Origin of the sequence: Ancylobacter terrae (genome assembly GCF_045108345.1) — a bacterium.
GTDB lineage: Bacteria > Pseudomonadota > Alphaproteobacteria > Rhizobiales > Xanthobacteraceae > Ancylobacter.
This window is the reverse complement of sequence record NZ_JBJGXH010000001.1, coordinates 2,460,703-2,914,003: the sequence shown is the minus strand read 5'-3', so window position 1 is coordinate 2,914,003 and position 453,301 is coordinate 2,460,703. Positions and strand designations below refer to the sequence as shown.

410 protein-coding genes, 4 tRNA genes, 1 pseudogene and 2 riboswitches (2 of these 417 running past the window's edge) are annotated in these 453,301 nt (G+C 68.9%); of the genes and pseudogenes, 240 read left to right on the top strand and 175 right to left on the bottom strand.

Going from position 1 to position 453,301, the window contains the following annotated elements; translation table 11 throughout:
- The 11 genes from ACEUEL_RS13960 to ACEUEL_RS13910 form a co-directional block, all read left to right on the top strand.
- Nucleotides 1-1,134, top strand: partial view of an NAD(P)/FAD-dependent oxidoreductase gene (locus tag ACEUEL_RS13960; protein ID WP_405706280.1) — the 3' portion only. It extends 114 nt beyond the left edge of the window; 1,134 of the gene's 1,248 nt are visible here — the last part of the coding sequence; the start codon falls outside the window, past its left edge; the stop codon is at nt 1,132-1,134.
- Between the two features lie 4 nt (nt 1,135-1,138).
- Nucleotides 1,139-1,816 carry a spermine/spermidine synthase domain-containing protein gene (locus ACEUEL_RS13955; RefSeq protein WP_405706277.1) on the top strand — a complete coding sequence of 226 codons (678 nt, stop codon included), beginning with the start codon at nt 1,139-1,141 and terminating at the stop codon, nt 1,814-1,816.
- 226 nt (nt 1,817-2,042) lie between these two features.
- Nucleotides 2,043-2,954, top strand: a complete 912-nt coding sequence (locus ACEUEL_RS13950) for a LysR family transcriptional regulator (RefSeq protein WP_405706274.1) — start codon at nt 2,043-2,045, stop codon at nt 2,952-2,954.
- 241 nt (nt 2,955-3,195) lie between these two features.
- Nucleotides 3,196-4,353: an ABC transporter substrate-binding protein gene (locus tag ACEUEL_RS13945; protein WP_405706272.1), complete on the top strand. Its 1,158-nt coding sequence runs from the start codon at nt 3,196-3,198 to the stop codon at nt 4,351-4,353.
- Between the two features lie 379 nt (nt 4,354-4,732).
- Nucleotides 4,733-5,776, top strand: coding sequence for an ABC transporter ATP-binding protein (locus ACEUEL_RS13940; RefSeq protein ID WP_405706269.1), 1,044 nt, complete (start codon nt 4,733-4,735; stop codon nt 5,774-5,776).
- Nucleotides 5,773-6,723, top strand: coding sequence for an ABC transporter permease (locus tag ACEUEL_RS13935; RefSeq protein ID WP_405706266.1), 951 nt, complete (start codon nt 5,773-5,775; stop codon nt 6,721-6,723). Before ACEUEL_RS13940 ends, ACEUEL_RS13935 begins: the two co-directional genes overlap by 4 nt.
- A gap of 279 nt (nt 6,724-7,002) precedes the next feature.
- Nucleotides 7,003-7,803: an ABC transporter permease gene (locus ACEUEL_RS13930; RefSeq protein WP_405706263.1), complete on the top strand. Its 801-nt coding sequence runs from the start codon at nt 7,003-7,005 to the stop codon at nt 7,801-7,803.
- 11 nt (nt 7,804-7,814) lie between these two features.
- Nucleotides 7,815-9,245 carry a gamma-aminobutyraldehyde dehydrogenase gene (locus ACEUEL_RS13925; RefSeq protein WP_405706262.1) on the top strand — a complete coding sequence of 477 codons (1,431 nt, stop codon included), beginning with the start codon at nt 7,815-7,817 and terminating at the stop codon, nt 9,243-9,245.
- 198 nt (nt 9,246-9,443) lie between these two features.
- Nucleotides 9,444-10,544: an efflux RND transporter periplasmic adaptor subunit gene (locus ACEUEL_RS13920; RefSeq protein WP_405706260.1), complete on the top strand. Its 1,101-nt coding sequence runs from the start codon at nt 9,444-9,446 to the stop codon at nt 10,542-10,544.
- Between the two features lie 10 nt (nt 10,545-10,554).
- A complete protein-coding gene (locus tag ACEUEL_RS13915) occupies nt 10,555-13,644 on the top strand; it encodes an efflux RND transporter permease subunit (protein ID WP_405706257.1) in 3,090 nt (1,029 codons plus the stop codon).
- Nucleotides 13,645-13,769: 125 nt separating this feature from the next.
- Nucleotides 13,770-13,843 (top strand) — tRNA-Ser (locus ACEUEL_RS13910).
- On the opposite strand, the gene ACEUEL_RS13905 is transcribed toward ACEUEL_RS13910, so the two are convergent.
- Entirely contained in the window at nt 13,844-14,926 is a 1,083-nt protein-coding gene (locus ACEUEL_RS13905; RefSeq protein ID WP_405706254.1) for a D-alanine--D-alanine ligase family protein, read from the bottom strand. It lies immediately after the preceding tRNA gene.
- 208 nt (nt 14,927-15,134) lie between these two features.
- Here ACEUEL_RS13905 and ACEUEL_RS13900 point away from each other — a divergent pair, with 208 nt between their 5' ends.
- Together ACEUEL_RS13900 and ACEUEL_RS13895 are read left to right on the top strand one after the other, a co-directional pair.
- Complete coding sequence (locus tag ACEUEL_RS13900; RefSeq protein ID WP_405706252.1) at nt 15,135-15,659, top strand: hypothetical protein; 525 nt, start codon at nt 15,135-15,137, stop codon at nt 15,657-15,659.
- Nucleotides 15,660-15,690: 31 nt separating this feature from the next.
- Nucleotides 15,691-16,179, top strand: a complete 489-nt coding sequence (locus ACEUEL_RS13895) for a contact-dependent growth inhibition system immunity protein (RefSeq protein ID WP_405706249.1) — start codon at nt 15,691-15,693, stop codon at nt 16,177-16,179.
- A gap of 242 nt (nt 16,180-16,421) precedes the next feature.
- On the opposite strand, the gene ACEUEL_RS13890 is transcribed toward ACEUEL_RS13895, so the two are convergent.
- Nucleotides 16,422-16,805, bottom strand: coding sequence for a hypothetical protein (locus ACEUEL_RS13890; RefSeq protein WP_405706246.1), 384 nt, complete (start codon nt 16,803-16,805; stop codon nt 16,422-16,424).
- Between the two features lie 121 nt (nt 16,806-16,926).
- Here ACEUEL_RS13890 and ACEUEL_RS13885 point away from each other — a divergent pair, with 121 nt between their 5' ends.
- Both ACEUEL_RS13885 and ACEUEL_RS13880 read left to right on the top strand, forming a co-directional pair.
- Complete coding sequence (locus ACEUEL_RS13885) at nt 16,927-19,029, top strand: hypothetical protein (protein WP_405706244.1); 2,103 nt, start codon at nt 16,927-16,929, stop codon at nt 19,027-19,029.
- Nucleotides 19,030-19,193: 164 nt separating this feature from the next.
- Nucleotides 19,194-19,267 (top strand) — tRNA-Gly (locus ACEUEL_RS13880).
- 23 nt (nt 19,268-19,290) lie between these two features.
- On the opposite strand, the gene ACEUEL_RS13875 is transcribed toward ACEUEL_RS13880, so the two are convergent.
- Nucleotides 19,291-19,734, bottom strand: a complete 444-nt coding sequence (locus ACEUEL_RS13875) for a MarR family winged helix-turn-helix transcriptional regulator (protein ID WP_405706241.1) — start codon at nt 19,732-19,734, stop codon at nt 19,291-19,293.
- Nucleotides 19,735-19,968: 234 nt separating this feature from the next.
- On the opposite strand from ACEUEL_RS13875, the gene ACEUEL_RS13870 reads away from it, so the two are divergent.
- Nucleotides 19,969-20,163, top strand: coding sequence for a hypothetical protein (locus ACEUEL_RS13870; RefSeq protein ID WP_405706238.1), 195 nt, complete (start codon nt 19,969-19,971; stop codon nt 20,161-20,163).
- A gap of 41 nt (nt 20,164-20,204) precedes the next feature.
- Entirely contained in the window at nt 20,205-20,792 is a 588-nt protein-coding gene (locus ACEUEL_RS13865; RefSeq protein WP_405706235.1) for an SCO family protein, read from the top strand.
- On the opposite strand, the gene ACEUEL_RS13860 is transcribed toward ACEUEL_RS13865, so the two are convergent.
- Nucleotides 20,776-22,659 (bottom strand): glycosyltransferase, encoded by a 1,884-nt coding sequence (locus ACEUEL_RS13860; protein ID WP_405706232.1) that lies wholly within the window; start codon nt 22,657-22,659, stop codon nt 20,776-20,778. The two genes, ACEUEL_RS13865 and ACEUEL_RS13860, sit on opposite strands and share 17 nt — an antisense overlap.
- Before the next feature lie 129 nt (nt 22,660-22,788).
- On the opposite strand from ACEUEL_RS13860, the gene ACEUEL_RS13855 reads away from it, so the two are divergent.
- Nucleotides 22,789-23,625, top strand: a complete 837-nt coding sequence (locus ACEUEL_RS13855) for a transporter substrate-binding domain-containing protein (RefSeq protein ID WP_405706230.1) — start codon at nt 22,789-22,791, stop codon at nt 23,623-23,625.
- A 79-nt stretch (nt 23,626-23,704) separates the two neighbouring features.
- Nucleotides 23,705-25,366, top strand: coding sequence for a lysine--tRNA ligase (locus ACEUEL_RS13850; protein WP_405706227.1), 1,662 nt, complete (start codon nt 23,705-23,707; stop codon nt 25,364-25,366).
- Nucleotides 25,367-25,504: 138 nt separating this feature from the next.
- Here the strand turns inward: ACEUEL_RS13850 and ACEUEL_RS13845 are convergent, their stop codons facing one another.
- The 12 genes from ACEUEL_RS13845 to ACEUEL_RS13790 all read right to left on the bottom strand — a co-directional run bounded on the left by ACEUEL_RS13845 (nt 25,505) and on the right by ACEUEL_RS13790 (nt 39,274).
- Nucleotides 25,505-27,187: a thiamine pyrophosphate-binding protein gene (locus ACEUEL_RS13845; RefSeq protein WP_405706224.1), complete on the bottom strand. Its 1,683-nt coding sequence runs from the start codon at nt 27,185-27,187 to the stop codon at nt 25,505-25,507.
- Between the two features lie 106 nt (nt 27,188-27,293).
- The gene (gyrB, locus tag ACEUEL_RS13840; RefSeq protein ID WP_405706222.1) at nt 27,294-29,723 is read right to left on the bottom strand and encodes a DNA topoisomerase (ATP-hydrolyzing) subunit B; all 2,430 of its coding nucleotides are present in this window, start codon (nt 29,721-29,723) and stop codon (nt 27,294-27,296) included.
- 56 nt (nt 29,724-29,779) lie between these two features.
- On the bottom strand, nt 29,780-30,394 hold the full coding sequence (locus tag ACEUEL_RS13835; RefSeq protein WP_405706219.1) for a LysE family translocator: 615 nt from the start codon (nt 30,392-30,394) through the stop codon (nt 29,780-29,782).
- A gap of 62 nt (nt 30,395-30,456) precedes the next feature.
- On the bottom strand, nt 30,457-30,861 hold the full coding sequence (locus tag ACEUEL_RS13830) for a VOC family protein (protein ID WP_405706217.1): 405 nt from the start codon (nt 30,859-30,861) through the stop codon (nt 30,457-30,459).
- 34 nt (nt 30,862-30,895) lie between these two features.
- Nucleotides 30,896-32,062: a DNA replication/repair protein RecF gene (recF, locus tag ACEUEL_RS13825; protein WP_405706214.1), complete on the bottom strand. Its 1,167-nt coding sequence runs from the start codon at nt 32,060-32,062 to the stop codon at nt 30,896-30,898.
- On the bottom strand, nt 32,059-33,189 hold the full coding sequence (dnaN, locus tag ACEUEL_RS13820) for a DNA polymerase III subunit beta (RefSeq protein ID WP_405706212.1): 1,131 nt from the start codon (nt 33,187-33,189) through the stop codon (nt 32,059-32,061). Before dnaN ends, recF begins: the two co-directional genes overlap by 4 nt.
- Before the next feature lie 252 nt (nt 33,190-33,441).
- Nucleotides 33,442-34,878, bottom strand: a complete 1,437-nt coding sequence (gene dnaA, locus ACEUEL_RS13815; protein WP_405706783.1) for a chromosomal replication initiator protein DnaA — start codon at nt 34,876-34,878, stop codon at nt 33,442-33,444.
- 1,132 nt (nt 34,879-36,010) lie between these two features.
- Nucleotides 36,011-36,277: a 30S ribosomal protein S20 gene (rpsT, locus tag ACEUEL_RS13810; RefSeq protein WP_405706209.1), complete on the bottom strand. Its 267-nt coding sequence runs from the start codon at nt 36,275-36,277 to the stop codon at nt 36,011-36,013.
- A 151-nt stretch (nt 36,278-36,428) separates the two neighbouring features.
- Nucleotides 36,429-37,202, bottom strand: a complete 774-nt coding sequence (locus tag ACEUEL_RS13805; RefSeq protein ID WP_405706206.1) for an enoyl-CoA hydratase — start codon at nt 37,200-37,202, stop codon at nt 36,429-36,431.
- An 8-nt stretch (nt 37,203-37,210) separates the two neighbouring features.
- Complete coding sequence (gene mutM / locus ACEUEL_RS13800) at nt 37,211-38,107, bottom strand: bifunctional DNA-formamidopyrimidine glycosylase/DNA-(apurinic or apyrimidinic site) lyase (protein ID WP_405706203.1); 897 nt, start codon at nt 38,105-38,107, stop codon at nt 37,211-37,213.
- A 37-nt stretch (nt 38,108-38,144) separates the two neighbouring features.
- A complete protein-coding gene (locus ACEUEL_RS13795; RefSeq protein ID WP_405706200.1) occupies nt 38,145-38,756 on the bottom strand; it encodes an HAD-IA family hydrolase in 612 nt (203 codons plus the stop codon).
- 2 nt (nt 38,757-38,758) lie between these two features.
- Nucleotides 38,759-39,274, bottom strand: a complete 516-nt coding sequence (locus ACEUEL_RS13790) for an invasion associated locus B family protein (RefSeq protein WP_405706198.1) — start codon at nt 39,272-39,274, stop codon at nt 38,759-38,761.
- A 371-nt stretch (nt 39,275-39,645) separates the two neighbouring features.
- Here ACEUEL_RS13790 and coxB point away from each other — a divergent pair, with 371 nt between their 5' ends.
- From coxB to ACEUEL_RS13715, 15 genes are all read left to right on the top strand, one after another.
- Nucleotides 39,646-40,494, top strand: coding sequence for a cytochrome c oxidase subunit II (gene coxB / locus ACEUEL_RS13785; protein ID WP_405706781.1), 849 nt, complete (start codon nt 39,646-39,648; stop codon nt 40,492-40,494).
- Nucleotides 40,495-40,555: 61 nt separating this feature from the next.
- Nucleotides 40,556-42,160, top strand: a complete 1,605-nt coding sequence (gene ctaD, locus ACEUEL_RS13780; protein ID WP_405706195.1) for a cytochrome c oxidase subunit I — start codon at nt 40,556-40,558, stop codon at nt 42,158-42,160.
- A 145-nt stretch (nt 42,161-42,305) separates the two neighbouring features.
- Nucleotides 42,306-43,307: a heme o synthase gene (locus ACEUEL_RS13775; RefSeq protein ID WP_405706193.1), complete on the top strand. Its 1,002-nt coding sequence runs from the start codon at nt 42,306-42,308 to the stop codon at nt 43,305-43,307.
- A 24-nt stretch (nt 43,308-43,331) separates the two neighbouring features.
- Nucleotides 43,332-43,538 (top strand): hypothetical protein, encoded by a 207-nt coding sequence (locus tag ACEUEL_RS13770; protein ID WP_405706190.1) that lies wholly within the window; start codon nt 43,332-43,334, stop codon nt 43,536-43,538.
- 13 nt (nt 43,539-43,551) lie between these two features.
- On the top strand, nt 43,552-44,160 hold the full coding sequence (locus ACEUEL_RS13765; protein WP_405706188.1) for a cytochrome c oxidase assembly protein: 609 nt from the start codon (nt 43,552-43,554) through the stop codon (nt 44,158-44,160).
- Nucleotides 44,161-44,256: 96 nt separating this feature from the next.
- Nucleotides 44,257-45,090, top strand: a complete 834-nt coding sequence (locus tag ACEUEL_RS13760) for a cytochrome c oxidase subunit 3 (RefSeq protein WP_405706185.1) — start codon at nt 44,257-44,259, stop codon at nt 45,088-45,090.
- A gap of 82 nt (nt 45,091-45,172) precedes the next feature.
- On the top strand, nt 45,173-45,559 hold the full coding sequence (locus tag ACEUEL_RS13755) for a DUF983 domain-containing protein (protein ID WP_405706183.1): 387 nt from the start codon (nt 45,173-45,175) through the stop codon (nt 45,557-45,559).
- Between the two features lie 26 nt (nt 45,560-45,585).
- Nucleotides 45,586-46,311, top strand: coding sequence for an SURF1 family protein (locus ACEUEL_RS13750; RefSeq protein WP_405706180.1), 726 nt, complete (start codon nt 45,586-45,588; stop codon nt 46,309-46,311).
- A gap of 74 nt (nt 46,312-46,385) precedes the next feature.
- The gene (thrC, locus tag ACEUEL_RS13745) at nt 46,386-47,798 is read left to right on the top strand and encodes a threonine synthase (protein WP_405706177.1); all 1,413 of its coding nucleotides are present in this window, start codon (nt 46,386-46,388) and stop codon (nt 47,796-47,798) included.
- A complete protein-coding gene (locus ACEUEL_RS13740) occupies nt 47,795-49,084 on the top strand; it encodes a M16 family metallopeptidase (protein ID WP_405706174.1) in 1,290 nt (429 codons plus the stop codon). The genes thrC and ACEUEL_RS13740 overlap by 4 nt, the downstream gene beginning before the upstream one ends.
- Before the next feature lie 26 nt (nt 49,085-49,110).
- The gene (locus ACEUEL_RS13735) at nt 49,111-49,722 is read left to right on the top strand and encodes a GNAT family N-acetyltransferase (RefSeq protein WP_405706172.1); all 612 of its coding nucleotides are present in this window, start codon (nt 49,111-49,113) and stop codon (nt 49,720-49,722) included.
- A gap of 215 nt (nt 49,723-49,937) precedes the next feature.
- On the top strand, nt 49,938-50,171 hold the full coding sequence (locus ACEUEL_RS13730; protein ID WP_405706169.1) for a (2Fe-2S)-binding protein: 234 nt from the start codon (nt 49,938-49,940) through the stop codon (nt 50,169-50,171).
- A 118-nt stretch (nt 50,172-50,289) separates the two neighbouring features.
- Complete coding sequence (gene bfr, locus ACEUEL_RS13725; protein ID WP_405706166.1) at nt 50,290-50,769, top strand: bacterioferritin; 480 nt, start codon at nt 50,290-50,292, stop codon at nt 50,767-50,769.
- Between the two features lie 243 nt (nt 50,770-51,012).
- Nucleotides 51,013-52,065 (top strand): Fe(3+) ABC transporter substrate-binding protein, encoded by a 1,053-nt coding sequence (locus ACEUEL_RS13720; protein ID WP_405706163.1) that lies wholly within the window; start codon nt 51,013-51,015, stop codon nt 52,063-52,065.
- 94 nt (nt 52,066-52,159) lie between these two features.
- Nucleotides 52,160-53,860, top strand: a complete 1,701-nt coding sequence (locus tag ACEUEL_RS13715) for an ABC transporter permease (protein WP_405706161.1) — start codon at nt 52,160-52,162, stop codon at nt 53,858-53,860.
- Here ACEUEL_RS13715 and ACEUEL_RS13710 read toward each other — a convergent pair.
- The gene (locus ACEUEL_RS13710; RefSeq protein ID WP_405706779.1) at nt 53,830-55,797 is read right to left on the bottom strand and encodes an acetoacetate--CoA ligase; all 1,968 of its coding nucleotides are present in this window, start codon (nt 55,795-55,797) and stop codon (nt 53,830-53,832) included. The genes ACEUEL_RS13715 and ACEUEL_RS13710 overlap by 31 nt on opposite strands.
- Nucleotides 55,798-56,028: 231 nt before the next feature.
- On the opposite strand from ACEUEL_RS13710, the gene ACEUEL_RS13705 reads away from it, so the two are divergent.
- The gene (locus ACEUEL_RS13705; protein WP_405706159.1) at nt 56,029-57,891 is read left to right on the top strand and encodes an AsmA family protein; all 1,863 of its coding nucleotides are present in this window, start codon (nt 56,029-56,031) and stop codon (nt 57,889-57,891) included.
- Nucleotides 57,892-57,897: 6 nt separating this feature from the next.
- On the opposite strand, the gene ACEUEL_RS13700 is transcribed toward ACEUEL_RS13705, so the two are convergent.
- Nucleotides 57,898-59,799: an ATP-binding protein gene (locus tag ACEUEL_RS13700; protein WP_405706156.1), complete on the bottom strand. Its 1,902-nt coding sequence runs from the start codon at nt 59,797-59,799 to the stop codon at nt 57,898-57,900.
- Between the two features lie 1,482 nt (nt 59,800-61,281).
- On the opposite strand from ACEUEL_RS13700, the gene ACEUEL_RS13695 reads away from it, so the two are divergent.
- The 4 genes from ACEUEL_RS13695 to groL all read left to right on the top strand — a co-directional run bounded on the left by ACEUEL_RS13695 (nt 61,282) and on the right by groL (nt 64,565).
- On the top strand, nt 61,282-61,653 hold the full coding sequence (locus ACEUEL_RS13695) for a phasin family protein (protein ID WP_405706154.1): 372 nt from the start codon (nt 61,282-61,284) through the stop codon (nt 61,651-61,653).
- 219 nt (nt 61,654-61,872) lie between these two features.
- Entirely contained in the window at nt 61,873-62,367 is a 495-nt protein-coding gene (locus ACEUEL_RS13690; RefSeq protein ID WP_405706151.1) for a phasin, read from the top strand.
- A 215-nt stretch (nt 62,368-62,582) separates the two neighbouring features.
- A complete protein-coding gene (gene groES / locus ACEUEL_RS13685) occupies nt 62,583-62,879 on the top strand; it encodes a co-chaperone GroES (RefSeq protein ID WP_405706148.1) in 297 nt (98 codons plus the stop codon).
- Between the two features lie 45 nt (nt 62,880-62,924).
- On the top strand, nt 62,925-64,565 hold the full coding sequence (gene groL, locus ACEUEL_RS13680; protein ID WP_405706145.1) for a chaperonin GroEL: 1,641 nt from the start codon (nt 62,925-62,927) through the stop codon (nt 64,563-64,565).
- 111 nt (nt 64,566-64,676) lie between these two features.
- Here the strand turns inward: groL and ACEUEL_RS13675 are convergent, their stop codons facing one another.
- A complete protein-coding gene (locus ACEUEL_RS13675; RefSeq protein ID WP_405706142.1) occupies nt 64,677-65,345 on the bottom strand; it encodes a MarC family protein in 669 nt (222 codons plus the stop codon).
- A 100-nt stretch (nt 65,346-65,445) separates the two neighbouring features.
- On the opposite strand from ACEUEL_RS13675, the gene ACEUEL_RS13670 reads away from it, so the two are divergent.
- Together ACEUEL_RS13670 and ACEUEL_RS13665 are read left to right on the top strand one after the other, a co-directional pair.
- On the top strand, nt 65,446-66,102 hold the full coding sequence (locus ACEUEL_RS13670) for a ribonuclease HII (RefSeq protein WP_405706139.1): 657 nt from the start codon (nt 65,446-65,448) through the stop codon (nt 66,100-66,102).
- A gap of 5 nt (nt 66,103-66,107) precedes the next feature.
- Entirely contained in the window at nt 66,108-67,583 is a 1,476-nt protein-coding gene (locus tag ACEUEL_RS13665; RefSeq protein WP_405706136.1) for a glycosyltransferase family 39 protein, read from the top strand.
- On the opposite strand, the gene cydB is transcribed toward ACEUEL_RS13665, so the two are convergent.
- The 3 genes from cydB to ACEUEL_RS13650 all read right to left on the bottom strand — a co-directional run bounded on the left by cydB (nt 67,577) and on the right by ACEUEL_RS13650 (nt 71,056).
- Entirely contained in the window at nt 67,577-68,581 is a 1,005-nt protein-coding gene (gene cydB / locus ACEUEL_RS13660; RefSeq protein ID WP_405706778.1) for a cytochrome d ubiquinol oxidase subunit II, read from the bottom strand. The two genes, ACEUEL_RS13665 and cydB, sit on opposite strands and share 7 nt — an antisense overlap.
- Before the next feature lie 38 nt (nt 68,582-68,619).
- Nucleotides 68,620-70,038, bottom strand: a complete 1,419-nt coding sequence (locus ACEUEL_RS13655) for a cytochrome ubiquinol oxidase subunit I (protein WP_405706133.1) — start codon at nt 70,036-70,038, stop codon at nt 68,620-68,622.
- 121 nt (nt 70,039-70,159) lie between these two features.
- Nucleotides 70,160-71,056 (bottom strand): uracil-DNA glycosylase, encoded by an 897-nt coding sequence (locus tag ACEUEL_RS13650; protein ID WP_405706131.1) that lies wholly within the window; start codon nt 71,054-71,056, stop codon nt 70,160-70,162.
- A 171-nt stretch (nt 71,057-71,227) separates the two neighbouring features.
- Here ACEUEL_RS13650 and ACEUEL_RS13645 point away from each other — a divergent pair, with 171 nt between their 5' ends.
- Both ACEUEL_RS13645 and ACEUEL_RS13640 read left to right on the top strand, forming a co-directional pair.
- A complete protein-coding gene (locus tag ACEUEL_RS13645) occupies nt 71,228-72,946 on the top strand; it encodes an electron transfer flavoprotein-ubiquinone oxidoreductase (RefSeq protein WP_405706128.1) in 1,719 nt (572 codons plus the stop codon).
- Between the two features lie 367 nt (nt 72,947-73,313).
- On the top strand, nt 73,314-74,204 hold the full coding sequence (locus ACEUEL_RS13640) for an alpha/beta hydrolase (RefSeq protein WP_405706776.1): 891 nt from the start codon (nt 73,314-73,316) through the stop codon (nt 74,202-74,204).
- A gap of 10 nt (nt 74,205-74,214) precedes the next feature.
- Here ACEUEL_RS13640 and ACEUEL_RS13635 read toward each other — a convergent pair whose 3' ends face one another.
- The 4 genes from ACEUEL_RS13635 to ACEUEL_RS13620 form a co-directional block, all read right to left on the bottom strand.
- A complete protein-coding gene (locus ACEUEL_RS13635) occupies nt 74,215-74,988 on the bottom strand; it encodes a glutathione S-transferase family protein (protein ID WP_405706126.1) in 774 nt (257 codons plus the stop codon).
- A 10-nt stretch (nt 74,989-74,998) separates the two neighbouring features.
- Nucleotides 74,999-76,402, bottom strand: a complete 1,404-nt coding sequence (locus tag ACEUEL_RS13630; RefSeq protein ID WP_405706123.1) for an amidohydrolase family protein — start codon at nt 76,400-76,402, stop codon at nt 74,999-75,001.
- Nucleotides 76,403-76,509: 107 nt separating this feature from the next.
- Complete coding sequence (locus ACEUEL_RS13625) at nt 76,510-77,226, bottom strand: site-2 protease family protein (protein WP_405706120.1); 717 nt, start codon at nt 77,224-77,226, stop codon at nt 76,510-76,512.
- Nucleotides 77,223-78,191: a DUF2167 domain-containing protein gene (locus ACEUEL_RS13620; RefSeq protein WP_405706118.1), complete on the bottom strand. Its 969-nt coding sequence runs from the start codon at nt 78,189-78,191 to the stop codon at nt 77,223-77,225. Before ACEUEL_RS13620 ends, ACEUEL_RS13625 begins: the two co-directional genes overlap by 4 nt.
- A gap of 223 nt (nt 78,192-78,414) precedes the next feature.
- On the opposite strand from ACEUEL_RS13620, the gene phnC reads away from it, so the two are divergent.
- From phnC to ACEUEL_RS13595, 5 genes are all read left to right on the top strand, one after another.
- A complete protein-coding gene (phnC, locus tag ACEUEL_RS13615) occupies nt 78,415-79,242 on the top strand; it encodes a phosphonate ABC transporter ATP-binding protein (RefSeq protein WP_405706115.1) in 828 nt (275 codons plus the stop codon).
- 14 nt (nt 79,243-79,256) lie between these two features.
- Nucleotides 79,257-80,258, top strand: coding sequence for a phosphonate ABC transporter substrate-binding protein (gene phnD / locus ACEUEL_RS13610; RefSeq protein ID WP_405706113.1), 1,002 nt, complete (start codon nt 79,257-79,259; stop codon nt 80,256-80,258).
- 445 nt (nt 80,259-80,703) lie between these two features.
- Nucleotides 80,704-81,537 carry a phosphonate ABC transporter, permease protein PhnE gene (phnE, locus tag ACEUEL_RS13605; RefSeq protein ID WP_405706110.1) on the top strand — a complete coding sequence of 278 codons (834 nt, stop codon included), beginning with the start codon at nt 80,704-80,706 and terminating at the stop codon, nt 81,535-81,537.
- Between the two features lie 144 nt (nt 81,538-81,681).
- Nucleotides 81,682-81,915, top strand: coding sequence for a hypothetical protein (locus ACEUEL_RS13600; protein WP_405706107.1), 234 nt, complete (start codon nt 81,682-81,684; stop codon nt 81,913-81,915).
- 420 nt (nt 81,916-82,335) lie between these two features.
- Nucleotides 82,336-84,078 (top strand): ABC transporter ATP-binding protein/permease, encoded by a 1,743-nt coding sequence (locus ACEUEL_RS13595; RefSeq protein WP_405706105.1) that lies wholly within the window; start codon nt 82,336-82,338, stop codon nt 84,076-84,078.
- 16 nt (nt 84,079-84,094) lie between these two features.
- Here ACEUEL_RS13595 and clcA read toward each other — a convergent pair whose 3' ends face one another.
- The 3 genes from clcA to ACEUEL_RS13580 all read right to left on the bottom strand — a co-directional run bounded on the left by clcA (nt 84,095) and on the right by ACEUEL_RS13580 (nt 87,695).
- The gene (clcA, locus tag ACEUEL_RS13590) at nt 84,095-85,486 is read right to left on the bottom strand and encodes a H(+)/Cl(-) exchange transporter ClcA (RefSeq protein WP_405706103.1); all 1,392 of its coding nucleotides are present in this window, start codon (nt 85,484-85,486) and stop codon (nt 84,095-84,097) included.
- 242 nt (nt 85,487-85,728) lie between these two features.
- Nucleotides 85,729-86,697, bottom strand: a complete 969-nt coding sequence (locus ACEUEL_RS13585; protein WP_405706774.1) for an ABC transporter substrate-binding protein — start codon at nt 86,695-86,697, stop codon at nt 85,729-85,731.
- Between the two features lie 84 nt (nt 86,698-86,781).
- Nucleotides 86,782-86,900, bottom strand: a riboswitch (TPP riboswitch).
- Nucleotides 86,901-86,942: 42 nt separating this feature from the next.
- On the bottom strand, nt 86,943-87,695 hold the full coding sequence (locus ACEUEL_RS13580; RefSeq protein WP_405706100.1) for an ABC transporter permease: 753 nt from the start codon (nt 87,693-87,695) through the stop codon (nt 86,943-86,945).
- A gap of 143 nt (nt 87,696-87,838) precedes the next feature.
- Between ACEUEL_RS13580 and ACEUEL_RS13575 the strand changes: the two genes are divergently transcribed.
- Entirely contained in the window at nt 87,839-88,672 is an 834-nt protein-coding gene (locus ACEUEL_RS13575) for a universal stress protein (protein ID WP_405706098.1), read from the top strand.
- Nucleotides 88,673-88,892: 220 nt separating this feature from the next.
- Nucleotides 88,893-89,582 (top strand): exopolysaccharide biosynthesis protein, encoded by a 690-nt coding sequence (locus ACEUEL_RS13570; protein ID WP_405706095.1) that lies wholly within the window; start codon nt 88,893-88,895, stop codon nt 89,580-89,582.
- A gap of 21 nt (nt 89,583-89,603) precedes the next feature.
- On the opposite strand, the gene ACEUEL_RS13565 is transcribed toward ACEUEL_RS13570, so the two are convergent.
- From ACEUEL_RS13565 to ACEUEL_RS13555, 3 genes are all read right to left on the bottom strand, one after another.
- Complete coding sequence (locus tag ACEUEL_RS13565; RefSeq protein WP_405706092.1) at nt 89,604-91,514, bottom strand: hypothetical protein; 1,911 nt, start codon at nt 91,512-91,514, stop codon at nt 89,604-89,606.
- Between the two features lie 88 nt (nt 91,515-91,602).
- The gene (locus ACEUEL_RS13560; RefSeq protein ID WP_405706089.1) at nt 91,603-93,231 is read right to left on the bottom strand and encodes an FAD-dependent oxidoreductase; all 1,629 of its coding nucleotides are present in this window, start codon (nt 93,229-93,231) and stop codon (nt 91,603-91,605) included.
- Nucleotides 93,228-94,214 carry an aldo/keto reductase family protein gene (locus ACEUEL_RS13555; RefSeq protein WP_405706086.1) on the bottom strand — a complete coding sequence of 329 codons (987 nt, stop codon included), beginning with the start codon at nt 94,212-94,214 and terminating at the stop codon, nt 93,228-93,230. The genes ACEUEL_RS13560 and ACEUEL_RS13555 overlap by 4 nt, the downstream gene beginning before the upstream one ends.
- A gap of 158 nt (nt 94,215-94,372) precedes the next feature.
- Between ACEUEL_RS13555 and ACEUEL_RS13550 the strand changes: the two genes are divergently transcribed.
- From ACEUEL_RS13550 to ACEUEL_RS13540, 3 genes are all read left to right on the top strand, one after another.
- A complete protein-coding gene (locus ACEUEL_RS13550; protein ID WP_405706083.1) occupies nt 94,373-95,434 on the top strand; it encodes an alginate lyase family protein in 1,062 nt (353 codons plus the stop codon).
- Between the two features lie 157 nt (nt 95,435-95,591).
- Nucleotides 95,592-97,013: an undecaprenyl-phosphate glucose phosphotransferase gene (locus ACEUEL_RS13545; RefSeq protein WP_405706080.1), complete on the top strand. Its 1,422-nt coding sequence runs from the start codon at nt 95,592-95,594 to the stop codon at nt 97,011-97,013.
- A gap of 5 nt (nt 97,014-97,018) precedes the next feature.
- On the top strand, nt 97,019-97,693 hold the full coding sequence (locus ACEUEL_RS13540) for a polysaccharide deacetylase family protein (protein WP_405706077.1): 675 nt from the start codon (nt 97,019-97,021) through the stop codon (nt 97,691-97,693).
- Nucleotides 97,694-97,704: 11 nt separating this feature from the next.
- Here ACEUEL_RS13540 and ACEUEL_RS13535 read toward each other — a convergent pair whose 3' ends face one another.
- From ACEUEL_RS13535 to ACEUEL_RS13525, 3 genes are read right to left on the bottom strand one after another with little or no spacing between them, the layout of a single operon-like run.
- Nucleotides 97,705-98,610 carry a glycosyltransferase family 2 protein gene (locus tag ACEUEL_RS13535; RefSeq protein ID WP_405706074.1) on the bottom strand — a complete coding sequence of 302 codons (906 nt, stop codon included), beginning with the start codon at nt 98,608-98,610 and terminating at the stop codon, nt 97,705-97,707.
- On the bottom strand, nt 98,607-99,926 hold the full coding sequence (locus ACEUEL_RS13530; RefSeq protein ID WP_405706071.1) for an O-antigen ligase family protein: 1,320 nt from the start codon (nt 99,924-99,926) through the stop codon (nt 98,607-98,609). The genes ACEUEL_RS13535 and ACEUEL_RS13530 overlap by 4 nt, the downstream gene beginning before the upstream one ends.
- Before the next feature lie 28 nt (nt 99,927-99,954).
- The gene (locus ACEUEL_RS13525) at nt 99,955-101,181 is read right to left on the bottom strand and encodes a lipopolysaccharide biosynthesis protein (protein ID WP_405706069.1); all 1,227 of its coding nucleotides are present in this window, start codon (nt 101,179-101,181) and stop codon (nt 99,955-99,957) included.
- A gap of 248 nt (nt 101,182-101,429) precedes the next feature.
- On the opposite strand from ACEUEL_RS13525, the gene ACEUEL_RS13520 reads away from it, so the two are divergent.
- The 5 genes from ACEUEL_RS13520 (at nt 101,430) to ACEUEL_RS13500 (ending at nt 107,113) form a co-directional block, all read left to right on the top strand.
- A complete protein-coding gene (locus ACEUEL_RS13520) occupies nt 101,430-102,209 on the top strand; it encodes a WecB/TagA/CpsF family glycosyltransferase (protein WP_405706066.1) in 780 nt (259 codons plus the stop codon).
- Nucleotides 102,206-103,411, top strand: a complete 1,206-nt coding sequence (locus tag ACEUEL_RS13515) for a glycosyltransferase (RefSeq protein WP_405706063.1) — start codon at nt 102,206-102,208, stop codon at nt 103,409-103,411. Before ACEUEL_RS13520 ends, ACEUEL_RS13515 begins: the two co-directional genes overlap by 4 nt.
- Nucleotides 103,408-104,556, top strand: a complete 1,149-nt coding sequence (locus tag ACEUEL_RS13510; RefSeq protein ID WP_405706060.1) for a GNAT family N-acetyltransferase — start codon at nt 103,408-103,410, stop codon at nt 104,554-104,556. Before ACEUEL_RS13515 ends, ACEUEL_RS13510 begins: the two co-directional genes overlap by 4 nt.
- A 71-nt stretch (nt 104,557-104,627) precedes the next feature.
- Nucleotides 104,628-106,100: a GumC family protein gene (locus ACEUEL_RS13505; RefSeq protein ID WP_405706057.1), complete on the top strand. Its 1,473-nt coding sequence runs from the start codon at nt 104,628-104,630 to the stop codon at nt 106,098-106,100.
- A complete protein-coding gene (locus ACEUEL_RS13500; RefSeq protein ID WP_405706054.1) occupies nt 106,100-107,113 on the top strand; it encodes a UDP-glucuronic acid decarboxylase family protein in 1,014 nt (337 codons plus the stop codon). The genes ACEUEL_RS13505 and ACEUEL_RS13500 overlap by 1 nt, the downstream gene beginning before the upstream one ends.
- 164 nt (nt 107,114-107,277) lie before the next feature.
- On the opposite strand, the gene ACEUEL_RS13495 is transcribed toward ACEUEL_RS13500, so the two are convergent.
- The 3 genes from ACEUEL_RS13495 to cydD form a co-directional block, all read right to left on the bottom strand.
- Complete coding sequence (locus ACEUEL_RS13495; RefSeq protein ID WP_405706051.1) at nt 107,278-107,670, bottom strand: group II truncated hemoglobin; 393 nt, start codon at nt 107,668-107,670, stop codon at nt 107,278-107,280.
- A 79-nt stretch (nt 107,671-107,749) separates the two neighbouring features.
- A complete protein-coding gene (locus ACEUEL_RS13490) occupies nt 107,750-109,480 on the bottom strand; it encodes an amino acid ABC transporter ATP-binding/permease protein (RefSeq protein ID WP_405706048.1) in 1,731 nt (576 codons plus the stop codon).
- On the bottom strand, nt 109,477-111,111 hold the full coding sequence (cydD, locus tag ACEUEL_RS13485) for a thiol reductant ABC exporter subunit CydD (protein WP_405706045.1): 1,635 nt from the start codon (nt 111,109-111,111) through the stop codon (nt 109,477-109,479). Before cydD ends, ACEUEL_RS13490 begins: the two co-directional genes overlap by 4 nt.
- 445 nt (nt 111,112-111,556) lie before the next feature.
- On the opposite strand from cydD, the gene ACEUEL_RS13480 reads away from it, so the two are divergent.
- The 10 genes from ACEUEL_RS13480 (at nt 111,557) to ACEUEL_RS13435 (ending at nt 122,302) form a co-directional block, all read left to right on the top strand.
- Nucleotides 111,557-111,682 carry a hypothetical protein gene (locus ACEUEL_RS13480; protein WP_405706042.1) on the top strand — a complete coding sequence of 42 codons (126 nt, stop codon included), beginning with the start codon at nt 111,557-111,559 and terminating at the stop codon, nt 111,680-111,682.
- Between the two features lie 261 nt (nt 111,683-111,943).
- Nucleotides 111,944-113,080 (top strand): efflux RND transporter periplasmic adaptor subunit, encoded by a 1,137-nt coding sequence (locus ACEUEL_RS13475; protein ID WP_405706039.1) that lies wholly within the window; start codon nt 111,944-111,946, stop codon nt 113,078-113,080.
- Nucleotides 113,081-113,086: 6 nt separating this feature from the next.
- Nucleotides 113,087-116,254 carry an efflux RND transporter permease subunit gene (locus ACEUEL_RS13470; RefSeq protein WP_405706037.1) on the top strand — a complete coding sequence of 1,056 codons (3,168 nt, stop codon included), beginning with the start codon at nt 113,087-113,089 and terminating at the stop codon, nt 116,252-116,254.
- Nucleotides 116,255-116,278: 24 nt separating this feature from the next.
- The gene (gene ppk2 / locus ACEUEL_RS13465) at nt 116,279-117,076 is read left to right on the top strand and encodes a polyphosphate kinase 2 (RefSeq protein ID WP_405706034.1); all 798 of its coding nucleotides are present in this window, start codon (nt 116,279-116,281) and stop codon (nt 117,074-117,076) included.
- A 128-nt stretch (nt 117,077-117,204) separates the two neighbouring features.
- Nucleotides 117,205-117,705: a hypothetical protein gene (locus ACEUEL_RS13460; RefSeq protein WP_405706031.1), complete on the top strand. Its 501-nt coding sequence runs from the start codon at nt 117,205-117,207 to the stop codon at nt 117,703-117,705.
- A gap of 86 nt (nt 117,706-117,791) precedes the next feature.
- Complete coding sequence (locus ACEUEL_RS13455; protein WP_405706029.1) at nt 117,792-118,622, top strand: transglutaminase-like domain-containing protein; 831 nt, start codon at nt 117,792-117,794, stop codon at nt 118,620-118,622.
- Nucleotides 118,623-118,713: 91 nt separating this feature from the next.
- Entirely contained in the window at nt 118,714-119,220 is a 507-nt protein-coding gene (locus ACEUEL_RS13450) for a nucleoside deaminase (protein ID WP_405706026.1), read from the top strand.
- Nucleotide 119,221: 1 nt separating this feature from the next.
- Nucleotides 119,222-119,887, top strand: a complete 666-nt coding sequence (locus ACEUEL_RS13445; protein WP_405706023.1) for a flavin reductase family protein — start codon at nt 119,222-119,224, stop codon at nt 119,885-119,887.
- A gap of 87 nt (nt 119,888-119,974) precedes the next feature.
- Nucleotides 119,975-120,931: a glutaminase gene (locus ACEUEL_RS13440; protein WP_405706020.1), complete on the top strand. Its 957-nt coding sequence runs from the start codon at nt 119,975-119,977 to the stop codon at nt 120,929-120,931.
- 297 nt (nt 120,932-121,228) lie between these two features.
- On the top strand, nt 121,229-122,302 hold the full coding sequence (locus tag ACEUEL_RS13435; RefSeq protein ID WP_405706017.1) for a DUF2778 domain-containing protein: 1,074 nt from the start codon (nt 121,229-121,231) through the stop codon (nt 122,300-122,302).
- Between the two features lie 77 nt (nt 122,303-122,379).
- On the opposite strand, the gene ACEUEL_RS13430 is transcribed toward ACEUEL_RS13435, so the two are convergent.
- The gene (locus tag ACEUEL_RS13430; protein ID WP_405706014.1) at nt 122,380-123,765 is read right to left on the bottom strand and encodes an aminotransferase-like domain-containing protein; all 1,386 of its coding nucleotides are present in this window, start codon (nt 123,763-123,765) and stop codon (nt 122,380-122,382) included.
- 447 nt (nt 123,766-124,212) lie between these two features.
- Here ACEUEL_RS13430 and ACEUEL_RS13425 point away from each other — a divergent pair, with 447 nt between their 5' ends.
- The 9 genes from ACEUEL_RS13425 to ACEUEL_RS13385 all read left to right on the top strand — a co-directional run bounded on the left by ACEUEL_RS13425 (nt 124,213) and on the right by ACEUEL_RS13385 (nt 132,082).
- A complete protein-coding gene (locus ACEUEL_RS13425) occupies nt 124,213-124,695 on the top strand; it encodes an MSMEG_0572/Sll0783 family nitrogen starvation response protein (RefSeq protein ID WP_405706011.1) in 483 nt (160 codons plus the stop codon).
- An 87-nt stretch (nt 124,696-124,782) separates the two neighbouring features.
- Nucleotides 124,783-125,838: a Nit6803 family nitrilase gene (locus ACEUEL_RS13420; RefSeq protein WP_405706008.1), complete on the top strand. Its 1,056-nt coding sequence runs from the start codon at nt 124,783-124,785 to the stop codon at nt 125,836-125,838.
- Nucleotides 125,747-126,910: an MSMEG_0568 family radical SAM protein gene (locus ACEUEL_RS13415; RefSeq protein ID WP_405706007.1), complete on the top strand. Its 1,164-nt coding sequence runs from the start codon at nt 125,747-125,749 to the stop codon at nt 126,908-126,910. The genes ACEUEL_RS13420 and ACEUEL_RS13415 overlap by 92 nt, the downstream gene beginning before the upstream one ends.
- On the top strand, nt 126,907-127,449 hold the full coding sequence (locus ACEUEL_RS13410) for an MSMEG_0567/Sll0786 family nitrogen starvation N-acetyltransferase (RefSeq protein ID WP_405706005.1): 543 nt from the start codon (nt 126,907-126,909) through the stop codon (nt 127,447-127,449). Before ACEUEL_RS13415 ends, ACEUEL_RS13410 begins: the two co-directional genes overlap by 4 nt.
- A 1-nt stretch (nt 127,450) precedes the next feature.
- The gene (locus tag ACEUEL_RS13405) at nt 127,451-128,443 is read left to right on the top strand and encodes a sll0787 family AIR synthase-like protein (RefSeq protein ID WP_405706002.1); all 993 of its coding nucleotides are present in this window, start codon (nt 127,451-127,453) and stop codon (nt 128,441-128,443) included.
- On the top strand, nt 128,440-129,594 hold the full coding sequence (locus ACEUEL_RS13400) for an MSMEG_0565 family glycosyltransferase (protein WP_405705999.1): 1,155 nt from the start codon (nt 128,440-128,442) through the stop codon (nt 129,592-129,594). The genes ACEUEL_RS13405 and ACEUEL_RS13400 overlap by 4 nt, the downstream gene beginning before the upstream one ends.
- Before the next feature lie 8 nt (nt 129,595-129,602).
- Nucleotides 129,603-129,890, top strand: a complete 288-nt coding sequence (locus ACEUEL_RS13395) for an MSMEG_0570 family nitrogen starvation response protein (protein WP_405705996.1) — start codon at nt 129,603-129,605, stop codon at nt 129,888-129,890.
- 17 nt (nt 129,891-129,907) lie between these two features.
- Nucleotides 129,908-131,182, top strand: a complete 1,275-nt coding sequence (locus ACEUEL_RS13390; protein WP_405705993.1) for an MSMEG_0569 family flavin-dependent oxidoreductase — start codon at nt 129,908-129,910, stop codon at nt 131,180-131,182.
- A 9-nt stretch (nt 131,183-131,191) separates the two neighbouring features.
- Entirely contained in the window at nt 131,192-132,082 is an 891-nt protein-coding gene (locus tag ACEUEL_RS13385) for a Pnap_2097 family protein (RefSeq protein WP_405705990.1), read from the top strand.
- Here ACEUEL_RS13385 and ACEUEL_RS13380 read toward each other — a convergent pair.
- The 4 genes from ACEUEL_RS13380 to ACEUEL_RS13365 all read right to left on the bottom strand — a co-directional run bounded on the left by ACEUEL_RS13380 (nt 132,070) and on the right by ACEUEL_RS13365 (nt 135,552).
- Nucleotides 132,070-132,300, bottom strand: coding sequence for a DUF1127 domain-containing protein (locus ACEUEL_RS13380; RefSeq protein WP_405705988.1), 231 nt, complete (start codon nt 132,298-132,300; stop codon nt 132,070-132,072). The two genes, ACEUEL_RS13385 and ACEUEL_RS13380, sit on opposite strands and share 13 nt — an antisense overlap.
- 214 nt (nt 132,301-132,514) lie before the next feature.
- Entirely contained in the window at nt 132,515-133,336 is an 822-nt protein-coding gene (locus tag ACEUEL_RS13375; RefSeq protein ID WP_405705985.1) for an ATP-binding cassette domain-containing protein, read from the bottom strand.
- A complete protein-coding gene (locus ACEUEL_RS13370) occupies nt 133,333-134,418 on the bottom strand; it encodes an ABC transporter permease (protein ID WP_405705983.1) in 1,086 nt (361 codons plus the stop codon). Before ACEUEL_RS13370 ends, ACEUEL_RS13375 begins: the two co-directional genes overlap by 4 nt.
- Before the next feature lie 99 nt (nt 134,419-134,517).
- Complete coding sequence (locus ACEUEL_RS13365; RefSeq protein WP_405705981.1) at nt 134,518-135,552, bottom strand: sugar ABC transporter substrate-binding protein; 1,035 nt, start codon at nt 135,550-135,552, stop codon at nt 134,518-134,520.
- A 210-nt stretch (nt 135,553-135,762) separates the two neighbouring features.
- Between ACEUEL_RS13365 and ACEUEL_RS13360 the strand changes: the two genes are divergently transcribed.
- The 20 genes from ACEUEL_RS13360 to ACEUEL_RS13265 all read left to right on the top strand — a co-directional run bounded on the left by ACEUEL_RS13360 (nt 135,763) and on the right by ACEUEL_RS13265 (nt 156,182).
- A complete protein-coding gene (locus ACEUEL_RS13360) occupies nt 135,763-137,004 on the top strand; it encodes an ROK family transcriptional regulator (RefSeq protein WP_405705978.1) in 1,242 nt (413 codons plus the stop codon).
- 3 nt (nt 137,005-137,007) lie between these two features.
- Nucleotides 137,008-137,451, top strand: coding sequence for an RbsD/FucU family protein (locus tag ACEUEL_RS13355; RefSeq protein WP_405705976.1), 444 nt, complete (start codon nt 137,008-137,010; stop codon nt 137,449-137,451).
- A complete protein-coding gene (locus ACEUEL_RS13350; RefSeq protein ID WP_405705973.1) occupies nt 137,448-138,437 on the top strand; it encodes a carbohydrate kinase family protein in 990 nt (329 codons plus the stop codon). The genes ACEUEL_RS13355 and ACEUEL_RS13350 overlap by 4 nt, the downstream gene beginning before the upstream one ends.
- Before the next feature lie 211 nt (nt 138,438-138,648).
- Nucleotides 138,649-140,238 carry an ATP-binding protein gene (locus tag ACEUEL_RS13345; RefSeq protein WP_405705971.1) on the top strand — a complete coding sequence of 530 codons (1,590 nt, stop codon included), beginning with the start codon at nt 138,649-138,651 and terminating at the stop codon, nt 140,236-140,238.
- Entirely contained in the window at nt 140,235-140,858 is a 624-nt protein-coding gene (locus ACEUEL_RS13340; RefSeq protein WP_405705969.1) for a response regulator transcription factor, read from the top strand. The genes ACEUEL_RS13345 and ACEUEL_RS13340 overlap by 4 nt, the downstream gene beginning before the upstream one ends.
- Before the next feature lie 83 nt (nt 140,859-140,941).
- On the top strand, nt 140,942-141,313 hold the full coding sequence (locus ACEUEL_RS13335) for a response regulator transcription factor (protein WP_405705966.1): 372 nt from the start codon (nt 140,942-140,944) through the stop codon (nt 141,311-141,313).
- Nucleotides 141,314-141,434: 121 nt separating this feature from the next.
- Complete coding sequence (locus ACEUEL_RS13330; protein WP_405705963.1) at nt 141,435-142,088, top strand: hydrolase; 654 nt, start codon at nt 141,435-141,437, stop codon at nt 142,086-142,088.
- Nucleotides 142,089-142,234: 146 nt separating this feature from the next.
- Entirely contained in the window at nt 142,235-143,071 is an 837-nt protein-coding gene (locus ACEUEL_RS13325) for an alpha/beta fold hydrolase (RefSeq protein ID WP_405705960.1), read from the top strand.
- Between the two features lie 74 nt (nt 143,072-143,145).
- Entirely contained in the window at nt 143,146-143,847 is a 702-nt protein-coding gene (locus ACEUEL_RS13320) for an alpha/beta fold hydrolase (protein WP_405705957.1), read from the top strand.
- A 22-nt stretch (nt 143,848-143,869) separates the two neighbouring features.
- On the top strand, nt 143,870-144,145 hold the full coding sequence (locus ACEUEL_RS13315; RefSeq protein WP_405705955.1) for a XapX domain-containing protein: 276 nt from the start codon (nt 143,870-143,872) through the stop codon (nt 144,143-144,145).
- A 13-nt stretch (nt 144,146-144,158) separates the two neighbouring features.
- Nucleotides 144,159-146,111 carry an amidohydrolase gene (locus ACEUEL_RS13310; RefSeq protein ID WP_405705952.1) on the top strand — a complete coding sequence of 651 codons (1,953 nt, stop codon included), beginning with the start codon at nt 144,159-144,161 and terminating at the stop codon, nt 146,109-146,111.
- Nucleotides 146,112-146,113: 2 nt separating this feature from the next.
- Nucleotides 146,114-147,724: an MFS transporter gene (locus ACEUEL_RS13305; protein WP_405705950.1), complete on the top strand. Its 1,611-nt coding sequence runs from the start codon at nt 146,114-146,116 to the stop codon at nt 147,722-147,724.
- Between the two features lie 51 nt (nt 147,725-147,775).
- Nucleotides 147,776-148,609 carry an ABC transporter ATP-binding protein gene (locus ACEUEL_RS13300; protein ID WP_405705948.1) on the top strand — a complete coding sequence of 278 codons (834 nt, stop codon included), beginning with the start codon at nt 147,776-147,778 and terminating at the stop codon, nt 148,607-148,609.
- A 94-nt stretch (nt 148,610-148,703) separates the two neighbouring features.
- A complete protein-coding gene (locus ACEUEL_RS13295) occupies nt 148,704-149,549 on the top strand; it encodes a MurR/RpiR family transcriptional regulator (RefSeq protein ID WP_405705945.1) in 846 nt (281 codons plus the stop codon).
- 241 nt (nt 149,550-149,790) lie between these two features.
- Nucleotides 149,791-151,398, top strand: coding sequence for an ABC transporter substrate-binding protein (locus ACEUEL_RS13290; RefSeq protein ID WP_405706772.1), 1,608 nt, complete (start codon nt 149,791-149,793; stop codon nt 151,396-151,398).
- Between the two features lie 160 nt (nt 151,399-151,558).
- Nucleotides 151,559-152,512 carry an ABC transporter permease gene (locus ACEUEL_RS13285; RefSeq protein ID WP_405705942.1) on the top strand — a complete coding sequence of 318 codons (954 nt, stop codon included), beginning with the start codon at nt 151,559-151,561 and terminating at the stop codon, nt 152,510-152,512.
- Nucleotides 152,513-152,516: 4 nt separating this feature from the next.
- Nucleotides 152,517-153,413, top strand: coding sequence for an ABC transporter permease (locus tag ACEUEL_RS13280; RefSeq protein ID WP_405705939.1), 897 nt, complete (start codon nt 152,517-152,519; stop codon nt 153,411-153,413).
- Nucleotides 153,410-154,456: an ABC transporter ATP-binding protein gene (locus ACEUEL_RS13275; protein WP_405705936.1), complete on the top strand. Its 1,047-nt coding sequence runs from the start codon at nt 153,410-153,412 to the stop codon at nt 154,454-154,456. The genes ACEUEL_RS13280 and ACEUEL_RS13275 overlap by 4 nt, the downstream gene beginning before the upstream one ends.
- Before the next feature lie 11 nt (nt 154,457-154,467).
- Nucleotides 154,468-155,430 (top strand): ABC transporter ATP-binding protein, encoded by a 963-nt coding sequence (locus ACEUEL_RS13270; RefSeq protein WP_405705933.1) that lies wholly within the window; start codon nt 154,468-154,470, stop codon nt 155,428-155,430.
- A gap of 80 nt (nt 155,431-155,510) precedes the next feature.
- Nucleotides 155,511-156,182: an aspartate/glutamate racemase family protein gene (locus ACEUEL_RS13265; protein WP_405705930.1), complete on the top strand. Its 672-nt coding sequence runs from the start codon at nt 155,511-155,513 to the stop codon at nt 156,180-156,182.
- Nucleotides 156,183-156,188: 6 nt separating this feature from the next.
- On the opposite strand, the gene ACEUEL_RS13260 is transcribed toward ACEUEL_RS13265, so the two are convergent.
- Together ACEUEL_RS13260 and ACEUEL_RS13255 are read right to left on the bottom strand one after the other, a co-directional pair.
- Entirely contained in the window at nt 156,189-157,490 is a 1,302-nt protein-coding gene (locus ACEUEL_RS13260) for a glycoside hydrolase 5 family protein (protein WP_405705927.1), read from the bottom strand.
- Nucleotides 157,483-158,862 (bottom strand): sensor histidine kinase, encoded by a 1,380-nt coding sequence (locus ACEUEL_RS13255; RefSeq protein WP_405706770.1) that lies wholly within the window; start codon nt 158,860-158,862, stop codon nt 157,483-157,485. Before ACEUEL_RS13255 ends, ACEUEL_RS13260 begins: the two co-directional genes overlap by 8 nt.
- A 354-nt stretch (nt 158,863-159,216) precedes the next feature.
- Here ACEUEL_RS13255 and lptC point away from each other — a divergent pair, with 354 nt between their 5' ends.
- From lptC to ptsN, 6 genes are all read left to right on the top strand, one after another.
- Nucleotides 159,217-160,041, top strand: a complete 825-nt coding sequence (gene lptC, locus ACEUEL_RS13250) for an LPS export ABC transporter periplasmic protein LptC (RefSeq protein ID WP_405705924.1) — start codon at nt 159,217-159,219, stop codon at nt 160,039-160,041.
- Between the two features lie 55 nt (nt 160,042-160,096).
- Nucleotides 160,097-160,846, top strand: coding sequence for an LptA/OstA family protein (locus ACEUEL_RS13245; RefSeq protein ID WP_405705921.1), 750 nt, complete (start codon nt 160,097-160,099; stop codon nt 160,844-160,846).
- A 168-nt stretch (nt 160,847-161,014) separates the two neighbouring features.
- A complete protein-coding gene (gene lptB, locus ACEUEL_RS13240) occupies nt 161,015-161,998 on the top strand; it encodes an LPS export ABC transporter ATP-binding protein (protein WP_405705918.1) in 984 nt (327 codons plus the stop codon).
- 62 nt (nt 161,999-162,060) lie between these two features.
- Nucleotides 162,061-163,599 (top strand): RNA polymerase factor sigma-54, encoded by a 1,539-nt coding sequence (gene rpoN, locus ACEUEL_RS13235; RefSeq protein WP_405705915.1) that lies wholly within the window; start codon nt 162,061-162,063, stop codon nt 163,597-163,599.
- Nucleotides 163,600-163,870: 271 nt separating this feature from the next.
- Nucleotides 163,871-164,473 carry a ribosome hibernation-promoting factor, HPF/YfiA family gene (hpf, locus tag ACEUEL_RS13230; RefSeq protein ID WP_405705912.1) on the top strand — a complete coding sequence of 201 codons (603 nt, stop codon included), beginning with the start codon at nt 163,871-163,873 and terminating at the stop codon, nt 164,471-164,473.
- Nucleotides 164,474-164,560: 87 nt separating this feature from the next.
- Nucleotides 164,561-165,025, top strand: coding sequence for a PTS IIA-like nitrogen regulatory protein PtsN (ptsN, locus tag ACEUEL_RS13225; RefSeq protein ID WP_405705909.1), 465 nt, complete (start codon nt 164,561-164,563; stop codon nt 165,023-165,025).
- A 33-nt stretch (nt 165,026-165,058) separates the two neighbouring features.
- Here ptsN and ACEUEL_RS13220 read toward each other — a convergent pair whose 3' ends face one another.
- Together ACEUEL_RS13220 and xseA are read right to left on the bottom strand one after the other, a co-directional pair.
- A complete protein-coding gene (locus tag ACEUEL_RS13220; RefSeq protein ID WP_405705906.1) occupies nt 165,059-165,286 on the bottom strand; it encodes a DUF2093 domain-containing protein in 228 nt (75 codons plus the stop codon).
- Between the two features lie 136 nt (nt 165,287-165,422).
- Nucleotides 165,423-167,003, bottom strand: a complete 1,581-nt coding sequence (xseA, locus tag ACEUEL_RS13215) for an exodeoxyribonuclease VII large subunit (protein WP_405706768.1) — start codon at nt 167,001-167,003, stop codon at nt 165,423-165,425.
- 432 nt (nt 167,004-167,435) lie between these two features.
- On the opposite strand from xseA, the gene ACEUEL_RS13210 reads away from it, so the two are divergent.
- Nucleotides 167,436-168,383, top strand: coding sequence for a glycine--tRNA ligase subunit alpha (locus ACEUEL_RS13210; RefSeq protein WP_405705903.1), 948 nt, complete (start codon nt 167,436-167,438; stop codon nt 168,381-168,383).
- Nucleotides 168,384-168,387: 4 nt separating this feature from the next.
- Here ACEUEL_RS13210 and ACEUEL_RS13205 read toward each other — a convergent pair whose 3' ends face one another.
- Nucleotides 168,388-168,807 carry a nuclear transport factor 2 family protein gene (locus ACEUEL_RS13205; RefSeq protein WP_405705900.1) on the bottom strand — a complete coding sequence of 140 codons (420 nt, stop codon included), beginning with the start codon at nt 168,805-168,807 and terminating at the stop codon, nt 168,388-168,390.
- Nucleotides 168,808-168,968: 161 nt separating this feature from the next.
- Between ACEUEL_RS13205 and ACEUEL_RS13200 the strand changes: the two genes are divergently transcribed.
- The 4 genes from ACEUEL_RS13200 (at nt 168,969) to ACEUEL_RS13185 (ending at nt 173,228) form a co-directional block, all read left to right on the top strand.
- On the top strand, nt 168,969-170,309 hold the full coding sequence (locus ACEUEL_RS13200; RefSeq protein WP_405705897.1) for an MFS transporter: 1,341 nt from the start codon (nt 168,969-168,971) through the stop codon (nt 170,307-170,309).
- A gap of 106 nt (nt 170,310-170,415) precedes the next feature.
- A complete protein-coding gene (gene glyS / locus ACEUEL_RS13195; protein WP_405705894.1) occupies nt 170,416-172,662 on the top strand; it encodes a glycine--tRNA ligase subunit beta in 2,247 nt (748 codons plus the stop codon).
- Nucleotides 172,663-172,680: 18 nt separating this feature from the next.
- A complete protein-coding gene (locus tag ACEUEL_RS13190; RefSeq protein ID WP_405705891.1) occupies nt 172,681-172,908 on the top strand; it encodes a hypothetical protein in 228 nt (75 codons plus the stop codon).
- A 176-nt stretch (nt 172,909-173,084) separates the two neighbouring features.
- The gene (locus ACEUEL_RS13185) at nt 173,085-173,228 is read left to right on the top strand and encodes a DUF3096 domain-containing protein (protein WP_405705888.1); all 144 of its coding nucleotides are present in this window, start codon (nt 173,085-173,087) and stop codon (nt 173,226-173,228) included.
- Nucleotides 173,229-173,265: 37 nt separating this feature from the next.
- On the opposite strand, the gene ACEUEL_RS13180 is transcribed toward ACEUEL_RS13185, so the two are convergent.
- The gene (locus ACEUEL_RS13180) at nt 173,266-173,667 is read right to left on the bottom strand and encodes a DoxX family protein (protein WP_405705885.1); all 402 of its coding nucleotides are present in this window, start codon (nt 173,665-173,667) and stop codon (nt 173,266-173,268) included.
- A 208-nt stretch (nt 173,668-173,875) separates the two neighbouring features.
- On the opposite strand from ACEUEL_RS13180, the gene ppdK reads away from it, so the two are divergent.
- Nucleotides 173,876-176,554, top strand: a complete 2,679-nt coding sequence (ppdK, locus tag ACEUEL_RS13175) for a pyruvate, phosphate dikinase (protein WP_405705882.1) — start codon at nt 173,876-173,878, stop codon at nt 176,552-176,554.
- Nucleotides 176,555-176,622: 68 nt separating this feature from the next.
- On the opposite strand, the gene ACEUEL_RS13170 is transcribed toward ppdK, so the two are convergent.
- Entirely contained in the window at nt 176,623-177,729 is a 1,107-nt protein-coding gene (locus tag ACEUEL_RS13170; protein WP_405705879.1) for a linear amide C-N hydrolase, read from the bottom strand.
- 331 nt (nt 177,730-178,060) lie between these two features.
- Between ACEUEL_RS13170 and rpsU the strand changes: the two genes are divergently transcribed.
- From rpsU to ACEUEL_RS13155, 3 genes are all read left to right on the top strand, one after another.
- Nucleotides 178,061-178,342 carry a 30S ribosomal protein S21 gene (rpsU, locus tag ACEUEL_RS13165; protein WP_405705876.1) on the top strand — a complete coding sequence of 94 codons (282 nt, stop codon included), beginning with the start codon at nt 178,061-178,063 and terminating at the stop codon, nt 178,340-178,342.
- Between the two features lie 180 nt (nt 178,343-178,522).
- Nucleotides 178,523-178,732, top strand: a complete 210-nt coding sequence (locus ACEUEL_RS13160) for a cold-shock protein (RefSeq protein WP_405705873.1) — start codon at nt 178,523-178,525, stop codon at nt 178,730-178,732.
- Nucleotides 178,733-178,840: 108 nt separating this feature from the next.
- The gene (locus ACEUEL_RS13155) at nt 178,841-179,071 is read left to right on the top strand and encodes a hypothetical protein (protein ID WP_405705870.1); all 231 of its coding nucleotides are present in this window, start codon (nt 178,841-178,843) and stop codon (nt 179,069-179,071) included.
- Between the two features lie 105 nt (nt 179,072-179,176).
- Here ACEUEL_RS13155 and ACEUEL_RS13150 read toward each other — a convergent pair whose 3' ends face one another.
- From ACEUEL_RS13150 to ACEUEL_RS13135, 4 genes are all read right to left on the bottom strand, one after another.
- On the bottom strand, nt 179,177-179,701 hold the full coding sequence (locus ACEUEL_RS13150) for a hypothetical protein (RefSeq protein ID WP_405705867.1): 525 nt from the start codon (nt 179,699-179,701) through the stop codon (nt 179,177-179,179).
- Between the two features lie 3 nt (nt 179,702-179,704).
- Entirely contained in the window at nt 179,705-182,446 is a 2,742-nt protein-coding gene (gene mutS / locus ACEUEL_RS13145) for a DNA mismatch repair protein MutS (protein WP_405705864.1), read from the bottom strand.
- Nucleotides 182,447-182,515: 69 nt separating this feature from the next.
- On the bottom strand, nt 182,516-182,995 hold the full coding sequence (locus tag ACEUEL_RS13140) for an MmcB family DNA repair protein (RefSeq protein ID WP_405705861.1): 480 nt from the start codon (nt 182,993-182,995) through the stop codon (nt 182,516-182,518).
- Nucleotides 182,996-183,058: 63 nt separating this feature from the next.
- Complete coding sequence (locus ACEUEL_RS13135; RefSeq protein WP_405705858.1) at nt 183,059-183,415, bottom strand: hypothetical protein; 357 nt, start codon at nt 183,413-183,415, stop codon at nt 183,059-183,061.
- Nucleotides 183,416-183,804: 389 nt separating this feature from the next.
- Here ACEUEL_RS13135 and ACEUEL_RS13130 point away from each other — a divergent pair, with 389 nt between their 5' ends.
- Nucleotides 183,805-184,392: a chromate transporter gene (locus ACEUEL_RS13130; RefSeq protein ID WP_405705855.1), complete on the top strand. Its 588-nt coding sequence runs from the start codon at nt 183,805-183,807 to the stop codon at nt 184,390-184,392.
- Nucleotides 184,389-184,922, top strand: coding sequence for a chromate transporter (locus ACEUEL_RS13125; protein ID WP_405705852.1), 534 nt, complete (start codon nt 184,389-184,391; stop codon nt 184,920-184,922). The genes ACEUEL_RS13130 and ACEUEL_RS13125 overlap by 4 nt, the downstream gene beginning before the upstream one ends.
- 1,270 nt (nt 184,923-186,192) lie before the next feature.
- Here the strand turns inward: ACEUEL_RS13125 and ACEUEL_RS13120 are convergent.
- From ACEUEL_RS13120 to ACEUEL_RS13110, 3 genes are all read right to left on the bottom strand, one after another.
- On the bottom strand, nt 186,193-187,149 hold the full coding sequence (locus ACEUEL_RS13120; RefSeq protein WP_405705849.1) for a DUF937 domain-containing protein: 957 nt from the start codon (nt 187,147-187,149) through the stop codon (nt 186,193-186,195).
- Between the two features lie 513 nt (nt 187,150-187,662).
- Nucleotides 187,663-188,112: a GFA family protein gene (locus ACEUEL_RS13115; protein ID WP_405705846.1), complete on the bottom strand. Its 450-nt coding sequence runs from the start codon at nt 188,110-188,112 to the stop codon at nt 187,663-187,665.
- Between the two features lie 45 nt (nt 188,113-188,157).
- Nucleotides 188,158-189,330 carry a DNA recombination protein RmuC gene (locus ACEUEL_RS13110; protein ID WP_405705843.1) on the bottom strand — a complete coding sequence of 391 codons (1,173 nt, stop codon included), beginning with the start codon at nt 189,328-189,330 and terminating at the stop codon, nt 188,158-188,160.
- A gap of 91 nt (nt 189,331-189,421) precedes the next feature.
- On the opposite strand from ACEUEL_RS13110, the gene def reads away from it, so the two are divergent.
- From def to ACEUEL_RS13090, 4 genes are all read left to right on the top strand, one after another.
- A complete protein-coding gene (gene def, locus ACEUEL_RS13105) occupies nt 189,422-189,949 on the top strand; it encodes a peptide deformylase (RefSeq protein ID WP_405706766.1) in 528 nt (175 codons plus the stop codon).
- Nucleotides 189,950-189,973: 24 nt separating this feature from the next.
- Nucleotides 189,974-190,891 (top strand): methionyl-tRNA formyltransferase, encoded by a 918-nt coding sequence (gene fmt, locus ACEUEL_RS13100; protein WP_405705840.1) that lies wholly within the window; start codon nt 189,974-189,976, stop codon nt 190,889-190,891.
- Nucleotides 190,892-191,960: 1,069 nt separating this feature from the next.
- Nucleotides 191,961-192,482 (top strand): hypothetical protein, encoded by a 522-nt coding sequence (locus ACEUEL_RS13095; protein WP_405705837.1) that lies wholly within the window; start codon nt 191,961-191,963, stop codon nt 192,480-192,482.
- 59 nt (nt 192,483-192,541) lie between these two features.
- A complete protein-coding gene (locus tag ACEUEL_RS13090) occupies nt 192,542-192,976 on the top strand; it encodes a GNAT family N-acetyltransferase (protein ID WP_405705834.1) in 435 nt (144 codons plus the stop codon).
- A gap of 199 nt (nt 192,977-193,175) precedes the next feature.
- On the opposite strand, the gene ACEUEL_RS13085 is transcribed toward ACEUEL_RS13090, so the two are convergent.
- Together ACEUEL_RS13085 and ACEUEL_RS13080 are read right to left on the bottom strand one after the other, a co-directional pair.
- Entirely contained in the window at nt 193,176-193,811 is a 636-nt protein-coding gene (locus ACEUEL_RS13085; RefSeq protein ID WP_405705831.1) for a peroxiredoxin, read from the bottom strand.
- Between the two features lie 163 nt (nt 193,812-193,974).
- A complete protein-coding gene (locus ACEUEL_RS13080) occupies nt 193,975-194,601 on the bottom strand; it encodes a S24 family peptidase (protein ID WP_405705828.1) in 627 nt (208 codons plus the stop codon).
- 209 nt (nt 194,602-194,810) lie between these two features.
- Between ACEUEL_RS13080 and ACEUEL_RS13075 the strand changes: the two genes are divergently transcribed.
- A complete protein-coding gene (locus tag ACEUEL_RS13075; RefSeq protein WP_405705825.1) occupies nt 194,811-195,206 on the top strand; it encodes a DUF952 domain-containing protein in 396 nt (131 codons plus the stop codon).
- Entirely contained in the window at nt 195,203-196,270 is a 1,068-nt protein-coding gene (locus tag ACEUEL_RS13070; protein ID WP_405706764.1) for a quinone-dependent dihydroorotate dehydrogenase, read from the top strand. The genes ACEUEL_RS13075 and ACEUEL_RS13070 overlap by 4 nt, the downstream gene beginning before the upstream one ends.
- 34 nt (nt 196,271-196,304) lie before the next feature.
- Here ACEUEL_RS13070 and ACEUEL_RS13065 read toward each other — a convergent pair whose 3' ends face one another.
- From ACEUEL_RS13065 to ACEUEL_RS13045, 5 genes are all read right to left on the bottom strand, one after another.
- Complete coding sequence (locus ACEUEL_RS13065; protein WP_405705822.1) at nt 196,305-196,733, bottom strand: hypothetical protein; 429 nt, start codon at nt 196,731-196,733, stop codon at nt 196,305-196,307.
- A 344-nt stretch (nt 196,734-197,077) separates the two neighbouring features.
- Entirely contained in the window at nt 197,078-198,409 is a 1,332-nt protein-coding gene (locus ACEUEL_RS13060; protein ID WP_405705819.1) for an MATE family efflux transporter, read from the bottom strand.
- 48 nt (nt 198,410-198,457) lie between these two features.
- Nucleotides 198,458-198,727: a DUF6460 domain-containing protein gene (locus tag ACEUEL_RS13055; RefSeq protein WP_405705816.1), complete on the bottom strand. Its 270-nt coding sequence runs from the start codon at nt 198,725-198,727 to the stop codon at nt 198,458-198,460.
- A gap of 98 nt (nt 198,728-198,825) precedes the next feature.
- Nucleotides 198,826-200,571, bottom strand: a complete 1,746-nt coding sequence (locus tag ACEUEL_RS13050) for a cisplatin damage response ATP-dependent DNA ligase (protein WP_405705813.1) — start codon at nt 200,569-200,571, stop codon at nt 198,826-198,828.
- Complete coding sequence (locus ACEUEL_RS13045; RefSeq protein WP_405705810.1) at nt 200,568-201,704, bottom strand: ligase-associated DNA damage response exonuclease; 1,137 nt, start codon at nt 201,702-201,704, stop codon at nt 200,568-200,570. The genes ACEUEL_RS13050 and ACEUEL_RS13045 overlap by 4 nt, the downstream gene beginning before the upstream one ends.
- Nucleotides 201,705-201,869: 165 nt before the next feature.
- Here ACEUEL_RS13045 and ACEUEL_RS13040 point away from each other — a divergent pair, with 165 nt between their 5' ends.
- The 3 genes from ACEUEL_RS13040 to pdeM all read left to right on the top strand — a co-directional run bounded on the left by ACEUEL_RS13040 (nt 201,870) and on the right by pdeM (nt 206,213).
- Nucleotides 201,870-202,892: a class I SAM-dependent DNA methyltransferase gene (locus ACEUEL_RS13040; RefSeq protein WP_405705807.1), complete on the top strand. Its 1,023-nt coding sequence runs from the start codon at nt 201,870-201,872 to the stop codon at nt 202,890-202,892.
- A gap of 77 nt (nt 202,893-202,969) precedes the next feature.
- Nucleotides 202,970-205,444 (top strand): ligase-associated DNA damage response DEXH box helicase, encoded by a 2,475-nt coding sequence (locus tag ACEUEL_RS13035; protein ID WP_405705804.1) that lies wholly within the window; start codon nt 202,970-202,972, stop codon nt 205,442-205,444.
- Nucleotides 205,445-205,478: 34 nt separating this feature from the next.
- Nucleotides 205,479-206,213 (top strand): ligase-associated DNA damage response endonuclease PdeM, encoded by a 735-nt coding sequence (gene pdeM / locus ACEUEL_RS13030; protein ID WP_405705801.1) that lies wholly within the window; start codon nt 205,479-205,481, stop codon nt 206,211-206,213.
- 63 nt (nt 206,214-206,276) lie between these two features.
- Here the strand turns inward: pdeM and ACEUEL_RS13025 are convergent, their stop codons facing one another.
- Nucleotides 206,277-209,498 carry a hypothetical protein gene (locus ACEUEL_RS13025; RefSeq protein WP_405705798.1) on the bottom strand — a complete coding sequence of 1,074 codons (3,222 nt, stop codon included), beginning with the start codon at nt 209,496-209,498 and terminating at the stop codon, nt 206,277-206,279.
- A 341-nt stretch (nt 209,499-209,839) separates the two neighbouring features.
- Between ACEUEL_RS13025 and ACEUEL_RS13020 the strand changes: the two genes are divergently transcribed.
- The 3 genes from ACEUEL_RS13020 to ACEUEL_RS13010 all read left to right on the top strand — a co-directional run bounded on the left by ACEUEL_RS13020 (nt 209,840) and on the right by ACEUEL_RS13010 (nt 211,614).
- Nucleotides 209,840-210,271: a MerR family transcriptional regulator gene (locus ACEUEL_RS13020; protein WP_405705795.1), complete on the top strand. Its 432-nt coding sequence runs from the start codon at nt 209,840-209,842 to the stop codon at nt 210,269-210,271.
- Nucleotides 210,272-210,405: 134 nt separating this feature from the next.
- Nucleotides 210,406-211,029 (top strand): 2-hydroxychromene-2-carboxylate isomerase, encoded by a 624-nt coding sequence (locus tag ACEUEL_RS13015; RefSeq protein ID WP_405705792.1) that lies wholly within the window; start codon nt 210,406-210,408, stop codon nt 211,027-211,029.
- A 42-nt stretch (nt 211,030-211,071) separates the two neighbouring features.
- Nucleotides 211,072-211,614, top strand: a complete 543-nt coding sequence (locus ACEUEL_RS13010; RefSeq protein WP_405705789.1) for a hypothetical protein — start codon at nt 211,072-211,074, stop codon at nt 211,612-211,614.
- A 15-nt stretch (nt 211,615-211,629) separates the two neighbouring features.
- On the opposite strand, the gene ACEUEL_RS13005 is transcribed toward ACEUEL_RS13010, so the two are convergent.
- Nucleotides 211,630-212,595 (bottom strand): alpha/beta hydrolase, encoded by a 966-nt coding sequence (locus ACEUEL_RS13005; protein WP_405705787.1) that lies wholly within the window; start codon nt 212,593-212,595, stop codon nt 211,630-211,632.
- A gap of 118 nt (nt 212,596-212,713) precedes the next feature.
- Between ACEUEL_RS13005 and ACEUEL_RS13000 the strand changes: the two genes are divergently transcribed.
- On the top strand, nt 212,714-213,178 hold the full coding sequence (locus tag ACEUEL_RS13000; protein WP_405705784.1) for a secondary thiamine-phosphate synthase enzyme YjbQ: 465 nt from the start codon (nt 212,714-212,716) through the stop codon (nt 213,176-213,178).
- 115 nt (nt 213,179-213,293) lie between these two features.
- Entirely contained in the window at nt 213,294-213,950 is a 657-nt protein-coding gene (locus ACEUEL_RS12995; RefSeq protein WP_405705781.1) for a response regulator transcription factor, read from the top strand.
- 15 nt (nt 213,951-213,965) lie between these two features.
- Here ACEUEL_RS12995 and ACEUEL_RS12990 read toward each other — a convergent pair whose 3' ends face one another.
- On the bottom strand, nt 213,966-214,196 hold the full coding sequence (locus tag ACEUEL_RS12990) for a DUF1127 domain-containing protein (RefSeq protein WP_405705778.1): 231 nt from the start codon (nt 214,194-214,196) through the stop codon (nt 213,966-213,968).
- 128 nt (nt 214,197-214,324) lie between these two features.
- Nucleotides 214,325-217,840 carry a hybrid sensor histidine kinase/response regulator gene (locus tag ACEUEL_RS12985; RefSeq protein WP_405705775.1) on the bottom strand — a complete coding sequence of 1,172 codons (3,516 nt, stop codon included), beginning with the start codon at nt 217,838-217,840 and terminating at the stop codon, nt 214,325-214,327.
- Between the two features lie 188 nt (nt 217,841-218,028).
- On the opposite strand from ACEUEL_RS12985, the gene mscL reads away from it, so the two are divergent.
- The 6 genes from mscL to ACEUEL_RS12955 all read left to right on the top strand — a co-directional run bounded on the left by mscL (nt 218,029) and on the right by ACEUEL_RS12955 (nt 222,870).
- Nucleotides 218,029-218,448: a large conductance mechanosensitive channel protein MscL gene (mscL, locus tag ACEUEL_RS12980; protein WP_405705772.1), complete on the top strand. Its 420-nt coding sequence runs from the start codon at nt 218,029-218,031 to the stop codon at nt 218,446-218,448.
- 122 nt (nt 218,449-218,570) lie between these two features.
- Nucleotides 218,571-219,779 carry a pyridoxal phosphate-dependent aminotransferase gene (locus tag ACEUEL_RS12975; RefSeq protein WP_405705770.1) on the top strand — a complete coding sequence of 403 codons (1,209 nt, stop codon included), beginning with the start codon at nt 218,571-218,573 and terminating at the stop codon, nt 219,777-219,779.
- A 69-nt stretch (nt 219,780-219,848) separates the two neighbouring features.
- The gene (locus ACEUEL_RS12970) at nt 219,849-220,997 is read left to right on the top strand and encodes a two-component system sensor histidine kinase NtrB (RefSeq protein ID WP_405705767.1); all 1,149 of its coding nucleotides are present in this window, start codon (nt 219,849-219,851) and stop codon (nt 220,995-220,997) included.
- A 17-nt stretch (nt 220,998-221,014) separates the two neighbouring features.
- A complete protein-coding gene (locus ACEUEL_RS12965) occupies nt 221,015-221,632 on the top strand; it encodes a response regulator transcription factor (protein WP_405705764.1) in 618 nt (205 codons plus the stop codon).
- A 140-nt stretch (nt 221,633-221,772) separates the two neighbouring features.
- Nucleotides 221,773-222,120, top strand: a complete 348-nt coding sequence (locus ACEUEL_RS12960; protein ID WP_405705761.1) for a response regulator — start codon at nt 221,773-221,775, stop codon at nt 222,118-222,120.
- Nucleotides 222,121-222,321: 201 nt separating this feature from the next.
- On the top strand, nt 222,322-222,870 hold the full coding sequence (locus ACEUEL_RS12955) for a helix-turn-helix domain-containing protein (protein WP_405706763.1): 549 nt from the start codon (nt 222,322-222,324) through the stop codon (nt 222,868-222,870).
- A 47-nt stretch (nt 222,871-222,917) separates the two neighbouring features.
- Here ACEUEL_RS12955 and hemN read toward each other — a convergent pair whose 3' ends face one another.
- A complete protein-coding gene (gene hemN / locus ACEUEL_RS12950) occupies nt 222,918-224,264 on the bottom strand; it encodes an oxygen-independent coproporphyrinogen III oxidase (protein WP_405705758.1) in 1,347 nt (448 codons plus the stop codon).
- A 65-nt stretch (nt 224,265-224,329) separates the two neighbouring features.
- Between hemN and ACEUEL_RS12945 the strand changes: the two genes are divergently transcribed.
- Nucleotides 224,330-225,439, top strand: coding sequence for an AbrB family transcriptional regulator (locus ACEUEL_RS12945; RefSeq protein WP_405705755.1), 1,110 nt, complete (start codon nt 224,330-224,332; stop codon nt 225,437-225,439).
- A gap of 18 nt (nt 225,440-225,457) precedes the next feature.
- Here ACEUEL_RS12945 and hemA read toward each other — a convergent pair whose 3' ends face one another.
- From hemA to upp, 4 genes are all read right to left on the bottom strand, one after another.
- Nucleotides 225,458-226,684 carry a 5-aminolevulinate synthase gene (hemA, locus tag ACEUEL_RS12940; RefSeq protein WP_405705752.1) on the bottom strand — a complete coding sequence of 409 codons (1,227 nt, stop codon included), beginning with the start codon at nt 226,682-226,684 and terminating at the stop codon, nt 225,458-225,460.
- A 130-nt stretch (nt 226,685-226,814) separates the two neighbouring features.
- Nucleotides 226,815-227,330 carry a hypothetical protein gene (locus tag ACEUEL_RS12935; protein WP_405705749.1) on the bottom strand — a complete coding sequence of 172 codons (516 nt, stop codon included), beginning with the start codon at nt 227,328-227,330 and terminating at the stop codon, nt 226,815-226,817.
- Nucleotides 227,331-227,492: 162 nt separating this feature from the next.
- Nucleotides 227,493-228,698, bottom strand: a complete 1,206-nt coding sequence (locus ACEUEL_RS12930; protein ID WP_405705746.1) for an agmatinase family protein — start codon at nt 228,696-228,698, stop codon at nt 227,493-227,495.
- A 113-nt stretch (nt 228,699-228,811) separates the two neighbouring features.
- A riboswitch (guanidine-I (ykkC/yxkD leader) is annotated at nt 228,812-228,919 on the bottom strand.
- A gap of 103 nt (nt 228,920-229,022) precedes the next feature.
- Nucleotides 229,023-229,688 (bottom strand): uracil phosphoribosyltransferase, encoded by a 666-nt coding sequence (gene upp, locus ACEUEL_RS12925; RefSeq protein WP_405705744.1) that lies wholly within the window; start codon nt 229,686-229,688, stop codon nt 229,023-229,025.
- Between the two features lie 234 nt (nt 229,689-229,922).
- On the opposite strand from upp, the gene ACEUEL_RS12920 reads away from it, so the two are divergent.
- From ACEUEL_RS12920 to ACEUEL_RS12910, 3 genes are all read left to right on the top strand, one after another.
- Nucleotides 229,923-231,191, top strand: a complete 1,269-nt coding sequence (locus tag ACEUEL_RS12920) for a GTP cyclohydrolase II (protein WP_405705741.1) — start codon at nt 229,923-229,925, stop codon at nt 231,189-231,191.
- A gap of 73 nt (nt 231,192-231,264) precedes the next feature.
- Nucleotides 231,265-231,567, top strand: coding sequence for an alkylphosphonate utilization protein (locus tag ACEUEL_RS12915; RefSeq protein ID WP_405705738.1), 303 nt, complete (start codon nt 231,265-231,267; stop codon nt 231,565-231,567).
- A gap of 227 nt (nt 231,568-231,794) precedes the next feature.
- On the top strand, nt 231,795-233,024 hold the full coding sequence (locus tag ACEUEL_RS12910; RefSeq protein WP_405705735.1) for a URC4/urg3 family protein: 1,230 nt from the start codon (nt 231,795-231,797) through the stop codon (nt 233,022-233,024).
- Nucleotides 233,025-233,091: 67 nt separating this feature from the next.
- Here ACEUEL_RS12910 and ACEUEL_RS12905 read toward each other — a convergent pair whose 3' ends face one another.
- The gene (locus tag ACEUEL_RS12905; RefSeq protein WP_405705733.1) at nt 233,092-234,090 is read right to left on the bottom strand and encodes a Bug family tripartite tricarboxylate transporter substrate binding protein; all 999 of its coding nucleotides are present in this window, start codon (nt 234,088-234,090) and stop codon (nt 233,092-233,094) included.
- A 288-nt stretch (nt 234,091-234,378) separates the two neighbouring features.
- On the opposite strand from ACEUEL_RS12905, the gene ACEUEL_RS12900 reads away from it, so the two are divergent.
- From ACEUEL_RS12900 to ACEUEL_RS12880, 5 genes are all read left to right on the top strand, one after another.
- Entirely contained in the window at nt 234,379-235,470 is a 1,092-nt protein-coding gene (locus ACEUEL_RS12900; protein WP_405705730.1) for an ABC transporter ATP-binding protein, read from the top strand.
- A 62-nt stretch (nt 235,471-235,532) separates the two neighbouring features.
- The gene (locus ACEUEL_RS12895; RefSeq protein WP_405705727.1) at nt 235,533-236,825 is read left to right on the top strand and encodes an ABC transporter substrate-binding protein; all 1,293 of its coding nucleotides are present in this window, start codon (nt 235,533-235,535) and stop codon (nt 236,823-236,825) included.
- A 173-nt stretch (nt 236,826-236,998) separates the two neighbouring features.
- The gene (locus ACEUEL_RS12890) at nt 236,999-237,850 is read left to right on the top strand and encodes an ABC transporter permease (RefSeq protein ID WP_405705724.1); all 852 of its coding nucleotides are present in this window, start codon (nt 236,999-237,001) and stop codon (nt 237,848-237,850) included.
- A gap of 13 nt (nt 237,851-237,863) precedes the next feature.
- A complete protein-coding gene (locus ACEUEL_RS12885; RefSeq protein WP_405705721.1) occupies nt 237,864-238,694 on the top strand; it encodes an ABC transporter permease in 831 nt (276 codons plus the stop codon).
- A 147-nt stretch (nt 238,695-238,841) separates the two neighbouring features.
- The gene (locus tag ACEUEL_RS12880) at nt 238,842-239,063 is read left to right on the top strand and encodes a hypothetical protein (RefSeq protein ID WP_405705718.1); all 222 of its coding nucleotides are present in this window, start codon (nt 238,842-238,844) and stop codon (nt 239,061-239,063) included.
- 46 nt (nt 239,064-239,109) lie between these two features.
- Here the strand turns inward: ACEUEL_RS12880 and ACEUEL_RS12875 are convergent, their stop codons facing one another.
- Both ACEUEL_RS12875 and ACEUEL_RS12870 read right to left on the bottom strand, forming a co-directional pair.
- Nucleotides 239,110-239,292 carry a hypothetical protein gene (locus tag ACEUEL_RS12875; RefSeq protein WP_405705715.1) on the bottom strand — a complete coding sequence of 61 codons (183 nt, stop codon included), beginning with the start codon at nt 239,290-239,292 and terminating at the stop codon, nt 239,110-239,112.
- Between the two features lie 227 nt (nt 239,293-239,519).
- The gene (locus tag ACEUEL_RS12870) at nt 239,520-239,759 is read right to left on the bottom strand and encodes a hypothetical protein (RefSeq protein ID WP_405705713.1); all 240 of its coding nucleotides are present in this window, start codon (nt 239,757-239,759) and stop codon (nt 239,520-239,522) included.
- A gap of 714 nt (nt 239,760-240,473) precedes the next feature.
- Between ACEUEL_RS12870 and ACEUEL_RS12865 the strand changes: the two genes are divergently transcribed.
- Complete coding sequence (locus tag ACEUEL_RS12865) at nt 240,474-240,878, top strand: DUF2177 family protein (protein WP_405705711.1); 405 nt, start codon at nt 240,474-240,476, stop codon at nt 240,876-240,878.
- Here the strand turns inward: ACEUEL_RS12865 and ACEUEL_RS12860 are convergent.
- From ACEUEL_RS12860 to ACEUEL_RS12850, 3 genes are read right to left on the bottom strand one after another with little or no spacing between them, the layout of a single operon-like run.
- Nucleotides 240,848-241,669 (bottom strand): DUF1295 domain-containing protein, encoded by an 822-nt coding sequence (locus ACEUEL_RS12860; protein ID WP_405705708.1) that lies wholly within the window; start codon nt 241,667-241,669, stop codon nt 240,848-240,850. The genes ACEUEL_RS12865 and ACEUEL_RS12860 overlap by 31 nt on opposite strands.
- A 12-nt stretch (nt 241,670-241,681) precedes the next feature.
- A complete protein-coding gene (locus ACEUEL_RS12855; protein WP_405705705.1) occupies nt 241,682-242,338 on the bottom strand; it encodes a ChrR family anti-sigma-E factor in 657 nt (218 codons plus the stop codon).
- The gene (locus ACEUEL_RS12850) at nt 242,335-242,913 is read right to left on the bottom strand and encodes a sigma-70 family RNA polymerase sigma factor (RefSeq protein ID WP_405705703.1); all 579 of its coding nucleotides are present in this window, start codon (nt 242,911-242,913) and stop codon (nt 242,335-242,337) included. The genes ACEUEL_RS12855 and ACEUEL_RS12850 overlap by 4 nt, the downstream gene beginning before the upstream one ends.
- A 195-nt stretch (nt 242,914-243,108) precedes the next feature.
- Between ACEUEL_RS12850 and ACEUEL_RS12845 the strand changes: the two genes are divergently transcribed.
- From ACEUEL_RS12845 to ACEUEL_RS12835, 3 genes are read left to right on the top strand one after another with little or no spacing between them, the layout of a single operon-like run.
- On the top strand, nt 243,109-244,455 hold the full coding sequence (locus ACEUEL_RS12845) for an NAD(P)/FAD-dependent oxidoreductase (RefSeq protein WP_405705700.1): 1,347 nt from the start codon (nt 243,109-243,111) through the stop codon (nt 244,453-244,455).
- Nucleotides 244,452-245,255, top strand: a complete 804-nt coding sequence (locus tag ACEUEL_RS12840) for a DUF1365 domain-containing protein (protein ID WP_405705698.1) — start codon at nt 244,452-244,454, stop codon at nt 245,253-245,255. The genes ACEUEL_RS12845 and ACEUEL_RS12840 overlap by 4 nt, the downstream gene beginning before the upstream one ends.
- Nucleotides 245,252-246,469 (top strand): class I SAM-dependent methyltransferase, encoded by a 1,218-nt coding sequence (locus tag ACEUEL_RS12835; protein ID WP_405705695.1) that lies wholly within the window; start codon nt 245,252-245,254, stop codon nt 246,467-246,469. The genes ACEUEL_RS12840 and ACEUEL_RS12835 overlap by 4 nt, the downstream gene beginning before the upstream one ends.
- Nucleotides 246,470-246,498: 29 nt before the next feature.
- Here the strand turns inward: ACEUEL_RS12835 and ACEUEL_RS12830 are convergent.
- The 6 genes from ACEUEL_RS12830 to ACEUEL_RS12805 all read right to left on the bottom strand — a co-directional run bounded on the left by ACEUEL_RS12830 (nt 246,499) and on the right by ACEUEL_RS12805 (nt 252,334).
- Nucleotides 246,499-246,575: transfer RNA gene (locus ACEUEL_RS12830), tRNA-Arg, on the bottom strand.
- A 118-nt stretch (nt 246,576-246,693) separates the two neighbouring features.
- On the bottom strand, nt 246,694-248,211 hold the full coding sequence (locus tag ACEUEL_RS12825) for a tripartite tricarboxylate transporter permease (RefSeq protein WP_405705692.1): 1,518 nt from the start codon (nt 248,209-248,211) through the stop codon (nt 246,694-246,696).
- A gap of 4 nt (nt 248,212-248,215) precedes the next feature.
- A complete protein-coding gene (locus ACEUEL_RS12820; protein ID WP_405705689.1) occupies nt 248,216-248,725 on the bottom strand; it encodes a tripartite tricarboxylate transporter TctB family protein in 510 nt (169 codons plus the stop codon).
- Between the two features lie 156 nt (nt 248,726-248,881).
- Nucleotides 248,882-249,832: a Bug family tripartite tricarboxylate transporter substrate binding protein gene (locus ACEUEL_RS12815; RefSeq protein WP_405705687.1), complete on the bottom strand. Its 951-nt coding sequence runs from the start codon at nt 249,830-249,832 to the stop codon at nt 248,882-248,884.
- Between the two features lie 102 nt (nt 249,833-249,934).
- The gene (gene prpB / locus ACEUEL_RS12810) at nt 249,935-250,867 is read right to left on the bottom strand and encodes a methylisocitrate lyase (protein ID WP_405705684.1); all 933 of its coding nucleotides are present in this window, start codon (nt 250,865-250,867) and stop codon (nt 249,935-249,937) included.
- Between the two features lie 12 nt (nt 250,868-250,879).
- Nucleotides 250,880-252,334 carry a bifunctional 2-methylcitrate dehydratase/aconitate hydratase gene (locus tag ACEUEL_RS12805; RefSeq protein ID WP_405705681.1) on the bottom strand — a complete coding sequence of 485 codons (1,455 nt, stop codon included), beginning with the start codon at nt 252,332-252,334 and terminating at the stop codon, nt 250,880-250,882.
- 328 nt (nt 252,335-252,662) lie between these two features.
- Between ACEUEL_RS12805 and ACEUEL_RS12800 the strand changes: the two genes are divergently transcribed.
- Complete coding sequence (locus ACEUEL_RS12800; RefSeq protein WP_405705678.1) at nt 252,663-253,082, top strand: globin family protein; 420 nt, start codon at nt 252,663-252,665, stop codon at nt 253,080-253,082.
- A 41-nt stretch (nt 253,083-253,123) separates the two neighbouring features.
- On the opposite strand, the gene ACEUEL_RS12795 is transcribed toward ACEUEL_RS12800, so the two are convergent.
- The 7 genes from ACEUEL_RS12795 to ACEUEL_RS12765 form a co-directional block, all read right to left on the bottom strand.
- A complete protein-coding gene (locus ACEUEL_RS12795; protein ID WP_405706761.1) occupies nt 253,124-253,687 on the bottom strand; it encodes a cysteine hydrolase family protein in 564 nt (187 codons plus the stop codon).
- A gap of 133 nt (nt 253,688-253,820) precedes the next feature.
- On the bottom strand, nt 253,821-254,507 hold the full coding sequence (locus ACEUEL_RS12790) for a S1 family peptidase (RefSeq protein WP_405705675.1): 687 nt from the start codon (nt 254,505-254,507) through the stop codon (nt 253,821-253,823).
- Between the two features lie 494 nt (nt 254,508-255,001).
- Entirely contained in the window at nt 255,002-256,009 is a 1,008-nt protein-coding gene (locus ACEUEL_RS12785; protein ID WP_405705672.1) for a serine hydrolase domain-containing protein, read from the bottom strand.
- Nucleotides 256,010-256,091: 82 nt separating this feature from the next.
- A complete protein-coding gene (gene proB / locus ACEUEL_RS12780) occupies nt 256,092-257,246 on the bottom strand; it encodes a glutamate 5-kinase (protein ID WP_405705669.1) in 1,155 nt (384 codons plus the stop codon).
- Nucleotides 257,247-257,358: 112 nt separating this feature from the next.
- Nucleotides 257,359-258,849 (bottom strand): tetratricopeptide repeat protein, encoded by a 1,491-nt coding sequence (locus ACEUEL_RS12775; RefSeq protein WP_405705666.1) that lies wholly within the window; start codon nt 258,847-258,849, stop codon nt 257,359-257,361.
- A gap of 57 nt (nt 258,850-258,906) precedes the next feature.
- On the bottom strand, nt 258,907-261,231 hold the full coding sequence (locus ACEUEL_RS12770; RefSeq protein ID WP_405705664.1) for a GumC family protein: 2,325 nt from the start codon (nt 261,229-261,231) through the stop codon (nt 258,907-258,909).
- 190 nt (nt 261,232-261,421) lie between these two features.
- A complete protein-coding gene (locus ACEUEL_RS12765) occupies nt 261,422-262,261 on the bottom strand; it encodes a polysaccharide biosynthesis/export family protein (protein ID WP_405705661.1) in 840 nt (279 codons plus the stop codon).
- Nucleotides 262,262-262,903: 642 nt separating this feature from the next.
- On the opposite strand from ACEUEL_RS12765, the gene ACEUEL_RS12760 reads away from it, so the two are divergent.
- Together ACEUEL_RS12760 and ACEUEL_RS12755 are read left to right on the top strand one after the other, a co-directional pair.
- Nucleotides 262,904-263,338, top strand: a complete 435-nt coding sequence (locus tag ACEUEL_RS12760) for a hypothetical protein (RefSeq protein WP_405705659.1) — start codon at nt 262,904-262,906, stop codon at nt 263,336-263,338.
- Between the two features lie 271 nt (nt 263,339-263,609).
- The gene (locus tag ACEUEL_RS12755) at nt 263,610-265,076 is read left to right on the top strand and encodes an O-antigen ligase family protein (RefSeq protein ID WP_405705656.1); all 1,467 of its coding nucleotides are present in this window, start codon (nt 263,610-263,612) and stop codon (nt 265,074-265,076) included.
- Nucleotides 265,077-265,105: 29 nt separating this feature from the next.
- On the opposite strand, the gene ACEUEL_RS12750 is transcribed toward ACEUEL_RS12755, so the two are convergent.
- Together ACEUEL_RS12750 and ACEUEL_RS12745 are read right to left on the bottom strand one after the other, a co-directional pair.
- Complete coding sequence (locus ACEUEL_RS12750; RefSeq protein ID WP_405705654.1) at nt 265,106-266,251, bottom strand: glycosyltransferase family 4 protein; 1,146 nt, start codon at nt 266,249-266,251, stop codon at nt 265,106-265,108.
- A 151-nt stretch (nt 266,252-266,402) separates the two neighbouring features.
- The gene (locus ACEUEL_RS12745; protein WP_405705651.1) at nt 266,403-267,668 is read right to left on the bottom strand and encodes a glycosyltransferase family 4 protein; all 1,266 of its coding nucleotides are present in this window, start codon (nt 267,666-267,668) and stop codon (nt 266,403-266,405) included.
- A 321-nt stretch (nt 267,669-267,989) separates the two neighbouring features.
- Here ACEUEL_RS12745 and ACEUEL_RS12740 point away from each other — a divergent pair, with 321 nt between their 5' ends.
- From ACEUEL_RS12740 to ACEUEL_RS12730, 3 genes are all read left to right on the top strand, one after another.
- On the top strand, nt 267,990-268,565 hold the full coding sequence (locus tag ACEUEL_RS12740) for an LbetaH domain-containing protein (protein WP_405705648.1): 576 nt from the start codon (nt 267,990-267,992) through the stop codon (nt 268,563-268,565).
- A gap of 99 nt (nt 268,566-268,664) precedes the next feature.
- The gene (locus ACEUEL_RS12735; protein WP_405705645.1) at nt 268,665-270,257 is read left to right on the top strand and encodes a hypothetical protein; all 1,593 of its coding nucleotides are present in this window, start codon (nt 268,665-268,667) and stop codon (nt 270,255-270,257) included.
- Between the two features lie 27 nt (nt 270,258-270,284).
- Nucleotides 270,285-271,160, top strand: coding sequence for a glycosyltransferase family 2 protein (locus tag ACEUEL_RS12730; protein ID WP_405705642.1), 876 nt, complete (start codon nt 270,285-270,287; stop codon nt 271,158-271,160).
- Nucleotides 271,161-271,190: 30 nt separating this feature from the next.
- On the opposite strand, the gene ACEUEL_RS12725 is transcribed toward ACEUEL_RS12730, so the two are convergent.
- The 6 genes from ACEUEL_RS12725 to ACEUEL_RS12700 form a co-directional block, all read right to left on the bottom strand.
- Nucleotides 271,191-272,693 (bottom strand): endo-1,3-alpha-glucanase family glycosylhydrolase, encoded by a 1,503-nt coding sequence (locus ACEUEL_RS12725; RefSeq protein ID WP_405705640.1) that lies wholly within the window; start codon nt 272,691-272,693, stop codon nt 271,191-271,193.
- 409 nt (nt 272,694-273,102) lie between these two features.
- Nucleotides 273,103-274,350 carry a WcaI family glycosyltransferase gene (locus ACEUEL_RS12720; RefSeq protein WP_405705637.1) on the bottom strand — a complete coding sequence of 416 codons (1,248 nt, stop codon included), beginning with the start codon at nt 274,348-274,350 and terminating at the stop codon, nt 273,103-273,105.
- The gene (gene fcl / locus ACEUEL_RS12715) at nt 274,340-275,275 is read right to left on the bottom strand and encodes a GDP-L-fucose synthase (protein WP_405705635.1); all 936 of its coding nucleotides are present in this window, start codon (nt 275,273-275,275) and stop codon (nt 274,340-274,342) included. The genes ACEUEL_RS12720 and fcl overlap by 11 nt, the downstream gene beginning before the upstream one ends.
- Nucleotides 275,276-275,277: 2 nt before the next feature.
- Nucleotides 275,278-276,411: a GDP-mannose 4,6-dehydratase gene (gmd, locus tag ACEUEL_RS12710; RefSeq protein ID WP_405705632.1), complete on the bottom strand. Its 1,134-nt coding sequence runs from the start codon at nt 276,409-276,411 to the stop codon at nt 275,278-275,280.
- 139 nt (nt 276,412-276,550) lie between these two features.
- A complete protein-coding gene (locus ACEUEL_RS12705) occupies nt 276,551-277,975 on the bottom strand; it encodes a mannose-1-phosphate guanylyltransferase/mannose-6-phosphate isomerase (protein ID WP_405705630.1) in 1,425 nt (474 codons plus the stop codon).
- Between the two features lie 570 nt (nt 277,976-278,545).
- Nucleotides 278,546-279,886: a UDP-glucose dehydrogenase family protein gene (locus ACEUEL_RS12700; RefSeq protein ID WP_405705627.1), complete on the bottom strand. Its 1,341-nt coding sequence runs from the start codon at nt 279,884-279,886 to the stop codon at nt 278,546-278,548.
- 600 nt (nt 279,887-280,486) lie between these two features.
- On the opposite strand from ACEUEL_RS12700, the gene menD reads away from it, so the two are divergent.
- Genes menD through ACEUEL_RS12685 form a run of 3 tightly spaced genes read left to right on the top strand, consistent with a single transcriptional unit; the run spans nt 280,487 to nt 284,686 of the window.
- A complete protein-coding gene (gene menD, locus ACEUEL_RS12695) occupies nt 280,487-282,256 on the top strand; it encodes a 2-succinyl-5-enolpyruvyl-6-hydroxy-3-cyclohexene-1-carboxylic-acid synthase (RefSeq protein WP_405705625.1) in 1,770 nt (589 codons plus the stop codon).
- A gap of 6 nt (nt 282,257-282,262) precedes the next feature.
- On the top strand, nt 282,263-283,786 hold the full coding sequence (locus ACEUEL_RS12690) for a lipopolysaccharide biosynthesis protein (protein WP_405705622.1): 1,524 nt from the start codon (nt 282,263-282,265) through the stop codon (nt 283,784-283,786).
- A 15-nt stretch (nt 283,787-283,801) separates the two neighbouring features.
- A complete protein-coding gene (locus ACEUEL_RS12685; protein WP_405705619.1) occupies nt 283,802-284,686 on the top strand; it encodes an SDR family NAD(P)-dependent oxidoreductase in 885 nt (294 codons plus the stop codon).
- A gap of 45 nt (nt 284,687-284,731) precedes the next feature.
- Here ACEUEL_RS12685 and ACEUEL_RS12680 read toward each other — a convergent pair whose 3' ends face one another.
- The 3 genes from ACEUEL_RS12680 to ACEUEL_RS12670 all read right to left on the bottom strand — a co-directional run bounded on the left by ACEUEL_RS12680 (nt 284,732) and on the right by ACEUEL_RS12670 (nt 288,241).
- A complete protein-coding gene (locus ACEUEL_RS12680) occupies nt 284,732-285,922 on the bottom strand; it encodes a polysaccharide pyruvyl transferase family protein (protein ID WP_405705616.1) in 1,191 nt (396 codons plus the stop codon).
- A 103-nt stretch (nt 285,923-286,025) separates the two neighbouring features.
- Nucleotides 286,026-286,961, bottom strand: coding sequence for a glycosyltransferase family 2 protein (locus ACEUEL_RS12675; protein WP_405705613.1), 936 nt, complete (start codon nt 286,959-286,961; stop codon nt 286,026-286,028).
- 215 nt (nt 286,962-287,176) lie between these two features.
- Nucleotides 287,177-288,241 (bottom strand): NAD-dependent epimerase/dehydratase family protein, encoded by a 1,065-nt coding sequence (locus ACEUEL_RS12670; protein ID WP_405705610.1) that lies wholly within the window; start codon nt 288,239-288,241, stop codon nt 287,177-287,179.
- A 173-nt stretch (nt 288,242-288,414) separates the two neighbouring features.
- On the opposite strand from ACEUEL_RS12670, the gene ACEUEL_RS12665 reads away from it, so the two are divergent.
- The 3 genes from ACEUEL_RS12665 to ACEUEL_RS12655 all read left to right on the top strand — a co-directional run bounded on the left by ACEUEL_RS12665 (nt 288,415) and on the right by ACEUEL_RS12655 (nt 293,115).
- The gene (locus ACEUEL_RS12665) at nt 288,415-290,226 is read left to right on the top strand and encodes an ABC transporter ATP-binding protein (RefSeq protein WP_405705607.1); all 1,812 of its coding nucleotides are present in this window, start codon (nt 288,415-288,417) and stop codon (nt 290,224-290,226) included.
- A 69-nt stretch (nt 290,227-290,295) separates the two neighbouring features.
- Complete coding sequence (locus ACEUEL_RS12660) at nt 290,296-291,543, top strand: glycosyltransferase (protein ID WP_405705604.1); 1,248 nt, start codon at nt 290,296-290,298, stop codon at nt 291,541-291,543.
- A gap of 72 nt (nt 291,544-291,615) precedes the next feature.
- Nucleotides 291,616-293,115 carry a phosphomannomutase/phosphoglucomutase gene (locus ACEUEL_RS12655; RefSeq protein WP_405705601.1) on the top strand — a complete coding sequence of 500 codons (1,500 nt, stop codon included), beginning with the start codon at nt 291,616-291,618 and terminating at the stop codon, nt 293,113-293,115.
- Between the two features lie 158 nt (nt 293,116-293,273).
- On the opposite strand, the gene ACEUEL_RS12650 is transcribed toward ACEUEL_RS12655, so the two are convergent.
- Nucleotides 293,274-294,212 (bottom strand): metallophosphoesterase, encoded by a 939-nt coding sequence (locus ACEUEL_RS12650; protein ID WP_405705599.1) that lies wholly within the window; start codon nt 294,210-294,212, stop codon nt 293,274-293,276.
- A gap of 222 nt (nt 294,213-294,434) precedes the next feature.
- Between ACEUEL_RS12650 and ACEUEL_RS12645 the strand changes: the two genes are divergently transcribed.
- Genes ACEUEL_RS12645 through hydA form a run of 3 tightly spaced genes read left to right on the top strand, consistent with a single transcriptional unit; the run spans nt 294,435 to nt 297,422 of the window.
- A complete protein-coding gene (locus ACEUEL_RS12645; protein WP_405705596.1) occupies nt 294,435-295,682 on the top strand; it encodes a Zn-dependent hydrolase in 1,248 nt (415 codons plus the stop codon).
- 13 nt (nt 295,683-295,695) lie between these two features.
- Nucleotides 295,696-295,938, top strand: coding sequence for a hypothetical protein (locus tag ACEUEL_RS12640; RefSeq protein WP_405705594.1), 243 nt, complete (start codon nt 295,696-295,698; stop codon nt 295,936-295,938).
- An 11-nt stretch (nt 295,939-295,949) separates the two neighbouring features.
- Complete coding sequence (gene hydA, locus ACEUEL_RS12635) at nt 295,950-297,422, top strand: dihydropyrimidinase (RefSeq protein WP_405705591.1); 1,473 nt, start codon at nt 295,950-295,952, stop codon at nt 297,420-297,422.
- A gap of 452 nt (nt 297,423-297,874) precedes the next feature.
- Here hydA and ACEUEL_RS12630 read toward each other — a convergent pair whose 3' ends face one another.
- A complete protein-coding gene (locus ACEUEL_RS12630; protein ID WP_405705588.1) occupies nt 297,875-300,958 on the bottom strand; it encodes a cyclic nucleotide-binding domain-containing protein in 3,084 nt (1,027 codons plus the stop codon).
- A gap of 396 nt (nt 300,959-301,354) precedes the next feature.
- On the opposite strand from ACEUEL_RS12630, the gene ACEUEL_RS12625 reads away from it, so the two are divergent.
- The 3 genes from ACEUEL_RS12625 (at nt 301,355) to fabI (ending at nt 305,497) form a co-directional block, all read left to right on the top strand.
- Nucleotides 301,355-303,580, top strand: a complete 2,226-nt coding sequence (locus tag ACEUEL_RS12625; protein ID WP_405705586.1) for a DUF3141 domain-containing protein — start codon at nt 301,355-301,357, stop codon at nt 303,578-303,580.
- On the top strand, nt 303,573-304,538 hold the full coding sequence (locus ACEUEL_RS12620; protein WP_405705583.1) for a phosphate acetyltransferase: 966 nt from the start codon (nt 303,573-303,575) through the stop codon (nt 304,536-304,538). Before ACEUEL_RS12625 ends, ACEUEL_RS12620 begins: the two co-directional genes overlap by 8 nt.
- Nucleotides 304,539-304,717: 179 nt before the next feature.
- Nucleotides 304,718-305,497, top strand: a complete 780-nt coding sequence (fabI, locus tag ACEUEL_RS12615; RefSeq protein ID WP_405705580.1) for an enoyl-ACP reductase FabI — start codon at nt 304,718-304,720, stop codon at nt 305,495-305,497.
- Nucleotides 305,498-305,515: 18 nt separating this feature from the next.
- Here fabI and tcuB read toward each other — a convergent pair whose 3' ends face one another.
- The 12 genes from tcuB to ACEUEL_RS12555 form a co-directional block, all read right to left on the bottom strand.
- Nucleotides 305,516-306,637 carry a tricarballylate utilization 4Fe-4S protein TcuB gene (gene tcuB / locus ACEUEL_RS12610; protein WP_405706760.1) on the bottom strand — a complete coding sequence of 374 codons (1,122 nt, stop codon included), beginning with the start codon at nt 306,635-306,637 and terminating at the stop codon, nt 305,516-305,518.
- A gap of 13 nt (nt 306,638-306,650) precedes the next feature.
- The gene (gene tcuA / locus ACEUEL_RS12605) at nt 306,651-308,036 is read right to left on the bottom strand and encodes an FAD-dependent tricarballylate dehydrogenase TcuA (RefSeq protein WP_405706758.1); all 1,386 of its coding nucleotides are present in this window, start codon (nt 308,034-308,036) and stop codon (nt 306,651-306,653) included.
- 38 nt (nt 308,037-308,074) lie between these two features.
- Nucleotides 308,075-308,425: a RidA family protein gene (locus tag ACEUEL_RS12600; protein WP_405705577.1), complete on the bottom strand. Its 351-nt coding sequence runs from the start codon at nt 308,423-308,425 to the stop codon at nt 308,075-308,077.
- Between the two features lie 36 nt (nt 308,426-308,461).
- Nucleotides 308,462-310,057 (bottom strand): hydantoinase B/oxoprolinase family protein, encoded by a 1,596-nt coding sequence (locus tag ACEUEL_RS12595; RefSeq protein ID WP_405705574.1) that lies wholly within the window; start codon nt 310,055-310,057, stop codon nt 308,462-308,464.
- Nucleotide 310,058: 1 nt separating this feature from the next.
- Nucleotides 310,059-312,191 (bottom strand): hydantoinase/oxoprolinase family protein, encoded by a 2,133-nt coding sequence (locus ACEUEL_RS12590; RefSeq protein ID WP_405705572.1) that lies wholly within the window; start codon nt 312,189-312,191, stop codon nt 310,059-310,061.
- A 35-nt stretch (nt 312,192-312,226) separates the two neighbouring features.
- Nucleotides 312,227-313,639 (bottom strand): aldehyde dehydrogenase family protein, encoded by a 1,413-nt coding sequence (locus ACEUEL_RS12585; RefSeq protein ID WP_405705569.1) that lies wholly within the window; start codon nt 313,637-313,639, stop codon nt 312,227-312,229.
- 11 nt (nt 313,640-313,650) lie between these two features.
- Entirely contained in the window at nt 313,651-314,262 is a 612-nt protein-coding gene (locus ACEUEL_RS12580; protein ID WP_405705566.1) for a thiamine pyrophosphate-dependent enzyme, read from the bottom strand.
- A gap of 11 nt (nt 314,263-314,273) precedes the next feature.
- Nucleotides 314,274-314,798, bottom strand: coding sequence for a thiamine pyrophosphate-binding protein (locus ACEUEL_RS12575; RefSeq protein WP_405705563.1), 525 nt, complete (start codon nt 314,796-314,798; stop codon nt 314,274-314,276).
- Nucleotides 314,799-314,939: 141 nt separating this feature from the next.
- Entirely contained in the window at nt 314,940-316,286 is a 1,347-nt protein-coding gene (locus tag ACEUEL_RS12570) for a hypothetical protein (RefSeq protein ID WP_405705560.1), read from the bottom strand.
- Nucleotides 316,287-316,295: 9 nt separating this feature from the next.
- Nucleotides 316,296-316,742, bottom strand: a complete 447-nt coding sequence (locus tag ACEUEL_RS12565; RefSeq protein ID WP_405705557.1) for a PaaI family thioesterase — start codon at nt 316,740-316,742, stop codon at nt 316,296-316,298.
- Nucleotides 316,739-318,304: a class I adenylate-forming enzyme family protein gene (locus ACEUEL_RS12560; protein ID WP_405705554.1), complete on the bottom strand. Its 1,566-nt coding sequence runs from the start codon at nt 318,302-318,304 to the stop codon at nt 316,739-316,741. Before ACEUEL_RS12560 ends, ACEUEL_RS12565 begins: the two co-directional genes overlap by 4 nt.
- On the bottom strand, nt 318,301-319,284 hold the full coding sequence (locus ACEUEL_RS12555) for a zinc-binding dehydrogenase (protein WP_405705552.1): 984 nt from the start codon (nt 319,282-319,284) through the stop codon (nt 318,301-318,303). Before ACEUEL_RS12555 ends, ACEUEL_RS12560 begins: the two co-directional genes overlap by 4 nt.
- 527 nt (nt 319,285-319,811) lie before the next feature.
- On the opposite strand from ACEUEL_RS12555, the gene ACEUEL_RS12550 reads away from it, so the two are divergent.
- The 5 genes from ACEUEL_RS12550 to ACEUEL_RS12530 are packed head-to-tail and all read left to right on the top strand — an operon-like array spanning nt 319,812 to nt 325,182.
- Complete coding sequence (locus tag ACEUEL_RS12550) at nt 319,812-320,702, top strand: FAD binding domain-containing protein (protein ID WP_405705550.1); 891 nt, start codon at nt 319,812-319,814, stop codon at nt 320,700-320,702.
- Nucleotides 320,702-321,178, top strand: a complete 477-nt coding sequence (locus tag ACEUEL_RS12545; protein WP_405705547.1) for a (2Fe-2S)-binding protein — start codon at nt 320,702-320,704, stop codon at nt 321,176-321,178. Before ACEUEL_RS12550 ends, ACEUEL_RS12545 begins: the two co-directional genes overlap by 1 nt.
- Nucleotides 321,175-323,547, top strand: a complete 2,373-nt coding sequence (locus tag ACEUEL_RS12540; protein WP_405705544.1) for a xanthine dehydrogenase family protein molybdopterin-binding subunit — start codon at nt 321,175-321,177, stop codon at nt 323,545-323,547. Before ACEUEL_RS12545 ends, ACEUEL_RS12540 begins: the two co-directional genes overlap by 4 nt.
- A 24-nt stretch (nt 323,548-323,571) precedes the next feature.
- Entirely contained in the window at nt 323,572-324,558 is a 987-nt protein-coding gene (locus ACEUEL_RS12535) for an ABC transporter substrate-binding protein (RefSeq protein ID WP_405705541.1), read from the top strand.
- A 54-nt stretch (nt 324,559-324,612) separates the two neighbouring features.
- The gene (locus ACEUEL_RS12530; RefSeq protein WP_405705538.1) at nt 324,613-325,182 is read left to right on the top strand and encodes an SRPBCC family protein; all 570 of its coding nucleotides are present in this window, start codon (nt 324,613-324,615) and stop codon (nt 325,180-325,182) included.
- Between the two features lie 45 nt (nt 325,183-325,227).
- Here the strand turns inward: ACEUEL_RS12530 and ACEUEL_RS12525 are convergent, their stop codons facing one another.
- From ACEUEL_RS12525 to ACEUEL_RS12495, 7 genes are all read right to left on the bottom strand, one after another.
- Nucleotides 325,228-326,160, bottom strand: coding sequence for a LysR family transcriptional regulator (locus ACEUEL_RS12525; protein ID WP_405705535.1), 933 nt, complete (start codon nt 326,158-326,160; stop codon nt 325,228-325,230).
- Between the two features lie 206 nt (nt 326,161-326,366).
- The gene (locus ACEUEL_RS12520; protein WP_405705532.1) at nt 326,367-328,127 is read right to left on the bottom strand and encodes a thiamine pyrophosphate-binding protein; all 1,761 of its coding nucleotides are present in this window, start codon (nt 328,125-328,127) and stop codon (nt 326,367-326,369) included.
- Entirely contained in the window at nt 328,124-328,948 is an 825-nt protein-coding gene (locus ACEUEL_RS12515; protein ID WP_405705529.1) for an NAD(P)-dependent oxidoreductase, read from the bottom strand. The genes ACEUEL_RS12520 and ACEUEL_RS12515 overlap by 4 nt, the downstream gene beginning before the upstream one ends.
- A gap of 256 nt (nt 328,949-329,204) precedes the next feature.
- A complete protein-coding gene (locus ACEUEL_RS12510) occupies nt 329,205-329,762 on the bottom strand; it encodes a tripartite tricarboxylate transporter TctB family protein (RefSeq protein ID WP_405705526.1) in 558 nt (185 codons plus the stop codon).
- Entirely contained in the window at nt 329,759-331,267 is a 1,509-nt protein-coding gene (locus tag ACEUEL_RS12505) for a tripartite tricarboxylate transporter permease (protein ID WP_405705523.1), read from the bottom strand. Before ACEUEL_RS12505 ends, ACEUEL_RS12510 begins: the two co-directional genes overlap by 4 nt.
- Before the next feature lie 87 nt (nt 331,268-331,354).
- Nucleotides 331,355-332,404 carry a Bug family tripartite tricarboxylate transporter substrate binding protein gene (locus tag ACEUEL_RS12500; RefSeq protein ID WP_405705521.1) on the bottom strand — a complete coding sequence of 350 codons (1,050 nt, stop codon included), beginning with the start codon at nt 332,402-332,404 and terminating at the stop codon, nt 331,355-331,357.
- An 82-nt stretch (nt 332,405-332,486) separates the two neighbouring features.
- Nucleotides 332,487-333,527, bottom strand: a complete 1,041-nt coding sequence (locus ACEUEL_RS12495) for a Bug family tripartite tricarboxylate transporter substrate binding protein (RefSeq protein ID WP_405705518.1) — start codon at nt 333,525-333,527, stop codon at nt 332,487-332,489.
- Nucleotides 333,528-334,273: 746 nt separating this feature from the next.
- Here ACEUEL_RS12495 and ilvD point away from each other — a divergent pair.
- The 3 genes from ilvD to ACEUEL_RS12480 all read left to right on the top strand — a co-directional run bounded on the left by ilvD (nt 334,274) and on the right by ACEUEL_RS12480 (nt 339,376).
- Nucleotides 334,274-336,106 carry a dihydroxy-acid dehydratase gene (gene ilvD / locus ACEUEL_RS12490; protein ID WP_405705515.1) on the top strand — a complete coding sequence of 611 codons (1,833 nt, stop codon included), beginning with the start codon at nt 334,274-334,276 and terminating at the stop codon, nt 336,104-336,106.
- Nucleotides 336,107-336,358: 252 nt separating this feature from the next.
- A complete protein-coding gene (locus ACEUEL_RS12485) occupies nt 336,359-337,768 on the top strand; it encodes a hypothetical protein (protein ID WP_405705513.1) in 1,410 nt (469 codons plus the stop codon).
- Nucleotides 337,769-337,900: 132 nt separating this feature from the next.
- Nucleotides 337,901-339,376, top strand: a complete 1,476-nt coding sequence (locus ACEUEL_RS12480) for an MFS transporter (RefSeq protein ID WP_405705510.1) — start codon at nt 337,901-337,903, stop codon at nt 339,374-339,376.
- Nucleotides 339,377-339,383: 7 nt separating this feature from the next.
- Here ACEUEL_RS12480 and ACEUEL_RS12475 read toward each other — a convergent pair whose 3' ends face one another.
- A complete protein-coding gene (locus ACEUEL_RS12475; RefSeq protein ID WP_405705508.1) occupies nt 339,384-339,995 on the bottom strand; it encodes a DsbA family protein in 612 nt (203 codons plus the stop codon).
- Nucleotides 339,996-340,278: 283 nt separating this feature from the next.
- On the opposite strand from ACEUEL_RS12475, the gene ACEUEL_RS12470 reads away from it, so the two are divergent.
- Nucleotides 340,279-342,000: a cation:proton antiporter domain-containing protein gene (locus ACEUEL_RS12470; RefSeq protein ID WP_405705505.1), complete on the top strand. Its 1,722-nt coding sequence runs from the start codon at nt 340,279-340,281 to the stop codon at nt 341,998-342,000.
- 445 nt (nt 342,001-342,445) lie between these two features.
- On the opposite strand, the gene yghX is transcribed toward ACEUEL_RS12470, so the two are convergent.
- From yghX to ACEUEL_RS12450, 4 genes are all read right to left on the bottom strand, one after another.
- Entirely contained in the window at nt 342,446-343,372 is a 927-nt protein-coding gene (yghX, locus tag ACEUEL_RS12465; protein ID WP_405705502.1) for a YghX family hydrolase, read from the bottom strand.
- Between the two features lie 213 nt (nt 343,373-343,585).
- Nucleotides 343,586-344,032, bottom strand: coding sequence for a hypothetical protein (locus tag ACEUEL_RS12460; RefSeq protein ID WP_405705499.1), 447 nt, complete (start codon nt 344,030-344,032; stop codon nt 343,586-343,588).
- A gap of 170 nt (nt 344,033-344,202) precedes the next feature.
- On the bottom strand, nt 344,203-344,400 hold the full coding sequence (locus tag ACEUEL_RS12455; protein ID WP_405705497.1) for a hypothetical protein: 198 nt from the start codon (nt 344,398-344,400) through the stop codon (nt 344,203-344,205).
- A 140-nt stretch (nt 344,401-344,540) separates the two neighbouring features.
- Nucleotides 344,541-344,617 (bottom strand) — tRNA-His (locus ACEUEL_RS12450).
- A 194-nt stretch (nt 344,618-344,811) separates the two neighbouring features.
- Here ACEUEL_RS12450 and ACEUEL_RS12445 point away from each other — a divergent pair.
- The 3 genes from ACEUEL_RS12445 to ACEUEL_RS12435 all read left to right on the top strand — a co-directional run bounded on the left by ACEUEL_RS12445 (nt 344,812) and on the right by ACEUEL_RS12435 (nt 347,353).
- Nucleotides 344,812-345,024, top strand: a complete 213-nt coding sequence (locus ACEUEL_RS12445; RefSeq protein WP_405705494.1) for a DUF4089 domain-containing protein — start codon at nt 344,812-344,814, stop codon at nt 345,022-345,024.
- A gap of 20 nt (nt 345,025-345,044) precedes the next feature.
- Nucleotides 345,045-346,433 (top strand): AtzE family amidohydrolase, encoded by a 1,389-nt coding sequence (locus tag ACEUEL_RS12440; RefSeq protein WP_405706756.1) that lies wholly within the window; start codon nt 345,045-345,047, stop codon nt 346,431-346,433.
- A gap of 359 nt (nt 346,434-346,792) precedes the next feature.
- Nucleotides 346,793-347,353 (top strand): hypothetical protein, encoded by a 561-nt coding sequence (locus ACEUEL_RS12435; protein ID WP_405705491.1) that lies wholly within the window; start codon nt 346,793-346,795, stop codon nt 347,351-347,353.
- A 170-nt stretch (nt 347,354-347,523) separates the two neighbouring features.
- Here the strand turns inward: ACEUEL_RS12435 and ACEUEL_RS12430 are convergent, their stop codons facing one another.
- Complete coding sequence (locus ACEUEL_RS12430) at nt 347,524-348,297, bottom strand: TIGR02186 family protein (RefSeq protein ID WP_405705488.1); 774 nt, start codon at nt 348,295-348,297, stop codon at nt 347,524-347,526.
- Nucleotides 348,294-349,220 (bottom strand): sulfite exporter TauE/SafE family protein, encoded by a 927-nt coding sequence (locus tag ACEUEL_RS12425; protein ID WP_405705485.1) that lies wholly within the window; start codon nt 349,218-349,220, stop codon nt 348,294-348,296. The genes ACEUEL_RS12430 and ACEUEL_RS12425 overlap by 4 nt, the downstream gene beginning before the upstream one ends.
- Before the next feature lie 335 nt (nt 349,221-349,555).
- On the opposite strand from ACEUEL_RS12425, the gene ACEUEL_RS12420 reads away from it, so the two are divergent.
- Nucleotides 349,556-350,833, top strand: coding sequence for a PQQ-dependent sugar dehydrogenase (locus ACEUEL_RS12420; protein WP_405705482.1), 1,278 nt, complete (start codon nt 349,556-349,558; stop codon nt 350,831-350,833).
- Nucleotides 350,834-350,901: 68 nt separating this feature from the next.
- A complete protein-coding gene (locus tag ACEUEL_RS12415) occupies nt 350,902-351,246 on the top strand; it encodes a c-type cytochrome (protein ID WP_405705479.1) in 345 nt (114 codons plus the stop codon).
- Here the strand turns inward: ACEUEL_RS12415 and ACEUEL_RS12410 are convergent.
- The 3 genes from ACEUEL_RS12410 to meaB form a co-directional block, all read right to left on the bottom strand.
- Nucleotides 351,224-351,832, bottom strand: a complete 609-nt coding sequence (locus ACEUEL_RS12410) for a pyroglutamyl-peptidase I family protein (RefSeq protein WP_405705477.1) — start codon at nt 351,830-351,832, stop codon at nt 351,224-351,226. The two genes, ACEUEL_RS12415 and ACEUEL_RS12410, sit on opposite strands and share 23 nt — an antisense overlap.
- A 3-nt stretch (nt 351,833-351,835) precedes the next feature.
- Nucleotides 351,836-352,243: a response regulator gene (locus tag ACEUEL_RS12405; protein ID WP_405705474.1), complete on the bottom strand. Its 408-nt coding sequence runs from the start codon at nt 352,241-352,243 to the stop codon at nt 351,836-351,838.
- A 130-nt stretch (nt 352,244-352,373) separates the two neighbouring features.
- Complete coding sequence (gene meaB, locus ACEUEL_RS12400) at nt 352,374-353,360, bottom strand: methylmalonyl Co-A mutase-associated GTPase MeaB (RefSeq protein ID WP_405705471.1); 987 nt, start codon at nt 353,358-353,360, stop codon at nt 352,374-352,376.
- A gap of 152 nt (nt 353,361-353,512) precedes the next feature.
- Here meaB and ACEUEL_RS12395 point away from each other — a divergent pair, with 152 nt between their 5' ends.
- Nucleotides 353,513-353,716, top strand: coding sequence for a CsbD family protein (locus ACEUEL_RS12395; RefSeq protein WP_405705468.1), 204 nt, complete (start codon nt 353,513-353,515; stop codon nt 353,714-353,716).
- A 47-nt stretch (nt 353,717-353,763) separates the two neighbouring features.
- Here the strand turns inward: ACEUEL_RS12395 and ACEUEL_RS12390 are convergent, their stop codons facing one another.
- The 3 genes from ACEUEL_RS12390 to ACEUEL_RS12380 all read right to left on the bottom strand — a co-directional run bounded on the left by ACEUEL_RS12390 (nt 353,764) and on the right by ACEUEL_RS12380 (nt 358,305).
- Entirely contained in the window at nt 353,764-354,630 is an 867-nt protein-coding gene (locus tag ACEUEL_RS12390) for a branched-chain amino acid aminotransferase (RefSeq protein WP_405706754.1), read from the bottom strand.
- Nucleotides 354,631-355,242: 612 nt separating this feature from the next.
- Nucleotides 355,243-356,625: a dipeptidase gene (locus tag ACEUEL_RS12385; protein WP_405705466.1), complete on the bottom strand. Its 1,383-nt coding sequence runs from the start codon at nt 356,623-356,625 to the stop codon at nt 355,243-355,245.
- 132 nt (nt 356,626-356,757) lie between these two features.
- Nucleotides 356,758-358,305, bottom strand: a complete 1,548-nt coding sequence (locus ACEUEL_RS12380; protein ID WP_405705463.1) for a helicase HerA-like domain-containing protein — start codon at nt 358,303-358,305, stop codon at nt 356,758-356,760.
- 175 nt (nt 358,306-358,480) lie between these two features.
- On the opposite strand from ACEUEL_RS12380, the gene folP reads away from it, so the two are divergent.
- Both folP and folK read left to right on the top strand, forming a co-directional pair.
- On the top strand, nt 358,481-359,329 hold the full coding sequence (gene folP / locus ACEUEL_RS12375) for a dihydropteroate synthase (RefSeq protein ID WP_405705460.1): 849 nt from the start codon (nt 358,481-358,483) through the stop codon (nt 359,327-359,329).
- Nucleotides 359,319-359,873 (top strand): 2-amino-4-hydroxy-6-hydroxymethyldihydropteridine diphosphokinase, encoded by a 555-nt coding sequence (gene folK / locus ACEUEL_RS12370; RefSeq protein WP_405705457.1) that lies wholly within the window; start codon nt 359,319-359,321, stop codon nt 359,871-359,873. The genes folP and folK overlap by 11 nt, the downstream gene beginning before the upstream one ends.
- Nucleotides 359,874-359,885: 12 nt before the next feature.
- On the opposite strand, the gene ACEUEL_RS12365 is transcribed toward folK, so the two are convergent.
- Entirely contained in the window at nt 359,886-360,185 is a 300-nt protein-coding gene (locus tag ACEUEL_RS12365; RefSeq protein ID WP_405705454.1) for a hypothetical protein, read from the bottom strand.
- Nucleotides 360,186-360,359: 174 nt separating this feature from the next.
- Here ACEUEL_RS12365 and ACEUEL_RS12360 point away from each other — a divergent pair, with 174 nt between their 5' ends.
- The gene (locus ACEUEL_RS12360) at nt 360,360-361,343 is read left to right on the top strand and encodes a zinc transporter ZntB (protein ID WP_405705452.1); all 984 of its coding nucleotides are present in this window, start codon (nt 360,360-360,362) and stop codon (nt 361,341-361,343) included.
- A gap of 69 nt (nt 361,344-361,412) precedes the next feature.
- Nucleotides 361,413-361,766: a hypothetical protein gene (locus ACEUEL_RS12355; protein ID WP_405705449.1), complete on the top strand. Its 354-nt coding sequence runs from the start codon at nt 361,413-361,415 to the stop codon at nt 361,764-361,766.
- Nucleotides 361,767-361,832: 66 nt separating this feature from the next.
- Here ACEUEL_RS12355 and ACEUEL_RS12350 read toward each other — a convergent pair whose 3' ends face one another.
- The gene (locus ACEUEL_RS12350; protein ID WP_405705447.1) at nt 361,833-362,429 is read right to left on the bottom strand and encodes a superoxide dismutase; all 597 of its coding nucleotides are present in this window, start codon (nt 362,427-362,429) and stop codon (nt 361,833-361,835) included.
- Nucleotides 362,430-362,753: 324 nt separating this feature from the next.
- Between ACEUEL_RS12350 and ACEUEL_RS12345 the strand changes: the two genes are divergently transcribed.
- Nucleotides 362,754-363,812, top strand: a complete 1,059-nt coding sequence (locus tag ACEUEL_RS12345) for a hypothetical protein (RefSeq protein WP_405705444.1) — start codon at nt 362,754-362,756, stop codon at nt 363,810-363,812.
- A 3-nt stretch (nt 363,813-363,815) separates the two neighbouring features.
- On the opposite strand, the gene ACEUEL_RS12340 is transcribed toward ACEUEL_RS12345, so the two are convergent.
- Complete coding sequence (locus tag ACEUEL_RS12340) at nt 363,816-365,918, bottom strand: S9 family peptidase (protein ID WP_405705442.1); 2,103 nt, start codon at nt 365,916-365,918, stop codon at nt 363,816-363,818.
- 413 nt (nt 365,919-366,331) lie between these two features.
- Between ACEUEL_RS12340 and ACEUEL_RS12335 the strand changes: the two genes are divergently transcribed.
- The 4 genes from ACEUEL_RS12335 to ACEUEL_RS12320 all read left to right on the top strand — a co-directional run bounded on the left by ACEUEL_RS12335 (nt 366,332) and on the right by ACEUEL_RS12320 (nt 368,294).
- Nucleotides 366,332-366,751 carry a MucR family transcriptional regulator gene (locus ACEUEL_RS12335; RefSeq protein ID WP_405705439.1) on the top strand — a complete coding sequence of 140 codons (420 nt, stop codon included), beginning with the start codon at nt 366,332-366,334 and terminating at the stop codon, nt 366,749-366,751.
- A 1-nt stretch (nt 366,752) separates the two neighbouring features.
- On the top strand, nt 366,753-367,073 hold the full coding sequence (locus tag ACEUEL_RS12330) for a hypothetical protein (protein ID WP_405705437.1): 321 nt from the start codon (nt 366,753-366,755) through the stop codon (nt 367,071-367,073).
- A gap of 337 nt (nt 367,074-367,410) precedes the next feature.
- A complete protein-coding gene (locus tag ACEUEL_RS12325) occupies nt 367,411-367,701 on the top strand; it encodes a helix-turn-helix domain-containing protein (protein WP_405705433.1) in 291 nt (96 codons plus the stop codon).
- The gene (locus ACEUEL_RS12320) at nt 367,698-368,294 is read left to right on the top strand and encodes a DUF6456 domain-containing protein (RefSeq protein WP_405705430.1); all 597 of its coding nucleotides are present in this window, start codon (nt 367,698-367,700) and stop codon (nt 368,292-368,294) included. The genes ACEUEL_RS12325 and ACEUEL_RS12320 overlap by 4 nt, the downstream gene beginning before the upstream one ends.
- Here the strand turns inward: ACEUEL_RS12320 and ACEUEL_RS12315 are convergent.
- Together ACEUEL_RS12315 and ACEUEL_RS12310 are read right to left on the bottom strand one after the other, a co-directional pair.
- Entirely contained in the window at nt 368,275-368,703 is a 429-nt protein-coding gene (locus tag ACEUEL_RS12315; protein WP_405706752.1) for a SufE family protein, read from the bottom strand. The genes ACEUEL_RS12320 and ACEUEL_RS12315 overlap by 20 nt on opposite strands.
- A 62-nt stretch (nt 368,704-368,765) precedes the next feature.
- Nucleotides 368,766-369,191: a DUF5330 domain-containing protein gene (locus ACEUEL_RS12310; protein ID WP_405705427.1), complete on the bottom strand. Its 426-nt coding sequence runs from the start codon at nt 369,189-369,191 to the stop codon at nt 368,766-368,768.
- A gap of 291 nt (nt 369,192-369,482) precedes the next feature.
- On the opposite strand from ACEUEL_RS12310, the gene ACEUEL_RS12305 reads away from it, so the two are divergent.
- The 3 genes from ACEUEL_RS12305 to ACEUEL_RS12295 all read left to right on the top strand — a co-directional run bounded on the left by ACEUEL_RS12305 (nt 369,483) and on the right by ACEUEL_RS12295 (nt 372,356).
- Complete coding sequence (locus ACEUEL_RS12305; RefSeq protein ID WP_405705425.1) at nt 369,483-371,327, top strand: PAS domain-containing sensor histidine kinase; 1,845 nt, start codon at nt 369,483-369,485, stop codon at nt 371,325-371,327.
- A gap of 121 nt (nt 371,328-371,448) precedes the next feature.
- Nucleotides 371,449-371,997, top strand: coding sequence for a peptidoglycan-binding domain-containing protein (locus ACEUEL_RS12300; RefSeq protein WP_405705422.1), 549 nt, complete (start codon nt 371,449-371,451; stop codon nt 371,995-371,997).
- 8 nt (nt 371,998-372,005) lie between these two features.
- Nucleotides 372,006-372,356, top strand: coding sequence for a DUF1491 family protein (locus tag ACEUEL_RS12295; RefSeq protein WP_405705420.1), 351 nt, complete (start codon nt 372,006-372,008; stop codon nt 372,354-372,356).
- Here the strand turns inward: ACEUEL_RS12295 and ACEUEL_RS12290 are convergent.
- From ACEUEL_RS12290 to ACEUEL_RS12275, 4 genes are all read right to left on the bottom strand, one after another.
- A complete protein-coding gene (locus ACEUEL_RS12290) occupies nt 372,344-373,381 on the bottom strand; it encodes a DUF2336 domain-containing protein (protein ID WP_405705417.1) in 1,038 nt (345 codons plus the stop codon). The genes ACEUEL_RS12295 and ACEUEL_RS12290 overlap by 13 nt on opposite strands.
- Nucleotides 373,382-373,500: 119 nt before the next feature.
- Nucleotides 373,501-374,046: a DUF1254 domain-containing protein gene (locus tag ACEUEL_RS12285; RefSeq protein WP_405705415.1), complete on the bottom strand. Its 546-nt coding sequence runs from the start codon at nt 374,044-374,046 to the stop codon at nt 373,501-373,503.
- Nucleotides 374,043-374,618 (bottom strand): DUF1214 domain-containing protein, encoded by a 576-nt coding sequence (locus ACEUEL_RS12280; protein ID WP_405705413.1) that lies wholly within the window; start codon nt 374,616-374,618, stop codon nt 374,043-374,045. Before ACEUEL_RS12280 ends, ACEUEL_RS12285 begins: the two co-directional genes overlap by 4 nt.
- 135 nt (nt 374,619-374,753) lie before the next feature.
- Nucleotides 374,754-376,907: a transglycosylase domain-containing protein gene (locus ACEUEL_RS12275; protein WP_405706750.1), complete on the bottom strand. Its 2,154-nt coding sequence runs from the start codon at nt 376,905-376,907 to the stop codon at nt 374,754-374,756.
- A gap of 248 nt (nt 376,908-377,155) precedes the next feature.
- Between ACEUEL_RS12275 and ACEUEL_RS12270 the strand changes: the two genes are divergently transcribed.
- Nucleotides 377,156-377,677, top strand: coding sequence for a YcgN family cysteine cluster protein (locus ACEUEL_RS12270; protein WP_405706748.1), 522 nt, complete (start codon nt 377,156-377,158; stop codon nt 377,675-377,677).
- Here ACEUEL_RS12270 and ACEUEL_RS12265 read toward each other — a convergent pair.
- Nucleotides 377,674-378,810 (bottom strand): alpha-hydroxy acid oxidase, encoded by a 1,137-nt coding sequence (locus ACEUEL_RS12265; RefSeq protein ID WP_405705410.1) that lies wholly within the window; start codon nt 378,808-378,810, stop codon nt 377,674-377,676. The two genes, ACEUEL_RS12270 and ACEUEL_RS12265, sit on opposite strands and share 4 nt — an antisense overlap.
- A 104-nt stretch (nt 378,811-378,914) precedes the next feature.
- On the opposite strand from ACEUEL_RS12265, the gene ACEUEL_RS12260 reads away from it, so the two are divergent.
- Entirely contained in the window at nt 378,915-379,679 is a 765-nt protein-coding gene (locus ACEUEL_RS12260) for a FadR/GntR family transcriptional regulator (protein ID WP_405705407.1), read from the top strand.
- A gap of 18 nt (nt 379,680-379,697) precedes the next feature.
- Here the strand turns inward: ACEUEL_RS12260 and dcd are convergent, their stop codons facing one another.
- On the bottom strand, nt 379,698-380,255 hold the full coding sequence (gene dcd, locus ACEUEL_RS12255; RefSeq protein WP_405705404.1) for a dCTP deaminase: 558 nt from the start codon (nt 380,253-380,255) through the stop codon (nt 379,698-379,700).
- Between the two features lie 173 nt (nt 380,256-380,428).
- On the opposite strand from dcd, the gene ACEUEL_RS12250 reads away from it, so the two are divergent.
- From ACEUEL_RS12250 to ACEUEL_RS12235, 4 genes are all read left to right on the top strand, one after another.
- Nucleotides 380,429-381,001, top strand: coding sequence for an NADPH-dependent FMN reductase (locus ACEUEL_RS12250; protein ID WP_405705401.1), 573 nt, complete (start codon nt 380,429-380,431; stop codon nt 380,999-381,001).
- 79 nt (nt 381,002-381,080) lie between these two features.
- On the top strand, nt 381,081-381,728 hold the full coding sequence (locus ACEUEL_RS12245; RefSeq protein WP_405705399.1) for a TetR/AcrR family transcriptional regulator: 648 nt from the start codon (nt 381,081-381,083) through the stop codon (nt 381,726-381,728).
- A 355-nt stretch (nt 381,729-382,083) separates the two neighbouring features.
- Nucleotides 382,084-382,500, top strand: a complete 417-nt coding sequence (locus ACEUEL_RS12240) for a cupin domain-containing protein (RefSeq protein ID WP_405705397.1) — start codon at nt 382,084-382,086, stop codon at nt 382,498-382,500.
- Nucleotides 382,501-382,569: 69 nt separating this feature from the next.
- Nucleotides 382,570-384,123 (top strand): serine hydrolase, encoded by a 1,554-nt coding sequence (locus ACEUEL_RS12235; protein ID WP_405705394.1) that lies wholly within the window; start codon nt 382,570-382,572, stop codon nt 384,121-384,123.
- 49 nt (nt 384,124-384,172) lie between these two features.
- On the opposite strand, the gene ACEUEL_RS12230 is transcribed toward ACEUEL_RS12235, so the two are convergent.
- Entirely contained in the window at nt 384,173-384,511 is a 339-nt protein-coding gene (locus ACEUEL_RS12230) for a hypothetical protein (RefSeq protein WP_405705391.1), read from the bottom strand.
- Between the two features lie 206 nt (nt 384,512-384,717).
- On the opposite strand from ACEUEL_RS12230, the gene ACEUEL_RS12225 reads away from it, so the two are divergent.
- The 3 genes from ACEUEL_RS12225 to ACEUEL_RS12215 all read left to right on the top strand — a co-directional run bounded on the left by ACEUEL_RS12225 (nt 384,718) and on the right by ACEUEL_RS12215 (nt 387,657).
- Complete coding sequence (locus ACEUEL_RS12225) at nt 384,718-385,431, top strand: alpha/beta hydrolase (protein ID WP_405705388.1); 714 nt, start codon at nt 384,718-384,720, stop codon at nt 385,429-385,431.
- 150 nt (nt 385,432-385,581) lie between these two features.
- On the top strand, nt 385,582-385,716 hold the full coding sequence (locus tag ACEUEL_RS12220) for a hypothetical protein (protein WP_405705386.1): 135 nt from the start codon (nt 385,582-385,584) through the stop codon (nt 385,714-385,716).
- A 978-nt stretch (nt 385,717-386,694) separates the two neighbouring features.
- On the top strand, nt 386,695-387,657 hold the full coding sequence (locus ACEUEL_RS12215) for a Dyp-type peroxidase (RefSeq protein ID WP_405705383.1): 963 nt from the start codon (nt 386,695-386,697) through the stop codon (nt 387,655-387,657).
- 30 nt (nt 387,658-387,687) lie between these two features.
- Here ACEUEL_RS12215 and ACEUEL_RS12210 read toward each other — a convergent pair whose 3' ends face one another.
- The 5 genes from ACEUEL_RS12210 to ACEUEL_RS12190 all read right to left on the bottom strand — a co-directional run bounded on the left by ACEUEL_RS12210 (nt 387,688) and on the right by ACEUEL_RS12190 (nt 391,085).
- Nucleotides 387,688-388,392, bottom strand: a complete 705-nt coding sequence (locus ACEUEL_RS12210; protein ID WP_405705380.1) for a L,D-transpeptidase family protein — start codon at nt 388,390-388,392, stop codon at nt 387,688-387,690.
- 265 nt (nt 388,393-388,657) lie between these two features.
- A complete protein-coding gene (gene tsaA / locus ACEUEL_RS12205; RefSeq protein ID WP_405706746.1) occupies nt 388,658-389,149 on the bottom strand; it encodes a tRNA (N6-threonylcarbamoyladenosine(37)-N6)-methyltransferase TrmO in 492 nt (163 codons plus the stop codon).
- 10 nt (nt 389,150-389,159) lie between these two features.
- The gene (locus ACEUEL_RS12200) at nt 389,160-389,369 is read right to left on the bottom strand and encodes a TOBE domain-containing protein (protein WP_405705378.1); all 210 of its coding nucleotides are present in this window, start codon (nt 389,367-389,369) and stop codon (nt 389,160-389,162) included.
- A gap of 139 nt (nt 389,370-389,508) precedes the next feature.
- Nucleotides 389,509-390,168, bottom strand: a complete 660-nt coding sequence (locus tag ACEUEL_RS12195) for a glutathione S-transferase family protein (RefSeq protein WP_405705375.1) — start codon at nt 390,166-390,168, stop codon at nt 389,509-389,511.
- Nucleotides 390,169-390,206: 38 nt separating this feature from the next.
- Complete coding sequence (locus ACEUEL_RS12190; protein ID WP_405705372.1) at nt 390,207-391,085, bottom strand: polysaccharide deacetylase family protein; 879 nt, start codon at nt 391,083-391,085, stop codon at nt 390,207-390,209.
- Nucleotides 391,086-391,388: 303 nt separating this feature from the next.
- Between ACEUEL_RS12190 and ACEUEL_RS12185 the strand changes: the two genes are divergently transcribed.
- The 8 genes from ACEUEL_RS12185 (at nt 391,389) to ACEUEL_RS12150 (ending at nt 397,978) form a co-directional block, all read left to right on the top strand.
- Nucleotides 391,389-391,961 carry a hypothetical protein gene (locus ACEUEL_RS12185; RefSeq protein WP_405705369.1) on the top strand — a complete coding sequence of 191 codons (573 nt, stop codon included), beginning with the start codon at nt 391,389-391,391 and terminating at the stop codon, nt 391,959-391,961.
- Nucleotides 391,927-393,234 (top strand): DNA-packaging protein, encoded by a 1,308-nt coding sequence (locus tag ACEUEL_RS12180; protein WP_405706744.1) that lies wholly within the window; start codon nt 391,927-391,929, stop codon nt 393,232-393,234. Before ACEUEL_RS12185 ends, ACEUEL_RS12180 begins: the two co-directional genes overlap by 35 nt.
- A 160-nt stretch (nt 393,235-393,394) precedes the next feature.
- On the top strand, nt 393,395-394,525 hold the full coding sequence (locus tag ACEUEL_RS12175) for a phage portal protein (RefSeq protein WP_405706743.1): 1,131 nt from the start codon (nt 393,395-393,397) through the stop codon (nt 394,523-394,525).
- Between the two features lie 252 nt (nt 394,526-394,777).
- The gene (locus tag ACEUEL_RS12170) at nt 394,778-395,083 is read left to right on the top strand and encodes a hypothetical protein (RefSeq protein WP_405705367.1); all 306 of its coding nucleotides are present in this window, start codon (nt 394,778-394,780) and stop codon (nt 395,081-395,083) included.
- Nucleotides 395,049-395,270: a hypothetical protein gene (locus tag ACEUEL_RS12165; RefSeq protein ID WP_405705364.1), complete on the top strand. Its 222-nt coding sequence runs from the start codon at nt 395,049-395,051 to the stop codon at nt 395,268-395,270. Before ACEUEL_RS12170 ends, ACEUEL_RS12165 begins: the two co-directional genes overlap by 35 nt.
- Nucleotides 395,267-395,851 carry an HK97 family phage prohead protease gene (locus ACEUEL_RS12160; RefSeq protein ID WP_405705361.1) on the top strand — a complete coding sequence of 195 codons (585 nt, stop codon included), beginning with the start codon at nt 395,267-395,269 and terminating at the stop codon, nt 395,849-395,851. The genes ACEUEL_RS12165 and ACEUEL_RS12160 overlap by 4 nt, the downstream gene beginning before the upstream one ends.
- Entirely contained in the window at nt 395,844-397,094 is a 1,251-nt protein-coding gene (locus ACEUEL_RS12155; protein ID WP_405705358.1) for a phage major capsid protein, read from the top strand. The genes ACEUEL_RS12160 and ACEUEL_RS12155 overlap by 8 nt, the downstream gene beginning before the upstream one ends.
- Nucleotides 397,095-397,198: 104 nt before the next feature.
- The gene (locus tag ACEUEL_RS12150; protein WP_405705355.1) at nt 397,199-397,978 is read left to right on the top strand and encodes a lipopolysaccharide kinase InaA family protein; all 780 of its coding nucleotides are present in this window, start codon (nt 397,199-397,201) and stop codon (nt 397,976-397,978) included.
- A 19-nt stretch (nt 397,979-397,997) separates the two neighbouring features.
- Here the strand turns inward: ACEUEL_RS12150 and ACEUEL_RS12145 are convergent, their stop codons facing one another.
- Entirely contained in the window at nt 397,998-398,726 is a 729-nt protein-coding gene (locus ACEUEL_RS12145) for a S1 family peptidase (protein ID WP_405705352.1), read from the bottom strand.
- A gap of 104 nt (nt 398,727-398,830) precedes the next feature.
- Between ACEUEL_RS12145 and ACEUEL_RS12140 the strand changes: the two genes are divergently transcribed.
- The 28 genes and pseudogenes from ACEUEL_RS12140 to ACEUEL_RS12005 all read left to right on the top strand — a co-directional run bounded on the left by ACEUEL_RS12140 (nt 398,831) and on the right by ACEUEL_RS12005 (nt 426,870).
- On the top strand, nt 398,831-399,397 hold the full coding sequence (locus ACEUEL_RS12140) for a head-tail connector protein (protein ID WP_405705349.1): 567 nt from the start codon (nt 398,831-398,833) through the stop codon (nt 399,395-399,397).
- Complete coding sequence (locus tag ACEUEL_RS12135) at nt 399,394-399,714, top strand: head-tail adaptor protein (RefSeq protein WP_405705346.1); 321 nt, start codon at nt 399,394-399,396, stop codon at nt 399,712-399,714. The genes ACEUEL_RS12140 and ACEUEL_RS12135 overlap by 4 nt, the downstream gene beginning before the upstream one ends.
- A 44-nt stretch (nt 399,715-399,758) precedes the next feature.
- Nucleotides 399,759-399,950: a hypothetical protein gene (locus ACEUEL_RS12130; RefSeq protein ID WP_405705343.1), complete on the top strand. Its 192-nt coding sequence runs from the start codon at nt 399,759-399,761 to the stop codon at nt 399,948-399,950.
- Nucleotides 399,947-400,351: a DUF3168 domain-containing protein gene (locus ACEUEL_RS12125; protein WP_405705340.1), complete on the top strand. Its 405-nt coding sequence runs from the start codon at nt 399,947-399,949 to the stop codon at nt 400,349-400,351. Before ACEUEL_RS12130 ends, ACEUEL_RS12125 begins: the two co-directional genes overlap by 4 nt.
- 214 nt (nt 400,352-400,565) lie before the next feature.
- Nucleotides 400,566-400,973: a phage major tail protein, TP901-1 family gene (locus tag ACEUEL_RS12120; protein ID WP_405705337.1), complete on the top strand. Its 408-nt coding sequence runs from the start codon at nt 400,566-400,568 to the stop codon at nt 400,971-400,973.
- Nucleotides 400,974-401,256: 283 nt separating this feature from the next.
- Nucleotides 401,257-401,568: pseudogene (locus ACEUEL_RS12115) on the top strand (gene transfer agent family protein); the annotation flags it as partial.
- 44 nt (nt 401,569-401,612) lie between these two features.
- The gene (locus ACEUEL_RS12110; protein ID WP_405706741.1) at nt 401,613-401,933 is read left to right on the top strand and encodes a rcc01693 family protein; all 321 of its coding nucleotides are present in this window, start codon (nt 401,613-401,615) and stop codon (nt 401,931-401,933) included.
- A gap of 872 nt (nt 401,934-402,805) precedes the next feature.
- On the top strand, nt 402,806-403,381 hold the full coding sequence (locus ACEUEL_RS12105) for a phage tail tape measure protein (protein ID WP_405705334.1): 576 nt from the start codon (nt 402,806-402,808) through the stop codon (nt 403,379-403,381).
- Nucleotides 403,382-403,630: 249 nt separating this feature from the next.
- Entirely contained in the window at nt 403,631-404,272 is a 642-nt protein-coding gene (locus ACEUEL_RS12100; RefSeq protein ID WP_405705332.1) for a phage distal tail protein, Rcc01695 family, read from the top strand.
- Complete coding sequence (locus ACEUEL_RS12095) at nt 404,269-405,138, top strand: DUF2163 domain-containing protein (protein ID WP_405705330.1); 870 nt, start codon at nt 404,269-404,271, stop codon at nt 405,136-405,138. Before ACEUEL_RS12100 ends, ACEUEL_RS12095 begins: the two co-directional genes overlap by 4 nt.
- A 3-nt stretch (nt 405,139-405,141) precedes the next feature.
- The gene (locus ACEUEL_RS12090) at nt 405,142-405,648 is read left to right on the top strand and encodes an NlpC/P60 family protein (RefSeq protein WP_405705327.1); all 507 of its coding nucleotides are present in this window, start codon (nt 405,142-405,144) and stop codon (nt 405,646-405,648) included.
- Nucleotides 405,649-405,794: 146 nt separating this feature from the next.
- Nucleotides 405,795-409,709, top strand: coding sequence for a baseplate multidomain protein megatron (locus ACEUEL_RS12085; protein ID WP_405705324.1), 3,915 nt, complete (start codon nt 405,795-405,797; stop codon nt 409,707-409,709).
- 22 nt (nt 409,710-409,731) lie between these two features.
- Nucleotides 409,732-410,436 (top strand): DUF2793 domain-containing protein, encoded by a 705-nt coding sequence (locus tag ACEUEL_RS12080; RefSeq protein WP_405705321.1) that lies wholly within the window; start codon nt 409,732-409,734, stop codon nt 410,434-410,436.
- A gap of 32 nt (nt 410,437-410,468) precedes the next feature.
- Nucleotides 410,469-410,774: a spike base protein, RCAP_Rcc01079 family gene (locus ACEUEL_RS12075; protein WP_405705319.1), complete on the top strand. Its 306-nt coding sequence runs from the start codon at nt 410,469-410,471 to the stop codon at nt 410,772-410,774.
- 161 nt (nt 410,775-410,935) lie between these two features.
- The gene (locus tag ACEUEL_RS12070; RefSeq protein WP_405705317.1) at nt 410,936-411,100 is read left to right on the top strand and encodes a hypothetical protein; all 165 of its coding nucleotides are present in this window, start codon (nt 410,936-410,938) and stop codon (nt 411,098-411,100) included.
- A 1-nt stretch (nt 411,101) separates the two neighbouring features.
- A complete protein-coding gene (locus ACEUEL_RS12065; RefSeq protein ID WP_405705314.1) occupies nt 411,102-412,376 on the top strand; it encodes an SGNH/GDSL hydrolase family protein in 1,275 nt (424 codons plus the stop codon).
- A gap of 12 nt (nt 412,377-412,388) precedes the next feature.
- The gene (locus tag ACEUEL_RS12060) at nt 412,389-412,610 is read left to right on the top strand and encodes a hypothetical protein (RefSeq protein ID WP_405705311.1); all 222 of its coding nucleotides are present in this window, start codon (nt 412,389-412,391) and stop codon (nt 412,608-412,610) included.
- Nucleotides 412,611-412,852: 242 nt separating this feature from the next.
- On the top strand, nt 412,853-413,524 hold the full coding sequence (locus ACEUEL_RS12055; RefSeq protein WP_405705308.1) for a response regulator transcription factor: 672 nt from the start codon (nt 412,853-412,855) through the stop codon (nt 413,522-413,524).
- Nucleotides 413,525-413,590: 66 nt separating this feature from the next.
- Complete coding sequence (locus tag ACEUEL_RS12050) at nt 413,591-414,967, top strand: ATP-binding protein (protein ID WP_405705305.1); 1,377 nt, start codon at nt 413,591-413,593, stop codon at nt 414,965-414,967.
- Between the two features lie 121 nt (nt 414,968-415,088).
- Nucleotides 415,089-415,559, top strand: coding sequence for a glycine zipper domain-containing protein (locus ACEUEL_RS12045; protein ID WP_405705302.1), 471 nt, complete (start codon nt 415,089-415,091; stop codon nt 415,557-415,559).
- A 153-nt stretch (nt 415,560-415,712) separates the two neighbouring features.
- Complete coding sequence (ccmI, locus tag ACEUEL_RS12040) at nt 415,713-416,813, top strand: c-type cytochrome biogenesis protein CcmI (RefSeq protein WP_405705299.1); 1,101 nt, start codon at nt 415,713-415,715, stop codon at nt 416,811-416,813.
- Nucleotides 416,814-416,825: 12 nt separating this feature from the next.
- Nucleotides 416,826-417,299, top strand: a complete 474-nt coding sequence (gene ccmE, locus ACEUEL_RS12035; protein ID WP_405706739.1) for a cytochrome c maturation protein CcmE — start codon at nt 416,826-416,828, stop codon at nt 417,297-417,299.
- Nucleotides 417,296-419,287, top strand: coding sequence for a heme lyase CcmF/NrfE family subunit (locus ACEUEL_RS12030; RefSeq protein WP_405705296.1), 1,992 nt, complete (start codon nt 417,296-417,298; stop codon nt 419,285-419,287). Before ccmE ends, ACEUEL_RS12030 begins: the two co-directional genes overlap by 4 nt.
- A 4-nt stretch (nt 419,288-419,291) precedes the next feature.
- Nucleotides 419,292-419,777 (top strand): cytochrome c-type biogenesis protein, encoded by a 486-nt coding sequence (locus tag ACEUEL_RS12025; protein WP_405705293.1) that lies wholly within the window; start codon nt 419,292-419,294, stop codon nt 419,775-419,777.
- A 95-nt stretch (nt 419,778-419,872) separates the two neighbouring features.
- The gene (locus tag ACEUEL_RS12020) at nt 419,873-421,450 is read left to right on the top strand and encodes a Do family serine endopeptidase (RefSeq protein WP_405705290.1); all 1,578 of its coding nucleotides are present in this window, start codon (nt 419,873-419,875) and stop codon (nt 421,448-421,450) included.
- Between the two features lie 255 nt (nt 421,451-421,705).
- Entirely contained in the window at nt 421,706-422,386 is a 681-nt protein-coding gene (locus tag ACEUEL_RS12015) for a winged helix-turn-helix domain-containing protein (protein ID WP_405705287.1), read from the top strand.
- A complete protein-coding gene (locus ACEUEL_RS12010) occupies nt 422,370-423,773 on the top strand; it encodes a sensor histidine kinase (RefSeq protein ID WP_405706737.1) in 1,404 nt (467 codons plus the stop codon). Before ACEUEL_RS12015 ends, ACEUEL_RS12010 begins: the two co-directional genes overlap by 17 nt.
- A 100-nt stretch (nt 423,774-423,873) precedes the next feature.
- Nucleotides 423,874-426,870, top strand: coding sequence for a bifunctional [glutamine synthetase] adenylyltransferase/[glutamine synthetase]-adenylyl-L-tyrosine phosphorylase (locus ACEUEL_RS12005; RefSeq protein WP_405705285.1), 2,997 nt, complete (start codon nt 423,874-423,876; stop codon nt 426,868-426,870).
- A gap of 53 nt (nt 426,871-426,923) precedes the next feature.
- Here the strand turns inward: ACEUEL_RS12005 and ACEUEL_RS12000 are convergent, their stop codons facing one another.
- Nucleotides 426,924-429,233, bottom strand: a complete 2,310-nt coding sequence (locus tag ACEUEL_RS12000; protein WP_405705283.1) for a PAS domain-containing sensor histidine kinase — start codon at nt 429,231-429,233, stop codon at nt 426,924-426,926.
- 246 nt (nt 429,234-429,479) lie between these two features.
- Between ACEUEL_RS12000 and fae the strand changes: the two genes are divergently transcribed.
- Complete coding sequence (fae, locus tag ACEUEL_RS11995) at nt 429,480-430,019, top strand: formaldehyde-activating enzyme (protein WP_405706736.1); 540 nt, start codon at nt 429,480-429,482, stop codon at nt 430,017-430,019.
- Here fae and ACEUEL_RS11990 read toward each other — a convergent pair.
- The 11 genes from ACEUEL_RS11990 to ACEUEL_RS11940 all read right to left on the bottom strand — a co-directional run bounded on the left by ACEUEL_RS11990 (nt 430,013) and on the right by ACEUEL_RS11940 (nt 444,297).
- Nucleotides 430,013-431,446, bottom strand: a complete 1,434-nt coding sequence (locus ACEUEL_RS11990) for a sensor domain-containing diguanylate cyclase (protein ID WP_405705280.1) — start codon at nt 431,444-431,446, stop codon at nt 430,013-430,015. The genes fae and ACEUEL_RS11990 overlap by 7 nt on opposite strands.
- 77 nt (nt 431,447-431,523) lie before the next feature.
- On the bottom strand, nt 431,524-434,163 hold the full coding sequence (gene pepN, locus ACEUEL_RS11985) for an aminopeptidase N (protein WP_405705277.1): 2,640 nt from the start codon (nt 434,161-434,163) through the stop codon (nt 431,524-431,526).
- A gap of 74 nt (nt 434,164-434,237) precedes the next feature.
- Nucleotides 434,238-434,960, bottom strand: a complete 723-nt coding sequence (locus ACEUEL_RS11980; RefSeq protein ID WP_405705275.1) for an HAD family hydrolase — start codon at nt 434,958-434,960, stop codon at nt 434,238-434,240.
- 12 nt (nt 434,961-434,972) lie between these two features.
- Nucleotides 434,973-435,653: a ribulose-phosphate 3-epimerase gene (gene rpe / locus ACEUEL_RS11975; RefSeq protein WP_405705272.1), complete on the bottom strand. Its 681-nt coding sequence runs from the start codon at nt 435,651-435,653 to the stop codon at nt 434,973-434,975.
- Nucleotides 435,650-436,609, bottom strand: a complete 960-nt coding sequence (gene cbbX / locus ACEUEL_RS11970) for a CbbX protein (protein ID WP_405705269.1) — start codon at nt 436,607-436,609, stop codon at nt 435,650-435,652. Before cbbX ends, rpe begins: the two co-directional genes overlap by 4 nt.
- Nucleotides 436,610-436,890: 281 nt before the next feature.
- Nucleotides 436,891-437,310, bottom strand: coding sequence for a ribulose bisphosphate carboxylase small subunit (locus ACEUEL_RS11965; protein ID WP_405705266.1), 420 nt, complete (start codon nt 437,308-437,310; stop codon nt 436,891-436,893).
- A 194-nt stretch (nt 437,311-437,504) separates the two neighbouring features.
- A complete protein-coding gene (locus tag ACEUEL_RS11960; RefSeq protein WP_405705264.1) occupies nt 437,505-438,977 on the bottom strand; it encodes a form I ribulose bisphosphate carboxylase large subunit in 1,473 nt (490 codons plus the stop codon).
- Nucleotides 438,978-439,246: 269 nt separating this feature from the next.
- On the bottom strand, nt 439,247-440,332 hold the full coding sequence (fba, locus tag ACEUEL_RS11955) for a class II fructose-bisphosphate aldolase (RefSeq protein WP_405705261.1): 1,086 nt from the start codon (nt 440,330-440,332) through the stop codon (nt 439,247-439,249).
- A 10-nt stretch (nt 440,333-440,342) separates the two neighbouring features.
- Nucleotides 440,343-442,295: a transketolase gene (tkt, locus tag ACEUEL_RS11950; RefSeq protein ID WP_405706734.1), complete on the bottom strand. Its 1,953-nt coding sequence runs from the start codon at nt 442,293-442,295 to the stop codon at nt 440,343-440,345.
- 86 nt (nt 442,296-442,381) lie between these two features.
- The gene (locus tag ACEUEL_RS11945; protein WP_405705258.1) at nt 442,382-443,257 is read right to left on the bottom strand and encodes a phosphoribulokinase; all 876 of its coding nucleotides are present in this window, start codon (nt 443,255-443,257) and stop codon (nt 442,382-442,384) included.
- An 11-nt stretch (nt 443,258-443,268) separates the two neighbouring features.
- The gene (locus ACEUEL_RS11940) at nt 443,269-444,297 is read right to left on the bottom strand and encodes a class 1 fructose-bisphosphatase (RefSeq protein WP_405705256.1); all 1,029 of its coding nucleotides are present in this window, start codon (nt 444,295-444,297) and stop codon (nt 443,269-443,271) included.
- Between the two features lie 182 nt (nt 444,298-444,479).
- On the opposite strand from ACEUEL_RS11940, the gene ACEUEL_RS11935 reads away from it, so the two are divergent.
- Nucleotides 444,480-445,421 (top strand): LysR family transcriptional regulator, encoded by a 942-nt coding sequence (locus ACEUEL_RS11935; RefSeq protein WP_405705253.1) that lies wholly within the window; start codon nt 444,480-444,482, stop codon nt 445,419-445,421.
- On the opposite strand, the gene folB is transcribed toward ACEUEL_RS11935, so the two are convergent.
- Genes folB through ACEUEL_RS11920 form a run of 3 tightly spaced genes read right to left on the bottom strand, consistent with a single transcriptional unit; the run spans nt 445,396 to nt 447,825 of the window.
- Nucleotides 445,396-445,797 (bottom strand): dihydroneopterin aldolase, encoded by a 402-nt coding sequence (gene folB / locus ACEUEL_RS11930; protein WP_405705251.1) that lies wholly within the window; start codon nt 445,795-445,797, stop codon nt 445,396-445,398. The genes ACEUEL_RS11935 and folB overlap by 26 nt on opposite strands.
- Nucleotides 445,798-445,825: 28 nt before the next feature.
- Nucleotides 445,826-446,869: a hydantoinase/oxoprolinase family protein gene (locus ACEUEL_RS11925; protein WP_405705248.1), complete on the bottom strand. Its 1,044-nt coding sequence runs from the start codon at nt 446,867-446,869 to the stop codon at nt 445,826-445,828.
- Nucleotides 446,866-447,825 (bottom strand): ATP-grasp domain-containing protein, encoded by a 960-nt coding sequence (locus tag ACEUEL_RS11920; protein WP_405705245.1) that lies wholly within the window; start codon nt 447,823-447,825, stop codon nt 446,866-446,868. The genes ACEUEL_RS11925 and ACEUEL_RS11920 overlap by 4 nt, the downstream gene beginning before the upstream one ends.
- A 33-nt stretch (nt 447,826-447,858) precedes the next feature.
- Between ACEUEL_RS11920 and ACEUEL_RS11915 the strand changes: the two genes are divergently transcribed.
- Nucleotides 447,859-448,557, top strand: a complete 699-nt coding sequence (locus tag ACEUEL_RS11915) for a HisA/HisF-related TIM barrel protein (protein ID WP_405705242.1) — start codon at nt 447,859-447,861, stop codon at nt 448,555-448,557.
- A gap of 395 nt (nt 448,558-448,952) precedes the next feature.
- On the opposite strand, the gene ACEUEL_RS11910 is transcribed toward ACEUEL_RS11915, so the two are convergent.
- The 5 genes in view from ACEUEL_RS11910 to ACEUEL_RS11890 are tightly spaced (at most 10 nt apart) and all read right to left on the bottom strand, a layout consistent with a single transcriptional unit that may run on beyond the window.
- Nucleotides 448,953-449,774: a triphosphoribosyl-dephospho-CoA synthase gene (locus ACEUEL_RS11910; RefSeq protein ID WP_405705239.1), complete on the bottom strand. Its 822-nt coding sequence runs from the start codon at nt 449,772-449,774 to the stop codon at nt 448,953-448,955.
- Nucleotides 449,771-450,694 (bottom strand): RimK family alpha-L-glutamate ligase, encoded by a 924-nt coding sequence (locus tag ACEUEL_RS11905; protein WP_405705237.1) that lies wholly within the window; start codon nt 450,692-450,694, stop codon nt 449,771-449,773. Before ACEUEL_RS11905 ends, ACEUEL_RS11910 begins: the two co-directional genes overlap by 4 nt.
- Nucleotides 450,691-451,650 (bottom strand): methenyltetrahydromethanopterin cyclohydrolase, encoded by a 960-nt coding sequence (gene mch, locus ACEUEL_RS11900; RefSeq protein WP_405705234.1) that lies wholly within the window; start codon nt 451,648-451,650, stop codon nt 450,691-450,693. Before mch ends, ACEUEL_RS11905 begins: the two co-directional genes overlap by 4 nt.
- Nucleotides 451,651-451,660: 10 nt before the next feature.
- Nucleotides 451,661-452,812, bottom strand: a complete 1,152-nt coding sequence (locus tag ACEUEL_RS11895) for an ATP-grasp domain-containing protein (RefSeq protein WP_405705231.1) — start codon at nt 452,810-452,812, stop codon at nt 451,661-451,663.
- On the bottom strand, nt 452,790-453,301 hold the 3' portion of the coding sequence (locus ACEUEL_RS11890) for an NAD(P)-dependent methylenetetrahydromethanopterin dehydrogenase (protein ID WP_405705228.1). The gene runs 385 nt beyond the window's last position; 512 of the gene's 897 nt are visible here — the last part of the coding sequence; its start codon lies beyond the right edge, outside the window; it ends in the stop codon at nt 452,790-452,792. Before ACEUEL_RS11890 ends, ACEUEL_RS11895 begins: the two co-directional genes overlap by 23 nt.

The following is a 453,301-nucleotide window of genomic DNA, read 5'->3' as shown; positions in this document are numbered from 1 at the left end:
GTCGGCGAGGAGCCGGGCCTGCCCTATCAGCGCCCCCCGCTCTCCAAGGCCTATCTGAAGGGCGAGGCCGATGCCGGGCAGCTCGAGCTGCGCCCCGCCGCCTTCTACGCCGACCACCGTATCGACCTGGTCCATGACCGCGTCCACGGCATCGATCCGGCGACGCGGCGGATCGCCTTCGCCGACGGGCATTCGCTGCCTTATGGCCATCTCGTGCTGGCCACCGGCGCCCGCAACCGGCCGCTTCCCGTCGAGGGCGCCGGGCTCGACGGCGTCCTTTACCTGCGCACCCTCGCCGAGGCGGCGGAGCTGAAGCAGCGCCTCGCCGGGGCGGAGCGGGTCGTCGTCATCGGCGCCGGCTTCATCGGCCTCGAATTCGCCGCGGTCGCCCGCGCGCTCGGCCATGAGGTGACGGTGATCGAAGCGCTGGCGCGGCCGATGGCGCGGGCGATCTCGCCCGCCATGTCCGCCTTCTTCGCGCGCGAACACGCGGCGATGGGCACGCGCCTCGCGCTCGGCGCCGGCGTCGTGCGCCTGCACGGCGAGGACGGGCGGGTGCGCGCGGTGGAGACGCTCAATGGCGCCGTCCACCCGGCCGATCTCGTCGTGGTCGGCATCGGCGTCGTGCCCAATGCGGAACTCGCGCACGAGGCCGGCCTCGTCGTGTCGAACGGCATCCGCGTCGATGACCATCTCGCCACCATGGACCCCGCTATCTCCGCCATCGGCGACGTGGTCGCCTATCCGAGCGTCCATGCCGGCCGCGAGGTCCGGCTCGAATCGGTGCAGAACGCGGTCGATCACGCCCGCAGCCTCGCTGCCCGGCTCACCGGCCGCCCGGCGCCCTATACGGCCGTGCCCTGGTTCTGGAGCGACCAGTCCGACCTCAAGCTGCAGATGGTCGGCCTCGCCGGTCCCGACGACACGGAAGTGCTGCGCGGCGATCCGATGAGCCGGCGCTTCTCGGTGTTCCGCTTCCGCGACGGCCGTCTCACCGCCATCGAGAGCGTGAACCGCCCCGCCGACCACATGCTCGGCCGCCGCCTGCTCGCCGATCCGGCCAAGCCCCCGGCGCTGACGCCGGAACAGGCGGGCGACGAGGGGTTCGATCTGAAAAGCCTGCTGGCGCGGTGATCTGGTGATCCCGTGGGTGCTGCTCGACACCGCGAAGGTGCCCGGCGGGCCGGGTGAACTGCGCCTGAAGCAGCGCGGCAGCGAATTCTCCATCATGTCCGGCACCACGGAGCTGATGAACAGCCGGCTCAGCGGCTCGGAACAGGCGCTGGCGAATCTCGCCTGCGCGCGGCTCGCGGGCCGGCCGGCGCCGCATCTGCTTATCGGCGGCCTCGGTATGGGCTTCACCCTGCGCGCCGCGCTCGAAGCCCTGCCGGCGACCGCCCGCGTCACCGTCGCCGAACTGGTGCCGGCGGTGATCGACTGGGCGCGGGGGCCGATGGCGCCGGTCTTCGCCGGCTGCCTCGATGATCCGCGCGTCGCGCTGCACGCCGGCGATGTCGGCGGCCTGATCCGCGCCGGCCGCGCCGCCTTCGACGCCATCCTGCTCGACGTCGACAACGGCCCGGACGGGCTCACCCGCCCGGCCAATGACGGGCTCTACGACGGGGCGGGCCTTGCCGCCGCCCACGCCGCCCTGCGCCCCGGCGGCATCCTCGCCGTCTGGTCGTCGGCGCCCGATAGGGCCTTCACCGCGCGCCTGCGCAAGGCCGGCTTCCGCACCGAGGAAGTCCCCGTGCGCGCCAACGGCAAGCGCGGCGGCGCCCGCCACGTCATCTGGCTGGCGGTGCGGGCGGGTTGACGGCGGCTGAGTGCATCCGTTTGTCCCTCATCCCCGGGCTTGACCCGGGCACCCCGCTTCGGACGCCGCCGCGAACGACAAGCTGGGTCCTCGGGTCCAGCCCGGGGATGAGCAAGCCGGCGGGTGGCGCCCGCCGATAAAGCTCTGTCGGCTGTCATCAGGCCTCCTTTCCGCCGGCAACGGCACGGCCTATCATCGGTCGGTCCGCCACCTCCCGGTTTCGCCGATGGCCTTTTCGCTGCGCCAGCTCCAGTATTTCGTCGCGGTGGCGGAGAACGGGTCCGTCTCCTCCGCCGCGCACACGCTCTCCATCTCGCAATCGACGGTGACGGAGGCGCTGCGCGAGCTGGAGCTCGATCTCGGTTTCCGCCTGCTGGAGCGGCACGCGCGCGGCGCCGACCTGACGCTGAAGGGGCACCATTTCCTCAGCCACGCCCGCAAGATCCTCGCCAGCGTCGCCGATGCGCGGCGGGCGTTGTCGGCGGGCGAATCCGCCGCGCTCAACGGGCGGCTGACGCTGGGCGTGACGCCGCTGGTCGCCGGCTATGTCTTCTCCGACCTGCTCGCCCGCTACCGCCGCGCCTTTCCCGGCGTCGCGGTGGAGGCGGTGGAGGACGCGGCGGATTATCTCGAGCACCTGCTGGTCGGCGGCGAGCTCGACGTCGCGGTGATGGTGCTGCCGCCGGGCCGGCGCTCCTCCGCACTGCAGACCGAGGCGATGGAGGTCTCGCCCTACCGCGTCTGGCTGCCGCTCGGCCATCCCGCCGCGACAGAGGAGCGGGTGAGCCTGCGCGACCTCGGCGGCGAGCCGCACGTGCTGCTCACCATCGACGAGATCGCCGAGGCGTCCGAGATCGTCTGGCGCCGGCTCGGCATCCGCCCGCCGGTGGCCTTCCGCACCCGCTCGGTGGAGGCGGTGCGCTCGCTGGTGGCGACCGGGGCCGGCGTGGCGGTGATGCCGGACCTCACCTATCGGCCGTGGTCGCTGGAAGGCGACAAGATCGAGGCGCGGTCGCTGGTGGAGGAGTTGCCGGCGATCGAGGTGGCCACCGCCTGGCGGCGCGGCTCCCCGCTCACCCCGGCCGCCACCGGCTTCCTGTCGATCGCGGCGACACGGCACGGCGGGCGCGGGCGATAAATCTCGTCGTCATCCCGGCCGGAAGCGAAGACGGAGAGCCGGGATCGCCGTCCGAGTAGGCCTCCCGACCGATCCCGGATCGGCCTCTGGCCGTCCGGGAGGACACTCATCCAGACTGCCCGCCTCTTACTCATCGGTTTTTCCGATGGCGCCGTTCTGATCTTTGGTGTGGCGCGCTCTTTCCCTTGCGATCACACTCGCGTCAAAGCCCCGCCCAGCGGGCAGAACAGAGGGAACCGTCATGCGCGCTCATCATGTTCTGGCGCTCGCCGCCAGCGTCTCGCTCAGCCTGCAGCCCGCTCTCGCCGCCGAGATGAAATCCATCGGCAAGGGCGAAGGCTCGGTCGATATCGTCGCGTGGCCCGGCTATATCGAGCGCGGCGAGACCGACAAGGCCTATGACTGGGTCACCGATTTCGAGAAGAAGTCCGGCTGCAAGGTCAATGTGAAGACCGCCGGCACCTCGGACGAGATGGTCGCGCTGATGAACGAGGGCGGCTTCGACCTCGTCACCGCCTCCGGCGATGCCTCGCTGCGCCTCATCGCCGGCAAGAAGGTCGCGCCGATCAACACCAAGCTGATCAAGAGCTGGAACACCGTCGACGAGCGGCTGCAGAACGCGCCCTGGCACACGGTGAACGCCGTCCATTACGGCGTGCCCTATCAGTGGGGCTCCAACGTGCTGATGTACAACACCGAGGCTTTCAAGGGCGAGGCGCCCAAGAGCTGGAGCGTGGTGTTCGAGGAGCAGGACCTGCCGGACGGCAAGTCCAACAAGGGCCGCGTGCAGGCCTTCGACGGCCCGATCTACATCGCCGACGCCGCGCTCTATTTGATGGCCAAGAAGCCCGAGCTCGGCATCAAGGACCCCTACGAGCTGAACGAGGAGCAGTACAAGGCCGCCCTCGACCTGCTGCGCGCCCAGCGCAAGATCGTGCAGCGCTACTGGCACGACGCCATGATCCAGGTCGACGACTTCACCAATGAGGGCGTCGTCGCCTCCTCCTCCTGGCCGTTCCAGGTCAACCTGCTGATCAGCCAGAAGAAGCCGATCGCCTCGACGATTCCCGCCGAGGGTGCCACCGGCTGGGCCGACACCACCATGATGCATGTCGACGCCAAGCACCCGAACTGCGCCTATATGTGGATGGAGCACTCGCTCTCGCCGAAGGTGCAGGGCGACCTCGCCTCGTGGTTCGGCTCGGTTCCCTCGGTTCCCGCCGCCTGCAAGGGCAACGAGCTGCTGACCGACGAGGGCTGCAAGACCAACGGCGCCGAGGAGTTCGAGCGCATCAAGTTCTGGCGCACCCCGGTCGCCAAGTGCCCGACCCAGGCCGCCGGGTGCGTGCCCTATTACCGCTGGGTGTCCGACTACATCGCCGTGCTCGGCGGGCGGTGAGGGGCGGCGCCTTTCGCGCGACCGGCCTAGCTCCCTCTCCCCGGCGGGGATAGGGGCTCGCCGGCATCCGGCCGCCGCGCTTCCCCTCACCGGCCCGCTGCGCGGGCAACCTTTCCTCGGCGAGGAGAGGGTCGGGGAAGAGGTGAGCGGGGCCGGCCCGCCGGTGCGGTTTGCCGCTTCGCGAAGTCTCCCCTGGGTCCCGGATCGGCGCTGCGCTGCGCGCAGCTTGTCCGGGAAACGTAGAGTGGGCGCTTTCAGTACCCGTGTCCCGGACAAGCGGAGGCGAAGCCGGAGCGCCGATCCGGGACCCAGGGGAAAATCCGCCAAAGGCGACCCGACCTGAATTCCGTTCCATCCAAGAGACACCGACCCGCCCCCCATGCCCGCTGATGCCGCTCAATCCTCCACCCCCGCCGTGCTGTTCCGCGGTGTGACCCGCCATTTCGGGGCGGTGAAGGCGGTGGACGGCGTGGACCTGTCCATCGCACCGGGCGAGTTCTTCGCCATGCTCGGCCCCTCCGGCTCGGGCAAGACCACGTGCCTGCGCCTCATCGCCGGCTTCGAGCAGCCGGACTCGGGTCATATCGAGCTGTTCGGCGAGACCATGGAGGGCCTGCCGCCCTATCGCCGCGCGGTGAACACCGTGTTCCAGGACTACGCGCTGTTCCCGCACCTCTCCGTCGGCGACAACGTCGCCTATGGCCTGCGCGTGCGCGGGGTCGGGCGGGCCGAGCGCGACAGGCTCGCCCGCGAGGCGCTGGCCATGGTCAAGCTCGCCGGCATGGAGGCGCGCCGTCCTTCGCAGCTCTCCGGCGGCCAGCGCCAGCGCGTCGCGCTCGCCCGGGCGCTGGTGGTGCGCCCCAAGGTGCTGCTGCTCGACGAGCCGCTCGGCGCGCTCGACCTCAAGCTGCGCGAGGAGATGCAGGCCGAGCTGAAGAGCCTGCAGCGCGCGCTCGGCCTGTCCTTCGTCTTCGTCACCCACGACCAGAGCGAGGCGCTGTCCATGGCGGACCGCGTCGCCGTGTTCAACGAGGGCCGCATCGTCCAGGTCGGCCCGCCGGAGGAGGTCTATGAGCGCCCGGCGACCCGCTTCGTCGCCGGCTTCGTCGGCTCGGCCAACGTGCTCTCGGCCGCGGAGGTTTCGCATTTCGGCCTGCCCGCCCGGCCGATGAGCCTCAGGCCGGAGAAGATCGCGCTGCTGCCGCCCGGCCAGCCGGCGCCGGCGGGAGCCTTCCTCGTCGACGTCACCATCCTCGATGCCTCCTATCAGGGCCCGGTGCGCCGGCTGATCGGCCGCGACGCCACCGGCCTCGTGCTCGCCGCCGCCGTCCCGGCCGAGGCCGCCGCCGGCATGACGCCCGGCACGCCCGCGCGCTTTTCCTTCGCCCCCGTCGCATTGCAGCCGATGGAGGGCGAGGGATGAGCCTCTCCGCCCTCGACCTGCCGATCCCGCCGCGCGCGAGCCTGCGCGGGCGCCTGTCCGACCTCGTGGTGCGCCGGCAGAACCTGCTGGTGCTGTTGCTGCTGGCGCCGCCGCTGATCTGGCTGGGCCTCGTCTATGTCGGCAGCCTCGTCATCTTCCTCGCCCAGTCGGTGTTCTCGATCGACGAGTTCTCCGGCACCATCGTGCGCGAGCCGACGCTCGCGACGCTGGCCGAACTGTTCCGCCCGGCCAATTTCGACATCCTGCTGCGCACGGTCGGCATCGCCGCGGCGGTGACGCTGCTCTGCGCCATACTCGCCTTCCCGATCGCCTATTACGCCGCGCGCTATGCCGGCCCGCGCGCCAAGGCGGCGTTCTACCTCGCGGTGATGATGCCGCTGTGGTCGAGCTATCTGGTCAAGGTCTATGGCTGGAAGCTGCTGCTGGCCAAGGAGGGCGCCATCGGCTGGTTCGCCCAGCGCCTCGGCCTCGGCGGCCTGCTGGAGGCGTGGCTGGCGCTGCCCGTGGTCGGCGGGCCCTCGCTGTCGGTCAGCTATACCGGCATGGTGCTGACCTTCACCTATCTCTGGCTGCCCTTCATGATCCTGCCGGTGCAGGCGGCGCTGGAGCGGGTGCCGGGCAGCCTGATCGAGGCGGCCGGTGATCTCGGCGCCTCGCCGGGCCTGACATTTCGCACCGTGATCCTGCCGCTCGCCATGCCCGGCGTGGTGGCCGGCGCCATCTTCACCTTCTCGCTGACGCTCGGCGACTACATCGTTCCACAGATCATCGGCACCTCGGCGCTGGTGCTGGGCCAGGCGGTCTACACGCTGCAGGGCACGGCCGGGAACATCCCGCTGGCGGCGGCCTTCTCGCTGGTGCCGATCCTGGTCATGGCGCTGTTCCTGACGCTCGCCAAGAAGACGGGGGCGTTCGATGCGCTGTGAGGGGCTGAACAGGCTCGGCGTGGCTCCCTCTCCCCGCCGGGGAGAGGGTTGGGGTGAGGGGAGTTGCCTGCCCGGATATGGCGTTCCCCCTCACCCGGCCCTGCGGGCCGACCTCTCCCCGGCGGGGAGAGGGGAAGAAGGGGTGGCGCCCTCTTATGCGACGCCCTCATGCCCGGGCTTGACCCGGGCACCCCGCTCCGAAATTCACGGCGCGCGCCAGCTGGGTCCCCGGGTCAAGCCCGGGGATGAGGGAAGGAAAGTCGCGGGGAGGGCGCGCCCATGACCCGCGCCTCGCTGCCCCTGAAGATCGCCGCGCTGGGCGGGCTCGCCTTCCTGCACGTGCCGCTGCTGTTCATCCTGCTCTACTGCTTCACCACGGAAGAGAAGAGCTACGCCTTCCCCCCGCCCGGCTTCACGCTGAAATGGTTCGGCGTGGTGTGGGAGCGGGCCGATATCTGGGCCGCCGTCGGGCTGTCGCTGCAGGTGGCGGCGATCGCCACCGCCGTCGCCCTCGTGCTCGGCACGCTGGCGGCGGGGGCGCTGGCGCGGGCGAATTTCTTCGGCCGCGAGCCCATCTCGCTGCTGTTCGTGCTGCCGATCGCGCTGCCCGGCATCGTCACCGGCATTGCGCTGCGCCAGGCGTTCGGGCTGATGGAAATCCCCTTCTCGTTCTGGACCATCGTGCTCGGCCACGCGACCTTCTGCATCGTGGTCGTCTACAACAACGCGGTCGCGCGTCTCCGAAGGCTCTCGCCCTCGCTGATCGAGGCCTCGATGGACCTCGGCGCCGACGCCTTCCAGACCTTCCGCCTCGTGATCCTGCCCAATGTCGGCACGGCGCTGCTGGCGGGCGGCATGCTGGCCTTCGCGCTGTCGTTCGACGAGGTGATCGTCACCACCTTCACCGCCGGCCAGCAGTCCACGTTGCCGATCTGGATGCTGTCCGAGCTCATCCGTCCCCGCCAGCGGCCCGTCACCAACGTGGTCGCCGTGCTCGTCATCCTCGTCACCTTCCTGCCCATCCTTGCCGCGTACTACCTCACCCGCGAGGGCGAGGCGGTGGCCGGCTCCGGCAAATAGGAGAAACCGCCATGCTCGAGACAGAGATGCTGATCGGCTCGACCTTCGTCGCCGGCACCGAGACGCCCGAGACGGTGCTGAACCCGAAGACCGAGGAGACCATCCTCGAACTGCCGGAGGCCTCGCCCGACCAGATCGACGCGGCGGTGGCGGCCGCCGACAAGGCCTTCCCCGCCTGGTCGCGCACCACCCCGGCCGAGCGCTCGAGCCTGCTGCTCAAGCTCGCCGACGCCATCGAGCGCGAGGCCGAGGGCTTCGCCACGCTGGAGGCGCTGAACTGCGGCAAGCCGCGCTACGCCGTGCTGCGCGACGAGATCCCCGCGATCGCCGACTGCTTCCGCTTCTTCGCCGGCGCGGTGCGCACCCAGCACGGCATGGTCGCGGGCGAGTATATTCCCGGCCACACCTCGATGGTGCGGCGCGACGCGATCGGCGTCGTCGCCTCGATCGCGCCGTGGAACTACCCGCTGATGATGGCGGCATGGAAGCTCGCCCCGGCGCTGGCGGGGGGCAACACCGTGGTCATCAAGCCCTCCGAGCAGACGCCGCTGACCCTGCTGAAGCTGGCCAAAGTGATCGCCGGCATCTTCCCCGAGGGCGTCGTGAACGTCGTGGTCGGGCGCGGCGAGAGCGTCGGCAACGCGCTGATCCACCACCCGAAGGTGGCGATGGTCTCGCTCACCGGCGACATCGCCACCGGCAAGAAGGTGCTCGCCGCCGCCTCGAAGACGGTGAAGCGCACCCATCTCGAACTCGGCGGCAAGGCGCCGGTCATCGTGTTCGACGATGCCGACATCGCCGAGGTGGTCGAGGGGGTGAAGATCTTCGGCTACTACAACGCCGGGCAGGACTGCACCGCCGCCTGCCGCATCTATGCGTCGGACAAGATCTACGACAACCTCGTCGCCGACCTGTCGTCCGCCGTTTCCTCGCTGCGCTTCAACCTGCCGGACGACGACCAGAACGACATCGGCCCGCTGATTTCCGCCCGCCAGCGCGCCCGCGTCGCCTCCTTCGTCGAGCGCGCCTCCGAGCTCAACCATGTCGAGATCGCCACCGGGGGCAAGCTCGCGGGCGGCAAGGGCTTCTTCTACGAGCCGACCGTCGTCGCCGGCGCGCTGCAGTCGGACGAGATCGTGCGCCGCGAGGTGTTCGGCCCGGTGGTCTCGGTCACCCGCTTCTCAGACGTCGAGGAGGCGGTGGCCTGGGCCAATGACAGCGATTACGGCCTCGCCTCCTCGGTCTGGACCCGGGATGTGTCGAAGGGGCTGGCCACGGCCGCCCGGCTCCAGTATGGCTGCACCTGGGTGAACTGCCATTTCATGCTTACCAACGAAATGCCCCATGGCGGCCTGAAGCAGTCCGGCTATGGCAAGGACATGAGCGTCTACGCGCTCGAGGATTACACCGTCGCCCGCCACGTGATGGTCAAGAACGGCTGAGCCCGCTGTGCGGGCTCGCGGCCGGCCCCTCGCTGCCTGCACTCGCCCCCCGCAGGCGGCGAGGGCGCCCGCCCTCGGCGCACGAAGTCGTGACTTCGTGAGCGAACCTGTCGAAGATTTAATTTGTCCCATCCCCGGCCGGCTGTTCTATTGCGCTGCAATAGGTTGCGGGGTCGTCTGGGAGATTTTATGCGGCTTATGGCCGGACTGGTACTCGTGCTGGTGGCGCTCGGCGGCGCCGGCATCGTCGCGCATCGCAACGGCTGGGACGCGCCGGTTCTCGCGGCCCTGAAGGGGCCCGCGAACGCGGCGCCCGAGCCGCGTCTCGCCAATGCCCGCCCCGTGCTCCCCGTCGAGGTCGCGACCGCCCGGCAGGTGACCACGACCACCGACATCCGCGCCGTCGGCAGCCTGCAATCGGACGAATCCGTGCAGCTCGCCTCCGAGGTCGCCGGCCGCATCGCCCAGATCAATTTCCGCGAGGGCCAGCAGGTCAAGGCCGGCGACGTGCTGGTCAAGCTCGACGACGCGCTCGTCACCGCCGCCGAGGCCGAGATCGAGGCCCGCCTGTCGCTCGCTGAATCGAACCTCGCCCGCGCCCAGCAGCTGCAGAAGTCCGGCTCGGGCACCGCCCGCTCGCTCGACGAGGCGGTGGCCGAGCGCAACACCGCGACGGCTCTCCTGAACCTCCAGCGCGTGCAACTCGCCAAGCACGCGATCGCCGCCCCCTTCGACGGCGTCGCCGGCCTGCGTCAGGTCTCGGTCGGCGCCTATATCCCGGTGGGCACGACGCTGGTGAACATCGAGAAGATCGACCAGCTCAAGGTCGACTTCAAGGTGCCCGAGGTGCATCTCGGCAGCGTCGCCAGCGGCCAGCAGGTCGAGATCACGGTCGACGCCATGCCCGGCCGCGCCTTCACCGGCACCATCTACGCCATCGACCCGATGATCGACGTCAACGGCCGCGCGCTCAGCGTGCGGGCCCGCCTGCCCAATGCCGACATGGCGCTGCGGCCCGGCCTGTTCGTCCGCGTCGTGGTGAAGGGCATGGCCGAGCGCACCACGGTGATGGTGCCGGAAGCCGCCATCGTGCCGCGCGGGCAGGAGCGCTATGTGTGGCTCCTCGCCGACGGCAAGGTGAAGGAAGCCAAGGTCACGCTCGGCGAGCGCCGCAGCGGCGAGGTCGAGATCGCCTCGGGCGTGCCGGCCGGCGCCACGGTCGTCACCGCCGGGCAGGGGCGCCTGCGCGCCGGCGCCAGCGTCGAGGTGGTGGGCACGCCCGCGCCGCCGCAGAGCTGAGGGGCGCGCCATGGGCCTCTCCGAGCTCTGCATCCGCCGCCCGGTCTTCGCCACCGTCCTCAGCCTGATCCTGGTGCTGATCGGCATCGTCTCCTATTCGCGCCTCACCGTGCGCGAATACCCCAACATCGACGATCCCACCGTCTCCGTCGTCACCCGCTATCCCGGCGCCTCGGCGAGCATCGTCGAGAGCCAGGTCACGCAGATTCTCGAAGGCTCCATCGCCGGCATCGAGGGCATCGACGTGCTGGAATCCTCCAGCCGCTCGGAATCGAGCCGCATCACCGTGCGCTTCCGGCTCGAGGTGAACCCCGACGTCGCCGCCAGCGACGTGCGCGACCGCGTCAGCCGGGTGCGCCAGCGCCTGCCGGACGAGATCGACGAGCCCGTCATCTCCAAGGTCGAGGCCGACGCCCAGCCGGTGCTGTTCGTGGTGTTCAAGAGCGACCGCATGTCGGCGCTGGAACTGTCGGACTATATCGACCGCTATATCGTCGACCGCTTCAAGAACATCACCGGCGTCGCCGATGTGCAGATCTTCGGCGAGCGGCGCTACGCCATGCGGGTGTGGATCGATCGCGAGCGCCTCGCCGCCTATAACCTGTCGGTGCAGGACATCGAGGATTCGCTGCGGGCGCAGAACGTCGAGATTCCCTCCGGCCGCATCGAGAGCGCCGACCGCGAGTTCACCGTGCTCTCGCGCACGGCGCTGTCCAACGTGCAGCAGTTCGAGAACATCATCGTCAAGCGGGCCGGCACCGCGCAGGTGCGCCTCGCCGAGATCGCCCGCGTCGAGCTCGGCGCCGCCGACGAGCGCCGCTCCAGCCGCTTCAACGGCGGCGCCGGCATCGCCGTCGGCATCATCAAGCAGGCGGTGGCGAACCCGCTCGACGTCTCCGCCGGCGTCCGGGCGGTGATGCCGGAGATCAATGACAGCCTGCCCGACGGCATGAGCGGCATGATCGGGCAGGACAATGCGGTGTTCATCGACCGCTCGATCCAGTCGGTCTACCACACCATCGGCGAGGCCATCGTCCTCGTCGTGCTGGTGATCGTGATCTTCCTGCGCTCCTTCCGCGCCTCGATCATCCCGATCGTCACCATCCCGATCTCGCTGATCACCACCTTCGCGCTCATGTACGCGCTCGGCTTCAGCATCAATACGCTGACGCTGCTGGCCATGGTGCTCGCCATCGGCCTCGTGGTGGACGACGCCATCGTCGTGCTGGAGAACATCTTCCGCCACATCGAGGACGGCATGAAGCCGATCCCCGCCGCCATCCGGGGCGCGCGCGAGATCGGCTTCGCGGTGGTGGCGATGACGCTGACGCTGGCGGCGGTCTATGCCCCGGTCGCCTTCGCGGCGGGGCGCACCGGCCGGCTCTTCCTCGAATTCTCGCTGACGCTGGCCGGCGCGGTGCTGGTCTCGGGCTTCGTCGCGCTGACGCTGACGCCGATGATGTGCTCGCGCCTGCTCAAGCACCAGCCGAACCCGGGCCGCGTCTCGATGTTCGTCGAGCGCTGCCTCGGCGGGCTGGAGCGCGGCTATCGCCGCACCCTCGGCGGGACGCTCAGGGTATGGCCGCTCGTGCTGCTGGTCGCGGCCGGCGTCGCTGGCGCCAGCGGCTGGTTCTTCACCAACCTGCCCTCCGAGCTGTCGCCGATCGAGGATCGCGGCATCGTCCGCGTCAACGGCACCGCGCCGGAAGGCTCGACGCTGGCCTTCACCGCCCGCTATTCGCAGCAGGTGGAGGGCATGCTGAGCAAGCTGCCCGAGATCGAATCCGTGCTGACCATCAACGGCTTCCCGGATGTGAACCGCTTCCTCGTGGTCGGCCGGCTGAAGGACTGGAGCGAGCGCGAGCGCCGCCAGCAGGAACTGGTCAACCAGACCACGCCGCAGCTGCGGCGCATCGCCGGCGTCAACGCCTTCGCCAACAACCCGCCCTCGCTCGGCGCCTCCAACAATTCGCGCCCGATCGAGTTCGTGCTGCAGACGTCCGGCACCTATGAGGAACTCGACGGCTATGTGAACCGTTTCCTCGAGCGGGTGCGCGACTTTCCCGGCCTCGTCAGCCTCGACACCGACCTGAAGCTGAACAAGCCCGAGCTCGCCATCACCATCGACCGCCAGAAGGCGGCCGATCTCGGCATCGCCATCTCCGTGGTCGGGCGCACGCTGGAAAGCCTGCTGGGCGGCCGGCAGGTCACCCGCTTCGAGGTCGGTGGCGAGCAGTACGACGTCTATGTGCAGCTCGCCGCCGCCGACCGCACCTCGCCCTCGACGCTCGACACCATCTATCTGCGCGCCGCCAATGGCGAGATGGTGCAGCTCTCCAACCTCGTCACCATCCGCGAGAGCGTCGCCCCGCAGGAACTGCGCCGCTTCAACCAGATGCGCGCCGTCACCGTCTCGGCCAATCTCGCGCCGGGCGTCTCGCAGGGCGAGGCGCTCGCCTTCCTCGACCAGGCCGCCCACGAGGTGCTGCCGCCGAGCGTGCGCACCGACGTCTCCGGCCAGAGCCGCGAGTTCCGCGCCGCCGGCCAGAGTCTGGCCGTGGTGTTCGTGCTGGCGCTCGGCTTCATCTATCTGGTGCTCGCCGCCCAGTTCGAGAGCTTCCGCGACCCGCTGATCATCATGCTCAGCGTGCCGCTCTCGATGACCGGCGCGCTCGCCGCGCTCTACTTCACCGGCGGCTCGCTGAACGTCTATTCGCAGATCGGCCTCGTCACGCTGGTCGGCCTCATCACCAAGCACGGCATCCTGATCGTGGAATTCGCCAACCAGCAGCAGGAGGCGGGCCTCGACCGCCGGCCGGCGGTGCTGGAGGCGGCGGTGCTGCGGCTGCGCCCGATCCTGATGACCACCGGCGCCATGGTGCTCGGCGCCGTGCCACTGGCGCTGGCGGAAGGGGCGGGCGCCGAGAGCCGCCAGCAGATCGGCTGGGTCATCGTCGGCGGCATGAGCCTCGGGACGCTGCTGACGCTGTTCGTCGTGCCGGTGGTCTATTCGCTGATCGGCCGCGATCACCGCAAGGCGAGCGCGAAGCTCGCCGCCGCCCACGCGCCCGGCCCCGCCCACGGCGCCCCGGCGGAATAGGCGGGGAGAGGGCGCAGTATAGTTGGTTATGAAACGGACGCATCGGCGGGCTGCTTAACTTGAAGAAGCTTGCCTATTTTGTTACCGTCGCAGAACCTGGGGATCCGGGTGCCCGTAAGGGCTATTTAGTAGTAGCTCAGCTGGATAGAGCGCTCGCCTGCTAAGCGAGAGGACGCGGGTTCGAGTCCCGCCTACTCGCTTAGGCGACCTTCTGGTTGCGCGCCAGCCCGTGCGCGACGAGGCGGTCGATCAACTCGGCATAGCCGACCCCGCTCACCGCCATCGCCTTCGGGTACATGCTGATATTGGTGAAGCCGGGGATGGTGTTTGCCTCGTTGACGAGGAACTCCCCGTCGGCCTTGAGGAAGAAGTCGACCCGCGCCATGCCGTCGCAGCCGAGCGCGCGGAAGGCGGTGGCCGCCATCGCCCGCATGGCGTCTTCGACATCCTCCGGCAGTTGCGCCGGCACCATCAGCGCGGCGCCGTCGGCGTCGATATATTTGGCGTCGTAGCTGTAGAAGCCGTGGCTCTCGGCCGGGGCGATCTCGCCGGGGCGGGAGACGATCAGCTCGCCCTCGGGCGTCTCCAGCACGGCGAACTCGATCTCGCGGCCCTTCACGAACTCCTCCGCGAGCAGCTTGCCGTCATGGCGGAAGCCCTCCGCCAGCGCCGCCCGGTACTCGACCTCGCTGGTCACCTTGCTCACACCCACCGAGGAGCCCTGCCGCGCCGGCTTCACGAACACCGGCAGGCCGAGTTCGCGCGACACCGCCGCGAAGTCCGGCTCCGCGCCCGGATGAATGACGATGCCGCGCGCATGCGGCACGCCCGCCTGCGCGAACAGCCGCTTGGCGATGTCCTTGTCGATGGCGGTCGCCGAGCCGGTCAGCCCGCAGCCGACGAGGGGCACGCCGGCGACGGCGGCATGGCCCTGCACCGTGCCGTCCTCGCCATGCGGCCCGTGCAGCACCGGGAACAGCGCGTCGATGGCGGCGATCTCCTGCGGCGCGCCGGCCGGGGGGAGGGCGATGACCCGCCCGCGCCCGCCCGGCAGCAGCGCAAGTTCCGTGCCCTCCGCCGGGCGCGCCAGCACCCCGTCCGCGACCTCGCTCATCAGCCAGCGCCCCTCGCGGGTCACGAACACCGGCAGCACGTCGTATTTGTCCGGGTCGAGCGCGGCCACCACATTGGTCGCCGACATCACGGAGACCTCGTGCTCGGCCGAGCGGCCGCCGAACAGCACCGCGATGCGCAGCTTGCGAGGGGTCGGTTCGCGCGTCATGGCCGTCTCCGCTTCGTCCCGCGCCGCCGGGCGCGCACAGGGTTCACCGGTGTTAACCGGGATCCTTAAATCTTTCGCAAATTTTGACGGCTGCCGCATCGCCGGCCACGGCCCGCCACCCGTCGCAAGGGGCGTGGCGACACCCTATCTGAAGCGGCAACCGCGCGATCATGGAGCACGTCCGCCCTCGGCGCGAAAAGGATACGGCATGGCCAAGCCCCGGCAGGCGCGCAAGGTGAAGAAGGTGCGCGCGGAGTGGACCGATATCGTCCTCGTCTGCCGCACATGCGCGAAGAAGCTGAAGGGCGGCTTCGGCGAGGGCGGCGACGAGCGCTTCGTGAAAGCGCTGCGCGCCGCGCTGGCGGCCCCGCCCGTCGGCGAGCACGGCGCCACGGCGATGACTGCCCCCCGGGCCGCGCCGGAAAAGGCGCAGCCGAACGGCGAGGCGAAGAACACCGACGCGAAAAACGCGAGGTCGACGGCGGCCAAGCCGAAGAAGGCGAAGGGCCGCCGCGCCCGCATCGGCGTCGTCGAGGTCGGCTGCTTCGACATCTGCCCGAAGGACGCCATCGTCACCGTCACCGGCTCGCGCCCCGGCACCTGGCGCGTCATCCCGCGCGGCCTGCCGATGGCGGAGGTTGTGGAGGTGTTGGGGGTCGGCGAAAGCGCGCTCGGCACCGGCCCTGCCCCCGCGCGCCCGGCCGAGGATGCGCCGCCGGGCGGCAGCCTGTAGTCTCGGCCGCGCATCCGCAGCCGAGGCGCTCATGTCGCGCTGGAAGAACAAGAGCCCCCGTCCCGACCATGAGCGCAGCCTCGAGGAGCTCGACGGCGAGCGCTGGGGCGCGCCGCTCTTCGATTCCTATGTCGTCACCACCTGCCACAGCATGCGGAAGAAGCCGCTCGTGACGCTCACCGACGAGGAGTTGCGGCTGGTGATCGGGCAGGGCTTCAGCCTCGAATGGCTGGTTCCCGTCGCGCTGGAGCGGCTGAAGCAAGACCCGCTGCGAGCGGGCGATTTCCATGATGGCGACCTGCTCGCCAACGTGCTCGCAATTCCCGCCGCCTGGTGGGAAACCCGCGCTGCCGAGACGCAGGCGCTGAAGGCCGCGCTTTCCCGCGCGCTTGACGATGAACGCCTGATCGATCGGTCGGCGGAGTGGTCGCCCGATCATCGGGACCCGCCGGACGAGCGGTTGATCCGGCTCGGCCATCAGGTCCGGTCCGTCGCGGCCCGGCTCGGGGTGACCGGTTGAGGCGGCCTGTCGCCACGGGCGCCGGTCCGACCTCCGACGGTCCTGCACGAAAGCGCGATATCGCGACGGCCGGCGGCCGCTCCTAGAACGAGACGGCCGCGCAGGCCAGCCCCGACATCGTCATCCCGGAACGGCCGTCAGGCCGTATCCGGGATCGCGCCGAGGCGAGGCCCGCCGCCGATCCCGGCTCTGCGCTGCGCTCCGGCCGGGATGACGGTGCCGGGGAGGGCGCGGGGATGCGATCAGCGTCGAGACGGCTCGCGCATGAACCAGTCGACGTTGAGCCGACCGGCCTCCCACTCCTTGATGATCATCTCGGCAGTGAACCGCTCCCAAGAGGGACCCGAACCCGCTTCAGCCCGCAATATCGCGATGGCCCGGCTCTCATCGAGCGGAATCATCAGATAAGCGGCTGCGGTGCGCACCCTCCTGTTTGGATGGAGCACGAGGCGAAGAAGCATCTCCAAGCCCCGATCCGGCAGGGAACGCATAAGGCGCGCCTGCCTGTACAACGCATCAAATGCCTTGTTCGCCGCTTTGACGTTGCCAGCCGTCATAAGCTCCTCCTGCGCGATCGCCAGACGGGCAATCTCGCTTTCGATCGTTTCGGGCGTGGCGGTTTTCATGTGTCACTCCCCCCGGAACGCGGCCCGCCCGGCAGCGGCGATCACGCCTTTGATGGTAGCCTAGTCTGCCCGCGAACCCCATTCCATCCCCGTTCATCCCGCCCGCGCTAACCCCCTGCGCATGCCGCTTCTGCTCGCCCGCCTGCCAGTCCTTCTCCTCGCCCTCGTCCTCCTCGCCGCCGCTCCCGCCCGCGCGGCGGAGCCGGTGCTCGATGTCCGCGATCCCGCCGCCCTCGCCCGCCTCGAGGCGGCGGGGTGGAGCTTCGCCGACGTGCTCGGCGTTCCCGGCGCCGCCACCACGCGCGCGCTGGGCGAGCGCAGCGCCGCCTTCCGCACCCTGCGCGCGGCGGTGGCGGGCGACGTCGCCGAGCTGCGCGCGGATATGCAGGCGCATGGCCGCCCGCTCTACGAGGTGACGGACGGCAATGTCGGCCGCGTGCTGGATCTGAACTGGCTCGCTTCGCCCATCGCCGCGTTCCGCCTCGCCGGCATCGTCAACCGGCTCGACCGGCGCGACTTCGTGCCGGAGGTCGAGGGGCGCGCGAATTGCGGCGAGGTCCGCTTCATCTATCGGCTCGGCTATGACGCGGCGCGTGCCGCCCCGGCCGCGCAGGGCAAGCGGCTCCGGCTCTCGCCGACCCGCATCGCCGCCTCGCGGCTGCCCTTCAGCCTCAACGTCGTCTACGCCGTGCCCGCCGACGCCGATGGCGGCTGCGCCGCGGCGGCGGCGCGCTGGCAGGGGGCGGAGAGCGTCGCGGCGGGGAACCCCGAGGCGCTGCTCGCCGGGCCGCTGGCGCCCGGTCGGCTGATCCTGCGGCAGATCGAGCTCAACGCGCAGGTGGTGCGCTTCCCCTCGGGCCAGGAACCGGGCTTTGGCGGGCAGGCGGCCTATCTGATGCGCGTCTTCGCCGTGATCGGGGAGGGCGCGGGCATGGCGCTGGCGCCCAAGCCGCTGGAGAACACGCCCGACGTCGCCCGGCTCAAGGCGGATGCGGCGCTGCGCGCGGCCCTCGTCGATTATGTGAAGGCCAACCTGCCGGCGATCGATATCGGCGTGTTCCAGCTGCCCGCGCCGCTGCTGGCGACGCGGGCGATCTCATGGTCCACCTTCGGCAGCGCCCGGCTCGCCAACCACCCCTTCGCCGCGCTGCTGGACGAGGCCGATCTCCGCGGGCTCGACCTGTCGGGGCTCGGCTATGTCCGCAGCCCGGCGGGGCTGGTCGAGCGGCTCGACAATGCGAGCTGCATGGGCTGCCACCAGGCCGGCGGCACGGCGGGCTTCCATTTCTTCGGGCTCGATGACGCCGCGACCTCCGATTACAACCGCGTGCTGCAGGGCATCTCGCCCCATTATGCGGCGGAGCAGCCGCGCCGGGCGGCCTATGTCGCGGCGCTCGCCGCGGGGCGGGTGCCGAACCGCTTCCGCCCGCTCTCCATCGCCCCGCCGGCGAGGTGGGACGGGGCGGCGGCGGAAGGGCGCGCGGCGGATTGCACCGACTGTCCTCACTGCACCGATCGTCCACCTGACTGCACTGATCGTCCACCCCGTTTCGAGCCCGCGCCGGGGCAGATGGCCTGCCTGGAGGAGGGCGGGAAAGCGGCCTTCGCGGCGGGCTGGACGTGTGGGGCAGGGGCGGTTTGCCGTGTCATCGGCGCAAACAAGGATCTGCCGATGGCGGTCGGACAGTGCATGCCCGCAAGCGAGCGGGGGGTCTTCGCAGGCCTCGCCTGCCTCGCCTGCCTCGCCGGCGCGGTCGAGACGGGGCCGCGCGCCTATCAGGACCGGTGGAAAAAGATCAGCCAGATCAATTCGTTTGCGCAGAAGGCGACGGTCTCGGCCTACACCTGCCGGCCGCCCCGGATCGGGGTTCCCGGCGGTCTCGCCTATCGCAAATGCGGCGCTGGCGACAAGGCCTTCGCCGGGATCGCGAAGGGCGGGCCGATGCCGGCGGAAATCTGCGGTCTCGCAGGCGGCAAGGATTTCGACGACTGCGCCGCGACCAATGATTTCGGCCGCTGCTACGAGGCCAGCGTGGTCCGCGGCATGCGCCCCGCCTGCGGCGCTAAGTCCTTCTGCCGAGAGGATTATATGTGCCAGGCGCTGCCCGCCGGCCTGCCCGGCGCGGGCCGGATCGACCGTGATGTCGGCTTCTGCTCGCCGACCTATTTCCTGTTCCAGATGCGCCTCGACGGCCATCCCGATCCGCTCACCGGGCGGCGCTGACGCGCGGCTGTTCGGCATAAGATATTGAAATCGATCGCAGACTTGTCTCTTTCGCGCGCGGGCCGGGTCGCCGCCCCGAGCGCCGCCAGCCGGCGAACAAATGCGCCGGATGCGCCCCGAACCCCTTGAAGCGCCGCCCTCTCCCCCCTAATGTGCCGCCGCACGCGGGCGTAGTTCAATGGTAGAACGGCAGCTTCCCAAGCTGCATACGAGGGTTCGATTCCCTTCGCCCGCTCCAGAAGTCCTTTCCGATCCAGGCCCTTATTCGCCTCCCTGCGAGGCAAGGCTGTTGCGCAGCCGGTCGATGGCGGCCTTCAGCTGGCCGATCGTGTCGGCATCCTGGCCGATCGCCTCGAAGATGCAGCCGGGGATGGTCTCGGCCTGGTCGCGCAGCGCGCGGCCGGCATCCGTCAGGAACAGACGCACCTGCCGCTCATCGGCGGGATTTCGCATCCGGCTGACGAGCCCGGACGCCTCGAGACGCTTGAGCAGGGGCGTCAAGGTGCTCGATTCCAGAAACAGCCGCGCGCCCAGACTGCCCACCGTCTGCCCGTCCTGCGCCCAGAGCGATACCATCACCAGATATTGCGGATAGGTCAGGCCGAGTTTGTCCAGCAGCGGCTTATAGGCACGATTGAAGGCATGGCTCGCCGAGTAGACCGCGAAACAGAGAAATCGGTCGAGATCGAGTGGATCCGTGGACATGGGTCGGCCAAGGGTTCGTGGGAGGCGCTCGATGCACTATCTTGTCGTGCGCGATAAATTGGCAAGCCCTGCTTCTGCATGGCTGACGCGTGGTCTTTGCGGCAGCGGCATTCGCCGCCGTTCAGCCAGATGTGATCGGATCGGCGCCGCCGTCGGGGTCGCTGCGAACCGTTGTGAGCGCTTTCGCCGCAGCGGGTCGTTTCCAACAGTGGTGAAACGGCTTTATGGTGCGGTATGTCGAGCAGTTCGCCGGTCCATCTTGATCCACCGCCGCACGCCTCGCACCGGGCTTTGCGGCTCGGCGGGATCGCTGTGATCCTGCTGCTCGCCGGTGCCGTGCTGCTGGCGGCCGCCCTGGCATTGTGGGCCAGCCATGGTTCCGCTGTTTTCTTTGATCTGATGGCGGCGGGTATCGCCTACTGCCTCTGAGGCCCCGCCTCCTCAAGCCCACGTGCAACGATTAGAGCATCATGCCGCAACGACGCGTCCTTCTCGTTCTCGCCGCCTTCCTCGCCGGCGCGCTGGTCATTGTCGTCTCGGTTATGGCGATGTTGCCCAAGGCGCCTCAGGTCGCCACGCCCTCCGCGGTGGGCGGACCCTTTCAGCTCGTGGACCAGGACGGGCGGAACGTCACGCAGGCCGAGTTTGCCGGCCAGCCCTTTCTGGTGTTCTTCGGGTTCACCCACTGCCCGGACATATGCCCTACGACGCTGTTCGAGGCCTCCCAGGCACTCGAAGCGCTGGGTCCCGATGCGCGCAAGCTTGCCGTGCTGTTTATCTCGGTCGATCCGGAGCGGGACACACCCGAGGTCATGAAGAGCTATGTCGGCAGCTTTCACCCGAGCATCCGCGGGTTGACGGGGACGCCGGAGCAGGTCGCCGCCGCGGTGAAGGCCTACCGCGCCTATGCCAAGAAGGTTCCAGGGCAGGATGGCGAATACACCATGGATCACACGGCGTTGGTCTATCTCATGGGGAAGGATGGCGCCTTCATCGCTCCCTTCAACCTCAAGCGTCCGCCGGCCGAGGCTGCCGCGGACCTCAAGCGCTATCTCTAGCAGAGCGGCGTCCACGCGAGCTGCGTGCAAGGCCGTGCTCGGTCTTCTCCCAGCGGAAGGGATCACGCAGCAGCTGGAGCATGGCGCGCCACGCGGCGAGTGACAGCAAAAGCCAATAGACCGGGATCAGCGGCAGCATGCGCCACGCCCCGGTGAGGCCGCGCCGGCGCATGCCGGCAACGCCGAACAGCCCTGCGCTCACATATCCCGCGATCATCGTGGTGGCGCACAGCGCATTTCCGAGGATTGCCGCCGGTGACGGGTCGGGATCGCCGCCAATGGCCAGGTCGGCGAGGAGGGCGATGAGAAAGAAGGGGTGGATCAGGGCCGAAAGCAGGCTGCCGCCGAGCAGCAGGACCAGGGTCATCGTGCCGAGCGCGCCGAGCCGCCCCCAGAGCGTGCGCGGGCGCCGGCAGTGTACCAGCAGGGTCTGGTACCAACCCTTGTTCCAGCGCGTGCGTTGCCGCAGCCAGACGCCGATTCCGATCGGGGCTTCCTCGTCGGTCTGCGAGGCGATGACCGCCGTGCGCCAGCCCGCCCGGGCAAGGCGTATGCCGAGATCGGCGTCTTCGGTCACATTGTACGGATCCCAGGCGCCCACGCTTTCCAGAACGTCGCGTCGGAAGTGGTTGGATGTGCCGCCAAGCGGCACCGGCAGTCTGAGCCGCGCCAGCAGCGGCAGCAGCAAATCGAACTGGCCCGCATACTCCGCCGCGAATTGCCGGGTGATCCAGCTGTCGGCGACATTGTCGATCGCCAGTCCCGCCTGGACGCAGCCGATCCGTCCGCGCGGGCGCTCGAGCAGGGCCTGAGCATAGCGCAGCTGCATAGGGTCCGGCTCGTCCTCGGCGTCGTAGATCGCGACCAGACGGCCCCGGGCGAACGCCAATGCCGCATTGAGCGCCTTCGGCTTTGTCCGTGGCCCGAGGGCCGGGGCCACAAACATCTCGAAAGGGCGGGCCGCCGCGTGGCGGGCGATCGCCGCCTGTGTTTCCACATCGTCGCGCTCCACGACCATGAGAATCTGAAGTTTCTCGGCGGGGTAATTCAGGCGGCGCAGCGAGGCCACCAGCTTCGGGACGACTGCCGCCTCCCGGTAGAGCGGGACCATCAGCGTGTATGTCGGCAGAAACCCGTCCCCGGATGCCGTTGCGGGAGGCGGCTGCGGTTCGTCGAAGCAGGCGACGATCCGCAGTGCATTCCAGCCCAGCAGCGGCAGGCAGACGGCTATGATGCCCATCAGCGCCAGCGGGGCGGGGAGAAGTAGCGCGCCGAACGGCGCAGCCGCCAGCAGGACGGCGATGCTCGCAAGCACGAAGCGCGACATGCCGAGCGTTGCGGCTGATCGGGTCGGGTGACGCCGGCGCAAGTGGAAGGCGGCGTGCTCGCCGAGGCGCCGGAAATGGTGCTTGCGGAGAAAGGCGGCGAGGCGTTGCGGGGTTGTCAGTCGCATGCGATCCCGCATGCCCTGCGACGAACCCGCCTCCGCGACCAGGCGCCTCAGGTCGAGCCCCTCCGCTGCGAGGGTGATGCTTCCGTCCGCGCGGCGCAGCACGCCGGTTCGCAGGATGGACTGCAGGTCCTCGTGGCTGCGGGGCTCGTCGAAGCTGTCGTCCAGCGGATCGATGGCGAGTCCGGTCTGGCGCGCGGCGGCGGTAATGACCTGGTCCGTGGTGGCGCGGGAATCAAGGACCAGAACGGTGTCGGCGCCGACGCCTAGGCGCTCCGCCCGCATCGCCGCGTTGGCCAGCGCGATGCCGTCGACGTCGCCGGCGAGGCCTGCCACTTCCCCCGGCAGCCACAGGTCTCGGGCCCGCGCCCCCTGCGGGCCACGGGCAAGCCCGGCAACGCGCCACCCCAGGTCCAAAGCCGCCTCCCCCGACCGCCGCGACTACTCGCCTCCCGCCATCCGACAGGGTACAAGCAGCGGACGGCGCGGCAAGCCATAGGCCCTCCAAGCGGGTTCCATATGCGGTATCGGACTATCGTTTTTGCAATGTGTGGCTTTGCTGCCGCGGTTCTGCTCGCTTTCGGCGAGCGTGCCGCTCTCGCCGCGGGTCCCGATGGCGTCAACGTCCCCGGCTTCTGGGATCCGAAGCGCCGGCCCGAACGCCCCGACGTGACCCGACTTCCGACCCAGATCCGCTTTGTGACGACCGATGATTATCCGCCCTTCAGCTTTCGCGACGGCAGCGGTCAGCCGATCGGGCTGAATGTGGATCTTGCCCGTGCCATCTGCGACGAACTCGCCATTACCTGCACCCTCGAGGTGAAGCCGTTCGAGGCTCTTGCCGAGGCCCTCGAGAACGGCTCGGCTGACGCGGCGATTGCCGGCATCGCGATCACGCCGTCGACACGTGAATCGATGGATTTCACGGACCGCTACTTCCGGTCGCCGGCCCGTTTCGTCGCGCGCCGGGACGACGCAGTGCTGCAGACGCGGCCGGAAACGGTCGCCTCCAGGTCCGTCGGGGTCGTCGCGGGCACGGCGCATGAGGCCTATCTGCGGGATTTCTTTGCAGAAACCGCCATCCGTTCCTTTCCTACCGCCGACGCTGCGCGCGAGGCGCTGCGGCGGAGCGAGGTCGATCTCATTTTCGGCGACGGCGTGCAGCTCGCGTTCTGGATCAATGGAACAAACTCGGCGAATTGCTGCGTTTTCATCGGCGGCCCCTTTACCGAGAGCCGCTACTTCGGAGAAGGCATGGGCATTGCCGTCAAGCGCGGCAACGATGCGCTGCGACAAGCGATCAACTATGCGCTCGCGCGCGTCTGGGAGAAGGGCGTCTACACCGACCTTTACCTGCGCTGGTTCCCCGTCAGCGTTTATTGAGATGCCGCGCCGTCATTGACGCCTCTGCGGCGACTTCCTAGTGTCCGCGCCCGTTCTTCAAGTGGCTAGAGGTCAGATCATGACGGCGACCGCGACGGTCGGAGATGTTGCGTCCGAACTGCGCGAGGTGGCGGAGACGTCCGGCGCCTGGCCGTTCGAGGAAGCGCGCAAGATCGTCGAGCGTCTCAAGCGGAAACCCAAAGCCGAAGTTCTGTTCGAGACCGGCTACGGCCCCTCGGGCCTGCCCCATATCGGCACCTTCGGCGAGGTGGCGCGCACCACGATGGTGCGCCACGCCTTCCGCGTGCTGACCGATGACAAGGTGCCGACCCGGCTGCTGTGCTTCTCCGACGACATGGACGGCATGCGCAAGATCCCGGAGAACGTGCCGGATCCCGTTGCGTTGCGGCCCTATCTGCAGATGCCGCTCACCGTCGTGCCGAACCCGTTCGGTGGGGACTATCCGAGCTTCGGCCACCACAACAACGCTATGCTCCGGCGTTTCCTCGACACCTTCGGCTTCGACTACGAGTTCGCCAGCGCGACGGACTACTACAAGTCCGGCAAGCTCGACGCCGTCCTGCTCAAGGCGGCGGAGACGTATGAGGCCATCATGGAGGTGATGCTGCCGACGCTGGGCGAGGAGCGCCAGGCGACCTATTCGCCCTTCCTGCCGATCTCGCCGACCTCGGGGCGCGTGCTGTATGTGCCGCTGAAGGAGGTGAACGCGAGGGCCGGCACCATCACCTTCACCGACGAGGACGGGGTGGACAAGACCGTCCCGGTCACCGGCGGCCAGGTGAAGTTGCAGTGGAAGCCGGATTTCGGCGCCCGCTGGGCGGCGCTCGACGTCGACTTCGAGATGTTCGGCAAGGACCACCAGACCAACGCGCCGATCTATGACCGCATCTGCGAGATCCTCGGCGGCGTGGCGCCGGAGCATTTCGTCTACGAGCTGTTCCTCGACGAGAACGGCCAGAAGATCTCGAAGTCCAAGGGCAACGGCCTGACCATCGACGAATGGCTGACCTATGCCAGCCCGGAGAGCCTCGCGCTGTACATGTTCCAGTCGCCGCGCTCGGCCAAGAAGCTGCATTTCGACGTCATCCCTAAGGCGGTCGACGAATATTACAACTTCCTCGCCCGCTACCCGGCGCAGGACGGCAAGAACCGCCTCGGCAACCCGGTGTGGCACATCCATTCCGGCGCCCCGCCGGCGGAGGACATGCCGGTCTCGTTCGGCCTGCTGCTGAAGCTCGCCTCGGCCGCTAACGCCGAGGACAAGGACGTGCTGTGGCGGATGATCCACCGCTACGCTCCCGGTGTCAGCGCGGTCAGCCATCCCGCGCTCGACCGGCTGGCCGGCTATGCCGTGCGCTATTTCATCGACCGGGTGAAGCCGCGCCGCGCCTTCCGCCTGCCGGACGCGGTGGAGGCCGGTGCGCTGGCCCAGCTCGACGCGGCGCTCGCCGCGCTCGGCCAGGAGGCCGAGACGGCCGCGATCCAGGATGCGGTGCTCGATGTCGCCCGGCCCATCCCGCGCTATCAGGACCAGAAGCGCAAGGGGCCGGACGGCGGGCCGGGCGTCTCCTTCGCCTGGTTCAGCGCGCTCTACGAGCTTCTGCTGGGCGAGAAGGAAGGCCCGCGCTTCGGCACGTTCGTCGCCGCCTACGGCATCACTGAAACCCGCGCGCTCATCGCCCGCGCGTTGGCGGGGGAATTGGCAAAAGGCGCGGCCTGACGGGTTCTCGACGCGGGGTCACCTAATTCCGGTCATGGCCGGGCTTGTCCCGGCCATCCACGACTTAGCGTGCTGAACGGCATGGATGCCCGGGACAAGCCCGGCCATGACGCGTGGACTTCTGGGAAAGCCGCTTGCTCAGCCCTTTTCCAGCGCCTTCTCGCGGATCGCCGAGAGCGTGGCGACCGGGGTGATCGCTTCAGGGTCGAGCTTTACGTGAATCAGGGCGGGCTGGCCCGACGCCAGCGCGGCGTCGAAGGCGGGCGCTAGTTCGGCGTCCTCCGTCACCGTGTAGCCCACGCCACCGAACGCGCGCGCATAGGCGGCGAAATCGGGATTGCGCAGCTCGGTGCCGAATACGCGGCCGGGGAACTCGCGCTCCTGGTGCATGCGGATGGTGCCGTACATGCCGTTGTCGACCACCACCGCGATCACCGGTATGCCGTACTGGATCGCGGTGGCGAATTCCTGCCCCGTCATCAGGAAATCGCCGTCGCCGCACACGGCGATCACCGGCCGGTCAGGATAGGCGAGCTTGCCGGCGATCGCCGCCGGGAAGCCGTAGCCCATGCTGCCGCTGGTGGGTGCGAGCTGGGAGCCGAAGCTGCGGAAACGGTGGAAGCGATGCACCCAGATGGCGAAATTGCCGGCGCCATTGCAGATCGTCGCTTCCGCCGGCAGTTCGCGCAGGCGCCGGATCAGCGTGCCCATCTGCACCGCGCCGGGATTGGCCGGGATGGCCTCGGTCCAGCCGAGATAATCGGCCCGGGCCTCCTCCCGCCATGCCCGCCAGGCGATCTCGTGCGGCGGCTGCACGCCCTCCAGCGCCGCCGCGAAGGCGCCCGCCGAGGCGTGGATGGCCAGCGCGGGCTGATAGACGCGCCCGAGCTCGCCAGCCTCGGCATGGACATGCACCATCGGCACGCCCGGATCGGGGATCGGGAAGAGCGAATAGCTCTGCGAAGGGATCTCGCCGAGCCGCCCGCCCGCGACGATGACCAGGTCGGCACCCTGTAGCCGCGCCTTCAGCTTGGGATTGATGCCGAGGCCGACATCGCCGGCGTAGCAGGCGTGATCGGCGGGAAACAGCATCTGCCGGCGGAAGCTTGCCGCTACCGGCAGGTCGAAGCGCTCGGCGAAGCGGGTGACCGAGGCGGTGGCGCGGGCGTCCCAGCGGCTGCCGCCGAGGATCATGACGGGCCGCTTCGCCGTCCAAAGCAGCTTCTGCAGCCGCATCATGTCGGTGAGGCCCGGCCAGGTCTCGGCCGGCTCTACGGGAGGAGCGTCGGCCACACTGGCGACCTCCGCCAGCATGTCCTCGGGCAGCGCGACCACCACCGGTCCCGGTCGGCCCTGCATGGCGACGCGGAAAGCGCGCGCGATGATCTCCGGAACCCGCTTCGCCTCGTCGATCTCCACCGCCCACTTGGCCAGCGAGCCGAACACGGCGCGGTAGTCGACTTCCTGGAACGCCTCGCGCCCGCGCATGGAGCGCCCGATCTGGCCGACGAACAGGATCATCGGCGTCGAATCCTGCTGCGCCACATGCACGCCGGCGCTCGCATTGGTCGCGCCGGGACCGCGGGTGACAAAACAGATGCCCGGCCGGCCGGTGAGCTTGCCGGTGGCCTCCGCCATCATCGAGGCGCCGCCTTCGTTGCGGCAGATGACGAACTCGACCGCGGTGTCGGCGAGCGCGTCGAGCACATCGAGATAGCTCTCGCCGGGCACACCGAAGGCGCGGGTGACGCCGTTGGCGACCAGCGCGTCGACGAGCAGGCGGGCGCCGGTACGGGCGGGGAGGGAGGGGGCGGTGTTCATGACGGCACCCGGATCCGGTCACAGGGGGAAGGAGGACGCACCGTGACGCGAACGCCCCGGCGCTGGCAAGGGCGCCGCGCGCCGCGCGCCCCGCCCCGGAACCGCGTCAGACGTCGACGCTCGCCTGCAGCGCATTGTCCTGGATGAATTCGCGGCGCGGTTCCACCACATCGCCCATCAGGCGGTTGAACAGGTCGTCGGCATCGGCGACCTCCTTCACCTTGACCTGCAGCAGCGAGCGTGCGTTGACGTCGAGCGTCGTTTCCCAGAGCTGCTCGGCATTCATCTCGCCGAGACCTTTGTAGCGCTGGAGGCCGCTCACGCCCTTGCGGCCGGCGTCGGTCACGGCGTCGAACAGGTCGAGCGGCCCGTTGACCAGCACCTCGCCGCCCTTGCGCCGCAGCTTCGCCGGGGCGGCGTGGATTTCGGCGAGGTCCTGCCCCAGCGTGTCGAGCCGGCGCGTCTCCGCCGACTGCAGGAAGGCCGCGTCGAGCACGGCGACTTCCTTGACGCCGCGCACGGTGCGCACGAAGCGGTAGCCGCTCGGATCGGCCTCGCCGTGCCAGCCGCGCTCGATATCCTCGGCGACGAGGTCGAGGCGGCGGGCCACTTCGGTCGCCGCTGCGTCCGCCGCCGACTCGTCGGCGAGACGGCCCGCCGACAGCGCGCCGGCCAGCGCCGCCTGCTCGACCACCGCGCGGTTGTACCGCGGATGCAGCGAGCCGAGAACCGAACGGAACGACCGCGCCCGCTCGACCACGGCCTGGAGATCGGCGCTGCCGAGCACTTCGCCCGAGGCGAGCGCCAGCGTCGTCTCCTGCAGCCCCTGGGTGATCAGGTAGTCTTCCAGCGAGCGTTCGTCCTTGAGGTATTGCTCGGACTTGCCGCGCGTGACTTTGTAGAGCGGCGGCTGGGCGATGTAGATGTGCCCGCGCTCCAGCAGCTCCGGCATCTGCCGGAAGAAGAAGGTCAGCAGCAGCGTGCGGATGTGGGAGCCGTCCACGTCCGCGTCGGTCATGATGATGATCTTGTGGTAGCGCAGCTTGTCGACGTTGAAGTCGTCGCGGCCGATACCTGTGCCCAGCGCCGTGATCAACGTGCCGATCTGCTCGGACGACAGCATCTTGTCGAAGCGGGCGCGCTCGACGTTCAGAATCTTGCCGCGCAGCGGCAGGATCGCCTGGAAGGCGCGGTTGCGGCCCATCTTGGCCGAGCCGCCGGCCGAATCGCCCTCGACGATGAAGAGTTCGGACTTCGCCGGGTCTCGCTCCTGGCAGTCGGCCAGCTTTCCGGGCAGCGAGGCGACGTCGAGCGGGTTCTTGCGCCGCGTCAGCTCGCGCGCCTTGCGTGCCGCCTCGCGGGCGGCGGCGGCCTCCACCACCTTGCCGACCAGCGACTTCGCCTCGGCCGGATTTTCCTCCAGCCAGTCGCCGAGCGCCTCGTTCACCAGCGCCTCGACCACCGGGCGGACCTCGGAGGAGACCAGCTTGTCCTTGGTCTGCGAGGAGAATTTCGGGTCCGGCACCTTCACCGAGAGCACAGCCGTGAGCCCCTCGCGGCAATCCTCGCCGGTCGGGTCCACCTTCTCCTTCTTGGCAAGGCCCGAGCGCTCGGAATAGCCGAGGATCTGCCGCGTCAGCGCGGCGGCGAAGCCGGTGAAGTGCGTGCCGCGATCGCGCTGCGGGATGTTGTTGGTGAAGCAGAGCACGTTCTCGTGGTAGCCGTCGTTCCACGAGAGCGCGCATTCCACCGTGATGCCGTCCTTCTCGGCGCGGATCACCACGGGCTTCGGCAGCAGCGCCTGCTTGGAGCGGTCGAGATAGCGCACGAACGCCTCGACGCCGCCCTCGTACATCAGTTCCTCGGTCTTCACCTCGGCGTGGCGTGCGTCGGTGAGCAGGATGCGCACGCCGGAATTCAGGAAGGCGAGCTCGCGCAGCCGATGCTCCAGCGTGGCGTAATCGAAATCGACCTTCGTGAAGGTCGCCGGCGAGGGCAGGAACGTCACCTTGGTGCCGCGCGCGCCCGCCGGCGCCGGGCCCACCACCTTCAGCGGGGCTTCCGCGTCGCCGTGGCGGAAGCGCATGAAATGCTCCTGCCCGTCGCGCCAGATGGTGAGGTCGAGATGGGTCGACAGCGCGTTGACGACCGAGACGCCGACGCCGTGCAGGCCGCCCGAGACCTTGTAGGAGTTCTGGTTGAACTTACCGCCGGCGTGCAGCTGGGTCATGATGACCTCGGCCGCCGACACACCCTCCTCCGGGTGGAGGTCGGTGGGGATGCCGCGGCCATTGTCGGTGACGGTCACCGAGCCGTCGGCGTTCAGGGTCACGGTGACGAGGTCGGCATAGCCGGCGAGCGCCTCGTCGATGGCGTTGTCGACCACCTCGTAGACCATGTGATGCAGGCCCGAGCCGTCATCGGTGTCGCCGATATACATGCCCGGCCGCTTGCGCACGGCGTCGAGGCCCTTGAGGACCTGGATCGACTGGGCGCCATATTCGTCGGGTGTGGGCACGTGTGCCGGATCGGCCATGGAATGCGTCTCGAATCGTTTGGAGTGTCAGGGATTCTTGTACCGCAAACGCGCGGTCATTTCGTGGCGACGACGACCGCCGCGCCGGCCATGGCGGTGCCGCAGGCGCGGTTGATCCAGCGCACCGCCCGCTGGCTCGCCACCATCCGCCGCGCCCGCCCGGCGAGTACCACATAGGCCGCGAACACGCCGGCCAGCACGGCGGTGATGACCACGCATAATTCGGCGAAGCCGAGCGCGGTCAGTCGGTCGAGATCGATGATGCTCGGCAGCAGGGCGAGGTAGAACGCCATCGCTTTGGGATTGCCCAGCGTCATGCCAAGCCCGGTGAGGAACAGGCCCGCGGCCGATCCCGGCTCGCGGATGGTCGCCGCGTGCGGCGCGTCGGCCGGGGCGGTCCACAGCCGGAAGGCGAGATAGGCAAGATAGGCCGCTGCCGCGAGGCGCACCACGATGAACAGCGAGCCCAGCGCCGCCGCCAGCGCGGCAAGTCCGAGCGCCGCCGCCGCGAGCCACACCATGTCGCCGAGGATGATGCCCGCCACCAGCGGCACCGCGCCCTCGCTGCCACGCGCCAGCGTGCGGGCGACGACAGCGACGACGCTCGGCCCCGGAGAGGCGGCGGCCAGCGCGAGCGCTCCCGCGAAGACGAGCAGACCGATGAAATCCATTGACCCTACGTGCGCGCTCGCGCGCGAGAGGTCAAGGGGCAGCCGGCCGGCGCGGCGTGCGATCAGCCCTTCCCGCCGTCGTCGGGGCGATGGCAGACCGCCTCGATGCGGTTACCGTCGGGATCGAGCACGAACGCCGCGTAATAGGCAGGGTGATAGGCAGGGCGTAGGCCCGGCGGGCCGTCGCTGCGTCCGCCATGGGCGAGGGCGGCGGCGTGGAAGGCATCGACCGCCGCGCGGCTCGGCGCGCGCAGGCACCAGTGCCGGTTGTCCGGCACCAGCGTGCCGCGCGTAGCGACGATCGACAGATAGGTGTGGCCGTCATCACCCGCGCGGTTGCGGACACCGTAGCCGGCCCCGCTCTCATCCCGGCGCACACAGGGCACGCCGAGCGCGGCCATCACCGCATCCCAGAACGGCGCGGCGCGGGCGACATCCGAAACGGTGATCGAGACATGGTCGAGCATGGCCGGCTCCGCGTGTTGTGAAACATCCTGCCGGTCAATCCGGCCGCACCACTCCCGGCGCAACGGTGAAGCGTTCCGCCCGCTCGTCCAGCGCGGCGAAGGCGGAAGGGTCGGCGCCGCTCATCCACACCTGCGCGCCCAGATGATCGAGGGCCGTGAACAAAGCCGCACGTCGGTCGGGATCGAGATAGGCGACGACGTCGTCGAGCAGCATCACCGGCGCAAGGCCCGCCATCTCGCCCACGAGACGCGCATGGGCCAGAGTGAGGCCGATCAGCAATGCCTTCTGTTCGCCCGTAGAGCCGAGCGCTGCCGGCAACGCCTTCGGGCCGTGGCCGACCAGCAGGTCCGTGAGATGAGGGCCATCGAGGGTACGGCCTGCGGCGCGGTCGCGCGTGCGCGAACGCCCCAGAGCCAGCCTGTAGTCGTCTTCGACGGTCGTCGCCGACTGCTGGCCGAGCGCCCGTTCCACCGATCCGTCCAGTTCAATAGTTGCCCAGGGAAACAGGGAGCGGTCGTCGCGCCCCGCGGCGATGCCGGCCGTGAGGCGACGCACGCTTTCCGTTCGCGCGGCGGCCACGGCGATCGCCAGCGCGGCCAGTTCCTGCTCGATCGCATCGAGATAGCGTGCGTCGGACGCCGGATCCTCCAGCAGCCGGTTGCGTGAGCGCAGCGCGCGCTCCAGCCCGTTTACGCGCGCACCATGAGAGGCGTCGACCGCGAGTACCAGCCGGTCGAGAAAGCGCCGACGTTCGGAGGGCGGACCAATGAAAAGGCCGTCCATCTCAGGTGTCAGCCAGAGGATACGCAGATGATCGGCAAAGGCGGCAGCGGAGCCGACGGGCACCCGATCGATCCGGCAGCGGCGGGCTCTCGCCTCGGTGCCGGGGTCCGCCTCGGTGCCGGTGCCGAGCATCACCTCGCCGAAGGCGCCATCAACGGTCGCAGCAACCGCCCATGAGAGCGCTGCCTCGCCGGATTCCGCTCGCATAGCGAGCTGGTCGACCGATGCGCGCCGCAGCCCGCGACCCGGTGACAGCAGCGAAATGGCTTCCAGCAGGTTGGTCTTGCCCGCTCCGTTCGGTCCGAGCAGAACCACCGGGCCTTCGGACACGCGCAGCAGCGCGGCGGAATAGCTGCGAAACTGCGTCAACCGGAGCGAGGTGATGCGCGCATGTGGACGCGCGACGAGCCCGGTCACACCCGCATCGGCATCAGGACATAGAGCGCGCCGCGCTTCTCGGGGTCCTGCACCAGCGTCGGTGACCCGGGGTCGGCCAGTTTCAACTCGGCGCTACCGCCCTCGAGCTGCCCGGTGATGTCGAGCAGGTAGCGGCTGTTGAAGCCGATATCGAGCGGCTCGGCATTGTATTCAACCTCAAGCTCTTCCGTGGCGCTGCCCGAGTCGGGATTGGTCACGGACAGCACCAGCCGACCGTCGGCGAGCGCGAGCTTGACCGCCCGGCCGCGTTCACTGGCGACCGTGGACACGCGATCAACGGCGGCCGCGAACTCGGCCTTGTCCACCACCAGCGTCTTGTCGTTGGCGAGCGGTATCACCCGGCCATAGTCCGGGAAGGTGCCATCGATCAGCTTGGAGGTCAGGATGACGCTGGCCAGCGAGATGCGGATCTTGGAGCTTGAGAGTTCGACCGACACCTCGGTCTCGCCATCCTCGACCAGCCGTTGAATCTCCGCCACCGTCTTGCGGGGGACGATGACGCCGGGCATGCCGATGGCACCGGCCGGAGCCGCGGTCTCCGCTTGGGCAAGGCGATGGCCGTCCGTTGCCACCGCGCGCAGCGTGGGCTGGCCCCCGTCGGTCACATGGAGGTAGATGCCGTTGAGATAGTACCGTGTTTCCTCGGTCGAAATGGCGAACTGCGTCTTCTCGACAAGCCGCTTGAGCTCGCCGGCGGGCAGGCTGAAGCGATGCGAGGGCTCGCCGGCGGCAAGATCGGGGAAATCGGTCTCGGGCAGGGTCTGCAGGGTAAAGCGCGAGCGGCCGGCGCGTACCGTGAGGGTGCCGGAGTCGCGCCCGTCCGTGGCCGCTCCGGTTTCGATCTGGACCTGCGAACCGTCGGGCAGCTTGCGCACGATATCGTAGATCGTGTGCGCCGGCACGGTGGTGCCCCCTTCGCCGGCGACCTCGGCAGCGATGGTCTCGACGATCTCGATGTCGAGATCCGTGGCCTTCAGCGCCAACCCCCGCGGACCGGTCCGCATCAACACATTCGCCAGGATGGGAATGGTGTTGCGCCGTTCGACGACGCGATGGACATGGGCGAGGGACTTGAGCAGCTCGGCCCGCTCGACAGTGACCTTCATGGCCGCGTTACCCGTACTCTTCTCGGAAACACTGGACGCGCAGGACGCGGCGGCCAACGGACGTCCTGCAAGGCGCTACCCCGCAGGCGACGTGCCCGACACTCCCGGCGTGGCGGCGCGGGCGCGCCACCGGGCGGACGACATTGCCGATCCGGTGGCCATTGTGCAAGGGCGAACCGTTTGCGGGGGAACGATTGATGGGGACGACAAGGGGGAACTGCGGGGAAAACCTCCCGCGCCGCTGAGTCCGCTCTATTCGTCGACCTCCCGCTTGATGGCCTCGACCTCATCGGCGAGCGCACGATCGCGGCCGACCAGGCCTTCGATCTTGCGCACGGCGTGAAGCACGGTGGTGTGGTCGCGGCCACCGAACCGCCGCCCGATTTCGGGCAGCGAGCGCAGCGTCATGATCTTGGCGAGATACATGGCTATCTGCCGGGGCTTCACGACATTTGCGGTGCGGCGCTGCGAGAGGATATCCGCGCGGCTGACATTGTAGTGCTTGGCCACGACCCGTAGAATGTCATCTACGCGCACACGCTTCGGCTCGGCTGACCGGACCAGATCGCGCATGGCGGTTTCCGCCATTTCCAGCGTGATCGCACGGGCGGCGAAGCGGTTGTGGGCGAGGAGGCGGTTCAAGGCGCCGTCCAGATCCCGGCCGTTCTGCCCGCAATTGCGGGCGATGAAGGCGAGCACATCGGCGGGAACGGCAAAACCCGGATGCGTTTCCGCCAGCGCCGCGACGCGTGCCGTCAGGATGGCGTGCCGCAGATCCTCGTCGAGCGGCGCGATCTCCGCCACCAGCCCGCCTGCGAGCCGCGAGCGGACCCGCTCGTCGAGCGCGTCGAGTTCCGAGGGCGGTCGGTCAGCCGCGACCACGACCTGCCGGCCGCTGTCCATGAGCGCGTTCAACGTATGGCAGAATTCCTGCTGGACGCTCTTTCCCTGAAGGAACTGGAGATCATCGATGATCAGGACGTCGATCCCGCGCAACTGGTTCTTGAAGGCGATCGCCGACTGGTTCTTCAGGGCCGCGACGAAGCCGTACATGAAGCGCTCGGCGGTCAGGTAGACGGCCCGCTGGCCACGCCCGACCACAGCGGCGGCGAGGGCCTGCAGCAGATGTGTCTTGCCCAGACCGACCGCCGCGTGGAGGTAGAGAGGGTTGAATACCGTTCCGCCGCCGTTCGGCGCGTCGGCCACCTGCATCGCAGCCGCCTGGGCGAGTGCATTCGACCGGCCGACCCGATAGGTGGTGAAGGTGAGGCGGGGGTCCAGCGGCGATCCGACACTGATGTCGGCGGTCGCGTTAGGGTCCCGCCCGTCGTCGAGCGGGCGTCGCGTCGGCTCGTCGGAGGCGCTCGTGCGGCGGCGCGGATCCCCGTGGCGGACAACGGGGCGGGCGGCGGCGGAAGGCTGTCCGCTCGGCCGCATCACCGCTGTGCGCATGGCCAGTTCGACATGGCCGGTGGGGCCAAGTTCATCGCGGCACAATTCGTTGAGCCGGTCGAGATAATGGCTCTGGATCCAGCTCTTGAGAAACCGCGTCGGAATCGACAGCAGCATGCGGCCATCAACGACGCCTTCCAGTTCCATGCGCGCAAACCAGCTGAGATAAATCTCTTCGCCTACTTCCGCGCGCAGGCGGCTGCGGATTCGCGTCCAGGCATCATTCGGGTCGTTCATCGTAGATTGTGCGCCTTTGAAATCTTCCACTTCCGCGGGAAAAAGCGAGTCTGCCGAGAACTCGTTCTGGTTTGGCTTGAACATGCGCGATATCTCCCGCCACGACGGACGAAGGCGATCGGTCGGCAAGCTCGCCGAGCCGACTCGCGAGCGCTCGAACGCATCGGTATCCGGCGTTCGTGCATCTCTGGTGATTGTCTGGAAGAACGACGCTCGTTCAGCGCGGATCGGCCCGGCCACGGCAAGCGCATTCCGACTCCCCCGGGGAGGCCAGAGGAGGCCCGGCTGTCGTGCCGCGGCAGCGCTGCCCTGTCGCGAGGCGGCTCGTCTCAGCACCGGCCCCGGCCATGTCATGCCATGCGTTCCGAGGACCGCACGTGTCAATGCTCATAGTCGCCCCTTTACGGGCAACATTGTTGCCCGCCCTCTTAATATTTATTCTTGTACGAAAAGCGATGAAGCAACGCTTGGAGAACTTACAACAAGTCTTCCGCACTCTTTCGCAGAAGAACGATGTAATGCTGTTCGCAATGCGTTCCGCGGACGAGAGTTCTCGTATCAAAAAGCACGGAACTACCTCCCCACGACGGATGAGTGGTTGCGAAACTCAACTTTTAGCTGAGGTCTCCGGGAGCCCCGAAGGTGAATTCAACATACACAGGGAGCCCCCCCGGCGCAACGCTCTTGGCATCTGCCGAACCGTCACTGCGGCCTTTCGGCCACGGATTCGGGGCCGCCGATTCGGTCGTCAGTCGGCAAATCTCTGACTCGCCAGCGAGAATCCCGGGGCCTCGTCGGCATGGGAAAATGCACTTTGATCGCTCATTTCCGGCGTGTGGCGGGGTGGCGCCTGCCGATTCGAGCGGCATCGTCGGTCTTGGGTCGTAAATATTTGAAATACATAAGATATTTTTGTGCGGGCTGGCTGCTGCCCGTCGCTATTTCGAGGCGGCGGCGGGTTAGTTCGATGGCGTTTTCGAGTCAAGAAGGGGGATGTTGAATTTGCCTGCCCGGGCCGTTTCGATGGTTCCGTGACAGATGTGCAACAGCGTCGCCCGGGGTAGAAACGCAACAAGCCCGGCACACCGGCCGGGCTTGCAAACTCACGGGATGTCGATGGACGCAGGGGCGATCAGGCGCCCAGCTTGGCAAGGCGCTGAGCAAGGCGCGAAACCTTGCGCGAGGCCGTGCTCTTGTGCAGCACACCCTTCTGGGCTGCACGCATGATCTCCGGCTCGGCGGCCTTGAAGGCCACGCCGGCTGCGGCCTGGTCGCCGGAGGCAAGCGCCTCCTCGACCTTACGCACGAAGGTGCGCATGCGCGAACGCCGATCCTTGTTGATCTTGGTGCGGCGCTCGATCTTGCGAGCCGCCTTTTTGGCGGAAGGCGTATTGGCCATCGGCCGTCCTCTTGGTCGTCGCGGTAACGATCGTAGATCGCGCCGCTGGGATGTCATGTGGCAAAAACGGAGCGTGGCGTGCCGAGAGGACGCCGACGCGAGTGGCGGGCTTATAGTCGGACCGAGCCGCCGCGTCAACCGGATCGCCGGGCTATCCGTTCCGGAACGAGGGGGTTCGCTTGTCGACGAACGCCGCCATGCCTTCTTTCTGGTCGAGCGTGGCGAACAGCGCCTGGAACATGCGGCGCTCGAACCTTATGCCTTCCGCCAGCGTGGTCTCGAACGCCCGGTTGACGCTTTCCTTGGTCAGCAGGACGGCCTGAAGGGGAAGGTCGGCGATCTTCTCGGCGACCGCCAAGGCCTCCGGCAGGAGATCCGCAAGGGGGACGACCCGCGATACCAGCCCCGCGCGCTCGGCTTCGGCGGCATCCATGGTGCGGCCGGTGAGGCACATCTCCATCGCCTTGGCCTTCCCGATGGCGCGGGTCAAGCGCTGGGACCCGCCGGCGCCGGGCATGATGCCGAGCTGGATCTCCGGCTGGCCGAAGCGCGCATTGTCGGCGGCCAGCAGGATGTCGCACATCATGGCGATCTCGCAGCCCCCGCCCAGCGCGTAGCCCGCGATTGCCGCGATCACCGGCTTGCGGCACCGCCCGAGGCGATCCCAACTGGTGATGAAGTCATCGGCATACGTGCCGGGAAAGGTGAGGGGCTGCATCTCCCGCACATCCGCGCCGGCAGCGAAGGCCCGCTCGGATCCGGTCAGTACGATCGCGCCGATAGCGGCATCGCTCTCGAACGTGTCCAGCGCCGCGTTGAGTTCGCCGATCAGCGTGCCGTTCAGCGCATTGAGCGATTTCGGCCGGTTGAGAGTGATCAGGCCGACCCGGCCGCGCGTCTCGACAAGGAGGGTCTCGTAGCTCATGGGCAATCCTACCGCTGACAGGTCGAGCAATGGAAGGTGGAGCGCCCCGCCTGCACCGTGCGCAGGATGATGCCCTGGCAGCCGGGAGTGGGGCAGGGGGAGTCCGCGCGATCGTAGACGCGGAAGGCATGCTGGAAATAGCCGAGTTCGCCGTCCACCTGCGCGTGGTCGCGCAAGGTCGATCCGCCCGCGGCAATAGCCTCGTCGAGGACCGTCCGGATCGCGGCGACGAGGCGCGTCGCCCGGGCCGATGGGGCGCCCGTCTGTTGCGCCAGCGTTCCCGCGGCGCGGTGCGGCGAGAGGCCGGCGCGATGAAGCGCCTCGCTTACATAGATGTTGCCGAGGCCGGCGACGATCTTCTGGTCGAGCAGCGCCGCCTTCAGGCTCGTCGTCCGGCCGGCGCAGGCACGCGCGAGATGCGCGGCATCGAACGCGTTCCCGAGGGGCTCGGGGCCGAGGTTCCGGAAAAGCGGATGGATTTCGAGCTGTGTCCGCGGAACCAGAAGCATGGCTCCGAAGCGGCGCGGGTCATTATAGACGACGTCGAACCCGTTCCCCAGTCGCAGTACGACATGGTCATGCGCTGCCGCCTTCGACCGCGGCAGCGCGAAGGCTCCCGGGGCCAGGCTCTCGCCCGGGCGCTCGAGCCGGAACGAGCCGGACATGCCGAGATGCATCACGAGCACTTCGGCATCCTGGCCCTCGGTCGCGTCGAGGTCCGCAAGAAGATACTTGGCACGACGCGCCAGGCTGACGATCCGGCGCCCGGCGAGACGCTCGGCGAAGCGGTCGGGCAGCGGCCAGCGCAGGTCGGGCCGTCGTGCCTCGGCGGCCAGGATAACGGCGCCTTCCATGGCCGGGCTGAGGCCGCGGCGGACGGTTTCGACTTCGGGGAGTTCGGGCATGGGCGGCTGGGCGAGAGGAACCTTGCAGAGTGTGACTCTATATAAGGCCGATTTCGCGCAGATGTGCCTCCAGCGATGAGGCGTCGGTGAAATGATGGGCGGCGAGGCCGGCGGCGATGGCGCCCGCGACATTCGCGGGCTTGTCATCGATCATCAGCGCCATCGCCGGCATGACCCCGTGCACGGCGAGCAAGCGGCGATAGACGTCCGGGTCGGGCTTCTTGGTGCCGAACTCGGCGGCGGTGTGCATGGCCGGCCCGAAAAGCGGCCTCAGCATGGGCACCAACTCATCGAAATGCTCGCGCATGACGAAGCCGTTGTTGGTCAGGAGCGCCACGCGGGCGCGGGCGCGGACACGATCGGCGAGGGTGATGGCGTCCGGGTTCGGGCGCATCGCGAGGGCGCGGGTGCGCAGCCACTCGTCGCGGCCGAACGGCACGCCAAGTGTCTCGCTGACCGATCTGAGATAGGCGTCGGCGCTCAGCGCTCCCGCATCCGCCGCATCCTCGAGCCCGCTGTCCCAGATTCGGCGGCCGACCTCGACGCCGTCGAGACCGGCGAGGCGGCCTATGGCGTCGCGGCGCAGATCGGGGTCGTAATGGACGAGCACATCGTCCATGTCGAAGATGACGAAGGTCGTTGCGGACATGCTCAGGGCAGCTTGTCGTAGCCTTCGCCGAAGCCCTTGAGGCTGAGGGGAATGCCAATTCCTTCTTCCGGCGTCTGGAAGATGATGAAGGTGGCGTTCTGGCCGGTGCGGAGCTGGCTGATCAGCTTGTCGTCCATCACGACCTCGGCGACGCAGCCGTTCGGAACGCAGCGAACGAAGCCGGCGCGACCCACATCGGTGTTGTCGATCTTGAGGCCGAGCCCCGAGGGCAGCAGGACGCCGAGCGGCGCCAGCACGCGCAGGAGCCGGCTCTTCTGATCGGTCGTCTTGAGCACGATGACGGTGAGACCGACATTGGGCCGGTCGTCGGCCTGAACGCTCTGGAGCAGCACGCATTGCTCGGCCTGTGCGCCGGGCGGTGTATCGCAGCGAATCTGCCATTCCCCATGGACCGAACGCACGACGCCCTGGGCGTTGGCACCCACCGAGCCGGCGGCGAGGCCGGCGAGAGCGAGCGCTGCGGCGGCCATTGGCCGGAACGAAGGGAACCCGCGCATGGGCTGTCTCCCGAAGGCAGTAAGGGAAGGCGATTCGAGCCGGCGAAGCGTCGGCGCATGCGAGAACGGGAGGGTACGAATCACCGCCCCTGCTGCTGTGCTGCGCCGATGGAAGAGGGCGTACAACGCCTCAGCGACATGTCAAGAATACGGCGCCTTTGGTTGCGTGCGCCAGATGGAATGGTTCCAGCCACCCGACGTCTTGTCGCAGAGCGAGGCCCCTCAGCATCGTTGCGAGGGTGGCGGATTTGTGTTTGATGAGGATCAAATGCCGCCTGCGCGACGGGGTGTCGACCCCTGTTTCGCGACCGGGCGGCCTGACGGCGTTCGAGGGAGAGAGCATCGCAATGAGGTCGTGGGTCAGCAGCGCGATGCGCGCAGGCGCGGGCTTGAGCGGAGGGCTTTGCGCCCTGTTTGCGGGCGCCGGCGCGGCTCTAGCCGGTACCGGTCAGCCTTCGCCGTGGCAGATCAATCTGCAGGGCGCGGCGTCGCCGGTCATGGAGAGCATCCACTCCTTCCACCATTTTCTGCTCGCGATCATCATCGCCGTCGTGCTGCTGGTGCTCGTCCTGCTCGTCGTGGTGGCGCTGAAGTTTAACGAGAAGGCGAATCCGGTTCCCTCGAAGACCACCCATCACACGCTGATCGAGGTGGTCTGGACCGTGGTGCCGGTGCTGATCCTGGTGGCCATCGCGATACCGTCCTTCCGCCTGCTGTTCCTTCAGCTCGACCTTCCGAAGGCGGATCTGACGGTCAAGATCACCGGCCACCAGTGGTACTGGTCGTATGAGTATCCCGATAATGGCCCGTTCGGCTTCGACAGCATGATGGTTCCCGATGCTGACCTGAAGCCCGGCCAGCCTCGCCTGCTCGCTGTCGACAACGAGGTGGTCGTGCCGGTGAACAAGACGGTGCGCATCCAGGTCACCGCTGCGGACGTCATCCACTCGTTCGCCCTGCCGTCCTTCGGCGTGAAGATCGACGCCCTTCCGGGGCGCCTGAACGAGAGCTGGTTCCAGGCAACCAAGGAAGGCGTCTATTACGGCCAGTGCTCCGAGCTCTGCGGCAAGGATCACGCGTTCATGCCGATCGCCATCCGCGTCGTGAACGACGAGCAGTTCACGGCCTGGATCGAAGAGGCCAAGAAGAAGTTCGCGGCATTGCCCGCGGGGTCGACGAAGGTCGCCGAGGGCGGTCTGGTTGCCTCGCCGGTGCGCTGAGGCGCCCGGCACGTTCGAATGACATGAGACGCGCGCAAGCGCGGGTTCGAGGGACGATCACATGGCCACGTACGGAGCCGCATCCACCGGTCACGCAGGCGACCCGACGGGTTGGCGGCGTTGGCTCTATTCGACGAACAACAAGGACATCGGCCTGATGTACCTGATCTTCGCCATCGTGGCGGGGATCGTCGGCGGCATCCTCTCCATCGGCATCCGCATGGAACTGCAGGAGCCGGGGATGCAGATCTTCTCCGATCCGCAGACCTTCAACGTGTTCACGACCGGCCACGGACTGATCATGATCTTCTTCATGGTCATGCCGGCCATGATCGGTGGCTACGGCAACTATTTCGTCCCGCTCATGATCGGTGCGCCCGACACGGCCTTCCCGCGCATCAACAATGTGGCGTTCTGGCTGCTGCCGCCGTCCTTCGCGCTCGCGATCCTGTCTCTGTTCGTCGAGGGCGCGGCCGGTTCGCATGGTTTCGGCGGCGGGTGGACCATCTATCCTCCGCTGTCCTCCAAGATCGGCCATCCCGGCCCGGCGATGGACCTTCTGATCCTGTCGCTGCACATCGCCGGCGCGTCCTCGATCCTCGGCGCGATCAACCTGATCACCACGATCCTCAACATGCGCGCGCCGGGCATGACGCTGCACAAGATGCCGCTGTTCGCCTGGTCGCAGCTCGTCACGGCGTTCCTGCTGCTGCTGTCGCTGCCGGTGCTCGCCGGTGCCATCACCATGCTGCTGACGGACCGCAATTTTGGCACCACCTTCTTCGATCCGGCCGGTGGCGGTGATCCGATCCTGTTCCAGCACCTGTTCTGGTTCTTCGGCCACCCCGAAGTGTACATCCTGATCCTGCCGGGCTTCGGCATCGTCTCGCATATCGTCTCGACCTTCTCGAAGAAGCCGGTGTTCGGCTATCTCGGTATGGCCTATGCGATGGTGGCGATCGGCGTGGTGGGTTTCGTCGTGTGGGCGCACCACATGTACACGGTCGGTCTGTCGGCCTCGACCCAGGCCTATTTCGTCGCCGCCACGATGATCATCGCGGTACCCACGGGCGTGAAGATATTCTCATGGATCGCGACCATGTGGGGCGGCTCGATCTCGTTCCGCGTGCCGATGCTCTGGGCGATCGGCTTCATCTTCCTGTTCACGGTCGGCGGTGTCACCGGCGTCGTGCTGTCCAATGCGGGCATCGACCGCTCGCTGCACGACACCTATTATGTCGTCGCGCATTTCCACTATGTGCTGTCGCTCGGTGCGGTGTTCGCGATCTTTGCGGGCTGGTACTACTGGGCGCCGAAGATGTTCGGCTACATGTACGACGAGTTCTGGGGCAAGGTGCATTTCTGGCTCACCTTCGTCGGCGTGAACCTCGTCTTCTTCCCGCAGCACTTCCTCGGCCTTGCCGGCATGCCGCGCCGCTATGCCGACTATCCGGATGCGTTCGCGGGCTGGAACTTCATCTCCTCGATCGGTTCCTACATCTCGGGCTTTGCCGTGCTGGTGTTCCTGTTCGGGATCTACCGCATGTTCGCGGCCAAGGTCCCGGCGGGCGACAATCCGTGGGGCGCCGGCGCGACGACGCTGGAGTGGACGCTGTCCTCCCCGCCGCCGTTCCATCATTTTGATACGCTTCCGCGGATCAAGTGATCTGAGGGTGATCTGCAGGAGTGCCGCTCGGCATTCCTTCGAATGACGGCGCGGGATCACCCGCGCCGTTCCGGTCCGAAGGCGCGGGTGCCGCGCATCGATCGACGTCTGGCTGATGCCGGTCACACGGCATGGGAGTGCAGGAATGAGCGACGTCGCTTCGCGCGATTATGACATGGCGAGCGGCGACCCGCGCCTCGGCGAGGCGCTGGCTGGCGAGGCATCGGTCCGTAACGCTCCTGCCTTCGCCGAGATGTCGTATGGCTCGGTTTCGGACTACATCGCCCTGCTGAAGCCGCGGGTGATGTCGCTGGTCATCTTTACCGCGCTCGTCGGCATCGTCCGCGCGCCGGGCGAGATCCACCCGATCATCGCGTTTACGGCGCTGCTCTGCATCGCGATCGGAGCCGGTGCCTCGGGCGCTCTCAACATGTGGTGGGATGCCGACATCGACGCCGTGATGACCCGCACGCGCGGTCGCCCTGTTCCTGCCGGTCGCGTGCTGCCGGGCGAGGCGCTCGCTTTCGGCCTCACCCTGTCGGTAGGGTCCGTCCTTGTGCTCGGCCTGCTGGTGAATGAGCTCGCGGCGGCCCTGCTGGCCTTCACCATCTTCTTCTATGCCGTCGTCTACACGATGTGGCTGAAGCGCTCGACGCCGCAGAACATTGTGATCGGCGGCGCTGCGGGCGCCTTTCCGCCCGTGGTCGGGTGGGCAGCGGCATCGGGCGGCATTGGCCTCGAGAGCATCGTCCTCTTCCTCATCATCTTTTTCTGGACCCCGCCCCATTTCTGGGCATTGGCGCTCTACAAGACGGGCGACTACGCACGTGCCGGCGTGCCCATGCTTCCGGTCGTCGCGGGTGCCAACGAGACGCGCCGCCAGATCCTGCTCTACACGCTGGTGCTGGTTCCGCTTGCCGTCGCGCCCTTCGCGCTGGGGATGGCGGGGCTTGCTTACGGCGTCGTGTCCATCGCCACAGGCGGCATCATGCTTCTCCTCGCCTGGCGGGTCTTCCAGCGCCGCGAGGGCGCGCCGGCCGAGCAGGCGGCGCGGCAGCTCTTCGCCTTCTCAATTCTCTATCTTTTCCTGCTCTTCGCCGTGCTCCTTGCGGAGGCCGTGAAGATGCCGGCCGGACTTGGATTGTGATCCATGCCGGCCGCGAGGACGCTCATGACCGATGACGGAACCCGAGACGGCAAGCCGGATGACCCGCAGCGTGCCGATATTGCCGAGTATGTGAGGCTCACCGAAGAGCAGCGCCGGCGCCGGCGCGCCCGCTCCCTGGCGATCGCCCTGACGTTGGGCGCCCTGTGTCTGCTGTTCTACATCGTGACCATCGTGAAGCTCGGTCCCGGTGTCCTGAATCGGCCCTTGTGAGGAGGCGAGCGCTATGAATGAGCTGGACACCTCGCCCCGTGGCAACCCCCGTGCCGATGCGCGCCGCCACCGCGTGGTCGCCCTGTCGTGCGGCCTGTTCGTGGTGGCGATGGTGGGCGCTGCCTATGCGGCTGTGCCGCTCTACCAGATGTTCTGCCGCGTCACCGGTTTCGGCGGTGCAACGGTTGTCGCAACCGCTCTGCCGGCGCAGCCGCTGGAGCGCACCGTCGAGGTGCGCTTCGACACCAATGTCGCGCCGGGGCTCGCCTGGAGCTTCCAGCCGGAAGTCCGCTCCATGACCGTCAAGGTGGGCGAGCCGCAACTGGTCTATTTCCGCGTGGTGAGCCGGGCAGCGACCGATACGACCGCGTCGGCAACCTACAATGTCACGCCCGAACGCACGGGTCCGCACTTTGCGAAGATGCAGTGCTTCTGCTTCACCGAGCAGACGCTGAAACCCGGTGAAGCCCTCGACATGCCGGTCGCGTTCTTCGTCGATCCGGCGCTCGCCGAGGACCCGGAACTCGACAGCGTTGGCACAATCACGCTGTCCTATACGTTTTTTGCCAAACCCTCGCCGCTTGCGGCGAACCCTGCGAAGCCGGCGGCAGCTCCGTTGTGACGGGGGCGCTGTTTCGACACGCCCGCGAGGGCCATCAACACGTTGCGGCCGTGGCGGCGGCCCGCTAGAGAGAACGACGAACGGAGAGCGCGACCCATGGCCGAGGCCCACGCCAAGCATCACGACTACCACCTCGTCGAGCCGAGCCCGTGGCCGGTCGTCGTCTCGGGCTTCGCGTTCGTGCTGGCCGTCGGCGCCGTGTTCTGGATGCACGGTCAGCTCACGTCGCTGGTGATGATCGCCGGTCTGCTCGGCGTCATTTACACCATGGCGGTCTGGTGGCGGGACATCATCAACGAGGGCCAGAAGGGCGATCACACGCAGGTGGTGCAGCTGCATCTGCGCTACGGCATGATCCTGTTTATTGCATCCGAAGTAATGTTCTTCGTGGCGTGGTTCTGGGCGTTCTTCGATGCGTCGCTGTTCGCCGGCGAGGCGATCAACTTCACCCGCGACGAGTTCACCGGCGGGCATTGGCCGCCCAAGGGCATCGAGACGTTCAACCCGTGGCATCTCCCGCTGCTCAACACGCTGATCTTGCTGACGTCCGGCACCACGCTGACCTGGGCGCACCACGCACTCGTCCATGGTGACCGGCAGAGCGTGAAGTGGGGCCTGTGGCTCACGGTCGCTCTCGGCGTGCTGTTCTCGATGCTGCAGGCTTATGAGTACAGCCATGCGGAGTTCGGATTCTCCGGCAACATCTACGGCGCCACCTTCTTCATGGCGACGGGCTTCCACGGCTTCCACGTCATCGTCGGTACGATCTTCCTCGCCGTTTGCCTCTACCGCATCTATCTCGGCCATTTCACGCCCGAGCGTCACTTCGGTTTCGAGGCGGCGGCTTGGTACTGGCATTTCGTTGACGTGGTCTGGCTGTTCCTCTTCACCTTCATCTATGTCTGGGGGGGCGGTTCCGCTCCTCATTGACCGATCGATGCTCCATCGAACGATGAGGGGCGGCGCAGGCCGCCCCTCATGCGTTTCGGAGCGAGGCGCGGGATAAAACGCCATGGACCTTCAACCCTACGACTCGGGTGTTTCGCCTTACGCGGCTGGACTTGGGTGTCGCTGCCCGCGCTGCGGCCGTGGCAAGCTGTTCAAAGGGTTCCTTGATGTCGCGCCGGCGTGCGAGGCCTGCGGCCTCGACTACAGCTTCGCCGATTCAGGGGATGGCCCTGTGGTGTTCATCATCCTGCTCGCCGGCACGCTGGTGGTCGGTCTGGCTCTGTGGGTCGAAATCAGCTGGTCGCCCCCCTTTTGGGTCCACGCCCTGTTATGGACACCGCTGATCCTCATCTCGACCCTCGGCCTGATGCGCCCGCTGAAGGCGACGCTGATCGCGCTGCAGTTCGCTAAGAAGGCCGAGCAGGGTCGCCTTGATCGGGGTGAGAGGTGACTGAACGTTCCGCTCCGTCGCCGGGGATGCTGGTGCCGACGATCGCCATGCTGGTGGCATTGGTGATTCTGCTCGGTCTGGGAACCTGGCAACTCGAGCGCCTGAACTGGAAGAACGATCTTATCGCCCGGGTCGAGGAACGGGTTGCCGAGCCGGCAGAGCCTGCTCCCGCCGAGGGCGACTGGGAAAGCGTCAGTTATGACCGCGACGAGTATCGCCATGTGACGGCCGCCGGTCGCTTCCGGCACGATCTCGAAGTGCAGGTCTACGCGCTGCTCGATACCGACACTGGTGCTGTGGGTGGCCCCGGTTACTGGATTCTCACGCCTCTTGTCGCGGCGGATGGCTCCGCCATTCTCGTCAACCGTGGTTTCGTTCCTCGCGACCGGCGCGCGCCGGCGACGCGAGCGGAAGGCCAGGTGGACGGAGCAGTGACGGTCACCGGCCTGTTGCGGATGCCGGAGCAGCCGACCCTGTTCACGCCGGACAACGATCCGGCCTCGGAAGGGTGGTATGTCCGCGATCCCATGGCGATTGCGTCGGCCCGCGGCATCGCCCGCGTCGCCCCCTTCATGATCGATGCCGACGCGACGCCGAATCCCGGGGGGCTGCCGATCGGCGGGCGCACGCGCATCACCTTCCCGAACCGCCATCTCGAATATGCGCTGACCTGGTACGGTCTCGCCGCCACTCTCCTCGGCGTCTACGCCGCCTATGGCTGGTCTCGCCGTCGGAAGCCGGCAACTCGGTGACGAAGACTGAGCGAATTCGCCTTCAACTCGGCATCAACCTGCTCTAGGTTGCCGGCTCATTTACGGAGGCGCCGTTGCGCTACGTTTCGACCCGCGGCGAGGCGCCGGTCCTCGCCTTTTCCGATGCACTGCTGGCCGGCCTCGCCCGCGACGGCGGTCTTTATGTCCCGGATCTGTTCCCGGCCCTGAGGCCCGACGAAATCAGCCGTCTGTCCGGCCAGTCCTATGCCGCGACCGCCGGGCGGGTGATCGCGCCCTTCGTGGATGACGTGTTCGCACCCACTGAGCTCCGGCCTATGCTCGAGGCCGCTTACGCCGGTTTTCGGCATCCCGCCGTAACGCCATTGGTCCAGATCGCGCCCAACCGGTTTGTCCTTGAGTTGTTCCACGGGCCGACGCTCGCCTTCAAGGATGTGGCGATGCAGTTGCTCGGCCGGATGATGGATCACGTGCTGGCCCGCCGCGGCCAGCGCGCGACCATCGTCGGGGCGACGTCGGGTGACACTGGCAGCGCCGCAATCGAAGCATTCCGCGACAGTCCGCGCACGGATGTGTTCATCCTCTACCCGGCCGGCCGTGTTTCGGAAGTCCAGCGCCGCCAGATGACGACGGTGGCGAGCCCGAACGTCCATGCCATCGCTGTCGAGGGTACCTTCGACGATTGCCAGGCGATGGTGAAGGCGATGTTCAACGACCACGCCTTCCGTGACAGGATGGCGCTGGCCGGCGTCAATTCGATCAACTGGGCCCGTATCGTCGCGCAGGTGGTCTATTATTTCGTGGCCGGCGTGGCGCTCGGCAGCCCTCACCGTCCCGTTTCCTTTGTGGTCCCCACGGGGAATTTTGGCGATGTGCTGGCCGGCTATGTGGCCAAGCGCATGGGCCTGCCCGTCGACCGGCTGGTCATTGCGACCAACGTCAACGATATCCTTGCGCGTACCCTGAACTCCGGACGCTATGAGGCGATGGGCGTGGTCGCTTCCTCCTCGCCGTCGATGGACATCGAGGTGTCGTCCAATTTCGAACGGCTGCTCTTCGAGGCGCTGGATCGTGACGCCGGCGCCTTGCGCGGGCTGATGGCCTCGCTCGCCCAGTCCGGGGCCTTCTCGCCGTCGAACCGGGCGATTGATGCTATCCGCGCCGAGTTCGACGCCGGGCGTACCGACGAGGTGCAGACCCTTGAAACCATCGCCCGCATCCGCCGCGAAGCGGGCTATCTCATCGATCCGCATACGGCGGTCGCGGTCTCCGTCGCCGAGCGCGTTCGGCATGATCCGCACGTCCCGCAGATTGTTCTCGCCACGGCCCATGCCGCTAAGTTTCCGGACGCCGTCGAGCGCGCCTGCGGCGAGCGTCCGGCGCTGCCGCCGCATCTGGCCGATCTGCTGGAGCGCCCCGAACGGACGCAGACGCTTCCCAACGACCTCAAGGCAGTTCAGGCCTATGTGAGCGCGCACGCGCGTATCGCCTCGGAGGGCGGGGCATGAGTAGTCCGGAGTCAGGACCCCGCGTCAGTGTTCTGCCCAACGGCGTGACCGTTGTCACGGAGGCGCTGCCACACCTTGCTACGGCTTCCCTGGGGGTCTGGGTCGGAGCCGGCTCGCGGGACGAGGCGGCGGACGAGCACGGTATTTCGCATCTTCTGGAGCATATGGCGTTCAAGGGCACGCGGCGGCGTACCGCGCGGGCCATCGCCGAGGAGATCGAGGCGGTGGGCGGCGATCTCAATGCCGCCACCAGCGTCGAACACACATCCTACAATGCGCGCGTGCTGGCGGATGACGTGCCTCTGGCGCTCGACGTGATCTCGGACATCCTGACCGAGCCGGCCTTCGATCCGGACGAGCTCGCCCGGGAGCACAACGTGATCGTCCAGGAGATCGGCGCCGCGCTCGATACGCCTGATGATCTGGTGTTCGACCTGTTTCAGGAGCGCGCCTTTCCGGGTCAGTCCATCGGCCGCTCGATCCTGGGCACGCCGGAGACGGTGCGCTCGTTCGACGCGCAGCGCCTGCGGACCTATCTCGGACGGAACTACTGCGGGCCGCGGTCGGTCGTGTCGGCCGCGGGCGCGGTGGATCACGATCAGGTCGTGGCGGAGGCGGGCAAACGGCTTGCAGCTTTCCCCGGGGCGGCAAAGCCGGATGCGGCGGCGTCACGCTACGAGGGCGGGGTGCACCTCGGCGGAGGGCGTGATCTCGAACAGGCGCACCTGCTTCTGGGGCTGGAGGGCGTGTCGTACCGCGATCCGCGGATCCATGCTCTGCAGGTGTTCACCAATGTTCTGGGCGGGGGCATGTCGTCGCGCCTCTTCCAGGAAGTGCGGGAGGCGCGCGGCCTGTGCTACGCGATCTACTCTTTCCATTGGGGCTACTCTGATACCGGATTGTTCGGGGTCTACGCCGGCACCGATGCGACCGACGTGCGGGAACTCCTCGATGTCGTTGTCGACCAGATCGGCGAGACGATAGAGACGCTGACCGAGGCCGAGGTCGCCCGCGCCAAGGCTCAGGCAAAGGTGGGCTTGCTGACCGTGCTCGAGAGTTCCGGCGCTCGCGCCGATCAGCTCGCGCGCCAGATGCTCGCTTTCGGCCGGCCGATCCCGCTCGATGAGATCGCTGCGAAGATGGACGCCGTCACCCTCGATGCGGCGCGGGAGGCGGGCCGGGCGCTTCTGGCCGGGGGAAGGCCCACATTTGCCGGGCTGGGGCCGGGCAAGGCTCTTGAAACGGCGGCGCGTATCGCCGAACGTCTGGAGCGAAAGGCGGCTTAGGAACGGTATGCCGCTGCATTTGTCGCATGGCTCTTTTCCGCAGCGTTTCCTGGTCTGAACCGGCGCCGTTCGTCGAGGGCGACGGCATTGTTTTGCGCGCCCCGCAGATGGGCGACTTCACCGCCTGGGCCCGGCTGCGCGAGGAGAGCCGCGCCTTCCTCACGCCTTGGGAGCCGCTCTGGCCCCCTTACGACCTGACGCGCGGCGCCTTCCGCCGCCGTTTGCGTCGATATGTGCGGGATGTTCGCGAGGATCAGGCGTATCCGTTCCTTGTCTTCCGTACGGCCGATCGCGCGCTTCTCGGCGGCCTGACGCTATCCAACATCCGGCGCGGTGTCGCGCAGACGGCCAGTCTCGGCTATTGGATGGGACAACCCCATGCCGGCAAGGGGTATATGACCGCGGCCGTGACGGCGCTCCTGCCCTTTGCCCATCGCAGTCTGGGATTGCGGCGCATCGAGGCGGCCTGCCTGCCGAGCAACACGCCGTCCATCCGGCTGTTGGAACGCACCGGCTTCATTCGCGAGGGATACGGGCGCGAATATCTCTGCATCAACGGCATCTGGCAGGATCATCTTCTCTTCGCGCGCCTCGCCGCCGATCCCGTGAGCTCCTCGACCGCCAGTTCGAGTGCGTGACCATCCCCCACGCGCGTGGCAAGTTACCGTGGGTCTCCAGCTGAACTACTCTAGAATAAATAAAAGCTGGATCGACGCCTCGAATAAATTCGACAGTTCGACGTGCGGTCGCCGTGTTTTCCCGATTGACGTTCATCAGCAATAGCGCGAGAAAGTAAGAGAAGGCAGAAGTTTGGAATTATTCTAAACCATGCCAGCTTGAAGCGTGGCGCGCGATGATTGTTTGCTCGTGCAATGTTCTTTCGGATCGTCAGGTTCGCGACGCGGTAACGGACGCGACCGCGCCGGTGCGTACCGCTGGACAGGTGTATCGCTGTCTGGGCTGCAGCCCGCAGTGCGGCCGTTGCGCGCGTACGATACGCGGCATCATCGATGAGGCGCTGGGCGCGGCGTGCGGACGTTGTCCGCTGGAGTGCCCGGCGGCCGCCCTGTCCGTTGCTGCCGAATAGAGATTTGCGCTACCCGCCTCAGGGTGCATCCCGACGGTCGCGAAATGCGGCATATCTTGCCACAGCATTAGAATTGTTCTAATCAAGGGCCGGCCCCTATGTGAGGAAAGGCTCGGCTATGAAGGGTGATCCGAAGGTCATCGACTACCTCAATCGCGGCGTTCGATCCGAACTGACGGCGATCAACCAATACTGGCTGCATTACCGCATGCTGGACAATTGGGGTTACAAGGATCTCGCAAAAAAATGGCGTGCGGAATCCATCGAGGAGATGCACCACGCCGACAAGTTCATCGATCGTATTCTTTTCCTTGACGGCTTTCCCAACCTTCAGGTGCTCGATCCCCTGCGCATCGGCCAGGATGTGAAGGAGATCATCGAAAGCGACCTCGCGGCCGAGACGGAAGCTCGGGCGCTTTACCAGGAAGCGGCGCATTACTGCAGCACCGTGAAGGACTATCCGAGCCGCGATCTGTTCGAGGAACTGATGGCGGATGAGGAGGGGCACATCGACTTCCTCGAAACCCAGCTCGACCTCATCAGCAAGCTCGGCCTCCAGCTTTACGCGCAGCACCATATCGGAGAGTTGGGCGACTGAGCGGAGGACGTGCACGTCTGGACCAGGGCCGGGCGGCATTCAGTGCCGCCCGGTTTGCCTTGACGATGTATCCAGATGAACGGAAACGCCTCAGTTCAAAGTTAGAATATTTATAAGTTATTGATCTCTCACGTATTTTTATTGACCTACGGGAAGCTGCGTATTAGCCCATGCCTCCGAAGGCCGGCGGTTTGCCGTGCCACGGGATCAACGGCGCCTGGCGCCGCAAGCAAGGGGGCTCATATGCTTCACAACTTGGCGTGGCGCCCGTCTCGCCGCATTCTGCTGGGCGGACTGATCGCCGCATCGGCGCTCGCTGCCACCCTCCCGCCGGCGTCGGCCGAGGAGGTCGTCAATATTTACACGACCCGCGAGCCGGCGTTGGCCAAGCCGCTGTTCGAGGCATTCACCAAGTCGACCGGAATCAAGGTCAACAGCGTCTTCGTCGAGAAGGGCCTTGTCGAGCGCGTGAAGACGGAAGGCGCGGCCTCGCCGGCCGACGTCCTCATGACGGTCGATATCGGCAATCTCCTCGATGTCGTCGATGCCGGCCTGGCGCAGCCGGTGCAGTCCGAAGTCCTGGCCAAGGCCATCCCCGCCAATCTGCGCGGCAAGAACGACGAATGGTTCGCACTGTCGCTGCGGGCGCGCGTCGCCTACGCCTCCAAGCAGAACGTGAAGGATGCGGCCCTCACCTATGAGGGGCTCGCCGATCCCAGGTGGAAGGGCAAGCTCTGCATCCGTTCGGGCAAGCACCCCTACAATGTGGCGCTGATTGCGGCCTATATCGTCCACCACGGCGAGGCGAAGGCCGAGGAGTGGCTGAAGGGCGTGAAGGCCAACCTTGCCCGCAAGCCGGCCGGTGGTGATCGTGAGAACGCCCGCGACATCCTCGCCGGCATCTGCGACATCGGAGTCGGCAACTCCTATTATGTCGGCCTGATGCGCTCGGGCGCCGGCGGGCCCGACCAGAGGACCTGGGGCGAAGGCATCAACGTCATCCTCCCGACCTTCGAGAACGGAGGCACGCATGTGAACCTCTCCGGCGCGGTCGTGGCGAAGAACGCCCCCAACAAGGGGAATGCCGTCAAGCTGCTGGAGTATCTCGTCTCGAAGGAGGCCCAGGATCTCTACGCCAAGGGCAACTTTGAATATCCCGTGGTTCCCGGCGCTCCGGTCGATCCGATCATCGCCGCCCTTGGCCCGCTGAAGGTGGACGATATCGACTTGGTGGCGGTCGCCAAGGCCCGCAAGACGGCGGCCGATCTGGTCGATCGCGTCGGCTTCGACAACTGATCTCCGGCAAGCAAGCAAACAGCTACCGGCCCGGTGCAGCGCCATACCTGCTGCGCCGGGTCGTTTTATCGTGGCAGGCGGACCGGATAGCCGGGTGGTCGAGACGCATCTTCAGTCACATCGGGTGGCGCGTGCCTCGTTCGCGCAGGTGCGCGCCTTGAGCGTGGCCGCATGGCTGATCGCGGCACTCGTTCTGGCGCCGCTCGTTGCACTTGGCTGGATCGCGGCGCAAGGGTCGGATGATCTCTGGCCTCATCTCATCGCCAATGTCCTGCCGCACGCGCTGGGCAACACGGCACTGCTGGTGCTCGGCGTCGGCATCATCACGACGGTGATCGGTACCGGCACGGCATGGCTGGTCGCGACCTGCCGCTTTCCGGGCCGCGACGTGTTCGAATGGGCTCTGCTGCTGCCGTTGGCAATACCCACCTATATTCAGGCCTTCGTCTATCTCGACGCCGTGCATCCCCTCGGTCCCATTCCGACGGCGCTGCGCGGCCTGCTCGGGATTTCCGATCCCCGAGGTCTTCCGCTGCCCGACGTGCGCTCCCTCTGGGGCTGCATCGTCCTGCTCGGCCTCGTGCTCTACCCCTATGTCTATCTGGCCGCGCGCGCGACCTTCACCATGCAGGCGGCCGCGACGCTCGATGCGGGGCGCACGCTCGGCGCCGGCGCTTTCGAGACCTTCCGGCGGATCGCCTTGCCGCTGGCGCGACCGGCGATCGCCGTGGGGGTGTCCCTGGCGCTTATGGAGGCGGTGAACGATATCGGCGCCTCCGAGTTCCTCGGGGTGCAAACGCTTACGCTATCGATCTATTCGACCTGGCTGAACCGTTCGAGCCTCCCCGGCGCCGCCCAGATCGCCCTGTTCATGCTGCTACTCGTCCTCGCTCTTCTGGCGGTCGAGCGATGGGGCCGGCGTACGCTGAAGGTGGCCAATGTGGGGGCGCGTGCCCGTCCGCTGGTCGGTATGGAACTCCGGCGCGGCCGGGCGGCCTGGGCCTTCCTCGCCTGTCTGCTACCGGTCACGCTCGGCTTCCTCCTGCCGGCCGGCCATCTGCTGTTCATGGCGGTAAAGCGCTGGAGCTATTCCAGCGTGTCGTCGGCCATTGTGTCGGAGACCACGAACACGATTGTCTTCGCCTTTCTCGGCACGGTGACTTCGGTGGCTCTGGGCCTCGTCATCGCCATTGCGGTCCGCAGCCGCTCGGTTCGCTCGGTCCTGACACTGCGTATTGCGGCTCTGGGTTATGCGCTGCCGGGCGCGGTGTTGGCGGTCGGGCTGCTGGTGCCGCTGGCCGCCTTCGACAATGCGGTCTCCGCCGCAGCGCAGCACCTCTTCGGACAGGCGACGGGGCTGCTCCTGTCGGGATCGGGTGCCGCCCTCGTCCTCGCCTATGCCATTCGCTTCCTCGCCATCCCCGCGAACGGGCTCGAGGCGGGGTACGGGCGCATCGGCGAGACGCTCGACATGGCTGCGCGCAGCCTCGGCGAAACGGCGCCGGGCGTCGTGCGCCGCATTCACCTGCCGCTGCTGCGACCCGCGTTGGGCGCGGCAGCGCTGCTGGTGTTCGTCGATTGCATGAAGGAACTGCCGGCGACGTTGATGCTCCGCCCGCTCAACTTCGAGACGCTGGCGAGCCATGTCTATGGCGAGGCCGCGCGCGGAACCTATGAGGACGGCGCCATCGCCGCCCTCCTCATCGTGTTCGCCGGCCTCGCGCCGGTGATCCTGCTGGCGCGCTACAGCCGCGCGCCGGCCGGTCAGACCGCGAGTTCCGGCAGGTCGCGATAGAAGTCGAGTGCCTCCGGATTCGCCAGGGCCTCGGTATTCTTGACGGGCCGCCCGTGCACCACCTCGCGAACGGCCAGTTCGGTGATCTTGCCCGAGCGCGTGCGTGGGATGTCGCTCACCTGCACGATCTTGGCCGGCACATGCCGCGGGCTTGCGCCGACGCGGATCTGCATGCGGATCCGCTTCTCCAGTTCGGCATCCAGCTTGGCGCCCTCCTTGAGGCGTACGAACAGGATGACGCGCACGTCATTGTCCCATTCCTGGCCGATCGCGATGGATTCGATGATCTCGGGCACCTGCTCGGCTTGGGCGTAGATTTCCGCCGTCCCGATGCGGACGCCCTGCGGGTTGAGTGTCGCATCCGAGCGGCCATGGATCACCAGCCCGCCGTGAAGGGTCCATTCGGCGAAATCGCCGTGGCACCACACATTGGGAAAACGATCGAAATAGGCGGCGCGGTACTTCGTGCCCTCGGGATCGTTCCAGAACATTACCGGCATGCAGGGGAACGGGCGCGTACAGACCAGTTCGCCGCGTTCGCCCCGCACCGGCGCCCCATCATCCGACCAGACGTCGACAGCCATGCCGAGGCCCGCGCACTGTATTTCGCCGCGCCACACGGGCGCCGTGGGATTGCCGAGCACGAAGCACGACACGATGTCGGTTCCACCCGAAATCGAGGCGAGGTGCAGATCCTCTTTGATGGCGTCATAGACATAGGCGAAGCTCTCCGGCGCCAGCGGCGAGCCGGTCGAGGCAACCGCCTTGAGCGCTGAGAGGTCGTGCGTGTCGCGCGGCCGGATCCCCTCTTTCCGCAGCGAATCAATGTATTTCGCCGAGGTGCCGAACAGCGCGAAGCGCTCTTCCTGCGCGTAATCGAACAACACCTGAGGACCGGGAGAGAAGGGCGATCCATCGAACAGGCACAGGGTGAGGTCGCTCGCAAGCCCCGAGACCAGCCAGTTCCACATCATCCAGCCGCAGGTGGTGAAGTAGAAGAGGCGGTCGCCGGGCGACAGATCGGAATGCAGCCTGTGCTCCTTGATGTGCTGGAGCAGGGTGCCGCCGGCCCCATGAACGATGCACTTGGGAACGCCCGTGGTTCCCGACGAGAACAGGATGAAGGCCGGGTGATTGAAGGGCAGGCGCTCGAAGCTGAGGGGAGCCGGCTTGAAGGGCGCAAGGAGGGCGGCGAGATCGATACCGTTGGGCAGCCGCGCGGCCACTGCTTCCGCCTCGCCGATGTAGGGCACCACCACGGTCTGCCGGACGCTCGTCAGATGCGGCACCACCGTTTGCAGTTTCTCACCGATCGACAAGCGTTTGCCGGCGTAGAAATAGCCATCGCAGGCAAAATACACTTTCGGTTCGATCTGGCCGAAGCGATCGAGAATGCCGCGCTCGCCGAAATCGGGCGAGCAGGACGAGAAAACGGCGCCGATCGAGGTGGCAGCCAGCATGATCGCGACCGTTTCCGGCATGTTCGGCATCGTCGCCGCGACGCGGTCGCCGACCCCGACACCGAGCGCGCGCAGCGCCTGCTGCAGCCGCGAGACCAGATCGCACAGCTCGCCATAGGTCAGCCGGCTCTCCGCCTTGTCCTCGCCGCGGAAGATGATCGCGGTGGCCTGCGGATTGCGCGGCCGTAGCAGATTTTCAGCGTAGTTCAGGCTCGCCTCTGGAAAGAATCGGGCGCCGGGCATCTGGTCGCCATCGGCGAGCGCGACCGCGCCGGCATCGCCCATGACGTCCCCGAGCTGCCAGATCTCCCGCCAAAAGGTTTCGGACTGCTCGATGGACCATGAATGGAGCTGCGGATAATTGTGGATCGAAAGGCCATGCCGCTGGTTCACCCATGCGATGAATGCGGTGATGTTGGCAGCCGCCAGCCGTTCAGGGGATGGCGTCCAGAGCGGCTTTTCCTCCAACCGAACCATTTCGTGCCGTGCTCCATTGTACCCGATCGCATACTGGACCGAACGGCCCGCTGCGCCGCGATTCATAGCGCCGGTATCGGATGCTGTCAGGCCATCAAACAGACACAGACGAGACAGATGTTCGCGTCCCGGCCGCTTACGGGCCGGTTTGGTGGGAGTTTTGTGGGCAGCGCCGATCGGGTGCGCAGCGTCGGCCCCGCCAAGGGATGCTGGGTTGATCAACGGCACGGAATGAAACGTTACATTGCGATCACTGCTCTCGGCCTCGGGCTGACCCTGATTGCGGCAATTGCAGTGCCGGGCCTGCTGCCGTCCGAGAGACTGCGCGTTGACGCGATCGCGGCATTGCGGGCAGAGACCGGCATCGAGCCGAGGCTGGGCGGGGACGTGACACTGGGTCTCCTGCCCTGGCCGTCGGCGAGCCTTTCGGACGTGTCGATCGAAGCGGGTCCGTCGGCCCGCCTCACCATTCCTCGCGTACATGTCACTCTGGACCTGCTGCCGCTCCTGGCCGGCAGACTGGTCGCCGGACGGATCGATCTCGTTCGTCCGCATCTCGTGCTCTCCGAGGTCCAGCCGACCCTGCCGGCCTTGCCTGATCTGATGCTGAACGGCAGCGGACGAGCCCGCTTCCGGGTGATCGACGGCAGCATTCTCGCAACCGGCCGCGATTCGCTCGCGGTACAGGTCGGGAAAATCAACGGGTCGATCGACTGGCGCGCCGGTCGGGACTTCGCGGCGAACGGGAGCTTCGTCTGGCTTGGTGCACCGCTGGATTTCGCCCTGGATATCGACAACATGGCTGCGCTGGGGCGGGGCGAGCGAAGCGACGTTCTGCTGACGCTCGTCGGCGAGCCGGTCGATTTCGCCTTTCAGGGCGAGGCCGCGCTTGGCAGAGATCCTGCTGCCAATGGCAATCTTCGCGTGAGCACGCCGAGCCTGCGGCGTTCGCTCGACTGGATCGGGTATACGGCACCGACCAAAGACGGTTTCGGCGTGTTCGCGTTGCGATCGAAAGTCGAGGCGTCTTCGGACGGCGCGGCGTTGAGCGAGATGCGGGCCGATATCGATGGCAATCGCAGCGAAGGCGGGCTTACGGTGAAGATCGACCGTGGGCGCGTGCTGCTGCAGGGCACGTTCGCGTCGGATGCGATCGATCTATCCCCCTACGGCAAGCTGGCTCTGTCGGAGCCGAGCGGGAATGTCTGGAGCCGCCAGCCGATCGATCTCGCCCCGCTCGCGACGCTGGATGCTGATCTGCGGTTCTCGGCGGCGAAGGCGCGGGTCGGGGACACGAGCGTCCAGCACATGGCCGCAAGCGCTGTGCTCAAGGCCGGCAAGCTCACCTTGGCGGTCGGCGACGCCGAGGCGTGGGGAGGCAGCTTTCAGGCCTCGGCCACCCTGGCGCCGATGGCTGGAACGGGAGGCGCCGATGTCCGCGTCCAGCTTGCCGGCACGGACGTGGCGCTCGGTCCGGCCCTGGGCGACCTGTTCCGGCTGACCCGCCTCGATGGAACCGGCGCGTTCGAGATCGCTCTGGGCGGTGCCGGCGGCAGCGTGGCCGACATCATGTCGCATCTGGGAGGGTCGGTGAGCGTGACTGCCGAGAAGGGGGCGGTCCTCGGCGTGGATGTCCCGCGCATACTCAGTCGGCTGGAGCGGCGGCCCCTGTCGGGTAGCGCTGCCATTCGCGGCGGCCGCACCGATTTCGATACGCTCGATGCCCAGGCGGTCGTCACGGGCGGCGTTGCCAAGGTCGATCTGCTCACGCTGGACAGTCCCTCGGTCCGCATCGAGGTCAATGGCCTGGTGTCGATTGCCGAGCGCGATCTCGACCTTGCCGGAACGGCGAGTCTCGTTCGGCCCGCCTCCGCCAGCGGCGCCACCCCGGCGGCCGGTTTCGACCTCCCCTTCGTGGTGCAGGGGTCCTGGGAGAGCCCGTTGTTGCTGCCGGATCCGCAGGCGCTGATCCGGCGCTCGGGAGCCGCACGCCCGCTGCTCGGCGTCGCCCACGACCCCGATGCCGCATCTGTCGCGGCCCCCGTTCCCGCCGGGGCTCGCGCGCCGCGTCAGCCGGCGATCCCGGCTCAGTAGCCGCGCCTACTCCGCCAGCACCCGCGTCGAGGGGAAGGTGATCTCGACCAGCGTGCCGGAATCCACCGCGCTGCGGATGTTGAAGCTGGCGCGGTTGGCTTCGGCGAGCGCCTTGGTCAGGGGCAGTCCCAGGCCGGTGCCGCCTGAGCCGGCCCGACCCGAGGTGGCCAACTGGCGGAATGGCTCCATGGCGGTGGCGATGTCGGTTTCCGACATGCCGATGCCGGTGTCGCGGACGCGCAGCACGACCTCGCCGCCATCGGTCAGCGCCGTCGACAGGATGACCTGCCCTCCGGCGCGGGTGAACTTGATCGAGTTGGAGACCAGATTGAGCACGATCTGACGGATCGATCGCGTATCGGCGACGACCGGCGGCAGGCTGTCGGCCAGCGACGAGCGGATGATGATCCGCTCGCGGTTGGCCTGGGGCTGCATGATCGCCATGCACTGCTCGACCACCTCGTTGAGCGCGACGCTCGTAAAGGCGAGGTCGAGCTTGCCGGCCTCGATCTTGGAGAGGTCGAGCAGGTCGTTGATAAGTGAGATCAGATGTCCGCCGGAGGCGTGGATGTCGCGCAGATACTCGCGGTAACGCTCGTTCTCGATCGGACCGAAGCGCTCTTCCATCATCACTTCGGAGAAGCCGATGACCGCATTCAGCGGCGTGCGGATCTCATGGCTGATCTTGGCGAGGAAGTCCGATTTCGCGAGACTTGCCCGCTCGGCCATGCGTTTGGCCTCGATCAGTTCCTCTTCCGCACGCTTCCATTGCGTGATGTCGCGGAGCACGGCGCAGAACTTGGTCGAGCCGTCGCCGATGCGGCCCACCGTCATGAACAGCGGGATCAGGCCGCCCTCGCGCACGCGGCCGATCACCTCGCGTCCGTCGTTCAAAACGCTGGCGACGCCGTTCGCGGCGAGCCCATCGAGATAGTCGACCGCTGCGCGGTGGCTCTCCGGTGCGAAAAGGAGGGTGAACGACTCGCCCTGCACTTCACCCGCCTCGTAGCCGAACAGGGCTTCCGCAGGCCGGTTCATGCTGAGAATGACGCCTTCGGCATCGATGAGGACGACTCCGTCCGTGGCCGTGTCGAGGATGGCGCGCAGTTCGCGGGCGGTGGCTTCCGCCTCACGCAGCGCCAGTTCGGCGAGGCGGACACGCTCGTCCACGCCGCTGCCGATCCGGCGCAGTATGTAGAGAAGGGAGGAGCCCCCTTCCCAGGGAGCCGACATGAGGCGGGCCTCCACCGGCACGGACTCGTCCGAAGCGGTGCGCACGGAAAGGGTGCGCGTCGCGTCGCCTCCGTCCTCGTCGCCCGGCCCCTCGCCGAAAAGCGTGGAAATGCCCCCCGCCGCCTGCAGCGCGGCAGCATCGGCATAGCCGGTCCACTCAAGCAAAGCGCGGTTGGCATAGACCACGTCGTCGCCGCGGCAGACGGCAATGCCGAGCGGCATGCGATCGAGGATCGGCCGTTCGCCATCGGCGAGCACGCGGCGAAAGCCGTCGGGATTGAGAGGCCCGGTCGGTCCGGAGGGCGCTATGGCGCCATCGCTCGCGGCCGCCTCGACGTCTCCCGCGACACCGTCGCCCGCAACCGGCGGCGGGACGAGGGCGGGCTCGTCCGTCGCGGTGCCCGTTGCCGCGCTCCGGTCGGTTTCGATGTCGTCGGGGCCGCTGTCGCCGTACGCCGCCGCCGACAATGGACTTACCTGCGCGAACGGAGTGGGCTCGCCCGCTTCGGAATCGTCACCTTCGAGCCGCGCGCCGAGGGCCCGCGCGATTTCGCGAAAGGCATTCCGTTCGCCGGCGGTCAGCCGCGCCCAGGACGCCTGGCCGACATCCGGCTGGCCGGCATCCGCCCCGCTCCTGAGCGGCACGACATTGGCGGGCGGAACGAGGCTCAGCACCGGCTTCGGCGTCGCGGATGGGGCAGGCCGCCCAGCCGGCTCCGCGGGAGGAGCGTCGGGCGTCTCCGGTTCAGGCGCGGGGCGAGTCACGATGCCCGCATCGGATGAGCCTATAGGGGCGGGAGGCGAGCCTGGGTCGACGGAAGGATTCTCGACGGCGACGCTACCGGCATCATCTTTCGCCGCACCGGCGCCATTCGATACCGTATCCGCATCCGTATCCGTATCCGAGGCGGGGGCGATGGACTCTCGCGCTGCGCTGCCCGAGGCCAGCGGCTCGGGTGCCGGATCGGCATGGGCCGGTTCATCGGCGGGGGATGCCCCGACAGGAGCGTCGGCCCAAGGCATTACTTCCGTTACAGGCGCCGGGACGGCATCTGCATCCTCGACATGGGGCGCTGCGGCACTCCGTTCCGTCGGCTGGATGGCACGGATAAGCCCGAAGCCCCGCATGCCCGCTCCCCGTATCGGCGCGCCTCCCAGTTCGAGCACGACGTCGGCTTCGCGAGCCGGAACGCGGGCAGGCAGACCCGAGAAGCTGCGCCCGGCAAGCACAGCGTCATGGGCGGCGATAGCACCGAGCGTCGACCAATTGGTCGTGTCGGCCGATGCGTCGAGAAGGGTGGCAAAGATCGGGTCCAGCCGCGTCAGGCTACCGTCCGACGCTGCATGCCACACGAAACGCGCCGGCGTCGGCGTTGCGCCGCCGGGCGCTCCGGCTGTATCGGCCGGCGGGGCCGGGGGAGGGGCATGTTCAGCTATCTCGTTCGGCTCGGAACGGTCGTGGGAACGAGGGGCCGCGACCCGTCGTTGGCGGGGCAGGGCGTCGAGCGGCGCCAGCCGGACGGCGCGCTCGCCCTGCCACGGCACCACCGCGCAGGCGACGGTGAGAGGTGCAAGGTGGCCCGGTAGCCACAGGCGCTCGAGGTGCGGGGCCCGACCCGGTCGCAGCCGCGCCGCGATGCGCCCGATCACGGCCGACACCGCCGGGGGAAGCCGGCTCCCCGGCATGAGGCCGAGGGGGCCGAGCATCTCCATATCCACGGCCAGGACGAGACCGGCGGCGCTGACGACGAACGCACCGCGTACGGCATCCGCGCGCTCGTCGCTGGCGGCCGCTTCGATGCTCGTGGTCATCGTGGGGGCTGGTCTGTCGTTCCGTTCGTTCATGCGGCCGCTTCGGCGTGATCAACCTGTCCGGCCTGATACCGGTTCAAGCGTCAAGATAATGTGTGCCCGACCACAGCGCTATCGCACTGCCGGCGGCCGGCGGTTCGCATTCTGGATCACGCCAGGTTAACCGCTCGCCACCAGCGGTACGATTCTTTTGGCCCGGAGCAGAAGCTGTGCTCGGGCTGATACGTAAGGTTACGATTGCAATTTCCCGGTCATCACCTACGTTATCAGAATGCACGGATACGAAATGTAGCGTGATCGACGTAGCCCTGCTTTTGCCGCCGACCGCCGTTCGGGAGTCAGCAGATGGCCAAGCGACCCGACATCGAGGTTCCCGCCGAACTTCGTTCCATTGCCGAAAAGAGCCTCGATCAGGCCCGCAAGGCCTTTGAAGGTTTCATCGCAGCTGCTCACAAGGCCGTGGATGATGCGGAGGTGCGGGTGGATGACGTTCACGAGAACGCCCTCAAGTTCGGTCGTTCGGCTGTCGGCTTCGCTGAAGCGAACATTGCCGCGAGCTTCGATCTGGCTGCCGCGCTCGCTCGGGCAAGCACGCTCGACGAGGTGATCAAGTTGCAGTCCGAGTTCGCCATGCAGCAGGCGAAACGGCTTGCCGATCAGGCAAAGTCGCTCGGGCAGAGCGGCGCTGCTGCCGCCAAGGGCGCGCTGAACACCTGAGGCGTCTGCACGCCGGAACCTCCCACATTTCGCCGAAAAATTCGCGCTTCCGGCGTTATTGTGCATCGCAATATATTGCTGCAGTGCACAAATGATGGTACACGAGGCGCAGTTGGATCGGTGGTTGCCGGTCGCGTTTCAAGCATCAGGTCCGACCGCGGCACCGCGGCAGTGGTCGGCCTCTTTCGTTCAAAAAGCCGCGAACACGAGGTGAATCCCATGGTCGAGGTTGCTCCCACCACGCCGAAGAAAGCCGTCAAGGCTGCCACGTCCTCCGTCGAATCCGTCGCTGCGGCCTTCCCGAAGGTCGAACTCGCCAAGATCGAGGTGCCGGCCGCGGTGCGCGAGATCGCCGAGAAGAGCGTGCAGAACGCGCGCGAGGCGTATGAGAAGCTGAAGACCTCCGCCGAGGAAACCACGGACCTCCTCGAGGATACCTACGCAACCGCCAGCAAGGGCGTCGCCGAGTATAATACGGTGGCTCTGGAGTCGCTGCGGGCGAACGTGAATTCCACGTTCGACTATTTCGCCGCCATCCTCGGCGCCAAGAGCGTCGCGGAAGCCGTCGAGCTCTCCACCAGCCATCTGCGCAAGCAGTTCGACGTGCTGTCGTCGCAGGCCAAGGAACTGTCGGTGCTGGCCCAGAAGGTCGCGACCGAGACGGTCGAGCCGATCAAGGCTTCGGTCGAGAAGAACATCAAGAAGGCCAGCTGAGCCTTCCGAGCTCACCCTGCCGATCGACGTTTCAACGCCCGCCCCGCCTCGCGCGGGGCGGGCGTTCGCGCGTTTACCGTGCCGGTGCCGGAGTGCTTGACAGGCAAAAGGGCCGTGCCTATCTCGATGCCCGGCGCTGGCACTCGTCTTTTTGGAGTGCTAACGCGTGGAGCCGGAGATGCGCCGCAGGCGCGACAGGAAGCCCGAGGATCAACATGGCCAAGCTGAAATTCCGCCCCCTGCACGATCGCGTCGTGGTCAAGCGGCTTGACGCGGAAGAGAAGACCGCCGGCGGCATCATCATTCCCGACACCGCCAAGGAAAAGCCCTCGCAGGGCGAGGTTCTCGCGGTCGGTCCCGGCGCGCGCGACGAGGCCGGCAAGCTGGTCGCTCTCGAAGTGAAGGCGGGTGACAAGGTGCTGTTCGGCAAGTGGTCGGGCACCGAGGTGAAGATCGATGGCCAGGATCTCCTCATCATGAAGGAGACCGACATCATGGGCATCGTCGCCTGAACAGGCCGGTAGCCGCCCGAAACCCTTCAGTCAGGAGTGAGCCAGATGGCCGCCAAGGACGTAAAATTTTCTGCTGACGCGCGCGAGAAGCTGCTGCGCGGCGTCGACATCCTCGCCAATGCGGTGAAGGTGACCCTCGGCCCCAAGGGCCGCAACGTCGTGATCGAGAAGAGCTTCGGCGCCCCGCGCATCACCAAGGACGGCGTCACCGTCGCCAAGGAGATCGAGCTCGAGGACAAGTTCGAGAACCTCGGCGCGCAGCTCGTGCGCGAAGTGGCCTCGAAGACCAATGACCTGGCCGGTGACGGCACCACCACCGCCACCGTCCTGGCCCAGGCCATCGTCAAGGAAGGCGCCAAGTCCGTCGCCGCCGGCATGAACCCGATGGACCTGAAGCGCGGCATCGACCTCGCCGTCGCCGAGGCGATCAAGGACATCCAGAAGCGCGCCAAGAAGGTGAAGAACACCGAGGAAGTCGCGCAGGTCGGCACCATCTCCGCCAATGGCGATGCCTCGATCGGTCAGATGATCGCTGGCGCGATGCAGAAGGTCGGCAATGAGGGTGTGATCACCGTCGAGGAGGCCAAGACCGCCGAGACCGAGCTCGATGTCGTCGAGGGCATGCAGTTCGACCGTGGCTACCTCTCGCCCTACTTCATCACCAACGCCGAGAAGATGATCGTCGACGTCGAGGACGCGTTCCTCCTGATCTTCGACAAGAAGCTCTCCGGCCTGCAGCCCATCCTTCCCGTGCTCGAAGCCGTCGTCCAGTCCGGCAAGCCGCTGGTGATCGTCGCCGAGGACGTCGAGGGCGAGGCGCTTGCCACGCTGGTCGTCAACAAGCTGCGCGGCGGCCTCAAGGTCGCGGCCGTCAAGGCGCCGGGCTTCGGTGATCGCCGCAAGGCCATGCTCGAGGACATCGCCATCCTCACCGGCGGCCAGGTCATCTCCGAAGAGCTCGGCATCAAGCTGGAGAGCGTCACGCTCGCCCAGCTCGGCCGCGCCAAGAAGGTGATCATCGAGAAGGAAAAGACGACGATCGTCGACGGCGCCGGCAAGAAGAAGGACATCGAGGGCCGCGTCGCGCAGATCAAGGCGCAGATCGAAGAGACCACCTCGGACTACGACCGCGAGAAGCTGCAGGAGCGCCTGGCCAAGCTCGCCGGCGGCGTCGCGGTGATCCGCGTCGGCGGCGCGACCGAGGTCGAGGTCAAGGAGAAGAAGGACCGCGTCGACGACGCGCTCAACGCCACCCGCGCGGCGGTGGAAGAGGGCATCGTCCCCGGCGGCGGCATCGCCCTGCTGCGCGCCAAGAAGGCGGTCGAGAAGGTGACTTCGGACAACCCCGATATCGTCGCGGGCATCAAGATCGTGCTCAAGGCGCTCGAGGCCCCGATCCGCCAGATCGCCGAGAATTCGGGCGTGGAAGGCTCGATCGTGGTCGGCAAGGTGCAGGACTCGAAGGATCAGACCTTCGGCTTCAACGCCCAGACCGAGGAGTTCGTGGACATGATCGCGGCCGGTATCGTCGATCCGGCCAAGGTGGTGCGCACGGCTCTCCAGGATGCGGCTTCCGTGGCCGGCCTGCTCGTGACCACCGAGGCGCTCATCGCCGACCTGCCGAAGCCCCCGGCCGGCGCGCCGGCCATGCCGGGCGGCGGCGGCATGGGCGGGATGGACTTCTGATCCATTCCCCTCCTCGACGAGACGGAGAGGCCGCCTTCGGGCGGCCTCTTTTTTGGTCGCGGGTACCGGCGGGAGCAGGAGCTTGATCGAGCCCCCGTGCGCGACGGCGCGTCAGATCGCCGGCAGCTTAAGCCATTGGCTGAGTGCTGTCAGCGTCAGGTCCACCGCGAGCGCCGCGAGGATCATGCCCATCACCCGACTGATGATGGAGGCGCCGCCCCGCCCGATCAGCCGCGACAGCCGGCCCGCGGCGAGAAGAATGAGCAGCGTGCACAGCAGCACCAGGCCGAATGTGGCGACGGTCAGCGCGCGGTCCGGGAAATCGTGGCGGGCATTGTCGGTGAGCACGACCGCAGCCAGCATGGCACCGGGGCCGGCGATCGAGGGTATCGCCAGCGGATAGACCGCGAGCTCGACGATGTTGGTCTCGGCGGTCGGATGGGTGTCGCCGTGTGACTTGCCGTGGATCATGCTCAGCGCGAACAGGAACAGCACGATTCCGCCGGCTATCTGGAAGGATTCGATCGAGACATCCATCGCCCGCAGCAGCCAGTGACCCGCAAATACGAAGAACAGCAGCACGCCGAACGAGATGAGCACCGCGAACACTGCCGCCTTGAGCCGATCCGGTGCCGCGAGCCCGGCGGTGACGGCAAGAAAGACGGGCAGCGTGCCCAGCGGGTCGATCACCACCCAGAGGGTCACGAATTCGGAGATTCGCTCGGACCAGTTCATGCGCTTGCCACTCTCGTTGCCGAAGCACTGCTTCTGAAGCGACAATAAGTTCCGGTGTCGGCGCTGTCTTCTTGTGGTGCGCTTGCATCGCGTCGGACGGCCTGCTTTTCATGGCCATGTTGAATCGATGCGGTGAGGTGTGCAGGTGACGAGAAAGCCCCGGCCGGCCCGGATTGCCGCACCGCGATCATGGCCTAGCCTCGAGCATGAGCGCGCCGCCTGGGCTTGTGGCGAGGTGCCCGTGGCCGGCGCCGACGAGGTCGGGCGCGGTCCCTGGGCCGGCCCGGTGGTGGCCGCGGCTGTCATTCTCGATCCCGCCCGCGTACCGGAGGGGCTGGACGACTCCAAGAAGCTCAGCGCTGGCAGGCGCGAAGAACTGTTTGCCGAGATCTGCAGCGTGGCGGAGGTGTCCGTCGCTTTCGCCCCGCCGTCGCGCATCGATGGCTACGATATCCGCAAGGCGACGCTCTGGGCGATCGCTCGCGCCACGGCCGGCCTGCCGCGCGCGCCTCGTTTGCTGCTGGTCGACGGTCGGGATGTTCCCCCCGTCGGGTGCAGCGCTCGCGCCATCATCGGGGGCGACGGTCTGGTCGCCTCCATCGCGGCGGCCTCGATCGTCGCCAAGGTCACCCGGGACCGGCTCATGGCGTCGCTGGGCGGCGCGTTTCCCGGCTATGGTTTCGAGCGTCACATGGGTTACGGCACTCCCGAACACGCCGACGCGCTGGCCCGCCTCGGGGTGTGCCGCCACCACCGGGCTTCCTTTGCGCCCGTGCGCGCACGGCTCGCGGCAGCGGAGTAGCCTGCGTGCTCTGGTCGGCGCTGTGGATCGAAGGGTTGCGGGCCCGACCTGGCCTCGTCGCGCTCGCCGCGGCGGGAGCCTATGCGCTGTTGTGGCTTCTGGTCACGCTGGTGCTGTTCGCGGCCCCGCCCGAGGCGCTGGTCCGCCATCTGGTGGCGGCCGATGCCTGGCGCGCCACGGGCGAAGGCGGACTGCTGGCGATGGGCCTCTCGCGGCTGGCCCTGCGCGCAGGCGGCGTAGACGGCTACTATCTTCTGTGCGCCGTGGCGGCCGTGATGTCGGTCTGGCTCGTGTACATCCTGGGCCGGCGGATGCTCGGTCCCGCGCTCGCCGGGGCGTCTGCGCTGATGGCGCTGGCGGGCCTCGCGATCGGCGGGGCTCCCGCCTTCCTGGCGCCGGATCGCCTGGTGCTGCCCCTGCTGCTGTGGCTGGCGTGGGAAGCCTGGCGTTATGTCGGCGAAGGACACGAGGCTGCCGCTCCGTATTTTGCGGGTGCGGCCGGCATCGCGCTGTTCGCGAGCTGGGCCGGATGGGGTGCGCTGGCAGCCGCGCTGTTCCTTCTCCTGTGGACGCGCGAGGGGAGGCGCGCCCTGCGCCGGACCGATCCCGTGCGACCATTGGTCGTGGCGATGACTTTTCTCGCGCCATTCGCGTTCTGGCTCGGATTTCATGGTTTCGGCCAGGGCGTTTTCGGTCATCGGGTCGAGCTTGGTTCGGTGCTGCCCCTGATCGCCGCCGTCGCGGTCGGCCTTGCCGCCGTGGCGCTGCTGTGGCTGCTGGCGAGCCCGCTCGGGGACGGTGCCCGGCACGACGATGCCCCCGAATTGCGGCGAGGGACCCTGTCGCCGCTCGCGACGCGCTTCCTGTCCGCCTTCATCGGCGCGCCGGCGCTACTTGCATTTGCGGGCGGCGTGCTTGGATTTGCCGCGTCCATGCCCGGCGTCCTTCTTGCGGCGATGACAGTGCGGCTGGTGGCGCAGAGGGGCGAGCGGGTCGGGCTGCATCGACGCGGTGCCGTTGCGGGCCTCTGGCTGATGTGTGTTGTCGCGCCGGCTGTCATCGCCCCGGCGTGGATGCTGACGGCTCCCTACATGGCGGCCCGTGGCGCCGACGTGAGTTTCCCCGCGCAAGCCATTGCCGGGCCGATCGCCGCGATCGTCGAACGCCGCACCGGCAAGCCACCGGCCTTCATTGCCGGCGAAACCGTCCTCGCGGGCACCCTCGCTCTCGTCTCGCCGGGGCATCCCCGGATCCTGTCCGTGGCCGAAGCCGATCCGGCAGGTGGGCCTTCCGCGGGGCCTGCCGGGGAGGGGGCGGTCGCCGTCTGGCGCATCGAGGGACCGTCGGGCGAACCGCCCGCCGCCCTTCGCCGTCGCTGGCCCGCTCTCCAGCCCGAAGCGCCGGTCGTGGTGCCGTGGAGGATGGGCGGCCCGCTCGACCCGGTGAGGGTCGGATGGGCGCTCCTGCCTCCGGCTCAGTGATACCCCTCGCCCTCGCGCACCTTGCCGCGAAACACCCAGTAGACGAAGGCGGTGTAGGTGAGGATGAGCGGCAGGATGAACGCCACGCCGATGAGCACGAAGATCTGGCTGGCGGGCGCCGCCGCCGTTTCCCAGACCGTCAGCGTCGGTGGCACCAGATAGGGGAAGATGGAAATGCCGATTCCCACATAACCGAGCAGGAACAGCCCGACCACGCCGAAGAAGGGCGCGTTGTGGTCGCCCCGCTCCAGCCAGCGCCAGACTCCGACGGCGAGCAGCGCGGTCACCACCGGCACGGGCGCGAGGTAGAACAGGTTCGGCGTGGCGAACCAGCGTTCGAAGATGCGCGGCGAGGCGATTGGCGTCCACAGGCTGACGATTCCCATGAAGACGAGAACCGCGGGGAGCAGCAGCTTGGCGTGATCGCGTGCGCGATCGGCCGTGACGCCTTCCGTCTTCATGATCAGCCAGACGCTGCCGAGCAGCGCATAGCCGGCGACGACGCCGATGCCGCAGAGCAGGGCGAAGGGCGTCGCCCAGTCGAGCGGACCGCCGGCGAAGGCTTCGTTCTCGACCTTGATGCCCTCGACGAAGCCCCCGAGGATGATCCCCTGGAAGAAGGCCGCGAGCGTGGAGCCGCCCCAGAACGCCGTGTTCCACAGGCGGCGGCTCGACTGCGCCACCCAGCGGAACTCGAAGGCCACGCCCCGGAACACCAGCGCCAGCAGCATGAAGATCACCGGCAGATAGAGCGCCGGCATCACCACGGCGTAGGCCTTGGGGAAGGCGACCCACAGCCCACCGCCGCCCAGCACCAGCCATGTCTCGTTGCCATCCCAGAACGGGGCGACGGAATTCATCATCTGGTCCTTCTCCCGCTCGTTGTTGGCGAACGGGAACAGGATGCCGATGCCGAGATCGAAGCCGTCGAGCACCACATACATGGCGATCGCGACGGCGAGCAGGATGCCCCAGATGACCGGGAGATACCATTCCATGCCGAGGCCGGTTGCGGTGGTGAGATCGATCATCCCTGTCACTCCCCGGCTTCGGCGATGGCCTGGCGGGTCGCCGGACCCGCGGCGGCGAGCGGACGGCCCGGCACTGGCGTATCGGGCGTATCGACCGCCTCACCCTCCGGCCCCTTGGTGATGAGGCGGTAGATGAAGTAGATGCCGGTCGAGAACACCGTCGTGTAGATCAGCACGAACAGCAGCAGCGTGAGTGCCACGGCCCAGCCGGCCACCGGCGACGAAGCGTCGGCCGTGCGCAATATGCCCCACGCCACCCACGGCTGGCGTCCGACCTCGGTGACGAACCAGCCGCAGAGGATGGCGGTGAAGCCGAGCGGCCAGACATACTGGGCCGGCCACAGGTACCAGCCGGTCTCGAACAGCCGCCGGCGCCACAGCAGGAACGCGCCCACCCAGCCGACCGCCACCATCAGCATGCCGACGCCGACCATGATGCGGAAGGCGAAGAAGGGGATGACCACCGGCGGGCGATCGTCGGCCGGGAAGGCCTTGAGGCCCTTATACACCCCGTCCCAGCTGTGGGTGAGGATCAGGCTGCCCAGATGCGGGATGGCGATCTGGAAGCGGTTCGATTCCGTCGCCTCGTCGGGAATCGCGAAGGCGATCAGCGGGATGCCCTCGCCGGCGGGCGGCGGGCCGGCCTCCCAGTGCCCCTCGATGGCGGCGATCTTTTCGGGCTGGTGCTTGAGGGTGTTGAGCCCGTGCTGGTCGCCGATGAAGATCTGTATCGGTGCAAGGATGGCGATCAGCCCCAGCGCCATGCGCATCATCGTGCGCGAATCCTCCGGGAAACGGTTCGCATAGACGTAGCGCGCGCCGACCGCGAGCACGACGAAGGCCGTGGTCAGGTAGCAGGCCGTCACCATATGCGCGAAGCGGTAAGGGAAGCTGGGGTTGAAGATGATGGCCAGCCAGTCCTTCGGATAGGCGATCCCGTTCACCACCTCATGGCCGGCCGGCGTCTGCATCCAGCTGTTGGCGGCCAGGATCCAGAAGGCCGAAAGGCTGGTACCCGCCGCCACCGCCACGGCGGCGAAGACGTGCAGGCCCTTGGGGACCCGGTTGCCGCCGAACAGCAGCACGCCGAGGAAGGTGGCCTCGAGGAAGAAGGCCGTGAGCACCTCGTAGCCGATCAGCGGACCGACCACATTGCCCACCACGCGCGCGTACTGGCTCCAGTTCGTGCCGAACTGGTAGGACAGCACGATGCCCGACACCACGCCCATGGCGAAGGAGACGGCGAAGATCTTGGTGAAGAACCGCGCGATGCGGTGATAGCGCTCCTGCCCGGTCGCCAGCCACAGCACCTCGAGCGTCGCGATATAGGCGGCGAGGCCTATGGTGAAGCTCGGGAATATGACGTGGAAGGAGACGGTGAAGGCGAACTGAAGTCGCGCCAGAAAGTCTGCATCGAACACCATCAGATCCCTCGCTGGAACGGCGGACGGGCACTATTCGATACCTACACTACGCGCGACCGGATCAGGATGGAATTACTCTCGACTGACGCTTTGTCGCGCCAGGATGGTTAACGCGTCCACGTCAGCCGCGCGCCTCCAGCGTAGCCCGGATGGCCAGAAAATCACGCCAGGCCAAGCGCTTGCCGATGGGGTTGCGCAGCAGGTAGGCGGGGTGGAAGGTGGCCAGGGCGGCAATCGTGCGCCGGCCGGTGTCGTATTCCATCCAGCGGCCCCGCGCCTTGGTGATTCCCTCTTTGATGTTCAGCAGCGTCTGCGCCGAGGGGCCGCCGAGGCACACCAGCACGTCCGGATCGACGAGTTCGATCTGCCGGCGGATGAAGGGCAGGCAGATCGCCGTCTCCTGCGGCGTCGGCGTGCGGTTTCCCGGCGGGCGCCAGGGCACGACATTGGCGATGTAGGCGCCGGTGCGGTCGATCCCGATCGCCGCCATCATCCGGTCCAGCAGCTTGCCCGACCGCCCGACGAAAGGCAGCCCTTCGATATCCTCCTCCCGGCCCGGCGCCTCGCCGACAAACATCAGCTTCGCCAAGGGGTTGCCGTCCGCGAAGACGAGCTGGGTGGCGGTGAGGCGCAGCGGGCAGCCGTCGAAGCCGGCGAGCAGGCCGCGCAACTCGTCCAGCGTGCCGGCGGAAGCGGCGGCCTCCCGCGCCGCCATGGCGGCGACATCCGGGGGCGGCGGCGCGCCGGGCAGGGGAGGCGCCGAGACCACGGCCGGTACCGGACGGGCCGCGACCGGCCGGATGGAGGGCGCCGCCCGGGCCCCCTCAGAGGGGGCGGCGGCGTCGGGATTTCCCTTGCGCTCCAACGGCCTGGCGCCCCGCCCCGGCTCCGCCGCGCTTTCCGCGAACCGGTTCGTCGGCGCCTCGTCCAGCGCCACGTCGACGCCCGCCTCGACGAGGAAGGCGAGCGCGTCGATCAGCGCGGCGGTGGCGCCGTCATGGGAGTCGGAAAGGGGCATGGCGGCATCCTAATCGGCCCGCCCGCCGCCCGCAAACATGCGTTCAGTGAATTGAAATATATCGATAATTCATAGCTTGCGCGCTGCTTTGGTCGGAAGGACGGATTGCGCTGCCGCGAGCGGCATGGAAGAAATCCAGACAACATCGGAAAAGGCAGGGACGGCAACGACATGACGGCGATGGATCTCCCCCCGCGCGAGGGAATGGATTACGACGTGGTCATCGTCGGCGCCGGTCCGGCGGGCCTGTCGGCGGCGATCCGGCTGAAGCAGATCGACCCCGAAATCTCCATCGTCGTGGTCGAGAAGGGCTCGGAAGTGGGGGCCCACATCCTCTCCGGCGCTGTCATCGATCCCATTGGTCTTGATCGGCTTTTTCCCGATTGGCGGGACGATCCCGAGGCGCCGCTGGTCACCCCCGTCACCGATGACCGCTTCTATCTCCTCGGCCCCGCCGGCTCGGTCCGCCTGCCCAACATGCTGATGCCGCCGCTGATGTCGAACCACGGCGCCTATATCGGCTCGCTCGGCAAGGTGTGCCGCTGGCTGGCCGGAAAGGCGGAGGCGCTGGGGGTGGAAATCTACCCCGGATTCGCCGCCAACGAGGTGCTTTTCGCCGTGACCGATCAGGCCGGTCAGGTGGATGGTCAGACCGGTCAGACCGGTCGCAACGATCGCGGCAATCCGGTCGTCGGCGTCGCCACCGGCGACATGGGGATCGGCCGCGATGGCGATCCCACCGATGCCTATACGCGGGGCATGGAGCTCCGGGGCCGCTACACGCTGTTCGCCGAGGGCGCGCGCGGCCAGCTTGCCAAGCAGCTCATCGCCGGCTTCGGGCTGGGCGAGGGGCGCGAGCCGCAGAAGTTCGGCATCGGCCTGAAGGAGCTCTGGCAGGTGGCGCCCGAGCAGCACCGGCCCGGCCTCGTGCAGCACTCCTTCGGCTGGCCGCTCGATTCGAAAACGGGGGGCGGCTCCTTCCTCTATCACCTCGAGGACGGGCAGGTGGTGGTCGGCTTCGTCGTCCACCTCAACTACACCAACCCCTATCTCTCGCCCTTCGAGGAGTTCCAGCGCTTCAAGACCCACCCGCTGATCCGGCCGACCTTCGAGGGCGGCAAGCGCCTCTCCTATGGCGCCCGCGCCATCACCGAGGGCGGCTTCCAGTCGGTGCCGAAGCTCACCTTCCCCGGCGGGGCGCTGATCGGCTGCGCCGCCGGCTTCGTCAACGTGCCGCGCATCAAGGGCAGCCACAACGCCGTGCTCTCCGGCATGCTCGCCGCCGAACATGCCGCCGCGGCGCTGAAGGAAGGCCGCGCGCATGACGAACTCACCGGCTACGAGGCGGCCTGGCGCGGCTCGGCGATCGGCCGCGACCTCTATCCCGTGCGCAACGTCAAGCCGCTCTGGTCGAAGCTCGGCACCTGGGCTGGCGTGGCGCTGGGCGGGCTCGACATGTGGGCGAACTCGCTGCTCGGCTGGTCGCCCGTCGGCACGCTCGGCCACGGCAAGCCGGACTACGCCACGCTGAAGCCGGCGAAGGACGCGCGGAAGATCGACTATCCCCGGCCCGACGGCGTCGTCTCCTTCGATCGCCTCTCCTCGGTGTTCCTGTCGAACACCAACCACGAGGAGAACCAGCCGCCGCACCTCGTCGTCGCCGACATGGGCCTGCAGAAGCGCTCCGAATTCGAGGTCTATGCCGGCCCCTCGCAGCGCTACTGCCCGGCGGGGGTCTATGAGTGGGTCGAGAAGGAGGGGGACGAGGTCTTCGTGATCAACGCGCAGAACTGCGTGCACTGCAAGACCTGCGACATCAAGGACCCCAACCAGAACATCACCTGGGTCGCCCCCGAAGGCGCCGGCGGCCCGAACTATCCGAACATGTGAGGGCGGGTTCGGAAAAAGCGCTCCCGTCATCCTGAGGAGCCATTCCGGGAGGAATGGCGTCTCGAAGGATGCTCGAGGAGGCTCGGCAGTCCCCTGGTCCTCCTTCGAGACGCGCCTGCGGCACTCCTCAGCATGACGGAATGAGTTTCCGGACGGGCTCCGAAGCGAGGACGCTGAGCGGATCTCCGGGGAACGGTGGCGGGGCGGCTGCCGCCTCCCTGCCGTCATGGTCCTCCCCCGACTCGATCGGGGGATTGACCGGGCCATCCGCCTTTCCGATGGTGCGAGGGCATGGGGCTGGATCCTCCGATCACGCCCGGCGGACGTCGGATCCGGTGAGCGTGTTCGCCGGGGGCTTTTACAAGGCATCGGCATGACCGAGATCGAGGCACTGAAGGCGCTGTTCACCGGCAGGCCGCGCCCGGTCGGCTGGGCGGAGCGGCGCGCGCGCATGGACGAGGTCTGCGCGGTCGATCCGCCCGACGCCGACATCGCCTTCACCCCGCTCGACATCGCCGGCATCCCCGCCGAATGGTCGCTGGCCCCGCGCAGCGACCCGGCCAAGGTGCTGCTCTATTTCCACGGCGGCGGCTATTGCTCGGGCTCGCTCGCGAGCCACCGCACCATCGTCGGCGGCGCCGGCAGGGCGGGCGGCATCCGCACGCTGGCGATCGCCTACCGCCTCGCGCCGGAGCACCCCTTTCCCGCCGCCCGCGACGATGCGCTCGCAGCCTATGAATTCCTGCGCCGGCAGGGCTATGCGCCCGCCGACATCGCCATCGGCGGCGACAGCGCCGGCGGCGGGCTGACGCTGGCCACCCTGCTCGGCCTCAGGGCGGCCGGCGAGGCGATGCCGGCCTGCGCCTGGCTGGTCTCGCCCTGGACCGATCTCACGATGACCGGTGCCAGCCTCGACGACAGGGCGGACGTCGATCCGCTCATCAGCCGGGAATATCTGGAAGGATTGGCCGCCGCCTATCTCGCCGGCCACGATCCCAATGATCCGCTGGTCTCGCCGCTGCGGGCCGATCTTGCCGGCCTGCCGCCGACGCTGGTGCAGGTCGGCTCCAGCGAGACGCTGCTCGACGACGCCGTGCGCATCGCCCGCAACCTCGGCGCCGCCGAGGTGCCGGTGACGCTGGAGATCTGGCCGCAGATGATCCACGCCTGGATGCTGTGGTCCGCCCGGCTGGCCGCCGGACGCGCGGGACTGGCGCAGGCGGGCGCGTTCCTGCGCGCGCATCTGCGCCCGGCCTGAGCGTCCCCCCTCAGCACGCCGCCCTGAGCTGCGCGCGCAAATGCGGGTATTTCTCCGTCAGCAGCGAGCCGGGATAGTAGGTCGGGCGGAAGGCGGGCTGGGCGCGGATCGCCTCGAGCCAGCGCGCCACGCCCGGCTTGTCCGCCCACATCGCGTGCAGGTTGATGTCGGCCATCCGCACGATCACCGGCATGATCGCCACATCGGCGAGGCTGATGGCCTCGCCCATCAGCCACGGCCCGCCGCTCGCGGTGATGGTCTCCTGCATCCGCGCCACCGCCCGCGCCAGCCGGCCGAGCGCGGCGTCCATCTCCGCCTTGGGAAAGCCGGTGCGGCCCATGGCGAGCAGGAATTCGCGGCGCAGCGGCTTTGAATCCGCCAGCGCCTGGAACTCCGCTTCGCTCATCGCCTGGAAGTGCGGCAGGAAGGCGAGGTTGTAGGACGGCACCCGCACCGCCGGGGTCGGCACCTCGTCGATGAAGCGCATCAGCGAGCGCATCGCCGCCAGATCGGTGAGGCGGCGCGGCCGCAGCGGCGCCGTCTCCGGGATCAGCTCGTCGAGATACTCGATGATGACGGCGGAATCGATGACCGGCACGCCCTCATGCACCAGCGCCGGCACCACGCCATTGGGATTGATGGCGAGGTAGTCGGGTTTGAGCTGGTCGCCCGCGAACAGGTCGAGCCGGTGCTCCTCGAAGGGAAGGCCCTTGGCGTGGAGCACGAAGCGCACCCGCTGGCTGCAGGTCGACTGCGGGGCGTTGTAGAGGACGAAGCCGCTCATCGCTCCGCCCTCACCAGTCGATCTGCTGGCGCAGCCGGGCGAGGGCGGTCGCCGCGCCCGCATTCACCGCCGCGGTGTCTAGCGTGGTGAGCTTGCCGCCCTTCTTCAGCACCCGCCCGTCGACCAGCACGAGGTCGACATTGGCGGGCTGCGCCGCTTCCACCACCATGTGCGCGGCGTTGGTGAGCGGCCCGAGATTGGGCGCGTCGAGCGCGATGGCGATCACGTCCGCCCGCTTGCCCGGGGTGAGCGAGCCGATCTCGCCATCCATGCCGATCGAGCGGGCGCCCTCGATGGTGGCGAGTTCGAGGATGCGCTTCGCCGGCAGCTCGAACTCGTTCTCCGCCATGGCGTTGGCGAGGTTCTGCAGCACCTTCATGATCTCGAACATGTTGGCGCTGCCGCTCAGCGCGGTGGTGTCGACCGAGAGCCCGGTGCGCACGCCCGCCTTCAGGAAGCGCATGATCGGGGTGAGGCCGTAGCCGATGCGCAGTTCGGTGTAGGGCGACAGGCTGACCGCCGTGTTCGCCGCCTTCATCGCCGCGATTTCCGAATCGGTCGCCTGCGTGGCGTGGACGATCTGGAGATCCGGGCCGAGCAGCCCGGCATCGGCCATCGCCTGCACCTGGCCGATCTGCGCCTTGGTGCTGCTGGCGTGGACGGTGATCGGCAGGCCGAGCGAGCGGGCGGTCTCGATGTCGGACTTGCCGAGCTTGGCGACCTCGGGGTTGTTGCCGAGCCCGCGCCAGGCGAAGCCGAGCTTGATCAGCCCGCCATTCGACCACTTGTCCCACTCGCCCTTGAGCTTGCGGATGTCGTCCCAGTCGACCGGCGAGGTCGGCCCGGCAGCGGCGTTGTTGCCGTAGGAGAAGCGGGCGCGGATGCCGGCTTCCGTGAGCGCGCGCAGGTCCTCGCGGGCGAACTCCGGCCCGACGATGTTGTGGCACCAGTCATTGACCGTGGTGATGCCGGAATGAAGAGCCTCGGCGGTCGCGATGCGGGTGCCGGCATACATGTCGCCCGGCACGTATTTCTTGCCGAAGCCGATGCGCAGCGGGAAATAGCCGCGCTCCTTCACGTCGCCGGACATGGAGCGCAGCAGCGCGTTCCACATGTGCCAGTGGGTGTCGACGAGGCCCGGCATCACGATGGTGCCGGCGCCGTCGATCACCTCGGCGCCGTCCGCCGGCAGCGCCGGGCCGACCGCGACGATGACGCCGTCCTTCACATGCACGTCGCCGCGGGCGATGTCGCCGAGCGCCGGGTCCATCGTCATCACATAGGCATTGCGGATGACGAGGTTCGAGCGTGCCGGCAGCGCCGGTGCCGATTGTCCGTAGGCCACCGAGCGCGCGCCAATGCCGCCGAGCGCGGCCAGCGAGGCCGCGCCCTTCAAAAAGGTCCGCCTGAGCATCAATTTCCTCCATCCGGCGCTGTCGGCCGGTTGGCTGCAATCGTTTGCATTTGCGGGCGGCCTGTCAAGACCCGATGTTACCTCACGGTACGCGCCGCCGTCGGGTCTCAGCGCGACAGGCGCAGCAGGTCGTGCAGGCTGTAGGTCATCGCCACCAGAACGCCCGCCAGGATCAGGTAGAGCGCGCCATATTCGACGCGCACCACCAGCGGCGCGGCCGGGGTGGCGGGGATGGCGGGTGGCTGCCCGCGATGGCGCCAGGACTGGATCAGGTAGGGCAGGGCGAGCGCGGCGACGAGGATGGCCAGCGGATTGCGGACGACGAGGAACACCGCCGCCAGCGCCGGCACGCCGGCCCACCACAGCGCCGGCGAGATGATCGCCGTCAGCCGCCCGCCATCCAGCGGCATGACCGGCAGCAGGTTGAACAAATTGAGGATGAAGCCGGCATAGGCCACCGCCATCAGCAGCCCGCTGTCGGTCTCCCGGCTCGCCACATAGGCGGCGAAGGCGGCGAGGGTGCCGACGAACGGGCCGGCCGTGACGATATAGGCTTCCGATTCGGGATCGACCGACTGCCCCTTCAACGCCACCCACGCGCCGACGAACGGGATGAAGATCGGCGCCCCCACCGCGACGTTGCACTGCCGCGCGGCGATGTAGTGCCCCATCTCGTGCGCCAGCAGCATGAGCACGAAGCCGGCGCCGTAGCCCCAGCCGAAGGCGTAGCCATAGAGCACGACGGAGACCAGCATCGTCCCCGCCGTGGCCAGCGGCGTGCCGAGCTTGAGGGCACTGACGACCAGCGCCAGCAATCCGCTCATGCGCCGCCCTCGGGCGGCGTGCGGCGGAACCAGCGGAAGACGCCGGCGCCGAAGGCGATCACCGCGAAGAGGATGACCTTGGCGAACTTGGCGGCAAAGCCGGCGATGATCGCGAACAGCCCGAGTTTCTTGGCGCCGACGCCGGCCACCAGCGCGGCGATGCCGTAGGCGGCGACCTTGTCGGTGGAGGCGTTGAAGGATTCATAGCCCTTGCCGTCGGCAAAGCGGATCGCCTCCAGCAGGATCGGGGCGTTCTTCTTGTCGGCTTCGATGGCGTCGACCGAGCTGATCAGGTTGAGATCGAAATAGCCTTCCCGCCCCAGCGCATAGGAATTGTAGTTGACGCTGGCATCCTGCGGCGGGCTGCCCCGATCATGGGCCGACATCGACCAGACCAGCCGGTGCGTCGCCGCGTCATAGGTCGGCTTCTCCACCCAGCCGATGATGTCGAGCGGGGGGAAGCCGCGCCGGACGCGATCCTCGTTGGCGGCGTCGGTGCCCTCGCGGAGTTCCTGCAGCAGCGCGTCGGTGTCCCAGTTCCTGGCGTCGTCGTCGCGGATATAGCCCTCGTCGTAGAAGGCGAGGGTGGCGAACCAGTCGGTGTCGTCCGTCGACATGATGATGCCGGCGAGGTTCTCCCGTTCCGAATTGCCGATCGAACGCATGAACCGCCCGGCCTCGGCCTTCGGCACGAAGAGATAGCCGGCCGGCAGTTCCAGCGTGCCCTGCGGCGGCAGCGGGATGGTGGACGGGCCGCGGATGGCGGCCTTCATCGCCGCCCGCCACGCCTCCCGCGCCTCGATCTGGATCGGCGTCAGCGCGGGTTCGGCGGGGGTGGATGCCGGGGGCTCGCCCGGGCTGGTTGCCGGGCTCGTGGCTTGCGGCGCGGGCGCGGTCTGCGCGCAGACGCCGGCGGCCGGCACGGCGGAGAGGGCGAGCACGAGCGCCAGGGCCGTCCACCGCATGCGTGTCTCCCGACCGTGCGCATATGTAGGAAAATACCGTCCAGCACGTGGATAGCGATTGGCGCCGCGGTTTGCAACCAGGCGGCGATCTCCCGCGCCGGCAAATCAACCCGTTGAAAATGCTGGCGTGAATCTTCCCCTACGTCAGGTCGCGTCATTCCCCTGTCATGCACGGCCGTTACCTCGGTCCCATCCAAGGACAACCCGGCGAGGGACTGCGCGGATGGCGGCGGCGCTCGAGATCGATCGCGTGAGCAAGACCTACGGTTCGATGCGGGCCGTCGATGCCGTCTCGCTGCGGATCGCCCCGGGCGAGCGCGTGGCGCTGATCGGCGCCTCGGGCTCGGGCAAGTCGACGCTGATCCGCATCGCCGCCGGCCTCGCGCTCGCCGATCGCGGCAGCGGCGCGGTACGCTCCTTCGGCACGCGCGTGCAGGAAGGCGGCCGGCTCTCGGGCGAGGTACGCCGGGCGCGGCGGCAGATCGGGCTGGTCTTCCAGCAATTCGCGCTGGTCGGGCGGCTCTCGGTGCTCACCAACGTGCTGGTCGGCGCGCTCGGCCGCATCGGCGGCTTTCGCGGCACGCTCGGCCTGTTCAACGCGGATGAGCGCCGCACCGCCTATGCCGCCCTCGCCGAGGTCGGCATCGCCGCCCACGCCGCCAAGCGCGCCCGCGAGCTCTCCGGCGGCCAGCAGCAGCGCGTCGCCATCGCCCGCGCGCTGGTGCAGGGGGCGAAGCTGGTGCTGGCCGACGAGCCGATCGCCTCGCTCGACCCGAAATCCGCCAAGCGGGTGATGGACACGCTGGTGACGCTGAGCCGCGACCACGGCATCGCGCTGGTCGTCTCGCTGCACCAGGTCGACTACGCCACCGCCTATTTCGACCGCGTGGTGGCGATGAATGCCGGCCGCGTCGTCTTCGACGGCCCGGCGAGCCGCATCACCGGCGCCTTCCTCACCGAGCTCTACGGCGCCAGCGCCGAGGAGCTGATCCTTCCCAGCCAGTTCGCGGTGCCGGCCCCCGCCGTCGCCGAACCCGTTTCCGTATCCTGACAGGAGCTGTCCCCATGAAGCGCATTCTCGCGGCCGGCCTCGTGCTCGCCGGCCTCGCCGCCCCGGCGGCGGCGCAGGACGTCAAGGAGCTGAACTTCGGCTTCATCTCCACCGAATCCTCGGCCAACCTCGCCAAGAGCTTCGAGCCCCTGCTCAAGGACCTCGAAAAGGCCATCGGCGTGCCGGTGAAGCCCTTCTTCGTCGGCGACTATGCCGGCGTGATCGAGGGCATGCGCTTCAAGAAGGTGGACGTCGCCTGGTACGGCAACAAGTCCGCCATGGAAGCGGTGGACCGCGCCGGCGGCGAAGTCTTCGTCAAGACCGCCAAGCCCGACGGCTCCTCCGGCTATTATTCGCTGATCGTCACCAATGTCGACCGCAGCGACATCAACGGCCTGAAGGACATCCTCGACTGCTCGAAGGGCTACACCTTCGGCAATGGCGACCCGAACTCGACCTCCGGCAACCTGGTGCCGAGCTACTATGTGTTCGCGCTGAACCAGACCGATCCGCAGAAGTGCTACAAGCGCGTCGTCACTTCGAACCATGAAGGCAACCTGCTCGCGGTGGCCAACAAGCAGGTGGACTTCGCCACCAACAACACCGAGAACATGACCCGCCTCGAGCAGACCCGCCCGGCGGAAGCGGCCAAGATCAAGGAAGTGTGGCGCTCGCCGATGATCGCCGGCGACCCGATCGTGTGGCGCAAGGACCTGCCCGCCGACCTCAAGGCGAAGATCTACACCTTCTTCATGACCTATGGCCGCAACGGCACGCCGGACGAGATCGCCCGCGCCCGCGAGGTGCTGGCGAAGACCTCCGACGGTTGGGGCCCGTTCCTCGCCTCCTCCGACGCCCAGCTGATCCCGATCCGCCAGCTCGAGCTGTTCAAGGCCAAGGTCAAGATCCAGAACGACGACAAGCTCGCCGCTGACGAAAAGGCGAAGAAGGTCAAGGAGATCGACGACAAGCTCGCCGCGCTCGAGGATCAGCAGAAGAAGCTGCCGAGCATGTGAGTTCGGCTGCGGGGCGGCGCGTGCGGCCCCGATCCGGCTCGCCGCCACCGGCGTCCCCGTCACGGCACATCCCCCGTCATCGGGACATCGCCATCATGGCCGGCCTCGTCATCGCCAACCCCGTCATGGCCGGGCTCGTCCCGGCCATCCACGTCTTCGGACGGGTGCGGGCGGCGGCGAAGACATGGATCCCCGGGATAAGCCCGGGGATGACGCGAGCGAGGGCCGGCGTCATCCCGCACGGCCGGACGGCCGAACCGGGCTCGCGCACAGAATGGAGAGCGATCCCGGCTCTCCGGCTTCGCCTGCGGCCGGGATGACGACCGGGCCGGGAGCCCCTCTCGCCCACCGCGGCGCGGCGATTCCCCGGCGGGGAAGGGGGACGGGCGAAGACGTGGATCCCCGGGACAAGCCCGGGGATGACGAGCACCAGCGGGACAGTCGAATGCACACCTCCCACCCCGACACCGCCGCCGCCCACCGCGCCGCCGTGCTGGCCATGCCGGCGCCGCCGGTGACGCCGCTCGCCACCCGGCTGACCCGGCTCGCCGGCGCGGCGCTCGCCGTCGTCCTGCTGGTGTTCTGCTGGCACGAGGCGGAGATGAACCCCGCCCAGCTCTGGCGCGACGCCGGCAACATGGCCACATTGGGCGCCGATTTCCTGCGCCCCGACTTCACCGAGTGGGAAGTCTACGCGCTCAACATGATCGAGACGCTGGCGATCGCGGTGTGGGGCACGCTGCTGGCGGTGATCGTCGGCATCCCCTTCGGCATTCTCTGCGCCGACAACGTCGTGCCGCGCTTCATCGCCTTCCCGGTGCGCCGGGTGATGGACGCCGCCCGCGCCATCAACGAACTCGTCTTCGCGCTGATCTTCATCGCCGCCGTCGGCCTCGGCCCCTTCGCCGGCGTGCTGGCGCTGTTCGTCCACACCACCGGCATCGTCGCCAAGCTGTTCTCGGAGGCGGTCGAGGCGATCGACCCGGCCCCGGTGGAGGGCATTCGCGGCACCGGCGGCACCTGGCTGCAGGAGATCGTCTACGGCGTGCTGCCGCAAGTGCTGCCGCTGTGGATCAGCTACGCGCTCTATCGTTTCGAATCCAATGTGCGCTCGGCCACCGTGCTCGGCATCGTCGGGGGCGGGGGCATCGGCATGACCTTCAACGAGACCATGCGCGGCTTCCTCTACTCGCAGGCGAGCGCGATCCTGATCATCGTCATCGTCACCGTGTCGGTGCTGGACATGGTGAGCCAGCGCATCCGTCGCCGCTTCATCTGACGCCGGCACCGGCTTTCAAGCCCCCGCGCCATGCATCGCGGCGGGGGCAGGGGCGCATTTCCACCGCTTCCGATCATATCGCGAGCGACCAAATGACTCCCGACACAGGGCGGCCGCGTGCCGCCGACACATCGGGAGAGCCTCATGCTCAGGATTTTGATCGCCGCGACGATGATCGTCGCGCTCGGCGCCGGCGCCGCCTCGGCCGCCGGCCGCAGCAAGGACGAGCGCGCCGCCTTCAACCAGACCGTCCACGAATCCCACCAGCACTGGAAAAGCTGGTTCGGCAAGAGCCCCGCCCCGGCCCGCGCGCCCGGCGTACCCTTCATCAAGAAGACGCCGAAGGCGGGCGTAACCACGGGCGCCGGCACGAAGTAAGCGGGCGATTTCCACCCTGATCCCACGCGGATTTCCGCCCTGATTCAAGGCGTCGGTGGCGCCGCGCCGGCCACTCCCGGCCGCGCCGTCATCCTTGCCCTCTCCGTCATCCCCGGGCTTGTCCCGGGGATCCACGTCTATCTGCCGTCACCGCGCAGGAAGACGTGGATGGCCGGGACGAGCCCGGCCATGACGAAGCCCGGGGCGTTCCGGTGTTCGGTCCGACGGGGCGCGCCCCACCTCTGCGGCCCAGACGACGGCGCGAGGCGCGGGGGACCGCCGCGCCTGCGGATCTCGGGGGTCGCCGTCCCCCTCTCGACCTGTCCAAAGCTTAATCTGCCGGCCATCCTCCCGCCGCGATTGGATCGGCTAAGCTCACCGCATCGCGCTACCCGCGCCTGATGTCGGAGATCGAGCCCCGTGCGTGCCATCCTCTCCATGCTGTCCGATGTCTGGCGGCTTTCCACCCCCTATTTCCGCGGCGAGGACCGCTGGCGCGGCGGCATTCTGCTCGCGGCGATCATCACGCTGCAGCTCGCGATGGTCTACGTCACCGTCCTGTTCAACGAGTGGAACAACAAGTTCTACAACGCCGTGCAGGAAAAAGACTTCCCGACATTCAAAACCCAGCTCTGGATCTTCGGCGGCTATGCGACGGCGTTCATCGTCATCGCCGTCTACCGGGTCTATCTGCAGCAATGGCTCGAAATCCGCTGGCGCACCTGGATGACGGAGAAATACCTCGCCGCCTGGCTGGAGGGGCAGACCCATTACCGGCTGCGCCTGAAAGGCGACGCCGCCGACAACCCCGACCAGCGCATCGCCGAGGACATCCAGGCCTTCATCGGCCGCACCATCTCGATCCTGCTCGGCGTGCTCGGCTCGGTGACGTCGCTGGTCTCGTTCGCGGTCATCCTGTGGGGGCTCTCCGGTCCGTTCAGCTTCAATCTCGGCGGCAGCGAATGGAGCCTTCCCGGCTATCTGGTCTGGGCCGCCTTCGTCTATGCGGTGGCCGGCACCTGGATAACGCACCTGATCGGCCGCGTGCTGATCCCGCTCAACTACAACCAGCAGCGCTTCGAGGCCGATTACCGCGTCGATCTCGTGCGGGTGCGCGAGAATGGCGAGCAGATCGCGCTGATGCGGGGCGAGCCGGTGGAGAATGCCCGGCTGCTCGACCGCTTCGGCCACGTCGTGCACAATTTCTGGGGCATCATGATCGCCCAGAAGCGCCTCACCTGGTTCACCTCCGCCTATGGCCAGTTCGCGGTGATCTTTCCGTTCATCGTGGTGGCGCCGGCCTATTTCTCCGGCGCCATCCAGCTCGGCCAGCTGATGCAGACCTCCTCCGCCTTCGGCAGCGTGCAGGGCTCCTTCTCCTACTTCATCGACGCCTACCCGACGCTCGCCGAATGGAAGGCGATCATCGACCGTCTCATCGGCTTCGAGGACCAGATCGCCGGCGCCCGGGTGCAGGCGGCGGCGAGCGAGTTCCAGCGCGTGCCGGCGGCCGGCGACCGGGCGCTCGCGCTCGACGATATCGAGGTGCGGCTGCCGGACGGGCGCGCCCTGCTCACCGCCGCGAATGTCGGCGTCCGGGCGGGCGAGAGCGTGCTGCTCACCGGCCCCTCCGGCTCGGGCAAATCGACGCTCTTGCGCGCGATGGCCGGCATCTGGCCCTATGGCCACGGCCAGGTGGCGGTGGCCCCCGGCGCGCGGGTGCTCACCCTGCCGCAGCGGCCCTATATCCCGGGCGGCACCCTGCGCGGCGCGCTCGCCTATCCAGAGCCGGTCGCCGATTTCGACGACGAGGCGCTGCGCGGCGCGCTGGAGGCGGCCGGCCTCGGCGCCTTCGCCGGCCGGCTCGACGAGCGCGCGCTGTGGGCCTCGGTGCTCTCGGGCGGCGAACAGCAGCGCCTCGCGGTCGCCCGCGCGCTGCTGTTGAAACCCGACGTGCTGCTGCTCGACGAGGCGACCTCCGCGCTCGACGAGCCGGGCGAGGCCGCGCTCTACCGGACGCTGCGCGCGCATCTGCCGGGCGCGGCGATCTTCTCGATCGGCCATCGCTCGACGCTGTTCGACCTGCACGGGCGCCACCTCGCGCTGGAACGGCCGTCGGCGGGGCCGTTCCGCATCGTCGAGGGCGCGGCGGCCGCCGCCTGAGCCCCCGCCCGGGGGCTCACTTCTCGTCGGGCGCGGCGAGGCCGGTCATGTCGCGGTGGCCGCGGCGCTGCCAGAAGCGGCGGCGCGGGGCGGGCTGGCCCGATTCCGCCCGCCCGGGTTCCGTCTGCGCCTGCGCTTCCAGCGCCAGCGTGCGCTCCAGCAGCAATTCGTAGATCGGCCGCCCGCCGAGGCGCTGGGCCACCATGTTGGAGACGATGGTCGCGGTCATGACGGGAACGAGGATGCCGTAGGCGCCGGTGAGCTCCATCACCAGCACCATGCCGACCAGCGGCGCGCCGATGGTCGAGGCGAACAGCCCGCCCATCGCCGCGATGGCGAGGGCGGAATGGGTGTTCTCGGGCAGGGTGGTGACGAGATCCAGCGTCGAGCCGAAGGTGAGGCCGATGGTGGCGGCGAGCGCCAGGATCGGGGCGAAGATGCCGCCGGCGACGCCGGTCGAATAGCTCGCCATGGTCATCACGAAGCGCAGCAGCACGATCAGCGCCAGCGCGCCGAGCGCCGGGCTCGCCTTGGTGAGCTGCACCGCCAGCACCTCGCCGCCCTGCGTCGCCTCCGGCCGCACGAAGATCAGCACGCCCACGATCAGGCCGACCAGCGCCGGGAAGATGTAGAAGGAGGTGGCCATGCCGAGGCGGCGCACATGGTCGAGCGACCAGATCAGCGTGCGGTTGAACAGCGTGCCCACCGCGCCGAGGAGGGCGCCGAGCACGACGAAGGCCGGCAGCATGGCGAGCGGCAGCGCGTCCACGTCGAGCAGCATGTAGGGCACGTTGCCGGTCAGCTGCTGCGTGACGATGGCGCTCACCAGCGAGGCCAGCACCACCGCGACATAGGTGCGCGCGCTGTAGGGGAACTGCCGCCGCGTCTCCTCGATCACGAACAGCACCGCGGCGAGCGGCGCGTTGAAGGCGGCGGCGAGGCCGGCCGCCCCGCCGGCCGCGAGCAGGCCGCGCATGTCCTCGCCGTCCCAGCGCATGACGTCCGACACCGCCTTGGCGATCGAGGCGCCGATATGGATGGTCGGCCCCTCGCGCCCCAGCACCATGCCCGAGCCCAGCGACAGCAGGCCGCTGACGAACTTCACCGGCAGCACGAGGCGCCAGCGCACCACGCGCAGCCCCTCCATGGCGCCCTCGATCTCCGGCACGCCCGAGCCGCCCGCCTCCGGCGCGAAGCGGCGCACCAGCCAGAGCGAGGCGACGGCCATGCTCGCCCCGATCAGCGCGGAAGCCGCGTAGAGGGGCATTCCGGTCAGGCCGAGCGGGCCGGTGAGCTGCGCCGGCCAGAACCCGCTCAGCCAGACCACGCCGAGATGGAAGGCGACGCCGGCGAGCCCGACCAGCGCGCCGAGCACCACCGCGGCGGCGTGATAGACCCCGTTCCCCATGCGTCCCTCCCCAAGCGTCCCCCGCCGCTTGGGTAGCATCGCGGCGCCGGGCCCGGAAGTCGTGATTGCTGCGCTGCGGCGGATGACGGCGGTGTGGCGGCTGCCGGCGGGACGACGGGGAGGGAGGTTTCCGCCGCCCGCGATGACGTTGGGGGACCTTCAGGCGTCCGTCATCCCGGACGAGGCCGCCGGCCTCGATCCGGGACCGCTCGCCCCGTCATCCCGGCCGGTCCCGGCCTGTCTCAGGGCTGCGGCACGGCGGCGGGCAGCACCGGCGCGTAGGCCGAGACCGGCAGGGTCGTCTCGATCAGCCCGTGCTCCTTCATGAATGCGCCGAAGCGCTCGTAGCGGCCGGCGTCGAGCGCCGCCGGGGCGTGGGCGAAGCGGCGCAGCGTGTCGGTCCAGGCGGTGCGGTTCAGCTCGTCGTCGAGCGAGGGATTGGCCTTCACGAACACGCCCCACGCCTCCTGCGGGTGGTTGAGCACGTAGAGCGTCGCGCTCTCGACCGCCGCGAGGAAGCGCGGCAGCCGCGGATCGGCCACGAGGTCCTTGCGGGTGATGTAGATCAGCTCGTCGAAGGCTGGCACGCCGTGCTCCTCGGGGAAGAAGGCGGTGCCCTCCTTGCCCTCGAGCTTGAGCTGGGTGAGTTCGAAATTGCGATAGGCGCCGATGACCGCATCGACCTTGCCGGCGGCGAGCGCCGGGGTGAGGGCGAAATTGACGTTGACCAGGGTGACGTCGGACGGCGTCAGCCCGGCGCTCTTCAGCATGGTGCCGAGCAGCGCGTCCTCGAAGCCGGCCACCGAGAAGCCGATCGTCTTGCCCTTCAGGTCCGTGAGCGTCTTCACCGGCCCGTCCTTCAGCGCCACCAGCGCGGTGAGCGGCGTCGAGACCAGCGTGCCGAAGCGCACCAGCGGCAGGCCCTCCTTGACGCTGAGATAGAGGCTCGGCTGGTAGCTCACCGCCACCTCCGCCTGCCCGGCGGCGACGAGGCGCGGCGGCGCGGCGGGATCGGAGGGCGGCACCAGCGTTACGTCGAGGCCGACGGCGTCGAAGAAGCCCTTCTCCTTGGCCACGATCAGCGGCGCATGGTCGGGGTTCACGTACCAGTCGAGCAGCACGGTGAGCTTGTCGGCAGCGGCGGCCGGCGTGAGGGCCAGCGCCAGCGCGAGGCCGGCACCGGCGAGGGTCTTCAGCAGGGTGTTCGTCATCATGGATCTCCCGACACTGTGGAGATCCGGCGCATGAGCTTCTGGGGGATCATCCGGCGGCGGCCCGGATACCTCGATCCATCGGCCCCGCCTTCGCTCCGTCCCTTCGCCGGCATGACCCGGATCAGGTTCAAAGGGTCTGGCGGCTGCCATCTCAGCCCCTTGAACCCTGAACGGTTCGCGGGACACCCCTCGGACATCGGGGAGGCTAGCACCGCTGGCATGCCACGGCAACCGGCGCGGGCCTACCGCCCGACCGTCTCCGGCGCCCACGGCACCAGGCGCGCCATCAGCCGGTCGACCAGCGCGTAGAGGATCAGCGCCACGGCGACGAGGATGGTGAGCGCGGCGAACACCATGTCGGTCTGCATCCGGGCGTTGGCCTGCAGCATGAGGAAGCCGAGCCCGCCCGCCGAGCCGACCCATTCCCCGACGATCGCCCCGATCGGCGCCACCGCGGCGGCGACGCGCAGCCCGGTCGCAAGGCCGGGCAGGGCGGCGGGAATGCGGATGAAGCGCAACAGCCCGCTTTCGCTGGCGCCGTAGAGCCGGGCGAGGTCGACGAGCCCCTGGTCGGCCCGGGCGAGCCCGTCATGGAAGGCCGAGGCGACGGGGAAGAAGATGATCAGGCTCGCCATCACCACCTTGGAGGCGAGGCCGAAGCCGAACCAGATCACCAGCAGCGGCGCCACCGCGAAGACGGGCAGCGCCTGCGCCACCAGCAGCGTCGGCCGCAGCATCCGCCGCGCGGCGGGCGAATAGGCCATGGCGAGGGCGCAGGCGACCCCCAGCACGACGCCGCAGGCGAGGCCCGCCAGCATCTCGCCCAGCGTGATCAGCGCGTTCTGCGCCAGCACCTGCCTGTTGGCGATGAGCGCGCCGGCGATCCGGACCGGTCCCGGCAGGATATAGGCGGGCACGGCGAGGGCGCGCACGGCGAGTTCCCACGCGGCCAGCGGCAGCAGGGCGAGCAGCAGCGAACGGCCGAAGGAAATCATCGCGCATCCGAAGCCGTCCGGATCGACGGCACCTCTCTGGTGGACAATATATATCGACGGACGGCAAGCTTGACCCCGGTCAAGGCGGCGGTCACGTTCGGCTTATAAAAGGTTCCCCAAGGGAGCCATGCGGAGGAAACGCGATGATCAAGGACATTCTCGTACATCTCAAAGTGGGTGACGGCCCGGATGTGGCCGCCGATTACGCCGTCTCGGTGGCCTCGCGGCTCGGGGCGCATCTGACCGGCGTGGCGGTCAGCTACGAGATCGACATCCCCCATGTCTATACCGAGGCGTTCTCGACCGACTTCATCGAGACCCAGCGCGCCGAGAGCCGGCGCCTCGCCGCCCAGTCGGTGGCGCGCTTCGAGGAATCGCTGCGCGCGGTCGGCATCTCCGGCGAGGTGCGCACCATCGACGGCACGCTGGGCGGTGCCGCCGAGCAGATCGGGCTGATGGCGCGGCTCTACGACCTCATCGTGGTCGGCCAGCCGGACCCCGAGCGGATGGGCTCGGAGGAGGTGGTCGCCGAGGCGGTGCTGTTCGATTCCGGCCGGCCGGTGCTGCTGGTGCCGCTGAAGCAGGCCAAGCCCTTCTCCGCCGAGCGTATCCTGATCGCCTGGGACGGCGGGCGCGCCGCCGCCCGCGCGGTGGCCGAGGCCTGCCCGCTGCTGGAACATGCCAGCCTGGTCGAGGCGGCGGTGGTCGAGGCCGGCAAGGTGAAGAGCGACGAGGTGCCCGGGGCCGACCTCGCCCGCCATCTCGCCCGCCACGGCAAGCAGGTGGAACTGCGCCGGCTGGTGCCGGGCGGCGACGAAGGCATCGTCGACGTGTTCGTCAAGGAGATCGCCGCGCGCAACATCGACCTCATGGTGATGGGCGGCTACGGCCATTCGCGGCTGCGCGAATTCGTGCTCGGCGGCGTGACCCGCGACATGCTGGAGCGCATGCCGGTGCCGCTGTTGATGGCGCACTGACCCGCTCCCGGCCCCGGCGGCCGGGTGCTGCGACGCGGAGGCGGGCTCCGCCCCGCGCGGGGCCGTCGTCTCCGCGTGTGGTGTTCTCCGTGTCAGGTCTTCGCCGCTCCGGGCCATGCCGATCATCCCGCCCCGCCGGACGTGGCGGGGTCGCGACGCGCCGGCGCGACATAGCGCGGCTGGCGCGGCCGCGCCGGGCTGACTATATCTGCGCCTGTCCTTGGGTCAGGCGGATGGCCGCCCCGGCGATGGAGACGAGACGCTGCTCACTTCCCATTCCGCCGCGGGCGGGCAGGCGCACGAGCCCCCGGCGGCCCGGCTTTCCGACATCCTCCTGCTGCTCGCGCGCGACGACAGCCGCGAGCGCATCGCCGTCGCCGATCTCCTCGCCCTGCTGCAGGATCGTGCCTTTGGCGCGCTGATGTTCATCTTCGCCCTGCCGAACGTGCTGCCGACGCCGCCCGGCACCTCGGCGGTGCTGGGGGCGCCGCTGGTCTTCCTCACCGCCCAGCTCGCGCTCGGCATGCGCCCCTGGCTGCCGAAGCTGATCGCCGAGCGCTCCATGGCGCGCAAGGATTTCGCCGCGGTGATCGAGCGGGCGGTGCCGTGGCTGGTGCGGGCCGAACGCCTGCTCGCGCCGCGCCTCGGCGTGTTCACCCGGCCGCCGGCCGAATATGCCGTCGGCATCGTCTGCTTCGTGCTCGCGGTGGTGCTGACCTTGCCGATCCCGCTCGGCAACATGCTGCCGGCGCTGGCCATCTGCATGATGGCGCTGGGCATATTGGAGCGGGACGGGCTCTGGATCCTCGGCGGCCTGGTGGCGACCGCGCTCTCGCTGGTGGTGGTCTCGGGCGTGCTCTACGCCCTGTTCAAGACCGCGATGTTCATCATCCTCAACGCCTTCGGCTGATTGCCGCGGACCCGCCGCACCTCAGTGGAACGGCCGGCCGGGCCGCGCCGCGGCATCCGGCGGCATGACCGCATCCTGTGCCGGAGCCGGCACCGCGCCGCGCGCCGCCACCGCCGGGCGCACCGCCGCCTCGCTGCGGGCGCGCGGAGCGGGGGCAAGCGCCGCCGGCGCGGCCTCGGCGCGCTGGCGCTCGGCGGCGGCCCGCTTGCGCAGGGCACGCTCGGCAGCGAGACGCTCGCGCGTCGCCTGGGCATGTTCGGCGCGCTCCTGCGCCCGGCGCTCGGCCGCCTCCGCCTCCAGCGCCGCCCGTTCGGCCGCGCTGAGCGGACGGGGCACCGGTGGCGCCGCGGGCGGTTCGGACGCCACCACCGGCGGGGTCGCGCGGCCGGCGGAACGACCCTCCTCGAACCGCTCCAGCGCCGCGCGGCGGCGGGCCTCTCTGGCCCCGCGCCGCGTCTCCGACGGGGTGGCGGGCGCGGCGTCACCCGGTATTCCCGCCAGCGCGGCGGGGGGGAGGGCGCGCGGGCGCGGCAGCTCGCCCTCGACGGTCCGGTCGGTGGAACGGGCCTCGACGCCGAGGTGCGGCGTCGGGCCGGCCGCGGCGTCGCGCCCGGAAGCTGCGGCCGGCGTGCGCCGGCCGGTCGGCGCGGCGGCGCCCTGCGCGCCGAGCCCCATCGCGCTGCGCACGGCCGCGATGAAGGCGGCGTGATCGGGATCGGCGGACAGGGCCGCCTGCGCCGACGCGCTCTCCGCCTCGGGCTCGGCGGCATCGGCGCGATCGATCGCCGGCGCGGCATCGGCGGTGAGGGCCGCGGTCGCGCTCGCGGCGAGGGCGGCGGCCAGCACCCGCTCGCGCTCGGCGCGTTCACGCTCGGCCTGCTGGACGGCCGCGCGGATGCGCATGGCCTCCTCGATGATGGCGCGGTCGCGCGCCGCCTGCTCGGCGGCCCGGCGCTCGCGGGCCTCGCGCTCGGCGATTGCGCGCTCGCGGGCGGCCTGCTCGGCCAGCGCGCGGGCCAGCGCCGCCTGCTCGGCCTCGGCGCGCCGCCGCGCTTCCTCCGCCGCGGCACGTTCGCGCTCGCGCTGCTCCGCCGCGGCAATGGCGAGCGCGGCCTGTTCGGCCTCCGCCTGCTCGCGGGCGAGACGGGCGGCTTCGATCTGCTGGCGCGCCTGCCGGGCGGCGTCGAGCTGCCGCCGGGCCGTTTCCTCGGCCGCCAGCGCCGCCGCCTCGGCCTCGCGCTGGCGCCGGGTTTCCTCCTCGGCGAGCGCGACGGCCCGTCGTTCCTCCGCGCGCTTCTCCGCCGCCAGCGTCTCCGCGGCCCGGCGCTGCGCCGCCTGCCGTTCCGCGGCGAGACGCTGCGCCTCGCGTAGGCGATGCGCGGCAAGCGCCTGTTCCTCCGCCTCGCGTGCGGCAGCTTCTTCGCGTGCCGCAGCTTCGCGCGCCTCGCGTGCCGCCACCTCGCGGGCCTCCCGTTCGGCCCGCTCGCGCTCGGCAGCGGCCCGCGCCCGGGCGGCCTGCACGGCCGCCGCCCGCCGCCGGCTCGCCTCGTCGGTTGCCTCGGTATCCCGGGCCGGCGCGCGGCGCGGGCGCCCGTCGCCGACCGCGAGCGCCGGGCTCGCGGCCACCGGCATGTCCGGCAGGGCGGGGTCGTTCACCTCCTCGCGCTCCCGGTCGCGCGAGCGGGAGCGCGGTCGGGCGGGCTCGGCATCCCTCGCCTCGGCCTCGCTCCGGGCGTGACGGGCGTCGGTGCGCGCCTCCTGCCGGCGGCTCTGGGCGAGTTCCCAGTCGTTCAGCGCCCACATCGCGGCGGCGCCGAGCGAGGCGCCGGCGAAAATGTCGAACCAGCTCACCACCGGCGTGATCGCCAGATAGACCAGCCCGATCAGCGCCACGCCGACATAGCAGAGCACCGCACGCCAGTTGCGCATCATTCAGGCTCCCCCGACCCCGTGGGGGAGGATAGATGATTCGCGGCATTTCACCGCGCGCCCGTTAACCGCTCGGCAAGAACCGGCGCGGTTATCCCGCCAATTTTCGCGCCAGCCGCACCGCCAGCGCCAGCGCGGTGAGCGTGGGATTGGCTTGCCCGGAGGTCGGCAGCACGGCCGAACCGACGACATGGAGGTTGCGCGCGTCGAAGCAGGCGAGATCGGCATCGACCACGCCATGGCGCCGGTCGGCCGCCATCCGCACTGTGCCGATCTGGTGCGTGCCGTGCGCGGCGAGCGACAGGATCGCATCGATCGTCGCCTCGCGCGGCTGGCGCAGCTCGAGGCGGCCGAAGCCGCTGCGCGCGAGCCATGCCCCGAGCGCATCATGGGCGCGGGCAAGGCCCTCCGCGTCGTCGCGCGAGAAGCGCAGGTCGACGACGAGGCGCGGCAGGCCGAGCGCATCGCTGGCCCCGTCGAGCCGCACCCGGCTCTCGGCGTGGGGGAAATGCTCGGAATGGTAGGACAGGCCGTAGCGGCGCGCGCGGTTGCGGATGAAGAAGCCGGGCAGGCGCATCGGGCTGAGATAGCGCCGGTAGAGGAAGCCCGGCACGAAGCCGGCCGCGGCGGGCAGGCCGCGCAGCACGTTCATCACATGCGGTCCGCGCGCGAAATGATCCGGCACGTGGCGCTTGCGAATCGCTTCCGGCAGCAGGCGCCGGCCGATCGGCTCGCAGGCCAGCGTCAGCAGCACGCCGGAGAGGATGGCGCTGCCGTGGCGCGGATCGGCGCTGGGGGGCACCACCGGCCAGAACGACACGTTCGGCAGCCCCTCGGCCCGTTGCAGCGCGTCGGAGGGGATGAGGCGGCGCCGGGCATAGGAGCCGTTGCCGTCGAGAAAAAAATCATAGGCGCGGTCGATGGCGTCGGTCGCGAAGGTGATGTCGGCGACCTCGCCGATGACATGGCCCATGTAGTGGCGCCCGAGCGGCCCCTGCGGGCCGCCGAAGCGGGACGGCTCCAGCCGCTGGGCGGCGAGCAGCAGCCGGGTGGTCTCCAGCCCGCCGCAGGCGAGCGCCACCGTGCGCACGGCAAGCTCGACGCGGCTGCCGTCCGGCCGGCTGATCACCAGCGCGCGCAGCCGGTCGTTCTCCGCGAAGCGCAGGCCGGTGACGGTGGCGTTGAGGCGCAGCTCGAGGCGCGGATTTCCGGCGATCTCGCGGGCATGGGCGCGCTGGAAGGCCGGCTGGTTGCTGAACCGCTCCAGCCGCGTGGCGTCGAAGCCGTCATCCGGTTCCACCACGCCCTCGATCGGGGCGCGGAACACCGGCGCGCCGCAATGGGCATAGGCGCAGGCGGCGGCGTAATGGGGCGCGATATCCTCCCGCCCGATCGGCCAGCGCGCGTCGCCGACCTGCGGGCGCGGCACGAAGTCGATCGGATCGAAAGGCTGGCAGCGGCCGGCCCACAGATTCGAGGTGCCGCCCAGCCGGCGCGCCACCGCGATGCGCATGTCGTCGTGCCGGGCGGGGTCGACGATGGCGGCGGCCGAGAGTTCGGTGGCCGCGGGGGAGGGAGCCTCGCCGCCTGATTCCAGCACCAGCACGGAACGGCCGAGCCGCGCGCTTTCCAGCGCCAGCGTCAGCCCCACCGGCCCGGAGCCGACGACGACGAGATCGTGCCGGGCTCCGTCCAGCCCGTCGAGATGGTCGAGAATCATGCCGGCAGGGTTTCCGCTTCGCGAGGTCCGAGCAAGCTGCGGGCGATCGTCACCGCCTCCGGCGAGACGGCGCGCTGGGCGCGGGCGAGGTTGAGCTTGCGGTGCTCGGCCCCGAACATGGAGGCGAGCACGACGCCGGATTCGTTGGCGGCCAGCGCCCGATCCAGCAGGATTTCCGCCGCCGCCGTCTCGGGCGCGCCGCCATAGCCGGCATTGGCGGCGAGGCGCGCGGCGAGCGGGTCGCCCGCGAGGCGCTGCGCGAGCCGCCGGTGCGCGCCGTCCACGCCGAACACCGAATGGGTGATGGTGGCGATCGGCCGGCCCGCCGCGGCCTGCACCTGCGCCAGCGCTTCCGCGCCCGGCGGATCGGCGAACTGCGCGACCGTGAAGGGGCGCGGCTGCGACACGCCGGCGATGCAGGCCGGCAAGGTGCCGGCGACGCTGACGTGGCGCGCCTTGCCCGTGCGCAGGATGTCTTCCAGCGCCCGCAGCGTCTCCTCGCGGATCACGTCGTCGAGGCCGGGATCGTGCAGGGCGAAGACGTCGACATGATCGGTGCCGAGCCGCTTCAGCGAACGCTCCAGCGAGGCGGTCATCGTCGGCCCGTCCAGCGTCACTTGGCGATAGCGCGTCGAGGGCATGGCGCGGAAGCGCTGGCGCAGGCCCCGCATCCGCCCGACCACCGGGCGGGCGAGGGTGTAGACCAGCTTCATCAGCCCGTTGCGGCCGGGATCGGTGAGACCGACCTTGGTGCAGAGCTGGACCGCATCCCGCCGGCCCTTCACGAAGGTGCCGAGGATCGCCTCGGCCTCGCCGGCGCCATAGGGCGGAGCGACGTCGAACCAGGTGACGCCGCCCTCATGCGCCTCGGCGAGCGCGCGCAGGCCCTGCGCCCGCGAGATGCGCGAGCCGAGCGAGGCGCAGCCGAAGCCGATCGCCGAGGTTTCGATGTCCGTTCCGGCAAGGACGACGCGGCGGACCATGCGGGGGGCCTTCATGTTGGCGGACGGGGCAGGGCGGGGACCGTCCCGAACCGGAACGGTTGAGCCCCCGCGCGGCTCGGAATAGTCTCGACGGCGTGCGCCACGTCTTCGATCGGGACGATGAGGCCGGCCGTCACCGGCGCCGGAGCGCTGGCGGCGTGACCGGCTGCGAAAGCCGTGCCAGAGCCCGCACCGCCGTCCGGCGGGCGGCGCGGGCGGCGCTTGCCGCGCTCATGGCGGCCGGGATGGTCGTCGCGCCCGGTTTCCCCGCTGGCGCCGCCGGCGCGTCGTCCTGCGCCGTGCCCGCCCCGCCCGCCGCGCCGTTGCGGGTCGAGGGCTTCTATGGCGATGCGCAGCACAGCGTCGTCGACCCCGCCCGCCGGGCCGCGCACGATGCGGCCGTGGCGCCTTACGAGGCCTTCGTCCGCCAGATCGCCGAGGGGGCCGACGCTTATCGGGGCCGGGGCGATGCGGCCGCCGGCCGCTGCGCGCTCGACCGGCTCGCCGGCTGGGCGCGGGCGGGCGCGCTCACCCAGGCGCTGGCGCCGGGGCAGGCGCAGTATGAGCGCAACTGGTATCTCGCCAGCCTCGCTCTGGCCTATCTGAAGCTTAAGCCGCTCGCCACGTCCGACGACCGCGCGGTCGTCGAGGGCTGGCTTTCCGCGATCGCCGCGCGCACCGCCGCCTTCGTGGATGGCCGCGCGCGTCCCGGAAACAACCTGCTCTACTGGGCCGGGCTGGCGCTGGCCGCGAGCGCGCTCGCCACCGGCGACGCGGGTCTCGAAGCCCGCGCCGACGCGATCCTCGCCGAGGGGCTCGCCGCGATCCGGCCGGACGGCACGCTGCCGGCCGAGATGGCGCGCGGCGGGAAGGCGCTCGCCTACCACGCCTTCGCCGCGGAGCCGCTGGTGGCACTCGCCACCATCGCCCTCGCACGCGGCAAGGCGCCCGCGACCGATCTCGCGCCCCTGCGCGCGCTGGTGGGACGCGTCGTCGCGGGCGTGGCCGATCCCGCCTTCTTCGTCGCGCGGGCGGGCGCGCCGCAGGAGCGGCCGGCGGAATGGAGCCTCGCCTTTCTCGATCTCTATGCGGCGATGGCGCCGGGGGTGGTGCTGCCCCCCCATGGCACGCGCACGCACTTCCTCGGCGGCGATGTCGCCGGGACCCTCGCGGCGATCCGCGAGCAGGCGGGCGGGGAAGGGACGACGCGCCGCCATTGAGCGCCTCCCGGATGGTTCACAAATGGTTCATCCGAGATAATTCAAAATTAGTTCCAATTCGACACAAAAGTGCGGCATTCCTCTTGCGTACGGTAAACGCAGGGCACGGACAGGCCCGATCCAGGACGGGTCGGGGGGCGTGCCGCCGAGCTGACCGATGATGACGACGATCCACCACTCCCATGCCGATCGCGGTTTCACCCACGCCCGCACCGCCCCGCCGGTGTCCTGGCTCGCCTGCGGCATCGCCGCGGCGGGGCTCGACGCGGCGGTGATCCTGGTGGCGGCGCTGCTCACCGGCAGCGCCTATTACGCCGTCGCGTTCGGCCATGCCGGGCATGTCGGGCACCACCTCGAATGGGGCGGCACCTTCGCGCTGGTCTTCGCCATCATCGCGCTGACGCGCGGGGCCTACCGCTTCCGCACCTATGTGCGCTCCAAGTCGCGCTTCGACGAAGTGTGGATGATCTGGAACATCACCGTCGGCATCGTGCTGGCGCTGATGTTCCTGCTCAAGGCCGGCTCCGATTTCTCGCGCGGGGCAACGCTGGCGTTCTACTTCAGCGGCCTCGTCGCGCTGTGCGCGCTGCGTGTGGGCACCGCGCAGCTGGCCGCCCGCATCGGCGCCTCGGCGGGCCTCGCCGCGCGCAGCGTCGCGCTGGTCGGCCGGCGTGCCGACATCGCCCGCCATCTCGAGCGCTACGATCCGCGCGAGGTCGGCTGGCGCGTGGTCGGCCATATCGAGATCGACAACGCCGCCAATCCCGGCGCGCTGGTGCGCGACACCGTGCGCGCCATGCGCCCCGACGACGTCGCCCTGGTCGTGCCGTGGTCCGAGACCGCCCGCATCGAGGCGCTGACCGACGCGCTGATGGAGACGCCCGTCGCCATCCACCTCGCCCCCGCCAGCCTGCTCGACCGCTACGAGGACATGGGCACCGCCGGCAATGCCGCGGGGCTGATCCTGGTGCGCGCGGCGTTCCAGACCAGCGACGTCGTCAGCAAGCGCATCTTCGACATCGCCGTGTCGGTCGTCGCGCTGGTGCTGCTCTCGCCGGTGCTGCTGCTCGCGGCGATCGCCATCAAGCTCGACAGCCGCGGCCCGGTGCTGTTCCGCCAGACCCGGCACGGCTTCAACCACGAGACCTTCCGCGTCTTCAAGTTCCGCACCATGAGCGTGATGGAGGACGGCGCCGCCTTCCGGCAGGCGACCCGCAACGATGCGCGCATCACCCGCGTCGGCCGCTTCCTGCGCCGGACCAATATCGACGAGCTGCCGCAGTTCCTGAACGTGCTGCTGGGCGACATGTCGGTGGTCGGCCCGCGCCCGCACCCGGTGAAGCTGAACGAGGCGTTCGACGGGCGCATCGCCTATTACGCCCGCCGCCATATCGCCAAGCCCGGCATCACCGGCTGGGCGCAGGTGCACGGCCACCGCGGCGAGACCGACACCGACGAGAAGATGCGCGCGCGGGTCGAGTACGATCTCTATTACCTCAAGAACTGGTCGCTCTGGCTCGACGCGAAGATCGTCCTGATGACGGCCTTCTCGCCGACCAGCTACCGTAACGCCGGCTGACCGCCATGCTGCCGGACCGGCTGTTCCTCACCTTCCACGGGCTCGGCGCCCCGCCGGCCGGCACCGATCCGGTGGAGGCGCCCTACTGGGTCGCGCCCGCCGTGCTGGAGGGCGTGGCGCGCCGGGCCAAGGCCGATCCGCGCCTCGCCATCACCTTCGACGATGGCCTCGCCTCGGATTTCCACCTCGCGCGTCCGGTGCTGGAGGAGGCCGGCGTGCGCGCGACCTTCTTCGTGCTGGCGGGTCGGCTCGATGCCCCCGGCTCGCTGAGCCGCGCCCAGCTCGCCGAAATGGCGCAGGCGGGCATGGCCATCGGCAATCACGGTTGGGATCACCGCGACTGGACCCGCGCCACGGACGCGGAGATGCGGCGCGAGCTCCATGATGCCCGCCGCGCCATCGAGGATGTGGCGGGGGTCGCCGTCGACACGCTGTCCATTCCCTTCGGCGCCTTCGACGCGCGCGTCCTGAACCTGATCTTCGAGGCGGGCTACACGGCGGCGCACACCAGTTCGGGGGGCCTCGCCGCGCCCGGCGCGCGGCTCGTGCCGCGCAATACGGTGAAGCAGGGCTTCGACGCCGACCGCGACATCGCCCGTCTCACCGGCTGGCGGGGGCGGGTCGAATCGGGCCTGCGCGACCCGCTGCGGCGGTGGAAATACGGCGTGCGCGCCGCCTGAGCCGTGCCGTTTCAGTACATCGACGGCAGGTCGCGGCCGGTGATCTGCCGCAGCTTGCCGAGATTGAGCCACGCCTTCTGGGAGAGGCGGAGCGCCGCCGCGCGCGAGAACGGGCGCGCCAGCGCGGCGCCCAGGCCGCCGATCAGCGCCTTGGCGGCGGCGTCGGCGTGGAAGGCGAGGCCGCGCGGATCGAGCCCGCGCGCGCCGGCGAGCCGGAAGCGGGCATAGGACTGGCCCGAGCGCAGCGCCCGGCGGTGGATATAGGCGAGCTGCAGCCGGGCGGGCGGGGCCTCCTCCTCGATCCGCGCGTCGTCGGTCGCGACCATGACCGCGCCGGCGCGGTGGAGCCGGCTGAAGAAGTCGGTGTCCTCGCCCCCGGTCCGGCCCAGCGCCGGATCGAAGCGGATGCCGTGCGCCTCGACCAGCGCCCGGCGGAACAGCACGTTGCCGGAGCGCCCGGTCGCGAGCCGGCGCCCGCGCGGGCCCCAGTCCGTGTAGAGCGGGTTGGCGGCGACCAGCCAGCCCGGCGTGCCGGGCGGGTATTGCGGGAACACCGGCCCGACCACCACGTCGGCGCCGAAGTCCCGCTGCGCGGCGAGCATCCGCAGGAGCCAGTCGGTCGCCACCCATTCGTCGTCGTCGACGAAGGCCATCCAGTCGCCCCGCGCCGCCTCGAGGCAGGCATTGCGGGCCGCCGAGATGTTGCCGGCGCCGACCGGCACCACCGTCACCGGCAACGCCCACGGCCCCTCGCGCGCGACCAGCGCGCCCGCCGCCCCGCCCGGATCGTCATCGGCGACGACGATGGTCACGGCGAGCCCTTCCGGGATGTGCATGGCGTCGAGCGAGGCGAGGGTGCGGGCAAGGCACGCCCGGCCCTGGCTGGCGATGCCGATGGTGAGGCCGCCGGTGCTCATGGCGTCCCCGCCCGCGGATGGCGGGCGCCGGCGGCGAGCGCAAGGGCGAGGGTGAACATCATCGACATGAAGTCGAAGCCGCGGAACCACGCGGATTCCAGCAGATTGTAGAGCAGCATGAAGAACATCAGCGTCACCAGCAGCCAGCCGAGGCCGAAGGCGCGCCTCAGCACCGCACCAGCCGCCGAGAAGGCCGCGAGGATGAGGATGGCGAGCAGGGCGAGGCCGACGAAGCCGGTCTGCAGCACGATGTCGATATAGCCGTTATGGGCGTGCGGCATGCGCGCGACGAAGCCCGGGGCCTCGCGGAAGCTGGGGGATTCGACGCCCGTCGCCCAGAAGGATTCGAACCCCCAGCCGAGCCAGGGATTGCGCCCGGCAAGCGACGTGGCGAAGGCCCAGATGTCGGTGCGCGTCGTCAGCGTCGGGTCGCCGAACAGCGCCTCGGCGACGCTGTCGAAGGTCCAGACATAGGCGGCGACGCCGATGAAGTAGACCAGCACCGCACCTCCCACCAGCGTGACGACGAGCAGCGGCACCGACAGCCGCCCGGCCCGGGCGGCGATGCAGAGCGCGGCCATCAGGGGAGGAACCATCACCGCGAGCCCGAGCGAGGTTTTGGAGCGGCTCAGCACCAGCAGCGCGAGGCACACGATGAGCGTCGCAAGCCCGACCAGCCGGGCGAGGCCGCCGCGCGTGCCGATCCGGTACAGGGCGAACAGCACGCCGATGGCGGCGGCGGCCCCCAGCCCGTTCTTCTGCGGGAACAGCCCCTCATAGCCGATCGGCCCCGGCGCGGTGACCGCCACCACCGCCATGTTGGCGAACAGCACCACCACCAGCATGCGGAAGATGCGGTCGACCACGCCCTCGACATCGTCCGCCGCGATGACCGACAAAACGAAGGTGCCGACGATGGTCACCTGCAGGATGGCGCGCTTCAGCGCGGTGCCCGGCACGCCCGACCAGGCGCAGGAGACGACGAACAGCGCCAGCATCAGCCCGGTGAGCAGGATCACCGGGTCGCGCAGCGCGGGGCTGCGGCGATAGGAGGTTGCCACCCATGCGAAGGCCGCGAGCAGGAACATCGCCGGGAAGAAGATCTGGTTGAGCGGGCTCGACTGGGTGTCGGCGACGCGCTCGGCCAGCGCCGGTCCGGTATCGGGGCTGCGCCCGTACAGGATCGGCCAGATGAACATGGCGTAGAACAGTGTCGCCGCCGGCAGCCAGCGCGCCATGTGGCGGGTCCACAGCGCGGTGCCGGCATGGCGCGCGCGCCGCGGGGGCAGGGCGGCATCGGCCGGGATGTCGCTCATCGGGGCATCGCTCCGCAGGCGGGAGACGTCATGACGTCGTCGCCCTCGCCCGCGCCAGCAGGCGCGGTGCCCGCGCCACCAGCACGATCGACCAGACCAGCGCCACCGCCTCCCCCGCCGTCACCGCCCACACCGCGTAGACCGGCGGCACCGAGGAGGCGAGGCCGGACAGCGCCACCAGCGACACCGCCGCCGCGCCGACCGAGACGAAGGCGAGCGGCCGGAACAGCCGCGCCGCCTGAAGATAATAGCCGAGGCACATCTGCGCCATCGCCACCAGCATGGCGACGCCCCACGCCGCCGACATCGCCCCGATGCCGGGATAGCGGCCATGGAACACCAGCGGCTCGATCCAGCGCCAGCCGATCGCCAGCACGCCGAGATAGACGAGGCTCATGATCATGACGCCGGCGGTGCCGAGGAACAGCGTGCGCCGCGCGCCGTCCATGTCGCCTTCGACGAGCGCGCGGGTCATGGCCGGGCGGGAAATGCGGCCCCAGGCGGATACCAGCAGCGGCATCGGCCCCATCAGCACGCGCCCGGCCTGCACCTCGCCGAGCACCGCGCCCCCGCGCAGCGCCTCGACCATGATGACGTAGCCGCGATACTGCGCCTCGGTGGTGGCGGCGCCGGCGAGGGTCCAGCGCGTCTCCCGCCACACCGTCCGATAGTCCGCGAGCGCCTTTCCAATGCCCGCGAGGCGATGCCCGCCCGCGGCGATCAGCACCGCCGCCGCGTTGCCTCCGGCGATGCCGAGCAGCAGCGCCGGCACCGGATCGAGCAGGTGCCACAGCGCCAGGATGAGCAGGATCGAGCCGCCGACGCTGAGCGCGTCGATGAAGAGGGCACGGTGCGGGCGCATCAGCGTGAAGGCGATGCCACGCTGCGTTTCCCGCCATAGGCCGGCGAGGCACATGGCGGCGGCGGCGAAGGCGAAAAGAGGATCGCCGCTGGTGAGCGCGCACAGCGCCAGAACGGCGGGCGCGAGCGCGAGCCGCAGCAGGTGGTCGGCGGTGAGCAGGGCCGCCAGCGTTTCCTGCTGCACCGCCTCCGGCCGTCCCGGCAGGTTGACCCCGATCGGGGTGACGATGAGCGCGTTCTGCAGCGAGGTCAGGATCAGCAGCACCGTGAGCGCATAGGTGAACAGGCCGAACTGGTCCGCCGGCACATGCGCCAGCAGCACGAGGTTCAGCGCGAGGCTGAAGCCGCTGAGCAGCGCCTGATCGATGAGGGAGAGTGCGACCGCCGTCCGCATGCCTGTCTCGGTGCGCGGCCGTCTCGCCGCAGGAAGTACCCGCGCCCGTGCAGGGGGCGTGCCACGGGCGACCCGGCATCGGGCCGAGGCGCACCCGGCAGGTGGCGCGAGCGTTGCCGTAAATCTTGCCGCAAAGGCATGAAAACTGCGTTGCGGCAGGCTCGACCGGCTGCCGCTGGCACGTCCGTGTCGAAACGGGACGGCGATGCCGGCGACCCGTGCCAATCCGATGCAGGAACATGCGCGACATGACGCAAGCGGTTATGCAGAGCCGGAACGCCCGGCAGGGGATCGACGGCCGGGTCGTCTTCCTCGGCGCACCGTATGATCTGCGCCCGGTCGAGGAGGTGCTGGCGAGCCTGCACCCGGTCCGGCCCGGCATGGCGTTCCGCTACATCGTCACCCCCAATGTCGACCACATCACCCGCCTCGCCCGCCAGCCCGAACTGCTGCCGCTTTATGACGGCGCCTGGCAGTGCTGGTGCGACAGCCACATCGTGCGCCGGCTCGGCTTCGCAGTCGGCCTGCGGCTGCCCCATCTCAACGGCACCGACGTGATCGAGCGCATCGTCGCCGAAGTGCTGCGCGCGGGCGACCGGCTCGCCGTGATCGCCGCCCGGCCGGAGGTGGTGGAGGCGCTCCGGCACCGCTATCCGCAATATGAATGGGTCGCCCATTGCCCGCCCATGGGCTTCGCCGACGATCCTGCCGCCTTCGGTGAGGCGGTGCGCTTCGGCGCCACCACTGGCGCGCGCTTCCTGTTCATCGGCGTCGGCTCGCCGCAGTCCGAGCAACTCGCCTATGCCATCGCCGGCACGCCCGGCGCGCAGGGCACCGGCTTCTGCATCGGCGCGGCGATGGAGTTCATCGGAGGGATCAAGACGCGGGCGCCGAAGTCGATGCAGAATCTCGGCTTCGAGTGGCTGCACCGGCTGCTCACCGAACCGCGCCGGCTGTGGCGTCGCTATGTGCTCGGCGTCGGCCCGCTCGCCGTCCTGTTCGCCCGGGAGCTGGTGCGGTGGAAATGAGCCTGCCTCCCGAAGCCGCCGCGCCCGCCGGTCCCGCGCCGCTGATCCTGCACATTTCCTCGGATTATCCCAACCCGATCCGCACGCCGACCACGACGGCGGTGGAGCGGCTGGCCGATCGTCTGGTGCCGCTGCCGCAGGTGGTCATCTCACTCCAGCGCCTCAGCAACCCGCGTCGCGGCTACTGGGAGGATCTCGGCATGGTGAACGGGCGCCGGCTGATCGCCCACGGCTATTTCGCCCCGCCCTTCGGCATCGGCATGCTGGCGGCGCAATGGTGGCTGGCGCGGCGGATCAACCGCTTCCTCGACGCCGAGGGCATCCGCCCCGACGTGGTGCATTCCCACCGCTTCACCTTCGAGGGCATCGCCGCCTGGATGGTGGCGCGCGCGCGCAAGGCGGCGCTGTTCTTCTCCGTGCGCGGCGAGGTCGAGGCCAAGGTGTTCCGCACCAAGCCGACCTACCGGCCCCTGTTCCGGCGGATGGCGCGCGATGCCGCCCGCATCCTCTACGTCTCCGCCTGGTTCCGCCCGCGCTTCGAAGAGGTGACCGGCGTCGATCCCGAAAAGACGCGGGCGCTGCCGAACTTCGTCGAGAACGCCCGTCCGGTGATCGCACCGGTGGCGCCGCAGCCGGTGCTGGTCACCGCGATCAATCTCGACCAGCCCGAGAAGAAGGGCCTGCCCACGCTGCTCGAGGCCTTCGCCCGGGCGGGCGCGGCGATGGAGGGGGTGAAGCTGGAGATCGTCGGCTATGGCAGCGAGGCCGGCCACAGCGCTGCGCGCGCGCTGATCGCCCGCTACGGGCTGGACGGGCGCGCCTATCTGCGCGGCTTCGTGCCCCACGAGACCTTCCTCGCCGAGCTTCCCGCGTACCTCGCCATGGTCATGCCCTCGCGCGACGAGACCTTCGGCATGGTCTACACGGAAGCGCTGTTCGCCGGCGTGCCGGTGCTCTATTCGCGCCGCACCGGCATCGACGGCTATCTCGACGGGCTCGATGTGGGCGAGGGCGTCGATCCCTATGACGCGGCGGACGTCGCCCGCGGGCTCGCCGCGCTGGTGCGCGAGAACACGCGCTACCGCGCCGCCATCGCGACGCAGGCGGGCGAATTGTTCCGTCGCTTCGACCCGCTGCGCAACCTGAAGCTCTACCGCGACGACGTGCGCGCCGTGAACGGCGCGCCGGCGAGGGGGGAATGATGCTGAGCCGTACCCCTGCCGCGCGGCTCGACGCCGCCGTGATCGAGATCCACACCGCCATCGCCCCGCTGGAAGCCGAATGGCGAACGCTGGAAGAATCCGGCCATGCCACCGCCTTCCAGACCTATGATTTCGTCGCCCCGCTCTACGCCGCCTTCGGGCGGCACGGGCGGGCCGAGCCGGTGATCGTGGTGGTGCGGCCCACGCCGGGCGCGGCGCCGGTGATGATCCTGCCACTCTGCCGCTACCGCGAGGGCGGCCTCGACCTGATCGCCTTCGCCGACATCCGCGTTGCCGACTACTGCGCGCCCGTGCTCGCCGCGGATTTCCCGGCGGAGGACGGTGCCGGCTTCCTTGCTTTATGGAAGCGCATCGAGAAGGCCCTGCCGCGGGCGGACATGATCCACCTGCGCAAGCTCACCGAGACGGTGGGCGAGGTGCCCAACCCGCTGCTGCATCTGCCCGGCCACGTGCCCTTCGTCGCCCGCGCCCATGGCGTGCCGATCGCGACGCCGTGGCGGGAGGTGGCCAAGGAGCGCATGAGCACCAACGCGCTCTCGCTGCTGCGCCGGCGCGAGCGCAAGCTCGCCGCCTTCGGCCCGCTCGCGTTCCGTTTCGAGACCGGTGGTCTGGAGGCGGAATCCCTGTACGAGACGCTCGCCGCCCAGCGGCTCGACCGTTTCGCCCGCCTCGGTCGCGACGACCTGATGCGCGAGCCGATGTGGAGCGAGTTCTACCGCGACATCGCCAGCGGCACGACGGCGCGCGCCTGTGGCAGCGTCTTCGCGCTGACCGTCGGCGGCGAGGCCATCGCCACCGGCCTCGGCCTCGTCCGCGGCCGCTCCTTCCTGATGATCGTCATGGCCTTCGACATGAACCGCCATTCCGAGCTCGCCCCCGGCCGGCTCATGCTGTTCAGGGCGATGGAGGCGCTGGCGGAGGAGGGGTTCGACTATTTCGACCTCACCATCGGCGACGAACCCTACAAGCAGAGTCTCGGCGCCGACGACCGCCTCCTGCGCGAGGTTGCGCGGCCGCTCGGCTTTCGTGGCATGATCGGCACGGCCGCGTGGCGGGGAAAAGTTTTCCTGCGCCGTTATCCCGGCCTTAAGGACAAGATCAAACGCCTGCTGCGGCGTAACTGAATGGAACGGGGATTGCGGTAGAGCAGGGGTGTCGGCGCGTCGGCGCCATTTCGGGAACTGTCACGCGTTCGATGAGACTTGCGACGTACCATAGGGTCGACACCATCCCCGCCGCGACGCCGGTTCCGCCCGACCTCGCCGAGGGCGGCCTCGACGCGTTCGGCCGCGACATCCGCGCGCTGATCGGCGTGCTGTGGCGGCGCAAGGCGTGGATCGTCGCGGTCACCGCCGCCTGTGTCGGTCTCGCTCTCGCCTACGTGATCCTCGCCACCCCGCTCTACCGTGCCACCGCGCAGATCCTGATCGATCCGCGCGCCCGGCAGGTGCTGCAGAATTCGGTGACGCCCGGCGGGCTCGGCTCCTCCTCGCAAGGCGCGGACGCCCTCCTGGTCGACAGCCAGGTCGAGATCATCGGCTCGGACGCGGTGCTGCGCCGGGTGGTGGAGACGCAGGGGCTCGACCGCGATCCCGCCTTCACCGCGCCCGGCGGTGGCCTGCGCACGATGCTGCGCAACCTCTTCGACAGTTCGGCCGCGGCCGACCGCTACACCCAGGAGCCGGTCGACCTCGCGCTGGAGAAGCTGCGCCGCGCGCTCACCGTCAAGCGTGTCGGCAACACCTATGTGATCGAGGTCTCGGCCCTGCTGCCGGACGGGCGGCAGGCCGCCGCCATCGCCAATGCGGTGGCGCAGGCCTATCTCGCCGGCGAACAGGCCGCGACCTCCTCGGCGACCCGGGAGACCACCGAGACGCTGACCGCCCGCCTCGCCGAATTGCGCGCCAGCGTCGAGCAGGCCGACCAGAGGGTCGAGACCTACAAGAAGGAAAGCGGCCTCGTCGGCACGCAGGGCGTGCTGATCGACGAGCAGCAATTGCAGGACATCAACCAGCGCATGGGCGCCGCGCGGGCGCGTGTGGACGCGGCCCAGGCCCGCCTCGACCAGGTGAGCCTGCTGGCCCGCATGGGCGCCAGCGCCGCCTCCGCCGCCGACGGGCTCGACACGCCGTCGCTGCTCGCGCTGCGCAACAGCCTCGCCGAGATCGACCGCCGCTATTCCACCATGAGCGCGCTGCTCGGCCCGCGCCACCCCGACATGCGCAGCCTCGAGGCGCAGCGCGCCACCGCCCAGCGCCAGCTGACCGCCGAGATGAACCTCATGGTCCAGCGGGCGCGCAACGAACTCGACCTCGCCCGGGCCAACGAGGCGGCGCTCGCCGCCAGCCTCGACAAGCTCAAGGGGGTTGCCCTCGCCAACGACCAGGCAAGGATAAGGCTGCGCGAACTCCAGCGCGACGCGGATGCCTCCCGCGCCGTGCTGGAGAGCGTGCTGGCCCGTGCCAAGCAGAGCAGTGAGCAGGAAGACCTTTCCACCAACAGTTTCCGCATCATCACCCAGGCGACCGCGCCGATGCGCGCCAGCTATCCGCCCGCCCTTCTCGTGCTCGCCGGTGCGTTGTGCGCCGGCCTGCTCCTGGGCGCCATGGCGGCATGGCTGCGCGAGCAGTTCGCGACGGACGATACCGCCCTTGAAAGGCCGATCTGATGACCTCCCCGACCCGCGTGCATGAACCCGCCGCCATCGCGACGGGCCGCCGGATCCTCGTCACCGGCGGCTCGGGCTTCATCGGCAGCCATTTGTGCGAGCGCCTTCTCGCCGCCGGGCACGAGGTGCTCTGCGTCGACAATTTCTTCACCGGCACCCGCGCCAACGTCGCCCACCTGCTCGACCACCGCAATTTCGAGCTGATGCGCCACGACGTCACCGTGCCGCTCTATGTCGAGGTCGACGAGATCTACAACCTCGCCTGCCCGGCCTCGCCGATCCACTACCAGCGCGACCCGACGCAGACGGTGAAGACCTCGGTGCACGGCGCCATCAACATGCTCGGCCTCGCCAAGCGCCTGCGCATCAAGATCCTGCAGGCCTCGACCAGCGAGGTCTATGGCGACCCGCAGGTGCATCCCCAGCCCGAGGGCTATTGGGGGCACGTCAACCCGATCGGCCCGCGCGCCTGCTACGACGAGGGCAAGCGCTGCGCCGAGACGCTGTTCTTCACCTACCGCATGCAGCACGACCTGCCGATCAAGGTCATGCGCATCTTCAACACCTACGGCCCGCGCATGCACCCCAACGACGGGCGCGTGGTGTCGAACTTCATCATCCAGGCGCTGACCAACCAGCCGATCACCTTGTTCGGCGACGGCCAGCAGACCCGCTCCTTCTGCTATGTCGACGACCTCGTGGAAGGCATGATCCGGCTGATGGACCGCACGCCGGATGACGTCACCGGCCCGGTCAACATCGGCAATCCCGGCGAGTTCACCATCCGCGCGCTGGCCGAGACGGTGATCGAGATGACCGGCTCGCGCTCGGAACTGGTGATGCATCCGCTCCCCGTCGACGATCCGCGCCAGCGCCGGCCGGACATCACGCTCGCCAAGCAATTGCTGGATTGGGAGCCGACGGTCGAGCTGCGCCAGGGCCTTGCCCGTACCATCGCCTATTTCGACGCCCTGCTCGCGCAATCGGGCGGAAACCGACAGGCGGCGCAGTAGGGCGGCGGCGCAGTAGGGGAGCGGCCCGAACCGACTTCGAGCCCCCCCCCCCCTCATGCCCGGGCCTGACCCGGGCACCCGGCTTCTTCACCTCCGGCGTTGGAAGTATGGGGCCCCGGGCCAAACCCGGGTATGAGGGTGCGGAAGGTGAAGACGGGCGCGTCCTAATCCCGGTTGCGCATATGCGCGGCCAGCGTGACGACGCGCGGCAGGATCGCCTCGCGCAGCGCGGCATCGGGCACGGTCTCGGCCAGCGCCTGCCGGAAGCAGAGCATCCAGCCATCGTGCTCGGCCGCCCCGATCGGCGCCTTGAAATGGCGCCGCCGCATCATCGGCGGGCCGTGCCGCTCGACGAACAACGGCGGGCCGCCGAACCAGAAGCTGAGATATTCGAACAGCTTCTGCTCGCTGCCCGCGAGGCTCGGCGGGTGGATGGCGCGGCAGGCGCCCGCCTCGGGCAGCGTATCCATGAGGTCGTAGAAGCGCCGGACCAGCCGGCGGATCCCGGTCTCGCCGCCGATCAGTTCGTACACGCTCGCGGCCGTCGTCTCGGACATCATGGTTCCCTGCCGTTGCGGGCGCGGTTCCTACACCCCGGACACGCCGGCCTCAATCCGGCGCACCCCTGACGTCGCCTCAGTCCGGCCGCAGGCTCGCGAGCAGCGCGTCGAAGGCCGCCTCGCCGCGCCGCGCCTCGCCGATGATGCGCCCGCCCTCGATCCGCACCAGCCGGTCGGCGATCGCGGCCTCGCGGCGGATATGGGTGGCGATGAGCAGCGTGCGGCCTTCGGCGCGCGCCTTGAGCCGGGCCATGACGTCGCGCGCGGTCGGCCCGTCGAGACCCTCGGTCGGCTCGTCGAGCAGCCAGAGCGGGGTGTCGCGCAGGAACAGCCGGGCGAGGGCGAGCCGGCGCTTCTGCCCGCCGGAGAGGCCGAGCCCGCCCTCGCCGAGCCGCGTGTCGAGCCCGCGCGGCAGGAGGAGAGGCCGCACGCCGCCGTCCGCCGTCGCCGTATCGGCGTCCGGCCCGACGACCGGCAGACCCGCGGCGACCAGCGCCTCGATCAGGCGCGCATCGTCGGCGGCCGGATCGGCGAGGCGCAGATTGTCGGCGAGGCTGTCCTCGAACAGCTCGGTGCGCTGCGTCAGCAACGTTCCGGGCCGTGCCTCGACCCGGCCCTCGCTCGGCGCGATTTCACCGGCGATCAGCGCCAGCAGTGTCGATTTTCCCGCTCCGCTCGGGCCGACCAGCGCGACATGCTCGCCACTGTCCACCCGGAGCGAGGCGCCCGAGAGCACCGGCCGTGCGGCACCGGCATGGCGCACCTCGGTCGCGGCCAGCCGCACTGCCAGGGGCGCGGGCGGGAGGGCGGGTGCGGCCGGCTCGGGCTGTGGCGCGAGACGCGGGCCGATCCGGCGCACCGCCAGCAGCGTGCGGCCGATCTCCAGCGCGCCCCGCCGCAGCGCCGCGAAGGGCTCCAGCGCCGCCAGGGCGACGGTGACGCCGAGCATCGCCGCCGGCGCGTCGATGGCGCCGGCCTGCGCCAGCGCCGCCACCGCCAGCAGCGTCGCCGCGACCAGCAGCGCCGAGGCGATGCCGAATCCGGCGCCGATGCCGGTCTCGACCCGGTTCAGCGCATCGTCGGCGGCGGCGAGCCTTGTATCGGCGGCCATGACCGTGCCGCGCTGCGCGCCGAGCCGGCCGGCCATGGCGAGCTCGGACTGGCCGGCGACGAGGTCCACCGCCCGCGCCCGCAGCGCCTCCATGGCATGGGCCCGCCGGCGCTGCGCCTTCCGGGAGAGCCGGGCGGCGAGGAGCGGCAGGCCGAGCCCGGCCACCGCCAGCCACAACGCCGCGCCGATGCCCAGCCACAAACCGAGCCCGCCGAGCACGAGGCCGACGGCGAGCGCCGCCGCCAGCGCCGCCCCCATCGGCACGAGGATGCGCAGATAAAGGGAATCGAGCGCGTCGATGTCGCCGGTGAGGCGGAACAGCAGCCGTGCCGGCCGCAGCGCCAGCTCCCGCGCCGCGCCCGGCGCCGCCCAGCCGCGGAACAGCCGTTCGCGCAGGCCCGCCAGCACGCCGAGCGTCGCATCATGGGTGACGAGCCGCTCGCCATAGCGCGCCACGCTGCGGGTGAGCGCGAACAGCCGGATGCCGGCGGAGGGGGTGAAGACGTTGAACACCGCCGCGCCCGCCGTGGTGAGCCCGGCCAGGGCGGTGGCGGTGATGAACCAGCCGGAGATGCCGAGCAGCGCGATGCCCGACAGCACGGTCGCCGCCGCCAGCAGCCCGCCGCCGGCGAGCGCCAGCGGCCGCTCGCGCAGGAACAGGCCGAGCACGGCGCGGAGCGGACGGGCGCGGCTCATCGCGGCGCCTCCAACCGCACGATGCGGTCCATCCGCGCGGCGAGCACGGGGTCGTGCGTGGCGACGACGAGGGTGCGGCCCTGCGCCAGCGCGAGGATGCCCTCGGTGATCGCGGCGGCGGTGGCGGCATCGAGATGGGCGGTCGGCTCGTCGGCGAGGATGAGCCCGGCCGGCGCGGCTGCCGCGCGGGCGAGGGCAAGGCGCAGCGCCTCTCCGCCCGAGAGCCCGGCTCCGCCCTCGCCGAGCAGGGCGCCGGCCCGGCGGGCCGCCACGTCGTCCAGAGCCGCGAAGCGCAGCGCATCCGAAATCGCCGCCGGATCGACGCCGGGCCGCCCGAGCGCGATATTGGCGCTCATGCTGCCGGCGAAGACGTGCGGCTGCTGGCCGATCCAGGCGATGCGGGCGCGCAGGGCGGCGGCGCCCGCCGCGTCGAGCGGCACGCCGTCGACGCGCACCTCGCCCGATTGCATCGACACCAGACCGGCGATCAGCCCGAGCAGCGTCGACTTGCCCGCGCCGCTCGGCCCGAACAGCGCCACATGCTCGCCGGGCGAAACGGCGAGGTCGAAACCGTCCAGCGCCGGAGCGCTCGCCCCGGCATGGCGGACGCACACGCCGGCGAGGTGGATCGCCGGTGGTGCCGAGGGCACCGATGCGGGCGCGGCGCCATCCGCGCCGAGCAGGACGGGACCCTCGGCAGCGAGCCCGTCGATGGCGGAAATCGCCGCCTCGCCGGAGGCGCGGTCGTGCCACACCGCGGCGAGATCGCGCAGCGGCTCGAAATAGGCGGGGGCCAGCAGCAGGATGAACAGCGCCTCGCCGAGCGAGAGCCGCCCGCCCCAGGCGCCGTAGCCGATCTGGCCGAGCAGGTCGAAGCCGATATAGATCGCCACCGCCGCGACGCCGAAGGCGGCGAACAGCTCCAGCACCGCCGAGGAGAGAAAGGCGATGCGCAGCACCGCCATGGTGCGCTGGCGCACCCGTTCCGCCTGCGACCGCAGCCGCGTGGCGGTGAGGTCGACCGCGCCGAAGGAACGCAGCGTGGCGAGGCCGCGCAGCCGGTCGAGCAGGAAGGCGTTCATGGTGCCGAGCTCGGCGAGCTGCTTCTCGCTCGCCGCCTGTGCCTGCCAGCCGATCAGCGCCATGAAGAAGGGGATGGCCGGCCCGGCGACGGCCAGCATCAGCGCCGCCGCCCAGGAGATCGGCAGGATGACCGCGAGGATCGCCAGCGGCACCACCGTGGCCTTGAGCCGCGCGGGAGCGTAGCGGGCGAGATAGGGCACGATCATCTCGGCCTGTTCGGCCAGCACGCCGGCGGCGAGCCCGGAGGCGGGACGCTCGATGTCGAACGGCGAATGGGCGGCGAGGCGCGCCGTTGCCGCCGCCCGCGCCCGCGACAGGAAGGTTCGCGCCGTGCGGAAGGCGAGCCGCCCGCCGGCGGCCTCCAGCGCGGCGCGCAGCAGCCCGAGCGCCAGCACGCCCGCGGCGGCCGGCATCACCTCGGCGACGCCCCCGCCGGCGGCGATGTTCCCTGCCGCGAGCGCCAGCAGCGCGGCCTGCGGTATCCACATCAGCGCGCCGATGAGCTGAAGCCACGCCCCCGCGCGCGATCCCGGTCGCCGGTCGCTCACGGATTTTGCCCGGTCCGCGGGGTGGCAAAGGGCATGGAGGGCACGCGATGATTCCCTTACGGCAGGTCCACGAGGGGACGTGCCGTCTATAGGCCGGGGCACCGGGTGCGGCAATGCGGCGAGGCGCCCGTCGCCGTCGCCGCCGTGCGCTCGCGACAGGGGCGGGCAGGGTGCGCGGCGGCGGTCCGACACCGCCGATGATCGCGCGGCCCCGGCGCGGCCCCGCCTCGCCTCGCCGCGGCGGAAGATGCAGTATTAACCTTGGGGAATAATAATCAATGGTTGTCGAAATCGGGCGAAGTCGGGTCGCCGCGCCGCAAGAATGCCCCGCTGCCGCCCCTTTGTCGAAATGAACCGGAAATACTCCCTCGGTATCACCTTGTGCAGCGTGGGTGGCATCTCCGGCCTCCGGCGCGACAGCAGGCGGATTTGCGTGGAGTGTTGAATGCACGACATCAGTTTCTTCGTGATGGGAATCGTCTTGGGCGTCCTCGTCGCGGCCTGGCTCGCCTTTCAGTTCGGCTCGGGCATCGCTCACCCGCTGCACGAGGAGTTGCAGGACGGCCCCTGATCCGGGGGCCCTGCTTCGGTCTGCCTCCGGGCGCCCCGACCGCTGCCCGCTACCGTCCGGGCCCGGATGAAGGCCCCGACCCGGCGCCGCGACCGGCGGCTGCCATCTCCCTTGCGCAACATGCTACCAATTCTCCCCGACGAGGCGCTTTCCGGGCGGCGGCGGCTCGGCTAGGAATCGTCCTGATCCTGCCGGAGCGCCCGGCAGCAGGAAACGCCTGCCGCGGCAGGCTGCGAGACCGGGGCGTCGGGGAGAATGGTGATGAACGGACGTGGGCTCCAACTCCCGGGCGCCGCTCTGGCGCTGCTGCTCACGGTGGCGGGCGGCATGCCGCTTGCCCGCGCGGCCGATCCGGCGCCGGGCCAGCCGGCGGCGACGCCGGTGGGTATCGTCACCGCCGAGTTGAAGCCCATCGACAAGCAGTCGAATTTCGTCGGCCGCATCGAGGCGCCGGAAAAGGTCGAGATCCGCGCCCGGGTGAAGGGTTTCGTCGACGCGGTGCTGTTCAAGGAAGGTGACACCGTCGCCGCCGGCGCGCCGCTCTACCGCATCGAGAAGTCGGAGTTCGAGGCGACGGTGGAGCAGGCCGAGGGCGCCCGCGAGCGGGCGAAGGCGAGCCTCGACCTCGCCACCATCCAGCGCCAGCGCGCCGAGGACCTCTACGCCAAGAATGTCGGCTCGGCGGTCGCGCGCGACCAGGCCATCGCCACGGAGGCCGAGGCGAAGGGCGCGCTGCGCTCGGCCGACGCCAATCTGAACACCGCCCGGATCAATCTCGGCTATACCGACATCACCGCCCCGATCGCCGGGCGGATCGGCCGCACCGCGGTCACCAAGGGCGCCATCGTCGGTCCCGACAGCGGCGTGCTGACCACGATCGTCAGCCAGAACCCGATGTATGTCGTGTTCCCCATCAGCCAGCGCGACTACATCGCCGCGCAGCAGTCGGGCCTGTCCGAGGATCTGCGCTCGATCAAGGTGCGGGTGCGCTTCGCCGATGGGTCGCTCTATGACCAGGTCGGCCAGATCGATTTCGTGGACGTCAGCGTCAACCGCTCCACCGACACGGTGATCCTGCGCGCCGTCATCCCCAACCCGAAGAACATCCTGACCGACGGGCAACTCGTCCAGGTCGCGCTGCAGGTCGGGGAGCCGCAGGCGCAGGTGTCGATCCCGCAGGCGGCGCTGATCGCCGACCAGAAGGGCCTCTACGTCTTCGCGGTCGAGGATGGCAAGGCGGTGGTGAAGCGGGTGACCGTCGGCGGCGAGAACGGCGCCGACGTCGTGATCGAGAGCGGCGTGAAAGCGGGCGACCAGATCGTGGTGGACGGCCTGCAGATGCTGCGGCCCGGCACGCCGGTGCTGGCCCAGCCCGCGCCTGCCATCCGCGCGGAGTGAGCCGCCATGATCTCCGCCGTCTTCGTCGACCGCCCGCGGCTCGCGATCGTCATCGCGCTCATCACCGTCATCGCCGGCCTGCTGTCGCTGCTGGCGATCCCGATCTCGCAATATCCCGACATCGTGCCGCCGCAGGTGTCGGTGACCACCGTCTATCCCGGCGCCTCGGCGTCGATCGTCGATTCCACCATCGCCCAGCCGATCGAGGCCCAGGTCGTGGGCGTCGACAAGCTGATGTACATGAAGAGCGTCAGCGGCAATGACGGCTCCTATTCGCTGGTCGGCTCGTTCGAGCTCGGCACCGATCCCGACATCAACACCGTCAATATGAACAACCGGGTGCAGATCGCGCTCTCCAAGCTGCCGGAGGACGTGAAGCGCCAGGGCGTGACGGTGAAGAAGAAGTCGTCGGCGCTGCTCGGCGTGGTCGCGGTCTATTCGCCCAAGGGCACGCACGACCCGCTGTTCATCTCGAACTACGTCACCATCAACATGCTCGACGACCTCAAGGCGACGCCCGGGGTCGGCGATGCCTCGATCTGGGGCCCGCAGGACTACGCCATGCGGGCCTGGGTGAAGACCGACCGGCTGACCGGCCTCGGCCTCACCACCGGCGACGTGATCAACGCCATCCGCGCTCAGAACGTACAGGCGGCGGTGGGCCGGCTCGGCGCCCGCCCGGTCGACGACGGCCAGCAATTGCAGCTGAACCTCGAGACCAAGGGACGCCTCTCCTCGGTCGAGGATTTCGAGAAGATCGTGCTGCGCACCAACCCGGACGGTTCGGTGCTGCGGCTCGGCGATGTCGCCCGGCTCGAACTCGGCGCCGCCAATCTCGACCGCGAAACCCGCTTCAACGGCGGCGCCGCCGCGGTGCTGGCGCTCTACCAGTCGCCCGGCGCCAATGCGATCACCACGCTCGACGCGGTGCGCGCGAAGATGGACCAGTTCGCGGCGACCTTCCCCGAGGATCTCGCCTGGAAGGTGACCTACGACCCGACCGTCTTCGTCAACGAGACCATCCACGAGGTGCAGAAGACGCTGATCGAGGCCTTCGTCCTCGTCGTGATCGTGGTGTTCCTGTTCCTCGGTAGCGCGCGGGCGACGCTGATCCCCGTTCTCGCCGTGCCGGTGAGCCTGATCGGCACCTTCATCGTGCTGAACGCGATCGGCTATTCCGCCAACACCGTGTCGCTGCTGGCCCTCGTGCTGTCGATCGGCATCGTCGTCGACGACGCCATCGTCGTGGTCGAGAATGTCGAGCGGGTGATGGAGGAGCATCCCGAGCTCACCGCCGCCGAGGCGACCAAGAAGGCGATGGCCGAGATCACCGCCCCGATCATCGCCATCACGCTGGTGCTGCTCTCGGTCTTCGTGCCGGTGGCCTTCATTCCCGGTATTTCCGGCGAATTGTTCCGCCAGTTCGCCGTCACCGTCGCGGTCGGCATGCTGCTCTCCGCGATCAACGCGCTGACCCTGTCGCCGGCGCTGTGCGGCGTGCTGCTGAAGCGCCATCACGGACCGCGCCGCGGCATCATCGGCTATGTCATGCGCGGCATCGACCATGTGCGCGACACCTATGGCGCGTGGGTCGCGCGGCTGGTGCGCATCTCGGTCATCGGCCTCGTCATGGTGGTGGGCTCGGGGCTGGGCGTCTACATGCTCGGCAAGTCGACGCCCACCGGCTTCCTACCCGAGGACGACCAGGGCGCCTTCTTCGTCGTGGTGCAGCTTCCCGGCGGCGCCTCGGTCGGGCGCACCACCGATGTCATCAAGCAGGCCGAGGCGCTGCTGAAGCAGGAGGAGGCGGTCGAGGACTACACCTCGGTGATCGGCCTCAACTTCATCGACAACTATTCCCAGCCCGATTCCGCCTTCATCGTCGTCACCATGAAGCCGTTCGACGAGCGCAAGAGCCCCTCGCTCGGCGCGCCGGCGGTGTTGCAGCGGCTCGGCGAGAAGTTCGCCGGCATCCGCGGCGGGCGGGTGGTGCCGCTGGCGCCGCCGCCCATCGTCGGGCTGGGCACCGGCGGCGGCTTCGCCTTCGTGCTGCAGGATTTGCGCGCGGGCGATCCCAAGGTGCTGGCGCAGGTGCTGCGCGGCCTCATCATCGCCGCCAACCAGGACCCGCAGCTCTCGCGCGTGTTCTCGACCTACTCGGCGACCAACCCCTCGATCTTCCTCGACATCGATCGCGACAAGGCGCAGGTGCTGGGCCTCCAGCTCTCCGATGTGTTCCAGGCGCTGCAGGCCTCGCTCGGCGGCTTCTATGTCAACGACATGAACCTGTTCGGCCGCACCTGGCAGGTGCAGGTGCAGGCCGAGGCGCAGGACCGCAAGTCCGTCGAGGACGTCTACCGGATCAATGTGCGCAACGACAAAGGCGAGATGATCCCGCTGCGCTCGATCGTCGAGGCCCGCGTCGTGGTCGGCCCGCCGGCGCTGATCCGCTACAACAACAAGCGCGCGGTGACCGTCCAGGGCGCGCCCGCCGAGGGCGTCTCCTCGGGCCAGGCGCTCGCGGCGATGGACGCGGTGGCGGCGAAGACCCTGCCGGCCGGCTTCTCGGGCGCGTGGACCGACACCTCGTTTCAGGAGAAACGGGCCGAGGGCAAGACCGCGATCATCCTCGCCTTCGCCGTGCTGTTCGCCTTCCTGTTCCTCGTCGCGCTCTATGAGAGCTGGACCATACCCGTGCCGGTGCTGCTCTCCGTCACCGTGGGCATGCTCGGCGCCTTCGCGGCGATCGTCATCGCCCATCTCACCCTCGATCTCTATGCGCAGATCGGCATGGTGGTGCTGATCGGCCTCGCGGCGAAGAACGGCATCCTGATCGTCGAGTTCGCCAAGGAGCAGCGCGAGCGCGGCGTGCCGCTGCTGGAGGCGGCGACGGAAGGCGCGCGGCTGCGCTTCCGGCCGGTGATGATGACCTCGCTCGCCTTCATCCTCGGGCTGTACCCGCTGGTGGTGGCGCAGGGCGCCTCGCAGATCGCCCGTCAGAACGTCGGCACGCCGGTGTTCGGCGGCATGATCCTGGCCTCCTTCCTCGGCATCTTCGCGATCCCGCCGCTCTATGTCGTGTTCCAGGCGCTGCGCGAGCGCATCCGCCCGAGCACACGCCCCGCCGCGGAGCGGCCGGCGCCGCCGGAGAAAGAGGCCACGAGCCAGCACTAGACGACCAACGGGGAGGCCAGCGCCATGAAAGGCACCACGCCGGAGAAGCTGACGCGCAAGGATTACGAGAAGCGCCTGAAGGAACTCCACGTCGAGCTGGTCAAGCTCCAGCTCTGGGCCAAGGCGACCGGTGCCAAGGTCTGCATCCTGTTCGAGGGGCGCGACGGCGCCGGCAAGGGCGGCGTCATCAAGGCGATCATGGAGCGGGTGAGCCCGCGCGTGTTCCGGGTCATCGCGCTGCCCCCGCCCACCGAGCGCGAGAAGACGCAGATGTACGCCCAGCGCTACCTGCCGCACCTGCCGGCGGGCGGCGAGATCGTGATCTTCGACCGCTCCTGGTACAACCGCGCCGGCGTCGAGCGGGTGATGGGCTTCTGCACCGACGAGCAGGCCGACCGCTTCCTCCAGAGCATCTCGGCGGTGGAGCGGGCCATCATCGAATCCGGCGTGATCCTGCTGAAATACTGGCTCGAGGTCAGTCCCGAGGAGCAGACCCGGCGCATCGAGGGGCGCATCCACGACAAGCGCAAGGTGTGGAAGCTCTCGCCGATGGACCTCAAGTCCTACAGCCGCTGGTACGATTATTCCCGCGCCCGGGACAAGATGTTCGCCGCCTCCGACAGCGCCTGGGCGCCCTGGTATGTCGCCGATTCCAACGACAAGAAGCGCGCGCGCATCAACATCATCACCCACATGCTCTCGAAGATTCCGTACGAGGACGTGCCGGGCGAAAAGATCAAGCTGCCCAAGCGCCAGAAACCGGGCGACTACGTCGAGGCGGATTACGCCAGCCATCACGTGCCGGATGTGGTCGGGCACTAGGCGGAGCCGGTCGCGCCAGGGTGGCGCCGGACTCCGGCGTTCTACGCCTAGGCGAAGCAGCGGACAGTGGTAGTTTTCGCAAGGTCCGGCAGGACCTGTCAGTCCCGGTGAACAGGGAGATCAGGGCGATGAGCGATGAGAAGCAGGCCATAGCGGCCGATGTGCTCCACGACGAAAGCTTCATGAGCGCGGCCGATCTGCGCAACTACATGGCGCAACGCGCCACCGCCGAGGCCTCGAAGCTGGTCTCGGCGATGGAGAAGGCGGACGCGGCGCGTGCGGAACTGGTCAAGACGCTGTCGACGCCGATCGACCTCACGCCCACGAAGCTCGCCGAGATCAACCAGAACCTCAGATCCAAGGTGCGCAGCGCCGCCGAGCGCGGGGAGACCGAGATCATGGTGATGCGGTTCCCCAATCTGCTCTGCGCCGACAAGGGCCGCGCCATCAACAACAATGATTCCAGCTGGCCGGACACGCTGACCGGCCGTCCCCGCCAGGCCTACGAGCTCTGGCGCGACCATCTGAAGCCCGCCGGCTACGGCCTCAAGGCGATGATCGTCGACTGGCCGAACGGCATGCCCGGCGATGTCGGCTTCTTCCTCGCCTGGGAATCCAAGGGGGTCTGAGGGGGGCGATCGTCCGCGCTGAGGCGGGAACCATCGGGCGTTGCGCGCATTGAGGACGGCTCCCGCTGCAACCGGACCCGCCTTCCATGCGCTTTTCCATCTCCTCCCGCCTCGACTACGAGGTCAAGAGCCCGACCGTCTTCATCCTCAACGTCGAGGCGGCCGCGCTGCGCAACCAGCGCATCCTCACCGAGAATCTCGAGCTGACGCCGGCGCTGTCGATCGACCGCTTCGACGATCCGGGCTCGGGCACCCGCTTCGTGCGGGTGCGCGCGGAGCCCGGTCCGCTGACCGTCGCCTATGACGGCACGGTCGAATTGGACATGCACGAGGCCGATCCCGCCACGGTGCCGGAGGTGCCGGTAGCGGAGCTGCCGCTCGAGGTGATGCCCTTCCTCAATCCGAGCCGCTACTGCCAGTCGGACCTGCTCGCCCGCTTCGCCCAGCGCGAATTCGGCGGGCTGCCGCCGGGCCATGGCCGGGTGACGCAGATCTGCAACTGGATCTACGACCAGGTCGACTATGTGCGCGGCGCCAGCGATTCCCAGACCTCGGCCTATGACACCATGGTGCTGCGGGCCGGCGTGTGCCGCGACTTCGCCCATCTCGGCATCGCCTTCTGCCGGGCGCTGTCGATCCCGGCGCGCTTCGCCACCGCCTATGCCTGGCAGCTCGATCCGCCCGATTTCCACGCGGTGTTCGAGGCCTATCTCGGCGGCGCCTGGTATCTGTTTGATCCGACCCGGCAGGCGGCGCTGCAGGGTCTGGTGCGCATCGGCGTCGGGCGCGACGCGGCGGATGCCGCCTTCGCCACCATCCATGGCGACATCGAGTTCAAGGGCATGCAGATCGGCATCGAGCCGGACGAGCCGGTCGAGGACACCGAGCCCACGGTGCAGGCGGTCGGCATCGCCTGATTGCCGCAGCCGGACGGCGGCTCTGCGCAGACTCCGTTTGAATTGTGCGCCGCGTCATGCCTGACTGCGTCCCGGAACAGGGAGCCGCGGCATGTACGAACCCACCTTCATGGAGCGCGCCATCGCCCTCTCGCGCGAGGCACTGACCCGCCCGGGCACCGAGCCATTCGGCGCGGTCGTCGTGCGCGACGGCGCCATTGTCGGCGAGGGGCTGAATCAGTCGCTCGCGCATTTCGACCCGACCTCGCACGGCGAGGTCGAGGCGATCCGCGACGCCTGCCGGCGCCTCGAATGCGTCGATCTCTCCGGCTGCGACCTCTACACCTCGTGCGAGCCCTGCGCGATGTGCGTTGCGACGATGGAGATCGCCGGCATCTCCCGGCTCTATTATGCCGCCTCGATGGATCAGGCCGGCACGGCTTTCGCCGGCCTCACCCGCGCCGAGCGCCACCCGATCGACACGGAAGCCCTGCGCCTCGTGGCGGGAAGCCCGCTCGCGGCGCGCGCCATGCCGGCCGAGCAGGCGATGGACACCGAGGCGGTCGTCATCCTCACCGCCTGGGCGCAGGCGCGCCGCGCCGTCAGCGCGCGAGGCTGAGATGGGCGAGCCCGCCGGCGGCACCGTCGCCTTCGACTTCGAGGCCCTCACCGAGCGCGAGCGCTACAAGCTGATGATCGGCACCATCGTGCCGCGCCCGATCGCGCTGGTGACGACGGTCGACCCCGAGGGGCGCGTCAACGCCGCGCCGTTCAGCTTCTTCAACTGCCTGTCGGCCGACCCGCCGATCCTCGCGCTCGGCGTCGAGAACCACCCGGACATGTCGTTCAAGGACACGGCGCTGAACATCCGCCTGACCGAGGTGTTCACCGTGAACATCGTCTCGCGCACGATCGCCGAGGCGATGCATGTCTGCGCCGTCGGCTTTCCGCCCGGCACGGACGAACTCGCCGCGGCGGGGCTGACCGCCAGGCCCGGCGTGAAGGTGGCCTCCCCGTGGATCGGCGAGGCGCCGGCCGCCTTCGAGTGCCGTCGCCACCTGACGCTGGAACTCGGCAAGTCGCGCCAGATCATTCTCGGCACCATCGTCTACGCCCATTACCGCGCCGACATCGTCGATGCCGAGCGCCTGCGCATCGACCCCGGTGGGCTCGATGCCATCGCGCGCCTCGGCGGATCGACCTGCGCCACCATTCGCGACCGCTTCGACATGCCGACCCCGACGCTCGCGCAATGGCGGGAGCAGGCGGAGCGCGAGGCCAACTGACGGTTGGGCCGAAAGGGTTGGCGGGGACGGGCGATTGACCTATAGCCGGGCCCCCGCCGTGGCTGGAGCGTGAGGATCGCCAGGACCGTGACCGACCTGAAGAGCGTCGTCGACGAGATCGCCGAGGAAATGCGCAACCGTCCCGATCGGGGCGAGGTGGCGACCTATATCCCCGAGCTGGCGCAGGTGGATCCCCGCCAGTTCGGCATCGCGGTGATCGACACCGCCGGCAATGCCGTGGTGGCGGGGGACGGCGACGTGCCGTTCTCGATCCAGAGCATCTCGAAGGTTTTCACGCTCACGCTGGCGCTCGGCAAGGTCGGCGACCGGGTGTGGCGCCGGGTCGGGCGGGAGCCGTCGGGGAGCCCGTTCAATTCCATCGTCCAGCTCGAATACGAGAAGGGCATCCCGCGCAATCCCTTCATCAATGCGGGGGCGATCGCGGTCACCGACATCATCCTGTCCGGCCACCAGCCGCGCGAGACGGTCGGCGAGATCCTGCGTTTCATGCAGTTCCTGGCCGACGACGGCTCGATCATCATCGACGAGAAGGTCGCCGCCTCCGAGCGCCGCACCGGCTTCCGCAACGTCGCGCTCGCCAACTACATGAAATCCTTCGGGGTGATCGAGAACCCGGTCGATTTCACCCTCGGCGTCTATTTCCACCATTGCGCGATCGCCATGTCCTGCCGCCAGCTCGCCATGGCCGGGCAGTTCCTCGCCCAGTTCGGCCGCAATCCGGCGACCGGGCTGTCGGTGGTCAGCGCCGAGCGGGCGCGGCGCATCAACGCGGTGATGCTGACCTGCGGTCACTATGACGGATCGGGCGATTTCGCCTATCGGGTCGGCCTGCCGGGCAAGAGCGGCGTCGGCGGCGGCATCCTCGCCATCGCGCCGGGCAAGGCCTCCATCGCCGTGTGGTCGCCGGGCCTCGACGCCAACGGCAATTCGCATCTCGGGCGCATCGCGCTGGAGGCGCTGACCCGGCGGATGGGCTGGTCGATCTTCGGTGCCGAGGCACCGCGCCTGGCCCGCCCGGCCTGAACCCGATCGGCCGCCGATCACATTCTCGCCTTGCTGGTCTGTTTCACAGGGCCGTGAAGCGGGGACGCGATGGTAAGAAATTGGTTACCGGGATCGGTCAATATCGAGCGGTCCGAAACGGGGACATCGGACCGGCAGCCGTTGAAAAACGGGACCTCCGCCGATCGATCGGGATGTTGCGCGTGACCGATTCATCACACTGGCTCGCCGATTTACCCCGCATTTACGCATTCGTCTTGAGCGCTGAAGACGGCCGCCCCACTATGCGGTCGATTCACGTAACGTACGGTTGAGAGTATGAAGAGGCAGACCGCCCGTACCGACGTTGCCGCCACCGCGCCCCGGTCTCCGGCCGGCAGCCTGCGCGTGCAGATCGTGGGTGCGGGTATCATCGCCCTGACGGCTTTCATCGCGACCGTCGCCGGTGCGCGGATGGTGATCGCCTCCGCGCCCGACGTCGCGACCGCCGCGCTGGTGGAAAACCCCGTGCTCACCTCCCGCTCCTCGGCGTCCGCCCTGCCGGTGGTGCCGATGGCGTCCGTCAAGGACGTCGCCAGCCTGCGTCCGGCGGGTGAACTCGCCATGGCCCGCGGCTGGATGTACACCTCGGTCGTGCAGTTCGCGCCGGTCGAGTCCAGCGAGGCCGAAGAGGTGATGCCGCTGCCGATGCCCGGCGATCAGGTGGCGAGCGCGCCCGTGCCGCTGCCCAAGCCGCGCATCGCGGAACTCTCGGTTTCCAAGGAAGACATGGCCCAGTCGGAAGCCGAAGCGAACGGCACCCTCGCCGCCGCCCCGGTTCCCCAGAGCAACCCGCTCCGCGGCAGCGAGCCGAAGGTGGCGAGCCTTGCCCCGGTCGACAGCGCCGTGACCGACCAGCCGCCCTCGGCGACCGACCCGATCACCGGTCTCTCGATGCCGAAGCCGGGCGACAAGTTCGCCATCTACGACATCAAGGCCAAAGTGGTCTACATGCCGAACGGCGAGCGCATGGAGGCGCATTCCGGCTTCGGCGACATGATGGACGACATCCGCCACGTCACCGTCTCGATGCGCGGCCCGACCCCGCCGAACGAGTATGAGCTCTACCCGCGCGAGGCGCTGTTCCACGGCGTCGAGGCGCTGCGCCTGCGCCCCGTCGGCAACGGCAAGATGTACGGCCGCAACGGCTTCCTCACCCACAGCTACCTGCTGGGCGAGCGCGGCGACTCCAACGGCTGCATCTCGTTCAAGGATTACGACAAGTTCCTGGCCGCCTATAAGCGCGGCGAGGTGAAGCGGGTGATCGTCGTCGCCGAGCTACCGAAGTCGATCGCCCCGCCCGTCCTCACGCCGGCCAACCGGCTGCTCTCCTGGCTCAACATCTCCAAGTGATTTTGGTTCCCGTTCGCCGGCGGTTTTGGCGAGTGTGACGATCCGGATCGGGCGCCCCAGCGGCGCTCGATCGCGTTCTAAAGCACACTCGAGGCGACGGCCGGCGAGTGGTCGAGCGCATGCGCCATGTACTCGAGCGCGCCGCGCACTTTCTCCCGGGGGATCGGCCCGCCCAGGCACACGCGCGCGGCTTCCGGCGGCGCCTCACCCGCGGTGAACGCGTCGCTCGCGACGACGCCGATCCCGGTCGCGTGCATGTGGCCGACAAAGGCCGAGCGCGTCCACGGCGCGGGAAGTTCGACCCAGAGATTGAAGCTCAACGGATCGGCCCGGAAGCTCCCGGCGGGCAGGATGTCCGCCGCCATCTTCTGGCGGGCCGCGGTCTCGGCGCGGATGAACCGCAGCAGCGTGTCGGCGGTGCCGTCCTCGATCCAGCGCGTTGCCAGCGCCACGGTGAGCGGCGAGGCCATCACGCTCATCGCCCTGAGCGCCGCCGCGAACGGCCAGCCGGCCCGCGCTTCCGGCACCACCACATAAGCGGTGCGCAGCCCGGCGCCGATGCATTTGGCGAGGCCGGCGACGTGCCAGGTGAGGTCCGGCGCGATCGCCGCCAGCGGCGGCGGGCCATGGGCGGGGATGAAGCCATAGGCATCGTCCTCGACGATCGGCACGCCGAAGCGTCGGGCCACCGCGGCGAGGGCGGCGCGCCGGCTCTCGGGGATGGTCAGCGTGGTCGGGTTCTGCAAGGTGGGGTTGAGATAGAGCGCCTTCGGTGCGCGCGTGGCGCAGGCGCGCGCGAAGGCATCCGGGTCGATGCCGTCGCGGTCCATCGGCAGACCGACGAGGTTGAGGCCGAGCTGGGCGGCGATGGAGCGGGCGCCGGGATAGGTGATCGCCTCGCTCAGAATGGTCTCGCCGGGCTTCGCCAGCAGGCTGAAGATGCCCGACAGCGCGGGATGCGCCCCCGGCGTGACGAAGATGCGCTCCTGCACCGGCACCAGCGCCCGGCGGCTCAGCCAGGCGGTCGCCGCATCCTTGTCGGCGGGGGGTCCGCCGAAGCCCTGATAGCGCAGCAGCCCGACGAGGTCGCGGCCGATCTCGGCAAGGCCGTCCTGCATCCGCTCGATCAGCGCCGGATCGTCCGGCTCCGGCGGCAGGTTCATCGTCATGTCGACGATCTCGGGCCGCGAGCTGCGCGCCGGCCGTGCCGCAGGCCGCGGCAGCGCGCGCACGAAGGTGCCCTGGCCGACCCGGGACTCGACCAGCCCGCGCCGCTGCGCCTCGACATAGCCGCGCGCCACGGTGGTGAAGTCGACGCCCAGCCGCTCCGCCAGCTTGCGCTGCGGCGGCAGCCGGTCGCCGACCGCCAGCCGGCCGGCGCGCAGATCCTCGGCGATGAGATCGGCGATGGCGAGGTAGCGCGGCCGGTCGCTGCGGGAGAGGTCGGGCGTCCAGTCGGCCATGCCAGGTCTCGTCATGAGGCGCGATGCGGGCGGTCCGCCGCGCGCGAAGGATGTTCCTTACGGCGATTCCACCCGCCGCGGCGAGGGTGCCTTCCCGGTCGCGGGCATTACCCACGGTAAGGTGTCGGGTGGTCGCTAAATTGACTGTATAATGTTGCATCGGCGGCCTGTCACCCTTGGTCCGCAACTTGCTGCGTAAGGGATGCTACCGATGGCATGTCTGCGCGTGCGCATGAAGCGGGCAAAACCCTGCTGTTTTCGTGATCGTCCGTCTGAATTTTCACCCTCTCGACAATCGACGGCAGCTCAGTATTGAATGCATAATTGAATGTAAAATGACTGCTTATTTGACTTTCCATAAATAACAGTCAATTGGCACATTGATTGCAAAAGCCTTTGGCGTGAGCCGGCACCCTGCCGGTCCCCCGTTCACCCAAGGAGAGCGACATGGCCACCATCACCGTTCCGCCGCACCAGAAGGGCGACGTCCTGGTCGACTACGAGGACAAGAAGTTCGAGGACGTGAAAGCCGCTCCCGGCGAGAAGGCGCTGGTCACCTTCCACACGGTCGCGTTCGAGGGCTCGATCGGCCTCGTCAACCTGCTGCAGGCCTCGCGCCTGATCCAGAAGGGCTTCGAGACCTCGGTGCTGCTCTACGGTCCCGGCGTCACGCTGGGCGTGCAGCGCGGTTTCCCGCGGATCGGCGACGAGGCGTTCCCCGGCCATCTCAATTTCAACGGCCGCATCGAGAAGATCATGAACGACGGCGGCAAGGTCTATGCCTGCCGCTTCGCCCTGCAGGCGCTCTACGGCCACGGCGAAGGCGCGCTGATCCCCGGCGTCATCCCGATCTCGCCGCTCGACGTGCTCGACATCGTGCTCGTCCACCGGCGCGACAACGCCTTCATGCTCCACACCTGGACGCTGTGAGGCGCTGCGCCTCGTCCTGAGAGCGATCCCGGATCGGCGGCTCGGCCGCCGACCGGGATGACGAGCTGAAATCGATGGGAGGCCGCGATGGCCGAGAAGAGAATTGTCCGCGTCGGCGCGGTACAGATCGCGCCCGATCTCGACGGTGTCGACGGCACGCTCACCCGCGTGCTGGCCGCGCTAGACGAGGCGGCGGGCAAGGGTGCGCAGCTCGTCGTGTTCCCCGAGACCTTCGTGCCCTGGTACCCCTATTTCTCCTTCGTCTATCCGCCCGTGCTCACCGGCGCCGAGCACCTGCGGCTCTATGAGAATGCCGTCGTCGTTCCCGGCCCGGTCACGGAAGCGGTATCCGCCGCCGCCCGCCGGCTCGGCGTCGTGGTCGTGCTCGGCGTCAACGAGCGCGATCACGGCTCGCTCTACAACACGCAACTCGTCTTCGACGCCGACGGCGCGCCGAAGCTGAAGCGCCGCAAGATCACCCCGACCTTCCACGAGCGGATGATCTGGGGGCAGGGCGACGGTGCCGGCCTGAAGGTCGTGGAGACGAAAGTCGGCCGCGTCGGCGCGCTGGCCTGCTGGGAGCATTACAACCCGCTCGCCCGCTACGCCCTGATGGCGCAGCACGAGGAGATCCACGTCGCGCAGTTCCCCGGCTCGCTGGTCGGGCCGATTTTCGCCGAGCAGATCGAGGTGACGATCCGCCACCACGCGCTGGAATCGGGCTGCTTCGTCGTCAATTCCACCGGCTGGCTGACCGAGGAGCAGATCGCCCGCATCGCGCCGGACGAGAAGCTGCGCCGGGCGCTCACGGGCGGCTGCATGACGGCGATCGTCTCGCCCGAAGGCAGCCATGTCGTGCCCCCGCTCACCAGCGGGGAGGGCATCCTCATCGCCGATCTCGACATGGGCCTCATCATCAAGCGCAAGCGGATGATGGATTCAGTCGGCCATTACGCCCGCCCTGAACTGCTCAGCCTCCATCTCGACAACCGCCCGACGGCCCCGATGCGCGCCGTCGACACCTTCCCCGTCCTCGCAGGGAGTGAGCCCGATGAAGCCGCTGGTGCCGACCGCCGATCTTCAGCCGATGCCGACGGAGCAACTGATCAACGAGTTGCAGTCCTACGGGGTGCGGCTCGTTGATCCCAGGGCCGGTGCCGACAGCCGGCGCGGCGGGGCCGGGCCGTCCGACCACAAGGCGATCACCCTCGACGGCATGACCGTCATGGTGCCGGTGCACACCGCGCCGGCCTTCGACAGCCCCTATCTGGTCGAGAAGCCCGATGCTTACGGGCGCAGCCGCATCAGCCGCGACGGGCTGGTACTCGGCGAGGTGTCATTTCCGCTCCAGCCCAAATTCTACGGGCTGACGACGGCCGACGGCGTGCCCTATTCGAAGATCGCTGTGCTGCATGGGCGTGACGTGCTCGCCACCACCGTGCTGCAGAGCTGCATCCGCTACCAGAGCCGCACCAAGACTTGCCAGTTCTGCGCCATCGGCCAGTCGCTGGCGGCCGGCCGTACCATCGAGCGCAAGACCCCCGCCCAGCTCGCCGAGGTGGCGAAAGCCGCTGTCGAGCTCGACGGCGTGAAGCACATGGTGATGACCACGGGCACGCCCGCTGGCAGGGATCGCGGCGCCGCCATTCTCGCCGAGAGTGCGCGGGCGGTGAAGGCGGCGGTGGACCTGCCGATCCAGGTGCAGTGCGAACCCCCGGACGACGATGCGTGGTTCGGACGCCTCTTTGAGGCGGGTGCCGATGCGCTCGGCATGCATCTCGAGGCCGTCACCGAGCCGGTGCGCGCGCGGATCATGCCCGGCAAGGCGCAGGTCTCGGTCGCGCGCTATTTCGAGGCTTTCGCGGCGGCCGTGCCGGTGTTCGGGCGCGGTCAGGTTTCGACCTATATCCTCGCCGGCCTGGGCGACACGCGCGATGAGATCCTCGACGTCTGCCGGCGCCTCGTCGCCATCGGCGTCTATCCCTTCGTGGTGCCCTTCGTGCCGATCTCCGGCACGCCGCTGGAGAGCCATCCTACCCCCTCGCCGGCCTTCATGAATTCGATCCTCGCGCCGCTCTCGGCAATGCTGGTCGCGGGCGGGCTCAAGGCGATCGACGCCAAGGCCGGCTGCGCCAAATGCGGCGCCTGCTCGGCGCTCTCGACCTATGAGCGCAGCAGCTCGCAAGGCGGGTTGGGCAGGGGAGGCTGCGCATGATGTTCGAGCCGTTCAGGCCCTTCGTCGCCAGCGATTTCCAGATCAAGTACGCCACCTCCCGCTGGGAGCGCGAGGGCGCCGCGCGCCTGCGCCGGGAGGTGTTCTGCGCCGAGCAGGGCATCTTCGAGGCGGACGACCGCGACGCCATCGATGAAGTCGCCACGCCTATCGTCGCGCTCGCGATGCTGGGTGTCGCGGCGGGCGACGTGGTCGGCACGGTGCGGATCCATGAGGAAGCGCCGGGCCTGTGGTGGGGATCGCGCCTCGCCGTGGCGGCCGACTACCGCACCGCTGGCGCGCTCGGCCCGGCGCTGATCCGGCTCGCCGTCTCCTCCGCCAATGCGCGCGGCTGCACCCGTTTCCTCGCCAATGTGCAGGTGCAGAACGGGCTGCTGTTCCGCCGTATGCGCTGGCGCATCCTCGAGGAGATCGAGCTCGCCGGCCGCCCGCATCTGCGGATGGAGGCCGACCTGGCCCACTACCCGCCCTTCCCGACACCCGAGACCGGCTTCCACGCCCTGTCGCGAAAGGCGGCCTGACATGCCCGGAACCGCCGCCCTCGACACGCTCGCGCAGACGCTGCGGTCCAGCCGTGGCCTGGCCGCCAAGGCCGACATCGGCATTGCCGCCGCCCGGCTCGGCCTGTCGGGGGCGAGCGCGGTGCCGGTGGGCGACGACTGTGCCGCCATTCCCGATGGCGACGGCTATCTGCTGCTCGCCATCGAAGGCTTCATGAACGAGTTCGTGGCCGCAGACCCCTGGTTCGCCGGCTGGTGCGGGGTGATGGTGAACATCTCCGACATCGCCGCCATGGGTGGGCGCCCGATCGCGGTGGTCGATGCGGTGTGGGCCGATGGCGAGGACGGCGCGGCGCCGGTGCTGGACGGCCTGCGCGCGGCCTCGCAGCGCTACCGCGTGCCTCTCGTCGGCGGCCATACCAATATCCGCACCGATCGAGGCCAGCTCTCGGTCGCCATCCTCGGCAAGGCGAAGCGCCTGCTCACCTCCTTCGACGCCAAGCCGGGCGAGCGCCTGCTGGCCGCCATCGACCTGCGCGGTGCCTATCGCGAGCCCTTCGCCAACTGGCAGGCGGCGATCGACGCACCCGCCGCCCGCCTGCGCGGCGATCTCGACCTGCTACCCGCGATCGCCGAGGCGGGGCTGTCGCGCGCCGCCAAGGACATCAGCCAGGGCGGCGTCATCGGCACCGCCGCCATGCTGGCGGAGTGCTCCGGCGTCGGTGTCTCCATCGACATCCGTGCCGTGCCCGCCCCGCCCGGCGTGGAGCGGTCGCGCTGGCTGCTCAGCTTCCCGAGCTTCGGCTATCTCATCTCGGCCCGCCCCGACGATGCCGCGGCTATCGCGGCGCTGTTCCACGCCCGCGGCATCGTCTGCGCCGATATCGGGACGGTGACGGCGGACCGGCGGGTGACGATCACCGACGGGCGGGCGAGCGAGGCCATCTGGGATTTCGCCCGCCGGCCGCTGCTCGGCTGCGGGCCGTTATCCGTGCACGGGGAGGCGGCGGAATGAGCGGCCTGCGCATCGCCATCCTCACCCATTCGACCAACCCGCGCGGCGGCGTGGTGCACGCGCTGGAACTGGCCGACGCGCTGGTGCGCCTCGGCCACGAGCCGGTGGTGCACGCGCCCGATCCCAAGGGTGCCGAGTTCTTCCGCGCGACCTTGTGTGAAACCGTGTCGGTGCCGGCCTCGCCCGTGGGAACCGACATCGCCGGCATGGTCGAGACCCGCGCCGCCGACTATGTCCGCCATTTCGAGGTGCCCGCGCACCGGGGCTTCGACCTGTTCCACGCCCAGGACGGCATCTCCGCCAATGCGCTGGCGACGCTGAAGGAGAGGGGGCTGGTCCGCGCCTTCGCGCGCACGGTCCACCACATCGACGATTTCCGCGAGCCGCGCCTCGCTGCCCTGCAGCGCCGCGCTATCGTCTCCGCCGACCGCCATCTCGTCGTCAGCCGCATGTGGCGCGACCGGCTGGCGGCGGATTTCGGCATCGACGCCGCGATCGTCGGCAACGGCGTCGACGTCACCCGCTTCACGCCCCGGCCGGACGGGCGCGAGGAGGGGATCCGGGCTCGGCTCGGCCTCGGTGCCGGACCGGTGATCCTGGCGGTAGGCGGCATCGAGGCGCGCAAGAACACGGTGCGCCTGCTCGAGGCGTTCATCCAGCTGCGCGCCGTTCATCCGCGGGCGCAGCTCGTGATCGCCGGCGGCGCCTCGGTGCTCGATCATCAAGCCTACCGCGCGCAGTTCGAGGCGCTGCGGGCCGCGAGCCGTCTTCCCCCCGCGGCCCTCGTCGTCACCGGCCCGCTGCCGCAGGAGGACATGCCGGCGCTCTACCGTGTCGCCGACGTCGTCGCCTTCCCCTCGGTGACGGAGGGCTTCGGCCTCGTCGCGCTGGAAGGGCTGGCGAGCGGCGTGCCGGTCGTCGTCTCCCGCATCCCGCCTTTCACCGAGCATCTCGGCGAGGACGATGTCGTCTGGTGCGATCCGGCGAGCGCCGGCGCGATCGCCAATGCGCTGGCCGCCGCTCTCTCCCCCGCGCTTGCCCGGCGTCTCGCCGCCCGGGGCCCGCTGGCCGCCGCCCGCCACGATTGGTCGGCGACGGCCCGGGCCCATCTTCCGACCTATGAAAGCCTGCGCGAGCCGGCCCATGCCTGAGGTGCTCCATGCCTGAAATGCGCTTCCGCATCCGCTGGCCGGATGGCGCGATCGAGAGCTGCTATTCGCCCTCGCTCGTCATCAGGGACCATTTCGCGCCCGGCGAGACCTATGCGCTCGCCGATTTCGTCGGCCGCAGCCGCACCGCGCTCACCATCGCCAGCGCACGTGTCGAGGCGCGCTACGGCATGCCCTGTTCCCGCGCGCTCGGCCAGCTCGCCCGCATCGAGGCGGCGGCCGCGCAATTCGAGTCCACCCCCGACGCACGCGTCACCGTCGAAGCCTTCGACGCGTGACGCCGGAGCCCCTGCTCATGTCCTCCTCCATCCCGCATTATCCGGTCATCATCGTCGGCGGCGGCCAAGCCGGCCTGTCGACCAGCTATCACCTCACGCAGCGCGGCATCGGCCATCTCGTCTTCGAGAAGGAGCGGGCGATGCACGCCTGGGAAACCCAGCGCTGGGACAGTTTCTGCCTCGTCACCCCGAACTGGCAGTGCGACCTGCCCGGCCACCCCTATCAGGGCGACGACCCGCACGGCTTCATGGTGAAGGAGCAGATCCTCGGCTATCTCAAGGGCTTCCGCGCCGTGGTCGACCCGCCCATCCGGGAGGGCGTCGCGGTGACGCGCGTCTCCCCTCGCGGGGGTGGCGGCTTCCATGTGGCGACATCGGACGGCGAGTATACGGCCGATCAGGTCGTCGTCGCCTCGGGCGGCTATCGCGAACCGATCATTCCGGCCATGGCCGCGCGCCTGCCGGCGGGCATCGCCCAGCTTCATTCCGAGCAGTATCGCAACCCGCAATCGCTGCCGGACGGGGCGGTGCTGGTGGTCGGCTCCGGCCAGTCGGGGGCACAGATCGCCGAGGATCTCCACCTCGCCGGCCGCAAGGTGCATCTGGCGGTCGGTAACGCGCCCCGCTGCGCCCGCTTCTACCGTGGCCGTGACGTCGTCACCTGGCTCGCCGACATGGGCTATTACGACATGCCGGTCGAGCAGCACCCGCTGCGCGAGGGTGTGCGCGACAACACCAACCATTACGTGACCGGCCGGGACGGCGGGCGCGACATCGACCTGCGCCGCTTCGCGGTGGAGGGCATGGAGCTCTACGGCGCCCTGCGCGACGTGGACGGGGGCCAACTCGTCTTCGAGGCGGGGCTGGCAAAGGCGCTCGACGAGGCCGACCGGACCTACAACGGCATCAACGCGGCGATCGACAAATACATCGCCGACAACGGCATCGAAGCGCCGCCGCCATCGGTCTACGTGCCGGTCTGGCAGCCCGCCGCCGAGCGCACGCGGCTCGACATGGCCGGCTCCGGGATCGGCGCGATCGTCTGGTGCATCGGCTTCCGGCCGGATTTCCGCTGGCTCGACGCGCCGGTGTTCAACGGCGCCGGGCAGCCCCAGCACCGGCGGGGCGTCACCGGCGTGGCGGGCATCTATTTCGTCGGGCTGCCCTGGCTGCACACCTGGGGATCGGGCCGCTTCGGCAGCGTCGGGCGCGACGCCGCCTTCATCGTGGATCACATCGCCACGGCGATCGAGGCGGCGAACGCGCCCGCGCCGCTCAAGGCGGCGAGCTAGGAACCGTGGATGAACATCGCGCTTCCCGCTGCCCTCGAGGGTCGGTTGCCCCCGCCGTCCTCGATCCTGCACGACCGCATCGTGCTCGGCATGCCCCACCTCAGCCTGGGTGGCCTGTCGGAAACCTGGCTGCTGAAGGAGCTCGGCCATCGCCACTGGCAGCTGCTCGCGCGCAGCGCCGGACGCGCGGTGCCCGATTTCCGCGATGCCGAGGGGCGGCCGGTCTATGCCGCGTTCGGCGCGCTCACCATCGCGGAGGCCGACTTCGGATCGCTGCGCGAGCACGACGAACTCAGCCTCACCTCGGAACTCGCCCGCATCTCGCGCACGCAGTTCGCCAGCCGGCACGCGATCGCCTGCCGGGGACGCGCGATCGGAACGGTGGAGCTCTCATCGGTGTTCGTGCGGCGCGGCGAGGAGGGGCGCAACCGGTCGATCGCCCGCGTCGGTCTCGATTTCTTCCCGCCGGCACAGGCAAAGCCGGGCTTCGGCGGCGCGGCGGCTCTGGCCGCGCGCCTGCGCGGCGCGGGATGGGCGACCCATGCCGGCTTCCGGCGCGAGGAGGGCGCGCCCTCGCGGCGGCACGTCGTCAATCCGTGCCCGTCGCAGGACTTCAACGGCGCCGATTTCCTCTACTTCGCCTCGTTCCAGGCCTTCGTCGACCGGGCGGAGTGGGAATGGTTCGGCGCCGGCGGCCTGCCGCCCGCGCTCGTCGCGCGCGACATCGTCTTCCACGGCAATGTCGAGATCGGCGACCGCGTCCGCGTCGACCTGATGGCGCACCGTCTGGACGGGCGCGCCGTGGCGCACTGGTGCCGCCTGCACCGGGAGATCGACGGCGCGCTGCTGGCCGACGTCTTCACCCGGCGCGGGGCCGGCGGGGTCGATCAGGCCGGATAGGCCGAGCGCGTGGACGGGATGCCGTGGCGGGCGACCGGACGGCTCACGCGGCCGCGCGGGTGGCTGTTGCGGGCGATCCGGGGGATGTCGCAGCGCGAGATGCCGAGGTCCTGGAGCTCGCGCTCGCCCATCGCCGAAAGCTCGCGATAGACCATGCGGCGGTGGTTGTGGAGCGCGACCGCGGCGGTGGCGGATTCGATGAGGTCATGGATACGCATGACGCATTCTCCTGTCTGTGACGGCGAACCGTCCTATGCTGCATCGCAGCAAGTCGACTGGAGAATAGGGTGCGGCGCAGCATCGCGGAAGTGCGGGAGACGCGCGTCTGCAATGCGCCAGGGTGGCAGCGCGTCAACGGGCGATTAAGGAAAAACCGCCCGGATCGGAACGATCCGGGCCAGTTGGGGAGGTTGCCGTCAGGCGGCGAGTTCTTCAGGCAGCCAGTTCCTCGGCCGGCGTCTTGGCGCCGGTCATGAAGGCCACCGCGTCGGACATGGTGTAGTCGCGCGGGTTGATGACGCAGAGCCGCCGCCCGAGCCGGTGGACGTGGATGCGGTCGGCGATCTCGAACACATGCGGCATGTTGTGGCTGATCAGCACGATCGGCAGGCCGCGGGCGCGCACCTCGAGGATGAGTTCCAGCACCCGGCGCGATTCCTTGACGCCGAGCGCGGCGGTGGGCTCGTCCATGATGACCACCTTCGAGCCGAACGCCGCCGCCCGTGCCACCGCCACGCCCTGGCGCTGGCCGCCGGAGAGCGTCTCGACCCGCTGGTTGATGCTCTGCACCGTCATCAGGCCGAGCTCGGTGAGCTTGTCGCGGGCGATCTTCTGCATCGCCGGCCGGTCCAGCATGCGGAACACCGAGCCGAGCACGCCCGGCCGCAGCATCTCGCGGCCGAGGAACAGGTTGTCGGCGATCGACAGGCTGGGCGAGAGGGCCAGCGTCTGGTGCACCGTCTCGATGCCGGCCTTCTGCGCGTCCATCGGCGAGGCAAAGCTCACGGGCTCGCCGTCGAGGCGGATTTCGCCATCATCGGGGATCAGCGCGCCGGAGAGCGCCTTGATCAGCGAGGACTTGCCGGCGCCGTTGTCGCCGATCACGGCGAGGATCTCGCCGGGATAGAGGTCGAAGTCCGCCCGGTCCATGGCCGTCACCCGGCCATAGCGCTTGACGAGGCCCCTCGCCGAGAGAACCGGCGTGGGGGAGGGGGCGGAAGGGGCGGGGTTGGCCGTGCGCAGTTCGGTGATCATGCCGACACCTTGCGGATCCACTGGTCGAGGGCGACCGCGACGATGATGAGGATGCCGACGGTGAATTCCTGCCACAGCACGTCGACGCCGGAGAGCGCGAGGCCGTTGCGGAACACGCCGACGATGAGCGCGCCGATGAGGGTTCCGATGATCGAGCCGCGTCCGCCGAACAGGCTGGCGCCGCCGATCACCACCGCGGTGATGCTGTCGAGGTTCGCGGTCTGGCCGGCCTGCGGGCTGACCGAGCCGATGCGGCCGATCAGGGCCCAGGCACCGAGCGCGCAGATCACGCCGGCCGCGACATAGACGGTGAACAGCACGCGGTCGGTGCGGATGCCGGCGAGGCGTGCGGCGTCGGGGTCGTCGCCCACCGCATAGAGATGGCGGCCGAAGGCGGTACGGTTCAGCACGTACCAGACCACCGCGACCAGGAAGAGCAGGAAGAACGAGCCATAGGTGAAGCGGGCGCCGAACATCACCACCGGCGTGCCGAGCCATTGCAGGAGGGGCGCCGCGGCGGCGACATCCTGCGAGCGGATGGTCTCGGAGGCTGAATACCAGAGGTTCAGCGCGAAGAAGATCGACCAGGTGCCGAGCGTGACGATGAAGGGCGGCAGCTTCAGCCGCGTCACCAGCACGCCGTTGATCGCCCCGCAGCCGCCGCCGGCCGCGATGCCCGCCAGGAAGGCGAGGGGGACCGGCACGCCCGCCACGACGGCGAGCTTGCCCATGATCACCGAGCACAGCACCATGATGGCGCCGACCGACAGGTCGATGCCGGCGGTGATGACGATCAGCGTCTGGGCGATGCCGATGATGCCGATGATCGTCACCTGCTGCAGGATCAGCGACAGGTTGAACGAGGACAGGAACCGCCCGCCCACGATCAGGCTGAAGCCGATGATGCCCATCAGCAGTACGATGGCGGGGACCGCCGTCGGGTTGGCGTGCAGGAAGTGCTGCACCCGCTGGAGGGTTGATTTCGGGGTTACGTCGAACTCGGCGACGCGCGTGTCACGCTTCTCGAGCACCTGCTCGAAGCTCTGCATCGCCGGCCGGCCGGAATTGCTGATGTCGCTCATCGCCGTTCTCTCCCGCGCGCCCGGTCCCGCGCCGTCGGGCGCGGGTCGTCGGGCAGGGGTCGCTGGGGTGATCGATAGGCCGTGGAGAGGGCGGGGGCGTCAGCCCCAGCACTTCTTCAGGGCGGCGGCGGAGTCGGTCGAGGGAAGACCCGCGGCCGGCTTGTCGGTGATCAGCTCGACGCCCGTATTGACGAAGTCGAGCCCCGGCGTCGCCTGCGGCTTGGTGCCGTCCTTGGCGTATTTCGCCACCGCTTCCACGCCCTTGGCGGCCATCAGCAGCGGGAACTGCATCGAGGTCGCCCCGATCACCCCGTCCTTGACGTTGCGCACGCCCGGGCAGCCGCCGTCCACCGAGACGATCAGCACGTCCTTCTCGCGGCCGACCGACTTCAGCGCCTCATAGGCACCGGCCGCCGCCGGCTCGTTGATCGTGTAGACGACCGAGATCTCCGGGTCCTTCTGGAGCAGGTTCTCCATCGCCTTGCGCCCGCCCTCCTCGTTGCCGAGGGTGGTGTCGTGGCCGACGATGCGCGGATCCTTCTCGTCGCCGATGAGGGCGGGGTTGACGAGATCGATGCCGAAACCCTTCAGGAAGCCCTGGTCGCGGGCGACGTCCACCGAGACCTGGTTCACGTTGAGGTCGAGCAGGGCGATCTTGGCCGTGCCGGCCTTGTCGCCGAGCGTCTTGGCGGCCCACTGGCCGATCATCTGGCCGGCGAGGAAATTGTCGGTCGCGAAGGTCGCGTCAGCGGCGCTGGCCGGATCGAGCGGCGTGTCGAGGGCGATAACCAGGATGCCGGCGGCGCGGGCCTTCTCGATCGAGGGCACGATGGCGCGGCTGTCGCTGGGGGTGATGAGGATGCCCTTGGCGCCGGCGGCGATCAGGTTCTCGACCGCGGCGACCTGGCTGTCATTGTCGCCGTCGACCTTGCCGGCGAAGGAGCGCAGCTCCATGCCGTTTTCCTTGGCCGCGGCTTCCGCGCCGGCCTTCATCTTCACGAAGAACGGATTGGTGTTGGTCTTGGTGATGATGCCGACGATCGGCTTGTCGGCGGCCTGGGCGATGCCGAAGCCGCCGGCCGTGGCGGCGGCGAGGACGAGCGCGGAGACGGCGTTGCGAAGAGAGTGGCGCATGTTTTCCCTCCCATGGGGTTGGCGCTGAGCGCACGGTTCAGCCCGTGTCCTGTTCTGCTTGAGGCTATGTGACAGCAGGTCGCGATCCCTGTCAATAAATAAATCACTTGGATTTAATAATTGACAGAACCCCGCCCTTGGGCTCATCTTTCGGGCAATGCCAGCGGCCGAAGCCGCGGTACATAAGAAGAGCGTCACGGAGGAAAGCCGATGGAAGAGACCGGGCCCGTTGCCGGCATCGACGAGATCGTCGCGCCGTCTCCCGACGGTCGCGGCACCAACCAGACCGGCGTGCGCCTCTACAATGAACGGCTCGTGCTCTCGCTGGTGCGCCGTCACGGCAGCCTCGCCAAGGTCGACATCGCCCGCCTCACCGGCCTGTCCGCGCAGACGACCACCGTCATCATGAACCGCCTGCAGGCGGACGGGCTGCTGCTCGCCGGCGAGCGTCAGCGCGGGCGCATCGGCCAGCCCTCGGTTCCCTTCTCGCTCAATCCGGACGGCGCCTTCGGCCTTGGGCTGATGATCGGCCGGCGCTCCTCCGATCTCGTGCTGATCGACTTCGTCGCCGGCATCCGCGCCCGCTCGCGCATCACCTACGCCTATCCCGAGCCGATGCGGCTGATGGCCTTCGTGGAGGAGCATCTGCCGGCCCTGACCGGCGTGCTGACCCCGGCGCAGCGCGAGCGCATCGCCGGGCTCGGCGTCGCCATGCCGTTCGAGCTGTGGAACTGGGAGGCGGACCTCGAGACGCCGCCCGGCGCGCTCGGCATCTGGCAGGAATTCGACGTCGCCCGCGAACTCGGCCGCCGGGTGGCGCCATGGCCGGTGCATGTGTTCAACGACGCGACCTCCGCCTGCGCCGCCGAACTCACCTTTGGCGAGGGCAATGCCTATCGCGATTTCGCCTATCTCTATGTCGGCACCTTCATCGGCGGCGGCGTGGTGCTGAACGGCCACCTTTTCGCCGGCCGCAGCGGCAATGCCGGGGCGCTCGGCTCCATGCCGGTGCTGCGCCGCGAGGCGGATGGTACGGCGAGCCTGCAGCAGCTCATCCGCATCGCCTCGATCTACCGGCTGGAGCGTCGCCTGATCGCCGCCGGCCTGCCCGGCACCGACATCTGGCTGTCACCGGACGACTGGTCGAAATTCGCCGGCCCGCTGGAAGCGTGGATCGAGGAGGCCTCCGAAGGCCTGGCGCAGGCCATCGCCGCGATGCTCTCGGTGATCGACTTCGAGGCCATCGTGATCGACGGGGCCTTCCCCGCCGATGTCCGCCGGCGGCTCGTCACGCGCACCCGCGAGCGGCTGGAGCGGATCGACCGGCAGGGTCTCACCCCGGCGCTGGTCGTCGAGGGATCGGTGGGACGCGAAGCGCGGGCCATCGGCGGGGCGGCGCTGCCGCTGCTCGCAACCTATGCCCGCGATTTCGACGTTCTCTTCAAGGAATAGGCCATGCTCAAGGGCATCGATCCGCGCCTCGGTCCCGACCTGCTAAAAGTGCTGCGCGCCATGGGCCATGGCGACGAGATCGCCATCGTCGACGCCAACTACCCGGCCGACGCCCATGCGAACCGGCTGGTGCGGATGGACGGTCACGGCGCACCGGCGATCCTCGACGCCGTCCTGTCGGTGATGCCGCTCGACGCGCAGGTGCCCGATGCCGCCTTCCGGCCCTGCGCCTTCGGCGACTGCGCCCGCATCGAGCCGGTCTTCGCCGCGTTCGAGGCGGTGATCGCCCGCCGCGAGCCGGGCTTCGCCCTCGTGCCGATCGCCGGCGAGCCCTTTTACGACCGCATCCGCGCCGCCTACGCCATCGTGGCCTCGGGCGAGCGCGCGCTCTACGGCAATATCATCCTGCGCAAGGGCGTGATCGCGCCCGAGGGGAGGGGAGAATGATCCTCGTCTGCGGCGAAGCCCTGATCGACCTCTTCGTCGGCCCGGCGGAGGGCACCGAGATGCCGGCCCGCGCGGTCGCCGGCGGCTCGCCCTTCAATGTCGCCATCGGCCTCGCCCGGCTCGGGGCGCGCTCCGCCTTCTTCGGCGGCATCTCGCGCGACCGTTTCGGCACGCTGCTGGCCGACGTGCTGGCGGGGGAGGGGGTCGATGGCCGCTACATCGTCCGCACCGAACGGCTTTCCACCCTGTCGGCGGTCGCCACCGCACCCGATGGCCAGCCGAGTTATTCCTTCCATGGCGAGGCGGCGGCGGATCGCTCGCTCGTCCTCGCCGACCTTCCGGCGGCGCTGCCGGACACGGTACGGGCGATCACCTTCGGCTCCTACACCATGGCGGTCGAGCCGGTCGGCTCCACCTACGCGGCGCTGGCGGAACGCGAGGCGGGGCGGCGGGTGATCAGCGTCGACCCCAACGTCCGCCCCAATGTGACGCCGGACATGGCCGCGTGGCACCGGGCGGCCGAGCGTTTCTTCCGGACGGCCACCATCGTCAAGGCGAGCGACGAGGATATCCGCCTCGCCTTCGGGGCCGGCACCTCGCTGGCCGATGCCGCCGATTTCTGGCGCCAGCGCGGCGCGCGGCTGGTGGTGATCACCCGCGGTCCGGACGGGGCGATCGCCTTCGGCGGCTTCGGGACGCTGGAGATCGACGGCCGACGGGTCGCCGTGCGCGACACCGTCGGGGCGGGCGATACCTTCCACGCCGCGCTGCTCGCGCGCCTTGAGGCGACGGGGCGGCTCGATCCCACCGCCATCGCCACGCTCGACCGGGCCGCGGCGGGCGACCTGCTCGCCTATGCGCGGGATGCGGCTTCGATCACCATCACGCGGCGCGGTGCCGACCTGCCGAGGGCGGCCGATATCGAAGCGCTCCGTCGGGACGATGCGTCACCCGGCATACCGGACCGGTCCGCGCGGACGGCATGAACGTCGGGCGGCGTTCACTACCTTCGCGTGGTTGCGTCCGGCCAAGCCGACACCCGATACTCCCGGCAGCGCGCGCGAGGATGATGCCGCGCGCCGGGCGGTGACGCGGCATGAGGGACATCGCAGCGAGGGGAGCGGCGGCTCGGCGCCGGCTGACAGACCGGCCGGTCATCGGATGTCGTTGCGCGCGTCGACGCCGATGAGCGCTCTCGTGGATGAGCCCGATGCCGAAGCCGCCCCGCCCCGGACGCGTCTGTCGGCGACGGAGCGGCGGATCGTCGGCGGTGTGGTGGCTTTGCTGCTGCTCGCGCTGGCCGGCACGGCGCCCTTCGCCGCGCTGAGACCGCCGGGGACCGAGCCCCTGCTGCCGGCCTATGCCGCGGCGGCCTTCGTGCTGGAAACCGTCACCGCCGCGCTGCTGCTCTCGCTGTTCCATGTGCAGCGCAGCCCCGTCCTGCTCGTGCTCGCCGCGGGCTACGTGTTCTCGGCGCTGATGCTGCCGCTCTGGGCGCTGTCGTTCCCGGGCGTTTTCCCGGGGCTGCACCTGGAGGAGGGCACCCAGGTCACCGCGAGCGTCGCCGCCGTCCGCCGGCTCGGCTTCCCCCTGTTCGTGCTGGGTTATGCGCTGATGCCCTGCACCTGGGTGACCCCGCAGCGGCCGGGCCGGCTGATCGGCCTGACGCTGCTCGGCGTCGCCGCCGTGGCCGCGCTGGTGCAATGGCTGATCCTGAGCCAGCGTGCCGACCTGCCGGCGTTCATGTTCGATGCCCGTCAGGTCAGCGAGGTCTGGCGTTATGTGCCGCTGGCGGCGCTGCTGCTCTACGCGCTCAACATCACCGTGCTGCTGGGACGTCGGCGCACGGCCCTCGATGTCTGGGTGGGGCTCGTCATCGTCTCGCTGACCATCGAGCTGCTGCTGATCTCCTATCTCGGCGGCGCCGTGCGGCTCAGCGTCGGCTGGTGGGCCGGACGGCTTTACGGCCTTGCCGCCGCCTCCATCGTGCTGCTGGCACTGACGGCCGGCACCACCACCATCTATGCCCGGCTCGCGCGCACCCTTGCCGCCGAGCGGCGCGCCCGGCAGAACCGTCTCGCGGCGATGGAGGCGCTTTCCGCCTCGATCGCCCATGAGGTGAACCAGCCGCTCGCCAGCATGGTGACCAATGCCGACGCCGCGCTGCGCTGGCTCATCCGGTCCGAACCGCGCATCGACAAGGCGAATGCGGCGCTGGAGCGCATCGTCGAGGACGGCCACCGCGCCAACAAGATCGTGTCCGGCATCCGCACCATGTTCATGAAGGGCGCGCAGGAGCGCACCCGGCTCGACCTCAACGAGATCGTCGAGGGGGCGGTCCGCACGGCCCTGGCGGAAGCGCGGTTCGAGGCGATCCCCATCGAGATGCGGCTCGATCGCGCGCTGCCGCACGTGGTCGGCAATTCCGTCCAGTTGCATCAGGTGCTCTGCAATCTGATCGAGAACGGCATCGACGCCATCCGCTCCGCCGGCGATCGGCACAGGCTTCTGGTCGTCACGACCACGCGCGGTCCGGCCGGCGATATCGAGGTGTCCGTGGCGGACAGCGGCACCGGCGTTGCGGCGGAGGTGGCCGAGCGGATATTCGACCCGTTCGTCTCCACCAAATCCGGCGGCATGGGCATGGGGCTGATGTTCTGCCGCACCATCGTCGAGGCCCATGGCGGCCGCATCTCCATGGCGCCCAACCGGCCGCGCGGCGCGGTCTTCCAATTTTCGCTTCCCCCCGCCATGTTCCAGTCCGCCACTGCCGAGGATGCCCGATGAGCGAACCATCCGTCGTTTTCGTCGTCGATGATGATGCGTCCATGCTGGCCTCGCTGGAGAGCCTGTTGTCGTCGGAAGGCCATATGGTGCGGCCCTTCGGATCGGCTCAGGCGTTCCTCGAGGCGGCGCCGAGCGACGCGCCGGCCTGCCTCGTGCTCGACGTCCGCCTGCGCGGCACCAGCGGGCTCGAGTTCCAGCGCGAGCTGGCACGGAAGGGCGTGACGACGCCGATCGTGTTCATCACCGGCCATGGCGACGTGCCGATGTCGGTGGCGGCGATGAAGGCGGGGGCGATCGAGTTCCTGCTGAAACCGTTCCGCGATCAGGATCTGCTCGACGCGGTCAACAAAGGCATCGAGATCGACCGCCGCAACCGGGCGCAGGCCCGGCAGATCGCCGGCCTGCGCGAGCGCTTCGCCGCCATGACCCCGCGCGAGCGGGAGATCATGCCGCTCGTCGCCGGAGGGCTGATGAACAAGCAGATCGCGGTGAGCCTCAATCTCAGCGAGGTCACCGTGAAGGTGCACCGCGCCCAGATCATGCAGAAGCTGCAGGCCAAGTCGCTCGCCGACCTCGTGCGCATCGCCGACCGGCTGGCCGCCGCTGGCCCGAAGGCGTAGCCGCTTCCCCCTCGGAGACAATTGCCGGCATCGGCCCGCCCCCGCGATGCTGCCCCTCACGGCGCTGCGGATGGGGCTGGAAGATGCCGGACGAGCGGCCGGTCGCGATCATCGACGACGACCCATCGGCGCTGGCCGCCATGGTCAGCCTGGTCAATGCCCTCGGCTATCGGGCACTCGGCTTCGGGGGCGGCGATGCCTTCCTCCGCGATATGCGTCGGGCGCCGGCATCCTGCGTCATCACCGATATTCGCATGCCTGGGATCAGCGGCATCGATCTCTTCACGCGCCTCGCCGCTCAGCCAGGCGCCGTGTCGGTCATCCTCGTCACGGCGTTCCCCGACGAGGCATCGCGCCGCGCCCTGCTGCGCGCCGGGGCGGCCGGCTACCTTGCCAAGCCGGTCCGCCCGCAGGAGCTCCTCGCCTGCCTCCAGTGCGCCATCCGAGAGGATTGAGCGCGGCCTGAGCGGTCGCGCCTCCTACCGCCGGGGGCAGCACGGGCGAGCCCCGGGGATAATTGCACCCATCTCCCGCCGCTACGTACAAATGCGCATCCGTGATGGCGAGGAGAGTGCAATGCCGACCGCGACCCCCACTCCCGGCAAGGCGTTGATCGACGCCGCCAACCACGTCCTCATCCTCATCGACTTCCAGTCGCAGATGTCCTTCGCGACCAAATCCATCGACGCGGTGGCGCTGCGCAACAACGCGGCGCTGATCTCGAACGCCGCGGCCGGCTTCAAGGTGCCGACCATCCTCACCACGGTCGCCGAGAAGAGCTTCTCCGGCCCGATGTTCGGCGAGATCACCGACGCTTTCCCCGGCCAGAAGCTGCTCGACCGTACCTCCATGAACACCTGGGAGGACGCCGCCGTCATCGACGAGGTGAACCGCATCGGCAAGCCGCGCATCGTACTGGCCGGCCTGTGGACCAGCGTGTGCATCGTCGGCCCGGCGCTTTCGGCGCTGCACCAGGGCTTCGAGGTCTATGTCATCGCCGATGCCTGCGGCGACGTTTCCGACGAGGCGCATGAGCGCGCCATGCAGCGGATGATCCATGCCGGCGTGCGGCCGATGACCTCGCTGCAATATCTGCTCGAGCTCCAGCGCGACTGGGCGCGGGCGGACACCTATGAACTGACCACCGGCATTGCGAAGAAGTACGGCGGCGCCTACGGGCTCGGCATCATCTACGCCAAGTCGATGTTCGGCGCCTCCGAAGGGCACTAGGCTCGCCGGTCGCCGGAAGGTCGGGCATTCGCGCAAGCCGGCGTGCGTTCGTCGCCTACCGATCGCACGCCGCGCCCTATGTTCGGCGCACCGACATCAGCCGGCCCCGAATCGCGGCGGGCCCGCCAAACCGAAGGATAGCCACCATGCCTTTCGTCACCACCAAGGACGGCGTCGAGATCTTCTACAAGGACTGGGGTCCGAAGGATGCGCAGCCGATCGTGTTCCACCACGGCTGGCCGCTGAGCGCCGACGACTGGGACACCCAGATGCTCTATTTCCTCGACAAGGGCTTCCGGGTCGTCGCGAGTGACCGCCGCGGCCATGGCCGCTCGTCGCAGGTCAGCGACGGCCACGACATGGACCACTACGCCGCGGACGTCTCGGCCGTGGTCGAGCATCTCGACATTAAGAACGCGGTGCATATCGGCCACTCCACCGGCGGTGGCCAGGTGGCGCGTTATGTCGCCAAGTACGGCATTCCCCAGGGTCGTGTCGCCAAGGCCGTGCTGGTCGCCGCCGTGCCGCCGATCATGCTCAAGACCGAAGCCTATCCGGGCGGCCTGCCGGTCGAGGTGTTCGACGGCTTCCGCGCCGCGCTCGCCGCCAACCGCGCCCAGTTCTTCCTCGATGTCGCGGCCGGCCCGTTCTACGGCTTCAACCGCGACGGCGCCAAGGTCTCCCAGGGCGTGATCGACAATTGGTGGCGCCAGGGCATGATGGGCAGCGCCAAGGCCCATTACGAAGGCATCAAGGCCTTCTCCGAGACCGACCAGACCGCCGATCTCAAGGCGATGACGGTGCCGACCCTCGTGCTGCAGGGCGATGACGACCAGATCGTGCCGTACAAGCAGGCCTCCGAGCTGCAGGCCAAGCTGCTGCCGAATGCCACGCTGAAGATCTACCCCGGTTTCCCTCACGGCATGCTGACCACCCATGCCGATGTGCTCAACCCGGACCTGCTCGCCTTCATCAAGGGCTGAGTTCGACAGCGGCGCGGCGTCCCCGCCGCGCCGCTTCCCCCCTGCGCCGCATCGCCAACCGCTTGAGGCCGCTCATGACCGCTGCCAGTGCCGCCCCCACGGTCGTCCTCGTCCACGGCGCCTGGGCGGACGCGTCGAGCTGGCGGCGGGTGATTCCGCGTCTGCAGGCGAGCGGCATCACGGTCGTCGCGGTGCAGAACCCGACCACCTCGCTCGCCGACGACGTCGCCGCCACCCGCCGGACGCTCGATTCCATCGAGGGGCCCGTGGTGCTGGTGGGCCATAGCTGGGGTGGCACGGTGATCACCGAGGCGGGCAATGATCCCAAGGTGAAGGCGCTCGTCTACGTCGCCGCCTTCGCGCCCGGTGCCGGCCAGTCGACCGGCGACCAGGTGAACGCGCACCCGGCGCCCCCCGGCCTCGGCGGCGTCGCGCCGTTCGGCGAGGGCTATCTCAAGATGAGCGAGGCGAGCTGGATCGCCAATGTCGCGCAGGACCTGCCGGAAGCGGAGGCCCGCGTCCTCGCCGTGGTGCAGACGCCGCTGTCGCTGGTGACCTTCGGCGACAAGGTCACGACCCCCGCCTGGAAGGACCGCCCGAACTGGTACGTGCTCTCGCGCCACGACCGCGCGGTGAGCGTCGAGCTCCAGCATGAGCTGGTGGCCCGGCTCGGCGCGCAGGTCACCGAGCTCGACGCCAGCCACATGTCGCTGCTCTCGCAGCCCGCCGCCGTCGCCGACACCATCGCCGCCGCCGTCGCCGCGGTCCGGAGCTAGCCACGCGTCAGAGGGAGGCCGCATGAAGCTCTATCTCGCCTCGCTCGGCGCCGGCCTCCTCGTCGGTATCGTCTACAGCCTCGTCAATGTGCGCTCGCCGGCACCGCCGGTGGTGGCGCTGATCGGGCTGTTCGGCATCCTGATCGGCGAGCAGATCGTTCCCGTCGCGCGCCATCTGCTGAACGGCGACGGGCTGCGCGCGGCGATCGGCCTCGCCGATTGCTCCGGCCACGTGCTCGGCCAGCTGCCGGGCCGGCCGTCGGCGGCCGCGCGGCGCGAGGACGCTCCGCCATCCTGACAGGAGGCTGCCCATGCCCGACCGACGCCAGATCCTCGCCGGCCTCGGCCTCATCGCCGCCGGTTTCCCCCGTTCGTCATCGCAGGCGCAGACCATGGCCCAGCCGACCCCCGACCTGATCCTCCGCAACGGCAAGGTCACCACGCTCGACCGGTCGAACCCGCAGGCGAGCGCGGTGGTCATCGGCGAGGGCCGCATCCTCTTCGCCGGCACCGATGCCGAGGCGATGGCGCTGGCCGGGCCGGGCACGCGCGTCATCGATGCCGGCGGCCGTCGGGTCATCCCCGGCCTCATCGACAGCCACATGCACATCATCCGCGGCGGGCTGAACTATAATATGGAGCTGCGCTGGGACGGGGTGCGCTCGCTCGCTCACGCCATGGAGATGCTGAAGAAACAGGTCGACAACACGCCGGCCCCGCAATGGGTGCGCGTCGTCGGCGGCTTCACCGAGCACCAGTTCGCCGAGAAGCGCCTGCCGACGCTGGAGGAGATCAACCGGGTCGCCCCGGATACGCCGGTGTTCATCCTCCACCTCTACGACCGCGCGCTGCTCAATGCCGCCGCGCTGCGGGTGGTCGGCTACACCAAGGATACACCGAACCCACCCGGCGGCGAGATCGTACGGGACGGCAACGGCAATCCGACGGGTCTGCTGATCGCCCAGCCCAACGCCACGATTCTCTATTCGACGCTGGCGAAGGGGCCGAAGCTGCCGCCCGACTACCAGAAGAACTCCACCCGCCATTTCATGCGCGAGGTGAACCGGCTCGGCGTCACGGGCGTGATCGATGCCGGCGGCGGCTTCCAGAACTACCCGGACGACTACGCCATCATCGAGGAGCTGCACCGCGACGGCCAGCTCACCGTGCGCATCGCCTACAACCTCTTTACCCAGAAGCCGAAGGAGGAACTGGCCGACTTCACCCGCTGGTCGAGAGAGGTGACGCCCGGACAGGGCGACGATCTCTACCGCGCCAACGGCGCCGGCGAGATGCTGGTCTATTCCGCCGCGGACTTCGAGGATTTCCAGGTGCCGCGCCCGGACATGCCGCCGAACATGGAAGCCGACCTCGAGCCGGTGATCCGCCTGCTGGCGGAAAACCGCTGGCCGTGGCGGCTGCACGCCACCTATGACGAGACGATTTCCCGCGCCCTCGACGTCTACGAGAAGGTGAACCGCGACATCCCCTTCGACGGCATCCACTGGTTCTTCGACCATGCCGAGACCATCTCGGACCGCAACATCGAGCGCATCGCCAGGCTCGGCGGCGGCATCGCCGTGCAGCATCGCATGGCCTTCCAGGGCGAGTATTTCGCCGAGCGCTACGGCCACCGCGCTGCCGAGCGCACCCCGCCGATCCGCCGCATGCTCGACATGGGGCTGCCGGTCGGCGCCGGCACCGACGCCACCCGCGTCGCCTCCTACAATCCGTGGATCTCGCTGGCCTGGCTGGTCACGGGCCGGACGCTCGGCGGCCTCGCGCTGTACCCGGCCGCCAACCGGCTCGACCGCGAGAGCGCGCTGCGGCTGTGGACCGAGGCCAATGGCTGGTTCTCGAACGAGAGCGGCAAGAAGGGGCAGATCGCCCCGGGGCAGCTGGCCGACATCGTGGTGCTGTCCGACGACTATTTCGGCGTGCCGGAGGATGCGATCCAGGACATCACGTCGGTTTTGACCCTGCTCGGCGGCGAGCCGGTGCATGGCGCCGGCGACTTCAGCGGCCTCGCCCCCGAGCTGCCCCCCGCCATGCCGGACTGGTCGCCGGTCCGCACCTTCGGCGGCTACCAGCAGCGCGCGGAGGCCGGTAGGGCCTCGAAATACGCTTTCGCCCGGCTCTGCGGCTGCGCGAATGGCTGCAACGTCCACGGCCACGCCCATGCCGGCGCTTTGGGCGCGCAGCTTCCGGTGTCGGACGAGCGCAGCTTCTGGGGCGCGCTCGGCTGCGCCTGCTGGGCGGTGTGACCATGGCGGATCCGACCAAGAGCCCCCCGCCCGCCGGCAGCTTCGCGCCGTTGAAGCGCTCCGTCTTCGCCGTGCTGTGGGCGGCGACGGTGCTGGGCAATACCGGCTCCTTCATGCGCGACGTCGCCAGCAGCTGGCTGGTGACCGACCTCTCCGCCTCGCCCGCCGCCGTCGCGGCGATCCAGGCCGCCGGCACGCTGCCGATCTTCCTGCTCGCCATTCCCGCCGGCGTGCTTTCCGACATCCTCGACCGGCGCCGCTTCCTCATCTGTGTCCAGCTCATGCTGGCGGCCGTCAGCGGGACCTTGGTGATCCTCGCGTCGACCGGCACGGTCACCGTCTCCTCGCTCATCGCGCTCACCTTCCTCGGCGGCGTCGGCGCGGCGCTCGTCGGCCCGGTGTGGCAGTCGATCGTGCCGGAGCTGGTGCCGCGCAGCGAGCTCAAGAGCGCCGTCGCGCTGAACTCGCTCGGCATCAACATCGCCCGCTCGATCGGGCCGGCGGTCGGCGGCTTCCTGCTGGCGGCCTTCGGCGCCGCCGTCACCTATGGGGCAGACGTCGCGAGCTATGTCATCGTCATCGCCGCGCTGCTGTGGTGGAAGCGCCCGGCCAATGCCGAGGACGAGCTGTCCGAACGCTTCACCGGCGCCTTCCGCGCCGGGCTGCGCTATGCCCGCGCGAGCCGGGAACTGCATGTGGTGCTGCTGCGGGCGGCGTTCTTCTTCGCCTTCGCCAGCGCGATCTGGGCGCTGCTGCCGCTGGTGGCGCGCGAACTGCTGAAGGGCGACGCGGCGTTCTACGGCCTGCTGCTGGGCTCGGTCGGGGCGGGGGCGATCGGCGGGGCACTGATCATGCCGCACCTGCGCGCCCGCCTGAGCGCGGACGGCATGCTGCTGCTCGCGGCGGTCATTTCCGCTCTCGCGACGGCATCGCTCGCGCTCGCCCCGCCGCGCGGACTGGCCATCCTCATTCTGCTCGCCATGGGCGCGGCGTGGATCACCGCGCTGACCACGCTGAACGCGACCGCGCAGGCCATCCTGCCGAACTGGGTGCGCGGCCGGGCGCTGGCGGTCTACCTCACCGTGTTCAACGGCGCGATGGCCGCCGGCAGTCTCGGCTGGGGCCTCGTGGCGCAGGAGATCGGCCTGTCCGCGACGCTGTTGGTGGCGGCCGTCGGCATCGTCGTCACCGGCCTTGTCCTGCACCGCGTCGCGCTGCCGGTCGGGGAGGCTGATCTCACCCCCTCGCGCCACTGGCCCGAGCCGCTGATCGCCGAGCCCGTCGCCAATGACCGCGGGCCCGTGCTGATCCTCATCGAGTATCGCGTCCGGCGCGAGGAGCGGGCGGCATTCCTCGCCGCGCTGTCACGCCTTTCCCATGCCCGCCGCCGCGACGGCGCCTATGCCTGGGGCGTCAGCGAGGACGCCGCCGATCCCGAACTGCTGATCGAGTGGTTCATGGTGGAGAGCTGGGCCGAGCACCTGCGCCAGCACCACCGCGTCTCCCATGCCGACGCCGACGTCCAGAGCGAGGTGCTGGGCTTTCACCGCGGCCCCGAAAAGCCGGTGGTGCGGCACTGCCTCGCGGTCGACCCGCGTCATCCTGCCCATTGAGCGCGTCGCCAGGGGCTTGCGTCACACCCGGCGCCGCGCACAGGATGGCACATGGCGGCGCTGCTCGAAGTCGAGGACCTGAGGATCGGCTTTCCCACCCGCGACGGGCTGGTCGAGGCCGTGCGCGGCGTGAGCTTCAAGCTGGGCCGCGAGCGGCTCGGTGTGGTGGGCGAGAGCGGCTCCGGCAAGTCGCAGACCGGCCGCGCCATCCTCGGCCTCACCGCGCCGCAGGCGCGGGTGAGCGCCAGCCGCCTCGCCTTCGACGGCATCGATCTGCTCACGGCGCCGCCGGCGCTGCGCCGCAGCCTGCGCGGCAAGCGCATCGCCATGGTGCTGCAGGATCCGAAATACTCGCTGAACCCGGTGATGACCATCGGCCGGCAGATCGTCGAGACGCTGCGCACGCATGAGCCGGTCGGCCGGGCGGAGGCGCGCGAACGGACGCTGGACATGCTGGCGGCGGTGCAGATCCGGGATCCCGCGCGCGTCTTCGATCTCTACCCGCACGAGGTTTCCGGTGGCATGGGCCAGCGGGCGATGATCGCGATGATGCTGATCGCCGGTCCCGAGCTGCTCATCGCCGACGAGCCGACCTCGGCCCTCGACGTCACCGTGCAGATCGAGGTGCTGACCATCCTCGACCGGCTGGTCGCCGAGCGCGGCATGGGGCTCATCTTCATCTCGCACGATTTGCGCCTCGTCTCCTCCTTCTGTGACCGCGTGCTGGTGATGTATGCCGGCAAGATCGTCGAGGAGATCGCCGCCAGCGAACTGCGCAAGGCCCGCCATCCCTATACGCGCGGCCTGCTCAATTGCCTGCCGAGCCTCGTCGCCGACCGCCATCCGCTGCCGGTACTCGACCGGCGGCCGGAATGGCGCCTCTAGGCTCCTGTCCCGCAGCCTCTCCGTCAGCCCCGCATTGCCGGGCGGCCTGTGCTGCGCGTAAGCATGTGCAAATCGATTTTCATGGGAGTCGGGCGTGCCGACATCCGTTTCGCGATCGCTCATCACCCGAATCCGCGACATCCTCGCGGCGCTTTCGCCGTCGGAACGGCGCCTCGCCGAGATGGTGCTCGACTTTCCCGGCGACATCGCCGGCTATTCGGCTTCCGAACTCGCCCGCCTCGCCAATGTCTCGAACGCCACGGTGACGCGCTTCGTGCGTCGGCTGGGCTATGAGAGCTATGACGAGGCCCGCCGCAGCGCCCGGGCGGAGCATGGCGCGGGCTCGCCGCTGTTCCTCGCCGGCGCGGCGCCGAAGGCCCCGATCGGCTCGCTCGCCGCCCATGTCGAGCAGAGCGTCGCCAACATCGCCGGCACCTTCCGCCGCCTGCCGGAGGAGGAGATCGAGACCATCGCCCGCGAGATGGTGGCCGCCCGCCGGGTCTGGATCATCGGTTTCCGCGCGAGCCACGGGCTTGCCTATTACCTCCGCTGGCAGATCGTGCAGGTGGTGCCGGGCGCCACCCTGCTGCCCGGCCCCGGCGAGACGCTGGCCGAGCATGTCGCGGCCATGGCGGAGGGCGATGTCGCCATCGTCTTCGCGCTGCGCCGGCGGGTCGCGGTGCTGCCGGAACTGCTGGCGCAGATGCGGGCGGCGGGTGTGCGCGTCGCGGTCATGACCAACAGCCACGCCGGCGAGCCGCTGCCTGCGACATGGACGGTGCGGTGCGATTCGCAGGCACCCGGGCCGCTCGACAACCATGTCGGGGTGATGGCCGTCTGCCATCTGCTGGCGACGCGGGTGATGGAGCAGGCCGGCGTCGAAGGGCGCCGTCGCCTGGCCACCATCCAGACCATCCACGACGCGCTCGCCGAGCTCTGAGTCGGGCAGAACGCTGCCGTTCCTGTAAGCGACTGCCTGTTCGATGGGCGGGGCCGCCGTTCCCGCCGCTGCGTCAGCCTTTGAGATCGTGAAAATAATTTTTCATGATTATCTGGCATTAAAATTGCTGAACATCTCTCCAGTCGGCTCCCGGATCCGGCCCCGCGCCTTGCCGCCCCGCGGCGCAAAGGCGGTGCGTGGCCTCCGCTGCCTGCGACAGCCAAGAACGGAGAGGAACATGATGAAGAAGCGTTGGATGGGACTTCTCGCCGCCGCCGCGCTCGGCGCGCTGATGGCGGGCCCGGCGAGCGCGCAGGGCACGCTGCGCATCGGCATGACGGCCTCCGACATACCGCTCACCACCGGCCAGACCGACCAGGGCGGCGAGGGCATGCGGTTCATGGGCTACACCGTCTATGACGGGCTGGTGAACTGGGACCTCACCAGCGCCGACAAGCCCTCCGACATCATCCCCGGCCTCGCGCTCGAATACGGGCTCGATCCGGCCGACACGACGAAGACGAAATGGATATTCAAGCTGCGCCCGGGCGTGAAATTCCATGACGGCTCGGACTTCAACGCCGACGCCGTGGTGTGGAACCTCGACAAGCTGCTGAAGAACGACAGCCCGCAATTCGACCAGCGCCAGTCGGCGCAGGGCAAGTCGCGCATCCCGGCGGTCGCCTCCTACAAGGTGATCGACCCGATGACGGTCGAGATTACCACCAAGGCCCCCGACGCGACGCTGCCCTACCAGCTCGCCTGGATCATGATGTCCTCGCCTGCGCAGTGGGAGAAGGTCGGCAAGAGCTGGGAAGCCTTCGCCAAGACGCCGTCGGGCACCGGCCCGTGGAAGCTCGCGAGCTTCGTGCCGCGCGAGCGCGCCGAGCTCGTCCCCTTCGCCGGCTATTGGGACACGACCCGCGTGCCCAAGCTCGACAAGCTGGTGCTGCTGCCGCTGCCCGAGCCGAACGCCCGCGTCGCCGCGCTCCGCGCCGGCCAGGTCGACTGGATCGAGGCCCCCGCCCCGGACGCGGTGGATTCGCTCAAATCCGCCAACTTCCAGATCGTCACCAATGCCTATCCGCACAACTGGACCTGGCATCTCTCGCGCGTCGAGGGCTCGCCCTGGAACGACATCCGCGTGCGCAAGGCCGCCAACCTCGCCATCGACCGCGACGGCATGAAGGAGCTGCTCGGCGGCCTGATGATCCCGGCGGAAGGGTTCTTCCCGCCGGGCCACCAGTGGTTCGGCAATCCCAGCTTCAAGCTGAAATACGATCCCGAGGCGGCCAAAGCGCTGCTGAAGGAAGCCGGCTACGGCCCGGACAAGCCGCTCGTCACCAAGGTGCTGATCGCCCCCTCGGGCTCGGGCCAGATGCAGCCGCTGCCGATGAACGAGTACATCCAGCAGAACCTCGCGGATGTCGGCATCAAGGTCGAGTTCGAGGTGGTCGAGTGGAACCAGCTCATCAACATCTGGCGCGCCGGCGCGAAGGATGCGAGCGCGCGCGGCGGCACGGCGATGAACTATTCCTACTTCATCCAGGACCCCTTCACCGGCTTCATCCGGCACCTCCAGTGCAACCTCGCCGCGCCCGCCGGCACCAACTGGGGCTATTACTGCGATCCCGAGATGGACGCGCTGTTCGGCGAGGTGCGCACCACCTTCGATCCGGTCAAGCAGACCGAGGTGCTCAAGAAGATCCACGAGAAATACGTGGATGAAGCGCTGTTCCTGATGGTGACGCACGACGTCAATGCGCGCGCCATGAGCCCGAAGGTGAAGGGCTTCGTGCAGGCGAAGAACTGGTTCCAGAACTTCTCCTCGATCACCATGGCGCCCTGAGCGCACGCGCGCCCGGCCCGCTCCGCCGGGTCCCGGGCGCGCGATCTCCTCGAAGCGTGAGCATCTCCCCGCCGCCCGGCCTTCCGCCGGCGCGCGGGGATCACGGCGCCGCCCCGGGAGCGGCGGCGCCTTTCTCGCAACGACATCGCCGGGGACCGCCATGCTCGCCTATATCGTCAAGCGCATCGTCTACGTGACGCCCGTCGCGCTCGGGGTCAGCCTCCTGTGCTTCCTGCTGGTGCATCTGGCGCCGGGCGATCCGCTCACCGCCATCATGCCGGTCGACGCCACCGCCGAGCAGCAGGCCGAGATGCGCGTCGCCTACGGCTTCGACAAGCCGCTGCCGGTGCAGTACGGCATCTGGCTGTGGAAGGTGCTGCACGGCGATCTCGGCAATTCCATCGCCTCGGGCCGGCCGGTGCTATCCGAGGTCGGGCGCGCGGTCGGCAATTCGCTGATCCTCGCCGCGGTCGCGACGCTGATCGGCTTCACCTTCGGCATCTTCTTCGGCTTCGTGGCGGGGTATTTCCGCGACAGCCCGCTCGACCGCACGGCGTCCGCCGTCTCGGTATTCGGGGTGAGCGTGCCCCATTACTGGCTGGGCATGGTGCTCGTCATCATCTTCTCGGCCGAATTGGGCTGGCTGCCCCCGACCGGGGCGGGGCCGGACGGCTCGGGCAACTGGGTGCCCGACCTCGAGCACCTGCGCTACATCATCCTGCCGGCGGTCACCATGTCGGTGATCCCGATGGGCATCATCGCCCGCACGGTGCGCGCGCTCGTCGCCGACATCCTCAACCAGGAATTCGTGCAGGCGCTACGAGCCAAGGGGCTCGGCGAATGGGGCGTGTTCAAGCATGTCGTGCGCAACGCCGCCCCGACCGCGCTGGCGGTGATGGGCCTCCAGCTCGGCTACCTGCTCGGCGGCTCCATCCTGATCGAGACGGTGTTCTCCTGGCCCGGCACCGGCTTCCTCTTGAACGCCGCGATCTTCCAGCGCGACCTGCCGCTGCTGCAGGGCACCATCCTCGTGCTGGCCATGTTCTTCGTCGCGCTCAACCTGATCGTCGACGTGCTGCAGACCGCCCTCGATCCGCGCATCCAGAGGAGCTGAGCCGATGACCGTCACGCTCGACATCGCCGACAACACGCAGATCCCCCAGCCGGTCGCCGCCAGCCGCGGCTACTGGGGCAACGTGCTGCACAAGCTGGTGCGCGATCCGGTGGCGATGGCCGCCCTCGCCATCCTGCTGATCATCGTCCTCGCCGCCATCTTCGCGCCCTGGGTGGCGCCGGCCGACCCCTACAAGGGCAACATGGTGCGGCGCCTGCGGCCGATCGGCTTCCCGGGCTATCCGCTCGGTTCCGACGAGCTCGGCCGCGACATGCTCTCGCGCCTCATCTATGGCGGGCGGCTGTCGCTGTTCCTCGGCGTCACGCCGGTGATCCTCGCCTTCTTCATCGGCTCGGCGATCGGCATCACCGCCGGCTATGTCGGCGGCTGGCTGAACTCGGTGATGATGCGCACCATCGACGTGTTCTTCGCCTTCCCCTCGGTGCTGCTGGCGATCGCGCTGTCGGGCGCGCTCGGCGCCGGCATCTTCAATTCGATCGTCTCGCTCACCGTGGTGTTCGTGCCGCAGATCGCCCGCGTCGCCGAGAGCGTGACGACGCAGATCCGCACCCGCGATTATGTCGAGGCCGCCCGCGTTTCGGGCGCGAGCGCCTTCACCATCGTGCGGGTGCATGTGCTCGGCAACGTCATGGGCCCGATCTTCGTCTACGCCACCGGGCTGATCAGCGTGTCGATGATCCTCGCCTCCGGCCTCTCCTTCCTCGGCCTCGGCGTGAAGCCGCCGGAGCCCGAATGGGGGCTGATGCTGAACACGCTGAGGACCGCGATCTATTCGCAGCCGATGGTGGCGGCGCTGCCGGGCGTGATGATCTTCATCACCTCCATCTCCTTCAACCTGTTCTCCGACGGCCTGCGCTCCGCCATGGAGGTCAAGCAATGAGCGTCATCACCGACAGCATGATCCCCGCGGGGATCGACCGCGGCGGCGCCGCCACGCCGCTGCTCGCCGTCAACGGCCTCGTCAAGCATTTCGGCCGCAAGGCGGGCTTCCTCACCAAGGCCGGGCCGGTGGTGCGGGCGGTGGACGGCGTCGATTTCACCGTCGCCAAGGGCGAGACGCTGGGCATCGTCGGCGAATCGGGCTGCGGCAAGTCGACCACCGCGCGCCTCGTCATGCAGATCATGAAGCCGGATGCCGGCGACATCCTGCTCGACGGCGAGGCGGTGGGCTCGACTGCTCTCGATCTCGGTGCGTTTCGCCGGCAGGTGCAGATGGTGTTTCAGGACAGCTACGCCTCGCTGAACCCCCGCCTCACGGTCGAGGACACCATCGCCTTCGGCCCGCGCGTCCACGGCGCGGGGCGGCGGCAGGCGGTCGAGCGCGCGCACGACCTGCTGCACCGCGTGGGCATGGAGCCGCGCCGCTTTGCCGGGCGCTACCCGCACGAGATTTCCGGCGGCCAGCGCCAGCGCGTCAATATCGCCCGCGCGCTGGCGCTGGAGCCGCGCCTCTTGATCCTCGACGAGGCGGTGTCCGCGCTCGACAAGTCGGTGGAGGCGCAGGTGCTGAACCTGCTGCTCGACCTGAAGGAGGAATTCGGCCTCACCTACATGTTCATCAGCCACGACCTCAACGTCGTGCGCTTCATGTCCGACCGGGTGATGGTGATGTATCTCGGCAAGGTCGCCGAGGTCGGCCCCTCCGACGACATCTTCGAGCGCACCGGCCACCCCTACACGCAGGCGCTGCTCGCCTCGATGCCCTCGATGGACCCGGACAACCGCACCGAGGAAGCGCCGCTGACGGGCGACCCGCCGAACCCGATCAACCCGCCGCCCGGCTGCCGCTTCCACACCCGCTGCAAATACGTCGCGGCGCTCTGCGGGCATGCCGAGCCGGAGCTGTTCGGGGCCGGCGAACACCGCACCGCCTGCCATCTCGCCAATCCGGAGTCGGGTCACCCCCGGCTCTCGGCCGCCTGAAGGAGGACGCGATGGCCAATATCGTCGAGGTCGAGAACCTCACCGTCGATTTCAAGGCGGGCCGCAAGTATATCCGTGCCGTCGCCGGCGTCGACCTGGCGCTGGCGCCCGGGGAAACCGTGGCGCTGCTCGGCGAATCGGGGTCCGGCAAGAGCGTGACGCTGCGCTCCCTCATGCGCCTGCACCCGAAGAGCGCGAGGATCGGCGGCAGGATCGAGGTGGAGGGGCGCAACGTGCTGGCGCTCTCGCCCGCCGATCTCGCCGCCTTCCGCGGCAGCATCGTCTCGATGATCTTCCAGGATCCGGGCCTCGCCTTCGATCCGGTCTACCGCATCGGCGACCAGATCGCCGAGGCGGTGGTGCGGCATGAGGGCGTCTCCCATGCCGAGGGCAGAAAGCGCGGGCTGGAGCTGTTCGAGCGCGTGCGCATTCCCTCGCCCGAGCGCCGGCTCGACAATTTCCCGCACGAGATGTCCGGCGGCATGCGCCAGCGGGCGATGATCGCGCTGGCGCTCGCCTGCCGGCCCAAGGTGCTGCTGGCCGACGAGCCGACCACCGCGCTCGACGCCACCGTGCAGATCCAGGTGCTGCTGCTGCTGCGCGAATTGCAGCGCGAGTTCGGCCTCGCCGTGGTGTTCGTCACCCACGACATCGGCGTCGCCGTCGAGGTCGCCGACCGCATCGCGGTGATGTATGCCGGACGCATCGTCGAGACCGGCGCCTGCGCCGACATCATCTGCAACCCGGCCCATCCCTACACGCAGGGTCTGCTGGCCTCGCGGGCGGGGCACGACCTCGCCAAGGGCAGCCGGCTGGAGGCCATCCCCGGCGCGCCGCCCGATCTCGCCAACCCGCCGCCCGGCTGCGCCTTCGGCCCGCGCTGCAACCGCGTCGCCGACGACTGCAAGGCGGTGACCCCGCCCATCGTGCCGCGCCGCGAAGCCGGCTATGTCGCCTGCCTGCACCCGGGCTGATCCCCGGGCGCAGCCTCGTTTCGTGTAGAACGACGTCCCGTGAAAGGGCCTCGGGCGATCCGCCGAGGCAGTTAAGTGCCATGCCTGTCCGTGCAAAGCCCCGCATTCTTCTCGTCAACCCCAACACCTCGCACGCGACCACCGATATGATGGTCGCCATCGCGCAGGAGGCCTTTGCCGGCCGCGCCGCGGTGGTCGGCGTCACCGCCGCGCGCGGCGTGTCGATGATTCTGGACGAGGCGGCGCTGGGCGCCTCGGTCGGGGCCGTGATCGAGGCGACGGGCGCGGCCGAAGGTTATGAAGGCGTCATCGTCAGCGCCTTCGGCGATCCGGGCCTTGCCGAACTGCGCGCCCGGCTCGAGGTGCCGGTCGCCGGCATCTGCGAGGCCAGCATGCGCGAGGCGGCGGAGGGCGGGCGCCGGTTCGGCATCGCCACGGTGACGCCGCTGCTGGTCGACATCTTCGCCCGCAAGGCCGCCATGCTGGGGATCGGCGACAGCTTCGTCGGCACGCGGCTGACGACAGGTGATCCGCTGGCGCTCGCCGCCGATCCGGTGCGGCTCGAGGCCGAACTCGCCCACGCCGTCGCGGCCAGCATCGCGCAGGACCGGGCGGAGGCGGTGATCATCGGCGGCGGCCCGCTGGGGCAGGCGGCGATCGGTCTCGCCGGCCGCTATCCGGTACCGGTCATCGCGCCGATCCCCTGCGCCGTGCGTGCGCTGACGCGCGATCTGGGCCTGCCGGCGGCCTGAGCCCGTTCAGCGCGCCTCGAATGGCAGGTTGCCCGTCGCCGCCGCGCCGCGCCCGTCGCGCAGCTCGACGAAAAGCCGGTAGCGGCCGGCCGGCAGCGGCCCGATCCGCGCCCCGGCGAGGTCGCCCGCGATCACCGCGCCGGTGATTTCCGCCGGCACGGTTTCGGCATCGCCGCCGATGCCGCGCGCGGTGCTCTCGGCCATCACCCGCCAGCGCACGTCGAGCGGGTCGCCGTCCGGGTCGAGCGCGCCGAGCACCACCGCACCGCCCGCAGCCGCCGGCCACGAGCCGAACGGCGCGCTCGGGTCATGGGCGAAGCGCAGTTCGGTGATGCGCGGCGCATGATTGCCGCCGGGCGTCGATCCGCCCCAGCTCCCCGCCAGCGCTTCCACGGTCTCGGTCCACTCGCCGGAGGGCAGGAACAGGCTGTGCCATGTCGGCGTCACCTCCTGCTTCTGGCCCCACAGGAACGCGACGATACCGACGCCGGTCGGCTCCAGCACGGCGAGATGGCGCCGCATCAGGATGGATTTCTGCGTCGAGGTCGGCTCGAACGGCGCGCCCCACGGCGTCGTCGCCGCCTGCCACTGGCCGAGCGGGCCGGCTTCGGTGATCACGATCGGCCCGGTCCAGCCCTGCGCGCGGGCGCGCCCGGGCACGCTGGGCAGCGCCTCGCCATAGGAATTCACGCCGAGCACGTCGATATCCGGCGCGCCGGCCATCAGGCGGCCGAGCTTGCCGCCGCCGAGCTCGGCCAGCACCGCCATCCGCGGGTGCTCGGGATCGAGCGACTTCACCAGCGCCGCCGCCGCCCCGATCGCCGGCCAGACCAGGGCGTCGTCGCCGTCGTCGAGGCCGACCTCGACCTCGTTGCCGATCCCCCACATCAGCAGCGCCGGATGATGCCGGTGGCGGCGCACCAGGGCGGCGAGTTCGTCGAGCTGGCGGGCGACGAAGCCGGCATCGGTATAGTCGGCGCCGAGCCGGGGATGGCCGAGCCAGAAGCCGACGATCACCTTGAGCCCCGCCGCCTGCGCCGCGTCGAGCGTCGCCGCCGGATCCTCGCCATAGGTGCGCAGCGTATTGCCGCCGATCATGGCCAGCAGCGGCAGCGGCCCGTTTCCCGTGGCGCCGCGCACGTGGAAGGGGTGACCCTCGACCAGCAGCCGGTCGCCCGAGACGCTCACCCGCGGCGGCACCTGCGCGACGGCGCGGGGCGCGAAGGGCAGGGCGCCGGCCGCGCTGCCGGCGAGCAGCGCGCCGCCCGCCTGCAGCACACTCCGGCGGCTGGCCGCGCGCTCAGCCATGCGACAGGCGGGCGCGATGCGCTTCGAGGTCGACCGGGCGGTCGGGGATGGTGAGCTGGAAGGTGGCGCCGATGGTGCCCGGCACCAGCTTGATGTCGCCGCCATGGGCGCGCATCAGCTCGGCGGCGATGGCAAGGCCGAGGCCCGTGCCGCCCCGCCGTGTCGAGCCCTGGAACGGTTCGAACAGATGCTGGCGCGCCCGCTCCGGCACGCCCGGCCCGGTATCGGACACCTCGATGATGACGATCGCGCCCTCCCGCCGGCCGGTGATGCGCACCTGGTCGCATGCCGCGTCGGTGGGCGCGCGGGCGCGCAGCGCCTGGATGGCGTTCCGCGCGAGGTTCAGCAGCACCCGGAACAGCTGGTCGGCATCGGCGTCGACGGTCAGGCCCCGATCGATCGATTCGACCCAGCCGACCGGGCGCTCGCCGTCGTCGAGGCCGACCGTGTCGCGTACCTCCGCGACCAGCGGTGCGAGCTCGATCATCCGCCGCTCGGGCGGCGGCTCCTGCGCCCGCCCATAGGCGAGCGTGTGCTCGCAATAGGCGATGGCGCGGTCGAGCGCCGCCATCAGCTTGGGCGCGAAACGCTGAACGGCCGGATCGCGGATCATCGCCAGCCGGTCGGAGACGAGATGGGCGGAGGCGAGCAGGTTGCGCAGATCGTGGTTGATCTTGGAGACGGCGAGGCCCAGCGCGGCAAGGTGGTTCTTCTGCTGCAGCGTCTCGGCGACGCGGCGCTGCATCGCGACGAATTCGCGCTCCGCCTGGCCGATCTCGTCATGGCGCGAGGCGCACGGATCGAGCGCCGGCACCTGACCCTCCGGCGCCTCGCGGAAGGCGATCATGCGCTGGGTGAGGCGCCGCATCGGCCGCACGAACATCCAGGCGAGGCCGAGATAGACGAGGCCGGCGGTGAGCGCCGAGATCAGCAGCGAGACCAGCAGGATGTTCCGCGAGAAGCGCAGCATCGCCTTGCGCAGCGGCGTCTCGCTCAGCACGATCTCGATGAAGTCGCCTCCGCGCGGGGCGCTGCCGACGACGCGGATGATGCGGCCATCGGAGGCCATCAACGTCTGGAACGCCTCGGTGGCCGCCGTCAGCGGGCCGACATCGCGGACATCGGCGTGATGATCGACCTCGGGCGGCATCTCCGAGCTCGCCAGCAGCCGGCGCGTATTGTCCTGCTTCAGCGCCACGGTGATGGCGCCGACGCTGTCGAGGAGTTCCTGGGTGAGCTTGGGCGGGATGGTGCCTTCGGGCGCGGCGTCGAGCACGAGCGCGGCGGTGCGCGCAGCGGCGAGCCGGTCCGACAGCCAGTTCAGCCGGAACGCCGAGATGGCGGGGACATAGATCAGGATCTCCGCCAGCATGACGAAGACGAGAATGAACAGCAGCAGTTTGCCCGACAGGCCGGGATGGGCCAGCCGCCATCGCGCCGGGCTTGCGGCGGTCGCGGTGGTTCCCAGCTGCGATCTCAGTTCGGTGAGGCGTTGCATGCAGTCCCGTATATAGGCGCGAGCGCGCGCGACGCCGCACCGTTGTGCCATTTTTTCGCAGTGTTTATGGGCATGATGATGGCGCCGGCTGTGGCGCGGGGGAGACGCTCCACCGCCCGCGCGCCGGGCGCGGCTTGCGCGGCGCGGGCGATGGCTCCATTTTAGCGGTACCGGCGGCAGCGTCCCGTCGGGCGGTGAATCGCTCGCGGGCATGCACTATCGGGGACCATGAACCGGCACTTCACGCCTGAGACCAGCCCTCCGCCGGTGGCCGCCTTCCAGGCGCTCGGCGGACGACCGGCCGCGGCCCAGTTCAAGGCGGCGCGCCGGCACAGCCGACGTGTGCGCTTCCTGCGGTTCTTTTTGCCGGCGGCCGTGCTGGTCGGGGGCGGCCTTGCCGCGGCCGTGGCCTATTTCGATCCGCTCAAGATCGCCATGGACCTGCCGTTCGATCTCGGCAAGGTGTCACTGTCGGGCAGCCGGGTGAAGATGGAGCTGCCCAAGCTCTCCGGCTTCACCGAGGACAATCGCGGCTACCGCATCACCGCCAGGTCCGCCTCGCAGGATGTGCTCCACCCCGACCAGATCGATCTCGAGCAGATCGAGGCGCGGCTCGAACTGGCGGAAAAAGGCTGGGCCGCTCTCACCGCCACCACCGGCCAGTACAACACCAAGTCGCAGCAGATGGTGCTGTCGGACGGCATCCGCGTCGACACCAGCGCCGGCTATGGCGGCAAGCTGGAGGTGGCGCGCATCGACGCCAAGACCGGCATCCTCGTCTCGGATCGCCCTGTCGAGCTGAGCTATCTCGACGGCCGTCTCACCGCCGACCATCTGGAAATCTCGCAGAAGGACGCGCGCGCCCTGCTCACCGGCAATGTGCATCTCGAATTCCGCATGCCGCCGCCCAAGAGCAACGACGCTGGCGGGGCGACCAAGCCGCCGGCGACCACCGGCAGCATCACGCCGGCGCCCGCCGCGGCGAGCGCGGCCAGCGCGTCGCCCGCGCGCGCGGGCCATGTGCCGCCGCTGCCATCACCGCGCCAACCTTGAGGGCGATATGCCGCCCCGATCCGCCCCGCAACGCCGACGTTTGAAGTTTCAGCGCATGATGCTCCGCCACGCCCTCGCCATTCCGGCGGCCGCCCTTGCGCTGTCGTTCGGCGCCTGCCTGCCTGCTCTGGCGCAGCAGAACGTGCCCAATGCGCTGCAGGGATTCGCCCGCAACCGGGCGCAGCCGATCAAGATCGACGCCAACAGCCTCGAGGTCCGCGACAAGGACAAGGCGGCGATCTTCTCCGGCAATGTCGTCGTGCAGCAGGGCGACACCACCATGCGCTGCAAGGAACTGGTCGTCTATTACACCACCAGTTCCAAGGGGCTCGGCGGCGATTCGGGCGCGGATGCCGACGCGACCAAGCCTGACTCCGCCAAGCCTGACGCGACCAAGCCCGATCCGGCGAAGACCGCGGCCGCCAAACCGGACGCCAACGCCAAACCGACCGGCAACGCCTTCGTCGCCGGCTCGCCCGTCGGCTCCTCGGCGATCCGGCGGCTGGAAGCCAATGGCGGCGTCATCATCACCACCAAGGAGCAGACCGCGACCGGCGACCAGGGCATCTTCGAGACCGCGAGCAACACCATCACGCTGGTGGGCAAGCCGGTGGTGCTGACGTCGGGTCCCAACGTCATCCGCGGCCAGCGCCTCACCGTCGACCTCGCCACCGGAAGCTCGCGCTTCGAGGGCGGGCGCGTCGAGAGCATCATCGTGCCGAACAGCGGCAAGGGCGGTGCCGGCCTTCCCTTCGGCAACAACACGCCGCCCGCCGGCGGTCCCGGCGCCAAGCCCGCCCGGTGAGGCGCGGCGCCTGACGCCGGCCGGAGCTGTGGCGGATCGCAGCGGGCGGGCGCCGCCTCGGGAGCCCGACGCCGCGTTTCCGGCCTGCTTTTTGCATCTCCCATTTGCCAGCACCGCCGAGACCGTCTATCACCCTCCGGGTGGTGTTTCCCGCCACGGAGGGTGCGTGTGAGGTTGTTCCCGATCTTCGGTCGCCGTGGGCGCGTTCCGGTCGCGGATGCGGCGGCGGATGGCTACCCGGAGTATGACGAGGACGACGACGGTTCGCAGGACGGCGCCGGTGGCCACCCGCCGCGCTACGAGCCGGATTCACGCTACGATCCGGATCCCCGTTACGACCCCCCCCACCAGCCCGATGCCCGCGATCATCGCGGCGCTACGCCCCATTACGGCGTCGACCCCACGCTCGGGGCCCGTCTCGCCACCGAGCCGGGACTGCTGGGCGCCTATGGCCTCGCCAAGAGCTATCGCGGCCGCAAGGTGGTGCGCGACGTCAGCCTCGATGTGCGGCGCGGCGAGGCGGTCGGCCTGCTCGGTCCGAACGGCGCCGGCAAGACCACCTGCTTCTACATGGTCACCGGTCTCGTGAAGGCCGATGCCGGGCGCATCGAGCTGGACGGCCACGACGTCACCCACCTGCCCATGTACCGCCGCGCCCGCCTCGGCATCGGCTATCTGCCGCAGGAAGCCTCGATCTTCCGCGGCCTCTCGGTGGAGGACAACATCCGGGCGGTGCTCGAGGTGGTGGAGCCGAACCGCCGCCGCCGCAACGCCCAGCTCGACGAGCTGCTGGAAGAATTCCGCATCACCCATGTGCGCAAGTCGCCCTCCATCGCCCTGTCGGGCGGCGAGCGGCGGCGCGTCGAGATCGCCCGCGCGCTGGCCAGCCGGCCGACCTTCATGCTGCTCGACGAACCCTTCGCCGGCATCGATCCGATCGCGGTGGGCGACATCCAGGCGCTGGTGCGCCAGCTCACCGAGCGCGGCATCGGCGTGCTCATCACCGACCACAATGTGCGCGAGACGCTCGGTCTGATCGACCGCGCCTACATCATCCATTCCGGCGCCGTGCTGATGGAGGGCTCGCCCGACGACATCGTCGCGAGCCCGGACGTGCGCCGCCTCTATCTGGGCGAGGAGTTCCGACTCTAGATGCCCGCGCACCTCGCCCGCTTCCCGTCCGCGCCATCCTGCGCCGCCAGCAGGACCGCTCCATGTCGCTAGGCCCGAGGCTCGAATTCCGCCAGACCCAGGCGCTGGTGATGACGCCGCAGCTGATGCAGGCCATCAAGCTGCTTCAGCTGTCCAATCTCGACCTCGTGGCCTATGTCGAGGCCGAACTCGAGCGCAACCCGCTGCTCTCCCGCCAGAGCGAGGACGAGGGCGGCGGCGCTGCCGAGGCCGAGCCGGAGCCCGCCCGTCCGGTCGAGGCGGAGGCGCGCGCCTCCGACTGGCTGGAGGACAACCTCCAGGGCAGCCGCTCGGAGATCGAGGCGCGGCTCGACACCGGTCTCGAGAACGTCTTTCCCGACGATGCCGGGCGCGACAGCCCCGTTCCCGCCCCGGCCGGCGAACCGCTCGGCTATTCCGAATGGGCCGGCGTCGGCTCGGGCGGGCGCGACGACGAGGGCTACAATCTCGAGGCCTTCGTCTCCGCCGAGACCACGCTCGCCGACCATCTGGAAGGCCAGCTCTCCCTCGCCCTGACCGATCCGGTGGACCGCCTGATCGGCCATCATCTGATCGACCTGATCGACGAGGCCGGCTACCTCAGTGCCGACCTCGCGCAGGTCGGCGAGAAGCTCGGCGCCCCGGCGCAACGTATCGAGCAGGTGCTGGCCGTCATCCAGACCTTCGATCCGCCCGGCATCGCCGCCCGTTCGCTCGCCGAGTGCCTCGCGCTGCAGCTGCGCGAGCGCAACCGCTACGACCCGGCCATGGCGGCGCTGCTCGCCCATCTCGAACTGCTGGCGCGCCGCGATTTCAGCCAGCTCAAGCGGCTCTGCGGCGTCGACGACGAGGATCTGGCCGACATGGTCGCCGAGATCCGGCGGCTGAACCCCAAGCCCGGCCTCGCCTTCGGCGGCGGCGTGGTGCAGCCGATCGTGCCCGACGTCTTCGTGCGCGGGGCCTCGGACGGCAGCTGGCTGGTCGAGCTCAATTCCGACACGCTGCCGCGGGTGCTGGTCAACCAGGCCTATTACGCCCGCATCTCCAAGACCGCGCGCAACGACCGCGAGAAGGCCTTCCTGACCGACTGCATCCAGACGGCGACCTGGCTGACCCGCTCGCTCGACCAGCGCGCCCGCACCATCCTGAAGGTGGCGAGCGAGATCGTGCGCCAGCAGGACGCCTTCCTGACCCACGGCGTGCAGCACCTGCGCCCGCTGAACCTGCGCATGGTCGCCGACGCCATCGGCATGCACGAATCGACCGTCTCGCGCGTTACCTCGAACAAGTACATGGCGACGCCGCGCGGCATCTTCGAGATGAAGTATTTCTTCTCGTCCTCGATCGCCTCGGCGGATGGCGGGGCGGCGCACTCGGCCGAATCGGTGCGCTTCCGGATCAAGAGCATGATCGACGCGGAAAGCCCCGACGACGTGCTCTCGGACGACACGCTGGTGCAGCGCCTGCGCGAGGCGGGCATCGATATCGCCCGCCGGACGGTCGCGAAGTACCGCGAGGCGCTGCGCATCCCCTCGTCGGTGCAGCGCCGGCGCGAGAAACAGGCCGCGCTCTCGGGAAGCTGATCGGTCCCGCGACAAAAAGCGCGCGGAGGTGTCATGAAACCTTATTCCGTAACGTCGTCGTCACTGCGGGAGCGCCCCATTACCGCAAATGCAACCAAAGAGTGTGCAATTGTGGCGCTCGGATGCCCTCGCGTCCGTTTCATTTGACACATTCCCTCGCGGCTCCTACCTGTTTACGTCACCGGCCGGGCAAGTTTGGGGGTTCGGGCGTGGAAGGCGGGGGCGTCCGGATCGCTCCGGCGGGACACGCCCCGGAAAGGGACTAGTCGCGATGCCGCTGCGCGTTTCGGGTAAGAATCTCGATATCGGCGAAGCCTTGAGGCAAAGGGTTTCCGATCGCATCTCCGAGGCTTTGGACAAGTATTTCGACGGCGGCTGGTCGGGCCACGTCACGGTGTGCCGTGACGGTTCCGGCTATCGGTCGGACTGTGCGCTGCACCTCGACAGCGGCCTGGTGATCCAGGCCCATGGCAACGCCCAGGATCCCTACGCCAGCGCCGACAGCGCGGTCGAGCGGATCGAGACCCGCCTGCGACGGCACAAGGATCGCGTGCGTCATCGGGCCGGCGCCGGCGCGAAGGTGGTGTCCGAGATCGGCGAGACCGCCGCGCTCACCGTCTTCTCGGCGCCCGACGACGAGGACGAGGAGGCGGTGCTCGACGGCTGGAGCCCGACCGTGGTGGCCGAGCAGACCACCAACCTGCCCAGCCTCGCCGTCAGCGACGCCGTGCTGGAACTGGACCTGACGGGCATGTCCGTGCTGGTGTTCCGGCACGCCGGCCATGGACGAATCAACGTCGTCTACCGGCGCACCGACGGACATGTGGGCTGGGTCGATCCGCCCGCGCGCCTGCCGGCGGAAGACATCCATTGAGGGGGCGGCCAAGCGATCGCCGGGCAACCCTTTCACGGGTTGCCCGTTGTTCCGTGCGCCGCGTCGCTTCCATTCGGAAATCCGTCCATGCCGCTCAATGACCTCGTCGCGCTCTCCGCCGTATTCCCGGCGCTGAGGGTCGCCAGCAAGAAGCAGGCGCTGCAGGAACTCGCCGCCCGCGCCGGAGAACTGATCAAGCGCGACGAGCGCGAGATCTTCGAGACGCTGAACCAGCGCGAGCGGCTCGGCTCGACCGGCGTCGGCAACGGCATCGCCATCCCGCACGGCAAGCTGCCCAAGCTCGACGGGCTGTTCGGGCTGTTCGCCCGGCTGGAGAAGCCGATCGACTTCGAGGCGCTCGATGGCGAGCCGGTCGATCTCGTCTTCCTGCTGCTGGCGCCGGAGGCGGCCGGCGCCGATCATCTCAAGGCGCTCGCCCGCGTGGCGCGGCTGCTGCGGGATCCGGCGGTCGCCCAGAAGTTGCGCGCCTCGCGCGACGCGGCGGCGATTCACGGCATCCTGATCGGCAACACCGCCTCCGACGCCGCCTGAGCGGCCGGCGTCCGGGCGGGCCTGGCGGCGGCGCTAGTCCTTCGCCGGAGCGGTGCCGCGCAGCCGCGCCAGCACGGCCTGGGGGCTCGCATAGGCTTCCTGGAGATCGACGCTCCAGTAGCGCAGCTCGTCGAGCGGGATCGGCTGGCCGGTCACCGCGCAGCGCACGAAGGTGCCCGGACGCACGACCCGGAAATCGCCGTCGAGATAACGGACCTCGGCTTCGCCGGAGGCGGGGGGGAAGCGTTCGAAGCGGTTCATGATCCGGTACTGCTTGTCGTTGGGGTCGTGACGTCGCGACGGACGACCCGGGATGATCGGGCGCCAGAATAGGGCGCCGGCGGGCCGGGGGGCAAGCGTCGGGGCCCCGCGCCCCCGGCCGGCGGGCCGCGTCGCCTCACTCGTCGAACAAGGTGGGTTGCACGTCGCCGCCGCGCAAGCCGCGCGCCGCCTTGCCACGCCGCGCGCCGCCGGCGGCGGGCGGGGCGGTCGGCGAGGCCGGCGGATCGCCCGCGGCAAGTGCGCCGATCTCCCCGTCCGCGAACTGGATGGCGAGCCGCGCCCCCGGCGCCACGCCCGCCGCGCGGTGCACCGGCGCGCCGGTCTCGTCCCGCACCAGCGCGAAGCCGCGCGCCAGCACGCCGCGATAGGAGAGCGCGCCGAGCAGCTGCCCCAGCGCGTCGAGCCGGCGCCGGCGCTCCGCTACCAGTCGCGCGAAAGCCGGCGCCAGCCGGCCCTCCGCGCCCGCCACCTTCTCCCGCGCGCGGCCGATCCGCTCGGCATGGGTCAGGGCGTTGCGGCGGAACGCACCGGCGAGCCGCGCCGCGAACAGGTCGTAGCGCTCGCGCCGGCGCGCGACGAGGTTCGCCAGCCGCTCCGGCCCCAACCGCCCGGCGAGGCGCGCGAAGGCCAGCCGGTGCAGCGCGGTCGAGGCGCGCAGCGCGCGCGGCAGCCGCTGCCCGGCCGTATCGAGCCGCTGGCGCGGCACCGCGAGCAGCATGTCGGCGCTCGGCAGCAGCCGGGCCAGCGCCCGGAGGTCGCTGCGCCGGCGGTCCCGCGCCCGCAGTTCGGCCGCGCGCAGCCGCGCATGCAGCCGGCCGGTCTCGGCGGCGAGGTCCGCCCGCACCGGCACCGCCATCTCGGCCGCGGCGGTGGGGGTGGGGGCGCGCACGTCGGCGGCGAAGTCGATCAGCGTCACGTCGGTCTCGTGGCCGACCGCGGCGATCAGCGGGATGGCGCTCGCCGCCGCCGCCCGCACCACGCTCTCGTCGGAGAAGCCGAGCAGGTCCTCCAGCGAGCCGCCCCCGCGCGCGACGATCAGCACGTCGGGGCGCGGCAGCCGCCGCCCGCCGGCCAGCGCAAGCCCTTCGGGCGGGATGGTGTTGAATCCGGCGATGGCCGCGCTCACCTCGGCCCCGGCGGTCTCCCCCTGCACCCGCACCGGCCAGACGATGACCCGGCGCGGGAAGCGGTCGGCGAGCCGGTGCAGGATGTCGCGGATCACCGCTCCGGTCGGCGAGGTGACGACGCCGATCACCTGCGGCAGGAAGGGCGGGCGCCGCTTGCGGGCGGCGTCGAACAGCCCCTCGGCGGCGAGCCGGCGCTTCCGCTCCTCCAGCATCGCCATGATCGCGCCGGCGCCGGCGAATTCGATCTGCTCGATGACGATCTGGTAGGCGGACTTGCCGGGAAAGGTGGTGATGCGCCCGATCGCCACCACCTCCAGCCCCTCCTCGGGGCGCACCCGGAGGCGCGAGAACGTGCCCTTCCACACCACCGCGTCGAGCCGCGCGCCGGAATCCTTCAGGCTGAAATAGGCGTGGCCGGAGGAATGCGGCCCGCGATAGCCGGAAATCTCGCCGCGCACCCGCACATGGCCATAGGCATCCTCCACCGTGCGCTTCAGCGCGGCGGAGATTTCCGTGACCGTCCAGTCCGGGTTGTTCGAGGGCGGCGATTCGGCGGGGGTGTCGAGCATCTCGGAGTGATAGTCGGATTTGCCGGAGGCGGGAACCGCGCGCATCCGTTCACCGGCTCACGAGCGTCTCGAGACGAAGGCCGCGCCTCGCCGTTCGGGTGTTCCGCCCGCCGTCATGGCCGTCACCGGACGCGATCCGGGGATCAGTCCCGGCCATCAACGTCTTTCCTTCCCGGCGGCCGAAGGCGTGGATCCCCGGGACACGCCCGGGGATGACGACTTTTCAATCAATACGTCATCCCGGCCGCAGGCGAAGCCGGAGAGCCGGGATCGTTATCCGAGCAGGGCTCCCGATCCCGGATACGGCCCGACGGCCGTACGGGATGACGACGGAGGCGGGGCGCAGGGGGCTGGCGGACGCACGGCGCCGCCTTGATCCCCATCACCTCCCGGAATAGGTTGCGCGCCGCCTCACAACCCGCCGGTTTCTCCATGATCGACCCGACGCTGCCCCCGCACATGCGCCCCGACCGCTCCTTCCAGGGGCTCATCCTCGCGCTCCAGCGCTTCTGGGCGGACAAGGGCTGCGTCATCCTCCAGCCCTACGACATGGAGGTCGGCGCCGGCACCTTCCACCCGGCCACCACGCTGCGCGCGCTGGGGCCGAAACCGTGGAAGGCGGCCTATGTCCAGCCCTCGCGCCGGCCGAAGGACGGGCGCTACGGCGAGAACCCCAACCGGCTGCAGCATTATTACCAGTACCAGGTGATCCTGAAGCCGAGCCCGCCGGACCTGCAGGACCTCTACCTCGCCTCGCTCGACGCCATCGGCGTCGACCTGAAGCTGCACGACGTGCGCTTCGTCGAGGACGACTGGGAGAGCCCGACGCTGGGCGCCTGGGGCCTCGGCTGGGAATGCTGGTGCGACGGCATGGAAGTCTCGCAGTTCACCTATTTCCAGCAGGTGGCCGGCATCGAGTGCGCCCCCGTCTCGGGCGAGCTCACCTATGGCCTCGAGCGGCTCGCCATGTATGTGCAGGGCGTGGAGAACGTCTACGACCTCAACTTCAACGGCCGCGAGGGTGCCGAGAAGGTCACCTATGGCGAGGTCTTCCTGCAGGCCGAGCAGGAATATTCGCGGCACAATTTCGAGCACGCCGACACCGACATGCTGTTCGAGCAGTTCAAGATGGCCGAAAGCGCGGCGGCGAAATATCTCGAAGCCGGGTGGAACGACGACAAGAGCCGCCATCTCATGGCGCAGCCGGCCTATGACCAGTGCATCAAGGCGAGCCACATCTTCAACCTGCTGGACGCGCGCGGGGTGATCTCCGTCACCGAGCGGCAGAGTTATATCGGCCGGGTGCGCGAGCTTTCCAAGGCCTGCGGCGCCGCCTGGCTGGCCACCGCCGCGGGTGGAGCGGCGTCCCCCTCGCTCTGAGGGCTCACGCCATCATCGCGGCGGCCGCGGCGGTCGAGCCGTCGAAGATTTCGGTCCACTCCACGGCCGTGCCGCCCTCGAAGCGCCAGAGATGGGCGACGGCGGTGGTCGCGGTGCGGCCGGTGGCGCGGAACTCCCAGCTCGTCTCGCCGAACATGGCTATGCGCTCGCCCTCGGCGACGAAGGTGATCGGCCGGAAACAAAGCATCCGCCAGGCGCCGCGCAGCGCGTCGAAATAGGCGATCAGCCGCTCCCGCCCGCTGCCCGGACGGGTGAATTCGAGCCCGGGCTCGCTGGCGGCGATCGGGTTCAGCACGATGTTGTCGTCCACCAGCGCGAGCCACATGCCGATATCCTCGGCCTTGCAGCGGTCCCAGGCGGCATAGGCCGCCTTGAGGCGCGCGAGATCGCTCCCCTCCTGCATCCCCACATCCCCCATGATCCGGAAATGCCACTATTGCGCGCGCCCGCCCCGGCGTCCATCGCGGCATCGCCCGAACCGCGCGGATGCGAGCGAAAGGGAGAAGCAATCCTTAAGGCGGCCATGCCTAGTCTGGCACCTCCCAGCCGCCCCCCGGAGCTGCCATGACGTCCGCCGTGACCGCCGTGCCCGACCCCGCCCTGGCCGCCGGGGCCGGCGAGAACCGCCACGCCGAGGTACCGCACGGCACCGGCGCCTCGCCGGGCACCATGACCGCCGGCGCGCTCGGCAACATGCTCGAATGGTATGATTTCGGCGTCTACGGTTTCTTCGCCACGCTGTTCGCGCAGAACTTCTTCCCCGCCAGCGATCCGCTCGCGGGCCTGCTCGCGGCCTTCGGCGTGTTCGCCGCCTCCTTCCTGATGCGCCCGATCGGCGGCATCGTGTTCGGCCATGTCGGCGACCGCTACGGGCGCAGCGTCGCGCTCTACGTCTCGGCCGGGATGATGACGCTCTCCACCGTCGCCATCGGCCTGCTGCCGACCTATGCGACGATCGGCGAGGCCGCGCCGCTGGCGCTGCTGGGTTTGCGCCTGCTGCAGGGGCTGTCGATCGGCGGCGAATATTCCATGTCCGCCATCTTTCTCGCCGAGAGCGCGCCGCCACGCCGGCGCGGCCTCGTCACCTCGCTCGCCGGCTGCGGCGTGGGCGGGGGCACGCTGATCGGCTCGGGCACCGCCGCGCTCACCGCCAGCCTGATGAGCCCGGAAGACCTCGCCGCCTGGGGCTGGCGCCTGCCGTTCCTCGCCGGCATCGTGCTCGGCGGCGCCACGCTGGTGCTGCGCCGCGCCGCGCTGGCCCATCCCGCTCCGCGCAAGCCGATCGACGAGGCGCGCGGCCTGCCCTTCGTCGCCGCGCTGCGCGAGGACGGCCGGGCGATGCTGCACGCCATGGTGCTGAACCTCGCGCTCGGCTCCGGCTTCTACGTGCTGTTCGTCTACCTCACCACCTTCATGCAGCAGGTCGACCGCTTCACCGCCGCCGAGGCGCTGCGCGTCAACACGCTGGCCATGCTGGGCCTGCTGGTGATGCTGCCGCTCTTCGCCGGCCTTTCCGACATCATCGGCCGCAAGAAGGTGATCGTCGGCGCGCTGGCCGGCATGGTCATGTTCACCTGGCCGCTGTTCCGGCTGATCAATGGCGGCGACCCGCAGCAGGTGCTGCTCGGCCAATTGGGCTTTGCGGTGCTGACCGCCGCCTATTCCGGCTCGATCCCCGCGACGCTGGCCGAGATGTTCCGCCCGGCGACGCGCTGCTCGGCGCTGTGCTTCGCCTATAATCTGCCGCTCGGCCTCGTCGGCGGCACCGCGCCGATGGTGGCGGTCTATCTGGTCGACCGCCAGCACGACCCGATGGGGCCGGCGGTCTATCTCATCGGCATCGCCCTGCTTTCGCTGCTGGCGGCGCTCGCCCTGAAGGACCGCACCGGCACGGCGCTGAACTGAGCGCGCCTCGCGCGTATTTCCATCCCGCCGCCGCTCGTGCTAGGCGTCCGCAACCCTTTTGAGAGGCGCGCGGCGCGGCCCGCCGCCCTGCCGCGACGAGTGCCCGATGCCCGATCTTCTGCTCGAACTCTTCAGCGAGGAAATCCCCGCCCGCATGCAGGCGCAGGCGGCGGAGAACCTGCGCAAGCTCGTCACCGACGCGCTGGTGGAGCGCGGCCTGACCTATGAGGGCGCCAAGGCCTTCGTCACCCCGCGCCGCCTCGCGCTCGCCGTGCACGGCCTGCCGGCGAACCAGCCCGACACGCATGAGGAGCGCAAGGGCCCGCGCGTCGGCGCCCCGGAAGGCGCCATCGCCGGCTTCCTCAAGGCGGCGGGGCTCGCCTCGATCGAGGAGGCGACGATCGAGACGGACCCCAAGAAGGGCGCGTTCTACGTCGCCCGCATCCACAAGCACGGCCGCCCGACGCCGGACGTCGTCGCCGAGATCGTGCCCGACATCGTGCGCGCCTTCCCCTGGCCGAAATCGATGCGCTGGGGCGCCGCCTCGGCGCAGGCCGGCTCGCTGCGCTGGGTGCGCCCGCTGCAGTCGATCCTGTGCACCTTCGGCCCGGAGACCGAGGAGCCGGAGGTGGTGCGCTTTTCGGTCGACGGCCTCGAATCCGGCGACGTCACCTATGGCCACCGCTTCCTCTCCCCCGGCCCGATCAAGGTGCGCCGGCTGGAGGACTGGCTGTCGAAGCTGGAGGCGGCCCATGTCGTCGCCGACCGCGAGCGGCGCAAGGACATCATCCTCGCCGACGCCAAGGACCTCGCGCTGGCGCAGGGCCTGGAGCTGATCGAGGATGCCGGGCTGCTCGACGAGGTCGCCGGCCTCGTCGAATGGCCGGTGGTGCTGATGGGCACCTTCGATGAGGCCTTCCTCGACGTGCCGGACGAGGTGATCCGCGCCACCATCCGCGCCAACCAGAAGTGCTTCGTGCTGAAGGATCCGGCGACGGGCCGGCTGGCGAACCGCTTCATCCTGATCGCGAACCTTGCCGCCAGCGACGGCGGCGCGGCCATCGTCGCCGGCAACGGCCGCGTCATCCGCGCCCGGCTCTCCGACGCCAAGTTCTTCTGGGACACCGACAGGAAGACCAACGCGACGGTGCCGCTGGAAGAGCGGCTGGAGAAGTTCGCCAACGTCACCTTCCACGAGAAGCTCGGCTCGCAGCTGGAGCGCATCCGGCGCATCGCGAAGCTGGCGCGCGAACTCGCGCCCGTGGTCGGCGCCGACCCGGACCTCGCGGAGCAGGCCGCGCTCTACGCCAAATCCGACCTGCGCACCGAAGTCGTCGGCGAGTTCCCGGAAGTGCAGGGGCTGATGGGCAAGTATTACGCCCGCCTCGAAGGTCTCCCCGAGGAAATCGCCCTCGCGGCCGAGGAACACTACAAGCCGCAGGGCCCCACCGACCGCGTGCCGACCGCGCCAGTCTCGATCGCCGTGGCGCTCGCCGACAAGATCGATACGCTGGTCGGCTTCTGGGCTATCGACGAGAAGCCGACCGGGAGCAAGGACCCCTATGCGCTCCGCCGGGCCGCGCTCGGCGTGGTGCGGATCGTTTTGGAGAATGGGCTGCGGGTGGGATTGAATTCACAGCTATGCCTCGCGGTTGAGCCCACGCTTCGCGTGTTGTTTCCGTTCAAATTGGCAAATGCATACGCGCATTTTAACGCCGTGAAGGCTCGCTTTGATATCGGGCTTGTTGATCTGGTGCTTTCGGCCTTTGAGGCGAGTAACGAGGTCGGCGTTAAAAAATTCTACGATGAACGGAGCAAGCAAATTGCCTCCGACCTTCTCTCCTTCTTCGCCGACCGCCTGAAAGTCCACCTGCGCGACCAAGGCGCCCGCCATGACCTCGTGGATGCCGTCTTCGCGCTTCCGGGCCAGGACGACCTCCTCCTCGTCGTCAAGCGCGTCGAGGCGCTCGGGCGCTTCCTCGCCACCGAGGACGGGAAGAACCTGCTCGCCGGCACCAAGCGCGCGGCGAACATATTGCGCATCGAGGAGAAGAAGGATGGTGCGACCTATGACGGCGGTGTCGATCTCGTCCTGCTCGCCGAGCCGGAAGAACTGGCACTTGCCGATGCCATCGCGGCCGCCGGCCCGCGCATCGACGAGGCACTCAAGCGCGAGGATTTCGAGGCGGCCATGGCGGTCATCGCCACGCTGCGCGCCCCTGTTGACGCCTTCTTCGAGAAGGTGACGGTGAACGCGCCTGATCCGAAGGTGCGCGCCAACCGCTTGGCGCTGCTCGCCGACATCCGCCGCGCCACCCGCGCCATCGCCGATTTCGACCTGATTCAGGGGTAGGGCAGGGGCGCCGTCCTCATGAGCCTGATCCACAACGAGCGCACCAAGCTGACGGCGACGCTGCTGAACAATGTCGCCGCCGCCATGTTCATCACCGGCGGCATCGGGCCGATCGTCACCCTGTCCTATGGACTGCCGGGACCGAGCGGCGGCTGGTCGGCGCTCGGCATCACCGCCATTTGGATTCTGAGCGGTTCGGCCATACATTACATGGCACGAGGGCTGCTGAAGGGAATGAAGCCATGACCGCCGCAATGCTCGCGTGGTACGGCGCCCCGCTCATGATGCTGGCCGCGTGCTACGCCCTGTTTCTCGCCGCCCGGGACACCGGCCGCCACGCGGGACCGGCCGAGTAGCGCCCGCCCCGCGGGAACCTTGCCGCGCGCGCGGCGTTCAGGGAGGGCCACACAGGAGTACCCTCCATGACCGTCAACATCGTCGCCATCCAGCCCGTCGTCGCGCTCATCGCCGGCATCCTCATCCTGGTGATGCCGCGCCTGCTGAACTACATCGTCGCGCTCTACCTGATCTTCATCGGCGTGGTCGGCCTGCTCGGCCATATGTGAGCCGGAGGGCGCGGGCCGCCCGCCCGCGCCCGCGCCGTCACGCGCTCTTGCGCGCGGCGTCGACGCTCCACGGGCCGGGACCGGCGACGAAGAGATACAGGAACACGAAGCACAGCACGACGGCGAGGTTGCCGCCATTGTTGACCGGGAAGAAGTCGCGCGCCGCGTGCGAGATGAAATAGGCGCAGGCCATCAGCCCCGACAGCACGAAGGCGGTCGGCCGCGCGAACAGCCCGACCAGCAGCAGCGCCCCGCCGACGAGTTCGATGATGCCGGCGACGCCCGGAAGCGACAGCCCGGCGAGGCTCACCCCGCTCATCTGCGTCTGCGGGAAGCCCAGCACCTTGGTCATGCCGTATTGCAGCAGGACCAGCGCGGAAACGATGCGCAGGACGCTGAGCAGGCGCGGTGCCCATCCCGCAAGACCGTCATTGTTCATGATTTTAACCCCGATTGTGGAAAATAGCCCCGACCGCGCAGAAGCTGGCCCAGGGTACGGAAGTAATCAACGGCCCGCGCGCTCACGATCCGGTGGGTGGAAAAAGCCCGAAGGGCGCACATTGCACTGCAAAAGTCAGATTGAACGGAGCGTCACGACACGGTAATGCTCCCACCGCCTCCTCTTCCCCCACAAGGGTTTTTCCGACATGGCGAAATGGGTCTACACCTTCGGCGACGGCTCCGCGGAAGGTTCCGCCGACATGCGCAACCTGCTTGGTGGCAAGGGCGCGAACCTTGCGGAAATGTCGAATCTGGGGCTGCCCGTGCCGCCCGGCTTCACCATCACCACCGAGGTCTGCACCTGGTATTACGCCCACGGAAAGACCTACCCGGACGATCTCAAGGCCCAGATCGACGCCGCGCTCGCCTATGTCGGCGGCCTCGCCGGGCGCACCTTCGGTGATCCGGCGAACCCGCTGCTGGTCTCGGTCCGCTCGGGCGCCCGCGCCTCGATGCCGGGCATGATGGACACCGTGCTGAACCTCGGCCTGAACGACGTCACCGTCGAGGCGGTCGCGGCCTCCTCCGGCGATGCCCGTTTCGCCTATGACAGCTACCGCCGCTTCATCCAGATGTACTCGAACGTGGTGCTCGATTTCCCGCACCATCACTTCGAGGAAGTGCTGGACAGCTTCAAGAGCGACAACGGCTATACGCTCGACACCGACCTGTCGGCCGACGACTGGAAGGAGATGGTGAAGCGCTACAAGGAGCTGGTCGCGCACGAGCTCGGCAAGCCCTTCCCGCAGGATCCGTTCGACCAGCTCGCCGGCGCCATCGGCGCGGTGTTCTCCTCCTGGATGAACCAGCGCGCCATCGTCTATCGCCGCCTCCACGCCATCCCCGAGAGCTGGGGCACGGCGGTGAACGTGCAGGCCATGGTGTTCGGCAACATGGGCGAGACCTCCGCCACCGGCGTCGCCTTCACCCGCAACCCGTCCACCGGCGAGAATGCGCTCTATGGCGAGTTCCTGATCAACGCCCAGGGCGAGGACGTGGTGGCGGGCATCCGCACCCCGCAGAACATCACCGAGACCGCGCGCATCGCCGCCGGCTCCGACAAGCCCTCGATGGAGAAGGCGCTGCCCGAGGTGTTCACCGAGTTCCAGCGCATCGCCGGCGTGCTCGAGGGGCACTACCGCGACATGCAGGACCTCGAATTCACCGTCGAGCGCGGCAAGCTGTGGATGCTGCAGACCCGTTCGGGCAAGCGCACCGCCAAGGCCTCGCTGCGCATCGCGGTCGAGCTCGCCGATGCCGGCGTCATCACCCGCGACGAGGCGATCGCCCGCGTCGATCCCGCCGCCCTCGACCAGCTGCTCCACCCGATGCTCGACCCCAAGGCCGACAAGACGGTGATCGGCACCGGCCTGCCGGCCTCGCCGGGCGCCGCCTCGGGCGAGATCGTCTTCTCCGCCGACGAGGCGGAGCTGCTGAAGACGCAGGGGCGCAAGGTCGTGCTGGTGCGCATCGAGACCTCGCCGGAAGACATCCACGGCATGCACGCGGCGGAGGGCATCCTCACCACCCGCGGCGGCATGACCTCGCATGCGGCGGTGGTCGCGCGCGGCATGGGCAAGCCCTGCGTCTGCGGCGCCGGCACCATCCGCGTCGACTACGCCTCGGGCACGCTCACCTCCGGCGGCGTGACGCTGAAGAAGGGCGACATCCTCACCATCGACGGCGGCACCGGCCAGGTCATCGCCGGCGCGGTGCCCACGCTCCAGCCCGAGCTGTCGGGCGAGTTCGCCACGCTGATGGGCTGGGCCGACGGCGTGCGCCGGCTGAAAGTCCGCGCCAATGCCGAGACCCCGCTCGACGCGCGCACCGCGAAGAACTTCGGCGCCGAGGGCATCGGCCTGTCGCGCACCGAGCACATGTTCTTCGACGGCGACCGCATCCGCTCGGTGCGCGAGATGATCCTCGCCGACGACGAGAAGGGCCGCCGCGCGGCGCTGGCGAAGCTCCTCGCCGCCCAGCGCTCGGACTTCCAGCAGCTGTTCGAGATCATGGACGGCCTGCCGGTCACCATCCGCCTGCTCGATCCGCCGCTGCACGAGTTCCTGCCGCACACCGAGGCGGAGATCGCGGAGGTGGCCGCCGGCCTCGGGGTGAGCCCGCAGAAGCTCGCCGCGCGCAAGCGCGAGTTCGACGAGTTCAACCCGATGCTCGGCTTCCGCGGCTGCCGTCTCGCCATCGCCTTCCCGGAGATCGCCGAGATGCAGGCCCGCGCCATCTTCGAGGCGGCGGTGGCGGCGCAGAAGTCGACCGGCAAGCCGGTGGTGCCGGAGATCATGGTGCCGCTGATCACCGGCAAGAAGGAGTTCGACCTCGTCAAGGCCGACATTGACGGCGTGGCGAAGAAGGTCGAGGCCGAGACCGGCACCAAGCTCGACTATCAGGTCGGCACCATGATCGAGCTGCCGCGCGCCGCGCTGAAGGCGGGCGAGATCGCCGAGACGGCCGAGTTCTTCTCCTACGGCACCAACGACCTGACGCAGACCACCTACGGCATCTCCCGCGACGACGCCGGCACGTTTCTGGGCACCTACATCGCCAAGGGCATCTTCGAGGTCGACCCGTTCGTGTCGATCGACGTCGACGGCGTCGGCGAGATGGTGAAGATCGCCACCGAGCGCGGCCGCGCGGTGCGCCCCAAGCTCAAGCTCGGCATCTGCGGCGAGCATGGCGGCGACCCCGCCTCGGTTGCCTTCTGCGAGGAGGTCGGGCTCGACTACGTCTCCTGCTCGCCCTTCCGCGTACCGATCGCCCGCCTCGCGGCGGCGCAGGCGGCGCTGAAGACGCAGGCCGCCTCGCAGGCCTGACGCCCCATCCGCTCAAACGCAACGGCCGGCCCCGCACATGCAGGGTCGGCCGTTTTCGTTCGCGGCCTTCACCGTACCAGCGGCGCGATCACCTCCGGGCCGGTGATCGGCAGCCTGACGATCTCCTTGCCGTCGATCGCCATGCTCATCAGGTCGAGCACGCGGATCTGGCTGTTCTCATAGGTGCGGAAGTGGAAGCGCCGGGCGGCGAGGTCGCTCGCCGTGGTCCACAGCGTGTAGTCGGCGACGATGTTGCCGTGTGCGTCCTTGGCGCCGTCCCGGGCCGAGCCCTTGGGGATGTCGAACTGGTTCAGCACATGGAAGAGCTGCAGCACGGTGGCGGGGCCGGTCGGCTCCTTGAACACCGACTGGCTGAAGGCGACGGCCCGCACGAAGCGCGAGGGCGGGGTGAAATCGCCCGGCAGGCCGAGCATGCCCGAGCCCTGTCCGGTCGGCTGCAGCGTCACCGTGCCGAGCTTCACCGGCGGCGCGTTGGTCATGGAGAAGTTCACATAGTTGCGCAGGTTGGTCATGTGCCAGCCGAAGGCCGGCGAGTTGGTGACGACGCCGAGCGGGTTGTCGTGCACGTTCAGCGTGCCGTCGACATATTCGATCACGATCGACTGCCCGCTCGCATCGTGCAGCACATAATGCGCCTCCGGCGCGAAGCCCCAGGCCGGGAACAGGACGGAGGGCACCACGATGGCACCGAGGCCGGCCTTCACCTCCGCGACGCTGGCGAAATTCTCCAGCGCCCAGGACAGCACCTCCCATTGCGAGATGGTCCTGCCGGCATCCGCTGGCGCGTAGGGCATGTAGCCGGCCGAGCCGGGGAAATAGAACATGCCCCCCGCCAGGCCCTTCTCGTTCAGCCCGTCGAACAGCACCGGCAGCCCGGCGCCGTTCAACCCGACGCTGGCGTATTTCGCGGCCCATTTCAGCCCCGGTTTGCCGTCCGGCGTCGTGCCGGTGCGGGCGTATCCGCGCGGCACCATCATCGCCTCGGAATTGAGCTCCATGGCGAATTCCATGGTGCGGCCGTAGACGACGGTCCCGTCCGAGGCGACGAGGCGGATGCCCGTGCAGGCCTGCGCCACCGGCGCGGCGCCGGCGGCGAGCATCGCGGCGATGCCGAGGACGGCGGCGAAGCGGCGGATGGACGGTTGGGCGATCATGGGCAGCCTCCCTGTTGCCGGCGCGATGTCGGGCGATCCGCCGTTTGCCCGGCGTTTTCCGTTCCCGAATCCGGGGGCCGGTTCGCCGCGGCGCCGCCAACCCTAGAGATTCCGCGCGCGCCCACAACGAGTTCGCACGGACAGGGTTGACGAGGGATCGCGGCCACCGCGAGAGGGCACCCCGGTGTGGTCTATCCGGTCCCGGCGGGCGCCGACGCCGCGAAAACGGGCCGGACACCTTCCATTTTGCGATCGCAACCCCATATGAAGCGTCCCGCTGATGGGATGACAGCAACCGCGGCAGCCCTATGCCGCCTGGATTGGACAGGATTTGCAGGTTCTCGTTCGCGACAACAATGTCGACCAAGCCCTCCGCGTTCTGAAGAAGAAGATGCAGCGCGAGGGTGTTTTCCGCGAGATGAAGGCGCGGCGCTCCTATGAGAAACCGTCAGAGCGCCGCAACCGCGAAGAAGCCGAGGCGGTGCGCCGCGCCCGCAAGGCCGCCCGCAAGCAGGCCATCCGCGACGGCCTGATCGCCGCCCCCAAGAAAAAGCCGCTGCCCGGCCGTGAGCGCCCGGCCCCGTTCGCCGCCGCGCCGGCCGAAGCAAAATAAAGCGCGTGCGGGGTTGCTTTATGCCTCCCCGCACTATAAGTGTTACGCATCGATCTTGTACGTTGAACTTTGTTTTGCGCCCCGCGCGCACCGGCGAAATTCCTCTCAAATCGATGGCAACGTGACGATCGCCTCGCGGCGATCGAACGGTTCTTCATGTCTCAACGAAAGGAATTCGTCATGGCGACGGGTACTGTGAAGTGGTTCAACGGCCAGAAGGGCTATGGTTTCATTCAGCCGGACAACGGCGGGTCGGACGTGTTCGTCCACATCTCCGCTGTCGAGCGCGCCGGCATGACCGATCTGCGTGACGGTCAGAAGGTTTCCTTCGAGATCGAGTCCGACCGCCGCACCGGCAAGCAGAGCGCCGGCAGCCTCAAGGCTGCGTGAGCATGTGCGCCCTCGGCGACTGACCACGGATGTACTGGCAGCGCCGACGCGCACGAGGGAAGGCCGGGTTGATCCCGGCCTTTTTCATTTTCTGAAGGAGGAAAGGCGATGACCCGTCGCGACGATATGTTCAAGCCGCATCTCTCCAAGACCGAAAGCAAGGCCGAGCAGGTTTCCCGCATCGCCAAGTCGATGATCGAGCAGGAGATCGCCAGCCGCGACGCCAAGACCGCCCGCCTGCGCGCCGCCCGCCTCGCCCGCGAGGCCGCCGAGGCGCCCCCCGAGCAGGCCGCGCCCCGCCCCGCCCGCGCCCCCACCCCCCGCCGCAGCCGGCAGTAGGGGAGGGGCGCTCGCTCGGGGCCGCGGGGCAACCGCCAATTATCGGCACGGCGGCATAGTCAAGGTGGGCGGGGCTGTGGTCATTCCGGCACCGTCGCGAAGGTCTCACCTCGTCGAGAACCGCGTCGGATTCCCGACGGCCAGCCGCGCCGTCCGGTCGAATGTCTCAACAAGGAAGGGCGCGCTTGGCCCTTTCAGCCCGCGAGATGGATAACGGAGTGCATAATTGGTTCGGCTTCCATGAAGAGAAGCTAGGTTCTTAACCTGCTCTTCGAGCAATTCCGTTGTGCATATATTTCCACCATCCCATCTACCAGCCTCCTCGGCGGCCTGTCGCACCTCCTCCGCGATGCCCCGGACTTCATCGCAGAGATGTGCGTTATCCGGCTGCTGCCATAGGGCGCCGATGTCGTGGCGGAACTTCTCCACATCCGCCGTCGACATTCCCGTTCCGATCAAATTGCCCTTCAGAAGCAGTTCGAGGCCATGGGCCGTAAGCTGAAGGGTGGGCAGGAATAAGCCCAAATCCTTAGCGAATTTCGGGGAGTCGATCAGCACCTGTGCTGCTCGGAAGTAGCGCACAGAGGTGGCGAGCCATTGGCAATGATCGGTTTCGCAGAATTCGGTCATGGCTCACCCCCGCAGCAGCCCCTTCAGCCGGTACAGCGCCTCCAGCGCCTCGCGCGGGGTGAGGCCGTCGGGGTCGAGCCCCGTGAGCGCGTCCTTCACCGCCCCGGCCGCCGGATCGGCCGCGACCGCCGCTGCCGGCGCGGGCCGGTTGAGCGCGGCGAAGAGGGGCAAATCGTCGAGGATGCGGCGCGTCGGGGCGGCGCGGTCGGCGCTCTCGAGTTCGGCGAGCACGGCCCGCGCCCGCTCCACCACCGCGGGCGGCAGGCCGGCGAGCTTGGCCACCTGGATGCCGTAGGAGCGGTCGGCCGCGCCCGGCACCACCTCGTGCAGGAAGATCACCTCGCCGTGCCATTCCTTCACCTTCACCGTCGCGTTGACGAGGCGGGGGAGGCGCTGCGACAGCGCGGTGAGCTCGTGGAAATGGGTGGCGAACAGGCCCCGGCAGCGGTTCGCCTCGTGCAGGTGCTCAAGGCTCGCCCAGGCGATGGAGAGGCCGTCGAAGGTCGCGGTGCCGCGCCCGATCTCGTCGAGGATGACGAGGGAGCGCTGCGTCGCCTGGTTCAGGATGGCGGCGGTCTCCACCATCTCGACCATGAAGGTCGAGCGCCCGCGCGCGAGGTCGTCCGCCGCGCCGACGCGCGAGAACAGCCGGTCGACCACGCCGATATGGGCGGACGAGGCCGGCACGAAGGCGCCGGCCTGGGCGAGGATGGCGATCAGCGCGTTCTGCCGCAGGAAGGTCGACTTGCCCGCCATGTTCGGTCCGGTCACCAGCCAGATGCGCCCGGCTTTCGCCCGTTCCGGCGGCGAGAGATCGCAATCATTCGCCACGAACGGCCCGCCCGATCCCGCGCCCTCGCCGCGCCGCAGCGCCGGCTCCACCACCGGATGCCGGCCGCCCTCGATGCGGAAGTCCAGCCCGTCATCGACCAGCGGGCGCACATGCGCCTCGCTCACCGCGATCTCGGCGAGGCCGGCGGTGACGTCGACCACCGCCAGCGCCCCGGCGGCGGCGCGGATCGTCTCCGCCTCGGCGACGATGCGCGCGGCAAGGTCCTCGAACACGCCCTGTTCGAGGGCGAGCGCCCGCTCGCCGGCGCTGGCGATCTTCGCCTCCAGCTCGCCGAGCTCGACGGAGGAGAAGCGCACCGCCCCGGCCATGGTCTGGCGATGCACGAACACGGCGGCGAAGGGCGGCTCGCGCAGCCGGTCGGCGTTCTGCGCGCTGACCTCGACGAAATAGCCGAGCACCGCATTGTGCCGGATCTTGAGCGCGCGGAGGCCGGTTTCCTCGGCATAGCGCCGCTCCAGCGCCGCCACCACCCGCCGGCTCTCGTCGCGCAGGCCGCGGGTGGCGTCGAGATCGGGCGAGAAGCCCGTGCGCACGAAGCCGCCGTCGCGGCGATAGGGCGGCAGTTCCTCGGCGAGCGCGGCGGCGAGCAGCGCGGCGAGCTCGGGCGGGGCGGCGACGAGGTCGCGCGCCGCATCGTCCAGCTCCGCCGGCGGCGGCTCCTCGCGCAGCAGGCCGGCGATGACCGCGCCCTCGGCGAGCCCGCGCCCGATGGCGGCGAGGTCGCGCGGGCCCGCCCGCCCGAGCGCGATGCGGGTGAGCGCGCGGGCGAGGTCCGGCGCCCCGGCGAGCCGCCCGCGCAGGGCGGCGCGCAGCGCCGGGCGCTCGACCAGATGCTCCACCGCATCGAGCCGCCTCGCGATGGCGACGGGGTCGGTCAGCGGCTCGGCCAGGCGACGGCCGAGCAGGCGCGCCCCGGCGGAGGTCACGGTGCGGTCGATCGCGGCGTTGAGGCTGCCGGTGCGCTCGCCGGTGGTGGTGCGCAGGATTTCGAGGTTCGCCCGCGTCGCCGGGTCGATCACCATGGTGCCGCCCGCGCTCTCGCGCACCGGCGGGCTGAGCGGGGGCCGCGCGCCGAGCTGGGTGCGCTCGACATAGGCGACCACGGCGCCGGCGGCGGCGAGCTCGGCGCGCGAGAAGGCGCCGAAGGCATCGAGCGTCGCCACCCCGAAGAAGCCGGCGATGCGCCGCTCCGCGCCTGCACCGTCGAAGCTCTCCTTTGGCAGCGGCGTCACCGCCGGCAGGGCACGCCACAGCTCCTTCAGCGCCGGGTCGTCATAGGCTGCGTCCGGCACCAGCAGTTCCGCCGGCTCGATCCGCGCGAGATCGGCGGCGAGCCGGCCGGCGCCGGTTTCCAGCACGCGGAAGCTGCCCGTCGAGATGTCGGCGAAGGCGAGCGCATAGGCCGGGCCCTCCGCCTCCGAACCGCGCAGCCGGGCGAGCGCCGCCAGCACGTTCTCGCGCCGCGCGTCGAGCAGCGCGTCCTCGGTCAGCGTGCCGGGCGTAACGAGGCGGGTGACGTCGCGCTTCACCACGCTCTTCGGCCCGCGCTTCTTCGCCTCGGCGGGGTCTTCCAGCTGCTCGCACACGGCGACGCGATGGCCGGCGGCGATCAGCTTGTGCAGGTATTCCTCGGCGCGCTCCACCGGCACGCCGCACATCGGGATGTCCTCGCCGCGATGCTTGCCGCGCTTGGTCAGCACGATGCCGAGCGTGCGCGAGGCGGCTTCCGCGTCGTCGAAGAACAATTCGTAGAAATCGCCCATCCGGTAGAACAGCAGGCTGTCCGGATTGGCCGCTTTGATCTCGATATACTGCGCCATCATCGGCGTGGCGCGGTCCTCCCCGGGGGGAGAGGGCAGCGTGCGGGCCGGGGCGTTCGCGGGGGCATCCATGGCCGGACGCTGGCAGCAACAGGGTGCCGAAGGCAAGCCCGCGCCGGCGCCCGGCGCGGCTTTTCCCCGTCAGAGATCGAGGTAGCGCAGGCTCTCCGGATCCATGATCGCCATCAGCCGCGCGCTGGCCATGCGGGCGAGCCGCAGCGTCATCGCCCGCCGCGTCGCGCCGGCCATGGGGTGATGCGGCGCCGGCCGCGCCACCGCCGCGCCGAACGCATCGGCAATGATGATGCCGGTGTCCTCCGGCAGCAGCTCCAGCGGGAAGTCCGGCGCCACCGCGAAGAACAGCCGGTCGCAGTGCAGCCGGTATTCCGGCCATTTGCGGTCGGTGCGGAAGTCGATCACCGAGGATTTGACCTCGATGATCCAGATCTCGCCCTTCAGACCGATGGCGGCGATGTCGGCGCGCCGGCCCGAGGCGAGCGGGAGCTCGGCAAGGCCGGTGAGCCCGTGCGCCGCGATGAGCCGCAGCGTGCCGCGCCGGATCGCCAGCGCGGCCTCCGACTGGCGCCCATCCGGCGGCATGACGAGGAGGGATTCGGTCATCCGCCCAGTTTAGCGCATCGGACGGGGCCGGGGAGGGGCGACGCCGCGATCGGGGCGAGGGCGTCAGTCGTCCCGGTTGCTGCGGTGGTGGTCATAACGCCGTTCCGCCGGCACCAGCCTCAGCCCGGGACAGCGCAGAGCTTTCAGCCGCCCGGCCGCGGCGTCCGAGAGAATGACGTGCCCGCGAGACTCGGCGTTCCGGGCGACGTGGTGCGGCCCCATGCAGCCGGTGACATGCCGCAAGCGGCGAAAGCCGGTCATCTGTGGCGGACCCGGCAGGTGCTTGGGTATCGATAGATCGTGGTCGATGCAGCGAACCCGCACGACCGGATGGATCAGCTTGAACTCACAGGTGATCCTGTCCTGCGCAACGACGGTCGTGTCCCGTATCGGGAGGTCATCGCCGCCAAGCGACAGCATCGCCTCGACGATGTCCTGATTGACCAGCGGGAGCCGGGCCGAGCTGGAGAGGGACCCCAGCTTTCGGATCTGGGACCGTCTTGCGGCGTCGAACCTGAAGAGGGGTCGCGCCCTCCGTCCGTCTGTCTCTCGCCGAGCCGAAGGTCCGGAACATGCGGCGAGCGGGCATGATCATAGAGCCCGACGCGCCTGTCGGGGTAAGTGTCCGGGGACGGTCACGCTATGGCTGTTGCGGGAATCGGAGGCGCCCCGTTCCCCCGAAGCCACGGGCGGTGGCCGGTCACCCATCCGCCGAAAATGCCGGCATTATCGGCGCTCTCCCGCGCCGGAATCGTTTGCACCCGCGCCGGACTCATCTATAGCGAGGACCTCACCCGACTGATGGCGCCATGGCTGCCGAGATTTCCCCCGACGTTCATCCGACCCCGGCCGAACCGGCCCCGGTGCCGACGCTGCCCGGGCTGTTCTTCGGCTTCCTATCGATCAGCGTGATCGCCTTCGGCGGCGTGCTGCCCATCGCCCGCCGCGCGCTGGTGGAACGGCTGCGCTGGCTCACGGCCGAGGAGTTCACCGAGCTGGTCGGCCTGTCCCAGTTCCTCCCCGGCCCCAACATCTGCAATCTCGCCGTGGTGCTGGGCGCGCGCTATCACGGGCCGGTCGGCGCGCTCGTCGCCTTTCTCGGCCTGACGCTGCTGCCGGCCTTCATCGTCATCGGCCTCTATCTGATCTTCACGCAGAATGCCGACATCCGGGCGCTGGACGACGTGCTCGCCGGCCTCGCCGCGGCGGCGGCCGGCCTCGTCCTGTCCATGGCCGCGCGCATGGCCGAGCCGATGTGGCGGCGCCCGACCCTGCGCGGCTGGGCGGTGGCGCTGGCGGGCTTCGGCGGGATCGTGGGGCTGGGCATCTCGCTGCCCACGATGATGGTCGTGCTGGCGCCGATCTCGGTCGTGCTGGCCTGGAGGGCGCTCGAGTGAAGGGGCCGGCCGATACGCTGCTGATCCTCGCGACGCAGTTCCTGCTGCTCTCGCTGTTCGCGGTCGGCGGCGCCAATGCCGTGCTGCCCGAGATGCACCGGCAGATGGTGGAGGTGCACGGCTTCATGAGCGACCGCCAGTTCGCCCAGCTCTTCGCCATCGCCCAGGCGGCGCCGGGGCCGAACGTGCTGGTGGTGACGCTGATCGGCTGGCAGGTGGCCGGGCCGCTCGGCGCGCTGGTGGCGACGCTCGCCATGTGCGGGCCGACCTCGCTGCTCGCCTATTTCGTCGGCGGCGTGTGGGACCGCTTCCGCTACGCGCGCTGGCGCCGCGCCGCGCAGGCGGGGCTCATCCCGCTCACCGTCGGGCTGGTGGCGTCGGCCGGCTTCGTGCTGGCGCAGGGCGCCTCCCGCAGCCCGGGCGCGCTGGCGCTCACCCTCGCCTCGACGGCCGTCCTGTTCTTCACCCGGCTCAGCCCCATGTGGATGCTCGCCGCAGGCGCCGCGCTCGGCCTGTTCGGGCTGGTGTGATGGCTAGCCGCGGCCTCGGCCGATGGCCTGCGCCGGTGTTCCGCGCGGTCGGCCCGAAAGGGTGCAGGCGGCAGCCGCTCCGCGCCGGCGAGCGGCGGACGGACATGAACCCGCCGCGATCGTCGCCACCAGCCGCGCCCGGCGCGCGCTTCCGCGGCGATGTCGAGGGGCGGAGCCGCGGAGGCCTGGCGGCCAGCACCGGCCGAATCCCGGTGGCCACGTCGTGCGGGGCGGTTCGACCGGGCGGCCCTTCCCCACCAGCAGGACTTGGCCTCGACGGGGGACAAGCGCGGGGCGCCCATTGGCCGCTCCGCCACTGTCCGCACCCGTCTTGAAGGCGGCGCGATCCCGGCGCGCGGCGGTGGACGCGGGAGCGGTCGCGCGCCGCCCCCGCGCCGCGGCGAAAGGACTCGCGGTGCAAGGGGCTGGATGGCCGACGCTGCGCTAATCGGCTGCCCTTTCGGCGGTGCCGTCCGCGGCGGCTGTCGCCCGACCGCTTTGCGCGGATCCGGTCGGCAGCTACGCTGCTGCAGTTCCGGTGCCGGCATCGCCTATGGCGCTGGCCGCACCATGCCGCCTGTGTATCGCGTTGGTCGCGGGGGCCATGGCGAGGGGCTTCGCCTACCATCGATCTGTCCGCTGCCACCGCCGAAGGAGCCGGCTTCCCGGGGATCGACGACGGTTGTCGACGGGCGGGTTGTACCCGGATGCGCCGCGAGTCCCAACCCGGGCGGGCGGTCTCCGTCGCGTCCGGGCGCGGACCAGTCGCATCCGCTCCGCCGCCTGGTCGGTGCCTGCTGTCCCGCCGACCACCGTGCCCCCTGCCGCTGGCAGCCTGCCCATGCCTCCCGCCTTCCGCCGCGCGGTTGCGGACCTCGCCTGTCGGCGCAAGCGCCGGCCGACGCAGCCGCGCCCGCCGGGTCGCGTTGCATCGCCGCGCGGTCGTCGGATCGCAGCGCCGCCTGTCGTTCCGTCGCGCCGAGGCGTCGGGCCATAGCGCCAACAGCGGCCGACGCAGCCGCACCGCCGCGTCGCGTTGCACCGTTGTCCGCCGGGGCCGCCGCCGCTTGCAGGCTACCTCCCGCCGCTCGGCTCCCGCGGCGCGGTTGTCGTGCGGCACCGGCGAGGGCGCCGGCAGCGACGGGTGAAGCCGCACCCGCAGCAACACTCGCTCGGTCATGCGCTGCCGTCGGCGCGGTTCGACCGGCTCTTCGCCCCGGTGGCGACCGGCCGTCGGGCGGTGTGCACGGCTGCCCTTGCCGCGGCGATTTCAGCGCGAGCCGGAGCGGCCGTTGAAGAACTGGTCGAAAATGTCCTGGAACGGCTGAAGCCGCGGATCCTGCCCCGCTGCGCCGCGTCCGCTGTCGCCGCCGGAGGAGCGCGCGCCCCCGCCGAACATCCCTTCCAGCATATCCTGCAGCGGGTTGCCGGACCCGGCTCCGCCGGTCGGGGCGTCGCGCGGGCGATCGGGCGCGCCCGCACCAGTGCCCCCGCCGAACATCCCCTCCAGCATATCCTGCAAAGGGTTGCCGGACCCGGCGCCGGTCGGGACGTCGCGCGGGCGATCGGGCGCGCCCGCGCCGGCCCCGCCGCCGAGCATCCCCTCCAGCATGTCCTGCAACGGGTTGCCGGAGCCCGCTCCGGCGCCGCCGCGCGGTGCGCTCCCGCCCATCGGCCCCCCGCCGCCCAGCATGCCGCCGAGAATGTCCTGCAGCGGATTTCCTGAGCCTGCGCCCGCCGAGGGCGCGCGGCCGGCGGGGCTTCCCCCCAGCATGCCGCCCAGCAGGTCGCCGAGCCCGCCGCCCGAACCGCCGCCCTGCTTCATGAGGCCGCCGAGGACGAGCGCGGCGATCGCCGGCAGCATCTGCTTGAGCAGGGCGCTGCTGAGCCCGGTGGTCGCGGCGGCCTGCGCGGCCACGGCCCGGCTCACCTCGGGCGAACCGAACAGCGCCGCCAGCGCGTCGTTGCCTTCCGCGCGCGTCTGCGGGCCGAAGCCGAGCGCGGGATTGGCGAAGGCCTCGGCATAGGGATTGCGCGACATGGCGCCGAGAAGGCCGGCAAACCCCTGGGCCGACTGCGTGCTGCGCTCGAGCCCCAGCGCGAAGGCCGGCAGCATCGCCTCCACCGCCGCCTGCGCCTGGGCCGGCGCGATGCCATAGCTGCGCGCGAGATTGTCGATCGCCTGGCCCTGCTGGGCCTGGGTGAAGAGATCCTGGAGATTGATCATGGTGGCGTTCCTCCCGCACGATCGTTCCCGGTGTCGTGCTGACCGAGCTTAACGCGAAACCGCGCGGCGCGCTGCCGTCGCGTGGTGGGACGCCGGTACCGGCCGGCGAGCGACGAACCGGCCGCCGGAGACGCGGCCCGCGCCGGCCGGCATCCGTCTGCCACTGCGCATGCCGGAGGCGGCGCCAGGGCCCGCCGCAACCCGGCCGTCACACTCGGGCCCGTCGCACCCGCACCCGCAACACTTTGGCCGCCACACCCGGGCCGCCGCAACCCGGCCGTCCCGACCGGCACCGCCGTCCCCGTCGGCGGCGACGGACCGCCGCGAGACCTGACTCAACACCCGGCGCACCGGGCCTCGCGGCGACACCCCGGTGCCGACACGCCCCGCGCGATACGCCGGCCGCGCTCTCCCCGCCGCCATCGGTCCGAGCGCGACAGCCGCGAGCAGAGCCCCGCCGCGCGCGGGACGCGTCCGCCGGGCAGAGGGGTTCCGCGCCGGCGCGGAGAGGCCTCAGCTGGGCGGCGGCCCGTCGGGATGCTGGCGCGAGCGCAGCCTTTCCATCTCCTCCGGCGTGAAATCCTCCTCCGTCCGCCGGCCCGGCAGGCCGGCCAGCGTGTCGAACCAGGGCAGGCGGCTCTCGATGCCGTCGGCATGGGTGGGAGGAACGCGGGCCGGCTCGTCGAGGCTGCCGATCGCCAGCGAGATGTGGTCGCCGCCGACATATTCGAAGCTCAGCGGCGTGCCGCAGTCGCGGCAGAAGCCGCGCTCGGCGCCGGCCGAGGAGCGGAATACCGCCGGCCGCCCGCGCGTCCAGGCGACATCGGCGTGGCGCACCGCCGCGAGGGGCGCGAAGAAGCTGCCGAATGCCTTCTGGCACATCCGGCAATGACAGATGCCGGCCTGATAGGGCGCGGCGAACAGCGTATAGCGCACCGCACCGCACTGGCATCCCCCACTCATGACAGCGGCCCGCTCACCCGTCATCGCATCTCCCCCCCGCGCCGCTCACTCCGCCGCCCCGAGCTTCAGGCCGAGCGGGGCGGGCATCGCGGCATCGTCCCCCGGCTCGGCGGCGCGGGCGGCGGACACCGGCGCCTCGAATTCGAGCTGCTCGACCCGCGCGCCCCGCCGCGCGATCCGGTCGGCGGAGACCAGGATCTGCGCCACGTCCTCGTTGGCCTGGCCGAGATGCCGGCCGAGATGGGCCACCCGCTCGCGCAGCCGGGCGGCATCGGCGACCAGCGCGCCGCATTCGGCGCGGATGCGGTCGGCCTGCTCGCGCATGCGCGCATCCTTGACGATCGCCTGCACCACCTGGATCGCCAGCATCAGCAGCGAGGGCGACACCAGCACCACCCGTGCCCGGAAGGCGCGCTGGATGATCTCGTCGAAATGCTCGTGCAGCTCGGCATAGACCGACTCGGACGGCACGAACATCAGCGCCACGTCCTGCGTCTCGCCGGGCACGAGGTAGCGCTCGGCGATGTCGCCGATATGCCGCCCCACATCCTGCTTCAGCCGCGCCTGCGCCTGCTTGCGCGCGCCCGCGTCGCCGGCCTCGCGGAAGGCGGTGATCGCCTCCAGCGGGAATTTCGAATCGACCAGCAGCGGGCGCGCGTCGCCCGGCAGGAAGACGGCGCAATCCGCCCGCCGCCCGTTCGAGAGCGTGTGCTGGAAGGCATAGGTGCCGCGCGGCAGGCCGTCGGCGACGATGGCGTGCAGCCGGCCCTCGCCGAAGGCGCCGCGCGCCTGCTTGTTGGCGAGTGTCTCGCGCAGCGAGATCACCTGGCTCGACAGGTCGCCGAGGCTCTCGCGCGCCTGGTCGACCAGAGCGAGCCGCTCGTTGAGCCGCACGAGATCGGCATGGGTGGCCTGCGCGGCGCGGGCGAGGCTCTCGCCCATGCGGTGCGAGGTGGCGTCGAGCCGCTCCGCCACGGCGCGGGCGAGCTCGCCCTGCCGCTGGGCCAGCACCTCGGCCATGCTCTGCACGCGCCCCGCGGTTTCCGCCTGCACGCGCGCGAGCTGCACGAGCTGCGCTTCGAGCGCGCGGGCCCGCCCGCCGCGGGCGAGCGCAAGCAGGAGGAGCAGCGCCAGCACGGCGCCGGCCGCGATCCCCGCCAGCGCGGCGTGGCCGAGGGTGACGGTATGGCCGGCGATGACGGTGATCGGCTGCTCCATGCCGCCCTTCTAGCAGATTTTTCGGCCAACGCGAACATAAAGTGAACAAAAAATGTTGACCGCCGCGCCCGGCTCGCTTATCTCGCTGTCCATGGCCATCCGTCCGCTCGTCATCCTGCCCGACACCCGCCTGCGCCTCGTTTCCGATCCGGTGACGCGGGTCACCCCGGCCGTGCGCGCGCTGGTGGAGGACATGTTCGAGACCATGTACGACGCCCCCGGCATCGGCCTGGCGGCGATCCAGATCGGCGTGCCCGAGCGGGTGGTGACGGTCGACGCGACGCGCGGCGACGACGAGAAGCACCCGATCGCGCTGATCAATCCGGAGGTGATCGCCACCTCCGACGATATCTCGATCTACCAGGAAGGCTGCCTGTCGATCCCCGATTATTACGAGGATGTCGAGCGGCCCGCGCGCGTCACCGTGCGCTATCTCGACCTCGACGGCGCCCCCCGCGAGATCGAGGCGGACGGGCTGCTGGCGACCTGCCTGCAGCACGAGATCGACCATCTGAACGGCATCCTGTTCATCGACCACATTTCGCGGCTGAAGCGCGAGCGGGTGGTGAAGAAATTCACCAAGGCCGCCCGGGACAAGGAGCGGGCGGGCGAGGGCTGAGCCCCGCGCGCCCGGGTCGCCGCCATGCGCGTCGTGTTCATGGGAACGCCGGAATTCGCCGTGCCGACGCTGCGGGCGATCGCCGGGCAGGGGCATGACGTCGTCGCGGTCTACACGCGCGCGCCGGCGGCGGGCGGGCGGCGCGGGCTCGACCGGGTGCCCTCGCCGGTGCACCGCGCCGCCGAGGAGCTCGGCATCCCCGTGCTCCATCCCGCGAGCCTGCGCACGCCGGAAGCGGCGGAGATCTTCGCCGGCCATCGCGCCGATGTCGCGGTGGTGGTCGCCTACGGCATGCTGCTGCCGGTCCCGATCCTGGAGGCGCCGCGCTTCGGCTGCCTGAACGTGCACGCCTCGCTGCTGCCGCGCTGGCGCGGGGCGGCGCCGATCCAGCGCGCGGTGATGGCCGGCGACGCCTCGAGCGGCGTCGCGGTGATGCGCATGGAGGCGGGGCTCGATACCGGCCCGGTTGCGCTGATCGAGCGCGTGGCGATCGGCCCGGACATGACGGCGGGCGACCTGCACGACGCGCTGATGCCGCTCGGCGCCGATCTGATGCTGCAAGCGCTGGCCGCGCTGGAGCGCGGCGGGCTCGCCTTCACGCCGCAGCCGGCGGACGGCGTCACCTATGCCCGCAAGATCGAGAAGGCCGAGACGCGGATCGACTGGTCGCGCCCCGCCGGCGAGGTGCACGACCATATCCGCGGCCTCGCGCCCTTTCCCGGAGCCTGGTTCGACCTCGCCGGCGCGCGGGTGAAGGTGCTGCGCTCGACGCGGGCGGAGGGCGCGGGCGCCCCCGGCGAGGTGCTGGACGACGCGCTCGACATCGCCTGCGGCACGGGCGCGGTGCGGCTCGTCGAGGTGCAGAAGGCGGGCGGGCGGCCGATGGGCGCCGCCGAATTCCGGCGCGGGACGCCGCTGCCCGCGGGGACCATCCTCGGTTAGGCGACGGGTTGGCAGCTCCCACGGGGGCGCCGTGATCCCGGCCGCAGGTGCCGTCGGAGAGCCGGGATCGCTTACCAGAATTCCAACGCGACCCCGGATCAGCTCCGCGGCCGTACCGGGATGCGGCGTGTGGAGGGCTTTCCGAACAGGCTCCGGGAGGCGGTTCGGAGCCCCAGAAGACGCCGCCGCGTCGCGGACTGGCTCAGCAACCGTCGGAGAGCCGGGATCGCTGGCCATGCTACCCACGCGATCCCGATCCCGGAGAGGGTCTGCGGCCGTTCCGGGATGAGGCGCGTGGAGGACGGTCAGGACAGGCTCCGGGACGGTTCGGCGCCCCCGAAGACGCCGCCGCGTCGCGGACCGGCGCCGCCGTCGTCGGAGAGCTAGGATCGCTTACCAGGATACCCCTGTGATTCCAACCCCTGATCAGGTCCGCCGCCGCTGCTGGATGCGGCGTGTGGAGGGCTTTCCGAACAGGCTCCGGGAGACGGTTCGGCGCCCCGAAGACGCCGCCGCCCCGTCGCGGACCGGCGCAGCCGCCGCCGGAGAGCCGGGATCGCTCACGAGGTACCAGAGCGATCCCTGATCAGGTCCGCTGCCGCTGCTGGATGCGGCGTGTGGAGGGCTTTCCGAACAGGCTCCGGGAGACGGTTCGGCGCCCCGGAAGAAGCCGCCGCCGCGTCGCGGACCGGCGCAACTGCCGAAGCGCAGCGCCGGGATTCCGGGAGAGACCGCCGACGGGGCGTCGATCAATCGTGTCGAGGCGTCGCCTGTTCGACCCTGCTTCCCGGCTCGGCGCGGCGTGCAGCGTGCCCGGGGCAACGGCCGTATCGGACAAGCTCCCGGCATCGCCGCGTCTCTGCGACGCGTAAACTGATATAATGCATTGTTTTGCTTCATATTCCTTCCCGAAGTCGGGCCGCTTCGCGCGACACTGCACCCGCGCTTTGGATCCGTCAGCCCTTCCCGCTCGGATGTCCTGATCCGAGCGGGAAGGGCTCGATGCGCCCGCCCTCGGCCCTTGCGCGCTGCGGGATGACAGGTCGTCCGGGCCGGGCGATGATGGCCGATGTCCGAGGCTGAGGAACAGGGAACACCCTATCCCGATGGGAATGCCGGGCGGGTCGACGACTGGTCGGCGCGGATCTACGCCGCCCTCCGGGGTTGGCCGGATGCCCGGGCGGGCGCGTGGACACGGTGGGAGCCGGGCTATCTCCTGCTCACCATCGACCATGCCCGCGGAAGGGACATCGATCGGATCGTCCTCTACACGGCGGATGAGCTGCTCAAGGTGGCGTTCGGCTATTGGGACGAGGAGTACCCCGTGCCCGGCCTATCGGATGATGTCGAGCCCGAGGCCCTGGCCGCCGAGGCGCGGCGCCTCGTCGAGCAATGGCTGGACGGCGAGTTTCGCACGGCCGTGGTTCTTGACGTCGACGGCGGCTGGCTGGGCACCCGGGTGGTCGAGCGCGGCGAGGACCCCGTGGCAGGGGCGCGGGCGTGGATGGCGTCGCTCAACCGGACGGCGGACCGGATCGAGCTGCGCTCGCCGTTCCGGGACGAATGGCGGATCATCCCGCTCGCGCCCTGACATTCCGCGGTGGACGATGCGGTAAGCTGCCGGCCGTCGCCGATTCGGGAGTGAACCGCATGATCCGCCCGCTCCAGCCCGCCGACCGCGCCGCCTGGGAGTCATTGTGGAAGGCCTATCAGGTCTTCTACGAGGCCGACCTGCCGGCGGCGGTGACCGAGACCACCTGGCGGCGGATGCTCGATCCGGCCGAGCCGGTCTGGGGTGCGCTGGCGATCCGCGAGGGCCGGGCGGTCGGCCTCGTGCACTGGCTCGCGCACCGCTCGACCTGGAGCGTCGGTGACGTCTGCTACCTGAACGATCTCTATGTCGATCCCGCCGCGCGCGGCGCCGGCGTGGGGCGCGCGCTGATCGCCCATGTCGAGGCGGATGCCCGCGCCAGGGGCTGCGCCGAACTCTACTGGCTGACGCACGAAACCAACCTGACGGCGCAGCGCCTCTACAACGAGGTCGCCGAGCGGAGCGGCTTCATCCAGTACCGCAAGCTATTCTGAGGCGGATATCGGGGGGCGGTCCGGCCAACAGCGTCAGGCTTCGGATGGCGTCTCGAATTTTCTCTGCGGCGCCGTCATCCCGGCCGAGCGGAGCGAGAGCCGGCATCGCTCGCCAGCATGACCGCGCGATCCCGGATACGGCCTATGGCCGTTCCGGGATGACGAATACGCGCCGCGCTTGTGCGATCGCCGGCCGAACTCACTTCCCTGGCTGGGCGACGACGCGCAGATAGGGCTTCAGCGTCTTCCAGCCCTGCGGGAACTTCTCCTTCGCCGCCTCGTCGCTCACCGCCGGCACGATGATGACGTCCTCGCCGTCCTTCCAGTTGGCCGGGGTGGCGACCGAGTGCTTGGCGGTGAGCTGGAGCGAATCGATCACCCGCAGGATCTCGTCGAAGTTGCGGCCCGTGCTGGCCGGATAGGTGAGCGACAGCTTCAGCTTCTTGTCCGGCCCGATGATGAACACCGAGCGCACCGTCGCCGTGTCGGAGGCGTTGGGGTGCACCATGTCGTAGAGGTCGGCGACGGTGCGGTCGGGATCGGCGATCAGCGGGAAGTTCGGCGCGTAGCCCTGCGTCTCCGCGATGTCGTCCGACCATTTCGCGTGCGCCTCGAGCGGATCGACCGACAGGCCGATCACCTTGACGTCGCGCCGGTCGAATTCCGGCTTCAGCCGCGCCACCTGGCCGAGCTCGGTGGTGCAGACGGGGGTGAAGTTGCGCGGGTGCGAGAACAGCACGCCCCAGGAGGAGCCGAGCCATTCATGGAACTTCACCGGACCCTCGGTGGTCTCGGCGGCGAAATCGGGGACGACGTCCCCCAGGCGGATGGCCATGGCATTCTCCAGCGGTGCCCTGCGGGCGGAATAATACACAAAAATGATCGTATACTGCCCGCCGGCGGTGGTGGGAAGCCCGGATTCTACGGAGGCCGCGTCGCCGCTCGAGCCCCCCGCCCCCGGGCGGGGCATGGCCCCGCGGGGCGCGCGCGGGGCGCGCCTACTGGCTCACCCACAGCACGCGCGCGATCCAGTCGACCTCGCCCGCGCGCAGCGTGCGCTCGGGATGGGCGGGGTTCAGCGAGCCCAGCACCAGCGTGCCGCCGCGGCGGGCGCGCAGTTCCTTCGCCATCACCTCGCCCTCGCGCGTCTTCACGATCACCCGGTCGCCGCGCCGCAGCGCCGCCAGCGGCGAGACCACCACCACGTCGCCGTTGCGGTAGAGCGGCAGCATGGAATCGCCGGTGATCTCCAGCGCGAAGGCGTGCTCGTCGCGGATCTGCGGAAAGGTCACCTCTTCCCAGGCGCTGCCGGCGGGCAGGCCGGCATCGTCGAAGAAGCCCCCCGTTCCGGCCTGCGCGAAGCCGATCAGCGGCAGCGGCCGGGCGAGGGCGGCCGGCCCGCCCATCATGCCCATGAAATCGTCGAGGCTCGCCCCCGTCGCGGCCAGCACCTTGGCGATGCTCTCGGTGGAGGGCCAGCGCGGGCGCCCGTCCGGGCTGCGGCGCTTGGAGGGGTTGAAGGCCGTCGAATCCAGCCCCGCCTTCCGGGCGAGGCCGGAAGTCGAGAGGCCGTGGCACTCGGCGAGCCGGTCGACCGCCTGCCAGACCTGCGCGTGGGTCAGCATCGATTCCGCCCCCGTCGAGTTCGCTACGCATGGTGCGTGGATCGGCAGCCTGACCAGTACGTCGCGGCCCCGCCGCTGTCCAGCCGACCCCGCGGGGGCCCCGGCGCGGGGGCTTTCGCGGCGTTCGGCAGCGGCCACGGGTGGGCGACGGCTTGACCGGGGGCACCCCGCCTCGGCATGGAAGGGGCGTTGACAGGAAGGGACACGGCATGGCCGGCGACAGCGAGCCGCGAGACGGGCTCATCTTCAAGATCTGCCCGCGTGCGCTGTGGGCGCAGGCGGAGACGGCCGGCGTCTTCCACGGCGCGCCGGTCGACCAGGCCGACGGCTTCATCCATTTCTCGACGGCCGCGCAGGTGGCCGAGACCGCCGCGCGCCATTTCACGGGGCAGGACGATCTCCTGCTGGTCGCGGTGACGGCCGCCCCGCTCGGCGACGCCCTGCGCTGGGAGCCCTCGCGCGGGGGCGCGCTGTTCCCGCACCTCTACGGCCCGCTGCCGCTCGATGCCGTCGCCTCGGTCCGCCCGCTGCCCCTCGGGCCGGACGGGCGCCATCTCTTCCCGCCCGACCTGTTGCCGCCGGATCTGTTCGCGGAGCCCGCCTGACCATGCTGCTCGACCTCGCGCTCCCCTTCGCCCGGCTGCTCGATCCGGAGACCGCCCACGGCCTCGCCGTGCGCACGCTCGCCTGCCTGCCCGCCCGGCCCGCGCCGCCGGACGATCCGCGCCTCAAGGTGCGGGCCTTCGGGCTCGACGTCCCGAACCCGGTCGGCATCGCCGCCGGCTTCGACAAGGAGGCGGAACTGCCCGACGCGCTGCTCGGCGCCGGCTTCGGCTTCGCGGAGGTGGGCACCATCACCCCGCGCCCGCAGCCCGGCAACCCGCGCCCGCGCAATTTCCGCCTCGTCGAGGATCACGCCGTCATCAACCGCTACGGCTTCAATTCCGGCGGGCATGCGCCCGCGCTCGGGCGGCTCAAGGCCCGCGCCGGGCGGCCGGGCATCGTCGGCGTCAATGTCGGGGCGAACAAGGAGAGCGCGGACCGCGCCGGCGATTACGTCGCCGGCATCCGCGCCTTCGCCGGGCTCGCCTCGTACTTCACCGTCAACGTCTCCTCGCCCAACACGCCGGGCCTGCGCGATCTTCAGGAGGAAGCCGCGCTCGACGACCTGCTCGCCCGGGTGCTGGCCGCGCGCGACGAGGTGGCCGCCGGAATCCCGGTGCTGCTCAAGATCGCCCCCGACCTCGCGCTCGCCCATCTCGACGCGGTGGTGGCGGTCGCCCGCCGGCGCGGCGTCGACGGCATGATCGTCTCCAACACCACCATCGCCCGCCCGGCCTCCCTGCGCTCGCCGCACAAGGTCGAGACCGGCGGCCTGTCCGGGCGCCCGCTGTTCGCGCCCTCGACGGTGATGCTGGCGCAGACCTTCGCCCGTGTGGAGCGCGCCTTCCCGCTCATCGGCGTGGGCGGCATCGAGAGCGCCGACACCGCCTGGGAAAAGATCCGCGCCGGCGCCAGCCTGATCCAGCTCTATTCGGCGCTGGTCTATGAGGGCCTCGGCCTCGTCCCGCGCATCAAGGCGGGGCTGGTGGCGAAGCTGGAGCGCGAGAAGACAACGCTGGCGGAGGTGGTGGGCTCGGGCGTGGCGGAGTGGATGCGGCGCGGTTGAGGGCGTTTGAGAGGGGCTACGCTAGGACGTGAACTCATAAATGAGGGGACGCCGAGTGTTGTCGAACACGAAGGGGCTCAATCCCAAGATCGATGCCGAGTTGGGCGATTTCGGAGAGCAGGCGCGTGTTGAAGACTTCCCCGCGCTCACCGACTGTCCAGCCAACGTAAAAATTCATTCGGCCGCCTGTTTCGCGCAGCCAGTCCAGATACTGCCTCTTTGGCTGGAGAACTTTCACGGCATCACTTAGGCATTTTGCCAACTCGCCGTCGTTACCGTCTCCAAGCCAGAAGAGACAGTAAGTTTCACGATAGTGGCCCGGCAATTCGGCACCATTGGGCGCTGATCGGCGATCACCCACCTTCCAGCTTCGCCTTGCTGGGATAGAGAGGCCGCCCACAATGTCAGCGGGATCGGCATCTGGGTGATACACTTGAAGAGAGACTGTGTAATCGAACGCCATGGTGCTGATTATTTACTCTCGAGTCGTCTGTCCGCAATGGCCCGCTTAACGGTTGAGGTGTCCATACCACGCCATTTCTGATTCATGCTCCGCATCAGCAGGATTGGACCTGACCGACGCCGAATGGCGCGCAATGTCCTAAGGGGTCTTGAGCCGCTGTACTGTTCCCAAAGACCGTGCATGTGGCATGGTGGATAATGCGTGCTTCGAGGCCCCGCGTCGCGGGGCACCTCAGCATGACGGATGTTGATGCAGCGCACGGCGCTACGTCATCCTGAGGTGCCCGGGCGCAGCCCGGGCCTCGAAGGACGCACCACGTGGAGGGCGCCCCGGCGCCGGCCCGGCTAACCCCCGAACGTCTTCCGCACCAGCGCCGGCAGCCTCATCGCCTGGAAGGCGCCGCGGCTGGCGAGGAAGCTCAGATAGGCGATCCACAGCCCGGTATTGCCGAGGGGCTTGGTGAGCCACCACACCGCGAAATAGGCGAGCGCGGCGGGGGCCATCAGGTTGCGCATGTCGCGCGACCAGGTCGAGCCGGCATAGATGCCGTCATAGGCGAAGGCGGCCACCCCGATCAGCGGCGTCAGCGCGGCGAGCGGCAGGTACTCGCGCGCCAGCATCCGCACCTCGGCATTGGCGGTCAGCGCGTCGACGATCGCCCCGCCGCCGGCCATCAGCAGCCCCGTCGCCGGCAGCGCGAAGCCGAAGCCGAACACCAGCACCATCCCCACCGCCCGCCGGAAGCCCTCGCGGTCGCGCGCGCCCACGCTCTGGCCGCAGATCTGCTCGGCGGCGGTGGAGAAGCCGTCGAGGAAGAAGGCGGCGAGCATGGCGACGTTCAGCAGCACCGCGTTCGCCGCCAGCACCGCGTCGGTGTCGCGCGCGCCCTGCGAGGTGAAGAACAGCAGCACGAGCATGAGGATGAGGGTGCGGATCATGATGTCGGAGTTCACCGCCACCGTCTCGACCATGCGAGTGCGGTCGATCACCGTGCGCCACGGCACCCGCCAGCCGCCGCCCGTCACGAACCGCGCGGCGGCAAGGCCGGCGAGCGTGCCCGACACCTCGGCGATGAGGTTCGCCGCCGCCGCCCCGGCGATGCCGAAGTCCCACACCAGCACCAGCAGCACGGTGGCGAGCGCGTTCACCCCGGCGATCACCACCTGCAGGCCGAGCCCGATATCGGTGCGCGCGACGCCGACCAGCCAGCCGAGCAGTGCGAAATTGCCGATGGCGAAGGGGGTCGAGAGCACGCGCACGGCGAAATAGAGCGAGGCCGCCTCCGTCACCGCCGGGCTGGTGCCCATGGCGGTGAAGGCAAAATGCGCCACCGGCACGTGCACGACGATCATGGCGAGCCCGATGGCGAGCGCGATCAGCAGCGCCCGCGCCAGCACGGCGCGGATCTCGGTGGTGTCGTTCCGCCCCAGCGCCTGCGCGGTCAGCCCCGCCGTGCCCATGCGCAGCGAGCCGAACACCCAGAACACGAAGTCGAACAGCAGCGCCCCCACCGCCACGGCGCCGAGCAGCGCGGCATCGCCGAGCCGCCCCACCGCGCCGGTGGCGATGAGCCCGAGGATCGGCGTCGTCATCTGCGCCAGCGTCGCCGGCAGCGCGATGGCGAGGAAGCGGCGCGGGGTGACGTCGGCGCGGCCCGCGCGCGCGGTCATGTTCATGGGAGGGGATCCGGGCGGGACTGACTGCTGCCGCTACGTGCCGCCGTGTTACTTGCCGCCGCGCGAGACGCGCATGATGAGCCACAGCGGGATGACGATCACCGCGCCGAGCAGGAAATAGCGCCACAGCCGCTCGACCGCCTCGAAGGAGAAGCTGAATAGGCTGCGCACCAGCCGCTCGAGGCTGCTCAGGATGTTGAGCGGATCGATGCCGAGCGCGGAGAGGATCACGCCCACCACCACCGAGAGCAGGACGAGGCGCACCAGCACCCAGGCCGGCGAGCCGCCCATGAAGCGGGCGATCTGGTTGTCGGACATTCTCGAAGCTCCTGCGCGGCGGTCCCGGCGGCGATCCGCCGGGCGTGGCCGCTCATATGGCCCCGCCACCCGCGCGCCGCGAGTCGCCGGCCGGCGATTTATCCGCTTCCCCTAGCACGCCCGCGCCGCGGCGGGGAGGCGTCGGAGGCGGAGCCGGCGGGCGCGGCGTCGTCGGGCGCTCCGGCATCGGCCGCCCCGACCATCGCCGCCAGCGTCGCCAGCCGGTCGGCCTCGCCGGGCGGCTTGTCCCAGCGCAGCCGGGCGATGCGCGGGAAGCGCATGGCGAGCCCGGAGCGATGCCGCGCCGAGCGCGCGATCCCCTCGAAAGCCACTTCGAGCACGAGGCCGGCCGTGGCCGTATGCACCACCTCGCGCACCGGCCCGAAGCGGTTCGTGGTGTTCCGCCGCACGAAGCGGTCGATCTCGGCGAGTTCGGCATCGGTGAAGCCGAAATAGGCCTTGCCGACCGGCACCAGTTCGCCGGTGCCCGAGGTCTCCCCGGTCCACACGCCGAAGGTATAGTCGGAATAGAAGGAGGAGCGCTTGCCGTGCCCGCGCTGGGCATACATCAGCACCGCGTCCACCGTGTGCGGGTCGCGCTTCCATTTCCACCAGGGACCCTTGGGACGGCCGGGGAGATAGGGGCTGTCGGCGCGCTTCAGCATCACGCCCTCCACCGCCTCGGCGTCGATGCCGGCGCCATGCCCGGCCGGATCGGCCCGCGCCGCGGCGAGTTCATCCCAGGTCGCGAAGGCGATCATCGGCGAGAGGTCGAGCGCCTCCCCCGGCCGTTGCGCGACCAGCGCCTCCAGCCGCGCCCGCCGCGCGTCGAAGGGCAGGGGGCGCAGATCCTCGTCCCCGTCCGCCAGCAGGTCATAGGCGCGGATATGCGGCGGGTATTCCGCCATCAGCTTCACGGATACCGCCTTGCGGTTCAGCCGCTGCTGCAGCACGTTGAAGCTCTGCACCCGCCCGTCCCGGCGGATCAGCAATTCGCCGTCGAGCACGCCCTCGAAGCCGAGCTGATCGGCGAGATCGGGGAAGGCGGGCGAGATATCCTCGCCGGTGCGGCTGTAGAGCCGGGTCACCACGCGCCCGTCGGCCCCGCGCGCCCGCACCGCCTGCACGCGGATGCCGTCCCATTTCCATTCGGCGCGGAAGGCGGCCGGGTCGAGCGCCTTGAGGTCGCCGTCCTCGACCGCATGCGCCAGCATCACCGGCCGGAACGGCGTCGGATCCTCCGTCTGCGGCCGCTCTCCGTGCCCCTCCGCCCAGGCGAACAGCGGCTCGTAGGGCGGGGCGAGCCCGGGCCAGACCAGTTCGACATCGTCGGGGGCGAGATCGCCGAGGCTCGCCACCGCCGTCTTGGCGAGGCGGGCCGAGACGCCAATGCGCAGGGATCCGGTGATCAGCTTCAGCAGCGCCCAGCGCCCGGTCTCGTCCAGCCGGTCGAGCAGGCCAGCCAGCACCCCCGGCATCTCGTTGCGCCCGAGCGTCGCGAAGGCATGCACCACGGCGGAGAGGGGGAGGTCGCGGTAAGCCGGCGCGTCGCCGCCCTGATCGGCCACCTCCGGCCCCGGCCACATCAGCGCGACCGTCTCGGAGAGGTCGCCGACATGGTCGTAGGACAGCGCGAACAGCACCGGGTCGGTGCGCTCCGCGATCAGCGCGCGGATCAGCCCGGCCTTGGCGTTGCGGAAGGTGAGCGCCCCGGTGAGCGCGGCCAGCGCCCAGCCGCGCTCGGGGTCCGCCGTATGACGGAAATAATCCGCGATCAGCCGGATCTTGCCGTTGCGGCGGGGCTCGAAGGCGAGCCGGTCGAGCAGGGCGGCGAAGCGGTTCATGGCGATGGCTTCCGGCTGGCGGACGGCCCGTCCGCGTCGCCCGGTTCCGGCACTGCCGCCTCGCCCGTGCCCGCCGCCGCCGCGTCCGCCGCCTCGCCTGTCCCGGCCTCCGCCCCGGTTCCGCCGGCCTCGGCCTCTTCCTCGCCATAGCCGACCAGGTGCAGCGGGCGGGCGGCGAGGCCTTCGCGCAGCGCCCAGTGCACCAGCGCGTCGGCTTCGCCATGGGTCACCCACAGCTCGCTGCAGCCGGTGGCGCGGATGGAGGCCTGCAAGCCCTCCCAGTCGGCATGGTCGGAGATGACGAGGGGCAGCTCGACGCCGCGCTGGCGGGCCCGCGCGCGGATGCGCATCCAGCCCGAGGCGAAGGCGGCCACCGGATCGGGGAAGCGGCGCGACCACACATCGCCCATCGCCGAGGGTGGGCAGATGACGATGGCGCCGGCGAGTTCGGCCGGCGCCGCCCCGCGCACCGGCCGCAGTTCGCCGAGCGCGATGCCCTCGCTGACGTAATAGTCGGTCAGCCGCTCCATCGCCCCGTGCAGGAAGATCGGCGCGTCATGGCCGGCGGCGCGGGCGAGCGCCATCACCCGCTGCGCCTTGCCGAGCGCGTAGGCGCCGACCAGATGCGCCCGCTCGGGAAACAGCGCCAGCGATTGCAGCAGCCGGCCGATCTCCGCCAGCGGATCGGGATGGCGGTAGACCGGCAGGCCGAAGGTCGCCTCGGAGATGAAGACGTCGCAGGCAACCGGCTCGAACGGCGCCGAGGTCGGGTCCGGCCCCGGCTTGTAGTCGCCCGAGGCGACGATGCGGCAGCCGCCCTTCTCCACCGCGATCTGCGCCGAGCCGAGGATATGCCCGGCCGGGTGGAAGCTCACGCCGACGCCGCCGACCTCGATCCGCTCGCCATAGCGGGCGGCCTGCGTCGCCCCGGCGAAATCGGCGCCGTAGCGGATCGCCATGATGTCCAGCGTCTGCCGCGTCGCCAGCACCGCGCCATGGCCGGCGCGCGCGTGGTCGGAATGGCCGTGCGTCACCAGCGCCCGCCGCACCGGCCGCATCGGGTCGATGTGGAAGTCGCCGGCGGGCGAATAGAGCCCCTCGGGGCGCGGCTGCAGCAGGTCTTCCGGGCGCATGCTGGACCAGATATAGGGCGTCCGCCGCCCGTTGCAGCGGCAACGCCGGAAATCGACGCGCGTTCCGGCGCTCGTGGCGCGGGCCACCCCCGGCGTGCCGGCGGGTGGCGGGGGCCCCGGCGCGTCAGCGTCTTCCGGCCACGTTTCGATCGCACAGGTTCGCGCATGAGTTCCAGCCCGCTCATCCTCTCCTCCGGCGACCCCGCGCTCGACCGCCGGCTCGACTGGGCGCGCGCGCTGCTGGACGAGGGCAATGCCGCCGACGCGGCGGAACTGATGGCCGAGGCGGTGACGCGCGCGCCGGGCTTCGTCTCCGGCTGGTTCGTGCTGGCGGAAGCCCGCGAGGCGATGGGCGAGCGTGACGCGGCGGCGCAGGCCTATGGCGCGGCGCTGACGCTCGACCCCAAGGACCGGCTGGGCGCCGGCCCGCGCCGCGCCCGGCTGGCGGGCGAGGGCACGGGCCTGTCGGCTGCCTATGTGCGCACCCTGTTCGACCAGTATGCCGGCCGCTTCGACGCGGCGCTGGCGCGGCTCGACTATCGCGGCCCGGAGCTCATCCGCGCCGCGCTGGAGGATGCGTGCGCGGCGCTCGGCCGGCCCTTCCGCTTTGCGCACGGCCTCGACCTCGGCTGCGGCACCGGCCTCGTCGGCATGGCGCTGGCGCCTCGGGTGGAGCGGCTCGACGGCGTTGACCTCGCGCCGAACATGATCGAGCTCGCCCGGGCGCGCGGGCTCTATAGGGAGCTGGCCGCCGCCGACCTCGTCGGCTGGCTGCAGGAGCGGCCGGAGGCGGGCGCGGACCTCGTCGTGGCGGGCGATGTGTTCTGCTATCTCGGCGATCTCGCGCCTGTCTTCATGGCGGCGCGGCGGGCGATCGGCGCGACTGCACCGACCGCACCGATCGTCCACCTCACCGCACCGACCGGTCACTCTCATCGGTCGTCCGGATTGCTCGCCTTCACCGTCGAGACGCATGACGGCGCGGGCGTCATCCTGCGCGACACGCTGCGCGTCGCCCATGGCGAAGCCTATGTAAGAGAACAGCTTTTCGCCGCCGGCTTCGATCTGGTGTCGTGCCGCCCGGCCGCGACGCGTACCGAGAAGGGCGCCCCGGTGCCCGGGCTGGTCGTCGTCGCGCGGCCGCTGGGAGCGAAGGCGATCGCCGGCGGAGCGGTAAAAGCCGAATGAAATCAACAGGCCTCGGTGCAGTGGGAACGAGCCGCGGCCGGCTTTCCCTGCGCGGCGAAGGCGTCTAGCCTCGCGCCGTGACCGATCCCGCCGAGCTTCTCCCGGAGATTTTCCGCCGCTGGTTCGCGGACCGCGGCTGGGCGCCCCGCGCGCACCAGCTGGAGCTGCTTTCGCTTGCGAAATCAGGGCGTTCGGTGCTGCTCATCGCGCCCACGGGGGCCGGCAAGACGCTCGCCGGCTTCCTGCCGACTTTGGTCGAGCTGAGCGGCGGCGGCGAGCGCAAGGGCTTGCACACGCTGTATATTTCGCCGCTGAAGGCGCTGGCGGTGGACGTCGCCCGCAACCTCGAGCGGCCGGCCGCCGAGATGGGCCTGCCGGTGCGCATCGAGACCCGCACCGGCGACACCCCGGCCTCCCGCCGCCAGCGCCAGCGCCGCGATCCCCCCGACATCCTGCTCACCACCCCCGAGCAGATCGCGCTCCTGCTCGCCTCCGCCGACGCGGAACATTTGTTCAGTAATCTCAAGCGGATAGTGCTCGACGAGCTGCACGCGCTGGCCGGTTCCAAGCGCGGCGACCTGCTCGCTTTGGGCCTCGCCCGGCTGCGCAAAATCGCGCCCGGCCTGCAGTCCGTCGGTCTCTCGGCGACGGTGGCCGATCCCGACACGCTGCGCCGCTGGCTGGTGCCGCAGGTGCAAGGCATTGATATAAAATCTGAAATGGTCATGGCCCCGCCCGGCGCCGCGCCGGATCTGCGCATCCTCGACTCGGCGGCGCGCATTCCCTGGGCCGGCCACAGCGCCCGCCACGCCTATGACGAGATCTACCGCCTCATCGAGGCCCACACGACCACGCTGGTCTTCGTGAACACCCGCATGCAGGCCGAGCTGGTGTTCCAGGAGCTGTGGAAAATCAACGAGTTGAACCTGCCGATTGCGCTGCATCACGGCTCCCTCGACGTCTCCCAGCGCCGGCGCGTGGAGGCGGCGATGGGGGAGGGGCGGCTGCGCGGGGTCGTCTGCACCTCCTCGCTCGACCTCGGCATCGACTGGGGCGACGTCGATCTCGTCATAAACATAGGCGCGCCAAAGGGTTCGTCCCGGCTCATGCAGCGCATCGGCCGCGCCAACCACCGCCTCGACGAGCCCTCGAAAGCGGTGCTGGTGCCAGCCAACCGCTTCGAGGTGCTGGAATGCGTCGCCGCCCTCGACGCGGTCCGTAAAAGCGCTCAGGACGGCTTCGTGGCGCGGTCGGGCAGCCTCGACGTGCTCGCCCAGCACATCGTCGGCATGAGCTGCGCCGCGCCGTTCCAAGCCGATGATCTTTATATGGAAATCCTCTCGGCCGAGCCCTATGCCGACCTCCCGCGGGCCGATTTCGACGACGTGCTCGCCTTCGCGGCGACGGGCGGCTACGCGTTGCGCGCCTATGAGCGCTTCGCCCGCATCCGGCGCATGAAGGACGGCCGCTGGCGCATCGCCAACCCCATGGCGGCGCAGCAATATCGGCTGAATGTCGGCACCATCGTCGAATCCACCATGCTGAAGGTCCGCCTCGCCAGCGCGAAGAGCCGCTTCGGCGGACGGGTGCTGGGCGAGGTGGAGGAGTATTTCGTCGAGATGATGAGCCCCGGCGACACCTTCGTCTTCGCCGGGGAAGTGCTGGAATATCAATCGATTGTCGAGAACGAGGTGCGGGTGTCGCGCTCCAGCGCGACCGATCCCAAGGTGCCCTCCTATGCCGGCGGCAAGTTCCCGCTCTCGACCTTCCTCGCCGCGGGCGTGCGTTCCCTGCTGGCCGAGCCGACGACGTGGCCCGGCCTGCCGCCGCAGGTGCGCGAATGGCTCGAACTGCAGGACTGGCGCTCCAAGCTGCCCGGCCGCGAGAACCTGCTGGTCGAGACCTTCCCGCGCGGTGGTCGCCATTATCTGGTCGCCTACCCCTTCGAGGGCCGGCTCGCCCACCAGACGCTCGGCATGCTGCTGACGCGGCGGCTGGAGCGGGCCGGGCTGCACCCGCTCGGTTTCGTCGCCAACGACTATGCCCTTGCCGTCTATGGGCTTTCCGACCTGTCGCAGGCCATCGCGCGGGATCGGCTGAGCCTCGGCGCGCTGTTTCATCCCGACATGCTGGGCGATGATCTCGAAGAGTGGCTTGCCGAATCCGCCCTGATGAAGCGCACCTTCCGCCAATGCGCGGTGATCGCCGGCCTGATCGAGCGCCGCTTCCCGGGCAAGGAGAAGAACAGCCGGCAGGTGACCATGTCGACCGATCTCGTCTATGACGTGCTGCGCACGCACGAGCCGGCGCACGTCCTGCTGCGCGCGGCACGGGCGGACGCGGCGACCGGCCTGCTGGACATTCGCCGGCTCGGCGACATGCTGGTGCGCGTCGAAGGACGAATCAGCCATGTGGCGCTCGACCGGGTGTCCCCGCTCGCGGTGCCGGTGATGCTGGAGATCGGTCGCGAGCCGGTCTTCGGCGAGGCGCAGGACGCGCTGATGGCCGAGACCGAGGCGGAACTTGTGCGGGAGGCGACGGGGAGTGACTGAATTCGGCCAAGTCCTTGATGACAAAGCTGATGCTGTGGTCGCCCTCGACGCGGTCGAGCTGGCGGGCGCCGCCTTTGTGCTGGATCCGGCCGGGGCGCTGTTCTGGCCGGACGAGCGGCTGCTGATCGTCGCCGACCTCCATCTCGAGAAGGGCTCGGCCTATGCCGAGCGCGGGGTGCCGCTGCCCCCTTACGATTCGGCGGCAACGCTGGCCGTGCTGGCGCGCCTGGTCGCCCGCTGGCGTCCGCGCACGGTGGTGGCGCTCGGCGACAGCCTGCACGACCGCCGCGCGGCCGGCCGCCTTGGCGAGCGTGAGCGCGCGAGCCTCGCGGCCATCCGTCAGGGCCGCGACATCGTCTGGGTCGCGGGCAATCACGATCCCGACCCGTCGCCGGAACTGGGCGGTGTCCATGCCGAGGAACTGGAAATTGGGCGCCTTGTCCTGCGCCACGAGCCGCGCCCCGGTGCAACGGCCGAGATCGCCGGCCATCTCCATCCCGTGGCGCGCATTGTACGCCGTGGCCGCGGTGTGCGGCGCCGCTGCTTCGCCAGCGACGGCCGGCGCCTGGTGCTGCCGGCGCTCGGGGCCTACGCGGGCGGGCTCAACATACGCGATCCCGCCCTCGCCGGCCTGTTCGGCGGGCCGTTCGCGGCGCATATGCTGGGCACCCGGCGCACCTATCGCATCGCCGCGCAGGCCTGCCTGCCGGACCGCCCCCGCGCGCCGGACCCGTTCTGGCTGCGGGGTCTCGCCGCCGTCGAAACCTGACATAAGCCACAACGCAAACGGCCCCGCCGGGGCGGGGCCGCTGGATGCGCGTTCGTTGGCCGTTCAGCTGCGCGAGGCGGTCTTGCGCTTGACCGGCTGGGGCGCTTCCGCTTTGTCCCAATCGGGATTGGCCGCGACGATGTTGGCGGCATCGTCGGTCATCATCGGGCTCCACGTCTGGACGGCGAAGCGGGCCGCGACGAGGGTGGGCTTGGCGAGGCGTGTCTCGACCTCGTCGCGCTTGCGGGCCGCCTCGGCGTCCCCCTGGTTGGCGGCCAGCGAGAACCACTTCCAGGACTCGGCGAGGTCGGCCTTCACGCCTAGGCCGCGGGCATACAGCACGCCGAGATTGTATTGGCTGTCGCGCACCCCGCGCTCGGCCGCTTTCAGGAACCAGTCGGAGGCTTGCTTGTAGTCCGGCTGGCCGTTGACGCCTTCGGCCAGCAGCACGGCGAGGTTGTGCATCGCGCGCACGTTCCCAGCCTCGGCCGCCTCCGCATAGAGCTTGCGGGCCCGGACCGTATCCCGGATGACGCCATCGGCGCCCTTGTCGAGCAGCGCGGCGAGACGATAGGCGGCCGGCGCCGATCCCTTGGCGGTCGCCTGCTCGAACCAGTAGGCCGCCCGAGCCAGATCCTGCGAAACGCCGCGGCCCTCGGCAAAGCGGGCGCCGATCTCGTAGGCGGCAGCTTGATTGCCGGCGATCGCGGCGCTGCGCAGCGACGCGCTGCCAACGGCTTCGGGAAGATTGCCGGTCCCGGGTGCCGCCGGCGTGGCGGCCGGGGGAATGGAGCCGGTGATATCCCCCGCCGGTGCCGGAACGGAACCGGGGAGGGGAGAGGCCGGTTGCGCGAGCACGTCCGGAATCCCGACGAGACCGGCGGAGGGGGCATTCGCCATCGCGTCGGCCGTCGGCTGCAGGCCGCGAGGAGGCGTCGCGGGTGCTACCGTGACCACCTGCGCGGGCGCCGCGGACGTCGGGATTGCGGCGGCGCCTGAAGGGTCCGCCGTCGTGGCGGCCGGCTCCGCACTCGAGGTGCGGGGCGCGTTGCCGCGAAGCCCGCCGATCAACTGGAGGGCGACCAGCGCCATCGCCGCGCTGCTCACCGCGATCAGCAGCGGCAGACGTGCGCGCGTGAACAGGCGCGAGAGGCGCGAACCCGCCCGCGGCACGCCGTCCTCGCGGCTGGAGGCCGGCTGGCCGGCGGCGGACTGGGCTGCGCGCCGGGCGGCGGCGATGAAGTCGGCGCGCTGAGGGCTCTCTTCGGGGCGTAGCGCGAGTTCCTGTAGGGCGGCCTCGGATTGCGCGACCCGGGCCCAGGCCGACGGGCGCTGGCGCGGGTCGCCCGAGCCGGGCTCGAGCGGGTAGTCGTCGGGCAGCCGCACCTCGTCGGTCGACACCGCCTCAACGTCGCCCTGCGGGGCGTCCGGTGCCGGCTCCGTCGCGTCCGGCGTGGAAATCGGCGCAGCCGCGTCGGCAATCACCGACCGGGCGAGCGGTGCGGCATAGGGCTCCGTCCGCGCCACGACCGGCAGGTCGCCGGGCTGCTCCAGAGACGCGATGCGGTCCACCACGCGTTCCAGCGTCTCATGGACCGCTTCCAGCGTATCGAAGGTGCGGCGCTCGGTGGTCTCCTGGCGACTCTCGAGGTCGGCGAGGTTGCGCCGGATCGCCGCAACGCCGTCCGTCGGCAGCGTGGCGGCAAATTCGGCGGCGACGTCGCGGGCGCTCTTCTCGGCGGCGGCGACCGCGCTGGCGCGGGCCTCCTCCATCTGGATGAACAGGTCGCCGAGGCCGCGCTCGATATTGGCGATCTGGCCGGGCTCGATCATGCTCGCGCCGATCCTGTCGGCCAGCGCGCCGAGTTGCTGCTCGAGCGCTGCGAGCGCGCGGTCGGTGCTGCCGTCCTCGGCTCCGCCCTTGCGCCGGCCTAGCCGTTCGACCCGCTCCACCAGGCCCTGCAGCAGGGCTTCCATGCCCTCGGGCGCCGCGCGCACGGCACCGGCCACCGAGGCCTGGAGCTCATCGAGGCGGCGGTTGAGATCGCCGAAGGGAGCGAAATCGGCGCGCGCGGTCGCCTCCGCGTCGATCTTGGCGCCCAGCGCATCGATGCGCGACTCCAGCGTGGCGACGACATGCCGGATGAGATTTTCGTCCGGCGAGGCGATACGGTCGATCTTGACCACCAGCGCCTCGATCTGTTCGGCGAGCAGGCGCACGGCATCCATCGACAGGGTGCGGTCGATGATCTCGCGCAATTCGGCGGTTTGCGCCTGCAACCGGGCGATCGTCGCGCCATCCACCGTCTTGGCGTTGACGATGTCGATCTTGCGGGTCAGCGCTTCGATATCCTCGGCGAGGCGCGCATGGCTCTCCGGCGGGCGCAGGCCCTCGATCAGCCCGCCGAGTTCGCCGAGCGCCCGTGCCATTTCCGCCTTCGCACCGCCGGCGTCGGAACCATCGTCGAGCCGTGCGGTCAGCACGGCGATGGCATTCTCGAGTTCCTCGACGACGGATCGCGGCGCGAGTTCACCGAGCGCCCGCTTCATCTCCGCGACATCGGCGTGCAGGGCGTCGATCGCCGTCCCCATCGGAATGGCGTTGCGCAGTTCCTGCATCTGGTCGGCGATCAGATTGAGCTGCCGTTCCAGCCCGGAGAGATTGACCGGAACGTTGCCATCGCCGGCATCCCCGCTCCGCGCAGGAGCCGGCTCGGGTTCGGCAGGAACCGGAGGCTCGGGCAAGGACGGTGCCGCTTCGAGAGCGCGCTGGTGCGCGGTGATCTCCGCCACTGCCGCATCGAGAGCCGGCTCGCCGGGCGCGATCATGCTGGTTTCGGGGACGTCGAGCTTCTTGTTGAGGGTCTCGACGGTTCGCACGATCTCGCCGAGACGGCGGTCGAACGCCGAGGAGGCGGGGGCTTCCGGGCGCTGCGGCTCGGGCCGCCGGCGCAGGAACGAGCCGGCAGTACCGCCCTCGCCGCGTGCAGGTTCGCTGAGCAGCGCGCCGATGCGGCGATTGAGGGAGTCGAGCGCCGAGATCAGCCCTTCCTGCCGTGGCCCCGTGCGGCTGCCGCGATGCGGCTCCGCCGGCGGCTCGGCGGGGAGATTGGCGTCCCCGGACGGTGCCGGAGCCGGCGATGCGGCCTCCATGCCGCCGGTCCCGAGGACGCGGGCGCGCAGCCATTCGTCGAGCGGCATGCCCGCCTGGCGCGCGGCCTCCTGCATCGCCTCCCACGCCCTGGGATCGACCGGATTCGCATTCGAAGGAGCGCCCTGCCTCACCTGTCTCTCCGTCACGTGAGCGCTGCGGCCTTGATGAGAGAATCATCAACGAAGCCGGCGCTGGAGGTCTGCAGGAGGGACTTTTTCCGTTCTTGGTAAATGGCGCGTTAACGACGGTAAGAATGGTTAATCCGGGCAGGCGCCCTTCGACGGCGCGGCAGGTTCGGCCCGATTTGCAGAAGCCTGAACAAAATCGTTCCCGTTCAGTGAGTTGAGGCGGGTAAGTCGATCTCTCGTAACAGTAAGTTTCCCTAGCGGAGGGTGCCCCTTTCTCCCGCTGGGGGCGGTTGGGCTGTAGGTGTTTCCCTAACGTCCACCTGCCCCCATCGGAGCGTTTCGCCATGGATTTCACCACGCATCATTCCGAGTCTGTCGCCCACGACGCCGCCAATCTCGTACCGGATTCGCCGCTGTACACGATCGGCGACTTGGCTCGCGAATATGACGTTACCCTGCGCGCCCTGCGCTTCTACGAGGACAAGGGCCTTCTGGCACCGCGGCGCGAGGGCCTGACGCGCCTTTACAGCGCCGCCGAGCGCGCACGCCTCGCCATCATTCTGAAAGGCAAGAAGCTCGGCTTCACCCTTGCCGAGATCAAGAGCATGGTGGCCCTGCGCGAGGGAGGCCCCACGCCGGCAGGCGGCCTCGCCCTCAGTCGCGAGAAGTGCGAGGAGCAGATTCAGCTGCTCCGGCAGCAGAAGGCCGATATCGAGGATGCCATCGGCGAACTCAACCACATGATCGACGCCTTCGGCACCCGCACTGCGGCCTGAAGCCTTCGGTCGATGGTTGGCGGTCTCCGTCAACGCGATTATGGTCCCGCCCGGCCGCATGATGCGGCGGGCGGGATTTTGCGTTCCCGCTCAACGCCGGCCAGGAGCCGGCCGAAAGCAGGCAGCGGGACGCCATGGCACGGACCATCGATTACTACTTCTCCGTCGTCAGCCCTTGGGCTGCGCTCGGCCATCAGCCGTTCATGGATGTCGTACGTCGACACGGGGTCACGGTACGCTACCTGCCCGTGGCGCTCGGCGAGGTGTTCGCTGAGACCGGCGGCTTGCCTCTCGCCAAGCGCCACCCCGCGCGCCAGCGCTATCGTCTGCTCGAGCTGAAGCGTTGGCGGGTGAGGCGTGGTGTGCCCGACTTCCAGCTTCAGCCGCCTTACTGGCCGTTCAATCCCGCGCTTGCCGACCGGATCGTCATCGCGGCGGTCGACGCCGGCCACGATCCCGACCGTCTCCTCGCCCGCGTTTTCGCCGGCGTCTGGCGTGAGGGGCGGGATCTCGCGGATGTCGCCACACTCCGGGCGATTCTGGGAGAGGTCGGCCTGCCGGCCGACCTGGTTCAGGCGGCGGAAGGCGATGCCGTCGTGGCGACCTACCGGGGCAACCGCGAGCGGGCCGTGGGCGCGGAAGTCTTCGGTTCGCCGGCCTATGTGCTCGACGGGGAAGTGTTCTGGGGGCAGGATCGGATCGATCTGCTCGACGATGCGTTGTCGTCCGGGCGGGCGCCCTACACGCCGGCGACGTGACGTCCGGCCGACGGCGGCGTCTCGCCGGCACGGGAGGCCGCGATGCGATATGCAATTGGAAGCCTTGTTCTGGTCATGACCGCGGGCTGGATGACGCTCGCACCGGTCCGCGCGCAGGAAGGCGCTCCGGCCGGCGGGGCGACTTCTGCGGCGGCAGAGCCGGATGGGCGCTTCACCATGACGCCCGTCGAGGGTGGCGTGATGCGTCTCGACACCCGAACCGGTGCGCTTTCGCGCTGCGGCGCTCGTGGCGGCACATGGGTGTGTGAACTTCTGCCCGATGACCGTTCCGCCTATGAGGTGGAGATCGGTCGCCTCAATGACCGCATCGCCATGCTGGAGCGCCAGATTGCGCGCGGTGCCCCGCGTCCGCCAGCGGGTGTCCCGGATATCATGGAGGACCCGCGGCGTTCGCCCGATGGTGGCGAGCGTGCCGGCCCTCCCTCGGGACCTGATGCCGGAGCCTCCACCGAGGACAGCGACGTGCGCCGTGAGATCGATCGTGGCATGGACGTGGCCGAACAGATGTTCCGCCGCTTCATGCAGATGATCGAGCGGCTGCGCCGCGAGAGCGACACGCTCTGACGGCCCTCCTGGTCGTCAACAGGCGCTGATGAAGCCGTAGATCCGCTCCAGCGCCGTGTCCGCCAGTCCCCCGGGGAATGCGATGAACACATGGCATCCGCCGGGAAAGACGGCGAACTCGGTTGGATTGCCGGCCGCCAGCCAGCGTGGCGCCATGAACAGGGAATCGTCGAGCAGCGCGTCGCGGGTGCCCACGGTGAAAAGCGCCGGCGGCAGCCCCTTGAGGTCGGCATGCAGCGGAGAGATGTCGGGAGCCGCAACGTCGCCTCCCGCGCGCAGGAAATGGCCGACGAAGACGTTGATGTCCCGCGTGTTGAGCACCAGCGGTTCGTCGCCCCAGGCGCGCGCGCTCGGCGACAGGCCGAGATCGTAGCAGCCGGCATGCAGGTTCGCCGCCCGGAACGGGCTGATACCGTGCCGGTCGCGCAGGCGCAGCAGCGTGACGACGGACAGGTGCGCGCCCGCCGATTCGCCGCCGATGACGAAGCGATCCGTGCCGAACCGCGCCTTGCCCTCGCGGACGAGCCAGAGGGCCGCGGCCTCGCAATCGTCCGGCCCGGCGGGGTAGGGGTTTTCCGGCGCGAGGCGATAGTCGACCGAGACGACGGCGAAGCCGGTCCGGGCAACGAGACGGTCGTTCAGGCCGTCGTTCTCGCGCGCCGAGCCGAGCGTCCAGCCGCCGCCATGGATGTGCAGATAGACACCTGCCGGATTGTCGGGGGCGATGATGCGCAGGGGAACCGTCCCGTGCGGGCCGTCGATCTCGACGACCTGCGCGCGCGGGCTCTCGGGGGCGAGCGGAAAGGGCCCCTTGCCGTCGAGCCGGATCTTGCGGATCACCGCTGGCGGGAACACCCAGCGATCGGGGATCGCACCCAGCGCCTTGACGATGCCGGCATTGATCATCCGCGTCTCGGCGCTGACGGCCTCCGGTGCGAACTGCGCCGGATAGAGGCAGAAGGGGGCGGAAGACGAGGACATGCGGCTATGCTCGACTTTGGATGACGGGCGGCAGGATGACGTGTTCGCATCTGCGATATACATCGAACCGGCCGTGTCCGCATCCTGTGCTGCGCGGTGCTCGGGGTAGGGAGGCTGCATGGGAACGGTCAGGCGCGAGATCGCGCGCGAAACGCGTATCGTTCGACGTGTCAGCACAGAGCTGACGGTGGAGACCACGGGCGCCGGCTTCACCGAACTGACCCGCACCGTCGCGGATTTTCTGGCCGACATCCGGGCGGCTGACGGCGAGGTCTCGCTGTTCTGCCGGCACACCTCCGCCTCGCTGCTGATCCAGGAAAACGCCGATCCCGACGTGCGCATCGACCTGCTGACGGCCTTTGAGCGTCTGGCGCCGGCCGATGCTGGATGGGTTCACGATGACGAGGGGCCCGACGATATGCCGGCCCACGTGAAGTCGATGCTGACCGGCATCGCGCTGGCGGTTCCCGTGATCGCGGGGCGCATGGCGCTGGGCACATGGCAGGGCATCTATCTGGCGGAGCATCGGACGCGACCGCACACCCGCACGATCATTCTCGCCTTTACCGGCGACGGCGGCTAAGTCGGGCGTCCGGATTCAAACGTCCTTGCGCGCTCGTCGCAGGGGAAGGATTATCGGTCTCAAGGCGCCGGCCAGACAAGCGCTCGAGAAAAAGGGGGGGCAGGTGGAAACGACAATGAGCTTTCGGCTGGTGATCGCCGACGATCATCCGCTGTTCCGGGGAGCGCTCAAGGAAGCGGTGCTGCGGCAGTTCCCCGGGGTCGATCTGTTCGAGGCGGGTGCGTTCGAGGAATTGCAGGCCCTGCTCGAGCGCGAGAGCGACATCGACCTGGTCCTGCTGGATCTGTCCATGCCGGGCGTACGCGGCTTCTCCGGCCTCATGTACCTGCGGGCGCAATATCCCGGCGTACCCGTCGTCGTCGTCTCGGCCAATGAGGAGGCGAGCGTCATCCGCCGCTGCATGGAGTTCGGCGCGTCGGGCTTCATTCCCAAAACCAGCGCGGTCGAGACCACGCGCGAGGCCATCGCTGCCGTGCTGGAGGGCCGCACCTGGACGCCTGCCGATATCGACCTCAACAGCGGCGTCGACAAGGAAACCAAGGCCCTCGTCTCGCGCCTCGCGACGCTGACCCCGCAGCAGGTGCGCGTGCTCATGATGCTGTCCGAGGGCCTGCTGAACAAGCAGATCGCCTATGAGCTCGGCGTTTCCGAGGCGACGGTGAAGGCGCATGTCTCGGCAATCCTGCAGAAGCTTGATGTCGAGAGCCGCACCCAGGCGGTCATCGCCGCGGCCAAGATCGAAGGCGGCCAGTGGACGCAGCCAAGCGCCTGACGCCTTGGCTGTCCGTCAACGCCAGAACGGCTTGATGACTTCGTTCGCCACGTCGTCGCGCGAGAGGCCGACATCGGCGAGCAGGTGATCCGGCAGGTTGCGCAGTGCGTGTCGCGTCCGTGCGCGGAACCAGGCGTAGTAGACGAAGCACCACAAGCGCCGCGCAACTCCAGGCCGGCGTTGCGATGACGATGATCGGCCGGTCGCGAAGTCGCTGGCCAGGCCGGCGTTGCCGTGGATCGTCATGGGTTGCCCCCCAAGGTACAAGCCGGCACGGCCGGCCATCGAGGGCGGGTTCTAGGCCCGGTTGCAGGAATCATGGCTGAACGCGGTGGTCAGCCCACGTTCATGTTCCGGACCGAGGTGAGGTCATGTCACTCCGCCGCCGAGCGCGTCACCCGCCACTGCGCCAGCAGCGCGCGGAGCGCGGCCGGGCGAAGCGGCTTGTTCAGCACCTCCATCTCCGTCGCGCGTGCGGTATCGCGGACCCGCTTCGAGCGATCGGCTGTGATCAGCACGGCGGGCAGCGCGGCGCCGAGCTTCCAGCGCAGGTGCTTGGCGGCCTCGATGCCGTTGGAATCGCCCAGATGATAGTCCACCAGCAGCACGTGCGGCGTCACGCGCTTCTCGCGCAGCACGGCGAGGGCGCCGGCGACGTCGCCGGCCTTCACGACCCGGCAGCCCCAGCCGCTGAGCAGCGTTTCCATACCGTCGAGGATGTTGGGCTCGTTGTCGATGCAGAGGACGACGAGTCCGTCCAGCGTCGCCGTCAGCGCCGGCGCCGGGCTGGCCGCCTCTTGCGCAGGCACCGGCGGCGCCGTAGGCACGTCGACGGCGAACATGCTGCCGCGCCCCGGCGTCGAGGCCAGGTCGATCGGGTGGTCCAGCACGCGCGCGATGCGCTCGACGATGGAAAGGCCGAGCCCGAGCCCGCGCGCCGCCTTGGCCCCCTGATCTAGCCGCTGGAACTCCTTGAAGATCAGCTTCTGCTTGTTGGTGGGGATGCCGAGTCCGGTATCGAAGACCTGGACGCGCAGTTTTCCCCGCCTGCGGCGGCAGCCGATCAGAACACGTCCCCCTGGGGTGTACTTGATCGCGTTCGAGACGAGATTCTGCAGCAGCCGCCGCAGCAGCCGCCGGTCCGATCGCACGGCCGCCGAGCACGGCACGAAACGGAGCGACAAGCCCTTCTCCCGGGCGAGCGGCTCGAACTCGAGCGCCAGCTGGCGGAAGATCTCGTCGATGCGGAAGGGCGCGATCTCCGGCTTCATGGCGCCGGCATCCAGCCGCGAAATGTCGAGCAGGGCGGCGAGGATCTCCTCCACCGCTTCGAGGGAGGCATCGACATTGGCGGCCAGCCGCCCCTGTTCGCCCTCCGCCGCCCGTTCGGTGAGGCTGGTGGCGTAGAGGCGCGCGGCGTTGAGCGGCTGGAGGATGTCGTGACTGGCGGCGGCGAGAAAGCGCGTCTTCGAGATGTTCGCCTCGTCGGCGTCGGCCTTGGCGTTGGCGAGCTCGGTGTTGAGGTGCTCCAGCGCCTTGGTGCGCTCCTTGACGCGACGCTCCAGCGTCTCGTTGGCTCGCTCCAGCGCTTCGGCCGCCTCCACCGCCGGGGTGATGTCACTGAAGGTGGCGACGATACCGCCATCCGGCATTGAATTGACGCGCACCTCGACGACGATGCCGCGCGGCATCAGCCGCTCCTGGAAGCTCGCATTGCGGCGGGTGAACCGGGCGAGGCGCTCGCGTACGATCTCCTCCACCAGGCCGGGGCCGAACAGGCCGGCGGCGGCATCGAAACGCAGGATCTCGTCGATGCTGACGCCGATGCGCACCAGTTCCGGCGGCAGATCGAGCATCTCGCCGAACTGCCGGTTCCAGCAGGTCAGCCGCAGGTCGCGGTCGAACACGGCGATACCCTGTCGCACATGGTCCAGCGCGGTCTGGAGAATTTCGCGATTGTACTGGATCGCGGCGGAGGCATCGTCCAGCAGCTTGAGCGCCGCCTTGGTCGAGACGGTACGCTTGCGCAGCAGCAGCGACAGCACGAGACGGGAGGAGGCCGCTCCGATGGCTGAGGCGAGCAGGTGCTCGGCATAGCGCACCAGCTGGAAGTCGGCCTCCCGCTGCGGCTCCAGCGAAACCCCGCGCATCGCGGCAACGCTCTCGAAGGAGGCGCGCGTGCGTTCCTCGCCGAGATAGCGCGCCACCGTCCCCATCAGTTCCTCGACGGTGATGGGCGATCGCCACAGCCGGAAGCTTGGGGCCGACGGCGTGCGCTCGTTCTCGACGAAGACGCTCGCCTGCAGCCGCTCGATCGGCGAGGGCTCGGTGAGCAGCGAGATGCTGACGAGGGTGACGAGATTGACGCTCAGGCTCCAGACGACACCGTGGGTGAGGGAATCGAAGCTGAGGCCGAAGAGCGCCTGCGGTCGCAGGAAATCCAGGCCGAAGGGCCCCGCGACCAACAGATGAGGGCTGACCAGTCCCGCCTCGGCGAGGGTGGGCAGCAGCAGCGTATAGGTCCAGAGGGCGACGCCAGCGGCGATACCGGCCATGGCGCCTCGGGCGGTGGCCCGTCGCCACATCAGGCCGAGCACGAAGGCCGGGCCGAACTGCGCCACGGCGGCGAAGGACAGCAGGCCGATTTGCGCCAGCTGCGCTTCGCCGGACAGGCGATAGTAGAGATACGCCAGAAGCAGCACGGCGAAGATGGCGACACGGCGCACGGTGAGCAGCTTGCCGCCCATGTCGGCACTGGCATTGGCGGCCGAATCCGGCCGCCGCCGGCGCACCATCAGCGGCATGGCGATGTCGTTGGACACCATGACCGCCAGCGCCACGGTCTCGACGATCACCATGGCCGTCGCCGCCGACAGGCCACCGACGAAGGCCAGCAGCGCAAAGCCCTGAGCGCCGACGGACAGCGGCAGGGCGAGCATGAACATGTCGCCATCGAGGAAGCCCGGTGGAAAGGCGACCAGACCCGCCATGGCGATGGGAACGACGAAGAGGTTGATGAGAATGAGATAGAGCGGGAACAGCCAGGCCGCGGTGCGAACCTCGCGTGCATCCGTGTTCTCGACCACCGCCACGTGGAACTGGCGCGGCAGCATGAGGATCGCCAGCGCCGACAGAACGGTCATGGTCAGCAAGCCGCCGAGCGAGAATCCACCGGTGAAAACGGGCAACACGCCCTTCGCTTCGGCCTGCTGGAACAGGTCCGCCGGACCCGAGAACATCCAGAAGGTGATGAAAAACCCGACGCTCAGGAAGCTCACCAGCTTCACGATCGATTCGGTGGCGACCGCCAGCATCAGCCCTTCCTGATGTTCGGTCGCGTCGATGTGACGGGTACCAAACAGCACGGCAAACGCCGCCATGGCGAAGGCGACGAGCAGAGCGAGATCGCCCACCACCGGATAGTGCAGCCCGATGCCCTCGAAGTCGCCCAGCATGACCACGAGCGAGGCCGAGACCGCCTTGAGCTGAAGGGCGATGTAGGGAAGGGTGCCGATGATCGCCACGAAGGCGACCAGGGCCGCGACGCCCTGGCTCTTGCCGTAGCGGGCGGCGATGAAGTCCGCGATCGAAGTGATGTTCTGCGCCTTGGCGAGCCGGATGATGCGCAGCAGGAAGGGCGAGCACAGCCCGATGACGAGCATGGGCCCGATATAGATCGTCAGGAAGTTGAGCCCCTGCGTTGTCGCTAGGCCCACCGAACCGAAGAACGTCCACGAGGTGCAGTAGACCGCCAGCGACAGCGCATAGATGTAGGGCCGTCCCCGGCCTTTCTCGGCGCGCGGATGCAGCCGGTCGCCCACGCTGGCCACGGCGAAAAGGCAGCCGATATAGGCGAGCGCGACGACGACGATGACCCAGCCCTGCAACACGGGGGCTCCGCTTGGTGAGTTTCCGCCGATCCCCCAGAGGATCGCGCTACTTATGCCATCGTCCATGGCAGGCTGCCACCACCGGACGGCTCGGGAACCGGAATTCCGGCTGTGGATTGAACAACGGCAGCCGCCGCCGCACACTGGAAGCGACGGCCATCGGGTGCCGGCGACCATCGGGGGACTGGATGCTGAAGGAATTCCGCGAATTCGCGATCAAGGGGAACGTCGTCGACCTCGCCATCGGCGTGATCATCGGCGCTGCCTTCGGGCAGATCGTCACCTCGATCGTCTCCGACCTGTTCATGCCGATCGTTGGCGCGGTCCTCGGCGGTCTGGACTTCTCGAACTATTTCATCGGGTTGTCGTCGAACGTCACGGCCAATTCGCTCGGTGCCGCGCGGGAGCAGGGCGCGGTTCTCGCCTATGGCCACTTCCTGACGGTGGTCATCAACTTCCTGATCATCGCCTGGATTCTCTTCATGGTGGTCAAGGGCATCAACCGGCTGCGCCGCAAGGCGGCCGACGAGCCGCCGCCGCCCGCGCCGCCGACCAAGGAAGAGGTTCTGCTCACCGAGATCCGAGACATCCTCGCGCGCAAGGCTTGAGGGTACACGACGGCGGTCGGAGCATCCATCAATGCCGCCGATCGCCGTCATGACGCCTTTTGATGCAAGGCGGCTGGTTTCGGCGCTATGGTGAGGACCTCACCATAGCGCCAGAGCCGACCATGCCCGCCGAGCCCGCCCGTTTCATTGCTCCGCCCTCCTTGCTCGATCATGTCCGCCCCGAAGCCCTCGCTCTGCCCGAGAGCGGCATCGTCGAGGTTTTCAATTACGGTCGCACGCGCGAGGGCCTGATCCCGCTCTGGGCCGGAGAAGGCGATCTTCCGACGCCATCCTTCATCGCCGAGGCGGCCACACGCTCGCTGGCGGCTGGCGAGACCTTCTACACCTGGCAGCGCGGCATTCCCGATCTGCGCGCCGCGATCGCGCGCTACATGAGCCGTCTCTATGGCGTGGCCGAAGACCCGGAGCGCTATTTCGTCACCGGCTCCGGCATGCATGCCATCCAGGTTGCGATCGGCCTGACCCTGTCTGCGGGGGACGAGCTCATCATTCCCTCGCCGGAATGGCCGAACGCGGCTGCCGGCGCCGCGGCGGCGGGTGCGAGGGCGGTCTTCGTGCCGCTGTCCTTCGACGATGAGCGGGGCTTCTGGCTCGATCTTGGCCGGCTCGAGGACGCGGTGTCGCCGCGCACGCGCGCGATTTTCATCAATTCGCCGGCCAATCCGACCGGCTTCGTCGCGACCCGCGAGACGCTGCGCGGGGTGCTGGACATCGCCCGCCGCCACGGATTGTGGATCATCGCCGACGAGATCTACGGGCGCTTTTTCTACGAGGCCGGCGAGGGCGGGCTGGCGCCATCCTTCCACGACATCATGGAGCCCGAGGATCGAATCCTCTTCGTCCAGACCTTCTCCAAGAACTGGGCGATGACCGGTTGGCGCATCGGCTGGATCGAGGCGCACCCCGCGCTTGGTGATGTGATCGAGAACCTCATTCAGTATTCCAACTCCGGTGTCGCGACCTTCATGCAGCGCGCCGGTGTCGCCGCGCTTGAGCGGGGGGAAAGCTTTGTCGCGCATCAGATCGCCCGAGCGCACGCCGGGCGCGACATCGTTGGCGATGCGCTGCTCGCGACCGGGCGGGTACATCTCGCCAAGCCGCCGGGCGCCTTCTACCTGTTCTTCGGGGTCGAGGGGGAGCGCGACATGCGCTCGCTCGCGCTGCGCCTCGTTGACGAGGCCAATATCGGGCTGGCGCCCGGCACCGCCTTCGGCCCCGGCGGCGAGAATTACATCCGCCTCTGCTTCGCGCGCGGCGAGACCCAGCTTCGGGAGGCCAGCGACAGGCTGGTACGCTGGTTGACGCGTTGAGTTGCCGCCACCGGGGGCTCGACGAGGGTCGAACTTGCGAGCCGCACGCGGCCATCGCACAGTGGCACCATGCACGAATGTGATACCGCGAAAGCCCTGCCGCCGACCGTTTCGGAGGCCCGTCTGCTGTCAGTCCTCTCGACCGCAGCTGACGGCATCATTGTCATCGACGAGCGCGCCCGCATCCTTATCTTCAACAAGGCCTGCGAGCAGATGTTCGGCATCAGTTCGGCCGACGCGGTGGGGCAGAACGTCAAGCTCGTCATGCCGGTCGAATATGCCGATCAGCACGATGAATATGTCGGCAGCTACATCCGTACCGGCGTGAAGAAGATCATCGGCATCGGCCGCGAGGTTCGCGGCCGCCACGTCGACGGCACGGTGTTTCCGCTGGAGCTGTCGGTGGGCGAGGCGCAGACCCCGGACGGGCGGCAGTTCATCGGCATCCTGCGCGACCTGCGCCCGCGCAAGGAAAGCGAGCAGCGTCTGGCCGACCTGCAGAGCGAACTCGTCCATCTCGCCCGTGTCTCCGCCATTGACGAGATGGGCGCGGCGATCGCGCACGAACTCAATCAGCCGCTCACTGCTCTGATTCTCTATCTGCAGGCGATCCGGCGTGCGCACGCCAAAGGTGTCGACCTCAACGAGGTCGTCGGCACAATTCTCGACAAGGCGGCAGGCGAGGCGGAGCGCGCCGGGCACATCATCCAGCGCATGCGTCAGTTCGTGGAGAAGCGGGAGCCCGAGCGACAGCAGCGTGACTTCGATCCGCTGGTCGATGATGCGATCGAACTGACCCTCCTCGGCCAGCGTCACCGCATCCGCATCGACCGGCGCTCGGCCGGGGAGCTGCCGCTGGTGATGGTCGATCCGGTCCAGATCCAGCAGGTCGTGGTCAATCTGGTGCGCAATGCGATCGAAGCGACCTCGCATTGCGCCGATCCCGCGATTCGCATCGAAACCAGTTGCCCGGGGGGTGCAGTGAAGGTGGAGATACAGGACAATGGCCCGGGCATCCCGGAAGACGCGCTGGCCAAGCTGTTTCAGGCATTCTCAAGCACCAAACGTCGCGGCATGGGCCTCGGGCTTGCGATTTCACGTACGATCGCCCAGAACCATGGGGGTGACCTTACCGTGGATCCGGGAGGCAGCGGGCGGGGAGCCTGCTTCACCTTGACGTTGCCGGCCCCGCCTCGGGCGGCGGCAGGCGAGAGCTGAACGGAGCGGATCGGATCATGGCCGCGAACGAAGAGATTTTCGTCGTCGACGACGACAGCGCGGTGCGAGATGCGCTCTCGGTGGTGCTCAGCCTCGAAGGCTACCACGTCCGGGGCTTTTCCGACGGAGCGACCTTCCTGTCTGTCGCCCGCGGGCGGGTGCCGTCCTGCGTCATTCTCGACGTCCACATGCCCGGCCGCTCCGGCCTCGACATATTGAAGGAGCTGGAAGCCGACCACTATCCCGCGCCGATCTTCATCATATCCGGCCAGGGCGACATACCCATGGCGGTCGACGCCATCCGCCACGGGGCCCTCGACTTCATCGAGAAACCCTTCGATGCGGAGACGGTCGTCGAGCGTGTGCGCGAGGCCATCCGCGCCCATGAGCGGCGCAACTCCAACGACAATGGCAACCTCCTGGGCGGACGTTTCCCGGGCCATGATCTCCTCACCCCGCGCGAGCGCGAGGTGCTCGTGCAGATCGCGTCCGGCGCCTCCAACAAGGAAGCCGGCCGGACACTGGGCATCAGCCCGCGCACGATCGAGGTGCATCGTGCCCGCATCATGGAGAAGCTCGGCGCCAAGAATGCGGCTGATCTCGTGCGGATCGTTCTGAAGGATACCCGCGGCTGAGCCGCTGACCCGCCCGATTTCCATGCGAATCCATGCTTTTCCGGCGAAGAGGTTTCGGCTTTGGCCGCCTCTTCGCATTCCTACGCATTGCTCCCCGGGAGCGCCTTGACCAAGGTCGGCGACGAAGCCGGGAGGATGTCGTGCGGATCCATGTCGTTGAGGATGATGCGGGGGTAAGCGATTCGCTGAGCCTCACCCTCGCTGCTCTCGGCCACGACGTGGTCGCCCACCGTACCGCCGAGGCGCTGTTCGGCACCTCGCCGCCGCGGGGCGAGGACACGGTCATCGTCGACCTCAGCCTGCCGGGCATACAGGGCGCTCAGGTCGTGCGCTGGCTTGCCGAACTGGCCGCCCCGCCACGGATCGTCGTGATATCGGGTCAGTCGCAGGGAGCGATCGACCATCAATTGCGAGGGTTTCCCCCGCTGGTCCTTCTGCGAAAGCCACTCGATATCGCCGCCCTGAGCAGCCTCGTCGCCGAGGTGTGACCAAGCGTCCTTCGGAAAGTCCCTTACGCAGCCCACCGAACTGTAGCGCTGCCCGACCCCGCCTAAGCTGCTTGCGTATTCGAGGGTGGAGGGTTGACGATGCGACAGGCGATTGAGGAGCGGACGGGCGGCGGGCCGCGGCATAATCCCCATCACTGCCTGAACGGCACGTCCGCTGGACTGCGGGTCGCCCCCCATGTCGTGCTGTTGCACGAGGCCGATCCGGCCCGCCGGATCATGGAGGTGATCGAGGGCGCCGTGATGCTCACTAAGCTGTTGCCGGACGGTCGTCGTCAGGTGGTTGAACTGCTTGGCCCCGGGGATGTCTTTGGCCTGTCGACCGGCGAGGTCTACGCCTGCTCCGCTGAAAGCCTGACCCATTGCGTCGTGGCCGCGCATGAGCGCGGCGCTCTTGAGCATGATCCCGTCCTGAGCGCGCGCCTGTTGCGCCGCTTCGAGCAGCAGCTCTGCGCCATGCATTCCCACGCGCTCGTGCTCGGTCGCATGTCGGCCCTCGAGCGCGTCGCCTTCTTCCTCGTGCGGCTCGCGCCGACGGCGCGCACCGAGCGGTCGACCCTGCACCTCTCGATGACGCGCCAGGAGATTGCCGACTTTCTCGGCCTGACGCTGGAGACGGTCAGCCGTGCCTTCTCCGAGATGAAGCGTCGCGGTCTTGTCGCGCTCTTGCGCGCGGACGAGGTGCGGATCGAGGACAGCGGCTCCGTCGCCCGTCTCGCCGGGCTTGCCTGAGTCTCTCTGCCTCTCCTGGGTGCTTCTCTTCCCTTTCTCCTGGGTTTTCAGACTGCGATCGAGTGACGGGCGTGGCTCGCGGCCTGCCTCCGTGCGTCGAGCGCGGCGGCGGCCAGTCTCACGAAGGGCCGCCCCTCGCGCGTCATCGCGATGCGGCTGCCCTGGATGTTGACGAGACCGGACCTCGCGAGGCCCGCCATCTCCTCCAGGAGGAGCGCATAGCCGGAGGCCCCGGCATCCGCCCGGCGAAGCTCTCCGATATCCACCGACAGATTGCACATCAGCGCCTCGATGAGCCGTCCCCGAACGAGGTCATCGGCGGTGAACGCCACCCCGCGGGTGGTCGCGAAATGTCCCGAATCGATCGCCCGCTTGTACGATCCCGCATCCGGCGCGTTCTGCGTGAAACCCTGAGGCAGACGGCTGATCGCCGACGCGCCGAGCCCGATCAACGCATCCGCCTGATCCGTCGTGTAACCTTGGAAATTGCGCTTGAGCGTTCCCTCGGCGGCGGCGACCGCCAGCGGATCGCTGGGGCGGGCGAAGTGATCGAGGCCGATGGCACGATAGCCGAGCACTTCCAGCTTCTCCGCGGCCGCCTCGGCCTGCGCCAGCCGTTCCTCCGGCCCGGGCAGAGCGCGTTCATCGATGGTGCGCTGGTTGGGGCGGATCCAGGGGACATGCGCATAGCCGAACAGGGCGAGACGGCTCGGCGCCAGCACATGCGCGAGCGCGACCGTCCGGCGCACATCGCGTTCCGTCTGGTGCGGCAGGCCGTACATCAGGTCGATGTTGATGGCGTCGATACCGGCGGCGCGCAGCAGATCGACGGCGCGCTCCACCGTGCCGAAGGGCTGAACACGGCCGATCGCGGTCTGCACATGGGCGCTGAAATCCTGCACGCCGAGGCTCGCCCGGGTGATGCCGATCGTCGCCAGCGCCGCAACGGTGGCGACATCGGTCTCGCGGGGGTCGAGTTCGATGGCGTGTTCGCCGAGTGCGCCGAGGTCGAATCGCTGCGCGATGCGCCGGTGGAGCCGCTCGAGCCAGCGCGGCCCGAGCATGCTCGGTGTGCCACCGCCCCAAGCGAGGTGGATCACCCGTCGGCCGGGGAGCGCATCGGCAACACGGTCGATCTCGCGCTCCAACCGTTCCGCATAGGCCTCGACCGGCGACGCGCGCCGCGTGGCCTTAGTGGTGCAGCCGCAATAACCGCAGATGGCCGTGCAGAACGGCACATGCAGGTAGAGCGACAGCGCCGCGTCAGAGGGCAACCCCTCCATCCAGCGCCGGTGCTCGGGGGCACCTACGCAGGCATCGAAATGCGGCGCGGTGGGATAGGACGTGTAGCGCGGCACCGCGCGTTCGGCATGGATGAGGGCAGAGCTATGCATGTCTTCAATTTGACCTTACCCCAGGTTCGGCGCATTGATCCGGCGCAATCTCTCGCGCAGGTCCGATGCTTTCGCGACTTTTCTCCTTCGATCTGAAGACCCTCCGGCGCGTCGTCGTCACCCTGCTCATCGGGGCGGCGGGCGGCGGTATCTTCGCTTTGCTGGGGGTTCCCGCGGGCTGGCTGTCGGGCGCGCTCACCACGACGGGAATCGCGGCGCTTGCGGGCGTTTCGGTCGGTCTGACGCGGCCGGTGCGCGAAGTGACCTATGTCGTGCTCGGCACCTCGCTCGGCGCGGCGGTGTCGCCGGCAACGCTCAATTCGCTGTCGACCTGGCCAGTAACCATGACGGTCCTGGCGCTCTCCGTGCCGGTCATGATGGCCGCCGTCATCTTCTATCTGGAGAAGGCGGCGGGGTGGGATCGGCGCAGCGCGTTCTTCGCGGCGTCGCCGGGCGCCCTCTCGGCGGTGCTGGCCATGGCCGAGAGCACCGGAGCGGATACACGGCGCGTGGTCTTCGCCCAGTCGATTCGTCTGTTCGTGCTGGTGGCACTCTTGCCGCCGGCCTTCAGCGGCTTCGGCCATCAGCCGTCGGGCGTCCTGCCGGTGAACCCCGTCGTGCCGGACTGGATGAGCCTCGTCGCCTCGCTGGCGGCGGGTACCTTTGGCGCGCTCGCCGCCGAGCGGGCGCGGCTGCCCGGCGGCTCCATGGTCGGCGCCATGCTGGCGAGCGGTGTCGTCCACGGCGCCGGGCTGATCGAGGGCCGCATGCCCGATCTTCTGCTGGTCTGCGGCTTCACCGTGCTCGGCTCCAACATCGGCAGCCGTTTTGCGGGCACGCGGATCGACGTGCTCCGCCGGTTCGTCGTCCACAGCCTCGGTGCGCTGGCGATCGCGGCAGCGGTGTCCGTGCTGTTCGCGCTGATCGGCGCCTGGCTGTCGGGCGAGGCGCTGGCCAAGGTGGTGCTGGCCTACATGCCGGGCGCGCTCGAGGCGATGACGATCATGGCATTCGTTCTCGGCGTCGATCCGGCCTTCGTGGCCGCGCATCACCTGTTGCGCTTCGTCGGCCTGTCGCTGGTGGTGCCGGTCATCGCCAGCTTCGCGTTCAGCGCGGTGCCGGAGGAAAAGGAAGCGCCGCCCCCGGAACTCGATTCGACCGAGCCGAAGGACTGACCGGCCGGCCGCCGCGTGCTACTCGGCGGCTTCGGAGCGCTCGACGAAGGCGAGGCCCAGCTTGCGCCAGACGGCCGCGAGCGCCCGCGCCAATTCCGCCACCAGTGCGTCGTCATGGAAGGGGCCGGGCGTGATGCGCAGCCGCTCCGTACCGCGCGGCACAGTGGGATAGTTGATCGGCTGGATGTAGATGCCGTGTTCCCTAAGCAGTAGGTCGCTCGCAGCCTTGCACGCCTCGGCGTCGCCGACCATCACTGGCACGATGTGCGTATCGGTCACGAGTTGCGGCAGGCCGGCCGCGTCAAGAGCGCGCTTCACCTTGGCAACCTGCGCCTGCTGGCGGGCGCGCTCCGCGCCGGACGCCTTGAGATGGCGCACCGAGGCGGTCGCGGCGGCCGCGATCGCCGGCGGCAGGGCGGTGGTGAAGATGAAGCCGGGCGCGTAGGAGCGCACGGCATCCATCACGACGCGCTTGCCGGTGAGGTAGCCGCCGACCACGCCGAACGCCTTGCCCAGAGTTCCCTCGATCACGTCGACCCGGTCCATCACGCCGTCGCGCTCGGCAATGCCGGCGCCGCGCGGCCCGTACATGCCGACGGCATGCACCTCGTCGAGATAAGTCATCGCGCCATACTTGGCGGCCAGGTCGCAGATCGCTCCGATGGGCGCGACGTCGCCGTCCATCGAATAGACGCTCTCGAAGACAATCAGCTTCGGGCGGTGGCCGGCCGATTTCAGCAGTTCTTCGAGATGGACGAGGTCGTTATGGCGGAACACCTGCTTGTCCCGCCCGGCCTGACGCACGCCCTCGATCATCGAATTGTGGTTGAGCGCGTCGGAGAGGATCAGGCAGTCCGGCAGCAGGCGGGCGAGGGTCGCGATGCCGGTCTGGTTCGAGACGTAACCGGAAGTGAAGACGAGGCCGGCCTCCTTGCCGTGGAGGTCGGCGAGTTCGGTTTCCAACTCGACGATGGCGTGGCTGTTGCCGGAGATGTTGCGCGTGCCGCCGGCGCCGGCCCCGACCTGACGGGCGCTATCGCACATCGCCGCGATGACGTCCGCATGGCAACCCATGCCGAGATAGTCGTTCGAGCACCAGATCACGATCTCGCGCGCGCCCGACGGGCCGTGCCACGTGGCGCGCGGGAAGCGCTGCGCATCACGCTCGATCTCGGCGAAGGTGCGATACCGCCGCTCGCTTTTCAGCGCGTCGACGGCATTGGCGAACAGGTGATCATAGTCCATCGGGCATTCCATCCGTGCCACCGGATCGGAGGCCGATGGACCGGCGCACCATGAACGCTGGAAGAATTCCGATCAAGCCGGCAAAGTCCTGACGCGGCGATCGGGCGCGCCATCCCGACAAAGCCGTGCGTCACGGCTTGGCGAGCGCCCGAACCTCCGCCAGGGTGAGATCGCGCGGCGCGCGCCCGTCGAAATAGACGAAGCGCAGGCGCTCGCGCCGCGAGACCATGCTGGCCGGCAGCGGATCGTAGCGGAAGGTGCCACCGCCCAGATGCGGCATCACCGCGCCGACATCGGTCACCCCCTCCGTCGCGACGCGCAGCAGGCTGAGGCGGGTCCCGTCGCCCGCCACTGCGTCGAACGGCACCTGCGCCAGCCGCAGGAAGCTGGTCGGATCGCTCGCCGAGGCAAATCCCTCCACGAACGCCTTCTCGACGAGGTCGAGATCGGGCTCGGCGTGGTGATGATCCGCCGCTGGCGGCGGCTCCGGCAAATGCGGCGTCTGCCACTGCGCGACGCGCTGCGGGCCATGGCCGTGATTGTGCCCCGGCGCGTGGCTCTCGGCATGGGCATGCGCATGGCTGTGGGAAGGACCGTGCGAATGCCCGCCGCCGTGGTCGTGATGATGGTCATGGCCGCGATGCATGGCTTTCGCCTCCAATGGGTCGTCCCGGACCCCGCGCCGCAGGCGCGACGATCCGAGATCGGGTGCCGAAAGAGATACGCCTGTCCCGCGCGCGATCCCGGATCGGCCGATGGGCCGTCCGGGATGACGGGAGCGGAAGGCGCTGTGGCCGCAGGGCAGTTCTCAGAAACTCACCGGCTTGTCGATGATGTGCTTGTGGCTGCCGAGCTTCCCGTGGGCCACCATCGAACCCAGCGCCTCGACGACGACGCGCAGGCCGAACAGGGCGGTGATGTCGGAGGTGTCGTAGGGCGGCGAGACCTCCACCACCTCCAGCCCGCACAGCCCTTCGGCGGCGACGAGGCCGAGGATCTTCAGCGCCTCGCGCGGCAGGAAGCCGCCCGGCTCCGGCCAGCCGGTGCCCGGCACGAAGCCGCAGTCGATGCTGTCCACGTCGAAGGAGATGTAGACCGCGTCGGCGTCCTTCCAAGCGAGTTCCAGCGCGATCTCGGCGGCCTTCTCCAGCCCGATCTTCTCGATGTCGGCGATGGTCAGCACATTGGTGCCGCGCTTCCTCGCCTCCTCGACGCCGTAGCGCGGAACCTGCCAGCCGCCGATGCCGAGCTGAACGAGATTCTTCGGCGAGACGTTCGGGAGATTCGTCGCCCAGTACCAGGGCGTGGTGTGCATGCGCTCGTCGAGATCCTTTTCCTGGATATCGATATGGCGGTCGAAATGGATGATGCCGATGCGCTTCGAGGTGCATTCGGCGATGCCGCGCACGCAGGGAAAGCCGATCGAATGGTCGCCGCCCAGCATGATCGGCAGCGCGCCCGACGAGAAGACGTGGGAAACGCCCTTCGAGATCTGGTCGAAGCTCTTCTCCAGATTGGCGGGGATGGTGAACACGTCGCCCGCATCGCACAGCGTCATCTGCTCGCGCAGGTCGACGCCGAGCTCGTAGTTGTAGGGGGTGTAGAGCGCCGAGATGCGGCGGATGCCCTGCGGCCCGAAGCGGGTGCCGGGGCGGTAGGTGGTGCCGCTGTCGAAGGGTATGCCGAGCACGGCGGCGTCGTACTTGCCGACATCGCGCACATTCTCGACATAGGGCGCCTTGAGGAAGGTGTTGATGCCGGCGAAATGCGGCAGCTCGCCGCGCGCGAAGGTCGGGATCGACTTGTCGGTGATGGAATCGGCGCCGGGCAGGCCCATGTCGAGCGCCCATTGCTGCTCCTTGCGCCAGCCATCGGACGAGAGGCCGGCTTCGGCCTCCAGCGCCTTCCAGCCCTGCATCTCCCGGATCTCGAAATTGGGATGGTGCCGGCGCGGGCGGCGCGCGGCCGCCGTGAGGCCGGCGACACGGGTGGAGCGGAAGGGGGAGGGACGCATCGGGTTTCTCCTCGCCAAGTGGCATCAAGGTGAACGCGACGCGGGCAGGAGGCCGGCGGGAATCAAACCGGCGGCCATCGCTGCGATCCTCGTCGCGAGGATCGGCTAGCTTCGCCTCCCGGGCTTTTGTCCCGCCGTGGACCCGGTGCCTGTCTCGATCCCGGGCTGCCCCTCTCGGACCAGCCGCACGTCGCCGTGCCGGAACCCTAGGGACGGCGCGAGCCTAGCAGCGGGCCGGGGAAACGGAAGCCCTGATTTGCGGCACGCGTGCGCACGGCCCGCCGAAACTTTCGGCGGGCGACGGGGCGCCGGCTTTCCCGATCGTCACTTGGTGCCGAAGATGCGGTCGCCGGCGTCGCCGATGCCCGGCACGATGTAGCCATGGTCGTTCAGGTGGCTGTCGACGGCGGCGGTGAACACCGGCACGTCCGGATGCGCCTCGTGGAACGTGGCGAGCCCTTCCGGCGCCGCGATCAGGCAGACGAACTTGATCGACTGGCACCCCGCCGCCTTCACCTGGTCGACGGCGGCGGCGGCGGAATTGCCGGTCGCCAGCATCGGGTCGAGCACGATGGCGGTGCGCTCCGAGATGTCGCGCGGCAGCTTGATGTAATACTCCACGGCGGACAGCGAGACCGGGTCGCGGTACAACCCGATATGGCCCACGCGCGCGGCCGGCAAGATGTCCAGCATGCCCTCGAGGATGCCCCCGCCAGCGCGCAGAACGGAGACGAGACACAGCTTCTTGCCGGCCAGCACGGGCGCCTGCATCCGCGTGAGCGGCGTGTCGATCTCGATCATCTCGAGCGGCATGTCGCGCGTCACCTCATAGGCCAGCAGCATGCTGATCTCGCGCAGCAGCAGACGGAACTCGTTGGCGGGCGTGCGCGAGCGGCGCATCAGTGTCAGCTTGTGCTGGATCAGCGGGTGATCGACCACGATGGTCGGGCCGGGGTCGAGGATCGGGCCGGGCGCGGCGGAGGAACTCATCCGGAAGGCTCGCTGTGGGCGTTGGGGCCTGTCGGGCAAGCACAGGGCGTGCCGTCCCGCCGCCAAGCCATAGCCGAATTTGCCGGCCGGGTCAGGCTCGACCGGTCGATACGCGTGGGTGGTGCCACGATCGCGATCTCAACCGATTGTGCTTGCGGAGCTGCGCGAATAACGCTCTGATTGCGTGCTTCAAGGGCGCCGGCAGCCTCGCCGCCGCCAGAAGCGAGCCTCTCCATGTCGGTCAATGCCGGTTCCGGCGGTCGTACCCGCAGCCATATCGTCCTCACCTCGCACGGTGCCCCGACGGGCCTTGCCGGTGCCGCTCCGGCGTTGAACTGGGGCGCGCCGACAGCACGCGAGCGTGGCCCGGTGGTCGCCACCCTGACCGATCCGAAGCGCCGCAACGCCATCGGCACCCACGCGGGCGGCTATTCGGTCTATCGTGCGCTGGCCATCTCCGCCGGCGCGCTGCCCAAGGATTTCAAGGCGGATCTCACCAACACCGCCCCTTCCGACGCCATCGGCCCGCATCCGCAATGGGGCGACCCGGCCAGGATCGTGTCGCTCGACCCGTGGGGCCACATGGTCGGCGAGGTGTTCGCACCGGAGATCGCCGCCGGCCTCGACGTGCGCCCGACCATCGCCATCACCCGCGCCCATATCGACATGCCGGAGATCCGCGACGCCATCCGCGCCGGCCGGCTCAAGGTCGACGGCGACATCATCGGCCCCAAGGGCGACGTGCGCGTCACCAAGGCGGCGATCGATCCGGTCTGGTACCTGCCCGGGATCGCCGAGCGCTTCGGCGTCAGCGAGGGCCAGCTGCGCCGCGACCTGTTCGAATATACCGGCGGCATGTTCCCCGAGCTCGTCACCCGCGGCGACCTCAAGGTGTTCCTGCCCCCGATCGGCGGCATGACGCTCTATATGTTCGGCGACGTGTCGAAGATCGGCGACGCGAGCGTGCCGCTCGCCTGCCGCGTGCACGACGAGTGTAACGGCTCGGACGTGTTCTCCTCCGACATCTGCACCTGCCGGCCCTATCTCGCCCACGGCATCGAGATCTGCGTGGAGATGGCGCAGAAGGGGGGCACCGGCCTCGTCGTCTACAACCGCAAGGAAGGCCGCGCCCTCGGCGAGGTTACGAAATTCCTCGTCTACAACGCTCGCAAGCGGCAGGAGGGCGGCGACCTGCCGGAAACCTACTTCAAGCGCACCGAATGCGTCGCCGGCGTGCAGGACATGCGCTTCCAGGAACTGATGCCGGACGTGTTCCACTGGCTCGGCGTCACCCGCATCGACCGCTTCGCCTCGATGAGCGACATGAAGTTCAACGCGCTCGACCGCGCCGGCATCGCGGTGATCGAGCGCGTGCCGATTCCGGACGAGCTGATCCCGTCCGATGCGCGCGTCGAGATGGAAGCCAAGGTCTCGGCGGGCTATTACGGCGCCGGCTTCCAGAGCCACTACGACGCCACGCAGGGGCGCGGGCTGAAGGACTGAGCCGCGCCGTTTCGCTGCCGTCCCGCGCCGGAACGCGCGTGCGGGCGGCTTTTCTCGATGTGCAGGGGCAGGCATGGCCGGCGACGACGACGACTATGTTTACGACGAGGCGACCGGCGAGTGGCGCCCGAAATCCGAGCTGGCAGCGGAGGCGGCGTCCGCGCGCGTGGTCCGCGATGCCTCCGGCAACGTGCTGAGCGATGGCGATTCGGTAGTGCTGATCAAGGACCTGAAGGTGAAGGGCGCCGGCCAGACGCTGAAGCAGGGCACGGTGATCCGCTCCATCCGCCTCACCGACGATCCCGAGGAGATCGACTGCCGTCACGACGCCATCAAGGGCCTGGTGCTGCGCACCGAGTTCGTGCGCAAGCGGTGACCGGCGCGCGGCTCGCCCGCTGACGTCGATCCCGGCCGCACGTGCCGTCAGGCCCGGCCTTGGGCCGGGCATCCACGCCTCGCCGCCGGTGGGGAGCGCAAGACCTCGATGGCCGGGACGGGCCCGTTCATGACGGATATGTATGCCGCGCACGCGCCGATTGGCCGGATGATCGGCAGGTGGCCTCGATAGCCGGCAACGCCAGGTGCCGAAAGGACGTCCGAGACATGACCCCGCCCGAACTTCTCGCCCTGCGCTCCGCCGCCGCCGTGCGCGAGCGCGCCCATCGGGTGCTCGACCATGTGCGCGCGGGTCGATCGCCGCACTTCACCGTCGATGACTCAGCGATGCCGGTGGTGGCCGATTACGTCACCGCCGTCACCCGGCAGGACTATCCCACCCTCGACATCCCCTATCACAGCCGCTGGCGCCATTTCGCCGCCGCCGGCGTCGACCGCTGGGCTCGCATCGAGGTCGCGCTTGAGGCCGTCGAGCCACGCGAGCGCGCCCGCATCATGGTCGATCTCGCCGTGGTGAGCGTGCTGCTCGACGCCGGCGCGGGCGATGCCTGGCGCTACCGCGAGGCGGACACCGGCCTCGTCATCGGCCGCTCGGAGGGGCTGGCGGTGGCGAGCCTCGCCATGTTCGAGGCGGGCGGCTTCTCCTCGGACTCGGCCCGGCCGCTGCAGGCGGATGCCGCCGGGCTGGTCGCCCTCGACGCGGCGAGCCTCGCCCGGCATTTCCAGGTGATGCCCGACAACCCGCTGATCGGCGTACCCGGCCGCACCGCGCTGCTGAACCGGCTCGGCGCGGCGCTGGCCGCGCGGCCGGACCTGTTCGGCGATCATCCTGCCCGCCCCGGCGGGCTGGTCGATGCCTTGGCCGCAAAGGCGCGGGGCGGGCGCCTGCCGGCTGGCTCGATCCTCGCCGCGCTGCTCGACGGTCTCGCACCGATCTGGCCGGCCGGCCTCGTGGTCGACGGTGTCGCGCTGGGCGATGCCGGCCGCCACCCGGCCATCGTGACCGGCGACCGCTCGGGCGGCATCGTGCCGTTCCACAAACTGTCGCAATGGCTGACCTATTCGCTGCTGGAGCCGTTCGAGGCGGCGGGGCTCGAGGTCGCCGGCCTCGACGATCTCACGGCCTTGCCGGAATACCGCAACGGCGGCCTGCTGATCGACCTCGGGCTGATCGTGCCCCGCGCGCCGCTCGATCCGGACATGCGGCACAAGGTGGATTCCGAACTGGTGGTGGAATGGCGCGCGCTCATCGTCGCGCTGATGGACGAACTGGTGGTCGCGGTGCGCGAGCGGCTCGCCCTCACGCCAGAGCAGTTCCCGCTGGCCCGCCTGCTGCAAGGCGGCACCTGGACCGCCGGCCGGCGCATCGCGGTCGAGAAGCGCCCACCGCACGGCCCGCCGCCGCTTGCTATCGACGCCGACGGAACGGTGTTCTGAGGAGGCGAGCGCAACAAGACGTGGATCCCCGGGACGAGCCCGGGGATGACGGTTTCAGTCCTGCGCCTCAGTCGAGCTGCGCCCCGGACGCCTTCACGATCGGCGCCCATTTGGCGATCTCGGTCTTCACATGGGCGCCGAGTTCCTCGGGCGTCGAGCCGACTACGGTGGCGCTGAAATCGGCGAGGCGCGCCTGCACCTGCGGGTCCTTCAGCGCGTTGTTGGCCGCCGCGTTCAGCTTCGCGATCGCCTCCGGCGGCGTGCCGGCAGGGGCGAACAGCGCGTTCCAGGTATAGGTCTCGTAGCCCGGCAGCGCCTCGGCGATGGCCGGCACGTCGGGGAACGAGGGGGCGCGCTTGGCGGTCGTCACGCCGAGCGCCCGCAGCTTGCCGCTCTTGATGTGACCGGAGGAGGAGGGGAGGTTGTCGAACATGATCGGCACCTGGTTGGCCAGGACGTCGTTCAGCGCCGGCCCGGCGCCTTGATAGGGAATGTGCTGCATGTCGACGCCAGCCATCGACTTGAACAGCTCGCCCGACAGGTGCAGCGGCGTGCCGTTGCCGGAGGACGCGTAGCTGTACTTGTCCGGGTTGGCCTTCAGCAGCGCGATCAGTTCCTCGGTGGTCTTGGCCGGGAAGGCAGGGTTCACCACCAGCACGTTCGGCACTACCACCAGAAGCGAGACCGGCGCGAAGCTGGTCACGGGATCATACGGCATCTTCTTGTAGAGCGCTGGATTGAGCGCGTGGGTCGCCACCGTGCCCATGAGGATGGTGTAGCCGTCGGGCGCCGCCTTGGCGACGGCCGCCGCGCCGGTATTGCCGCCGGCGCCGGCGCGATTCTCGACCACCACGGTCTGGCCGAGCTCCGTGCTCATCTTCTGCGCGATCAGGCGGCCGACGAGGTCGGTGGACCCGCCCGCCGCGAAGGGAATCACCAGCGTGATGGGGCGTTCAGGATAGGCGGCGTAGGCCATCGGCCCGGTCGCGGACATGGCGGCGGCACCGAGCAGAGCGGCGCAGGCGCCGCGTACGAGTCCGCGGCGCGAAAAAGAGTGTCGGAGCATTCTGGGCCTCCCAGAGGGGTGTGGGCATCTTCTTGGGGGATGCGGGCGCGAATGTTGCGCCATCCGTGCCGATTGCTCAACGCCGTCGATCGGCGAAGTTTCCGGAACGGAGCGTGCGGCGCGCTCGATCGGTCGGCCGATTGTATCCAATTCGGGCGTCTCAAGCGCGATGTTGCTCAATTCATGGGCGGGTCACAGAATTGATGGGGCCTGCCATGCCACCCGCTGCCGGCCGGCGGGCTGGCACGGGCTTTGCGACACACTTTCGGCAGCACCGAGGGGGAGTGGATGAGCAAGGGCGCGGACATCGAGCTGATCTCTGTCGTCAAGCGCTATGGCACGGCGCTGGCCGTGGACAATGTCTCGCTGAAAATTCCCGCCGGCACCTATTGCTGCCTGCTCGGCCCCTCCGGCTGCGGCAAGACCACCACGCTGCGCATGATTGCCGGCCATGAGAGCATCACCGAGGGTGATGTCCGGCTCGGCGCCACCGTGGTCTCCGACCTGCCGCCGGCCAAGCGCGGCACGGCGATGATGTTCCAGAGCTATGCGCTCTTTCCCCATCTCGACATCGTCGACAACGTCGCCTTCAGCCTGAAGATGAAGGGCGTGGAGAAGGCGGCACGGCGCGCCAAGGCGCTGGAGATGCTGAAGCTGGTCCAGATGGACCATCTCGCCGAGCGTCGCCCGGCCCAGCTTTCGGGCGGGCAGCAGCAGCGTGTCGCGCTGGCCCGCGCTCTCATCACCGACCCGCAGGCGCTGCTGCTCGACGAGCCGCTCTCCGCCCTCGACCCCTTCCTCAAGATCAAGGTGCGGCAGGAGTTGAAGAAGCTGCAACTGCAGCTCGGCATCTCCTTCATCCATGTCACCCATAGCCAGGAGGAGGCGATGGCGCTCTCCGACCTCGTGGTGGTGATGAACGGCGGGCGGATCGAGCAGGCGGCCTCGCCGCGCGAGGTCTTCAACCGGCCCGAGACCGCTTTCGTGGCCCGTTTCATGGGCGATCACAATGTCCTCGCCGGGCGCGTCACGGCGGTGGACGGCGAGGCGGTGACCTTCGAGGTGCCGGGGGGCGCCTCGTTCGCGGCCCCACGCGGGGCGGGGCTGGAACCGGGTCAACCCGTCGAAGTCGCCGTGCGAACGGATCGCGTCCGCCTCGCCGACGCGACGCTGCCGGGCTGCGGCCTCACCGGCCTCGTTCAGAACATCGAATATCACGGCCAGAAGGTGCAGCTCGCGCTCGCCGCACCGGGGGTCGATGATTTCGCGGTGCAGGTGCCGGAAAGTGCCTTCTTCGAAAAGCCGCTCAGCGTCGGCGACGCTGTGCCGCTGGCCTGGACGCCGCAGGATGTTCACCTGCTGAGGTCTTCGGCGGCTTGATCGAGCCCCGTCATTGCCGAAGCGACGAAACCGAGCCGACAACAAACCATCGGGAGACAGACATGAGCACAAAGACCGAGCCGCGGGGCAAGGGCCTCAGCCGACGCCAGCTTCTCAAGGGCGTGGCCGCCGCCGGCGGTCTGGCCGCCGGTTCCGGCGCCGTCACCGGCTTTCCGACCATCTGGGCACAGAATCCGATCACGCTGCGCCAGTTCGGCACCGGTGTCTCGAACCTCAACGCCATCGCCGAGAAGTGCAAGGCCGACCTCGGCATCACCCTCGAGATGACCGCGCTCGATTCCGACGCCGTCTCCCAGCGCGTGGTCACGCAGGCGAACAGCTTCGACATCGCCGACATCGAGTACTGGATCTGCAAGAAGGTGTTCCCCGCCGGCACGCTGCAGCCGATGGATGTGAAGAAGATCAAGTATTACGACCAGATCGTGCCGATCTTTACCACCGGCAAGCTGACCCCCACCTCGAAAATCGCGCAGGGCACCGCGCCGAGCACGGTGGGGTTCGTCGAGGGGCCGGATTCCAAGAAGTTCGCCAAGGAACCCACCCAGTGGATGACCCTCATCCCGACCATCTATAACGCCGACACGCTGGGCATCCGCCCCGATCTCGTCGGACGGCCGATCAAGAACTGGAAGGACATTCTCGACCCCGCGTTCAAGGGCAAGACCTCCATCCTCAACATCCCGTCCATCGGCATCATGGACGCGGCGATGATCTGCGAGAGCGCCGGCATCATCAAATATGGCGACAAGGGCAACATGACCAAGGCGGAGATCGACACCACGATCGATTTCCTGATCAAGACCAAGAAGGCCGGCCAGTTCCGCGCCTTCTGGAAGACCTTCGACGAAAGCGTGAACCTGATGGCCTCGGGCGAGGTGGTGATCCAGTCGATGTGGTCGCCGGCGGTGGCGGCGGTACGATCGAAGGGCATCCCTTGCGTCTACCAGCCGCTCGAGGAAGGCTATCGCGCCTGGGGCGGCGGCCTCGGCATCGCCAAGCACCTCAAGGGCGCGCAGCTCGACGCGGCCTACGAGTACATCAACTGGTATTTGTCCGGCTGGGTCGGCGCCTATCTGAACCGGCAGGGCTACTACTCCGCCGTGCTGTCCACCGCCGAGAAGAACATGACGCCTGACGAGTGGGCGTTCTGGATGCTCGGCCAGCCGGCCAAGGCCGATATCCTCTCGCCGGAGGGCAAGGTGATGTATACGGCCGGCGCGGTGCGCGACGGCGGCTCCTTCGAGGAGCGCATGGGTGCGGTCGCCTGCTGGAACTCGGTGATGGACGAGGATCGCTACATGGTCCGCCGGTGGAATGAGTTCATCGCGGCGTGAGTGCCGTTCACTGACCAGGGGCGGAGCGGGCCTTCGTGCTTCGAGGCTCGCTCCGCTCGCACCTCAGCACGACGGGCGAAGAGCCGCGACGTCATCCTGAGGTGCCCGGGCGTGAGCCCGGGCCTCGAAGGATGTTCGTGAAGGCAGCAAAGCAGTCCACCGGAAGGCCCCGCATGACGCTCTCCCGCCTCGCGCCCTATCTTCAGGCCAGTCCGCTGACGCTGATCCTGCTCGCCTTCCTGGTGCTGCCCATCGCGACCATCGTGATGGTCAGCTTCTGGGACTATGACTCGATCCAGATATTTCCGGCCTTCGTCTTCACCAACTACGAGGAGACGATCACCTCGCCGGTGACCTGGCAGACCTACCTCAACACGCTGAAATACACGGTGATCGTCTGGGCGATCACGGCGGTGGTGGGGTTCTGGGTCGCCTACTACCTCGCCTTCCACATCCGCTCGGCGACCATGCAGATGGTGCTGTTCCTTGTCTGCACCATTCCGTTCCTGACCTCGAACATCATCCGCATGATCTCGTGGATCCCCTTCCTCGGACGTAACGGCCTGCTCAACCAGACCTTCATGGCCCTCGGGCTGATCGATCGGCCGCTGGAGTTCCTGCTGTTCTCCGATTTCGCCGTGGTGCTGGCGATGGTCCACCTCTACACGCTGTTCATGGTGACGCCGATCTTCAACACGCTGATGCGTATCGATCGGTCGCTGATCGAGGCCGCGCGGGATGCCGGCGCAAATGGCTGGCAGATCCTCGTCAACGTCATTCTGCCGTTGGCCAAGCCCGGCATCGCCATCGGCTCGATCTTCGTGGTCACGCTGGTGATGGGCGACTTCATCACGGTGCGCTTCATGTCGGGGGGGCAGTCGGCCTCGGTCGGCCTGATGATGGCCAACCAGATCGCGCTGCTGCAATACCCCGCCGCCGCCGCCAACGCGGTGATCCTGCTCGTGCTGGTTCTGCTGCTGGTCGCGGGCATCCTGCGCATCGTCAACATCCGCAAGGAACTCTAGGGGGAGCCGGGCGATGAACTCCGAAAAGCGCGGCCCCGGCTTCTGGGTCCTCACCGTCTTCTTCTGCCTGTTCGTGCTGTTTCTCTACGGGCCGCTCTCGACCATCTTCATCCTCTCTTTCCAGGGGCCGGACGGCGGGCTGACCTTTCCGATGAACGGCACCTCGCTACGCTGGTTCAACAGCCTGCTGTTCGAGAGGCAGGCGGTGGGCGACTTCGGCGGCGCCTTCACCCGCTCGCTGCTGCTCGGCATCATGACCATGCTGGCCACCGTGGTGGTGTCGCTGCTGGCGGGCCTTGCCTTCCGGCGGCGCTTCGTCGGCTCGGGGCCGCTGTTCTATCTCGCCATCGCCAGCCTGATCGTGCCCTCGATCCTGATCTCGCTGGGGATCGGTCTCGCCTTCAACGTGTTCGGGCTGAATCCGGCCTGGTATTCCTCCGGCTTTGGCGCGCATCTCACCTGGACGCTGCCGTTCGGCCTGCTGATCATGTTCGCGGTCTTCAACCGCTTCAACCCGGCCTATGAGGAGGCCGCGCGCGACCTCGGCGCGACGCCGTGGCAGACCTTCGCCCATGTCGTTCTGCCGATCATTCTGCCGAGCCTCGTCGGCGTCGGCCTGTTCGGCTTCACGCTTTCCTATGACGAGTTTGCCCGCACCCTGATGACTTCGGGCACGTTCAATACGTTGCCGCTCGAGATCTACGGTATGACCACCAACGTCACCACGCCGGTGCTCTACGCGCTCGGCACGGTGACGACGGTCTTCTCGATGCTCGTCATTCTCACGGCTCTCGCGACCATCGCCATTCTGCGCAAGCGCCGCGCCCGCCGCATCGCGGGATAGCAATATGCGCGCGAATACGGTCTGGAACCGCCGCAGCAAGCGCGTATTATGTCTTCAAGTGCGTCGGGACGCCGCTGCTTCGGCCGGACGGAAAGATTCGGCATGGTAGCCTCACGTGTCGCAACCGACGGCACGCGGAGGAATGCCATGAATATCTGCACCACCAGCCGCACCATCTGCGACCTGCTCCAGGAAGTCGCCAAGGACGAGACCAAGCGCGCGCTGATGATCAAGCTGCGCAGCGGCGATACGGTGACCGCCTACGGGCCGATCGAGGTCGCGGACCGTTTCATGCTGTGCCGCCTGCACGACGGCAATTATCAGGGCACGCAGCTGATCGCGCTCGACACTATCGAGTTCATTCGCTGATGGTATCTGTGGAGCTTCTCCGCCCCGACGTCGCCGGTTCGTTCGGTCATTGCAGCCGGCGGCTGGGCTGTACTGCCACCGGCCGGTTCAGCATTGCGACCAGCTTCTCGGCGTGTTCCTGCTTCATGTTCCTCATGGGAATGCCGCGGAACTGCGCCGGCTCGCCGGTCGCGACAACGAAGACGGTCCACCCATCGATGTCCTGGCGCAGGCTGTAAGACGCAGGCATGAGCGTTCGCTCGTTAACGACAAACTCACGCGCATTATTATTCGATATTCGAATAAAAATCGCTTCATTTTTTGTTGGCGGTAGCGGCCTGGAGCGGCGAGCCCGCAAAGGCGACGCCTAAAGGCGCAGAACAGGTATCACCTTCGCGCTTCGCCCCAACCACGGAAAGAAATGAACGTGCCGTGGCGGGCGGACACGGCGCGACCGCCCGCCATCGGCCGCCGATATCAGCCCTTGACGTCCGTGCGAGGGCGGTCAGTGCCGCGGGCCGTTTCCTCATGCCACTTTCCGGAGGCATCCTCGTACTGGATAGGTGTGGTCTCTCCGGAAAGGCGCTGCTCGCGAGCCGCGCGGTCTGCCGCAAGGCGCGCAGCATCATGCGATGGGAAGGTCTCGGAGAAGACAGCGCCCACCTTGTAGGCCCAACCGCCGTCATGCTCGACAATCTCGTAGGTGACGTGGGACATGACTTTTCGCCTCCGGTTACACATATCCCTGAATATGGTCATCCGCGCGGTCCATGCCAGAACATCGCCGTCCCATTAGGAATGATTCCGTCATCAGGCGGCCATCGGCGGTGCCCGTTTTTGCGAGATTCGGAAAACAGCCCCCTGCCGTCGGAAGGGCTTTTCGGGTTGGTCTCCCGGGCCGTTGCGGCTTGGAGAGGCACCGAAAAATCTCCAGGGCTGTCCGCGTGATGAGGTCGGTGACCGTTCCTTGATACCATTGGTTAACCTACGGAGCTTCCGTTTCGGAATCCGGGCTGCTATGGTCTGTGCAACCATAAGCGGTTCAACGAGAATACAACCATGCGCAGTCGCAGGCGGGAGCGGACCTTTCGGGAGGTGGAGCAGTCGAAGAAGCGCGGAGGCTTTGTTCCAAAGTCAAATCCCTATTCGATTGCGCCTTTGTGGCTCCCCTATCCCCTGGCGGTGATCCTGCATTGGATCCTCTCGACGCAGGACACTCCTTCCCGAAAGCGATAGTCGCGCCGCGAAGGGCAGCGGCCGTAGCCCATGCCGCGCCCAAACGTTCACGTCTTGCGCCGTGGGTGTCGCCCGTCCGGTACTATATCAGTGGGAGTGCGGGGTGTAGGCCCGACCGTCAGGCGACACCCGTTTCGATGATCCATCGGGTTGTCGCGTGCGTACCGGATGCAGACTCAATGACGCGGTGCTGCGATGGTAGCTGTCGGACTATCCTATCTCGCGACCGGAGCGGCGTTTCTCGCGCTTGATGCCGTATGGCTGGGAACGATGGGCAGCCGGCTTTACCGCCCGCTGCTCGGAAGTCTGCTGCGCGATGGATTCGCGCTGGCACCGGCGATGGTGTTTTATTTCCTCTATGTCGCGGGGATCGTTTTCTTCGCTGTGCAGCCGGCCGTCACGGCGGGGAAATGGAGCACGGCGCTGGTTCATGGTCTGCTGTTTGGCCTGATGGCCTATGGAACGTACGACCTCACCAATCACGCGACGCTTCGGGACTGGCCGCTTGCGGTGACGGTTGTCGACATGGCGTGGGGATCGTTTGCCACGGCAATGGCGGCAACCGCCGGCTATCTCGTCGTGTCGCGCTGGCTGTCCTGACGGCGCGGAGGCCACGGCCAGAAAGCACTGACGCGAGCACGATAGGCGCGAAACAGATCGCCTCTCGTACGAAGCATGTGGGCTTCGAGAGGGGGTATTCCCGACACGTGCACGAGCAGCCAGTACATGACCAGCGGGCCGATCAAGGCACACCAGCCGAGCGCATAAGAACCTCGGGGATCAAGCGCAATCACGGCGATGCCGAGCCAGATCAGCCACTCGAAAAAATAGTTCGGATGTCTCGACCACGACCATAGTCCACGATCGCATAGCTTCCCGTGGCTGCCCGCACGGAAGGCGCTCAACTGCCGATCCGCAATCGCTTCGCCAACGATGGCGACGATCACGAGGCTCACGCCGAGCAGATCGATGATGTCCAATGCACCGGGCCGGCCCCCCGCGAACAGCACGGTAGCCACCAACGGTATCGCCGCGATGGCCTGTGCCTGGAGAAAGAGAAACATGCGACGGCGGGCGTCCGCACCCCATTGCTGCCGCAGCCACGCATAGCGCGGATCATCGCCCCCGCGCGCCGCCCGGAGGAGGAGGTGGCTTCCCAGGCGCAGCGACCAGATAGCGACCAGGCAAGCGACGAGCAGCCGTCGCCATCCATCGGCATCCGCTGCGGGGACGAAGATAAGCGCGGCGATGGCAACGCTCCCGGTCGACAACGACCAGATGCCATCGACGAGGCCGGAGCGCTGCATCTTTTCGGCGATCACATAGGCCGCCAGCATGGCCAGCGACAGGGCGAGAGCAACCAGCACGAAGGCTGCGATCAGCACACCCATGGCCGCTCGCCTTTAGAAGCGGACGAAGGGTTGCGCCAGCCACCCGAGCAGGCCACGAAGGCGCATTTTCCCGTCAATCGCCGCCAGACAGAAGCATTCGCCCCCCGCGTCGACGATTGGCTGGTGCTCGACGTCTTCATCGACTTCCGCCAGATCGCCGGGTCCGTAACGCCCGAACGCATCGGAAAACGAGCCATGGAGAATCTGCGTCCATTCGGTGCCGGTATGCCCGTGGTCGGGCAGGGCGCGCCCGGGCCCCACCCGCAGCATCATCACGCCGCTGTCGCGGTTACCGGGCAGCTTCACACGGCTGGCCCGCATCCCCGGCCCCAGCCAGCGCCAGGAATCGAACGTACAGGCGGACAGGGGCGCAGGAAGATGTATGCCCTCGAGACCGGCCGGTAGCGGCGAGCCGTGTTCGGGAGGCAAGGCCGGTTCGTCGGCGCTCTCGATCGACGCCATGGCGCGCGCCAGCGCATCGGCATCGAGAGGTGTCGGCGGCAGTTCGTCCAGCAGCGCGCCGCCCACGGCCTCGAATCGGCGCACCAGCTTCTGGCAGTCAGGGCAGCCCCAGATATGGCTCGCCACGACGAGCGCGGGCCCCGTCTGCAAGGTCCCGGCAGCGTAGCGCAGCAGGGTTTCATCGCTGGGATGGTGTCGCGGGCTCATCGCGCGTCTTCCAGCAGGTGGCGGAGGCGGCTCAGGGCGAGGCGGATGCGGGACTTGACCGTGCCGAGCGGTATGCCGAGCGCCTTGGCGATCTCGCTGTGCGGCGCATCGCTGAAAAAGGAAAGACGGACGATGGTCAACTGCTCCTCGGAGAGGGTGGTGAGCGCGGTCCGCAACCGATCCGCCCGTTCGCGATCGATGAGTGCGGCCTCGACATCGGGATCAGGGGAAGGCTCGTCCTGGCCGCCGGCATCGGGCAGGTAGACCAGACGGGAGCGGCGGTGATGGTCGATGCGCAGGTTTCGCGCGATGGTGAGAATCCAGGCGGAGGCCCCCGCCTTGGTGCGGTCGAAGTAAGCCGCCTTGCGCCAGACCGTGAGCATCGTCTCCTGGACGATTTCGTCCGCGACCCCAGGCACTGCGCCGGATCGCAGCAGATAGGTCTTGAGGCGAGGGGCAAAATGCTTGAACAGCAGGGCGAAGGCCGCGCGGTCCTGGTGCCGCGCGATCGCCTCCACCAGGGCGTTCATGTCCTCTGGCGCCGATGCCGGCCGGGTATCGTCGACGGTGCTCAAGAGCCGCCACTCCGGAACTTTGGCCGGGGGCGACGACGCGCCGTCGAATATGGGTTTGCCGGAAGCATTCATGCCTCTGCTACGCTGGACGCCGGCGGCCGGATCACTCGCGCTGGCGGTGATCCGATGACGTCTGGGCGCCGTACATCTTCCGACACATACAGCGAGTGGCCGCACCGGCGAAAGAGCACGATCATGACCGGCTGGACGCAGTCACAACATGCCGACACGGCGTTGAATATCGCGGTGGTCGGAAGCGGTATCGCCGGGATGTCGGCAGCATGGCTGCTCTCGACGCGCCACCGGGTCACCATGTTCGAGGCGGATGGCCGGATCGGCGGTCACAGCAACACGGTATTGGCGGGCGACGTGCCGGTGGATACCGGATTCATCGTGTTCAACGAGCCCGCCTATCCCAATCTGACCGCCCTGTTCCGGCATATCGGCGTCGAGACGGCGGATTCCGACATGTCGTTTGCGGTCTCGCTGGATGAGGGGCGCCTCGAATATTCGGGCGGCGGCGTGCGAGGCCTGTTGGCTCAGCCGGCAAATCTGCTGCGGCCGCGCTTCTGGTCGATGCTCCGCGATCTGGCTCGTTTCTTCCGTTCGGCGGATGCCGATATGGCCGGCGAACTCAGCCTCGACGAATATCTTGACCGCAACGGTTATGGGTCGGCGTTTCGGGAAGATCACCTCTACCCAATGGCCGCGGCCATATGGTCGACGCCCGCCGGCGAGATCGGGCAATATCCCGCGGCGTCGTTCATCCGCTTCTGTGCCAATCACGGATTGCTGAAATTTACCGGCCGGCCGATCTGGAAGACCGTACGCGGCGGCTCACGGCGCTATGTCGAGCGACTTACCGCCCCCTACGCCGAACGCATCGTCCTCAACGCGGCGCTGCGGCATGTGCGATCGCTCGATCGGGGAGTCGAACTCGCCGACTGGCATGGCCACACTCACCAGTTCGATCATGTGGTCCTGGCCTGCCATGCGGACCAGGCGCTTCGGCTTCTGGGCGCTCCCGCGCCCGATCACCGCGACGTGTTGGGGGCGTTCCGCTACACCCGGAACCTCGCCGTGCTCCATACCGATCCCGGCCTGATGCCGCGCCGTCGACCGGCGTGGTCAGCGTGGAACTATCTCGCCCAGGGCAGCGGCAGCGATCGGCGGCTCACGGTCACCTATTGGATGAACCGCCTGCAGCCCCTGGCGACGAGCACCGATCTGTTCGTGACCCTCAACCCCTCGGTGTCTCCACGCAGCGACCGTGTGGTGTCGACCCATACCTATGAGCACCCGGTTTTCGATGCCCGTGCGATGGCTGCGCAGAGGCTGCTTTGGGCGCTGCAGGGGCATGGCAATCTCTGGTTCTGCGGGGCCTATTTCGGTCACGGTTTCCATGAGGACGGACTGCAGTCGGGGCTGGCGGTCGCGGAGCAACTCGGCGGCGTGCGCCGGCCCTGGTCCGTTCCGGATGAGTCCGGGCGGATCTATCTGGGTGAAGCGGAGCCGCTGCGGCTGAGGGAGGCGGCGGAATGAAGCCGGCGCAGGACGGCCTATTCGTTGGTAGGGTGATCCATCACCGCCTGCGGCCGCGCACCCATCGCCTGAGCTACCGGCATTTCATGATGCTCGTCGACATCGACATGTTGGGTCGGCTGTCGGAGCGGTTGCGGCTTTTCACACATAATCGCGCCGGGATCTTCAGCATTCGCGACAGGGATTACGGGGCGGGCGTCGTGGGCGGTCTGCGCGCCCATGTCGAGGCGCAATTGGCGGCGGCAGGAATCAGCCCCGATGGCGGCCCGATACGGCTGCTCACCATTCCGCGGGTGCTGGGCTATGCGTTCAACCCGCTGAGCATCTATTTCTGCCATCGTCGTGACGGCACGCTCGCGGCGCTCCTCTATGAGGTCAACAACACCTTCGGCCAGCGTCACAGCTACCTTATTCCGGCGGCAGAGGAAGACGATGGCACCGTCCGCCAGAGCTGTGCGAAGCGATTTTACGTATCACCCTTCCTCGACATGGACCTCGCCTATCGCTTCCGCGTCCACCTGCCGGAACAGTCTGTTCGCATCGCCGTCGGCGTCCATGACGGGTCGGGCCCGCTGCTGACGGCGATTTTCGCCGGTACCCATACGCCTCTTACGGACGCCGCGCTGGCACGGCTTCTGGTTCTCTTCCCCCTGCAGACGTTCAAGGTCGTCGCCGGCATTCATGTCGAGGCCATTCGTATCTGGCTGAAAGGCATCGGACTGCGCGAACGGCCCGCGCCGCCCCGTGCTGCGGTGACGATTTCTCCCGTTTCATCGATCGAAGGAATACCAAGGGCATGACCGCCGACAGTGACGCGCACGCCGCCACCCGACCGCATCGGCCCACTGTCGGAGCCCGCCTCGCCGAGCGGCTGCTGAAGCGGGTGATCCGTTCGGTCACCGTCGGACGTCTGACGGTGGTGACACCCGAGGGTGGGCGCCTGTGGAACGAGCCGTCCGCGCGTGGGCGAGACGCGGTCATCGTGCTCCACTCGTGGCGCGCGCTCACCGCGTTGTTCGCGAAAGGCGAGATCGGCTTTGCCGAAGCCTATATTGCGGGCCACTGGTCCACCCCGGATCTTGCGGAACTCCTCTGGCTGGCGGACGAGAACGGCGAGGCGATCCGCTCGGCGGCGCCCGGTTCCTGGCTCGCCTCGACGATACGCCGGCTCTTTCATGCGACGCACCGCAACTCGCGGCGGGGAAGCCGGCGGAACATCGCCTTCCATTACGATCTGGGGAACGAATTCTACCGCCTCTGGCTCGACCCCAGCATGAGTTACTCCTCGGCCCTTTATTTCGGCGACGAGCAGTCGCTCGAGATCGCGCAGGAGACCAAGCTCGCCCGCATCGCCGATCATCTGGAGGTCCGCCCCGGACAACGAGTGCTCGAGATCGGCTGCGGCTGGGGAACGCTCGCGCGCCGCCTCGCCGATGCCGGCGCCGAGGTCAGCGCCGTAACCCTCTCCCGCGAGCAATTCGACCATGCATGCGAGGCCGCCGCATCCGATGCGCGGCCGGCGCAGTTTCTCTTTCGAGACTATCGCGACCTGGAGGGCCAATACGACCGGATCGTGTCGATCGAGATGCTCGAGGCCGTCGGTGAGCGCTACTGGCCGGTGTATTTCGCCAAGCTGCGCGATCTTCTGTCGCCCGGTGGCAGGGTTGTTCTGCAGGTCATCACGATCGCCGAGGATCGATTCGCCCAATATCGACGGCAGCCCGATTTCATCCAACGCTATGTGTTCCCTGGCGGGATGCTGCCGACACCCTCGCGCATCGCGCTGGAGGCAGAGAAGGCAGGTCTGCGTCTCGCGCAGGCCGAGCATTTCGGCGGCAGCTATGCCCTGACGCTCGCCGAGTGGCGCCGGCGCTTCGGTGCCAGCTGGCCACAGATCGAACGTCTCGGCTTTGGCGAGGAGTTCCGGCGCCTGTGGGAATATTACCTCGCCTATTGCGAGACGGGCTTTCGTACCGGGGCCACGGACGTGGGGCTCTACGTTCTGGAAAAATGAACCGGCGGGCTTCCGATCGAGCGTGCCGCTGGTGTCCCGGAAGGGATTCGAACCCCTGACCCCAGGTTTAGGAAACCTGTGCTCTATCCTGCTGAGCTACCGGGACACGTCGGCGACATCGCCGCGCCCGAACCGGCGCGGCGAAAGGGTTATCGTCCGAAATCGCCGTCGCGATCAAGACCGACCTGTCGCTTTCGAGCGTTAAGATCCGTGTGCTTGCGGTGTCACGGCGCTTCGCTCTCCGCCTCCATCGCCTGCTCGGCGGCCTTCATGCGCTTGAGCAGGATCGGCAGCAGTAGCACCAGTGCCGCGACGATCAGCAGGGTCGCCGAGATCGGCGTCGACACCAGCACCGTCGGGTCGCCCTGGCTGACGGCCAGCGCGCGCCGAAGCTGGATCTCCGCCTGCGGCCCGAGGATCAGGCCGATCAGCGCCGGTGCGATCGGGAAGTCATAGACCCGCGCCATGTAGCCGATCAGCCCCAGCCCGACCATCAGCGCAATGTCCATCCACGAGGTCGACAGCCCCCATACGCCGACCAGCGCGAAGATGACGATGCCGGCATAGATGTAGGGGCGGGGGATCAGCAGCAGCCGCACCCAGATGCCGACCAGCGGCAGGTTGAGGATCAGCAGGATGATGTTGCCGACATAGAGCGAGGCGATGAGGCCCCACAGCAGCTGCGGATTGGTGGAGAACAGCAGCGGGCCGGGCTGCAGGCCGTAGTTCTGGAAGGCGGCGAGCAGCACGGCGGCGGTGGCGGTGGAAGGCAGGCCGAGGGTCAGCAGCGGCACGAGGATGCCCGCCGCCGCCGCGTTGTTGGCGGCTTCGGGGCCGGCGACGCCCTCGATCGCGCCGTGGCCGAACTCCTCCGGCTTGGAGCTGAGCCGGCGTTCCAGCGTGTAGGAGAGGAAGGTCGGGATCTCCGAGCCGCCGGCCGGCAGCGAGCCGATCGGGAAGCCGATGAAGGCGCCGCGCAGCCACGGCTTCCACGAGCGCTTCCAGTCCTCCCTCGTCATCCAGGCGCCGCCCGAGAGCGGGTTGAGCACGCCCTCAACATGGGCGTTGCGGCTCGCGACATAAAGCGTCTCGCCGATCGCGAACAGCGCCACCAGCACGACGGTGAACGACACGCCGTCGAGCAGCTCCAGCGTGCCGAACACCATGCGCGCCTGCCCGGTCTGGGTGTCGATGCCGATGGTGCCGAGCGCGAGGCCAAAGAACAGCGCGGTGAAGCCGCGCACCCGCGAGGTTCCCATCACCACCGCGACGGAGGTGAAGGAGAGGATCATCAGCGCGAAATAGTCCTCCGGTCCGAAGATGAAGGCGAGCTCGGCGATGGCCGGCGCGAGGAAGGTCAGCGCCGCCGTGCCGATCGTGCCGGCGACGAAGGAGCCGATCGCGGCGGTGGCGAGCGCTGCCGCGCCGCGCCCGGTGCGGGCCATGCGGTTGCCCTCGAGCGCGGTCATCACCGAGCCGCTCTCGCCCGGGGTGTTCAGCAGGATGGAGGTGGTCGAGCCGCCATACATGGCGCCGTAGAGGATGCCGGCGAACATGATGAAGGCGGATTCGGGCGCGACCTGCGCGGTCACCGGCAGCAGCAGCGCGATGGTCAGCGCCGGCCCGATGCCGGGCAGCACGCCGATGGCGGTGCCGAGCGCGCAGCCGATGAAGGCCCAGAACAGGTTGATCGGCTGCAGCGCGACGCCGAAGCCGGAGATGAGTTGGCCGAGCGTATCCATCGTGTCACCGCCCTGTCAGCATCGGCAGGAAGGGGCCGAGATCGATGCCGAGCTTGGAGAAGAAGTACCAGCAGCCCACGCCCACGATCAGCCCGATGACGAAATCGAACACCGTGCGACGCGATTCGAAGGCGTGCGTCACCAGCACGAAACCGAGCGCGGCGGTGATCGGGAAGCCCAGCCACTTGATGGTGGCGAGCGGGACGGCGACGCCCGCCAGCGCCAGCAGGAACGCCTTGCGGGAGGGAGGCGCGTCGACGTCGGTGTTCTCCTCCTCCTGCGGGCGGAAGGTCTCGCCGCCGGCGATCTGGATCAGCAGCAGCACGCCGAGCACCACCAGCCCGGCGCCGACGGCGCCGACCATCGCCGAGGGGCCGATGCCGATATAGCTGGTGGTCGATTCGATGCCGGTGGCACCGTAAAGCCAGACCAGGCCCATGGCCAGCACGCCGGCGCCGACCAGCCAGGGGCGGGCGGGCGGCGGTGCGGAAGGAGTGTCGTCGCGCATTGGCATGGCGATGTCGATCCGGGTTGTCCGCGCATCCTCAGGCGGGCGCGGAAGGGGGGCGCCGAACGGGAGACGGCGCGCAGCATGCGCGCCGGAGCAGCAGCGGTCGGAGGGAGGGCGCCGGGACCGCCAGGGGGGCGGGGCGGTCCCGGCGCGAGGCGGTTACTTGATCAGGCCGACATCCGTCAGGGCCTGCTTCCAGTTCGCCTCTTCCTGCTTCAGGAACGCCGTAAAGTCGGGGCCGGCGAGATAAGCGTCCTCCCAGCCCTGCGCCTTCAGCGTCGCCTTCCAGACGTCGCTCTCATGCAGCTTGGCGAAGCGGTCGAGCCACACCTTCTTGCCTTCCTCGCTCATGCCGGGCGCGCCGACGAAGCCGCGCCAGTTGCCGATCTCGACCGGGATGCCGGACTCCTTCAGGGTGGGCACGTCGAGGCCCTCGACCCGCTCGGGCCCGCTCACCGCGATGATGCGGATACGGCCGGACTGGGCGATCGGCTTGAACTCCGAGGCGCCCGAGATCGCCGCCTTGATCTTGCCGCCGCCGAGCGCGGCGAGGATCTCGCCGCCCGAGAAGGCGACGAAGTTGATCTTGCCGACCGGCGCGCCGGCATGCTTGGCGAGCTGGGCGAGCAGCACGTGGTCGACGCCACCGGCCGAGCCGCCGCCGACCGAGAGCGCGCTCGGATCGGCCTTCAGCGCCGCCATGAAGTCCTGGATGTTCTTGATCGGCGAATCGGCCGGCACGGCGATCGCGTTGTACTCATTGGTCAGGCGCAGCAGCGGCGTGGTGTCGTTGAGCGAGACCGGCGTCTTGTTGGTGATGACACCGCCGACCATGATCACGCCGGTGACCAACAGCGCGTTGTCGTCGCCCTTGGCGGTGCGCACGAACTCGGCGAGGCCGATGGTGCCGGCGGCGCCGCCCTTGTTGGTGAAGTTGACGCCGTCGGTGAACACCTTGGCCTGGTTCATCGCCGCCATGGTCTGACGGCCGGCGCCGTCCCAGCCGCCGCCCGGATTGGCCGGGATCATCACCTTGGCCGGATCGGCGGCGGCGCTGCCCGCCGCCAGGGTGAGAGCGAGTCCGCCCGCGATCATGAATGCCTTGAGCATGTCGTTTCCTCGTTGATTGCTCGGTTTCGTGCCGTTCTTGGTTCTTTGCGGCCGCCGTCCCGCGGCGGCGGCTGGGTCAGGGCGCGTCTGGCGCCGCGCCGCTCAATGGCTCTCCTCGCGCTGGGGCTGCCCGGCCGGAACGATGGTCCTGACGATCGAGGCGTCGAGCGCCTCGTAGTCGGCAAGACCGATGAGGTCGTATAGTTCGGCTCTTGTCTGCATCGCGTCAATCTGCGCGTGCGTACCGCCGTCGCGCCGGATCGCCTCGAACAGTTTTGCCTGCGCCTTGGCGGCGACGCGCAGCGAGGAGACCGGCCAGATCACCATCGCATAGCCCATCGCCTCGAACTCGGCGGCGGTGAAGAACGGCGTGCGACCGAACTCGGTCATGTTCGCGAGCAGCTTCACGCCGGGCATGCGGGCGGCGAACTCGCGGAACATCTCGGCGGTGGTCAGCGCCTCCGGGAAGATCGCGTCGGCACCCGCCTCCATGTAGAGCCGGGCGCGCTCGACCGCCCCGTCGATGCCCTCGCTCGCCGCCGCGTCGGTGCGGGCGACGATATAGAGGTGGCGCCGCGCCTTGCGGGCGGCCGCCACCTTCGCCGCCATGTCGCGGGCGTCGGCCAGCTTCTTGTCGTTGAGGTGGCCGCACTTCTTCGGCAGCAACTGGTCCTCGATCTGGACGGCGCCGCCGCCGGCGTCCTCGAAGGTGCGCACCATGTGCATCACGTTGAGCGCTTCGCCATAGCCGGTGTCGCCGTCGACCAGGATCGGCAGGCCGCTGGCGCGGGCGAGCTGGCGCACGAAGAAGGCGACCTCATCGACAGTGATGACGCCGAGATCGGGCAACCCCATCGAGGCGGTCATCGCAGCGCCGGAGAGGTACAGCGCCTCGAAGCCGCTGCGCTTGGCCTGGATCGCCGCCATGCCGTTATGCGCGCCGGGGATCTGCAGGATGCCGGGAGCCTCCACCAGCGCCCGGAAGCGTTCGCCGGCCGGAGCGTCGGGCAGGTCCGTGCTCACGAGATAGGGCATCGGGCCTGCTCCTCAGTTCCAGTAGAGGTCGACATAGTCGTTGACCGGCATGGCCTCGAGCCGCTTCTGGTCGAGCGAGACGTCGAGGATGGCGCGCTGGCGCTTCTCGACGAAGCGGCGGGCGAGGTTGGTACGGAACTTCTGCTCCAGCAGCGGGATGCCATCGGCGCGGCGGCGCTTGTGGCCGATCGGGTACTCGACGACGATCTCCGGCAGCACGGTGCCGTCATTGAGCGTGATGGTCATCGCGTTGGCGATCGAGCGCTTGTCGGGGTCGTGGTAGTCGCGGGTGAAGGCGGGATCCTCGACGCAGGTGATCTTGGCGCGCAGCGCGTCGATGCGCGCATCGGCGGCGACCGAATCCTCGTAGTCCGAGGCGGTCAGGCGCCCGAAGATCAGCGGCACGGCGACCATGTACTGGATGGTGTGGTCGCGGTCGGCCGGGTTGTGCAGCGGCCCGCGCTTGTCGATGATGCGGATGCACGCCTCGTGGGTGCGGATGCTGATCGTGGCGATGTCGTCCGAGCTCTTGCCCATCGCCTTGAGCTTTCCGTGCAGCGTCATGGCGGCTTCCACCGCCGTCTGGGCGTGGAACTCGGCCGGGTAGGAGATCTTGAACAGCACGTTCTCCATCACATAGGAGCCGTAGGGCCGCTGGAAGCTGAACGGCTTGCCCTTGAAGGAGACGTCGTAGAAGCCCCAGACCGGCGCCGAGAGCGCGGAGGGGTAGCCCATCTCGCCGGTCTGCGCGATCAGCGCGAGCCGCACGGCCCGGCTGGTGGCGTCGCCCGCCGCCCAGCTCTTGCGCGAGCCGGCATTCGGCGCGTGGCGGTAGGTGCGCAGCGACTGCCCGTCGACGAAGGCGAGCGAGAGCGCATTGACGATCTCGTCGCGGGTGAGGCCGAGCATCTGCGCCACCACGGCGGTGGAGGCGACCTTGACCAGGATGACGTGGTCGATGCCGACCTTGTTGAACGAGTTCTCCAGCGCGAGGCAGCCCTGGATCTCGTGCGCCTTGATCATCGCGGCAAGCACGTCGCGCATGGTCGGCGGGGTGCGCCCGGCCGCAACCGCGTTGCGGGCCAGCCAGTCGGCCACCGCGAGGATGCCGCCGAGATTGTCGGACGGGTGGCCCCACTCGGCGGCCAGCCAGCAGTCGTTGAAATCGAGCCAGCGGATCAGCGTGCCGATGTTGAACGCCGCCTGAACCGGATCGAGCTGGAACGAAGTGCCGGGCACCCGCGCCCCGTTCGGCACCACCGTGCCGGGGACGATCGGGCCGAGCAGCTTGGTGCAGGCGGGATATTCCAGCGCCTCGAGGCCGCAGCCCAACGTGTCGATCAGGCAGTTGCGCGCGGTTTCAAAGGCGAGCTCGCTGGTGATCTCGTAGTTCAGCACATAGTCGGCGATGTCGGTGAGGACCGCGTCGGGAGCGGGGCGCTCATTGTTATTGAAATGGCTGCTCATGGCGTCGACGCACTCCCTGCTCGCGTTCCCTAGGTGGCGCGGTGCATCCCGCACTCTGTCCATGCTGTCAACAATTTTAGCCGAAATTTCGCGTCCATCAAGGGGATCATTGCCGTTTCGGCGTATGATGTCGACACATCGTCCCATTGGGTCGTTTGACGCGAGCCGCGGTTACTTCGGGCCGCCGAAAGATGCAGTTGCCGGTGGTGTGGTATTTATGTGTGATCGGCGGCTGGATGGAGGTTCGCCGCGGAAGTCTGCCGCGATGAACGCCAGGACAGGGGCATGAGGGGGTTCCCCCGAGAGCGATATGTCAGGTTGGGCCGGGATGACCGAGGAGCAGCTGAATCTTCTTCGCACGAGTCTCGACAAGACGTTTGCCAAATCCGGCGAGGTCGGGTTGCTGTTCTACCGGCGGCTGTTCGAACTCGTCCCCGATGCACGCCCGCTGTTCACGGCCGACATGCCCGAGCAGGGTCGCAAGTTCATGGCGACGCTGGCATCGGTCATCAATGGTCTGGAGCACGTGCCCTCGATGGCGCCGGCGGTTCGTAATCTCGGCCGGCGCCATGCCGGCTATGGCGTGGCAGCCGAGCACTACCCACCGGTTGGCGAGGCGCTGATCTGGGCGTTGGGGGAGGGTTTGGGCGACGAGTTCACGCCGGAGATGCGGTTGGCGTGGGAGAAGGCTTACGATCTTCTGAGCGAGATCATGCTCGACGCGCCGCCTCTGGGGCGGCGCGAATGAGCGTCCGTCCCTTGTTGCAGCGCTGAAGAGACGGGCTCCTGTCAGTCGGCAGCCGTCGAGGCCGCAAGATACTCGTCCGCCGAAACAAGTTCCGCATAGGCGAAGCCGAGAGCGGCCATGAACGCGGCATGGACCTGATCTGCGGGCACCTTCGTTCCCGCATGCTCGAGGTCATGCGTGGCGCAGGCGTCGTGTACGACCGTTACCGTGTAGCCGAGATCGCTCGCCGCGCGCGCCGCCGCATCGACGCACATATGGCTCATCGCCCCCACCAGCGTGATCCGGGTGATGTCGGCTCCGTCGAGCACGTCCTTCAGCCCTGTCGCCTTGAAAGCATTGACCTCGTTCTTGACGATCACCGCTTCGCCCGGCTCGGCACGCACCATTGGGTGTGTCTGCGCCCCGGCGCTGCCGGCGACGAAAAAGGGAGCGTCCGGCCCGGTTTGTTCGTGGCGGACATGGACCACGAGGTCGCCTGCTGCGCGTGCCGCAGCCAGAATCCGCGCCGCCCGGGCGCCGGCCGCTTCGATATCGACCAGAGGCCATTTCCCGTCCGGGAAATAATCATTCTGGAGATCGATCAGAACGAGCGCGCGGCGGGGCATGATGAACTCGCGAACCATTACAGCTGCGGTAATGTGCAACCGAGTCGCCGCAGCGCACAAGGCGTTCCCATCTCGGGGACAGCAAAATGTCGTCCCCGGTGGCGCTTCGGGCCAGGAACCGTGGAGCCCCTCGTCAGCTATTCCCGTTCAGCGAGCAGATCGTCGACGCGGGCACGACATAGGCGTAACCGTTCGGCAAGACCCGTCCGCTCTGATAGGTCGTCTCGGAGATCGCCACGGCAACGCCGAGCAGTCGGCCCCCCTGCACGACGCCACCTCCGGACATGCCCTTGGTGACATCGCCTCGAACCGTCATTACCCGTGCCCAGCGATCCAGCTGGCGCGGCTGCCCGACGACTTTGACGGGCTCGACGACGAAGTCGGCCGCCAGCCGGCTGCCATAGGCGGTCATATTGGTTCCCACCGGCGCTGTCTTGCAGGAGAGGCGCACCGCGGCCACGCCGCTGAAGTCCTCGATCCGGAGCAGGGCGATATCATACGCGTCGTTGCGCCAGACCACGCTCGTGCGCTGCCGGCCACCGTTGTCCAGCTTGGCGATGACGGGGCGCCCGGCGAGGGCGACGTGCGCTGCGGTAAGAACATATCCGTCGCCGATATGCACGCCCGAGCCTTGGCCGCCATAAGTCTCCAGCTTGATGGAGAATCCAGCGCGCTGAGCAATGCTGGCCGGCTGGGCCGCGGCTTCGACAGCCGGTGCGCCGATGGCAATCGCCGGCTCGTCACGCATGTGACGGACGTCGGACGGTACACACGCCGCAAGCGACATCGCTGCAGCAAGCGCGAGCAGCGCTGTCCGCATGGATTCCTCTCTGCAACTAGCTGCGAGCCCGGCAACACGGCCAAGCGTTCGGGACGAATTTCAAGAACAACGACGATTCATGCAGCAGAAATATGCTGGTGCACTGATAAGATACTAATGAACAAAAGGGTTCCATCCCACCAACCGGGAGACGTTGAGGAGGTGGCGCAAATTAATACGAATTTATATGCTATTGATGTTGGTTTACTTACAATGGCACCGTCAATGTTGCGATGCGGCATCGGGGTGCGGATGAAATGGTATCCAGCGGTTCCTTCGCGGAAGATGAGGCGTTTTCTTCCTTAAATTCGATGCAACCTTCGCGATCCCTCGAATTGCCGCCGTTTTTCGCGGGATTCGGCGATACCGCGGTGAATTCCGCCAAGTGCTGCGCAACGGACTCGCGCTGGCAGATGTTCCTATTCGTCCGTCGATCGTGAGTTATGCCCTAGATGTCGCGAGAGGAGCGCGCGGTCGCCGCGGTGGGAGGCGCCTCAGGCCAGCGCTGCGAGGATATCGCCGCTCAGCCGGTGCAGCGCATCGCGATGACCGGTGCGGCCGGCCGGAACATCGGTCGCCGAGGTCATGGCGATGGTGACCCCGCGGTCCGGTGCGACATAGAGCATCTGTCCGCCATAGCCCCACGCATAACGAACGGGCGTTCCCGCGATAACCCTCAGGAACCATCCATAGCCATAGGCGTCGCCGGTGAAGCGCGAGGCCGTTCGCGGGACCCAGGATGCCTCGACCCACGCCGGTGGAAGGATCCGGCGGCCGCCAGCGGTGCGCCCGCCCCGCCGGTAGAGCTCGCCGAAGGCGAGCAGCGAGGAAGGGCGCATCGCCATCTCGTTGCCGCCTATAGGGATACCCTGGGGGTCGCGCGTCCACGCGGTGATGGCGAAGCCCTCCACGGGGCCGAGCCAGTCGCGCGCCAGGTCGAGTGTCGATCGGCCGGCGCGGCGGGTGAGTATCGCGGAAAGCAGGTGTGTCGAGCCGGTGGAATAGAGCATCGACCCGCCGGGGTCTGTGACGAAAGGGCGGTCCAGCGCCGCCCGGACCCAGTTCCGCGACGATACCCAGCGCCCGTAATTGCCGCCAGAGGTGCGCTCGAGTCCCGCCTGCATCGAGAGGAGGTGGCCGATGGTGATCTCGCCGAGCCTCGGATCGGGATCGGTCGGCAGGTCACCGGCCAACATCGGCGCGATCGTCTGGTCGACGCTCTCCAGCACGCCCCTGTCGATGGCGATGCCGACAAGGGCCGAAATGATGCTCTTGGACGCCGACTTGATGTTGGCCGGCGCCTCCAGTCGCGCGCCGTTATAGGCCCGAGCGGCGACGGTCTCGCCACCCTGCGCCACGTGGACGGTACGCAGCGGGGCGAGCGAGGCGGCGCGGTCGAGGACTGCATTCAGCGCGGGAGAGGTGGCGGGTTCAGGCGTGGCTCGCGCGAGGCGAGGGGCGAGCAGAACGAGCGGCGCAGCGAGCAGCGAACGACGTTTCATGTCCCCAGCCTAGGCTGATTTGGCCTCGACTTCGGTCACGAACGGGAGAGATACCGACGACGGGTTTGCAAGAACAGGCCGTTCAACCGCCGCCGACCACCAGATCATCCCGGTGCACCATCGCCGCGCGGCCCTCGAACCCGGTGATCCCGGCGATCTCGTCGGAGGAGCGGCCCTTTATGCGTTCGGCGTAGTCGTGGTCGTAGGCCACCAGCCCGCGGCCGATCTCGGCGCCGTCAGGACCGCGCAGGATTACCGCGTCGCCGCGCTGGAACACGCCTTCCACTCGCACCACTCCGGCGGGCAGCAGCGAGGTGCCGCGCCGCAGCGCCGCCACCGCGCCCGCGTCGAGATGAAGCACGCCGCGCGGCTCCAGTGCGCCAGCGATCCAGCGCTTGCGCGAGGCGACGGGGTTGGCGGGGGCGAGGAACCAGGTGCAGCGCGCACCGTCCTCAATGGCGCGGATCGGGTTCTTCACCTTGCCGGAGGCGATCACCATGTGCGCGCCCGCCGTGGTGGCGATCTTGCCGGCCTCGATCTTGGTCTTCATGCCGCCGCGCGACAGCTCCGTGCCGGCGCCGCCCGCCATGGCCTCGATCTCGGCGGTGATGCGCGGCACGACGGGCAGGAATTCGGCATTCGGGTCGTCATTGGGCGGGGCGGTGTAGAGCCCGTCAATGTCGGAAAGCAGAACCAGCAGGTCCGCGCTCGCCATGCCCGCGACGCGGGCGGCGAGCCGGTCATTGTCGCCGTAGCGGATTTCCGAGGTGGCTACCGTGTCATTCTCGTTGATGACCGGCACCACCTTGAGGTCGAGCAGTTTCGCCAGCGTCGATCGCGCATTGAGGTAGCGCCGACGTTCTTCCGTATCTCCCAGCGTGATGAGGATCTGGCCGGCGGTCACACCCTCATGCGCCAGCGCCTCCGACCAGGCACGGGCCAGCGCGATCTGCCCGACGGCGGCGGCGGCCTGGCTTTCCTCCAGCTTGAGCGGGCGCTTGGGCAGTTTCAGCACGTTCCGCCCGAGCGCGATGGCACCCGACGAGACCACGAGCACGTCCTTGCCCTCGCGGTGGAGGGCGGCGACATCCTCGGCCAGCGCCGAAAGCCAGGCATGGCGCAACCGGCCGCGCGTCGAATCGACCAGGAGGGCGGAGCCCACTTTGACCACGATGCGGCGAAACGCGGAAAGTGCCGGCAGGCCGGCGAGCGGGGACGAGACGGCGGGACGTTGCATGATCGGTATGTCGGTGCAGGGGCGCGGATGAGGCGCCCTTATAGAGGAAAGCCTCCGGCCCGTCTCCTGGCGCACACGGTGCCTGCTCCGGTCATCGGACGATGCGAATGCACTAGGGAGCGCTCTGTTCCGGGGCGTCGGAAATGGGCAAATCTTCCTGGGCGTCGGGGTTCGCCAGCGCGCCGGGCGCGGGCGGGGCCGCCGGTTCGATCGCCGCGTCCGGCAGCCGGTCCACACGATTGATGGTGAGATTGGTGAAGGCGGCCGTGCCCATGATATCCTGTTCGGCTGGCACACGTGCGGCAAGGCTGAGGGTCAGCATCTGGCCCGGGCAGTCGTCCGGCACCGTGAACGGGGCGGATGTGAAGTCCCGCCAGGCAATGGTTCCACGGAACAGCTCCGAACGTCCGAGCGCCTTGTCCCCCTGCTTCTGGCAGGTCACCGTCCACTGCAACCCGCGGGAAGTGATCAGATCGGCCCTTACCTTGCCGCTGAGCTGGTACTGGCCCGGCGGCAGCGCAAGCCGCTGATTGACGCCCTTGAAGGTGACGCGTCCGCCCGGAAATTCGACCACCACGCCCCGCCGCGCAGGCGCCCCGGGACCGAGCTCACGGACGTTCACCGCGATCTGCTTGCTCCGTGTCAGGCGCCAGTCGAACGGAGACTCGACGATCGGATAGGCGAAGTCGCCATTGTAGACATTGCCGAGGTTCTCGAGCCGCTCCTCCGGCAGCATGAAGCGCAGCCACATCTCATAGGCTTCGGGATCCCGGTTGTTCACCAGGAGCAGGTGCATGTAGCCGCGGAATTCGCTTTCGGTGATCGGGGCCCGCCGGGTCTTGAGCTCTTCAAAGAGCAGCGGCGCACCGCGTGCCACATACTCGAACGTCGGGTTAAGCATCTGGAAGAACCAGGCGCGCCAGGGCGGGTACTTGGCAAGGCTGTCGGCCAGTGGTTCGCGCGTGGCCGGGATGTCCAGCATGTGCAGCAGCAAGGGCAGCATGTCGTCGCGCACATTGGTCCGCGTGCGCATGATGTTGTCGACATGCTGGACGGCCCGGGGGCCGTCTCCCGATTGCATCGCGTCCTGCGCGAGCCACCAGTCGACCGCCAGATCACGCCGCGAGCGGGCGGATGCCGCGCTCATCAATGCGCGCGCCGTGTCCTTGTCGCCCTCCGCGTCGGCGGCCAGTGCCAGCACGCGGATGGCGCGGACGTCGAGTGGATAGGCGATCAATGCCTTTCGGGCGAGTTCCCGCGCGGTGACGCGCCCCTCGGCCGTTCCAAGATCCAGATCGCGCGCCGCCAGCGTCACAAGGGCGAGCGGATTGTCGTCGCGCAGCGCGAGTGCGCGCTCCGGCTCGTTGGCGGAGTAATACACGGCAAAGGCCGTCAGGGCGATGTTGTACCCTAGCCAGACTATACCGGCGGCGAGCAATCCGAATAGCCACAGACGCCAGCGTCCCGGTCCCCAGTTCGCGGGCACCACGACGGTGCGAGGCTCCGGGCGCGCCTCGACCTGATCCTCCTCGGGTCGAGCCGGTTTGCCTGAACGCCGACGCCGCCGGCCGCGACCGTGAAGGGTTTCGGACGCGTGCCTCATGTCACGCTTGCATCCTCTGAAATCACGAGTTCAGGTCACACGGATGAGCAAGCGCCCTCAGGCGCGCCCCCGGCTCATGTCCTGCTCGTCGTCATCGCCCTGCACGTCGGACTCATCGACACGGCGGCGATGAGCAACGGCGGAATCGTCCACCCCATCGTCCATCTCCAGGGCAGGCGCTTCGGCATCGACCTCCAGACGATCGTCCTTGTCCGAGGCGTACTCATAGGCGGACGAATAGTATCCGGTATAATAGTAATAGGAATTAGCCTCGCGCATGTCGAATTTCGTCAGCACCAGACCGGCGAGCCGTCCGCGGGCCTGCTGGAGACGCTTGAGGCGGGTCCGGACAACGGCGTGGCGGACATGGTTTGCCGAGACGACCATAAGGGTGCCTTCCGTCATGCTGGCCAGCAGCGGGGCGTCGGCAAGTTCGAGGATTGGCGGGCCGTCGAGGATCAGCATGTCGAAGTGCTTCGAGCCGTAAGTCAGCAGGTTCTTCATCTTCGAACCCGCCAGCAGTTCGGTCGGCTCCTGCGGCACCGATCCGCAGGGAATGAAGGTCAGATTCTGCCGCGGCGTATGAAGAATCCCCACAAGTTGCGCCGAACCCTCCAGATAATCCGAAATACCGACCGCGTTCTCCACGTCGAAATATTTGTGCAGCGAGGGACGGCGCAGGTCGGCATCGATCAGCAGAACGCGGAAGCCGAGCTGGGAGAAGTTCCGCGCCAGCGCGACGGCTGTCGTGGACTTGCCTTCGCCGGGCTGGCTCGACGTGACGAGAAGACTCTTCGGTGTGCCCGAACTGGCGGAGAACTGGAGCGCCGTCCGGAGCGAGCGGTAGGCTTCCGAAACGTTCGATCGTGGATCGTCGAGCACGCTCATCAGGTCGGGATTGCCGGGGGCGAGCGGGATCACGCCGACGACCGGTATGCCGATCTTCTCTTCCGCCTGGTCGGGCGACTTCAGCGTGTCATCGAACATTTCGAGGCCGAACGCGGCCGCGACGCCCGCCATCAGGCCAAGGAACGCAGCGATGGCGAGATTGAGCTTCAGCCGCGGCGAATAGCGCACCTTCGGAACTTCGGCGCGATCGATGATCGAGATGTTGCTGGCGCCGATGCCGCCGGCAATGCCGATTTCCTTGTAGCGCTGCAGCAGGCCCTCATAGAGGGTCTTGTTGGTGTCCACCTCACGCTTGAGGATATTGTAACGGATCGACCGGTCGCGCATGGCGAGAACGTCGGTCTTCAGCGCCTCCAGCCTCTCCTTCAGCATGTTCTCCTGCTGCATCGTCGCCTCGTAGCGCGCCTGGATCACGGAGCGGACGAGGTCGGCCTGAGCCGTCATCTGCAACTCGAGCTCATCGAGCTGAGCCTTGAGTTGCATCATCTGAGGGAATGCCGGCTTGAACTGCTTGAGTTTCTGCTGGTACTCCGCTGACAGGCGCGCATATTGCGTACGCAGGTCGCGGATCGTGTCGTTCTCCAGAATCTGGGGCAGACCGAACCCGCCGGTGCCCTGGGCCTGTTTCCAGAGCTCCTCATTCTTGATGCGTTCCGTCTGGACCTTGGAGATCGCGTCGTTCAGCGATTCCAGGTTCGAACCGAGCAGCGTCTTGTTGTCGTCGGTGTTAACAATCGAGGCGCTCTGCGCGTAGTTGACGAGTTCCTTCTCGGTCTCCTCGAGCTTCAGCTTCAGCTCCGCCAACCGATCCTCGAGGAAGTTGCGCGCATAGGACGAGGCGTCGTAGCGGCGTTCGAGATTGGCTGCGATGAAGCTCTCGCCCAGCGCATTGGCGATCTTGGAGGCAAGTTCCGGCGATGCACTGTTGACGTGCACATCCACCAGCTGCGAATTGCGCTGGGGTGTCACCGCCATCATGCCCTGCAGCCTCTCCGCCGCCTGGATACGTCGCTCGGTGATCTCGTTCGCCGATAGGGGTTCTTCCTCGGGCACGCCGAAAATCAGGCCGCCGATCCATGAGAAGAAGCCGACCTTCTGCGGCTTGCCGCTGAATTCCTCATCGGTGTCGAGATTGAGCGCCTGCACGACCTTTTCCGCCAGCGAGCGGCTCTTGAGCAGGGCGTACTGCGTTTCAAGGAACTCTCGGTTGGTGGCGCCGTCATTGTCGGACTGAACGTTCTCGACATTGACGATCTTGGCGCTCTCGCGCGCGAGCTGGAGGGTGATGGTGGCGCGATAGATCGAGGGCATGATCAGCGTGACGACGAGCCCGAGAACAAGCGCAAGCCCGACCACCGCCGCGATGAGCCGCCGCCGGCGTACCAGGATACGCCACAGCCGGAAAAGCACTTCCGGGTTGAACCAGCCCTCTTCCTTTTCCCAGTTGGTGTCGAGATTGGCCGCATAGGCCATCGATCCCGGCGCCAGCGCGAACCCTCCGGTCGGAACTGGGGCGGATGCGTTCGGCACGGCGCCGTGACGCACGAGATCCCCATTGAAATTGTGTTCGTTCACGGTAGGCCCACCCCGTTTGCGTATCGTCCCGTAAGATCGCCGCCCCGATTCCGCGTTCCGGGCGGCAACCCGTTCCTGTCCGCCGCGCCTACAATATCATGGCGAAGACGCTGGCTACCGGCACAAACCGCAGCAATTCGTAAATGCTCGCCTTCGCGCCCGATTCCGCGACCACCACGGTATCGCCACCGCGCAGACCGGGATCCTCGGCCTTGCCGGCGCGGATCTTCTTGATGTCGAACCGGGCCACGGCGCGCTGCGCGCCCATCTGGCGGAACACCAGCACATTCTCCTGCTCGGCGACGTTTTTCGCCCCCTCGGCCATGGCGATGGCCTGCAGAAGCGTCATCGTCCCGTTCATATTGTATACGCCCGGCTTGACCACGGCGCCTTCCACGGTCACGCGCTGGCTCTTGTACTCCTTCACCGAGACGCTGACCTGAGGCGACTGGAGATAGGTACGTCCGAGATTCGCCGCCAAATCCGATTGCAGCTGGGCGGTGGTCTTGTTGGATGCCGCAACATCCCCGACCAGCGGCAGCGACACCTGACCCGATGGCGACACCTGGAAGTCGCCGGTGAGTTCGGGAACGTTGAAGACCACGATCTTCAGGACGTCGTACGGCCCTATGAGGTAATCGGCTCCAGACTGCACGGATGTGGCGCCGAGGTTCGGCACCACCTCGGCGACGACCGAGGCCGGAATCGCCTGATTGACCCGCCCCGCCGCATTGCCGGTGGCATCGCTGGCATAACTGCTCGCGCGATTATCCGTGGGTTTGCCGGCCGTCAGGTTTCCCGGCGGAGCCGCGCACGCTCCCAGCGCCACGGCCATCACCATCAGGAGAAGTGCATAGGATCGCCCCATGCCGCGCATGAGCAACCCATCGAGGATACCCGCCCGATGCCCCCCGCTCGTCACTCCCATGCCCCGCCTTTCCCCTCCGCACGTTATGCCCGTCGAGTGTCTACTCGAAGCGCCAACGCCATAAAACACCGAAACCTGTCTTTCTTGCGACCAACGGCTCCTGATCTCGCAGGTGCTTTGCTGCAATGCAATAGCTGCAAGCCGGAGGCCAAGCGAGCCGGCTCGGAGCTGGGTCGGTCCTTCTTGGCATGCCACCGAAGGAAGCTGCAACTCTCGGACGCGCGCCCCCGAAAAGCCGGCTGCCGCCTGTCACTGGGATAGAAGGACCGACTTGGCGACTGTTTTGGTGTCAAGTTAGAACGAAAATCGAGTCAATCCGCCATATTTCCGGCCTCCCTCAATACGGCCCAGGGCGCCGGAGTGCCGTGGAAAGGGCGTGCCGCCTGTCATCGGGAGGTGTTTGCATGCCTCCAATCGACAACCAGCGAGTGTTGCGCCGGAGCATCATGAGCGGAGGATTCCCGGCCTGCCGGCGCCGCGGGCGGCGTGTGAGTAGAAAACAAGCTTGCTTTCAACGGAGGCTTTGACGTAATTAAACCAGTCTTCGCTGACGCAGCAATTTCCTGCGGACGCATCTAAGGTTTCAGTCGAACCGGGTGAGGGGTGGCTATGAAGTTTATCGTTGGAGCATCTGTGGCGGCAATGCTCGCTCTCGGCGGAGCGGCCTCGGCTGCGGAGCCGGTGTCGCTGGTCGGCGTGCAGGGGGCCGTGCTGGTCAATAACGGTCAGGGTTTCAAGACCGTGACCAAGCCGCTGGCTCTTCAGGCGGGTGATCGGGTCCTGGTCCGTCAGGGTGGCGTGGCCGCGGTCGATTACGGCGCGGGCTGCCGTATGCAGCTGAACACCGGCGTTCCGGTGACCATCGCCGCGACCTCGCCCTGTGTGAAGACGACCGCGGCGGATCTGCCGGTCAAGGCGGCGCCGGCGCCTGCGGTGCAGCCGACGGTCGGCGGTATCGGCTGGGCCGAGTTCCTTGCCGGTCTGGCGCTCGGCGGTCTCGCCGGCTACTTCATCGCCGACGATGGCAACACCTACTATTACACCTGCGTGACGGGCGTCTGCGATACCGTTCTCTGATCGCGGTTCAGAGTACGTATTCAGCCTGTCAAGGGTTGGGAGGCGGCTGTCGAGAGACGGCCGCCTTTTTCGTTCACGGGTCGCGCGCCGGGTGAACCAGCGTCGCGCGGGAAGACGGTCGCCGGTGACACGCTGTCGCGCCGGTTGGCATGGGGACAGAGCGGGTCGGACCCGCTCCGCCTTGACCGTGCCATCAAGGCTGCCGATGAAGCTGAAGCCGGAGACGCTTACAGGTCGGCGGGGGTACCGAGTTGGCGGGATGGGCTGAAGGATGACGGAACCGGCACCCGTTCATACGGTTACGACGATCGGCTGGTGGGTCTTCCCCTTTTGCCTGCTCGCGTTCGTCGTGGCGCTGTTCTTCGGCGGCGGTCAGGTGCCCGGGCGCATGCCCGATGCCGTGGTCCAGCTTGCCAGCCTGCCGTTGCTGGTCATCGTCGTCGGGACGCTTATGGCGACACCCCCGCGCGGCGCATTGGCCACGGTGATCGTGTTCTGCGTCCTGATCTTCCTACTGCCCATGGCGCAGTTGATACCGCTTCCGCCCTCGCTCTGGGCCCAGCTGCCCGGTCGCGAGTCGGTTGCGGCCATCTATGACCTTGTGGGCATGGAGCGGCCCCCGCTGCCCTTGAGCCTGTCGCCGCTGGCGACCGCGTTCAGCGCCTATTCCCTGGTGCCGAGCCTCGCGATCTTCCTGGCGTGCCTGCTGATGAGCCGCAAGCAGATCAATTACCTGCTTATGGCCCTGATGGCGTATGGGCTGTTCAGCCTCATTCTAGCGCTGACCCAGCTCGCTTTTCCCGTCCAGTCGCTGCGGACCTACAACAACAGCGAATTCCTGACGGATGCGACCGGCCTTTTCACCGGCCGCAACAATCTGGCGGCGCTGTTCTACAGCGTGCTGCCGATCACGATCGCCTTGACGGCCATGGCGGCGACGACAGAGCGTCGGCACTCGTCATTCCGCTACTTCTATGCCGCCCTCGGCGCCATCGTGTGCCTGCTCTTCTTCCTGGGCATCCTGATGGCGCGCTCGCGCGCGGGTCTCCTGCTCGGACTGGCCGGCGCCTTTGCCACCCTCGCTGCGGTGCTGCTGTCGCGCGAGGGGGGAGGCGGGCCCCGCCACTGGAAGACGGCCATCATCGTTGCCGCCTTCGTCGTCGTATCGGGCCTCTTCGTTCTCGACGTTGGATTTTACCGGATCGCCGGGCGGCTGAGCCAGAATGTCGCGGATGATCTGCGCTGGCCGATTTTCCAGACCACCTGGAAGGCGTTGCAGGACTTCCTGCCGTTCGGGAGCGGCTTCGGAACCTTCGTGCCGATCTTCATGGAGTATGAGGGAATCGGGACGCTCGACCGCTATTACGTGAACCACGCCCACAATGACTGGATCGAGGTGGTGTTCGAGGGGGGCATTCCCGCCGCCATCCTCACGCTGGCGGGAATAGCCTATCTGCTGCGCTGTATCGTCAAGGCAGAGCGCAGCGAAATGGAGCTGGGAGACCGCCACCTCTTCCGCGCGGCCCTGGTCGTCATCGCCGCCTTGCTGATCCACACCGGGTTCGAATACCCGCTCCGCACGCAGGCGCTCATGGCCGTCATGGCGGTTATGCTGGCCATTGTCGTCCGGCCGCATGTCGCGGCGGATGCGGCGCAGCGGGCTCGCCGCCGGCGTCCGAATCGAAGCGCCCGGTCGGTTGCGCCGGCCGGGATCCAGTATGGCGAAATCGTCGCCTGAGACCCGGTCTCGGCCCGCGCCGTGAGCGATCAGCGCAGGAGGCTGTCGGCCACCCGCTTGGCGACCGCTGCAGGTGCATATTTCTCACGCACCATGGTGGCGCTTTCGGCGCGAGATGATGCATCGGGCGGCGACGCCAGGCACGCTGCCATCGCGTCGGCCCAATCGCCCGGCGTTGCCTCCTCGGGAACATAGGCGCCGCGCCCGAGCGTCACCTCGGGGAGCGACGTGCCGCGCGTCGCCAGGATCGGAGCACCGAGCCCCATCGCCTCGACGGCCGGCATCCCGAAGCCCTCGTAGGACGAGGCCGTCACGAACAGCGCGGCATGGCGATAAAGGTTGCCGAGATCGGAATCCGAAACGTAGCCCGCTTCGATGACCCGCTTGCGCACCGCCTCCGGAACCTCCGTCTCGAGCTGCGCCCGGGTGGCAGGGGAGGGCTTGCCGACGAGAACGAGGCGGGTGTCGGCGTCGCGCTCGCACATCAACGCAAACGCCTCGATCGTCTTGCGCGTGTTCTTGTGCGGGTACTGCTGCGCGACGGCAAGCAGATACGGCCGCTTTATCCATTCCGACACGGCCGCGCTCGGTGGGGATTGGTCGTACCGGCTGAGGTCGATGGAATTGTAGATCACCTCACAGCGCTCGGCACGCCGATCGCCGAAAAAGCGGGCAATCTGCGAGCGCTCGAATTCGGAAATGAGGTAGACGCGATCGGCGTGGTCGAGCGTGCGGGCGAAGTTGTAGTCGAGCCAGGCCCGCTTGCGCGGCGTGAAATGATGCAGCACCCGATGCTGGCAGTCGTGGATCACAACGCCGACCGGGTGGCGCCGTGGCCGCAGCGAGGGGGGAAGAAAGTAATTCATGTAGAGCCGCGGAGCGTTAAGTCCCCGGCGATTGGCATAGAGGATCTCCTCGACGAAGCGCCCCGCCGATCCGCCGGGCAGCCCTGTCTCGCGCGAGAGCGCGATGCGGGGGGTCGTCCGCGCGAAGGCGAGGAACTCGGCGCTGATCCGCTCCTCCAGCGAATAGGCGATCTGGACATTGCGGCCGATCGCGGTGAGGCCGGAGATGAGATTGCACGTTCCGGACTCGAGGCCCGGAGTCGCCTGGTGGCGCACCGACAGCATGGATATGGTGCAGTCCGGCACGAAGTCGGGCGGGGTCGCAATCACAGCTTCATGTTCCTCTCGATAGGCGTGCCGCGCCAGGGCTCAAAGGTGACGGCTGGCGCGTGCGGTGCAGCAAGCGCCGCGAGCCTAGCGAACAGGCGCCGTGGCGAGAAGCCGAAACCGGCGACGGGGGGCCTTTGGAGCGCAGCGGCGATCACCGGTCCGGCTTTATGGTGGGCGTGGTTCGCGTCGCACCATTGGCCGGGTTGGCGAGCAGTTCCGCGAGCCGATCGATCTGAAGCCGGTTCCACGCCTCGATCGACGCCAGTGCGCGCAGGCCGCCATCCCGCCGTTCCGCTTCGCTGCGCAGATAGACGACGAGACGCTCCGCAAAAGCGGCCGGGTCGTCGTCATCGACCAGTTCCACCCCTCCGAGAAACGCGCTGCCAAGCCCACGCGCACCGGTGCGGGTGGTGAGTGTGAAGACGCCGCAGGCCATCGCGTCGATGAGTTTGATGTTGATGCCGGTTCCCGTACGCATCGGGTTGATGGCGAGCGGTGCCTCGCGGTAGGCGTCGATCACTTCGGCCACGAAGCCGCGCTTGCGGATATTGGGATGATCGGGAACGACCTCGCACACGCGCCCGACCACATCCAGCCGGAAATCGGGCAGTTCCCGGATCACCAGCGGCATGACCGACGTGATGAAGTAGGCCATCGCCTCCTCATTCTGCTGGCTTCGCGAGCCGATGAAGACTGCCCCGGAAGGCGCGTAGTCCGCGACCCGCGCCGTTGTCTCGGGCGCATAGCTGACCGTCGTCACCGCAGGCGGGGGCGAGCCGAGCGCCCGAGCGAAGTTTTCCGCTTCCTCCTCCTGAATGGCGATCACGACATCGGCGCGCCGAAACGCCCGTATCTGTTCGGATGGCGGGACGGAGAACCAGTACATGCCGCGGTTCGCCGATTCCCCGAAGCTGAGATGGCGATCGGCGAAGGAATCATGCGTATCGAGAATCCGCAGCGTCGACGCGGGAAATGCCTCGAAGGCGCGGGAGAAGAAGATGTACTCGACCATGACCGCTTCGAAGCGGAACCGCTCATGCAGCGCCGCGAGAGCGGGCGTGAAATCGGGAAAATACCACTCGTCCAGAAGGTTGTAGTAGCCCCCGGGCACGCCGAGCCTCTGGCGGACCTTGCGGTTCACCTTCATGGCCAGGCGACGGGCGATATGGGGCAGGTTCCGCAGCAGCCGCCCCGGAAAGTCGGCCAATAGGGTTCGTTCGATGACGCTGATATTCGCGGCACCGAGCTCTTCCTCGTGGCGGGCCATGTCCGCATCGTCGGAATCGCGCGATCGCAGCAGGATGAAGTGGACATCATGGCCCAGTGCCCGCAGCGAGCGAATGATTGTGAGAATGCGCCTGCGGTGCCCCTGTCCGGTCGGAAAGAGCGGGATATGGGAAACGAGGGCGATCTTCATGCGCTGCGCGATCCAGGCTGGGCGGAAGTGCCGTGACTGATTGCTAGCCGCCCGGGCAGATTAAGCCAACCGTCCTTTTCGCACTGCGGCGAAGGCGCCGTCGGCCGGTTGCGCCCACCGGGCAGAGGGATGACGATCAGAGCGCGAGCGGGATGTTCCGTCGCGCCGGTTTGTCCATTAAACGACATGGTCGACTGGCAAGTGTAGCGGCACGATCCGTGCCTGCCGGCGCATGGGCTCCCGGATCAGCGGAGTTGGGGTGAGGCAGCGACGCCTTGTCGCGACGGGCAGCAAGGCGTGAGCGAGCGAAAGCGGGGCGGAATGGCTATCCTGGATGCAGAGGTATCGAATTCGGTCGTCGGAAAGCCCAGCTTTCCGCTTCGCCACCGAGCGTTGCGAGGCATCTGGAATGTGACATGGAAGGTGCTGGCGTCGTGGACGCCGCCACCGCTTTACCCTTGGCGGCGCTTTCTGCTGCGCCTGTTCGGCGCGCGCATCGACCCGACGGCGCGAGTCTATGGTTCCGCGCGCATCTGGTATCCTCCGAACCTGGTCATGGGCAAGCATACGGTCCTGGCCTGGGAGGCGCTCTGCTATAATCAGGCTATGGTCCAATTGGAGGATTACGCGATCGTCTCGCAGCGCTCGCATCTGTGCACGGGCACGCACGACATCGATGATCCGAACTTCCAGCTCATCGCCAAGCCGATCACCATCGAGCGCCACGGCTGGGTGGCCTCCGATGCCTTCGTGGGACCTGGCGTGCGGGTGGGCGAGGGCGCCGTGTTGGGGGGGCGCGGCGTGGCGTTCAAGGATCTCGAACCGTGGACCGTGTATGGTGGAAATCCGTGCCGCGAGATCCGCAAGCGGAAGATGATCGCCGGTGCCTGGTCATGACCGCATGAGCCTGTGGGACAGGCGAGCGGAATTGGCAGGGTCGGGCGGAGCCGCTGGCCAACGGGGAGCCCGGCCGGCTCGGCCGCGGGGGAGCTAGAAATGCGCCGGAATCAGGGGTTTGCATCCAGAGCGCCGTATCGGCCCGCCGGGGCCATGGGAGCGCCGGTTCGCCGCCGGGGCAGCTGGGCGGGCGTTTTCGACGTCGGGGTGCTGATCGCTGCCATCATCGCCGCCAGCATCATGTACGTCATGACGCTCGGAGAGAGCTTCGCGCTCCCGCTGCTCTGCGTGGTGCTCTATCTGAATGCGCTCGTTGCGGCGGTGGGCCTGTTTCTGGCGATGGGCAAGAGTGCGCCGCTGTTCGTGGTGACCTTCTTCTTCAATTTCGTCTTTTTCGGCCTTGCCCCCCTGCAGCAGATCGCCGATGGCTGGCGCGTCATCCTGGCCGAGCCGGAGGCGACGGCCACGGTGGCCACGCTGTGCGTGCTGTTCAACCTCGCTGGCCTGGCGGCGCTTGCCATGCGCACCAATCCGCGCGCGCCCGTCCCGCGGGGCGTGTGGGGGCGGAGCGTACTTGCGATACCCCGTCCACGACTCGTCAAGGGGCTCAAGCGGTTGTTGCTGGTTGTCGGCCCGCTGACGCTGGTCTTCATCGCGCTCTACAATGTTCATCTGTTCACCACGCGCGAGGACTTCACCAACCGCTTCTCGTCGCTGTTCCCGCGCGAACTGGCCATCACCGTCCTGGCGATGATCCATCCTTTCGTGTTCATCGGGGCCTTTGTCGGCTTGTGTGTCGCCTGGCGTCTGAAATCCCGGGAATTGATGATCATCTTCGGCATCGTCTTCGCGATGACCGCGCTGATCTACAGCCCGCTGGTGGCGGCGCGCTTTCGTTCTTCCGCGATGATCGCGTTCGTGCTGATGATGATCGTCGGCTGGAACCGTGCCCGCATCCTGTTCGTGTTCCTGGCTGCCGGCGTGTTCGCGGCGCCCGCGCTGAATGCCTTCCGTTACGCGGCCGGCAATGCCAGCGCCGAATTCAGCGAGGTCCGTCCACTCCGGCAGTTCTTCGTCGGGATGGATTTCGACGCCTTCACGATGACCTGCTACATCATCAAATATGTGCAGGAATTCTCGGTGGATTTCGGCAATTCCGCGCTCTCCGCTTTTCTTTACGTCGTGCCGCGGGCGATCTGGTCGGGCAAATCGGATCACGTTCCCAAGCTGATTTATGACTTCCTCGCCTTCGAGGCCGGCACCAACATCGACAACCTGTCGTCCCCGCCGATAGCCGAGGGCTATTTCGCCTTCGCCTTTCCCGGGGCGATTCTCGCTATCGTCCTGTTCTACCTGCTGATCTACAAGATCGAGCAATGGGCGGCGAATGCGGAGTTCCTGTCGCCCTCACAAATGCTCGCCTGCGTCGTGCCGATGTATGTGCTGATCCTTCTACGCGGCGCCCTCGTGGTCGGCGTGTCGGAGATGTCCGGCGCGATGATGGCTCTGGTCGGCGTGCTTTTGCTTCTCGGCGCGCTCAAGGCGGCGCCGGCAACCGCACCCAGCCATCAGCGTAACGGTCCCCGTCGGCCTCCGGTCGGCCCGGGCCGCTATGCGCCGGTACCAGCGCGCCACCCGGCCTCAGCCCCTGTGGCCGGTCCGGCGTCGACACATCACCCCGTTGCCGACTGACGGCCGAACAGCAAGAGGAGCCATCGCGTGCGGATCGCCGCAGGAATTGCCACGACCGGACGCCGTGACGTCCTGACCGAGACGGTGCGGGAACTGAGCCGCCAGACCCGCGTGCCGGACAAGGTCTTCATCTGCGCCGTGAAGCCGGAGGATGTGGACGCCGCAGCCTTGTCCACACTCGGCATCCCGGTCGACATCCATCTCGGCCGGCCGGGGTCGTCGGCGCAGCGCAACGACATCATCGACCGGACCGGCGACTTCGACCTGATCGCATTCTTCGACGACGATTTCTTTCCCCAGCGCGACTTTCTGGCGCTGACCGAAGCGATATTCGACGCGGATCCGCGCATTGTGATGCTGACCGGAAACGTCCTGGTCGACGGTGCGCGCGGCGCCGGCGTCGAGATCGAGGACGCGCGGCGCATCAACGCCGCCGCGACGCCGGAGGCCTCGCTCGTCGTTTCGGACGTGCCGGGTGCCTATGGCTGCAACATGGTGCTGCGGCGGCAGGCTTCGGTCGCCAACGGCCTGCGGTTTGACGAGGACATGCCCCTTTATGGCTGGATGGAGGATTTCGAGTTGAGCCGCCGTCTCTCAGCGCATGGCCGGATCGTGCGTTCCGAGGCGACGCGCGGCGTGCATCTCGCAATCAAGAGAGGCCGGACCTCGGGACTGCGCTATGGCTATTCGCAGGTCGCCAACCCGGTCTACATCTACCGCAAGGGCTTGATCCCGATCTCGATGGTGATCTCGCACGCGGTGAAGAACACGCTGGTGAACCTGGTGCGATCGGTACGGCCCGAGCCCTATATCGACCGCCGAGGCCGGTTGCGGGGCAATCTGCGCGCCATCGCCGACCTGCTGCGCGGGCGGCTTCACCCGAAGATGATCCTGTCGATGTAGAGCCTGCCCGGTCCGGGGCAGGGCGCGCACTCAGGAGCGGCCGGGCGCGAGCGCGGCGACCGGCGCCCGCGTCGACGAGCCGGCGCGGTAGAGAAGATCCTGATAGTCCGACGCGGTACGGACGTTGAAGGCGCTCTCCAGATCGATGACGGTGGTGCCATCGCGGATCAGCCGGAAGCGGGGACGTCCCGGGGCGATCGGCGCACGCAAAAGCTGCACGCCCGCGTCGACCTGACGCTCCGTCGTTCCCGCCGATGTCTCGATCTGAAGGGTGCCGGGCTGGGTGAGAAACGCGACGAGTTCGATCTCGTCGCGGGGGCCGGGGCCATAGCGCATCCGCATCGGCTGCTTCTGCTTCGCCCCGAGGTCTGCACCCCAGCTCGGCTCCACACGATGGAAATAATACAGGACGTCGCGAACGATCGGCGGTGGCGTGCCGGTCTTGTACCAGGCGATGTAGTAGGCTGCGATGTCGTAGAACCCGTATTGCACGCCGGTGGACGGCCGCATTTCCGAACTCTCGGAATAGTCGTTCCAGGTGAGGATATCGGCCATCTCGGCATTGGTGCGCATCGCCGCCATCCAGCCGGCGCGGAACACCTCGCTGCCGCCCGCCTCGGCGTACCATTTCTCCTTGGGCCGGCAGTCCTGCAGGAAGACCGGCTGCATCCACTTCTTGCCGTCCGCGCGGATCGATTCCCCGTAGCGGACGAGCCCGGCGACGGCGCCGAGATTGTTGCCGCCCCAGCACGACACCACATCGGTTATGGCGAGGTAGTCGGGCGTCGCGGCCTTGAGGTCGAGGAACATCAGCACGAGGGAGACCTCGATTCCACGCTCGCGGAATTCCTGGACGAGCAGTTTCCACATGTCGACGGGCCACGACTCGGCCATGAAGCCGCCGATATAGAGCCGCCCGTCCGGTGCCGACATCAGCCCGCCCCGTGCGCGGGCAGCGGTAACGAGGGTGGCGTAGCGCTTCATCAGGAATGGCGTGGCCTTGGTGGAGCAGTCGAAGTTCACCATCAGCTTGATGGAGAGCTTCATCCGCCAGATCGCCTCCTGCATGGCGATCATGTAGCGCCAGGAGGGCGTATTGTCGTCGGCCCACATGATGTTGAACTGGAACGCGTCGATTCCGATCGCCTGTGCCCAGCGTCCGTCCGTGGCCATGTCCTCGACCAGCCAGCGCTCGTCGATGATCGGGGCGCGGGGCAACGGGCGCTCGAGGAACATCCCCCCGCTGTCGCGATAGGCTCCGCCCAATCCGTCGGGGTGCATGTACTGCAGCCCGTAGCTGTCGTTCGGCGCGGCGACATTGTCGAAGGAGATGGGGAACAGATGCCAGTGGGCCAGCACGGGGGGGCCCTTGCGCAGCGTCTCCGCCGGGAGAAGGTCGAAGGGGAGCAGCTTGGAGAGATCGCTCCCGCTGGCCTGCGCCCCCGCGTACCCGCTTCCCATGCCCATGGCACCAATGAGCGCGGCGGAGCCGGCAAGGAAACGGCGTCGGTTCAGCAGGGGGGCCATGCGCATCGTCCTCTCGTCCAGCGCCATTCATGCGCAACGGCAGTCGGGAGTGTCATCTCGACAGCAGCGACGGAACGCGCCCATGCTGCAGTGCGATCCAGTCTGTCGTTCAATGTGGCGAAGAGGAGGCGCTGGCCGCCGCGGCAGCCGCGCCCGGTCGATTTGCCGGGACGGTCTGGGGGCTGTCGCCGAGCGGACTCCGGCACCCGTCAGGCCGCAAGCGGGATTGGTCGCCGTGCGTCGAAGCCGCCCGGATTGGGCCCTTTCGCCTCGAGGCGTCGGTGAGCTCGCCCGCCCACCTCCATGCCGCGTTGAGGCTGAAAATCCACTTGAGCCACGTGGCTCCGTCGCCCGAGCCCGCCCTTAGCCCTCATCGGTGAGCGCCGCGAGGCGGCCGAGAACCGGGGCGGCGCGGCTAGGTCCGCCCGATCAGTTCACGCGCCCGCGCCAGGAAGCCGTCGATGATACTATCCTTGCGCCAGCGCTCCTCCGCGCGTGCGCGTGCGGCGATGCCCAAGGCACGGCTGCGCGGTTCGTCGTCGATCAGTTCGGTGATTGCCGCCGTGAAGGCGGCCGTGTCGCCCGGCGGGGTGACGATGCCGCATCCCTCGACCTCCTCCGCCAGCCCCGTGCCCGGATCGGCGGTTGCGACCACCGGGCGGCCGGAGGCGAGCATGTTTGTCAGCTTTGAGGGCAGGACAAGATCGGCGGCGCCGGCGAGTTGCGGCATAAGGTGGACGCTCGCCAGTCCGAGAAGGTCGCCCAGACGCTCCTTGGGCTGCAGGTCGCGGAAGATGATGTTGTCGAGATCGCTGGCCAGTTCTTCAAGTCTCGCGCGGTTCGGCCCCTGGCCGCAGACGACGAACACGATATCGCGCCGCTCCCTCAGGCCCCGTGCCGCAGCGAGGACGATCTCGATGCCCTGCTTGTTGGCAATGTTGCCCGAATAGAGCGCGACGTGGCGATCGCCGAGGTTCCACTCGTCGCGATAGGGCGAGCGACCGGCGAGCGGCACGATCTGGTCGATTTCCGCCCAATTGCGGAACTCGAAGACACGGTCTGCCGGCACGCCTTTCTCGACGCACTTGCGGCACATGGCCGGCGATATGGCACTGACCTTGTCGAACCGACCGAGCACCCAGCGCTCGAATCCAAGTGCGAGGCGGGCCACCTGGCCTTGGTTGCTGACCAGCCCCGTCGACATCGAGGCCTCTACTTCGAAATCCTGGATGTGCAGCCAGGTCTTTCCACCGAAGATCCGCGCCGCCAGCCAGGCGACGGGCGCGCCGATGAGAGAGGGAGCCACCGTCATCACCAGGTCCGGACGAAAGCTGCGCGCCCGCGACAGCGTGAAGGGCAGGCCCATCAGCGCGAACGAGAGATGGTGCAGGATACGCTTGGCGCCGCTCGGCGCCGCCGGTACGTAAAACGCCACGCGGGTGAGCTCGACGCCATTCTCCTCGGTTCGCAGCGATAGGCCGGGCTCGAATCCCGCGAAGGTCCGCCAGTTCGGATAGTAGGGCTTGCCGGCGACGACATGGATGTCCCAGCCCCGGGCCTTCGCGGTCTCCGCGAGCCCCGTGGTGTAGACGGCGATTCCCACGATCTCCGGCGCGTAGTTCAGGCCGAGGATGAGAATGCGCGGCGCACGCTCAAGCGACATGCGTGCGGAACCACGCATAGGCGTCGACGATGCCGTCCTTCAGCGCGATCTTGGGCTGCCAGCCGAGAGCGCGGAGCCTGTCGGCGCTCATCAGCTTGCGGGGAGTCCCATCAGGCTTGTTGAGGTCCTGCACGATGCGGCCCTCATAGCCGACGACCTCGGCGACGATCTCGAGCAGTTCGCGAATGGTCACATCCTCGCCGGAGCCGACATTGACATGCTCGTCGCCGGAATAGACCTGCATGAGATGCACAAGCGCATCGGCACAGTCGTCCGCATGCAGAAACTCCCGCCGCGGCGTGCCGGTGCCCCACATGACGATTTCCGATGCACCAGCGAGCTTCGCTTCATGCGCTTTGCGGATCAGCGCGGGCAGCACGTGACTGGTATTGAGGTCGAAATTGTCGTTCGGCCCGTAGAGGTTGGTCGGCATCGCCGAGATGTAGTCGACGCCGTGCTGCTTGCGATAAGCCTGGCACAGTTTGATGCCCGCGATCTTGGCCACCGCGTACCACTCGTTGGTCGGTTCGAGCGAGCCGGTGAGCAGGCTGTCCTCGGCGATCGGCTGGGCGGCGAACTTCGGATAGATGCAGCTCGAGCCGAGAAAGAGCAGCTTCTTCACCTCGGCCTGGAACGAGGCGTGGATGATATTCGCCTCAATCATCAGGTTGTCGTAAAGGAAATCAGCCGGATAGCTGTCGTTCGCAAGTATGCCGCCCACCTTGGCAGCGGCGAGGAAGACCGCGTCTGGCCTGGTTTCCGCGACCCATGCCTCGACTTCCGCCTGCCGCTTCAGATCAACCGTACGCCGGTCGACCGTGACAACTTCGCAGTCCTCGGAGGCCAGCCGGCGCACGATGGCCGAGCCGACCATGCCGCGATGACCGGCAACCCAGACCCTCTTTCCCTTGAGCGAATAGGTCACGCTCAACCCTCCACGCTCACCGGCAGATCGAGCCCGTGCTGTTTGAGAAGCGCATAGCGGCGGGCGGCCTTGTGGTCCTCGCAGACCATCTCGCGGCACATCTCGCGGGCGGTGATCTCCGGAACCCAGCCGAGCTTGTTCTTTGCTTTGCTCGGGTCGCCGAGCAGCGTCTCCACTTCGGAGGGGCGGAAATAGCGCGGGTCGATCCGCACGATCACGTCTCCCACCTTCAACGCCGGCGCCATGTCACCCGAGATGCCCGCCACGACGCCGACCTCGTCGAGGCCCGAGCCCTTGAATTCAATCTCGATGCCAAGATCCGACCCGGCCCATGTGATGAACTCGCGGACGGACTGCTGGACGCCGGTCGCAATCACAAAGTCCTCGGGCTTGTCCTGCTGCAGCATCAGCCACTGCATCCGCACATAGTCCTTCGCGTGGCCCCAGTCGCGCAGGCTGTCGATGTTGCCCATGTAAAGGCAGGGCTCCAGTCCCATGGCAATATTCGACAGGCCCCGGGTGATCTTGCGGGTGACGAACGTCTCGCCGCGGCGGGGTGACTCATGGTTGAACAGGATGCCGTTGCAGGCATACATGCCGTAGGCTTCACGGTAATTCACGGTGATCCAGTAGGCATACAGCTTGGCAACCGCATAGGGGCTGCGCGGGTAGAACGGGGTCGTCTCGCGCTGGGGAATCTCCTGCACCATTCCGTAAAGTTCGGATGTCGATGCCTGATAGAACCGCGTCTTCTCAGTCAGCCCGAGGAAACGGATCGCCTCCAGTAGCCGCAGCGTGCCGAGCGCATCCACGTCAGCCGTGTATTCCGGCGCTTCGAATGACACCGCCACGTGCGACTGCGCGCCGAGATTATAGACTTCATCCGGCTCGACCTGCTGCAGGATGCGTGTAAGGTTCGAGGTGTCGCTCAGGTCGCCATAGTGGAGGCGGAAGCGGCTGTTGTTGACGTGAGGATCTTCATAGATGTGATCCACGCGCTGCGTATTGAACAGCGACGCCCGGCGTTTGATGCCGTGAACCTCGTAACCCTTGGCGATCAGGAATTCAGCGAGATAAGACCCATCCTGACCAGTGACGCCGGTTATAAGCGCGGTTTTAGCCCTTTGCGTGGTCATATGCCCTGTTGCTTCTCATTACCTGCGGCTCGGAAATCGCTGCCGCTCCGGGAACGGTAACCGCGCGGGGGAGCGCCTGCCGGGCGCGCGACCGCACCCGGCAGGATAGCTGCGCATGCCCCGGATCCGCGCCGGCCCCTCAGTTCCGGTTATAGACGTCCTCGAACCGGATGATGTCGTCCTCGCCGAGATAGGACCCGGTCTGGACCTCGATCAGTTCGAGCGGGATCTTGCCCGGATTGGCGAGGCGATGGACGCAGCCGAGCGGCAGGTAGGTCGACTCGTTCTCGCGCACTTCGCTTACCTTGCCGTCGCAGGTGACTTCCGCCGTCCCCTTCACCACGATCCAGTGCTCCGCCCGGTGGTGGTGCTTCTGCAGCGAGAGGCGTTCGCCGGGGGCCACGACGATCTTCTTCACGTGGAAGCGCTCGCCGCGGCAGATGGTCTGGTAGGTGCCCCAGGGGCGGTGCGCCTTCACATGCTCGCTGGCGGCATTGTGGCGCTCGGCCTTGAGCTTGGTGACCAGCGGCTTGACGTCCTGCGCCCGGTCGGAGGGCATGACGAGGACGGCGTCCTCGGTCGCGATCACCGAGATGCCCTCGAGCCCCACGGCGGCCACGAGGGGGCCGTCGGAGCGGACATAGGAGTTGCGGCTGTCGAGTAACGTCACCGGACCGGACGAGATGTTGCCGTCATCATCGCCGTCGGTCAGGTCACGCACGGCGTCCCAACTGCCGATGTCCGACCAGCGGAAGCTGCCGGCGACCACCGCGGCGTTGCGCGTGCGCTCCATCACGGCGTAGTCGATCGACTTGGCCGGCGCCTCGGCGAAGGCCTGCGCATTGAGCCGCACGAAGCCGATATCGTCGGCGGCGGTTTCCACCGCGGCCCTTACCGCGGCGACCATCTCGGGCTCGAAGCGCTCGGCCTCCTCGATCAGCAGGCGGGCGGGAAACAGGAAGTTGCCCGAATTCCACAGATAGCCCTGATCGAGATAATGCGCGGCCGTGGCGATGTCCGGCTTTTCGACGAACGAAGCGACGGCGTGGGCCCCATCCGCCCCGAGCGGCTCGCCGGGCTTGATATAGCCGTAGCTGGTACGCGGCTCGGTCGGCTTGATGCCGAAGGTCACGATATTGCCAAGGCTGGCGGCGCGCGCAGCAGCGCGGCACGCGGTGACGAAGGCGTCGGGATCGAGCACGACGTGATCGGCGGCCAGCGCCAGCACCAGGCAATCCTCGCCGTTGAGCCGCTGGGCGATCAGCGTCGCCGCGATCAGCGCCGGGCCGGAATCGCGCCGTGCAGGCTCCAGGGCGACGGTCGCGTCGATTCCGATCTCGGCAGCCTGTCGCTTGGCGAAGAAGCGGAAATCCTCATGCGTCAGCACCACGGGCGCTGCGAACAGCGAGCGGTCCGACACCCGGGCCAGCGTGTCCTGGTAGAGGGTGCGCCCGCCGGCGAGCGCCTGGAACTGCTTCGGCAGGCTGTCGCGCGAGACGGGCCAAAGCCGGGTTCCGGTACCTCCCGCAAGGACGACCGGAACGACAGGTGTAGAACTCAGCATGCAAAACCTATTGCCGACTATCGGCCGAGCGCCCCGCTCCGCCTTCGTAACGGCCGGCATCATGCATTATCCAAGCCAGATAGCCAACAGCCAAGCGCTGCACTGCGATGCAGTGCACTGTGCGCATGTGGCCGGAAGACCTTCAACTTGTTCGAAATTCATAACAATCTACCCGGCGGGCGTGAATTTTGCAACGCAACATACTGGCATGGGTAGGGTTTTGCCCTGCCCGTGCGGCCGTAGGACATCCCCGCGCCGGTCCCGCGTCATAGCACCGCGCCGCAGGGGCGGGCGCGGATCCGGGCGGCGTCGACGCCTGATGGAAGCGGAATGGCCACGAGCCATGCGCCTATCAGTCGTGATATATGCGCCAGGCGCATGGCTGTCGGGTGTTGATCCACGCAGACGGCCGCAAGAGACGAAGCCGGTCTTGGCAGGCTGTCCACGTTCAGAGCACAGGCGCGCGAGGCGTCGGGAGGAGGTCGGGAGAGGCGGCACGAAATGCCCGAAAAATAATCAGCCGCTTTTGCCGTGCGCACAATTGGCCTGACTAGCACCCGTCAGGCTGCCTCAGACGGCGGCGGTCGGCCACCCGTCGGTCTCGGCGCCACGGCCGACGCTGTCATAGCGGAAGCCAAGTTCGGCCATCTCCGCCGGTCGGTAGATGTTGCGCAGATCGATCACCACCGGCTGGCGCATCGCTTCGCGCAGGCGCCGCAGATCGAGCGCCCGGAACGCTTCCCACTCGGTCACGATGACCAGCGCATCGGCTCCGCTCGCGCAATCATAGGCGCTCTCGGCATATTCGACGCCCTCGGGCAGCAGCTTTCCCGCCTCCGCCATGCCTTCCGGATCATAGGCGCGTATGCGGGCGCCCTTGTCCATCAGCGAATGGACGATGGCGATGGACGGGGCTTCGCGCATGTCGTCGGTGTTCGGCTTGAAGGTGAGGCCGAGCAAGGCGATGGTCGCTCCGCGCACGTCGCCGCCGAGCGCGTTCACCACCTTGCGGGCCATGGCGGATTTGCGCGCCTCGTTCACGCCGACGACGGTTTCCACGATCCGTAGCGGGCTGCCCGCCTCCTGCGCGGTCCGCACCAGGGCCAGCGTATCCTTGGGGAAGCACGAGCCGCCATAGCCCGGGCCGGCATGCAGGAATTTCGAGCCGATCCGCTTGTCCAGCCCGATCCCGCGCGCCAGTTCCTGGACATCGGCCCCGACATGCTCGCACAGGTCGGCCATCTCGTTGATGAAGGTGATCTTCATCGCGAGGAAGGCATTGGCGGCATATTTGATCAGTTCGGAGGTGCGACGGTCGGTGAACTGGAGCGGCGAGGCGTTGAGGTAGAGCGGGCGGTAGAGCTGGCTCATCACCTCGCGCGCGCGGGCATCGCCCGTGCCGACAACGATGCGGTCGGGCCGCTTGAAATCCTCGATCGCGGCCCCCTCGCGGAGAAATTCCGGGTTGGAGACGACGACGATGTCCTTGTCCGGCGCGCTCTCGCGCACCACCCGCTCGACCTGGTCGCCCGTGCCCACCGGAACCGTCGACTTCGTCACCACCACGGTAAATCCCTCGCAGGCGCGGGCGATCTCCGTGGCCGCGGCGTAGACATAGGCGAGGTCGGCGTGGCCGTCGCCGCGGCGCGAGGGGGTCCCGACCGCGATGAAGACGGCATCGGCCTGAGCCACGGCTGGTGCGAGTTCGGTGGCGAACCGCAGGCGGCCGGCCCGGACGTTGCGCTCGACGAGGCTGTCGAGCCCGGGTTCGTAGATCGGCATGATGCCGCGCTCGAGCGCGTGGATCTTGGCGGCGTCGCGGTCGACGCAGACCACCTCGTGGCCGAAATCGGCGAAGCAGGCACCGGAGACCAGGCCCACATAGCCCGTACCGACCATCGTGACACGCATCAGTGGTCCCTCTGCATGAATTCGGCAGGCCGCTTATCAGACGCCACCCTACACGTACAGCGGTGAAGCGTTGATGTCGCGGAAGACGGAAGGTGAACGAGGGCGATAACCGGTTGGCTGCTGCTACCGTGGTCCCTTGACATGAGGGAGCGGGGATTCAATACAGGCCGAGGAACGGCGGGGCCGGCCCTTGCATCGGTAATGGCGGGAAGCAGTGGGCTACCTAATCCTTCAGGTGCGGAAACCGCGCGTCCCCTGCGCTCGCCTTCGTTCGCTCCCATCGGAACACCCCCGCGTGCCGGCACTCGCGTCCGCCGGCGGCTGCAGGGTGGGTGAGTATCCCGGTTCAGGCCCGCTCGTTGCATGGGCGTATCCGTCGCCATGACGCCGGCTGCCCCGATCGCGGCGTTGCCTGCGCCGCCCCTGTCATCCGGCCATGGTGGCGACAGTGGCAAGCTGGGCGGCCGGCCGATGCCGTCGTTCCGCCGGGCGCTCGGCCGGGGGAACGGTGAGGCCGACAGCCGCCGCGAGGCGTCGCATCGGACGTGATCGATCCAGTTCGTCGGCCGTGTGCCGCGGCCAATCAATGGGAAAGAGCTCGTGTACTCAGACGATAGACTTGTCCTGCAATTGCTTTCCCTGATGAAGCAGTTCGGCATTCGCCGGGTCGTGATCTCTCCCGGCAGCCGCCACTACCCGCTCGTCCATTCGATGGAGAATGACGACTTCTTCATCATGTATTCGGTGGTCGATGAGCGCAGCGCCGCCTTCTTCGCGCTCGGCCTGATCCAGCAGAGCGGCGAACCGGTGGCGGTGTGCTGCACCTCCGGAACCTCGGTGGTCAATTACGGCTCGGCCGTCGTCGAGGCATATTATCAGGGGCTTCCGCTGGTGGTGCTCAGCGCCGATCGCCTGCCCGAACTGCTCGGGCAGAAAGAGGAGCAGGTCTTCCGCCAGCACGACGTCTACGAGGGCTTCATCCGCTATCAGGGCCAACTGAAGATCGTTCGGGATTCGCTCAGCGAATGGTACTGCAACCGGGTGATCAACGAGGCCTTCCTCGAACTCGACCATCACGGCCGGGGGCCGGTTCACCTCAACTACCCGATCGAGAGCCATCATCTCGACAGGTTCCAGACGCCGGCACTGCCGCAGGCGCGCAAGATCGCCCGTATCAGCGCTGACGTGGAGGAGGCGGTCTGGGCCAGCTACGCGGCCCGCCTCGAGGGCAAGAAGGTCCTCATCGTCTGGGGGCAGACCAACCCGATGAGCGACAGCCTGCGTGCGGCGCTGGACCTGTTCGCCGAACGCTTCAACTGCGCGATCCTCACCGACAAGCTGGCCAACTGCCATCATCCCCGCGCCGTCGAATCCGCCTATCTGGCGCTGCACTCGATGAACGACAAGCAGATGGCGGACCTGGCGCCGGACATCGTCATCTCGCTGTTTGGCAACTACACCTTCAACGGCGAACTCAAGGGCTACCTGAAATTCGCCGGAGAGCAGTACGAGTGCTGGGATATCGGGCGGAGCGAGGTTTGCGATCCGTTCCAGCGCCTGACGACGATCTTCGAGATGAACGAGGCGTTCTTCTTCAGGACGCTCGCCCGCCATGCCGGCGGCGCGGGGTCGGCGGCCTATTTCGAGGGCTGGTCGCAGGTCGAGGCGACCATCGTCGAACCCGATGTCCCTTTCGGCGAGATCTATGCGATCGGCAAGCTGATGCACAGCCTGCCGGAGGGCGCCGCGCTGCAGATCGCGAACAGCCTGCCGATCCGCATCACCCACCTGTTCAAGTCGGACCCCTCGATCCGCTCCTTCTGCAATCGCGGCGTCAACGGCATCGACGGGTGCATGTCGACGGCGGTCGGCTTCGCGGCCGCCACCGACGAGCCCGTCTTCCTCGTTATCGGCGACCTGACCTTCTTCTACGACATGAACGCGCTGTGGAACCGGCACCTGTCGCCGAATCTGCGCATTCTCCTGGTGAACAATCAGGGCGGCGGCGTCATGCATCTGCCGCTGGCCGACAGTCTCGCCCCGCAGCTGACCCGCCACGTCTCCGCGGGCCACGTCACCTCCGGTCGCGGCTGGGCCGAGTCGCTCGGGATTCGCTACTATTCCGCGGAAACCCGCGAAGAGACCGACGCGGCGATCGCCCTGCTGACCGACCCTGCCGAGCCGGGGCCGATCGTCATCGAGGTGTTCAGCCGCAAGGAAGATGATGTCCGGGAATTCAAGAAGTATCTCTACAAGCACAAGACCTATACTTTCAAGGAGAAGGTCAAGGGCAAGCTGAAGCGGGTGAAGGGGCGGCTCGAACGCGAGCTTCCCGGCGTCTTCCGCCGCTTTCCGCCCAATGTGGGCTGAGAGGCGATGAGTTCGCATAACGGGCGGATCGCCAGGAACACGCTGGCGCTCTATTTCCGCACCCTGCTGACGATGGCGGTGTCGCTGTACACCTCGCGCGTCGTCCTGAATGCGCTGGGCGCGTCCGATTTCGGCCTGTACGCTCTGGTCGGCGGTGTCGTCACGCTGATGGGTTTCCTCAACATCGCGATGGCCGCGTCCACGCAGCGCTTCCTCAATTTCGAGCGCAATGACGAAGATCCCTCGCGGCTGGCCAAGGTGTTCGGGACCAGTCTGCTGATTCACATGCTGCTCGCCGGCGCCAGCCTGATCATCGCCGAGACGATCGGCCTGTGGTTCCTGAACACGCATCTGAACATCGATCCCGAGCGCGTCGCGGCAGCCAACTGGATCTTTCAGTGCGTGGTGCTCTCCTTCATGGTCGGTACGATCGTTTCGCCCTATACGGCGGCGATCATCGCCAATGAGCGAATGGTGGCCTTTGCCTATACGAGCATCCTCGACGTCAGCCTGAAGCTGCTGGTCGCCTATGTGCTCACCGTCGTGGCCACCGACAAGCTGCAGATCTACGCGGTGTTGATGCTGTCCGCCTCTACGCTGGTGGCGGCGGTCTATATCCTCTATGCCCGTCGCAACTTCGCGGAATGCCGCGTGGGGCCGCGCCGCGACGAGGTGCTGTTCAGGCAGATCTTGTCGTTCTCGTCCTGGAGCATCGCCAGCAACCTGTCGGTGATCCTGCGGCTGCAGGGCACCAGCATCATCCTCAATCTGTTCTTCGGCACGCTGGTCAACGCCGCGCTCGGCATCGCCACCCAGGTGAACACGGCCATCCAGAGCTTCTCGGCCAATTTTACCCAGGCGCTGAACCCGCAGATCGTGAAGAACTATGCCCATGGCAACATGGAGCAGATGCGCGCGCTGGTGCTCAACGGCTGCCGCCTGTCCTTCTACCTGATCCTGCTGTTCGCCCTGCCGATGCTGCTGGAAACCGAAGCCGTGCTCCAGCTCTGGCTCAAGAACGTGCCCGACTACACCACCAACTTCGTCTGGCTCATCCTGGTGCAGTCGCTGGTCGAGTCCTTCGCCAGCGTCATGGCCACGGCGCAGGGCGCGACGGGGCATGTGAAGTGGTATCACATAACGCTCAGCACGATCGGCCTGCTGAACCTGCCGGTCAGTTACCTGCTGCTGAAGGCGGGCTTCGCGCCATATGTGGTGCTGGTCGTCGCGATCCTGTTCTCCACCCTCATCGGCGCCTGCCGGGCGCTGTTCCTGCGACGCTCGATCCGGCTCTCGCTCTCCGCCTTCGTGACCACCGTGCTGCTGCGCTGCCTCGCCGTGACGGCGCTGGCGGTGCTGGCGCCGCTTGCGGTGCGCCATTTCGCGCCGGGGTCTCTGGCCGGCGCCTTTGCCGTGTGCGTGGTGGCTGGCCTGTCGGTCCTCGTGGCGATCGCTCTCGTCGGGGTGAGCGGCGACGAGCGCCGGATGATCGCCGGCAAGCTGTTGAGCCGCCTGAAACCCGCGAAATAGCCGGAGGTATCGACGATGTCTGGAATGTCCGTGCTGAAGAAGCTCGTTCCCGCTCCGGTCAAGGCGAAGATCAAGGCCTATGTGCTGCGGAACGCGCCCGCGCTGCCGGTGGCGGTTCCCTATCAGATTCGCCTCGTCGGCAAGGACCGGCTGAAGGGGCAGGTGGCCGTGGTCACCGGCGGCAGCGGCGCCATCGGGCGCGCCATCTGCTGCCACCTCGCCGCCGAAGGGGCGATTGTCTATGTCTGCGGCACCAGCGATGCCCGCATGGGCGAGGTGGTGTCCGAGATCGCCGCCCTCGGCGGCACCGCCCATGCTCAGAAGCTCGATGTCGGCGACGAAGGGGCCATCCGCGCCGCCTTCGCCGCGATCGGGCAGGCGCACGGACGGATCGACATCCTGGTCAACTGCGCCGGCGGGAGCGCGCGCGAGGACCACGGCGCGATCATCGACCAGAAGACAAGCGTCATCGACGCCATTCTGACCATCAACCTGCGCGGCACGATGCTCTGCGTTCGCGAGGCTGCCCGGATCATGGTCGGACGGGGCTACGGCCGCATCATCAACGTGTCGAGCATCATCGGCGAGCGCGGCAAGGCCAATTTCGCCGAATACGCCGCTTCGAAGGCCGGCGTGATCGTCTTCACCAAGTCCATCGCCATGGAACTCGGCACCTCCGGGATCACCGCCAACTGCGTGTCGCCCGGAATCGTCCAGCGCGGCGCGATCACCGGCGACATGATCGAGCAGCTGAAGAAGACCAACTGGCTGGGCGGCTACGGCAAGCCGGAGGACATCGCCTCGATGGTGTCCTATCTCGTATCCGACGAAGCCGCCTTCATCACCGGCCAGAACATGATCGTCGATGGCGGGCGGTCGCTGGGGCTGAAGGGCGACTAGGCCCGGCCCCGACCGACCGCGCACCCCGCGAGGGAGCCGGTGACATCAGGCCAGCGCCTCATGCAGGAACGCCGCCGACTGGGCGCGCAGCTCCTTCAGCCGCGCCGCGACCGGCGCGAAGTCGACCGGCGTCCGGGCGAGGGCGTGCAGCGTCTCGGGGGTCGGGTCCATCACCAGCCGGTCGCTCAGCCCCAGTTGGCCGAGCAGCGAGACGAAGCGGTCGGCGCCGCGGCTGCGGTTGAGGATGGCGATGAAGTTCTTCTGGAACAGGATCGAGAAGACGGTGCCGTGATAGGAATCGGTCACCACGAAGTCGGCGTCCATGTAGGCGCGCAGCCACCCCGGCACGTCGACCGCCGCCTTGCCGTCGTCCAGCGTGAGCGAGCGCACCGTGTATCCCTCGCCGAGCGCGGCATGCACTTCGCGACTGACGAAGGGCCGGTCCGGCTCCTCGTCGAGCACATAGCTCAGCAGCGTCTTGCCAGTCCGCCCCAGCGGGGGTGCGGACGCCGTATCGAAGAAGGATGTGTCGATCAGCATGGTCGGGTCGAGCACGTGGCGCGCGTCGCCACGCCCGAGCACATCGGCGCAGATCGTGACGCCCGAGGCCTCGCGCACGGAGACGGCGTGGAAGCGGGCCAGCAGAGCGGCGATCGCCGGACCCGCCTCGGGAAAGAGCCATTCGCCGCGCCCGAAAGACGCGGCATAGGACACCTTCCGGACCGCGGGATCGGGCGCGAAACGAAAGAAGAAATCCTCCCGCAAATCTGGCGGCAGATAGTCGAGCCGCCAGACCTGGTCTGAGCCGACCACCAGCGCGTCCAGCTTGAAGCGCTCCACCGCATCCGCCAGCGCCTGCGAGCTCGACAGCGGCCCGGACCGGCGGGTGATGAAGCGGTGCCGGAACGGCAGGTGAAGCGCGGCCTTGCGCTCGAACAGCACGATCTCGGCATTGGCGCGCAGGCGCGCCAGCAGTCCCGAGGACAGCGAGCGGGCGAGCGGGCCCCGCGCGCCCTCCGGCCGTTTTGCCAAAAGGCGGGTCAGCGACGGCAGGAAGGGGACATGAGCGAGCGCGTCGAGCACCGCCCGCCGTCGCCGGGATTCGGGAGGGTGCGTTTCGAGGAAGACGACCTCCTTCCCGGCCGCCGTGAGGTACTGATAGAGCGAGACCGCTTGCAGGATGCCGCCGTAGTTCGTCTCGAGGGGCAGGGTCAGAAGGCCGATACGCTGAACCAAGTTGGATCTCCCGGTGGTCGTCCTGTCGTGAGGCGCCGGGTCCGCGCTGCGGGCCGGCATGCCGATGGAGCGCGGCGCATTCCGCCGCCGGCCGGCGCCGCCGTCACCCGCCGCCGGTGACGCGTTCGCGCAGATAGGCGGCGTAGCGCAGCGCGCTTCCCGCGAGCGTGCGGTGGTTCCACAGCCCGAGCTGCGTCGTCAGCGCGACGCTGCGCAGGAGCTGCCCCGTGCGCATCATGCCATAGCTGTCCTCGATCCCGGTGGCCCGCGCCAGCGCCCGGAAGGCCTCGCGATGTTCGGGCGGCAGGGACCGCTCGATCTCGTCCGCGAACAGTGCCAGCGGGCGCGCCTTCTCGCGGCGCTTCACCGCGAAGCCGAGGTCGGAATCCTCGAGATGGTAGACGATGCGGGCCTGAGGGTCCCAGTAGAGCGGCCCCATGAACAGGATCTGCGCCCACAGGAAGCTGTCCTCGCCCCACAGGCAGCGTTCGCGATCGTAGAAGCCGCCGGCCGTCTCGAACGCGGCCCGCCGCACCACCGCCGCACTCGAATGGAGAGCGTTGAGGACGGCCGCCAACCGGAGGCCGCCGATCGAAGCGGCGGGTGGCGGCAGCGGTCCGGCGACATCGGTGACCTGCGACACCTTGTCGACCACCAGATCGGTAAAGCCCCGCGTGTCGTAGCCGCAGGCATAGGCCAGCGCCTGCGGATGGCTGTCGAGCGCGCCGAGCGCCGCCTCGAGGAAACCGGGCAGCCATTCGTCGTCGGCATCGAGAAAGGCGAGCAGTTCGCCACGGGCGCGCGCGGCGCCGGCGTTGCGGGCCGCGCCGGGTCCGGCATTCGCCTGCCGGACCAGCGTGATGTGCGGGTCCGCCATCGCCTCGACGCGGGCCGCCGACGCATCCGTGCTGCCGTCGTCGACGACGATGATCTCGATCGGCGCGGCGCCTTGGGCCAGCACGGAGGCGATGGCACGCCCGATCGTCGATTCCTTGTTGTAGAGCGGGATGACGACCGAGACACGGGGCGTGAAATCCAAGGCGAAGCTCCGAAACTGCCGAACCGGGCGCGCAAGCCCCATGCCTCCCGCAATCGGCCCGGCGTGCCCGCGCGTCGCCCGTGACGGCGAAGCCGTGCGAGAGGCGACGACGCGGTCCCGGCGGGTGGCATCGAGCGGCGGGCAAATCCATCACAAGCGTCGCCGCACTGCAATGGTTGCAATGCAGCATGGCCTCCGCTCACCCGCGTGAGCGATCAGACGGGAGCGGCGTCGGCCGGGGCGATGCGGTGCAGATAGATGGTGCGATACCACTCGACGAAGCGGGCCAGACCCTCCTCGATCGGCGTTCGCGGTGCGAAATCGGCGTCGCGTGCCAGCTCGGCGACATCGGCATAGGTGGCCGGCACATCGCCCGGCGGCATCGGCAGAAGCCGTCTGTTGGCAGTGCGGCCGGTGAGGCGTTCCAGCAGCTCGACGAGGCGCAGCAGGTCGATCGGTTCGCTGTTGCCCACATTATAGACGCGGTAGGGCGCGCGCGAACGCGAGGGATCGGCGTCCGCGCGCGCCGGATCGGCCGAGGGCGGCAGGTCCAGGATCCGCACCACGGCCTCGGCCGCGTCGTCGATATAGGTGAAGTCGCGGCGCATGGCGCCCGCATTGTAGATATCGATCGGCCGGCCGGCGAACAGCGCCGCGGTGAACAGGAACACCGCCATGTCGGGACGGCCCCACGGACCGTAGACGGTGAAGAAGCGCAGGCCCGTCGTCGGCAGGCCGTAGAGATGGCTGTAGCTGTGCGCCATCAGCTCGTTGGCCTTCTTCGTCGCCGCATAGAGGCTGACCGGATGGTCGACATTCTGCTGCACCGAGAAGGGCAGCACGGTGTTGGCGCCGTAGACCGAACTCGAGGAGGCATAGACGAGATGCGCCGTCCGCACGGCGCGACATCCTTCGAGGATGTTGAGGAAGCCGACCAGGTTGGAGTCGGCGTAGGCGTGCGGATGATCGATCGAATAGCGCACGCCGGCCTGGGCGGCGAGGTGGATGACCCGGCGCGGAGCCAGTTCCTCGAACAGCCGCTGGGTCGGCCCGCGCTCGGCGAGGTTGAGCCGTTGGAAGCGGAACCCCGGCAGTCGCGCCAGTTCGGCGAGACGGGCTTCCTTCAGCCGCACATCGTAATAGGCGTTGACATCGTCGACCCCGACGACGCTTATTCCGCGGGTCAGCAGCCGCTGCGCGACGTGAAATCCGATGAAGCCGGCCGCTCCGGTGAGAAGAACCGGCGCCGTATCGGCGTTGCCGGGGAGAAGCTCGGTCATCGGAAACGGGCCTCGGCGCGGTTCGGGCGGTCGTCGGAGCTGCGCCCGGGGCGATCCGTATCGCGCAGTTCGGGCGTCATTGTCTATAGCCGCCGATGCGCCGCACGATGGGGCCGCAGGTGGTCCGGGATTTGCTGCGATGCGGCCGGCATGGTCGGGCAGGGGAGCATTGGGTGATCTGGAGGAAGACCCTCGCCGTGTTGACGCCACACGAATGGCGCCGCGGGTCGATCGTCCTCGCGCTCATGTGCGCCATGGCCCTGTTCGAGGCGATCGGCGTCGCTTCCGTGGTCCCCTTCCTCGCCGTCCTCGCCGATCCGGGGCTCGTCGAGAGCAATGAATGGCTTCGGCGTGCCTATGTGCTGAGCGGCGTCGCCTCCCGCGACGGCTTCCTCATCGTCCTCGGCCTGGCCTCATTCGGCCTGCTGGTGTTCGGCGCGGTGCTCCGCAGCGTCACCTTCTACGCGCAGGAACTGTTCTTCCAGATGCGGCGCCACAGCCTCGCCAGCCGGCTGCTCGAAGGCTATCTCGGCCAGCCCTACGAGTTCTTCATGCGCCGCCATACCGGCGATTTGGCCAAGACCATCATGTCCGAAGTCGACATGGTGATCGACCGCGCGCTGCTGCCGATGGGCATTATCGTCTCGCAGTCGCTGGTGCTGGTGACGATGTTCGCGTTGCTGCTGCTGGCGAACCCGCTCGCGACCCTCGTCATGGCGGCGCTCGCCGGCTGCTTCTACCTCGTCATCGTCGCCGTCGTGCGCCGCTTTCTCGACCGGCGCGGCGCGGGCCGGAGCGCGGCGAACCGGCAGCGGTTCCAGATCGCCACCGAGGCGCTCGGCGCCGTCAAGGATATCCATGTGCTCGGCCGCGAAGCCTATTACCTCGACCGCTTCCGCGCGCCGTCCCACCGCTTCGCCCGCGAGATGGCGCTGACCACCATCGTCGCCATGCTGCCCAAATACGCGATGGAGGCGCTCGCGTTCGGCGGCATCATCACCGCCGCGCTGGTCATGCTGCTGCGGGCGCCGCCGGGGCCGGAAGGCTCGGCGCTCGGGGCCGTGCTGCCGATGCTCGGGCTCTATGCCTTCGCCGGCTACCGCATGCTGCCGGCCATACAGAACATCTACCACAGCTGGGCGAATCTGCGCTTCGCCGGGCACGCGGTCGAGGCGTTGCTGCGGGACTTCGCGATGCTGAAAGGCCGCCGGCCGGACACCTCGCCGGTCGAGCCGCTGCCCCTGCGCGGGGGATTTTGCCTCGACGAGGTCAGCTATCATTATCCGGGCGCCCCGGGCGTCGGCATCGCCAGCGTCAGCCTCGATATCCGCCGGGGCACCAGCGTGGGGATCGTCGGCAGCACCGGCGCCGGCAAGACGACGCTCGCCGACGTGATGCTCGGCCTGCTGGTCCCGCAGCAGGGCCGCATCCTGGTCGACGGGCTGCCGATCACGGATGCCAACCGTCGCGCCTGGCGGCGGTCGGTCGGCTATGTGCCTCAGGACATCTATCTGGCCGATGCCTCGATCCGCGAGAACATCGCCATGGGCGTACCGCCGGCCGCGATCGACCAGGCGCGGGTGGAGGCCGTGTGCCGGATCGCCCAGATCCATGACCATATCGTCGGCCAACTGCCGGACGGCTATGCGACGGAGACCGGCGAGCGCGGCGTCCGGCTATCCGGGGGCCAGCGCCAGCGGCTCGGCATCGCCCGCGCGCTCTACACCGATCCCCCGGTCATCATCTTCGACGAGGCGACCAGCGCGCTCGACAACCTGACCGAGAACGAGGTGATGCGCGCCGTCGGCCTGCTGAGCGCGACAAAGACGGTGGTGCTCATCGCGCATCGGCTGTCGACCGTTCAGCGCTGCGACGCCATCGTGGTGATGGAGCAGGGCCGGGTCACCGGCATCGGCTCCTACCAGCAGCTCATCGAGCAGCATCCCCAGTTCCGCCGCATGGCTCATGCCTCACATGCCGCGTGAGATGGCCTCGTACCCACGCTTTGCCAATGATGCGGCCGGCTGCGGCCGCGTCGCCGGGAGACGTCGATAATGCGAATTGCAGTGCTTTCGGTGATTCCCCTGTACCCGACCATCGAAGGGAGCCGCCGACGCACCCTCAACCTCGTCCATGCGCTGGCCGATTTCGGCCACGAGGTGCATTTCGTGCAGATGACCGTCGGCCCCGAGATCGTCGACCGGCAGGCCTATGCGGACGATCCGCGCATTGCGAGCTACACGGAGCTGGTGCGCTATCCGTTGCCGACATTCATATACTGGGCGCAGCGCGCGGTGCGCACGCGCCTGCGGCGCCTGAAGAAGTGGCTCGGCGTCCCTAACCACCAGCGCCTCCGGCTCGACGAATATTTCTACCCCGAGCAACTGCCGCAACTGCGCGCCCTGTTCGATCGCCTGCGCCCCGACGCGGTCCTGCTGGAATATGTGTTCAATTCGCGCGCCCTCGAAGCCTGCGCGCCCGGCACGCTGCGGGTGATCGACACCCATGATGCTTTCGCCGACCGCCACCTGCAGTTCCCCAAGGACGCTACCGTGGCGGACTACTGGTATTCGGTCTCGCCGGAAGAGGAGGCGCGCGGCATGCGGCGCGCGGATGTCGTAATCGCCATCCAGGACGAGGAGGCCGAGGAGTTCCGGCGTCAGCTCGGCGCTCCGCCGCCGCGGGTGGTGACGGTCAGCCACATCGCCACCTTCGAGGAGCGGGTGACGGATTTCACGCCGCTCGGCGCCGTCTTCCTCGGCGGCAAGTCCATTCCCAATGTCGATGCGCTGCGGTTCCTGATCGACGATATCCTGCCGCGCATCCTCGCCGAACTGCCCGATTTCCGGCTCTACATCGCCGGCACCATCGCCGGGCAGGCGCCCGATCATCCTGCCATCGTGAAGCTCGGCCGGGTGGACCGGGTCATCGACGCCTTCCGGGTGGCGCCGATCGCGCTGAATCCGATGCTGATCGGCACCGGCATCGCCATCAAGGTGCTCGACGCCATGACGAGCGGCGTCGTCACCGTCGCCACGCGTGCGGGCGCGCGCGGCATATCGGCTGAGTTCGCCGGGGGCCTCGCCGTGGTGGACGATGGCGATGCCGCCGCCTTCGCCGCCGAGGTGGTACGCTTCGCCCGCAGCGAGCAGGAGCGTCGCGCCGGCGGCGAGCGGGCCTTTGCCGCGGCGCAGGCCTGGAACGCGCGCCAGCTCGCTGGGCTCGCCACCATCTTCCCGCCCGCGACCCCGGCCGTCGCGGCTGCCGATCGCCCGGAGGCGCACGCCGCCAGCCTCGCCTGAACCTACATTCGCCGGACGCGGGAAGCCGCTATAAAGGCGATGCCATCCTCTTCATGGAGCTACGTCACACGCATGTTTCCGATACCCCAGCCCCGCCTTCTTCCGAACACGCTTGCCTATGAATCCGAGCCCATGGTGAAGCCCACCGGCTTCCGGGAGTATGACGCGCGCTGGCTGTTCGGCCAGGAGATCAACCTGATGGGCGTCACCGCGCTCGGCATGGGCCTGGGCACGCTGATCCACGAGCTCGGCATCCGGCCGGAGATCGTGACCGGCCACGATTTCCGCGGCTATTCCTCATCGATCAAATACGCGCTGACGACCGGCCTGATGGCGGCCGGCGTGAAGGTGCACGACATCGGCCTCGCGCTCTCGCCGATGGCCTATTTCGCCCAGTTCGCGCTCGACGTGCCCTGCGTGGCCATGGTCACCGCCTCGCACAACGACAATGGCTGGACCGGCGTGAAGATGGGCGTCAACCGCCCGATGACCTTCGGCCCGGACGAGATGAGCCGGCTGAAGGAGATCGTGCTCGCCGCCGATTTCAAGCTGAAGCCCTCGGGCGGCTACGAGTTCGTCACCGATTTCCCGGCCCGCTACATGGCCGACCTGACCAATCGGCCGAAGCTGAAGCACAAGATCAAGGCGGTCGCCGCCTGCGGCAACGGCACGGCGGGCGCCTTCGCGCCGAAGATCCTCGAGGCGCTCGGCGTCGAGGTGGTGCCGCTCGACACCGAGCTCGACCACTCCTTCCCGAAGTACAATCCGAATCCGGAAGACATGGAGATGCTGCACGCCATGCGCGATGCGGTGCTCGCCTCCGGGGCGGATGTCGGTCTCGGCTTCGACGGCGACGGCGATCGCTGCGGCGTGGTCGACGAGACCGGCGAGGAGATCTTCGCCGACAAGGTCGGCGTCATGCTGGCGCGCGACCTGTCCGCGATCTATCCCGGCGCGACCTTCGTCGTCGACGTGAAGTCGACGGGCCTGTTCGTCACCGATCCGGTGCTCATCGCCAACGGCGTCAAGGCCGACTACTGGAAGACCGGCCATTCCTACATGAAGCGCCGGGTGAACGAGAGCGGCGCGCTGGTCGGCTTCGAGAAGTCCGGCCACTACTTCTTCAACCAGCCGATCGGGCGCGGCTATGACGACGGCCTCGTCTCCGCCATCGCCATCCTCGACATGCTCGACCGCAATCCGGGCAGGAAGCTGTCGGAGCTGAAGGACGCCCTGCCCAAGACCTGGTCGTCGCCGACCATGTCGCCCCATTGCGCTGACGAGAAGAAGTACGGCGTGGTCGACGCGGTGACCAAGCACTTTCAGGAGGCGGCCGCCCGTGGCGACAAGGTTGCCGGTCAGGCGATCCGCGATCTCGTCACCGTCAACGGCGTGCGCGTGACCGTCGAAGACGGCTCGTGGGGTCTGGTGCGCGCTTCCTCCAACAAGCCGGAGCTCGTCGTCGTCGTCGAGAGCCCGGCGTCGGAGCAGCGCATGCACGATATCTTCAAGGCGGTGGACGGCGTGCTGCGCACCCACCCGGAAGTGGGCGCCTACAACCAGACGATCTGAGCGCCTGAGACGCCGCCATCCCGGATGCGGGCGAGCCCCGCGCGCCGGGATGGCGCGCCGGACCGCCCCTGCGATCCCGGATACGGCCGTCGGCCGTTCCGGGATGACGGGTTCACGGCCTGTCAAACCATGAGACCCGGCGCCGGCGCGGCGTGCGCTCAGGCGGCGCCGAGTTCGATCTTCACGATTTCCGGCGGCACCCCGAAGCGGATCGGCAGCTTGGAGCAGCCGAGCCCCCCTGAGACGATGAGGTGCCGGTCGTCTTCCACGATTTGGCCATAGCGGAAGCGCCGGCCATAGACCGAGGGCACGCGTGGCGACCAGCCGGCAAGGCTGACCTGCCCGCCATGGGTGTGCCCGCTCAGGGTCAGCGCCACCCGTGCGGGCACGCGCACGAAGATGTCGGGCTCATGGGCGAGCAGGATCACCGGCGCGGCGTCCGTGCATTGGGCGAGGGTGGCCGGGAGATCGTCGATGCCGAGCTTGCCCGGCGGACGGGGCATGCCGATCAGCAGGTCCTCGAATGCCCCGATATCCCGCTCCCAGAACGCCAGCGTGTCGCCGAGCCCGGCGAGCCAGAACGGCTGGCCGTTGTGGACAAGGCGGATCGACTGGTTTTCCAGCACGGGTATGCCGGCCGCCTCCAGCGCCCGGGTCACGTTGGTCGGGCCGCGGCGCCGGCGCATCGCCTCCTCGTCGCTCCACCAGTCGTGATTGCCGAGCACGCTCCACACCCCGAGCGGGGCCTTCAGATTGGAGAGCCGGCGCGCGAAGTCCGGCAGCGGCACGAGCCGCGTCGCCAGCATGTTGTTGTTGGGGTAGTCGCCGAGTAGGACGATGAGGTCGGGTTTCAGCGCATTGGTCTGGTCGATGATCTGGTCGACCCGCCCGAGCCCCATCACCGGCTCGCCCACGTGGAAGTCGGTCAGCACGGCGATGGTCAGGCGGAAGCCGTCCGGCCAGTTCGCCGGTCGCGGGCGGTAGGTGGTGACGGCAAGCCGCCACGCCGGCTCGACATAGCCGGCATAGGCGCCCGATCCCGAGACCAGGAGCGTCGCACCCGCGAGCAGGCTGCGTCGGCTGATGAGGCGCGTCATGCGGTTCGGGCGTCCGTCCTCGGCTGCGGTGGCGTGCCGGGCACGCGCGCGGCTCATGCCGCACCGCACACGGGGCTGTCGAGCAACATATGCGTGAAGCGCCTTGACGCTTCCTGAACGGCCGGGATTGGCACGCCAATTGCCGGCTTGCGCCCCGCGATCCTCCTCTGCGAGGGTCCGGCTTCCGTGCGGCGCCGCCGCGAGTGCAAGGACAGCGAGACCATGACGACGCCGAGCGACAATCTCCGCATTTCGGGCGAACGCCTGTGGGACAGCCTGATGGAGATGGCGACGATCGGTCCCGGACTGCGTGGCGGCAACAACCGGCAGGCGCTCACCGATGCCGACGGGGAGGGGCGTCGCCTGTTCCGGCGCTGGTGCGAGGCCGCCGGCCTCACCGTCACGGTCGACGCGATGGGCACCATGTTTGCCCGCCGCGAAGGCACCGAGCCCGATGCCGCGCCGGTCTGGCTCGGCTCGCATCTCGACACCCAGCCGACGGGCGGCAAGTTCGACGGCGTGCTCGGCGTGCTCGGCGCGCTGGAGGTGGCCCGCACGCTGAACGATCTCGGCATCCGCACCAAGCGGCCGATCGAGGTGGTGAACTGGACCAATGAGGAGGGCGCCCGCTTTGCCCCGGCGATGACCGCCTCCGGCGTCTATGCCGGCATCCACGATCTCGACTGGGTCTATTCCCGCACCGATCCCGAGGGAAAGCGCTTCGGCGACGAGCTGGAGCGCATCGGCTTCAAGGGCACCGAGCCGGTCGGCGCCCGCAAGCCCCACGCCTATTTCGAATTGCATATCGAGCAGGGCCCGATCCTGGAGGACGAGGGCCGCGACATCGGCGTCGTCACCCATGGCCAGGGCACGGTCTGGCTGGAGATCACGCTGACCGGCAAGGAAGCGCATACCGGCTCGACTCCCATGCCCAAGCGGGTCAACGCGGGTCTCGGCGCGGCCCGCATCATCGAGAGGGTCGACGCCATCGCCTGGAGCCACGCCCCGCTCGCGGTCGGCGCGGTCGGCAAGCTCGACGTCTCCCCGAACTCGCGCAACATCATCCCCGGTACGGTCGTCTTCACCGTCGACATCCGCCATCCCGACGCGGCGATCCTCGCGCGGATGGAGGCCGAGGTGCGGGAAGCCGCCGCCGAGGTCGCCGCCGGCATCGGGCTCGGCCTCGCCATCGAGATCGTCAACGGCTTCGAGCCGGTCGCCTTCGATTCCGTTCTGGTGGGCCGCGTGCGCGCGGCGGCGGAACGGCTCGGTTATTCGCACCGCGACATCGTCTCCGGCGCCGGCCACGACGCCTGCTGGGTCAACAAGGTGGCGCCCGCCGCGATGATCTTCTGCCCCTGCGTCGACGGGCTCAGCCACAACGAGGACGAGACCATCACCCCCGAATGGGCCGCCGCCGGCGCCGACGTGCTGCTGCACGCGGTGATCGAGACGGCGGAGATCGTGTGAGGAGGGCGCCTCGTTGTCCGGCCGAAACCCTGTCTTCGATGAGATCGAGCGGTCGATCCTGATTTTGCTGGCGAGATGGTCCGCCGGTATCGGAGCACGCGAGGCAGCTGAGGCGCGCCACTTTCTCGATCACGGCGAGTACGGTCTCGCCTTCGAGGCGCTGGTGGACGCGATGGCCGGCCGTCCGTCGCTTCAAGCGTCTCGCGAGGAGCTGAAACGCATTGCGAGCCTGATGAATCTGGACTTCGAGGATTAGGAGCGCCACCCATGTCCGCCATCACCGGCTCCACCGTCATCAAGGGCGGCACCGTCGTCGCCGCCGACCGCTCCTATACCGCCGACGTGCTGATCGAGGGCGAAACCATCGCCGCCATCGGCCCGAACCTCAAAGGCGACACCGTGCTGGACGCCGAGGGCGCTTTCATCATCCCCGGCGGCATCGACCCGCACACGCATCTGGAGATGCCCTTCATGGGCACCTATGCCGCCGAGACCTGGGAGAGCGGCACTTTCGCCGCGCTCTCCGGCGGCACCACCATGGTGGTGGACTTCGTCATCCCGGGCGAGGCGGGCCTGATCGCGGCGATGGACGAGTGGGGGGCGAGGGCCCGCGTACAAGCGAGCGCCGACTATTCCTTCCATGTCTGCATCACCGGCTGGTCGGAGGCGATCTTCGCCGAGATGGCCGAGGTGGTCGCGCGCGGGGTCAACACCTTCAAGCACTTCATGGCCTACAAGGGCGCGCTGATGGTCGACGACGACCAGATGTTCGCCTCGTTCCGCCGCTGCGCCGCGCTCGGCGCGCTGCCGCTCGTCCATGCCGAGAATGGCGACATCGTCGCCGCGCTGCAGCAGAAGTTTCTCGCGGAGGGCATTCGCGGGCCGGAGGCGCACGCCTATTCGCGCCCGCCCGAGGTGGAGGGCGAAGCGGCCAACCGCGCGATCATGATCGCCGATGCGGCCGGCGTGCCGGTCTACATCGTGCACAATTCCAGCGAGCAGGCGCATGAGGCGATCCGCCGGGCGCGGCAGAAGGGCATGCGGGTCTATGGCGAGGCGCTGGTGCAGCACCTGACGCTGGACGAGGGCGAATACGCCCACCCGGACTGGGACTATGCCGCCCGCCGGGTGATGTCGCCGCCGTTCCGCGACAAGGCGCACCAGGCGAGCCTGTGGGCGGGGCTGTCGGCCGGCTCGCTGCAGGTGGTGGCGACCGACCATTGCGCCTTCACCACCGCGCAGAAGCGGCTCGGCCTCACCGATTTCACCAAGATCCCCAACGGCACCGGCGGGCTCGAGGACCGGCTCTCCGTGCTCTGGACCCACGGCGTCGAGACCGGCCGGCTGACACCGAACGAGTTCGTCGCGCTCACCTCCACCAACATCGCCCGCATCCTCAACATCTACCCGAGGAAGGGCGCCATCCTGCCGGGCGCCGATGCCGATCTCGTGGTGTGGGACCCGAAGGCCTCGAAGACGATTTCGGCGGCGACGCAGAAGTCGATCATTGACTACAACGTGTTCGAGGGGTTCAAGGTGAACGGCCTGCCGCGCTACACGCTTTCGCGCGGCGAGGTGGTATGGTCGGCGGGGAGCAATTCCCGCGCACGCCCCGGCCGCGGCCGCTTCATCCCCCGCCCGGCCTTCCCAGAGGTGGCGCAGGCGCTGACGACGTGGAAATCGCTCACCGCCCCGCGCGCGGTGACGCGCGATCCGGCGCTGATGCCGATCGGGGTGTGAGGGGGGTAAGGAAAGCACCCTCCGGCTCAGGGGGCGTGCTTCGAGGCCGGCCTGCGGCCGGCACCTCAGCATGACGACGTCTTTGCGCGAACGATGCACGTCGTCATCCTGAGGTGCCCGAGCGCAGCTCGGGCCTCGAAGGACGCACGCGCGCCGTCATGGCCGGGCTTGTCCCGGCCATCCACGCCTTGGGTCGTCGAGGCGGGAAGGCATGGATCCCCGGGACGAGCCCGGGGATGACAGCGGGCGGGAGACGCGCGTTGCGGTGTCGGATGCTTGCTCGGCGCGAGCCGGCCCCCTCAGAGCCCTTTCGGAAAATGATCCCCCTCCGTCATCCCGGAACGGCCGGAGGCCGTGTCCGGGATCGCGTCGGAATCCTCGCGAGCGATCCCGGCTCTTCGCCTGCGGCTCCGGCGGGATGACGGCACGCCTCGGGATTTCCGGATCGTTTCTCAGCGCGAGCCGGCGGCCTTGGCGGCGTTTTCCTGCAGGCGGCGCACCATCAGGCGGGTCACGGCGAGGCCCATCTGCGGGAATTCGGTCATCAGCGCCAGGAACACATCCTTGCGCACATGGAGCGCCACCACTTCCTCCGTCGCCTTCACCGTCGCCGAGCGCGGATCGCCGGTGATGATGCCCATCTCGCCGACGATGCCGTTGGCCCCGACGCTCGACACCTTCAGCGGGCCGTTCGGCGTGTCGATGATGATGTCGGCGGCGCCGGAGACGAGGATGTAGGTGGAATCCGAATTGTCGCCCTGCCGGAACAGCACCTCGCCGGGGGCGAAGACCTGCCGGTCGCTGGTGAAGGCCAGCAGCTTGAGATGGGCGATGTCGACCTCGGCGAACAGCGGCACCGCGCGCAGCGCCCGCAATTCCTCGCGCTCGGCGGCAACCGCCGGGTCGAGCCGCGGCGCGGGCGCTTCCGCCGCCTCGGTGGCCTGGCCGCTCATCCGCCCGGTGGTGGCGGCGATGCGGCCGGCGTTGAAGGCGATGCGCAGGTCGAAATCCTCGTCATTGCCGATCTGCCGCTCGACCGCCACCAGCATGCGCCCGGCCATCGCCGCGCGGATCGCGGCGAGCACGGCGCGCGCTTCCGTATCGCCCAGCGGGCCGAGCGCCTCGTTGAGGATCAGCAGCCGCGGGCGCTTGATCAGGCAGCGGGCAAGGCTCAGGGCGGTCTTCTGGGCAGGGAACAGCAGGCGCCCGCCATAGCCGGCCGGCTGGTCGAGGCCGAGCCGGTAGACTTCGTTCTCGAGGCCGAGTTCGAGGATCATCTGCCGCAGCAGGCCGACCACCCGCTCGCCCGCCGCGGCGGTGGCGATGGCGATGTGGCCGAACAGCAGGTTGTCGCGCAGCGGCGCGGCGGCGCAGTAGAGGTCGGGATCGTAGAACTCGACGCACTTGCGCACCTCCGGCGTCGCCCGTTCCCGGAAGGCAGCGCGGGCGGTCAGGATGAGCGCGCGCAATTCGTCGTCGAGCAGGCCGAGCCGGTGGCGCGGCTCGACATAGACGAGGGCGAGGCAGAGCAGCAGCCGGACATCGTCCGGGCTCAGCGTGCCGCCGGCGGCGCGGGCGAGGATCTCGCGGTAGAGGGGGAAATCGGTGGCGGCGATGAAGGCGAACTGCTCGAACAGGAAATTGTCGGGCGACAGGTCCTCGAAGATGTCGAGCATGGTCACGGCGATGCGCCGGCCGAGCTCGGCGAGCCGCGCCTCCAGCCCGACGGAAGCGAGCACCGAGCGCAGGAAGGGCTGGCTGGCGAGGTTTTCGCCCGCGAAGGCCTCGCCCAACGCCACGCCGAACAGGATGTTGTCGCCGATCGAGGCGTTCTGGCTGTAGCGCGCCGGGTCGAGCGGCTCGACCAGCGGGCCGCCCTCGCCGACCATGCTGCCCAGCCGGCTGCGCAGCCGGCGCCTCAGTTCCACCACCTGCGCGGCGATCTCCGGGTTGCGGGCGGGATCGATGCGGCTCGACAGGCCGAAGCGGAACACCGAATCCGACAACCCGACGATGCCGACGACCTCGATCAGCCGCGCATCGATGTCGCCGGGACCGGTGGCGCCGGCGGCCGCGTAGTCCACCCAGGGCGGCTCGAGCGTGGCACGCGAATCCAGCGTCGGCGGGGCGCGGTTGAGGCCGTAGAGGATGTTGGCGCGCAGGCTGCCCTCGAAGATCGCCGTCTCCAGCCCGGCATAGGCGAAGGTCTGGCCGGCGATCTCGTTCGAGAGGTCGGCGAGGTCGACGCCGGCGATGCGCACCGTGCCGTCGAACTGGGTGATGCGCCGTCCCAGCACGGCGCCGAGCGTGCGCGCGCCGTCGCCGCCGCGTTCCTCCAGCAGCACGTGCGCCCCCGCCGGCAGCGTCGTCGAGATGCCGTCTAGCAGCAGGTCGCCGGCCGCGCTCACCACCTTGAGGTTCTGCACCGCGATCTCGCCGACCGGCGGCTCCTTCGGCGAGGCGCCGCCGTCCTGCGGCTCGATCTCGCCGCTGGAGAACTGCTCCACCACCTGCCGGAACTTGACCTCGACATCGAGCCGCTGCTGGTCCCAGTCGATCAGCTCCTTGATCGGCGGCGGCAGGTCGCGATAGGCGGCGATGACGGCGACGAGCTGGCCGATCTCGAGATAGCCGCGCAGCGCGTAATAGCCGCCGATCGTGTAGAACATGAAGGGCGTCAGCTGCGCGAGCAGGTTGTTCAGGAACTTGACCGCGAACTTGCGCTTGTAGAGCAGGTAGCGGATCGAGAACAGCGTCTCCAGCCGCTGCGCGACGCCCGCCCGCTCGAAGGCGGAGGTGCCGTGGGTCGCCACCTCGCCGATGCCGTCGACCACCTCGCCGATCTTGCCGGCCAGCGCGCGGGACTTGAGCTGGCGCTCCTTGGCGAGGCGCAGCTGCTCGCGGCGCAGGCGCGGGATCACCACCGCCTGGATCAGCACGACGAACGCGGCGAGGAAGCCGAGCGAGGGGCTCTGCACGATGATGAAGATCAGCGCGGTCAGCGCCTGCCCGCCGAGGAACACCGGCGCGATGAAGGCGTCCCCGACGAAGCCGCCGATCGGCTCCACCTCGTCCTTGATGATGGTCGCCGCCTCGGACGGCTTCACATGGCGCAGCGCCTCCGGCGGGAAGGAGAGCAGCCGCGCGAACAGTTCGAACCGCAGGTGCTGCAGCAGCCGCTCCCCGAGCGCGCCCTTGCGGATGTTGATGACGTATTTGAAGGCGCCGTTGATCAGCACCAGCACGAGGAAGACGCCGCTCAGCACGAGCAGGTAGTCCATCCGCTCGAAGTCGTAGCCGTCGAACAGCTTGACGCTCCAGCCGCCGAGCCAGCCCGGCAGGGAGAAGGTGTAGTCGAACAGGTGCGCCGTCTCCTTGCCGCCGGCGAAGGCGCGGCCCTGGATGGCGTCGGAGACGATGAGGCGCGGCAGGTCGAGCGAGGCGAAATAGAAGGGGAAGGACGCCAGCACGATCGCCAGGATGACGAGCTGCTCACGCCGGCTGTTCTTCCAGATATAGGCAAACAAGCTCGGCATGGGCGGGGGCGGTCAGCTCGTGCGATGCCGTGATCGCGGCATCTTATTACCATTGATCACAGTGTTGCGACCGCGGCGTGAAAGGTTGGGGCAGCCGCGGACGCGACGTGAGGTGAACAGGATTCGGCACAGCCATCGTACCAGACGCGCACGACCCCGCCACCGGCAATGGCGGGAACGACAGCCGAGTCAGGAACGAGGTTAAGCGTGATATCAGCGCGTTCATGCCTCGATTGCAAGCAATCTTGCGGTAATTGCATACAACGCAGCGTCGCCAATCGGAGAGTGCCCACGGTTGGTTGAGGCGGATCAATGCACGGTTGCGGCGTCTCGGTAGCTTCACACCCGAATGCTACATGCTAGGGTCTCGCCAGCCCTCGACGGGAGGAACGACGCATGCCGGAAAAATCACTGTTTGGCGGTGCCCTCATCCCCTCATGGACCGATTTCGGGCCCGTTCCCGCCTATTGGCTCGATCGCTGGCAGCGCAGCGTGCTGACCCTCGACGTGCTGCGCCAGCGCGGCAACATCGTGCGCGCCCACAATGAGCAGATCGCCCCCAACGTGCTGAGCTTCGCCCCGGAGGTGATCCTCGATGCCCGCACCTTCGAGCGGCCGGTGAATTACGGCCTGGTGCGCATCGTGCCGCCGGAAGGCGTCACCATTGATCCGCTCAAGCGTCCCTTCATCGTGTTCGACCCCCGGGCCGGCCACGGCCCCGGCATCGGCGGCATGAAGCAGGACAGCGAGATCGGCATGGCGCTGAAGGCCGGCCATCCCTGCTATTTCGTCGGCTTCCTGCCCGATCCCGTGCCCGGCCAGACCATCGAGGACGTGTGCCGCGCCGAGGCGCTCTTCGTCGAGGCGGTCGCCGCCCGCCACCCGGACGCGGAGGGCAAGCCGGTGCTGATCGGCAATTGCCAGGCCGGCTGGCAGATCATGATGATGGCGGCGATGCGCCCCGAGCTCACCGGGCCGATCCTGCTCGCCGGCTCGCCGCTGTCCTACTGGGCGGGCGTGCGCGGGGGCAGCGGCCTGCGCTATCTCGGCGGCATGCTGGGCGGCACCTGGATGACCGCGCTCGCCGGCGACCTCGGCGCCGGCATCTTCGACGGCGCCAATCTCATCGCCAATTTCGAGGCGATGAACCCTGCCAACACCTGGTTCCAGAAGCCCTACAACCTCTACGCCAAGGTCGATACCGAGGCGGCGCGCTTCCTCGACTTCGAGACCTGGTGGGGCAGCCCCGTCCTGCTCAACGCCGGCGAGATGCAGTGGATCGCCGACAACCTGTTCGTCGGCAACCGCCTCGCCACCGGCGAGCTGCGCGCCGCCGACGGCACCCGCGTCGACCTGCGCAACATACGCGCGCCGATCGTGGTGTTCTGCTCCTGGGGCGACGACATCACCCCGCCGCCGCAGGCGCTGGCCTGGATCACCGACCTCTACGGCGACACCGGCGAGATCATCGCCAACGGCCAGACCATCGTCTACACGTTGCACCAGAGCATCGGCCATCTCGGCATCTTCGTTTCTGGCAAGGTCGCCTTGAAGGAGCATGGCGAGTTCGCCAGTGCGATGGACCTGATCGACCTGATGCCGCCCGGCCTCTACGAGGCGGTGATCACCGAGGTCGAGCCCGACACGGCCAACCCGCAGCTGATCCACGGCCGCTATCTGTTCCGGCTCGAGGCGCGCACCCTCGACGACATCCGCGCGCTCGGCAACAACGACGCCGCCGACGAGCGCCGCTTCGCCACCGTCGACCGCGTCTCGCAGGTCAATCTCGGCCTCTACCGCACGCTGGCGGCGCCGGGCGTGAAGACGCTCGCCAACCCGCAATCGGCGAAATGGGCGCGTGAGCTGCACCCGAACCGGCTGCGCTTCGCGCTGTTCTCCGACGAGAACCCCCTGATGCGGCCGGTCGCCGCGCTGGCGGAGAACGTGCGCGCCGCGCGCCGCCCGGTCGGCGACGACAACCCGCTGATGGCCATGGAGAAGGCCGCCGCCTCGTGGGTTACGACGTGGCTGGAGGGTGTCGCCAAGGCACGCGACGCCATGACCGAGGCGCTGTTCATGTCGGTTTATGGCTCGCCGGTGATGCAGGCGATGGTCGGCCTCGGCGCGCCGGGGCAGGATGCCGGGCGCCGCATCGAGCGCGACCTGCTGCGCGAGGCCAGCGAGGCGCGCCGGCGGGCGGAACTCGCCACCCGCTTCGAGGCCGGCGACCTGCGCGAGGCGCTGCTGCGGGCGCTGATCTATATCCGCCTGCCCGAGCGCAGCGCCGATGAACGCGGCTTCGCCGTGCTCAGCGCCATCCGCGCCGCGCAGCCGGAGGGCCGGCGCGTCAGCTTCGCCGAGCTGAAGGAAATGTTCGCCGCGCAGTTCGACCTGCTGCTGATGGACGAGGAACGCGCGGTCCGCGCCATCCCGGCCCTGCTGCCCAAGGCGGCGGAGCCGCGCCGGCGGGCGCTCGAGGCGCTGCACCGGGTGATCGATGCCTCCGGGGCGATCTCGCCGGAAGGGGCGAAACGCCTCGCCCGGGTCGAGGCGCTGTTCGCCGATGTCCCGGCGCCGGCGTCCAACAAGGTGACCCGGATCGGAAAGGCGGCCCATGGCTGACGGCAGCACCGCGGGCGAGACCTCCGCGCACGAGAAGTACGAACGCCTGATCGCGGCGGCGCAGCAGCTGGAGCCGACCCGCACCGCGGTCGCCCATCCCTGCGACGCCGTCTCGCTGGAGGCGGCGCTGGAGGCGGCGGAGCTGGGTCTCATCCGGCCGATCCTCGTCGGCCCGGAGCGGCGGATTCGCGATGTCGCGGTGAAGGCCGGCCTCGACCTCGGCCAGACGCCCATCATCGATGCCGCCCACAGCCACGACTCCGCCGCCAAGGCCGTGCAGCAGGTCACCCTCGGCAAGGCCGAGGCGCTGATGAAAGGCAGCCTGCACACAGACGAGCTGATGGGCGCCGTCGTCGCGCGCGAGGGCGGCATCCGCACCGCCCGGCGCATCAGCCACTGTTTCGTCATGGACGTGCCCGGCCACGACGATCCGCTGATCATCACCGACGCGGCGGTCAACATCGCCCCCTCGCTGGAGGCGAAGGTCGACATCGTCCAGAACGCCATCGATCTCGCGGCGGCGCTGCATTTCGAGGAGGTTCGCGTCGCCGTCCTCTCGGCGATGGAGACGGTGAACTCCAAGGTGCCCTCGACCATCGAGGCGGCGGCGCTGTGCAAGATGGCCGATCGCGGCCAGATCACCGGCGCCATCCTCGACGGGCCGCTGGCGCTGGACAACGCCATCAGCCCCGAGGCGGCGCGGATCAAGGGCATCGCCTCGCCCGTCGCGGGCCGTGCCAATGTGCTGGTGGTGCCGGACCTCGAGGCCGGCAACATGCTGGCAAAGAGCCTTACCTTTCTCGCGGGCGCGGATGCCGCCGGCATCGTGCTCGGCGCGAAAGTGCCGATCATGCTGACCAGCCGCGCCGACAACCGGCTGACCCGGCTCGCCTCCTGCGCGGTCGCCGCGCTGGTCGCCGAGGCCCGGCGCAGTGCCGCCGCGGCGGCGGTGAAGTAGGGGGCCGATCCTTCCTGCCTCCCCTCATCCCCGGGCTTGACCCGGGGACCCATTCCCGTGCTCGTTGCGAAGGAGCAGGCCGGGTGCCCGGGTCAAGCCCGGGCATGAGGGAGCCGGGCAACATTTCTCACCTCGACCCGCGCCGCGCCCGCGGCGACACGCAACAGGGGGGCCTCGCCATGCCGGAACCGCATCGTCCCGTCCTCGCCGGCCGCAAGGCGCTGGTGGTGGGCGTCGCCAACGACCAGTCCATCGCCTATGGCTGCGCGAAAGCCTTCCGCGAACTGGGCGCCGATCTCGCGCTCACCTGGCTGAACGACAAGGCGCGTCCCCATGTCGAGCCGCTGGCGCGGGAACTGGGCGCCGCGATCACCGCCCCGCTCGACGTTTCGGTGCCCGGCCAGCTCGAGGCGGTGTTCGAGGAGATCACCGCGAAGTGGGGCCGGCTCGACATCCTCGTCCACTCCATCGCCTTCGCCCCGCGTGAGGATCTGCAGGGCGGCCTGCTCGACTGCTCGGCGGAGGGCTTCGGCAAGGCGATGGACGTCTCCTGCCATTCCTTCGTGCGCATGGCGAAGCTGGCCACCCCGCTGATGAGCGAGGGCGGCGCGATGTTCGCGATGAGCTATCTCGGCGCCGAGCGCGTCGTGCCGAACTACAATGTGATGGGCCCGGTGAAGGCGGCGCTGGAGGCCTCCTGCCGCTATCTCGCCTATGAGCTGGGGCCGAAGGGCATCCGCGTCCACGCCATCTCGCCGGGCCCGCTGAAGACCCGCGCCGCTTCCGGGCTGAAGGATTTCGAATTGCTGCTGAACGAGGCGGCGGCGAAGGCGCCACTGGGCGAGTTGGTCGACATCATGGATGTCGGCTTCACCTGCGCCTACCTCGCCACCCCCTATGCCCGCCGCATCACCGGCGGCACCGTCTATGTCGACGGCGGCGCGAACATCGTGACGTGAGGGCGGCGCGCGCCGGCGTCACCACTTGCTCTCCCGCGCATAGCGGACCAGCGCGGCATAGCGGTAGAGGCCGTGCACCATCTTGCTGTAGGGCATGGTCAGGAACAGCGCCAGAACCACGCCGAGATGGATGGCGAGCAGGGTGCCCATGGCGGGCGTTTCCCGCAGCAGCATCAGCGCGAGGCCGGTGAGGCTGGTCAGGAACAGCATGGCGAGGAACGCCGTGTCCATGCCGAACCGCGCGTGGTCGACGAGATGGGGCGCCCGGCGCAGCTTGGCGGCGAACAGGCCGACGGGGCCGATCAGCAGCCCGATTCCGCCCAGCGTGCCGAGCACGACCGGCAGGTCATAGAACGGGTAGGGCGCCTCGCGGCCGAGCGCGTAGTGATAGAAGGTGGCGACGCTGGTCGCCGCGAAGCACAGCAGGAAGCCGTAGAAGGTGAAGTGGTGGTAGAGGCGGCGCCGGTCGGTCGGGCGGTCGTCCTCGTTGAAGCAGCCGTCCTGCCCGCCGTCGAGATAGCGCAGCCGGCCGGCGTCCTTCATGGCCTGCCACAGCGAGGGCGGATGGCCGAGCGTCGCCGCGGGCTCGTCGATGTCCTTCCAGAAGGCCCGCAGCCCGAGCCCCATCGCCACCAGCGCGTAGAGGAAGGCCGCGCCGAACAGCGCGGCCATCGCGTTGTGCGGCATCAGCCGGTAGAAGGCGCCGGGTCCGCTCGCCGTCGCGGTCAGCGCGCCGGGATCGTTGAGCGCCACGAAGCCGAGGATGAAGCCAGCCACGCCGAGGGCTGCCGCCAGGCTGATCGCGAGGCCGTTGCGGTCGAACAGCGGCGCCAGCGCGGCCGGCCACGTATAGGCGCGGTAGGACTCGTTGCGCAGCCGCGCCAGCGTCTGCGGCACGTTCACCGCGAATTCGTGCGGCGGCGCGAACTGGCAGTCGACGTGGCAGGCGCCGCAGGAATGGCAGAGATTGGCGAGGTAGTTCAGGTCGCCGTCACGGAACTCGCGCCGCAACTCCATCGCCGGGAAAACCGCGCACAACCCCTCGCAATAGCGGCAGGAGTTGCAGATGGTCATCAGCCGGTCGCCTTCGGCGTGCAGCGCGTCGGCGTGCGGCGTCAGCGTCGCGCCGGGGGTGGTCATGCCGGGAATGGTGTCAGTTGCGAGCATGCGCGGCGGCTCCCCTTCCTGCGATCCGCCCGAACACGGAGCCGATGGTCATGCCGATGCCGGCGGCGTAGCCCTCGCCGAGGACGTTGCCGGCCATGATCTCGCCCGCTGCGAAGATGTTGGCCGAGGGCCGCCCGTCGGCCATCATCACGCGCGCTTCCTCGTTCACTCGCGTGCCGAGATAGGTGAAGGTGATGCCCGGCCGCACCGGATAGGCATAGAAGGGGGCGGTGTCGATGCGCCGCGCCCAGTGGGACTTGGGTGGCACCAGCCCTTCCGTGCGGCAGTCGTCCAGCACGGTGTGGTCGAAGGTGCCGGGCCGCACCGCCGCGTTGAAGCTGGCGACGGTGGCCTCCAGCGCTGCCGCGTCGAGCCCGAGCTTGCCGGCGAGGTCGCCGATCGTCGGCGCCGAGATGGGCGGGAACAGCGAGGGCATGAACATGGTCAGCGTCGTCGCGTCGAACAGGATGTAGGCGATCTGGTCGGGCTGGCGTGCCACCATCCGGCCCCAGATCGCGTAGCGCTTGGGCCAGATGTCCTCGCCCTCGTCGTAGAAGCGCTCGCAGCGATTGTTCACGACGATGCCGAAGATGACGCAATCGAGCCGGGTGATGATGCCGCCGTCGAACTTCGGCGCGCGGGCGTCGATCGCAACGGCGTGGCACTGGGTGGGGTCGCCGACCGTCTGGACGCCGGCCGCCATCAGCATGCGCAGCACGGTGCCGCGGTTGTAGGGGGTGCCGCGGATGAGGAAGTTGCCGGCGATCTCGCCCCAGCCCTGCTTCAGCCAGTCGATGTTCGCCTCGAAGCCGCCGCAGGCCGCGACCAGCGCCGAGGCCCGCACCGCGCTGTTGACCTTGCCGCCGATGGTGGCGCCGAGGAACATGCCGTCCTCGATGTCGAGGCCCGTCACCTCCGCATCGTACAGCACGTCGACGCCGAGGCTCTCGGCGGTGCGGTACAGCGCGTTGAGCATGGCCCGCCCGCCGCCGAGGAAGAACGAGTTGGTGTGGCCGAGGCTCAGCGTGCCGCCGAGCGAGGGCTGGAAGCGCACCCCCTGCTCGACGATCCAGTCCAGCATTTCCTTGGATTCGCGGATCATCATCCGCGCCAGCGGCTCGTCGGTGTTGCCGCGCGTCACCCGCATCAGATCGTCGAAGAACTCGTCTTCGGTGTAGGGACCGGTCAGCGTTCCCGTCGCCGTGTCGTGGGCGCAGCGCATGTTGCGGGTATGGCGCGTATTGCCGCCGCGGTAGAAGCGCGGCGCGGCTTCCAGCACGAGGACCGAGCGCCCTTCGCGGCGCGCGGCGATCGCCGCGCACAGGGCCGCGTTGCCCCCGCCGATCACGAGGACGTCGTAAGGCCGCGACAGGTCGGGCGTTGCCATGGCGTGCGGTGTCCCGGCGGGTGTCAGAGCGCGGCGGTCACGAGGATCTCGACCCGGCAGGCCGGGTTGTTCATCTCGACCTTGCCGCAGCAGCGCGTCGGCGTGCGGCCGGGGACCACCCAGGCGTCCCACACGGCGTTGAAGGCGGCGAAATCCTCCATGGTGCTCAGCCAGACCTGCGCGGTGAGGATACGCCCGCGCGCGGAGCCCGCCTCGCTCACCAGGGAATCGATCTTCGCGAGCACCTGGGCCGCCTGTCCGGCGATGTCGAGGCTCATGTCGTCGGGAACCTGGCCCGCCGTGTAGACGATGCCGTTGTGCACCAGCGCCCGGCTGCGGCGGTGGTTCTGGTCGAGGCGCGAGATGTCGTCCATGTCGAGACTACCTTTCAACTGAAGCCGTGGCATCGTTCACCGGGGCGCGCCGTAGCCGCCGCCGCCCGCGGTCTCCATCAGGACCCGGTCGCCGGCCTTGAGCACGCGCGGCTCCGTGGGGTCGACCTGCGTGCCGTTGATGATGAGGCGGCCGGGCTTGCCGGCGCCGCCGCCGGCGAAGCCCGCGGTCGGGGCCTTGAGCTGCGTCATCAGGAACGAGGCCATCACATCGGAGGCGTCCGGCAGCATCTCGAATTCGAAGCTGATGCCGCCGCCGCCGCGGTGAAGCCCGGCGCCGCCGCTGTCGCGCCGGATCTCGCGCCGCAGCACCTTGATCGGGGCAAGGTTCTCCATCATCTCGACCGGCGTGTTGCCGAGATTGGCGGGAAAGCTCAGCGCCGAGAAGCCGTCGCGCCGCGCGGTGGCGCCCTGTCCGGCGTTGAGGAAGTTGACCACCGCGAAGCGCTTGCCGCGATACTCGCCCGACATGGTGAGCGAGGAGTTCGGCGAGCCGGCGGCCCACACCTTCTCCGGCAGCACGTCGGCCAGCGCCTTGAACACCGCTGCCGGCAGCAGGTGGCCGATGGCGCTGCGCCCGCCGGACGCGGCCGGATAGGTCGGGTTCAGCAGCGAGCCGGCCGGCGCCGTGGTCGAGATCGGCAGGAAGCTGCCCTCGTTGTTGGGAATGTCGGGGCAGAGCAGCGCCTTCAGCCCGTAGACCGTGTAGGCGAAGGTGTAGATCGGCACCACGTTCAGCGCGTGCGGCAGCTGCGGGCTGGTGCCGGCATAGTCGATGGCGATCTCGTCGCCCTTCACCGTCAGCTCGCACTCGATGACGATGGGCTTGTCGAAGCCGTCATGCTGGACGGTGGAGCGGTAGACCCCGTCGGGGATCCGGCGGATGGCCTCGCGCATGGCCATCTCCGAACGCGCCCGCACTTCCGCGCCCAGTGCGTTGATATCGACCGCGTCGAGCAGCCCCTGAAGGCGCTCGCCCATGGTGCGGCAGCCGGCGACCTGCGCCCAGATGTCCCCCATCCCCTGCTCGGGGACGCGGATGTTCTGGGTGATCATCTCGACCAGAACCTCGTTCGGCTTGCCGCCGTCGAGCAGCCGCATCAGCGGGATCTGCAGCCCTTCCTCGTAGATCTCCCGGCTCGAATTGGAGCGCAGCTTGCCGCCGATGTCGGGCAGGTGCGAGACCACGGCGGCGAAGGCCACCAGCTTGCCGCGGTGGAAGATCGGCGTTGCGGTGGTCACGTCGTGGACGTGGCCCGAGCCTTTCCACGGATCGTTGGTGATGAACACGTCGCCGGGCTTGATGGTCTCGGCCGGGAACTTGTCGAGGAAGTGCCGCACGGTGGCCGGCAGGCAGCCGATGAAGCCGGGCAGCGACATGGTGGACTGCGCCAGCGAGCGCCCCTCGGCGTCGGTCAGCACGATGGCGAAGTCGTTGCCGTCGCGCACCAGCGTCGAGAAACAGGTCCGCACGAACGCGGCGGAGGCCTCGTCGACGACGCTGACGAGGCGCTTCCACAGGATCTCCAGCTCGATGGCATCGAAGGCCGAGGAATTGCGCGGGGGCTGGTGGCCGGCAGGGACCGGACCGCGCTCGGCGACGAGATGGGCCATGTCAGTCGAATTCCTTGATGGTGACGGCGACGGTCAGGTCGGGCCGGATGGTGACGTCCGCCGCCACCGCGACCACGATGGTGGATTCCCGCTCTTCGAGGATCAGCGGCCCCTGCAGGGTGCGGCCGGGCGTGACGGAATAGCGGTCGAACACGTCCACCGTGCCGTAGGCGCCGGTCAGCGGCAGGTAGATCTCGCGGCGCCCGGTGACGCCGTCGCCGGCGCCGTTGGAGCGGGCGCGGACCCGGTTGTCGCCCCACTCGAAATGATGGCCTTCGCTCGGGGCGCGGCCCACCAGACGCCAGGTCATCACCTGCGGCGTCGCATTGGGCACGAGACGGCCGTAGAGGCGCTCATACTCGGCCTCGAACGCGGCGCGCAGCACCTCGCTCGTCGCCGGCGACACCTGCGTGTAGGGGATCGAGACGTCGATCTCGGCGCCCTGGCCGTAATAGCGCATGGCCGCGCCGATCACCCATTCGACGTCCTGCGCGCCGGCCGCCGCCAAATCGACCTCGCTCTGCTGCCGCAGGTCGCGGAGATTCTCCGCCACCACCGACCAGTCGACATCGGCCAGCAATTGCGGGTTGGACCAGGCGCGGTCGATGCGGGCCGGCGCCGCCAGCATGCCGAGGCAGGAGCCCGCGCCGGCGGCGATGGGGACGAGCACATGCGCGATGCGCAGCTTGCGCGCCACCTCGACGGCGTGGACCGGGCCGGCGCCGCCGGTCGCCACCATGGTGAAGTCGCGCGGATCGAGCCCGTTCTCGGCGATGTGGATGCGCGCCGCGCTCGCCATGTTCTCGTTGACGACGTTGCAGATGCCCCATGCCGCCTCCAGCGGCGAGACCGAGAGCTCCCCGGCGAGCCGCTCCATGGCGCGGGAGGCGCCGGCGACGTCGAGCTTCATCTCGCCGCCGAGGAAGTTGTCGGGGCTCAGATAGCCCAGCAGCAGGTCGGCATCGGTCACGGTGGGGTCGGTGCCGCCGCGTCCGTAGCAGGCCGGCCCCGGCACCGAGCCGGAGGATTCCGGGCCGATGTTGAGCAGGCCCAGCCGGTTGCAATGGGCGATGGAGCCACCGCCGGCGCCGATCTCGATGAGCTCGATGCTGGGGATGAGGATGGGCAGGCCCGAGCCGCGCTTGAAGCGCTCGACGCGGGCGCATTCGAAGCTGTGCGCGATGGGCGCCTCGCCGCCGACCGCCACGCAGGCCTTGGCGGTGGTGCCGCCCATGTCGAAGGCGAGCACCTGGTCGACGCCGTTCTGCCGCGCCGTGTTCAGCGCCGACATCACGCCCGCGGCGGGGCCGGATTCCAGCAGCAGGATCGGCGATTCCGCGCCCGATTCCGCCGAGGAGAAGCCGCCGCTCGACACCATCACCCGCAACGGAATGCCGGTCCGGATCGCGGCGATGCGCGCGCCGAGCTCCTGCAGGTAGGTTGCCACCAGCGGCTTCACATAGGCGTTGGCCGCCACTGTCGAGGTGCGCTCGAACTCCTTGATCTCCCGCGCGAGATCCGCCGACAGCGAGATGGCGAGATGCGGCAGGGCGGCCCTGAGGCGCGCCTCGATCTTCTTCTCGTGCGCGGTGTTCACATAGGAATGCAGCAGCGAGACCGCGGCGGATTCGACGTCGAGCGCCTTCAGCTGCTCGACCATGCGGTCGAGTTCGTCCTCGCTCAGCGCCTCGATCACCTCTCCCGCGGCGTCGAGCCGTTCGGCCACCTCGATGCGGTTATGCGCCTCGATCAGCGGCTTGGGCATCTCGATGTCGAGATCATAGATGTCGTAGCGCCACTCGCGGCCGATATCGAGCACGTCGCGCATGCCGGCGGTGGTGATGAGCGCGGTCTTGGCGCCCTTGCGCTCGATCAGCGTGTTGGTGATGAGGGTGGTGCCGTGCACGACCTCGGCCAGCGGCGGGGCGGTGGCGCCGTCGTGGGACTGGCCGACCTGACGCAACAGATCCTCGATCACCGTCGTCACCGCCTGACCCGGGTCGGCGGGCGTCGTCGGCGATTTGGCCACCCAGATCCGTCCTTCCGGCGACAGCGTCGCGACGCCGTCGGTGAAGGTTCCGCCGATGTCGACGGCGACGCGCAGGGTGTTGTCAAAGGTGACGGGCTTGTTCATGTCGGTCGTTGCTTCTGAACTGATGCAGGCGGGGTTCAGTAGGCGATGGTGACGAGCCGTTCCTCGGTCATCTCGCGGATGGCGTAGGCCGGCCCCTCGCGCCCGAAGCCGCTGTCCTTCACGCCGCCGAACGGCATGACGTCGACCCGCGCGCTCGAGGCCTCGTTGATGTGGACGCCCCCGAAACGCAGCTTCCGCGCCGTGCGCAGGGCCGTGCCGATGTCGGAGGTGAACAGCCCGGCGGAGAGGCCGAACGGGCTGGCATTGGCGAAGTCGACCGCCTCGGCGAGGTCGTCGAACGGGATGACGGACACGACCGGCGCAAAGATCTCCTCGCACACCACCTTCATTGCGGGATCGACCCGGTCGAGCACCGTCGGCGTGAACACCGTGCCGTCATGCGTGCCGCCGGTGAGGATGCGGGCGCCGGCGGCCACCGCCTCCTGCACCCAGGCCGCCGCGCGTTCGGCATGGGCGCGGGAGATCATCGGGCCGACCGCCACGGAAGGGTCGGCGGGATCGCCGGCCTTGGTGGCGCGCACCGCCTCGACGAGCTTCGGCACGAAGCTGTCCGCGATGCGCCGGTCGACGAACAGCCGCTGCACCGAGGTGCAGACCTGGCCCGCCTTGCGGAAGCCGGCATTGACGATCTTCGGGATGGCCCGCGCCACATCGGCATCGTGGCAGACGATGGTGCTGGCGATGCTGCCGAGTTCGAGCTGCGTGCCCCGCAGCCCGGCGGCGGCCTGGATTTCGCGCCCGACGCGGGTGCTGCCGGTGAAGGCGTAGAAGGCGATGCGCGGGTCCTCCAGCAGCCGTCGCCCGATCGCCGAGCCCGGGCCGTGCAGCAGGGCGAGGAGGTCGGCCGGCAGGCCGGCATCGACCAGCGCGCGGCACAGTTCCACCGCCGAGAGCGGCGTGTGGTTGGACGGCTTGAGGACGACCGCATTGCCGCCCGCCAGCGCCGGCGCCACCTTGTGCGCGACCACGTTGAGCGGCGAGTTGAACGGGGTGATGGCGCAGACCACGCCGCGCGGCACGCGGATGGTGAAGCCGAGCCGATCCCGCACGCCCGCACCCGCTTCCAGCGGCACCAGCTCGCCATTGAGCCGCTTGGCCTCTTCCGCCGAGAGTTCCAGCGTCTGGACGCAGCGCTTCACCTCGTTGTCGCCGTCGGCGCGGGTAAAGCCCGCCTCGTCGCGCATCAGCGCGATCAGCGTCTCGGCCCGCTCCTCGATCAGCCGGGCGGCCCGGGAGAGGATGCGGTAGCGGTCATAGGGGGTGAGCGTGGATGCTTCGACGGTCGCCTGCGCGCTCGTCACTGCCGCGTCGACCTGATCGAGCGAGGCCACGGCCATCGCGCCGAACACCTCGCCGCGGAACTTGTCGCGCAGGCGGTCGGTCGAGGCGCCGTCGACCCATTTTCCGCCGATGAGAAGCTGGGACATCGGTTTCGCCCTCACGCCTTGCCGCCGATGCCGGCCATGAAGTTGAGGCGGATTTTGACCGGATCGCGCTCGGTGACCCCCGCGGGCTTGGTCTGCTCGATCTTGGCGGCGATCAGCCAGGGTCCGTCGCCCTGCAGCGCCCGCCCGACCAGTTCGTCGAAATGCGCGTCGTCGGCCGCCCAGTAGGCCTGCTTGAGGCCCGCCCCCTTGGCCACGGCGACGATATCGGTGCCGGCCGCGGTCAGCGTCTTCTGCGCCCCGGTGATGTGGTAGGCGCCGTTGTCCCAGATGATGATGGCGAGGTTCTTCGGCGCGGTGGCGGCCACCGTTCCGAAGGCCCCGAGCTGCATCAGGATCGAGCCGTCGCCGTCGAGCGCGAACACCTTGCGCTGCGGCTGGGCGATGGCGACGCCGAGCGCGATGGGTGTGGCGAGGCCCATGCTGCCGAGCATGTAGAAATTCTGCGGTCGCTGGCCGGCGGCCCAGAGGTCGAAATTGGTGTGCCCGATGCCGCCGATCACGGCTTCCTCGGAGGTCAGCCGCGCCACCAGCCGGCGGGTGAGGTCGGTGCGGTTGAGCAGCGCGGCGCTCTCGCGGGTCGTCTCGGGGTCGACGTTGGACATGACGGGTCCTCTCACGCGGCGCGCTTGGTGAGGAGCGGCGACAGGATCACCGCCGCCGGAGCCTGGGTGGCGAAGGCCTGGCGCACCATGCCGTCGACGACGAACTCGACCTGAGCCTTCTCCTGGATGGCGAAATGCTCGATGCCGAGGCTCTGCAGCACCGGCCGCATGGTGCGGCACACGATGGCCTGGCCCTGCTGGAACTCGCCGAGCGTCCCGCGCTCGGAGATCAGCATCAGCAGCGGGATCTGGAACGGGCAGGCGAGGGACGCCAGCGCGTTGACGATGGTGGCGAAGCCGCTGGTCTGCATCAGCGCGACGCCGCGCTTGCCGGCCATGTAGGCGCCGGTGACGATGGCCACCGCTTCCTCTTCCCGGGCCGGTGCGATCACGGTGAAGAAGGGATCGGCCTCGATCAGGCGGATCAGCCGCGCCAGCACATTGTCGGGGACATAGCTGACGAGGCTGACATCGTTCGCCTTGAGCACGCGGACGACGATCTCTTCCCAGCTTTCGGCGGTCGGTTCACCGGACATGTCGGCCTCGGTCGGATGGATTTCGGGGGGAGCCGGGAGGCGGAAGGGGGCAAGCCGCCTTCCGCCTGTGATGACGCTAGTCACGCCGGCTATTCGACACAAACTATTAATTTTTGTGTATTGTTCACTAGAGACGATAAATCAGCGATCGAAGAAGCCGTCCTGGATCGCCCGCAGCCACACCGAGCCGATCACCTGCACCTGGCGTTCGACGATGCTGTGGTTGAACCCCTCGATCCGGGTGATGCGGTGCGTACCCGTCGCCTCCGCCGTGAGGTCGCGGGCCGCTTCCATCCATGCGGGCGGATAGACCTCGTCCAGCGTCCCGTTCATGTCCCAGACCGGCACGCCCTTCAGCCCCGGGCCCGGCTCGGCGATGGCGATCTGTTCCTGGAGCAGCGCGGCATAGCCGAGCTGGCGACGCTCCGCCGGCAGGAATTCCGCGGTGTAGAGGCGCAGCGCCCCTTCCGAGAGCGCGCCGATGTTGAAGAACATCAGGCTGTCCTCAGCCGCCTTGAAGCGCGGCTCCTTCAGGTTGCGCTCCCAGCGCGCGTCCTTTTCGGCGGGGTTGGCGCGGGTGTTGTAGAACTCGAAATCCGCCCGTCCGCGGCCGCGCACCCGCAGCGCCGACTTCTCGTAGAGCCAGTCCCACCGACCCTTGTGCAGCGCCGCGCCGTAGAAATAGGCGATGCCGGGAGGGGAGGTGCCCCAGTTCAGGAAGCCGTCCGGCTGGATGCGGTCGGCCAGCGGCCACATGAACGCGCCGCCCGTGGAAAAGCCCCAGTAGAGCAGCAGCGACTGCCGGCGTTCCTCCTCACTGAGGACATGGCGCAGCCCCTTCTCGAAGCCGTCGACGAACACCACCGGCGTGGCGGCGACCATGTAGTCGTAGAGCGCGGTGCCGGGCTTGGGAAAGCGCACGAACTCGCTGCCCGAGGAGCTGGAGGTCTTGCCCGCGGCCTGCGAGGTCCAGTCGTCGCTCGACCAGTAGGCCTTCTGGTGGCGCGAGAAGATCGGCATCCGGTCGTTGAGCGGGATGGTCTCCCAGCTGCCGCTGCCGTCGGCGGCGAAGAAGTTCCAGCGGCCGATGCGGTTGAGGCCGATGAAGGTGACGCCGCGCTTGGCGAGCCAGACGCCGATGCCTTCCTTGCCCTCGTCCGTCGTCAGGAAGCCGTTGATGCTGGAGCTGCCCTCCTCGGTCGCCACCAACACGACCTTGCGGCCGTTATGCAGCAGCGGCTTCTCGGGATCGAGCCGCATCACGACCTGCGTGAAGCTGCGGCCGTTGGCGTCGAAATCGACATAGTCGATCTTGCTGGAATAGCCCGTGGTGGCCGGGAAATCCTTGCCCGCGAGAATCTCCTCGACCTGCGCGGCGGGAATCGTGGCCTTGTCGGCCGGAAGTTCCCAGGCCGCCGCCGGGGCCAGAGAGAGCCATAAAGGTGCAATAATACCTACAACGAGATGCGCGATCTCACGACGTCTCATCATCGCCTCCTATGTGCCGGAAGGGGTCTTGCCTTCCTGCGGTGCCGTCAGGAACGTTCCGCGGCCGCTGGCGAGGAGCCGGCCGGCCTCGTCGTAGATCGCCGCCTCGCAGGTCGAGACCTGCTTGCCGAGCTTGATGACCCGTCCCTTCGCCGTGAGGTCGCCCTTGGTGGCGAGACGGTGGTAGTCCACGCGCAGATCGATGGTCAGCACCGGCCGGCCCATGCTGCTCATCAGCGCAAGATTGGCTGCGAAGTCGATCAGCGCGGCGTGGATGCCGCCCTGGGTCTGGCCGATGACCGGGTTGGCGACCCATTCCGGCCGCCACGCCGCCTTCAGTTCGATGCTGTCGGCGCCCAGCGCCAGCACGGTGATGTTGAGCCACGACAGGAACGGGCTGCGGTCGACGATGGCCTGCACGTCGGCGGCCGTCTTGCCGGGGGTGTCCGCGCTCATGCCTGGGCTCCTTCGGTTGCAGACGCCCCGGCGCCGGGCGGCGTCTCTTCGGCCCGTGCGGCATCCCGCAGCCGGCGGGCCTCGCCTTCCAGGAAACGCCGATCGATCTTGCCGACGCCCGTCATCGGCAGCGCGTCGAGGAACACCACGAGGCGCGGGTACTGATAGGGCGGCGCATTGTTCAGCGCGTGCTGCTTGACGTCGTCGGCGGTGAGGCTGGAGCCGTTGCGCTTCACCAGGAAGGCGTAGGGCACCGTATGCTTGATGGCGTCGGGGGCGGGCACCACCACCGCCTGCTCGATATCGGGATGGCGCTCCAGCATCAGTTCGACTTCGGCCGGATAGACGTTGTGGCCGCTGGTGGTGAACATGTCGTCGGAGCGGCCGACGAAGTAATACCAGCCGAGCTCGTCGCGCCGCAGGATGTCGCCGGTGTTGAACCAGCCTTCGGCGTCGAACTTCGCCGCCATCTGCTCGGGGTTGTTGTGGTAGCCGTTCATCATGCCGGGCCCGCGCACATGCAGCGTGCCGAAATCCGGCGTGTCGCCGACGAGGCGGAACGTGTTGCCCTCGATCGGCCAGCCGATCGAATGGCGCGGGCGCGGCGCGCCCTGCGGATGGCGCCCGAACAGCGCGGCGCTGGTCTCGGTGATGCCGAAGATGAGGTTGATCTTCGCGTTCGGGAACTGCTCGGCGACCTGGTCGATCAGCTCGTCCGAGGCCGGCGCGCCGCCCATGGTGGCGAGGCGGACGAAGGAATAGTCGCGGCCCGCCAGCAGGTCGCGCTGCTGCAGCATCATCGCGAGGATGGTGGGCACGCCCGACACCACCGTGGTGCGGTAGCGGTTGATCGCCTCGATATAGGCGCGCGCCTCGAACTTGCGCATCAGCACCACGGTCGAGCCGGCGTACAGCACGCACTTGATCGAGTTCATGGCGTGCTTGTGGTAGAGCGGCGCCGCGACGATCATCCGGTCCGCCGGCGAGAAGTCGCGGTCGCGGGAGATGGTCTCGGCCACCCAGCTATGGGCGCGGTGCGACAGCAGCACGCCCTTGGGGCGGCCGGTCGAGCCGGAGGTGTAGGGCTGGAACGCCACCGACTCCCGATCCGGCACGAAGGGGGTGAACGGACCGGGGTCCTTGAACGCGGAGAGCCCGTCCTCGCCCTCGGCATCCACCCGCACGCGGGGCGTGCCCTCGGGCAGCTTGGCGGCGAGATTGCTCTCGCAGAACACCAGCCGGATCGCGGAATCCTCGATGATCCAGGCCAGCGTTTCCGGCGGCAGCAGCACGCCCATCATTACCGGAATGACGCCCGCCCGCATGGCGCCGAAGAAGACCTCGAGGAACTCCGCCCGGTTCGAGCAGAAGATGCCGATCCGCTCGCCCGGCACGAACCCCCGCGCCACGAGGCCGCGCGCCACGCCGTCGCAGGCGGCGTGAAAGGTCGGGTAGTCGATCTCGCGCGGGTGCGCGGGATCGTGGAGGTCGATGATCGCCAGATGACCCGGCTCGCGGAAGTCGCTGCCGAGGCAGCCGAGATTGCGGATAGCGCCGGTCATGGGTTCACGATCACCTTGCCGAAGATGCGGCGGCCTTCGAGGAGGGCGACGCCCTCGGCCGCGCGCGCCAGCGGCAGCCGCGTCTCCATTACCGGCTTGAGCCGGCCCGAGGCGACGAAGTCGAGGCAGGCGACGATGTCGTCGGGCACATAGGCCCGGCTGCCGATGATCTCGGTCTCGCGGTGCCAGAGGAAGCGGATGTCGATTTCGCTGATATGGCCGGCGGTCGAGCCGCAGGTCAGGATGCGCCCGCCCGTCGCCATGCAGCGCTGGGTCTGGATCCAGGTATCGCCGCCGGTGAAGTTGATGGCGACGTCGACGCCCGTCTTGCCGCTGGCGGTCCAGACGGCACGGGAGAATTCCGGCGTCTCGACATAATTGATGATGTGGTCGGCGCCGAGGTCGCGCAGCTTGCGGCCCTTTTCCTCCGAGGAGGTGCAGGCGAAGACCTCGCAGCCCGCCATCTTGGCGAATTGCAGGCAGGAGACGCCGACGCCGCCGCTGGCGCCGAGGATCAGCACCTTTTCGCCCGCCTTGATCTTGCCGCGCGTGAACAGCATGCGGTGCGAGGTGCCGTAGGCGATCGGCAGCGCGGCGGCCTCGTCGAAGCTCACCGCGTCGGGGATGGCGATCAACTGGCGCTGATCGACGGCGATGTATTCGCACAGCCCGCCATTGCCGTTCTCGCCGAGCACGCCGCCGGTGGGAAAGCGCGGGAACAGCACGACGCGCGTGCCGACCCAGCTGTCGGGAACATCCGCGCCGACCTCGCGGACGATGCCGGCAATGTCGCCGCCGGGGATTCGCGGCATCTTCGTCGGCATGTCCGGCATGCCGTGCATGACGAACACGTCCATGTAGTTGAGGCCGCAGGCCTTGATTTCCACCAGCGCCTGGCCCGCTGCCGGGGAGGGGCGCTCCCATTGCTCGTAATTGAGCTGCTCGATGCCGCCATGCGCATGCAGGGCGACAACATTCATGGTTGTGCTCATGGCCATCCGGACGGGCTTCCGTTTCGCTGATCGGGATCTGATAAAACGGATAAGTGCTCGCTGCCGACGCAGCAAATTATTAAATATTCTTGATTGTTCGTATTTTAAGATATATCCGCTCGCCCCCTGAAGAGACAAGTTTATGAAAATAAAAGGATATCTCCAGATGGCGGTCGTTCGCCCGGCGAACATCGCTCCCGCTCCCCGAACCGTCCGGTGTCGGTGCCGCCGCGGCGTCCGGGAGGCCGTGCCGGGCGGCAGCTCAGCGGGAATATATATTGGTAAATCAGAATAATTCAGCATAATTAGTAATTTGTCGTGATCAAATCCGTTGCGGATAATTCGTCTGCCCGAATTAACGTCGGCAGACTACGATGATTTGGGTAATGGATGCCGCGGCAGGACCTTGGGCCGATCCGCACCGCCTGTGGCGGCGCGCGCCGGCTTTGCGGGACGGCCGCGTCCGGGAACGGGCCGCTCGCGGCCTCATATGGGACAGCAGCCGCAGCACGCCGATGAAGCCTCCGCCCTTCACCTATTTCAGACCGGAAACGCTCGGCGAGGCGATCGCGCTGCTGGGCGGGACCGACAATGCCAAGGTGCTCGCGGGCGGCCAGTCGCTGATGGCCATGCTCAATCTGCGCTACGTCTTTCCGGACGCGCTCATCGACATCAACGATCTGGCCGAGCTCGCCGGCATCGCCATCGGGCCGGAGCGCATTCGCATCGGCGCGCTGACCCGCCAGCGCCGGATCGAGCTGGATGATGCCCTGTTCGACGCGATGCCGATCTTTCGCGACGCGGTGAAACTCGTCGGCCACCGCCAGACCCGCAATCGCGGCACCATCGGCGGCAGCCTGTGCCATCTCGATCCCGCCTCGGAACTGCCGGCGCTCGCCCTTCTGCTCGACGCGGAGATCGAGGCGGCCGGGCCGCAGGGCACGCGGCGCATCCCGGTGCGGGACTTCGTCGCCGGCTACATGATGCCCGGCATCGCGCCGGACGAGATCGTCACCGCCGTCGAGTTCGCGCGCTGGGCGCCGACGCACGGCCACGCCTTCCACGAATTCGCCCGCCGCCATGGCGATTTCGCCGTCGCCTCCGCCGCCGTCATGCTGGAGCGCGGGACGGACGGCGCCGTCACGCGCTGCGCCATCGTCATCGGCGGCATCGGCTCGGTGCCGCAGCGCCACGCCGCGGGGGAGGAGCATCTGACCGGCCGCCCGGCCGACCCGCAGACCATCGCGGCGGTCATCGAGAGCTGTGCCGAACTCGAGGTGCTGGGCGATTTCCACGGCGGGGCCGACTATCGCCTCAGCGTCGCGCGCACCATGCTGCGTCGCAGCCTCGCCCTCGCGCTGACGCGCGCAGCCGCGCGGATGGCACCCGACAGGGCGGCGTCGTGATGCACGAGATCGAGCTCCTCATCAACAACCGTCCCTATCGCGGCACGGCCGAGGCGCGGACCACGCTCGCCGATTTCCTGCGCCATACGCTGCGGCTCACCGGCACGCATCTGGGCTGCGAGCACGGTGTGTGCGGCGCCTGCACGGTGCTGGTCGACGGGGTCAGCGCGCGCGCCTGCCTGATGCTGGCGGTGCAGGCCGACGGCGCCATCGTCGAGACGGTCGAGGGGCTCGCCGCGCCCGACGGCACGCTGCACCCGCTGCAGCAGGCCTTTCGCGATGCGCATGGGCTGCAATGCGGCTTCTGCACCCCGGGCATGCTGATGACGCTCGTCGAACTGCTGAACGAGACCGCAAGCCCCGGCGAGGCGGAGATCCGCGACGCCATCTCCGGCAACATCTGCCGTTGCACCGGCTACCAGAGCATCGTCGACGCCACCTTGCAGGTGGTCGCGGCGCGGGACGCGGCGCGATGAACGCGACGCGCCCGCCCGAACCGCGAAGCGAGGGCCGCGCGCCCTTCGTCGGCCGCCCGGTGCCGCGGCTGGAGGACCCCGCGCTGCTGACCGGCGCGGGGCGCTATCTCGACGACATCCTGCTGCCCGACCTCCTGCACTGCGCCTTCCTCCGCAGCCCGGTCGCCCATGCCCGTATCGAGCGGATCGACGTGGAGGCGGCGCGGGCGCTGGCGGGCGTGCACGCGGTGCTGCTGCTCGCTGATCTGATGCCGATGCTCACCTCCGGCCGCATGCCGCTCGGCGCCAGCCCGGTCTCCGGCGAGACCCGCAGCACGCCCTTCGTGCTGTCGAACCGCGAGGTCGCCTATGTCGGCGAGCCGATCGCGCTCGTCGTGGCGTGCTCGCGCTATGTGGCGGAGGACGCGGTGGCCCGCGTCGAGATCGATTTCGCGCCGCTGCCCGTCGTCTGTGACGCGCGCGTCGCCATGAAAGCCGATGCGCCCCGCGTGCGCAGCGAGATCGACAGCAACCTGCTGAGCACCTTCCATGTCGGCTTCGGCGATGTCGATGCCGCCTTCGCCGGGGCCGCCCATGTCTTTTCGGACGTGCTGTCCCAGCACCGCGGCTGCGGCCACTCGATGGAGGGGCGCGGCGTGCTGGCGGAGATCCGCCCCGGCGACGAACTTTGCGTGTGGTCGTCCACGCAGATGCCGCACGATCTCTACTACATGCTGCAGACCATGCTCGGCATGGACCAGGACGCGCTGCGCGTCATCACCCCGGATGTCGGCGGCGGCTTCGGGCCGAAATACTGCCTGTACCCGGAAGAGGTGGCGCTCCCGGCGGCCGCCCGCCTGCTGAAGCGCAATCTCAAATGGGTGGAGGACCGCCGCGAGACCTTCATCTCCTCGATCCAGGAGCGCGACCAGTACTGGACGGTGGAGGTCGCGGTCGATGCCGAGGCGCGCCTGCTCGGCATCCGCGGCAACCTGGTCCACGATCAGGGCGCCTATGCGCCCAAGCCCGTGAACCTGCCCTATAACGGCGCCAGCTCGATGACCGGGCCCTATGTGCTGCCGGCCTACAGCATGGATGTGCATGTGGTGCACACCAACAAGGTGCCGGTGTCCTCGGTGCGCGGCGCGGGCTACCCGCAGGCGGTCTTCGCCATGGAGCGCACCCTGGACCTCGTCGCCAGCCGCCTGGGGCTCGACCGCGCGGAGGTGCGCCGGCGCAACCTCATCACGCCGCAGATGATGCCCTACACCAAGAAGCTGACGACCCGGTCCGGTGCGTCCATGGTGTATGACAGCGGCGACTATCCCGCCTCGCAGGCGGAAGCGCTGGCGGCGGCGGGCTGGGACGATTTTCCCGAGCGCCAGCAGCGCGCCCTCGCCGAGGGCCGCTATATCGGCATCGGCATCGCCAATGCGGTGAAGGGCACCGGCCGCGGGCCGTTCGAGAGCGGCGTCGTGCGCGTCGGCCAGAACGGCCGGGTCAGCGTCTTCACCGGCGCCACCGCCATGGGCCAGGGCCTCGCCACGGCGCTGGCGCAGATCTGCGCCGACGAGCTGGCCATCATGCCCGACGACGTCACCGTGATCGCCGGCGACACCTCGAAGACCCCGCTCGGCCTGGGCGGCTTCGCCAGCCGCCAGCTGGTCACCGCCGGCTCCTCCGTCCATCTCGCCGCGAAGGCCGTGGCGGGCAAGGCGCTGAAGGCGGCGAGCGCGATCCTCGACGTTCCCGAGGAGCAGCTCGAACTGCGCGAGGGCCATGTCCATGTGACGGGCGGCAACCGCAGCCTGGCGCTGGGGGAGATCGCCCGCCTGCTGCGCGGCGCGCCGGGCTATGCCTTCCCCGCCGGCGTCGATCCGGGGCTGGAGGCGAGCGTCGAGTGGCGCACCGATGCGCTCGCCTATGCCAATGCCTGCCATGTCGTGGAGGTTGAGGTCGAGCCGAGCCTCGGCCATGTCGAGATCACGCGCTATGTCGCGCTGAACGATTCCGGCCGCATGATCAATCCGATGATCGTCGAGGGCCAGGTCCATGGCGGCATCGTCCACGGCATCGGCAACGCGCTGTACGAGCTGATGGGCTATGACGACGCCGGCCAGCCGGTGACGACCACCTTCCAGGAATATCTGCTCGTTACCGCCACCGAGATTCCCCGGCTCGAGACGATCTACCGCGAGACCCCCTCGCCGAAGAACCCGATCGGCGCCAAGGGCGTCGGCGAGACCGGCACCATCCCGGCCGCCGCCGCGATCATCTCGGCCATCGAGAACGCGCTCGCGCCGTTCGACATCCGCATCTCGCAGACGCCGATTCCTCCGGAAGCCCTGTTCCGGCTGATCGAGGCCGCGCGTCGCGGGCCCGCCCTCTAGCCGGAACCAATCGAGGCCCCCTCTATGCCCAGCAAACTCCAGCTGACCCTCGCCTGCGGCGATTACGAGATCATCCGGCCGTTGAAGGAGGGCGTGGTCCGCCCCGACGGCATCGAGCTGAACATCCTCACCGGCGCCGATTCGGCGACGCGGCACTGGCGCTTCCTGCGCAACAACGAATACGACATCGCCGAATGCTCGGCCTCGTCCTACATCGCCGCGCGCGGGCGCGGCATGCCGTTCCGCGCGCTGCCCGTGTTCCCCCATCGCCGCTTCCGCCACGGCTTCATCTTCATCAACACCGGCAAGGGCATCACCAAGCCGACCGACCTCATCGGCAAGAAGGTGGGCGTGAAGTTCTACCTCGTCACCGCCACGCTCTGGCTGCGCGGCATCCTGGAGCACGAATACGGCGTGCCGCACCAGTCCATCGACTGGTATGCCGAACTCGACGAGGACATCAGCTTCACCCCGCCGCCGGGCCTGAAGCTGACCCGGCTGCCCGACGACAAGTCGGTCGAGACGATGCTGGCCGAAGGCGAGCTCGACGCCGTGCTGCACCCGGACATCATCGACCCCATCCTGCGCAAGGACCCGCGCGTCGGCCGCCTCTTCCCCGACTGCAAGGCGGAGGAGGAGGCCTATTTCGAGCGCACGGGCATCTTCCCGATCATGCATGTGCTGGGGCTGAAGCAGGAACTGGTCGAGACCCATCCCTGGGTGGTGCCGAACCTCTACCAGGCCTTCGACGAGGCCAAGAACATCGCCATGAAGCGCATGCGCAATCCGCGCCTCGTCCCGCTCGCCTGGTATCAGGAGGCATGGGAGGAGCAGGAGCGCCTGCTCGGCCCCGACCCCTGGGAATACGGGCTGAGCGAGGCCAACAGCCGGAATTTCGAGACGCTGGTGGGCTATTCGCACGAGCAGGGGCTGATCGACCGGCGCATCCCGCTCGACGAGCTGTTCCTGCCGGTCTCGCAGGGCCGCAAGCGCGGCAAGTTCCGCACCTGACATCGGCCGCCGCGCGCCGCGCGCGCGTTCCGTCGCGACGAGAGAGGATGGATCGTGGAGATCAAGAACAGCTTCGAAATCCCGCTGCCGCCGGACCGGGCCTGGGAGGTGCTCACCGACATCCCGCGCATCGCGCCCTGCATGCCGGGCGCCCAGCTGATCGGGCAGACCGCCGATGGCGGCTATGAGGGGCAGGTGGCGGTCAAGCTCGGCCCGGTGGCGTTGTCCTTCAAGGGCGTCGCGCATTTCATCGAGCGCGACGCGGCGGCGCGGCGGGCGCAGATGAAAGGGCAGGGCAGCGACCAGAAGGGGCGCGGCGGCGCCAGCGGCCTCGTCACCATCCAGCTGAGCCCCAGCGGTACCGGCACCCGCGCCGACATCACCACCGAGGTCGCGCTGTCCGGCCCGGTGGCGCAGTACGGGCGGGGCTCCGGCGTCATCCAGGGCGTGGCGACGCACCTCTGCAACCAGTTCGCCGACAATCTGCGCGCGCTCGTCGCCGCCCCCGCGGGCTCATCCGCCGGACCGGCGCCGGCGCCGGCGGCGGGGAAGCCCATCAGCGGCTTCTCGCTCATCTTCGGCGCGCTCTGGCAGAGCCTGCGCCGGCTCTGGTCGCGCGGCTGAGGCCGCGCGGACGCCTCGCAGCGGCGGGCCTTACAGCGGCTGGCCTTACAGTGCCTTGGCGCCGTGCATGTCGTCGGCGGACTTGATGGTTGCCAGCAGGATCTCGATGATCCGCTGCGTGCTCGGCGAATGCGAGCGCAGATGGCGGGTGATCAGGCAGATCTCGCGCGTCACCACCGGGTCCGACAGCTCGCGGAACTCGAACTCGGTCAGCGGGCTGGTGCGGGCCGCGAGCGAGGGCAGCACCGAGATCTTGCCGCCCAGATGCAGCAGCGCGTAGAGCGAGGTCGTGCTGGAGGCATGGTCGTGGCTCTCGGAGCGCTCGTTGAGGCCGAGCTCGCGATGCCGCGCGATGATGGCGCCGATGCCGGTATCCTCGGTGAGGCCGACATAGTCGAACGCCTTGAGGTCTTCCCAGGTCACCTTGCCCTTGCGCGTCGCCAGCGGGTGATCGGAGGGGAAGACCACGCCGAACGGGTCCGACAGCACCGGCACGTAATCGAGGTCGGAGAAGTTGTTGAGGCGGCTCGACAGGCCGAAATCCATCTCGCCGTCGAGGACCGAGCGCTCGATCTTGTCGGAGCCCTGATCGTAGACGGATATGGTGATATCCGGGTAGAGCCGCCGGAACGCCTTGAGCGTCGGCGCCAGGATATGCGCCATCATCGAGGGCGCCACGGCGATCTTGATATGGCCGCGCTGGCTCTTGGAGATGGCCTGCAAATCGGAGATGGCGTTGTCGAAGTCGCGCAGCACGCGCTCGGCGACCACCTTGAACCACACCGCGTCCTTGGTCAGTTCCACCCGCCGCGTCGTGCGGTCGAACAGCTTCAGGCCGGCCGCCTCCTCCAATTGCTTGATGGTGGCGGTGAGGGACGACTGCGTCTGGAACAGGCGGTTGGCCGCCAGCGTGAAGGATCCCGTCTCGGCGACGGCGACGAAACACCGCAAATGCCGGAGCTTGATGGCCGCGCCCATGTCTCGAGCTGTTTCCCCTGTTCAGCCTTCGGCCGATCTCCCACGGCAAACTAGAGCATTTTCGGGCGACGTGGGTATCGGTTCGCGCGCGGAAAATGCGTTGGAACAAAGAGCTGGGGGCTTTCCGGCACATCGGCGGTCGCCGCAAAGCCGCCAGCCCGACGTCGGCACGGCGGGAGCGCCAAGGACGCTCCCGCCGCGATGGCCTATTCGTGCTGGGTGATGACGTCCACCAGCGCCGGCTGGCCGGTTTCGAGCACGATCCGCGCCGCGCGGCGCACCGCCGCCTGCACCTGCGCGGGATCGTCGATCGGACCCTCCGCCCACCAGCCCTGCGCCCGGGCGATGGTGGCGAAATCGGGGGCGGGGCCGTCGATCTCCATGCCGATATAGGCGTTCTCCACCGGCCGGCCGCGCTGGTGGGCCATGTGCTCCTGATGCGCCCAGTCATTGTAGTAGGCGCGGTTGTTCACCATCACCACCAGCATCGGGATCTTGTAATAGGCCGCGACCCACAGCGTGCCGAGGTCGAACATCAGGTCGCCGTCGGGCTGGAGGTCCACCACGAGCCGGCCGCTTCCCTTGTGCGCCAGCGCTACGCCGAGCGAGAGGCCGATCTGGGTCGCGGTGCCGAGGCTGTCGCCGGGGTGGCGATAGTGCCGGTCGAAGTCCCACAGCTTGCGGGCCCAGCCGCGCGAGGTGCCGGCGGTGAGCACCCAGTCGTGCTCCTTCACCGCCTCCCACACCTCGCGGGCGAGCCGGGCGGTGGAGAGCGGGGTCTCGTCGGCGACCTTGTCGGCCTGCGCCTGCCACGCCGCCCAGCGCGCGTCGTGCTTCGCGGCGAGGCCTTCGCGCCGCGCCGCGCGGCGGGATTCCGCATCGGCGGTCGAGGCCGCCTTCAAGTCGCGGCACAGCGCCACCAGCGCCGGCAGCGCCGAGACCGTGTCGGCCGCGATGTCGAGCTCCAGCGGCAGCAGGCGCCCGAAATCATGCGACCAGCCGCGGATGCCGGCATAGCTGAAGCCGAGCGACATCGACCGCGCGCCCTCCGCTATGTGCGAGGTGACGATGCGCGTCGCCGCGTCGACCGAGGTGACCGAGGCCTCGCCGTCCTTGCAGTCGAGGAACAGCACGAGGTCGGCGTCCTTCACCACATCCGTGCCGGTGAGGTTCAGCGGATGCCGGTTCGGCAGGTTGAGGCGCGCGCCGGTATCGATGACGCCGGCCGCCACCAGTTCCGCGAGTTCGGGGATCAGGTCGAAGGCACGCGGGTCGCGGCCCGCGAAGCCCGCGACGATGACCGGGCGCTCGGCCGCCATCAGCGCCTCGGCGAGCTTTCCCAGCGCCGCCGGGTCGGCGCCCTGCGGCACGGCGGGGGCGAACCGCGCCGGGTCCGGTGCCTCGATCGGCTCCAGCAGCGGCTGCTCCTGGAGATCGGCGTCGAGCGAGATGTAGACCGGCCCCGCGGGCCCGGCCTGCGCCACGTTCCAGCCGCGGATCAGCGATTCCGGCGTCGCCGCCACCGAGCGCGGCTCGTCGTCCCACTTCACATAGTCGCGCACGGCGTTGCCCTGCACGTTGGCGCTGTGGAACCAGTCGATGCCGGGCCGGCGCCGCGCCGTGTCGGCGGGGCCGGAGCCGCCGAGCACCAGCATCGGCACCCGGTCGTGGAAGGCGTAGTAGATGCCCATGGTCGCCTGCAGCAGGCCCACGAGGTCGTGCAGCGCCACCGCCATCGGCCGCCCGGTGACCTTGGCGTAGCCATGGGCGACGCCGATCGCCGTCTTCTCGTGCTGGCAGCAGATCAGTTCCGGTCCGCCCTCCTGCCAGTTCACCAGCGAATCGTGCAGGCCACGGAAGGAGGCGCCGGGGTTGAGGCTGATATAGGGAATGCCGAAGGAGCGCAGCACCTCGACCATCAGGTCGGAGCCATAGCGCCCGCCGGCGTCTGACGGTGTCCCGCTCATCGGATGAGGTCCTCCGAGATGCCGGCGGCGCGCATGATCGGCTTGACCTGCTCGCGCAGCAGGCCGGCGATCGGCAGGGTGAGGCGCGCCTGGTCGCCCATTTCGAGCACGATCTGCATGTCCTTGTGCGCCCAGGGGATGCGGTTCATGTCCTTCCAGTGCTCCAGCGGCCAGTTGGTGCCGCTCGAGCGCAGCAGCGCCGGAATGAGCTTCTCCTTCGGCACGCCGTGGCTTTCGGCGATGGCGAGCGCCTCGTGGTCGGCCACCAGTGCCGCCCAGAGCAGCATGTTGTTCATCGCCTTGCCGACCATGCCGGCGCCCACCGCGCCGAGATGGAACACCTCCCGGCCGCAGGGCTCCATCGCCGGGCGCACCGCTTCCACATCGGCCGCATCGCCGCCGACCAGCCACACCAGATAGGCCTCCAGCGCGCCGCGCTCGCCCTGGCAGACCGGGGCGTCGACGAAGCGCACGCCGTGCTCCGCGCAGCGGGCCGCGAGCTGCTTGGCCTGCAGCGGCGTGATGGTGCTCGCCACCACGACGATGGCGCCCTCGGCCGCCTCGTCGAGAATGCCGGCGGTGCCGCAGATCGCCGCCTCGACCTCGTCGTAGAAGCCCGGCATCACGAAGATGATGTCGGCGTTCCGGGCGACCTCGGCGGCGGAAGCGGCCGGCCGGCCGCCGAGCGCCACCACCGCCTCGACGGCGGCGGGAACGGGGTCGTAGACGGTGAGTTGGAAGCCGGCCTTGAGGATATGGCCGCTCATCGGACGGCCCATGCGGCCGGCGCCGATGAAGCCGATGCGGGGTTGGTCGGTCATGTCGTTCTCCGATTGACGAAAATGGTCGGCGGCGGCGCCCGCGTTCAGAATAGAACCCGTGCGCGCGTCAGATTGTGCTGGTGTACGAATGACAAAACGAAAGGCGGAGACAACGACTGTCGAGTAAATCGAGCGGCAACTGGTCGGGTCGGCAGTAGGGATCAGAGCAATGCGGCCGCCGTTTCCTCCGGGAGTGCGGCGGCTGGGGGTGGGAGGCACGGAAAGGTGCCGGAGCGGCGGGAGGCCGCGCCGGGAATTACTCGCCGAACAGGATGCCCTGCGGCAGCGGCAGGTGCAGGAACATGACGAACAGCAGGTACATCACGCCCGCCGTGCCGAGCACGTAGAGCAGGCAGGTGCGCCACGATGCCTTGGCGACGACGCGCAGGTAGAGCACGGTGAACACCGGCAGCGTGGCGAGGATGCCGATCAGGTGCATGGCGGCGAAGAACAGGCCGACCCAGCCAAGGCACGCCGCCCAGGAGCGGCCGTCGGCATGGGTGAACACCTTGTGGAACTCGTCCTCGTTCCCCTGTTCCTCGTCGCCCTCGACCAGCGCCACCTCGCCATTGGCGGCGTAGCGCTCCTTCTCGGGCGCGGGCGGGCGCGTGCGTGCCTGCCAGACCAGCAATCCGAGCTGCACGAGGCACATGACCATGCCGGTGATGGCCAGAAGCTGCGGAAAGAAGGCGGTGTGCGGCGGCCAGTTCAGGCTGAGCCCATAGGCGCCGCCCATCATCGCCAGGAAGGCGAGGGTGATGACCCAGTCGCCATAGGGCACGCTGCGTGCCGCCGATCCCCGAGCTGTCGTCATGAGCGCACCTCCTTGAGATCGCCGCTCCGGCGCAGCCGGGCCTGTTTGCGGACGTCCCAGAAAATCTTGAAGACGATGGCCGCCACCGCGGCGAACAGCAGGATCACCAGCGGCCGCTGGATCCAGCTCCAGCCGTAGAGGGCGTTGGACAGGAACAGGTAGCGCTCGCACAGATCGCCGAGCACCACGCCGAGCAGCAGCGGCGCGCGCGGCCAGTTCCATCGGAGGCAGGCGACGCCGACGGCGGCCGCGACCAGCATCACCCAGACGTCGACCAGGCTGTTGTTCTCGGCATAGGCGCCGAGCACCAGCAGGATCAGCAGCCCCGGCACCAGGATCGGGCCCTCGGTGAAGGTGAGCCGCGCCAGCGGCTTCAGCAGCGGCAGCGAGATCAGCACCACCAGCACGTTGGCGATGATCATGATCCACACCATCGCGAAGGTGACGTCGAGATGGGTGGTGAGCATCTCCGGCCCGGGATTGAGGCCCGAGATGAGGAAGGCGTTGAGCAGGATCGCCGTGCCGACGCCGCCCGGCAGGCCGATGGCGATCATCGGGATCAGCGAGCCGCCGTCCTTGGCGTTGTTGTTGCCGCCGGCGGCGAGCAGGCCCTCGATGCTGCCCTTGCCGAATTCCTCGGGATGCTTGGAGGTCTGCTTGGCGTGGCCATAGGCGATGAACTGGGCGACCGAGCCGCCCACCCCCGGCACCACGCCGATGCCCGAGCCGATGATGCCGGCCACCGCCACCGTCTTCCAGTGGCGGAACGTGTCGAGCACGCCCTCCCAGACGCCGACGATCTTCCGGCTCGCGGCGTTGCCGGCGATGCTGTCCTTGCTCAGCATGAGCTGCAGGATCTCGGGGCCGCCGAACAGGCCGATCACGATCGGCACGATGCCGATGCCTTCCCACAGCTCGAGCTGGCCGAACACATAGCGCGGCACGCCCGCCTGCGGGTCGATGCCGACCAGGGCGATGAGCAGGCCGAAGCAGCCCATGATCATCCCCTTCAGCATCTGCCCGCGCGACAGCGAGGCGATGAAGATGAGGCCGACGACCGTGAGCATGAAGAATTCCGGCGGGCCGAAGGCCAGCACGATCGGCCGGATGATCGGGATCGAGACGGCGAGCACGGCCGCGCCGATGACAGCGCCGACCAGCGAGCTCATCAGCACCGCCCCCAGCGCCCGGCCGGCCTGGCCCTTGCGGGCCATCGGATGGCCGTCGAGCACCGTGGCCGCCGACGTCGCCTCGCCCGGTATGCCGAACAGCACGGCGGTGATGTCGCCCGTGGTCGAGGTCACCACGCGCATGCCGAGCAGGAAGGAGAACACCTCGATCGGCTGCATGCCGAAGGTGAAGGGAAGCATCAGCGCCAGCGCGACCGGGCCGCCGATGCCCGGCAGCACGCCGACGACGAAGCCGATGAAGATGCCGATCATCATCAGCATCATCGAATTCGGGCTGAGCACCTGGATCAGGCCGGACAGCGCGGCTTCGAGCATGAGGGGCGTCCTATTCGTCGCTGAAAGGGCTGATCCGGCCGCCATCGGGGGGCGGTCGGGAGGGGCGTTGCCGGGGAGAGGCCTGCGCTACTGCGCGAAGGACTCGCGCAGCAGGTCGAGATAGTCCTTCGGGGCGCCGTCGGTGGCGTTCCGCACGAGATCGGCGACCTTCTGGCCCGACAGGGGTTCCACCGGCCGGTTCAGCTGGCGCGCTTCGGCCAGGAAGCCGGCGCCGGCGGTGGTGCGATCGAAGGCATCGCGCAGGCATTGCAGCCGTTCCGCCGGCACGCCGGGAGGCGCCGCCAGCGCGCGGCCGGCGCCGATGACCGAGGCATGCACCTCGATCAGCGGCCGGAAACGGGCGTCGACGATGTCGGACAGCGGCGCCAGCGGGCGGGCGCCGGCGAGAGGTTCGGTGCCGAAGACCCACAGCGTGCGGGCGGTGCCGGCCCGGGTCGCGGCATCGGCGGCGCTGAGCGAGGAGGCGAACAGGTCGAGTTCGCCACGCCCCAGCGAGGCGTAGACCTCCGGCGCGCCGCTGAAGCCGGTGACCACGTCGGCATCGGCCTCGACGAAGCGCTGCAGCAGGCGGGAGCTGATATATTGCGGCGAGCCGAGCCCGGTCGAGCCGATGCGCACCTTGCGCTGCGCGCCGATCGCCTTGATGTCGGCGAGGCTGCCGATCGTGCTGTCCGGCCCGGTGGCGATCACGTCGGGCTCGCCGGTGATGCGGCCGATCCAGGAGAAGTCGTTGGTCTTGAACGCGACGCCGGCGGCGCCGCCATACTCGGCCGCGACCATGCCGCTGACCGCGATCATCTGGATGCGCAGGCCGTCCGGCTTGGCGGTCCAGGTGTGGTTGGTGGCGAGCAGCCCGCCGGCACCGGGCTGGTTGCGGACGATCATGGTCGCCGCGCCGAGTTCCGGCCCCATGAACTTGGCGACCATGCGCCCATAGACGTCGAAGCCGCCGCCGGGCGCGAAGGGAATGACCAGTTCCACCGTCTTGCCGTGGAAGAAGTCGCATTCGGCCGCCGCCCGGGCCGGGGCCGCCAGCGTCAGCGGCGCGAGGAGCGACAGTGCCAGCGCGAGGCGCCGGCCGGGCGGTGCCGTGTGTCGGGAGAGGGTACGGCTCATGGCTGCGCTCCGCGTGGTCGTGGCGTTGGCCGGCGGCGCAGATCGCCCCGCCGGCCATGATGACGCGTTCCGGATCGGGGCCCTATTTCCCGTACGACTTGTGCAGGATCTCCAGGTACTCCTTGGGCGCGTCGTTGGTCACGCCGCGCACCAGGTCGGTGATCTGCTGGCCGTTCAGCGGGGCGACCGGGCGGTTGATCTTCTTGGATTCCTCGAGCAGGGCCGGGCTCGCCAGGGCGCGGTCGAAGGCGTCCCGCAGGCACTTCAGCCGGTCGGCCGGCAGGTTGGGCGGCCCCGCCACGGCCCGGCCCGCCGCGACGACGGCGGCCTGCGCCTTGATCAGCGGAATGAACTTCGCGTCCACGATCTCCGACAGCGGCTTGATCTGCGGCTTGCCGGGCACCGGCTCGGTGTCGAACGTCCAGAGGATGCGGGCGGTCGCGGCCTTTTCGGCAGCCTCGCCGGCGCTGAGCGAGGAGGAGAAGAAGTCGACCTCGTTGCGGCCGAGCGAGGCATAGACCTCCGGCGCGCCGCTGAAGCCGGTGACCACGTCGGTCTCGACGCCCAGCATCTTCGCCAGCAGGCCGGCCTCGATATAGTCGATGTCGCCGATGCCCGAGGAGCCGATGCGGATCTTGCGCTCGCCGGCGATCTTCTTCACGTCGGCGATGGTGTTGATCGGGCTCGCGGGGGAGGTGGCGATCACGTCCGGCTCGCCGGAGATGCGGCCGATCCAGGAGAAGTCGCCGCTCTTGAAGTTGACGCCGTCGGCGCCGCCGAGCTCGCCGGTGATCATGCCGCTGACCGACATCAGCTGGATCTTGAGCCCGTCGGGCTTCGACTTGGCGGTCTGGTTGGTGGCGAGCAGGCCGCCCGCGCCCGGCTGGTTGCGAACGATCATGTTCGCGGCGCCGAGTTCGGGGCCCATGTACTTGGCGACGAGGCGCCCATAGGTGTCGAAGCCGCCGCCGGCCGAGAACGGCACGATCATCTCGACGGTCTTGCCCTTGTAGAAGTCGCAGTTCTCCGCCCGGGCGGCGCCGGAGGCGAGGGCCGAGACGGCGAGGGGTAGGAGGACGGGGAGGGCCAGCTTGGTGAGCCCGCGCCCCGGCCGGCGTGCCATCTTTTTCCGGACTGAATCTGACTTGCCCAATTTCGTCTCCCGCTCATTGGCTCCTGGAAGGTCCTGCTGCCGTTCCGCCCGCCAACCGGGCGGCGTGAGCGCCCGGGCGGCATCAGGAAGGCAGCGGTCGCACGACGTGGCACGGGAGATTTATTGCGCTATACTTCAAACAACCAGACGATGTGCGGCGAGGAACTGCAGATCGTCGATTTTTCAAGCGATAGTCACTATCCCCTCATTATGGGTCTGCACATCGTGCGTGTGCCTTGAGACGCATTATTGCCCGGCTTTCCTGTGGCGCAAATTTATAATTGTTCTGGCTTATTCGTTTTTAATTATATATGGCGGGGGAAACTGGCGGTGGTAGGCGGCGAAGCCGTGGCGATGCCGCCGACAGGCCGGGGGCGTCCCGCGGAGACTTGCCTTTTTACATGGCACTTTCCGCCGGAGGGCCGGTCAGTTCGCCGGAACTTTGGGCGATCATTATTATGTATGCCAATATTCTTGCCAGCGACGCCGCCGCGCCCGTCGCGCCGGACACGTCGCGGCGGGCTCCGCCCCGCCGGCCGCCGGGGCCTCCCGCCTGATGCGGTTTTTCCGCGCCGCGGCCTTCCCGCCACGATCCCCGGCGCCGAGGCAGGCCGGCGGGCGCCACGCCGAGCCCTCTTGCCGCACCGCACCACGCAAAAATGTTGCGCGCGCGGCGTTGCTGCGCCAAGAACGCCCCGACCCCGGAGGCCTTTCCCATGCCCGCTTATCGCTCCCGCACCACCACCCATGGCCGCAACATGGCCGGCGCCCGCGGCCTGTGGCGCGCCACCGGCATGAAGGACAGCGATTTCGGCAAGCCGATCATCGCCGTCGTCAATTCCTTCACCCAGTTCGTGCCCGGCCATGTCCACCTGAAAGACCTCGGCCAGATGGTGGCGCGCGAGATCGAGCGGGCCGGCGGCGTCGCCAAGGAATTCAACACCATCGCGGTCGATGACGGCATCGCCATGGGCCATGACGGCATGCTCTATTCGCTGCCGAGCCGCGAGCTGATCGCCGACAGCGTCGAATACATGGTCAACGCGCACTGCGCCGACGCCATGGTCTGCATCTCCAATTGCGACAAGATCACCCCCGGCATGCTGATGGCGTCGCTGCGCCTCAACATCCCCACCGTCTTCGTCTCGGGCGGGCCGATGGAGGCCGGCAAGGTCATGCTCGGCGGCAAGGAGAAGGCGCTCGACCTCGTCGACGCCATGATCGCCGCCGCCGACGACCGCGTCTCCGACGAGGACGTGAAGGCGATCGAGCGCTCGGCCTGCCCGACCTGCGGCTCCTGCTCGGGTATGTTCACCGCCAATTCGATGAACTGCCTCACCGAGGCGCTCGGCCTGTCGCTGCCCGGCAACGGCTCGACGCTGGCGACCCATGCCGACCGCAAGCGCCTGTTCATCGAGGCCGGCCACATGATCGTCGACCTCGCCCGCCGCTATTACGAGCAGGACGACGCCGGCGTGCTGCCGCGCAACATCGCGACCTTCAAGGCGTTCGAGAACGCGATGACGCTCGACATCGCCATGGGCGGCTCCACCAACACGGTGCTGCATCTGCTGGCCGCCGCCCATGAGGGCGAGGTCGACTTCACCATGGCCGACATCGACCGGCTCTCCCGCCGCGTGCCGGTGCTGTGCAAGGTCGCCCCGGCGGTCGCCGACATCCACATGGAGGATGTCCACCACGCCGGCGGCATCATGGGCATCCTCGGCGAACTCGACCGCGCCGGGCTGATCGACACCTCGGTCGGCTCCGTCCACGCCGCCACCCTCGGCGCGGCGCTCGACCGCTGGGACGTGAAGCGCACGACGAGCGCGGCGGTGCACGACTTCTTCAAGGCGGCGCCCGGCGGCGTGCCGACGCAGGAGGCCTTCAGCCAGCAGCGCCGCTACGACGACGTCGACCTCGACCGCGCCAAGGGCGTCATCCGCGACGCCGCGCACGCCTATTCGAAGGATGGCGGCCTCGCCGTGCTCTACGGCAACCTCGCCGAGGACGGCTGCATCGTGAAGACGGCCGGCGTCGACGAGAGCATCCTGAAGTTCACCGGCACCGCCCGCGTGTTCGAGAGCCAGGACGCGGCGGTGTCCGGCATCCTCGGCAACACGGTGAAGCCGGGCCAGATCGTGCTGATCCGCTACGAGGGCCCGCGCGGCGGCCCGGGGATGCAGGAAATGCTCTACCCAACCAGCTACCTGAAGTCGAAGGGCCTCGGCAAGGACTGCGCGCTGGTCACCGACGGGCGCTTCTCCGGCGGCTCCTCGGGGCTCTCCATCGGCCATGTCTCGCCGGAAGCGGCCGAGGGCGGCACCATCGGCCTCGTGCGCGAGGGCGACACCATCGAGATCGACATCCCCAACCGGCGCATCCACCTCGCCGTCGACGATGCGGAACTCGCCGCGCGGCGCGAGGCGCAGGAGGCGGCCGGCTGGCATCCCGCCGAGCCGCGCAAGCGCAACGTCACCACCGCGCTGCGCGCCTATGCGGCGATGGCGACCAGCGCCGCCAAGGGCGCCGTGCGCAAGGTGCCCTGAGCCGGCTCGTATCACCCGACGACCCCGGACGGCCCGCCTCGCGCGGGCCGTTTCGCGTTTGAGGATCGTGGCGGGGCGAATGCCGGCGCGGCCGAATAATTCCAAAATTTTCGTTAAAACAGCCGCAAATCCGCTGGTCTTCGCCGATGCCGGAGATAGCATGCCGCCGCCCCAGAGGGCGTTGCGCAGGCGCGTCGGTCGTTCGGCCACGCTTTCCGTCCCGCGCATCAATCCGGACAACGGGAGTGAACGATGAGGTTCCACGAACGCGGCCTGCGTCTCGTGTGTGTCGTTGCGGGCCTGCTGGCGCTCACCGGCGCGGCGCAGGCGCAGTACAAGCAGCAGAATGCCGGCCAGGTCGGCAATTTCGCCATTCTGAAGATCTCGGAGGATGGCGGCCGCTCGGTCGATCGCTGCGCGGCCAGCATGGGGCCGGGCAACAACATGCTGCGCTTCGCCTTCGGCACGCGCAACCGCACCCATTCGATGAGCATTCCCGGCGTGCCGGGCAGCGGCCTCGGGCTGATGACCATCACCCTCGACGGCCGCAACGTGTTCACCTTCCAGGCGGCCGGCGCCAACGACCAGCGCGCCTGGATCGGGCTGGACTACGGGATGGTCGACACCATCATGGCGGCGAAGAAGTCGATCGCGGTGAATTTCGCCGGACGCAACTTCAACTGGTCGCTGGCCGGCCAGAACATGGAGAACGTGTTCCAGGCGATCAGCAACTGCGTCAGCGGCACCTATGGCGCGGCGCCCGCCGCCTCGCCGCCGGTGGCGATGCAGGCGTCTCCCCCGCCGCCCGCCGCCGCGCGCCTCGCCTCACCGCCGCCGCCCGGCGCGATGCAGGCGTCGCCTCCGCCGGTGGCGATGCAGACCTCACCTCCGCCCGCCGCCGCCCGCCAGCCCTCGCCGCCGCCGGCCGGCGCTATGCAGCCCTCGCCGACACCCGCCGCCGCGCGCCAGCCCTCGCCGCCGCCTCCGGGCGCGATGCAACCGTCTCCGCCGGCCGCCATGCAGCCGTCTCCGCCGCCGGCCGGCGCTATGCAGCCCTCGCCGCCCCCGCTCGCCGCGCGCCAGCCCTCGCCGCCGCCTCCGGGCGCCCAGCAGCCGTCACCGCCGCCCGGCGCCATGCAGGCCTCGCCGCCCCCGGCGGCGAAGGTCGCCGCCGCGCCCGGGGCCGAGGATGTCGGCAACGGCGTCTTCCGCATCCCCTACACCAAGTCCGGCGCGTGGGAGGTGGTGCGCTTCGCCCGTGATCCCGGCGGCCGCCAGATCGCGAGCTGCTCGGCGTTCCGCCTCACCGGCAGCGAGCAGGGTTTCCACTTCGGCTACAGCAAGGCCAAAGCCGAGTTCACCTATGGCTTCATGGGCGAGGGCAGCGGCATGCGCCCCAGCCAGCCGGTGGTGCTGTGGTTCAATGACGACCGCGCCGATGCCGGCCCGCTCGACGCGACCCTTCTCGCCGATCCCGACGGCTCGGAGTGGCTGAGCTTCATCCTCTCCGCCGAGGCGCCCGGCGCCGATGACGCCTTCAAGAACCAGAAGAAGGTCAGCGTGGCCTATGCCATCGAGGGCAAACCGCACACCGAGAGCTTCCCGCTCGACGGCGTCAACGCGGTGCTGCGGATGCTGTTCGACTGCGGCAACGGCGCCTAGGATCGGCGTCATCCCCGCGCCGCACCCGCCCGGAGCCGTCGTCCGAACCCCCGCTGCGAAAGCCGGGCGCGCGCCGCGGCGAATGGGTCTAGTCTCCGCCCGGTTACCGTCACTCCCTGAAGAAGGCACTCGATGACGTCGCTTCTGAGCCGCCTGCTGGCCGAGCCGGCGCCCGCCGCCTTCCTCGAGCGCCAGTCCTGGCATCACTGGCTGGTGGTCGGCCTCGTCAGTATCGGCGCCTTTGTCGGCCAGCTCGACGCCACCATCGTGCAGCTCGCCCTGCCGACGCTGAGCCGCGCCTTCGACGCGCGCCTCCAGGAGGTGAGCTGGGTGGCGCTGGCCTATCTGCTGGCGTTTGCGTCCTTCCTGCCGGTGTTCGGCCGGCTGTGCGAGATCATGGGGCGCAAGACGCTCTATGTCCTCGGCTACGCCCTGTTCATCGCGGCGAGCGCGCTGTGCGCGCTCTCGACCAGCTTCGGGCAACTGCTCGCCTTCCGGGCGCTGCAGGGCATCGGCGGCGCGCTGCTCGGCGCCAACAGCATCGCCATCCTGCTCGCCACCGTGCCGCTCGCCTCGCGCGGGCGGGCGCTCGGCTTCCTCGCGGCGGCGCAGGCGGTGGGCATGAGTGCGGGCCCGGCGCTGGGCGGGCTCATCCTCGCGACGCTCGGCTGGCGCTGGATCTTCTGGGTCAGCGTGCCGTTCGGCGCCGTCGCCGTCATCCTCGGCTGGCTGGCGCTGCCGCGCACCGCCCCGGGCGGGACGGCGATGGCCTTCGACTGGCGCGGCGCCATCCTCATCGGCCCGGCGCTGATCCTCGTCGTCGGCACGCTGAACCACCTCTCGCAGTGGGGGCTCGTCTCGCCGCTGACGCTCGGCAGCCTCATAGCGGCGGCGGTGCTGTTCTGGCTGCTGGTGCGCCGCGAGACCTCGACCGCCTCGCCGCTGATCTCGCCGCGCCTGTTCGGCAGCCTCGGCTTCTGCTGCGGCGCCATCGGGGTCGGGCTCGCCTATGCGCTGCTCTACGGCACCTTCTTCCTGATGTCCTTCGCGCAGGAGCACGGCTTCGGCGAGAGCCCGGCGGAAGCCGGCTTCCGGCTCGCCATCATCCCCGCCGCGATCGGCCTCGTCGCCCCGTTCAGCCAGGATGTCGCCCGCCGGCTCGGGGCGGGGCGGGTCGGCATCGCCGGCATGGCGTGCTGCCTGTTGGGCGTCGGGCTGATGATCCTGGCGGTGGGCGATCCCGCCCATCACCGCGCCTTCGACACGGTGGCCTTCCTGCTCATCGGCACCGGGCTCGGCATCTTCATCGCGCCGAACAACACCGCGGCGATCGGCGCGCTGCCGCCCGAACTCTCCGGCCCCGCCGGCTCGCTGATCAACCTGATGCGCGCGCTCGGCACCAGCCTCGGCGTGGCGAGCGGGGCGACCATGCTGGCCTGGCGGCTCGATGTCGCCGGCGGCAGCGGCGCCGACTGGATGAGCGTCGGCGCGCAGGGGCTGCTCGACGCCGTGCGCGGCAGCTTCCCCGTGCTCGCCGTCCTCGCCATCGCCGCCGCGCTCGCCGCACGGGTCGCCGCCACCCATGTCCTGCCGCCGCGCACGGCGTGAGCGCCGGTCAGAGCAGCGGGTCGACGATGGCGGCGAACTGCTCGATCGTCATGAAGCCCTGATGCTTCTGCCCGTTGACGAAGAAGCTCGGCGTCGCCGAAACGCCCGCGACCGAGCCGTTGCGGGCGATGGTGATGATGTCCTCCTGCAGCTTCGGGTCGGCGAGGCAGGCCTCGAACTGCTGCGACGTCATGCCGGTGCCCAGGACGACGCCGCGCAGCCCCTCCAGCGGGTTGGGCGCGTGCGCCCACGCATCGTCGTTGCGGTAGAGCGTGTCGATCACCTCGTACCATTTGTCGCCCGAGCAGCGGGACAGCATGAAGCCGGCCATCGCCACCCGGTCCAGCGGGAACTCGCGCAGGATGAAGCGCACCTTGCCGGTGTCGACATAGCGCGCCTTCACCGCCGGCCACGTCTTCACATGGAAGTCGCGGCAGTGGTGGCAGGTCAGCGAGGCATATTCGATCACGGTGACCCGGGCGTCGGGCGAGCCGAACACCCGCTCCGGCAGCGGGCCGGGCTCGGCGAGGATCTTGTCCGCCATGCGCTGGGCGCCCGCGCGCTGCGGCAGCAGCGGCAGCGCGAGCGCGGCGAGGGCGAGAAGCGAGCGGCGATTCATGGCGATGCTCCGGCTGACGTTGCGACACTGTGCAACCTCCAGCCGCTGGAGGAGCAAGGGGGCCTGGTGTCTTTTTCGGATGCCGCCGGCGCGGGGCCGTGCGGCCGCGTGACGATTTGCCCTTTTCAGCACAAGGCGTTGGCCCTATTGAAAAGCGCCCAACAATGAAGGTCGTGATGATGCCGAACACGGCGCAGTCCCGTGCCGCGCGAGGCGGGCCGGTGCGTTCCCGGAGTTCCGTCTGCATGATGCGGCCGATCCCGGCCGGGCGGGGCGCGGCGCGATGAACCACGACGTCGCCCTCATCTCGACCATCGCCATGGGCTTCGTCGTGGCGTTCTGCTTCGGCTTCCTCGCCATACGCCTGCGGCTGCCGCCGCTGGTGGGCTATCTGGTCGCGGGCATCGTGCTCGGCACCTCGACGCCGGGTTTCGTCGCCGATGCCGGCATGGCCGGCCAGCTCGCCGAGGTCGGCGTCATCCTGCTGATGTTCGGCGTCGGCCTGCATTTCTCGGCGGCCGACCTCATGGCGGTGCGCTCCGTCGCCATCCCCGGGGCGATCGCGCAGATCGCCGTCGCCAGCATCATGGGCCTCGTGCTGGCGGAATTTTGGGGCTGGAGCTTCGGGTCCGGCCTCATCTTCGGCTTCAGCCTGTCGGTGGCGAGCACGGTGGTGCTGCTGCGCGCGCTCGACGAGCGCAACGCCGTCGGCTCGACGGTCGGGCGCATCTCGGTCGGCTGGCTCATCGTCGAGGATCTCGCCACCGTGCTGGCGCTGGTGCTGCTGCCGGCGATGGCGGGGCTGCTTGGCGGCCATGCCCCCGGCGGCCACGGCGAGGAAGCGGTCGCGCAGGGCGGGGCCGGGCTGGCGCTCACCCTCGCCATCACGCTCGGCAAGGTCGGCGCCTTCGTGGCGCTGGCGATGCTGCTCGGCCCGCGCGCCGTGCCGTGGCTGCTGAAGCAGGTGGCCCGCACCGGCTCGCGCGAACTGTTCACGCTGGCGGTGCTCGCCGTCGCGCTCGGCATCGCCTATGGCTCGGCCGCGGTGTTCGGCGTTTCCTTCGCGCTCGGCGCCTTCTTCGCCGGCGTGGTGCTCAGCGAATCGCATTTCAGCCATCGCGCCGCGGCGGAATCGCTGCCGCTGCAGGATGCCTTCGCGGTGCTGTTCTTCGTCTCCGTGGGCATGCTGTTCGATCCCTCGATCCTGATCCACCAGCCGCTGTCGGTGGCGGCGGTGCTGGCGGTGATCGTGATCGGCAAGTCGCTCGCCGCCTTCCTCATCGTGCTCGCGCTGGGCTATCCGGCGGCGACGGCGCTGGCGGTGTCCGGCGCGCTGGCGCAGATCGGCGAATTCTCCTTCATCCTCGCCGGTCTCGGCATCGCCACCGGGCTGCTGACGGCGGAGGCGCGCGACCTCATCCTCGCCGGCGCGCTGCTGTCCATCACCCTCAACCCGCTCGTCTTCGCCGTGGTCGACAAGGTGCTGCCGAAGGTGAAGCTGATGGGCGGCGCGAATGCCTATGGCCGCGATCGCCTCGCCGCGCTCGAGGTGCGGCTGGAGGAGACCAGCAAGCGGCAGGCCGAGCGCGAGGCCGAGCACAGCCTGCAGATCCAGCAACTGGTCGACCGCTTCCCGATCTTCGCCTCGCTCGATTCGCATGGCCGCGAGGATCTTCTGCTGCTGTTCAACCCGCGCAGCGGCGCGCCGGGCGTCCGGCTGATCCGCAAGGGCGACCGGCCGGACGCCGCCTATTTCATCTCCAGCGGCGCGGTGCAGGTGTCCGTGGGCGGGCGCAACATCCGGCTCGGGCCCGGTGATTTCTTCGGCGAGATGGCGCTGCTGAGCGGCGCCCGCCGCACCGCCGACGTCACCTGCATCGACTATTGCGAATTCCTCGTGCTCACCCGGCGCGACTTCCAGTCCTTCGTGGCCAAGCACCCGGAACTGCGCGAAGGGCTGAACAAGGTCGCCGCCGAGCGCGAGGCGATGAACCGCCAGGGCTGATCGGACGAGGCTGATCGGGCGAGGCTGATCGGGCGGCCCCCGGCGCGGGTCATCGGCCCCGCCGGGGCCTGACTTTAAAGCCCTCCACAGGCGTCATCCCGGAACGGCCGCAGGCCGTATCCGGGATCGCGTGGGTATTCTGGCGGAGGATCCCGGCTTTGCGCCTGCGGCTCCGGCCGGGATGCAGGCGGTCCGGGGGGGCTCGCAGGGCAGTCGCTCAGGCGAGGTATTTGCGGAACCAGGCGAGGGTGCGCTCCCAGGCGAGCGTCGCCGCCGCCTCGTCGTAGCGCGGCGTCGTGTCGTTAAAGCCCTCCACAGGCGTCATCCCGGAACGGCCGCAGGCCGTATCCGGGATCGCGTGGGTATTCTGGCGGAGGATCCCGGCTCTGCGCCTGCGGCTCCGGCCGGGATGACGGCGGTCCGGGGGGCCTCGCAGACCAGTCGCTCAGGCGAGGTATTTGCGGAACCAGGCGAGGGTGCGCTCCCAGGCGAGCGTCGCCGCCGCCGCGTCGTAGCGCGGCGTCGTGTCGTTGTGAAAGCCGTGATTGGTGCCGGGATAGACATGGGCCTCGTAGGTCTTGCCCTGCTCTCTCAGCGCCGCCTCATAGGCCGGCCAGCCGGCATTGATGTTGGGGTCGGTCTCGGCATAGTGCAGCAGCAGCGGCGCCTTGATCCGCGCCACGTCCTCCGCCTTCGGCTGGCGCCCGTAGAAGGGCACGGCGGCCGCGAGCTCGGGATAGGCCACCGCCGCCGCGTTCGACACGCCCCCGCCATAGCAGAAGCCGACGATGCCGACCTTGCCGGTGGTGGCGCTGTCGGCGCGCAGATACTCCACCGCCGCGAAGAAGTCGTTCATCAGCTTCTGCGGGTCGACCTTGGCCTGCAGCTCGCGGCCCTTCTCGTCATTGCCGGGATAGCCGCCGACCGAGGTCAGCCCATCCGGGGCCAGCGCGATGAAGCCGGCCTTGGCGAGGCGCCGCGCGACATCCTCGATATAGGGGTTCAGCCCGCGATTCTCGTGCACCACCACGATCGCCGGCAGTTTGCCCGCCACCTTGGCCGGGCGCACCAGATAACCCTTCACCTCGCCATGCCCGTTCGGGGAGGGGTAGGTGATATACTGCGCGACGATGTCGGGATCGCTCGCCGGCACCTGCTGGGCCAGCGCGTAGTCGGGGCTCAGCGTAGCGAGCAGCGCCGCCGCCGTCATCCCGCCCACCGCGAATTTGCCGGCGCGGTCGAGGAATTCGCGCTTGGTGATGCGGCCATGCGCATAGAAGTCGTAGAGTTCGAGCAGTTCGGGCGGAAAATCCGCCGCCGTCAGCCGCCGCGATCCCGCCGGCTCGATCTTCGCCACTGCCGCCTCGTTCATTCCCGTTCCTCCCGCTGTCCCTGACGACGCAGCGTCATCCTAAGGCCGCGGCGCGGGGCGGCGCCCTTCAAGTCTGTGCGAGCGGAGCGGGCAGGGCCCGCGCTCTCGCCCGCAGTCTGTGCGAGCGGGGAGGGCGCTTCTCTCCGAGCCGGGGGGCGCGCCCCGCCCGACTCGCCGGCGTCGAGCCGCTGCGCGCGCCATTGCCCGGGCGAATCAGCCCTTCAGCAGCCGCGAGGCATCGTCGAGGGCCTTGCCGCACGCCGCGGCATCGCCGCGCGCATCGGCCTGCCGGGCGGTGTCGAGCGCGTTGCCGAGGTCGCGCGCGGCGTTGCCGGCCGCCGCGTTGTCGCCCGCCTGCGCCGCCGTCGGCGCGCCTTGCGTCTGCGCGCGCACGTCGCCGGGCGAGGTCGCGCGGTTGCCGACCGCCGCGTTCATCGAACTGGTGCCCCCGGTGCCGGGAGCCTCCCCGGCCTTCGGCACCTCGCGCGGCGTCGCCGGAACGCTGCCGGTGACGTCGCCGGAGGTGGCCGCGGTCGGGCCGGAGCCGGCATCCGACGTGGCGAGCGTCTTTTCCATCGCGGCGATGCGTTCGGTGCAGGGCCCGGCCAGCGCCGGGCCGCAGAGCAGCGTCAGGGACAGGGCGATCAGGCTCGTTTTCATGGCGTTTCCTCCGCGCGATCCAGGGTTGTCGTTGCCCGGACAAGGCGTGAGGCGAGCCGACGGTTCCATGGCGGAGCGCGAAAGGGAGGCCCGTACCGCTGCCGGCGGGCGATCGGTATCGCTGTCCGTCGCCGGTACACCCGCGCGCCGGACGCCCGTCGCCGGGAGGGTCAGTCCCGCCGCCGCTTGCGCTTGCGCACCGGCTTGTTGTCGTTGGCCGCCATCACCCACTGGAACATGCGGGCGAGGAAATAGGGCATCCACCGGGGCGCGACGGAGTAGGGATTGGAGTCCGGCAGATAGCCGCCCCGCTTCTTCGAGGTCTCCATTTCGCGCCGGATGCGCGATCGATCGTCGCTCTTGCCCATTGCCAAGGAACCCCCGCAAGGCGTCGCACCGACTCAAACCTAGGGGAACGCATCCCCGTGAACAATGCCGCGCGTCAGCGGGCACCCCGGCACCGCGAGACGCGGTTCCCGATTAGCGGCAGAACATCTTTGGGGGTGCGTGGTACAGCTGGGTGGGCTCGAACCACCGACCTCCGGTTCCACAGACCGGCGCTCTAACCAACTGAGCTACAGCTGCGTGCCCAAGACGGCGCGGAACCTACTTGGGCCGCCGCCGCTTTGCAAGGCCATTGCGCGCCCTGTGGGCAACACCGTCGCGCCCGGTCGCGCAGGCCTTCCCGGTACGGTCCGGCCGCGCGCCCCTGCCGCGCTGGCACGGTTTCTGTATGCTCTCCCGCGCCGGCCCCCGCCGGCAGCACAGGAACCGCCCGCATGCCGCGTGACGCCGCCCCGTCCCCCGAAGCCACCGCGCCCGATCCCGGCGCTTTCCTCGATGCCGGCCTGGCGCTGGTCGGGCTGCCGCTGGAGCCGGAGCTGCGCCCACGGGTGCTGATGCATCTCGCCATCGCGGTCGAGCTCGCCGGCCTCATCACCGCTTTCCCGCTCTCCGACGAGGCGGAGCCCGCCCCGGTGTACCGCCCGTGAACGCCACACCCGTCACCACCATGCCCGATCCCGCCGATGCGCTTGCCATCGCGCGCGCCGTCCGCGCCGGCCGCGTCACCGCCCGCGCCGTCACCGAAGCCTGCCTCGCCCGCATCGCCGCGGCCGACCCGGTGCTCAACGCCTTCACCGAGGTCACCGCCGCCCGCGCGCTGACCGAGGCCGCTGCGATCGATCGGGCGATCGTGGCGGGCGAGACCGTCGGCCCGCTCGCCGGGGTGCCCTATGCCGTCAAGAACCTGTTCGATCTCGAGGGCGTGGCGACGCTCGCCGGCTCGAAGATCAACCGCGCCCACGCTCCCGCCCCGCGAGACGCCGCGCTGGTGGAGCGCATGGCCGCCGCCGGGGCGGTCTGCGTCGGGGCGCTGAACATGGGCGAATACGCCTATGATTTCACCGGCGAGAACCTGCATGAGGGCCCCTCGCGCAACCCGCACGATCCCGCCCACATGTCGGGCGGCTCCTCCGGCGGCTCCGGCGCGGCGGTGGGCGGCAAGCTGGTGCCGATCGCGCTCGGCTCCGACACCAACGGCTCGATCCGCGTGCCCTCGTCCTTCTGCGGCACCTTCGGCATCAAGCCCACCTATGGGCGGCTGTCGCGGGCGCGCAGCTTCCCCTTCGTGGCGAGCTTCGATCATCTCGGCCCCTTCGCCCGTTCGACCGCCGATCTCGCCGCCGCTTACGATGCGATGCTCGGCCCCGACCCGGACGATCCCGCCAGCGCCGACCGCCCCGCCGAGCCGGTGAGCGCCGCGCTGGCCAAGGGCGCGCAGGGGCTGCGCATCGGCGTGCTCGGCGGCTGGTTCGCCCGCGCCGGCACGCCGCAGGCCTATGACGCCGTCGCCCGCGCCGCCGCCGCGCTCGGTGCCACGGGGACGGTCGAGTTCCCCGAGGTCGAGCGCGCCCGGGCCGGCGCCTATCTCATCTCCATGGCCGAGGGCGCCGCGCTCCATCTCGACCGGCTGCGCGAGCACCCGGCCGATTTCGATCCGGCGGTGCGCGAGCGCCTGCTCGCCGGCGCCGTGCTGCCGGGCATCTGGATCGCCAAGGCGCAGAAGTTCCGCCGCTGGTACCGCGACCGCGTCGCGGCGCTGTTCGCGGATTGGGACGTGCTGATCGCCCCGGCGACGCCGGTGCCCGCGCCGCTGATCGGCCAGAAGACCTTCGTGCTGGACGGCAAGGAAATGCTGGTGCGGCCGAATATCGGCATCTACACCCAGCCGCTCTCCTTCATCGGCCTGCCGGTGGTCGCCGCGCCGATCCCCGGCGGCGGCCCGCTGCCGATCGCGGTGCAGCTCGTCGCCGCGCCCTGGCGGGAGGAAGCCGCCTTCCGCGCCGCCGCCGCGCTGGAAGCCGCCGGCGTCGCCTTCGCCCCCGAGCCGGTGGCGTAGGGGAGGGGCCGGCGACCGTCTGGAAGCCGGCCCCGAGACCTTATCCCGGAACGGCCGCAGGCCGTATCCGGGATCGCGTGGGTGCCCTGGCCAGCGATCCCGTATCCGCGATCGCATCCAGCATGGCGAGCGATCCCGGCTCTTCGCCTACGGCTCCGGCCCGGATGACGGTGCTTCGAGGGAAGGCGCCGACAGGTTCTCGGGAGCATGGCGACAGCAAGACGTCCTGAAGGATGCTGAAGCAGGTTACAGCCCTCCGGCCCCTCAATGGAGACGCTGCCATGGCGGTAGCAGGCGCCCCGCCTTGCCGGTAGTCTCGGCGTCGGGCAGCGGCGCGGCCGGGCGGGCGAGAGAGCGTGATGAGTGGCGAGACGGGCCGCGAGGGGCCGGCCGAGATCGAGCGGGACGCGGGGCTGCGCCCGCACGCCGAGCGGATGAACAGCACGGACGGGCTGACCTATTTCAAATCCATCCTCGACCTCGCCGAAAGCACCGACCGCTTCCTGTTCGAGATCACCCGCAACAACCTGTTCGCCTTCGGCGCGCTCAGCGTCTTCTGCACGACCAGCATCTTCGACCTCACCAAGGACATCCAGTTCACCATCGTGGTGCTGTGCGTCTCGGCGATCGTCATCTCCATCGGGTCGGCGATACTGACCGTCTACTATTACGACTGGTCGGTTTTTCTCTACGACAAGGCGTGGATGATCGAGAAGGCGTGGCTGCGCGGCAAGCGCGGCGACGTGCTGGCGGAGGAATTGCGCGAGAAGGCCAACCCCGGCCGCCCGCGCGTGCCCCGGCCGGCCTGGCTGCCGCAGGTGAAATGGCCGCGCGGCTTCTATTTCTGGGCGAACCTCATGCCGGGCCTCGCCGCCGGCGGCCTGCTGGCGGCGGTCGCCTTCGGGTTCATCCATTTCTGAAACCGGCGGTGCCGCGCGGCGGGCATGGGGGCGCCGGATGGAGCCGACCGGCGCGCGAGGGGCGCATGACGCGCATCGTCCGCCGCATCGTTCATCGCATCGGTCTGATCGGTCCGGATCGCACTCACCATCCACCTCACCGCACTGACTGGGTCAGTGCGGAAACGGCCTCAATCGCGGCGGAAGGCGATGTTGCCGATGAAGCCGATCAGCAGCGCGCCGAGCGCGGTGGCGAGGCCGTAGAACACGCTGTGATCGCGCGCCGCGACCGCGACCGTTTCCTCGAAATCGGTTTTCCCGACCGTGAAGGAGGCGAAGCCGCGCCCGATCATCTCTTTGTTCTGGAACAGCTTTACGGAAACCTCATAGGTCCCGACCGGCGCCGTTCCGGGGATCGGGATCGCCGCCCGGAACACATGCGGGGCGATGAAGGCGACCCCCGCGGTACGCTCGTAGTAGAGGCCCTGCGCCTCCTTCACCCGCAGGAACGCCTGCCGGAACGGGTCGTGCGGCACGACATCGGCAAAATCGGTCCCGATCCGCTGCAGGAAGCGGTTGTCCGCCAGCCCCAGCTGCTCCTGCCGGCGCGTCTCGGCGTCGGCGATTTCGCTGACGGGACGGTTACTTAGCACGGCGAGATAGGCGGGCGCGCCGAGGAAGGCGCGGCTGTCGACGTTCATCCAGAGCCCGAAGCGCGGCTCCTTGCGGCGGGTGACGAAGTCACGCCCCGGGCCCCGCACGGTCACCACGGCGTCGAGCGGGGCGTCGGCGGGAACGAGGTCGCCCGGGACCACGCCGAACAGCACGAGGTCGTCGCCGGTGAAGCTGGAGGTGATGGTAACGCGTTGTTTCGAAAGGGAAAGGACGAGATCGTCCGCCCGCGCCGGCAGGGCGCCGACCGCCGCCGCGGCGAGACCGGCGAGCAGGACGAGGCGGGCGATCATCGCGCCGCCTCGTCGATCGCGACTGAGTAGGGGTCGGCCGGCGGCATGATCTGGTCGTAGGCGACCCGCAGCCCCACCATCAGCACCAGCAGCCCCAGCAGCAGCCGCAGGTGCTCGGCCCGCACCGACTGCCCGGCGCGGGCGCCGAACTGCGCCCCGATCGTCCCGCCAACCATCAGAACCAGCGCGAGAATCGCGTCCACGGTCTGGTTCGCGACAGCATGCATCACCGTCGCCGCGACCATGGTCACGAGGGTCAGCAGCAGCGAGGTGCCGATCGCCGTGAGGGTCGGCACCCGCAGCAGGTAGATCAGCGCCGGCACCAGGATGAAGCCGCCGCCGATGCCCATCAGCGCGCCGAGAAGGCCGATGACGAGGCCGATCGCGACCACCGGGATGATCGAGACATAGATGCGCGACTGCCGGAACCGCACCTTGAACGGCAGCCGCGTGAACCAGGCGTGCGTGCCGGGCCGGCGGACCTGCGCCGGGCCGCCCGTGCGGCTGCGGATCAGCGCGCGCACGCCCTCGATCACCATCAGCGACCCGATCGTACCGAGCAGCGTGATGTAGGACAGCGCAATCACCAGATCGAGCTGACCGTACTGACGCAACCACCGGAACGCCAAAACACCTATCATAGTACCGGTAAAGCCGCCTGCCGTCAGCAGAAAACCAAGTTTCAGGTCGACCATCCGTCGACGCATGTAGGTCAACGTTCCCGAGAAGGATGACGCCGCCATGTGCGTCGACACGGTAGCGACGGCGACGGCCGGCCCTATGCCGAGAAACACCAGCAGGGGTGTCATCAGGAAGCCGCCACCGACGCCGAACATGCCCGAGATGAAGCCCACCGCCATGCCGAGCGCCAGCAGGGTGAAGATGTTCAGCGGGATTTCGGCGATCGGCAGATAGATGGTCACGGGATGGAGCCAACGACCGCTGTGGAGCACTGCCGACCGCTTTAGCAGCATTTTTGCCGATGCGCGGCCTTTCCCTTCGATCGGACGTGAACGTTCGCCGGACGCCCTCCGACCTGACGTTGGGTTTCGGTGCTGGCGCGAGGTATTGGCAGCGACCGCACTGCAACACGCAGTCTGAAGCGAGGATAATGTAGTATTATAATGTTACACTCAAATGGATTTCAGAAATATTTGAAGATAGGGCATAGGAGCTGACTTAACGTTATCGCCCGCCATGTTAGCGTGACATCCGTCAACGGGCCCGATCGAGGCCTGGTTCATCGTGGGAGGAGTCAATGTCCTATACACGGCGCCGCAGCCAAGCGGCGGCTGGAATCTTGGCGTGGGCGCTCGCGGGTGTGGCGCTTCCCGCTTTCGCCCAATCCACCGACAACATGGAAAAGCTGTCCAACTTCCAGTCGACCGGCGCGTCGATGGAGATGGAGACGGTGCCGCAGACCGGTCCCCGCGCAGCGGCGTTCAACAAGACGCTCGCGGGCATCAAGCTGCCCGACGGGTTCAAGATTTCGCTCTATGCCATCGTGCCGGATGCGCGCGAGATGGCGGTCGGCCCCAATGCCGGCGTCGTCTTCGTCGGAACCCGCAAGTCCAAGGTCTGGGCGGTGACCGACCGCGACAAGGACCGCGTGGCCGACGAGGTCAAGGTGTTCGCGCCCTCCGTGCAGTTCAAACTGCCGAATGGCGTGTGCTTCTCGAAGGACGGTTTCCTGTTCGTGGCCGAGCAGAACCGCGTCCTGCTGTTCCCGGCCGCCGAGTTCTTCTACGAGGGGCCCGATGTCGCCGCCTTCAACGTGGTGAAGCAGGGCGATCTGATTCCCAAGGCGGAAGAGTCCTACAACCACACCGCCCGCATCTGCCGCATCGGGCCGGACGACAAGCTCTATGTGAGCCTTGGCCAGCCCTTCAATGTCTTCCCGCCCGAGAAGATGGATCTCTACAACAAGGTCGGCATCGGCGGCATCGTGCGGTTCGATCGCGACGGCAAGAACCGCGAAGTTTATGCCACCGGCATTCGCAACTCCGTGGGCATGGATTTCAACCCGAAGGACAAGACCCTGTGGTTCACCGACAATCAGGTGGACGGGATGGGCGACGACATCCCACCGGGCGAGCTCAACCGCGCGGTGAAGGCCGGACAGACCTTCGGGTTCCCCTATTACGGCGGCGGCAGCGTCCGCACCGTCGAGTACAAGGACCAGACTCCCCCGGCCGATGCCGTGAAGCCCCAGATCGAGATGGCGGCACATGCTGCCGATCTTGGCATGGCGTTCTACACCGGCAGCCAGTTCCCGGCGAAATACCGCGGCGGCATCTTCTCGGCGCAGCATGGCTCATGGAACCGCACCAAGCCGGTCGGCGCGCGGGTCATGTTCACCACGCTGAACGACGACGGCACCGCCAAGAGCACGGAACCCTTCGCCGAGGGTTGGCTGACGGCCAATGGCGAATATCTCGGGCGCCCCGCCTCGGTGGCGGTGCTGAATGACGGTTCGCTGCTGGTCTCCGACGATATGGCCGGTGCGATCTATCGCATCTCCTACGGCAACAACTGACAGTCGCTACGCGTATCCCGGCCGCCGGCATGGGCCCGGCGGTCGGGGGGCGAGCGCGGGAAATCGTGATGAAGACCGTATCTGCGTTTCTGACGGGATTGCTCGTCACGGCCGCACTCGCGGCGGGCCTGCCTTCCCGCGCATGGGCCGGCGACCCCGTGGCCGGTCGCGCCGCGGCGTCCGGTCAGTGTGCCGTGTGCCACGGCGCCAACGGCATGTCCCAGCATCCCGAGGCGCCGAACCTCGCCGGGCAGGTCGAGATGTATCTCGTCAAGGCGCTGGAGGATTTCCGTTCCGGCGCCCGCAAGAACGAGATGATGACCGTCGTCACGCAGAACATCACCGACGACGCCATCGCCAATCTCGCCGCCTGGTATGCATCGATCGAGATCAGCGTGAAGGAGCAGCCCTGAGCTGAGCCGCAAGCGCCATGACAATATCTTCAAGGCCGCGCAACAGGGCCGGAAGACCGATTCCAGCCCGCACCGGAGGCGGTATGTGTACAAAAACGGCGCGGGCCGGGCGTCCTCTCGCTCCTACGCTGGCGTAGGCACGATAGGCGAGGGCATTGCACAGGTAGCGCCCGGCGTCGCGCGAGAGGCCCGCGGGAAGGCGGGCCAATCGCAGAGCGTGGAGCAGGGCTGCCGGTAGCGCCGCGCAGGGCCGTCGCCCCGGACCGCCGGTCACCAGCGCCCGCCCCGGCGCGTGACGTCGCGCGGCATCCGGCGAACGCGAGGCGGCATTCGCGGCCCACAGCTCGATGGAGACATGCCGCCGTCGCGCGGCAAGGCCCAGCATCAGGACGATATCGGGCCGCGACGCTGCGAGATGGGCATCGAACGCGTCGAGTATCGCCCACTCGGTCGGCAATATGCGGGACTCGACATGGATCCCGCGGGATATGAGACGGCGCCGCCGTGCCATCTCACGGGCAAGGGTGCTGGTGGGATTGACCGGCGCGCCCGGAAAACGTCCGAAGCCGGTCACCAGCACGCGCATCGGCTAGCCGACCTCCCGGCCGCGTGTCCCGGTACCGATCGCTTGAAGCAGGGCCGCTTCGAGTTCGTTCAGTTGGAAGGGCTTGCCGAGGCGCGGAAGTTGCCGCCATTCCTCAGGGAACGAGGCATCGTCATAGCCGCTCGCGAACACGAACGGGATTGCCCGTGCCGCGAGCGCATGAGCGACATCATAGCTGCGCTGGCCGCCCACATTCACGTCGATCAGGGCGGCATCGATGCGGACGGTTTCGGCCGCGATGAAGGCCAGAGCCTCGTCGACCCGGCTGGCCGTCGACACGGCCTCCGCTCCCAACTCCTCGATCATGGCCTCGACCATCATCGCCACCAAAGGCTCGTCCTCCAGAATGAAGATCCTGCAGCCGTTCAGTGGCTGACGGGCGTCGAAACTCATCGTATTCGGTCTTTCCGCGACATGCATGGATTCAGCCCCGTTCATCGGCCGTGACCGATGCGGGCAGTGGGATAACATTACCGGTTCCGTCGCCCGCGGCACCGTCATTTGACGTATTGTCCGGCGGTGGTCACAGGCGAAGCCCCAGCGCGATCTCCTCGGCCGCGCGCGAAGGCGCCAGCCGGCCGGCTGCGACGTCCGTCTCGATCACCGGAATCCGGGCGCGCAGTACCGGGTCGTCGCGCAGGCGGGCACGCAGGCGCTCGTCGAGCAGGGTCCACATCCACTTCACCTGCTGCTGGCTGCGCCGGGCGGTCCGCGCGCCAGCGGCCTGCGACCGTTCACGGTGGAGCCGAATTTGGCTCCAGAGGTCGGCGATCCCCTCGCCGGTCAGGCCGGAATAGGTCAGCACCGGCGGCGACCAATGCGGCTCGCGACCGCCGAGCACATGCAAGGCGGCGCGATACTCGCCCGCCGCGGCGAGCGCGCGGGAGCGGTTGTCGCCATCGGCCTTGTTCACCGCAACGATGTCCGCGAGTTCCAGCACGCCCTTCTTGATTCCCTGCAACTCATCGCCCGCACCGGGCAGCATCAAGACGAGGAACGTATCGGTCATGTCGCAGACCGCCGTTTCCGATTGGCCGACACCCACGGTCTCGACCAGCACCACATCGAACCCTGCGGCCTCGCACAGCAGCAGAGTTTCGCGTGTCCGCGCCGCGACACCTCCGAGGGATAAACCCGCCGGTGAGGGGCGCACATAGGCGTGCGGTTCCGTCGCCAGCCGCGCCATGCGGGTCTTGTCGCCGAGGATCGATCCGCCTGTGCGGGAGGAGGAAGGATCTACCGCAAGCACGGCGAGACGATGGCCGCAACCGATCAGATGATGGCCGAGGGCGTCGATCGTGGTCGACTTTCCCACCCCCGGCACCCCGGTGACTCCCACGCGTATGGCGTTGCCGGTGTAGGGAAGAATTGCCTGCAGCAACGCGTCGGCGCTCTCGCGATGCTCCGCCTTCCGCGATTCCACCAGCGTGATGGCGCGCGCCAGGCTCGCCCTCCGCCCCTGCAGCACGCCGTCGACGAGGTCGCGGTAATCGGATCTGGGCGCGTTCATGCCGGCAGGTTTCCGCTGCCGGCTGGGCTGCTGATGAGGCGGACTGGCGGAATGGATCGAATTCCGGACTGGGGCGTTATCGAAGCGATGCTAGCAGCCAGTACGGTACCTGACGAGGCGCCGCAATTGACCATTCGACAGGAGACAAAGTCATGAACTGGGACCGCATCGAAGGTAACTGGAAGCAGGTCAAGGGTCAGGTGCGCCAGCAGTGGGGCAAGCTGACCGATGACGACCTCGCCCGCATGAACGGCAAGCGGCAGGAACTGGAAGGCGTGCTTCAGGAGCGCTACGGCTTGGCCAAGGACGAGGCCAACCGCCAGATCGACGACTGGGCCAATCGCTTCAAGATGTGATGAGGATTCGGCCGGCCCTCCCCGTCTGCGGGGAGGGCGCTGCGCCGTCAGTTTCCCGTGTGCGCGAAGTCCCAGTAAAGCTCGCGCGCGCGCCGGAACAGCGGGCCGGGCTGCAGCGAGCGATCATCGACGCGGGTGATCGGCACCACCTTCGAATAGTTGCCGGTCGAGAATACCTCGTCGGCCCGCTGGAAATCGCTCCACCGTAGCGGAATCTCGCGCACCTCGATACCATCCCCGCGCATCAGCTCGATGGCCCGCGACCGCGTGACGCCGGCGAGGAAGGTGCCATTCGAGGCGGGAGTGAAGACCACGCCGTCGCGGGCCATGAAGACATTGGCCGTCGCAAGCTCGGCAACGTTGCCGAGGAAATCGCACAGCGCGGCGTTGTCGAAACCGCGACGATTCGCATCCGTCAGGGCACGGCCGTTATTGGGATAGAGGCAGCCGGCCTTCGCGTCCGTCATCGCACATTCCAGCGTCGGCCGACGGAACGGGGACAGCGTGATCGACATGCCGGTCGGCTGGGGCATCGGCGCCTCATAGAGGCTGAGGCACCATTGGGTCGACGCGGGATCGGCCTCGACCGTGCGGGCGCCCCCGGACTCGGCCCAGTACATGGGGCGGACGTAAAGCGCCCGGTCGGCCGGAAAGCGCCGCATGCCTTCCCAGGCGAGTTCAACCCAGCGCTCGACCGGAACGGTGGCCTGAAGACCCATGGCCACGGCCGAGCGGTTGACGCGGGCCATGTGCCGTTCGAGGTCCGGCATCACACCTTCAAAGGCGCGCGCGCCGTCAAAGACCGAGGTGCCCAGCCAGGCCGCGTGGGTGCGCACGCCCATGATGGGAACATTGCCCTCGCGCCAGTCTCCATCGAAGAACGTCCATGTCGGAGACCAGTTTGCCGCTGCCATCGTGCTCGCTCCAATCCTTGGTGCGGACACCATAGACCGGCGCATCGCCGGGTGGCCACAGCCGTTCGCCCACATGGCCTGCCGCGGGTTCGGACCGCGGCAAGTCGTTGCGAAGGGCGCCGGCTCCGTCGTCTCGACCGATCACTCGATCACGGAACGGAGCCGGCCGGCACGCGCCCCCCGGCCGTGCCGTTGGCGTCTGTCAGCGGTCTCGATAACGAGGACGCGCCGACGAAAAGGCGGATGCGAAGCGGGGCGGAGACAGTTGTGGCGAGGCTATGGCGCGTTGGCGGGGAGGCAGGCTCGTGGACGATCCCGGCCAGCGTCGAGCACCTGAAACTCCGAAAACGACCATCGCTACGCAGGCTCCGGAGGGTCCATGGGCCGATCGGGAAGCAGAGACCGCTGCCGGTCGCCGTCGTTGATGAGCCAAACGCTAGCGGCCGCGGACTGAACGACTTCTGACACGGTCGTTCAGCCACAATTCATGCAGCGTTTCATGGAAAAGCCGAGCTCGCGCCACAATTGCCGCGAATCGCGATGGCCCATGCGTCGGTGAGGCACCGCGCACGGCGCCTTGCGAGTGGTCAGACGTGACGCTTCGGGTGCGGCCTATGAGGCGAGCGCGGCCAGAATCCGCACCCAGCTGCGGATGCCTTTGTGGAACGAGGTGAGGTCGTATTTCTCGTTCGGTGAGTGGATGCGGTCGTCCTCCAGCGAGAAGCCGACGAGCAGCGTGTCCTGGCCCAGCACTTTCCTGAACTGGCCGACGATCGGGATCGAGCCGCCCGAGCCGATCACCACGGCGGGTCGGCCCCATTCCGCCGCCAGCGCGGCCGAGGCGGCGCGCAGGTCCGGGCTGTCGTGGTTCACCGCCACGGCCGGGTTGCCCTCGCCGCCCTTGAACTCGACCGAGCAGTCCGCCGGAATTCGGGCGCGGAAGAAGGCCCGCACCGCATCGCGGACATGAGCGGGATTCTGGTCGGCGACCAGGCGGCAGGAGATCTTGGCGGTGGCGATCGAGGGAATCACCGTTTTGCCGCCTTCGCCGATATAGCCGCCCCACATGCCGTTGACCTCGAAGGTCGGGCGGGCGCAGGTCAGCTCGATGATCGAACGGCCCGTCTCGCCGGCGGGGATCGACAGGCCGATCGGGGAGAGGAACTTCGAAGGCGTCAACCCGAGCGATTCCCACTGCGCCTTCACCGCATCGGGCGTCTCGCGGACGTCGTCATAGAAACCGGGGATGGTGACGCGCCCGTCGGCGTCGTGGACCTCGCCGATGATCTTCGCGAGCACATGCAGCGGGTTACGCGCGGCGCCGCCGTAATAGCCCGAATGCAGGTCGCGATTGGCGGCGTGAACGACGATCTCGTCGTGCACCAGCCCGCGCAGCGACACGGTGATCGCCGGCGTCGCCGCGTCCCACATGCCGGTGTCGCAGACGAGGGCGAGATCGGCGGCGAGCTCGTCCCTGTGCGCGGCGACGAAGGGCGGCAGGTTGAGCGAACCGGATTCCTCCTCGCCCTCCAGCAGGAAGGTGACCTCGACCGGCAGCCTGCCGGTCACCTTCCTGAAGGCCCGGCAGGCCTCGACGAAGGTCATGATCTGGCCCTTGTCGTCGGCCGAGCCGCGCGCGACGATCCGCTTCGTCCCGTCCGGTGCGCTCGCGATGCGCGGCTCGAAGGGCGGGCTCTCCCACAGCGCCAGCGGGTCCACCGGCTGCACGTCATAATGGCCGTAGAACATCACCCGGCGGGCCGCATCGCCGCCGCTGCGGGCGGTGACGACCGGATGGCCGGGCGTCTCGTTCAGCGTCGCGGCGAAACCGAGCGAGCCGAGATCCTCGACCAGCCACTGCCCGGCGCGGCGGCATTCGGCCGCATAGGCGCTGTCGGTCGAGATCGAGGGGATGCGCAGGAAGTCGAACAGCCGCTCGAGGCTGGCGTCGAGATCGGCATCCACGGCGGCGAGGACGCGGTCGAGATCGGCCATGGCTGGCTCCGTTTTCTATTGTTTCCGTCATCCCGGAGGGCCGAAAGCCGATCCGGGAGGGTCCGTGAAAGCGAGAGGTATCCCGGATCCTCGGCTACGCCTGCGGCCGGGATGCTTGATTGTGGGACGGGGCTATTTGCGCGACATGCCGCCGAGCACGCCGCGCAGGATCGCCCTGGTGATCTGGTTGGTCACCTGCGTCGTCACCGAGCGCGCGACCTGCCGCGTGACCTGCTCGCCGACGCTCATGCGGCCGCGGGTCTTGGACGGCGTGCCGAAGATGCCGCCGAGCACGCTGTCGAGGATGCCGCCGCCGCCGGAATCCGCCTCGGCCACCTCCTTGCCGCCGGGCTTGGCCGCCGCGCCGGCCTGCCCCGCCTTGTCGGCGGCCTCCTGCGCACGCTTCGCCAGCATTTCGAAGGCCGATTCGCGATCCTCCGTCGTGTCGTAGACGCCGGCGAGCGGCGAGCGTTCGATCGCCACCTTGCGCAGCTCCGCCGTGATCGGTCCGACCCGGGCGGAGGGCGGGCAGATCAGCGTGCGCTCGACCATGGATGGCGTGCCGTTGCCCTCCAGCATCGAGATCAGCGCCTCGCCCTTGCCGAGTTCGGTGATGACCTGGGCGGTGTTGAGATTCGGGTTCGGGCGGAATGTGTCGGCCGCGGCCTTCACCGCCTTCTGGTCGCGCGGCGTGAAGGCGCGCAGCGCGTGCTGCACCCGGTTGCCGAGCTGGGCGAGCACGCTGTCGGGCACGTCCAGCGGGTTCTGGGTGACGAAATACACGCCGACGCCCTTGGAGCGGATCAGGCGGACCACCTGCTCCACCTTCTGCAGCAGCGCCTTCGGCGCCTCGTTGAACAGCAGGTGCGCCTCGTCGAAGAAGAAGACGAGCTTGGGCTTGTCGGGGTCGCCCACCTCGGGCAGCGCCTCGAACAGCTCGGACAGCAGCCAGAGCAGGAACGAGGCGTAGAGCTGCGGGCTGGCCATCAGCTTGTCGGCGGCGAGCAGGTTGATGGTGCCGTAGCCGGAACGCCGGTCGACCCGCATCAGGTCCGAAATCTTCAGTGCCGGCTCGCCGAAGAACTTGTCGGCCCCCTGATTCTCCAGCACCAGCAGAGCGCGCTGGATGGCACCGACCGTCGCGGCCGAGACGTTGCCATAGGTGGTGGTGAGGCTCGACGCATTCTCGGCCACGAAGGCCAGCATCGCCCGGAGGTCCTTGAGGTCGAGCAGCAGCAGGCCCTGTTCGTCGGCAACACGGAAGACGACGTTGAGCACGCCTTCCTGGATATCGTTCAGGTTCATCAGCCGCGCCAGCAGCAGCGGCCCCATCTCCGATACGGTGGCGCGGACCGGATGGCCCTGCTCCCCGAACAGGTCCCAGAACACGACCGGGAACTCGTCGGGCGTATATTCGACGCCGAGTTCCTCATAGCGGCTGAGGATCCACTCCTGTCCCTCGCCGGGCATGGCGACGCCGGAGAGGTCGCCCTTGATGTCGGAGGCGAAGACCGGCACGCCGGCCCGGGAGAAGCCTTCCGCCAGCGTCTGCAGCGTCACCGTCTTGCCGGTGCCGGTGGCGCCGGTGGCGAGGCCGTGGCGGTTGGCGAGCTTCAGCGTGAGATATTCGGGCTTCACGCTCTTGCCGACATAGATCTTGCCGTCGACGTCACCCGACATGTGAATCTCCCGTGCTCAGGACGCGGCGCCGCCTATAGAGCGCAGGCGGGGCGCGTTCCGCAAGCGGGGGAGGCGGGTGGCGACGTGATCGATTCGCGGCCCTGTGCGCGCGCCGCGCTTGCGTTCGGCGTCGAGCCGCGCAATTTGGGGCCGTCTGCAATGCCCCGGTGACGATATGGCCGCGCTCCAGCCCCCGACGACACGCCGCCTCGATGCGCGCGGACGCACGCTCGATTTCGGCGGGCGGACGCTGATCATGGGCATCCTCAACGTAACGCCGGATTCGTTCTCGGATGGTGGCCGCAGCGCCGCCCTCGCCGACGCCGTCGCGAATGCGCGTCGCCTGGTGGGAGAGGGCGCCGACATCCTCGACATCGGTGGCGAATCGACCCGTCCGGGCCATGTCACGGTGCCGCTTGAGGAGGAACTCGCCCGCGTCCTGCCGGCGCTGGACGCGCTGGCAGGCGACATTGGCGTGCCGATCTCCATCGACACGCAGAAGGCGAAGGTCGCGGAAGCCGCGCTGGCGCGGGGCGCCGCCATCGTCAACGACATCTGGGGCCTGATGGGCGATCCCGACATGGCACGCGTCGTCGCGGCGCACGATGCCGCCATCGTCGCCATGCACAACCGCGATGTCGTCGACCCGGCGCTCGACATCGTCGCCGATGTGATCGGCTTTTTCGAGCGGGCGCTGGAGCGTGCGGCGATCGCCGGCATCCGCGCCGAGCGTATCGTGCTCGATCCCGGCATCGGCTTCGGCAAGACCTTCGAGCAGAACCTGGCGGCGATCGCCTCGCTACGCATGATTGGCGAGCGGCTCGGCTTCCCGCTGCTGCTCGGCACCTCGCGCAAGTCGCTGATCGGCAAGGTGATCGAGACGACGCCCGCCGAGCGGCTGCCCGGCACCATCGCCTCGAACGTGCTCGGCATCGCCGCCGGCTGCGCCATCATCCGCGTGCACGACGTGGCGGCGCATGTGCAGGCCGCCCGGGTGACGGAGGCGATCCTCCGTGCCGCCTGAATTCTTCATCCGCCGCCCGCGCGAGGCGCGCAAGGTCGTCGCCTATCTGTGCCTCGGCTCGAATCTCGGGGACCGCGCCGGCACCATGGCGAAAGCGGTCGGACTCATCGCCCGGATCGGCCTGAAGATCATCGCCCGGTCGTCGCTCTACGAGACGTCGCCCTGGGGGCCGGTGCCGCAGGGCCCGTACCTGAACCTCGTCGTGGCCGTGGAGACGGACCTGTCGCCGCGCGAACTGCTCAACATGCTGCTCGGCGTCGAGCACGCCTTCGGCCGTGATCGCACGCGCGAAGTGCGCTTCGGGCCGCGCACCATCGATATCGACATCCTGCTCTATGGCGACGACATCGTCGCGGAGCCCGACCTCGAAATCCCGCATCCGCGCATGATGGAGCGGGCCTTTGCGCTGGTGCCGCTGGCCGAGATCGCACCCGATCTCGTGGTCGGTGGCGTCTCGCTCGTCGATGCCCTGGGACAACTCGACACCAGCGGCATCGTCAAGGTTGGCCGGCCCGATGAAGCCGACGCGCTGGGGCAGCCGTGACGGTTGCGGCCGTCAGCGGCAGACGCGCACGTCGCGGAAATAGACGTTGCCCTTCTTGGTGTAGAATTTGCGGGTCTCCATCCAGCAACGCGGCGCGTTGTAGGCCGCCGCGGCCATGCCGCCGACGATGAGCCCTCCGGCGACGCCGGCGGCGACGGCCGCGCCGTTGTAGCTCGGGCCATAATAGTAGCCGGGGCCGTAATAGCCGTAATAGTGACGGCCGGCCGAGGCGGGAGAGGCGGCGAGGGTGAGACCGGCGGCGAGGGCGAGGGCGGCGAGAGCAGCCTTGGCGACGGGAGCGAAGCGGGTCATGACGATCCTCCGGATCGGGTGGGTGTCGGGTTGATCGGTCGGTGACTGATCATGACGTGACGTTAGCTTCCACCCCCGCAATCGAAGCTGAACCGCGCGTTGGTCCAGGTTCATCATCTTGAACAATCAGCCCGAATATCATTCATCCCGCATTCACTCCCGGGGAGGCGCCGCGTGGCCGATTTCGACGTTGACGGTCTGGTGACGGCCTGGGTGTTCGACGGCCGCGGCGGCGCGCGGCGCGCGGGCTGGCCGGAGATTCGCCAGCCGGAGCCGTCGCAGGAAGGATTCATCTGGATCCACCTCCAGCTTTTCGAGAACCGGCAGCAGCCCTGGCTGGTCGGTGCGAGCGGCATCGATCCGTCCATCGTCGAATCGCTCGTGGCCGAGGAGACGCGTCCGCGCTGCGTGCTGTTCGATGAGGGCGCGCTGCTCAACCTGCGGGGCGTCAACCTGATGCCCTATTCGCTGCCCGACGAGATGCACTCCGTTCGCATCTGGGTCGAGCCGCACCGGATCGTGTCGTTGCGCAAGCGCCAGCTCTCGGCGATCGGCGATTTCGAGGACGCGATCCTGCGCGGGCGCGCACCGCGCACGCCGGGCGAGTTCGTGGCCGATATCTCGATGCGCCTGGTCGATCGCATGGACACCGTCGTCACCGTACTGTCCGAGCAGGCCGACGAGATCGAGGAGAGCGTCTGGAGCGCCGGCCTGTCCAATCTCAGCAAGCGGATCGCCGAACTGCGTCGCGTGGCGATCCTGCTGCGCCGTCACATCGCCCCCCAGCGCGAGGCGCTGAACCATTTCTCGCTGGAAGATGCCGATTGGCTCGGCCAGCGCGACCGCCACCGGCTGCGCGAGGCCGCCGATCGCGTCTCGCGATTCGCGGAGGAGCTCGATTCGGTGCGCGAGCGGGCGGCGGTGATCTACGACCAGATGGTCGAGCGCCGCGCCGAGCAGATGAACCGCTCCATGCTGATTCTCGCGGTCGTCACGGCGGTCTTCGCGCCGCTGACGCTCATCACCGGCCTGCTCGGCATGAATGTCGAGGGTATTCCGTTCGCCGACGACACCGGCGGCTTCTGGATGGTGAGTGTGATCGTCCTGATCGGCGGCATCGGACTGACTGCCCTCTTCAAGCTGATGCGCTGGATCTGACGCACGCGGCCTGCCCGGCGTATGATGATCGCTGGCGCCATGTGCGCCCGAACTGTCGAGGAGGCGGGAATGCGGGCAGGACGACTGATGCTTGGCGGTCTGGCGCTGGCGACCGGTATCGCTGCTTTTGGCGGGCAGCCGGTGGGCGCCTACGAATTCACCGGCGCGTTTCCCGGTGGGAACTGCGCGGCGATGGCGCAGAAGATCCCGCCCTCGAAGCTCTGGTATGGACATTTCACCGGCCAGCGGCAGGTGGGAATCTACGAGTTCCTGCAGACCCGCACCGTCGATGGCTGCTTCACCACCAAGGCGCAGTGCGAAAACTGGCTCTACCAGTGGCGCTCGACCTTCCAGTACAATTTCTGGGCCGATTACTGCATCCTGAGCAACCAGAAGCCGCCGCGCCGGCCCTATGCCGGCTGATCCGGATGTGACAAAGGCGCCGACTGGCGGGCCGGCGCCTTTGCAACAGAATTGCCGACGAGAGGGTCAGGCCGCCTTGGAATAGAGTTCGGCGACGTAGTCCCAGTTCACCAGGTTCTCGACGAACGCCTTGAGGTAGTCGGGGCGGCGGTTGCGGTAGTCGATGTAATAGGAGTGCTCCCATACATCGACGCCGAGGATCGGGGTCGCGCCGGAAACCAGCGGGCTCTCGCCGTTCGGCGTCTTGGCGATGAACAGCTTGCCGTCCTTCACCGCCAGCCACGCCCAGCCGGAACCGAACTGGGTGACGCCGGCCTGGACGAAGTCCTCCTTGAACTTCTCCACCGAGCCGATGTCCTCGATGATCTTCTTCTCGAGGGCGCCGGGAATGGCGCCGCCGCCGTTCGGCTTCATCCAGTTCCAGAAGTGCAGGTGGTTGTAGTGCTGGCCGGCATTGTTGAACAAGCCGGCATTCTTGCCATAGGAACCCTTGACGATCTCCTCGAGGGATTTGCCCTCGAATTCGGTCCCCTTCAGAAGGTTGTTGCCATTGTTCACATAGGCGAGGTGATGCTTGTCGTGATGATATTCGAGCGTCTCGCGCGACATGTAGGGCGCCAGCGCGTCATAGGAGTAGGGCAGGTCGGGAAGCGTGAAGGACATCGGATCTATCTCCGCAAGTGAAACCCGGGGCTGCACCGCGCCCGGAAACGCTCCGGCCACACGGCCTCCCCGTTCGATGCCCGAGGGCGTCGACGAGGTGCAACACCGGATTAGATAAGTCCAGAACGGCAGCGTAACAACCGCACGGCTATCGAATGTCCCCATTCATATATATGCAGTATGAATCTAGGTTGATAGCTACGCTCTATGGTGGAATCGGATGCGCTGATCGCCGATCGGCGCATTGAAGGAAACAGAGGCGTCCGGTGACGATCGGGCGCCGCAACAAGGGATCGGCAACGTATCGATCCGGTGGGGTGTCGTATGGGTGCTGTGATCATCGGGATCGGTATCGCGGTGGCGGCGTTGGGCGTCGCGGCCGTCGTCAATGGTCTCGCGATATACCAGTCGACCTTTGGGAATGCGCTGGCGACCACCGGCGGCATTGCCTTTGTCGGTGGCATGATCATCGCCGTTCTCGGCCTGATACTTCGGGTGTTGCACCGGATTTCCCACAAGCTCGAGGGCGCGGGCCGATTCGAGGACGATGTCGACGCTTTCGATCGGTTCGAGGACGAGGCGGAGGAGCCGGTCGCGGTTCCCGTCAGCAAGCCGGTCGCAAAACCTGCAAAGAGCCGCAGCGAGCCCCGTACCCCCGATCCGCTCCCCACTCCGGCGGTCGAGCCGAAGCCGGCCCGCAGGCCGGTGGCGTCCCCGGTCGCCGAGCCGACGCCTGCCGAGGCCGACGAGGACGAAACGCTTCTGCCGTCGTGGTTCCGGCGCAAGCGTGAGCCAGATGCCGAAGCGGTTGCACCGCCCGTTGTGCCGCCGGCGGTACCGGTCCGCAGGTCGGCCTCGGCCCAGCCCGCGCCCGGGCCGGAAGCCGGCCGTTCCCCGGCGCGACGCGAGCCGGAGGCTGTCGACTGGCCGGAGAGCACGCACCCCGCCGAGCGCCAGGGACCGGAGCTTCCCGCCGCGCCTGCGGCACGGCCGCCCGTGGTGTCGCCGCCCCGCCTCCCGGAGCCGCCTGCGGCGCTCGAGCCGGATTTTCTTGAGATCGATATCGAGGAGCAGCAGGTCGTACGCGAACTGCCGCCGGAGCCCGTGCAGATCCCGCCCGAGCCGCGCCGCTTCGACTCGCACGAGGAGCGTTTCCTGTCGGACGTCCCGGAAGGCCCCCGTCCCGAACCGCGGCGTGGGCCGAAGGCGCCGCCGCCCGTCACCATCCTCAAGGCCGGGATGATCGGCGGCATGGCCTATACGCTCTACTCGGACGGCTCCATCCAGGCGGAAATGCCAGACGGCATCCTCACCTTCGCCTCGCTGGCGGAGTTGCGTGAGCACGTGGCGGCCAGCGAGGCCGCCAAGCGCCAGTCGGAGTGAGCGTCAGGCCACGGGGACGGTACCCGTGCAGGCCAGCGCGAACGCATAGACGAGGGCCGTCTCTTCGAGCCGGTCGAAGCGGCCCGAGGCGCCGCCGTGGCCGGCTTCCATGTTCGTTCGCAGCAGAAGCGGGTGAGCGCCGGCTTTGGTCGCCCGCAGCCGTGCCACCCATTTGGCGGCCTCCCAATAGGTCACGCGCGGATCGGTGAGGCCGGCAAGAGCAAAGATCGCCGGATACTCCTTCGCCTCGACATTGTCGTAGGGCGAGTAGGAGCGGATACGCTGGAACGCGTCGGGATCGAGGATCGGGTTGCCCCACTCCGGCCATTCGGGCGGGGTGAGCGGCAACGAGTCGTCGAGCATCGTATTCAGCACGTCGACGAAGGGCACCTCGGCGATGATGCCGGCGAAGAGGTCGGGTCGCAGATTCGCAACCGCGCCCATCAGCATGCCCCCCGCCGAGCCGCCATGGGCGACGATACGGGTCGGTGAGACGAGACGATGCTCCACGAGATGCTCGCCCACGGCGATGAAGTCGGTGAAGCTGTTGGTCTTCGCCGCAAGCTTGCCCTCGCGGTACCAGCGCCACCCCTTCTCCGTGCCGCCGCGGATATGGGCGATGGCGAACACGAAGCCGCGATCGACCAGCGACAGCCGCGAGGTGGAGAAGGATGCGGGGATCGAGATGCCATAGGCGCCATAGCCGTAGAGCAGGCACGGCGCGGTGCCGTCGAGCGGCGTCTGACGGGCATGGAGGACCGAGACCGGAATCGTCTCGCCGTCCGGTGCCGTCGCCATCAGGCGGCGGGTGACGTAGCGCTCCGGATCATGACCCGACGGCACGTCCTGGCGCTTGCGCAGCCACCGTTGGCCGCTCGCCATGTCGTAGTCCCAGACTTCGGTCGGGGTCGTCATCGACGAGTAGGTGAAGCGGATCAATGTCTTGTCGAAGCCGAATCCGGGGTCGAACCCCAGCGAGTAGGCTTCCTCGTCGAAGTCGATGGCGTGTTCGCGATCATCGGCGAGCGTGCGTATGATGATCCGCGGCAGCCCCTCCTCGCGCTCCAGCCGGACCAGATGGTCGCGGAACGCGGCGTGCGAGAGGATCATGCAGCCGGGGCGGTGGGGCACGAGATCGCGCCAGTTTTCCCGCTGCGGTGCCGCCAGTGGCGCGACCACGAGCTTGAAGTCCTCGGCCCCGCCCGCATTGGTTTCGATGACGAGCATGTCCTGCCCGTGCAGGTCAGGATGATGCTCGACCGCGTAGCGCACGCCGGTCTCCCGCGGGGCCACAAGGCGCGCAGGGGCGAGGCAATCTGTCAGATCGATCAGGTGGACTTCGCCCGTCTCATGGTCGCCGCACTCGATCATCCCGAACCGACCTGACTGGGTCTGGCCGAGCGAGACGAAGAATCCCTTGTCCGGCTCCTCGTAGATCAGAATGTCCGCAGCCGGATCGCTGCCCAGCGCGTGACGGTAGACGAAGCTGGGCCGATGATCTTCATCCCGGCGGACATAGAACAGATGCCGCCCGTCACGGCTCCACAGCGCACTCCCCGTCGTATCGGGAATGACGTCGGCAAGGTCGTCGCCCGATGCGAGGTCACGGATGCGCAGCGTATAGGATTCGGAGCCGGCCTCGTCCGCTGTCCAGAGCACCCGCGTGTGGTCGGGAGCGTGGCGAACCTCGCCGAGCTGGAAGTACGCTTTGTCGACGGCAAGCAGATCGCCGTCGAGCAACAGGACTTCAGCGCCGTCCGGCTCGGCACGCCGGCAATAGAGGGGGTGCTGTCCGCCCTGGCGGAAGCGGGTGAAATAGGCGTAGGGGCCATCGGTGGACGGCACGGAGGAGTCGTCTTCCTTGATTCGCCCGCGCATTTCGCCGACGAGTTCCACCCGCAGCGCCGCCAGCGGTTCGAACCACGCCGACGCCCGCTGATTCTCCTCGTCGAGAAACGCGCGAATGTCGGGGGCGAGCTGCGCGGGATCGCGCATGACGTCCCGCCAGTTCTCCGCGCGCAGCCAGTCGAAGGGATCAACCAGCGTCTCGCCGTGAAGATGGCGCACCTTGGGAAGATGGGACGTCGTCGGGTTCTGTCGGGTCATGCTCGGTTCCGGGGCATTGCGGGAGTGTCCGATACGACCGGCGCCGTTGATGTCGCGAAGCCGGTACTCTTGGCTGGAAATGTCAAGCGCAGTGCTGCAGGAAATGCTAGGCGCGAGCGTCCGTTCGGCAGCCTTAGCATGGCTCGTCCCTGTTCACGGCAATTCAAATAGCCAGCAAGCTTGTTCTGCGCAATGTTGGCTCTGGCGGAGTGACCGGATCGGGCTGTTGTCCACCCTCGCCAACCACGCGTGTCGCCAAAATTACTTGTGATTTGCCGCGAGAAACTCTATTGGCATTATCAAGTCGGAACGTTCTATCACGATCCCGTACGCGTCGATAACGCCGCAGCATGGTCATCTCATGCGCGCGGGCCATTCCGGCGCTCCACCCCATTCTCACCGCAGAACGAGCCATGAGCGATCTCACCGACACGACCAGCCATATCGAACTCGCGGCCGACATCGTGGCCGCCTATGTCAGCAACAATTCGGTCCCGGTCGGCGACCTGCCGAGCCTGATCCGCGACGTCCATACCGCCCTGCTTCGAATCGGTCAGGGCGAGACGGAGCCGCACGTCGAACCGTTGAAGCCGGCCGTTCCGATCAAGAAATCCGTGACGCCGGAATTCATCATCTGCCTCGAGGACGGCAAGAAATTCAAGTCGCTGAAGCGGCATCTGCGGACGCAGTACAATCTCACTCCCGAGCAGTATCGCGAGAAGTGGGGCCTGCCGGCGGACTATCCGATGGTGGCTCCCAGCTACGCCACGGCGCGCTCGGCTCTCGCCAAGCAGATGGGGCTGGGTCAGCAGCGTCGGCGTTCGACGCGTTGATTTGATCCTTCGCCGCCTTGCGCGGTTGCGCGTCCAGGTGCGGCGGTCCCGCAAGGCGGACGCCCCCGCCGGTCATGCAAGGCTGCGCCGCGAGAAGCCGGCGCAGCGCCGCATGCCGGGCGGCGTCATAGCCGGTGCCGCGGAGCGCCGCACGCCGTTCGGCGCGCAGCAGGCGGCGGATTGCATCAGCCTGACGCTCCGCCGGATTGGTCCCGACGAACGCGGCCACTGCGCGGACATGGGCTGTGATCAGGTCGTCCCGCCGATCGAGGCGCATGAAGCGCAGGTGCGGGCGACGTTGCGACGGAAAACGCATCTGTAGGACTCCGGAGCGACAGACAACGCAGTGTCGGGCGTCCCGCCGGCATGCGGATAAAATTCCTAGGAACGGCCGCGTTCCGACGGTGAGCGTTTCAGGTCGATGTAGATTACTTATACTTTTCAATAGCTTGAATTTTTCGCGTTGCGGCGAACATAGGAATTTTATCCGCAGGGTCACACTTCAAGGATAGGCTTGCCGGAGTTGAAATCCTGAGTTGCAGGTTCCGGCCATGCTATTCGCGGCTCCTCGCCACACGGCCAAATCCGCGCCGATTCCATCCCATAAACAGAGCCCGCCCTGCCTGAAGGGCGACGCGCCTCTGGCTCTCTGCCAACTGGTGGCGAACATCACGGCGGCGGCGCTGGACCTCTCGCCGGCAGACATCCTCGGCCCGGACCGCCGCCGCCAAAGCGCCCATGCGCGGGCGATCGCCATGTATCTCGCCCATGTCGGATTGGGCATGAGCCTCGCGCAGGTCGGCCGTGGCTTTGGCCGTCATCATTCGACCGTTGCCCATGCCTGCCGGGTGGTCGAGGAGATGCGCGACGACAGTGCGCAGGATGGCCGTCTCGACTTTCTCGAGTTCACCGCCTGCTGGGCGGCCTATGGTTGGGGGCTTGGCCGATGAATGAGCCGACCGCGTCGTCGCCGTCCGTTATCGGCCAGGCACGCATCGAGATCGACGGCATTGCCGCCGAGGTGCTGGTGGACCTCGCCGAGAGCCCGCTGGCGTGGCTTGCCCGCCGGAAGGGGCGCGATGGTCGTCCCATGGTCGACGCCACCCAGCTCGTCGCCGGCGAGCGGCTGCGCCTCGATTTCACCCGCGCCCAGATGACGCCGCGCCTCACCTCGGACTGGTCGGGAACGGGCGGTCGCGGACGTCGTCGGGCAGGCGCCACGCCAGGCCCGAGCGTATCGGAGGCGATTCTCGCCGCGAAGGAGCGGGTTGATCGCGCGCTGACGGCGGTCGGCCCGGAATTTGCGGGCCTGCTGCTGGATGTCTGCTGCTTTCTCAAGGGAATGGAGCAGGTTGAGAGTGAGCGTGGCTGGCCAGCGCGGGCCGCTAAGGTCGTGCTCGGGCTGGGACTTGATCGCCTTGCCCGCCACTATGGGGTGGCCGGCAGCATCCGGGGCCGCGAACGAACCCGCAGTCGCGCGTGGCTCGCGCCAGGCGCGCGGCCGACGATCGAGGACGAAGGGGTCAGTCCGCCGCAGCCGTGAGTGCCGCGCGCGCGTCCGCCCGAATACGTTCGACCATGGAGCGTAGGCCGTTCGAGCGTTGCGGCGTGAGATGCTCGCGCAAGCCGATGCGCTCGAACACCCTCGCGGGATCGGTCGCGAGAATCTCCGCGGCTGTTCGGCCGGAATAGAGCGCGAGGAGAATGGCGATCAGGCCGCGCACGATATGCGCGTCGGAATCGCCCCGAAACGACAACCCGTTCGAGCCATTTCCGACGGACTGGTCCGCCACCAGCCAGACCTGACTGGCGCAGCCCTGAACCTTGTTGGTCTCGGTCCGATCGGTCTCGGGGAAGGGCGGCAGCTTGCGGCCGAGTTCGATCACATAGCGATAGCGATCGTCCCAGTTATCCAGCAGCTCGAAATCATCGATGATCGCGTCGATATCCATGCTGCGCATATAGGGCGCCGCACGTCACAAACGCAACGCCGCCGCGGGCGTGGCGATGCCGATCAGGCCGGCCGCTTGGGCGGCACGGGCACATGGCCGGCATCGGGCGGCGTGCGCCCGTCACCGCTTTCCGCGGGGCCACGCCACTCGGCGCCGAGATCGCCCTTGGTGAGGGTGTCGACCCCCTTACCGCTGTGCACGGCCGCCGCGCGCTTCTGCTCGACGATCTTCTGGCTCACGAACTCGAACACCATCAACGCGCCTTCGCGGGCCCGCTCACCCACCGCATCGAGCATCTGGGCGCCGACCGCGCAGGCCTGGGGTTGCCGGCCGCAGAAGCCGCCAGCATCGGCCACCGTCGCGGTTGCCGCTGACAGCGCTTCGACCGGATTGACCTTCTCCGTCACGTCCTGGCCCGACTTCGGCACCCCGGGGAGCAGCACGAGAACGATCGTCAGCCAGAACGCGGTACGCAGCAGAAACATCATGACGCCTGCCTCAACATCGAACGCCAGCGCCTTTCCGACGCCATTTCCTCCACGCTAGCAGCCTTGCCTTGAAGTTCTGGAATCAGATTGCGGCAAAGTCCTGCAGTTTGCGAAAGCTCCTGTTAAGACCCCCGGCGTGCGGTGAGTTCCGTGCGGTGAGTTCCCTGCGCGGAGCGACGTGACTTAGGCCGACTTCATCGACCCGGCTTAGGGTTCGCTTAAGCCGTCGATGGCAGCATGTCGGGAAGGTCAGGGGCAGCGCGGCCCGAAGCGCTGCCGTCGGTTTCGAGCATGATGTCGGTTTTTGTTCCGCTGCAGGCCTATCTCGATACGCTCGTGCACCCTGCCGTGCGCGCGGGCGGCCGCGGGCCGGCGGCCGCCGATGCGGTGGTGGTCGCCAAGCATCGGGGTTTCATCGGCTCCCGGCTCACGGGCGGCGCCTGCGCCCTTGCGGCGTTGCCGGTCTTCCTCGCCGTGCGGGGGGCGCCGGGGGCGGTTGAAGCCATGATCTTCGCCTGGCTTGTGGCCCCTATCGGCATCGCCGTGTACCTGTCGCGGACCGGGCGTTTCGAAGTGGCGCATCTGATGTCCGCGCTCACGCTCGCAGGGCTCGTGGCGGCCGTCGCGGCCGTCACCGGGGGGCTGAATGCCTTCGTGATCCCGTGGCTGCTCGTCATCCCGCTCGAGTCGGCCTTCACCGCATCGCGTCGCGTCGCGGCCGTGGCGGCGGCGGCCGCGCTTTCCGTCGCGTTCGGTCTGTTTGCCGCCGATAGTCTGCATCTCCTGCCCGCGCCGCGTCCCGAACTTCTGGAGAGCGAGTGGCTGCGGTTGTTCGGTCTGCTGACCGCCGTGCTCTATGCCGCCGCTCTCGCCGCCAGTGCGACCTATATCGGCGAGACGGGCGAACAACTGGTGCGCCAGCAGGAAGCCCGCTACCACTTGCTCGCGCAGAACATGACGGACGTAATCACCCGCCATGCCCGCTCCGGCGACGCCGTCTTCGTGTCGCCCGGCGCCCGGGAGTTGTTCGGCGTACCCAGCGAGGCGCTGCTGAACAACGGTTTGTTCGAGCGCGTTCATGTCGCCGATCGCCCGGCCTATCTGCGGGCGCTCGCCAATGCCGCGCGCGACGGCACCGGCGCCATCGAGTTCCGCGTGCGCCGGGGTCCGCTCGACGGCGGCGAGCCTGTCTTCATCTGGGTCGAGATGCGGGCACGCGCTGTCGACGACTGGCCGGGCGCCGGCCGTGATGGCACGTCGGGGCGCCAGGTGGTCGCGGTCACGCGCGATATCTCCGAGCGCAAGCGTACCGAGATCACGCTGGCCGATGCGCGTGAGGTGGCCGAAAGCGCCGATCTCGCCAAGACCCGCTTTCTGGCGAGCATGAGCCATGAACTGCGCACCCCGCTCAATGCCATCATCGGCTTCTCGGAAATCCTGATGGCGGGCGACGAAGGCAAGGTGCCAGCCGAGCGGCGGGCCGGCTATGCCCGCCTGATCCACGAGAGCGGCCAGCATTTGCTCAGCGTGGTCAACGGCATCCTTGATCTTTCCCGCATCGAATCCGGCGGCTTCGAGCTTCTCCCCGAGTCCTTTGAACTCGCGCCGCTGCTGGCGGGCTGCACCTCCATGGTCGCGCTCAAGGCGGAGGAGGCCGGCATTAAGGTGGTGACCGAGGTCGATCCCGCGCTCGGCGAACTGGTGCTCGACAAGCGCGCGCTGCGCCAGATCGTCATCAATCTCCTCTCCAATGCCGTGAAGTTCACCCCTGCCGGCGGCTCGATCCGCATCGTCGCCAGGGCCAGCGGCGCCGACCTGATGCTGCGCGTGACGGACACCGGGATCGGTATTGCGGAAGCCGATCTCATGCGCCTCGGGCAACCCTTCTTCCAGGCGCGCTCCTCCTATGATCGCCCCTATGAAGGCAGCGGTCTCGGCCTTTCGGTGGTCAAGGGGCTGGTCGCGCTCCACGGCGGCACGGTCGAGATTGGCAGCCGCGTCGGCGAAGGCACCAGCGTCGAGGTGCGGCTGCCGTTGCACATGGCGGCCGGGGTGGAGGAACGGCCGAAGATCGCTCGTCTCCCGCGCCGACCCTCGTCGGTCGACACCGCCGACCTCCTGAAGAAGCGCGCGTGAAGGATAAAACATGATGTCGCGTTCCTTCGCTTCCGACCTGCTGCGTGACCCGATCGGTTTTGACGACGAGCCGCGCGGCCTGTTCGCGCGCCTCATGCCCGAACGGCGGACCGACCTGTTCATGCTGCTGCTGCTGGCGGCGGCATCGGCAGCCGTGCTCGGCAACGCACTGGCCTTGCAGGAAAAAGCTCGGGGGACCGGGGATCTCGCGGTCGAGACGACGGCCGCACCGGTATCCTCCGCCGCGCCCTTGCCCGTTCCGACCCCGTCGCCTCTGTTTGCCGCTCCCGATCCGGCGACGACGACCGAGGCAGGTTCGGATGCGAAGGCGCCGGCGGCCGGTGCCAAGCCGGCGCCGAAGCCACGAAGTGCCGCCGTGCCGACCCCCTCGTCCAAACCGGCGGCGGCACCGGTCCCGGCCGCGCCGTCGGCCACGGACGCGATTCCCCGGCCGCCGGCGGATGTCGCGGCCTCGCCGCGGCTCGTGGCGGTGCAGAAGGCGCTCGCCAAGCTGGGCTATGGACCGCTCAAGGTCGATGGCCAGACCGGCGCGGCGACCCGCGATGCCATCATCCGTTTCGAGCGTGATCGGCGGCTGCCCATCTCCGGTGTCGTGTCGGACCGTCTGGTGCGCGAGCTCAATGCCGTGGCCGGCCTGAACATCCAGTAGGCGGACGCGTGCGGCTCAAGAGCGCCATACTCGTCGCGGCGCTCGTCCGGCGCGCAAATGGTCAGGGCGCCTTCGCCGCTGTCCGCCGACGCGGTGCGGAGGAGGCTGGCGCCATCTTCGTCAAGGTCGCCACGCTGGATGGTCATGCGTCACTCTACGCACCTGCGCTGCCAACCCTGTCGGCCGAAGACGACGGCGAGCGCCGCTTCGAGGTGCTGCTTGCGCCCGGCAGCACGGAGCAGGCCGTCGAGGAGCGTATGGCGCGCGAGATCGGCTTCGACCCTGACATCTGGTTCGTCGAAATCGAGGACCGCGAGGGGCGTCCCTTCGTCGAACTCGCCCGGGGTCAGCCGCGCTGACGGCGCGCGCCGGCCTCTTCCGCAGCGCCGGGGGCGATACGGCGTGCACCACCGAAGCTGCGCATGGACGGCGGCGCCTCGGTCTTCCGGCCCGCAGCGGGACGGCGGGCGCCCTCCCGCCAGGCTGCTGCCAGATGGTGGACCGAACTGTCGGGCAGCGTCTCGAACAGGTCGGCGAGACCGAAGACGCGGGTCACCGACTGGCCGATTGCCGGATTGAGGAAGAAGAGAATCCGCGACACGGCGTCGAAATTCATGCCGAGCGCCCGGCAGGCGACGATGAGGGCCTCGCCGCTGCCGTCGGCGACAATGGCGCCGGCAATCTCTTCCGAGACGCCGAGCGCCTGCTGGAGCCCATCGCGAAAGCTCTCCGGCTGATGACGGATGGCCGCCTGATCGAGACGTTCCAGAGCCGCGTGGCTGGCGCGCGGCGCGCGCTCGCTCAGCGGTAGCGGCGGCAGGGCGACGAGGCTGTCGAGGATCAGCGCCCGCTCGGCGGCGGAGGCACGGAGGAAGTCGCCGGGCCCCAGCGAGAGGCGCGGCGCGGGAACCGGGGGCACGACGGCGGGTTCGACCCGGCTGGCGGAGCGCGCGTCATGGGTCGCGGCAGCGAGCCGCTTGGCGAGGGTCGGCGGCACATCGCGCCGCGCCGCGATGGCGGCGACATGGGCCGCGGAACTTGTCTCGGCAAGCGCCATCAAGGTCACTTCGTCGAGCACCGGCGACTGCCGCAGCATGGGCGCGGCCAGTTCGATAGGCGCCTGCGCGAGGTGGAGCGCCACGGCATAGGGCGTGGCCGGATGCGGGGCGAGCAGCGCGGATGCGCTCGTTGCCGTGCGAGCGTCCACGGCGTCGAAGAGCCGGAGCGCGAGCACCGTGAAGCGCTGCTGTGCAGGCGCGTCGGGCCGGGACTGTGCAACATAGTGCTCGACGAGCGACTTCAGGAGCAGCGGACGGGTATCCACACCGGCGCGACGTGCCGCTTCGATCGAACGGCGGAGATCGGCAAGAAAGTCGTCGGCCATGGCGGTGCTCGCAAATTGCAAGCGATTCCGAATCAGAAGCGCTGCTGCGATTAGACCCGCCAAAAATTAGCGTCGCGTTAACCTTGATTTCCCTTGCCGCCCCTCGTTTTCCGCGAGGCTCAGGTCGCGGAGCCGCAGGTCGCCGCTTCGAGCCGCCGCCGCACGTCCTCCCGCGCCCCGCGCTCGCGCACGAACGCCCGCACCAGCACCATTCCGGTCTCGGACGGCGATTCGACGACGAGACGATCGGCCACCGTGACCTCGTCGTCATCGGGCAGCGCGGCCTTCTGGCTGGGGCTCATCAGATCGAGCTCGATGATCCGCCGGCCCGCCGAGCGGTCGTTGATCGCGTAATAGGGCAGACCGAGCCGCGTATAGAACGACACCGACGTGTAGTCCGGCGAGGTCGGGATGCGCAGCTTCAGAGGCCCCTGCTCGAGGTCGTAGAGGCAGACCAGCGCGACGAAGGCCGGATCCGTTGCCGGCAGCACGGCGCCGAAGGGGGTGGGATCGTCGATCGGCGCCACGGCATTCGGGCTGCCGATCGCCGACAGACGCGCATAGGCGTCGCGCTCGGCGAAATGCGGCAACATCAGCACCGAGACGAGATGGACGATGCCGCCGAGCACCAGTCCGATGGCCAGCGGCAGGGCGAAGCGTTTCACGGGCAGCGCTCCGTGATGATGGCGGGCATTTCGGGGGCGTCGCTGGTGCGCGTGGCGAGGCCGACCGGGGCGTCGTAGAGGCGCAGCGTCAGCATCAGGCGATCGCGTGCGCCGCTGGGCAGCCAGTTGCCGGGCCGCGCGCGCGGAGCAACGACGATTTCGGCGTTGCCATCCTGCGTCCAGACCACCTCGGCGCTGGTGAAGCCATAGCGGCCGGCGACGTTGTCGATCAGCCGTCCGCGCTGGTCGGTAAGGGTCAGCGTCCAGTACCGGGCCTGGGGCAGCTTGCCGACCAGCCGGATGTCGCAGCGCCCATCCAGCGCGCGCCCCTCGCTGTCCCGGGTCGCAATGAAGGCCAGCCCGTCGGCGAGTTCGATGGGCAGTTCGCCCGAACGGGCGAAGGTGGCCCGTGCATAGGGATCGGCGTCCTCGGTGCCGGATTTCGGCCATGCACGCCAAGGGCCGGCCTTCACCGTGCCGAAGCCGTAGTCATCGCGCGTCGCCGCCCATGTCAGGCCGAGGCCGACGGTGGCGCCGATGGCAAGGGTCAGGATGTAGGGCAGGGCACGCACGATGTGTCGGCGATCCGGAAGGGCGTTAGCAGGAGACCATCGCGGTCATATAGCACGGCTCGCACCGGCCGGGTGTTTTCGTCCGGCGTGGTGAGGGAGGACGACACTGCAGGCCTTCATTCGCCACCCCCACGGTCAATTGCTGCCGGTCGGCGCATCGATGGCCGCCGTGGAGCGCGGGACACCGGGTGTGCCGGCTGCTTCCCTCAGGAGCTTTTCGATGCGCAGGAGGCGATCGGCCGCCAGCGGCGCCAAGGTCACCGGCCGCTGCTGAACGCCATCCACCTGCAGCGGCGAGGCTTGCGCTGCCGCCCCGTCGAGTTTCGGCGGCGCCTGGTTGCCGAGCCCCGGCGTCGGCTTCAGCTCGATACCCTGATGGGCGAATGCCATCACCTTCTGCCACGTCATGGCGGGCAGCGTACCGCCGGTCATCTTGCGGGTCGGCTCGTAATTGTCGTTGCCGAACCAGATGGCCCCTACATAGTTGCCGGTGAAACCAACGAACCATGCGTCACGGTAGGCATTGGTCGTGCCCGTCTTTCCCGAGACCTTGGTGCCGGGCAGCATGGCACGCCGCGCCGTGCCGTTCTCCACCACGCTGTTCAGCATCGGGTTGATCATGGCGATGATGTTCTCGGGGATCACCCGGTGCGGTGGCGGCGCGTTCCGGGCGAAGCTCCACACCGGCTCGCCGGCGGGCGTGCGCATCTCGATGATGGTGTGGGGGTCCACCGACATGCCGTTATTGGCGAATACGGCATAGCCGGTCGCCTGATCGAGCACGGTCACTTCCGCCGCGCCGAGCGGCAGCGCACGCGTGATCTTGAGCTCGCTCTTCACGCCCATCGCATGGGCGAGATCGACGATTCGTCCGCGCCCGATCGCTTCCGCCAGCTTCACCGCGACCGTGTTCAGCGAACGGGTAAGGGCGGTGATCAGCGGAATGCGCCCGGAATAGGAACGGCCGTAATTCTGCGGGCACCAATTGCCGATGCAGATCGGGCCGTCGACCACGATGGTCTGCGGCGTGAATTTCCCCGTCATCAGGGCGGCGGTGTAGACATAGGGCTTGAACGAGGAGCCCGGCTGGCGGAGCGCGTCGGTGGCGCGGTTGAACTGGCTCTCGCCATAGTCGGTGCCGCCGACCATCGCCCGGATGGCGCCGTTCGGCTCCATGATCACCATCGCCGCCTGCTTGGCGCCGTAGTCCTTGCCGAATTGCCGGATGGCGTCCCGCACCGCCGCATCCGCCGCCTTCTGGATGTTCGAATCGAGTGCGGTTCGCACCACGAAGGAGCGCTCCGCGTAGGATTTCGGCAGCGTGTCGACGATCTTCTTCACTTCGTTGAAGGCGTAGTCGAGGTAGTATTCGGGGACGTCGTCCAGCTTGCGGTCGACCGGCGTTGCCGGATTGCGACGCGCACCGAAGACCTGGCCTTCGGTCATGAAACCGGCATCGACCAGGTTGTCGAGCACGACCGAGGCGCGCCCGCGCGCGGCGGGCAGGTTGACGTGGGGCGCGAATTTCGAGGGCGCCTTGAACAAGCCCGCCAGCATGGCCGCTTCGGCGAGCGTGACGTCGCGGGCGGACTTGCCGAAGTAGAACTGCGCGGCCGCGTCGACGCCGAACGACCCGCCGCCCATATAGGCGCGGTCGAGATAGAGCTTCAGGATCTGGTTCTTGGTGAGGTGGAACTCGAGCCAGAGCGCCAGGAAGGCTTCCTTGATCTTGCGTTCGAGCGTTCGCTCGTTCGAGAGGAACAGGTTCTTGGCCAGCTGCTGGGAGAGCGACGAGCCGCCCTGCACGACGCCGCCCGCCCGCGCGTTCGAGAGCACCGCCCGGAAGGTGCCGGGTATGTCGATGCCGAAATGCTCGTAGAAGCGCCGATCCTCCGTTGCGAGAACCGCCTTGATCAGGTGATCTGGAAATTCCTCCAGCGGCACCGTGTCGTTGTGCCGGATGCCGCGCTCACCGATGACATTGCCGTAGCGATCCTGGAACACCACGGAGAGCTCGGCGCGCTTGAGCCAGTCGTCGGAGGTCTCCCGGAAGGCGGGGATGGCGAGCGCCAGCATCAGAACAGCGCCGACGGCGCCCCATGTCATGCCCTCGGATGCGACCTCGACCGCAAGGCGCGTGGGGCCCTGGACGTGGAAGCGGTCCATGAAGGCGATGAACGATTCCCACCCGCTGCGAAGACGCGCGCCGGCGGCATAAATGGAGCTGTCGATCCAGGAATCGAGCGCCAGCAGGGCATGCCGGAGCTTGCGCGAGCGCCGGGACGGCACTGGTGCCGGCTCGTCGGCCGCCTTGGCCTGCGTTTCCGGCAGCCCTTTCTCCGACTTCTCGTCCAAGCCTGTCTTCCTCGTGCGCGCAGGAGGTTCTTATAGCCGAGCGCATTGCGGCGGGCGAGAGGCACGGGGCGTGCGGATGACCTCCCCGCCCGGTAACATTTGCGCGCCGGGAACCCTTCGCCTCGTGGCGGCGCGCTCGGGGATGGGTCGCCATGAAGGCCGACCGCCTGTATGAAGGCGCCATGACCGATGCCCCCCCGCCGTCCGACCTCCCGGAGGCGCCCTTCTGGGCGCGAAAATCGCTGGAGGAGATGACCCAGCCGGAGTGGGAGAGCCTGTGCGACGGCTGCGGGCGCTGCTGCCTCGTCAAACTCGAGGACGAGGACAGTGGGGCCGTGGCCTATACCGATATCGGGTGCCGCCTGCTCGACGACTTCCACTGCCGCTGCCGCGACTATCCCGACCGCCAGACCCATGTTCCAGACTGCGTCCGCCTGACCCCGGACGCCGTGCGTGGGCTCGGCTGGCTGCCGCCATCCTGCGGTTATCGCCTCGTGGCCGAGGGCAGGCCGCTCTACTGGTGGCATCCGCTCGTCTCGGGAGACCCCGAGACGGTGCATACGGCCGGCGTCTCCGTGCGCGGGCGGGTCGCGGCGCTGGAGGACGAACTGCCGATGGCCGATTTCGTCGACCACATGGTCCGCTGGCCGCTGCGCCTCTCGAGGCGCGCCGCCGGGCCATCCTCGCGGCGGAAAGCCGGCTAGAAGCCCAGCACGCTGCGGTCCACGGCCGTCACGTCCTTGGTCCCGGTCAGCGCCATGGAGACGTCGAGTTCCTTGCGGATGATCTCGATCGCCTGCGCGACCCCCTTCTGTCCGCCGGCCGCGAGAGCCCAGAGGAAGGCTTTTCCGATCAGGCAGCCCTTCGCGCCCAGGGCCACCGCCTTCAGCACATCCTGGCCCGATTGAACGCCGCCGTCGAACAGGAGTTCGGTCGATCCGCCAAGAGCCTCGGCGATCTTCGGCAGCGCCGAGATCGACGAGCGCGCGCCGTCGAGCTGGCGCCCGCCATGGTTCGAGACGACGATGGCGTCGGCCCCCGTCGCTGCCGCGATCTTCGCATCCTCGACATCGAGGACGCCCTTGAGGATCAGCTTGCCCGGCCAGATCGATCGCACCCACTCGACGTCCTTCCAGCTCAGCGAGGGATCGAACTGGCCGGCGATCCACTGCGACAGCGTCGTCAGGCTATCGGCACCCGGCACCTTGTCCGCGAGATTGCCGAAGGAGTGGCGCTTACCCATCAGCACGCTCAACGCCCAGGCCGGCTTGGTGGCGGTGTCGAGGGCGTTGGCGAGCGTGAGCTTGGGGGGTACGGTGAGGCCGTTCTTGATGTCGCGATGACGCTGGCCCTGGATCTGGAGGTCCAGCGTCAGCACCAGCGCGGAGCATTTCGCCGCCTTCGCACGCTCGATCAGCGAGGCCGAGAAAGCCCGGTCGCGCATCACATAAAGCTGGAACCAGAAGGGCTTGGAGACGGCCCCGGCGACGTCCTCGATCGAGCAGATCGACATGGTCGACAGCGTGAACGGTATCCCCGCCGCATGGGCCGCTCGGCAGCCATGAATCTCGCCATCGCCATGGAACAGCCCCGTGAGGCCCGTAGGGGCGATGGCGAGGGGGAGCGCGGCGGGCTCGCCGACCAGCGTGGTCGCCGTCGAGCGGTCGGAGACGTCGATCATCACCCGCTGGCGCAGCGGGATGGCGGCGAGCTCGGCGCGGTTGGCGTTGAGCGTCACCTCGTCATAGGAGCCCTTGTCGGCATATTCGAACACCGCCCGCGGCACGCGCCGCTTCGCCCGGGCGCGCAGGTCCTGGATGGTGGTGATCGCGGCCATGGCGGTGCAGCCTTCATTTCGGGGTTGTTCAGCGGACGGCTCATCTGGTAAATTAATTTGACCATCGATGTCAATCGGACAATTTACGCGACCACGGACGCCCCATGATCGAGCCGCTGCGCCCCCCGAAGCTCGCCGAATCCATCGCCGACCATATCGAAGGCCTTATTCTGGAAGGGGTTCTGCGTCCCGGCGAGCGGCTGGCGAGCGAGCGCGACCTCGCCGAGCGGCTGGAGGTCTCGCGCCCCTCGCTGCGCGAAGCGATTCGCTTGCTGGAGACGCGCGGGCTGCTGGAGACCGGGCGGAACGGCACGGTGGTGGCCGAGTTCCTCGCCTCGCTGACCGCGCCGCTGGCCGGCCTGCTGCGTTCGGATGCGCGGGTGACAGACGATTATTTCGAGTATCGCGAGGGTGTCGAGGGCAAGGCGGCGGGCCTTGCCGCGCTGCGCGCGACCGGGCCGGAGCGGCAGGCGGTGCGGTCCTGCCTCGCGGCGATGGAGGAGGCGCACCGGCTCGACGACCCGGAAAAGGAGGCGGAGACCGACATCGAACTGCACCGCCTCGTCTACGAGGCCTCCCACAATCTCGTCATCCTGCACGTCATGCGGGCCTTTTCCGAGATGCTGCGGCGGGATATTTTCTTCAGCCGGATCAAGGTCTTCCGGCAGGACGGCGTGCGTGAGGCGCTGCTGGAGCAGCACCGCGCGATCGGGGCGGCGGTGGTCTCCGGCGATGTCGCGGCGGCCGAGGCGGCCAGCCGTGCGCACATGATCTACACCGCCCGCGCCATACGCGAATTGCGCCGCGACGAGGAGCGCCTCGGCCGCGCCGTGCGCCGGCTCGGGCGCGGCGACCTGCTCGCCAGCTAAGCCTCTGCCGAGAAACGTCTATCCGGCCGCCCGCTGGCCGGCGAACTGGCCGCGATAGCCGCGCTCGGGCACGCCCAGCGTCTGCTCGATGATGAGCTGGCAGACCTTCATGCCGGCCCGGAGCCGGATCGGGCGCGGGCCGAGATTGATGATCTCGAGCTGGATCCGGCCGGTCGAACCGGCGTGGATGGTCGGTGCGGTGAGGTGGACGATCAGACCGATGCGTGCGAGCGAGCTCTTGCCCTCCACCCGGGCGGCGAGCCGGGCGGTCGGCTGCAGGTCCACCTTCTCGCAGGTCCACCCCAGCACCAGCCGGCCGGGGTCGAGCACGAAGCCGTCCGCGCCGATCTCGATGTCGTCCGCCATGGCGCGGATGGCTTCCGCGAAGCTGTAGCCCGGGCCGGCCGGATCGATCACCGGGTCCTGCCCCGCCACCGGCTCGCGGTAGAGCGTCATGCGGGCGTCGAGCGCGAGGTCGACGCCGTTCGGGGCATAGGCCTCTGGCGGGGGCGGCGGGTCGATGCTCAGCGCGCCCTCGCGAATGGCGTCGGCAATGTCGCGGTCGGTCAGGATCACGCGGCTACGCAGCTCCCTGTCGGCGCCCGCACGCACGGGCGGCGGGCCGGAACGATGGGTAGCACGCGGCATTGAGCAGGGCGAGCCGTGCCATTCCGCAAATCATGGCTTGAAATGGTACGATACCGTACGGTACCGATTCGCGATAACGCTCCCCATTCGAGAGAATCCCCATGTCCTCGCTCCCCAAGCTCATCGGCATTTCCGGCAGCCTGCGCGCCGGCTCCTTCTCCACCGCGGTCCTCGAAGGGTTGAAGGACGCGCTGGCCGGCAAGGCCGAACTCCTGGTGTTCCGCCTGAACGACGTGCCGCTCTATAATGGCGACCTCGACAACGCGACGCCGCCGGCCGGCGTCACCGCCCTGCGCGAGGCGATCAAGGCGGCGGACGGCGCCATCGTCGCCACGCCCGAATACAATTATGCGACATCCGGCGTGCTGAAGAACGCCATCGACTGGGCCTCGCGCCCCTATGGCCAGAGCGCCTTCGCGGCGAAGCCGTCGCTGATCGTCTCCTCCTCGCCGGGCGTCACCGGCGGCGTACGCGCGCAGCATCAGGTGCGCGACGCGCTGAGCGCCGCCGGCGCCCGCGTCGTGTCCTATCCGCATGTCGCCATCGCCGAGGTCCAGAAGAAGGTCACCGACGGCAAGCTGACCGACAAGGCGGCGCTGGACTTTACCCTGGGTGCGATCGACGTTCTCCTCACCGAGATCCGTCTCGTGGAGACGCTGAAGAAGGCGGCCTGACACGTCACAGCCCGACCATAGGCCGGATGCGGCCTCCCGCGAGGGTGACGCGGCCGAGCGCGCGGAAGCGCTGCCGGCCGTGGGGGAGGGCGCGCCGAAATCGACCCTGCGGCGCTGCCCGAGCCGGCGCACCGAGCGCGGCTCGGCCACCTGCACGCGCCTGCGCGTGCTCGCGGCCGAGCTGTTCCTGGAGCGCGGCTATGACGGGGTGAGCCTCGACGAGATCGTGCGCGCCGCCGGCGGCTCCAAGACCAATGTCTACGGTTTCTTCGGCGGCAAGGAAGGGCTGCTGCTCGCCGTCGCCGAGGATGTCTGCCGCGATCTGGTGGCGCCGATCGAGGCGGTGGAGCTCGACGGGCTGTCGCTGGAGGCCGGGCTGACGCGGCTCGGCGAGGTGCTGCTCGAGGTGCTGCTGGCGCCGCGCCATCTCGCCTTCTTCCGCCTCGTGATCGGCGAAGGTCGGCGCTTTCCGGTGCTCGGCAGGATCTGGCACGAGAACGGCCCGGAAGTCTCGCGCGCGGTGGTCACCGCGTTTCTCGAGCGGCACCGCGACGACCCGCGCCTCGCGCGCGGGCTGGATGTGCCGGCGCTGGCGTCGGTGTTCCACGACCTGATCGCCGGCGAACTGCTCTACCGCGCCTGGGTCGGCTGCCCGGTCGCGCCCGCCGAGCGCGCGCGTGCCGTGGCGCGGGCGGTGGCGGTGGTGGTGCCGCCCGCCCCGGGCTGAGGCGCGATGATCGTTCGGCTTTGCGGCAAAGAAGCACCGCTCTCGGCGCTGATGGCGGGGAGCGCCATCCCCCGGGCGTCATCCCGGACGCGCCATCGGCGCGATCCGGGATCGGGCGCCGGAAGCGGCGCCGTCCGCGGATGGCGATCCCGGCTCTCCGCTGCGCTGCGGCCGGGATGACGCCGAGGAGGCCACGTCGCCATCGCGGCGGATGACGAATCGAGATCGTCGGAGCCCGCCCGCGCCGAGGTGTGTCGCGCGCGAGCCCGCTGGCGCCCCGCGCCCCGCATGCTAGCCTTGGCCGCACGCGCAGGAACGGGCCGGCCATCTGGCCTCGCCGCGCGGGGAGGCCGCCATGACAGACCCAGTCCCGACCGGACCCGCCACGACGGAGCCGCTGAACATCCTCCGGATCAGCGAGGACGCGGCCGGCGAGAGCCATTTCGACGCCTTCGCGCTTCCCCGCACCCTGGCCCAGTTCGCGCCGCCGGCGGTGCCCTTCTTCACCTCCGGCCTGCAGCCCGCCACCGGCTATGTCGTCATCCGCATCCCCGTCGGCTGGAAGGGCGAGTTCCACCGCTCGCCGCACCGGCAGATGCTGTTCTGCTGGGCCGGCACCCTCACCGTGACGGCCAGCGACGGCACCGTGCGCACGGTGAGCGCGGGCGATGCCTGGCTGATGGCGGATAATCACGGCCGCGGCCATGCCAGCGCGGTGACCTCGGACGTCGCCTTCGACGCGGTCATCGTGACGCTGCCGGAGGCGGGGTAGTCCGGGGCTGGATCGATCGGAAACGCGGCGAGCGCAGCGCTTGCCGGACAATCGGGGCGGGGAGGGGACATGGGACTGATGGCAGGGGCGCGGTGGCCGCGCGCATGGATGGTCGCGGGGGTGGTGCTGGCGGCGGCATGTCCCGCCCGCGCCGAGCCGGTGGCGCGCGACAAGGTGACGGCGGCGCTGCCCAGGCTCGCGGAGATGGCGCGCAAGGCGGTGACCGATGGCGGCGTGCCGGGCCTCGCCATCGCCGTCGTGCATAATGACGAGGTGGTGTTCGCGGAGGGCTTCGGCCTGCGCGCCATGGGCCGGGCCGATCTCGTCGACGCCGACACCGTGTTCCAGATCGCCTCGCTGTCGAAGCCGGTCTCCTCCACCGTGGTCGCGGCGCTGGTCAGCGATGGCGTGCTCGACTGGGACACGCGCGTCGCCGAGCTGGCGCCCGAGTTCCAGCTCATGGGCGCCTACCCGACCCAGCAGGTGACGGTGCGCGACTTCTTCAACCACCGCAGCGGCCTGCCCGGCAATGCCGGCGACGACATCGAGGATCTCGGCTATGGCCGCGACGCGGTGATGGCCCGGCTGCGGCTGGTGCCGCCCTCGTCCAGCTTCCGCGCCGGTTACGCCTACTCCAACGCCGGCCTGACCATGGGCGCGCTCGCCGCGGTGAAGCCGACCGGCAAGAGCTGGGAGGAGGTGGCGGAGGAGAAGCTGTTCCGCCCGCTCGGCATGAAGACCACCTCCTACCGCTACGCCGATTTCCTCGCACGGGCCAACCGCGCCGCGCTGCACGTGCCGGTCGACGGACAATGGGTGGCGAAGCTCACGCGCGACCCGGGCACCCAGGCCCCCGCCGGCGGCATCTCCTCCACCGTGCGCGACCTCGCGCAGTGGATGCGGCTGGAGCTCGGCGCGGGGCAGTTCGGCCCGCAGCGGCTGATCACGCCGGAATCGATCGCCGCCACCCATGTGCCGCTGATGGCGCGGGGCCACAACCCGGTGACCGGCGCGCCGTCCTTCTACGGGCTCGGCTGGAACATCGAGTATGGCCGCCACGGGGTGAGCTGGGGCCATGCCGGCGCCTTCAGCGTCGGCGCGCAGACGCTGGTGACGCTCTATCCCGAGCAGCAGATCGGCATCGTGCTGCTCACCAACGCCTTCCCGAGCGGGGTGCCGGAGGGGCTGTCGGCCTCCTTCTTCGACCTCGTCTTCGACGGCCGCGTCGAGAAGGACTGGATCGCCCCGTGGCAGGGCGCCTATGACAGCCTGTTCGGGCCGATGGTGGCGGCGGCGAAGAATACCTACGCCGCCCCGCCGACCCCGGCGACGCCCGCCCTGCCGGCGGACGCCTATGTCGGCAGCTACGCCAACGATTATGTCGGCCCCGGCGCGGTGGCGCGCGAGGGCGGCGCCCTGGTGCTGAAGCTGGGCCCGGGCGGGCGGAAAGCCTACCCGCTCACCCATTTCGACCGCGATCTCTTCCTGATCTACCCGAGCCCGGAAATGCCGGACATGCCCTCGGCGGTGCGCTTCGCCATCGGCCCGGACGGGCGGGCCGGCGCCATCACCATCGAGGAGCTGAACGGCAACGGCCTCGGCACGCTCGCGCGCCAGCCGTGACCGGCGCGCGAGGCGGGCTCAGCGCGGGCGCGCTCGGGTCCGGCGGTCGTCAGCCCTTGCCGTTCCGGTAGGAGGCGGCTTCCGCTTCGATGCGGTGCACGGCGCCAGCGAAGGCGGCCGGATCGTCGGCGATCTTGCGCAGGTCCGAGGCCCAGGTCGGGCGCTTCAGCGTGAAGGTGGTGAAGGCGCTGGAGCCGACATCGCCGGTGATCTTCAGCGCGATCTTGGTCGGGATCGGCTCGGAGGCGAGGAAGCGCGAGGTCGGGTTGGCGGCGACGAACGCCTTGTAGCGCTCGGACACCCCGGCATAGTTGCCGGCGGCGACCAGCGCGCCGACCTCGTCGAGGAAGCCGCTCAGGGCGGATTTGGCATGGGCGGTGGCAGTCATCGATGTTCCTCCTCCAGATGGCGTGCGCGTCGCGTGGCCCGGAACGGCCCGTCGCCGCGCACCAACCTTATAGCAACGAGGTAATTCACAGGCATACTGTATGCAAGGGGTGGCGCGATGATTCCGTGCGTCTGTATAAAACTTTGATCCGAAAGGCGAAAATCGGACCGCTTGCGCCCCCGCCACGCCCCGCTAATGTGCCGGGCATGATCGATCCCCAGCTTGCCGGCCGCCTGACCTTCACCCCCGCCCCGCCGACCCTGCCGCCCTTGCCGCCGGGCCGCCATGTCCTCGCCGAGGGCGTGCTCGGCCTCGCCGAGGGGCGCGAGGCGATCCTGCACGTGCCGGAGGGCATCGATCCGTCGCGCCCGACCCCGCTGGTGGTGCTGTTCCACGGCGGCGGCGGCAGCGCCGAGAAGATCACCCCGATGCTGGCCGCCCACGCCGCCGCGCGCGGCTTCCTGCTTCTGGTGCCGCAATCGCTGTTCCCGACCTGGGACATCGTCATCGCCGGCAACGGGCCGGACCGCGAGCGCCTCGACGCCGCGCTCCACGAGGTCGGCGCGCGCTTCACGCTCGACACGTCGCATATCTGCTTCGCCGGCCATTCCGACGGGGGCAGCTACACGCTCTCGCTCGGGCTTACCAACGGCCATGTCGTGACGCATCTCATCGTCTCCTCGGCCGGCTTCATGTCGGTGCAGCTGCAGGAGGGCGCCCCGCGCATCTTTCTCTCGCACGGCATCGCCGACACCCAGATCCCGATCGACCGCAGCGCCCGCACCCATGTCGCCGCGCTGAAGCAGGCCGGCTACGACGTCACCTACATCGAATATAACGGCCCCCACGCCTGGCAGCCGCCGGTGGTGGCGATGGCGGTGGAGTGGTTGCTGGGGCCGGCGGCGGTGCCGGCGGGGTGAGCGGGGGTCGACAGTGGCTTGGGCCACCTTACAGTGACTGTGACGTGCCCTTCCCACAAAAAATCGCCTCACCCAAGCGGACGTTCTCTATCTATTCCTCTTTCCTTGGCGGAGGCGGAGGCGGAGGCGGAGGCGGAGGCGGAGGCGGAGGTGGAGGTGGAGGTGGAGGTGGAGGTGGAGGTGGAGGTGGAGGTGGGTATCCGCCCGCCAAGAGATTTCCGCTTAAAGTCCATCCTGCGCGCCCATGCGATTGAAACGCCGCAGAGTTTGATAGCATTGCACTGAGATTGTTGCGTGGCTCTGCGCCGCCCACTTCCAAACCAAGCGAAGTTACATGATCAAAGATATCGCCGATAGAAGTTGGTCCTGAACGATTCGCCAAGAACATGCGCGCCGTGTTCAGAATCTTCGCTCGCTCAGGAGACGATCGCCGCACGATGCGAACTCCTCCTCGGACGGGCGCATAAGGTGGCTCCTCGAGGGCATCCCCAAGCTGGCGGCTTTTTTCCGGAGCCTCATAAAGGGCTAGCATCCTTCGAGCTTCGGTAAGTCTTTTATAAGTTAGGCTCTGCGAAAGCTCCTCTTGGAGAGCGGCCACCTCTGCGCGCAGCGCGGCAACGAACGAAGACGACATGAGAACCTCTCCAGCTTTGTGCCAAACATACCATTCAGCCACTTAGAACAAAAGGGCCTTGGCTTGGCTTGTGGCGGTTCCAAAATCCGGCTATATCATCATAGCCGGCCCGTGAAACGAGTCCGGCCCGAGCAGGGTGGTAGGACACCATGCCGGGCCGGATTTCGCGGGTTCCATCAAACTGATTAGGAGCCTGATGGAAGGGCGTGGTCCGCCCATGTTCGCAGTATTCTTTATATAGGACCCTCGTCCGCGGTGCAAGGCTCCGGAAAGGAGGAGCCTGCATGGTGTTTGTATCGGCTTATGTCCGTGTTCGCTTTGGCCGTCGTGAATTCGTGCGTGCCCATACCCGGTCCTTCCCTCGCTGATCTAGCGGCCTAGGACGAGAACGCAGCCGTCGGAGGGCATCGCTCCCCGGCGGTTTTTTCTTTTAAGCGCAGGCTGTTATCATGAGAGAGACAGTCAGCGCTATTTGGTCGCCTATGATTGTTGTCGGCTCGCGGCAAAGCACACTGTATCGCGGTTATTGGAATTCCCCTCGGCACCGCGGCTCGCCACCCTCTCTGGAATCGTTTGAACCCACCCGTCGACCTTGCCATCATGGGCGCGCAGACAGGGGTGGAGTTCACATGGCCGGGCAGAGCTGGGATCGGGTGCCGATCGATCCGCAGAGCGTCGAGGCCCCGCTCTCGCGCGCCGCGATCTTCCTCACCCTCACCGCCGCCGACGGCCCGCAGGCGCTGTCGCGCATCAGGGATACGCTGGGCAGCCTCGACGATCTCCTGAAGACGGTCGGCTTCCGGCATCTCGACGGCAAGCTCTCCTGCATCGCCGCGATCGGCTCGGCGCTGTGGGACCGGCTCGAACCCGCCCGCCGGCCGGCGCAGCTGCGCCCCTTCGCGCCCGTCGTCGGGGCGGTCCACACGGCGCCCGCCACCGCCGGCGACCTGTTCTTCCACATCCGCGCCGAGCGGGTCGACCTGTGCTTCGAATTGTCGAAACTGCTGCTGGTGACGCTCGGCGATGGCGTGCGGGTCGTCGACGAGGTCTCGGGCTTCCGCTATTTCGACGCGCGCGACCTGCTCGGCTTCGTCGACGGCACCGCCAACCCGGCGGGGCAGGACATACCGGCGGCGGCGCTGGTCGGCGACGAGGACCCGGATTTCGCCGGCGGCAGCTATGTCGTCACCCAGAAATACCTGCACGACATGGCCGGCTGGACGCGCCTGCGCGCCGACCAGCAGGAGCAGATCATCGGCCGCACCAAGGTCGACAACATCGAGCTCGACGATGCCGCCACGGGGCAGAAATCGCACAAGACGCTGGCGACCATCGTCGACGAACAGGGCGTCGAGCACGAGATACTGCGCGACAACATGCCGTTCGGCAGCGCCGGGCGCGGCGAGTTCGGCACCTACTTCATCGGCTATGCGCGCCAGCTGTGGGTGATCGAGAAGATGCTGCAGCGCATGTTCGTCGGCGATCCGCCGGGCGACCATGACCGGCTGCTCGACTTCTCAACGGCCCACACCGGCGCGACCTTCTTCGCGCCCTCCCGCGCCATGCTGGCGAGCCTCGCGGACGGGGCGTGAGGGCCGGGCGCCGCGCGGGCAGCGGGCGCGCTAGGCCGGCAGGACGACGACCTTCGTCTTCACCGGCGTCGCGTTGTACAATTCGATCATGTCCTGGCTCAGCAGGCCGACGCAGCCGCTGGTGACGCCGGAGCCGATCGAGTCCGGGTCGCTGGTCGCGTAGATCGTGTACAGCGTGTAGACGCCGTTCTGGTAGAGATGCAGCGTGCGGGCGCCGAGCGGGTTGTCGAGGCCGCCGGGCATGCCGCGGGCGTATTTGGCGACTTCCGGCTGGCGCTTGATCATCTCCGGCGGCGGGGTCCAGGTCGCCCATTCGCTCTTGCGCCCGACATAGGCGTCCCCGCTCCAGCGGAACCCGTCGCGCCCGACATTGGCGCCGTAGCGGGTGGCGGTGCCGTTCTCGCCGATGTGGTAGACGTAGTAATTGGCGGGATCGACGATGATCGTGCCGGGCGCTTCCTGGGTGTCGTAGCGCACGGTCTGGCGGTAATATTTCGGCTTGACCTTGCGGATGTCGGCCGCCGGGATCGGAAACTTCTCGTCCGGCACCGGCCCGTAGATCTTCTGCGCTTCCGCCAGGCTGATGCCGTCCGGGCTCGCGCAGCCGGCCAGCCCCAGCGCGCCGAGGGTGACGGCCGAGCCGGCGAGGAACGAGCGGCGGTCGAGGAGCCCCGCCCGGCGCGAGGGCGCCGTGGTCCCGTGCGCCCTGCCGTCCGCGCTATTCCGATCGTCCATCGCCATATCCCGGACCTTTCATGCGCGGCTGCCGACGGGCATATGCCCCGGCGCCGGCGTGCTGAGTATCTTGGCGAGGGGGTGTAAGCCGGCACGCGCCCGGCTGGCAAGCGCCGGCTTGCAAGGCCCGGCGCCGGCCGCGCCCCCTCGTCCGGCCGGTTTCACCGAACGGCGTGCCATCCATCCGCCGCGACCCTTTCGGGCCGCTGCGTCAGGCGAGGCGCCGGTAAAATCTGCGGCATAGAGGGCGGGATATGCGGGCGCCTCATCCCCGTTCGAAATCCCCCTTCTGCGGCGGGGCGATTGGGGTGAAGCCCGACAGTTCCGGCTTGAGGTCGAGGAGCGGCGTGCCGTCGAGGCAGTCGAGGCCGCGCACCTCCAGCGCCCCCTCCATCACCGAGACCAGCCGCACGATGCTGGTGCCGATCGGGTTCGGCCGGGCCGGCGAGCGCAGCGCGAAGGTGCCGAAGGTGGCGCCGTCATTGGCCGGGCTCTGCAGCACGAGGTCGCGCCGCGACAGATGCAGCCAGTAGAGCACCTCGAGCCGCTCATGCGCGCCGATGCCCTTCAGCGCGGGGCGGAACGGCGCGAACAGCTCGATCGTGCAGACCGGGCCGTCGAGCCGGCCAAGGCGCGGGGCGGTGAGCCGGTAGGTCCACGGCGTGCGGATGCGGCCGATGAAGACGAGGCCGGCGTCGCGCGGCGCGGGCGGATCGATGGCGACCTCGCCCGGCCGGATCTCGTTGAGGCGGACGATGGCCCCGCCCTCAGTCGACCGCGACGAGCACGTCGGAGGCCTTGATGACGGCGTAGGCCGGGGCGCCCACCTCCAGCGCGAGCTGGTCCACCGCCTCGTTGGTGATGGAGGCGGTGATGACCTCGCCGCCGGCCACCTCGATCTTCACATGCGCGGTGGTGGCGCCCTTGACGATGTCGATGACCTTGCCCTTGAGCACATTGCGGGCGCTGAGTTTCATGGGAGTTTCCTCTCGTTCGCTCGATGTCGATGCGCACGGCGTTCCGCAATGGCGCGGGCGCCGGCTCATCCTGTATCGTAGCGGATATACCATCGCGGCCATGGGCGGCCAATGGGCAGGCGCGAAGCCGGATGCCGTCTCAGTCGCGGTCCGGTGCGCCGAGCGGGAAGAGCGGGCGGAACGGGCGCGCTTCGTCCACCGCGCGAGCGAAGGAGGGGCGGGCGAGGAGACGCGCGCGATAGCCCCGCAGCGTCGTGAGATGGGCCGGGATCGGGTGCGTCCAGTCGGCATAAAACAGCGATGGCGCGGCGGCGCAGTCGGCGAGCGTAAACTCCGCCCCGCACGCCCAGTATCGGCCCGCCAGCCGCCCGTCGAGCCAGAGATAGGCGCGCTCCAGCTTCTCCACCGCGAAGGCCAGCGCCTCGCTCCGCTTGCCGGCATCGCCGGTCAGCGCTCCGGCCACGGCGTGCTGCATCGGGCTCATCACGTGCAGGTCGAAGAAGCGGTCGAGGAAGCGCACATCGAGCGCGGCCATCGGCTCGTCGGGCAGCAGGCGCACCGGGCCGGGACGGGTGAGCTGAAGATACTCGATGATGATGCTGGTCTCGACGACCTCGCGGTCGCCGTCGAGCAGCAGCGGAAACTTGGCGATCGGCCAGCGCCGCAGCCATTCGGCGACGTGCTCGGGCGTGTCTGGCCCGATGCCGCGGAATGCGAAGGGCGTCGCGTTCTCATAGAGCGCGATGAGCACCTTCTGCGTGTAGGAGGAGAAGGGGTGGCCGTAGAGAGCAAGCGACATGAGCGCCTCGAAGGGGTTCCGACTGACGGCGGAGGGTTCTAGCCGACCTGCGCGGCAAAGCTCCGGGCGATGTCGCCGGCGCTGGCGAGCCAGATCGTCTCGCGTTGCGCCGCGATGTGCGCGAGCGCCCGTCGCAGGTGCCGCAGCCGGTGCGGCTGGCCCACGATATAGGGATGCAGCGCGATGCCCATCACCAGCGGGGTTTCGCGCGCATCGGGCCGCATCTCCTCGAAATGGTCGATGATCATGTTGGCGAAGGCCGGCCCCTCCATCTGCCGCGCCATGATGGCGGGGATGTCGTTGAGCTCCTGCGGGTAGGGCACGCCGAGGATGCGCCCGCCCCCGCGCGTCGCCATCCACACCGGCTGGTCGTCCATGCACCAGTCGAGCAGATAGCTGTAGCCCGCCTCCGCCAGCAGGTCGGGCGTCGCCCGGCTCTCGGAGATCCACGGGCCGAGCCAGCCGGCGGGCGGGACGCCTTCGGCGCGTGCGAGGACGGCGGTGGCCTCGGCGATGAGGCGCGCCTCCTCGGCCTCCGGCAGGTCGCCCTGGCGCTCGGCATTGCTGCGCCCGTGCCCGACGATCTCGTCGCCGCGGGCGCGGAAGGCGGAGACCACCTCGGGGCAATAATCGTAGATCGCGCTGTTGACGAGCACGCTGGCGGGGAGCTCCAGCGCGTCCAGCAGCGCGATCAGCCGCCAGACGCCGACCCGGTTGCCATAGTCGCGCCAGCTGTAATTCGCCACGTCCGGCTGCGGCGTCGGCGCCACCAGCGTCGCGCCCAGCCCTTCGCCAAAGGCGAAATGCTCGAGATTCACCGCCACATAGACGGCGAGCCCCTCGCCCTGCGGCCAGCGGAAGGCGGGGCGGCGGGTGATCGGCTCATAGTCGTAGCGTCCGTGGGTCGGCAGCGGCATCGGCAACCTCGTCATCGCCCGGCGGTGCAGGGAGCGGGTGCGCGAGACTGGCAGCGATGGCCGGCCCCCGGCAAGCGCCGGGGCGGGAGGTGATGGAAACAGGAATATAATCCTTGACACCGTCACGCTGCTCGGGTAGGTTTTGGGCATGCTCCACAGTTGCGTCCGGCGATGTCCGGGGTAATGCGGCGGGGCGAAGGTCGAGCCGGCGGAAACGCCGGCTTTCGTGTTTTCGGGCGGGCTCGCGGCGCCGCCCGCGCCGGGGCGGTCACCGATCGCGCCGGCGATCGTTTCGGAACCGACATGTCGATACCCGCACGCGCTCCCACCCCGGAGGCGATCGCCGAGGCGCGCCGGCTCTATGAGCACAGCCGCGTGCCGATGCAGGCGATCGCCGAACTGCTCGGCATCAGCAAGAGCACGCTGAACCTGCGCATCCGCGACTGGGGCTGGAAGCGCCGGCAGGGTCGCATCCCGCTGCATATGCCCGCCGCCGGCGAGGCCGCGCCGGACGCCGCGGCACCCGCCGGGTCCGCCGCGCATCCGGACGCGGCGCCGCTGCCGGGCCTCTCGCCCGCCGGTGGACGGCGCGAGCTCATCGCCCGCCTCGTGGCGCGGATCGAAACCGAGATCGCCCGCATCGAGCGCCTGCTCCTGCGGGCCGGGCTCAACCCCGGCGTCGCCGACGGCTCGGAGGCCGAGCGCGCCGCCCGCACGCTCGGCGTGCTGGTGCGCTCGTTGCGCGAACTCGCGGCGCTGGAGCGCGGCACCGCGCCGGACGAGGACGAGGAGGAGCCGACCCGTGACGCCGACGCCTACCGACGCGAGCTTGCGGCAGCGCTTGATCGCGTGCTCGCGGGCCGGGCTGCTGAATGAGCTGGTCGCCGAGCTTCCCGTCGATCTCGCCCGCTGGCTCCCCCATTTCTGGCCGGTGCTCGGCCGCCCGGCGCAATTGCCGCCGCAACGGCAGGATTGGACCACCTGGCTCGTGCTCGGCGGGCGCGGGGCGGGCAAGACCCGCGCCGGCGCCGAATGGGTGCGCGGCATGGCGACGGGCACGCCGCCCTTCGCCGCGCGCCCGGTCGGGCGCATCGCGCTGGTCGCGGAGACCATGGCGGATGTGCGCGAGGTGATGGTGGAGGGCGTCTCGGGCGTGCTCGCCGTGCACCCGCGCGACGCCCGCCCGAAATGGGAACCCACCCGCCGCCGGCTGGAATGGCCGAACGGGGCGATCGCGCAGGGCTTCTCGGCCGAGGATCCCGAAAGCCTGCGCGGCCCGCAATTCGATGCCGCCTGGTGCGACGAACTGGCCAAATGGCGCTACGCCGAGGCGGCGTGGGACATGCTGCAGTTCGGCCTGCGCCTCGGCGAGCGCCCGCGCCAGGTGGTGACGACGACGCCGCGCCCGACCGCCCTGCTGCGCCGCCTGCTCGCCGACCCGTCGAGCGCGGTGACGCGCATGGGCACGGCCGAGAATGCGGCCAATCTCGCGCCGGGGTTCCTGCAGACCGTGGTCGGCCGCTATGCCGGCACGAGGCTCGGCCGGCAGGAACTGGAGGGCGAACTGATCGAAGACCGCCCCGACGCGCTGTGGAACCGCGCGGCGCTGGAGGCCGCCCGCGAGGACGGCCCGCCGCCGCTGCGCCGCATCGTGGTGGCGGTCGATCCGCCGGCCTCGTCGGGGCGCCGCGCCGATGCCTGCGGCCTGATCGCCGCCGGGCTCGACGGCGAGGGCATCGTGCACGTGCTGGCGGATGAAAGCGCGCAGGGCCTCACCCCGGCGCAATGGGGCGCGCGAGCGGTGGCGCTGCATCACCGGCTGGAGGCCGACCGCGTCGTGGTCGAGGTCAACCAGGGCGGCGAGATGGTGCGCACCATCCTCCACGGCATCGACCCCGCGGTGCCGGTGGCGGAGGTGCGCGCCACCCGCGGCAAGTGGCTGCGCGCCGAGCCGGTCGCGGCGCTCTACGAGCGCGGACGGGTGCGCCACGCCGGCCTGTTCCCGGCGCTGGAGGACGAGATGGCCGATTTCGGCCCCGACGGCCTCTCCGGCGGGCGCTCCCCCGACCGCCTCGACGCCCTGGTCTGGGCCATCACCGCGCTGGCGCTGGGCCCGGAGGAGACGAATCCGCGGGTGAGGCGGGTGTGAGGGCCTGAAACAGGCCAGATCGGGCCGCCATCGAATTCTGTCGCCAAAAGGCCGGCCTCGCGCCGGCCTTTTTGCTTTTCCGGGAGTGCTCATGCCCCGTCTCGCCATCCCCCCTATTGCTCTGCCCCGCTTCACCTTTCCCTTCGGCCCGCGCCGGCCGATGGCGCCGCCGGATGCCAAGGCCTCGCGTGCGGGGCCGCTGATCGCGCTGCTGTCGGATTATCGCCCGCGCTGGACGCCGCGCGACTTCGCCGCGCTGGCCCGCGAGGGCTATGCCCGCAACGCCGTCGCCCATCGCTGCGTGCGGCTGGTCGCCGAGGCGGTGGCCTCGACCCCGCTCGGCCTGTTCGAGGCGGGGCACGAGGTGCCGGCGCATCCGCTCGCCGTGCTGCTGGCGCGGCCGAACCCGCGTACCACCGGCGCGGCGCTCGTCGAGGCGCTGGCGAGCCACCTGCTGCTCGCCGGCAACGCCTATGTCGAGGCGGTGATCGTCGGCGGGCAGGTGCGTGAACTCCATGCGCTGCGGCCCGACCGCATGCGGGTCGTGCCGGGCGACGATGGCTGGCCGGAGGCCTTCGACTACACGGTCGGCGCGCGCACCGTGCGCTTCCTGCAGGGCGACGAGCCGGTGCCGGCGATCCTGCACCTCGCCCTGTTCAACCCGCTCGACGACCATTACGGTCAGCCCCCGCTGGAGGCGGCGCAGACCGCGCTCGACCTCCACAACGCCGCCAGCGCCTGGAACAAGGCGCTGCTGGACAATGCCGCGCGCCCCTCCGGCGCGCTGGTCTATGGCGGCGCCGCGAACCTCTCGGACGAGCAGTTCGAGCGGCTGAAGGAAGAGCTGGAGAACAATTTCGCCGGTGCCAGCAATGCCGGAAGGCCGCTGCTGCTGGAGGGCGGGCTCGACTGGCGCCCGCTCTCGCTGAGCCCCAAGGACATGGATTTCCTCGAGGCGAAGAACGGCGCGGCGCGCGAGATCGCGCTGGCCTTCGGCGTGCCGCCGATGCTGCTCGGCATTCCCGGCGACGCCACCTATGCCAACTATGCCGAGGCCAACCGCCATTTCTGGCGGCAGACCGCGCTGCCCATGACGCGCCGCATCGCCGACGCGCTGGCCGGCTGGCTGTCGCCGGCCTATGGCGCGGAGATGCTGCGGCTCGAGCCCGACCTCGACGCCATCGAGGCGCTGGCCCCCGAGCGCGACGCGCTGTGGCGGCGGGTGGGCGAGGCGAATTTCCTCACCGACGCCGAGAAGCGCCTCGCGACCGGCTATGACGGCGAAAAGTGAGCGCCGCTCTCTCCCCCGTGGGGCGAGGGGGCCTCGCCATCTCCGGGGAGGTCGCCCGCCTCACCCGGCGCCAGAGCCTCTCCGGCGAACGCCGGTTCGCGGAAGAGGCTCTGCTTTATTGATGTTGCACACGTCCTTTCGCTGAACCGCTGTGCCTTCCTGCGGGCATCGCTCCGGGCGCCGACCGCTCCCGGCCGGGGAGAGGTGAAGCAGGCCGCATCCGGCGCACGCGTCCACGCCATCGGAGCCGCTATGGAACCCCTCATCCGCGCCTTCGCCGAGCGCGGCGACCTCGCGCATCTCGCCTTGCTGATGTGGGCGCTCGGCGCCTCGGCGCTCGCCTGGCGGGCGGCGCGGGAACTCGCCGAGGCGGCACGCCGCTTCGATGACTTCGTGCGCGAGATCGCGCGTTTCAATGCCCTGTTCGGAGATGATCATGAGCTCGAAAGGACCCGCGAAGGGCGGCGGCCGGCGCGGCGCCGGCAAGCCGCCGACCGCCTCGAAGCCGCCGGCGAAGGCCGCCGTGAAATCGTCCCCGCTCCCGAAGGCGGCGGCTAGCGCCCCCGCCGCCAAGGCCACGCTGACGCCGCGCATCCGCGCCTTCCTGCCGGGCCCCGCGCGCCTGCCGGTGCCCAGCCGGGCGGGCGACGCGCCGCAGGTGTTCCGCTCCTTCGGCCGCACGCTGGAGAAGCTGGAGCGCGCCGCCACCACCCGGCGCCCGCGCGGGGAAGGGGAGGGCACATGAGCGCGCGCCTCGACACCCTCGCCGCCGCGCGGCCGGCGCTCGAGACCAAGGAGCGGCCGGTCGCGATCGAGAAGGTCGCCCCCGACGGCAGCTTCGAGGGCTATGCCGCGCTGTTCGGCCGGGTCGATCTCGGCCGCGACCTGATCCTGCCCGGCGCCTTCACCGAGAGCCTCGCCCGTCGCGGCGCCGCCGGCGTGCGCATGCTGTTCCAGCACGACCCGGCCGAGCCGATCGGCGTGTGGACCGCCATCGCCGAGGACGGCGTCGGCCTGTTCGTGCGCGGCCGGCTCACCCCGGAGGTGGCCCGCGCCCGCGAGGTGCTGGCGCTGATGCGCGCCGGCGCGCTCGACGGCCTCTCCATCGGCTTCCGCACCGTGGAGGGGCGCACCGATCCGCGCTCGCGCGTGCGGCGGCTCTCCCGCATCGACCTGTGGGAAGTCTCCATCGTCACCTTTCCCATGCAGCCGGAGGCGCGGATCGAGGTGGTGAAGAACCTGCCCCTCGCCAGCGCCATCCGCCGCGGCGCCGCGCGCCTGCGCGGGCGGCTGCGTTTCCCCTCACCAGGATTGACCCATGCGTGAAGCCCAGAAGTCCGCCCCCGAGACGAAATCCGCCGCCGGCCCCGAGGTCGCCGCCGCCTTCGAGGAGTTCATGACCGCCTTCGAGGCGTTCAAGGACGCCAACGACCAGCGGCTCGGCGAGCTGGAGCGGCGCGGCGCCGACGCGGTGACCATCGACAAGGTGGAACGCCTCAACGCCGCGCTCGACCAGCAGAAGGCGCTGATCGACGAGATCGTGCTGCGCGGGCGCCGTCCCGGGCTCGGTGGCGCGCCCGCCCTCGACCTCGCCGCGCGCGAGCACAAGGCCGCCTTCGACAGCTATGTCCGCCATGGCGAGGCCGCCGGGCTCAAGCGGCTGGAGGCCAAGGCGCTCTCCGCCGGTGTCGGCGCCGATGGCGGCTATGTCGTGCCGCACGAGACCGAGCGCGAGATCGGCAAGCGCCTCGCCGCGCTCTCGCCGATCCGCGCCCTGGCCGATGTGCGGGTGATCTCGGCGGGCACCTACAAGAAGCCGTTCATGACCTCCGGCCCGGCGGTCGGCTGGGTGGCCGAGACCGGCGCCCGCAGCCAGACCACGAGCCCGGTGCTGGACGAACTCGCCTTCCCGGCGATGGAGCTCTACGCCATGCCGGCGGCGACGCAGACCCTGCTCGACGATGCCGCGGTGAACATCGACGAGTGGCTCGCCGCCGAGGTCGATGCCGCCTTCGCCGCCCAGGAGGGCACCGCCTTCGTCACCGGCGACGGCTCGGGCAAGCCCAAGGGCTTCCTGAGCTACACCACGGTGGCGGAGGGATCGTGGGAGTGGGGCAAGCTCGGCACCATCGCCACCGGCGCCGCCGGCGACTTCCCCTCCGCGAGCCCGGCCGACCCGCTGGTCGACCTCGTCTATGCGCTGAAGGCGGGCTACCGCCAGAACGGCACCTTCGTCATGAACCGCCGCACCCAGAGCGCGGTGCGGAAGCTGAAGGACGAGAACGGGCAATATCTGTGGACGCCGCCGGCCTCCGCCGGGGCGCCGCCGAGCCTGCTCGGCTTCCCCGTCGCCGAGGCCGAGGAGATGGCCAATATCGGCGCGAACAGCCTCTCCATCGCCTTCGGCGACTTCCGCCGCGGCTATCTGGTGGTCGACCGCGCCGGGGTGCGGGTGCTGCGCGATCCTTATTCCGCCAAGCCCTACGTGCTGTTCTACACTACCAAGCGGGTGGGCGGCGGCGTGCAGGACTTCGACGCCATCAAGCTGCTGAAGTTCGCCGCGAGCTGAGGGCGGAAGGCCGCGCGGCGTGCGACGCCGGCGCCGGCGAGCCGTGCGTTCCGGACATCGGTACGGTTGCATCGAACCGGATGTGACGGTTCAATGACGCAATGGTGACGAAACCGCGAACGCGCGACCAGATCGATTCCCTCATCGAGGCCGCTGCGGTCGGCGACAAGCGCGTCTTCCGCATCGATCTCGACGGCGCGCCGGTCTGGGTGAAGCGCGGCACCAAGGATTTCCGCAACGTGCTCCAGCGCCTGCTGGGCTGGGGCGCCAGCCTGCCGCTCCGGCACATGACCCCGGCGCGGCAGCGGGTCTATTCCGAGGTGCGGCGCCTGCGGGCGCTGCGGCGGGCCGGTTTCAACGTGCCGGACATCCTCTGCGTGGGATCGGACTATCTCGCCCTGTCCGACATGGGCGTCACCCTCGACGCGGTGCTGCGCAAGGACACCGCCTCCGACGAGGCGCGCCGGCTGGTGCGGCAGGCGGCGGAGATGGTGGCGGAGCTGCACCTCGCCGGCCAGTGGCACGGCGCGGCGCGGGTGCGCAACTTCACCGTCCGCAACCGCGCCATGGGGATGATCGACTTCGAGGATCCGGTGGCCGGGCTGCCGCACATCTACAACCGGCTGATGGACCTGTTCATGCTGACCCTGTCGCTCGCCCGCCGCGAGCCGACCGGGCGCCTGGCGCGCGAAGCGCTGACCGTCTACGGCGCCAAGCGCTCGCTCGCCGAGTTCCGAACCGTCGCCTTCCTGATGCTGCCGACCTATCTGGTGCTGCGCCCGTTCCACACCTTCCTGGGACAGGACGGCAAGCAGATCGTCGCCTGCCTCAAGGCGGTGTATGTCGACACCTACCACTCGGCCTTCGCGACCTCGTCGCGCTGAGCCCTGACCGGGCGCCGCGTCAACGCACGCCCATGCTGCGGGCGGTCGTCTCGATCCACTCGCGCTGGGTGCCGACCCAGGTGGCGCCGGTGACGCCGCCGCAGCCGCGGGCGCCGCCCGCCGCCGTCGACCAGCCGATCACCGCGACGACCGCGCCCCCGGCCATGACCGGGCCGCCGCTGTCGCCGGTGCAGCCGCCCCCGGTTGAACCCGCCGACAGGCGGATCATGATGCCGCCGGTGGTGCCGATGCTGGGCAGATCGAGGCTGCGCAGCGTGCCGGCCGACTTGCCGTCGCCGTCGCGGACGACGCCGAAGCCGGCCAGCGTGAACACCGTGCCCTTCGCCGGCAGCGCCGCATCGGTTCCGAGCCGCGCCGGGCGGAAACGCGCCGGCAGCGGCTCCGCGAGCTTGACCAGCGCGAGATCCGGCGTCGGGCGGCGGCTGTCGAACGAGCCGGGATCGAAGCGCGGATGCAGCGCGATCCGGCTCGCCGGGATGATCCGGGGACCGGTGGGCTCGATCACCGCCACCGCGTAATTCGCCGCCGGCTGCACGCAATGCGCGGCGGTGAGCACGACATCGGGCGCCAGCACCGAGCCGGTGCAGGAGGCGCCGCGGGTCGAGACGATCATCGCCGTCTGCGCCGCCACGTCGGGCGCCGCCGGCTGTCCGCCGACGATGGCCCGCGCGGGCCCGGCGGCGAGAAAAGCGAGAACGCAAACAACGGCGAGGACGAGGGCGCGCATCGGCGGGCTCCGGCGGGGGCGGCGCTTTGTGGCGTCGCCCGGCGCCGGCGTCAACCGGCGCCGCCTCGTCGCGCGCGGCCCCACGCCTAACATCAGGAGACGACATGCCCGCCATCCTCCTCGCCGGCCCCGCCGTCGAGCCGCTGTCGCTGGCCGAGGCCAAGGACTTCCTGCGCATCGTCCACGACGCCGAGGACACGCTCGTCGGCGCGCTGGTGATCGCGGCGCGGACCACGGTGGAGGCGCTGACCCGCCGCGTGCTGATCGACCAGGACTGGCGCATCGTGCGCGACGCCTGGCCGGTCTCCGGCCTGATCGGCGTGCCGGTCAACCCGCTGCGCACGCTGGTCTCGGCCCATGTGATCGATGCGAGCGGCGAGGCGGTTCCCCTCCCGCTCGACGCCTTCGCCGCCGATACCGCCCGGCTGCCGGGCCTGATCCGGATCGAGCGCGCGGCCCTGCCCGAGCCCGGACGGCCCATCGCGGGCATCGCCATCGACGTCACCGCCGGCCACGGGCCGGGTGCCGGCGATGTACCCGCACCGCTGGTGGAGGCGGTGCGGCTGCTGCTGGCGCATTTCTACGAACACCGCGACGTGGCCGGCCCGAGCGGCGCCTTTCCCGCCGCGCTCGACGCGCTGGTCGCGCCGTTCCGGGTGACCCGGCTGTGAGCGCCATCGGCGAGCTGCGCCACCGGCTGGTCCACGAGACGCCGGTCGAGGTGCCCGACGGGATGGGCGGCGTGACGCGCGCCTTCCTGGCCGTCGACGCTCTGTGGGGCGCCATCGAGACCGCCGCCGCGCCCGAGGTGATGGCCGACCGGCCGGGCGCGGTGCTCACCCACACCGTGTCGGTGCGCGCACCGGCGACGCTGGCGCCGGGCGACCGGCTGCGGCTCGGCGCCCGGATCTTCGTCATCGAGGCGGTGAGCGACACGGACGGGCGCGGCCGCCGCCTCGCCTGCCGCTGCCGCGAGGAGACGCCGTGAGGCGCGGCGCGTTCACCTGGCGACGCCGCGCGAGGAGACTAGCCATGAGATTCGCGATGCGCCTGAAGGGGCTCGACCGGCTGATGCGCCGCTTGACCCGAATGGAAGCCGACCGTGCCGAGGTGGCGGCCGCCGGCGGGAGCACACCGCCGGCCCGGCCCGGCTCGACCGGCGGTTCGCCCCCGGCCTCCGGCCGCCGCGGGCGGTCGTCCCGCACCCGGGAGGAGGGCCGATGAGCCCGGCAGAAGCCCTGCGCACGGCGATCCATGCCGCGCTGCTGGCCGACGCGCCGCTGGCCTCCGTGCTGGGCGGTGCGCATGTCTACGACGTGCCCCCGGGCGCGCCGGCCTTTCCCTATGTCACCCTCGGCGAGGCGCAGAGCGAGGACTGGTCGACGGCGACGGAGCGAGGCATCGAGCTGCGCCTCACCCTCCACGCCTGGTCGCGGCAGGGCGGCCATGGCGAGGCGCACGCCATCGCCCACGCCCTGCAGCAGGCGCTGCACGACGCCGATCTCGCGCTCGCGGGCTGTCGGCTCGTCAACCTGCGCGCCACCACCGCCGACATCCGCCGCGAGGCGGGCGGGCGCACCTATCACGCGCTGGTGCGGTTCCGGGCGGTCATCGAAACCGGATGAGCAACGCCGGTCAAGAGTCTGCGATGACTCGGTGATCCGGCCTTGTTGAATCGGCGTGTGAAGTCGTTGAAGTGGCGCATGAGGCCGCGCCGATCCGGTTTCTCAACTTCAACCGGATTCGGAACATGAACGGCGCGGCGCGCCTCGATCACTTTCTGAGACGGTAGCGGATTCGGGTTAACCGATCCTCACCAGAGCGACGGGGAGATAATCCATGGCGGCGCAGAAGGGCAAGGACCTGCTGCTCAAGATGCATGACGGCGCCGGCTTCGTGACGGTGGCGGGGCTGCGGTCGCGGCAGATCGCCTTCAATGCCGAGCCGGTCGAGATCACCTCGGCCGAGAGCGCCGGGCGCTGGCGCGAACTGCTCGCCGGGGCCGGGGTGAAGCGGGCGGCGGTGTCGGGATCGGGGGTGTTCAAGGACGCGGCCTCCGACGCGCTGATGCGCCAGAGCTTCTTCGACGGGCTCATCCGCACCGTGCAGATCGTGGTGCCGGACTTCGGCACGATCGAGGGGCCGTTCCAGATCACCGCGCTGGAACTCGCCGCCAGCCACGACCGCGAGGTCACCTTCGACATCGCGCTCGAAAGCGCCGGCGCGATCGGCTTCGCGGCGCTGTAGACGGGAGATCGGTCGGGGCGCTTGCCGGCGGATGACCGGACCGCCGCTCCGCCGGAACCCGCCCCGCGTCCCGTCACTCCCGATGGGTGGGGGCATGCCGGTGGGGGCATCCGACCGGCGCCGTTACCCATCGACGCCGGTGGCGAACTTCGCGCCCGTCGCGCCGCTGGCCAGTCCAAAGTCGCACCGCTCGCGGCCGCCCGCGTCGGCCGCCGGGCTCCGACCTCGGACGATCGTCGCGGCGGAGCCGTTCATCCCACCCCATATCGCCCGGAGACCGATCATGCCGAACCGCCATCGCGGCGAGATCTGCGCCGAGCTCGACGGCCGCCCGCGCACGCTGGTGCTCACCCTCGGCGCGCTGGCCGAGCTCGAGGCCGCCTTCGGCGCCGACGACCTCGTCGCCCTGGCCGAGCGCTTCGAGCGCGGCCGGCTTTCCGCCCGCGATGCCGTGCGCATCGTCGCCGCCGGCCTGCGTGGCGCCGGCGAAAACGTGGCCGACGACGAGGTGGCGGCGATGCGCACCCCCGGCGCCGCGGCCGGCTTCGCCCGCATCGTCGGCGAACTGATCAGCGCCACCTTCGGCGGGGCGCCGGGCGAGGGCGGCGGCGGCGATGTGCCGAGCCGGCCGGTCGGCCGATCCGGCCCCTCGCCCGAACCGCCGCGCCATCCCGTCCCCCCGGCGGGAACACTCGGGGACAGGCCCGCGGCGGCGGCCGGCCCGGCGGGACCGGCGCCGCCGGGCCCTCTCTAGCCGCAGCGGCCGGCGGTCCGCGCTCCGCTTTCCCCTGGCGGGAGGCGATGGCGTTTGGCCTCGGCCAGCTGCGGCTGCCTCCCGATGCCTTCTGGCGCATGACGCCGCGCGAACTGGCCGCGGCGATGGGCGCGGTGCTCGGGCCGGCGCGCGCGCCGCTCGATCGCGCCAGCCTTGCCGCGCTGATGGCGCGCTTCCCCGATTGAGTGGCGGCGCAGGGGGCGACCGCCCGCGCCGGGATCCACCGGCCCCGCCGTCTGGCGGCGCGGATGTCACGACCGGCGGCCGGCCCTGGCCGGGTTCGACCCCGACGCTGGGCGGAGCGATACCCGACCCGGGCGGGGGAGCGACCGGCGGGATCGCCGGCCGTTCTGAACGGAGGCACGACGCGCGACGCAGACTGGGCGCGCGGGAGGGTTCGCTCGCGCCCGGCCGGTCGGCCTGGCCGCCATCTGAGCCGGTGGCATGTACCGGCCGGTTAGGGAGACCAAGGTGGGGCGATCCAGATACCGTCGCGATGGGTCGGCACGGCACGGCCGGTATACCGGCGCGACCTTGTCGCCGGCCCGTTCCGCGCTGGGCGTGGCACCCTTCATGCCGGCAACGCCCGCGTCTCCGCTTCTTCCCCGGACGCGCGCCGGCGCGCGCCTCGAGGTACCGGCGCGCCGGCGCCCGGAGCGCCCGTCTCATGGTCCTCGCCGGGCCGTCCCGCTCAATTCCCGGACGGGCACCGGCCACGCTCGACGTCCCGGTGGGCGTCGAGCCTACCGGTGGCCCTGCGCCCGGGCCACCCGTTTCACGGTCCGCGCCGCGTTGTCCCGCTTCTTCCTCGGACGCGCGCCGGCAGGTGTCGACCCTCAGGAGGGACCGGAGCCCGAGCGGCGCGCCACGGTCCGGACCGGCTCGCGTTCCCGTGCCAGGTCGGGCGACGCAGCGGCCGGGCGGTGCGGCGGTCGGCAGCGCTTCCACCCGCGCACGCGGCCTGGCCTCATCGCCCACGGAGGGCAGGCGAATGCCGGTGGTCCGCTCCGATCCGACTGTTTCATCCGCTGCGACCCCATCGAGCCGGGAGGATCCCATGGCCGATTTCGACGACGAACGACTGAGCGTGGAGATCACCGCCGACATCTCGGCCTTCCGCCGCGAGATCGGCGAGGCCGAGCGGCTGGCGCGCGGCTTCGGCCGCTTGGTGGGCGATGCGCTCACCGATGCCGTGGTGAAGGGCCGCAGCGCCGACGAGGTGTTCCGCACCCTCGCGCTGCGGCTGTCGTCGCTGACGCTGGACCTCGCGCTGCGCCCGCTCGAACAGGGCGTCGCCGGCCTGTTCCAGAACCTCGTCGGCGGTGCGCTCGGCTTCGCCAGAGGCGGCGTATTTCCCGGCGGCGTGACGCCCTTCGCCAGCGGCGGCGTCGTCTCGGCGCCGACCTATTTCCCGATGTCCGGCGGGCTCGGCCTGATGGGCGAGCGCGGCGCCGAGGCGATCCTGCCGCTGCGACGGGGCGCGGACGGGCGTCTCGGCGTCGCCGGCGGCGGCCGGGCGGTCAACGTCTCGGTGAGCGTCGCGACGCCGGATGCCGCCAGCTTCCGCCGTTCGGAGGCCTATCTCGCCGGCCTCGTCGCCCGCGCCGTCGCCCGCGGCGAGCGGAGCCTCTAGCGCTTCTTTCCGCGGCTCGGGCGCTTGTTTGCCGTCTGGGTCAGCGCCGATGCGGCGACCGACTTCACGGCTTTGGGCGTGCGTGGGTTGCTGAGAAGTTTGGCTGCCTTCGAGGCAACGGACTTTGAGGTGTGCTCGTTCCTGGCCATGACCACTCCCATCAAGAATCAAACGGGAACAATAGAATACAAATTAAGAACAAACTCCATCCTGAGTAGATGTTTTTCCCTTATTGATTGTGGATAGCCCATGCCCGCCTTCCATGAAGCGCTGTTTCCGCTCGACATCGCGCTCGGCGCGGCGGGCGGGCCGGAGCGCGCCACCGAGATCGTCACCACGCTGACCGGACGGGAAGAGCGCAATACGCGCCTCGCCCATTCCCGGCGACGCTGGGATGCCGGCTATGGCGTGCGCTCGCTGGCCGATCTCTCCGCCGTCGTCGCCTTCTTCGAGGAGCGGCGCGGGCGGCTGCACGGCTTCCGCTGGCGCGACCGGCTCGACCATGCCTCCGCCCCACCCGGCACCGCGGTGACGCCGCTCGATCAGCCGATCGGCGAGGGCGATGGCACGCGCGCCGCCTTCGCGCTCGCCAAGACCTATGGCGGCGCCCACGCGCCCTATGTCCGCCCCATCGCCAAGCCGGTGGCGGGCTCGGTGCGGGTGGCGGTCGACGGCGGCGAGGTCGCGGAAGGTATCGCGTTCGACCTCGACGCCGCGACCGGCCTCGTCACCTTCCGCTCCGGCCACGTGCCGGGCGCCGGGGCGGCGGTCACCGCCGGTTTCCGCTTCGACGTGCCGGTGCGCTTCGACACCGATTTTCTCGAGGTGAATCTCACCGCCTTCGAGGCGGGCGAGATCCCCCGCATCCCTATCCTGGAGATCCGGCCGTGAGGGCGCTTCCCGAGGGACTGGCCGCCGCGCTCGCCGGCGGGGTGACGACGCTCGCCCGCTGCTGGCGCATCACCCGCACCGACGGCGTGGTGATCGGGGTCACCGACCACGATGGCGACCTCGTCGTCGACGGCACGCTGTTCCGCGCGGCGGGCGGGGTGGCGGGATCGGAGGAGACCGCCTCGCTCGGCTTCGCGGTCGACGGCAGCGAACTCTCCGCCGCGCTTACCGCCGACATTCTGGACGAGGACGCGCTCGCCGCCGGCCTGTTCGACGGGGCGGGCGTCGACCTGCTGCTGGCCGACTGGTCGGCGCCGGCCGATTTCCTCGCGCTGCGCCGCTTTCGGCTGGGCGAGGTGCGGCGCGAGGGCGGCGCCTTCGTCGCCGAGCTGCGCGGGCCGGCGGACCGGCTGAACGAGATCCGCGGGCGGCTGTTCACCAGCGCCTGCGCCGCCGATCTCGGCGATGCCCGCTGCCGCATCGATCTCGCCGCGCCCGCCTATCGCGCGACCGGCACGGTGGAGACGGTCGAGGCGGCGGGTCTTTTCACCGTGACGGGGCTGGAGGCCTTCGCCGACGGGCACTTCTCCCGCGGCCGCCTGCTCTTCGAGGACGGCGCCAATGCCGGCTTTGCCAGCGAGGTGAAGGCGCATGGGCTGGCGGACGGCGCGGTGCGCCTGACGCTGTGGCAGCGCCCGCCGCAGCTGGTGGCCGCCGGCGCGGCCTTCACCGTGACCGCGGGCTGCGACAAGCGCTTTTCCACCTGCCGCGACCGTTTCGCCAACGCGCTGAATTTCCGCGGTTTCCCGCACATGCCGGGCAATGACGCGGTGATGCGGGTGGCGATCCCCGGCGGGGAGGGCTGAGCCATGGTCGAGGCGGCGAACAGCGCGGACACGGAGCGCCGCGCGCGGATCATTGCGGAGGCGCGGGGCTGGATCGGCACGCCCTATCTCCACCGCGCCTCGCTGAAGGGGCAGGGCTGCGACTGCCTGGGGCTGGTGCGCGGCATCTGGCGCGCGCTGTACGGGGCCGAGCCGGATACCCTGCCGGCCTATGCGCCGGACTGGGCGGAGGCGACCGGCGAGGAACGCCTCGCCGGGGCGGGCCGGCGCCACCTCGTGCCGGTGGCGATCGAGCATATGCGCCCCGGCGACGTGCTGCTGTTTCGCTGGCGGGCGCATCTGCCTGCCAAGCATGCCGCCATCCTCACCGAGGCGGCGGGGCCGGATGGTCCCGGCCGGATGGTCCACGCCCATGACGGCGCGGCGGTCGCCGAGGTGCATCTCGCGCCCTGGTGGCGGCGCCGGCTCGCCTACGCCTTCGCCTTTCCGGCGGCGGAAGACCCGCCCGGAGAGGGTGGCCGGCGGCCCTGACCGGGCCCCGTCATCCCGGCCGAAGCCGCAGGCGCAGAGCCGGGATTGCTCGCCGATAGCCCCTCGCGATCCCGGATACGACCTGCGGTCGTTCCGGGATGACACGAGTGGGAACGTTTCCTCCCAGCCTCCGAGAGGTCGAGCCCATGGCCACATTACTGCTCAGCGTCGCGGGGAGCGCGGTCGGCGGGGCGCTGTTCGGCCCGCTCGGGGCGCTGGCGGGGCGGGCGCTCGGTGCGCTCGGCGGGGCGGTGCTCGACCGTGCGCTGTTCACCCCGTCGCGCCGCGTCGAGGGCCCGCGCCTGTCCGATCTCGAGGTGATGGCCTCGACCGAGGGCGCGCCGATCCCGCGCGTCTACGGCCGTGCCCGGCTGTCGGGCCAGGTGATCTGGGCGACCGATTTCGAGGAGGTGGTGGCGACGCAGGAGCAATCCGCCGGCGGCAAGGGCGGTTCGCTCGGCGGGGGCGCGACGACCACCACCTACAGCTATTTCGCCAATTTCGCCGTCGGCATCTGCGAGGGGCCGGTGACCCGGATCGGCCGCATCTGGGCGGACGGGCAGCTGCTCGACACGCAGGGCCTCGACATCCGGCTGCACACCGGCGGCGAGGAGCAGGTGCCCGATCCGCTGATCGTCGCGCGGCAGGGGATGGCCGGCGCGCCGGCCTATCGCGGCCTCGCCTACCTCGTGTTCGAGCGCCTGCCGCTGGCCGACTACGGCAACCGCCTGCCGCAGATCATGGTCGAGGTGGAGCGCGTCGTCGGGGCGCTGGAGGGTCGGATCACCGCGGTGACGCTGATCCCTGGCGCCACCGAATTCGGCTACGACACGCGCGAGGTGAAACGACGGATCGGGGCCGGGAGCTACGCCCCCGAGAACCGCCACGTCACCACCGCCGATACCGATTTCGAGGCCGCGCTCGACCAGTTGACGGCCTGCTGCCCGGCGCTGGAGCGGGTAGCTCTGGTGGTGGCGTGGTTCGGCACCGATCTCCGGGCGGGCGAATGCACCATCCGCCCCGGCGTCGAGAATCGCGAGAAGGTCACCGTCGGCGAGGCGGGCGTGCTGGCCTGGCGGGTCGCCGGTCAGGACCGGGCGGGCGCCCACCTCGTCAGTCGGTACGAGGGGCGGCCGGCCTTCGGCGGCACCCCGTCGGACGCCTCGGTGCGCCGGGCGATCGCCGCGCTCAAGGCGCGGGGGCTGAAAGTGACGCTCTATCCCTTCGTGATGATGGACGTTCCCCCGGGCAATACACGGCCCGACCCGTGGAGCGATGCCGCCGCGCAGCCCGCCTATCCCTGGCGCGGGCGCATCACCTGCCACCCCGCGCCGGGACGGCCCGGCTCGCCGGACGGGACGGACGCGGCGGGCGATCAGGTCGCGGCGCTGTTCGGCAGCGCGTCGGCGGGGGATTTCGGCACCGCGGGCGGCGAGGTCACCTATGCCGGACCGGCGGAATGGAGCCTCAGCCGCATGGCGCTCCACTACGCGACGCTGGCGAGCATCGCCGGCGGCGTCGAGGCCATCCTCATCGGCTCGGAAATGGATGCGCTGACCCGGGTGCAGTCGGCGCCCGGCGTCTACCCGGCCGGCGCGACTCTCGCGACGCTCGCCTCGCAGGTGAAGGCGATCGTCGGGCCGGAGACCGCGGTCTCCTATGCCGCCAACTGGACCGAATATGGCGCCCATGTCGTCAGCCATGAGGGTACGGGCGAGGACGTCGGTTTCCCGCTGGACGCGCTCTGGGCGTCCCCCGACGTCGATTTCGTCGGCATCGACTGGTACCCCCCGGTCGCCGACTGGCGCGACGGCGACGCCCATCTCGATGCGGCGCTGGCGCCCGACATCTACCAGCGCGCCTATCTCGCCGGAAACGTGCGCGGCGGCGAGGCGTTCGATTGGTACTATGCCGACGATGCCGGCCGTGCGGCACAGCTTCGCCTGCCGATCGCCGACAGTGCCCATGGCGAGGACTGGCTGTTCCGGCAGAAGGACATCGCGGGATGGTGGGGGAACGCCCATCATCCCCGCCTCGGCGGCGTGCGGCAGGTGATGCCGACGGCGTGGGTGCCGGGCGCGAAGCCGGTGCGGCTGATCGAGATCGGCTGCGCCGCGGTCGACAAGGGCGCCAACCGGCCATCCAGCTTTCCCGATCCCAAATCCGCGGAGGACGGCTATCCGCCCTTCTCCAGTCGCCGCCGCGACGAGCTGATGCAGCGCCGCCATCTCGAGGCGACGCTGGACGCCTTCGCCGGTGAGGAGGCGAACCCGCCCGCCGACCTGCCGGCGGGGCGCATGCTGGAGCCCGGCGCCCTCCATGTCTGGACCTGGGACGCCCGGCCCTGGCCGGTCTTCCCGATCGCCTCGCAGGTGTGGGCGGACGGTGCCAACTGGGAGACCGGGCACTGGCTGAACGGCCGGCTCGGCAATGCGCCCATCGGTGAGATGGCGCACGCGATGGCCGCCGATTTCGGGCTCGACGGTCTCGACGGCACGGGCGTGCGGGGTGTGATCGACGGCTATGTCATCGACCGGCCGATGAGCCTGCGCGCAGCGCTGGAGCCCTTGGCCAGCGTCTTCGCCCTCGATCTCGCGGAGCGGGACGGCGGGCTGGCGCTCGTCGCGCGCGGCGGCCGGCCGGTGGCCGTGCTGACCGACGACGACCTGCTGGCGGGCGGCGACGACCCGCCGCTGCGGCTGGTGCGCGGCGCCGAGGGCGAGCTGCCCCGACAGGTGAGCATCGGCTATCTCGACGCCCGCACCGACTACCGCCACGCCAGCGCCGCCTCGCGCCGCCTCGCCGGCGCCGCGCGCGCCGAGACCGGTGCCGACCTCGCCATGGTGACGGTCGACACGGTGGCGGAGGCGGCGGCCGAGGTCTGGCTGCAGGATGCCTGGGCGGGACGCGAGACGGCGAATTTCGCCCTCGCGCCCTCGCGCCTCGCGCTGGAGCCGGGCGACATCGTGCGGCTCGATCGCGACGGCCGCGAGCGGCTTTTCGCCATCACCACGATCGAGGACGGCGAGGGGCGGCGCATCACCGCGCGCAGCATCGATCCGGAGGTCTTCGCCCTGCCGCCGCGCGATCCGCGCACCGGCAGCGTCGGCATGCCGCCGGCCTACGGCCCGGCCGAGGCGCTGGTGGTGATGCTGCCCGCGCTCGACGCCGCGCAACCGACCGTGCTGGCGCATCTCGCCGTGTTCGCCGCGCCGTGGCCCGGCGCCATGGCGGTGTGGCGCTCCATCGACGGGGCCAGCTTTCGCCGTATCGGTACGCTGCCCGCGCCCGCCGTGATCGGCGCCACCGCAACGGCCCTGCCGCCCGGCCCGGCCTGGCGCTGGGACCGCGCGGCCGTGGTCGAGGTGGAACTCGATGGCGGCCTGCTCACCACGGCCAGCGAAGCGGCCGTTCTGGAAGGTGCCAATGCACTCGCGCTTATCGCGCCCGACGGAGCGGTCGAGGTGATCCAGTTCGCGGAAGCCGAACTGGTCGGTACGCGGCGATGGCGCTTACGGGGGCTCCTGCGCGGCCAGCTCGGGACCGAGGCGGGTGCCGACAGCGAATGGCCCGCCGGGACGCGCATCGTGCGCGTCGACCGGAACCTGCTGCCGGTGGCCGAGGGCTTCGATCTGCTTGGCCGCGCCGCGACGTTCCGGATCGGCCGCGCCCGGCGCAACCATGGCGAGCCGGATGTGACCGAGCTTTCCGCCACCATCGGCCCGCGCACGCTCGCCCCGCTGGCGCCGGTGCATGCGCGGGGGCGCCGCGTCGCCGGGGGCATCGCGCTGAGCTGGATCCGACGCTCGCGGGTGGATGGCGATGGCTGGGGGCTGGTCGAGATCCCGCTTGGCGAGGAGCGCGAGGCCTACCGCCTCGACATTCTCGACGGCAGCACGACGGTCCGCAGCTTCGAGGTGACGACCGCCTCACTCCTCTATGCGGGCGCCGAGGAGTCGGCCGATTTCGGCGGGCCGCAGAGCATCCTCGACATCCGCATCGCCCAGCTCTCCGCCAGCGTCGGCGCGGGGGCGGCGTTGACCGTGCGGCTGCGCCTGTAACGACGTCTTCAGGAAGCGATCCATGCCCGACAGCGAAACGCCGAACCTCGCCCTGCCGCTTCTGGCGGCAGCGCAGGCCCAGAAGCATGTGACCCACAACGAGGCGCTGATCCGCCTCGACGCGCTGACCCAGCTCGCGGTTCTCGATGCCGACCGCACCGTGCCGCCCGGCAGCCCCACGGCGGGAGATCGCCACCTCGTCGCCGCGACGGCGGGCGGCGACTGGAGCGGCCATGACGGCGAGATCGCCCTGCGCGAGGGAACCGGCTGGCTGTTCCTGGTCCCGCGCGCGGGGTGGCGGGCCCATGTCCAGGCGGAGGGGCGCACCATCGTTTTCGATGGCGTCTCGTGGACCGATTCCCTCGCTGCCGGAGCCTCCGGCGCGGCCATCGCGCTGCGGGTGGTGGAAGAGGAACTGGAAATGGCGGGTGCCAGCGTCACCGCCACCATCGTCATTCCCGACCGCGCCATCTGCCTCGGCCTCGCCAGCCGGACGGTCGAGGCGATCACCGGCGCCGCATCCTACGAAGTCGGCATTGCCGGGGAGAGCGCCAAGTTCGGCGGCAGCCTCGGCGTCGCGGCCGGCGCCTCCAATATCGGCGTGGTCGGCCCGCAGGCCTTCTATGCCGACACGCCCCTCGTCGTGAGGGCGACCGGGGGCAGCTTCACCGGCGGACGGGTGCGCCTCGCGCTCTACCTGCTCGCCTTCACGGCGCCCGCCGCCTGAACCGGCCGCGCCTTCTCCATCGGAGGATTGCCATGCCCTACGATGCCGCCAGGGATCCCTGGCACGGCGTCGCCGTGTCCCCCACCGGCCTCGGCCGCCGCGGCGCGGCGGTGACGCCGAGCGACGCCGCCGATCTCGCCCGCTACGCCCGCATCCGCGTCTGGGCACCGGCGGAGCTCGCCGACGCCGCGATCGCCATCCTGCCGCTGGACGCGGCCGACGACGCACCGATCACGCTGCCGGTGCCGGTCGGGCAGGCCAGTGTGCTGCCCTATCTCGTCCGCCGCGTCCTTGCCACCGGCACGACCGCCGGCCTCGTCATCCACACCATCGGCTAGGCGGCGATCGGCACGCGATCCGTGCCGTCCCGCTCCGTCCCCGTTCCCGGTCCGACGTGGAGCGCATGGCTCGCCATGCGCCCGCGGCCGTGCCGCGAACCGCCCCGGCGCCCGGCTGGAAGCCGCCGCTCGCCGGATCGACCACCCCAAAGGAGGAGGCAATGACCCTCAACCTCGGCATCGGCCTGGGCCTCACGCGGCCGCCCGGCACCGACGGGAGTCCGCCGCCGGCGAATTTCGGCTGGCTCATCTTCAACGGCAACGTGCTGACGCTGCCGCGCTTTCTCGTTTTCAACGGCAATCGCCTGACACTGGAGCATGTCTGACATGGCCAATACCGACATCAACGCCCCCGGTTCCGACGGCCCGGCCCTCGTCGCCGTCCTCGACCGCCTGTCGCCGGTGCAGAAGTTCCGCGCGTCCATCGCCGCCGCGACCCCGGAGAAGGCGCAGGCCTCGCCGGCGACGCTCGGCTGGACCGCCGACTATTATTCGGCGAACACCACGCCGTCCGCCAACGCCGCCAGCAGCTCGGCCAATGCGAACTACCGCCTCGTCGGTACCAACAGCTCGCAGATCACCGTGATCGGCGCCGAGTTCGGCGGGACGGAACTGGTCAATGGCGGCTGGGTCCCGAAGGCGGTGGACGTCGCCTCGGGCGGCTCCTATGCCCATACCGGCTATGCCATCCAGTTCCTCACCACCGGCCGTTACGTGGACGTGGCGCTGAGGCTTTATGACGCCCACTACCGCGTCGCCGTCGACGACGAGTATGTTTCGCTCACCAACAACACGCCGGGCGTCGCGGCCGACGGGCGCTACGGCACGATCAATCTCGATCTCGGCTCGCGCAAGCATTCGGGGCGCAAGATCCGGTTCGAGCTTGGCTATGCCAACCGGATCATCGGCTTCGCGCGGGGCTCGCAGGGCAGCCTGTTCTTCCCGGCGCCGGCCATCGGTCCCAAGCTGGTGATCCTCGGCGACAGCTTCGTGGAGGGCACCGGCGCCAGCCTCGGCTCGGGCGGCAAGACCCGCAATTCCTTCACCTGGCAGGCGGCGCGTCGGCTCGGCGTCGAGAATCTCGTCGTCTCCGGCTGGGGCGGAACCGGCTTCCTCAACAACGGTTCCACCAAGAAGACCTTCCGTCAGCGCATCAATGACATCACCCGCCACAACCCGGACGGCGTGATCGTGATGGGCGGGCAGAATGACGGCGGCTATGCCGGCGCCGGCCTGCAGACCGAAGTGACGACGTTCTTCTCGGAGCTGCGCGCCGCGCTGCCGAATGCGGTCATCACCTTCATGGGGCCGCAGTACTGCCCGAGCCCGAACAATATCGGCGCGACCGCCTATGGCAACATCAAGAGCGGTGTCCAGGCGGTTCCTTCGGTCTATCACGCGGATGTCTACGACCCGAGCAACCTGCTCTACTGGATGTCCGGCAACACCTACAACGAAACCGGCAGCTACGACGGACTGAATTACTGGTACGTCGGGTCGGACGGCGTCCACCTCAACCAGAACGGCCATGACTTCTTCGGTTGGCGCATGGCCGAGGCCTTCAAGCAGGCCGTCGCCTGGCACGCCACCATCCAGCCCTGAGGAGAGAACGGCATGACTGGAAATGACTTCCGCGCCAGCATCGCGGACATGGCGGATGCCGAGGGAATCGGTGCGTTCGCCGATGCGCTCGACAGTCTCGGCGCCCTCGATGCGGCGGCTGACGAACTCGCGGCCCTGGTCGCTGTCGGCTATCCCTACAACGGTGTCGACATCCGCCAGCGCCTCGTCGAGCTGATCACCGCGGCCTACGACACGGCCAATCCGCCGGGCTGAGTTCCCGTACCGCAGACAAGACGTTGGCGGCCGCGATGAGCGGCCTTTTTTGTGCCGGTCACCGGCCGCCAGCGTCGCGTCGCCGCCTGAAGCCGCCGCCGTCCCCCGGCGGCGGCGAACCTGGCGCCCGAAGGGATGCCGTAACGACGCGGCAGACTTCTCATCGGCGGCGCGGGGTGTCATTGTCGGGCTAACCGCGCCGGATCCGGTGCGAAAGGGATTCGCGTGTTGGGGGCAATAGCGTGCGTCTGCTCGTCGTCGAGGACGATCCCGATCTCAATCGGCAGATTTTCGAGGCGCTGGTCGATGCCGGCTACGCGGTCGACCGTGCCTTCGATGGCGAGGAGGGGCACTATCTCGGCGAGAACGAGCCCTATGACGCCGTTGTGCTCGATATCGGCCTGCCGAAGATGGACGGCCTGTCGGTTCTCGAGGCCTGGCGGCGCGAGGGCAAGAAAATGCCGGTGCTGATCCTGACCGCCCGCGACCGCTGGAGCGACAAGGTGCAGGGCTTCGACGCCGGTGCCGACGACTACGTCGCCAAGCCGTTCCACATGGAGGAGGTGCTGGCGCGCCTGCGGGCGCTGCTGCGCCGGGCCACCGGCCATGCCGCCAGCGAATTGTCCTGCGGCCCGGTCGCGCTCGACACCCGTTCGGGGCGCGTCACCGTGAGCGGGCGTCCGGTGAAGCTGACCTCGCACGAATACAGGCTGCTCGCCTACCTCATGCACCATTCCGGCCGCGTCGTGTCGCGGACGGAGCTCGTCGAGCATCTCTACGACCAGGATTTCGATCGCGATTCCAACACGATCGAGGTCTTCGTCGGTCGCCTGCGCAAGAAGCTGGACATCGATGTGATCCAGACCGTGCGCGGGCTCGGCTACCTTCTGGTTCCCCCGGAAAACGTGCGCTGAGCCGTGGACCGCTTCCCGCCCGTCACCGCGCGAACCCGGCGCATCCCCCGCGTGCGGTGAGGAGCCATGCGCGCCGGCTCGCTCGCCCTTCGCCTGTTCGTCTCGGCCGCGCTCGTCGGCGTCGTCGTCCTGCTGGTGACGGGCGTCGTGCTGTCGTCGGTCTATCGCGCGGCCGTGGAGCGCGCGTTCGACCGGCGGCTCGACGTCTATCTCAAGACCATCGTGGCCGACGTCGCCAATTCCTCGGCCGACGGCATGCCGGAGCCGACGACCCTCGGTGATCCGGTCTTCAGCTTTCCGCTGTCGGGCTGGTACTGGCAGATCGTACGGATCGACAAGGCCGATCGCCGCTACCGCGTCGCGCGCTCGCTGGCGGACAGCACCCTGCCGCTTCTGGTCGACCGCGGCGTTCCCGCCCAGTTCGGCGCGCGCGAGGGCTATGTCGAGGGGCCTGCCGGCCAGCGCCTCAGGGCCACCGAGCGTACCGTCGACCTCGGCGAGGACGGCCGCTTCATCATCGCCGTGGCCGCCGACGCGGCGGAGATAGAGGACGAGGTCGACGGCTTCAACCGCGCGCTGCTGGTGACTTTCGCGGTGCTCGGTGCCGGTTTCCTCGTCACGGTCCTGTTCCAGGTGCGCTTCGGCCTGCGCCCCCTCAAGCGCATGCAGAACGGGCTGGCGGCGATCCGCGGCGGCAAGGCGGAGAAGATCGACGGCGACTTTCCCACCGAGGTCGCGCCGCTGGTCAACGAGGTCAACGGACTGATCGAGACCAATCGCGAGGTCGTGGAGCGGGCGCGCATGCATGTCGGCAACCTCGCTCACGCGCTGAAGACGCCGATTGCCGTGCTGCTCAACGAGGCGAACCGCGCCCCGCCCGGTGAGCCGCTGGCGCTCAAGGTGCGCGAACAGGCCGATGTGATGCGCAGCCAGGTCGCTCACCATCTGGAACGCGCCCGCATGGCCGCGCGCGTCTCGGTGGTCGTCGCCGTCGTCGATGTCGAGCCGATCGTCGCGGCGCTCGCCCGCACCATGGAGAAGGTCTACCGGCTCAAAGGCATTGCGGTCGAAACCGAGATCGAGCCCGGCGTCCGTTTTCGCGGCGAACGGCAGGATCTGGAGGAGATCCTCGGCAATCTCATCGACAACGGCTGCAAATGGGCGCTGTCGCTGGTCGAGATCACCGTCACGCGCGTGGGGGAAATGCCCCCCGGCGAGCGCTCCTTCTTCGAGATCATCATCGACGACGACGGCCCCGGCCTTACCGAGCAGCAGCGCGAGGATGCGCTGAAGCGGGGGCGGCGGCTCGACGAAACCAAGCCGGGCTCGGGGCTCGGCCTGTCGATCGTCACCGAGCTGGTGACGATCTATGGCGGGCGCTTCACGCTGGCGACCTCGCCCTTCGACGGTCTGCGCTGTATCGTTCGCCTGCCCGAGGCGTGAAATGGCCTCGCCGGCAGAGCGCGCGTCTACGCGGGGCGGGCCAAGCTTTTGCCCTATTCCTCCCGCTTTCTGCCCGAACACGCGATCATGCATCGGTCGTTGTCGGGGCAGGGGAGAATTCATGCACGTTTACCAGCTCGTTGCCGTCGGTCTCGTCGGCGTTACGCTTGCCGGCTGCACCAGCGATGGCGGCCTCGGGCCGAAGACGACGGCGGGTGCGGCGACCGGCGCGCTCGCCGGCGGCGTCATCGGCGCCATTGCCGGCCGCAATGTCGGCAGCGCCGCGGTCGGCGCGCTGATCGGCGGTCTGGTCGGCGGGACCATCGGCAACGCCCTCGACGAGCAGGACCGCCGCCGTGCCTATGACGCCGAGATGCAGGCGCTGGAATATGGCAGCCCGGGTGCGCCGGTGAGCTGGCGCGGCGAGAGCGGCAATTACGGCACCATCGTCGCTGGCCCGGCCTATGCCCGCAGCGGCTCGCCCCGCTGCCGCGAATACACCCACACGATCTACATCAATGGCCAGCCGCAGACCGCGCGCGGCACCGCCTGCCGCAATCCCGACGGCACCTGGACGCCCGTCGCGGGCTGAGCCCTGGGTGCGCCCGGCTGGCGGACCGTTCGGACCGGCAGCCGGGGCGGCGTCCCGCTCGCGTTACTGTGAGCCTGCGTCAATCGATCCGAGGATGATACGGATTGGCGGGAGGCTCGCTGTCGGCTACCTCAACGGCCCAGAGGAAGCCCGATGCTGCTGTGGACCGCTTTTGTTCTGATGACCGCCGCCGCCGTGCTCGCGGTGCTGTGGCCGTTGCAGGCTCGTCCCGCCGGCGGTGCGGACGACAATGCGGCCGATCTCGCCGTCTATCGTGACCAACTGGCGGAAGTCGAGCGCGATCGCCTCTCGGGCCGGATCGGGGGCGGGGAGGCGGAGGCGGCACGGACCGAAGTGGCCCGCCGCATGATCGCTGCGGCCGATCGGACCGAGCGCCCCCGCGCTACCGCCGATACGCTACGCCGGCGCGCGGTGGCGGTTCTGGCAATTGCCGGCCTGCCGGTGCTGGCGGGCGCTGTTTATCTTCATCTTGGCTCTCCCGGGCTCGAGGGACAGCCGCTGGCGGCCCGGCTGTCGTCGGCGCCCGAGCAGGCCGATCTCGCCGTGCTGCTGCGGCGCGTCGAGGCCCATCTCGAAGCCAATCCGGACGATGCGCGTGGCCATGAGGTCGTTGCGCCGATCTATTACCGGATCGGCCGACTCGATGAGTCCATACGGGCCTGGCAGAACGCCATCCGGCTCGACGGGCCGAGCGAGGCGCGTGAGACCGGGTTGGGCGAGGCCTTGACCGCGAATGCGGGCGGCGTAGTCACCGCGGAGGCCAAGACCGCCTTCGAGCAAGCGCTCGCGCTCGATGCGAAAGCCGTGAAGGCCCGCTATTATCTCGGGCTCGCCGCCGAGCAGGATGGCCGGCGCGATGACGCGGCCCGCTTTTGGGGCGGCCTGGTCGCCGATGCACCTGCCGACGCGCCATGGCTGCCGATGGTGCGGAGTGCGCTCGCCCGTGTCACCCAGCCGGGGCCTTCCGCCGAGGAGGTCGCCAATGCCGCGCAGATGTCGCCCGAAGCGCGCACGGCGATGGTTCGCGGCATGGTGGACCGACTGGCCGAGCGTCTCGCGCAGGATGGCAACGACATCGAGGGCTGGCTGCGGCTGGTGCGGGCCTGGTCCGTGCTTGGCGACAACGACAAGGCCCGCGCCGCCGCCGGCAAGGCCCGCGGCCAGTTCGCCGCTGATCCGGGCGCGCTGGCGCGGATCGAAGCGCTGGCCCGCGAACTCGGTCTGGAGGGCTAGGCGATGGCGATGATGGGCAATGCGGCCGGCAAGCGCCGCGGGCTCACCCGAAAGGGCCGCCGCATGGTGCTGATCGGCGGAGCGCTGGGGACACTCGGCCTCGCCGCAGGCCTCGTGCTGTTCGCGCTGTCCGACACGATCGTGTTCTTCCGGTCGCCCAGCGACATCGCGAGTGCGCCTCCGGCCCCCGGCACACGGCTGCGCATCGGCGGGCTCGTCAAGGACGGCAGCGTGGTGAAAACCGACGGCACGCATGTGCGCTTCGTCGTGACCGACGGCCCCTCCGACCTGTCGGTCGCCTATGTCGGCCTGCTGCCCGACCTCTTCCGTGAGGGGCAGGGTGTGGTCGCCGAGGGCGCCATCGAGCCCGACGGAACCTTTCGTGCCGACACCGTGCTCGCCAAGCACGACGAGAAGTACATGCCGAAGGAAGTCGCCGACGCGCTCAAGAAGTCCGGCCACTGGAAGGAAGGCGAGGCGCCATGATCCCGGAGATCGGCCATTACGCGCTCGTCCTGGCGCTCGTGCTGGCGCTCATCCAGACCGTCGTGCCGATCTGGGGCGCGCGGACGGGCGATGCCGCGCTCATGCGGGTGGGCCCGGCCGCCGCCATCGCCTTCGCCGGTTTCGTCAGCCTGTCGTTTGCGGCGCTGGTAACCGTCTACGTGCAGTCCGACTTCTCGGTGCTGAACGTCGTCGAGAACTCCCACTCGATGAAACCGCTGCTGTTCAAGATCACCGGAACGTGGGGCAACCACGAAGGCTCGATGCTGCTCTGGGTGCTGGTGCTGGCGCTGTTCGGCGCGGCGGTGGCGCTGTTCGGCGTCAACCTGCCCGAGCGGCTCAAGGCGAATGTGCTCGGCGTGCAGGGCTCGATCGGGATCGCCTTCGTGCTCTTCGTGCTGCTGACCTCGAACCCGTTCAGCCGACTTGCGCCGGCGCCGGCGGAGGGGCGCGACCTCAACCCGATCCTGCAGGACATCGGCCTCGCCATCCATCCGCCTCTGCTCTATCTCGGTTACGTCGGCTTCTCGATCACTTTCGCCTTCGCCGTCGCCGCGTTGATCGACGGGCGGATCGATGCGGCCTGGGCGCGCTGGGTACGGCCCTGGGCGCTCGCCGCCTGGGTGTTCCTCACGCTCGGCATCGCCATGGGCTCCTACTGGGCCTATTACGAGCTCGGCTGGGGCGGCTGGTGGTTCTGGGACCCGGTCGAGAACGCCTCGCTGATGCCCTGGTTCGCCGGCACCGCCCTGCTGCACTCCGCCATCGTGATGGAGAAGCGCGAGGCACTGAAAGTCTGGACCATCCTCCTTGCCATCCTCGCTTTTTCACTGTCGTTGCTGGGCACCTTCCTGGTGCGCTCGGGCGTGCTCACCTCGGTGCACGCCTTCGCGACCGATCCCGAGCGTGGCGTCTTCATCCTCGCCATTCTCGTGTTCTTCATCGGCGGATCGCTGGCGCTGTACGCGCTTCGCGCCCCGATGCTGCGCCGGGGTGGGCTGTTCGCACCGGTGTCGCGCGAAGGCGCGCTCGTGCTCAACAATCTTCTGCTGACCGCCTCGGCCGCCGCCGTCTTCGTCGGCACCCTCTATCCGCTGGCGCTGGAGGCGTTCAACGGCGAGAAGATCACTGTTGGCGCCCCCTATTTCAACCTGACGGTGGGCGCGTTGATGCTGCCCGTCGTGTTCGCCATGCCGTTCGGGCCGCTGCTCGCCTGGAAGCGCGGCGACCTGCCGGGCGTGGCGCAGCGTCTGATGCTGGCGCTCGGCCTCGGCGTCGTGGCTACCGCGGCGGCTCTCTTCGTGCAGGGCGGTGGGCCGGTGCTGGCGCCGATCGGCATCGGTCTGGCGGTCTTCGTGATTCTTGGTGCCGTCGTTGATCTCGCCGAGCGCGCCGGTATCGGCCGCGTTGCGCCGGCAACCGCCTGGGCGCGCTTTCGCGGCCTGCCGCGGGCGACCTTCGGTGGCGCGCTGGCCCATGCCGGGGTCGGCGTCTGCCTGCTCGGCATCATCGCCGAGACCAGCTGGAACGCCGAGACCATCGCCGCCATCAAATTGGGCGAGAGCAAGAGCGTCGGCGGTTACGAACTGACGCTTTCGCGCCTCGAGCCGCGCAACGGTCCGAACTACCGGGAACTGGCCGCGGTGTTCGACGTGCGCCGTGACGGCGTCTCGCGCGGCACGATCGTCTCGGCGAAGCGCATTTTCACCGCCCGCAACATGCCGACGACGGAAGCAGGAATCCGCACCTTCGGCTTCAGCCAGCTTTACGTCAGCGTCGGCGATGAACTGCCGGGAGGCGCCATCGCGATGCGCGCATACTGGAAGCCGCTGGTGACGCTGATCTGGCTCGGGGCGGTGGTGATGGCGCTGGGCGGAATCCTGTCGCTCTCCGACCGCCGCCTGCGCATCGGCGCGCCAAAGCCCGCGCGAAACCGGGCGCCGCCGCCCGCGCCCGCGCCGGCGGAGTGATTCGATGCGTCGGCTGGCTTTCCTCTCGCTCCTCGGGCTGGTTCTGCTGGCAGCGCCGGTGCGTGCCGTACAGCCCGACGAGGTGCTGCCGGATCCGGCGCAGGAGGCGCGCGCACGCGCGCTCTCCAAAGAACTGCGCTGCATGGTCTGCCAGAATCAGTCGATCGACGATTCGGATGCACCGTTGGCCCGGGATCTTCGCATTCTGGTTCGCGAACGCATCGAAGCGGGCGACGACGACCGCCAGGTGCTGGATTTCCTTGTCGCGCGCTATGGCGAGTTCGTTCTGATGCGGCCGACCTGGCATGGCGCCAACGCGCTGCTCTGGCTTGCCCCGTTTCTGGTGCTGGGGGTCGGCGCTGTCGGTCTTGTCATCCATCTGCGGCGGCGCAAGCAAGGCTCGCAACCCGCCGCGCCGCTGACGGCGGAAGAGGAAGGGCGCCTCGCCAAGCTGCTGGAGGCGCCCGAAACTGACCTTACGAAACTTTAACGTGCCGGCCAGACTGCGTTAAGGCGACGCTCGCTAGCCTCCTGCTCGAACCTGCCCGATGCGGCGGTCGTGACCCACCAGGATGGACGAACCAGATGTCGCGCACTCCTCTTTCTTCCCCCCGCTCCAGCGAGGCTTCGACCCTGCGCCGCAGCCGCAATCGCCTGCTCGCCGGCGTGTTCGGCCTTGCGCTGGCCGGTGGCGCGATCGGCGCCGTCGTGCTGCCGGAGGCGGTGACCCCCGCTCTCGCCCAGATCACCACCAACCAGCCCGCCTCGACCTTTTCCTTCGCCGACATCGTCGAGAAGGTGACGCCGGCCGTGGTGAGCGTGAAGGTGAAGAAGGATACCTCGGACGACGTCGCCAGTGCCGATGACGAAGACGGCGCCTCGCAGGGCGTGCCCCCGCAGATCGAGAAGTTCCTGCGCCGCTTCGGCCAGGGTGGTCCGGGCATGGGCGGCCCCGGCATGCAGGGCCCCCGCGGTCCCCGCGGTGGCGACCATGGCCGCGTCGTCGGCCAGGGCTCCGGCTTCTTCATCTCCGCCGACGGTTACGTCGTGACCAACAACCACGTGGTCGAGGACGCCAGCGAAGTCGACGTCACCATGACGGACGGCAAGACCTACACCGCCAAGGTGGTGGGCACCGATCCGCGCACCGACGTCGCCCTGCTCAAGGTCGATGGCCGTAGCGATTTCCCGTGGGTGAAGCTGGCTGGCGGCGCGCCGCGCGTCGGCGACTGGGTGGTCGCGGTCGGCAACCCGTTCGGCCTGGGCGGTACCGTGACCGCCGGCATCGTCTCGGCCCGCGGCCGCGACATCGGCTCGGGTCCCTATGACGACTTCATCCAGATCGACGCGCCCATCAACCGGGGCAATTCCGGCGGCCCGACCTTCGGCCTGAACGGCGAGGTGATCGGCGTCAACACGGCCATCGTCTCCCCGTCGGGCGGCAATGTCGGCATCGCCTTCGCCATCCCGTCGGAGACGGTCTCGCAGGTCGTCGACGCTCTCAAGAGCGGCGGCTCCGTGGCGCGCGGCTACATCGGCGTGCAGATCCAGCCGGTGAGCGATGACGTGGCCGAGGCGATGAACCTCAAGGACGTCCAGGGCGCGCTGATTGCCCAGGTGCAGTCCGGAACCCCGGGTGAGAAGGCCGGCCTGAAGTCGGGCGACATCGTCACCTCGGTGGATGGAGAAGCGATCAAGGATGCCCGCGAGCTCTCGCGCCGCATTGCGGCGAAGAAGCCCGGTACGGTCGCCAAGCTCGATGTGCTGCGCGACGGCAAGAAGCAGGTCGTCAACGTGACGCTCGAGCAGCTGCCGAACCAGGTGGCGTCGGCCGATCGGGGCGATGGGGCGGACAAGGGCGACGGTGCCCGCGACCTCCCGCGTCTCGGCCTTCAGCTGGCGCCTGCCAAGGGCGTGGCCGGTGCCGGCGACGAGGGTGTCGTCGTGACCGAGGTCGACCCGCGCGGCCCGGCGGCCGAGCGTGGCATCCGCTCCGGCGATGTCATCCTCGACGTCGGCGGTCAGCCGGTCTCCACCGCGGCGGACGTCCGCAAGGGTATCGCCGACGCCCGCAAGGACAACCGCAAGGCGGTGCTGATGCGGGTCAAGTCGGAGCAGGGCACCCGCTTCGTCGCTATCTCTCTCGGCAGCCCGCGCGGCTGACGTACACGATCGGGTTGCGGCCACGGCCACCCCGCCGCCCCCAAGGGCTGTGGTCGCCCCGAGGCGGGAGGGAGTTCGCGAGGACTTCCTCCCGCTCGTCTTTCCGGCGCCGCGCGGGGCTTTCCTGCCGGCCGCACCGATAGGCGCGCGACACGAAATGGCGTAAGGGTCATGCTCATGAATCCCGCCCCCCTGACCGAGGGAATCGGCGCCCTCCGCCGGACCGACGTCGCAGCACCTGCCGAAGACTTCATCATGCGCCTGCTCGTTGTCGAGGATGACCGCGACGCCGCCGAATATCTGCGCAAGGCGTTCCGCGAGAGCGGACATGTCGTCGACCTCGCCTTCGATGGCGAGGAGGGGCTCGCCATGGCCCTCGACGGCGGTTACGACGTCCTCATCGTCGATCGCATGCTGCCTCGGCGTGACGGCCTTGCGGTCGTCGCCGAATTGCGCGGGCGCGGTGATGCGACCCCGGCGCTGATCCTTTCAGCCCTCGGGCAGGTCGAGGACCGTGTCACCGGACTGCGTGCGGGCGGCGACGACTACCTTCCCAAGCCTTACGCCTTTTCGGAGCTTCTCGCCCGCGTCGAGGCGCTGGCCCGCCGTGGCGGTCCGCAGGCGACCGACACCCTCTATCGCGTCGCCGATCTCGAACTCGACCGGCTGGCCCATCGTGTGACCCGCGCCGGGCAGGAGATCGTGCTGCAGCCGCGTGAATTCCGGCTCCTCGAATACCTCATGCGCCACGCGGGGCAGGTGGTGACCCGGACCATGCTGCTGGAGAACGTGTGGGATTACCATTTCGATCCGCAGACCAACGTCATCGACGTGCATGTCTCGCGGTTGCGCTCGAAGATCGACAAGGGCTTCGAGCCGCCCTTGCTGCACACGGTGCGCGGCGCCGGGTATGTCGTCCGTGCTGGCGCTCGGTAGGCTGCTCGGCACCACCGCGTTCAAGCTGATCGCGGCCTATCTCATCGTCTTCGCGATCTTCGTCGCCTCGGCGATCGCCTATCTCGGCTGGCACACGCAGCGCCTCGTCACCGAGCAGGCGCGCGATGCGATCTCGGCCGAGGCCGGCTATTTCACCGACCAGTATCGTATCGGCGGCATCGGCCGCCTGGTGCAGGTGATCAACCGCCGGGCCCGGGCCCCGGGCGCGGGGCTCTACATCGTCACCACCTTCACCGGCGAGACCCTGGCCGGCAATGTCCAGAACCTGCCGCTGAGCTTCCTCGACAAGCCGGGCTGGACCGAAGTCGACTATCAGCGTGCCGAGGATGCCGGCGCTCACGCCAGCCGCGCGCTCGCGCAGGTGGTGTTCCTCCCCGGCGAATTCCGCATGCTGATCGGGCGCGACGTCGTCGAGCGCGAGGAGTTGCGCAAGATCATCATCCGCCCCGCACTGTGGGGCCTTTTCGTGCTGGTCGTGCTGGGCGTTGCCGGCGGCATCTTCGTGACCCAGCGTGTCCTCAAGCGCATCGACCAGATGACGGCGACCAGCGAGACCATCATGGCGGGCCACCTGTCCGGCCGGCTCGCCGTGGCCGGCACAGGGGATGAGTTCGACCGGCTGGCGTTGAGCCTCAACGCCATGCTGGAGCGCATTGAGGCGCTCATGGCCGGGCTCAAGGAAGTATCGGACAACATCGCCCACGATCTCAAGACACCGCTCACCCGCCTGCGCAATCGAGCCGAGGACGCCTTGCGCACGGCGCGCAGCGATGAGGAATGGCGCGCCGCGACCGAGCACACGATCGAGGAGTCGGACGGGCTGATCCGCACCTTCGATGCGCTGCTGATGATCGCCCGAGCCGAAGCGGGCCAAGCGCGCGGCGGCATGGCCCCTTTCGATCTCGCCGAGAGCGTGGTCAGCGTCGCCGAACTCTACGAGCCGGTGGCCGACGAGAGCGGCCTGACGCTTCAGGTCGAGGCGGAAGGATCCTTGCCGGTTCGCGGCGTGCGCGAGCTTTTCGCGCAGGCGCTCGCAAACCTCATCGACAATGCCATCAAGTACAGCGCGCCCGCGAAGGGCGAGTCACCGCGCTCCGTGCGGGTCGTGGCATCGCGCGAGGGTGATCACGCACGCCTGATCGTGGCGGACAATGGAGCGGGAATTCCGGAGACGGACCGGCTTCGGGTCCTCGAACGTTTCGTCCGGCTCGAGGCCAGCCGGTCGGCTCCCGGCTCGGGTCTCGGTCTGTCGCTCGCGGCCGCGGTCGTTCACCTGCACGGGGGCAGCATTCGGCTCGAGGACAATGCGCCCGGCCTGCGGGTGGTGATCGACCTGCCGTTGACGCCGGCGGATGCGGGCCCGTAGCACGATGGGATGATCATCTCGTATGCAGTGTGCTGTCTTCGGCAGCAGTTTTTTGACAATCACGTCACCTTAGGGTCTGTGTGATCGCGAAGGGTGGGGCATGGCGGCAGCACGCGGCAAGAAGGCGGTGACGATTTCGGCGGTCGGTGGGCAGAGGGACGGATCGTTTGCAGCGCGGATCGCGCTGACGCCTTTTCTCGCCGCGCCCATCAAGGCGCGCCGGGCTTTCGCGGCGGCGATCGAGGCGGCGCCGGCCGACATCCGCGAGGCGCTGAACGGCGTGCTCAATGGCCGCAAGCCGGCCCGCGCCGTCATGGCCGCCATTGCCGAGAACTCGCCATTCCTTACCGAGCTGATCCGCAGCGATCCCGCGCGGCTTCTCCGCATGCTGACCAGCGATCCGCGCGCGCGCCTCGAAACGGCGCGGGCGGAAGCCCAGGCGGCGGCCGACGCAACGGCCGATGAGGCTACGATCATGCGCGCCCTTCGCCGCTTGCGGGCGGAGACGGCGCTGCTGGTCGCGATCGGCGACATCGGTGGGGTTCTCGACCTTGCCGAGGTGACAGAGGCATTGACGCTGGCAGCCGATGTGGCGATCGCGTCCGCGGTGGATTTTCTGTTGCGGGAGGCCGTCGCGGCGAAACGGCTGCGCAACTATGGCGAGCCACGCAGGCCGGCTGCGGGGGCAGGGTCAGGCTATGTGGTGCTCGCGATGGGCAAGCATGGAGGCGGCGAACTCAACTATTCGAGTGATGTCGATCTCATCGTGCTCTACGATCCGTCCGTGGCGCCGCTGGCGAAAGATGCCGAGCCGGCGCCGGTGTTCGTGCGCCTGACCAAATCGCTCGTCCGCCTTATTCAGGAGCGGACGGTGGACGGCTATGTGGCGCGGGTGGATCTGCGCCTGCGGCCCGATCCGGCGTCGACGCCGATCGCGCTCTCCATCGACTCGGCTCTCGATTATTATGAGCGTGAGGGCGCGACCTGGGAGCGTGCAGCCTACATCAAGGCGCGGCCGATTGCGGGTGATCTCGCGCTTGGCCATGCCTTCCTGCGCCAGCTCTCACCCTTCGTCTGGCGCCGTTCGCTCGACTACGCGGCTGTCGCCGATGTCCATGCGATGAAGCAGGAGATCAACGCGTTTCGTGGGCACGCGGCCATCGCCGTGAACGGGCACAATGTGAAGCTCGGTCGTGGCGGCATACGCGAGATCGAGTTCTTCGCCCAGACTCAGCAGCTTATTGCCGGCGGTCGTGACCCGGATCTTCGTACCCCGCGGACGCTGGACGCCCTGTCGCGGCTGGCGGCGGAGGGATGGATCGGCGAAAGGGCCCGCGACGAGCTTTCGGAGGCTTACATCTATCTGCGCCGCGTCGAGCACCGGCTTCAGATGGTGGCGGACGCCCAGACCCATACGCTGCCGGACGATGCCGCCGGCCTCTTACGCTTCGCCCATTTCATGGGCGATCCCGATGTCGCGACGTTCTCCGATGCGCTGACGCAGCGCCTGAATCGTGTCCAGCACCATTATTCACGTCTCTTCGAGGACTCCCCGCCGCGCGCCGCCGTCGACGGAAGGCTGGAATTCCCCTCGGATCGGGACGACCGCGAGACGCTCGCCACGCTTCGGAAGCTCGGATTTCAGGAATCGAAGGAGGCCAGCGCCGTCGTGCGCGGCTGGCTCGCCGGAGCCTATCGCTCGTTGCGAGCGCCCGCGACGCAGGGCCATCTCGCCGCCATCATGCCGGCATTTCTTGACGCTCTGGCGCGAGGCGGCGCCGCGGATGTCGCCTTGAAGGCCGCCGACCGGTTCTTCCAGGAACTGCCGGCGGGGTTGAGGCTGATGTCGGCGCTCGCGAGAAATCCCGATCTCGTTCGCCTGCTCGCGACCATCCTCGGTTCCGCACCACGTCTCGGCGAGACACTCGCGCATCGTCCGGAACTGGTCGATGCGCTGCTGGACCCGGCCTTCTTCGGCGCCCTGCCGGACGAGGCCGTGCTGGAAGAGCGGCTCACACGGCTGCTGGCCGATGCGGAGGGAGATGAGGATCTGCTCGACCGCGCGCGCCGGTTCAGGCAGGAATACCACCTTCTGATCGGCGTCCGAATTCTGGCGGGAACGCTTCCCGCGGCCCAGGCGGGGGAGGCCTTCGCCCGGCTGGCGGATGTCGTGATCCGGGCGCTGGAGAGCGCCGTCCGGGCCCGCTTCACAGCGATGTACGGCACCATCCGCGGGGCGGAAGTCGCTGTGCTTGCCATGGGCAAGCTGGGCGGCCGGGAGATGACCTCCGGTTCCGATCTCGATCTCATCGTTCTCTACGATTTCGATGAGCGCCACCCCCAGTCGGACGGCGAGCGCTCGCTCCATGGCACGCAGTATTTCGCCCGCCTGACGCAACGGATCGTCAGCGCCTTGACCACGCCGACCAATGCCGGCCAGCTTTACGCCGTCGATCTGCGTCTGCGTCCCTCGGGGCGTGCGGGTCCGATCGCGACACGGCTTTCGGCCTTTGCCGCCTATCAACGCGACGAGGCGTGGACCTGGGAGCATATGGCGCTGACGCGCGCACGGGTCGTTTGCGCGTCGCCCGCCTTCCGCAGCCGGGTCGAAAGCGCCATCGCTCGCATCCTGCGCACAGAGCGCAATCGTGCCAGGCTCGCCGCGGACATCGTGGACATGCGCGCGGCCATTGCGGCCGACAAGGGAGACGACGCGCCCTGGGATTTGAAATATGCGCGCGGCGGACTGGTTGATGTCGAGTTCATCGCGCAGTTTCTCGTGCTTGCCCATGCCGCACGGCATCCGGAAATTCTGGATACGTCGACTGCGCGTGTGATCGCCGTTGCGGGGCGGCTCGGCCTGCTCGATCCTGAGGATGCGCAGCGTCTCGGGAATGCCTGCCAACTGCTCCACGACCTTACCCAGGTCATCCGGCTGGCGGTCTCCGAACCGTTCGAGCCGGCGCAGGCAAGTCCCGCCCTGCGTCGGATTCTTGCGCGCGCTGGAGCCATGCCCGATTTCTCGACGCTCGAAGCGCATCTTGTCGAGACGCAGAGCGCGGTGCGGGAGGTCTTCGAACGCCTCCTCGGCGAGTGATCACGGGATTGCTGAAACGGATATCGAATCCGTTGAACGCGGGCGGAACGGGGTCAGCTTTCGCGAGGCGATTCCCGGTACTGGCGGGCCGGGCGCGGATGCACCGGCAGGCGGACGACAACCGTCGTGCCGACCCCTTCGTCGGAACGGATGCGCATCGTTCCCCCATGCAGCTCCACGAGCGAGCGGGCGATGGCGAGGCCCAGTCCTGATCCCTTGTAAGTCTTGGTGAACTGGCTCTCGACCTGCTCGAACGGCTTGCCGATCTTGGCAATGGCGCTTTTGGGGATGCCGATCCCCGAATCCTCGATCACAAACAGGCCGGCCTGCGCCGAAAGACGGGTGCGCAAAGCGAGACGCCCGCCTTCGGGCGTGAACTTGATCGCGTTCGAGATCAGGTTCAGCACGATCTGCTTGAGCGCGCGTCGGTCGGCCTCGATCGTCACGTCGCCGTCCGCTTCGGCGGAGACGCTCAGCCGCTTCTCCTCGGCTCTCACCGTCATGACCCGAAGCGCATCCTGCATCACCTCGTCGAGGCGGACGGGTTGCAGGTCCAGGCGCACGCGTCCGGCCTCGATCCGCGACATGTCGAGAATATCGTTGATGACATCGAGCAGGTACCGGCCGCTGTCGCGGATGTCGCGGCAATACTCATCGTATTTGGTGCTGCCGAGCGGTCCGAACATGCCGCTTTCCATGATCTCCGAGAAGCCGATGATGGCGTTCAACGGCGTGCGGAGCTCGTGGCTCATATTGGCAAGGAATTCCGACTTGGCCCGGTTGGCCTGCTCGGCGCGGTCCTTGGCGTCGGCGTAGTTCTGGGCAAGCTCGGCCAACTGCTGCGCCTGGAATTCCAGCGTCTGCTGCGATTTGCGCAGGTCTGCGACCAGCGCCATGAGCCGCTTTTCGCTGTCCAGCAGCCGCTCTTCATGGCGCTTGAGGGCCGTGATGTCGGTGCCAACCGAGACGAAGCCCCCATCTTTGGTTCGGCGCTCGGCCACCTTGAGCCAGCGACCATTGTCGATCTGGGCCTCAAAGGTTCGAGCTCCTTCTTCGCCGCGATCCTCATGCTTGAGCGGCAGCCGGACTACCGGCTGCCGGGCCTGCGCCGCGATCGCCTCGAACGGTGTCCCGACAGAGGTGAACTCGTCGCCCAGTCCGTGCAAGGCCTGAAATTTGGAGTTGCACATCACCAGCCGGTTCGAGCGATCCCAGAGGACGAACGATTCCGAAATGCTCTCGATCGCATCGCGCAGCCGCATGTCGGCGGTCGCAGTGCGCTCGGCGAGGCGCTGTTCCTCCGTCACGTCGACGGCAATGCCGATGAGGTGGGGCGGCTCGCCCCCGGGTTGCGTCACGACCTCGCAGCGCGCGCGCAGCCAGAGCCATTGCCCCTGCGCGTTGCGCATGCGGAAGATGCGGTCGATGGTCCGGCCCGGCTGATCGGCGATCTCCTTGGCGATGTCGTAGAGGTTGGCATCGTCCGGGTGGACCAGTGCCGCGACCTCGCCGAAGGAAATGAGATCGTCCCGGGGCTCGTGACCGAGCATCTCGAACATGGAATCGGACCAGAACATGCGGCCGCGGCCCATGTCCCAATCCCAGAGCCCGCACCGTCCGCGCGAGAGCGCCGTGTCGATACGCGCGTGTACGGTATCGTATATCCCGTCCGCCTCCCGCGCGCGGCTCGCCTGCCAATGGAAGGCGAAGCCGAGGATCAGCAGCACGGCGCCGGTGGTGGTGAGCAGGGTGACCGTCAGGATGGCGTCGGATCGCCAGGTGGCCAGCACCGCGTCCACCGGTTGCACGAGAATGAGCTGGCTGAAGGGAGCACGCAGATTGCGAACCGTGGCCAGCGCCAGCGAGCCGTCAGCAAGCGGGACCTCGAGTACACCGGCCCGTTCGGCGAACACGACAAGCGCCTGCACATTCGTCAGCAGGGTCGCGATTTCGGCCGTCGCCGGGTAGCTGCCGTCATCCGCGGCGACGACGCGCCCCGATCCGTCGAGCAGGGCGAAGCGGCGACCATCTTCGGTTGCATGGGGGGGGAGGCTGCGGCGGAGCGCCGCCTCGGCAGGCTCTCCACCGGCCGACACCTGACCGAGCTCGGCAGCGACAGCCATGGCGAACAGCGTCAGCTGGTCGCGCGCGTCGGCGAGCGTTTCCTCGCGATAGCCGCGGGTCTGCACCGCGGCAGCGCCGGCAACGATGATGATGAAGGTCACGATCAACGCCGGCACCGCACGACGCAGGAAAGGCTCCGCCTCCACCAGGCGTTGGTAGGCGGGTCGCGCCACGGAGCGGGCCATTCCCCGCATGGCCTGCACGCGCACAGATGCGCCTGCAGCGTTGGCGCGCGCCATCGCTGGTTCCCCCCGCAGCCCAAATAACGTTTTGTTCTCAGCGACCGGAGCGACGTGCCCCTCTCTCCGAATCACTACGATTTGAATCGAATCGTACCCTCCCTGTCCAGAGTCCCGGGGAGTCAAGTTGGCGCGGCGGCAACCAGAGGGTGGTGGGGCGGCGGGTACGGCAGGAGCCGTGCCGCCGGCATGGACGCGGGCACCCGTGAGGTGCTATGCGGGCCACGAAACGAGAGGGAGCGCGCCATGTCCGAAATCTGGTTCCGTACCGGTGAAGCCACCGTTCTGGCCGCCGATGGTCAGTTCACCGATGCCATGCCCGAGGTGCTGATCGGCTCGGTTCGGGGCCCCGCCGGGCACGCTTTCGCCGCGATGATGGGGCAGGTTCAGGGCCATACCCGCATGTTCGTGGTGCGCGACCTCAACCAACAGGTGCGGCCGGCCACGATGATGACCACGAAGGCCACGATTCATACCCTCGAATATGTCGACCTGCTCGGCGGCGTGGTGCAGGGCGCCATCGGCGACGCCATTGTGGATGCGTTGATCGAGGGCATTCTGCCGAAGGACGTGGTCGACGACATCTGCATGATCGTCATGGTCTGGCTCGACCCGCGCTGCGCGGAAGACCCCAATCTCGACAAGGCGGACCTTTACCGGACCAACTACGAGGCCATGAAGCTGGCGCTCGACCGGGCGATGAAGGGCGAGCCGACGGTCGAGCAGCTCATCGCGAACCGTACGAGCGTCAAGCACTATGCGCTTGACGGTGTGATCGACTATTGAGGCTCGGTGATCCCCGCCGATAGCGAGGGTCGCACATCCGCAAGGTCCGTTGCGACCGAGCCGTCGCTCGCGAGGCGGGCGATGGCAACGCGGTTGCGGCCGGCATCCTTGGCGGCATAGAGCGCCTGATCCGACGCCTGCAGCAGGCGTTGCGGCGTCGGTGACACGGTGCGGTTCTGCAGGCCGAACAGCGTCAGGCCGACGCAGATCGTGACCACGCCGAAAGGACTGCCCGCGTGCGGTATGGCGAGCCCCTGCACGGCGTCGGCCATGCGCTTGGCCACGCTTCGCGCTTCATCTTCGGCGGTGTTGACGATGATCGCGGCGAATTCCTCGCCGCCATAGCGGGTGACGATGTCGCGGCTGGCGCGGACCACGTGCTGGAGCGCTTCGGCAACCGAGCGCAAGCACTCGTCGCCCGCCGGATGACCGTATAGGTCGTTGAATTTCTTGAAATAATCGACGTCGATCATGAGCAGTGCCATGGTCGGATTGTCGCGGCGCACGCGGCGAAACTCCCGTTCCAGCACTTTGTCGAACTTCCGCCGGTTCGGCAGTTCGGTCAGGCTGTCGATCTCGGCCAGCATGCGCAGGCGACGGTTCGCCAGGACGAGATCGTGCTCGAGCGCCTTCCGCTGGCGGATCGTGGCCTCGAGTTCCCGCTCGATTTCCTTCTGGTGCGTGATATCCACGCTGGTCGCAAGCACGCGGGCGGGCGACCCATCCGGCGCGAAGGCGATGACCGTGCCGCGGCTGAGGATCCAGCGCCATGTCCCGTCCCGGTGGCGCAGACGGTAGGTTGCCTCGAAGCTGGTCCGCTTGCCCTGCAATATGCCGGTCATCGCGTTGTCGACGTTCCGGCGGTCGGAAGGGTGGACGATGCGCCAGGGTTCATCCTCGTCGGCGAGTTCCGCCGGCTCGAAGCCAAGCGCACGCTTCCACTGGGGCGAGCGCCACACCTTGTTGGCGACGATGTCGAAATCCCACACCCACTGTCCGGCACTGTCGAGGGCGAAGCTCGACCGCTCGACGGATTCCTGCAGCAATGCCAGGACGCGCTGCTCCCCCGTGACGTCGCGCACCGCGATCGAGTAGCCATCGGCGGTGCGCACGGACGCGACGGCGAGCGTCATCCCGTCCCTGTGGCAGGAGCATTCCCGGCCGACCGGCGCTTCCGCCGACGTGTCCCGCAGCTGCGCTTCCACCGCCGCCAGGGCCGGGACTGCCACTCCCATTCTCCGACCGATGAGTTCCGAAGGCGGCATCCCGAAAAGCTGCCCGAAGGCCGCGTTGGCCAGGCGGATGACGAGGTCTCGATCGGTTTCGCACAGCGCAGCGGCCGCGTGGCCGAAGGCGCGCGCGGCGACTTCAGTCGCCTTGGCCGGAAGCGCGTCATCGCCGTAGGAGGTGGGGCGGCGTCGAGTCATCAAAGGCCGTGGTCAGCCCGGGTGGGAAGCCTCGTCACGATATACTAGCGGCGCCGGCCGTGCCACTCGCCCTGAGGCTAAGCGAGCGACCGGCTGGCAATATCCGCGACATCAGGCGAGAGGCCCGTCGTTTCCGCAACGCGACGCAACGCGGCCTCCGCGGAGGCGCGCCGGATCGGCTCGAGTATCCGCCAGCTGTTGAACGCCCCCAGCAGGCGCGCCGCCAACTGGGGATTGCGGCCATCGATCTCCAGCACGGTGTCTGCCAGGAAGACGTGGCCGGCGCCGTCAGCTCGGTGGAACTGAGTCGGATTAGCGGTTGCGAAGGCACCGACAAGCCCGCGCACGCGATTGGGGTTGCCGAGCGAGAAGGCCGGGTGCCGCATCAGCGACACAACCCGATCGAGCGCCTGCGCATCGGCGATCTGTGCCTGCAGCGCCATCCACTTGTCGACCACAAGCGGGTCGCCCTCGAAACGCGCGTAGAAATCGGCCAGCGCCGCCTCCCGGTCGCCCGGCGCCTGATGCACCAGCGTGGCGAGAGCCGCAAACCGGTCGGTCATGTTGTCGGCTCCGCGGTACTGGGCTAGGGCCCGTGCGACCGCCTCGCCGCCGCCGCCAATTGCCAGCAGATCGAGGCAGACATTCTTCAATGCCCTCTGGCCGGCCGATGCCGCGCCCGGGGAATAGACGGCCGGTCGGGCGAGACGGCGATAGGTCTCGTCCAGCGCATCGCCGATCGCCCTTCCAATCGCCTCGCGTAGCCCTTTGCGCGCGGCCAGCACCGTGTCGGGATCGACATTGCCGCCGATCTCGCGGGCGATGTCGTTCTCGGAGGGGAGGGATAGCGCCTGAGCGACGAAGGCCGGGTCCAGCATCGGGTCGACCAGCATGGCGCCCAGCGCTTCGATGAGTTCGCTTGCTTCCGTCCGACTAGCGCCGGGTCGGGCCTCGGCCACGAGATGGGCGAGGGCGAGGGTCTGGACGGCCTCGAACCGGTTGAACGGATCGCTGTCGTGGCGGGCGAGAAACAGCAGGTCGGCACTGCCGAGGTTGGTGGTCAGCCTCACCGGTGCCGAGAAACCGCGATTGAGCGAAGGCACCGGCCGGCTGGTAACATGATGAAAGGTGAAGCTCTGCTCGCGCTCGGTCACGATGGCCGTACCATTTGTGACGTGGCTTCCCTCGCCGGAGACTAAGGGTATGTCGCGGCCATCGGGCCCGACCAGGCCCACCGTCAGTGGGATGACCATCGGCTGCTTGTCGCCTTGGCCGGGCGTTGGCGGGACGGTCTGGGAAACGTCGAGACGAAACGTTGATGTGCTCGGATCCCAGCTGCCGGAAACAGCCACCATCGGTGTTCCGGCCTGCAAATACCAGAGCGCGAACTGGGTCAGATCACGGCCCGATGCCTCGGCGAAACAGGCGAGGAAGTCTTCGATGGTGGCCGCATCGCCATCGTGCCGGGTGAAGTAGAGATCCATGCCGTCGCGAAACGTCTCCGCTCCCAGCACCACCTTCAGCATCCGCACGATCTCAGCGCCCTTCTCGTAGACGGTCGCCGTGTAGAAGTTGTTGATCTCACGATAGATCTGCGGGCGGACCGGGTGCGCCAGCGGTCCGGCGTCCTCGGGGAATTGATGGCTCTTCAGCAACCGGACGTCAGCGATGCGCTTGACCGGGCGCGAGCGCTCGTCCGACGAGAACTCCTGGTCCCGGAAAACCGTGAGCCCTTCCTTGAGGCAGAGCTGGAACCAGTCCCGACAGGTGATGCGGTTGCCGGTCCAGTTATGGAAGTATTCGTGGGCGATGATGGCCTCGATATTCGCATAATCCGCGTCCGTCGCCGTCTCCGGGCTCGCCAGCACGTATTTGTCGTTGAAGATGTTGAGGCCCTTGTTCTCCATGGCGCCCATGTTGAAGTCGGCGACCGCGACGATGTTGAAGACGTCGAGGTCATACTCGCAGCCGAACACCGTCTCGTCCCAGCGCATGGAGCGCTTGAGCGCGTCCATCGCATAGCCAGCACGACCGGTCTTGCCCGGCTCGACATAGATGCCGAGATCGACCTGACGGCCTGAAGCGGTCACAAACCGGTCGGTGATCCTGTCCAACTGCCCGCCGACCAGCGCGAACAGGTAACAAGGCTTCGGCCAGGGATCATGCCAGATGGCGTAATGGCGCGTCGTGTCTGCGACGAGGCCGCTCTCCACGAGGTTGCCGTTGCCCAGCAGAACCGGCGCCTCTTCCTGCTCGGCCTCGATGCGCGTCGTGTAGACCGCCAGCACGTCCGGCCGGTCAGGGAAATAGGTGATACGCCGGAAGCCCTCGGCCTCGCACTGGGTGCAGTAGGCGTTGCCGGAGCGGTAGAGGCCCATCAGCTTGGTGTTGGCCGAGGGGTCGATGACCGTCTCGATCTCCAGCGTCAACGGTCGGCTCGGCGGTGCGGGCAGGACGAGCGAAAAAGGCGTCGCGACAAATGCTGTTCCGGCCAGCGGCACCCCGTCGAGGGCGACGCGGACGAGATCGAGTTCGTCGCCGTCGAGCATAAGGGGTGCGCCGGCAACGCCCGCCGGGTTGGGCCGCAGGGCGAGGCGGGCGATGACCCGCGTCGCGGTCGGATGCAGCCGCACATCGAGCGAAACCGTGTCGACCAGCCAGTTGGGCGGCCGGTAATCGCCGAGGCGAATGGGCTGGATCTCGGCGTCGCGCGGCATCGGGCTTACTCCGGCAAGGGTGTTCGCCTAGCTCTAGGCTGTCGGCGGCCGGATCGGAAGGCTTTTAGGGCTCTTCAGCGCTGCCAGGCGGGATCGGCGGCGCGCCAGCGGGAAAGGATCTCGAGCGTCACCGGCGGCGTGTCGAGGTTGGGAATGACCGCCATCGCACCGGGGAACTGCTGGTGGGCGGTATAGAGGCTTGGCGTCACCAGCGTCGGCAGGCCGGCGGCCCGCGCCGCTTCGAGGCCGTTTCGGGAATCCTCCAGCGCGAGGCAGGCGAAGCTCGGCATGCGCAGTTCGTCGAGGACATAGCGGTAGATGTCCGGCGCCGGCTTCTTGGCGGGAACGATGTCACCCGCGCCGATCACCTCGAAGATGCGATCCGCCTCCGCGCCGAAGGCCGCGCGGAGCAGCGCGTCGACATTGGGCGCACTCGTCGTCGTCGCGATGGCGAGGCGGACGCCGCGCTTGCGGGCTTCCTCGATGAGCCGTCGCACGCCTGGTCGCAGATGGGCTGCGCCGGCCTCGACCATCGCGGTGTAGCGCGCCGTCTTGTCGGCGTGGATTTCGGTGGCCCGATCCAGCGCCGTCGCGCCGCCGGGCGGATCATAGGCGGCGACGTAGTGGCGGATGCGCTCTTTGCCGCCGGTGACGTCGAGCAGTTTCGAATATAGCGTCTGGCTCCAAATCCACGGCAGACCGAACCGGGCGAAGCTCTCGTTGAAGGCCTGCCGATGCACCTCCTCGGTCTCGGCGAGGGTGCCGTCGACGTCAAAAATGAGTGCCTCGACACGCATGGCGCTGTCCGGTCAGGCCGCTTCGGCGCGGGCGGCGCGTCCCGCCGCGCGGATCGCGGTGATGTTGGCGCGATAGCCTTCGATCCCGCCCTTGAACACCGCCGATCCCGCCACCAGCACGTCGGCGCCGGCCGCGACGCAAAGCGCGCCGGTTTCCGGGTTCACGCCGCCGTCGATCTCGAGATGGATCGGACGCGAGCCGATCATCGCCCTGAGGCGCTCGACCTTCGGCAGCACGTCGCGGATGAAGGCCTGGCCGCCAAAGCCGGGATTGACGGTCATCGGCAGGATCAGGTCGACCTTGTCGAGGATGTACTGCACCACGCTTTCCGGCGTCGCCGGGTTCAGCGCCACGCCGGCCTTTTTGCCGAGCGAGCGGATCACCTGCAGGCAGCGATCGAGATGATCGGTCGCCTCGGCCTGCACGGTTATGATGTCGGCGCCGGCTCTGGCGAAGGCCTCGAGGTAGGGTTCGACCGGTGAGATCATCAGGTGGACGTCGAACAGCTTGTCGGTGCAGGGGCGGATCGCCTTGATGACGTCGGGGCCGAAGGTGATGTTGGGCACGAAATGGCCGTCCATCACGTCGAGATGGATCCAGTCGGCGCCGGCGGCCGCGACGTCGCGCACTTCCTCGCCGAGGCGGGCGAAGTCGGAGGCGAGCATGGAGGGGGCGATCAGGGGCGTGCTCATCGGGCGTCCTCCGGGCGGAGCGGGGGGTAACTATCGATGCCGCCTGAGAAAACCCGGCTGGCGAGGATGTCTTCGGCATCGAGGGTCACGAGATCGTCGGCGGTCACCGGGCGTGGCGCGTTGAACAGGCGGTTGGCCTGGCGCAGGCGGGCGCGGTCGAGGGCATTGCGGATCGAGCGGCCATTGGCGAAATGCGGCTGCGTCTTGCGCAGCTCGACATAGCGCTCGAACGCCGCTGCCGCCTCCGGGCTGAACCGGTAGTTCATGCCGGCGAGGATGCGGTCGCCGATGGCGTTCAGTTCGACCGAAGAATAGTCAGGAAAATCAATATGATGAGCAACCCTTGAGCGGAAGCCCGGATTGGCGGTGAAGAAGCGCTCCATGCGGTCGGCATAGCCGGCGAGGATGACGACGAGGTCGTCGCGCTGGTTCTCCATCACCTGCAGCAGAATCTCGATCGCCTCCTGGCCATAGTCACGTTCGTTCTCCGGACGGTAGAGATAATACGCCTCGTCGATGAACAACACGCCGCCCATCGCTTTCTTAAGTATTTCTTTCGTTTTCGGCGCGGTATGTCCGATATACTGGCCGACGAGATCATCGCGCGTCACGGTGACGAGGTGTCCTTTACGCACATAGCCAAGTTTGTGCAGGATTTCGGCCATGCGCAGGGCGACGGTGGTCTTGCCGGTGCCTGGATTTCCGGTGAAGCTCATATGCAGCGTCGGGCTGATGGCGGAGAGGCCGAAATGCGCCCGCGCCCGGTCGACCAGCAGCAGCGCGGCGATCTCGCGCAGCCGGTCCTTGACCGGCTTGAGCCCGATCAGATCGCGGTCGAGCTCGGCGAAGATCTCGGCGAGACCGGAGTCGGCGAACTCGGCGCGCAAGTCGATCGCCGCGCGGGGCGGCGCGATTTCCTCTGTCGTTTCAAGGCGTTCGTCGGTCATGGCGTCCATGGCGAAGGCTCCGTCGGCCGGGGCGCGGCCCCTTCCCGGGGGCGCGGGGGCGAGAAGGAAAGGGGCCGATCCGGGCGCGGGATACCGGATCGGCCCACTCGCGGCCGGGGAGGAACGGGTCGGCCGCGAAGAGTTCAGGGTCGGGTCGGTCGGAGTGACCGATCAGTGCAGTGAGGTGGACGATCAGACCGGTCAGTGCAGTGAGGTGGATGATCAGACCGATCAGACCGATCGGACCGATCGCGGGCCCGCGGCCGGTTGGCGCGGGCCGCGCGGCGCGATCAGTAGCGCGCGCCCTCGGGCTTGTTCGCGGCATAGGCGCGGGTCGTGTAGCGGATGCCGCGCCCGCCCACCTCCTGCCGCTCCAGCGCGAAGCCGGGCTCCTCGGCGGGGCGGTCGGTGATGAAGGAGAGGCGCAGCGATTCCCACGTATGGGTCGAATCGAAGGCGGAGATGCGGATGTAGTAGCGGCCCGCATGCGCCTTGCGGCACTCGGCCAGCTCGAACATGACGCCGGCGGCGTCCTTCACGTCGAACATCGGCAGGCCCCACAGTTCCCAGTAGGTGTTCCGCGGGTGCGGGTCGTCGGTGTACTCGATGTTCACCGCCCAGCCCTTGTCGATGCAGTACTGCACCTGGGTGGCGATCTGGGCATCGGTGAGGTCGGGGAGGAAGGAGAAGGCTCCCTGGGTCAGGCGCATGGTGGTGTCCTCAATCGGCGATATCGGGTGGCGATCCGTCATCCCCGGGCTTGTCCCGGGGATCCACGTCTCGCGGCGGAAGTCGTGGATGGCCGGGTCAAGCCCGGCCATGACGGGGGCAGGTGCGGTTTTCCGCGGTGTCCCGGATCGGCGCTGCGCGTTCCGCTCCGCTCGTTCGGGACACGAGGGTTGGCTCACTCCGCCGCGGTCACCTGCGGCACGAAGTCGGGCGTGTCGGTCGAGGTGTAGTTGAAGGTCACGTCCTTCCACGTATCGAGCGCCTGCTTCAGCGGCAGGCAGTGCCGGGCCGCGGCCTTCAGGATCTCGGGACCCTCGTTGACGATGTCGCGGCCCTCGTTACGGGCGAAGATCATCGCCTCCAGCGCGACGCGGTTGGCGATGGCGCCGGCCTGGATGCCCATCGGGTGGCCGATGGTGCCGCCGCCGAACTGCAGCACCACGTCTTCGCCGAGCAGGTCGATGAGCTGGTGCATCTGGCCGGCATGGATGCCGCCCGAGGCCACCGGCATCAGCTTGCGGGTCGAGGCCCAGGGCTGGTCGAAGAAGATGCCGTGGGTGAGGTTCTGCGGCACGAAATCCTCACGGCAGAGGTCGTAATAGCCCTTGGTGGTGTGGGGGTCGCCCTCCAGCTTGCCCACCACCGTGCCGGCATGGATGTGGTCGACGCCGGCGAGGCGCATCCACTTGGTGATGACGCGGAACGACACGCCGTGCGAGCGCTGGCGGGTATAGGTCGAGTGGCCGGCGCGGTGCAGGTGCAGGATCATGTCGTTGCGGCGCGCCCACTTCGACATGGACTGGATCGCCGTGTAGCCGATGACGAGGTCGATCATCACGATCGAGGAGCCGAGTTCCTTGGCGAACTCGGCGCGCTCGTACATGTCCTCCATCGTGCCGGCGGTGACGTTGAGGTAGGTGCCCTTCACCTCGCCGCTCATCGCCTGCGCCTTGTTCACCGCCTCCATGCAGTAGAGGAAGCGGTCGCGCCAGTGCATGAACTGCTGCGAATTGATGTTCTCGTCGTCCTTGGTGAAGTCGAGCCCGCCCTTCAGCGCCTCGTAGACCACGCGGCCATAGTTGCGGCCGGACAGGCCGAGCTTCGGCTTGACGGTGGCGCCCAGCAGCGGCCGGCCGAACTTGTCGAGCCGCTCGCGCTCCACGACGATGCCGGTGGCCGGGCCGTCGAAGGTCTTGATGTAGGCGATCGGCAGCCGCATGTCCTCGAGGCGCAGCGCCTTGAGCGGCTTGAAGCCGAACACGTTGCCGATGATCGACGCCGACAGGTTGGCGATCGAGCCGTTCTCGAACAGGTCGAGGTCGTAGGCGATGTAGGCGAACCACTGGTCCGGCGCGTTCGGCACGGGGTCGACGCGGTAGCACTTCGCCCGGTACTTGTCGCAGGCGGTCAGGCGGTCGGTCCACACCACCGTCCAGGTGGCGGTGGAGCTCTCCCCGGCCACCGCCGCGGACGCCTCGATCGGGTCGACGCCGTCCTGCGGGGTGATGCGGAACAGGGCGATGACGTCGGTGTCCTTGGGCTCGTAGTCGGGCTGCCAGTAGCCCATCTTGCGGTATTCCATCACGCCCGCGCTGTAGCGGTCGCGCTTCTTCTCGGCGGCCGGCTTGGTCTTCTCGATCGTGCCCATGGCTCTGCTCCCGTATGAATTCTGGACAAGGCTCTCCCGCCGGCGCGCAGGGGCTGCGCGCCGTGGAGGGTCGCCTCGGTTCTGTCTGTTCCGTTCGGCCGCTCGGGCCGCCTGGAAGCGGCTTGAGAACCCTTCCGCCCGCGTCATCCCGGAATGGCCGCAGGCCATGTCCGGGATCGTCAGGACATCTCGGCGGGCGATCCCGGCTCTCCGCCTTCGGCTGCGGCCGGGATGACTCTGTCCGAGAGAGTTCTCAAACCGTCACGTCGTCATTCTGCTGCCGCGCGGGCGGTGCCGATCACCGGATCGAGCGCGCCGGAGGCATAGCGCTTGGCCATGGCCGCCAGCGGCAGCACCTTGATCTTCGAGGCATGGCCGGCGGTGCCGAACTGCTCGAAACGTTCCCGGCACAGGTCGCGCATGGCGTCCATGGCGGGCTTGAGGAACTTGCGCGGGTCGAACTCGGCCTTGTTCGCCTGCGCCACCTTGCGGAACTGCGCGGTCATGGCGAGGCGGCAGTCCGTGTCGATGTTCACCTTGCGCACGCCGTGGCGGATGCCGCGCACGATCTCCTCCACCGGCACGCCCCAGGTCTGCGGCATCTCGCCGCCCGAGGCGTTGAACAGGTCCTGCAGCGCCTGCGGCACCGAGGAGGAGCCGTGCATGACGAGATGGATGCTCGGCAGCCGGCGGTGGATCTCCTCGATCACGTTCATGGCGAGGATGTCGCCGTCGGGCTGGCGCGAGAACTTGTAGGCGCCGTGCGAGGTGCCCATGGCGATGGCCAGCGCGTCGACCTTGGTCCGGGCGACGAAATCCACCGCCTGGTCGGGATCGGTGAGAAGCTGGTCGTGGGAGAGGGTGCCCTCGGCGCCGTGGCCGTCCTCCTGCTCGCCGGCGCCGTGTTCCAGCGAGCCGAGCACGCCGAGCTCGCCCTCCACCGAGGCGCCGACCCAGTGCGCGGCGTCGACCACGCGGCGGGTAATGCCGACATTGTAGTCGTAATCGGCCGGGGTCTTGGCGTCCTCCTTCAGCGAGCCGTCCATCATCACCGAGGTGAAGCCGTGCTGGATCGCCGAGAGGCAGGTCGCCTCGTTGTTCCCGTGGTCCTGATGCATGCACAGGGGGATGTGCGGATACATCTCCGACAGCGCCTCGATCATCTTGGCGAGCATGATGTCGTTGGCGTAGGAGCGCGCGCCCCGGCTCGCCTGCATGATCACCGGGGCATCGACCGCGTTGGCCGCCTCCATGATCGCGAGGCCCTGCTCCATGTTGTTGATGTTGAAGGCGGGCACGCCGTAGCTGTGCTCGGCCGCGTGGTCGAGAAGCTGGCGAAGGGTGATGCGGGCCATCGGCCTCTCCTCAGATACAGGTCACGAGCTGGCAGGCGGCGTTCGCCACCGCGTCCGGCGTGATGCCGAAATGCTCGTAGAGTTCGGGGGCGGGGGCGGAGGCGCCGAAGCCGTTCATGCCGACGAAGCGGCCGCGCTCGCCGAGCCAGCGGTCCCAGCCGAAGCGGGCGGCGGCCTCGACGGCGACGCGCGGGGCCTTGCCCAGCACGCCGCGCCGGTACTCCTCGCTCTGCTGCTCGAACAGCTCCCAGCAGGGCATGGAGACGACGGCGACGTCGACGCCGCGCGCCTTGAGGATGTCGGCGGCCTTCAGCGCGATCTCGACCTCCGAGCCGGTGGCCAGCAGCGTGACGTCGCGCCGGTGCTCCGGCTTGCGGATGAGATAGGCGCCCCGCGCGGTGAGGTTCTCGGAAACGTCGGTGCGCAGCGTCGGCAGGTTCTGCCGCGACAGCGCCAGCACCGAGGGCGTGCGCTCGGAATGGAGCGCGACCTGCCACGCCTCCGCCGTCTCGACCGCATCGGCCGGGCGGAACACGTTGAGGTTCGGCGTCGCACGGAGCATGGCGAGATGCTCGACCGGCTGGTGGGTGGGACCGTCCTCGCCGAGGCCGATCGAGTCATGCGTCAGCACGTAGACGACGCGCAGCCCCATCAGCGCCGACAGGCGGATGCCGCCGCGGGCATAGTCGGAGAATACCAGGAAGGTGCCGCCATAGGGGATCAGCCCCTTGTGCAGCGCGATGCCGTTCATCACCGCCGCCATGGCATGCTCGCGAATGCCGTAATGGATGTAGCGGCCGGCATATTTGCCCGGCGTCACCGACTTCATGTCCTTGGTGAGCGTCAGGTTCGAATGGGTGAGGTCGGCCGAGCCGCCCACGGTGAGGCTGGTCGCCTGGTTGATGACCGCGAGCGCCATTTCCGACGCCTTGCGGGTCGCGACCTTGGGCTGCGTCTCGACGAGCGAGGCCTTGTAGGCCTCAAACGCCGCGTCGAAATCCGCCGGCAGTTCGCCCGACAGCGCCGCCTCGAACACATCCTTGTTCGCCGAGACCGACAGCCGGTCCTCCCACGCCTCGCGGGAGTAGCGGCCGCGATCGGCGATCTGCTCCCACGCCGAGCGGATGCCGAGCGGGATCTCGAACGGGGCGTGCGGCCAGTCGAGCCGGTCGCGCGCGCCCTCGATCTCGGCGGCGCCGAGCGGGGCGCCGTGGACGGCCTCGGTGCCCGCCTTGTTCGGCGCGCCGTAGCCGATGGTGGTGCGGCAGGCAATCAGCGAGGGCTTCTTGGTGTTGCGCGCCTTGGCGATGGCGTCGATCAGCGCGTGATGGGCGTGGCCGTCGATGCGGAACACGTCCCAGCCGGCCGCCTCGAAGCGGGCGATCTGGTCGGTCGAGGTCGACAGCGAGGTCGCCCCGTCGATCGAGATGCCGTTGTCGTCCCACAGCACGATCAGCTTGGAGAGCTTGAGGTGCCCGGCGAGGTCGATCGCCTCGTGGGAAATGCCCTCCATCAGGCAGCCGTCGCCGGCGATGACATAGGTGTGGTGGTCGACCAGCTCGTCGCCGTAGCGCGCGTTCATCATCCGCTCGGCCAGCGCCATGCCGACCGCGGTGGTGAGGCCATTGCCGAGCGGGCCGGTGGTGGTCTCCACCCCGAGCGTGTGGCCGTATTCCGGATGGCCGGGCGTCGCCGAGCCGTGCTGGCGGAAGCGCTTGATCTCCTCGATGTCCATGTCGGCATAGCCGAGCAGATGGTGGATCGCATAGACCAGCATCGAGCCGTGGCCGGCGGAGAGGACGAAGCGGTCGCGGTCGGCCCAGTCGGGCCGGGACGGGTCGACCTTCATGAAGCGGGTGAACAGCACCGTCGCCGCGTCGGCCATGCCCATCGGCATGCCGGGATGGCCGGACTTCGCCCGCTCCACCGCGTCCATGGTCAGCGCGCGCAGCGCGTTCGCCATGTCGCGATAGGGGATCTCGGTGGTGTCTCCCTCGGGGGAGAAGATCGGCACGGTGGTCTTGGTGAGCATGTCTTCCTCCTCCCGGGTCATGCGGCCCGCCGCTTCTTTTCGACGAGGTTCAGGATCATCGGCGTCAGGATCAGCTGCATGGCGATGTCGAGCTTGCCGCCGGGGATGACGATCGAGTTGGCGCGGCTCATCCACGAGCCCTGGATCATCGAGAGCAGGTAGGGGAAATCGATCCCGCGCGGGCTCTTGAAGCGGATCACGACGATGGATTCGTCGGCGGTCGGGATCCAGCGCGCGATGAACGGGTTGGAGGTGTCCACCGTCGGCACGCGCTGGAAGTTGATGTCGGTCTCGGCGAATTGCGGGCAGATATAGTGCACGTAATCCGGCATGCGGCGCAGTATCGTGTCGGTCACCGCCTCGGTGGAATAGCCGCGATGCGAACGGTCGCGGTGGATCTTCTGGATCCATTCGAGGTTGATCACCGGCACGACGCCGATCTTCAGGTCCGCGTAGCGGGCGACATTGACGTTGCCGCTCACCACCGCGCCGTGCAGGCCCTCGTAGAACAGCAGGTCGGTCGGGCCGGGCAGGTCCTCCCAGGCGGTGAAGGTGCCGGGCGGGGCGCCGTGCTCCTCGGCTTCCTTGTCGTCGTGGATGTAGTGGCGGCTGCGGCCGGTGCCGGTGCGGGCATAGGAGCGGAACGTCTCCTCCAGCTCCTCGAACAGGTTCGAGTCCGGCCCGAAATGGCTGTAGTGGTTGTTGCCGCGGGTCGACTCCTCGGCCATGACGCGCCGCATCTCGGCGCGGTCGTAGCGGTGGAAGGCGTCGCCCTCGATATAGGCGGCGGTGACGTTCTCGCGGCGGAAGATCTGCTCGAAGATGCGCCGCACCGAGGTGGTGCCCGCGCCCGAGGAGCCGGTGACGGAAATGATCGGGTGATGGATCGACATGGCGGCTCCCCTCACGCCCTGAGCAGGCCGCGGCGCCCGAACAGGGGCGAGCGATCGGAGATGTTGGCGGGCTCGACGTGGTAGCGCGCGACGCGTTCGACCTCGCTGCGCGAGCCGAACACCAGCGGCACGCGCTGGTGCAGGCTGGTCGGCACGATGTCGAGGATGAGGCTCGAGCCGTCCGTGGCCGCGCCGCCCGCCTCGCGCATCAGCAGCGCGATGGGATTGGCCTCGTAGACCAGCCGCAGCCGGCCCTCGTGATAGCCCCGGCGCGCATCGCCCGGATAGAGGTAGATGCCGCCGCGCACCAGGATGCGGTAGGCCTCGGCCACCATCGAGGCGATCCAGCGGGTGTTGAAATCCTTGCCGCGCGGGCCTTCGGCACCGGCCTGGCAGTCGGTGATGTAGTTGCGCACGCCCGCGTCCCAGTGCCGGGCATTGGAGCCGTTGATGGCGTATTCGCCGGTCTCGGCCGGGATGGCGATCCGCTCGCGGACCAGCCGGAAACGGGCGCTGGCGCGGTCGTAGATATAAGCCTGAGTGCCCTCGCCGACGGTGACGACCAGCGCGAGCTGGGGGCCGTAGACGAGGAAGCCGGCGGCGAGCTGGCGCGAGCCGGGCTGCAGCAGCGATTCCGGGCCGACGAAGGGCAGGATCGAGAAGATGGTGCCGACCGAGACGTTGGTGTCGATGTTCGAGGACCCGTCCAGCGGATCGACCGCGACGGCGAGCGGCGCCGCCGGATCGAGCAGGACGGCCTCGGGCGCCTCTTCCGAACCGAGCAGGGCGACGGGGGCGGCCTTGAGGGCGTCGGCGACCAGCGCATCGGCGATCGCGTCGAGTTCCTTCTGGCTGTCGCCGCCCACCTCGTGCTGGCCGCGCACGGCCGCCATCTCGCCGGCAAGGGCGCCGGCGCTGATCAGCTCGGCGATGGCGACGCCGGTGGTCGCGAGGGCGATGATGGTCTGCGACACTGCCTGGCGCAGGGTGTCGGCTCCGGCCCACCCGCCAAGGTGGTCCTCCAACGTCTGATGTGACACGGCGTTTCCCCGGTTGAATTGCGGTCTTTCGCGACCTGTCGGCGTGTCGTTTCCGATAGCCTTCGAGTGGGGAACCCGAAGCGGCGGACGCCTTTTTGTTGATGTCACGATGCCCCAGTTGGCGACGTAAGGAAATTCGAATATTCTTTCAGTCTCATTCAGAGTTTCTGAAAGTTACGGCCATGCGCGGCATCACCCTGAAGCAGCTCCGGGCGTTCAACGCGGTGATCGACGCGGGCACGGTCACGGGCGCCGCCAAGCTCATGCATGTCACCCCGCCGGCCATCACCATGCAGGTGCAGCTGCTGGAGGAGCAGATCGGCCTGCCCCTGCTCGACCGCGCCGGCGACCGTTTCCTGCCCAGCGACGCGGGGCGGGAGGTGCTGAACGCCGCCGCCCGAATCGAGCGGGCGATGGCCGATTGCGGCGCCGCGCTCGACGCGATGAAGGGGCTCGATTCGGGCCGCGTCTCGGTGGGTATCGTCTCCACCGCCAAGTATTTCGCCCCGCAGGCGCTCGGCGCCTTCGCCCGGCTGCACCCGAGCATCGAGGTGGCGCTGGTGGTCGGCAACCGCGAGGACATCATCGCCGCGCTGCGCCGCGACGCCATCGACGTCGCCATCATGGGCCGCCCGCCGGTTGACATGGAGGTGGATGAGAGCCGGATCGGCGATCACCCCCACATCGTCGTCGCCGAGCCCGGCCACCCGTTTCACGGCCGCCGCATCACCGCCCGCGAACTGGTCGCCTCGACCTTCCTCGTGCGCGAGCACGGCTCGGGCACCCGCACGCTGATGGAGCGCTTCTTCGTCGATGCCGGGGTGGAGCCCCGCATCGGCATGGAGATCGGCTCGAACGAGACCATCAAGCAGGCGGTGATGGCCGGGCTCGGGCTCTCCTTCCTCTCTGCCCACACCGTCGCCGCCGAGATCGCCGACGGGCGCATGGTGGCGCTCGACGTCGAGGGGCTGCCGGTGGTGCGGCAATGGTTCGTGGTCAAGCGCGGCGCCAAGCGCCTGACGCCCCCCGCCGCCGCGCTGGCCGATTTCCTCGCCAGCCGCGGGCCGGAATTCCTGCCGAACGTGCCGATCCCCGGCGTCAGGCCGCCGGCCGACGCCGGGTGATATCGACGCCGACGTCGCGGAACACCCCGGCGATCGGCGCGCTCGGCTTGTGCACCACGACGCGCACCTGCTCGATCCGCGCGAAACGGGCGAGCACCGCCTCGGCGATGGCCTCGGCGAAGGCTTCGAGGATGTGGAAGCGGTGGCCGGACGACACCGCGCTCACCGTCGCGAACACCTCCTGATAGCCCACCGTCTGGTCGTAGTCGTCCTGGCTGGCGGCCGGATGCGCGTCGAGCCACCAGTCGACATCGACGACGAAGCGCTGGCCGAGGCTCGCCTCCTCCGGATAGAGGCCGTGATGGGCGAACAGCTCGATCCCCCGCACGAAGACGCGGTCGGCGGGGAGACGGTCGGGGGTGCGAAGATCGGACATGGAGAGGCTCGCTCGGGTGGGGCCGGGTTCAGCCCGCCAGCGCGGCGGACAGGAGGCCGACCGCGACCGCGGGAGCGCAGTCGGCGGCCGGGCCGGCAAGGGCGGGATCGTCGGTGAGGACCTCGGCGAGGTCGAGATAGGGGATCTCGCGGCCGGCCGCCAGCCGGCGGGCGATGAAGCGCCCGACCCCGGCGCCGACCAGCAGCGCCGGCTGCGGCGTCTCCTGAGCCGAGGCGACGCAGTCGATCGCCCGCATCAGCCGGTGCGCCTGCGCGTCGGCGAGATGGCGCGCCAGCGCCACCGCCTTCGGCAGCCGGTCCGGGCGGAAATCCTGCCCGACCATGCGCAGCAGCCGCCGGGCGCTGGCCTCCACCGTCTTGGGCCCGCCATCGGCGGTCGGGTGCAGGTCGGCGTCCGCGGGAAGTTCGCCGGTGAGGCGGTGGATGTCGGCGGTGGTGGCGAACAGCTCCGCCATCAGCGGCACCCAGCGCCCCTCGAATGGCGCTTCCGGCGCCAGCGCCATCACCGCGGTGCGGGCGGCGCCGGAATAGATCAGCTCGTTGCGGGCGAGGCGCTCCGCATCGGTGAAGCCGCCGGCGGTGACCCGCGCGGCGGAGAACGGCACGATGTCCGTCGTGGTCGAGCCGATGTCGACGAGGAGGCCCTCGGGCAGCAGGTGGGCGAGCACGGCCGCCGTGGCGTACCAGTTGGCCGAGGCGATGGCGTCGGCATGGGCCACCGCCTGCTCGGCCGTCACGAACCCCTCCGGCCCCGCGAACAGGGCGAGCGGCGCGCCGGCGAGCTCGCGCGCGAGAATCGCCGCGGTGCCGACCACGCCCGCCCGCCGGTCCGGCCACAGATCGGCGACCTCGGCGGTCATGGTCACCGCGCTCGGCACGCCGGCGGGGAACGCCGCCCGCAGCGTGCGGATGGCGTCCGACAGGTGGTGCTCGCCCTGCCACACCGGGCAGGGCGCGATGCGGACGTCTTTCAGCCGGCCGTCATCGCCGAAGGCGGCGAGCTTCACATGCGCGCCGCCGATATCCCAGCCCAGCCGGGCGACCCTGCTCACAGCCACACCTCCACCGGCACGGGGAGGGGCAGATGCGGGATGTCCGGCACCGTGCCGTCGCGGATCAGCTCGGCGACGAAGGCGAGCGGGTTGATGCCGAGCGAGGCGCGCAGGCCCGCATAGGAGGTGGTGAGGCGCGGATTGATCTCCAGCACCACCGCCCCGTCCGCCGTCGCGAGGAAATCCACCCCGATCAGCCCGTGCAGGCCCGGCAGCGCCTCGAGCAGCCGCTCGGCGAGCACGCGCCAGTCCGGCTCGATCGGCAGCCCGCCAACGGTGACGCCCCGGAACACGAAGCGGTCGTCGATCACCTCCATGTGCTGGAGGCTGGCGGCGAGCACATGGGCGCGGCCCGACTGGCAGAGCATGACGAGGCTGGCCGGGCGCCCGTGCCGGAACGGCTGCACGACGACGCCATGCGGCAACTCGGCGGGAAGCGGCTCGACCAGACGCGTGTCCAGCGAGCCGGCGCCGTCGTCCGGCTTCACCACGAAGGGGCCGGAGGCGCCGGCCGGCACGGCGTCGGCCGCCCAGGTCGGCACGGTGGCGATGCCGGCCTCGCCGAGCGCCTGCGCGGTGGCGCGCTTGCTGGCGCAGAGGTTCAGCGTGGCGAGATCGCTGGCGATCACCCGGCTGCCATTGGCGGCCATCAGCGCGGCGAGGTCGGCGAGTTCGCCGCCGGTCTCCGGTGCGATCGGCCAGCAGCAGTGCGCTTTCGCCGCCAGCTCGGCCCACAGCGGCTTCGCGCCGTCGCTGCCGTCCACCGGCACGCTCTCGCCCCGCGGCGGGGGCGGCAGGCGGGAGTCGTGTGTCGTGATGACGCGGACCCCGGGCAGATCCTCGAGATCGCCGATCAGCGCGTCGCGCATCAGCGTCGCCTCGGCGAGCAGCGAGGGCGGCAGCGGATTGCCCGCGAGCCCGCCGCCTGTCACGGTCTCGCATACGAAGACGAGCATGGATCGATCCGTTTGCTGGGGGATTGAAGGGGCGTGGAACTTATACCGGTCCTCGACCTGATGGGAGGGGTGGTGGTGCGGGCGCGACGCGGGGAGCGCGACGCCTACCGGCCGATCGAGACGCCGCTGTGCGCGGGTGCCGATCCGCTCGACATGACGGCAACGCTGCTCGGGCTGGCCCCGTTCCGCACGCTCTACATCGCCGACCTCGACGCCATCCGCCGCACCGGCGGGCATGACCGCGTGATCGCCGCCATCGCCGCGCGCTTTCCCGCGCTCGATCTCTGGGTCGATGCCGGCGACGACACGCCGGAGGCCATCGCCCGCCGCCGGGCGGAGGGGCCGGGCGTGCCGGTGCTCGGCACCGAGATCATGCGCGACGGCGGGCACGGGCGCGCGCTGCTGGCGGCGGCGCCGTCGGTGCTCTCGCTCGACCATGATTCGCGGGGACGGCTGGGGCCGGAGGCGATCCACGACGAGCCGGCGCCCTGGCCGGAGCGGGTGGTGGTGATGACGCTGGCCCGGGTCGGGGCGGGGCAGGGGCCGGACCTCGACCGGCTCGACGCGGTGATCGCGCGGGCCCGCTGTCGGCATGTCTACGCCGCCGGCGGCGTGCGGCACGGGGCCGATCTCGACCGGCTGGCGCAGGCCGGCGCCGCCGGCGTGCTGCTGGCGAGCGCGCTGCACGACGGCGGGGTGAGCGCGGCCGATCTGGCGCGGTTCGCGGGCTGAGGGGTGGCGCGGTCGGGATTTGGATGCGGCGCGATCCCGCCGCATCGTCATCCCCGGGCTTGTCCCGGGGATCCACGCCTTTGCGTAGCGCTGAGGGGAGTCGTGGATGGCCGGGACGAGCCCGGCCATGACGGGCGGATGTGCCGACGCGCGATCCCGGCTCTCCGCCTTCGGCTGCGGCCGGGATGACGTGAGTGGGGAAGTCGCGGATGGCCGGGGCAAGCGGTCCCGTCATCGTGAAGGCATTCCGGTCCTGCATCGTCATCCCCGGGCTTGTCCCGGGGATCCACGCCTTTGCGTAGCGCTGAGGGGAGTCGTGGATGGCCGGGACGAGCCCGGCCATGACGTTCGGTAGCATGCGCGTGGCTGCCGGCCACCTTCCGAACGGCGCCGCGTCAACCGCCGAGGCGCGCCGCGAACAGGGTCGCGACGGTGAGGTCGGCGCTGGTGCCGGGGTTGAGGCCGCGCGCCTTCAGTGACGCGTCGAAGGCGGCGAGCGGCGGGTGGCGGCGGGCGGTGGGGGCATGCCAATCGACCGCACGCGCGACGGCCGCCGCCTCGGCGCGCACCTCCTCGGCGACCGCCGCCCCGAACTTGCGGGCGATGTGGCTGTCCGGGAAGGCGGCCATGAAGGCGAGATGCACCGCTTCCGTGCGCGCGTCTGCCTCGGTGTCGGCCATGTCCGCCCGGCGGGCGAGGCCGATCTCGAAGATGTCCGAGAAGCCGTGCGTGTATTGCCACGCGATGCGATCGCGGTCCGCGGCGGCGGCCATGGCGGCAAGCAGCGTCACCGTCGCGGGGGCGGCGACGTCGTGCGCCTCCGCCCGGCCGAGCCCGCCGGGATTGGCCAGCGCAATGCCGCGGAAGGCGCCCTCCGCGTCCGCGACGGTGAGCCCGGCCAGCACCTGCGCCACCGTCTCCCGCAGCTTTCCGCCGCGCTCGGCGGCGGCCGCCAGCGGCGCGCAGAGCAGGACGATGCCGAGATTGGTGTTGCAGCCGGCCGCCGCCATCGAGGCCGCGACCGCGCCCGCGATCCGCGCGCCGACGCTCGCCCCCGGCGCGGCGATGAAGGGCGCCGCCGCCTCGGCCGCCGCCTCGAACTGGGCGACCTCCATGCCGTGGCCGGCGGCGAAGCGGTGGACATTGCCGGGCTTCAGCGCGTCGAGCTCGGCCCGGCAGGCGGCGCGGAAGGCCGCCGCGATCGCGGCCGGGCTCAACGCGCCGTCGCCGGGGCGAGCGTGCGGCCGAGGTGGCCGGCCAGCGCGGCGGCGACATCGATGCCGGTCGCCTTCTGCAGCCCCTTCCACGCCGGCATGGAGTTGACCTCCAGCACGAGGAACTCGCCGCGCGCGTTCTCGATCAGGTCGACGCCGGCATAGTCGGCGCCCACCGCCCGTGTCGCGGCGACCGCGAGCGCCGCCGGCGTGCCGTCGAGCGGGGCGGCCTCGCCCACCGCGCCCTGGTGGATGTTGGTGATCCAGCGCTCGGAATGGCGGATCATCGCCGCCACCGGCCGGTCGCCGATCACGAAGACGCGCCAGTCCTGATAGTCGCGCTCGCGCCCCAATTCTTTGTCGCGGGCCGGCCCCTCGACGAATTCCTGCAGGTAATAGACGCCGCCGACCTTGTCCGGCTCGGGCAGGCTCGCGCGCGGGGCGATGCGCCTGATGCCGCGCCCCTGCGCGCCGAACAGCGGCTTGAGCACCGCGTCCGCCGGCGCGGCATCGACCAGCGCCTGCATCGCCGCGCGGTCCTCCCGCACGAAGGTGCGCGGCGTCGGCAGGCCGGCCTTCGCGACGAGGAAGCTGGTCATGCTCTTGTCGACGCAGCGCTCGATGGCGCGGGCGTCGTTCATCACCTTGACGCCGAGCTCGCGCAGCGCGTGCAGCAGCCCCAGCCGGGCGGTGATCTGCTCGGTCGAGCCCGCCGCGATCACCCGCACGAAGGCGGCGGCGGGCAGGCTGTCGCCGAGCCCGGGGATCATCAGCCCGTGCGGCGTCTCGCCGATGGCGAAGCCGCAATCGTTCAGCGAGCGCACCAGCACGTTGAACCCCTCGCGCTCGATGGCGCGGGCGAGGTTGCGGGTGTGCCAGTCGGCATCCTCGGTGAAGATGACCGCCGTGTCGTTCACGCTCATGCGAAGGACCGGTCGAGGATGTCCTCGTGGAAGGCGCCGAAGGTGAAGCTGCGCCCGGTCTCCAGCGCGGTGACGGTGACGCGCGCGGGGGAGAACAGCATCGGGTCCATGGCGTAGAAGTCGCCCTTATAGGCGGTGAAGATCTCCCCGAAGGTGCGCCCGTGGTCGCGCGAGGAGGCGCTCGGCAGTCCCTCGGCCAGCTCGCGCGCCTCGTCCTCCGGCCCCTCGACGAAGAGTTGCACGTCGCCGCCATAGAGCGTCGCGTCGTTGGTGCGGCCCATGGCGGAGACGAAGTCGGGCGCGGGCGGGGGCAGCGGCGAGGAGCCGATGCCGTCGACGATGCGCTCCAGCGGGAAATGCAGCGTATGCGTCTTGTGCAGCGCCACTTCCAGCACGCGGGCGACGATCTGCACCGTGCCGGCGAGGCTGCGGGTCGGGGTGAGGATCAGCGTCAGGTTTTCCGGCGCCACGCCGCACTCGGCCGCGACATGGGCGACGAGGCTGTCGGGCGGGGTGCGGTCCACCTCCAGCACGAGGGCGGCGTGCTCGGCGCTGTCCTTGTAGGCGAGCTCGCCATAGAGCGTCTCCTTCGCCCACAGCGCGCGGGCGGGACCGGAGCCGAGCGCGAAGAAATCGCCCTCCGCGAGGCTCCAGCCGGCATACTGGCTGCCGAGGCAGGCGAGCACGGGGTCGAGCGTCGAGACGTTGACCATGTTGCCCCAGCGCCGGAAGCGGGCGCTGTCGGCGATCGTCACCTTGCCGAGCCCGCCGAGGCAGATCTCGGCGATGCGCCGGCCGGCCTCGACGCCGCCGCGGACCTCAATCCCGGCATCGACGATGCGCGCGCCGCAGGGGCTGCGGGTGACGCCGAGCCGCAGCAGCGGGGCATCGGCGACGAGGGCGTCGACCAGGGGCCGCGCGAGGGCGGAAACGCTGGGGCGGGTGTTGGCGGTCATGGGGGCACTCCTACTCTGCGGCCTTGCGGTGCGCCTCGCCGAGGCGCGTCCACAGGTCTTTCTGCCGCTCGGCGAGGAGGCGGCGGGCGTCGGTGACATCGCGCCCCTCGGCGAGCAGCGTGCAGACCGGTTCCCCGATCTGCAGCCGCGTGCCCGTGGCGGGGCGGTCGGCGACCCAGTCCGGCAGCGGGTCGAGCCGCATCTCGAACGGGGCGGGGGCATAGAACACGGCGGCCGCATGGGCGGGTCCGGCCGTCAGGTCCGGCAGCGTGCCGGGGGCGGGCAACCGACCCTCGCAGGCCTCGACATGCAGGCGCAGCAGCGGCGGCATCGGATCGTGGTCAAACACGTCGAGCGTCGCGCCGGGGCGGGGATTGACCTCGATGAGGTGCCAGCCGTCGGCACCGAGGATGATGTCGGCGCTGGCGAGGCCGACCATGCCGGTGGCGGCGACGATGCGGGCGAGGGCGGCCTCGATGTCGTGCGCCATCTGGGCGGGGAGGGCGACGGGTCCGGCCGCGCCGCCATAGCGATAGGGGGCGTCGGGAGAGGGCGCGCACCATTGCTCGGAGAAGCCGAGCAGCACGCTCGCCGTCCCGTTGCCGAGGAAGAGCGCCGAGACGGTGCGGCCGGGGAGGAACTCCTGGAGATACCAGTGTTCATCCCGCGGGACCTGCGCCGGGCGCACGTGCCAGCCGCCGGCGGCGCCGATACGCTTCTCCAGCGTGGCGATGCCCTCCGGGGCGGGGCCGAAAAACAGCCGCGGGTGGGGGATCGAGAGCGTGGCCAGCAAGGCCGCGAAGGCCTGCGGCTGCTTCAGCCGGGCGATGACCCGGCTGCCATTGCCGATCAGGGCGAACCGGGTCTCGATCGCCTCGATCAGCGCGAGCTGGTCCTCGAAGCCCGAGCCGATGACGACGGGGGTGCCGTCGGCGGCATGGGTGCCGAGCTGCTCGATCAGGTCGTCGCCGTCGAAGGTGAGGCCGCCCGTGCCGCGCAGCGGGATCGCCTCCACCGCCAGCGCCCGCGTGTCGGCGTCGGCGAAGAGGTCGAGCGCGATCGGGCGCAGGCCGGCGCGCCGCGCGGCGGCGGCGAGCCCCCGCGCGGCCGTGGCGACGACGACGATGTCGGGGCTCGCCTCAGGCGGAGAGCGACCGGGCAATGCTGTAGGCATCCTCGAACCCGATGGTGAGGGCGGTGTCGGTCGCGCGCATCCGCTTCAGCAATTCGTGCTGCACCCGGTACTTGAGATGGCCGATGACGAGGGCGCCGACCCCCAGCGCCCCGCCCGCCAGCGGCTTGCCGTCGTCGAGCGCCTCGACGCCCGCGATCCCCGAGGGCGGCACGGCGTTCACATCCGCCGCCACCTTGAGATTCTTCGCGAAAGCGAGGTTGTCGGCGGAGAGGATCTGCACGCCCGCCTTGCCGCAGGCCAATACCACGTCGGCCTCGGGCAGCAAGGCGTTCTTTTCCTCGTCGTTGCGCGCCGAGGCGCTGGCGAGGTCGACGTCGAAGCGCACCTTGAAATCGGCCGCCTTGAGCCGGACGGTGTCGACGTCGCGGTGGCTCACCAGCGTCACCCTGGCGCCGGCCTGCGCGGCGATCACCGCGGCGATGCCGCCGACCACGCCGGTGGCGCCGTAGACCTGCA

Coding starts and splice junctions, on each gene's coding strand:
- ACEUEL_RS12140 (WP_405705349.1), top strand. CDS start 398,831: ATGCCCGCCATCCTCCTCGCCGGCCCCGCCGTCGAGCCGCTGTCGCTG.
- ACEUEL_RS12520 (WP_405705532.1), bottom strand. CDS start 328,127: ATGAGCGGGACACCGTCAGACGCCGGCGGGCGCTATGGCTCCGACCTG.
- ACEUEL_RS12565 (WP_405705557.1), bottom strand. CDS start 316,742: ATGAGCGCGGACACCCCCGGCAAGACGGCCGCCGACGTGCAGGCCATC.
- ACEUEL_RS13560 (WP_405706089.1), bottom strand. CDS start 93,231: ATGATTCTCGACCATCTCGACGGGCTGGACGGAGCCCGGCACGATCTC.
- hpf (WP_405705912.1), top strand. CDS start 163,871: ATGCCGCTGCGCGTTTCGGGTAAGAATCTCGATATCGGCGAAGCCTTG.
- ACEUEL_RS12200 (WP_405705378.1), bottom strand. CDS start 389,369: ATGAAACTCAGCGCCCGCAATGTGCTCAAGGGCAAGGTCATCGACATC.
- ACEUEL_RS13395 (WP_405705996.1), top strand. CDS start 129,603: ATGCCTGAAATGCGCTTCCGCATCCGCTGGCCGGATGGCGCGATCGAG.
- ACEUEL_RS12945 (WP_405705755.1), top strand. CDS start 224,330: ATGCTTTCGCGACTTTTCTCCTTCGATCTGAAGACCCTCCGGCGCGTC.
- ACEUEL_RS12920 (WP_405705741.1), top strand. CDS start 229,923: ATGTCGGTCAATGCCGGTTCCGGCGGTCGTACCCGCAGCCATATCGTC.
- ACEUEL_RS12225 (WP_405705388.1), top strand. CDS start 384,718: ATGATCGATCCCCAGCTTGCCGGCCGCCTGACCTTCACCCCCGCCCCG.
- ACEUEL_RS12305 (WP_405705425.1), top strand. CDS start 369,483: ATGATGTCGGTTTTTGTTCCGCTGCAGGCCTATCTCGATACGCTCGTG.
- ACEUEL_RS12510 (WP_405705526.1), bottom strand. CDS start 329,762: ATGACGACAGCTCGGGGATCGGCGGCACGCAGCGTGCCCTATGGCGAC.
- ACEUEL_RS12590 (WP_405705572.1), bottom strand. CDS start 312,191: ATGAACAAGCCCGTCACCTTTGACAACACCCTGCGCGTCGCCGTCGAC.
- ACEUEL_RS12705 (WP_405705630.1), bottom strand. CDS start 277,975: ATGCTGAGTTCTACACCTGTCGTTCCGGTCGTCCTTGCGGGAGGTACC.
- ACEUEL_RS12125 (WP_405705340.1), top strand. CDS start 399,947: ATGAGCCCGGCAGAAGCCCTGCGCACGGCGATCCATGCCGCGCTGCTG.
- ACEUEL_RS13495 (WP_405706051.1), bottom strand. CDS start 107,670: ATGTCCGAGACGACGGCCGCGAGCGTGTACGAACTGATCGGCGGCGAG.
- ACEUEL_RS12575 (WP_405705563.1), bottom strand. CDS start 314,798: ATGTCCGGTGAACCGACCGCCGAAAGCTGGGAAGAGATCGTCGTCCGC.
- ACEUEL_RS13055 (WP_405705816.1), bottom strand. CDS start 198,727: ATGTCCGACAACCAGATCGCCCGCTTCATGGGCGGCTCGCCGGCCTGG.
- ACEUEL_RS12410 (WP_405705477.1), bottom strand. CDS start 351,832: ATGCGCGTGCTGGTGACCGGCTTCGGACGTTTTCCGGGCGCGCCGGTC.
- ACEUEL_RS13690 (WP_405706151.1), top strand. CDS start 61,873: ATGGTCGAGGTTGCTCCCACCACGCCGAAGAAAGCCGTCAAGGCTGCC.
- ccmE (WP_405706739.1), top strand. CDS start 416,826: ATGGGCAATGCGGCCGGCAAGCGCCGCGGGCTCACCCGAAAGGGCCGC.
- ACEUEL_RS12650 (WP_405705599.1), bottom strand. CDS start 294,212: ATGACGCGCCTCATCAGCCGACGCAGCCTGCTCGCGGGTGCGACGCTC.
- ACEUEL_RS13330 (WP_405705963.1), top strand. CDS start 141,435: ATGCCGACCGCGACCCCCACTCCCGGCAAGGCGTTGATCGACGCCGCC.
- ACEUEL_RS13000 (WP_405705784.1), top strand. CDS start 212,714: ATGGGAACGGTCAGGCGCGAGATCGCGCGCGAAACGCGTATCGTTCGA.
- ACEUEL_RS12455 (WP_405705497.1), bottom strand. CDS start 344,400: ATGGGCAAGAGCGACGATCGATCGCGCATCCGGCGCGAAATGGAGACC.
- ACEUEL_RS12350 (WP_405705447.1), bottom strand. CDS start 362,429: ATGTCCTTCACGCTTCCCGACCTGCCCTACTCCTATGACGCGCTGGCG.
- yghX (WP_405705502.1), bottom strand. CDS start 343,372: ATGAACGAGGCGGCAGTGGCGAAGATCGAGCCGGCGGGATCGCGGCGG.
- ACEUEL_RS12910 (WP_405705735.1), top strand. CDS start 231,795: ATGACCCCGCCCGAACTTCTCGCCCTGCGCTCCGCCGCCGCCGTGCGC.
- ACEUEL_RS12900 (WP_405705730.1), top strand. CDS start 234,379: ATGAGCAAGGGCGCGGACATCGAGCTGATCTCTGTCGTCAAGCGCTAT.
- ACEUEL_RS12725 (WP_405705640.1), bottom strand. CDS start 272,693: ATGCGCATGGCCCCCCTGCTGAACCGACGCCGTTTCCTTGCCGGCTCC.
- ACEUEL_RS13310 (WP_405705952.1), top strand. CDS start 144,159: ATGCCCGACCGACGCCAGATCCTCGCCGGCCTCGGCCTCATCGCCGCC.
- ACEUEL_RS13930 (WP_405706263.1), top strand. CDS start 7,003: ATGACCCGCGCCTCGCTGCCCCTGAAGATCGCCGCGCTGGGCGGGCTC.
- ACEUEL_RS13080 (WP_405705828.1), bottom strand. CDS start 194,601: ATGCTGACCCACGCGCAGGTCTGGCAGGCGGTCGACCGGCTCGCCGAG.
- ACEUEL_RS12240 (WP_405705397.1), top strand. CDS start 382,084: ATGACAGACCCAGTCCCGACCGGACCCGCCACGACGGAGCCGCTGAAC.
- ACEUEL_RS13430 (WP_405706014.1), bottom strand. CDS start 123,765: ATGGCCGACTGGACGCCCGACCTCTCCCGCAGCGACCGGCCGCGCTAC.
- ACEUEL_RS12620 (WP_405705583.1), top strand. CDS start 303,573: ATGGCTGACGGCAGCACCGCGGGCGAGACCTCCGCGCACGAGAAGTAC.
- ACEUEL_RS12395 (WP_405705468.1), top strand. CDS start 353,513: ATGAACTGGGACCGCATCGAAGGTAACTGGAAGCAGGTCAAGGGTCAG.
- ACEUEL_RS12505 (WP_405705523.1), bottom strand. CDS start 331,267: ATGCTCGAAGCCGCGCTGTCCGGCCTGATCCAGGTGCTCAGCCCGAAT.
- ACEUEL_RS13450 (WP_405706026.1), top strand. CDS start 118,714: ATGTACGAACCCACCTTCATGGAGCGCGCCATCGCCCTCTCGCGCGAG.
- ACEUEL_RS12885 (WP_405705721.1), top strand. CDS start 237,864: ATGAACTCCGAAAAGCGCGGCCCCGGCTTCTGGGTCCTCACCGTCTTC.
- ACEUEL_RS13770 (WP_405706190.1), top strand. CDS start 43,332: ATGACCGATGACGGAACCCGAGACGGCAAGCCGGATGACCCGCAGCGT.
- ACEUEL_RS12845 (WP_405705700.1), top strand. CDS start 243,109: ATGACCGGCTGGACGCAGTCACAACATGCCGACACGGCGTTGAATATC.
- proB (WP_405705669.1), bottom strand. CDS start 257,246: ATGCAACGTCCCGCCGTCTCGTCCCCGCTCGCCGGCCTGCCGGCACTT.
- ACEUEL_RS13520 (WP_405706066.1), top strand. CDS start 101,430: ATGACGCAAGCGGTTATGCAGAGCCGGAACGCCCGGCAGGGGATCGAC.
- ACEUEL_RS13525 (WP_405706069.1), bottom strand. CDS start 101,181: ATGCGGACGGCGGTCGCACTCTCCCTCATCGATCAGGCGCTGCTCAGC.
- ACEUEL_RS12475 (WP_405705508.1), bottom strand. CDS start 339,995: ATGAATCGCCGCTCGCTTCTCGCCCTCGCCGCGCTCGCGCTGCCGCTG.
- ACEUEL_RS12525 (WP_405705535.1), bottom strand. CDS start 326,160: ATGGGCGCGGCCATCAAGCTCCGGCATTTGCGGTGTTTCGTCGCCGTC.
- ACEUEL_RS12700 (WP_405705627.1), bottom strand. CDS start 279,886: ATGCGTGTCACGATGGTCGGTACGGGCTATGTGGGCCTGGTCTCCGGT.
- ACEUEL_RS13045 (WP_405705810.1), bottom strand. CDS start 201,704: ATGCGCCCGGAAGACCTGCTGCAGCCGCGCCCCGAGGGGCTCTATTCG.
- ACEUEL_RS12795 (WP_405706761.1), bottom strand. CDS start 253,687: ATGCCCCGCCGCGCGCTCGTTCTGATCGATCTCCAGAATGATTATTTC.
- ACEUEL_RS13405 (WP_405706002.1), top strand. CDS start 127,451: ATGCCCGGAACCGCCGCCCTCGACACGCTCGCGCAGACGCTGCGGTCC.
- ACEUEL_RS13005 (WP_405705787.1), bottom strand. CDS start 212,595: ATGTCCTCGTCTTCCGCCCCCTTCTGCCTCTATCCGGCGCAGTTCGCA.
- ACEUEL_RS13305 (WP_405705950.1), top strand. CDS start 146,114: ATGGCGGATCCGACCAAGAGCCCCCCGCCCGCCGGCAGCTTCGCGCCG.
- ACEUEL_RS12585 (WP_405705569.1), bottom strand. CDS start 313,639: ATGTCCCAGCTTCTCATCGGCGGAAAATGGGTCGACGGCGCCTCGACC.
- ACEUEL_RS12195 (WP_405705375.1), bottom strand. CDS start 390,168: ATGTCGCTTGCTCTCTACGGCCACCCCTTCTCCTCCTACACGCAGAAG.
- ACEUEL_RS12260 (WP_405705407.1), top strand. CDS start 378,915: ATGATCGAGCCGCTGCGCCCCCCGAAGCTCGCCGAATCCATCGCCGAC.
- ACEUEL_RS12315 (WP_405706752.1), bottom strand. CDS start 368,703: ATGGATATCGACGCGATCATCGATGATTTCGAGCTGCTGGATAACTGG.
- ACEUEL_RS13890 (WP_405706246.1), bottom strand. CDS start 16,805: ATGAAAACCGCCACGCCCGAAACGATCGAAAGCGAGATTGCCCGTCTG.
- ACEUEL_RS12600 (WP_405705577.1), bottom strand. CDS start 308,425: ATGGACGACATCTCGCGCCTCGACCAGAACCACCGCCGCAGCCGGGCG.
- folP (WP_405705460.1), top strand. CDS start 358,481: ATGGCCGCGCTCCAGCCCCCGACGACACGCCGCCTCGATGCGCGCGGA.
- ACEUEL_RS13315 (WP_405705955.1), top strand. CDS start 143,870: ATGAAGCTCTATCTCGCCTCGCTCGGCGCCGGCCTCCTCGTCGGTATC.
- ACEUEL_RS12555 (WP_405705552.1), bottom strand. CDS start 319,284: ATGAATGTTGTCGCCCTGCATGCGCATGGCGGCATCGAGCAGCTCAAT.
- ACEUEL_RS13760 (WP_405706185.1), top strand. CDS start 44,257: ATGGCCGAGGCCCACGCCAAGCATCACGACTACCACCTCGTCGAGCCG.
- ACEUEL_RS13375 (WP_405705985.1), bottom strand. CDS start 133,336: ATGATCACCGAACTGCGCACGGCCAACCCCGCCCCTTCCGCCCCCTCC.
- ACEUEL_RS13905 (WP_405706254.1), bottom strand. CDS start 14,926: ATGACGCGCGAACCGACCCCTCGCAAGCTGCGCATCGCGGTGCTGTTC.
- ACEUEL_RS12405 (WP_405705474.1), bottom strand. CDS start 352,243: ATGAGTTTCGACGCCCGTCAGCCACTGAACGGCTGCAGGATCTTCATT.
- coxB (WP_405706781.1), top strand. CDS start 39,646: ATGCGCGCAGGCGCGGGCTTGAGCGGAGGGCTTTGCGCCCTGTTTGCG.
- ACEUEL_RS12145 (WP_405705352.1), bottom strand. CDS start 398,726: ATGCGCGCCCTCGTCCTCGCCGTTGTTTGCGTTCTCGCTTTTCTCGCC.
- ACEUEL_RS12935 (WP_405705749.1), bottom strand. CDS start 227,330: ATGCATCGCGGCCATGACCATCATCACGACCACGGCGGCGGGCATTCG.
- ACEUEL_RS12790 (WP_405705675.1), bottom strand. CDS start 254,507: ATGCGGACAGCGCTGCTCGCGCTTGCTGCAGCGATGTCGCTTGCGGCG.
- ACEUEL_RS13695 (WP_405706154.1), top strand. CDS start 61,282: ATGGCCAAGCGACCCGACATCGAGGTTCCCGCCGAACTTCGTTCCATT.
- ACEUEL_RS12355 (WP_405705449.1), top strand. CDS start 361,413: ATGCGGGCAGGACGACTGATGCTTGGCGGTCTGGCGCTGGCGACCGGT.
- ACEUEL_RS12290 (WP_405705417.1), bottom strand. CDS start 373,381: ATGGCCGACGACTTTCTTGCCGATCTCCGCCGTTCGATCGAAGCGGCA.
- ACEUEL_RS12915 (WP_405705738.1), top strand. CDS start 231,265: ATGGCCGGCGACGACGACGACTATGTTTACGACGAGGCGACCGGCGAG.
- ACEUEL_RS12175 (WP_405706743.1), top strand. CDS start 393,395: ATGGCGCCGCCGGATGCCAAGGCCTCGCGTGCGGGGCCGCTGATCGCG.
- ACEUEL_RS13365 (WP_405705981.1), bottom strand. CDS start 135,552: ATGCGCCACTCTCTTCGCAACGCCGTCTCCGCGCTCGTCCTCGCCGCC.
- ACEUEL_RS12020 (WP_405705290.1), top strand. CDS start 419,873: ATGTCGCGCACTCCTCTTTCTTCCCCCCGCTCCAGCGAGGCTTCGACC.
- ACEUEL_RS13135 (WP_405705858.1), bottom strand. CDS start 183,415: ATGCTGTCGCTTGGCGGCGATGACCTCCCGATACGGGACACGACCGTC.
- ACEUEL_RS12540 (WP_405705544.1), top strand. CDS start 321,175: ATGAACGCGACGCGCCCGCCCGAACCGCGAAGCGAGGGCCGCGCGCCC.
- ACEUEL_RS13360 (WP_405705978.1), top strand. CDS start 135,763: ATGGAAGAGACCGGGCCCGTTGCCGGCATCGACGAGATCGTCGCGCCG.
- ACEUEL_RS11945 (WP_405705258.1), bottom strand. CDS start 443,257: ATGTCGATCCATCACCCGATCATTTCCGTCACCGGCTCCTCGGGCGCG.
- mutS (WP_405705864.1), bottom strand. CDS start 182,446: ATGGATGCCCCCGCGAACGCCCCGGCCCGCACGCTGCCCTCTCCCCCC.
- groL (WP_405706145.1), top strand. CDS start 62,925: ATGGCCGCCAAGGACGTAAAATTTTCTGCTGACGCGCGCGAGAAGCTG.
- lptC (WP_405705924.1), top strand. CDS start 159,217: ATGAACCGGCACTTCACGCCTGAGACCAGCCCTCCGCCGGTGGCCGCC.
- ACEUEL_RS12990 (WP_405705778.1), bottom strand. CDS start 214,196: ATGACGATCCACGGCAACGCCGGCCTGGCCAGCGACTTCGCGACCGGC.
- ACEUEL_RS12755 (WP_405705656.1), top strand. CDS start 263,610: ATGACGGAACCGGCACCCGTTCATACGGTTACGACGATCGGCTGGTGG.
- mutM (WP_405706203.1), bottom strand. CDS start 38,107: ATGCCCGAACTCCCCGAAGTCGAAACCGTCCGCCGCGGCCTCAGCCCG.
- ACEUEL_RS12760 (WP_405705659.1), top strand. CDS start 262,904: ATGCTCGCTCTCGGCGGAGCGGCCTCGGCTGCGGAGCCGGTGTCGCTG.
- phnE (WP_405706110.1), top strand. CDS start 80,704: ATGCACACCTCCCACCCCGACACCGCCGCCGCCCACCGCGCCGCCGTG.
- ACEUEL_RS13220 (WP_405705906.1), bottom strand. CDS start 165,286: ATGAACCGCTTCGAACGCTTCCCCCCCGCCTCCGGCGAAGCCGAGGTC.
- ACEUEL_RS13460 (WP_405706031.1), top strand. CDS start 117,205: ATGAGCGATGAGAAGCAGGCCATAGCGGCCGATGTGCTCCACGACGAA.
- ACEUEL_RS13765 (WP_405706188.1), top strand. CDS start 43,552: ATGAATGAGCTGGACACCTCGCCCCGTGGCAACCCCCGTGCCGATGCG.
- ACEUEL_RS13925 (WP_405706262.1), top strand. CDS start 7,815: ATGCTCGAGACAGAGATGCTGATCGGCTCGACCTTCGTCGCCGGCACC.
- dnaA (WP_405706783.1), bottom strand. CDS start 34,878: ATGAACGACCCGAATGATGCCTGGACGCGAATCCGCAGCCGCCTGCGC.
- ACEUEL_RS11980 (WP_405705275.1), bottom strand. CDS start 434,960: ATGCGTGTCGAGGCACTCATTTTTGACGTCGACGGCACCCTCGCCGAG.
- ACEUEL_RS13320 (WP_405705957.1), top strand. CDS start 143,146: ATGACCGCTGCCAGTGCCGCCCCCACGGTCGTCCTCGTCCACGGCGCC.
- ACEUEL_RS13265 (WP_405705930.1), top strand. CDS start 155,511: ATGCCTGTCCGTGCAAAGCCCCGCATTCTTCTCGTCAACCCCAACACC.
- ACEUEL_RS12320 (WP_405705430.1), top strand. CDS start 367,698: ATGAATGAGCCGACCGCGTCGTCGCCGTCCGTTATCGGCCAGGCACGC.
- meaB (WP_405705471.1), bottom strand. CDS start 353,360: ATGAACGCGCCCAGATCCGATTACCGCGACCTCGTCGACGGCGTGCTG.
- ACEUEL_RS12390 (WP_405706754.1), bottom strand. CDS start 354,630: ATGGCAGCGGCAAACTGGTCTCCGACATGGACGTTCTTCGATGGAGAC.
- ilvD (WP_405705515.1), top strand. CDS start 334,274: ATGCCCGCTTATCGCTCCCGCACCACCACCCATGGCCGCAACATGGCC.
- tkt (WP_405706734.1), bottom strand. CDS start 442,295: ATGGCGAACGCGCTGCGCGCGCTGACCATGGACGCGGTGGAGCGGGCG.
- ACEUEL_RS13260 (WP_405705927.1), bottom strand. CDS start 157,490: ATGGCTGAGCGCGCGGCCAGCCGCCGGAGTGTGCTGCAGGCGGGCGGC.
- ACEUEL_RS13565 (WP_405706092.1), bottom strand. CDS start 91,514: ATGATGCGCAACTGGCGTGCGGTGCTCTGCTATGTCGGCGTGGCGCTG.
- ACEUEL_RS12100 (WP_405705332.1), top strand. CDS start 403,631: ATGCCCGCCTTCCATGAAGCGCTGTTTCCGCTCGACATCGCGCTCGGC.
- ACEUEL_RS13270 (WP_405705933.1), top strand. CDS start 154,468: ATGGCCAATATCGTCGAGGTCGAGAACCTCACCGTCGATTTCAAGGCG.
- ACEUEL_RS12570 (WP_405705560.1), bottom strand. CDS start 316,286: ATGAGACGTCGTGAGATCGCGCATCTCGTTGTAGGTATTATTGCACCT.
- ACEUEL_RS13885 (WP_405706244.1), top strand. CDS start 16,927: ATGCCGCTTCTGCTCGCCCGCCTGCCAGTCCTTCTCCTCGCCCTCGTC.
- ACEUEL_RS12745 (WP_405705651.1), bottom strand. CDS start 267,668: ATGAAGATCGCCCTCGTTTCCCATATCCCGCTCTTTCCGACCGGACAG.
- ACEUEL_RS13635 (WP_405706126.1), bottom strand. CDS start 74,988: ATGAGCGGCTTCGTCCTCTACAACGCCCCGCAGTCGACCTGCAGCCAG.
- ACEUEL_RS12005 (WP_405705285.1), top strand. CDS start 423,874: ATGGCGGCAGCACGCGGCAAGAAGGCGGTGACGATTTCGGCGGTCGGT.
- ACEUEL_RS13870 (WP_405706238.1), top strand. CDS start 19,969: ATGTCGAGCAGTTCGCCGGTCCATCTTGATCCACCGCCGCACGCCTCG.
- fmt (WP_405705840.1), top strand. CDS start 189,974: ATGCGCGTCGTGTTCATGGGAACGCCGGAATTCGCCGTGCCGACGCTG.
- ACEUEL_RS13300 (WP_405705948.1), top strand. CDS start 147,776: ATGGCGGCGCTGCTCGAAGTCGAGGACCTGAGGATCGGCTTTCCCACC.
- ACEUEL_RS13015 (WP_405705792.1), top strand. CDS start 210,406: ATGGCACGGACCATCGATTACTACTTCTCCGTCGTCAGCCCTTGGGCT.
- ACEUEL_RS12345 (WP_405705444.1), top strand. CDS start 362,754: ATGGGTGCTGTGATCATCGGGATCGGTATCGCGGTGGCGGCGTTGGGC.
- ACEUEL_RS13095 (WP_405705837.1), top strand. CDS start 191,961: ATGTCCGAGGCTGAGGAACAGGGAACACCCTATCCCGATGGGAATGCC.
- ACEUEL_RS12800 (WP_405705678.1), top strand. CDS start 252,663: ATGACCGAGGAGCAGCTGAATCTTCTTCGCACGAGTCTCGACAAGACG.
- ppk2 (WP_405706034.1), top strand. CDS start 116,279: ATGAAAGGCACCACGCCGGAGAAGCTGACGCGCAAGGATTACGAGAAG.
- ACEUEL_RS12535 (WP_405705541.1), top strand. CDS start 323,572: ATGCCCAGCAAACTCCAGCTGACCCTCGCCTGCGGCGATTACGAGATC.
- ACEUEL_RS13855 (WP_405706230.1), top strand. CDS start 22,789: ATGTGTGGCTTTGCTGCCGCGGTTCTGCTCGCTTTCGGCGAGCGTGCC.
- ACEUEL_RS12070 (WP_405705317.1), top strand. CDS start 410,936: ATGACCCTCAACCTCGGCATCGGCCTGGGCCTCACGCGGCCGCCCGGC.
- ACEUEL_RS13850 (WP_405706227.1), top strand. CDS start 23,705: ATGACGGCGACCGCGACGGTCGGAGATGTTGCGTCCGAACTGCGCGAG.
- ACEUEL_RS13290 (WP_405706772.1), top strand. CDS start 149,791: ATGAAGAAGCGTTGGATGGGACTTCTCGCCGCCGCCGCGCTCGGCGCG.
- ACEUEL_RS13915 (WP_405706257.1), top strand. CDS start 10,555: ATGGGCCTCTCCGAGCTCTGCATCCGCCGCCCGGTCTTCGCCACCGTC.
- ACEUEL_RS13350 (WP_405705973.1), top strand. CDS start 137,448: ATGATCCTCGTCTGCGGCGAAGCCCTGATCGACCTCTTCGTCGGCCCG.
- ACEUEL_RS13650 (WP_405706131.1), bottom strand. CDS start 71,056: ATGCCCCTTTCCGACTCCCATGACGGCGCCACCGCCGCGCTGATCGAC.
- groES (WP_405706148.1), top strand. CDS start 62,583: ATGGCCAAGCTGAAATTCCGCCCCCTGCACGATCGCGTCGTGGTCAAG.
- ACEUEL_RS12645 (WP_405705596.1), top strand. CDS start 294,435: ATGACGACGCCGAGCGACAATCTCCGCATTTCGGGCGAACGCCTGTGG.
- ACEUEL_RS12085 (WP_405705324.1), top strand. CDS start 405,795: ATGGCCACATTACTGCTCAGCGTCGCGGGGAGCGCGGTCGGCGGGGCG.
- ACEUEL_RS13775 (WP_405706193.1), top strand. CDS start 42,306: ATGAGCGACGTCGCTTCGCGCGATTATGACATGGCGAGCGGCGACCCG.
- ACEUEL_RS13540 (WP_405706077.1), top strand. CDS start 97,019: ATGCTGCCGGACCGGCTGTTCCTCACCTTCCACGGGCTCGGCGCCCCG.
- ACEUEL_RS12215 (WP_405705383.1), top strand. CDS start 386,695: ATGGCCGGGCAGAGCTGGGATCGGGTGCCGATCGATCCGCAGAGCGTC.
- fabI (WP_405705580.1), top strand. CDS start 304,718: ATGCCGGAACCGCATCGTCCCGTCCTCGCCGGCCGCAAGGCGCTGGTG.
- ACEUEL_RS13940 (WP_405706269.1), top strand. CDS start 4,733: ATGCCCGCTGATGCCGCTCAATCCTCCACCCCCGCCGTGCTGTTCCGC.
- ACEUEL_RS13895 (WP_405706249.1), top strand. CDS start 15,691: ATGTCGCGCTGGAAGAACAAGAGCCCCCGTCCCGACCATGAGCGCAGC.
- ACEUEL_RS12835 (WP_405705695.1), top strand. CDS start 245,252: ATGACCGCCGACAGTGACGCGCACGCCGCCACCCGACCGCATCGGCCC.
- ACEUEL_RS12785 (WP_405705672.1), bottom strand. CDS start 256,009: ATGAAACGTCGTTCGCTGCTCGCTGCGCCGCTCGTTCTGCTCGCCCCT.
- ACEUEL_RS13630 (WP_405706123.1), bottom strand. CDS start 76,402: ATGCTCAGGCGGACCTTTTTGAAGGGCGCGGCCTCGCTGGCCGCGCTC.
- ACEUEL_RS12550 (WP_405705550.1), top strand. CDS start 319,812: ATGAAGCCTCCGCCCTTCACCTATTTCAGACCGGAAACGCTCGGCGAG.
- ACEUEL_RS13935 (WP_405706266.1), top strand. CDS start 5,773: ATGAGCCTCTCCGCCCTCGACCTGCCGATCCCGCCGCGCGCGAGCCTG.
- ACEUEL_RS12485 (WP_405705513.1), top strand. CDS start 336,359: ATGAGGTTCCACGAACGCGGCCTGCGTCTCGTGTGTGTCGTTGCGGGC.
- ACEUEL_RS12435 (WP_405705491.1), top strand. CDS start 346,793: ATGAGTGGCGAGACGGGCCGCGAGGGGCCGGCCGAGATCGAGCGGGAC.
- ACEUEL_RS12815 (WP_405705687.1), bottom strand. CDS start 249,832: ATGCTCAAGGCATTCATGATCGCGGGCGGACTCGCTCTCACCCTGGCG.
- cbbX (WP_405705269.1), bottom strand. CDS start 436,609: ATGGACGCCATGACCGACGAACGCCTTGAAACGACAGAGGAAATCGCG.
- ACEUEL_RS12545 (WP_405705547.1), top strand. CDS start 320,702: ATGCACGAGATCGAGCTCCTCATCAACAACCGTCCCTATCGCGGCACG.
- ACEUEL_RS12660 (WP_405705604.1), top strand. CDS start 290,296: ATGCGAATTGCAGTGCTTTCGGTGATTCCCCTGTACCCGACCATCGAA.
- ACEUEL_RS12560 (WP_405705554.1), bottom strand. CDS start 318,304: ATGACCGGCGCTATCCGCAATCTCGGCTGCCTCGGCAGCGACTTCCGC.
- ACEUEL_RS13050 (WP_405705813.1), bottom strand. CDS start 200,571: ATGAACCGCTTCGCCGCCCTGCTCGACCGGCTCGCCTTCGAGCCCCGC.
- ACEUEL_RS12595 (WP_405705574.1), bottom strand. CDS start 310,057: ATGGCCCATCTCGTCGCCGAGCGCGGTCCGGTCCCTGCCGGCCACCAG.
- fae (WP_405706736.1), top strand. CDS start 429,480: ATGTCCGAAATCTGGTTCCGTACCGGTGAAGCCACCGTTCTGGCCGCC.
- ACEUEL_RS12210 (WP_405705380.1), bottom strand. CDS start 388,392: ATGGACGATCGGAATAGCGCGGACGGCAGGGCGCACGGGACCACGGCG.
- ACEUEL_RS12000 (WP_405705283.1), bottom strand. CDS start 429,233: ATGGCGCGCGCCAACGCTGCAGGCGCATCTGTGCGCGTGCAGGCCATG.
- ACEUEL_RS13705 (WP_405706159.1), top strand. CDS start 56,029: ATGAAACGTTACATTGCGATCACTGCTCTCGGCCTCGGGCTGACCCTG.
- ACEUEL_RS12890 (WP_405705724.1), top strand. CDS start 236,999: ATGACGCTCTCCCGCCTCGCGCCCTATCTTCAGGCCAGTCCGCTGACG.
- ACEUEL_RS12440 (WP_405706756.1), top strand. CDS start 345,045: ATGCCCGATCCCGCCGATGCGCTTGCCATCGCGCGCGCCGTCCGCGCC.
- ACEUEL_RS13865 (WP_405706235.1), top strand. CDS start 20,205: ATGCCGCAACGACGCGTCCTTCTCGTTCTCGCCGCCTTCCTCGCCGGC.
- ACEUEL_RS12120 (WP_405705337.1), top strand. CDS start 400,566: ATGGCGGCGCAGAAGGGCAAGGACCTGCTGCTCAAGATGCATGACGGC.
- ACEUEL_RS13620 (WP_405706118.1), bottom strand. CDS start 78,191: ATGCGGTGGACGGCCCTGGCGCTCGTGCTCGCCCTCTCCGCCGTGCCG.
- hydA (WP_405705591.1), top strand. CDS start 295,950: ATGTCCGCCATCACCGGCTCCACCGTCATCAAGGGCGGCACCGTCGTC.
- ACEUEL_RS13720 (WP_405706163.1), top strand. CDS start 51,013: ATGCTTCACAACTTGGCGTGGCGCCCGTCTCGCCGCATTCTGCTGGGC.
- ACEUEL_RS13575 (WP_405706098.1), top strand. CDS start 87,839: ATGATCAAGGACATTCTCGTACATCTCAAAGTGGGTGACGGCCCGGAT.
- ACEUEL_RS13370 (WP_405705983.1), bottom strand. CDS start 134,418: ATGAGCGACATCAGCAATTCCGGCCGGCCGGCGATGCAGAGCTTCGAG.
- ACEUEL_RS12080 (WP_405705321.1), top strand. CDS start 409,732: ATGCCCGACAGCGAAACGCCGAACCTCGCCCTGCCGCTTCTGGCGGCA.
- ACEUEL_RS13480 (WP_405706042.1), top strand. CDS start 111,557: ATGCACGACATCAGTTTCTTCGTGATGGGAATCGTCTTGGGCGTCCTC.
- ACEUEL_RS13945 (WP_405706272.1), top strand. CDS start 3,196: ATGCGCGCTCATCATGTTCTGGCGCTCGCCGCCAGCGTCTCGCTCAGC.
- ACEUEL_RS12310 (WP_405705427.1), bottom strand. CDS start 369,191: ATGATGTTTCTGCTGCGTACCGCGTTCTGGCTGACGATCGTTCTCGTG.
- ACEUEL_RS13420 (WP_405706008.1), top strand. CDS start 124,783: ATGGCCGAGAAGAGAATTGTCCGCGTCGGCGCGGTACAGATCGCGCCC.
- ACEUEL_RS13275 (WP_405705936.1), top strand. CDS start 153,410: ATGAGCGTCATCACCGACAGCATGATCCCCGCGGGGATCGACCGCGGC.
- ACEUEL_RS13580 (WP_405706100.1), bottom strand. CDS start 87,695: ATGATTTCCTTCGGCCGTTCGCTGCTGCTCGCCCTGCTGCCGCTGGCC.
- ACEUEL_RS13335 (WP_405705966.1), top strand. CDS start 140,942: ATGCCGGACGAGCGGCCGGTCGCGATCATCGACGACGACCCATCGGCG.
- ACEUEL_RS12300 (WP_405705422.1), top strand. CDS start 371,449: ATGCTGCTGCTGCTGGCGGCGGCATCGGCAGCCGTGCTCGGCAACGCA.
- ACEUEL_RS12385 (WP_405705466.1), bottom strand. CDS start 356,625: ATGGCCGATCTCGACCGCGTCCTCGCCGCCGTGGATGCCGATCTCGAC.
- mscL (WP_405705772.1), top strand. CDS start 218,029: ATGCTGAAGGAATTCCGCGAATTCGCGATCAAGGGGAACGTCGTCGAC.
- cydB (WP_405706778.1), bottom strand. CDS start 68,581: ATGGAATGGTATCTCCCGGTCATCTGGGGCATCCTGCTCGCCGTCGCG.
- ACEUEL_RS13020 (WP_405705795.1), top strand. CDS start 209,840: ATGGATTTCACCACGCATCATTCCGAGTCTGTCGCCCACGACGCCGCC.
- ACEUEL_RS13795 (WP_405706200.1), bottom strand. CDS start 38,756: ATGTCCGCAACGACCTTCGTCATCTTCGACATGGACGATGTGCTCGTC.
- ACEUEL_RS12470 (WP_405705505.1), top strand. CDS start 340,279: ATGAACCACGACGTCGCCCTCATCTCGACCATCGCCATGGGCTTCGTC.
- dnaN (WP_405706212.1), bottom strand. CDS start 33,189: ATGAAGGTCACTGTCGAGCGGGCCGAGCTGCTCAAGTCCCTCGCCCAT.
- ACEUEL_RS13040 (WP_405705807.1), top strand. CDS start 201,870: ATGAGTTCCAGCCCGCTCATCCTCTCCTCCGGCGACCCCGCGCTCGAC.
- def (WP_405706766.1), top strand. CDS start 189,422: ATGGCCATCCGTCCGCTCGTCATCCTGCCCGACACCCGCCTGCGCCTC.
- ACEUEL_RS13200 (WP_405705897.1), top strand. CDS start 168,969: ATGACGTCCGCCGTGACCGCCGTGCCCGACCCCGCCCTGGCCGCCGGG.
- ACEUEL_RS13150 (WP_405705867.1), bottom strand. CDS start 179,701: ATGACCGAATTCTGCGAAACCGATCATTGCCAATGGCTCGCCACCTCT.
- ACEUEL_RS13920 (WP_405706260.1), top strand. CDS start 9,444: ATGGCCGGACTGGTACTCGTGCTGGTGGCGCTCGGCGGCGCCGGCATC.
- ACEUEL_RS12765 (WP_405705661.1), bottom strand. CDS start 262,261: ATGGGAGTGACGAGCGGGGGGCATCGGGCGGGTATCCTCGATGGGTTG.
- ACEUEL_RS12105 (WP_405705334.1), top strand. CDS start 402,806: ATGGCCGATTTCGACGACGAACGACTGAGCGTGGAGATCACCGCCGAC.
- ACEUEL_RS12190 (WP_405705372.1), bottom strand. CDS start 391,085: ATGCCGCTGCCGACCCACGGACGCTACGACTATGAGCCGATCACCCGC.
- ACEUEL_RS12770 (WP_405705664.1), bottom strand. CDS start 261,231: ATGGCCTATGCGGCCAATCTCGACACCAACTGGGAAAAGGAAGAGGGC.
- ACEUEL_RS12185 (WP_405705369.1), top strand. CDS start 391,389: ATGTCGATACCCGCACGCGCTCCCACCCCGGAGGCGATCGCCGAGGCG.
- ppdK (WP_405705882.1), top strand. CDS start 173,876: ATGGCGAAATGGGTCTACACCTTCGGCGACGGCTCCGCGGAAGGTTCC.
- rpsT (WP_405706209.1), bottom strand. CDS start 36,277: ATGGCCAATACGCCTTCCGCCAAAAAGGCGGCTCGCAAGATCGAGCGC.
- ACEUEL_RS12860 (WP_405705708.1), bottom strand. CDS start 241,669: ATGGGTGTGCTGATCGCAGCCTTCGTGCTGGTTGCTCTCGCCCTGTCG.
- ACEUEL_RS12235 (WP_405705394.1), top strand. CDS start 382,570: ATGGGACTGATGGCAGGGGCGCGGTGGCCGCGCGCATGGATGGTCGCG.
- ACEUEL_RS13530 (WP_405706071.1), bottom strand. CDS start 99,926: ATGAGCGACATCCCGGCCGATGCCGCCCTGCCCCCGCGGCGCGCGCGC.
- ACEUEL_RS13115 (WP_405705846.1), bottom strand. CDS start 188,112: ATGAGTGGGGGATGCCAGTGCGGTGCGGTGCGCTATACGCTGTTCGCC.
- xseA (WP_405706768.1), bottom strand. CDS start 167,003: ATGCTCGACACCCCCGCCGAATCGCCGCCCTCGAACAACCCGGACTGG.
- folB (WP_405705251.1), bottom strand. CDS start 445,797: ATGTCCGATCTTCGCACCCCCGACCGTCTCCCCGCCGACCGCGTCTTC.
- gmd (WP_405705632.1), bottom strand. CDS start 276,411: ATGACCACGCAAAGGGCTAAAACCGCGCTTATAACCGGCGTCACTGGT.
- ACEUEL_RS13585 (WP_405706774.1), bottom strand. CDS start 86,697: ATGACGAACACCCTGCTGAAGACCCTCGCCGGTGCCGGCCTCGCGCTG.
- ACEUEL_RS12380 (WP_405705463.1), bottom strand. CDS start 358,305: ATGTCGGGTGACGTCGACGGCAAGATCTATGTCGGCAAGAGCGTGAAG.
- ACEUEL_RS13245 (WP_405705921.1), top strand. CDS start 160,097: ATGATGCTCCGCCACGCCCTCGCCATTCCGGCGGCCGCCCTTGCGCTG.
- ACEUEL_RS13710 (WP_405706779.1), bottom strand. CDS start 55,797: ATGGTTCGGTTGGAGGAAAAGCCGCTCTGGACGCCATCCCCTGAACGG.
- ACEUEL_RS12265 (WP_405705410.1), bottom strand. CDS start 378,810: ATGGCCGCGATCACCACCATCCAGGACCTGCGCGCCCGGGCGAAGCGG.
- ACEUEL_RS12025 (WP_405705293.1), top strand. CDS start 419,292: ATGCGTCGGCTGGCTTTCCTCTCGCTCCTCGGGCTGGTTCTGCTGGCA.
- ACEUEL_RS13750 (WP_405706180.1), top strand. CDS start 45,586: ATGCTGGTGCCGACGATCGCCATGCTGGTGGCATTGGTGATTCTGCTC.
- ACEUEL_RS13425 (WP_405706011.1), top strand. CDS start 124,213: ATGGCCACCATCACCGTTCCGCCGCACCAGAAGGGCGACGTCCTGGTC.
- ACEUEL_RS12015 (WP_405705287.1), top strand. CDS start 421,706: ATGCGCCTGCTCGTTGTCGAGGATGACCGCGACGCCGCCGAATATCTG.
- ACEUEL_RS13185 (WP_405705888.1), top strand. CDS start 173,085: ATGACCGTCAACATCGTCGCCATCCAGCCCGTCGTCGCGCTCATCGCC.
- ACEUEL_RS12495 (WP_405705518.1), bottom strand. CDS start 333,527: ATGGCACGCCGGCCGGGGCGCGGGCTCACCAAGCTGGCCCTCCCCGTC.
- tcuB (WP_405706760.1), bottom strand. CDS start 306,637: ATGACCACCCCCGGCGCGACGCTGACGCCGCACGCCGACGCGCTGCAC.
- ACEUEL_RS13355 (WP_405705976.1), top strand. CDS start 137,008: ATGCTCAAGGGCATCGATCCGCGCCTCGGTCCCGACCTGCTAAAAGTG.
- upp (WP_405705744.1), bottom strand. CDS start 229,688: ATGAGTTCCTCCGCCGCGCCCGGCCCGATCCTCGACCCCGGCCCGACC.
- hemA (WP_405705752.1), bottom strand. CDS start 226,684: ATGGACTATGATCACCTGTTCGCCAATGCCGTCGACGCGCTGAAAAGC.
- ACEUEL_RS12430 (WP_405705488.1), bottom strand. CDS start 348,297: ATGATCGCCCGCCTCGTCCTGCTCGCCGGTCTCGCCGCGGCGGCGGTC.
- ACEUEL_RS11990 (WP_405705280.1), bottom strand. CDS start 431,446: ATGACTCGACGCCGCCCCACCTCCTACGGCGATGACGCGCTTCCGGCC.
- ACEUEL_RS12930 (WP_405705746.1), bottom strand. CDS start 228,698: ATGCGTCCCTCCCCCTTCCGCTCCACCCGTGTCGCCGGCCTCACGGCG.
- ACEUEL_RS12690 (WP_405705622.1), top strand. CDS start 282,263: ATGAGTTCGCATAACGGGCGGATCGCCAGGAACACGCTGGCGCTCTAT.
- ACEUEL_RS12905 (WP_405705733.1), bottom strand. CDS start 234,090: ATGCTCCGACACTCTTTTTCGCGCCGCGGACTCGTACGCGGCGCCTGC.
- ACEUEL_RS12670 (WP_405705610.1), bottom strand. CDS start 288,241: ATGACCGAGCTTCTCCCCGGCAACGCCGATACGGCGCCGGTTCTTCTC.
- ACEUEL_RS13010 (WP_405705789.1), top strand. CDS start 211,072: ATGCGATATGCAATTGGAAGCCTTGTTCTGGTCATGACCGCGGGCTGG.
- ACEUEL_RS12855 (WP_405705705.1), bottom strand. CDS start 242,338: ATGAGCCCGCGACACCATCCCAGCGATGAAACCCTGCTGCGCTACGCT.
- ACEUEL_RS13285 (WP_405705942.1), top strand. CDS start 151,559: ATGCTCGCCTATATCGTCAAGCGCATCGTCTACGTGACGCCCGTCGCG.
- ACEUEL_RS13600 (WP_405706107.1), top strand. CDS start 81,682: ATGCTCAGGATTTTGATCGCCGCGACGATGATCGTCGCGCTCGGCGCC.
- ACEUEL_RS13900 (WP_405706252.1), top strand. CDS start 15,135: ATGGCCAAGCCCCGGCAGGCGCGCAAGGTGAAGAAGGTGCGCGCGGAG.
- ACEUEL_RS13470 (WP_405706037.1), top strand. CDS start 113,087: ATGATCTCCGCCGTCTTCGTCGACCGCCCGCGGCTCGCGATCGTCATC.
- ACEUEL_RS13390 (WP_405705993.1), top strand. CDS start 129,908: ATGTCCTCCTCCATCCCGCATTATCCGGTCATCATCGTCGGCGGCGGC.
- ACEUEL_RS12090 (WP_405705327.1), top strand. CDS start 405,142: ATGGTCGAGGCGGCGAACAGCGCGGACACGGAGCGCCGCGCGCGGATC.
- ACEUEL_RS12420 (WP_405705482.1), top strand. CDS start 349,556: ATGTCCTATACACGGCGCCGCAGCCAAGCGGCGGCTGGAATCTTGGCG.
- ACEUEL_RS13950 (WP_405706274.1), top strand. CDS start 2,043: ATGGCCTTTTCGCTGCGCCAGCTCCAGTATTTCGTCGCGGTGGCGGAG.
- ACEUEL_RS13555 (WP_405706086.1), bottom strand. CDS start 94,214: ATGGTCCGCCGCGTCGTCCTTGCCGGAACGGACATCGAAACCTCGGCG.
- ACEUEL_RS13120 (WP_405705849.1), bottom strand. CDS start 187,149: ATGATCAATCTCCAGGATCTCTTCACCCAGGCCCAGCAGGGCCAGGCG.
- ACEUEL_RS12825 (WP_405705692.1), bottom strand. CDS start 248,211: ATGGATACGCTCGGCCAACTCATCTCCGGCTTCGGCGTCGCGCTGCAG.
- ACEUEL_RS11920 (WP_405705245.1), bottom strand. CDS start 447,825: ATGCTCGTCTTCGTATGCGAGACCGTGACAGGCGGCGGGCTCGCGGGC.
- ACEUEL_RS13510 (WP_405706060.1), top strand. CDS start 103,408: ATGATGCTGAGCCGTACCCCTGCCGCGCGGCTCGACGCCGCCGTGATC.
- ACEUEL_RS12720 (WP_405705637.1), bottom strand. CDS start 274,350: ATGTCGCTTGAGCGTGCGCCGCGCATTCTCATCCTCGGCCTGAACTAC.
- rpe (WP_405705272.1), bottom strand. CDS start 435,653: ATGAGCACGCCCCTGATCGCCCCCTCCATGCTCGCCTCCGACTTCGCC.
- ACEUEL_RS13415 (WP_405706007.1), top strand. CDS start 125,747: ATGAAGCCGCTGGTGCCGACCGCCGATCTTCAGCCGATGCCGACGGAG.
- phnD (WP_405706113.1), top strand. CDS start 79,257: ATGAAGCGCATTCTCGCGGCCGGCCTCGTGCTCGCCGGCCTCGCCGCC.
- ACEUEL_RS13835 (WP_405706219.1), bottom strand. CDS start 30,394: ATGGATTTCATCGGTCTGCTCGTCTTCGCGGGAGCGCTCGCGCTGGCC.
- ACEUEL_RS12170 (WP_405705367.1), top strand. CDS start 394,778: ATGGAACCCCTCATCCGCGCCTTCGCCGAGCGCGGCGACCTCGCGCAT.
- ACEUEL_RS12805 (WP_405705681.1), bottom strand. CDS start 252,334: ATGAGCAGCCATTTCAATAACAATGAGCGCCCCGCTCCCGACGCGGTC.
- ACEUEL_RS12075 (WP_405705319.1), top strand. CDS start 410,469: ATGCCCTACGATGCCGCCAGGGATCCCTGGCACGGCGTCGCCGTGTCC.
- ACEUEL_RS12895 (WP_405705727.1), top strand. CDS start 235,533: ATGAGCACAAAGACCGAGCCGCGGGGCAAGGGCCTCAGCCGACGCCAG.
- glyS (WP_405705894.1), top strand. CDS start 170,416: ATGCCCGATCTTCTGCTCGAACTCTTCAGCGAGGAAATCCCCGCCCGC.
- ACEUEL_RS12515 (WP_405705529.1), bottom strand. CDS start 328,948: ATGACCGACCAACCCCGCATCGGCTTCATCGGCGCCGGCCGCATGGGC.
- ACEUEL_RS13735 (WP_405706172.1), top strand. CDS start 49,111: ATGGCTCTTTTCCGCAGCGTTTCCTGGTCTGAACCGGCGCCGTTCGTC.
- ACEUEL_RS12775 (WP_405705666.1), bottom strand. CDS start 258,849: ATGAGGCACGCGTCCGAAACCCTTCACGGTCGCGGCCGGCGGCGTCGG.
- ACEUEL_RS13280 (WP_405705939.1), top strand. CDS start 152,517: ATGACCGTCACGCTCGACATCGCCGACAACACGCAGATCCCCCAGCCG.
- ACEUEL_RS13730 (WP_405706169.1), top strand. CDS start 49,938: ATGATTGTTTGCTCGTGCAATGTTCTTTCGGATCGTCAGGTTCGCGAC.
- ACEUEL_RS13500 (WP_405706054.1), top strand. CDS start 106,100: ATGACCTCCCCGACCCGCGTGCATGAACCCGCCGCCATCGCGACGGGC.
- pepN (WP_405705277.1), bottom strand. CDS start 434,163: ATGCCGCGCGACGCCGAGATCCAGCCCATTCGCCTCGGCGATTACCGG.
- mch (WP_405705234.1), bottom strand. CDS start 451,650: ATGACCGCCAACACCCGCCCCAGCGTTTCCGCCCTCGCGCGGCCCCTG.
- ACEUEL_RS12250 (WP_405705401.1), top strand. CDS start 380,429: ATGTCCTCGCTCCCCAAGCTCATCGGCATTTCCGGCAGCCTGCGCGCC.
- ACEUEL_RS12060 (WP_405705311.1), top strand. CDS start 412,389: ATGACTGGAAATGACTTCCGCGCCAGCATCGCGGACATGGCGGATGCC.
- ACEUEL_RS12160 (WP_405705361.1), top strand. CDS start 395,267: ATGAGCGCGCGCCTCGACACCCTCGCCGCCGCGCGGCCGGCGCTCGAG.
- ACEUEL_RS13845 (WP_405706224.1), bottom strand. CDS start 27,187: ATGAACACCGCCCCCTCCCTCCCCGCCCGTACCGGCGCCCGCCTGCTC.
- ACEUEL_RS12685 (WP_405705619.1), top strand. CDS start 283,802: ATGTCTGGAATGTCCGTGCTGAAGAAGCTCGTTCCCGCTCCGGTCAAG.
- ACEUEL_RS13075 (WP_405705825.1), top strand. CDS start 194,811: ATGGCCGGCGACAGCGAGCCGCGAGACGGGCTCATCTTCAAGATCTGC.
- ACEUEL_RS11905 (WP_405705237.1), bottom strand. CDS start 450,694: ATGAGCGTGAACGACACGGCGGTCATCTTCACCGAGGATGCCGACTGG.
- ACEUEL_RS13160 (WP_405705873.1), top strand. CDS start 178,523: ATGGCGACGGGTACTGTGAAGTGGTTCAACGGCCAGAAGGGCTATGGT.
- ACEUEL_RS12655 (WP_405705601.1), top strand. CDS start 291,616: ATGTTTCCGATACCCCAGCCCCGCCTTCTTCCGAACACGCTTGCCTAT.
- ACEUEL_RS12840 (WP_405705698.1), top strand. CDS start 244,452: ATGAAGCCGGCGCAGGACGGCCTATTCGTTGGTAGGGTGATCCATCAC.
- ACEUEL_RS12975 (WP_405705770.1), top strand. CDS start 218,571: ATGCCCGCCGAGCCCGCCCGTTTCATTGCTCCGCCCTCCTTGCTCGAT.
- ACEUEL_RS12340 (WP_405705442.1), bottom strand. CDS start 365,918: ATGACCCGACAGAACCCGACGACGTCCCATCTTCCCAAGGTGCGCCAT.
- gyrB (WP_405706222.1), bottom strand. CDS start 29,723: ATGGCCGATCCGGCACACGTGCCCACACCCGACGAATATGGCGCCCAG.
- rpoN (WP_405705915.1), top strand. CDS start 162,061: ATGTCGCTAGGCCCGAGGCTCGAATTCCGCCAGACCCAGGCGCTGGTG.
- ACEUEL_RS13400 (WP_405705999.1), top strand. CDS start 128,440: ATGAGCGGCCTGCGCATCGCCATCCTCACCCATTCGACCAACCCGCGC.
- ccmI (WP_405705299.1), top strand. CDS start 415,713: ATGCTGCTGTGGACCGCTTTTGTTCTGATGACCGCCGCCGCCGTGCTC.
- ACEUEL_RS12130 (WP_405705343.1), top strand. CDS start 399,759: ATGAGATTCGCGATGCGCCTGAAGGGGCTCGACCGGCTGATGCGCCGC.
- ACEUEL_RS12965 (WP_405705764.1), top strand. CDS start 221,015: ATGGCCGCGAACGAAGAGATTTTCGTCGTCGACGACGACAGCGCGGTG.
- fba (WP_405705261.1), bottom strand. CDS start 440,332: ATGGCCCGCATCACCCTTCGCCAGCTTCTCGACCACGCGGCCGAGCAC.
- ACEUEL_RS11935 (WP_405705253.1), top strand. CDS start 444,480: ATGCGCGGCATCACCCTGAAGCAGCTCCGGGCGTTCAACGCGGTGATC.
- ACEUEL_RS13790 (WP_405706198.1), bottom strand. CDS start 39,274: ATGCGCGGGTTCCCTTCGTTCCGGCCAATGGCCGCCGCAGCGCTCGCT.
- ACEUEL_RS12270 (WP_405706748.1), top strand. CDS start 377,156: ATGACCGATGCCCCCCCGCCGTCCGACCTCCCGGAGGCGCCCTTCTGG.
- ACEUEL_RS12625 (WP_405705586.1), top strand. CDS start 301,355: ATGCCGGAAAAATCACTGTTTGGCGGTGCCCTCATCCCCTCATGGACC.
- ACEUEL_RS13110 (WP_405705843.1), bottom strand. CDS start 189,330: ATGGAGCAGCCGATCACCGTCATCGCCGGCCATACCGTCACCCTCGGC.
- ACEUEL_RS12500 (WP_405705521.1), bottom strand. CDS start 332,404: ATGAGCCGTACCCTCTCCCGACACACGGCACCGCCCGGCCGGCGCCTC.
- phnC (WP_405706115.1), top strand. CDS start 78,415: ATGGCGGCGGCGCTCGAGATCGATCGCGTGAGCAAGACCTACGGTTCG.
- ACEUEL_RS13325 (WP_405705960.1), top strand. CDS start 142,235: ATGCCTTTCGTCACCACCAAGGACGGCGTCGAGATCTTCTACAAGGAC.
- ACEUEL_RS12230 (WP_405705391.1), bottom strand. CDS start 384,511: ATGACTGCCACCGCCCATGCCAAATCCGCCCTGAGCGGCTTCCTCGAC.
- ctaD (WP_405706195.1), top strand. CDS start 40,556: ATGGCCACGTACGGAGCCGCATCCACCGGTCACGCAGGCGACCCGACG.
- ACEUEL_RS13645 (WP_405706128.1), top strand. CDS start 71,228: ATGACGGCGATGGATCTCCCCCCGCGCGAGGGAATGGATTACGACGTG.
- ACEUEL_RS12995 (WP_405705781.1), top strand. CDS start 213,294: ATGAGCTTTCGGCTGGTGATCGCCGACGATCATCCGCTGTTCCGGGGA.
- ACEUEL_RS13655 (WP_405706133.1), bottom strand. CDS start 70,038: ATGGTGTTCGATGCAGACTTTCTGGCGCGACTTCAGTTCGCCTTCACC.
- ACEUEL_RS12365 (WP_405705454.1), bottom strand. CDS start 360,185: ATGACCCGCTTCGCTCCCGTCGCCAAGGCTGCTCTCGCCGCCCTCGCC.
- ACEUEL_RS13515 (WP_405706063.1), top strand. CDS start 102,206: ATGAGCCTGCCTCCCGAAGCCGCCGCGCCCGCCGGTCCCGCGCCGCTG.
- ACEUEL_RS12865 (WP_405705711.1), top strand. CDS start 240,474: ATGGTAGCTGTCGGACTATCCTATCTCGCGACCGGAGCGGCGTTTCTC.
- ACEUEL_RS13455 (WP_405706029.1), top strand. CDS start 117,792: ATGCGCTTTTCCATCTCCTCCCGCCTCGACTACGAGGTCAAGAGCCCG.
- ACEUEL_RS13410 (WP_405706005.1), top strand. CDS start 126,907: ATGATGTTCGAGCCGTTCAGGCCCTTCGTCGCCAGCGATTTCCAGATC.
- ACEUEL_RS12580 (WP_405705566.1), bottom strand. CDS start 314,262: ATGTCCAACGTCGACCCCGAGACGACCCGCGAGAGCGCCGCGCTGCTC.
- ACEUEL_RS12045 (WP_405705302.1), top strand. CDS start 415,089: ATGCACGTTTACCAGCTCGTTGCCGTCGGTCTCGTCGGCGTTACGCTT.
- ACEUEL_RS13205 (WP_405705900.1), bottom strand. CDS start 168,807: ATGCAGGAGGGGAGCGATCTCGCGCGCCTCAAGGCGGCCTATGCCGCC.
- ACEUEL_RS12415 (WP_405705479.1), top strand. CDS start 350,902: ATGAAGACCGTATCTGCGTTTCTGACGGGATTGCTCGTCACGGCCGCA.
- ACEUEL_RS13170 (WP_405705879.1), bottom strand. CDS start 177,729: ATGATCGCCCAACCGTCCATCCGCCGCTTCGCCGCCGTCCTCGGCATC.
- ACEUEL_RS13180 (WP_405705885.1), bottom strand. CDS start 173,667: ATGAACAATGACGGTCTTGCGGGATGGGCACCGCGCCTGCTCAGCGTC.
- ACEUEL_RS12740 (WP_405705648.1), top strand. CDS start 267,990: ATGGCTATCCTGGATGCAGAGGTATCGAATTCGGTCGTCGGAAAGCCC.
- ACEUEL_RS12820 (WP_405705689.1), bottom strand. CDS start 248,725: ATGCCAATGCGCGACGACACTCCTTCCGCACCGCCGCCCGCCCGCCCC.
- ACEUEL_RS13740 (WP_405706174.1), top strand. CDS start 47,795: ATGAGTAGTCCGGAGTCAGGACCCCGCGTCAGTGTTCTGCCCAACGGC.
- ACEUEL_RS12880 (WP_405705718.1), top strand. CDS start 238,842: ATGAATATCTGCACCACCAGCCGCACCATCTGCGACCTGCTCCAGGAA.
- ACEUEL_RS13085 (WP_405705831.1), bottom strand. CDS start 193,811: ATGGCCATCCGCCTGGGGGACGTCGTCCCCGATTTCGCCGCCGAGACC.
- ACEUEL_RS13435 (WP_405706017.1), top strand. CDS start 121,229: ATGAAGAGGCAGACCGCCCGTACCGACGTTGCCGCCACCGCGCCCCGG.
- ACEUEL_RS13505 (WP_405706057.1), top strand. CDS start 104,628: ATGAGACTTGCGACGTACCATAGGGTCGACACCATCCCCGCCGCGACG.
- ACEUEL_RS13805 (WP_405706206.1), bottom strand. CDS start 37,202: ATGAGCTACGAGACCCTCCTTGTCGAGACGCGCGGCCGGGTCGGCCTG.
- ACEUEL_RS12335 (WP_405705439.1), top strand. CDS start 366,332: ATGAGCGATCTCACCGACACGACCAGCCATATCGAACTCGCGGCCGAC.
- bfr (WP_405706166.1), top strand. CDS start 50,290: ATGAAGGGTGATCCGAAGGTCATCGACTACCTCAATCGCGGCGTTCGA.
- ACEUEL_RS13545 (WP_405706080.1), top strand. CDS start 95,592: ATGATGACGACGATCCACCACTCCCATGCCGATCGCGGTTTCACCCAC.
- ACEUEL_RS13475 (WP_405706039.1), top strand. CDS start 111,944: ATGAACGGACGTGGGCTCCAACTCCCGGGCGCCGCTCTGGCGCTGCTG.
- ACEUEL_RS13445 (WP_405706023.1), top strand. CDS start 119,222: ATGGGCGAGCCCGCCGGCGGCACCGTCGCCTTCGACTTCGAGGCCCTC.
- ACEUEL_RS12970 (WP_405705767.1), top strand. CDS start 219,849: ATGCACGAATGTGATACCGCGAAAGCCCTGCCGCCGACCGTTTCGGAG.
- ACEUEL_RS13210 (WP_405705903.1), top strand. CDS start 167,436: ATGATCGACCCGACGCTGCCCCCGCACATGCGCCCCGACCGCTCCTTC.
- ACEUEL_RS13875 (WP_405706241.1), bottom strand. CDS start 19,734: ATGTCCACGGATCCACTCGATCTCGACCGATTTCTCTGTTTCGCGGTC.
- ACEUEL_RS13380 (WP_405705988.1), bottom strand. CDS start 132,300: ATGCGTATCCATGACCTCATCGAATCCGCCACCGCCGCGGTCGCGCTC.
- clcA (WP_405706103.1), bottom strand. CDS start 85,486: ATGGGGAACGGGGTCTATCACGCCGCCGCGGTGGTGCTCGGCGCGCTG.
- ACEUEL_RS13130 (WP_405705855.1), top strand. CDS start 183,805: ATGGCTGCCGAGATTTCCCCCGACGTTCATCCGACCCCGGCCGAACCG.
- ACEUEL_RS13490 (WP_405706048.1), bottom strand. CDS start 109,480: ATGAGCCGCGCCCGTCCGCTCCGCGCCGTGCTCGGCCTGTTCCTGCGC.
- ACEUEL_RS12870 (WP_405705713.1), bottom strand. CDS start 239,759: ATGTCCCACGTCACCTACGAGATTGTCGAGCATGACGGCGGTTGGGCC.
- ACEUEL_RS13755 (WP_405706183.1), top strand. CDS start 45,173: ATGGACCTTCAACCCTACGACTCGGGTGTTTCGCCTTACGCGGCTGGA.
- ACEUEL_RS12445 (WP_405705494.1), top strand. CDS start 344,812: ATGCCGCGTGACGCCGCCCCGTCCCCCGAAGCCACCGCGCCCGATCCC.
- ACEUEL_RS13155 (WP_405705870.1), top strand. CDS start 178,841: ATGACCCGTCGCGACGATATGTTCAAGCCGCATCTCTCCAAGACCGAA.
- ACEUEL_RS13060 (WP_405705819.1), bottom strand. CDS start 198,409: ATGAACATGACCGCGCGCGCGGGCCGCGCCGACGTCACCCCGCGCCGC.
- ACEUEL_RS13625 (WP_405706120.1), bottom strand. CDS start 77,226: ATGAGCGGATTGCTGGCGCTGGTCGTCAGTGCCCTCAAGCTCGGCACG.
- ACEUEL_RS13385 (WP_405705990.1), top strand. CDS start 131,192: ATGAACATCGCGCTTCCCGCTGCCCTCGAGGGTCGGTTGCCCCCGCCG.
- ACEUEL_RS13255 (WP_405706770.1), bottom strand. CDS start 158,862: ATGCTGGCGGAGATCCTGATCTATGTCCCCGCCATCTCGGCGTTCCGG.
- ptsN (WP_405705909.1), top strand. CDS start 164,561: ATGCCGCTCAATGACCTCGTCGCGCTCTCCGCCGTATTCCCGGCGCTG.
- ACEUEL_RS12875 (WP_405705715.1), bottom strand. CDS start 239,292: ATGCCTGCGTCTTACAGCCTGCGCCAGGACATCGATGGGTGGACCGTC.
- ACEUEL_RS13140 (WP_405705861.1), bottom strand. CDS start 182,995: ATGACCGAATCCCTCCTCGTCATGCCGCCGGATGGGCGCCAGTCGGAG.
- ACEUEL_RS13065 (WP_405705822.1), bottom strand. CDS start 196,733: ATGGCGTTCGATTACACAGTCTCTCTTCAAGTGTATCACCCAGATGCC.
- ACEUEL_RS13090 (WP_405705834.1), top strand. CDS start 192,542: ATGATCCGCCCGCTCCAGCCCGCCGACCGCGCCGCCTGGGAGTCATTG.
- ACEUEL_RS12460 (WP_405705499.1), bottom strand. CDS start 344,032: ATGAAAACGAGCCTGATCGCCCTGTCCCTGACGCTGCTCTGCGGCCCG.
- hemN (WP_405705758.1), bottom strand. CDS start 224,264: ATGCATAGCTCTGCCCTCATCCATGCCGAACGCGCGGTGCCGCGCTAC.
- ACEUEL_RS13830 (WP_405706217.1), bottom strand. CDS start 30,861: ATGCTCGACCATGTCTCGATCACCGTTTCGGATGTCGCCCGCGCCGCG.
- ACEUEL_RS13190 (WP_405705891.1), top strand. CDS start 172,681: ATGAGCCTGATCCACAACGAGCGCACCAAGCTGACGGCGACGCTGCTG.
- ACEUEL_RS12050 (WP_405705305.1), top strand. CDS start 413,591: ATGCGCGCCGGCTCGCTCGCCCTTCGCCTGTTCGTCTCGGCCGCGCTC.
- prpB (WP_405705684.1), bottom strand. CDS start 250,867: ATGCCCTATCTCGTGAGCACGGACCTGCCCGACGCTCCGGCCGGCGAA.
- ACEUEL_RS13535 (WP_405706074.1), bottom strand. CDS start 98,610: ATGAGCACCGGCGGCCTCACCATCGGCATCGCCAGCCAGGGCCGGGCG.
- ACEUEL_RS12155 (WP_405705358.1), top strand. CDS start 395,844: ATGCGTGAAGCCCAGAAGTCCGCCCCCGAGACGAAATCCGCCGCCGGC.
- ACEUEL_RS12630 (WP_405705588.1), bottom strand. CDS start 300,958: ATGCCGAGCTTGTTTGCCTATATCTGGAAGAACAGCCGGCGTGAGCAG.
- ACEUEL_RS12480 (WP_405705510.1), top strand. CDS start 337,901: ATGACGTCGCTTCTGAGCCGCCTGCTGGCCGAGCCGGCGCCCGCCGCC.
- ACEUEL_RS12735 (WP_405705645.1), top strand. CDS start 268,665: ATGCGCCGGAATCAGGGGTTTGCATCCAGAGCGCCGTATCGGCCCGCC.
- ACEUEL_RS11960 (WP_405705264.1), bottom strand. CDS start 438,977: ATGGGCACGATCGAGAAGACCAAGCCGGCCGCCGAGAAGAAGCGCGAC.
- ACEUEL_RS12030 (WP_405705296.1), top strand. CDS start 417,296: ATGATCCCGGAGATCGGCCATTACGCGCTCGTCCTGGCGCTCGTGCTG.
- ACEUEL_RS13340 (WP_405705969.1), top strand. CDS start 140,235: ATGAGCGAACCATCCGTCGTTTTCGTCGTCGATGATGATGCGTCCATG.
- ACEUEL_RS12065 (WP_405705314.1), top strand. CDS start 411,102: ATGGCCAATACCGACATCAACGCCCCCGGTTCCGACGGCCCGGCCCTC.
- ACEUEL_RS11965 (WP_405705266.1), bottom strand. CDS start 437,310: ATGCGCCTGACCCAGGGAGCCTTCTCCTTCCTCCCCGACCTCACCGAT.